Raw genomic sequence first — 454,075 nt, 5'->3', positions numbered from 1 at the left:
GGCCTCGATCCTCGTAGCGCTCCTCTCCGTCGCCGGCACCATGCTGGTCGGTGGCGTGATGGGCATCATCTCCGGCTACCGGGGCGGCTGGGTGGACTCGCTGCTCTCCCGGGTCGCCGACGTATTCTTCGGCCTGCCGTTCGTGCTCGGTGCCATCGTCATCCTGACGACCTTCAACGGCTCGGGCAGCAACAACAGCAAGACGAAGATCATGGGCCTGGTCATCGCTTCGCTGGTCATCCTGAGCTGGCCGGTCGTGATGCGGCTGATGCGCTCCTCGGTGCTGGCCACCAGGGAGGCGGACTACATCGTCGCTGCCCGGGCGCTCGGCGCTGGTACGGGCCGGATCATCCTCAAGCACCTGCTGCCGAACTGTCTCGCGCCGCTGCTGGTGTACTCGACGATCATGGTCGGTTCGTTCATCGGCGCGGAGGCCACGCTCTCCTTCCTGGGCGTCGGCCTGAAGAGCCCGGTGGTCTCGTGGGGCATCATGATCAGTGAGGCGCAGAACTACCTCCGGGTCGCGCCGAACCTGCTCTTCTTCCCCGCCGCGTTCCTCGTCACCGCCGTGCTCAGCTTCGTCATGCTCGGCGAGGCGGTCCGCGAGGCCCTCGATCCGAAGCTCCGATAGGGGAGACTGAGTTGTCCGACATTCTCGTGTCCGAGCAGTCCGCGCCCGGCGCCGACGGTTCCGGCCGTCCCTCCGGCCGGCTGCTCGAGGTCGACGGCCTGCGGGTGGAGTTCCGCACCCGGGACGGCGTCGCCAAGGTCATCAACGGGGTCACGTACCACGTCGACGCGGGGGAGACCCTCGCCGTGCTCGGCGAGTCCGGCTCCGGCAAGAGCGTCACCGCGCAGACCATCATGGGCATCCTGGACACCCCGCCGGGCTTCGTCACTGGCGGTCAGGTCCGCTTCCACGGCAAGGACATGCTCAAGATGTCCGCCGAGGAGCGCCGCCGCATCCGCGGCGAGGGCATTGCGATGATCTTCCAGGACTCGCTCTCCGCGCTCAACCCGGTTTTCACCGTCGGGTTCCAGATCGCCGAGCAGTTCCGCATCCGGCGCGGCATGAGCCGCGCGGACGCCAAGAAGCGTGCGATCGAGATGCTCGACCAGGTCAAGATCCCGAACGCCAAGGGTCGGTTCAGCAACTACCCGCACCAGTTCTCCGGCGGTATGCGGCAGCGCGCGATGATCGCGATGTCGCTGGCGCTCGACCCGGAGGTGCTGATCGCGGACGAGCCGACCACCGCGCTGGACGTGACCGTGCAGGCCCAGATCATGGACCTGCTCGGCGAGCTCCAGCGGGAGCGGCGGATGGGCATGATCCTGATCACCCACGACCTTGGCGTGGTCGCCGACGTCGCGGACCGGATCTCGGTCATGTACGCCGGCCGGATCGTCGAGGAAGCCGACGTGTACGACCTGTACGCCAAGCCGGCGCACCCGTACACCCTCGGCCTGCTCGACTCGATCCCGCGGATGGACGAGAAGGGGCAGGAGCTCCGCACCATCAAAGGCCTCCCGCCGAACCTGATGAACATCCCGCCGGGCTGCCCGTTCAACCCGCGCTGCCCCATGGCGCAGCCGGTGTGCCGGGAGAAGGTGCCCCCGCTGCTGCAGATCGGCAGCGGCCGGGCCAGCGCCTGCCACTTCGCCGAGGAGCTCGTGAACCGTGACTGAGAACATCATCGAGGTCCGTGACCTGGTCAAGCACTACCCGGTCACCCAGGGGATCGTGTTCAAGAAGACCGTGGGTCAGGTCAAGGCGGTCGACGGCGTCTCCTTCGAGCTGAAGACGGGCGAGACCCTCGGCGTCGTGGGCGAGTCCGGCTGCGGCAAGTCGACACTCGCCCGGGTCCTGATGAACCTGGAGAAGCCGACCAGCGGCAGCGTGTTCTACAAGGGCCAGGACATCTCCAAGCTCTCCGGCGGCGCGCTGCGGCGACTGCGCCGGCAGATCCAGCTGGTGATGCAGGACCCGTACACCTCGCTGAACCCGCGGATGACGGTCGGTGACCTGATCGGCGAGCCGTTCGAGATCCACTCGGAGGTGGCCCCAAAGGGCAGCCGCCGGGGCAAGGTCAAGGAGCTGCTCGACCTGGTCGGCCTCAACCCGGAGCACATCAACCGGTACCCGCACCAGTTCTCCGGCGGTCAGCGGCAGCGCATCGGCATCGCCCGGGCGCTGGCGCTGCGGCCCGAGGTGATCGTCTGCGACGAGCCGGTCTCGGCGCTGGACGTGTCGATCCAGGCGCAGGTGATGAACCTGCTGGAGAAGCTCCAGAACGAGTTCGGCCTGTCGTACGTCTTCATCGCCCACGACCTCTCGGTCGTGCGCCACCTCTCCGACCGGGTCGCGGTGATGTACCTGGGCAAGATGGTGGAGATCGGCACCGAGGACGAGATCTACGAGCGGCCGACCCACCCGTACACCCAGGCGCTGCTCTCGGCGGTGCCGGTGCCGGACCCGACGCTGCGGGACAACAAGGCGATCATCCGGCTCACCGGTGACGTCCCCTCCCCGGTGAGCCCGCCCTCGGGCTGCCGGTTCCGCACCCGCTGCTGGAAGGCGCAGGACATCTGCGCCCAGGAGGTGCCGCTGCTGCAGATCCGGCGGGGCACCGACCACCCGAGCGCCTGCCACTTCGCGGAGAAGCGGGAGATCGTCGCCACCCACGAGGCGTGATCCGTCCGGACCGCCTGCCAGCGTCAGCCCGACGCCGGCAGGCGGTCCGTCGTATCCGGGTCCCCGGTCGCGCCGAGGCGCCGGACCGGGCCGGCCGGGCCGTCCGCCCGCCGGCTTTCCCTTCCGGTACGCCGGCGGTCCGGTCGGCCGGGCGTCCCGCCCGGCTGCCGGGCCGCCGGGCCGGCACGGCCCTTCTCAGAGGGGGCCGCGGCCGGCGCGGAGCAGCAGCAGCGCGAGCTGCGTCCCGTCCGCGCCCAGCGCCTGCCGGAACCGCTCCAGGATCTCCCGTTCCCGGGAGAGCACCAGGCGCGTGCCGCCGGAGGCGAGCCGGGTGGCTCCCACCTCCTGGGAGAGGGCGGCCCGCTCCTGCCACAGCGCGATGATGGTCCGGTCGATCTCGTCGATCCGCTCCCGGATCTCCACGATCCTTTCGGCGGCCGCCGAGTCGCCGGTGCCGGTCCGAGCGGTCGCGGCCGCCGTCGGACCCGTGTCGGCCCGGTCGTCGTTCCTCGCCAGGCTGCCGCTCTGCTCCGCCACGTCAGTCATCATCGTCGTACCCCTCGGGTGTCGGGCCCGGTGCCCGGATCCCGGGACGAAAAAGCCCCGGGCTCTCCGAGCCCGGGGCTTTTCGCAGGTCTTGTGATCAGGCGCGACCTACGGCTGCCGGACTCCCGGTGCCGTAGTAAAAGTAGAAGCGCTGACCGAACACGTCGTCGAGTATGCCGAGCCGCGGCCGGGGCGCGCAAGCATTCCCGCCAACAGGTGGGACGGGGCACGATTCCGCCCCGGGTGACGCCTTCGTCTCGTCGTGGCGTGCGCGGGCGGGAAGTGTCCGTCCGGCGGCATAGACTCGCCGTGCGATGCATCCTCTCTTCGACATCCCCGCGTCCCCGCCCGCGCCGGAGCCGACCCCGCCGCACCGGCCCGGGTCCTACGACGACTCCAGCTCGGCTGGCGGCCATAATTCGGCCTCCGCGCCGCTAGGCGGCGCTTCGGACCGAACGAAGGCCGGTCTGTCGCCGCGCCGCGACCTGGCGCCGTCGGCCGCCCGGCTGGACCCGCAGGCCCTCCTCGCCGGGCTGAACGGTCCGCAGCGCGACGCCGTCACCCACGCGGGCTCGCCCCTGCTGATCGTGGCCGGCGCCGGCTCCGGCAAGACCCGGGTGCTGACCAACCGGATCGCGTACCTGCTCGCCGCGCGGGACGTGCACCCGGGCGAGATCATCGCGATCACCTTCACCAACAAGGCCGCCGGCGAGATGAAGGAGCGGGTGGCCGCCCTGGTCGGGCGGCGGGCCCGGCTGATGTGGGTGTCGACGTTCCACTCCGCCTGCGTCCGGATCCTGCGGGCCGAGCACGAGCACGCCGGGCTGAAGTCGACGTTCTCGATCTACGACGCGGACGACTCGCGCCGGCTGATGCAGATGGTGGCCCGGGAGCTCGACCTCGACCCGAAGCGCTACCCGGCGCGCGGGCTCGCCGCCCAGGTCTCGAACCTGAAGAACGAGCTGGTCGATCCGGAGGCGTTCGCCGCCCGGGCCAAGGGGCCGAACGAGCGGGCGCTGGCCGAGGCGTACACGCTCTACCAGCGGCGGCTGCGCGAGGCGCACGCGCTGGACTTCGACGACCTGATCATGACGACGGTGCACCTGCTCCAGTCGCACCCGCACGTCGCGGAGAGCTACCGGCGCCGGTTCCGGCACGTCCTCGTCGACGAGTACCAGGACACCAACCACGCCCAGTACGTGCTGATCAAGGAGCTGGTCTCCGGAACCGAGGGGATCGAGCCGGCCGAGCTCTGCGTGGTCGGCGACGCCGACCAGTCGATCTACGCGTTCCGGGGCGCGACCATCCGCAACATCCTGGAGTTCGAGCGGGACTTCACCGACGCCCGGACGATCCTGCTGGAGCAGAACTACCGCTCCACCCAGACGATCCTCAACGCCGCCAACGCGGTGATCGACCGGAACACCTCCCGCAAGCCCAAGCGGCTCTGGAGCGACGCCGGTGACGGCGAGCAGATCGTGGCGTACGTCGCCGACACCGAGCACGCCGAGGCGGACTGGGTGGCCCGGGAGATCGACCGGCTGGTCGACGACGGCGAGACCCGCCCCGGCGACGTCGCGATCTTCTACCGCACCAACGCCCAGTCCCGAGTCTTCGAGGAGGTGTTCATCCGGGTCGGCCTGCCGTACAAGGTGGTCGGCGGGGTGCGCTTCTACGAGCGCAAGGAGGTCCGCGACGCGCTGGCCTACCTGCGCGCGGTGGTCAACGACGACGACACGGTCAGCCTGCGCCGGATCCTCAACACCCCGCGCCGGGGCATCGGCGACCGGGCCGAGGCGTGCGTGGAGGCGCTCTCCAGCCGGGACCGGATCTCCTTCGGGGCGGCGCTGCGCCGGGCCAAGGACGCGCCGGGCATCTCCACCCGGGCGGCCAACGGCATCGCCGAGTTCGTCGCGCTGCTCGACGGCGCCCGGGAGCTGGCCGAGACCGGCACCCCGGAGGAGGTGCTGGAGGCGCTGCTGACCCGCTCGGGCTACCTGACCGAGCTGGAGGAGAGCCTCGACCCGCAGGACGCCGGCCGGGTGGACAACCTCCAGGAGCTGGTCAGCGTCGCCCGGGAGTACACCGAGCGGGTCGAGGCGCTGGGCGAGGAGGGGGAGCGGGCCACCCTGGCCGGCTTCCTGGAGCAGGTGGCGCTGGTCGCCGACGCCGACCAGATCCCCTCCGACGACCCGGACCATCAGGGCGTGGTCACCCTGATGACCCTGCACACCGCGAAGGGCCTGGAGTTCCCGGTGGTCTTCCTGACCGGCCTGGAGGACGGCGTCTTTCCGCACCTGCGCTCGCTCGGCGACACCCGCGAGCTGGAGGAGGAGCGCCGGCTCGCGTACGTGGGCATCACCCGGGCCCGGCAGCGGCTCTACCTGTCCCGGTCGGTCACCCGCTCGGCCTGGGGGCAGCCGGCCTACAACCCGCCGTCCCGGTTCCTGGAGGAGCTGCCGCCGGATCTGGTCCGGTGGGAGCGCACCGAGGGGTCGTACACCTCGTGGGCCGGCGGGGGCGGCGGCGTCGGCGGCCGGGCGGACCGCGCGCCCGGCGGGCGGGGCGGCTTCACCGGCGGCACCCCGAAGGCGGCGCAGCTGGCGAAGCGGCTCGGCGTGGACGCCAGCCGGCTCGCCACCGCCAGCGAGCTGCCCCAGGGACCGAAGGTGGCGGCCGGCGACCGGGTCAACCACCAGCGCTACGGCCTCGGCCGGGTGCTCGCCGTGGAGGGGCACGGCCCGGGCGCCCGGGCGCAGATCGACTTCGGCGACCAGACCATGTGGCTGGTCCTGCGGCACGCCCCGATCGACAAGCTCTGAGCGACCACGAAGGGCCCGGGCCGGCGAACCGCCGGACCGGGCCCTGTCACGTGCTCCGCGACCGTCAGCAGGCCACGTCGATGCCCCGGGCGCGCAGGAACGGCGCCGGGTCGATCTGGTTCCACATCGCGCCCTTGTGCACCTCGAAGTGCAGGTGCGGGCCGGTGGCGTCACCGGTGGCGCCCTCGTAGCCGATCACCTCGCCGGCGCTGACCTTCTCGCCCACCCTGACCACGATGCGGCTCTGGTGGGCGTAGTGGGTCAGATAGCCGTTGCCGTGGTCGATGAAGACGGAGTTGCCGTACCCGTCGCCGGCGTCGCCGGCCTTCACCACCGTGCCTGCGGCGGCGGCGTGGATCGGGGTGCCCGCGGGCATCGCGAAGTCGATGCCGGCGTGCAGGGTGCCCCACCGCTGCCCGTAGCAGGAGGTGATCTCGGCGCCCTTCATCGGGATGACCCAGGAGGGCTTCGGCTTGGTGGTCTTCCTCGGCGTCGGCTTGGCGGTGGCCGCCTTCTTCGTCGGCTTCGGGCTGGCCGTCGACGGGCTCGGCGACGGGCTGGCCGGGGTCGCGGACGGGGTGACCGGGGCGGTCGACTCGCGGACGGAGCGGTCGGCGCGGGCGGCGGCCTCGGCGCGGGCCTGGGCGTCGAAGTCGACGGCGGCGAGGGTCGGTGTGCCGTGGTCCGCGGTGGCGACGGAGACGCCGCCGAGGCCGAGGCCGATCAGCGCCACCGCGCCGACGACGAAGTATGTGCTGCGCCGACCCGTCCGCCTACGCGCCCGGTGCCGGGGGATGTCCTGGGTGTTCTCGTTCTGGACGGGGCTGTCTTCCTGCACGGCGGACCTTCACAGTCGAGGGGCACTTGACCTCGAATACTGGTGTCGGCCCGGTCGGTGCCGGGTACTGGCTCCACAGGGCGGGCGGGGCTGCTGACGACTCATGCCCGGTTTCGTCCGGGGCGGGCGTTCCGACCAGGAAAACGATCATGTTGTGCTGTGTCACCGCTCACAGTTGTGGCTGTGACCCGGCAGACTTCACGACAACGAAAACCGCCCGGATCGCATGATCCGGGCGGTGAACGGGCGATACGCAGCGTCAGGACGCGGTTACCTCGCTGTAAATTGCCTCGACTTGCAGCTTGATGTCCACTCCGCGGTGCTCGAGCCACGGCACCGGGTCCAGCGGCTGCCCGTTGACATGGATCTCCAGGTGCAGGTGCGACCCGTAGGAGTGCCCGGTGTTGCCGACCAGGCCGAGCTGGTCGCCGGCCTTGACCTGCTGGCCCTCCTGGACGCTCACCGCCGAGGAGTGGCCGTAGATGGCCTCGCTGCCGTCCGCGTGCTGGACGATCACCGCGTAGCCGTAGCCGCCGAACCAGCCGGCCTTGGTGACGGTGCCGGCGTGGATCGCGACGTACGGCGTGCCCTCCGGGGCGACCAGGTCGACGCCGGTGTGCAGCTTGCCCCAGCGCATGCCGTAGGGCGAGTTGAAGTCGTAGCCCTGCAGGGGGAGCAGCCAGACGTCCTGCTCGGCCCCGGCCTTGGCGACCCGGCTGTCCCGGGTGGCGCGGTCGGCGGCGTCGGCGCGGGCCGCCGCGTCCTGGCTGGTGACCGAGGCCTGCTTGAGCTCGTCGAGGACCGACGGGCTGACACTCTTGGCGTCCGGGAGGGCGTTCGCCCCGAGCGCGACGATGCCGGCCCCGACGAAGGCGGTGGTGACGACCGCGGCGTAGCGGCTCCGCGGGGGGGTGGGTACGCGGCGGCGGCCGCGATATCTATCGGGCTCAGACGACAGGCGCTGGCGCACGCACACCCTCCGTTGTCGGGGTTCCGATGCGGTCGGCCGGCGCCCGTGAAGCTCGGGTGAACGTCGGCTGGCCGCGTCGTCACCCGTCCGTGGACCTGATGACAACCGTGGCCACGTTAGCCAACTGCCACTCCAGTCACAAGCCGAAGCGCCGAATTGGCGTTTCGTTCTGTCCCTTTCCGTCCGGTGATGTCATAGCTCGCGCCGCCGGACGGATGGGCCGTTGACCCCCCGTTCGTCGCGCACAGTGACCGTTCGGCGGAGGCGTCCGACTTCCGGGCGGTGCGGTGCGAGGCTATGAGTGCAGCCCGGGTTCCCGGCCCCGGGGCGGCCGGGTTACCGTTCGTTCAGGTGATAGCCGCGGAGCCGGTGAAAGGTGTGCGCTGATGAGCTCTCGAATCCGGGTCGTCGTCGCGAAGCCCGGCCTGGACGGCCACGACCGGGGCGCGAAGGTCGTCGCGCGCGCCCTGCGGGACGCCGGCATGGAGGTCATCTACACGGGCCTGCACCAGACCCCGGAGCAGATCGCGGAGACCGCCATCCAGGAGGACGCCGACGCGGTCGGCCTCTCCGTGCTCTCCGGGGCGCACATGACCCTCTTCAAGCGGGTGCTGGAGCTCCTCGCCGAGCGGGACGCCCGCGACATCGTGGTCTTCGGCGGCGGCATCATTCCGGACGCCGACATCCCCGAGCTCGAGCGGCTGGGCGTGGCGAAGATCTTCACGCCGGGCGCCACCACCCAGTCGATCGTCGAGTGGGTCCGGCAGAACGTCGCCCAGCCGGTCGCCTGACCACAGCGGAACCGGCCACGGCACTGCCTCTGGACGGTGCTGCCGTCATGGCTACTGCCTTCGACGGTGCTGCGGTCGTGTGTGCTGCCTTCGACGGTGCAGGGTGGTGGGCGCTTTGCCGGAGGCGTGGTCGCCGCGGGACGGGTTCGCCCCGCGGACGTCCGGGAGGGCGCCTGCGGGCGAGATCGTGCTCGGCGGGTGCGCGATGGGCGCAGTCGGGCGGGACTGACCGGGACGCGGACAGGGGGAAGGGCCGGACGCACCCCTCACACGTCCGGCCCTTCTATGCACGATGCCCCGCCGCCACCCCTCGACCGACAGGGCATCGGCCGTCTCCCGTCTTCGCGCTGATCAGCGCTCCGACATCAGACTCAACGATGCCCCCACGGCGGGGTTACGCATCTTCCGTAACATCCCCCGGACGGCTGAACAGACCGCCGCGGCGGGTGCGTCAGCCCTTCTTGTAGGCCCGCTCCCGGCCCGATGCCGGCCCGCTCCCGGCCCGATGCCAACCAGGTGGAAGCCCGGTCCCGACCAGGCGCGAGCCCGGTCCTGGGAGGTCCGGGGGCGTTCGCGCTACGGCTGCCGGGGGTCCTCCCCGTCGCGGTGCAGGCCGTACCCTGTGGCTCCCCGCACCGCGTTCCGCGGTCGATGAGCCCGCCGGGAGCCCGCCGTGAATCAGCCGCCGCACCCGCAGCCGAACCCCGCCGAAGGGCAGCCGCCGACCCCACCGGTCACCGGCTGGCCGCAGCAGGGGCAGCCGGGCAGGGCCGGCGGGGGCTGGTCCGCGCCACCGCCGGCCGGTTCGGGCTGGTCGGCGCCGCAGCGCGCCTATCCGGGCGGGCCGGGCGCGGAGTGGCCCGCCCCGCCGCCGCACCAGTCGGCAGCAGGGCCGGCCTGGTCGGGGGCGCAGCCGGGGCAGCCGGCCGGGCCGGGGTGGTCGGGGCCGCCGCAGCCGGGGTATCCGGGCGGGCCGGGGGGTGGGTGGTCCGGGCCGCCGCGGGCGTACGGCGATGGTGGGTGGCCGCCGCCGGGCGGGCCGGCGCAGGTGCCGCCGCCCTGGCAGCCCCCAACGGCGCGACGGGCGAAGCGGATCCCGGAGGATCAGCCCTTCATCGCCCGGCCGAGTCTGCGCAAGCGGGCGCTGGCCCTGGGCGGTCTGACCCTGCTGATCGGGTTGGTGATCGCCTGCCCGATGGGGCTGGCCGCGTCGTCCGAGAACGGCGGTGCGGAGATCCTGCTCGCCGTACCGCTGATCATGTTCTTCTTCGCCCTGGTGGTCGGCCTCCAGCTCTGGCTGGTCTCGTCCGGTGGTCCGGTGCTCGCGGTGGGGCCGGCCGGGCTCTGGATCAAGACCCGGCCGACCCGGGGGCAGGCGATCTGGCTGCCGTGGGAGGCGATCGACCAGATCTACCGGCGGCGCTGGGGGTTGGAGAAGATGCTCTGCGTGCGGGCGCGCGACCCGCGGGCCGGCGGCGACCTGGGCGCCTTCACCGCGCTCGACGCGGGGATGCAGCAGGCGTTCTTCGGCACGGGGTTCACCGCCACGGTCAACTTCGCCGACCGGTCGGAGCAGGAGATCATGGCGGCGGTGCTCCGCTACTCGGCCGGCCGCTGCCGGGTGGCCTGACCGGTCGGGCCGGTGGCTGTGCATTACCGCACACCCCGCACCCGCTCGGTTGCCCCTGGTTCCCATCTCGTTAGGCTGCGGCAAATGACCTGTCTCATCTGATGACAGGCGTCAAACTGATTTTCCGAAGCTGGTGGCGGCGCGACGGCGCGCCGCGGAGACGGGACGGGACGCGCAATCGTGGACCTGTACGAGTACCAGGGGCGGGACCTGTTCGAGCGGCACGGGTTGCCCGTGCTCGCCGGCGGCGTCGCCACTACCCCGGAGGAGGCCCGCGCGATCGCCGAACGCCTCGGCGGTCGGGTGGTCGTCAAGGCGCAGGTGAAGGTCGGCGGCCGAGGCAAGGCCGGCGGCGTCAAGCTGGCCGAGGGCGCGGAGGAGACGGTGGCCCGCGCCACCGACATCCTCGGCATGGACATCAAGGGTCACACGGTCCACAAGGTCATGATCACCGTGACCGCGGACGTGGCCGAGGAGTACTACTTCTCGTACCTGCTCGACCGGGCGAACCGCACCTTCCTCTGCATCGCCAGCGTCGCCGGCGGCATGGACATCGAGCAGGTCGCCGCCGAGACCCCGGAGAAGGTGGTCAAGGCCCCGATCGACGCCAACACCGGCGTGGACGAGGCGAAGGCCCGGGAGATCGTGACCGCCGCGAACTTCCCGGCCGAGGTCGCCGACCAGGTCGTCGACATCGCGGTCAAGCTGTGGCAGGCGTTCGTCGCCGAGGACGCCACGCTGGTCGAGGTGAACCCGCTGGCCAAGAACGCGGACGGCAAGCTGCTGCTGCTCGACGCCAAGATCACCCTGGACGAGAACGCCGCGTTCCGGCACCCGGACCACGAGGCCCTGGTCGACCAGGCCTCGGTGGACCCGCTGGAGCAGGCCGCCAAGGAGAAGGACCTCAACTACGTCAAGCTCGACGGCGAGGTCGGCATCATCGGCAACGGCGCGGGTCTGGTCATGTCCACCCTCGACGTGGTCGCGTACGCCGGTGAGCGGCACGGCGGCGTCAAGCCGGCGAACTTCCTCGACATCGGCGGTGGCGCGAGCGCCGCGGTGATGGCGAACGGCCTCGAGATCGTCCTCTCCGACCCGTCGGTGAAGAGCGTCTTCGTGAACGTCTTCGGCGGCATCACCGCCTGCGACGAGGTCGCCAACGGCATCATCCAGGCGCTGGGCCTGCTCGAGCAGCGGGGCGAGAAGGTCACCAAGCCGCTCGTCGTCCGCCTCGACGGCAACAACGCCGAGGCCGGTCGGGCGATCCTCGACGGCGCGAACAACCCGCTCGTGCAGCGGGTGGACACCATGGACGGCGCGGCCGAGCGGGCCGCCGAGCTGGCAGCTGCGGGGGTCTGATCATGGCTATCTGGCTGACCAAGGACTCCAAGGTCATCGTGCAGGGGATGACCGGTTCCGAGGGTTCCAAGCACACCCGGCGGATGCTCGCCGCCGGCACCAACGTGGTGGGCGGCGTCAACCCGCGCAAGGCGGGTCAGACGGTCGACTTCGACGGCACCGAGCTGCCGGTCTTCGCGTCCGTCGCGGACGCCATGAAGGAGACCGGGGCCGACGTCACGGTCATCTTCGTGCCGCCGCAGTTCACCAAGGGCGCGGTCGTCGAGGCGATCGACGCCGGCATCGACCTGGCCGTGGTGATCACCGAGGGCGTTCCGGTGCACGACACCGCCGCCTTCTGGGCGTACAACGTGGCCAAGGGCGAGCGGACCCGGATCATCGGGCCGAACTGCCCGGGCATCGCCTCGCCGGGCGCCTCCAACGCCGGCATCATCCCGGCCGACATCACCGGCACCGGCCGGATCGGCCTGGTCAGCAAGAGCGGCACGCTGACCTACCAGATGATGTACGAGCTGCGGGACATCGGCTTCTCGACCTGCGTCGGCATCGGCGGCGACCCGATCATCGGGACCACCCACATCGACGCCCTGGCCGCGTTCGAGGCGGACCCGGAGACCGACGCCATCGTGATGATCGGTGAGATCGGTGGCGACGCCGAGGAGCGGGCCGCCGAGTTCATCAAGGCCAACGTCACCAAGCCGGTGGTTGGCTACATCGCCGGCTTCACCGCGCCGCCCGGCAAGACCATGGGTCACGCCGGCGCGATCATCTCCGGCTCGGCGGGCACCGCCGAGGCGAAGAAGGAGGCCCTGGAGGCCGTCGGCGTGAAGGTCGGCAAGACCCCGACCGAGACCGCCAAGCTGATGCGGGAGATCATGTCCGCCGGCTGAGCCCGTACGTGACGTGTGGAGGGGGTCGACCGGCAACGGTCGGCCCCCTCACCTGTACCAGTACAGGTCGCGGCCGCTGGCCCGCCAGATCGCACTGCCGATGAGGTTGATCACGCCGAACGCGATGGCCAGGTAGCCGAGCACCGGGGACTTGCCGAACCGCTTCGCGTCCCGGATCGAGAGCCAGCCGAAGACGATGCCGAGGATGCCGCAGCAGATCAGGCCGAGGACGATGCCCAGTACGCCCCAGAGGGTGGTGCGGTCCCGGCCGGCGGCCGGCGGTGGTGGCGGCGGCGGATACGGAGCGTTCACGGCTTCCCTCCGAGCGGTCGGTGCCGCGACAGGAAAGGTCGCGTCCTGGACCGAGGCTAAACCGGATCGGGGCCGGCAAGCCGATGGATCACGGAACTCGCCGCCGTCCGGGGGCGGTATCGGACTGCCGCCGCTCGTGCGGCATGCCAGAGTAGAGCCGATGTCACCCGTCACCCCTGACCAGCCTCGCCGTCCCGCCGCCGGAGTCGCCGCCGACACCCGGCCGCCCGGCCGCGCCCGGCCGGCGTCCCGGGTGCCCGCGCCCCGGTCGGGGGAGGCGCCGCGCGGCCGCGCGCCGCTGCCCGTCGCCGCCGGCGTCGCGGCCGGGTGGGCGGCTCTCACGTCCTGGCTGCCGGTCACCGTCGTGCTGGGCCTGGCTCAGCTCAGCGAGGACGCCGGCTCGCTGCCGGGCGCGCTGCGCACCGGGCTGGCCGGCTGGCTGCTCGGTCACGGGGTGCCGCTGGAGACCTCCGCCGGCCCGCTCGGCCTGGCGCCGCTGGCGCTGGGCGCGCTGGCGGTCTGGCGGTTGACCCGGGCCGGGGTGCACGTCAGCCGGGCCATCGGCGCCCGCGCCGGTCGGTCGCCGCGGCAGGCGCTCACCGTCGCGGTCGCGGTCGGCATCGGGTACGCGCTGCTCGGCGCCCTCGCCGCGGTCGTCGTCGGCGCGGGCGGTCCGCGGGTCTCTCCGGTCCGGGCGGCGGTCACCTTCGCGGTCTTCGGCGCGCTCTCGGCGCTGGTCGGCGCGCTGCGCACCACCGGTGTGTCGGCGCTGCTGGCCCGGCGTTCCCCGCCGCCGTTGCGGGACGGGGTGCGGACCGGGCTGGTTGCCGGGCTGCTGCTGCTCGGGGCGGGCGCCGGGGCGGCCGGCCTGTCGGTGGCGACCGGGGGCGGCGACGCCGCCGACATGATCGGGGCGTACCGGACCGGGGTGGCCGGTCAGGCGGGCATCACCCTGGTCAGCCTCGCGTACGCGCCGAACGCCACCGTCTGGTCGGCCGCCTACCTGCTCGGCCCCGGGTTCGCCGTCGGCACCGACACGGCGGTGCGGACCAGCGAGGTCTCCGTCGGCGCGCTGCCGGCCGTACCACTGCTGGCCGGACTGCCGCGCGGGCCGGTCGACGGGCTCGGCGCCGGCCTGCTTGCGGTGCCGGTGCTGGCCGGGATGGCCGCCGGCTGGCTGCTCGCGCGGCGGCTGCTGCGGCTGGCCGCCGAGGACCGCGTGGTGCTCGGCTGGGGGCCGCTGCTCGTGCCGGCGGCGCTCGCCGGACCGGTCGCCGGCCTGCTGCTCGGCGGGGCCGCGGCCGCCTCCGGCGGGCCGCTCGGCGGCGGTCGGCTGGCCGAGATCGGCCCGGTGCCCTGGCAGGTGGCCGCGGTGGCCGCCGTGGTCGTCGCCGTCGGCGCGCTGCTCGGCGCCGCCGCCACCAAGCTCCTCGCCCGCTCGCCGGGCCCCGATCCGACCCCGCGCCGCCCCGCACCCGCCGCCCGGCCCTGACCGCCGCACGCAGCTCCGGTCGCCCGGTGCTGACCGCTGCCTGCCGGCCACCGGCCGGCGGCGCCCTCCGGACACGCCGAGGGGCGCCCGGACGGATCCGGACGCCCCTGTCGAGCCGGGTCAGGAGAAGTTGTTCCAGTTGATGGCGGCCCCGGCGATGGCGTTGATGATGCCGAGCACCACGCCGATCGCGCCGCAGATCAGGCCCGCCCTGGCCTGGCCCGCGTTGCTCGCCTCGCCCTGCTGGGCCTTCTTCTGGCCGAGCACGCCGAGCACCACGCCGGCGATGCCGGCCGGGATGCCGAGCGCGGGGCAGCAGAGACCGAGCACAATGGACGCGATACCGGCGATCATGCCGATCAGGCCGAGCGTGTTGTTCTGCCCCTGCGGCATCGGGTAGCCGGCGTTCGGGTACGTCGGCGCGGCGCCGTAGGGCGGCTGCTGGCCGTACGGGTCCTGGTACGGCTGCTGCCCGTAGGGCTGGCCGGAGGTCGGCTGCCCGTAGGGCTGTCCCGAGGTGGGCTGGCCGTACGGCTGGCCGGAGGTGGGCTGGCCGTAGGGCTGGCCCGAGGTCGGCTGCTGCCCGTACTGCGGCGCCTGCGGCTGGGCGTACGGGTCCTGCGGCTGGCCGTAGGGCTGGCCGGCCGGCGGCTGCTGCCCGTACTGCGGCGCCTGCGGCGGCGGGGCGTACGGGTCCTGGTACTGCGGGGCGGTCGGGTCCTGCGGCGGCTGCTGGCCGTACGGGTCCTGACCGGGGTGACCGGGCTGCATTGCTGGGTGCTCCTCAGACTGGGGGTCGGCTGTCAGTAGGTCGAGTTGCTGCCGCTCATCATTCCGCCGACGCCCAGGGCGATGCAGCACACGATCGAGATCACCCAGAGGACGATGCCGACGATCAGGGCCCACTTGGACCACTTCTTCGACTCGGCCGCCGCCGCCTGGGCGCCGGCGTAGTCGCCCTGCTGGAGCAGCGGGTTCACCTTGGACGCGTTGATGATGGCCGGGATGGCCAGCGGCCAGCACAGGAAGATCGAGACGATCGACATCGTCATGTTGTTGTCGATCTGCGGCGGCTGCTGCTGCGGGTAACCAGGCTGCATGGCGGCGTACTCCTCGTTCCATCGGCACGGCTGCGGTGCCGGTTCACTGACGGGTGGCGGGGCCGGGCGTACGCCGGACACCGAGCGACCGGCAGCGTATCGTGCCCGGGCCACCCGGGTGGTCACCCGAAACGGCGCTGCCCGAGCGCTGGACGCCCCGACCTGCCCGATAGGGTTGCCGCGTGACCGAGCCCGCGTCCGTCGCCCGCCTCGTCGTCCTCGTCTCCGGCTCCGGCAGCAACCTCCAGGCGCTGCTGGACGCCGCCGTCGACCCCGCGTACGGGGCCCGGGTGGTCGCCGTCGGCGCCGACCGGGACGGGATCGCGGGCCTGGGCCGGGCCGTCGCGGCCGGGGTGCCGACCTTCGTCGACCGGGTGAAGGACCACCCGACCCGGGAGGACTGGGACAAGGCGCTGACCGCGCACATCGCGGAGCATCGACCCGACCTGGTCATCAGCGCCGGCTTCCTGAAGCTCGTCGGCCCGCACTTCCTGGCCGCGTTCGGCGACCGCTACCTCAACACGCACAACACGCTGCTGCCGGCGTTCCCCGGCATCCACGGCCCCCGGGACGCCCTTGCCTACGGCGTGAAGGTCACCGGGGCCACCCTCTTCTTCGTCGACGCCGGGATGGACACCGGCCCGATCGTCGCGCAGGTCGCCGTGCCGGTGCTGGACGACGACGACGAGGAGACGCTCACCGAGCGCATCAAGGAAGCCGAGCGGCGCCAGCTCGTCGAGCAGGTCGGCCGGCTGGTCCGCCAAGGTTGGACGATCACCGGAAGAAAGGTCACCGTGCCGTGAGCTCCACTCAGGACGAGCGCCGCCCGATCCGGCGGGCGCTGGTCAGCGTCTACGACAAGACCGGCCTGGTCGAGTTGGCCCGGGCTCTGCACGACGCCGGGGTGGAGATCGTCTCGACCGGCAGCACCGCGTCGACGATTGCCGGCGCGGGCGTGCCGGTGACCCCGGTGGAGCAGGTGACCGGCTTCCCGGAGATTCTCGACGGCCGGGTGAAGACCCTGCACCCGAAGATCCACGGCGGCCTCCTCGCCGACCTGCGCAAGGACGCGCACGCCGCCCAGCTCGACGAGCACGGCATCGCCGGGATCGACCTGCTGGTCTCCAACCTCTACCCGTTCCAGGCCACCGTCGCCTCGGGCGCCAGCCAGGACGAGTGCGTCGAGCAGATCGACATCGGCGGGCCGGCGATGGTCCGGGCCGCCGCCAAGAACCACGCCTCGGTCGCCGTGGTGACCGACCCGGCGGCGTACCCGGCGCTGCTGGCCGCCCTCCACGAGGGTGGCTTCACGCTGGCCCAGCGCAAGGCCCTGGCGGCCTGCGCCTTCGCGGTCATCGCCGACTACGACGTGGCGGTCGCCGAGTGGTTCGCCGCGACCCTCGCCCCGGCCGCCGACGGGTGGCCGGAGTTCGCCGGGCTGGCGCTCAGCCGGCAGGCGGTGCTGCGGTACGGCGAGAACCCGCATCAGGCGGCCGCCCTCTACGCCGACCCGGCCAGTCCGGCCGGCCTGGCGCAGGCCGAGCAGCTGCACGGCAAGGAGATGTCCTACAACAACTACGTCGACGCGGACGCCGCCTGGCGGGCCGCGAACGACTTTCCCGACCAGCCGGCGGTGGCGATCATCAAGCACGCCAACCCGTGCGGCATCGCGGTCGGCGCGGACGTCGCCGAGGCGCACCGCAGGGCGCACGCCTGCGACCCGGTGTCCGCGTACGGCGGGGTGATCGCGGTGAACCGCCCGGTGAGCGTGGAGCTGGCCCGGCAGGTCTCGGAGATCTTCACTGAGGTGCTGGTGGCGCCCGGGTTCGACGAGGGCGCGGTCGAGATTCTCCAGGGCAGGAAGAACATCCGGCTGCTCCGGGCCCCTGCCTTCAACCCGCTGCCCGCGGAGTGGCGGCAGGTCACCGGCGGCGTCCTGGTACAGCTCCGGGACAAGATCGACGCCGAGGGCGACGACCCGGCGAACTGGCGGCTCGCCACCGGCGAGGCGGCCGACGCGACGACCCTGCGGGACCTCGCCTTCGCCTGGCGGGCGGTCCGCGCGGTGAAGAGCAACGCGATCCTGCTGGCCAGGGACGGCGCGACCGTCGGCGTGGGCATGGGCCAGGTGAACCGGGTCGACTCCGCGCAGCTCGCGGTCGGCCGGGCCGGGGCGGACCGGGCCCGCGGTTCGGTCTGCGCCTCGGACGCGTTCTTCCCGTTCGCCGACGGGCCGAAGCTCCTCATCGAGGCGGGTGTCCGGGCGATCGTCCAGCCCGGTGGCTCGATCCGCGACGAGGAGGTCATCGCGGCCTGCAAGGAGGCCGGCGTGACCATGTACCTCACCGGCACCCGGCACTTCTTCCACTGATCCATCGCGGACAGCGGGGCGCGGCCGGTCGGGCGCCCCCGCTGTCCGCGTTGAGCCGCCACTCGGGAGCGCTCCACCCGCCGCCGCGCCGAACAGCCGAAAGTACGACCGACGAACCGTTGCCGGTGGTCAATTGGTGTTGCTAGCGTGATCCCGGCAGCAACGATCGACCCTCCCCGTTCTCCTCGCCACCCGTCTCCCGCCCGCGGCCCTCGGCCGCCCGCCCGAGCGGCGTCCGACATCCCTCGTTCTGGCAGGTTGACCCATGCGCGTGTGCGACCGGTTGAACGCCGTCGTCGTCGCGCTGGCGTTCGTCCTGGCCGGTCTGGGTGTGCCGGCCTGCGCGGAGACCCAGCTGCCCGGCGCGGTGGTCACCGCCGCGCACCGGTCGATCGCCCACGACGCGTGGCACGTCCTCCCTCCTGACGTACGGCGCGTCGTCGCCCCGGTCACCACGCCGCATCCTGCCGCCCCGCCGTCCGGCGACCCCCGGGTCGTCGGGGCGCGCCACGCGTACCCCGACACTCCGTCGGAGCTGCGGGCGGAGGTTCCCGGCGGGCCCTGTGGTGACCACCGCGCCGGCGTCGGCCAGTCCGACGGACCGGACGATCTCCTCCTCGGCGCGCCCCTGCGGGTCGAGGGCACGACGGTCGCCGTCCTCGCCGCGACCCGCTACCGGCCGCCGGTCGTGCCGCTGCCGCCCCGGGGCATCCTGCCCACCCGGGCGCCACCCCTCACCGCCTGACCCTCCCCGCGCCCCGGTCCTGCCGGGCCCGACGCGGGCGTGACCCGTCCGCCGATGTGGACGCCGCACCGTGACGAGGGTCGAATTCGGACGCTGCCCGTCCGATCACCAGACCGCACACCGTGGCCGCGCCATCCGCCGCCACGGTCTCCCTCCCCGGGCCACCCGCCCGGGAACTCCCTGAATCCTGGAGGATTCACATGTCGAAATCCCGCTGGCGCAAGCCGGCGACAATCGCGGGCGCGCTGGTGCTGACCGCCGCGCTCGGTGGCGTCGCCGCCACCAACCACGAGGTACTGGAGGCCCTCGGCCTCGCCCAGGAGCCCGGCGCCAACCTGCCCTGGCACGCCCGGGAGTTCGCCGAGATGGCGGCCGGTGAGGAGTCCGAGGAAGCCGGCGAGGAGGCCTTCGAGGCCCGGGTCATCGCCGAGCAGTTCGCCCAGGCCCGCTCCGCGCCGGGCGTCGTCGCGCCGGGCGCGTACGCGAACGCGTTCAGCCAGCTGGGCAGCATGCCGGTCACCAAGGGCAGCTGGCGCGAGGTCACCAAGATCAAGTATGACGGTGACGACCCGCGCTACCGGGACTACGCCTCCAACTCCTCCGGGGGCGCCGGCCTGCAGACCGGCCGGATCACCGGCCTCGCGGCCGACAACAGCGGCTACGTCTACGCGGCCGGCGCGGACGGCGGCGTGTGGCGGTCCTCGATCGGCGGCGGGAGCTGGACGCCGATCACCGACCAGCTGCCCACCCTGTCCAGCGGCGACGTGGTGCTCGCCGCCGACGGCTCGCTCTGGTACGCCACCGGTGAGGCGAACACCGGCGCCACCTCGTACGTCGGCGCGGGCGTCTACCGGCTGGCCAACCCGAAGACCGGTCAGTTCAGCGCGGCGAACCGGGTCGGCGGCACCGAGCTGGAGAGCTCGGTCATCAACAAGCTGCGCTTCTTCGACGGCAAGGTCTGGGCCGCCACCAACCGGGGCCTCTACTCGCACTCGATGAGCAGCGGCTCCGGGGCGTGGAAGTTCGAGTGGGCGCCGAACCCGAGCTACCTGCCGGGCGGGGCGGACGCAGGCACGGCCAACGCGGCGTACAAGAACATCGTCAACGACGTGGCCGACGACCCGCGCAACCCGAAGCACGTGGTGGTGGCCTCGGCCTGGCGGTCGGGCGACACCTACAACGGCTTCTACGAGACCGCCGACTACACCGCGGGCGGCTGGACCAAGGTCAACCCGACTGGCTCGATCCCGGCCGACGACATCGGCTACGTGACGTTCGCCTTCTCCGCCGACGGCGGCAAGCTGTACGCGATCAACCAGTCGCCGAAGCTGCTCAACAAGCCGGCCGGCAACGTCAACAGCTACCTGGACGGCATCTACGTCTCCAACAACGGCTCGCCCGCCGGACCGTGGAGCAAGATCGCCGATTCGGCCAAGCTCGGCAACTCCAGCTCGGCGCTCAAGCAGACCGTGATCGGCAAGGGCTACGGTCCGGGCATCCAGGCCTGGTACAACCAGTTCCTCGCGGTCGACCCGGCCGACCCGAACCACGTCTGGGCGGGCCTGGAAGAGGTCTACGAGTCGACCGACGGCGGCGCCAACTGGAAGACCGTCGGGCCGTACTGGAACTTCGGCTTCTCCTGCTGGAACATCTACGACGCCAAGAACACCTGCAACAAGACCACCCACTCCGACCAGCACTCGGTCGCGGTGGGCAACGGCTTCGTCTACGTCGGCAACGACGGCGGTATCTACCGCCGGCCGATCAACGGGAAGGCCGACAAGGACGGGCACGCCACCGACTGGCAGAGCCTGAACGACGGCACCATCGACGCCCTCCAGTACTACTCGGTCTCGGTGGGCAAGGACCCGGCCAAGGCCGGCACCGTGGTCTCCGGCGGTCTCCAGGACAACGGCGCCTCGGTGCTGCGGGCCGGCGACACCGTGATGGGCTCGAACTTCGGCGGTGACGGCGGCGACTCGCTGGCCGACCCGGCGAACGGCTGCCGGCAGGTCCAGGAGTACACCAACCTGGCCATGCGGGTGACCGAGAACTGCAACGCCAACCCGGGCCCGGGCACGGCGGAGACCTCGACCTCGCGGGACATTCGGCCGTACACCTCGTCGCCGGGCGACGAGCCGGCCCGGTTCATCGCGCCGTTCTCGCCGGACGCCACCGACGGGAACGTCTGGGTCGCCGGTGGCCAGCACGTCTGGGTGAACACCAAGGGCTACGCGATCTCCGACGGCAAGGGTTGGACGAACGTCTTCAACCTGGGCGCCGGCCGCACCGCCACCTCGGTGGGCGTCTCCGGCGGCACCGCGTACGTCGGTTGGTGCGGTCCGTGCAACAACGCCGGTTTCACCCGGGGGGTCGCGGTCGGCAAGGTCAACGACCCGGCGAGCTGGCACCAGTTGACCCTGCCGGCGGACTTCCCGAACCGGTTCGTGCAGGGCGCCGGCGTCGACGCGGCCAACCCGGCGCACGCCTTCCTCGCGATCAACGGGTTCTCCCGGCGGTTCACCGAGGGTCCGGGCGCCGGCTTCGGCCACGTCTATGAGACGACCGACGCGGGCGCGACCTGGAAGGACGTCTCGGCGAACCTGCCGGACGTGCCGGCCAGCTCGATCAAGCAGCTCGCCAACGGCGGCCTGGTGCTCGCCACCGACCTGGCCACCTTCTACCGCGCGCCCGGCGCCACCGACTGGCAGCGGCTGGGCACCGGCCTGCCGCTGACCGTCGGCATGGACGTCGAGTACAACGCGGTGGACAACGCGGTCTACGTGGCGACCCACGGCCGCGGCATCTGGGCGTTCGACCTGGCCCAGCTCTGAGCTGTCGGCGGTCCGGCCCGGCTCCCGATCCGGGCCGGGCCGCCGGCCGGACACCAGCGGGCCCCGTCCCCTTCCTCCGGGGGCGGGGCCCCCGTCGTCGGTGTGCGGCCGCCCGGTCGTCGGGGAGCCGGCTCAGCCGGCGCGGAGCGTGACGGCACCCCGGGTGCCGTCGGTGCGCTCGGCCCGGAGGGTCCAGCATCCGGCGGTGGGGAAGGCCCAGTAGGAGCCCCACTCGTCCCCGGGCCGGGTCCAGGTGCTGCCGTCGTGGGAGTCGAACGACACGGGTTCGACGGTGGCGCCGCCGGGCCCGACGGCGCTCAGCGTCAGCTCACCCGACCCGGTCACCTTCAACGCGATCTTGACCTGTTCGCCGGCCGGCAGCCGGTCCCCGCGCAGGAAGAGCAGCGCCCAGAACACCCCGGGCGTCCCGGCGATCTCGCCGCCGGCGCCCATGACCCCGCCGTACCGGTTGTCGGGCGGGCAGCTCGGCCCCGGCGCGGCACCATCACCGCCCCCCGGCCCGCCACCGCTGCTGCCCGCACCCGCAGCCGTCCCACCCGCAGCCGTCCCACCCGAAGCCGTCCCGCGATCACACCCGGCCAGCAGGACCACCCCCGCCACCACCACCGCGACCCATCGACGAATCCCCACCCCCCGAGTCTCCCGCCCGGGTCAACCCCGGGGGAAACGCGTCGATCATGAAGTTGTTGTCGGCCACGTCGGCGTGTCGCGACAACAACTTCATGATCAACGGGGTCAGGCGGGGGTGGGGTGGGGGTCAGGCGGGGGTGGGGTGGGGGTCAGGCGGGGGTGGGGCGGAGTTCGGCGAAGTGGCAGGCCGAGGGGTGCGGGTCGGCGGCGCGGAGGACGGTGTGCGGATCCTGGGTGGCGCAGACGTCCTGGGCCTTCCAGCAGCGGGTGCGGAAGTGGCAACCACTCGGCGGCTCGGCGGGGCTCGGCACGTCGCCGGTGAGCCGGATGATGTTCCGGCCGGTCCGGGCGTCCGGGTCGGGCACCGGCACCGCCGAGAGCAGCGCCTGGGTGTACGGGTGGGTGGCCCGCTCGTAGATCTCCTCCTCGGTGCCGATCTCCACGATCCTGCCGAGGTACATCACCGCGACCCGGTCGGAGATGTGCCGGACCACCGACAGGTCGTGCGCGATGAAGATGTACGACAGCCCGAACTCGTCCTGGAGCTGCTCCAGCAGGTTGATCACCTGGGCCTGGATCGACACGTCCAGGGCCGAGACCGGCTCGTCGCAGACGATGATCTCCGGCCGCAGCGCCAGGGCCCGGGCGATGCCGATGCGCTGCCGCTGGCCGCCGGAGAACTGGTGCGGGTACCGGTTGATGTGCTCGGGGTTGAGCCCGACCACGTCCAGCAGCTCCTGCACCCGCTTCTGCTTGCTGCCCTTCGGGGCGGCGTCCGGGTGGATCTCGAACGGCTCGCCGATGATGTCGCCGACCGTCATCCGCGGGTTCAGCGAGGTGTACGGGTCCTGCATCACCATCTGCATGTTGCGGCGCAGCCGGCGCAGTTCCGACCCGGAGGCCTTGAACAGGTCCTTCCCCTCCAGGGTGGCCCGCCCGGCGGTCGGCGTCTCCAGCCGCATCAGCAGCCGGGCGAGGGTCGACTTGCCGCAGCCGGACTCGCCGACGATGCCGAGCGTCTCGCCCCGGCGCAGCTCGAAGCTCACCCCGTCGACGGCCTTGACCGCCCCGGTTTGCTTCTTGAACAGCACCCCCTGGCTGATCGGGAAGTGCTTGACCACGTTGTCGACGGAGAGGATCGTCTCGCCGCGGACCTTCGTCGGGCTAGCGGGCGCTGTCATCACGGACCTCCTGCGCGAAGTGGCACGCGCTGGTCCGGCCGTCGCCGAGGACCAGGTCGTGCGGCACCACGTCCACGCAGACCTGCTGCACGTACGGGCACCGGGGGTGGAACGGGCAGCCGGAGGGGATCCGCATCAGGTTCGGCGGCAGCCCCTTGATGGTGGAGAGCGCCTGACCCCGGACGTCCATCCGCGGGATCGACTCCAGCAGCCCCTTGGTGTACGGGTGGGCCGGCGACCGGTACAGCGAGCGGACGTCGGCGTGCTCGACGATCCGGCCGGCGTACATGACGGCGATCCGGTCCGCGACGCCGGCGACCACGCCGAGGTCGTGGGTGATCAGGATCATCGCCATGTTGAGGTCGCGGCGCAGGTCGGCCAGCAGGTCCATGATCTGGGCCTGCACGGTGACGTCGAGCGCCGTGGTCGGCTCGTCGGCGATCAGCACCTTCGGGTCCAGCGCCAGCGCCATCGCGATCATGACGCGCTGCCGCATGCCGCCGGAGAACTGGTGCGGGTAGTCGCCCAGTCGCTTCGCCGCGGCCGGGATCTGCACCAGGTCCATCAGCTCGACGGCCCGCCGTCGGGCGTCGGCCCGGGACATCCCCTCGCGCTGGCGCAGCGTCTCGCCGATCTGCCAGCCGACCGGGAAGACCGGGTTCAGCGCGGAGAGCGCGTCCTGGAAGATCATCGCGATCTCCTTGCCGCGCACCTGCCGGCGCTGCTCCTCCGACTGCGTCAGCAGGTCCCGGCCCTGATAGAGGATCTGGCCGGAACGAACGAAGGCCGGGGGAGTGTCGAGGATGCCCATGATTGCCTGAGCGGTCACCGACTTGCCGGAGCCGGACTCGCCGAGCACCGCCAGGGTCTCGCCGGGGTCCAGGTGGTACGAGACCCCGTTGATCACCCGGGCCACGCCCTCGCCGGTCCGGAACTCGATGTGCAGGTCCCGGACCTCGAGCAGGTGGCCGCCGGGCGGGGTGGGGGAGGCCGGCGTCGGGCGGACAGCAGACTGACTCATGAGCTCACCGCAGCTTCGGGTCGAAGGCGTCACGGATCGCGTCGCCGAGCATGATGAACGCCAGCACGGTCAGCGCGAGGAAGGTCGACGGGACGATCAGCGGCGTCGCCGACTCCCGCATGTGGATCCGGCCGGTGTCGATGTCCTGGCCCCACGAGATCGTCGGCGCCTTGAGACCGATGCCCAGGAAGGAGAGCGTCGCCTCGGCGGCGATGAACGAGCCGAGCGCGATGGTCAGCACCACGATGGCCGGGGCCAGCGAGTTCGGCAGGATGTGCCGCCACATGATCCGGCCGTGGCCGGCGCCGAGCATCCGGGCCGCCGCGACGTAGTCCTGCTCCTTCGCGGTGATCACCGAGGAACGCACCACCCGGGCGGCCGTGGTCCAGCCGAGGATGGCCAGCACGAAGATCACCGCGGTGATCCGGACCGTCGGGCTGGCGCTGCCGACCCGCTTGAGCAGCACGATCGCGGCCAGCAGCAGCGGGATGCCGAGCACCACGTCGATCACGCGGGAGAGCACCGCGTCGATCCAGCGGCCGAAGTAACCGGCCACCATGCCGACCACCAGCGCGATCACCCCGGTGCCCAGCGCGGAGAGCGCGCCGACCAGCAGTGAGGCCCGGGTGCCGTAGACCGCCCGGGAGTACGTGTCGCAGCCCTGGAAGTCGTACCCGAAGATGGCCCCGCCGGACGGCCCGGCGTGCTGCCGGGAGAGCAGGCAGTCGCTCGGGTCGTTCGTGGTGAACACGCCAGGGATCACGGCCATCAGGGTGAAGATGACCACCAGTGCCAGCGAGATCCAGAAGATCGGGTTGCGGCGCAGGTCGCGCCAGGCGTCCCCGGCCAGGCTGCGCGGCTTGTTCGGCACGCCGACCTGGTTGGGCGCGCCCGGCTCGCCCGAGGGGCCACGCCGCGCGGCCTGGTTCTCGGTCGCCGCCACAGTCTCGAAGTCACTCATAGCGGATCCTCGGGTCGAGTACGGCGTACAGGACGTCCACCACCAGGTTCGAGACCAGGTAGACCACGACCAGCACGCTGACGATGCCCACCACCAGGGGGCCGTCCTCGGTGCGGATGCCGCGGAAGAGGTTGAAGCCCACGCCGGGGATGTTGAAGACGCCCTCGGTGATGATCGCCCCGCTCATCAGGTTGCCCAGCTCCACACCGAGGAAGGTGACCACCGGGATGAGCGAGTTGCGCAGCACGTGGACGCTGACGATGCGCCGCTTGACCAGGCCCTTGGACCGGGCGGTCCGGACGTAGTCGGCACGCAGGTTCTCCGCCACCGAGGTACGGGTCAGCCGCAGCGCGGTGGCCAGCGACAGCGAGCCGAGCACGATGCCCGGCAGCAGCAGCGCATAGAACGTCGGCTCGGCGCCGGCGGTGGGCGGGAAGAGCTGCCACTTGACGCCCAGGAAGTACTGGGCGAGCGGCGCCAGCACGATGGTCGGGATGCCGAGCACCAGCAGGGTGAGCACCAGCGTCGAGTTGTCGAAGATGCTGGCCCGCCGGATGCCGGCGATCACGCCGGCGGTGACGCCGAAGATGATCGCCACGGCGAGCGCGATCAGCGCGAGCTTCACGGTGACCGGCCAGGCCGCCTGAAGGATGTCGCCGATCTGGCGGCCGGTCAGCGACTGGCCGAGGTCACCCTGGAGCAGGCTCTTGACGTAGTCGAAGTAGCGGTAGAAGAAGCCACCGACGCCGGTGGCGTCCAGGTGGTACTTCTCGGTCAGGTATGCCCGCTGGGCCGCCGTCACCGGTCGTTCGCCCGCGAGGGCCTGGATGGGGTCGCCCTGGCCGGCGAACATCAGCGCATAGACGATCAGGGTGGTCCCGAAGAACGCGAGGACCATCTGCAGTAGGCGCCGCAAGATGTAGCGGAACATGCTTAGCAGTCTCTCCGGAAAAATGCGAAAGGGTCGCAGGACGGCATCTCTGGTCGTACCGGAAATATCCGAAGCGCATGCCGTCCGGCCCGGGGGAGGCCGGCGCCGCCACCGACGCCGGGCGTGCCGCCCGGGCCGGGTAGCGCGGTCCGGGCCACCCGGGCGTCGTCGCCCGGGTGGCCCGCACCATGGTCAGCTCAGCTGGCCGTTTCGATCTTGACGAGGTTGACCCGCTGGAACAGGTCCATCTCGACGTTCTTGACCTTGGACGAGTGGCCGAACACGTTCTCGCCGAAGCGGAGCGGGATCACCGGCATGTCCTTGGCCAGGATGTCCTCCGCCTGCTGGTACTTGGCGATCGCCTCGTCCTGCGTCTTGGCGGCCGAACCCTCCTTGACCAGCTTGTCGAACTCCGGGTTGCTGTAGCCGTAGTAGTTCGACGAGCCGTTGGTGCTGTACAGCGGGCCGAGGTAGTCCTCCATGGACGGGTAGTCCATCACCCAGCCCATCCGGAACAAGCCGACCGGCTGCTTCTTCTCGACCTTGGTGAGCAGGTCGGCGAACTTCGGCTCGGCCGAGCCGACCACGTCGACGCCCAGGTTGGCCTTCAGCTGGTTGGCGGTGGCGTCGACCCAGTCCTTGTGACCGCCGTCCCCGTTGTAGGAGATGACGATCTTCGACGGGCCGCCGGCGGCCTGGTAGAGCTTCTTGGCCTCGGTCGGGTTGAATTCACCCGCCGCGCCGGTGGTGTTGTCCCGGTAGCCCGGCAGCACCGGCGAGACGAACGAACGGGCCGGCTTCTGCGAACCCTTGAAGATCGACTTGGTGATCTCGTCCCGGTCGATCGCCATCGAGATGGCCTTGCGCACGTCCGGGTTGCTGAAGTTCTTGTCGAACGTCGGGAACGCCAGGAACTGGAACGACGACATCGGGCTGGTCTGGTACCGGTCGCCCAGGTCGGTCGGCGCGGTGCTCAGGTTCTCGGTCGGGATCGTCCCGAGGACGTCCAGGTTGTCCCCCTGCACGTCCGCGTAGGCCGCGGCGAGCTGCTGGTAGACCCGGAACTCGACGCCCTTGACCTTGGGCTTCTCGCCCGGGTACGCGTCGTACCGCTCGACGTCGATCTTGGCGTCGTGCTGCCAGGTGCCCTTCATCTTGAACGGGCCCTGACCGATCGGCGCCTGCTCGTACGAGTCCTTCAGCACGCCCGGGGCGGAGAACGCGGCCTCGGGCAGCGGGTAGAAGGAGGTGTAGCCGAGCATCGTCTTGAAGTCGATGTACGGCTCGGACAGCGTCACGGTGAAGGTGAGGTCGTCGACCTTCTTCAGCCCGGACATCGTCTTGGCCTTCGGCTTCTCGCCCTGCAGGTCCTGGTAGCCGGCGATCTTCTCGAAGAAGTAGCTGCCGCCCTGGCCGTTGGGGGCGTACGCGCCGTAGTTCCACGCGTTGATGTAGTCCTCGGACGTGACCTTCTCACCGTTGTGGAAGGTGAAGCCGTCCTTCAGCTTGATCGTCCAGACCTTGTTGTCCGACGACGTCACCGACTGGGCCGCCACCTCGTACGGCTTGTTCTGCGCGTCGTAGTCGACGAGCGGGCTGAACAGGCCGGCGAGCACCTGGGAACCCGATACCTCGGTGGTGTTCGACGGAACCAGGTGCTGCGGCTCGCTGATCTGGATGCTGACGGCCGCGTTGGGGTCGCTGCTGCCGGATCCGCTGCCTCCGCCGCTGCCGCAGGCCGCGAGGCCCAGGGTCACCGCGAGCGGGAGGGCGGTCCAGGCAGCAAGCCTACGAACTCGCATTGAGTCTCCTCATCTCCTCACGCTGCGCAGTCAGGCCCGCCGTTGGGTAACGCTGCGCAACAATCGGCAACGGTAGGTCGTCGGAGGCGGTTCGGCAACGAGAGCGTTGCAAAGGGGTAACGGAGTGGGGGGCCCGGCCTTGTCGGCGTCTCGCGCCTCTGCTAAGGAGGAGAGCCAGAAGGCCTGCTCAGAGCCGTCGTTTCGAATGTCCGGCCGCGCCTGTCGCGCCGTCTCGAAGCCGGCGCGAGGTTGCGTCACCGTCGTCCGCTCTGGGGTGTCTCATGATCGCCTGCCCATCCCATCATGTGGCGCGATCCACACTCTGTCACTGTGAGTGACTAACCACACGTTACGGATCGTCACCGTTTGCTGTCGTCGGCCCGCCAGCCGGCGCGCGTGAGACGATCAGGGCGTGACGGCGACGATCCTGGACGGCAAGGCGACCGCGGCGGAGATCAAGGACGAGCTGCGGGTGCGGGTCAAGGCGCTCGCGGAGCGGGGCGTCACCCCCGGGCTGGGCACCGTCCTGGTGGGCGCCGACCCCGGCTCCCAGGCGTACGTCAACGGCAAGCACCGGGACTGCGCAGAGGTGGGCATCGCCTCGATCCGGCGGGAGCTGCCCGCCGACGCCACCCAGGCCCAGCTCGACGAAGTGCTCACCGACCTCAACGCGGACCCGGCCTGCCACGGCTACATCGTCCAGCTGCCGCTCCCGGCCCACCTCGACACCCAGCGCGCGCTGGAGATGATCGACCCGGACAAGGACGCCGACGGCCTGCACCCGGTCAACCTGGGCCGCCTCGTGCTCGGCTACGACGCTCCGCTGCCCTGCACCCCGCGCGGCATCGTCGAGCTGCTCCGCCGGCACGACGTGGCGCTGCGGGGCGCCAAGGTCGCGCTGGTGGGCCGGGGCAACACGGTGGGCCGCCCGCTCGGCCTGCTGCTCACCCGCCGCAGCGAGAACGCCACCGTGACCCTCTGCCACACCGGCACCCTGGACCTCGCCGCGCACACCCGGGCGGCCGACATCGTCATCGTCGCGGCCGGCGTGCCCGGCCTGCTCACCGCCGACATGATCACCCCGGGCGCCACCGTGGTCGACGTCGGCATCACCCGGGTGATCGGCGCGGACGGCAAGGGCCGCTACACCGGCGACGTGGACCCCGAGGTGGCCGAGGTCGCCGGCGCGCTGGTGCCGATGCCGGGCGGCGTCGGCCCGATGACCCGCGCGATGCTGCTGACCAACGTCGTCGAGCGCGCCGAGCGCGGCTGATCCGGCCGGCGGACGGCGCCGGCGTCGTCCGCCGGCCGCCGAGCCGGTGTGTCGTTCCGCCCAAGCGCGTCATAACCGTCCGCCCCTGGCCGGATCGGTGCCAGGATGGCTGATACGGTCCGGAAAACCGACTGGTATCAGGGAGTGGGACGACCATGGGTAAGAAGGTCACTGTCGTCGGGGCCGGCTTCTACGGCTCCACCACCGCACAGCGCCTGGCCGAGTACGACATCTTCGACACCGTCGTGATCACCGACATCGTGGAGGGCAAGCCGGCGGGTCTCGCGCTGGACCTCAACCAGTCGCGCGCGGTCGAGGGCTTCGAGACCAAGGTCGTCGGCGTCACCACCGGCCCGAACGGCGAGGGCTACGAGGCCATCGAGGGCTCCGATGTCGTGGTCATCACCGCCGGCCTGCCCCGCAAGCCGGGCATGAGCCGGATGGACCTGCTGGAGACCAACGCCAAGATCGTCCGCCAGGTCTCCGAGAACGTCGCCAAGTACGCGCCGAACGCCGTCGTCATCGTCGTCTCCAACCCGCTCGACGAGATGACCGCGCTGGCCCAGCTCGCCACCCAGTTCCCGAAGAACCGGGTGCTCGGCCAGGCCGGCATGCTGGACAGCGCCCGGTTCACCAACTTCGTCGCCGAGGCGCTGAATGTACCGGTGAAGTCGGTCAAGACCCTCACCCTCGGCTCGCACGGCGACACGATGGTCCCGGTGCCGTCCAAGAGCACCGTCAACGGCAAGCCGCTGCGTGAGGCGATGCCCGCCGAGCAGATCGAGGAGCTGGTCGTCAAGACCCGCAACGGTGGCGCCGAGGTGGTCGCCCTGCTGAAGACCGGCTCGGCGTACTACGCCCCGTCGGCCGCCGCCGCCCGGATGGCCAAGGCCGTCGCGGAGGACTCCGGCGAGATCATGCCGGTCTGCGCCTGGGTCGACGGCGAGTACGGCATCTCCGGCGTCTACCTGGGCGTCGAGGCCGAGATCGGCCGCGAGGGCATCCGGCGGATCGTCGAGACCGACCTGGACGCCGACGAGCTGGCCAGCCTCAACGCGGCCGCCGAGGCCGTCCGCGCCAAGCAGGCCGACGTCGCCAACATGTGACCCGACCCAGCCCACGAAGGGGCACGCCGGCACCCCGGCGTGCCCCTTCGCCGTCCCACCCCCCACCCCCCACCCCCCACCCCCCCACCCCCCACCCCTCCCACCCCGCCCCGGCTCCCGTCGATCATGAAGTTGTTGTCGCGACACGCCGTGGCGGGTGACAACAACTTCATGATCACCGGGGCGAGGGCGAGGGCGAGGGCGAGGGCGAGGGCGAGGGCGAGGGCGAGGGCGAGGGCGAGGGCGAGGGTGAGGGCGAGGGCGAGGGCGAGGGTGAGGGCGAGGGTGAGGGTGAGGGCGGGGGCGGTGGTCAGAGGGGGGTGAAGGGGGTGGTCAGGTGGGGGGTGGCGAGGGTGGTGGGGGCGGCGGTGGTGAGGGTGTGCAGGAGGGTGGTGCGGGAGGCGCGGGCGGTGGCCGGGTCCACCTCGTGGGCGTACGCCAGGGCGGGGTCGACGAGCTGGATGGCGTGCACCAGCAGGTCGCCGGTGAGCAGCAGGCGCTCGTCGCCGGAGTCGACCAGCACCGACTGGTGGCCGGGAGTGTGGCCGGGGGTGCTCAGCACGCGTACCGCCGGGGTGAGGGGGGTGTCGCCGTCGACCACCCGGAGCTGGCCGGCGGCGCGCAACGGGCCGACCAGCCGGGCCGGCAGCTCGGGGTGGAACAGCTCCAGCGCTGCCAGCTCGGTCCGCTGCAGCACGTAGTCGGCGTTGGGGAAGTAGGGGCGGCCCGGCGTGCCGGTCACCGCCCAGCCGACGTGGTCGCTGTGCAGGTGGGTCAGCACCACGGTCCGCACGTCGGCGGGGTCGATGCCGGCGGCGGCCAGTTCGGCCGGCAGCCGGCCCGGCACCGGCGCCCAGCCCGCGGCGAGCGAGTCGGCCGGGCCGATGCCGGCGTCGACCAGCGTCACCGACCCGTCGTCGCCGTGGACGGCGAAGCTGCGGAACTGCAGCCACCACTCCCCGTCGGCGGTCACCGACGCGGGATCACGCCGGTCGGCCTCGCGCCACTGTGCCTCCGTGGCGTCGGGGAACGCCTCGACGCGGGACTGGAAGAACGGGCCCTCGCCGTCGGTGAGGGCGGTGACCGTGATAGACCCGAGGGTGCGGCTCAGTGGCATCCGGTGATGCTGCCAGTGATCTCCTGCGCCGTGCACCCCGATTCCCGGCCGACCGAGGCCGGCTGGGGCACCCCGGCCAGTTTCCAGTACGCTCGTACTGCTTGAGCACGTGTCCCCCGAGAGGAGCGCCGGCCGATGGCGAAGATCAAGGTAAACAACCCGGTCGTGGAGATCGACGGCGACGAGATGACCCGGATCATCTGGAAGCAGATCCGGGAGCAGCTGATCCTGCCCTACCTCGACGTCGACCTGCACTACTACGACCTGTCGATCCAGCACCGCGACGAGACCGACGACCAGGTCACCGTCGACGCCGCCAACGCCATCAAGCAGCACGGCGTGGGCGTCAAGTGCGCGACGATCACCCCGGACGAGGCCCGGGTCGAGGAGTTCGGCCTGAAGAAGATGTGGCGGTCGCCGAACGGCACCATCCGCAACATCCTCGGCGGCGTCGTCTTCCGCGAGCCGATCATCATGTCCAACGTGCCGCGGCTGGTCCCGGGCTGGACCAAGCCGATCATCATCGGCCGGCACGCCCACGGTGACCAGTACAAGGCCACCGACTTCGTGGTCCCCGGCCCGGGCAAGGTGACCATCACCTACACCCCGGCCGACGGCTCCGCCCCGATGGAGATGGAGGTCGCCAACTTCCCCGGCGGCGGCATCGCCATGGGCATGTACAACTTCGACGAGTCGATCCGGGACTTCGCCCGCGCCTCGTTCCGCTACGGCCTGGACCGCAACTACCCGGTCTACCTGTCCACCAAGAACACCATCCTCAAGGCGTACGACGGCCGGTTCAAGGACATCTTCGCCGAGGTGTTCGAGAACGAGTTCAAGGCCGAGTTCGACGCCGCCGGCATCACCTACGAGCACCGGCTGATCGACGACATGGTCGCCGCCGCGCTCAAGTGGGAGGGCGGCTACGTCTGGGCCTGCAAGAACTACGACGGTGACGTGCAGTCCGACACCGTCGCGCAGGGCTTCGGCTCGCTCGGCCTGATGACCTCCGTCCTGCTCTCTCCGGACGGCCGCACCGTCGAGGCCGAGGCCGCGCACGGCACGGTCACCCGGCACTACCGGCAGTGGCAGAAGGGCGAGAAGACCTCGACGAACCCGATCGCCTCGATCTACGCCTGGACCCGGGGCCTGGCCCACCGGGGCAAGCTGGACGGCACCCCGGCGGTCACCGAGTTCGCCAACACCCTGGAGCAGGTCATCGTCGACACCGTCGAGGGTGGCCAGATGACCAAGGACCTCGCGCTGCTCATCTCGCGCGACGCCCCGTGGCTGACCACCGACGAGTTCATGAACGCGCTCGACGAGAACCTGGCGCGCAAGATCAACGCCTGATTCCGTCCCGCCGCACCGACCGAGCCCGCCGGCACCCGCCGGCGGGCTCGGTCGTACCCGGGGCGGACCCGCACCCCCGCCGCACCGGGTCCGGCCCGCCGGGGCGGGCGTCACTGGCGGGTTGGTGGGTCGTTGAGCTGAATGGACGTGATGCCAGTCTCGTCCAGGAAGGTTGACCGTGGTCGCCTCGCGGCCCGAGTGCCGACCAGCCAGCCTTCCCGGCTGTCGCGCACAGCCAGCCGTCCCTTCCCTGCGGGGGGCCCTGTCCCGGGCCCCCCGCGCCCTGTCTGTGCCCACTCCGGTGGACGTTGCGCGGCAACGTCCCGGGACCTGCGGCAGCGGTCCGGCTGACGGGGGCGGCACCCCGGCTCACGCCGCCCGGAGCAGCTCCGCGGCGCGTTCGGGGGCGATGTCGTTGATGAAGACGCCCATGCCGGACTCCGAGCCGGCCAGGTACTTCAGCTTGTCCTTGGCGCGCCGGATGGTGAACAGCTGCAGGTGCAGGTGCCCCAGCTCGCGGTCGATCCGCACCGGCGCCTGGTGCCAGGCCGCGATGTACGGCATGGGCAGGTCGAACAGCCCGTCGAAGCGGCGCAGCACGTCCAGGTAGAGCGGCCCGAAGGCGTCCCGCTCGGCGTCGTCGAGCGCCGGGATGTCCGGCACCGGCCGGTGCGGGGCGACGTGCACCTCGAACGGCCACCGGGCGGCCGCCGGGACGTACGCCGTCCAGTGCTCGTTGCTCGCCACCACCCGCTCCCCGGCGGCCCGCTCGGCGGCGAGCACGTCGGCGTAGAGGTTGCCGCCGGTCCGCTCGGCGTGCCGCCGCGCGGCGGTCAGCAGCGACCGGGTCCGCGGCGAGACGAACGGGTACGCGTAGATCTGGCCGTGCGGGTGGTGCAGGGTCACGCCGATCTCCACGCCCCGGTTCTCGAACGGGAAGATCTGCTCCACCCCGGGCAGCTCGCCCAGCGCGGCGGTCCGGTCGGCGAGCACGTCCAGCACGGTCCGCACCCGGCGCGGCGGCAGGCTCGCGAAGGAGGCGTTGTGGTCGTCGGTGAAGCAGACCACCTCGCACCGGCCGCGCCCCGGCCGGACGGGGGTGAACGGGGTGATCTCCGCCGGCTCCTCGGCCACCCGCTGACTCAGCGACGGGAAGCGGTTCTCGAAGACCGCCACGTCGTAGTCGGGGGCCGGGATCTCGCTGAGCCGGTCGGCGGTCGACGGGCAGAGCGGGCACTGGTCGGCCGGGGGCAGGAAGGTGCGGGTCTGCCGGTGCACCGCCACCGCCACCCACTCGTCGGTGAGCGGGTCGTAGCGCAGCTGGGAGGCGGGCGGCGGCGGGGGCAGCTCGCGCCGGTCCGGCTGGTCGCGGACCGCGTCGTCCCGCTCGTCGAAGTAGATCAGCTCACGGCCGTCGGCCAGCTCGATCTGCGTACGCTTCACTCCGCCGCCTTCCCCGTGGGCCGCCCCGTGCCCGGCACGATCACCAGCTCACCCACCTTCTCGTCGAGCACCCGTCGCGCGTCCGGTGCCAACCGGTCGTCGGTGACCAGCACGTCCGCGGCGGCCAGGCCGACGATGGAGGAGATCCCCACGGTGCCCCACTTGGTGTGGTCGGCGAGGACGACCAGCCGGTCGGCGGCCGCCACCAGGGCCCGGTCGGTGTCCGCCTCCATCAGGTTCGGCGTGGTGAAGCCGGCCCGTTCGCTGATCCCGTGCACGCCGAGGAAGAGCAGGTCCAGGTGGAGCGACCCGATCGCCGCCACGGCCAGCGGGCCGACCAGCGCGTCGGAGGGCGTACGGACGCCGCCGGTGAGCACCACGGTCTGGTCCGGTCGTCCGCCCACGTGCAGGACCTCGGCCACCGGCAGCGAGTTGGTCACCACGGTCAGCCCCGGCACGTCGACCAGGCGGCGGGCCAGCTCGGCGGTGGTCGTACCGGCGGACAGGGCGATCGCGGCGCCGGGGCCGACCAGCTCGGCGGCGCGGGCGGCGATCGCCGCCTTCTCCGCCGACTGGCGGACCAACTTGGCGTGGAAGCCGGGCTCGTCGGTGGAGCCCGGGCCGGCCAGCGTGGCGCCGCCGTGCACCTTGGCGAGGAGGCCCTGCTCGTGCAGCGTCTCCAGATCCCGCCGGATGGTCATGTCGGAGACGCCGAACTCGGCGGCCAGGTCGGTGACCCGCACGCCGCCGGCGCTGCGGACCCGCTCCAGGATGGCCGTCTGCCGCTGCCGCGCCAGCATCCGCCGTACCTCCGGGGTCCCGCGACCACGTCTCCACGCGGTCGAACGTGTTCCAACAAAGATGAACACTAGCGCGCAGAAGGTCACGACGGAAGGAGTCGTGGGGCGAAACGACGCCGCCGCCCGTCCCCGCCGGCCGGCCGACGAGCGGACGATGGCGGGAGGCGGGCGGCGGGAACGCCGTGCGGGTCAGGCGGACTGGAGGCGGGGCTCCACCCAGCCGGTCTCGGTCAGGTGGCCCATCACCACCTGGACCGCCTCCTCGATCGTCATCTCGGTGGTGTCCACCACCAGGTCGGCGTCGGTCGGCTCCTCGTACGGGTCGTCGATGCCGGTCATCCCGGTGAGCAGGCCGGCCCGGGCGCGGGCGTACAGGCCCTTGCGGTCGCGCTGCTCGCAGACCTCCAGCGGGGTGGCGACGTGGACCAGCAGGAACCCCGCCCCGGCGGCGTGCGCCATCTCCCGGGCGGTGGCCCGGGCGGCGGCGTACGGGGCGATCGGGCAGCAGATGCCGACCCCCCGGTGCCGGGCGATCTCGGCGGCCACCCAGCCGATCCGGCGCACGTTGAGGTCCCGGTCGGCCTTGCTGAAGGTCAGCCCGGCGGAGAGCTCCCGGCGCACCACGTCCCCGTCGAGCAGGGTGATCGTCCGGTCGCCGCCCTCGCGCAGCGCGTCCGCCAGGCCGCGGGCGATGGTCGACTTTCCGGACCCGGAGAGCCCGGTGAAGAAGACCACCAGGCCCCGGTGCCGGCGCGGCGGGCGGGCCCGGACCAGCTCCTTGGCCACCGCCGGCGGGGTGTGCCACTCGGGCAGCGGGAAGCCTCGGTCCAGCAGGTCGTCGATCTCCTCCTGGGTCAGCGCCAGCCGCCGGTTGCGCGGCGGGATGTCCTCCCGCCACCGCCACTGCCCGTCCCGGTTGTCGTAGGCCAGCTCGCGGGGGACCAGCACCCGCAGGCCCGCGCCGGAGAGCATCTCGCCGGTGGAGAGCAGGTGGGTCACCCCGTACGCGGCGGCGACCCGGGCCCGCAGCAGCGCGTCGCTGATCTCGTCGCGCCGCCGGACCAGCGGCACCGCCACCACGGTGGCCGGGGGCATCCGGTCCCGGGCGGCGAAGACGCTGCGGACCAGCGCCTCGGCCGGCACCCCAGCGGTCGCCTCCTCGCCCACCGGGATCATCATCAGCAGGTGCGCGCCGAGCGTGCGGGCCGCGTGCGCGATCTGGGCGAGCTGCGGCCGGTGCAGCGGACGGTCGGCGAAGACCCCGAGCACCCGGCCCGGGGGCAGCAGCGCCCTGACCTCGTCCGGGCCACGGCGCAGCCGCTGGAACGGCCCGTGCCCGCCGTCGCCGAGCCGGCGGACCGCGCCGCCCACGCCCACCGTGCCGTCCCGCACCGGCCACACGTCGGTCACGTCCATCGCGGCCACCGGAGCGCCCTCGCCGTCGGTGAGCACCAGCGCCCGGCGCAGCGGGTCGTCCAGCGCCAGGCCGTCGGCGAGCCTTGCCGGCACCTGCAGGGTCACCGGTACGGGCCAGGGCGTCCCGTCGGCGAGTCGGCCACGCCGGCTCAGCGAGGCCAGGTCGGCGCGGGTCATGAAGCCGGTCAGCGGGGCGTACGCCCCGGTCAGCAGCAACTCCAGATCGGCCAGTTCACTGGTGCGCGGCGCGTACGCCGGAGCGTCCCGCAGCACGTCCTCGGGCAGCACCCACCCGTTGCTCATCTAACCCCCAACTCACCGGCCGGCACACAGTTTCGCAGCCCGCCGGCGATCGGTCGAGAGCGCCACTCCACCTGCCGGCCACCAGCCGTTCGGGCGGCCGTCGACCGGGCGCGGCCGGGTCAGCCGGCGGGGGTCAGCGGGGCGGCGCCGAACGACACCGCGAACCGCTCGCACCAGATCGACACGCTGGTCAGCCCGGTCGGGTCGGTCCCGGCCGGTAGGTCACGGCGGTTCATGTCCACAGTGCCCCGGCCGGATCCGGCCCGGTCACCGCCCCACCGCCTTACGGAAGGCTTACCCCTAATGGGGGAGGACGCCAGGATCAGGGGCGCGCCGGATGCCCCGACGAGCGTCGAGTTCCTAGGCTGAGCGGCGTGACACTGATCGCGACCGAGTCGCTGACCAAGACGTACGGAGGTGGGGTCACCGCGTTGGCCGACCTCACGGTGTCGGTCGAGCCGGGGATCATCGGCCTGGTCGGCGCGAACGGCGCCGGCAAGTCGACCCTGATCAAGATCCTGCTCGGCCTGCTCCCGCCCACCAGCGGCCGGGTCTCCGTGCTCGGCCTCGACCCGACCACCGACCCGGCGGCGGTCCGCGCCCGGGTCGGCTACATGCCCGAGCACGACGCCCTCCCGCCGGACCTCTCCGCCGCCGAGCTGGTCACCCACCTGGGCCGGATCAGCGGGCTGCCCCGGACGGTGGCCCGGGAACGGGCCTCCGAGGCGCTGCGCCACGTCGGCCTCTACGAGGAGCGCTACCGCCCGGTCGGTGGCTACTCCACCGGCATGAAGCAGCGGGTCAAGCTCGCCCAGGCCCTGGTGCACGACCCGGACCTGCTGCTCCTCGACGAGCCGACCAACGGTCTCGACCCGGCCGGGCGGGACGCCATGCTCGCCCTGATCCACCGGATCGGCACCGAGTTCGGCATCTCCGTCCTGGTCTGCTCGCACCTGCTCGGCGAGGTGGAGCGGATCTGCGACGCGCTGGTCGCCATCGACGGCGGCCGGCTGCTGCGCGCCGACCGCATCGCCGCGATGACGTCGGCCACCGACGTCCTCGCGGTCGAGGTCAGCGAGGGTACGGACGACCTCGCGGCCCGGCTCGCCGCGCTCGACCTGCCGGTGGCCCGCGAGGGGCGGCTGCTGCTCGTCCCGCTCGCCGACGACGCCACCTACGACCTGATCCTCGGCGCGGTCGCCGAGCTGGACCTGCCACTGCACCGGCTGGACCAGCGCCGGCACCGGGTGGCCGAACTCTTCGCCACGAGGGAGCCCAGCCATGTCTGAGCCGACCGGTGTCATCCACGACATCGGCTACCAGCGCTACACCGGTCCCCGGCTGGGCCGCCGGCACGTCTTCGGCGCGCTCTACCTGCACGGCCTGCGGACCGTCTTCGGGTTGGGCCGTACCGCCAAGGCGAAGATCTTCCCCTGGCTGGTGGTCGGCATCGTCACCCTGGTCGCCGCCGGGATCACCGCGGTCCGCAGCCAGATCGGCGAGGTGGTGATGACGTACGCCCAGTTCGCCGACTCGATGAGCTGGCTGGTCATCTTCTTCGTCGCGGTGGCCGCCCCCGAGCTGGTCTCCCGGGATCTGCGCAGCGGCGTGCTGCCGCTGTACTTCTCCCGGCCGCTGCCCCGCGACGACTACCCGCTGGCCAAGCTGCTGGCCCTGGTCAGCGCGATCTGGCTGCTGCTCGGCGGGCCGCAGCTGGTGATGTTCCTCGGCGCCGCGTTCACCACCGACAAGGGCATGCGCGGGGTCTGGGACGAGCTGCTCGACCTGCTGCCCGGCCTGCTCTACGCCGGGCTGTGGGCGGCGGTCTTCGCCTCGATCGGGCTGCTGGTCGCCTCGCTCACCGGCAAGCGCGCCTTCGCCGCCGGCGGGATCGTGGCGGTCTTCCTGATGACCACCCCGATCGTCGGGACGCTGTCGATCCTGCCGTCCCGGACGATCAACGAGCTGGCCTTCCTCGCGTCGCCCTCGACGCTCGTCGGCGGGGTGGGCACCTGGGCGCTCGGTGACCTGCTGGTGCCCGAGGGCCGGGGCGGCGGCGTCCCGATCGGTGGCTTCGGCCCCGTCTACGGGGTGGCCGCCGTCCTGCTGGTCGCCGCCTGCGTCGCCCTGTTGTTGCTGCGATACCGGAAGGTGGCCGCCCGATGACCACGCTCAGCGCCAGCCCGGAGGCGGCTGCCCCGACCACCGCCGCCAGCACCCTCGACCTGGCCGGCGTCTCCCGCTGGTACGGCAACGTGGTGGCGGTCAACGATGTCACCATGCGGCTCGGCCCGGGGGTGACTGGCCTGCTCGGCCCGAACGGGGCCGGCAAGACCACCCTGCTGCACATGATGGCCGGGTTCCTCGCCCCCTCGCGGGGCGCGGTGACCCTGGACGGGGAGCCGACCTGGCGCAACCCGGGCGTCTACCGGCGGCTGGGCCTGGTGAGCGAGCGGGAGGCGGTGCACAGCTTCCTCACCGCGTACGAGTTCGTGCTGGCCAGCGCCAAGCTGCACCGGCTGCCCGACCCGGAGGCGGCGGCCCGGCGGGCGATCGCCCTGGTCGAGATGGCCGACGCGCAGGACCGGCGGATCGGCACGTACTCCAAGGGCATGCGGCAGCGGACCCGGGTCGCCGCGGCGCTGGTCCACGACCCGCAGGTGCTGTTGCTCGACGAGCCGTTCAACGGGATGGACCCGCGCCAGCGGCTGCACATGATGCAGCTGCTGCACCGCCTGGGCGACGCCGGCCGGACCATCCTGTTCAGCTCGCACATCCTGGAGGAGGTCGAGCAGGTCTCCGGCACCGTCCAGGTGATGGTGGCCGGCCGGCTCGCCGCCTCCGGCGACTTCCGCACCATCCGCCGGCTGATGACCAACCGGCCGCACGTGTTCGCGGTCCGCTCCACCGACGACCGGGCGCTGGCCGTGGCGCTGATGGCCGAGGTCTCGGTCACCGGCGTCGAACTGGACCGGTCCGGCCTGACCGTGCGGGCGGGTGACTACGGCGCCTTCACCCGGGCACTGCCGAAGATCGCGCTCGCCCACGGCATTCGGGTCCGGCAGTTGACCCCCGAGGACGAGTCCCTGGAGAGCGTCTTCTCCTACCTGGTGGAGGCCTGATGTCGACCATTTCCTGGATCACCGCGCGCGGGCTCTTCGGCCGCCGCCGGTTCCTGATGCTGCTGCCCCTGCCGCTCGTGCTGGTGGCGTTGGCGGTGCTCTGCCGGTCGCTGGGGGTGGACCCGGGCCAGTGGGGGCCGCCGGTGCTGGTCGGTCTCGGCCTGGCCGTGGTGCTGCCGGTGGTGGCGCTGATCGTCGGCACCGGCGTGCTCGGCGCCGAGATCGACGACGGGACGGTGGTGCACATCCTCACCAAGCCGCTGCCCCGCTGGCAGATCGTGCTGCCGAAGCTGGCGGTGGCCGTCGGGGTCAGCGCGGTCACCGTCGCCGTCCCGCTCTACGTCGCGGGCGTGCTCGCCCATTCGGTACGCCTCGGCTTGGCGCTCGCCGCTGCCTCGGCGCTCGGCGCGTTGGCGTACTCGGCGCTGTTCCTGGCGCTCAGCCTGGTCACCCGGCGGCCGGTCCTGCTCGGCCTGGTCTACGTGCTGATCTGGGAGGGGCTGCTCGGCAACTTCGTCAGCGGCACGAAGGTGCTCTCGATCCAGCAGTGGGTGATCGCCCTCGCCGACCGGATGGCCCCGACGGAGCTGCTCTCCACCACGGTCTCCGTCCCGGTGGCCGGGGTGCTCACCGCCCTGGTCAGCGTCGGCTTCACCGTCCTGGCGATCGACCGGCTCCGCTCGTTCAGCGTGGCCGGCGAGACGAGCTGACCGGGTCGCCCGCGCCCCGGGGATCGGGGCGCGGGCGACGCGCCGTCAGAACGCGCAGGCGATGACGAGCTCCGGGGTGCGGTCGGGGAGCAGGTCGAGCTTGGCGATCCGGCCCGCGGCGCGGAGGTCGTCGGCGACGAGGGTGAGCTGGTCGAGCAGGGCGGCGGGGCCGAGCGCCTCGGCCAGCGGCACCTCCGCCTTCATCGACAGCTTCCGTTCCGACTTGGCCCGGCGCACCTGGCTGAGCGCGTCGGCGGCCAGCCGTAGCAGCTCCGGGTCACCGGGAGCCTGGACGGCCCGCCCCACCTCGTACGTCGTCGGCCAGGTCGACCGGTGCACCGAGCCGTACCGCCACCAGGACCAGACCTCCTCGGTCACGTACGGCAGCATCGGCGCGAAGAGCCGCAGCTGCACCGAGAGCGCGGTGGCCAGCGCCGCCCGGGCCGAGTCGGCGCCCGGCCCGGTGCCGTAGGCGCGCTCCTTCACCAGCTCGATGTAGTCGTCGCAGAACCGCCAGAAGAACGATTCGGTGGCCTGCAACGCCGCGGTGTGGTCGTACCCGTCGAAGGCGGTGGTCGCGGTGGCGACCAGGCCGGAGAGTTCGGCGAGCATGGCGGTGTCCAGCGGCTCGGTGGCCGCGGCGCGCAACGCGTCCGCGGCGCCCAGCCCCAGGGCGAACCGGGAGGCGTTGAGCAGCTTGGTGGCGAGCCGCCGGCCCACCTTGATCTGCGCCGGGTCGAAGGCCAGGTCCATCCCGGGCTTGCCGCTGGCGGCCCAGTACCGGACCGCGTCGGAGCCGTGCTGCTCCAGCAGGCCCATCGGGGTGACCACGTTCCCCTTGGACTTGGACATCTTCTTCCGGTCCGGGTCGAGGATCCAACCGGAGAGTTCGACGTCCCGCCAGGGCAGCACCCCGTGCTCCAGGTGGGAGCGGAGCACGGTGGAGAAGAGCCAGGTCCGGATGATGTCGTGGCCCTGCGGGCGCAGGTCCATCGGGAAGACCCGGCGGAACAGGTCCGGGTCGGTCTCCCACCCGCCGATGATCTGCGGGGTCAGCGACGAGGTGGCCCAGGTGTCCAGCACGTCCGGGTCGCCGACGAAGCCGCCCGGCACGCCGCGCTGCGACTCGTCGAAGCCGGGCGGCGGCTCGCTGGACGGGTCGACCGGCAGCCTCGACTCGGCCGGTGTGAGAGGCTGGGACCAGTCCGGCTCGCCAACGTCGTCGAGCCGGTACCACACCGGCACCGGCACCCCGAAGAAGCGCTGCCGGCTGACCAGCCAGTCGCCGGTCAGCCCGGCCACCCAGTGCTCGTACCGGTGCCTCATGTGCTCCGGCACCCAGCGCAGCTCGCGGCCCCGGGCCAGCAGTTCCTCGCGCAGGCCGGCGTCCCGGCCGCCGTTGCGCAGGTACCACTGCCGGGTCGAGACGATCTCCAGCGGCCGGTCGCCGCGCTCGTAGAACTTCACCGGGTGGGTGATCTCGCGCGGCTCGCCGACCAGGTCGCCCGCGTCGGCCAGCAGCTGGACGATGGTCCGGCGGGCGCCGTTGACCGTCTGCCCGGCCAGCGCCGCGTAGGGCTCGGCCGGCACGCCGGCCGGCGGCTCGGGCAGCAGCCGACCGTCCCGGCCGATCACCACCCGGGTCTCCAGGCCCAGGTCCCGCCACCAGGTCACGTCGGTCAGGTCGCCGAACGTGCAGACCATCGCGATGCCCGTGCCCTTGGCCGGGTCCGCCAGCGGATGCGCGCGCACCGGCACCTCGACCCCGAAGACCGGGGTACGCACGGCCGTGCCGACCAGGTCCGCGTACCGCTCGTCGTCGGGGTGGCAGACCAGCGCCACGCAGGCCGGCAGCAGCTCGGGCCGAGTGGTGTCGATCAGCACCTCGCGCCCGTCCGGCCCGGTGAACCGCAGCCGGTGGTACGCCCCGGGCCGCTCCCGGTCCTCCAGCTCCGCCTGGGCGACCGCGGTGGCGAACCCGACGTCCCAGAGGGTCGGCGCCTCCGCCTGGTACGCCTCACCCCGGGCCAGGTTGCGTAGGAACGCCCGCTGGCTGGTGGCCCGGGCGACGTGGCCGATCGTGGTGTACGTCAGCGACCAGTCCACCGACAGCCCGAGCCGCCGCCACAGCGCCTCGAAGACCTCCTCGTCGGCGACCGTCAGCAGCTCGCACAGCTCGATGAAGTTGCGCCGGGAGATCGGGGTCGGGTCCTTCCGGGCCGCCTCACTCACCGGGGCGGCGGGCGGCACCCAGGACGGGTCGTACGGCAGGGCCGGGTCGCAGCGCACCCCGTACACGTTCTGCACCCGGCGCTCGGTGGGCAGGCCGTTGTCGTCCCAGCCCATCGGGTAGAAGACCGTCCGGCCGCGCATCCGCTGGAAGCGGGCCACAGTGTCGGTGTGCGTGTACGAGAAGACGTGTCCCATGTGCAGCTCGCCGGATACCGTCGGCGGCGGGGTGTCGATCGCGTACACGTCCGAGCGCTCCTTCGCCCGGTCGAACGCGTACGTGCCGTCCTCCTGCCAGCGGCGCGCCCAGGTCTCCTCGATGCCGTCCAGGGTCGGACGCTCGGGGACGCCGGCGCGGGCCGTCCTCGCCGTATCGCTCATCAGCCGATCCTAGGCAGCGGGTGACGAGACGACCACGGCTTAAGCGTCGTGCCGCCCTTCCGGTTGTCTCCGGCGGGACAGCGGGCCGCCCGTCTCCTGTGACAGCATCTCCCGCGCCCGTGACGCGGGGGAGCCAGGCCATGGACGAGGTGCGCGCCGAGGCCGCCACCACGGCGGCGCCGGAGCAGCCCTGACGGCCCTCAGATCAGCGAGTCGTGCCACTGGCGGTGCAGGGCGGCGTACCGTCCGCCGGCGGCGGCCAGCTCGGCCGGGCAACCGTCCTCGACGATCCGGCCGCCGTCGAGCACCAGCACCCGGTCGGCGATCTCCACGGTGGAGAGCCGATGCGCGATCACCAGCGCGGTCCGGTCCCGCAGGATGCTGCCGAGCGCCCGCTGCACCAGCCGCTCCGTCGGCACGTCCAGCGACGAGGTCGCCTCGTCCAGGATCAGCACCCGCGGGTCGGCCAGGAACGCCCGGGCGAACGCGACGAGCTGGCGCTGCCCGGCGGAGAGCCGGCCGCCGCGCCGGTGCACCTCGGTGGCGTACCCGTCCGGGAGCGCGGCGATGAAGTCGTGCGCGCCGATGGCCCGGGCGGCGGCCTCCACCGCCGCGTCGTCCGCACCCGGCCGGCCGAACCGGATGTTCTCCGCCACCGAGCCGCTGAACAGGTGGTTCTCCTGGGTGACCAGCACCACCGCCCGGCGCAGCTCGGCGTCGGCCAGGTCCCGCAGGTCCACCCCGTCCAGGGTGACCGCGCCGGCGGCCGGGTCGTGGAACCGGGCCAGCAGCTTGGCGATGGTCGACTTGCCGGCGCCGGTCGGGCCGATCAGCGCGACGGTCTGCCCGGCCGGCACGGTCAGCTCCAGCTCGGAGAGGATCGGCGCGTCCGGCCGGTAACCGAAGGAGACCGACCGGAAGGCCACCGCGCCCCGACCCGGCCCGGTCGGCAGCGACGCCGGCCGTTCCGGCTCGGCCACCGCGGGCCGCTCGTCGAGCACCCCGGCCAGCTTCTCCAGCGCGGCGGTGGCCGACTGCAGCGAGTTGTAGAACTGGCTCAGCTCCTGCATCGGCTCGAAGAACCGGCGCAGGTAGAGCAGGAACGCGGCGAGCACGCCCACCTCGGTCCGCCCCTGCAGCACCCGCCAGCCGCCGTAGCCCAGCACCATCGCCACGGTGAGGTTGCCGATCACCTTGATCCCCGGCGAGTAGACCGCGATCAGCCGGAAGGCGCGCAGGCTGGCCTGCCGGTAGCCGTCGTTCACCGCGGCGAAGATCCGCTGGTTGCGCGACTCCCGCCGGTACGCCTGCACCGCCCGGATGCCCCGCAGCGACTCGACGAAGTGCACGATGACCAGCGCGACCGCCTCCCGGGTCCGCCGGTACGCACCGGCGGAGGCCCGGGCGAACCAGCGGGACAGCCAGAACAGGAACGGGAAGGCGAGCAAAGTCGCCGCGGCCAGCGGCAGGTCCAGCCAGAGCAGGATGCCGGCGACGGAGAGCACCGACAGCGCGGCGACCACCAGGTTGTCGATCCCGCCGTCGACCAGCTCGGCGATCGAGTCGAGGTCACTGGTCAGCCGGGAGACCATCCGGCCGGAGGTGTACCGCTCGTGGAAGCCGACGTCCAGGCGGAGGAAGTGGCCGTACACCCGCTGGCGGAGGTCGAGCAGGACGGCCTGGCCGATCCGGGCGGCGAGGGTGAGGAAGCCGCGCCGGGCCGCGTACTCGGTGACGCTCGCGGCACCGAACGCCGCGGCGATGGTGACCAGCGGTCCCGGGTCGCCGGCCCGCAGCGGCGCGATGGCCCGGTCGATGCCGAGCATGACCAGGTACGGGCCGGACATCGCGGCGGCGTTCTGGGCCAGCAGCAGCGCCACGGCCAGCCCGAGCCGGCGCCGGTGCGGGCGGAGAAGCTGCCCGAGCAGGGCCCGGCTGCGGGCCCGGAGCCGGGCGACGGCCTCCGGCGTGACGTCCTCGGCCCGGCTGCGGTCGGCGTCCGGGTCGGTGGCCCGCCCGCGCCACCGGGTCAGGTCGAGTTCGTCGTCCGGGGCGCTCCTCGGTCGGGGGACCGGTGGTGACCCGTCCGGCGGTTCCGTCACGAGCGCACCAGGCCGGCGCCGTCGTGCCGCTCCACCGGCCCGGCCGAGAGCACCGCGCGGTACGCCGGCACGGTGGCCAGCAGCTCGGAGTGGGTGCCGACGGCGACGATCCGGCCGCCCTCGAGCAGGGCCACCCGGTCGGCGAGCGCCACGGTCGACGGGCGGTGCACCACCAGCAGCGCGGTGGTGTTCCGCAGCACCCGGCGCAGCGCCGCCTCGACCAGCGCCTCGGTGTGCACGTCGAGGGCCGAGAGCGGGTCGTCCAGCACGAGCAGCGCCGGCCTGCCGAGCACCGCCCGGGCCAGCGCCAGCCGCTGCCGCTGCCCGCCGGAGAGGCTGAGCCCCTGCTCGCCGACCCGGGTGGCCAGCCCCCACGGCAGCTCGTACGCGAACTCGGCCTGGGCGAGGGCGAGCGCCGCCCGGACCTCCGCCTCGCCGGCGTCCGGCCGGCCGAGGGTGAGGTTCTCCCAGACCGACATGGAGAAGAGCGTCGGCTCCTCGAAGGCCACCCCGACCAGCCGGCGCAGCGAGGCGAGCCGCAGGTCCCGCAGGTCGCGCCCGTCCAGGGTGATCCGCCCGCCGGTCACGTCGTGCAGCCGGGGGACCAGGGAGAGCAGCGTGCTCTTGCCGCAGCCGGTGGCCCCGACCAGGGCCAGGGTCTCGCCCGGTTCCACGGTGAGGTCGACCTCGCGGAGCACCGGCGTGGTGCTGCCGGGATAGCGGAACGAGACCCCTTCGAAGCGGAGCCGGCCGCGTACGTCGGCGCGGTCCAGCGGCCGGGCGTGCGGGGCGTCCACGATGGTCGGTGGGGTGTCCAGCACCTCCTGGATCCGGTCGGCCGCGGTCGCCGCCTCCTGGCCGTTGGCGATGATCCAGCCGAGCGACTGCACCGGCCAGATCAGCATCAGCTGGAGGCTGACGAAGGCGACCAGCTCGCCGATGCTGAGCGCCCCGCGGGCGGCGGCGGCCGTGCCGGCCACCAGCACCACCCCGAGGGTCAGGTTGGGGACCAGGTCGAACAGCGCCGAGGTGCGGGCCAGCAGCCGCGCCTTGCCGACGCCGGTGTCGTGCAGCGCGCGGGCGCCGGCGGCGAACCGGGCGGCCAGCTCCGGCCCCCGCCCGTACGCCCGCATGGTGCGCAGCCCCTGCGCCGTCTCCTCGACCAGCGTGGCCACGTCGCCCTGCTGGTCCTGCATCCGGCGGGAGGCGGCGTGGTAGTGCCGGGCGAACCGGCGGCTGATCAGGAACAGCGGCACCGCGCTGACCGCCACCAGCAGCCCCAGCGCCGGGTGCAGGCGGACCAGCAGCACCACCACGGCGAGGTAGGTGACCAGGTTGAGGACCAGGAAGAGCACGCCGAAGGAGAGGAAGCGGCGGATCACCGACAGGTCGCTGGTGATCCGGGAGAGCAGCTGGCCGGACTGCCACCGGTCGTGGCAGCCGGCCGGCAGGCGTTGCAGGTGGGCGTAGATGTCGGCGCGGATGGCGGCCTCCATGCCGACCGAGGAGGAGGACTGGGTCCACCGCCGGATGAAGATCAGCACGGCCTCGGCCAGGCCGAGGAGGAGGGCGAGGAGGCCGAGCCGGAACAGTCCGGCCGCGTCGTGCCCGGCGACCGGCCCGTCCACCACTCGCTGCACCACCAGCGGTACGGCGAGGCTCGCCGCGGTGGCCGCCAGGGCCGCGAGGAGCAGCCAGGCGAACTCCATTGCGTACGGGCGCAGGTAGGAGCGCAGCCGCCAGAGGTTGCGCAGCGGGTGCCGACGGGCGCCGTCCCGGGCCGCCGGGTCGCCGTCGCTCTGCGCAGGCACTACCCGACGGTAGCGTCAATTGTGTGACGCGCCGGTGTCAGCTTCCCGTCACTGCCTGCTCATGGCCTCGTGGTGCAGCAGCCACCGCTTCACCTCCAGCCCCCAGCGGTAGCCGCCGAGCGTTCCGTCGGTGCGCAGCACCCGGTGGCAGGGGACGAAGAGCGCGGCGGCGTTGCGGGCGCAGGCGGCCGCGGCGGCGCGGACCGCCGCCGGGCGCCCGGCCAGCCCGGCGAAACCGGTGTACGTCACCGGCTCGCCCGGCTTCACCTCGCGGAGCACCTGCCAGGCGTGGGTCAGGAACGAGCCGCCGCTGTGCTGCTCCACCGGCACCGCGTCGATCGCGGTCAGGTCACCATCCAGGTAGGAGCGGACGGCGGCGGTCACCGGGCCGAGCTCCGGCCGGTGCCGCAGCTCGCCGCGCAGGCTCGGGTGGGTCAGCGGCAGCAGGCCGGCCGGGTCGGCGGTGAAGCCGGCCGCGCGGACCGCCCCGTCGGGGCCGGTCAGGATGCTCAGCGGGCCAGTGTGGGTGTCGATGACGGTGCTGTCCAGGGTGGTCATGCTGCTCTCCAGAGTCGGATCACGGCGTACGACCGCCAGGGGCGCCAGCGGTCGGCGTACGCGTCGAGGGTCTTCGGGTCGGTGGGCAGGCCGAGCGCGGCCGCGCCCCGGCGGACGGCGAGGTCGGTGGGGAGGAAGACGTCCGGGTCGCCCAGGGCCCGCATCGCCACGTAGCCGGCGGTCCACGGCCCGATCCCGGGCAGCGCCGTCAGCCGCCGCACGGTCTCCTCCCGGTCCCCGCCCGGCTCCAGCTCGAGCTCCCCGTCCACGACCGCCCGCGCCAGCGCCCGGATCGTCTCCCGCCGCGCCACCGGCATCCCGAACGCGCTGTCTCCCAACCCCACCACCTCCCCCGCGCTGACAAACCCCCGCAGCGCCGCGCCCGGCCCGCGCTCCCGCTCGCGTTGATCATGAAGTTGTTGTTCTGACACGCCGTGTCCATGGGCAACAACTTCATGATCACCCGGGCCGGTGGGGGTGGGGGTGGCTGCCTGGAGGAGGCGGGTGAGGGTGGTTCTGGCGGACTGGAGGGAGACCTGTTGGGTGGTGATGGCGCGCAGCGCCATCTCGAAGCCGTCGACGGCGCGGGGGAGGCGTACTCCCGGCTCGACAGCCACCGCCGCGGCCAGGGCGGGGTCCTGGGCGAGGGTCTCGTCGATCGCGACCGGGTCGGCGTCGAGGTCGAGCAGGCGGCGACAGCGGGCGACCGCGGGGGCCAGGTCGCGCATGTCGGCCAGCCGCAGCGTCGCGGAGACGTGCCCGTCGGCGGGGGTCAGCGCGACCTCGCCGGCCCCGTGCGGGAGCCGCAACCCCCGGCGGTACGTCCCGTCGCGGACCTCCTCCACGCCGGGCAACGCCCGTAGCGCGAGGAAGTCGAGCAGCGCCGTCGCGTGCAGCGGCGGCCGGTACGCCAGCCGCAGCGTGATCGTGCCCGCCCCGCCGGTCGCGGGCCGGCCGCCCCGGCTGATCCGCAGCTCGGACGGGGCGGCCGCGTACACCTCCCGGACCGTGTCGTTGAACTGCCGGACGCTGCCGAACCCGGCGGCGAACGCGATCTCGGCCATGCCCAGGCCGGTGGTCTCGATGAGGATCCGGGCGGTCTGGGCGCGCTGGGCGCGGGCCAGCGCGAGCGGTCCGGCACCCAGTTCGGCGCGGAGCATCCGGTGCAGGTGCCGCTCGGTGTAGCCGAGCCTGGCCGCCAACCCCGGTACGCCGTCCCGGTCGACCACCCCGTCGGCGATCAGCCGCATCGCCCGCCCGACCACGTCGGCGCGGACGTCCCACTGCGGGGAGCCCGGGGCGGCGTCGGGGCGGCAGCGGCGGCAGGCCCGCAGCCCGGCGCCCTGCGCGGCGGCGGCGGACGGGAAGAACCGGACGTTCTGCCGCTTCGGCGTCGTCGCCGGGCAGGACGGCCGGCAGTAGATCCCGGTCGAGGTCACGCCGGTGTAGAACCAGCCGTCGAACCGCTGGTCACGGCTGTCCACGGCCCGGTAGCACCGTTCGAAGTCCAACTCCACGCCACCGATACTGCCTTGCTGGTCGGGACGATGGCTGGCGGGATTCGGACCTGGCCGTACGGGTGCCGCCGGGCCGCCTCCCCGTCCGGCCGCGCCGCCGGCCCGAGGTGGCCGGGCCGGCGGCGTGCGGTCAGCGGGGTGACGGGCTGGGCGACGGCGCCGGCCAGGTGCCGGTCGGGCTCGGCGAGGCGGCGGGGAGCCCGGGGGCGGCCGGGACCGCGGCCGGCGCTCCCGGCGCCTCCGGGCGGGCGGGGCTGGGGGTGGCCGTCGGCCAGGGCCGGTCGGACGCCGACGGGCTGGGGAACGGCGGTTCGGCCGGGGACGTGGGGCTCGGTGTCGGCGGCGCCGACGGAAGGATGCCGGTCGGGCCCGGTGCCGCCGGGCTGGGCGGGGCGCTCGGGGCGGCCGGGCGCGGGGCGTCCGAGCTGGTCGCCGCGATCGCCAGCGGGGCGGCGATCAGCACGGCGGCGAACGTCCCCGCCGCGCCCAGCGCCACGGTCGTGCGCCGGCGGTGCCGGGCCCGGCGTTCCGCCGGGATCAACTGGTCCTGCACTGTCGGTGCCTCCTCGGCCAGATCGGAGAGGGTGGTGCGGATGAGGTCCTCGAAGGGCGTGGTCACGGCCGTACCTCCAGGAGTTCGACGTCCGGCAGGAGCTGGCGCAGCCGGGCCACCGCCCGGTGGGTGCGGCTGCGGACCGTCCCGATCGAGCAGTCCAGCAGCTCGGCCACCTGGGTCTCGGTGAGGTCCTCGTAGTAGCGCAGGACCAGCACCGTGCGCTGCGCGGGCGGCAGCCGGCGCAGGGCGGCGCGCATCGCCAGCCGTACGTCGGTGTTACCGCTCAAGTCCGCCTGGACCGCCTCGTCGGCCCCGGTGAGCGTCGTCTCCCGGCGTCGCCGCAGCCGCCGCCACCAGCTCACCTGCTCGCGGTACATGACCGCGCGCAGGTAACCCTCCGGGTCGGCGTGCCGCAGCGTCCGCCACTTCGGGATGGTTTTGGCCAGCGCCGACTGGACCAGGTCCTCGGCGGCGTGCCGGTCCCCGGTGAGCAGGTACGCGACCCGCATCAGCGCCGGGGTCCGGCTCGCCACGAAGTCGGCCAGCCGGGCCCGTTCGTCCTCGTCCACCCACCCTCCCCGTTTTCACTGTCACAGTTACAGACGCCCCAGCTCAGGCCAGCTATCCCTGGCGCCGCAACGATTTCCGGCCCGAAAGTGTCGGTAGTGGCCGGTACCGTCCCGCCACCAACTCAAGAAAAGGTGCGGGGGATGGCGAGCGTGGCCGGGCGAGGTGCCCGCTGATGCGGTCCGGACGGGTCCGGCTGGACCGCGCGGTGGTGCAGGGCTTCTACGACCGGATGCGGGTGGTGGCGCCGGCAGCCTACGGCGCGATCGAGCGGGACCGCGCCGACGACCCGGGGCGGGCCTTTCCGGAGACCGCCTGCGGCCGGCTCGCCGGTTCGCTGGACGCGGCCGGGCTGCGCGCGCTCGGCATGTGGGCGCACCACTGGTGCGTGCGCTTCTACGACGACGACACCCGGGTGGGCCTGCGGCTGGTCCGGGAGATCGCCGGCCGGGCCGGGCTGGGCTGGACCGTCGACGAGGTGCGCTGGATGCTCGACGAGTCGTACGCGGCCGGCCCCGCCGCCGCGCACCGCTTCGTCCTGCCGCGCGCCGCGGCGGCGGAGTTGTCGCCCGGCCCGCTGCCCGAGTGGGTGGAGCGCGACGGCCCGGCCCCCGACTGGCGTCGGTTGCTGGCCGGCTGACCGGGCAGCTGGCCGACCACCGTCGCGATGACCGCCACGGCGAAGCCGGCGAGCTGCACCGGGCCGAGCGCCTGGTCGAGCACCAGCCAGCCGAGCGCGGCGGCGGTCAGCGGGCTGAGCGCGCCTAGCACCGACACCCGGGTCACCGGCAGCAGCGCGACGCCCCGGAACCAGAGCGCGTACGCCCCGGCGGTGCCGACCAGCCCGAGCCAGGCGTACCCGAGCAGGGCGGCCCGGTCCGGTGCGGCGGGCGCGCCCTCGACGGCGGCGGCCAGCGGCACGATCATCAGGCCGCCCGCGACGAGCTGCCAGCTCGTCGCGGCGAGGGTGCCGGCCCCGGCGGGCCGTCCCCAGCGCCGGGTGAGCACCAGCCCGGCGGCCATGGCGGCGGTGCCGGCGAGGCCGGCCGCGATGCCGAGCGGGTCCAGCGCCGCCCCCGGTCGCAGCACCACCAGGGTCACGCCGAGCGGCGCGGCCAGCGCGGCGAGCAGCGCCGGCCGGCCGGGCCGGGCGCCGAGGGCGACCACGCCGAGCGCGGCGACCAGCAGCGGTTGGGCCGCGCCGAGCACGGCGGCGGTCCCGCCGGGCAGCCGGTACGCGGCGAGGAACAGCAGCGGGAAGAAGGCGCCGATGTTGAGCGCGCCGAGCAGGGCCGAACGCCACCACCAGACGCCGTGCGGTCGGCGGCGGGTCAGCGCGAGCAGCAGCAGCCCGGCCGGCAGCGCCCGGAGCGCGCCGGACCAGAGTGGCCGGTCGGCGGGGAGCAGCTCGGTGGTGACCAGGTAGGTGGTGCCCCAGGCGGTGGGGGCGGCGGCGGTCAGCGCGACGTCGCTCCAGCGTCGGTCCATGTGTTCCGTCCTTACCTCGTCGCTAAGTAGATTAGCACTAAGCTAATTAATGTCGAGTGAAAGGGGAAGGGCGAGGTGCGGCACAATCCCGGAGTGGCAGCAGCGGACGACGTCGACGTGATCGTCGAGCAGTGGCGACGGGAACGGGCCGGGATGCGGCCCGAGCCGATGGCCGTCTTCGGTCGGATCTACCGGCTGGCCCGGCTGGTCGGCGACCGCCAGGAGAAGGTCTACGCCGGCTGGGGCATCGGCCGCGGCGAGTTCGACGTGCTCGCCGCGCTGCGCCGCTCCGGCGAGCCGTACACGCTCGCGCCGAAGGCGCTCGCCGCCGGGCTGATGCTCACCTCCGGCGGAATGACCGGCCGGCTGGACCGGCTGGAAGGGGCCGGCCTGGTCCGGCGTACGCCCGATCCGGCGGACCGGCGCGGGCTGCGGGTCACCCTCACCGAGTCCGGTCGCCGGGTGGTCGAGGAGTCGGTCGACGCCGGGCTCGCCGTGCAGCGGCAGATCCTCGACGCGCTGCCGCCCGAGGACCAGGCCCGCCTGGCCGACCTGCTGCGGACGCTGCTCGCCGCCGCCGAGGCGGAGGGCTGAGCGACCGGGCCGGCCGGCGTGGCGCAGGATGATCGTGACCAGGACCGACCGGAAGGACGACCATGCCCGCCAGTGCACCGACCATCGTCGCCACCAGCATGGGCTTCTCCAGCCGGCGGCGCGGCCCGTACGACGCGCAGCCCGGCCCGGTCTTCGACCTGATGGCCGAGCTGGCGCAGGCCGGTGATGCGCCCCGGATCTGCTACCTCAACCAGGCGGTCGGCGACCAGCCGACCTCGTTCACCGTCTTCTACGGCGCGTTCGCCGGCACCCGGTTCCGCCCGTCCCACCTGGCCCTCTTCCCGATGCCCAACGTCGAGGACGTGCGGGCCCACCTGCTCGCCCAGGACATCATCTGGGTGGGCGGCGGCAGCGTGGCCAACCTCTGCGCGGTCTGGCGAGCGCACGGCCTCGACGAGATCCTGCACGAGTGCTGGCAGGCCGGCGTCGTGCTGGGCGGGGTCTCCGCCGGGTCGATCTGCTGGCACCTCGGCGGCGCCACCGACAGCTTCGGCCCGACGCTGCGCGGGTTCACCGACGGGCTGGGCTGGCTGCCGTACGGCAACGGGGTGCACTACGACGGCGAGGAGCAGCGGCGGCCGCTGATGCACAAGCTGGTCGGCGACGGCACGCTGCCGGTGAGCCACTGCACCGACGACGGGGTGGGGCTGGTCTACCGAGGCACCCGCCTGGTCGAGGCGGTCGCGGACCGCGAGGGCGTGGCGGCGTACGAGGTGAGCCGGGCCGAGGACGGCAGCGTCCGGGAGACCCGGATCGAGCCCCGGCTGCTCGGTTAGACCCGGTCCTCGAAGGCGGCGCAGACGGTGGCCCGGACCTCCGGGCCCTCGATCGCCTGGAGCAGCTCCCGGGCCAGCGCGATCTGGTGGCCCTCGTCCACCGTCCGGTCCATCGGGGTCAGCTCGACCCGCCACCGGAAGTAGGGGTAGTCGTCCTCATCGGTCGAGGCCAGCCGGGGGCGCGTGGTGGGCCGGGAACGGGCGGTCGGCGTACCGGTCCGGAAGCCGGCCGGGAGGGCCGGGTCGGGGGCCGCGTAGACTGGCCGCCCGTGAGCCTCACCATCGGGATCGTCGGCCTGCCCAACGTCGGCAAGAGCACCCTGTTCAACGCGTTGACCAAGAACGACGTGCTCGCGGCGAACTACCCGTTCGCCACCATCGAGCCGAACGTCGGCGTGGTCGGGCTGCCGGACCAGCGGCTGGGCAAGCTCGCGGAGATCTTCGCCTCGCAGAAGGTGCTGCCGGCACCGGTGTCGTTCGTCGACATCGCCGGCCTGGTCCGCGGCGCCTCGAAGGGGCAGGGCCGGGGCAACGCGTTCCTGGCGAACATCCGCGACGCCTCGGCGATCTGCCAGGTGGTCCGCGCCTTCTCCGACCCGAACGTGGTGCACGTCGACGGCAAGGTCTCCCCGGCCGACGACATTGAGACGATCAACACCGAGCTGATCCTGGCCGACATCCAGACCCTGGAGAAGGCGCTGCCGCGGCTGGAGAAGGAGGCCAAGCTCCGCAAGGACCGGGCCGCCGCGGTCGAGGCCGCGAAGAAGGCCGTCGACGTCCTCGACGGCGGCATCACCCTGTACGCCGGCGCGGCCGCCGCCAAGATCGAGCTGGAGCACCTGCGCGAGCTGCACCTGCTCACCACCAAGCCGTTCCTCTACGTCTTCAACGTCGACGAGGCCGAGCTGGGCAACGCCGAGTTCCTCGGCGAGCTGCAGGCGCTGGTCGCCCCGGCGGAGGCGGTCTTCATGGACGCCAAGATCGAGTCGGAGCTGGTGGACCTGCCCGAGGACGAGGCCCGCGAGCTGCTGGAGTCGATCGGCCAGCACGAGCCCGGCCTGAACCAGCTCGTCCGGGTCGGCTTCCGCACCCTCGGGCTCCAGACGTACCTCACGGCGGGCCCCAAGGAGGCGCGGGCCTGGACCGTCCCGGTCGGCGCGACCGCGCCGGAGGCTGCGGGCGTCATCCACTCCGACTTCCAGCGCGGCTTCATCAAGGCCGAGGTGGTCTCCTACGACGACCTGGTCGCGGCCGGATCGATGGCGGCGGCGAAGGCCGCCGGCAAGGTCCGGATCGAGGGCAAGGAGTACGTCATGCAGGACGGCGACGTGGTGGAGTTCCGCTTCAACGTCTGAACGCCGCCCATTCTCGCAGGTCAGGCGGTTGTGCCCTCGATCTGGGGCACACCGGGGGCACAACCGCACGCGTCATCGACCGCCCGGCGGGTGCGCTCCTCCGAGTCCGGCATCAGGCGCCCATACGTCGACAGGACCAGGGTCGCGTTCTCGTGCCCCAACCGACCACGTACCTCCACCCCGAGCAGCCTACTAGAACACACGTTCGATCCCTCCGGCTGTCGGCGTCTGCTCCTCATCTCCGTGGCTGCGGCCGCGCTGACGGCCGCCGTCATCGTCCTGCCAGGCGGTGTAGGCGGTGGACGGGCGTACGCGTCCTGGACCTGGAGCGGGCCCGGCTCGTTCTGGCCGAGCGTCGCGGTGAGTACGTCGCCCTGCTGTACCGCACCGACGACCCCGACATGTCGGGGTCTTGCCTGGCACACAACCGCCAGGGCACCGAGGACGTCGACGACGTCACCTTCGGGATCGGCGGCGGCTCGGGACCCGCACGGCCGGCGCCTGCCCGTGGCTTCACCCAGGGAGCCAGATCAACAAGATCCTGGTGGAGGGTGTGTGATGGCGATCGAAGGCGTCGATTACGCCGGTGACCGACCGACCGAGCGCCGGCCGGTCCAGATCGATCGACGTCACGGCAATCAGCGTGCATTCAGGTTGCGAGCGGAGCCTGTCGTTCAAACGACACCGTAGCGAGAGGTGACTCGTGATCGAGGGTGTTGACTACTCCGGGGACCGGCCGAGCGTTGCCGGGCTGGTCGCGGCCGGCAAGAAGTTCGTTGTCAGGTACGGCGGGCCCGGCGGAAGCTGGAAGCACATCGACGCCGCGGAAGCGAGCGCACTCATCAGGGCCGGGCTGTCCATCGTGGCCAACGCCGAAGGCGCAGCCGACGGATTGCTCGGCGGCCGGTCGGCCGGCATCGACTGGGCGCGTCAGGCCGATGCGCACTTCCGCGCGTTGGGCATGCCTGCCGACCGGCCGATCTACCTGTCCGTGGATTTCGACGTGACCTCGGGACAGTGGCCGGTGGTCGCCGACGCGCTGCGCGGCGCGGCCAGCGTCATCGGCGCCGGCCGGGTCGGCGTGTACGGCGGCCGGCGGGCGATCGAATGGGCACGGCGTGACCGGGTCGCGGCGTGGTATTGGCAGACCTACGCATGGTCGGGTGGCGTGTGGGTGCCCGGCAACCATCTCGAGCAGTACCGCAATCACGTGGCCCTGGCCGGCGGCACCGTCGACCTGTGCCGCGCCAAGACAGCTGACTACGGCCAATGGGGACAAGGAGACGACATGCCACTGACCAACGCGGACGCCGACCTCGTGGCCACCCGGCTACTCGGCCGGATTCTCGGCAGCACCGGCCCGACCGTCGGGGTGGCGCTGCAGGACACCTACCGCGGCGTGAAGGAGCTGCAGGCGCGGCCCCTGGCCGCGCAGGCGCGGCCCCTGGCCGACGTCGACGAGCAAACCCTTGCGACGGCGCTCGCCCCGCTGCTGCAGCCCGGGGTAACGGTCGAGCAGCTGCGCGAGGTGCTCGCCTCGGTGCGGCTCGTTCCGGGAGCCGGCTGATGGACCCGCTGAAGATCGCCACAGCGGTCGCCGTCATCGACGCCGGCATCGCCGGAGTCGTGTACATCGTGCGGGGCAGCGGAGAAGGTGGCGACGGGGAGCTTCCAGGAGCTGCAAGGACGTGCGGACGAGCGCAGCGACGGACTCCTCTCCGAGCTGACGACCGTTCCCAGACGTGGACGTACCGGCTGCACAGAGCTTGTAAACGAGGCGTCTTGGCGACTGCGGTCTACGCCTGAGCCGTCCTGCGGCCTGGGTGGGTTCTTTCAGTGCTACGGCGGCCGGTCGTCTTTGACGCTGGAGGGGCTGCGGCTGGACGAGCTTCTTGTTGGTGGAGATGCCGAAGCAGGGCGGCGCGACCGAGGAGACCTGTAGCACCCGTTGCCCAGGCCGATCGTGCGGGGTCATGCGGTCCGGGGGCCGAAACGATCCCCGGACCGCCGCCTTGACGTCAAAGCGTGAGCTGGCTCCACGTGTGACCGCCATCGGTGGTGCGGTACAACGCGGCTCCCGACCATGCGGGTCCGCCCCAGACCACCACGCCGTGCGTGGCGTCTTGGAAGTCCAGGTCGAGCATCGGGAGCTGCACGTCGGGAATCGTCAGGGGCGTCTCCCACGTCGTACCGCCATCGAAGCTGGCGTGCAGCCAGCTCGCGCCCGCACCGACACCGGCCACGACCGCGGTACTGTCCGAGGCCGTCGCGAACCCGGTGGTGATCCCCGTGTTGGGCGCCTGCCCCAGCACGACGGGGGCCGCGCCGCCTGCCGACTCGACCAGCTGCTTCTGCATGTAGCCGCGGATCGGATTAGAGCTGCACATGCCCTTGACGTCATCGGGCTTAGTGCTGCTCAGCCGCACCGCGTCGTCCACCGAGCAGACCGGCTGGACCTCGGTCCAGCCACTACCGTCGGCTGCCGACCACATCCGGATCGACGTGTGGATCACGCCGAGGGCGACGTAGGCGGCCGAACCGTGGGTGGCGATGTCCCACCCGCCGCTGCCAGGTACCGCGACGCCGGCCACCGGCTGCCAGCTGTCCTCGCCGAGGGGCGAGGAGTAGAGCTGGGTGGTCTTGGTGCTTCCGACCCCGTAGGTGACGATCGCATAGGCGTACCGGTCGGTCGAAGCCAGCTTGGAGATGCTGACCGAGCCGATAGCGCCGGGCAGCCGCACGCGCCACCACATGCTGGCACCGTCATGGGTGGCCATGAGAACCTGGCCGTCGGTGGCCCACCCGTCGAGCTTGTTGGCAAAGTGGATCTTCGTCTGGTCGGGTGTGGACGACATCCGTGGGGCGGTGCGCTGCTGCCAGGTTCGCGCGTCGTCCGAGGTGCTGATCAGGGTCGGGCATGAACCGGTCCGGCACGGCGCGAAGCCCAGCACCCAGCCGTCGGTGGGGCCGGTCCACGAGGTGGACGTGGGAGCGAAGCCGGTGGGTACGCCGGCGGTGGTGGCCACCGTGGTCGGGGTCGCCGCCGGTGCCCTGTCGGTCGTACTTGCCGAAGCGACGGACGGCGCCACCAGCACGGCGAGGGTCGTCGCCGTGCCGACGGACGCTGATCACCGGGAGTACCACGATCTGCTGGTCGGCGGTGCGCCGGCGATGGCGGTGCGTTTCACGCTATCTCCAAACTGTTGATCAAATCGGTAAGGAACACGGTCATGCGTGAAGGGAACTGGTCACCTTTGACTTGAGCAATGGTTGGCGACCGGCGCGTTGGTGCCATGGCACATCCCGGCCACAATCCAGCCGTGGCATCCGAGATGAACGCCCTGGCGGGCGCTGGCGTCGACACCGATGACGACGGGGCGTTGCGGGCGCTGCTCATCCGGACGGAGGCGGCCGCCGACGAGTTGGCCGCCGCGAGCGCGCAGCACTCCGACCAGGTCGCTGCCGCCCTCGCGGTCCTCCGGGTGAGGGAAGCACCCCGGCTTACCTGGAGCCGGGTAGGCAGGGGCGCACGGATTCCGCGTGGGTATCGACGTTAGGGTTCGAGTCCCTGGCGGCCCACTTTTCACCGCCGCTGAGCTGCGACAACGCCGCGAAGAGATCATCGGGCACCTGGCCCCCGGGTGCCGACAGTTGGGGCGGCGCGAGCGGTGGCGGCATTTTCTGGCGAGATTGGCGTTGCCACGTCGGGCCTCAGCATTATGGTCGGTGAATGATCAATGGTGCTCATGTGATCATCTACAGCCGTGACCCAGAGGCGGACCGCGCCTTCTTCCGGGACACGCTCGGCTACCACCACGTCGACGCCGGCCATGGCTGGCTCATCTTCAAGCTCCCGCCGGCCGAGCTCGCCATGCACCCGACCGAGGGCGAGCCGGCCCACGAACTCTTCCTGATGTGCGACGACGTCGCGGCGACCATGGCCGACCTGGCCGCGAAGGGCGTCGAGTTCACGATCCCGGTCACCGAGGAGCGGTGGGGGCTGCGCACCGCGCTGCGGCTGCCCGGTGGCGGCGAACTCGGTCTCTACGAACCGCGCCACCCGGTCGCAATCTGACGCGCCGGCTTGACGGCTGGCCGAGGCCGACGGAAGGGCAGCCCAGGCAGCAAGAAGGCAGCGAAACCCATAGCGACAACCGTGGCCAGGTATCACCAGATGGCCGCAACCCTGCGCGTGTCGACAGTCCCTGCCACCCAGCCGGAGCCGTTGGTGCGACCTACCCGGCTCCCCCGGCGGGGGTCGGAGCCCCCAGCGGGGCCGGCGCCCTGAGTAGCCACGCGAGTAGCCAAGGCGTTGCACCCGGCCGGACCACCCCCGTACGTCGGCGGAACGGTTGAGCAGCGCCGGGCGAGGCTGACGACCCTTTGCCTGCTCCTGCCAGTGTGGGGCACACAGGCGTCCTACCGTGAGCGCCTACAGATAGCGGCAGACCTGCTCGGGTGGGCAAGCGTCGGGTTCGGCGTTGTTGGCGGCGTCGTAGAGCTGGGCGACGGTGCCCCGGAGTGCGCGCAGGTCGTTGAGCTGGCCGTCGATGGCATTGAGCTGTTGGGCGAGTAGTTGGCGTACGTGTCCGCAGGGGGCATGGCCGGTGTCGCGGACGGTGAGGATGTCGCGGATTTGGGCGAGGGTGAGTCCGGCGGCGCGGCCGCGGCGGATGAAGTCGAGCCGGGCAATTGCCTCGTCGCCGTAGTCGCGGTAGCCAGCTGGGGTGCGGGCGGTAGGCGGGAGCAAGCCGCTGGCTTCGTAGAAGCGCAGGGTCTTGGTGGTGGTACCGGTTGCCTCGGCGAGTTCCCCGATCCGCATCCGGTGACCTCCTGTCATCGCGCCTTGACCTTCCCCTGCACTGGAAGGTCCAGTCTGGTACGGGTAGAGCCGTGACGGCCAGGTGGTATGCGTCATGCCACCAGGAGCCGTTTGCTAGGAGGGCTGTGATGACCGCAGCAGCAGATCGCGCAGCAGAGGGTCGGGTGGCTGTTGAGCTTCGTTCCGTGCCCGACTGTCCGAACCTCGCCCCCGCTCGGCAGGAGCTGCGCGCCGCGCTGGCCGACCTCGGGCTGCCGCTCTCGGTGGTAAGCGAGGTGGTGGGGGATTATCCGTCGCCGTCGATCCTGGTCAACGGCGTGGACGTGATGGGCGGCACCGGCGGCGATTCGGCGGCGTGTCGCCTCGATCTCCCCACCGGCGAGCGCATCCGCGCTGCCCTGTGCCAGGCGATAGGCGCCGAATCCGCCACCGTCGGGACGGAGCCGAGCGGTGTGGATTGCTGCGGGCAGCCGGGCAACGCTATCCGGACTGACCGGCCCCGCCGCGCCGAGCAGCTGCCCGACAGGCTCCGGCAGGTGCACCGGGCGATCCTGCGTCACTTCGCCGCCACCGGGACAGCCCCGACGGACGCCGATATCCGCGCTGCTGTGAACGGGGAAGACCTGGACACCGCCCAGGCGTTGCGGGAACTTGCCCGGGAAGACCTTGTGGCCGTCGACAGCGCCGGGCGTCTGGTCGCGGCCTACCCGTTCTCGCCAACGCCCACGCCGCACGTGGTGTCGCTCGGCGATATTCAAGTGTTCGCGATGTGTGCGATCGATGCGTTGGGCATGCCGTTCATGCTCGACACCGAGGCGACGATCACCTCTGCCGATCCGCACACCCGCCAGCCGGTCCGCGTGACCATCACAAACGGTGCCGCCACCTACCAGCCGGCGGAAGCGGTGATCGTGTACGCAGCCACCGGAGACGGCGGCCGCTCCGTGGACACCTGCTGCTCCACCATCAACTTCTTCACGAGCGCCTCCAACGCTCAGGCGTGGATCACCGCCCATCCCGGCTTGGCCGCCACGATTCTCGACCAGGACCAGGCCGTGACGCTCGGCCGCGACATCTTCGAACCGCTGCTCGCCTGAGGCCGACAGCGACAACGCCAGCCCACCCGCTGTCGAAACCGACACGAGGTGCCTTCATGCACGGCTCCGTAAAGCGTCAACAGTTCACCGCCACGGTCGCCGCCGCCACACGCGGCCGAGTCCTGGTCCCGGGTCCACTTCAATCCGGACACGGCCCGGGGAGCCAAGACGGATCTGACGTCGTGCGCAGGGAGCCGCTACACAGGACAACCGGACGGAAGCGAGTTGACGTGTACCGCGGCTGCGGTGAGCAGCGCGAGCGCGGGAACGAGACTCAGGACCCAACCGGACAGGACGGCGAGCCGATCTGTCTGTTGCGTCGAAGAACGATCCAGAGCAGGGGTCCCGTCAGGAGCACATCGACGATGACGGCCACCGAGAGCGCCCCGGCCCGCCCGTCATGGATGTTGCATCCCTCGAACTCCAACAGGACAAGGGCGGCGAACACCATCCCAGCCACGGCGTGCACCAGGATGCCCGTGACGAGGCCAGAGACGGCGGCGTCCAATCGGCGAGGCCTCCGCCCCATGGTGCCACCACTGCCTCCTCTCATGCGTACGCGCGGCGCGGCTGGAAGTCGATCCGCATCACGACGCGCCGGCGCGTCGGTCTGGTTACCTCGGTGAACCCGGCGTCCTCGAAGATGCTGCGGCTGCCGACGTAGAGCTCGCCCCAGGTGATCACCTTGCCGGGCACCGTGATCATCGGATAGCCCTCGATGGCTCGGGCGCCGCGCTCCCGGGCGAAGTCGACGGCTGCGGCGGCGAGCGCGCCGCTGACGCCGCGTCGCCGGAAACCCACGCGGGTGACGAAGCAGGTCACGGCCCAGACGCCGTCGTCGGCCGGGTCCTCGTCGCGGCCGGCCCACACGACCCGGCTGCCCAGCAGGTGCACATAGACAGAGCGCGGCTGAACCGCGCACCAGCCGGCGGGCTCGCCGTCGAGGTAGGCGACCAGGCCGCTCGTCGTGCGCGCCCGGGGCTGGTCGCACCGGGTCTCCTCGCGCAGTCGCCGGGTGCGTTCCGCGACCGACTGCGACCGCCACTCGGCGGGGGTGGACTGGAACCACTGGCACTGGCACTCGGCCGCGTTGCCGCGCGCGCCGAAGACGGCTTGGAGGTCCTCCCAGCTCGCCTTGTTGGCGGGCACGACGGAGATGGTGGCATCCTTCGTCATCCCGGTGGTGTCCGCCATCGTCGCCACACCGTCCCTCCGGATCCGGCCGAGATCTTGCGACCGGCCACACGAAGAGGTTGCCCACCCGGTGGGCGGACGTCAACAAGAGGCTGCGGCGGTGCCGACGGGGTTCCTCGGGGTTCGTGTGCCAGGGCGGACGGGCCGCACGGCGTGCAATACCGTACCGATGTGGCGACGCTGAGACTGGAACCGATGACCGACCAGCAGTACCTGCGGTACCGGCGGCGCGCCGAGGCGGAGTACGCGCAGAACATCGCCGACTCGGGCTCGATGCCACTGCCGGAGGCGCAGGAGAAGGCGCGCGAGGACTACGAGCGCCTTCTGCCGGACGGGCTGGCGACGGAGGGCCACCGGCTGTGGACGGTCTATGACGGCGACGACGAGGTCGGCATGCTCTGGCTGCACCTGGAGCAGAAGTCGGACGGCCTGCACGCCTTCGGCTACGACTTCGAGGTCCGGGAGGACCTGCGCCGGAAGGGCTACGGCCGGGCGATCATGCAGGCCGCCGAGCGGGTGTGCCGGGAACTCGGCGTGGTCTCGGTCGGTCTGAGCGTCTTCGGGTTCAACCTCGGCGCCCGCGCGTTGTACGAGCAGATGGGCTACGAGGTCACCGCGATCAAGATGCGCAAGCGCCTGCAACCCTGAGGCGTCCCATCGGCCGAGGACCACCGCCTGGGCCGGTCACCGCACCAGGCCGCGATCGCGCAGCAGGGCCAGGCGCTGGGCCGGCACACAGGCCGCCAGGTTGCGATCCAGGTCGACGAGTTCCAGGTCGACGGCGTAGACGACGAAGTCGTCCGTGACCGGCATCCGCACCGTCCAGTCCTGACGGTTCAGCTCGGCCGCCGCCGCACAGAGCGCCTCGCGCCACCGCTCGCTCCCGGCGGGAAAGGCATCCCCGTCGGCCAGGGTGAGTTGCTGACGGACCAGCCGGAGATCGTCGGCCACCGAGTCGGGGTCGACCGTCCAGTCGCCGTCCAGCTCGGCCGGGGATCAGACTCCCAGCGGGTGACCGCGGCCTCGGCGGCGGCCCTGCGGCTGTCGTACTTTGCGGCGAGCCGGCCGAACCGGGCGTCGAGCTGGTCGATGTCGGGCGACGGCGCGTCGGGGGCGGGCATCTGGCGAATTGTCAGGCCGGCGGGCGGGTCAGCTCGACCTCGTCGCCGGGCAGGACCTCGACGTTGCCCTTCGGGTCGCGGACCTCCAGGATCCGGCATCGGGTCTTCTGTGACCTGTTGCTGCCCGGCGGCCGGCGCTGCCTCCTCCGTGCCGACCACGACGGACCGTGCACCCGCCGCCTGCTCCGCTGACCGGGTAATCCCGGCCGTTGTCGGGGCCCGCCGCTAGCGTGAGTCCATCGACGTCGGAGGAGGTAGAGGGATGAAGGAGCGGCATGCCGCGCTCGCGCGGCTCGACGTGCTCGTCGGGCGGTGGACCGTGCAGCCGAAGGTCGAGGGCCTCGGCACCGGGTGGACGGACCTCGACTGGGTCGAGGACGGCCGGTTCCTCCGCCAGTTCTCCGACGCCGAACCGGTGCCGGATACTGCGCCGCAGGCCTGGCGGGAGAACAATCCGTTGCCGGTGACGTCGCTGATCGGTCTCGACGACGCCGCCGAGGAATTCACGATGTTGTACGCCGACGCGCGGGGCGTGCACCGGGTCTACCGGATGACGTTCGCCGACCGCGTGTGGCGGATCTGGCGGGACGCGCCCGGCTTCCACCAGCGCTTCACCGGCACGTTGAGCGCCGACGGCGACACCATCGACGGCCGATGGGAGAGGTCCACCGACGGCGTCGACTGGACGTTGGACTTCGAGCTGGCCTACCGCCGCTGACGCCGCCCGCCGGGCTGGTCAGCCCGCGGCGCGGGCCGTGACGATCAGTTCTCCGTCGTCGCTCGCGCCCACCGGTTCCCGGTGCCAGCCGCCGTGGATCCGCTCGACGGTGAAGCCGGCGGCGGCCAGGGCCGCCCGCAGCTCCGCCTCGGGCCGGAAGCGCAGCGTCCCCGAGCTGCGCAGCTCGTCGCCGCCCGGCAGGAGGTAGTGGTGGACGAAGCTGACCAGGCCGTCGCGTACCTCGGTCACCTCGGTCCAGGCGTCCACCACCGTGCCGTCGGGCAGCGCCAGCCGGCGCCGCGAGTCGCAGGGGTTCCAGCGCTCCCACCGGCGCGCCGCCGGGTCGCGCGAGTCGAAGACCAGCCGGCCGCCCGGTGCCAGCGCCCGACGCAGGTCGCCGAGGGTACGCGTCCAGTCCTCCTCGGCGCGGATCTCCTGCGCCACGTGGCTGGTCAGCACCGCGACGTCGTACGCCGCGCGCGGCAGCACCCCGGACGTGCCCTCGATCCAGGTGACCCGGTCGGCGCCCGGCTTGGCCAGCGCGGCGTCGAGGGAGGCACGGTCCGGGTCGACGCCGGTGACGGTGTGGCCGGCGGCGGCCAGCGCCAGGGTGAGGCGGCCGGTGCCGCAGCCCAGGTCGAGCACCCGGGCCGCCGGGGTCTCGCCGACCGTGGCGAGGAAGAAGTCGTCGTCGCGGCCCCACGGGCACTCGACGTCGTAGATGGTCGCGAGGCGACCGTCCACTCAGGCCCCGTCGTTCCGGCGGATGATCTCCCGGATCACCCGTTCCAGCTCGGCGCGCTTGGCCTCGACGTCGGCCCGGTCGGTGAAGTACGCCATCCGGCGGTCCGGCCAGTCGCCTTCGAGGAGAGGACTGTCGATCGTGGCCAGGTGCGGGTTGTGGAAGACCAGGTGCACCCGCTTCCGGTCCCGCAAGTTGAAGGTGGCGATGTAGTCGCCCCGGCTGAACGACGGCGCCTTCCACTTGATCTGCTCGGTGATCCGCTCGTCCACGCCGGTGATGAGCGTGCGCAGCGTGGCCACCTCGGCCCTGAGCGGGTGGTCCAGTTCGGCCATGAACCGGTCGACGTCCTGCGGCCGGTGCGCGTGGAGATCCGCCATGACTGATCAGGATAGGGGTCAGGAGATGTAGTGCAGGATCACGTTGTGCACGTGGTGGCTCTTCTGCGCGCCCCGGAACTCGACCTCGTAGGTGTGCGCGCCGACGTGGACGGCGATCGAGCCGGTGGAGAAGAACGACCCGCCCATGACTTGTTGCTGACCACGCTGACGCTGGTGATCTTCGAATACGGGATGCTGGTGATGGCGTACCGCTTACCGACGAACGAACGGTCCTGGATGATCACCCGCCGGTCGGTCAGGCCGATGAATCCGGTGCCCGCGCCGACCGCGTCGTAGACGGCGATGATCTGCTCGCCGTCCAGGAGCCCACTCTGGATTTGCTGGAACTGTTCCTTGCGGTCGTACGTCACGTTCGCCATGCGTCCCACGGTAGGCAGGGCGCGCCAACGACGGAGCCCCGCCGCGCATCGACGGATTCGCGGCGGGGCTCCGGTAGGACGTGGTGCTCAGTGGTTGGTGCGCGGGTCGTCGTCCCGGGTGCGGCTGCCGGCCTTGGCCAGGCCGCGGCTGATCAGGTAACCGACGGTCAGCAGGGTGATGTACCACCAGGCCTTGTCGGCGGCGAAGTAGTCGCTCCCGTTGTTGGCGGCGCCGTCGCCGACGGCGTTCGAGGCGATCAGCACACCGATGACCGACAGCAGGTAGACGGCCAGCTCCGTGGTCTTCCACGCCGGCTTGGTCTCCTCGCCGTGCCCGTACGGGTGCCGGACGTCGCGGTCGAGGTGGCCGGTGTGCGCGTGGTCGACATCGTCGGTCACGCGGTTCGTGCTCGCAGTGGTGGGCGTCGCCATGTCAGCTCCCGAATAGAGTACGTAATAAGATAATCTGTCGGTTACAGGAGGTTCGTGCCCTCCCGCTGCGGTTCAGTTACCCGTGCGTACTTCGCCGGAAACAAGATTGCGTTCAGCTCTTTCTCAGCCGCCACGGAGAGTGGTGGGCATCTGCCCTGCGGCGGAGGGAAGGGCGGAGTGGCGAGGTGGGTCAGGAGGGGGAGTCGGTGACTGCGCGGAAGGCGTCCTCGATGCGGGCGGCCAGCAGGACCTCGCCCTCGGTCAGCGGCTCGCCGTCGCCGTGCCCGACCCGGATGTGGGTGCGGTCGGCCCGGCGGCTGATCTCGGGGCGCAGGCGCAGGGCGTCCGCGACCACCTTGACCCTTTCGGTCAGGGCCGCGTGCTGGGTGTCGTCGAGGACCATCGTCCGGCGGATCTGCTCGCCCTCCCGGGTCCAGCCGGACAGCAGGGTGAGCGCGTCGCTGAGGTAGTCGTGCTTTGCCCGGCCGCCGAACAGCACACGCATCACCGAACCTCCCAGGCGTCGTTGCCGGCTTGTGGCCAAATCGTCGCCATCCCGTGTCCTCGTAGACGACCTCTAGTCTGTCGTCGCACAGATGGTGTGTCCACGCCCACACTTCCGTGTTCTGTTGGCCTGACGGCCGGCTGCGCTACCCAAACCGCCGATTGATCTGGCACGCTGGACGCCCGTGCGGACCGAACGGGTAAGCGGAAACGGACAGGCCGACCGGCGCGAGCCGAAGGTCGTCGTCGGAGCGGCGATCATCGCGGACGGGCGGGTCCTGGCCTGCGCGCGCTCCGCGCCGCCCGAGGTCGCCGGCCGGTGGGAGTTCCCTGGTGGCAAGGTCGAGCCGGGGGAGAGCGAGACCGCCGCGCTGATCCGGGAGTGCGCCGAGGAGCTCGCCGTACGCGTGGAGATCGGCGACCGGGTCGGCCGCGACGTCCGGATGGCGCACGGTCGCTCGGTGCTCAAGGTGTACGCGGCCCGGCTGCTCCACGGCGACCAGCCGAAGGCCCTGGAGCACTCGGAGCTGCGCTGGCTCACCGCCGCCGAACTGGACTCCGTCACCTGGCTGCCCGCCGACGCCCCCATCGTCGCCGCCCTCCGCCCGCTGCTCGCCACCCCCTGATCGGCGGAAGCGGACACCGGGGCGGAAACGGGACGGGGGCCGGCGGCAGATGCCGCGGCCCCCGTCTTCGTTGTTGTCGTCCTGCTCAGTGCTTCGGCTCGTCCTGGCTCGGGTGAGCGAAGTTGAGGTGCTCGGGCGGCAGCGGGAAGGTGACGTCGTCGCCGAACGGCGAGGGTGCCGCCGCACGGTCGAAGGTCAGCTCCGTCAGCGGCAGCCTGCCGTTGGCGTCGGTCGCCGGGGCGGTCGGGTGCGGCACCTCCCGGTGCCAGTTGACGCCCCGCTGCGCCTCCTCCTCATGCTGCGGGTCGTGCGAGCCGCCCGCGTGCGAATGCACGCCGCCGCGGGGGGCGCTGGAGTGCATCGCGCCGCCGTGCTGCGCGCTGGTCACGTAGGTCTGAGGCACCTGACCCCTCCGGAAGATCTTGCTACCAAGCCACACGAGGGGATCGTACCTGCGGTCGACGACCCGCTCCTTCATGGGGATGATCCCGTTGTCCGTGATCTTGATGTGCTCGGGGCAGACCTCGGTGCAGCACTTGGTGATGTTGCAGAAGCCCAGACCCTGCTCGGTCTGCGCGTACTCCTTGCGGTCGGTCTTCGCGTCGAGCGGGTGCATGTCCAGCTCGGCGGCCCGGATGAAGAACCGCGGACCGGAGAACGCCTGCTTGTTCTCCTCGTGGTCGCGGATCACGTGGCAGACGTTCTGGCAGAGGAAGCACTCGATGCACTTGCGGAACTCCTGCGAGCGCTCGACGTCCACCTGCTGCATCCGGTAGTCGCCCGGGGCGACGTCGGCCGGCGGCGCGAAGGCCGGGGTCTCCCGGGCCTTCGCGTAGTTGAACGAGACGTCCGTGACCAGGTCCCGGATGACCGGGAAGGTCCGCAGCGGCGTGACGGTGACCGTCTCGGCCTCCTCGAACGTCGACATCCGGGTCATGCAGCTCAGCCGCGGCTTGCCGTTGATCTCCATCGAGCAGGAGCCGCACTTGCCCGCCTTGCAGTTCCACCGGCAGGCCAGGTCGGGTGCGTCGGTGGCCTGGAGCCGGTGGATGACGTCGAGGACCACCTCGCCCTCGTTGACCTCGACCGTGTAGTCCTGCAGGTCGCCGCCGGTCTCGTCGCCCCGCCAGATGCGGAACTGTCGCTTGTTTCCCATTACTTGCCCGCCTCCTCAGCGAGGGCGTCGAACTCGGCGAGCTCCTCGTCGGTCAGGTACTTGGACAGCTCGTTACGGTCGAAGAGGCCGATCAGCTCGCCGCGCATCTTCGGCAGCGGCTTGTGGGTCAGCCGGACGGTGTCGCCGTCCAGCGAGCAGACCAGGTTGACCCGCCGCCACTTCGGGTCCATCGCCGGGTGGTCCTCCCGGGTGTGGCCGCCGCGCGACTCCTGCCGCTCCAGCGCCGCCTTCGCGGTGCACTCCGAGACCACCAGCATGTTGCGCAGGTCCAGCGCCAGGTGCCAGCCCGGGTTGTAGCGCCGGCCGCCGGCCGCGCTCACCTTCGCCACCCGCTCGCGCAGCTCGGCCAGCCGGGCCAGCGCGTCGACCAGCTCACCCTCGCGCCGGATGATTCCGACCAGATCTCCCATCACCGCCTGGAGGTCCTGCTGGAGGGTGTACGGGCTCTCCCCGGTGTCCCGCTGCAACGGCGCCAGCGCCGTCTCCACCGCGCTCTCCACCGCCGTGACCGACACCTTCGGGCGCGAGGTCAACTGGTCCGCGTACGACGCGGCGTGGCCGCCCGCCCGCTTGCCGAAGACCAGCAGGTCGGAGAGCGAGTTGCCGCCGAGCCGGTTCGAGCCGTGCATGCCGCCGGAGACCTCGCCCGCGGCGAAGAGCCCGCGCACGCTGCCGTACGCGGCGCCCGAGTCCGGCTCCACCTCGACGCCACCCATCACGTAGTGACAGGTCGGGCCGACCTCCATCGGCTCCTTGGTGATGTCGACGTCGGCCAGCTCCTTGAACTGGTGGTACATCGACGGCAGGCGGCGGCGGATCTCCTCGGCCGGCAGCCGGGAGGCGATGTCCAGGTAGACGCCGCCGGCCGGCGTACCGCGACCGGCCTTGACCTCGCTGTTGATCGCCCGGGCGACCTCGTCGCGGGGGAGCAGCTCGGGCGGACGCCGGTTGTTGTCCGGGTCCTTGTACCAGCGGTCCGCCTCCTCCTCGTTGTCCGCGTACTGCTTGCGGAAGACGTCGGGGACGTAGTCGAACATGAACCGCTTGCCGTCGGAGTTCTTCAGCACACCGCCGTCGCCGCGCACCGACTCGGTGACCAGGATGCCCTTCACCGATACGGGCCAGACCATGCCGGTCGGGTGGAACTGGAGGAACTCCATGTTGATCAGGGTGGCCCCGGCGCGCAGCGCGAGGGCGTGGCCGTCCCCGGTGTACTCCCAGGAGTTCGAGGTGACCTTGTAGGACCGGCCGACGCCGCCCGTCGCGAGGACCACCGCGGGGGCCTCGAAGAGGACGAACTCGCCGGACTCCCGGTAGTAGCCGAACGCGCCGGCCACCCGCTCCCCGTCGAGCAGCAGCTCGGTGATGGTGGTCTCGGAGAAGACCTTGATCCGGGCCTCGTAGTCGCCGAGGTCGCGCTTGTCCTCCTGCTGGAGGGAGACGATCTTCTGCTGGAGGGTACGGATCAGCTCCAGGCCGGTCCGGTCACCGACGTGCGCCAGGCGCGGGTACTCGTGGCCGCCGAAGTTGCGCTGCGAGATCTTCCCGTCCTTGGTGCGGTCGAAGAGCGCCCCGTACGTCTCCAGCTCCCAGATCCGCTGCGGCGACTCCTTCGCGTGCAGCTCGGCCATCCGGAAGTTGTTGAGGAACTTGCCGCCGCGCATGGTGTCGCGGAAGTGCACCTGCCAGTTGTCCCGGCTGTTCACGTTCCCCATCGCGGCCGCCGCGCCGCCCTCGGCCATCACCGTGTGCGCCTTGCCGAACAGCGACTTGGAGATGATCGCGGTCTTCTTGCCGGCCAGCCGGGCCTCGATCGCCGCCCGCAGGCCGGCGCCGCCGGCCCCGATCACGACGACGTCGTAGTGGTGTCGTTCGATTCGCGTCTCAGTCATGTCCAGGGCCTCTAGTTGATGAACCGCAGGTCGTTGAACCAGCCGGCCGCCACCGCCATGACGTAGAAGTCGGTGAGCGCCAGGGTGCCGAGGGTGATCCAGGCGAGCTGCATGTGCCGGACGTTCAGCCAGGAGATGAACGTCCAGGCCTGGTAACGCACCGGGTGCTTCGAGAAGTGCTTGAGCCGACCGCCGATGATGTGCCGGCAGGAGTGGCAGGAGATGGTGTATGCCCAGAGCATCACCACGTTGGCCAGCAGGATCAGGTTGCCGAAGCCGAAGCCGAAGCCCTTCGGCGAGTGGAACGCGTAGATCGCGTCGTACGTGTTGATCAGCGAGATGATCACGGCGGCGTAGAAGAAATAGCGGTGCAGGTTCTGGCCGAGCAGCGGGAACCGGGTCTCCCCGCCGTACGCCTGGTGCCCGTCCGGCACGGCGCAGGCCGGCGGCGACAGCCAGAACGACCGGTAGTACGCCTTGCGGTAGTAGTAGCAGGTCAGCCGGAACAGCAGCAGGAACGGCAGGGTCAGCGCCGCGTCCGGGATGATCCACCAGCCGGGCAGGAAGCTGCCGAAGTGCGAGGAGCCCTCGACGCACCGGTCCGTCACGCACGGGGAGTAGAACGGGGTCAGGTAGTGGTACGTGTCCACCCAGTACCACTTGTGCATGAAGACCCGGACCGTCGCGTACGCGACCCAGGCGCTGAGCCCGATGACGGTGATCAGAGGCTGGAACCACCAGCGGTCGGTCCGCAACGTCTTCGCCGCGATCGCGGCGCGTGCTCGCGCCCCCCGCGGCTTCGTTGCCGTTGATGTCATTCGAGTTCGTCTCCCTGACGGGGCCCTCGCGGGCGGCGGATCACTTTCCGTACCGGTCAGCGGACCGGCGAGACCGCGTCCACTGCCACGTCTTGCGCACACCAACGACCACACCGGCGTACCGGCGTAGCTAAATGACACACGTTACGCCGATCTTCGCGGCCCGGCCGCGCAACGCAGTGTCCCGTGTGTCCCGCACGTTGGAAAGACCCGGAGCATGATCGATCTCCGGCCGTTAGGAAAGATCGCGCAGCGCCGCCACCGCGTCCCGTTCGAGTTCCAGGCAGGACTCGACCAGGTCGGCCATGGCGGCGAACAGCGCTCGGCGGCCGGCCTCGCCGAGCGGGTCGGCGGCGGCGTACTCCTCCGCCAGCTCGGTCAGCCGCCGGGTCAGCCTCCGGATCTCGGGTTCGGCGTCCCGTCCCCGGCTGAAGACCAACGCCATGCGCTCCTCGGCCACCTCGGTGTACGCCCCGAGGTCCTGCACCGTCTCCAGGGCGAGTTCCGCCAGCCGCGACCACTGCTCACCGGAGCGGCGGAACAGCTCGGCGGCCTCGGCGAACCGGCTGCTGCCGACCACTTGCGCGGCCTCATCGAGGAAGTCGGCGTAGACCGGGCGCGTCGCGCCGGGCGCCGTGTACTCCAACTCCAAGCACTCGTACAGCCGGCGTACCCCGTGGAAGAAGGGCACGGGGGCGCCGAAGCGCCGGACCCACCCGCTCCGGGTACGGACGTCCCGCAGCTGTTCGGCGAGCTTCGCCATGCCACGGAAGCCGAAATTGGCGTCGAAGCTGTTGCCGAGGACCGGGCCGGTCAGGTGCGCCACGGTCGTGGCCACGGCGTCGCGGATCGCGTCCGGTAGATCGGCCCGCTGATGCGGGTCGCCGATCGTGATGCCCTGGTGGCGGCCCTTGCGGTGGGCCGACCAGGCCGCGGCGAACTCCTCTGCCGGGAGCGGACGCGGCTGCGGACCCTCGTCGTCCAGGAGCAGGATGTCCCCGTCGACCCCGGCGACCACCACCAGGTACGGGTCGGTACCCGGCCCGGGGTCGAGGCCGTGCCACGGCAGCCGGCTGCGATCGACGGTGGCGAAGACCGGCCGTCCGGCGCCCAGCGCCGCCCGGAGCCGGTTGAGTGCGGCGCCCGCCGTCGCGCTGTGCTCGTCGGCGTACGTCAGGCCCAGCCGGTCGAGCGCGGCGGGCACCCAGGGCTGCGGGTGGTGCTGCGCCACGATGGTCAGCAGCGGGGGCAGGTCGCGGTACTCGAAGACCGCGTACATGAAGCCGACGCCGCCGCCGAGACCCGCGAGCATCGCCTCGGTGTACGGCGCACCGGTGTGCGGCGCGCGTACCCCCTGGGCCTCGAGCACGTGGGCGAGCAGGCCCGACTCGCGGTGCTGGCGCGGGCCGAAGGTCCGGTACCCGGGCACGAGACCCGACGGGAGCGCCCGGGCCGTCGATGTCTCGGCGGCGGCCAGCACCTGGCGGCGGGCGGTGGTCCAGCTCTCGCCGGTGGCCGCCATCCGCGCCCGGATTCGCTGCTTGAGCTTCTTCCGTTCGGTCATGATCTACGCCTTCTGGACAGCGCGATCGCCGTACCCCACGCCAGCGTCGCGTCCGTCCGGCGGATCATCCTGAACGACACGCAGAACTCGCGATGGCAATGGGCCACCTTCGCCCCCGCTCGGCCGGGCGGCGTGGGCGCCAGGTCAGGAGGTCCGGCACGCGAGCGTGCCGACGACCACCATACCGCTCTCAGCCCGAGGCTCCGCCGGTGAAGTTCCAGGCGGCCAGTCGCAGCGGCGGAGCCTCCCACCAGACGCCGTCCATCCGGTCCGGCTGCCGCACCGCCCGCCGCCCCACGCCCAGCAACGCACCCGGCCCGAGTGCCCGTGGGTACGCCTCGGTGAACCGGAAGTCGCGGACCGCCCTGGTCGGCACCCCGTCCTCGACCAGCCACACCCCGTTGCGGGTGAGCCCGGTGATGACCAGGCTCTTCGGGTCGAGCACCCGGGTGTACCAGAAGTCGCTCACCAGCAGCCCGCGCTCCACCCCGGCGACCAGCGCGGCGGTGTCCGGGTCGGCGACGGCCCCCGTCCCGCCGGCCGACGTCGAGGCGTCACCGCCCGCGCCGCTCTGGCCCGCCTCGACGGCGGACGCCGGGCCGTCGCCGCCGACCGCGCGAGCGGCGGCGGGGAGCAGGCGGAGGTTGCGGGGGATCGGGCCGAAGGTGGACGCGCCGAGCATCCCGTGACCGGTGGACGCGACACCCACCTCGGCGCCGCTGCGCCGGTCGTGCGCCACAGCCATGGTGGTGCCGGCGTCGACCAGGGTCAGCGCGCGTCGGGGAGAGCCCTCCAGGTCGTACGGCAGGGCCGAGCCGTGCAGCGGGTCGTCGACCAGGGTCACCGACGGGTCGAACTGGGCGGCGCCCAGGTCCGCGAAGCTCTGCCGCTCGTTGTACCGCTTCCCGTTGAAGCCGTACCAGGAGAGGTTCTGCAGCAGGTCGCCGACGGCCGCCGGCTCCAGCACCACCTCGTACCGGCCCGGCGGCAGCTCGACCGGGTCGGCGGCGGCGCGGGCCTTCGCGGCGGCCCGGGCGCCCAGCGCCGCGCCGTCGAGGTCGGCGAGGCGGTCGGCGCAGAGCCGGGCCACCCCGTCCGCGCCGCCGGCGCGGGCGATGCCGTCCATCGCCGCCTCGGCCGTGCGGCCGACCGCCGAGTGGCCGGCGGAGTTGGCGAACGCCCCGGACCGGTACGCCGTGCGGCAGTAGCCGGCCGCCTCCAGCCCGCCCACCGCGTCCACGAAGGCGCGTACCCGGGCGGCGCGCTCGTCCGGCTCGGCTAACGCGGTCGACTCGTCGAAGACGGCGCTCGGCGGGACCGGGGCGGGCGGGGCCAGCCCCGGCCAGGCCGGGTCGGGCGGGCAGAGCCGGGCCGCAGCCAGCGTCCGCTCGACCAGCGCGCGGAGCCCGTCGGCGCCGACCAGGCTGCCGCTACCGGCCGCGGTGCGCCCGTCGGCGTGCAGCCGTAGCCGCACCGCGACACCCGACTCGGCGACGTTCTGATGGATGAAGGAGTTGGCGAACCGGGTCAGGGCCAGGTCGATCCGGGTCACCAGGGCCTCGGCCTGCGCGTCCGGCCCGGCGAGCCGGCGGACCAGCTCCACCACCTGACCGGCGATCTCCAGCTCGGTCATGTCGCCGTCCCTTCCCTCGCGGCCACGGGAGCCGGTCATGCGCGCACCCCCACCCGGACGTTGCGGAAGCGGGCCGGCGCGGCCGGGTGGCCGGTGTGGCCGGTCTGGCCGGGCTGACCCTTCCCGCAGTTCGGCGTGCCCCACGGGACGATCTCGGAGGAGAGCATGTCCATCGAGCGCCAGAAGAGCGGGCCGATGCCGGTGTACGTCGGGTTGCGCAGCATCCGGCCGCGCCGGCCCTTCTTCACCTCCCAGCCGATCTCGCAGCCGAACTGGAAGTTGAGCCGCTTGTCGTCGATCGACCAGGAGCGGTTGACGTCCATCAGCACCCCGTCGTCGGTGGCGGCGACGATCTCGTCCAGGGTGTGCGGACCGGGCTCCAGGCCCACGTTGGTCATCCGCACCATCGGCAGCCGGGCCCAGCCGTCGGCCCGTACGCTGCCGCCGTAGTCGAGACCGGCGACGGCGGCCGAGTCCCGGCCGGCGAGCACGCCCACCCAGCGCCCCTCGCGGACCGCGTCCCGGGCGACCGCCGGGGAGCCCTCGTCGTCGAAGCCGAAGCTGCCCAGCGCGCCGGGGATGGTCGGGTCGATGGTCACGTTCATCAGCTCGGAGCCGTAGCGCAGCGAGCCGAGCTGGGCGAGGTCCAGCCAGGACGTGCCGGCGAAGGCGGCCTCCCAGCCGAGGATCCGGTCCAGCTCGATCGCGTGCCCGACCGACTCGTGGATCTGCAGGGCGAGCTGCTCGCCGCCGAGGATCAGGTCGGTCTCGCCGGACGGGCACTCGGGGGCGGTGAGCAGCTCCCGGGACTCCTCGGCGATCCGGGCGGCGTGCGCGGCCAGGTCGAGCGAGGTGACCAGCTCCCACCCGGTCGTGCCGTACTGGCCCCGGTAGCTGGGGTAGGAGCGGCGCTGCGTCTCCCCGTCGCCGATGGCGGTGGCCGAGATGCCGCCGCCGCACTCCCGGATCCGCTGGTCGATCCGGTGCCCCTCGCTGGAGACGAACCACTTGGCGGTGTCCCAGATCTGGTAGAGCCCCTCGGCCAGGTCGGCGCCGTGCTCCCGCATCGTCCCGGTGGCCCGGACCAGCAGGTCGCCCTTGTCGGAGAGCGGGACGCCGAGCGGGTCCACCTCGCACCCGGACGCCCAGCTCGCGGTGGTCGCCTCGGTGGGGACCAGGTCGATGGGCGGGCCGGGGACCCGCGCGCTCGCGGCGGCGATCCGCGCGGCGCGCCACCCGGCGTCGCGGGCCGCGGCGTCCGACAGGTCGGGTACGGCGTGGAAGCCCCAGCTCGACCCGACCAGCGCCCGGACACCCAGCCCGATGCTCTCGTCCTGGGTCAGCTCCTCGATCTCGCCGTTGCGGGCCGACATCGACTCGTAGCGGCGGTGCATCACCCGGGCGTCCGCGTACCGGGCGCCCGCGTCGAGGGCGGCCTGGACGGCGGCGCTCGCCGCGTCGAACTCGGTCATGCGACCGACCCTAGGCGAGCCGACCGACATCCGTCAGCCGAGCAGGTCCTCGGGTCGAATGGTGGCCCGGACCGGCTCGACCAGCTCCAGCGCGTCGCCAGCCTTGGTGACCGATCGCTCCACGTAGTGCGCGCCCCGCCGCTGGTAGAGGTGCATGGTCAGGGTCTCCTGGTCGACGAGCAGGTACCACTCGATGCCGGCGGCGGCGTAGTAGTGCATCTTGAGCACCTTGTCCGTGGCGGCGTTGCTCGGCGAGATGATCTCGCAAACCAGCCGGACATCGCTCGCATCGATGACCAGTACCCGGAGGTCGACGTCATTCGTGATCACAAGGTCGGGGATCGGGATGCGGCCTGGCCTGAGTCGAACGTTCACCGCTTCCAGCACGCGAAGTCCGGCCTGGCGCACGGGTGCCCGAAGTACGGCACGCAGCTCACCGGAGATGTTCTGGTGAAGAGGGGTAGGTCCTGGGGTCACGTGGAGACTCCAGTCGAAGAGTTCGACGCGATCCTGCGTCTCGCCGAGGGCGAGGTACTCCTCTTCGGTCCACGGCCCGTCGTGGCCGAACACCGCCGTGGTCATGGTCACCTCCACCTCTGTCGGCGGGAATCCTCCCGTGGTCGCCGCAACCATGGTCGCACCTGAGGTGTGACCGCGGTTGAACGACGTCGAGTTGCCGACGCGAATATGCAGGTGAGGGCTGTTCACGGCCGATGCTGACTCGTTACGCTGTGGCCCGCTGACAGCTACCGTCTTGTAGCTTATTTTCGCCCTCAGAAGTTTGTTGTAGGTTCTCTTCATTACTGAGGGAGGCGGTCGTGGGCAGGTCGGAGTCGGCGCCGTCCGGGAAACCGGACCGCCCCGAGGTGCCGGAGCAGCGCTCCGGCGAAGGGCCCTATCTGCGGGTGAGCGACCTGCGGGTCCGCTTCGACACCGAGGACGGCGTGGTCCGCGCGGTCGACGGGGTGTCGTTCGCGGTCGAGCGCGGTCGCACCCTCGGCATCGTCGGCGAGTCCGGCTCGGGCAAGAGCGTGACCTCGCTGGCCGTCCTGGGCCTGCACGACGCCAAGCGCGCCACCATCACCGGCGAGATCTCCGTGGGCGGCCGTCAGTTGGTCGGTCTGCCGGAGGAGGAGGTGCGGCGGCTGCGGGGCCGGGACATGGCGATGATCTTTCAGGATCCGTTGTCGGCGCTGCATCCGTACTACACGGTGGGGCGGCAGATCGCGGAGGCGTACCGGGTGCATCACCCGCGGGCGGGGAAGCGGGAGGCCCGGCAGCGGGCGGTGGACATGTTGGGTCGGGTGGGGATTCCGCAGCCGGCGCGGCGGTTCGATCAGTTTCCGCATGAGTTTTCGGGTGGGATGCGGCAGCGGGTGATGATCGCGATGGCGTTGGTGAACGATCCGGATCTGTTGATCGCGGATGAGCCGACGACGGCGTTGGATGTGACCGTGCAGGCGCAGATTTTGGATCTGTTGGCTGATCTGCAGGCGGAGTTCCACTCGGCGATCGTGCTGATCACCCATGACCTGGGGGTGGTGTCTCAGGTGGCCGACGAGGTGTTGGTGATGTACGGGGGTCGGGCGGTGGAGTGCGGGAGTGTGGAGCAGGTGTTGCGGCGTCCGCAGCATCCGTACACGTGGGGGTTGTTGTCGAGTGTGCCGTCGTTGCACGGTGACGCGGACGCGGACCTGTTGCCGATCCCGGGTAACCCGCCGTCGTTGATCAATTTGCCGTCGGGGTGCGCGTTCCATCCCCGCTGCCGGTACGCCGGTCGCAACGGCGACCGCTCCTTGACGGAGGTCCCGGAGCTGCGCCCGGCCGGGGAGGCCGGCCATCTGGCCGCCTGCCACCTGCCCGTGGAGGAGCGCACCCGGCTCTACCAGGAGGACATCGCACAGGTGGGGGTCGCGCGATGAGCGAGGGCACCGAGCCGCTGCTGCGGGTGCGTGGCCTGACCAAGCACTTCCCGGTCCGCAGCGGCTTCCGGTCGACCGGGGCGGTCCGGGCGGTCGACGGGCTCGACTTCGACGTCCGGCCTGGCGAGGCGCTGGGCCTGGTGGGGGAGTCGGGGTGTGGGAAGACGACGACGGGTCGGATGCTGGTGCGGTTGTTGGAGCCGACCGCGGGGTCGATCGAGTTCGCGGGGCGGGACATCACCCATGCGCGGCGGGGTGAGCTGCGGCCGTTGCGGCAGGACCTGCAGATCATCTTCCAGGACCCGTACGCGTCGTTGAATCCTCGGCACACCGTGGGTCGGATCGTGGCGATGCCGCTGCAGGTCAACGGGATCACCCCGCCCGGCGGGGTCCGCAAGCGGGTCCAGGAACTGCTGGAGCTGGTGGGGTTGAACCCGGAGCACTACAACCGGTACCCGCACGAGTTCTCCGGCGGGCAGCGCCAGCGCATCGGCATCGCCCGCGCCCTGGCGCTGCGGCCGAAGCTGATCGTCGCCGACGAGCCGGTCTCGGCCCTGGACGTGTCGATCCAGGCGCAGGTGATCAACCTGCTGCGCGACCTGCAACGCGACCTGGACCTGGCGTTCGTGTTCATCGCCCACGACCTGGCCGTGGTGCGGCACTTCTGCCACCGCGTCGCGGTCATGTACCTGGGCAAGATCGTCGAGATCGGTGACCGCGACGACATCTACCAACGCCCCCAGCACCCCTACACCCGGGCGCTGCTGTCGGCGATCCCCGACGTGACCACCCTCGGCCCGGCCGGACGCATCCGGCTCACCGGGGACGTGCCGACTCCGCTGAACCCGCCCTCGGGCTGCCGGTTCCGTACCCGCTGCTGGAAGGCTCAGGACCGCTGCGCCACCGAGGAACCCGCCCTGGTCAGCCGCGACGCCGGCCGGCAACTCACCGCCTGCCACTACCCCGAGCAGGGGCCGGTCGCCGCCGCGACCAGCGAAACCGTGGAGGTGTCGCAGTGAGCCTGTCCCCGGTCGAGGGTGCGGCGCGGGCCGAGATCGAGCCGGCCGCCGACACCGTCAAGCCCGACGAGAGGGCGATCGTCGGCCGGTCGCCCGGCCAGCTCGCGTGGGCCCGGCTGCGCCGGGACCGGACCGCCATGGTCTGCGCCGCCGTGCTGCTGCTCTTCATCGTGCTCGCGCTGGCCGCGCCGCTGGTCTCCAGGCTCTACGGCGTCGGCCCGAACGAGCAGTTCTCCACCCTGCTGGACGGCAACGGCATGCCGCTGGGTTACGTCGGCGGGATCACCGGCGACCACTGGTTCGGGCTGGAACCACGGCTGGGCCGGGACATCTTCATTCGGATGATCTACGGGATGCGGACATCGCTCTTCATCGCGTTCGCCGCCGCCCTGGTGACCACGGCGATCGGCGTGGCGGCCGGCATCGTCGCCGGCTTCCTCGGCGGGGTGGTCGACGCGGTGATCAGCTGGATCACCGACGTGGCGCTGGCCCTGCCGTTCCTCATCTTCGCCCTGGCCGTGGTGCCGACCGTGGGCCTGCGCTTCTACGGCCCCCGCGAGGAGGTGCCGGCGGCGTTCCAGGTGGCCGTCCTGATCGGCATCTTCGCCGCGTTCGGCTGGACGAGCACCGCCCGGCTGGTCCGCGGTCAGGTGATCTCGCTGCGCGAACGGGAGTTCGTGGAGGCGGCCCGGGCCAGCGGCGCCGGGCTGGGGCACATGCTCTTCCGGCAGCTGCTGCCGAACCTCTGGGCGCCGATCCTGGTGGCGTTCTCGCTGGCGGTGCCGCAGTACATCACCGGCGAGGCGGCGCTGTCGTTCCTCGGCATCGGCATCCTCGAGCCCACCGCCGACTTCGGTCGGATGATCTTCCAGAGCATCCCGTACCTGCAGACCGACCCGGCGTACGTCTTCTTCCCCGGCGTCACGATCTTCCTCCTCGTGCTCGCCTTCAACCTGCTCGGCGACGCGCTGCGTGATGCGCTCGACCCGAAGTCGTCCCGGTAGGGGTGTGTCATGACGCGTTTCCTGGTGCGGCGGCTGCTGACCGCCGTGCTCACCCTCTTCGCGGTGAGCGTGCTCAGCTTCCTGATGTTCTTCGGCCTGCCCCGGGACCCGGTCAGCGGCATGTGCCCGAAGAACTGCAACGCCGAGCGGCTGGAGCGGGTCCGCGAGGAGCTGGGCCTGCGTGACCCGCTGCCCGAGCAGTACGCCAACTACATGAAGGGCATCGTCACCGGCCGGGACCTGGGCAGCTCCCAGGGCGGCCGGTGTGACGCCCCCTGCCTCGGCTACTCGTACGTCAACAGCGAGGCGGTCACCGACACCATGGCCCGGGTGCTCCCGGTGACGCTGAGCATCGTGATCCCGGCGGCGGTCCTCTGGCTGGTGCTCGGCGTCGGGCTGGGGATGATCTCCGCGCTACGCCGCGGCACGGTGCTGGACCGGGTGGCGATCGGCTTCTCGCTGGCCGGCGCCTCCATGCAGCTGTACTTCGTCGGCGCGGTGCTGCTGCTGGTCTTCACCTACAACCTGCGGATCACCCCGACCCCGGGCTACACCTCCATCTTCGACAACCCGGTGAAATGGGCCAGCGGGCTCGTGCTCGCCTGGGTGTCGCTGGCCTTCCTCTTCTCCGCGATCTACGCCCGGCTGTCCCGGGCGCAGATGCTGGAGACGCTGTCGGAGGACTTCGTCCGCACCGCGCGGGCCAAGGGCCTGGCCAAACCCACGGTGTACGGGCGGCACGCGCTGCGCGCCGCGATCACCCCGGTGGTCACCATCGCCGGCCTGGACGTGGGCAGCGCGCTCGGCGGCACGGTGATCACCGAGACAACCTTCGGCATCCAGGGGCTCGGCCGCACCGCCGTCGACGCGGTCAAGGCGGGCGACCTGCCGACCATCATGGCCACCGTGCTGATCTCCGCGGTCTTCATCGTGGTCGCCAACATCGTGGTGGACCTCCTCTACGCCGCCATCGATCCCCGGGTCCGGTTGCGATAGCGCAACGGCGGCGGGAAGGGCATGGAGAAATCCGCCGCTCTCTGTTACACAAACCGTAGTTTTCCTACGTCGTCTGACGAGGCTCCAGATAGGGGAGGAGGGCGCAGATGCGCCTGAAGAGGGCAACCGCCGCTGGCGGAGCGCTCGCACTGCTCGTGGTGATGGGGGCGTGCAGCGAGAACAAGGGCACCGACGGCGGCAACGACGCCGACCGGGTGCAGAGCGGATCGATCGCCACCGACCCGAAGGACTCGATGGGGCCGGCCGCCGAGGTCCAGGGCGCCGCCAAGGGCGGCACCTTCCGGGTGATCCGGGAGACCAAGATCTCCCACCTCGACCCGCAGCGGGTCTACTCGTTCGCCGGTCTGATGAACGCGCCGCTCTACAGCCGCTTCCTGACCACGTTCAAGGACGACGGCTCGGGCAAGGTGACCCTGGTCGGCGACCTCGCCGAAACCCCGGGCACGGACGTCAACAAGGACTGCAAGGTCTGGGAATTCAAGATCAAGGACGGGGTGAAGTTCGAGGACGGCAGCCCGATCACCTCGAAGGAGATCGCGTACGGCATCGCCCGCTCCTTCGACCCCGACCTGACCGGCGGCCCGACCTACCTGCAGGAGTGGCTCGCCGACAGCCCGCAGTACGACACCAAGTGGAACTTCAAGACGAACAAGACCTCGCTGCCGCCGGGCCTGACCGCCCCGGACGCGAAGACGCTCAAGTTCGAGTTCGCCAAGCCGCACTGCGACCTGCCGTTCGCCGCGTCGCTGCCGTACACCGCCCCGTTGAAGCCGGAGAAGGACACCGGGGTCAACCTGGACAACCAGCCCTTCTCCTCCGGGCCGTACAAGATCACGAAGAACACCGCCGGCGTCGAGCTGGTGATGGAGCGCAACGAGAACTGGGACCCGAAGACCGACCCGGTGCGGCACGCGTACCCGGACAAGATCGTGTGGAACTACGGCCCGGACGCCGAGGCGGGCGCCAACCGGGTGATCTCCGACAACGGTGACGACCAGACGGCGCTGGCCTGGAACGGCGTGCCGTCGGCGCTGATCGCCCGGGTCACCGGCGACGCGACCCTCAAGCAGCGCTCGGTGCAGGGGCAGACCCCGAGCCTCTGGCGGCTCACCATCAACACCCAGCGGGTCACCGACCTGTCGGTGCGGCAGGCGCTGAACTACGCCATCGACCGGGACGGCTTCATCAAGGTGTACGGCGGTGAGGCTTCGGCCAAGGCGGTCACCACGCTGATGCCGCCGTCGACCATCGGCTTCGAGAAGTACGACGCCTACCCGGCCGGCCCGAGCGGCAACATCGAGAAGGCCAAGGAGCTGCTCGCCGGCAAGACGCCGGAGCTGGTGCTCGGCGTCGGCGACGACTACCCGGAGTACGGGACCCAGCTCAAGGGCAACCTGGAGAAGGCCGGCTTCAAGGTCACTTTGAAGAGCATCCCGGCCGACTCGAAGCTCGACGAGGTCGGCAAGAAGAACAACCCGTGGGACCTCTACATCGACCAGTGGGCCGCCGACTGGCCCAGCGGCGCGGCGATCCTGCCGGTGCTCTTCGACGGCCGCGCCATCAAGGCCGAGAACAACAGCAACACCTCGTACGTCAACAGCGACGAGATCAACAAGGAGTTCGACCGGGTGCTCGCCATGCCCGCCGGCGAGCAGGGCAAGGAGTGGGCCAAGCTCGACAAGCGGGTGATGACCGAGCTGGCTCCGGCCGTGCCGCTCTTCGTGGAGCAGGGCTACTACCTGCACGGCTCGAAGGTGGGCGGGATCTACCTGTCCAGCATCTTCGGCTACCCGGCGCTGACGAACGCCTACGTCAAGCAGTAGCCGTCGCGCCTCGAGGGCCCCGGTCGACCACGTCGGCCGGGGCCCTTCGCGTCGCTACAGGTGCCGCCGCAGGAAGTCCAGCTCCAGCCGGAGCAGTCGCTCCGCCGTACCGCCGGAGGCCATGTGGGTGGCCCCGGTCAGCGGCAGCACCGCGTGCGGCCGCCCGGCGGCCAGCAGCGCCGCCGAGAGCCGCAGCGTGTGCGCGGCCAGCACGTTGTCGTCCACCAGGCCGTGCACCAGCAGCATCGGCCGGGCCTGCTCCGGGTCGCCGACCGGCTCGGCGGCCAGCTCCACCAGCGAGTGGTGGGCGTAGACGTCCATCCCGTCGTCCGGCAGGCCCAGGTAGCGCTCGGTGTAGGCGGTGTCGTACAGCGTCCAGTCGGTGACCGGCGCGCCGACGATCGCGCACCGGAACAGCTCCGGGTGGCGCAGCACCGCCAGCCCGGCCAGCCAGCCGCCGAACGACCAGCCCCGCACGGCCACCCGCTCCAGGTCCAGGTCCGGGTGCTTGTCCGCCAGGGCGGTGAGCGCGTCCACCTGGTCGGCCAGGATCACGTCGGCCAGCCGCCGGTGGACCGCCTTCTCGAAGGACGGGGCGATCCCGGGGGTGCCCCGGTTGTCGGTGGTCACCACCGCGAAGCCCGAGTCGGCCCACCACTGCCGCTCCAGCCAGGCCGCCCGGGTGGCGATCACCTCCTGGTGCCCGGGACCGCCGTAGACGTCCAGCAGCACCGGCAGCCGGGTGCCCTTGACGTGGTCGGTCGGGTAGAGCACCGCGGTCGGCAACCGCCGGTCGGTCACCCGGACCAGCGTCGGTCTCGGCGCGTACGGCGGGGTGGCGGCCAGCGAGCGGAGCTGCGCCACCTCCCGGTCGCCGTGCCAGACCGACCACCTGGTCCCCGGGTGCTCCAGCGAGGCGGTGCCGACCACCAGCGTCGAGCCGCCGATCGCGGCGGTGTGCCAACCCGGGTCACCGCTCATCCGGCGGGCGTCCACGCCGCCGCCGATGGCCGTCCGGACCCGGAACAGGTGCCGCTGGCTCGGCTCGCCCTCGCTCGCCTCGACCAGCAGGTCCGCCGGGCCGTTCGGGCCCGGGGGCAGCCGGCCCACCACCCGGCGTACGTAGAGCGACGGCGGGGTGAGCAGGGTGCCGTCGGCGAAGAGGCAGCGGGCGTCGTACCCGTCGTGGGCCAGCTCCCCGCCGACCAGCACCCGCCCGTCCGGCAGGTGGGCCGGGGTGCCGGGGATCGGCTCAACCCAGCGCGGGTCGGCCAGCTCGGCGTGCACCTGGGTCTCCCCGGTACGCGGGTCCACCGCGAGCACCAGGCCGTGCTGCTGGGACCGGCGCAGCACGGTGATCAGCGGCCCGCCGTCCGCCCAGTCCACCGAGGTCAGGTACGGGTAGGTCTCGCGGTCCCAGTGCACGTCGACCCAGCCGTCGTCGAGGTCGAGCAGGTGCAGGCTGACCTCCGCGTTCGGGCCGCCGGCCCGGGGGTACGCGACGGTCGTCGGCGGGCTCGCCGGATCGGCCGGGTCGTGCAGGTGCCAGTGGGGCAGCCGGGACTCGTCCACCCGCGCGGCCAGCACCGAGCGCCCGTCCGGGGCCCACCAGTAGCCGCGGAACCGGTCGAACTCCTCCGCCGCGATGTGCTCGGCCAGGCCCCAGGTGACGCCGCTGTCCTCGCCGGCCAGCAGGGTGTCCGTGCCGTCGGACTCGACCACCCGGAGCTGCCCCCGGCGCACCCCCTCGGCGGCGTCGGTGACGTAGGCCAGCCGCTCCCCGGTCGGATCCGGCCGTGGGTCGATCACCGGGCCGACGGTGGTCACCTCGACCACGTCGCCGTGCACCAGGTCCGCCCGGAACAGGCGGCCGGCCAGCGGGAACACCGCCACCCGGCCGGCCGCGTCCAGGGCGTACGAGCCGATGCCGGCAGCGCTGAGCCGCAGCCGTTCGCGCAGCGCCCGCTCGCCCGGCGCCAGCGCGGCCGGGTCGGCGTCCGACTCGAGCAGGGTCGCCGGGTCGGCGACCAGCCGTTCCTCGGCGGAGGCGACGTCCAGCAGCCAGAGCGCGTCGGCGGGATCCTCCGGACCGGACGAGCGCAGGAAGACCACCCGGGAGCCGTCGTCGGCGACGGAGACGGCGCGCGGCGCCCCGTGGCTGAACCGGCGGGTACGGGCGGCCAGCTCGGGAAAGTCCACAGTTCGGATCGTAGAGCCGCGTCGGGCGTGATGTGGCCGACCTGCGTGGACGCGTCAGGCTCGACCGGACCGGACCGCCGGTTAGAGTGACGGTCGTGACGACGCTGCCCGACCGCCGCCTGCTGCTGGTCCACGCGCACCCCGACGACGAGTCCATCGGCACCGGCTCGACCATGGCCCACTACGCCGCGACCGGCGCCCACGTCACGCTGGTGACCTGCACCCTGGGCGAGGAGGGCGAGATCCACGTGCCGGAGCTGGCGCAGCTCGCCGCGGCCGAGGCCGACCAGCTCGGCGGGTACCGGATCGGCGAGCTCGCCGCCGCGTGCGCCGCGCTCGGCGTCACCGACCACCGCTTCCTCGGCGGCGCGGGCCGCTACCGCGACTCCGGGATGATGGGGCTCGCCACCAACGAGCACCCCCGCGCCTTCTGGCAGGCCGACCTCGACGAGGCCGCCGGGCACCTGGTGGAGATCATGCGGGAGGTCCGCCCGCAGGTCATGATCACGTACGACCCGAACGGCTTCTACGGGCACCCGGACCACATCCAGGCGCACCGGGTCGCGATGCGGGCCGTCGAGCTGGCCGCCGCCGAGGGGATCGCCCCGGCGAAGGTCTACTGGACGGCCCTGCCGCGCAGCGTGCTGGAGGCCGGCCTGGACCACTTCGTGGAGGCCTCGGACAATCCCTTCGCCGGCATCGACAGCGCCGACGAGCTGCCCTTCGGCACGCCCGACCCGGAGATCGCCGCGCGGATGGACGCCACCGAGCAGCACGCCGCCAAGGAGGCGGCGATGCGGGCGCACGCCACCCAGATCCCGGCCACCTCCTGGCTCTACTCCATCGCCGGCAACTTCGGCGCCGAGTTCATGGGCGTGGAGTACTTCACCCTCGCAGTCGGCGAGAAGGGCCCGGGCAACGGCCCGTACGGCTGGGAGGACGACCTCTTCGCCGGCCTGCCGGTGGACGGGCCGGACCGGTCCCCGGTCGCGGCGGCCGGCCTCCGGTGACCCTGCCGACCGCGCCGATGTCGGTCGTACCGGAGCAGGAGCCCGCCGCGCCGCCCGCGCGCCCGCGGCCGGCGCTCGACCTCGCGCTGCGGGTCGCCGGCGGCGTGATCGCCATGCTCGCCGGGGTGCTCTCGGCGGTGCTGGAGCTGTTGCTGGCCACCGTGCGGGTGGGCGGTCAGCTGATCGGCGTGTCGGCGCTGGTGGCGATCGGCGCCGGCATCGCGCTGAGCTGGTTCGCCCACGAGGCGGTCGGCGCCCGGTGGGCGGTCGTGCTGCCCGCCCTGCCGTGGTTCGCGCTGATGGCGGTGGCCTCGGTCCGGACCACCGAGGGGGACCTGCTCGTCTCCGGCGACAACTGGGTGGGGCTGGCGATGATCGTCGCCGGGGCGATGACGTTCGCGGTGATGGGTTTCCGGCAGATCCTCGCGCCGCCCGCCCGCCACGACGGGTGATGACGGCACACAGGTTGCAATGGTAGATATTCCTGCCAGAAGTCCCGCCGTCCGGCGGGCGGTACGGCGGAGGTGTGCGATGTTGCAGCGATGGCGCGCGGTCGGTCTGCTCGCGATGGCGCTGTTCGCGGTCAACGTGCTGGCCCGGCTGGTGATCAGGTTCGGTTTCGACGGCGACGACACCGCCGCCGACCGGGTGTCCCTGGTGATGTTCGTGGTGATCGGGCTGATCCTCGCGGCGGTGGCGTTCCGCTGGGGGCGTGACCGTCCGGTGGCCCGCTGGGCCGGCGACCTCGCCGCCGCGGTGGGCGTGGCGCTGACGCTGACGGTCTTCGTGGCCCCGCTGCTGGTCGGCGAGAACCCGTTCGGCGGTGGCGCCGGGCTCTTCTTCGCCCAGATCTGGCTCTACCTGGCCGCCACGGCTGCGGGCGTGCTGGTCGGCTACCTGATCCTCACCGCGCTCGGCCTGGACCACCGCTCCCAGCAACTCAAGCGGTACGCCCAGCTCAAGGCCGCCAAGCCCCGCCGGGTCGTCCGCCGCTGACCGGGCCCACCCCTGACCCGGGTGCCCGGTCAGCGCGGGGCGACCCGGGTCAGGTAGGTGTGGTGGGTGGTGAAGCCCAACCCCCGGTAGAGGGCCACCGCCGGGGTGTTGCGCTGCTCGACCTGGAGGAAGGCGTGGCTCGCCCCCTCCGCCGTGCCCCAGTCGACCAGGGACCGGATCACCCGGCCGGCCAGCCCCTGCCGGCGCGCCTCGGGCAGCACCTCGATCAGGGTCAGGCCGAGCCAGCGCCCCTGCCCGGTGACCGTGCCCCGGCCGACGGCTACGAGCCGGCCGTCGGCGTACACCTGGGCGAAGCGGACCCGGTGCACGGCGGTGAGCACGTGCCGGGCGGCGTCCGGCAGGCCGCCCTTGCGGCCGGCGGCGACGGCCAGCCAGTCGTCCGACGGCGCGGCCGCCAGCTCGACCGGCGGCAGGCTGGCGCGGGCCGGCGCGGCCGCCGGCAGCGCGGCGAGCGCGACGGTCTGCACCAGCACCGGCGGCCGGGCGCCCCAGCCGCGCGCGTCCAGCTCGGCACCGACCGGCGCGGCCAGCGGCAGCGGGGTGTTGACCATGGCCGGCTGGCCGTGGTCGGCGTACCAGCGCTCCACGGCGTCCAGGGCGGCCGGGAGCGGGCGGTCCGGGTCGCCGACCGGGAGCGCCGAGTTCGCCCGGCCGGTCCAGCCGGCGGCGCTGCGCAGCAGCCAGTCGCCGAGCCGACCGCGGACCGGGGCGGGCCACGCCTCGTCGGCTGCCAGCTCCAGGCCCATCACGGCGGTGGCGGTCGGCCGGCGGGCCGGCGGCACCCGCTTGGCCCGGTGCACCTCGCCGACCGGGACCCGCAGCCGGCCCTGGGTGGTCGCCAGCGTGATGTGGGTCTCGCTCAGCTCGACCAGCTCTCCGAGGGCGTCCGAGAAGAGCGGCCGGCCTTCGCGAATCCCCACAATCCGGCGGACCACGATCCGGTGTCCCACGTCCTGCTTGCGGAGCACGATTCACCGTTCCCGTCAGTGTTCGCTCAGAGGTGCACCGACAGGAGTCCCGCCTTGCGGTGGGACGGTCCCGGTCTGACCCGCCGCGGCGGTGCCGGGTTGGCGCTTCACAGCCACCGGACCGCTGCAGCGGGTCTTACGGTCGGCTCCACGTCCGTTTGACGACTCCCGGCCACTCCGGGCGTCACTGACACCAACCGCGAGGGCGGCGAGATTCCGTGCGGCATTGAGGTCCCGATCCAAAATCAGACCGCACGATGTGCAGATGTAGTTGCGCTCGGACAGGGCGAGCTTGGCTTTCACCGCGCCGCAGGCCGAGCAGGTCTTCGAGGAGGGGTACCACCGATCGGCCCGCAACTCACTGAACGCGGCGTCACCAATGTGCCTGGCCAAGTGGCGGTTGCGCAGCATTCCGGTCACGTTCAGATCTTCGATCACGATCGTGCCGAACTCACGGGTCAGGCGGGTGGAAATTTTGTGCAAGTTGTCACGGCGCAGGTCGTTGAAGGCCATCCGGCCGCCCCCGCATGGGAGAGCACCGCCCGTTCCTGGCTGGCGTGAGAGCAAGGCGAACCGATATGCCTGCATCGTCCTCATGCCGGTCCGACTACCTCCGCCAGGCGGATGGCCGGCCGCATGAGGGCCGGCGGCCAGCCGCAGCGAGCCGATCGATGCCGGCGCTCTGTCGAGAACGTCCTGCCCCCTCGTTCGGCAACAGGCGGGTCAGTCATCGGACGGCAAACCGCACTCGTTGGCTCGGGGCGCCGCCATGGTAGGCCGGGGGGACGACAGAATGCTGCCGCCGAGATACTAGGCTCTTATCGTCGCGGGTGATCGCGGCGAGTCTTGCGGAGGAGAAGACCGGTGACCTACATCATCGCCGAGCCGTGCGTCGATGTGCTCGACAAGGCCTGCATCGAGGAGTGCCCGGTCGACTGCATCTACGAGGGCAATCGGATGCTCTACATCCACCCCGACGAGTGCGTCGACTGTGGTGCCTGTGAGCCGGTCTGCCCGGTCGAAGCGATCTTCTACGAGGACGACGTCCCGGAGCAGTGGAAGGACTACACCGGGGCGAACTACGAGTTCTTCGAGGACCTGGGCTCGCCCGGCGGCGCCTCCAAGATCGGCAAGGTGGAGAAGGACGCGACGTTCGTCGCCGCCCAGCCGCCGCGCGGAGAGGGCCACTGAACCGGCCCGCGCCGGTCTCGTCGCGACTGCCCGACTTCACCTGGGACACCCTGGACGCCGCGGGCGCGACGGCCGCGGCGCACCCGGACGGTCTGATCAACCTCTCCATGGGCACGCCGGTCGACCCGGTGCCCACGGTGATCCGGCAGGCGCTCGCCGACGCGTCGGACGCCCCGGGCTACCCGCTGACCGCCGGCACCCCCGCGCTGCGGGACGCCATCGCGGCCTGGGTCGCCCGGGCCTGCGGCGCCGGCGTCGACGGGCTCGGCGTGCTGCCGACGATCGGCTCCAAGGAGCTGGTCGCCTGGCTGCCCACGCTGCTCGGCGTCGGCCCCGGCGACGTGGTCGTGGTGCCGTCCGTCGCCTACCCGACGTACGAGGACGGGGCGCGGCTGGTCGGCGCCACCACCGTCCGCACCGACTCGCTGACCGCGGTCGGTCCCACCCCCCGGGTACGCCTGGTCTGGGTCAACTCACCCGGGAACCCGACCGGGCGGGTGCTGCCCGCCGCCCATCTGCGCAAGGTGGTGGACTGGGCCCGCGAGCGCGGCGCGGTGGTCGCCAGCGACGAGTGTTACCTGCCGCTGGGCTGGGACGCCGAGCCCGTCTCGATCCTCTCGCCCGACGTCTGCGGCGGGTCGTACGACGGCGTGCTGGCGGTCCACTCGCTCTCCAAGCGCTCCAACCTCGCCGGCTACCGGGCCGGCTTCGTCGCTGGCGACCCGACGCTGGTGGCCGAGCTGCTCAAGATCCGTAAGCACGCCGGCATGATCGTGCCCGCCCCGGTGCAGGCCGCGATGGTGGCCGCGCTCGGCGACCAGGCGCACGCCGACGCCCAGCGGGAGCGCTACCGGGCCCGCCGCGAGCAGCTGCGCGCCGCGTTCACCGACGCCGGCTTCACCGTCGAGCACTCCGAGGCCGGGCTCTACCTCTGGATGACCCGGGACGAGGACTGCTGGGAGACCGTCGACTGGCTGGCCCGCCGGGGCATCCTGGTCGCCGCCGGGGTCTTCTACGGCCCGGCCGGCTCCCGGCACGTCCGGGCGGCGCTGACCGAGTCCGACGAGCACATCGCGGCGGTCGCCGGCCGGTTGCGCGGCTGACCCCGGGACTGCCGCCGCGATGACTGACGGGGTGACCGATCCGCGTCCGGTCCTCGGCGAGCGTACGGCCGCGGTGGTCGGTACCGGACTGATCGGCGGGTCGGTGCTGCTGCGGCTGCGCGCGGCCGGGCTCGACGTCGTCGGATGGGACCCGGACCCGGCCACCCGCCGGTACGCCCACGAGCAGGGCGTCGTCTGCCCGGACACCCTGGAGCAGGCGGTCGCCGGCCGGGACGTGGTGTTCCTCTGCGGCCCGCTGCCCAGCCTGCCGGGGACGCTGTCCCGGGTCGCCGCCGCCACCGACGAGCACTGCGTCCTCACCGACGTGGGCAGCACCAAGGCGGAGGTGGCCGTGGCCGCCATGGCGCAGGGGCTGGGGCACCGGTTCGTCCCCGGTCATCCGATGGCCGGCGCCGACCGCGCCGGTCTCGCCTCCGCCACCCCGGCGCTGCTCGACGGGGCGGCCTGGGTGCTCTGCCCGACCGGGTCGGGGATGGCCGCGTTCCGGCGGCTCGCCGCGCTGGTCATCGACGTCTTCCGGGCCCGGGTCGTGCCCATGTCCGCGGCGGAGCACGACGTGGTCGCGGCCCTCTCCTCGCACGTGCCGCACCTGCTGGCCGGCGCGCTGGCCGGGGCGGTGCACCGGTCCGCGCTGCGCGAGGCGGTGCTCGCCCTCGCCGCGGGCAGCTTCGCCGACGGAACCCGGGTGGCCGGCGGCCCGCCCGACCGGACCGCGAACATGCTGCTCGCCAACCGGGGACCGGCGCTGACCGGGCTGGACGCGGTCCGCGCCGTCCTCGACGAGCTGGCCGACGCGGTGCGGGCCGGTGACCGGGCCACCCTGACCGCCCTGCTCGACGAGGGCCGGACCGTCCGCGCCGCGGTGCGGGGTCGGGCCTTCACCGCCCACCGGCGGGAATTCCCGGCCGCGGTCGACCACGCCGGGGAGCTGGCCTACCTGCGGGGACTGGGCGCGGCCGGGGGCCACCTGACGGAGTGCCGGGTCGAGGCCGGGGCCGTCGTCTACACCGCCCACCTACCGGCGTCGGCCGGCTGAACCGCGACCCGCGCCGCCGCGCTCGGATCGGCGCGCGGCTAGGGTGAGGTGCATGGCGGACGCACCGGTCGTGGCGGTACGCGGCGAGGCGTACCGGGAGGTCGCCCCCGAGCTGGCCGAGTTCACGGTGACCGCGACCGCCCGGGACCGGGACCGGGAGACCACGTTGACCCGGCTGGCCGAGCGGGCCGCCGCGGTCCGGGTGCTGCTCGACTCCGCCGGCCCGGCCATCGAGCGGCGGGAGACCGGTCAGCTGCGGGTCTGGCCCGAGACGAAGCGCTCGGGCGAGCGGGTGGTGGCGTACCACGGCACGGTGGGCACCACCGTCACCGTCACCGACTTCACCGCGCTCGGCGAGCTGATGCTGCGGCTGGCCGACCAGGACCAGGTCGAGGTGTCCGGCCCGTGGTGGTCGCTGCGGCCGGACAGCCCCGCGTACCGGGAGGCCCGGCGGGCCGCGATCGCGGACGCCCTGGCCCGCGCCCGGGAGTACGCGGAGGCGCTCGGCGCCCGGGTGACCGCCCTGCTGGAGCTCGCCGACACCGGTACGGGTGCCCAGCCGATGCTGGCCCGCTCCGCGTTCGGCAAGGGTGCCGGCGGGCCGGCTGCCGGCGGCGCGCCGGAGCTGGAGCTCGACCCGCGCCCGCAGACGGTGCAGGCCGCGGTGGAGGCGCGCTTCACCATCAGCGAGCCGGTGCTCGGCTGATGCCTCCGGCGCAGGTCCTGCCCTTCGACGAGCTGGCCGCCCGGGCGCGGGCCCTCGCCGACGCCGGTCCGCGGCAGCTGCTCGGCATCGCCGGCGCGCCCGGGGCGGGCAAGTCCACGCTGGCCGAGCGGCTCGTCGCGGCGGTCGGGCCGGCCGCCCGGCTGGTGCCGATGGACGGCTTCCACCTCGCCCAGTCCGAGCTGGTCCGGCTCGGCCGGCAGGAGCGCAAGGGCGCACCGGACACCTTCGACGTCAACGGATTCGTCTCGGTGCTGCGCCGCCTGCGTCGGCTGGAGCCGACCTCGGTCTGGGCGCCGGCGTTCCGCCGGGATCTGGAGGAGCCGGTCGCCGGGGCGATCGAGGTGCCGCCCGAGGTCCGGCTGGTGGTGACCGAGGGGAACTACCTCCTGCTGCGGGACGAGCCGTGGGAGGAGGTCCGGACCCTGCTGCACGAGATCTGGTTCCTCGATCTCGACGCCGAGCTGCGGCTGCGCCGGCTCACCGCCCGGCACGAGGCGTACGGGAAGTCGCCGGAGCAGGCCCGGGCCTGGGCGCTCGGCAGCGACGAGGCCAACGCGGCCGTGGTGTCCGGCACCGCCGCCCACGCCGACCTGGTGGTGCGGCTGGCCGAGCCCCCGCCCGGGTGACGGCACCGCACGGCGGAGTTCCCGTCGTCGAGCCACCCCCGTTCGGCCTGTTTTCGCGGGTGGGATGCGTCAGGCGAGTTCGCGTACCACCCGGGCGGGGTTACCGAGCGCGACCACGTTGGCCGGGAGGTCCTTCGTCACGACGGCTCCCGCGCCGACCACCGTGTTCTCGCCGATGGTGACTCCGGCGAGGACGATGACCCCGCCGCCGAGCCAGACGTTGTCCCCGATGGTGATCGGCTCGGCCGCCTCCCACTTGGCCCGGCGCGGCTCCGCCTCGACCGGGTGGGTGGCGGTGAGGAGTTGGACGTTCGGTCCGATCTGGACGTCGGCGCCGATGGTGATCCGGGCGACGTCGAGGAAGACCGCGTTGAAGTTGACGAAGCTCCGCGGGCCGATGTGGGTCTGCCAGCCGTAGTCGCAGTGGAAGGGTGGCCGGACCCAGGCCTCCTCGCCGAGCGAGCCGAGGAGTTCTCGCAGCGCCGCGAGCCGGCTTTCCGGGTCCTCCGCCGGGCTGGTGTTGAAGCGTTCGGTCAGCCGGGCGGCCCGGTCCAGGTCGGCGATGATCTCGGGGTCGTCGGCGATGTACGCCTCGCCGGCGAGCATGCGTTCCCTCATGGAGCTCACCGGGTGATCATGCCTGGGCCGCCCGTCAATTCGTACCCGGACGGCCATCCTCGTGGCGTCACTCCGCCTACCCGGTAGGCGACTCGGACGGCCGGGCCGGCGGCCGTGGCCGGGGGCCGGGGTGGTCGCCCCGGCCCCCGGATCGGCTCAGTCGTTGGCGTGCAGGGCGGCGTTCAGCTCGATGCCCCGGCCGCTGCGCTGCTTCGCCTCCAGCGCGCCGGTGACCGAGTTGCGCCAGAAGAGCAGCCCGTCCACGCCGGAGAGCTCGCGGGCCTTCACCACCCGGCCGTCCGGCAGGGTGATCTTCGACGCGGCGGTGATGTAGCAGCCCGCCTCGACCACGCAGTCGTCGCCGAGGGAGATGCCGACTCCGGCGTTCGCGCCGACCAGGCTCCGCTCGCCGATGCGCACCTTCTCGGTGCCGCCGCCGGAGAGGGTGCCCATGATCGAGGCGCCGCCGCCGATGTCGGAGCCGTCGCCGACCAGCACGCCCTGCACGATCCGCCCCTCCACCATCGAGGTGCCCAGCGTCCCGGCGTTGAAGTTGACGAAGCCCTCGTGCATCACAGTGGTCCCGGCGGCCAGGTGCGCGCCGAGCCGGACCCGGTCCGCGTCGGCGATCCGCACGCCGGAGGGGACCACGTAGTCGGTCATCCGGGGGAACTTGTCCAGCCCGTACACGGCCAGGTGGCGGCCGGCGCCCCGCTCGATCACGCGCAGCTCGTCCACCCGCTCCGGCGGGCACGGCCCGGCCGAGGTCCAGGCCACGTTCGCCAGCTTGCCGAAGATGCCGTCGAGGTTCAGCTCGTTGGGCCGCGCCAGGCGGTGGGAGAGCAGGTGCAGCCGGAGGTACGCGTCGGCGGCGTCCTTGATCGGGTCGTCCAGCGACCCGATCACCGTCACCACCTGGGCCGTACGCAGACCGGGCAGCGCCCGCTCGCCGACCGCGCCCGGTGGCAGGTCCAGCACGTCGGCCTGGTCCTCCCCGGGGACCAGCGGCAGCTCGCCGAGGCCCAGCTTGCCGGTCGGGTACCAGGTGTCGAGCACCTGGTCGTCAGCGGTCACGGTGGCGAGGCCGATGCCCCAGGCAGACTGTGCGTTGGTCACGATTTTGACGGTACCGTGCCCAGCATGGAGAACCCGTTGACCCCCGAGGTCTTGGCTGATCCGGTGGCGCTGACGCGCGCCCTGGTCGACATAGAGTCCGTCTCCCTCAACGAGAAGGCGATCGCCGACTGCGTGGAGGAGGTGCTGCGCGAGGCGCCGCACCTGACCACGTTCCGGCACGGCAACACGGTGATGGCGCGTACCGACCTGGGCCGGGCGCAGCGGGTGGTGCTCGCCGGCCACCTGGACACCGTGCCGCTCAACGACAACTTCCCGTCCACCATGCGCGGCGACCTGATGTACGGCTGCGGCACCTCCGACATGAAGTCCGGGGTGGCGTTCGCGCTGCACCTCGCGGTGACCCTGCCGGACCCGCGCTACGACGTGACGTACTTCTTCTACGAGGCCGAGGAGATCGAGTCGAAGTACAACGGGCTCACCCTGGTCGCCGAGGCGCACCCGGAGTGGCTCCAGGCGGACTTCGCGGTGCTGCTCGAGCCGACGTACGGGATCGTCGAGGCCGGGTGCCAGGGCACCATGCGGGCGATCGTCACCACGCACGGCGAGCGGGCCCACGCGGCGCGGTCCTGGCACGGGGTGAACGCCATCCACGGTGCGGGCGAGGTGCTGAACCGGCTGCGGTCGTACGAGGCGCGGCGGGTCACCATCGACGGCTGTGACTACCGGGAGGGCCTGAACGCGGTCCGGATCGCCGGCGGGGTGGCCGGCAACGTCATCCCGGACCGGTGCGAGATCGAGATCAACTACCGGTACGCCCCGGACCGCGACCCGGCGGCCGCCGAGGCGCACCTGCGGGAGGTCTTCGCCGGCTTCGACCTCGAGGTGACGGACGCGGCGGCGGGCGCGGCCCCCGGCCTGGACGCGCCGCCGGCGCAGGAGTTCCTGGCCGCGGTGGGCGCGGCCCCGATCGGCAAGCTGGGCTGGACGGACGTGGCCCGGTTCGCGGCGATGGGGATCCCGGCGCTGAACTTCGGCCCGGGCGACCCGAACCTGGCCCACCACAAGGACGAGCACGTCGAGCTCACCAAGATCCGCGACGGCGCGGCGACCCTGCACCGCTGGCTGGCCCCCGCCTGACCGGCGCCGAAAACGATCAAGAGGTTTGCGTCACCGGATCCCGGTCCGGGTGACGCAAACCTCTTGATCGACGTGTGTCGACCGGTCAGCCGGCCGGGGTGAGGGACTGGTCCGCCGCGGGGCGGGGCTCGGCCGGGTCACCGGTGAGGTCGTGGGCCTCCAACTGGCGGGCGCGGCGGCGCTCGGCCACCACGTCCCGGATCCGCCGCTGCATCTGTCGCCGGATCCGGATCATCTCGCTGTTACTGATCACGCTGGCTCCTCCCCCGAAGGCGCGCGCCGGGGCATACCCGGTATGTGAATAGTAAGACGTACGAGCGACAGAATTAGTTGCCCAAGATCGCGAACTATTTCCCCGGCTCGCCGGCCCGCACACCCGGCCGCCCCGGCTCCACTACGGTGGCTCCCATGAGCCAGAGCAACGGGCGGCAGCAGCCCGGCCCGGACCGGGGACGGGAGCGGCACCGGGGCGCCGTCACGCTGCGCCGCGGCGCCATCCCGACCAGCACCGCCGACCAGCGGCTGCTCGACTCCCGGGGGCGCGGCGACTGGAAGACCAAGGACGCCTGGCGGGCGCTGCGCATCCTGTCGGAGTTCGTCGAGGGCTTCGACACCCTCGCCGACCTGCCACCCGCGGTCAGCGTCTTCGGCTCGGCCCGCAGCATGCCGGAGAGCCCGGAGTGCCGGATGGCCGAGGAGCTGGGCGGCGCCCTGGCCCGGGCCGGGTACGCGGTGATCACCGGCGGCGGCCCGGGCGTGATGGAGGCGGCCAACCGGGGGGCCAGCGAGGCGGGCGGCCTCTCCGTCGGGCTCGGCATCGAGCTCCCGTTCGAGCAGGGGCTCAACGACTGGGTCGACCTGGCCATCGACTTCCGCTACTTCTTCGCCCGCAAGACCATGTTCGTCAAGTACGCGCAGGCGTTCGTCGTGCTGCCCGGGGGCTTCGGCACCATGGACGAGCTGTTCGAGTCGCTCACGCTGGTGCAGACCGGCAAGGTCACCCGCTTCCCGGTGGTGCTGATGGGCGTGGACTACTGGCGCGGGCTGCTCGACTGGCTGCGCGACAGCATGGCCGCCGAGGGCAAGATCGGCCCGTCCGACCTGGAGCTGATCTGCCTCACCGACGACGTCGACGCGGCGGTCCGGCACATCGTGGAGGCCGAGGCGGTGCTCTCCGCCGAGCAGGAGGCGGTCCGCGCGGAGGCGGTCGCCCGCAAAGAGGCCGACCAGCGGGCCGCCGCCGACGAGGGCGGGAAGGGCTGACCGGGTGGCCGCGATCTGCGTGTTCTGCGCGTCCTCCCGCACCCTCGACCGGCGCTGGCTGGACCTGGCGGCCGAGACCGGCGCGGAGGTGGCCCGGCGCGGGCACACCGTGGTCAGCGGGGGTGGCTGCGTCGGGATGATGGGGGCGCTGGCGGACGGGGCGCGGGCCGCCGGCGGGCCGACCCTCGGCGTCATCCCGCAGGCCCTGGTCGACCTGGAAGTCGCCGACCTGGCCTCCGACGAGCTGCTGGTCACCGACGGCATGGCCAGCCGCAAGACGCTGATGATCGACAAGTCGGACGCCTTCATCACCCTGCCCGGCGGTCTGGGCACCCTCGACGAGCTGTTCGAGGTGTGGACCACCGCCACGCTCGCCATGCACGCCAAGCCGATGGTGCTCGTGGACGCCGACGGCTTCTACCGCCCCCTGCTCGACTGGCTGCACACCCTGGCCGACCAGCACTTCCTCAAGCCCGCCGGCCTCAACCTCCTCACGGTGGCCCAGTCCGTCCCCGAAGCCCTCGACATCCTCGAATCCCGCCTCATCTGACGCCCCGCCGTCCCCGTTGATCATGAAGTTGTTGTCATCGATGCCGGCGTGTCGTGGCGACAACTTCATGATCAACGTGAGCTGAGGCGGGAGGGTGAGGTGGGGGTGGGGGAGGTGTCGTACGGGCGTGGTGGGATGAGCTGATGCAGGCGTACCGGCTGGTGCGTCGGCCCGCCGAGGCGGCCCCGGGGGACGGGCGGTCCGGCGGGGTGGCGCGGGGGGACGGTCGGTCCGGAGGGACGACCGCGGCGGAACGCCGGCCCGAGGGGTCGGCGGGCGATGCCGCGCACCCCGCGGCGCGACGGGCCGACCCGGCGCAGGCCGAGGTGGTGGCGCACACCGACGGGCCGATGCTCGTCGTCGGCGGTCCGGGCACCGGCAAGACCAGCGCCCTGATCGAGGCGGTCGCCGCCCGGGTCGCCGAGGGCGTCGACCCGGAGCGCATCCTGGTGCTCACCTTCGGCCGGCGGGGCGCCACCGATCTGCGCCACCGGATCGAGGCGCGGATCGCCGGGGACGGGCACCGGGTGGTCCGCGAGCCGCTGGTGCGGACCTTCCCGGCGTACGCCTTCGGCCTGCTCCGCCGGGCCGCCGCCGAGCGGGGCGAGCCGTCGCCCCGGCTGCTCACCGGCCCCGAGCAGGATCTGATCATCCGCGAGCTGCTGGACGTGGTCGGCGAGGAGCCCGAGGACGACCCGGTCGGCTGGCCGGCGGACCTGCGCCCCGCCCTGCGCACCCGGGCGTTCGCCGCCCAGCTCCGCGACCTGCTGATGCGCGCCGCCGAGCGCGGCGTCGGCCCGGTCGAGCTCGCCCGGCTGGGGGAGAAGTTGGGCCGCGCCGACTGGCCGGCCGCCGCGCGCTTCCTCCGGGAGTACGTCGCCGTCCTCGCCCTGCGCGACGTGAGCAACCGCGGCTCGGTGGCGTACGACCCGGCCGAGCTGGTCCGGGCCGCCACCGGGATGCTGCTCGACGATCCGGAGCTGCTGGCCGCCGAGCGCCGCCGGCTGGCCCACGTCTACGTCGACGAGCTGGCCGACACCGACCCCGCCCAGCTCGACCTGCTCGCCGTGATCGCCGGCGGCGGCAAGCCCCTGGTCGCGTTCGCCGACCCGGATTCGTCCACGTACGCCTTCCGCGGCGCCGACCCGGCCGGGGTGACCACCTTCCCGCACCGGTTCCGCACCGCCTCCGGTGCGCCGGCCGCCCAGATCCTGCTCACCACCTCCTACCGGGCCGGCCCCGGGCTGCTGGCGGCCACCGCGCGGCTGGGCCGCCGGCTGCGCGGCCCGGCGGCGCACCGCAGGCTCTGCCCGCTGCCAGACGCCGCGCCCGGCTCGGTCGAGGTCCGCACGTTCCGCTCGGCCACCAGCGAGTCGGCCTGGCTGGCCCACGCCCTGCGCGAGGCCCACCTGCTCGACGGGGTGCCCTGGTCCCGGATGGCGGTGCTGGTCCGCTCGACCGGCCGGCAGCTGCCGTCGCTGCGCCGCGCCCTGCACACCGCCGGCGTGCCGACCGTCGTGCACGGCGAGGACCTGCCGCTGCACCTGCAACCCGGGGTGGCGCCGCTGCTGCTCCTGCTCCGCTGCGCGCTGGAGCCGGAGCGGCTGGACGAGGAGTCCGCGGTCGCCCTGCTGCACTCGCCGCTCGGCGGCGCCGACCCGCTCGCCGAGCGGCGGCTCCGCCAGGGGCTGCGCGCGCTCGCGCTGGCCGGCGGCGACCGGCGGCCCTCCGGCGAGCTGATCGTGGAGGCGCTGCGCGACCCGGCCGAGCTGGCCGCGATCGACCGGCGCTGGGCCGCGCCCGCACAGGCGGTGGCGGCCCTGCTGGAGACCGCCCGGCAGGCCGCGGCCGCTCCCGGCGCCACCGCCGAGGGCGTGCTCTGGGCGGTCTGGCGGGACAGTGGCCTGGCCGAACGCTGGGCCGGGGCGATCACCCGGGGGCGGGCGGCCACCGGGGAGCACGAGACCGCGCAGCGCTGGCGGGCCGAGGCGGCCGACCGGGACCTCGACGCGGTGCTGGTGCTCTTCGACGCGGCGGCCCGGTTCACCGACCGGCTACCCGGCGCGCGGACCGAGGTCTTCCTCGACCACGTGCTCGGGCAGGACCTGCCGGCCGACACCCTGGCGGCCAGCGCCGACCGGGGCGACGCGGTCCGGCTGCTCACCGCGCACGCCGCCAAGGGTCTGGAATGGGATCTGGTCGCGGTCGCCGGCGTGCAGGAGGGCGTCTGGCCGGACCTGCGGCTGCGCGGCAGCCTGCTCGGCTCCGAGCGGCTGGTCGACGTGCTGGCCGGCCGGGCGGACGGCGCCGGCACCCGGGCCAGCCTGGTCGGGCAGACCTCGGCGCTGCTGGACGAGGAGCGCCGGCTCTTCCACGTCGCGGTCAGCCGGGCCCGGCACCGGCTGCTGGTCACCGCGGTCGCGTCGGCCGCCGTCGGCGGCGACGACCACGAGGAGCAGCCGAGCCGCTTCCTGCACGAGCTGGTTGCCACCGAGCCACCCGCGACCGGCGCCGGGCCGACGCCGCCCGGCCCGAAGCCGCCCGATCCGAAGCCTGCCGACCCGACCCCTGCCGAACCCGGGGGCGCCCAACCCGAGGCCGACCCCGCTCCGCGTGACGGCGCCGCGCTGACCGTGCCCGGGGCCGACGGCGGCCACCCGGGTGACGGCGCGGCGCTGACCGTCGAGGGCGAGCCGCACGACGACGGCGAGGCCGACCGGCCGGGCGCGCTGCCGGTCACCCTCCCGCCGCGTGGGCTCACCCTGTCGGCGCTGGTGGCGGAGCTGCGTACCGCGGTCACCGACCCGGCGGCGCCGCCCGGCCGGCGGCGCGCGGCGGCGGCCGAGCTGGCCCGGCTGGCCGCCGCCGGGGTCCCCGGCGCGCACCCGGAGGACTGGTGGGGGCTGCGCGGCCTCTCCGACGACCGGCCGCTGGTGGACGAGGGCGAGCCGGTCCGGGTCACCCCGTCGGCGATGGAGAGCGCGCTGCGGTGCAGCCTGCGCTGGCTGCTGGAGCGGCACGGGGGCAGCGGCCCGGCCAGCGCCGCCCAGGGGGTGGGCAACCTGGTGCACGCCGCCGCGATGCTCGCCGAGGACGCCAGCGTCGACCGGACCGCCCTGCTGGAGTACGTGGCCGCCCGCTTCGACGCGATCGAGCTGGCCGCCCGCTGGATGGTCGGCCCGGAACGGGCCCGCGCCGAGGCGATGGTGGACAAGCTGCTCCGCTGGCTCGCCGGCAACCCGCGCCGGCTGCTCGCCATCGAGCACGAGTTCGCGGTCCGCCTCGACGACCCGCAGCGGCCCGTCGAGCTGACCGGCCGGGTGGACCGGCTGGAGGTCGACGCCGACGGCCGGCTGGTGGTGATCGACCTCAAGACCGGCAAGTCCACCGCGGTCACCGAGCGGGAGGTCGCCGAGCACCCGCAGCTCGGGGCGTACCAGGCGGCGGTGGAGGCGGGGGCGTTCGCCGAGTTCGGCGACGAGCCCGGCGGCGCCGCGCTGGTCCAGCTCGGCACCGGGGCGAAGGACGCCAAGGAGCAGACCCAGGCCGCGGCCGGGGAGGGCCCGGAGGCCGGCTGGGCGACCGCGCTGGTCCGGCGCACCGCCGATACGATGGCCGCCGCCACCTTCGCCGCAGTCGCCAACTCGAAGTGCCGGGTCTGCCCGGTCCGCACGAGCTGCCCGGTGTCCGGGCAGGGCCGCCAGGTCGTCGAACCGCCGACCACCCGAGTCGTCCGGAGCACCCGTGAGCGCGAGGAGTGAGCTTGCGAGCCCCGCAGCCGCGAACGAAGAGGGTGCCGTGACCCAGCCGACCCTGTTCAGCACCGCCGCGCCGGCGCCCCGCATGGCCGACTCCGGGCCCCGCTACACCCCGGTGGAGCTGGCGAAGCTGCTGAGGCTGCCGGCGCCCACCCGGGAGCAGGCGGCGATCATCGCCGCGCCGGTGGAGCCGCTGCTGGTGGTCGCGGGCGCCGGCTCCGGCAAGACCGAGACGATGGCCGCCCGGGTGGTCTGGCTGGTCGCCAACTCGTACGTCCGACCGGAGCAGATCCTCGGCCTCACCTTCACCCGCAAGGCGGCCGGCGAGCTGGCGAACCGGGTGCGTACCCGGCTCGACCAGCTCATCCGCCGGCTGGGCCGGCAGGGGCGCGACGCGCACGACGACCCCCTCGCCGGCGAGCCGACCGTCTCCACCTACCACTCGTACGCCGGCCGGATCGTCACCGAGCACGGGCTGCGCGCCGGCTACGAGCCCACCACCCGGCTGCTCACCGAGGCGTCCCGCTGGCAGCTCGTGGACCTGCTGGTGCGCAACTACGACGGCGACATGTCCGACGTGGACCGGATGCCCAGCACCATCACCGACGCGGTGCTGGCCCTCGCCGGGGAGCTGGACGAGCACCTGGTCGACCCGGACGAGCTGGCCGCCTGGACCGGCCGGTTCTTCGCCGACGTGCAGTCCCGCCCCGGCCGGGTCTACGCCGACGTGCGGAAGTCCCTCGCCGTCCAGCAGACCCGGCTGCGGCTGCTCCCACTGGTCCGGGCGTACGCCCGCCGCAAGGACGACTTCGAGGCGATGGACTTCGCCGACCAGCTCGCCCGGGCCGCCCGGGTGGCCCGGGACCACCCCGGCGTCGGGGTGATCGAGCGGGACCGCTTCCGGGTGGTGCTGCTCGACGAGTACCAGGACACCAGCCACGCCCAGGTGGTGCTGCTCAACGCGCTCTTCGGCGGCGGCCACCCGGTCACCGCCGTCGGCGACCCCTGCCAGTCCATCTACGGCTGGCGGGGCGCGAGCGCCGGCACCCTGGACCGCTTCCCCGGCGACTTCGCCCGCGCCGACGGCGCCCCGGCCGACGTGCTGAGCCTGACCACGAGCTGGCGCAACCGCCCGGAGATCCTCGGGGTGGCGAACGCGCTGGCCACGCCGCTGCGGGCCGCCGGCGCGCAGGTGCCGGAGCTGCGCGCCGCGCTCAGCGTCAAGGAGCCGATCCCGCACCGCAGCCCGCGCGGCCAGGCCGCCGGCACCGTGCACTGCGCGCTGCTCCACACGTACGCCGACGAGGCCGAGTGGATCGCCGACAGCGTCCTCGGCGCCTGGCGCGGGGCGGCCCGGATGCCCGGGGCGCTGCCCGAGCACATTCCGGTGCCGCAGCGCCCCACCACCGCCGTGCTGGTCCGGCTGCGCAGCCAGATCCCGGCCATCGAGTCCGCGCTGCGCGCCCGCGGGCTGCCGGTCGAGGTGGTCGGCCTGGGCGGGCTGCTGGACACCCCCGAGGTCCGGGACGTGGTCTGCACGCTGCGGGTGCTCGCCGACCCGACGGACGGGGCGGCGCTGCTGCGGCTGCTCACCGGGGCGCGCTGGCGGATCGGGCCGCGCGACCTGGTGGCCCTGCACCGGCGGGCCCGCTCGATCGCCCGGTCCCGCAGCGAGCTGACCGGCGACGACGGGCCGGAGATCGCCGTGGACGTGCTGGACGAGGCGACGCTGGTCGAGGCGCTGGCCGACCTGGGGCCCGCGCAGGCGTACTCGGCGGAGGGGTACGCGCGGCTGCGCGCGTACGGGATGGAACTGGCCCTGCTGCGGTACCGGCTCGACCAGACGCTGCCGGAGCTGATCGCGGACATCGAGCGGACCATCGGCCTGGACGTGGAGGTGGCGGTCCGGGCCGGCCGGGACGGCGCCGGCGACGCCGGCCTGGCCCGCGGCCACCTCGACGCCCTCGGTGACGTCGCCGCCCGGTTCAGCGGCGAGACCCCCGGCGCGACCCTGGCCGGCTTCCTGTCCTTCCTCGCCGCCGCCGAGGACGAGGAGCGCGGGCTCGCCCCCGGCGAGGTCGAGGTGGTGGAGGGGGCGGTGCAGATCCTCACCGCGCACGCCGCCAAGGGCCTCGAGTGGGACGTGGTGGCGGTGGCCGGGCTGACCAGGGGCGTCTGGCCGGGGCCGGTCCGCAACTCCGACCACTGGCTGGGCGGCCTGGGCGTGCTGCCGTTCCCGCTCCGGGGCGACGCCGACGGGCTGCCCGAGCTGGGGCTGGCCGCCGCCGAGGACCAGCGCGGGGTGGCCCGCGCGCTGGAGGACTTCACCGACGCCTGGCGGGCGCACGACGAGCGGGAGGAGCGCCGGCTGGCGTACGTGGCGGTGACCCGGCCCCGGCGGCTGCTGCTCTGCTCCGGGTACTGGTGGGGGGAGGGGACGAAGCGGTTCCGGGGGCCCTCGGTCCTCCTCAGCGAGGTGCACGACGCCTGCCTGGACGGCGGGGCCGGGCACCTGATCGACGAGTGGGCGCCGGAACCGCCCGGCGACGCGGTCAACCCGACCACCGAGGTGGTGCTCCGCGCCGAGTGGCCCGCCGACCCGCTCGGCGCCCGCCGGCCGGCGCTGGCCGAGGCCGCCGCCCTGGTCCGCCGCTTCCTCGCCGACCCGGAGGCGGCCAGCCGCGCGCCCGCCGCTCCCGAGGCGGCCCACCCCGAGCGCGCCGAGCCGGAGGCGGCCCGCCGTGAGCTGGCTCACCCCGAGGCGGCCCGCCCCGAGCGCGACGACTCCGTGGCGACCCGCCCTGAGCCCGCCGACCCGGGGGCGGCGCGCGGTGAGCCCGGCGGCCCGGCGGGGGCCGGGGCTGGCCGGGACGGCGTCGCCGGAGCGACGGGCGGCGACGTCCCGGCCGCCGACGGCGCGGACGACCCGGAGGTGGCGCGGTGGCGGCGGGAGGCGGACCTGCTCCTCGCCGAGCGGGCCGAGCTGCTGCGGCGGGCCGACTCGGTCGAGGTGGAGCTGCCCGGGCACCTCTCGGTGACCCAACTGGTGGCGCTGCGCCGCGACCCGGGGGCCCTCGCGCGTGCCCTGCGCCGCCCGATGCCCACCGAGCCCAACCCGTACGCCCGCCGGGGCACCGCCTTCCACACCTGGCTGGAACAGCGCTTCGGCGCCGACCGGCTGCTGGACGTGGACGAGCTGCCCGGCGCCGCGGACGACGACGCGGCCCCCGACGAGGCGCTCACCGAGCTGCAGGAGCGCTTCCTGGCCAGCGAGTGGGCCGACCGGATGCCGCTGGAGGTGGAGGTGCCGTTCGCCACAGTGATCGCCGGTGTGGTGGTACGCGGGCGGATGGACGCCGTCTTCGCCCGGCCGGGCGGCCGGTTCGACGTGGTCGACTGGAAGACCGGCCGGCTGCCCGCCGGGCGGGAGGCCGAGGTGGCCGCCGTGCAGCTCGCCGTCTACCGGCTGGCCTGGGCCGAGCTGGCCGGGGTGCCGGTCGAGCGGGTGGGCGCCGCGTTCCACTACGTGCGGGACGGCGTGACCGTCCGCCCGGCCGACCTGCTCGACGCCGACGGGTTGACCGCGCTGATCGCCGGCGTACCGGAAATTTCGCCGGATGGCCCCGCGTTACGTAATCCGTGGTAGGTTAGGCGCGTTGCAGTTTTGGTTTCCAGAGACTCTGTGTGCGCCTGGCGGATTGTGGCCCCAGGCGCTCTTTGTTGTGTCCGGAGTTCTCCGGGCGGGGCGACCAGCAGCGACAGGCGATTCGCGCAGTTCCGCGCGGAGCGCTCCTCTTCGAGCCCGCAACAGGTGCGGGTTCGACGTTCCGTCAAGGAGACGAAACAAATGGCTATTGGCACCGTCAAGTGGTTCAACGCTGACAAGGGCTTCGGCTTCATCACCCCGGACGGCGGCGGCGCCGACGTCTTCGCCCACTTCTCGGCGATCCAGTCCTCCGGCTACCGGAGCCTGGACGAGAACCAGCGGGTCGAGTTCGAGGTGACCCAGGGCCAGAAGGGCCCGCAGGCGGAGAACATCCGCCCGCTCTGATCTTCGGATCACCCAGCACCATCCACCGCGCCCTAAGGGCGCGGTGACGGGACCGGTCCGCCGCGCCGCCCCCCCCGCTCCGGCGGGGCGTGGCGCGCTGCGGCGGACCGGCCCGTACCCCCTTCGGTTCGTGCTTGTGAGTCGCGACGGGTTTCACCGCCGACGACAGCGCCGCCTTTCGGCGCCCTCCCTCGACACGTGCCGCGTCGAGGAAGGCATTCCGCATGACCATGACCATTCCCACCTTCGCCGCGACCGGGCTCGCCCCGGCGCTGCTCACCGAGCTCGCGACGCAGGGCATCACCGAGCCGTTCCCGATCCAGTCGGCGACCCTGCCGGACTCGCTCGCCGGCCGGGACGTGCTGGGCCGGGGTCGTACCGGCTCCGGCAAGACGCTCGCCTTCGGGCTGCCCCTGCTGCACCGCATCGCCGGCCGCCGGGCCCGCCCCGGCCGCCCGCTCGCGCTGGTGCTGGTGCCGACCCGGGAGCTGGCCCAGCAGGTCACCACCGCGCTCGCCCCGTACGCCCGGGCCCTCGGGCTGCGCTGCGCCACCGTGGTCGGTGGCCTCTCGTTGCAGCGGCAGGCGGACGCGCTGCGTGCCGGCGCCGAGGTGGTCGTGGCCACCCCCGGCCGGCTGCACGACCTGATCAACCGGGGTGACGCCCGCCTCGGCGAGGTCGCCATCACCGTGCTCGACGAGGCCGACCAGATGGCCGACATGGGCTTCCTGCCGCAGGTCACCAAGCTGCTGGAACAGGTCGCCCCGAACGGCCAGCGGATGCTCTTCTCCGCCACCCTGGACGGCGGCGTGGACCGGTTGGTCCGCCGCTTCCTGAGCAACCCGGTCTCGCACTCGGTCGACCCGGGCACCGCCACGGTGACCGCGATGACCCACCATGTGCTGCACGTCGACGCGATCGACAAGCCCGCCGCGCTCACCCAGATCGCCGCCCGCGAGGGCCGCACCATCCTGTTCATGGGAACCAAGCACCGCGCCGACCGGCTGGCCCGCCAGCTGCTCTCCAAGGGGGTACGCGCGGCCGCGCTGCACGGCGGCAAGTCGCAGCCGCAGCGCACCCGGATCCTGGAGCAGTTCCGCACCGGACAGGTGACCGCCCTGGTCGCCACCGACGTGGCGGCCCGGGGCATCCACGTGGACGGCCTGGACATGGTGGTCAACGTGGACCCGCCGACCGAGGCGAAGGACTACCTGCACCGGGGCGGGCGTACCGCCCGGGCTGGGGAGTCCGGCAGCGTGGTCACCCTGGTCCTGCCCGAGCAGCGCCGGGATGTCACCCGGCTGATGAGCGTGGCCGGCATCAAGCCGCAGTCGACCCAGGTCCGCCTCGGCGACGAGGCGCTGGCCCGGGTGACCGGCGCCAGGGAGCCCTCGGGCGTACCGGTGACGATCAACGTGCCCCAGCCGGCGGCCGCCCCGCGGGGCGGGTCGACCCGGGGCCGTCGCGGGGCCGGCGACGGTTTCCGCGCGGCCGGCACCGGCGGTCGTACCGCAGGTGAGACCGGTCGTGCCGCCGACGGCGGTCGCTCGGTCGCCTCCGGCGAGGCGTCCGGCCCGCGGCCGGCGCACCGCGCCTCCGGTCGCCGCCGTCGCCCCCAGCACCCCCGCACGGCCTGACGCTCGTCCCGCTCCCGCGTTGATCAGATCTTGATGTGATTCGGCCCCTCCGGGGGCCGTTTCGCTTTGAGTCGGGGATCAGCGGGGGTTGCGTCCGATGGGTGACTGTCATGGGCGCTCTCTTCGCCGAGGCTGGCAGCCGGGGGGAAGAGGTCGGGCCGGGCGGCCGGGCGTGGAGGGGGGACCATGGCGGGCGAGACCGGCTCGGGGGCACTGCGCGAGCTGCTGCTGGTCGCCGCGGTCGCGGGGGCGGGGTTGCTGCTCGCCGTGGTCGCGGCGTTCGGCCCCTGGCATCCGACCTCCGACGGCACCGCCCGGGCCGGGCTGGTCGAGTTGCACAGCCCGGCCGGGCGGACCACCGGACCGACCGCGAGCTGAGCCGATCCTGTGGCGCCCCCAGCGTCAGCGGGTCGGGGCGCGGTCCGTGAGCAGGTCGGCCAGGGTCGTCCGGTCGACGACCAGGGCGATCGCGCCGTCCACCGCGAGCCAGACGTCCCGCAGCCCGGTGGCCACCCCGTGGTAGCCGGCGCGGTCCGCCGGCAGGCCCCGCACGCTGGTCAGCGAGCCGCCGACCGCGCGCAGCACGTCGCCCACGCTGATCTGGTCGGCGGGGCGGGTCAGGGCGTAGCCGCCCTCGGTGCCGCGGTGGCTGTGCAGCAGCCCCGCGCGGCGCAGGTCGAGCAGGATGCCCTGAAGGAAGCTGAGCGGGATGTCCTGGCTCTCGGCCAGGCTCGCCGCCTTGACCAACTCGCCGCCGCCGGACCCCCCGTTGCCGGTGGAACCGGCGGTGTCGGCGACGGCGAGCATGGCCCGGAGCGCGTAGTCGGCTCTCGCGGAGACGTACACGGGCTCAGTTGCCGGCCTGGTCCAGCACGCCCCAGCGGCGCCGGATCGCCTTGTCGGCGGCGCCGAACGCGGCGTCCACCACCAGACCCACCACCAGAATGACGATCATGATGGCCATCAGCCGCGGCGAGTCGGAGAAGTCCCGGGCGTAGGTGAGCTGCGCGCCGATGGAGGTGCGCTCGGCGATGACCACCAGCAGCTCGCCGGCCATCAGGCTGCGCCAGGCGAACGCCCACCCCTGCTTGAGCCCGGCCACGATGGCGGGCAGCGCGGCCGGCGCGATGACGTACCGGTAGAGGTTGAGCCCCCGGGCGCCCATGTTGCGGCCGGCCCGGATCAGCAGCGGCGGCACGTAGTCCACGCCGTGGATGACGCCGTTGGCGACGGACGGGGCCGCGCCGAGCACCACCACGAAGAAGATCGCCTGCTCGGTGAGCTGGAAGAGCACGATGGCGAGCGGGAACCAGGCGATCGACGGCATGGTCTGCAACGCGGTGATCATCGAGCCGAGCGCGGCCCGGAGCACCTTCACCCGGGCCACGGCGAGGCCGAGCACCAACCCGACCGCGACCGCGGCGGCGAAGCCGACGGCGGCCCGCCGGCCGGTGGTGGCCAGGCCCTCCCAGAGTGCGGCGCTGCCCAGGTAGCGGCCGAGGTCGGCGAAGACGGTACCCGGTGCGGGCAGGGCCCACGGGTCCTTCCAGCCGGTCCAGAACACGACCTGCCAGATGCCGATCACCAGCGCCAGAGCGGCCAGCTTCGGCCAGGTGGCCGACCACAGACGCCGGGCCCGCGAGCCGGGCTGCTCTCGGCCCGCGATCTCCAGCGCGTCCAGGCCGGAGATCTCCGCGTCGGTACGCGGGGTCGCGGCGAGCGTGTCACTGGCCATGGCGGCCCACCTCCGTACGCAGCCGGTCGGTGACCTCGGCGGCGATGTTCGCGATCTCGGGGGAGTCGATCCGTCGGGGCCGGGGCACGTCGACCCGGGTGGAGTAGATGATCCGGCCGGGTCGGCTGGAGAGCAGGATGATCCGGTCGGCGAGCCGGGCCGCCTCCCGGACGTTGTGCGTCACGAAGAGCACGCTGAGCTTCCGCTCGGACCAGATCCGCTCCAGCTCGTCGTGCAGGATGTCCCGGGTCATCGCGTCGAGCGCGCCGAACGGCTCGTCCATCAGCAGCACCGGGGTGTCCAGGGCCAGGGTGCGGGCCAGCGCGACCCGCTGCCGCATGCCGCCGGAGAGCTGGTGCGGCCGTTTGCGGCCGAAGTCGGCCAGGTGGACGGTGCGCAGCAGTTCGGCGACCTTCGCCCGGCGTTCGGCCCGGGGCAGCCCGCGCAGCTTCAGCGGCGTCTCCACGTTGGCCTCGACGGTGAGCCAGGGAAAGAGCGCCGGCTCCTGGAACATCAGGCCCGGGTTGACCCCCTCGCCGAGGTCGATCCGCCCGCCGCTGGCCCGGTCCAGGCCGGCGACCAGGTTGAGCAGCGTGCTCTTGCCGCAGCCGGAGGCGCCGACCAGGCAGACGAACTCGCCGGGGGCGACGTCCAGCGACACCCCGTCCAGGGCCAGGACGGCGTTCTCGCCCTGGCCGTACACCTTGGTCACGCCCCGCAGCGCGACCGAGCCGGTCGCGCTGCGGGGGGTCGTCGTGGTCGACGTCATGGCTGGCTGACCTCGGGCTTGCCCTCGGCCTTCAGCACCTCGTTGAGGAACTTCAGGTCGTAGAGGCCGTTCAGGTCCACCGGCTGGGTCAGCTCGACGGCGACCGCGTGGTCCAGGCCGGTCTTCAGCGAGGACGCGATGGGGTCGTTGGTGAACTCCAGGGTCGGCCAGGCCTGCTTGATCAGCTTGATGTCCAGCGGCTTGCCGGTGATCTTGCCGATGTGGTCGGAGATGGCCTGCTGCGCCTCGTCCGGCTTGGTGTTGACGAACTCGTTCGCCGCGACCTGCCCCTCGACCAGCTTCTTCACCACATCGGGGTGGGCCTTGAGGAACTTGGTGCTGACGATCAGGTTGGTGATGACGAACTTCTTGTCCGGCCACAGGTCCCGCTCGTCGACCAGGACCTTGCCGCCGGCGTTGACCAGCCGGGACACGAACGGCTCGGGCACCCAGGCGCCGTCGATGGCGCCGCTGGTGAAGGTCTCCACCGTCTGCGCGTTCTCCTGCGGGACGACCTTGACGTCGCCGCCGCCCTCCTTGGTGGTCTTGAGGCCCTTCTCCTTGAGCCAGTAGCGCAGCGCCACGTCCTGGGTGTTGCCGAGCTGCGGGGTGGCGATCTTCTTGCCGCGCAGCTGCTCGACCGTGGTGATCTCCGGCTTGACCACCAGGGCCACGCCGCCGGAGGCGGCGCCGGAGACGACCCGGACCGCCTCGCCCTTGGACTTGGAGAAGGCGTTCACGGTCGGGTTCGGACCGATGTACGTGGCGTCGAGCGCGCCGGAGAAGACCGCCTCGATGGCGGCGGGGCCGGCGTTGAAGGTCTTCGTCTCCAGCTTGACGTCGCTGCCCAGCTTCTCGGCGAAGATGCCCTTCTCCACGCCGACCACGGCGGGTGCGTGGGTGATGTTGGGGAAGTAGCCGAGGCGCAGCGTCACCGGGCCGGACTTGCCGGCGGCGTCGTCGCTGTCGCCGCACGCCGCCGTGGTGCCCAGGGTGGCCACGCCGACGACGGCGAGCGTGGCGAGGGAGGCCAGCCGACGGAAGGGGAGCCGTCTCATCGTCTATCCAATCCGCAGTATTCCTACTTAGTTGGTAGGAAGAGTGGGGCAGACTGTGGCCGGCGTCAAGACCGATCCACGATCCGGGACACGCCGCCCCAGCATTCTCGGCAATTCCCACCTGTTCGGTGGACTTCGCGGAGCCGGTCGGGCCACCGGCGGGACGGCCGTCCGGGCCGCCGCCGGAATCCGCCGGGCGCGCCGCCCACCGCTGCCCGGGAGGAGCCGGGTACGCGGGGGGCCGACGCGCTAGTGTCGATCTCGTGCCGACGCGGAGAGCGAAGATTCCAGCGACGAAGTACCCGGTCGAGCGGTTCACCCTCGACAACGGCCTGCGGGTGGTGCTCACCCCCGACCGCAGCGCCCCGGTGATCGGGGTGGCGGTGGTCTACGACGTCGGCATCCGCTCCGAACCCGAGGGACGCACCGGCTTCGCCCACCTCTTCGAGCACCTGATGTTCCAGGGCTCGGAGAACCTGGAGAAGCTGGCCCACTTCCGGCACGTCCAGGGCGCCGGCGGCACCTTCAACGGCTCCACCCACCTGGACTACACCGACTACTTCGAGACCCTGCCGAGCAACGCGCTGGAACGGGCGCTCTTCCTCGAGGCCGACCGGATGCGCGGCCCCCGGCTGACCGAGGAGAACCTGCGCAACCAGGTCGACGTGGTCAAGGAGGAGATCCGGGTCAACGTGCTCAACCGGCCGTACGGCGGGTTCCCGTGGCTGACCCTGCCGCCGGTCATGTTCGACACCTTCCCGAACGCGCACGACGGCTACGGCTCCTTCGTCGACCTGGAGTCGGCCACCGTCGCCGACGCGGCCGACTTCTTCCGTCGCTACTACGCCAGCGGCAACGCGGTGCTGGCGGTCAGCGGGGACGTCGACGTGGCCGAGGCGACCGAGCTGATCGAGCGGCACTTCGGCGACGTGCCGGCCCGGCCCGCCCCGCAGCGCCCCGACTTCACCGAGCCCGACCTGACCACCGAGCGGCGCGCGTCGTACACCGACAACCTGGCCCCGCTGCCGGCGGTGGCCGGGGCCTGGCGGGTGCCCGACCCGGTCGACGACTTCGCCGGCTACCTGGCGTACGTGGTGCTGGCCGAGGTGCTCACCGACGGGGACGCGTCCCGGCTGGTCGAGCGGCTGGTCCAGCGGGACCGGACGGTCACGAGCCTCGGCGGGTACCTCGGCTTCATGGGCGACCCGTTCGACGTGCGCGACCCCACCGCCCTGCTGCTCCAGGCGCACCTGCCGCCCGGCGGCGACGTGGACAAGGTGCTGCGCACCATCGACGAGGAGCTGGACCGGCTGGCCACCGACGGGCTGACCGAGGGGGAACTGGCCCGCACCCAGGCGCGCATGGCCACCCACCTGCTGCGCGACACCGACGCGGTGCTCGGCCGGGCGCTGCGGATGGCCGTGCTGGAGCAGCAGCGCGGCGAGCCGGGCCTGCTCAACGAGCTGCCCCGGCTGGTCGGCGAGGTCACCGAGGAGCAGGTCCGCGCCGCCGCCGCCACCCTGCGGCCGGAGCGCCGCGCGTCCATCGAGGTCATCGCCGGAGGTGCCCGGTGAGCGCGAGGAGTGAGCCGGGTTTGCGAGCCCCGCAGTCGCGAACGGAGGAGGGTCAGTGACGGCAACCGTGGAGACCGGGCCGCGGCCGCTGCCGCCGCTCGGCCCCAACCGCAGGCTCAAGCTGCCGAAGCAGGCCGAGCGCACGCTCGCCAACGGGCTCACCGTGATCGCCGTACGCCGGCCGGCGGTGCCCCTGGTGGAGCTGCGGCTCTGGATGCCGTTCGGGCGCAGCCACCTGGCCCGCGGCGCGATGCTGGCGCAGACCATCCTCTCCGGCACGCAGACCTACACCGCGAACCAGATCGCCGCCGAGCTGCAGAAGGTCGGCGGCGGGCTCTCCGCCGGGGTCGACCCGGACCGGCTGATGCTCTCCGGGGCCGGCCTGGTCACCGGGCTGGACCGGATGCTGGAGATCCTCGCCGACGTGCTGACCGGGGCGATCTATCCGGCCGAGTGGGTCGACACCGAGCGGGACCGGCTGGTCGACCGGATCCAGGTGGCGCAGAGCCAGCCTGCGCACCTGGCCCGCACCGCGCTGCTCAAGCGGGTCTACGGTCGGCACCCGTACGCGATCCAGACCCCCGAACCCGACCAGGTCCGCGCGGTCCGCCCGCCGGCCCTGCGCAAGCTGCACGCCGAGCGGGTGCACCCGGCCGGCGCGGTGCTGGTGCTGGTCGGCGACGTGCAGCCCGAGCGCGCGCTGGACGCCGCCGAGCAGGCCCTCGCCGGTTGGCGCGGGGACGGGCACGTGGCCGAGCTGCCGCCCGCCCCGCCGCTGGAGCCCGGCCCGCTGCTGCTGGTCGACCGCCCCGGCTCGGTGCAGTCGTCGCTGCGGATCGCGCTGCCGGCGGTCCCGCGCACCCACCCCGACCACGCCGCGCTGCAACTGGCCAACCTGGTCTTCGGTGGATACTTCTCCTCCCGCTGGGTGGAGAACATCCGGGAGGACAAGGGCTACACCTACGGCCCGCATTCGCTTGTCGAACACTCGGTGGCCGGGTCCGTGCTGGTCGCCGCCGCCGAGGTGGCCACCGAGGTCACCGCACCGGCGCTGCTCGAGACGACGTACGAGCTGGGGCGGCTGGCGTCCCTGCCGGTGAAGCCGGAGGAGCTGGAGCAGGCCCGCCAGTACGCCCTCGGCACCCTCCAGCTCGGCATGTCCACGCAGGCTGGGCTCGCCTCGCTGACCAGCGCGTACGCCGGCAACGGGCTGCGCCTGGACTTCCTCGCCGAGCACGCCGCCCGGTTGGCGAAGGCGACCGTCGACGACGTCGCCGAGGCCGGGGCGCGCTACCTGGCCCCAGCGAAGGCGGTCACCGTCGTGCTCGGCGACGCCGACCGGGTCGCCGGGCCGCTCTCCGCCCTGGCCCCGGTGCGGACGGAGCCGGCGTGACCGGTGAGGCCGCCCCGCCCCTGGCCCGGTCCACACTGGACCGGGCGGCGCACCGGCGTGCCGACCCGGGCTGGCTCGCCGAGGCGTGGGAGCGGGCGCGGGTGCTGGTGCTGGACTCGGCCGCCGACGGCCGGGCGCTGGTCCGTGGCGAGGCGGCCCCGCCGGAGCTGGTGCTGCTCGGCTCCGGCGAGCTGTCCGCGGTGCCCCGGTCGGTGCCGATGTTCCTCGGTGTCGAGCCGGACGGGGTGCCGGTCTTCGCGGTGGACGCGCCGCTGCCGGAGCTGCCCGGCGCCCGGGCGGTGAACCTGCGCGAGGTCGGCCATCTGCTCGTCGACCGGGACGCCGGCATCTTCACCACCGCGCTGGCGCTGCTGAACTGGCACATCCGGCACGGCTACTCGTCCTCCACGGGGCATCCGACCCAGGTGGACGAGGCCGGCTGGTCGCGGATCGACCCGGACGGCGGCCGGGTCTGGCCGCGTACCGACCCGGCGATGATCGTGCTGGTGCACGACGGCGTGGCCGGGCCCGAGGGGCGCTGCCTGCTCGGCAACAATGCCACCTGGCCGGGCACGCCCGGCCAGCGTCGCTTCTCCTGCCTCGCCGGCTACGTCGAGCCGGGGGAGTCGGCGGAGGCCGCCGTGCTGCGCGAGGTCCGCGAGGAGGTCGGCGTCGGGGTCGAGGAGATCGGGTACGCGGGCAGCCAGTCCTGGCCGTTTCCGGGCTCGCTGATGCTCGGCTTCCTGGCCCGCGCCGACGCCGACGAGCCGGTACGCGTCGACCCGGCGGAGATCGCTCACGCCCGCTGGTTCACCCGCCGAGAGATCGGCGCCGTCCTGGCCGGGCGCCCGGTCGACGTGGGCGAGGGGAACCGGCTGGTCCTCCCGCCGCCCTCCTCGATCGCGCTCTTCCTGATCCACCGCTGGCTCGACGGCCACTGCTGACCCGCCCGCACCGGCCGGTTCGCCGATGCGGCCCGGTCCTCACGGTCGAACACCGCCACATTGCCGAGCCGGGCCGGTCTGGTCGGGCAGGGACGCGGTCCCGGCCCATGACCGTCGTTGCCGCGAGGGTCACGGGCCGGGAACACGGGCCGTCGTGGTCGGCTGGGGCAAGGAACGGCGGGGGAAGCCGGTCCGGCCACGACGGACGTCAGGTGGGGTCAGGCGCGATCCCAGCGGTACGGGGGCCCGGGGTCCGGGTCGGAGATCGGGAGCACCTTGACCCGCTGCCGGCCGGAGCGGACCGCGCCCACCGTGGCGAGGGCCCGGGCCAGCACGAGCGCGGCGTCGCGATCCTCGGCGTGCACGACCTGGCGGCGTGGCTCGGGCGTGGTGGTCTCGTCCCGCAGCCGGCCACCGCCGGCCCAGGCGGCCGCGATGTCGTTGTCCGCGACGGCGCGGATGTCGGTGCGAACGATCAGGAACCGCATGGGTGTCCCCCGGACGGATCGCGACGAGCGAGTACGGGATGGAACTTCCACGTCACTCTTTCGACAGGTTACGCCGGGTGGTCGTCCCAGCAAGTGAAACCCGGCTATCTCCTCGGGGCGTAGACCGATCGGGGGACCCCAGCTCAGGACGGTTGTCGGGGGTGGACAGCGAGAGGGCCGCCGGCAGCACGCCGACGGCCCTCTGGTCCTCGCCGGATCAGTTCAGATCGAACTGGCCGTTCTTCGCGCCGGCGATGAAGCCGAGCCAGCCGGCCCGGTTGAACAGCAGCACCGGGCCGCTGCGGTCCTTGCTGTCCCGCAGCGCGACCGCGGCCGGCCCGGTCCCCAGCGGCGCGACCTCCACGCAGTTGGAGGTCTGGCTGCGGGTGCTGGTGCGCCAGGGCGCGCCGGCGAGCTGCTGGGCGAGGTCGGACGGGCTGTTGTGGATCTCATTCATGGTTCTGCTCCTGGTCTGAAGTGCTCCGATGGGGGCGAGTGACGCCGCAGGCCGGACGGACGCGTCCCCTCGTCGGGTCACCGGTCCGTCGTCAGGCGCCCCGACTCACGGCGGCGCTGGACCGGCGCCGCTGCCGGCCCGAACGCCACCGTGGACTCGGGTGCCGTGTCGGTCAGCCGCCCCGTCGCCTCGATGAGCCAGGAGAGGGTGTCCGATGCGGAGAGCGCCGCCGAGCATAGCCACTCGAACGCCACTTTATAGCGATTTAGGGCGGTTACCTCGGTTGACATGACGTCGGTGAAGCCGCCTTCGATCGCGAGCGTCTCCGGATCGAGCGGATCGGCGAACCGGTAGACCGAGAAGGCGGTCGGTGGGAGGTACCAGTCGGCGATCCGGGTGTCCCGCAGCAGCAGGTGCAGCGTGACGTTCGGCAGCATGGCCAGCTCGCAGAGGTGCAGGATCTGCTCGTGCAGCACCTCGGGCGGGCCGGCGCGCCGGCCCAGGGCCGCGTCCTCCAGCACCGCCGTGTAACGGGGCGCGTCGGGGGAGCGGGTCAGCAGCGACTGGCGGGCCTGCCGGGCGCGTACCTCGGTCTCCGGGTCCTCGCCGGTCTCCGGGTCGCCGGCCTCCTCGGCGACCTGGGCCGCCGAGATGATCCGGTGCCGGGCGTACCCCGGGGTCTGCAGCAGCCCGGGCACGATCACCGGGTTGTACTCCGAGATCTCCGCGCAGCCCGCCTCCAGCTCGGCGAAGCCGCGCTGCTGCTGGGTCATCACCGGGAAGTTGCGCAGCCAGCCGCGCATGTCGCCGGCCTCCTGGGCGATCCCCAGCAGCTCCTCGTGCAGCTCGCCGGCGGCCCCGTAGAGGACCAGCAGGTCCCGGACGTCGTCCGGGTCCGGGCGGCTGCGGCCGTTCTCCAGTCGGGACAACTTGGACGCGGAGGCCCAGCCGATCCGCTCGATGACCTGGTCCCCGGTGAGACCAGCCGCCTCGCGCAGCCGGCGCAGTTCGGTGCCGAGCCTGCGCCGGCGCAGGATCGGGCTCGGTACGGCAGGAGGCACGGCGTCCTCTTCTCCGTCGACCGCCGCACGCGACGGTAACTGTATGAAATTCGCCCCCCACGGTCAGTATGGACGGCGCGACCGGTGTCGGAGGTTCCGGCGAGGGCGTGTCTCGAGACAAAAAGAGGACCGTGGAGAGGTGCCGGCCGCCCGACGACGGCGTCCCGGCCGGCACCGCCCCCGACGCGCCCGCCCGGGTGCCGTCCCGCCGGAGGGACCCCATGCGCACCGTCCTGCGCCGCCCCGACTTCCGCCTGCTCTTCGCCGCCCTGCTGGCCAGCATGGCGGCCGAGTCGATCCTGCTGCTGGCCCTCGCCGTCTGGGTGAAGGACCTGACCGGATCGGACGGGATGGCCGGCGCGACCATCTTCGCGATCGTCGCGCCGATGATGCTGCGCCGCTGGTCGGCTGGGTCGTCGACCGGTACCCCCCCGGCGGCCGTTCTTCGTGGCCACCAGCCTGGGCACGGCCGTGCTGCTGAGCCCGCTCTTCGCGGTCCGGGACCGGGCCGACGTCCGGATCATCTACGTGGTGGCCGCGCTCTACGGCCTTTCGTACATCACGCTCGGCGCGGTGCTCAGCGGGCTGATCCGGCAGCTCGTGCCGACCGAACTGCTGCCCGAGGCGAACGGGGGTGCTGCAGACCGTACGGCAGGGGCTCCGGCTGGTCGGCCCGCTCGCCGGGGCCGGGTTGTACGCCGCCGTCGGTGGCTGGCTGCTGGTCACCCTCGCCATGGCCGGTTTCCTGACCGCCGCGGGCGTGGTCGGCCTGCTGCGGGTCGCCGAGACGCCGCCGGCCGCCGCGGAGCTGCGCTGGGCGGCCGAGCTGGGGGCCGGGCTGCGGCACCTGGCCGGCGAGCCCGCGCTGCGCCGGGCCTGCTCGGGTACGGCCTGGGCTCGCTGGTGATGGGCTTCACCGAGTCGTTGATCTTCGCGTACGTCGACCAGGGGCCGCGCCGGGACGCCGCGTTCGTCGGCGTGCTGGTCACCGTGCAGGCCATCGGCGGCCTTGTCGGCGGGCTGTTCTCGGCGACCATGGTCGCGCTCGCCAACGGCGTCGATCATGAAGTTGTTGTCACGACACGCCGAGCGCGCGGGCGATAACTTCATGATCAACGTGGTGGGGACGGGGGAGGGGCCGGGAGACGGGAAGAGCGGCCGGCCCCGGAGGGGGCGGCCGCTCTTCCCGTCGGTGCGGGGTGGGTCAGGCGTTGAGGCTGGCGAGGTGCTGCTTGACCTGGGTGATCGAGGGGTTGGTGAGGGCGCTGCCGTCGGCGAAGCGCAGGGTCGGGACGGTCTGGTTGCCGCCGTTGACGCTCATCACGAACTCCGCGGCCTTCGGGTCCTGCTCGATGTCGACCACCTCGTACCCGATGCCCTCCCGGTCGAGCTGCGACTTCAGCCGGTGGCAGTAGCCGCACCACGTGGTGGAATACATCGTCAACATGATCAGGTCCTCCAAGGGTGGCTCGCGCCCGGTCAGATCAGGCCAGGCTAACCGCTGCAACATCGCCGGCGGCTGGAATGATTCCTGCCTGTGGTGGTTCACTCAGCGGCGGAACGGGTGCTGGCCGGACTCGATCCGGAGCAGCGGTCCGCGGTGACCGCCCCGGCCGGGCCGGTCTGCATCCTGGCCGGCGCGGGCACCGGCAAGACCCGCGCGGTGACCTCCCGGATCGCCCACCGCGCGCTCACCGGGGACATCTCCCCCCGGCACGTGCTCGCGGTCACCTTCACCGCCCGGGCCGCCGCCGAGATGCGAAGCCGTCTCGCCCTCCTCGGGGTGCCGGGTGTGCAGGCACGCACGTTCCATGCCGCGGCCCTGCGCCAGGTGCGCTACTTCGCCCCCCGGCTGCTCGAGGGGCGGGCCATGCCGGAGCTGCTGGACAGCAAGGTCCGGGTGGTCACCCTGGCCGCCGCCAAGGTGGGCCTGCGGGCGGACCGGGCGGCCGCCCGGGACCTCGCCGGTGAGATCGAATGGGCGAAGTCGTCCCTGGTCGAGCCCGGCGAGTACGTGGTGGCCGCCGCGAAGGCGCTGCGCGACACCCCGCACGAGCCGGCGAAGGTGGCCGAGGTCTTCGCCGCGTACGAGAAGCTCAAGCGCGGCAACGGCGTGATCGACTTCGAGGACATGCTGCGCGCCGCGGTCTGGGGGATCGAGGAGCATCCCGACGTCGCCGAGCAGGTACGCGGCCAGTACCGGCACTTCGTCGTCGACGAGTACCAGGACGTCAACCCGCTCCAGCAGCGGCTGCTCGAGGCCTGGCTCGGCGGTCGGGACGACCTCACCGTGGTCGGCGACGCCAGCCAGACCATCTACTCGTTCACCGGGGCCACCTCGTCGTACCTGGTGGACTTCCCGCGCCGGCGCCGGGGCGCGACGGTGGTCCGGCTGGTCCGCGACTACCGCTCCACCCCGCAGGTGGTCGGGCTCGCCAACGCGGTGATCTCGCAGGCCCGGGGCGCCGAGGCCCGGCTGCGGCTGGAGCTGGTCGGGCAGCGCCCGGCCGGCCCCGAGCCGGAGCTGCGGATCTTCACCGACGAGCCGGCCGAGGCCAACGCGGTCGCGGCCCGCTGCCGGGCGCTGGTCGACGGCGGCACCCCGGCCCGGGAGATCGCGGTGCTGTTCCGCACCAACGCGCAGTCCGAGGCGTACGAGAAGGCGCTCACCGAGGCCGAGGTGCCGTACGTGGTGCAGGGGGCGGAGCGCTTCTTCGAGCGGCCCGAGGTACGCCAGGCGATGGTCGCGCTGCGTGCCGCCACCCGTTCGATCCCGGGGGAGACCCCGCTGCCGGCCGCCGTCGTCGAGGGGCTCGCCGCCGTCGGCTGGGCCCCCGACGCCGCCCCGGCCGGCGGTGCCGCCCGGGAGCGCTGGGAGGCGCTCGCCGCGCTGCTCCAGCTCGCCGAGGAGTACGCCGCGACGCCCGAGGTGCTGCCGGTCGGCGAGGCCGCCGCGGTGGAGCGGCAGGCGACGCTCGGCGACTTCAACGACGAGCTCGCCCGCCGGGCCGCCCAGCAGCACGTGCCCACCGTCGACGGGGTGACCCTCGCCTCGCTGCACTCCGCCAAGGGCCTGGAGTGGGACGCGGTCTTCCTGGTCGGTCTCGCCGAGGGCACCCTCCCCACCACGTACGCGAAGACCCCGGAGCAGGTCGAGGAGGAGCGCCGGCTGCTCTACGTCGGGATCACCCGGGCCCGGGAGTGGCTCTGGATGTCGTACGCCGCGGCCCGCTCGCCGGGCGGACGGGCCCGGCGGCCGTCCCGCTTCCTGCCCCAGCTCGACCGCTCGGGCGGCGCCGAGCGGGCCGGCGCCGGCGCGGCCCGGCGGACCGAGCGGCGGCGCAACCAGGTCGTCTCCTGCCGGATCTGCGGCGCGACCCTGCTCGCCGGGGCGGACCGCAAGCTGGGCCGCTGCCCGACCTGTCCGTCCGACATCGACGAGGAGCTCTACGAGCGGCTGCGCGAGTGGCGGCAGCGGGTGGCCGGCGCCCAGAAGGTGCCGGCGTACGTGGTCTTCACCGACGCCACGCTGACCGCGCTGGCCGAGCGGAAGCCGGGCCGCACCGAGGAGCTGATCGCGATCGCCGGGATCGGCCCCCGCAAACTGGGCCTTTACGGCGAGACGGTGCTGGCTCTGGTGGGGGGCGCGGCGGTCGACGACGTCTGCCCGGAGAAAACTTTCGAAATCGAGTCGTAAATTCGTTTGCCCTCGCCCTGTGGCGAGGAATAGCCTCAGGACACACCTTGGGAGCGGCGCCATTCCGGCTGCTCACAGGGGCTGAGTCCATAGTCGGCACGAGGAACGTGAGGGAGGTGGCACCCGTGGAGATCTTCAAGTATGAGCGTCCGGCGGTGATGCCGGCTGCCTGCGCTCCGCTGTCGGCTGTCCGGGTGGCTCTCGCCGCTGCGCGACCGTCGGTTCCGCAGGTGCACCAGGTCCAGGTTCAGGCCGAGCTGACCCTGACCGTCGCGCCCACCGGAATCCAGAACCCGGGGACCAGTGGCTTCACGGGCAAGGGCATCGATGGCGCCAAGAAGCGCATGGATGTCCGCGGCGTTCCACCTCGAGGTAGACCGGTCTGATCACCAGACCACCGGCTCACCTCGAGGCCGCGGAACCCGCATACCGGGATCCGCGGCCTCAGTTTTTTTGCCCTGCCGAAGTACGTCGGAACTGCGATCCACGAGATCGATGTGAGAGAGAGGTGACCGGGCATGAGTCTGGCGTTGGCCCCGCTCGACGTGAGCGTCGAAGTGGAGGCGAGCCTGCCCTGCCGGAAGTTCGACCCCGACCTGTGGTTCTCCGACTCGCCTGCCGAGCTCGAGCTGGCCAAGTCGCTCTGCGGGGACTGCCCGCTGCGCGTCGAGTGCCTCGCCGGTGCGGTGGAGCGGGCCGAGCCCTGGGGCGTCTGGGGCGGCGAGATCTTCGAGCGTGGCGCGGTCGTCCCGCGTAAGCGGCCCCGTGGCCGTCCGCGCAAGGAGGACCTCGCCCGTGACGCCGCTCTGCGGGTCGAGGCCGAGGCGCGACTGGCGGCCAGTGGGCTGTCCGAGTCGCGGAACGCGGTCCGGCTGGCAGCCTGACAATGCACCCGATCCGTACCCAGGCCGGCCGCAAGCCGGTTGTCAGAGAGATGAATCAGATGCTGTACGTACCCAATGGAGCCGTCGAGATGCAACTACTCCACGAAGCGTTGTCCCGGGCCCGAATGCCCCGGCCTCAGGCCGGTCGCACCACCACGAGCACTGAGGCAACCCGTTCCGCCCGCACCGTCGCCATGAGCAGCCGCAACCAGGCGGCTCGCGACCTGGGCGTTCTCTAGTCCGTTCCGATCCGCGGGGGCGGTGGCCGGAGTTCCGGCCACCGCCCCCGCGGCGTTTCGTCGGTCAGGCCACCGGGGCGAAGCCGGGGAGCCAGCGCGCCAGGATCGCCCGGTACGGCGCCTTCGCCTCCAACTGGCAGAGCACCCCGATCGAGCCCAGCGTCACCCGGTGGATCATCAGGTACGACGGGGGCAGGTTGAGCTGGCGGCTGAGCTGAAAGGTGGGCGATCGGGGACTGGCCAGCCGGGTCGCCTCGGTCCGCAGCCAGGCCCGGGTGAACCGGAACTCCTCCTCGGCGATCGGCTCCAGCATGGGACGGAGGAAGTCGAGCACCGCCTCGGCGTCGATCGGCTCGGTGGCGCTGACGAAGCCCTCCTTCCGCAGGCCGGCCACCACCCCTTCCGCGTCGCCGCGGAGCGCCAGCGCGGCGATCCGGCCGATCGGCTCGGGGGTGCCCTCGGGCATCCGGGCCACCGCGCCGAAGTCGATCACGCCGAGCCGGCCGTCCGGCAGCAGCCGGAAGTTGCCCGGGTGCGGGTCGGCGTGCAGCAGCCCCGCCCGCATCGGCGCGGAGAGGTGCAGCACGGCCATCAGCCGTCCCGCCTCGTCGCGCTGCTCCTCGGTGCCCTCCCGGATGATCTGCGACAGCGGCGTCCCCTCGATCCACTCCGTGATCAGAACCCGGGGCGAGGAGTCGAGCACCTCCGGAATGAAGATCTCCGGGTCGTCCGCGTACGCCGCCGCGAAGGCGCGCTGCGACTCGGCCTCCAGCTCGTAGTCCAGCTCCTCGGTGATCCGCTCGCGCAGCTCGACCAGGAGCGGCTTGACGTCCAGCCCGGGCTGGATCGCCCGGAACATCCCGCCCAGCCGGGAGAGCTGCTTGAGGTCGGCGAGCAGGGCGTCGCCGGCGCCCGGGTACTGGATCTTCACCGCGACGTCCCGATGCTTCGGCGCGCCGGACGGGCCGTACCCGGGATCGCGCCAGACCGCGCGGTGCACCTGGCCGATGCTGGCCGCAGCGGCGGGGGTGTCGTTGAACTCCACGAAGCGGTCCCGCCAGTCCGGGCCGAGCTGCTCGGCGAGCACCTTGTGCACGGTCGCCGCGGGCAGCGGCGGGGCGGCCTCCTGGAGCTTGGTGAGCGCCTGCCGGTAGGGGGCGGCGATCTCCTCCGGCAGGGCCGCCTCGAAGACCGACAGCGCCTGGCCGAACTTCATCGCCCCGCCCTTGAGCTGGCCCAGGACGCTGAACAGCTGCTCCGCGGTGCGCTGCTGGATCTCCGCGGAGATGACGTCGGACGCGAGCCCGGTGACGCGCTTGCCCATCCCGAGGACGGTCCGGCCGGCGAAGCCGAGCGGCAGAGCGGCGAGCTTGGCGGTCCGGGACACGGCCCGGCGCGGGATGTCGGTCACCTGGTCATTGTTACCGACTCGGGGGGCCCGCTGCTGCTACGAAGCCGGGAGCGGGTGGGCTCGAACCGGATCCGGCGGCCTCTTGAGCATTCGCAGGACGGATGCGGGGACCAGACCCGGCGGCGGAACCGGCCGGCGCCGCCGACCTCGACCGCGCAGCCGAGCGTCTCCGGGGTGCCGCCGTCGAGGTGGGCCAGCGCCTCCGCCGCCGCGTACGCCACCGCGCCGAGCAGGGTGGTGACGGCGCAGGCCTGGTCCGCGTCGTCGGCCGCGAGCTGGGCGGCGAGCGCGGGCCAGCCCGGGTCCCGGTCGACCCGGTGCAGGTCCAGGCAGTTCAGGCAGGGCCCGACCGGTGGTCGGACCAGCGGGCCGACCAGCGGCACGCCGCCGCGCAGGCCGACCAGCAGGTGGGGCTGGCGGCGCTGGGCGTACCGGGCGGCGAGCAGGGCGGCCGGCCGGTCCACGCCGAGCTGGACGACCAAATCGACCCGGCGGCGTCGGAGCGGCCCGGTCTCCGTGCCCGGCGCGGCCCGCCCGAGGAGGCCGCGGCGGCCAGCGGCTGGCCCACCTCCGCGGCGGCCAGGCCGGTGCCGACCAGGTCGGCCGGGCGGACCGGGCCGGCCAGGTCGGGATCGAGGTGGCCGACGCCGGCCTGGGCCAGCGCGACGGCGAGCGGGCCCCCGAGCCGGCCGGCGCCGGTGACCAGCACCCGCGCGGCCCGCCGGCGGCGCAGCAGCCGGGCGGGCGTGCCGGGCAGCCCGGGCGCGGCCAGCGCCAGCGCCCCGGCCTCGGCGGCGAGCCGGGCGCGCACCGGACCGGCGAGGTCGCGGGGGAGCAGGGTGTGCGCGGGTACGACCAGCCCGGCGGCGTGCAGCGTGTCGAGCAGGGCGCGGGCCTCGTCGGACGGCACGTCCGCCGTCGCCGCGCAGTCGAGGACGCTGCGTTCGCTGCGGGTGCCGTCCAGCAGGTCGAGCAGGCGGGCGGCCCGGGGGTTGGTCACCTCCAGCAGGACGGCGCGGCCCGGCTCCACCCCGAGTTGCAGGGTGTGCCGGTCCCGCCAGAGGCGGGTCAGCCCCGGCAGCAGGGTGGGACGGGTCAGCGGGGTCGCACGGCTCATGACACGGATGGTGACCGCGTCCGTGCCCTCCGTCGATCGTTGTCCACAGGTGCGCCGGGCCCTGCCCAGGGCTGTCCACAGGAAAACGCCGGTTTTCCACAACCGGCCGGTAGGACTGTCGGCCAGCCGACAGTCGCTCCGGCCCGGGACGTGAAACGGGGGAGGGGTGGCCATCGGCCACCCCTCCCCCGGGACCCGTACGGGTCAGACCTTGGCCTTGCCGAGAATGCGGTTCACTGTCGTCCCGCAGACCGGGCACTTGCCCTTGGCCATGTTCATGCCGGTCTTCGAGACCTCCACGCGCCCCTCGAAGTCCCGCTTCTCCTTGCACTTGACGCAGTAACCGTTGTAGGTCTGGGCCTGGTCGGCCACGGTAGCCTCCTCGTCTCGTCCGCCGGACACGCCGTCCCAGCGGGTTTCCCGGCGGCGGGCCACGGAGGGCGCCGGCGCTGGGTCCTTCTCCGCGGCCACGCTCATGACCGCTGGTTGGCGGACCCTACCCAGGTACGGGCAGTTCCATGTCAGCTGTGCTTCGACACTGTGAGCAAGTCGATGTCGAGAGTGTGCATTGCGAATTACGTCGGATAAGTCAGTTTGGCGGGGACACGCCGGGTGAATGCGCGCAGATCCCCCTTCCGGCGGCCCCCGTGCGGCGCTCCGCCCGATGATCACCTAACGTGGGCGGGGGTCGGCAGGTGACGCGCCAGCCGCCCGACCCGGCCACCACGAAGGGTGACCGGAGGCGGCTTCCCGTCCTCCGCAAAGAAATTTTTCAGGACTCCTGGCGACCAACCACCATTTTCCGGGCGCGTGTCGTCGTGTTGACTCTTGCGGACCCCTGGTCAGTACGCATTAGCTTTCCCTCGTGACAGTCATCCGAGGCTGCGCGGGCCAGTGATGGCCGGGACGCGGAAGCCCGTCGTCGAGGTACGGCGCAGTCAGCGCCGGCGACGCACGGTGTCCGCGTACCGCGATGGCGAGCGGGTCGTGGTGCTCATCCCCGACCAGTTCTCCCGCGCCGAGGAGAGCGAGTGGGTCGACCGGATGCTGGCCCGGCTCGCCGCCCGGGAGGGCCGGCTGGCCCGCTCCGACGCGGAGCTGCTCGCCCGCGCCGCCCGGCTGGTCGACCTCTACCTGCCCGACCACCGCGCCGAGACCGCGCCGGCCAGCGTCCGCTGGGTCACCAACCAGAACGGTCGCTGGGGCTCCTGCACCCCGGCCGACCGGACCATCCGCATCTCCCACCGGATCCAGGACATGCCGGACTGGGTGATCGACTACGTGCTCCTGCACGAGCTGACGCACCTGATCGTGCCCAGCCACAACGCCCGGTTCTGGGCCCTGGTCGGCCGCTACCCGAAGACCGAACGGGCCCGTGGCTACCTGGAGGGCGTCGCGGCGGCCTCCGGCGTCCCCCTCTCCGACTGACCCACCCCGCCCGGCCCGGTCGATCGACTCCGCCTTCGCGGGCGGTGTCGGGCTGAGCCGGGTCCGGGGCCTGGTGGCGGCGGGCGTGGTGATCGATTCCGGTCGCCGATGTGGGGGTGTCGGCGGGGGTTGGATCCCGCCAGGTCGGGATCTGGCGTGCGGGGCCGATCCCGATGGTCGGGTCGGGCGGGGCGCATCGCGCGGGGCTAGGGTCGGGGCGTGGCCCGACGTGTGGTGGTGGCGTTGCTCGGCCCGGTGGCCTGGACGCCGCCGGGGATCGACCCGACGCGGTGGCGTACCGCGCTCGCCGAGGACGTGGTGGACCTGCTCGCCACGCTCAACGAGGTGGAGACCGCGGTCGCGGTCACGGCCGGGGACCGGTGGCTGGCCGACGCGGTGGTCTGGCCCGACATGGCCGTCCACGAGGTGGCCGCGCCCACGGTCAACGCGGTGTTCGCCGCGCTGGCCGCTCAGGACGGCGGCGGGCGGGCCAGGTACGACCAGGCGGCCGTCGTCGCCGCCGACGCGCCCGACGTGCCCGGGCTGACCCTCGGCAAGCTGCTCCGCCCGCTCACCAGCCGGCCGGTCGCCGTCGCCCCGGTCGAGGGGGCCGGGCCGGGGCTGCTCGGCGTGGCGGCCCGGCTGCCCGTGCCGGAGTGGTTGCCGCCGGTGGACCTGGACACGTCCGTCCCCGCGGACGTGCGGTCCGGCGCCCCGCACCCGGGCGATGTCGCGGTGACCGCCGGCTGGCGACGGCTGCGCGGCCCGGCCGACCTGGGCACCCTCGACCCGGCCTTCGAGGGCTGGGACGCGACCCGCGCCCTGCTCTCGGGCCAGGCCCGCTGAACACCCACCCCGAAGGCCGGCCCCGACGGCCCGGAGGATCGACAAGATCCACACGCGATGCGGGAAAGAGCGGCCTCCCTGCGTGGGGAGGCCGCTCTTCCCGCGAGCTGTGTGGATCCTGTGGAACCTGCGGACGTACGCGTCAGGACTTGTCGGTGTCGTCGCCCTCGTCGGGGCGGGGCGGGGTGTCCCCGCCCGGCGCCTTCTCCTCGGGACCACCCGGCGCGCTGAAGTCGAAGGACGACAGCTCGTCGTCGAGGTCGAGACCGCCGGCGGCGAAGGCCTCCGGGTCGGCGAAGTCGTCGTCGGAGGGGAGCAGGTCCGGGTGGCCCCAGATCGCGTCCCGGCCGGCGATGCCCCGGTGCTCGGTCAGCGCCGCCCAGAGCACCGACGCCTCGCGCAGCCGGCGCGGACGCAGCTCCAGGCCGACCAGGGCGGCGAAGGTCTGCTCGGCCGGCCCGCCGGCGGCCCGGCGGCGGCGGAACGCCTCGCCGAGGCGTACGACGTTGGGCAGCCGCTCGCCGGCGGCGGTGTCGACCACGTGGCAGACCCAGCCCTCGACCAGGGCGAGCACCGTCTCCAGGCGGGCCAGGGAGGCCTTCTGCGCCGGGGTGTCCTCCGGGGTGAAGATGCCCTCCAGGGCGATCGCCTGCATCGACTCCGGGTCGGTCGGGTCGACCCGGCCCATCGCCTCCTCGATCGCCTCCCGGTTGACCCGGATGCCCGCGGCGTAGTTCTCCACGGCGGTGAGGACGTGCCCGCGCAGCCACGGCACGTGCTGGAAGAGCCGCTGGTGGGCGGCCTCGCGCAGGGCGACGTAGAGGCGTACCTCGTCCTCGGGCAGCTCCAGGCCCTCGCCGTACGCCCGGATGTTGGCCGGGATGAGCGCGGCCGTGCCGGCCGGGCCGAGCGGCAGGCCGATGTCGCCGGCCGAGAGCACCTCGGCGGCGAGTGAGCCGAGCGCCTGGCCGAGCTGGCCGCCGAAGAGGGCGCCGCCCAGCGTGGCCACCATCGACTGCATCGGGCCGAGCTGGGCCCGGGCCTCCGGCGGCACCAGGTCGCCCATCGCGCCGACCATTCGGCTGGCCACCGGGTCGCAGAGCTTGCGCCACACGTCGAGGGTCTTGTAGATCCACTCGTTCCGGTTCCAGGCGACGGACGCCCGGATGCCGGTGGGCCACGAGGTCGCCGGCTCCAGCCAGAGGTCGGCGATGCGCAGCGCATCCTCCACCGCGTTGCGCTCGAACGGCGAGACCGCCGGGTCGCCCACGGCGGCGAGTTGGCTGGCGGCCACCTGCCGGGCGAGGTCCCAGTTGACCGGCCCGCTGCCCGGCGCGGAGAGCAGGTGCTGCAACTGCGACATGAACTGCTGCATCTGCGCGGGATCGTTGGGGTCTGGTGGTTGCCCACCCGGGAGCGCGAATCCGAACGGAATATCAGGCACGACATCTACGGTACGCGTGCCCCGCCCCGGGTCGCCGCCGCTGGCGTTGCGCTGAGGGCGAAGTCCCGTGGTCACCGTCCCGGGCGCCGCCGGGCGGATCGGTACGCTCTGCCGCATGAGACGTCGCGGCGTGACCGTACTCCTCGGTGCACTGCTCACCGCCCTGCTCAGCGTCGGCGTGCTGAGCGTGCCCATCCCGTACGTGGTGCTCGGCCCCGGCCCGACGGTCAACACGCTCGGCACCTCCGACGGCAAGGAGGTCATCCAGGTCAGCGGGCGGGCGACGTCCACCTCCGCGGGGCAGTTGCGGCTCACCACGGTCGGGGTGCAGCCCACGGTCAAGCTCCGCTCGGCGCTGGCGGGTTGGTTCTCAAAGGACGAGGCGGTGGTGCCCCGCGAGCTGGTCTACCCGCCGGGCGAGTCCCAGGAGGAGGTCGAGAAGCGCAACGCGGAGGACTTCCAGCACTCGCAGACCAGCGCGGAGACCGCGGCGCTGCGGGAGCTGGGCTACCCGATACAGGTGCTGGTGAAGGGGGTCACCGCGGGCGGCCCGTCGGTCGACGTGCTGAAGCCCGGTGACGTCCTCACCTCGGTTGACGGCCAGCCGGTGACCAGCGCCGGCAGGCTCACCGAGCTGATCCGGGCCAAGCCGGCCGGCACCGCGCTGAAGATCGGCTACCTCCGGGAAGGCGTCGCCGCCACGGCCACCGTGACCAGTCGGGAGCAGGACGGCCGGCCGCGGATCGGGATCGAGATCGACCAGCAGCAGCCGCACCCGTTCACCCTGAAGATCGACCTGGGTGACATCGGCGGGCCGAGCGCCGGGCTGATGTTCGCCCTGGGCATCGTCGACAAGCTGGAACCGGCCGACCTGACCGGCGGGAAGGTCATCGCCGGCACCGGCACCATCGACGACGAGGGCCGGGTCGGCCCGATCGGCGGCATCACCCAGAAGCTGGTCGGCGCGAAGGACGCCGGCGCCAAGGTCTTCCTGGTGCCGGCGGAGAACTGCGCCGAGGCGGTCCGCAACCCGCAGCCCGACCTGCCGCTGCTCAAGATCGCTTCGCTGGACGACGCGTTGACGGCGTTGGAGACGCTGCGTGCCGGGGGACAGCCGACCCGCTGCTGATTCGCGGCTCACCGGACCGTCCGGCGATCGTGACGTGACCTTGACCCGACGTGTTCAGGAACACCCCGTACTCTGGGTGCCTGGTCGGAGCCGATCACATCGAGCGTGCGGAGCCAACAGTGGTCATGCGTAGCAGCCCCCTGCCGAGGATGAGCCGGCGCGGACGCGTCACCATCGGGGTCCTGATCGGGGTGTTCGTGTTCTTCACCCTGCTCGGGTGGGGGGTCAACGCCTGGACGGACTGGCTCTGGTTCGACGAGGTCCGCTACACCCGGGTCTTCACCGGGGTGCTCGCCACCCGGTTGCTGCTCTTCCTGCTGGTGGGGCTCGGCATGGCGGCCGTCATCGCGGTCAACCTCTGGCTGGCCCACCGGCTGCGGCCGAGGATGCGCCCGCACTCCGTCGAGCAGGCCACCCTGGAGCGGTACCGGATGCTGCTGAGCCCCCGGCTCGGCACCTGGATCGCCCTGGCCTCCGCGGTCATCGGCCTCTTCGCCGGGCTGTCCGCGCAGAGCCGGTGGAGCCAGTGGCTGCTGTTCCGCAACGGCGGGAACTTCGGCGTGAAGGACCCGGAGTTCGGCGTGGACGTCGGCTTCTACGTCTTCCAACTGCCGTTCCTGCGGTACCTGCTGGGCGTCGGCTTCACCGCGGTGGTGCTGGCCCTGCTCGGCGCGCTGGCCGTGCACTACATCTTCGGCGGGGTCCGGTTGCAGGGCGTCGGGGACCGGATGACCAACGGCGCCCGGGCCCACCTGAGCACGCTGGTCGCCGTCTTCGTCCTGCTCAAGGCCATCGCGTACGTGCTGGACCGGCGGGCGATGCTGCTGGAGTACAACGAGGGCGCCAAGCTCTACGGCGCCGGCTACGCCGACGTGAACGCGCTGCTGCCGGCGAAGGAGATCCTCGCCTACATCTCCATCGTGGTGGCCATCGCGATCATCGTGTTCTCCAACGCGGTGATGCGGAACCTGGTCTGGCCCGGCATCGCGCTGGCCCTGCTCGGCGTCTCCGCCGTGGCGATCGGCGGCATCTACCCGTGGGCCGTGCAGACCTTCGAGGTGAAGCCGAGCGCCCGGGACAAGGAGGCGCCGTACATCCAGCGGAGCATCGAGGCGACCCGGGCGGCGTACGGGCTGAGCGGGGCGAAGAGCACCGGGTACGCGGCGAGCAACCTCACCCCGCCGGCCAGCCTGGCCACCGACACCTCGGTGGTGTCGAACGTCCGGCTGCTCGACCCGCAGCTGGTCTCCGAGACGTACACCCAGCTCCAGCAGGTCCGCGGCTTCTACGACTTCGGCCCGAAGCTGGACATCGACCGGTACACCGTCGGCGGCAAGACCGCCGACTACGTGGTCGGCGTCCGCGAGATCAACTACACCGAGCTGACCACGCAGCAGAACAACTGGATCAACCGGCACACCGTCTACACCCACGGGTACGGGCTGGTCGGCGCCCCGGCCAACCAGGTCTGCAGCGGCCAGCCGTACTTCGTCTCCGGCTTTCTCGGTGACGAGACGGCCAAGGAGTCGTGCGCCTCGCCGAGCGAGCAGATCCCGGCACAGCAGCCGCGGATCTACTACGGCGAGCGGATGGAGGCCGACGACTACGCGATCGTGGGGCAAACCGGCGACCGGAACGTCGAGTTCGACCGCCCGACACCGTCGACCGGCGGAGAGCAGTACTACACCTACACCGGTGAGGGCGGCGTCGAGATCGGGTCGTTCAGCCGCCGGCTGCTCTACGCGATCAAGGAGCAGGAGTCGAACTTCCTCCTCTCCGAGGCGGTCAACAAGGACTCGAAGCTGCTCTACGTCCGCAACCCGCGCGACCGGGTGGAGAAGGTCGCCCCGTTCCTCACCCTGGACGGCGACCCGTACCCGGCGGTGGTGGACGGCCGGATCCAGTGGATCGTGGACGGCTACACCACGGCCTCCACCTATCCGTACGCCGAACGGGTCAATCTCCAAGCAGAGACGACCGACGAGCTGACCGGGCGGGGCACCTTCCAGCTCGCCCGGGAGAACGTCAACTACATCCGCAACTCGGTGAAGGCGACCGTCGACGCGTACGACGGCACGGTCCGGCTCTACCAGTTCGACGACGCCGACCCGGTGCTCAAGGCGTGGAACAAGGCGTTCGGCGGCGACCTGGTGCTGCCGAAGTCGGCGATCCCGCCGGAGCTGGCCGAGCACTTCCGCTACCCGGCCGACCTGTTCAAGGTGCAGCGCAACCTGCTCACCAAGTTCCACGTCACCGATCCGGGCGACTTCTACTCCGGCCAGGACTTCTGGCAGGTGCCGAACGTGCCGGACGCCCCGGACAGCGGCCAGAAGCAGCCGCCGTACTACCTGTTCACCCAGTTCCCCGGGCAGGAGGGGCCGCGCTTCCAGCTCACCTCGGCGGTCACCCCGAACGGGCGGCAGAACCTCGCCGCGCTGATCTCCGGCTCGTACGTGGACGGGCAGCCGAAGCTGGAGGTGCTGGAGCTGCCGGACCAGACCCGGACCGCCGGCCCGGTACAGGTGCACCAGCAGATGACCAACAACGGCGACATCCGGCAGCAGCTCAACCTGCTCTCCTCCAACCAGGCCCAGGTGCAGTATGGCAACCTGCTCTCGCTGCCCTTCGCCGACGGCATGCTCTACGTCGAGCCGGTCTACGTGAAGCTCAACCAGCAGGACGCGTTCCCGTCGCTGCAGAAGGTGCTGCTGTCGTACGGGGACGGCGCGTCGTACGTGGCGCTGGCGCCGAACCTCACCGACGGCATCAAGCAGCTCGTGGAGCAGGGCAAACGAACGGGTCAGGGCGCCCCGCCGCCGCCCGGCGGGACGCCGCCGAGCACTGGCGGCACCCCGCCCGCGCTCACCGGCGCGCTGGCCGACGCCGCCGCCAAGGTGCAGAGCGCCATCGCCGAGGTCAAGGCCGCGCAGGCGTCCGGCGACTTCGAGCGGTACGGGCAGGCGCTGAAGACGCTGGACGAGGCGATGACGGCGTTCCAGGAGGCCCAGGCGGCGGCCAACCCGTCGGCCGCCCCGAGCCCGAGTGGCAGCCCGTCCGCGTCCCCGCCGGGGTCCGCCTCCCCGGCGCCCTCGCCGAACGGCTGACGCCCGGCTCGACCATGGAGCCCGTGGCCCGCGGACCCGTACCGGTCCCGGCCACGGGCTCTGTCGCATTCCGGACCCCGCGCCCCGCAACCCGGCGCCCCGTTCCCCCGTCATCTGTTCAGGTGGGACAGCGGGGAGGGGTGATCGCCAGATGAGGGACGCGCGGAGTTTCGACGACTTCTACCGGAGCACGTCGGCCCGGACCCTCCGGTACGGCCACGCCGTGGTGGGCGATCCCGGTGAGGCCCAGGACCTCGTCCAGGAGGCGTACGCCCGGGCCTGGCGGCAGTGGGGGAGAACGCCTCCAGCACCCGGTCCCAGGTCGACGCGGACAGCCGCCGCGGTGGAGGCGATCCGGAGGTGGTGGAACTGACGACCCGTCCCGTTTTGCGGGCCGGGGGGTCGGTAGGCTACGGTTAACGAAGCGACGCGGGGTGGAGCAGCTCGGTAGCTCGCTGGGCTCATAACCCAGAGGTCGCAGGTTCAAATCCTGTCCCCGCTACCACACCGGAACGGCCCCGAGGATCTCATCCTCGGGGCCGTTTCGCTTTCGCGGTCGGTCGTTTTTCCCTTGCCGTGCGGGATGCGGGACCCGCCTGATCTCCGTGGCGGGGATGCGATAGTCTTTGTGAGCCGACGCGGGGTGGAGCAGCTCGGTAGCTCGCTGGGCTCATAACCCAGAGGTCGCAGGTTCAAATCCTGTCCCCGCTACTCGTCACGAAGGCCCCGGAGTTCACTCCGGGGCCTTCGTCGTGTCGTGGCCCTGCCGAGTTCGCTCTCCCGCCCTGCCCGAATCCTCCGGGACCCCGTCAGTTGCCCCGGCAATTCCTGAGAGGGTACTCTCGATACATGTCTCTCAGAAACGCGGAGGACGGTGCCGGCGGAAACCCGTACGGCGACCTCGAACTCACCGAGCCCACGGCGATGCGCGCGCTGTCCCACCCGGTCCGGCTGGCCATCCTGTCGCGGCTCCAGCGGTACGGCGCGGCGACGGCGACCGAGCTGTCCGAGCACGTCGGCGCTTCCCCCTCGGTCACCAGCTGGCACCTGCGCCACCTCGCGCGGTTCGGCCTGGTCCGGGACAGCGCCGTCGGTGGGGACGCGCGCAAGCGGTACTGGGAGGCGAGCGCTCGGGGCTTCCGCTTCCGGTTTCCGGACGACGAGGAGGGACGAGCTGCCAGCCGGCTGCTGAGCCGGACGCTCTTCCAGCAGTACGACGACCTGCCGCGGCGGTGGATGGCCGAGGACGAGCCCCGGCTCGAACCGGAGTGGCGACGCGAGGCGGGCCTGTCGAACACCACCGTGCGGCTGACCGCGGCGGAGCTGGCCGCCCTCAACGCCGCGATCGAGCAGGTGCTGGCGCCGTACGTCACCCGCGCCGCGGCCGACCAGCCCCCGGACTCGCGCCACGTGCGATTCATGCGCTACGTCATGCCCGAGGCGGGGGAGCGGTGAGCGGCGGAGCGCAGCGCCACGTGTCCCTGTTCCGCCAGCCCCGCTTCCGATCGTTCTTCGTCGCGCACGCGATCTCCCAGTTCGGTGACCGGATCTCCGAGCTGGCGTTCCCGCTCCTCGCGGTGCTCGTACTCGACGCCACCCCCGCACAGGTGTCGGTGCTGACCGCGCTGGTGTGGCTGCCGAACCTCACCGGGATCTTCCTCGGCGCCTGGGTGGACGGGCGGGCGCACAAGAAGCGGCTCCTGGTGGCGGCCGACCTGATCCGCGCGGCGCTGCTGGTGACCGTGCCGGTCGCGTTCGCGTTCGACGCCGGCACGTTGACCCAGCTGTACGCCGTCGCGCTGCTGACCGGCGCCGCGTCGGTGCTGTTCAACACGGCGTACCCCGCGTTCTTCGTCCTGCTGGTGCCCAGGTCCCGCTACATCGACGCCAACAGCGCGCTGAGCGCCAGCAGGTCGGTCTCGTTCATCGCCGGGCCCGCCCTCGGCGGCGTGCTGGTGCAGGCGTTGACGGCGCCGGTCGCGATCCTGGTCGACGCGGTCTCGTTCGTGGCCTCCGCGCTGGGGATCGGTCGGATCCGACCGGACCACACGGCACGGACGGCACGCGCGGACGATCCCGAGCCGGGCACGTTGTGGCACCGGGCCCGGGACGGGCTGAGGTTCACGCTCCGGCACCCCGTGCTCCGCGCGAGCCTCGGCTGCACGACGACCGTCAACTACTTCAGCTTCGTGTTCAGCGCCCTGCTCGTGCTCTTCGCCAGCCGTACGCTCGGCCTGCCCTCGGGGCTGCTCGGCCTCGCCCTCGGCGCCGGCGCGGTCGGTGGCCTGCTGGGTGCCGTCCTCGCGCCGCGACTGTCCGAGCGGATCGGGGTCGGGCGCAGCATCGTGGCGGGTGCGATCGTCTTTCCGGCCTCGATCTCCCTCGTCGCCGTCGCGGACGGTCCGCTGTGGGCGCGGGTCGGGCTGCTGGGCGCGGCCGAGTTCTTCTCCGGGCTCGGCGTGATGTTGTTCGACGTCAACCTCAACGCGGTCAACGCCGCCGTGATACCCGACGGCCTGCGCAGCCGGGTGGCCGGCGCGTACTCGACGGTCAACTACGGGGTCCGTCCGCTGGGCGCGCTGACCGGCGGAGCGCTCGGCACCTGGCTCGGTCTCCGTCCCACGCTCTGGATCGCCGCGGTCGGGGGGATCCTGTGCGTGCTGTGGCTGCTTCCCTCGCCGATCCCGAAGGTGCGTTCGCTGGACGACCTGGACCACCCGGACGGTCCTCAGCCTGATCTGACGGAGGCCGGGCGCAGCTCAGGGCGGTGACGAGTCGGGGCGTCCCCCCTGCCGCGGTTGCGCCGTTCGGCGAGGATGAGGGCATGTCTGCTTGGAGCAAGTGGTGGGGCCGGCTCGGCGCGGTCCTCGGTGCGGTCGTGCTCTCGGTGTTCGTGCCGGTCGCGGCCTGGGCGTCCACGGGTACCGGTGAGCTGGTGGTGGAGGCCGCCCGGCGGCGGGCGCGGGGCGGCGGAGGCTTCCTCGGCCTGCTCTGCTGCCTGGTGGTGGTCGTCGTGATCGTGCTGCTGGTGCTGCGGCTGATGCGCAAACGGCGGGGTGGCCCGCCGCGCTGATCCGACCGGAGCCCGGGCCCGGCGGCCGACGTCCGCCGGGCCCGCGCCTGGCCGGCCCGCCCGGCTCGCGACGCCGGCGGCCGGGGCGGCGCGGCCGGTCACTCGGCCAGGGCCGCGTTCGCCTGGGCGATGAAGCGGGAGGTGGCCGCGCGGGCGCCGGAGCGTCCGGAGCGGACGCTCTCGGCGGCGGCGATGAGCAGGGTACGCACCTTCGCGTGCCCCTTCGGCGGCGGCGCGGGAGCGGGTCCGAGCAGGTCGTCCAGGGCGGTGCCGAATGCGACCACCCGCTTCTGGGCCCGGTCCGTGACGCCGTCCGCGACGAACCGGCGCACCGCCGCGCTGGCGTTCAGGCCGCGTTCCACGCCGAGGATCCGGCCGGCCGCCACGTTGGTGGTGAGGAAGTTGATCACGTCGACGACCACCCCGGGGTGCCGGGTGCCCCGGAACGCCGCCCAGTACATCGACGCCCGCGCCCACTGCGCGGCCGGGGTGCCGGGCAGGCTGACGATCGCCAGGTCGTCGTCGCTGTCGCGCTGGAGCTCCGCCAACTGGTGCGACCAGGCGAAGGACGCCGCCGTGTGTCCGGTGACCACGAGCTGGTGGGCCAGGTCGCCGGTGTCGGCCTGCTCCACCAGGGCGGCGCTCGGCGTGGCCCGCCGGGTCCGGGCCACCTCCCACAGCTCGAACCAGTCGAGCAGTTCGGCGCCGCCGAAGCCGAGCTGCCGCCCCTGGTACAACTCGCCGCCCCGGCCCCGGAGCCAGAGCCACAGCGCCCGGTAGTCCCCCGAGGGATCCATCGTCCCGGCCACCCGGCCGCCGGAGGCGCGGGTGACCCGGCCGGCCCACTCCACATAGTCGCGCCAGGGCATGCCGGTCCGCGGCTCCGGCAGCCGGAGCCGGCGCAGCAGGTCCCGGTTGAAGACCAGCGCCGCGCCGGTCTGGGCGGCGGCGACGGCCACCGTACGGTCGTCGACCTGGCCGTAGCGGGCCAGGCCCGCCGGCAGGCCGCTCACGTCGAGCCGCTTGTCCGCGACGTACCCGCTGAGGTCGAGCACGATCTCGCGCTGCGCGTACTCGGTGAGCACGGTGTCGTCGATCTGGAACAGGTCCGGCACGTTGCCGCCGGTGGCCTGGGTGGCCAGCCGGTCATAGTAGCCGGCGAGCCCCTGCCAGGTGACCCGGAACCGGACCCGGGGGTTCTGCTGGGAGTACAGGCGCAGCGCCTTCTCGGTCGCGTCGGCCCGCCGGATCCCGCCCCACCAGAAGACCGACAGCTCGATCGGCCCGTTGTCGACCTGCGTCTCCTCATCCCGGCCGCACCCGGCGAGGCCGCCACCGGCGAGCAGCGGCAGGCCGGTCAGCGCGCCGAGGAGCCGCCGCCGGTCGAGACCGGGGCGGGGCGGCACGGGCGGGTGAGCGCGCACGGGGACTCCTGGGGCGCTGGCGAGATGCTGCGGACGGACCATTTACACAGGCCGTGGCCGAGGGTGTCAACGCCGGGGTCGACCGCGCCCGTACGGCGGCGGGGCGACGCCGGCCGGCGGGATGCGCGGTGGTCCCACCGGGCGTCCCGCCACCACATGGTGTACTAGGCGCCGTGGAACTTCTGCACTCGGGCAAGGTCCGGGACGTCTACGCCGACGGCGACGACCTGATCCTGGTCGCCTCGGACCGGATCTCGATCTACGACGTGGCGCTGCCCACCCCGATCCCGGACAAGGGTCGCCTGCTCACCGCCCTTTCGCTCTGGTGGTTCGAGCAGCTCGCCGACCTGGTGCCGAACCATGTCATCTCCGCCACCGACGTGCCGGCGGAGTTCGCCGGCCGGGCGATCCGCTGCCGCCGGCTCGACATGGTCCCGGTCGAGTGCGTGGCCCGCGGCTACCTGACCGGCGGCGGATTCGCCGAGTACCGGCGCACCGGCGCCGTCTCCGGCGTCGAGCTGCCCCGGGGCCTGGTCGAGGCGTCGATCCTGCCCGAGCCGATCTTCACCCCGTCGACCAAGGCCCCCAAGGGGGAGCACGACGAGCCGATCACCTACGACGAGGTCGTCGACAAGGTCGGCGCGGAGGTCGCCGAGCGGCTGCGGCAGATCACCATCGACGTCTACCGGCGCGGCGCGGAGATCGCCGCCGACCGGGGCATCCTGGTCGCGGACACCAAGATCGAGCTGGGCTGGGCGCCGGACGGCACCCTGGTCCTCGCCGACGAGGTGCTGACCTCCGACTCGTCCCGGTTCTGGCCGGCCGAGTCGTACCAGCCGGGCCGCGCCCAGTTCTCCTACGACAAGCAGTACGTCCGGGACTGGGCCACCGGCAGCGGCTGGGACAAGCAGCCGCCCGCGCCGGAGGTGCCGGCCGAGGTGGTCGAGGCGACCCGGGCCCGGTACGTCGAGGTCTACGAGAAGCTCACCGGCAACCGCTGGGAGTAGTCAGTCCACCCAGTCGAGGGTGCGCTGTACGGCCTTGCGCCAGTTGCGCAGCTCCCGGTCGCGCAGCGCCGGGTCCATCTCCGGCGTCCACTGGGCGTCGGAGCGCCACTGCTCGCGCAGGGTGGCCAGGTCCGGCCAGAAGCCGACCGCCAGGCCGGCCGCGTACGCCGCGCCGAGGCAGGTGGTCTCGGTGATCCGGGAGCGGACCACCGGCACGTCCAGCACGTCGGCGAGGAACTGCATCAGCAGCGCGTTGCCGGTCATCCCGCCGTCCACCCGCAGCCGGCGCAGCGCCACGTCGGAGTCGGCGTTCATCGCGTCGACCACCTCGCGGGTCTGCCAGGCGGACGCCTCCAGCACCGCCCGGGCCAGGTGCCCCTTGGTGACGTAGCCGGTCAGCCCGGCGATGACGCCCCGGGCGTCGCTGCGCCAGTGCGGCGCGAAGAGCCCGGAGAAGGCCGGCACCACGTAGCAGCCGCCGTTGTCGTCGACCGTGCGGGCCAGCTCCTCGACCTGCGGGGCGGTGGAGATCAGGCCCAGGTTGTCGCGCAGCCACTGCACCAGCGAGCCGGTCACCGCGATCGCGCCCTCCAGGGCGTACACGGGCGGGTGGCCGTCGATCTGGTACGCCACCGTGGTGAGCAGGCCGTGCCGGGAGGCCACCGGGCTGGCGCCGGTGTTGAGCAGCAGGAAGCTGCCGGTGCCGTAGGTGCACTTCGCCTCGCCGGGCTGGAAGCAGGTCTGCCCGAACAGGGCGGCCTGCTGGTCGCCGAGCGCGCTGGCCACCGGCACCCCGGCGAGCACCCCGTCGGCCGTGCCGTAGACCTCGGCCGAGCAGCGGATCTCCGGCAGCATCGCCGCCGGCACCCGCAGCGCGTCCAGCAGCTCCGGATCCCAGTCGAGGGTCTCCAGGTCCATCAGCATGGTGCGGCTGGCGTTGGTCACGTCGGTGACGTGCCGGCCGGTCAGCTTCCAGATCAGCCAGCTGTCCATCGTGCCGAAGAGGACCTCGCCCCGCTCGGCGCGCTCGCGCAGCCCGTCGACGTGGTCGAGCAGCCAGCGCAGCTTCGGGCCGGCGAAGTAGGTGGCCAGGGTGAGGCCCGTGCGGACGCGCAGCCGCTCCTCGTCGTACGCCTCGGCCAGCTCGCGCAGCAGCGGGCCGGTGCGGGTGTCCTGCCAGACGATCGCGGGGGCCACCGGCCGACCGGTGGCCCGGTCCCAGACCACGGTGGTCTCCCGCTGGTTGGTGATGCCGACCGCGGCGAGCCCGTCCGGCCCGGTGCCGGCGGCCTCCAGCGCCTCCAGCACGACCCGCTGGACGTTCTCCCAGATCTCCTCGGCGTCGTGCTCCACCCAGCCGGGTTGCGGGAAGATCTGCCGGTGCTCGCGCTGGGCCACGGCGACGATTTCTCCGGCCCGGTCGAAGAGGATGCACCGCGAGGAGGTGGTGCCCTGGTCGATGGCGGCGACGAACTCTCCGGTCACCGCAGCACCGTACCCGCCGGGAGCGCCCGCCGTCGCTCTCCGGCCATCCGTACGATCAACAGGCGTGCGTGATATTGCCGTGTTCAGCGGAACCGCCCATCCCGACCTCGCCGCCGAGATCTGCGCCCACCTCGACGTTCCGCTGCACCCCGTGCGGGTGTCCCGGTTCGCCAACGACTGCCTGGAGGTGCAGTTGCAGGCGAACTGCCGGGAACGTGACGTCTTCCTGATCCAGCCGTTGGTGCCGCCGGTGCAGGAGCACCTGGTCGAGCTGCTGCTCATGATCGACGCGGCCCGTGGGGCGTCCGCCGGCCGGATCACCGTGGTGCTGCCGCACTACGCGTACGCCCGGTCGGACAAGAAGGACGCCCCGCGCATCTCCATCGGTGGGCGGCTGGTGGCCGACCTGCTCACCTCGGCCGGCGCGCACCGGGTGCTCGCGATGACCCTGCACTCGCCGCAGGTGCACGGCTTCTTCAGCGTCCCGGTCGACCACCTGCACGCGCTGCGCGAGCTCGCCGCCCACTTCAAGGGGTACGACCTGAGCAACACCGTGGTGGTCTCGCCGGACCTGGGCAACGCCAAGGAGGCCGCGGCGTTCGCCCGGATGCTCGGCACCCCGGTCGCGGCCGGCGCCAAGCAGCGGTTCAGCGACGACCTGGTCAAGATCAGTACGGTGATCGGGGACGTGGCGGACCGGGACGTGATCGTGCTGGACGACGAGATCGCCAAGGGCAGCACGGTGATCGAGCTGATCGCGCACCTGCGCGAGCGGAACGTCCGCTCGATCCGGCTGGCCTGCACCCACGGCCTCTTCTCCAGCGGCGCGCTGGAGCGGCTGAGCGACCAGGAGGGGGTGCTGGAGATCGTCTGCACCAACACCGTGCCGATTCCGGCTCTGAAGCGGGTGCCGAAGCTGGAGGTGCTCTCGGTGGCCCCGGCGCTGGCCGAGGCGATGCGGCGCATCCACAACGGCGAGTCGGTCAGCGCCCTCTTCGGCTGACGGGCCCCGACCGCGGCTGGTCGGCGCGGTGCGGGCCGACGTGCTCGGCCGAGGCGAGGGCGGCGCTGATCCGGACGGTCGTGCCGGCCTCGCCGGTCTCGACCTCCATCGTGTCGCTGAGCTCCCGCGCGAGCCAGAGGCCCCACCCGCCGGCGGTGTCCGGGGCCGGCCGGCTGCGGTCGTCGAGCTGCCGGGAGCTGATCCCGCTCCCGTGATCGGCGACCTCGCAGACCAGCTCGCCGGCCTGCCGCCACAGCCGCAGCCAGCCCTGGCCACCGCCGTGCCGCACGGCGTTGGTGATCAGCTCGTTGACCGCGAGCACGAAGTCGTCCAGCCGCTGGCCGGCGAGCCCGGCGGCGTGCGCGCAGGAGGTGACCGAGTGTCGCAGCTCGGTCGCCCGTGCCTGATCGAAGGCTTCGGCGATGAGGAGGGTGGATTCGATGGGCACAACCGTACGCGGTGCGCGGGGTGATGCGTTCGTCATGGCCCTGTCCCGGCGCTGGATCTCGGAGTTATTCGCGGCATTTCCACCGTACGTCAGGGTTTCTCGAGCCGCATCCACTGCTGTCCCCGGTGTCCCTTCGGACTGTGGCATGGTGTCGCGCATGCCGTCGTCCCCCGGGGGCCTCGAGGTCCCGCTCTGGCGGTCCATCGCGGTGTTCCGGTTCGCCTCGCTGGCGTACGTCGGCGTGCTGGTCCTCCGCGACGCCGACCGCTACGCCCACCCGCTGGCCGCCGGCGGCGTACTGCTGGCGATGCTGGCCTGGTCCGGGGTGACCGCGGCCGGTTACGCGCGCCCGGCCGGGCGACGCTGGCCGCTGCTTGTGGCCGACCTCGGCGTGGTGCTGGCGATCATGCTGGCCACCCCCTGGGTGGTGGGCCGCTCGGCGCTCGCCGCCGGCGTGCCCACCCTGACCGTGGCCTGGCTGGCCGGGCCGGTGCTGGCCTGGGCGGTCTCCGGCGGCCGCCGCCGGGGCGCGGTCGCCGCCCTGGTGCTCGGCGGCGTCGACCTGGCCACCCGCGAGCGGATCAGCCAGTCGTCGCTGACCGGGGTGATCCTGCTGCTGCTCGCCGGGGTGGTGGTCGGGCACGTCGCCCGGCTGGCGGTGACCGCCGAGGAGCGACTGCAACGGGCGGTCGAGCTGGAGGCGGCGACCCGGGAGCGGGAGCGGCTGGCCCGGGACATCCACGACTCGGTGCTCCAGGTGCTGGCGCTGGTGCAGCGGCGCGGCGCCCAGCTCGACGGCGAGGGCGGCGAGCTGGCCCGGCTGGCCGGCGAGCAGGAGGCCGCGCTGCGGGCGCTGATCGGCCGCTCCGGCGGCGACCCGGACGACGACGGCGGCAGCCGGGACCTGCGCAACCTGCTCGACCGGTACGCCACGGCGACGGTCGCGGTCTCCGCGCCCGCCACGCCGGTCCCGCTGCCCGCGCGGGTCGCCCGGGAACTGGCCGCCGCCACCGGCGCGGCACTGGAGAACGTGGCCCGGCACGCCGGCGGGCGGGCCTGGGTGCTGATCGAGGACGAGGGGGAGACGGTGACCGTCTCGATACGCGACGAGGGACCGGGGATCCCGGAGGGCCGGCTGGCCGAGGCCGTGGCCCAGGGGCGGCTCGGCGTGGCCCACTCCATCCGCGGTCGGGTGGCCGACCTGGGCGGGGAGGTCCGGATCGTCTCCGCCCCCGGCGCCGGCACCGAGATCGAGCTGGTCGTGCCGCGGGAGGCGCGGTGAGCGCCGTGGCCGGCCGGCCGGACGGCCGGGTCCGGGTGATGGTGGTCGACGACCACCCGATGTGGCGGGAGGGGGTGGCCCGCGACCTCACCGAGGCCGGTCACCTGGTGGTGGCCACCAGCGGCGAGGGGCGGCAGGCCGTGCGGGTGGCCGCCGCCGCCCGGCCCGACGTCGTGGTGCTCGACCTGCAACTGCCGGACGTCTCCGGGGTCGAGGTGATCCGCGGGCTGCGCGCGGCGCTGCCCGAGGTGCGGGTGCTGATGCTGTCGGCCAGCGGCGAGCCGCAGAGCGTCCTGGACGCGGTGAAGGCGGGCGCCACCGGCTACCTGGTCAAGTCGGCCGCGCCGGCGGAGTTCCTCGACGCGGTGCGGCGCACCGCCGCGGGGGAGCCGGTCTTCACCCCGGGGCTCGCCGGGCTGGTGCTGGGGGAGTACCGCCGGCTGGCGGCCGGGCCGCCGAGCGGAGGCGCCGACGACTCAGCACCCCGGCTCACCGAACGGGAGACCGAGGTGCTGCGCCTGGTGGCCAAGGGCCTGTCGTACAAGCAGATCGCCGAGCGGCTCGGGCTCTCCCACCGGACGGTGCAGAACCACGTGCAGAACACGCTCGGCAAGCTCCAGCTGCACAACCGGGTCGAGCTGACCCGCTACGCGATCGAGCGGGGCCTGGACGACTAGTGCGCCTCGGGCGGCCGGGTCTCGTGGATCGCCAGCTCCTCGGCGGTCGCGCCGCCACCGGCCGCGCCGGCGTCGTACGCGACGTTGTCGGTCTCCTGGTCGGTGTGGGCGCCCTCGTCCGGCTCGACCAGCCGGCCCACCTGGTGGTCGGCGACGGCGCCGAGCTGGCCGTGGTCGTAGAGGGAGACCGGCGAGTGCGGGTCGGAGGTGGGGCCCGGGTCGATCACGTCGGCGTCGAGCTGGGCCTGCGCGGCGGCCTCCTCGCTGTCCGCCTCGGCGGCGATGTCCGGGTCCACCGGGCCCGCGAGCGGGTCGTCGGCGGGGCGCTCGTAGCTCTCCCGCTGGAGCTTGTAGTCCAGCGACTCGCCGTCGAGCTGCTCCTCGGCGGTGGTCCCGAACCGGTCCACCGCCACCGGCGTGCGGTCCCCGGGCAGCTGGGCCGGCTCCGGGCCGTCCGCCTCGCGGCCGGTCAGGACGTCGTCCTTGGCGCTCGAGTCGTCGTCGGCGGTGTCGGGCAGCCCCTCCGCCTCGGGGTCGGACAGGGGGGTCGGGTACTCGTCGTCGCGCATGGCTGAGCACTACCCACTGCGCTGCCCGGATTAACCGGATCGGGGGCCGGCGATCGGGAGCAAAGGGAAGAAACGCCCCGGCCGGGCCGGGCCTCGGCCCGGTCAGCTCCGGTGGGCCGCCTCGTCCTCGGCGTGCAGCACGCACCAGACGACCTTGCCGTCCGGCAACGGAGTGCTGCCCCAGCGCCGGGCGACCGTGTCGATCAGCAGCAGGCCCCGCCCCCCGGTGGAGGTCAACGGAGCGAGCCCGGCGTACGCGGGCGGTCGGGGAGAGTGGTCCCGGACGGCCAGGTGCAGGGAGCTGTCCTGCGGGGCCACCCGGACGGTCATCGGGGTGCGCGCGTGGGCGACCGCGTTGTTGACCATCTCGGTGACCGCGATGCACGCCGGTTCCGCCAGCTCGGGCACGCCCCACCGGCCGCAGCCGTCGGTGACCAGCGCCCGGGCCTCCCGGGCCGCGCCCACCGTCGCCGGCAGGTCGGCGCTCAGCACCGCCGCGAGCGGCCTGCCGGCCAGCGCCTCCTGCGCCTCGTCCAGGGTCGCCCGGACCGGCGCCCCCTCCCGGGCGCCCGCCGTATCCAGCACCAGCAGGTCGGAGGCGGGCCAGTCGTCCACCAGGCCGCGCACGTCGTCGAGGACGGCCCGGGCGGCGGGCTCGGAAACCCGGAGTCGGGAGAGGTCCGCGATCGCCGGGCCGGGCCGGGCCCAGAGCCGCGCCAGCAACGCGTCGCGGACGCCGTCGACGCCGGCCAGATCGAGGACGCCGGTCAGCCTGACGACCGCGGACGCTTCGTCCGTCTCCACCAGGCATCGCACGTCCGTCGGCATGATCGTCCCATTGTGCATGCCGGGTCCGGGCCGCGCATCCGACCGGTCGGTCCGGTTCATGAGCGGTCCGTCCGTGACCGGCGGTTCATCGCCGCCATCGTGCCGACCGCCGTGCCGGCCGCCGCCAGGCCGAAGGCGGCGGTCATCCGCACCAGCTGCCGGCGCCGTCCGTGCCAGCCGCCGGAGCGCTCCGCCTCGGCGTCGGCCCGGAAGACGTTGCCGGTGCTGTCCAGCCGGATGCCCGGCCCGAACTGGGTCCGGTGGGTGTACCAGCCGAGCACCCGCTCGGCCAGCGCCGGCGCCAGCCGCCACTGCAGACCGATCAGCCGCGCGGCGCCACCCGCGTACGCCTCCCGGCGCGGCCGGCGCAGCAGCCGCACGATCGTCTCCGCGACCACCTCCGGTGGGTACACCGGCGGCGGTGGGGTCAGCTCATGGCCGCTGTGGTTCGCGGCGTGCCGGAAGAACGGGGTGTCGATGGTGGCCGGCAGCACCGTGCAGATGGAGATGTTGCCCCGGCCGGTCACCCGCAGCTCCTGCCGCACCGTGTCGGCCAGCCCGCGGATGCCGTGCTTGGTCGCGTTGTACGCCGACTGGTAGGGCATCGCCACCTCGGCCAGCACCGAGGCGTTGTTGACGAGGACGCCGCCGCCGGCCGCGCCCAGCCACGGCAGCGCCGCCTTGGTCGCGTACGCCGTGCCGAGCAGGTTCACCGCCACCACCCGCCGGAACTCCGCCACCGGGATCTCGTCGAAGAGGCCCACCGCGCTGACCGCCGCGTTGTTCACCCAGCCGTCGATCCGGCCGAACTCCGCCGCCGCCCGGGCGGCGAGCCGCTCCACCGCCTCCGGGTCGGTCACGTCGGTGGGTACCACCAGCGCCCGCCCACCCAGCTCCCGGCAGCGGTCGGCGACCCGCTGGAGGGCCTCCTCGCTGCGGGCCGCGAGCACCACGTCGGCGCCCCGCCGGGCCAGCGCGTGGGCGGTCGCCGCACCGATGCCGCTCGAGGCGCCGGTGATGACGACCGTGGCGTCGTCGAGGTTGCGGGTGAGAGGCATTCTTCGCCGGTACCCCCGGTCCGGGTGGGTCATGCGGGCGGAGTCTGCCGGATCACGGTTGCGCCCCGGCTGTTCCGGGCAGTTGTCACGCTGCCGACGAAAGGTCGCGTCCCGTCGGGGCGCGTCCCGCCGTGGCCGCTCCGCCGGTCCGGTCCCGATCTGCCAGGTTTCGGCTCACCAGGGCCGGGTTAATGGGACCCTCTGACCGGGGAGGACCCACCGCTCGCTAGATCGCATGGAGGTGCACCATGCGCGTCGGCCTTGTATGCGCGCACGCCGGCCCGTCCAGGCAGGTCGACGGTCCGATCGTCGGCACGCACCAGCACATCGCCCGGGTCGCCGCCGAGCTCGCCGACCGGGGCCACGACGTACGGGTCTACGAGCGCCGGGACTCCGCGGGGCAGCCGGAGTGCGTCGAGTCGGACGGCTACCGGCTGGAACGGGTGCCGGTCGGTCCGCCCATCCCGCTGCCCACCGGCGCACTGGTGCCGCACGTGGCCGAGTTCGGCCGCTGGCTGGCCGAGCGGTGGTCCGGCGACTGGACCCCGGACGTGGTGCACGGGCACTACTGGATCGGCGGCCTGGCCGCCGCCCACGGCGTACGCGAGACCGACATTCCGGTCGTGCAGACCTTCCACTCGCTCGGCGTCGAGCAGCTGCGCCACCTCGGCGGTCAGTACGACGGGCCGGGGGAGCGGATCCCGCTGGAGCGGGCGCTGACCCGGGCGGTGGACATCGCGGTCGCGCAGAACAACGACGAGGTCGACGAGCTGACCCGGATGGGCCTGCAACGCACCGCGGTGGCGATGGTGCCGACCGGGGTCGACACCGGGCAGTTCCACCCCGACGGTGAGGCGGCGCCCCGGGACCAGCGGGCCCGCATCCTCTCCGTCGGCGGGCTGTCGCCCGGCCACGGCCAGGAGGACCTGATCCGGGCGATGCGGCTGGTCGGCGACGCCGAGCTGGTGATCGCCGGCGGGCCGCCCGCCGAGCAGCTGGCCGACCACGCCGAGGTGCGGTGGCTGCGGGAGCTGGCCGAGCGGACCGGGGTGGCCGACCAGGTGAAGCTGGTCGGCGCGGTGCCGCACGACCAGATGGCCACCTGGTACCGCTCCGCCGACGTGGTCGCCTGCACGCCGCACTACTCGTCGGCCGGTCGGGTGTCGCTGGAGGCGATGGCCTGCGGCGTGCCGGTGGTCGGCTACGCGATGGGCGGCATCGCCGACGCGGTGGTGGACGAGGTGACCGGCAAGCTGGTGCCGCCGGGGGACGTCCGCACGCTCGGGGTCACCCTGCGCCGGCTGCTGGCCGACAACGCCGGGCGGTTCGCTTACGGGCACGCGGCGGTCGACCGGGTCCGGTGCAGCTACACCTGGGAGCGGACGGCCGGCGCGTTGGAACGGCTCTACGAGCGGGTGGTCCGCCGCCGCAAGCCGGTCGAGGCGGCCTGAGCCGGCTGCCGCGGGCCGGTCGCCCGAGGGGTCCTCACGGCCGGGCGGTCAGCGGCGGCGCCGGCGCCGATCATCAGGCGCTCCCGCTCGCGGGCGACCGCGTGGTGGTGCTGCGGTTCGGCGTACCGGGTGAGGCCCACCACCGAGGCCAGCGTGACCAGGAAACCGACCGCGGCCAGCCATTCCCGGCCCGGCCAGATCCGGTCGTTGAGCAGCAGCAGGCCGATGACCGCCGCGGGCACCGCCCCGGCGGCGTCCATCGCGGCCACCGCGGCCGTGGTCGAGCCCCGCTGCATCGCCAGGCCGAGCAGCAGCTGCCCCACCACCGAGTGGGCGATCAGCAGGTAGAGCAGCGGGTTCCGGACGAACGCCTCGACCGAGTCCGCGGAGGCCAGCGGGCGGGCGGCCACCGCGGCGGCGGAGAACGCCATCCCGGCCAGCGAGCCCAGCGCCACCGAGCCGGGCGCGCCGTGCAGCCGGGCCGCGAAGAAGCCGGCTATGGCGATCACCCCGAGCGCCGCGGCCAGGCCGATCAGCGCGGCCGGGCCAAGCTGCCGTGAGGGCGCCGGCTGGGCGGCCAGCACCAGCGCGGTGATCCCGCCGAAGAGCAGCGCCAGCAGCGCCACCTCGGCGGCCGGCAGCCGCCATTTGAGCACCAGCACCCCGAGCACGGCGGTCACCCCGAGCCCGGCCGCCACGCTGGCCTGGACCAGGAAGAGCGGCAGGTCCCGGCGGGCCAGGAAGGCCAGCACGAAGCCGGTGACCTGGCAGAACAGCCCGACCAGGTACGTCCGGTGGCTGGCCAGCCGCAGCAGCAGCCCCGGGTCGAAGGTGTGGTGCACGGTGGTCCGCGCCGCGGCGACGGATTGGAGCAGGTTGGCGAAGCCGTACGCGACGATCATCGCCGCGAGGAAGCACCAACCGGAGGACACCACCTGGCGAGGATAGAGGCAACCGGTGGGTCAGCGCGCGGCTGGCCTTCCGAGCCGGCTCAGGATGTCGGAGTGGAGGAGGGTGTTGGTGGCGATCGCGCTGTTCTCCCCGCCGGCCGGCGCCGGTCGACCGGCCCGATCGGTGATGGTGCCGCCGGCCTCGGTCACGATCGGCACCAGCGCGGCGACGTCCCAGAGCGAGAGCTCCGGCTCCACCATCGCGTCCAGCGCCCCCTCGGCCAGCAGCATGTAGCCGTAGAAGTCGCCGTAGGCCCGGCTGCGCCAGGTGTCCCGCATGAGCTGGAGCATCGCGTCGAGTCGGCCGGCGGACTCCCAGCCGGTCAGCGACGAGTAGCAGAAGCTGGCGTCGGCGAGGTCCCGGACCCCGGAGACCCGGATCGGCGTGCCGGCGGCGGCGTCCGGGCCGGCGTACGCGCCCGCGCCCGTCGCGGCCCACCAGCGGCGGCCCAGCGCCGGGGCGGAGACCAGGCCGAGCACCGGGCGGTCCCCCTCGAGCAGGGCGATCAGGGTGGCCCAGACCGGCACGCCCCGGACGAAGTTCTTGGTGCCGTCGATCGGGTCGATCACCCAGCGCCGCCCGCCGGGCCCGGCGGCCGGCTGCTCGCCGTACTCCTCGCCGAGCAGGCCGTCGCCCGGCCGGTGCCCGGCCAGCAGGGCGCGGATCTCCCGCTCGACCGCGGTGTCCGCGTCGGAGACCGGGGTCAGGTCCGGCTTCGACTCGACCCGCAGGTCGAGGGCGCGGAACCGGGCCATGGAGATGGCGTCGGCGGTGTCGGCGAGCAGGTGGGCGAGAGCGAGGTCGTCGGCGTACCCGGTCATGCCGGAAACGGTAGTGGCGGCCGCCGGGTCAGGATCCGGCGGGCGGCGCGTCCGGCCCGCGCTGGTCACCCTCGCCGGGCCCGCGGTGCTCGGCCTCCCCGCGCGCGTCGCCCTCGCCGCTGCGGGAGGCCAGCAGCCGGCGGTACGACGCCAGCCGGCGCGGGTCGGCCTTGCCGGCGGCCACCCAGGCGTCCAGCGCGCAGTCCGCCTCATCGGCGGTGTGCTGGCAGTTCGCCGGGCAGTCGACCGTCGCCTCCACCAGGTCGGGGAAGCCGTGCAGCAGGCTCTCCGCGGAGACGTGCGCCAGCCCGAAGCTGCGCACCCCGGGGGTGTCGACGATCCACCCGGGGTCGCCCTTCGCCCCGGGCGTGGGCGGCAGCCGCAGCGCCACGGCGCTGGTCGAGGTGTGCCGGCCGCGGCCGATCGCGCTGACCACGCCGACCGCCCGCGCGGCCTCCGGCACCAGCCGGTTGACCAGCGTCGACTTGCCGACCCCGGAGTGCCCCACCAGGACCGAGATCCGGCCGGCGAGCAACGCGCGCAGCGCGTCCAGGTCCGAATCCGGACGGATCAGCACGTACGGCAGCTCCAGCTCGGTGTAGTAGCCGAGCACCGCCTCCGGGCCGGCCAGGTCCGCCTTGGTCAGGCAGAGCAGCGGCTCGATGTCCGCGTCGTACGCGGCCACCAGGCAGCGGTCGATGAACCCGGTGCGCGGCGGGGGGTCGGCCAGCGCGCTGACGATCACCAACTGGTCGGCGTTGGCCACCACGACCCGCTCCAGCCGCCCCTCGGCGGTGGTCGCGTCGTCCTCGGCGGTGCGCCGCAGCACGGACCCGCGTTCGGCGATCCGGACGATCCGGGCCAGCGCCCCGGGCGCGCCGGAGGTGTCCCCGACCAGCCCGACCCGGTCGCCCACCACCACCGACTTGCGGCCCAGCTCGCGGGCCCGCATCGCGGTGATGGTCGGGTCGTCCGGCCCGGCGTCCGGTCGTACGCAGGTGTAGCGGCCCCGGTCCACGGCGATCACGAAACCGTCGACCGCCTCGGCGTGCAGCGGGCGGGTGCGCGTACGCGGGCGCGAGGGCTTCCCGGGTCGGACCCGTACGTCGTCCTCGTCGTACTCGCGCCGTTTGGTCGCCAGGACCTGCCCCCTGTCGCGTCAGCTCTTGCCGGTCACCATTCCTGACCATAGTGCCGGAAACTCGGGCATGGTCTTCGAGGTGCACGCCACGTCGTCCACCTCGATGCCCGGTACGGCCAGCCCGGTCACCGCGGCGGCGTGCGCCATCCGGTGGTCCGCGTACGTCCGGAAGGTCCCGCCGCGCAGCGGGCGGGGGCGGATCTCCAGCCCGTCGGCCGACTCGGTGATGTCCGCGCCGAGCGCGGTGAACTCCCGGGCCAGCGCGGCGATCCGGTCGGTCTCGTGCCCCCGGATGTGCCCGACCCCGGTCAGCCGGGACGGTGAGTCGGCGAGCATGGCCAGCGCGGTCAGCACCGGGGTCAGCTCGCTGACGTCGGAGAGATCGGCGTCCAGGCCGTGCACGGTGCCGGTGCCGCGGACGGTGAGCCCGCCGGTGGTCAGCGTCACCTCGCCGCCCATCCGGTGCAGCAGCGCGCGGAGCTGCTCGACGGGCTGCATGCTGCTGCGTGGCCAGCCCTGCAGGGTCACCTCACCGCCGGTGACCAGCGCGGCGGCGAAGAACGGCACCGCGCCGGAGAGGTCCGGCTCGATCTCCCAGCCGCGCCCGCTCAGCGGCCCCGGCTCGACCGTCCAGACGTCGGGCACGCTGTCGTCGACCGCCGCCCCGGCGGCGCGGAGCATCTGCACGGTCATCCGCAGGTGCGGCGCGGAGGGGACCGGCGGGCCCTCGTGCCGGACCACCACGCCCCGGTCGAACCGCGGGGCGGCCAGCAGCAGCCCGGAGACGAGCTGGCTGGAGGCGGAGGCGTCGATGACCACCTCGCCGCCGGCGACCCGGCCGGCGCCGAGGACCGTCAGCGGCAGGCTGCCGGTGGCCGGGGTGTCGATGCGTACGCCGAGGGAGCGCAGTGCCCCGATCAGCGGGCCGAGCGGGCGGACCCGGGCCTGCGGGTCGCCGTCGAAGGTGACCCGCCCCTCGGCCAGGCCGGCGACCGGCGGGAGGAAGCGCATCACCGTGCCGGCCAGGCCGACGTCGACGTGCGCGGGGCCGACCAGCCGGTGCGGCCGGACCAGCCAGCGGTCGTCGTCGGAGATCGACATGTGCGCGCCGAGGGCGCGCAGCCCGCCCGCCATCAGCTCGGTGTCCCGGGCGCGCAGCGGCCCGCCCAGCGTCGACGGGCCACCGGCCAGCGCGCTGAGCACCAGGGCCCGCGCGGTCATCGACTTGGAACCGGGCAGGCGCAGCGTCGTGGCGACCGGATCGCTGGCGGTCGGTGCGGTCCACGGCTGCGGCGGCCGGGTCGCGGTCAGATTCCCCACGGTCACATTCTGCCAAGTCCGACGGCGGATGGAGCCGGCCGCCGGGCCCACTCCCGGTTGGCGGGACAGCCGGGAGGCCGGCGGCGCGTTAGCGTTGCGCCATGTGCGGGAGGTACGCGACGACCCGGAGCGCGGGCGACCTGAGCGCGCTGTTCGAGTCGTACGACGAGACCGGCGGCGCGGTCGGCCCGGACTTCAACGTCGCCCCGACCGACCTGGTGCCGCTGGTCCGGCTGGCGCCGGAGGGGCACCGGGCGCTCTCCGTCGGCCGCTGGGGCCTGGTCCCGCACTGGTCCCGCAGCGCCACCGGCGCGGCCCGCATGATCAACGCGCGGGCCGAGACGATCGCCACCAGCCGGGCCTACGCCCCGTCCTTCGCCCGCCGCCGCTGCCTGCTCCCCGCCGACGGCTGGTACGAGTGGGTCCGGGAGCCCGGCGGTCGCCGGCAGCCCTACTACATGACGCCGACGGACGGGTCGGTGCTCGCCTTCGCCGGCATCTGGTCGGTCTGGGAGGCGACGGGCAGCCCGCTGCTCACCTTCAGCGTGCTCACCACGGCGGCCGTCGGCGAGCTGGCCGAGGTGCACGACCGGATGCCGCTGCTGCTGCCCCGGGAACGCTGGGCCGCCTGGCTCGCCCCGACCGACGAGCCCGCCGCGCTGCTCGCCCCGCCGTCGACGGCCTGGCTCGCCGGGCTGGAGATCCGGCCGGTCTCCCCGGCGGTGGGTGACGTCCGCAACGACGGCCCCGGCCTGACCGTCCGGGTTCCGCTGGCCCGCCCGGAGACCGACCCGGAATTGACGCTGTTCTGATCACCGTCGGCACATTGTCGTGTGCGGATTTGCCAGGGTTGCGCCTGAAACGTCGCCCGGCTGTTTAGCCATCTTTACCGCAGAGTCTTGTCCCCGCCTCGGCAAGTGCGATAGAACACAGCGCCGGCGGTGGGCGTCGATTCGCACGGGGCGGATGGCACCCATCGATCCTTGTGATCTTGCCGGTCCCACGGGGGAGGTGGGTGGATTTGACACGGGCACGTATGCCCCGCCCGCACGAGGTGGCCGCCGCACGACGAGATCCGCGACTGCTGCGGGCGTTGCGCGAGCGGCGACACGACGAGGCGTGGCGGACCAGAGGGACCTGCCAGAGCGTGGACCCGGAGACGTTCTTTCCGGCACCCAACGAGCCGGCCGATTCGGCCGTGGCGCTCTGCCGCAGTTGTGATGTCCAGGGCTCCTGCCTCGCCTGGGCGCTGGAGGTGGGCGACTGCCACGGCGTCTGGGGCGGCACCACACCGCGCGAACGGCGGGCGATGCTCGTCGCCTGGCGCAGCGAGGTGCAGCCGGATCCGGACGCGGTCGACGAGGCCGGTCCGCCGGTCCGCGACCGCCTGCTCACCCTGGTGCCGCTCAGTCGCTGAGCCGATCGGGCAGGCCGTCGCCGCCCGCCTCGCAACCCTGGAGGCGGGCGGCGCCGTCGTTTCCGGGTCTCGCGCCTCCGGTCGGGGCGGTGCCGTGCTCCGCTTCCGGACCGGGTCCGGCGGTGCGGCCTGCGGACCGGCCGGGCGGGGCCGGCGGAGAATGGGCCGGTGCGGCACAGCGACGAGATCGACACCCCCCGCGGACCGGCCCGGGTCGACACCGACCTGCCGACCGGTCCCGTCACCACCGCGCTGGTGCTCGGGCACGGCGCGGGCGGTGGGGTGGACGCCCCGGACCTGCTCGCCGTCCGGGACGCGGTGACCGCCGCCGGGGTGGCGGTGATCCGGGTGACCCAGCCGTACCGGGTCGCCGGTCGACGCGCGCCGGCGCCGGCCGGGCACCTCGACGAGGCGTGGACGGCGGTGCTGGCCGCGCTCCGGGAGCGCCATCCGACCGTCTCCGGCTGGGTGGTCGGCGGGCGCTCCAGCGGGGCCCGGGTCGCCTGCCGTACCGCCACGGCGGTCGGCGCGAGCGGGATCGTCGCGCTGGCCTTCCCGCTGCACCCGCCGGGGCGTCCGGAGCGCTCGCGGGCCGACGAGCTGGCGACCGGGCTGCCCACCCTGGTGGTCAACGGCGACCGGGACCCCTTCGGGGTGCCGGAGCCGGGACCGGGCGTCGAGGTGGTGCTCCGTCCGGGTGAGCGGCACGACCTGCGGGGGGACCCGGCGGCCACGGCCGCGGTGGTGCGCGACTGGCTGCGCGGGCGGGGCTGGACACCCCGCTGAGCGGACCCGGCGGGGGCGATCGTGGCGGGCGGACGCCGACGAGACCGCACCGAGCGTGACCGGTGGTGGCGGCGGGTCGTTGCTAGGGATGGTGCCGGACGTCCGGTTCGGGCGGTCCGGGGCCATCCTCCCAGGCCCTTCCTGGTCCCAGCGCCGGTCGCGGCCGGGGCCGGGACCAGGAACGGCGGGGGCGACGGAATGTGTCGCCCGACGGCGCGGTTACTACCTCTGGACGACATTTCCAGCCGAGGGGGGTGACCGGTGCCGACCGAGACACGGAGCCGGGAGCGGGACGAACGGGACGCGCGGCAGCTGAGGCGGCTGTTGGACGCGCCGGAGTGGCCCGCTGAGGCGTCGGCCACGGTGAGCACCAGCACACCGACCGGAACTGAATCTGCGGGCAGGTCCGTACGCGTATCCTCGGCGGGAAAGCATCCGACGCGAGGGGATGTGCGGTTGACCACCGAGAAGACGGACGAGCGCAGGGCCCGTTTCGAGCGGGACGCGATGCCCTTCGTCGATCAGCTCTACGCTGCCGGGCTGCGGATGACGCGCAACCCGGCGGATGCCGAGGACCTGGTCCAGGAGACGTACCTGAAGGCGTATGCGGCCTTCCACCAGTTCGAGCAGGGCACGAACCTGAAGGCCTGGCTCTACCGGATCCTGACCAACACCTACATCAACACCTACCGCAAGCGGCAGCGCCAGCCCGTGCAGGCGCCCACCGAGGAGATCACCGACTGGCAGCTGGCCGAGGCCGAGTCGCACACCTCCAGCGGGCTGCGCTCGGCGGAGACCGAGGCGCTGGACCGCCTGCCGGACAGCGACGTCAAGGAGGCCCTCCAGCAGCTGCCGGAGGAGTTCCGCATGGCGGTGTACCTCACCGATGTCGAGGGCTTCTCCTACAAGGAGGTCGCTGACATCATGGCCACGCCGATCGGCACCGTGATGTCGCGGCTGCACCGCGGCCGACGTAATCTGCGCAAGCTGCTCGAGCAGTACGCCGCGGAGCGGGGCTTCAGCGCCGCGCCGTCGTCGTCGAAGGGTTCGACCGCCGCCGCCGGCCGGGAGGTGTGACCGTGAGCTGTGGAGAGCCGCACGAGACGGACTGCCGCGAGGTGCTCGCGGAGGTCTACCTCTACCTGGATCTGGAGTGCGCGGACGAGCGCCGGACGCTGATCCGCCACCACCTCGACGAGTGCGGGCCCTGCCTGCGCGAGTACGGCATCGAGCAGGAGGTGAAGGCGCTGGTCGCGCGGTGCTGCGGCAACGAGACCGCGCCGGAGCAGCTGCGCGAGCGGCTGCGGGTACGCCTCACCGAGCTGGTGGTCTTCGAGAGCACCGAGTCCCGCGAGCTGGCGGACTGAGCACGCCGCACTGACCTGACAACACCGGTGGCCCGGGTCGATTCGACCCGGGCCACCGGTCTGTCCGGCCGGGGCCGGGGGAGCTGCTGATCCTCGAGGCGGGCGCGCCCGCCGACGATCAGGAGTTGGGGCGCTTGCCGTGGTTCGCGGCGCTCTTCTTACGGGCCTTCTTCTTGCGGGACTTCTTCGCCATACTGTGCCTCCTTGTGCTGGTCACGGTCCGACCGCGGGCGAGCGCGGCGGAGGTCGCGTACCGGTCCTCCGGTCCTCCGGGCGTCCGGGGACCGACGGAGCTGATGCTAGTGCGGGTGGCGTCGCCCGTGGTCCGGCGGGGGCAAAAGCGGCGTGGTGGCCGCTCCGCGCCCGGCGGTGACCCGGGTCATGATTGGATACCGTTCGCAGGCACACCGGTGGAGAGGGAGGGCCGTCACATGGCCGAGGAGATCCGCGCCGAGATGGTGGCGAACGTCTGGAAGGTCGTTGCGTCGGCCGGGGACACCGTGTCCGAGGGGGACACGCTGGTGATCCTGGAGTCGATGAAGATGGAGATCCCGGTGATCGCCGAGTCGGACGGCGTCGTCCAGCAGATGGCGGTCAACGAGGGTGACGTCGTGCAGGACGGTGACCTGATCGCGGTGATCGGTTGACCGGCCTCACCGTCCGTCGGGCCGACCCGGCCGACCACCCGGCGGTGGCTCGGCTGACGGTCGCCGCCTACGAGGCCGACGGGCAGCTCAAGGGCGAGAACGGGTACGCCGTGGTGCTCGCCGACGTGGCCACCCGGGCGGAGACCGGCGAGGTGCTGGTCGCCGTCGACGGGGAGACCGGCGAGGTGCTCGGCGCGGTGACCTTCGTGCTGGCCGGCACCCCGTACGCCGAGCTCTCCGGCCCCGGCGAGGCGGAGTTCCGGATGCTCGCCGTCGACCCGGCCGCGCAGGGCCGTGGCGCCGGGGCGGTGCTGGTCCGGGCCTGCGTGGCCCGGGCGACCGAGCTGGGCTGCTCGGCGGTGGTGATCTGCGTACGCAGCGGGATGGCCGTCGCGGCGCACCGGCTCTACGAGCGGATGGGCTTCGTCCGGGTGCCGGAGAAGGACTGGTCCCCGCTGCCGGGGGTGGAGCTGCTGGGCCTCCGGCTGGACCTCGCCGGCGGCTGACGGCGCCCGTACCGGCCGGCTCGGCGGGAGCCGTGCCGCCCGGTGGCCGGCCGGGTCAGCCGGCCTCGCCGATCTTCGACAGCAGCTCGTCGGCGACCTCGAGGGCGATCTTCTTCCGCTCCTCGTCGGTGATGTGCGGAGCGCGTACCGCGAACCAGCTGCTGTGCACGGCGAACAGGGTGAGCGCGGCGCGGAGCTGCGCGGCGGGCGAGTCGTCGCCCCGGCACAGCTGGTCGGCGAGGCCCAGCATCCGCTCCCGCATCTGCATCCCGGCGGCGAGGCTCTTCAGCACGGTCTGGTTCTGCTCGAAGAAGCGCATCACCGACGGCTGCTCGCTGTCGAACATCGCGTCGGCGTACCGGGTGATCAGCGCCCGGCGGGTGGCCAGGGTGGCCGGCTGCGACCGGGCCCAGTCGATCAGCTCGTCCATCCGGCGCAGCCGGTCCTCGACGAAGCTGTTGACGATCTCGTCCTTGCTCTTGAAGTGGTAGTAGAGGGCGGCCTTGGTCACGCCCAGCCGCTCGGCGATCTCCCGGAGCGAGGTCTTCTCGTACCCCTGCTCGGTGAAGAGCTCCAGCGCGACGGCCTGGATGCGTTCCCGCGTGCCGCCTGTGCTCTCCCTCACCTGCACCACCTAACTCACTTGACGGGTTCCTGCTGTCCAACTTACCGTGCGGCTAGTAAGGTGACTAGCCGGGCGGCAAGTAAGTGCGACACATCTCCGGGGGAGCTTACCCATGACTCAGGAAATGCAGGCGACAGCGCGACCCAACGTCCGGGTCGTGCTCTTCGGCCTCATGATCGCCATGATGCTGGCGATGCTCGACAACATGATCGTCAGCACCGCGCTGCCGCGGATCGTCGGCGAGTTCGGCGGCGTCGACCACTTCACCTGGGTGGTCACCGCGTACGTGCTGGGCACCACGGTCTCCACCCCGATCTGGGGCAAGCTCGGCGACCTGTACGGCCGCAAGGCCGTCTTCCTCACCTCCGTGGTGATCTTCCTGATCGGCTCGGCCCTCTGCGGCATGTCCGGCTCCGGCATGTTCGGCGGCGCCGAGAACGGCATGATCGAGCTGATCGCGTTCCGCGCCGTCCAGGGCCTCGGCGCCGGCGGCCTGATGGTCGGCGTGATGGCGATCATCGGTGACCTGGTGCCGCCCCGCGAGCGGGGCCGCTACCAGGGCATGATCGCCGGCATCATGGCCATCGCCATGGTGGCCGGCCCGCTGGTCGGCGGCTTCATCACCGACAACCTCTCCTGGCGCTGGGCGTTCTACGTGAACCTGCCGCTCGGCGGCATCGCCCTGCTGGTCCTCGCCACCACCATGCACCTGCCGAAGTACCGTACCGAGCACAAGATCGACTGGGTGGGCGCCGCGCTGCTCTCCGTCGGCATCACCGCGATCGTGCTGGTCACCACGTGGGGCGGCAACGAGTACGACTGGACCTCCCCGCAGATCCTCGGCCTCGCCGTCCTCGCGCTGGTCGCCCTGGTCGTCTTCGCCGTCGTCGAGCGCCGCGCCGCCGAGCCGATCCTGCCGCTGGGGCTCTTCGCCAACCGCAACTTCGCCCTCATCTCGGTGATCGGCTTCCTGCTCGGCTTCGCGATGTTCGGCGCGATGAACTTCCTGCCGCTCTACCAGCAGACCGTGCAGGGCGCCTCGGCCACCAACAGCGGCCTGCTGCTGCTCCCGCTGATGTTCGGCATGCTCGTCGTCTCGCTGGTCGTCGGCCGGGCGATCACCAAGACCGGCCGGTACCGGATCTTCCCGATCGCCGGCGGCGTCGTGATGGCCGCCGGCCTGGCGCTGCTGACCCGGCTCGAGGTCGACACCGGCAAGGCCGAGTCGTCGCTCTACATGATCGTGCTGGGCGTCGGCATGGGCTTCCTCATGCAGACCTCGATGCTGATCGCGCAGAACAGCGTCGAGCAGAAGGACCTCGGCGCGGCGAGCGGCGCGGCCACCTTCTTCCGGTCGATCGGCGGCTCGTTCGGCATCTCGCTCTTCGGCGCGATCTTCGCCAACCGGCTCGCCGACTCCGCGGCCGGCGCCGCGTTCAGCGGCGGTGGCGGCGAGGGCGGCCGGATGGACCTGGAGCAGCTCAAGCAGCTGCCGGCGCAGACGCGCGAGCTGGTGCTCGGCGGCCTCTCCGACGCCATCTCGCACGTCTTCTTCTGGGCGGTCGTCTTCACCATCGCCGTGCCGGTGCTCGCCTGGTTCATCAAGGAGGTCCCGCTCCGGTCGACCAACGACGCCCCGCCCGCTGGCGCCACGCCGGAGGAGCAGGCCGAGGTCGCCCTCGGCAAGGCCCCGGTCGCCTGACGCACGCTCCGCGGCCACGCCGACCCCACCGGGGTACGGCGTGGCCGCGCCGCATTCCCGGATCGGCCGGCCCCGGATCCGGGTTGCCGGCACCCGGGGAGGGTCAGGGGCGGCGGAAGGGGGCGGTGAGGTGGCGCCAGAGGCGGCGCAGGGCGCCGGCGCGCCGGGTCTCGGCGGGCGGGCCGGAGATCAGCTCGCGGGCCAGCGCGGCGGTCGTCTCGTCCAGGGCCGGGGTGGCGAGGGCGAGGTGGGCCACGGAGGTGGCGATCGGCACCCGGCGCTCGCGGGACACGGCCGCCACGTCGGCGATGCGTTCGGCCACCACCCGGGCCACGTCGGGGCGTACCGCGGGGTCGACCCAGGCGGCGGTGACCAGGGCGAAGAGCGCCGCCTCGGTGATCCAGTCCTCCACGCCCCAGACCAGCTCCAGCAGCACCCGCCGCCGGGTGGACTCCGCCCACGGTTCGTCGGTGCGGTGGTGCAGCAGGCCGAGGCAGGCCCAGACCTGCACGCAGCGCACCCAGAGCGAGGGGTCCTGGCCGGCGAGCACCCGGCCCAGCGCGGTCGGCGGCGCCTCGGGCGGGTGCACCAGCAGGCCGAGCAGGTCGGTCAGCTCCAGGGTGGCCAGCCCGACCGCGGCGTCGTACGCGGCCGGCGGGTGCGGCCACGCCGGGTGGGCGAGCTGCCGGACGCGCTCCGCCGCCTCGGTCGACGGGACCGGCAGGGTGGGCGCGGCGGTGGTGCCGTCGTACCGCCAGAGCTGGCAGGCGGTGGCCCGGCGGGGCTCGCGCGGGTCCGGGTCGGCCACCTCGGCGACCTCGACGTCGAGGCCGGGCACGGCCGCCGCGACGGTACGCATCGCGCTGGGCGGCTCCAGCGCGTCCAGCCGGACGGCGAGCCGGGCGGCGCCCTCGGCGGCGAGGGCCTGCCGCAGCGCGTCCAGCATCGGACCGCCGGCCGGGGTGACCTGCCCCAGCCAGGGCCGGCTGCGGCAGCATTCGGCGAGGTCGCCGTGTTCGTGGCTGTCGTCGGGGTGGTCCCGGACGAAGTCCGCGAGGGCCACCAGGTGCGCCACGTCCCCGTCGCGCTGGAAGCGCAGCCGGTGCGCGGTGTGCACGGCGCAGTCGAAGGCGGGGTCGCGGGCGAGGGCCCGGTCGATCCAGTCGAGCGCCTCGTCGAGCCGGCCGGTGTCGGCGAGCGTGCCGGCGATGTCGGCGTAGACCGCGAGGTCGTCGGGATCGTGTTCGACGGCGCGGCCGAGCGCGGCCAGGGCGTCGCGGGTCCGGCCGGCGCTGCGGTACGCGTACCCGAGCCAGACCTCGCCGAGTTTCGTCGGCTCCGCGCGTACCCCCCGGGCGGCCCAGGTGACGGCGAGGGCGACCTCGCCGATCCGCCGGGCCAGCGCGGACGCCGCGCCCAGCAGCAGCGCGTGCGCGGGGTGCACGGTGACCGCGTTGCGGGCCAGGGTGAGGTACGGCCGCAGCGGGTCGCGGAGTCGCCGGGGCACCGGGTCGGGCACCGCCGCGCAGAGCTGCATGAGGATCCGGGCGGTCCGCTCGGGTTCGAGGCGTTCGGGCAGCTCGGGGGCGGTCACCCAGGGCACGCCCGCCCAGTTGGCGGCGGGCGCGTAGCCGGTGGCCGCGGCGAGCAGGTCGAGTCCTTCGGCCGGCCGTCCGGCGGCGGCGAGCAGGTGCGCGCGGGCCACCACCGCGCCGACGAATGTGTGGTGTCCCAGCGGGAAGAGATCCAGGTCGCCACCGCTGGCCGCGGCGACCCGGGCCAGGGTCTCGTGCGCCTCGGGCAGCGTGGGGGCCTGGACGAGCGCGGCGGCGACGTGGTCGGCCGCGTGCTGGAGATCCCCGTCGCCCAGCGCCAGCCGGGCGAGCGTGAGCTCCCCCTCCGCCGAGCGCGCGGAGTCGTCCGTTCCGTCGGGCACGTCGTCCTCTCGGTGCGTCGGTTCGCCAGCCGGGCAAGCCTAGGGGATGGTGCGTCGATTCGGTGATCCACTGCGCATTGCTGTTCGTTACGTTGCTCGGATAGACGCAAAGATGCAAGACTGAGCACCGATCGCGCGGCGATCGCGCAGAGGGGAGTTCTCCGTGACCCGTCCAGGGGCCGGCATGGCCGCCGACATCGACGAGCAGCCGGCCGGCTACGACCGCCTGCTCTCCGCCGAGCACGCCGGGGCGATCGCCCGGGTGGCGGCGGTGATCGCCGAGCGCCGCCCCCGGCACGTGGTCTTCACCGCCCGCGGCACCTCCGACCACGCGGCCCTCTACGCGGCGTACCTGACCGAGATCCGGCTCGGCCTTCCCGCCGGCCTCGCCTCGCCGAGCGCGATCACCGTCTACGGCGCCCGGCCCGACCTCTCCGACGCCCTGGTCGTCGGGGTCAGCCAGAGCGGCGGCTCGCCCGACCTGGCCGAGGTGCTCCGGGTGGCCCGGGCCTCCGGCGCGCTCACCCTCGCCGTCACCAACGCGCCCGACTCCCCGCTGGTGGAGACCGCCGAACTCGCCGTCGACATCGCCGCCGGGCACGAGCGGGCCGTCGCCGCCACCAAGACGTACACCGCTGAGCTGCTCGCGCTGCTGATGCTCGTCGAGGGGGTACGCGCCGGCGACGGGGTGCTGCCGGCCGAGGAGCGGGCCGCCCTCGGCGCCCTGCCCGAGCTGGCCGAGCGCACCCTCGCCGACCCCACCCCGGCCCAGCTCGCCCCGCGCTACCGGTTCGCCGCCCAGCTCGTCACCACCGGCCGGGGGTACGCGTACCCGACCGCCCGGGAGGCGGCGCTGAAGCTGATGGAGACCTCGTACCTGCCGGCCCTCGCCTTCTCCGGCGCCGACCTGCTGCACGGCCCGCTGGCCATGACCGACCCGGACGTCCCGGTGCTCGCCGTCGTCGGCTCCGGCCCCGGCGGCCGCTCGATGGGGGAGGTGCTGCCCCGGCTCGGCGAGCGCCGCGCCGACGTGGTGGTGGTCGGCTCCGCCGACGTCGAGGGCGCCACCCGGATGGCCGTCCCCGAGGTCGACGAGCGGTACGCCCCGCTGCTGGACATCCTCCCGCTGCAGCGGCTCGCCCTGGCCCTGGCGTTGGCTCGGGGCGAGGACCCGGACGCCCCGCGCGGGCTGAAGAAGGTCACCGCGACGATGTGACCTCCGGCGTGGCACGCTGTGTCTCGTGTCCACGCTGCGCGACCTCGCCGAGGAGCACACCCAGCTCCGCCCGGCCGACATCGACCACCTGCACCGGATCGCGGGGGACTGGCAGCTGCTGTCCGATCTCTCCTTCGCCGACCTGCTGCTCTGGGTGCCGGTGGACGGCGACGGGACGTTCCTCTGCGTCGCCCAGGTCCGCCCGACGACCGCCCCCACCGCATACCTGGACGACCAGGTCGGGCGGATCGTCGGCGGTCCGGAGGTGGCCCACCTGGAGGTGGCCCACCGGCAGGGCCGGATCTGGCGGGAGGGCGACCCGGTCTGGTACGGCGACGTGCCCGCCCGGCACGAGGCGATCCCGGTGCGGCTGCGGACCGCCGACGGAGAGAACGGCGAGGTCATCGCGGTGGTCGGCCGGGACACCAACCTCTCCACCGCCCGCACGCCCAGCCAGCTCGAACTGAACTACCTGACCACCGCCGACGACCTGGCCCAGATGATCGCCGACGGCACGTTCCCGCCGCCCCGGCACCCCGGCGAGACCACCTCCGCGCCCCGGGTCGGCGACGGCCTGGTCCGGCTGGACGCCAACGGCAAGGTCACCTACGCCAGCCCGAACGCGCAGTCCGCGTACCGCCGGTTGGGCTACGCCTCGCACCTGGTGGGGGAGGACCTGGCCAAGCTGCACCGCCGGCTGGCCGGCGACCCGCTGGAGGGCACCGACGCGGCGAACGCCATCCTGGCCGCGCTGCGCGGGGACGCCCCGCCCCGGCGGGAGATCGACGCCCGCGGCGCCACCATGCTCACCCGGGCGCTGCCGCTGATGCCGGCCGGCGTGCCGATCGGCGCGCTGGTGCTGGTCCGCGACATCACCGAGGTACGCCGCCGGGACCGCGCCCTGATCACCAAGGACGCCACCATCCGGGAGATCCACCACCGGGTGAAGAACAACCTCCAGACCGTCGCCGCGCTGCTCCGCCTCCAGGCCCGCCGGGTCTCCATGCCCGAGGCCCGGGTCGCCCTGGAGGAGTCGGTCCGCCGGGTCGCCTCGATCGCCCTGGTGCACGAGACGCTCTCCATGTCCAGCGACGAGGCGGTCGAGTTCGACGGCATCGTCGACCGGGTGGCCAGCGCGGCCACCGAGGTCGCGGCGACCGAGGTGACGGTCGGCATGCGCCGCACGGGCAGCTTCGGCGTGCTGCCCGCCGAGATCGCCACCTCGCTGGTGATGGTCCTCAACGAGCTGCTGCTCAACGCCGTCGAGCACGGCTTCCCGCCCGCCGGGGAGGAGGGCGCGGTCGTCGCGGAGGGGGGCGGCAAGCCCGAGGTGGTGGTCTCCGCGCACCGGTTCCGCAAGCAGCTGCACGTCTCGGTCGCCGACAACGGTCGCGGCCTGCCCGAGCAGTTCGACGCCGAACGCGGCGGCCGGCTCGGCCTGCAGATCGTCCGGGCGCTGGTGACCGGCGAACTCCGCGGCACCATCGAGCTGCGCAACGGCGCCACCGGCGGCACCGAGGCCGTGCTGGTGGTCCCCCTCGCCCGCGGCTCCGCCGACCGCCTCACCCCCTGACCGGCCGCGCCCTGCCGCCGCGTCGGGGTGGTCGCGCGGCGGGGGTCAGCGGGTGAGCAGGGCGACCGTCAGGCCGGGGCGCGGCCAGACCTGGCGGACGGTGAAGCCGTCCCGCAGCGCCGCGCCCTTCGCCCCCGGCACGGCCGCCACCGGGTCGCTCCGCCGCCCGGCGACCACCAGCCAGACCCGGCGCGTGCCGGCCAGGCACTCCGCCGGCCGGTCGCACTCGCTGGCCCAGAGGTCCGCGCGCTGCCGCTGGTCGCGGGCCACCAGCACGTCGCGGGGCTGCGACGACCCCAGGTGGTACGCGGTGCCGAGGTCGAGGAAGAGCCAACTGTCCCGGGGGGAGAAGACGATCACGTCGCCGGGCTGCTGATGGTCGGCGATCACCCGGGCCACGCCCCGGTAGTCGACCGTGGCGGTGCGCGGCCACTCGTGGGTGCGGCGCAGCCCCGCCTGGTCGGGCAGGCCGAGCAGCCCGGCCAGCAGCACCACGGCGAGCGCCGGCGCCAGCCGTACGCCGGCCAGCGCCGCGCCGGCCAGCAGGCAGCCGAACGGCACGGTGAAGACCAGGTAGCGCGGCACCCACAGCGGTACGACCAGCCCCGCGGCGAAGACCAGCAGCACCGGCAGCAGCGCGCAGGCCGCCGGCAGCAGCGCCCGCCGGCCGAGCCGTCCGGCACCCAGGGCGGCGAGACCGAGCAGCAGGCCGCCCACCGCGCCGCTCTGCGCCACCCCGCCCGGCAGCGCCGCCAGGTCGGTCAGCCGGGCCGGGTCCACCCAGTCGAGCTGCCGGGACCGCTGCCCCCGGGCCACCAGCACCAGCGGACCGACCACCAGCACGGTCGGCACCAACGCCACCAGCCACCGCCACAGGACGCGGCGCCCCGCCCGCCGCTCGCCGCCGGATCGTTCGCCGGCCGGTCGTTCGCTGCGCGGTCGTTCGTCGGGTGGTGCGCCGCCGGGTCGCCCGCCGTGCGGTCGTTCGCCGTCCGGCCGCTCGTCGGTCGGACGGTCGTTGGTCGGACGGTCGTCGGTCGGCCGGCGGGTCCCGGCCGGCGGAGCGCCGAGGCCGGCGGCTGCCGGGGCGCCCCACTGGACCAGCAGCACCGCGACGGCGTGCGCGGCGAGCAGGGTGAGCGCGATCAGGTGGGTCAGGCCCAGCACGGCGACGGCGGCGGCGTAGCCCGCCCAGCGGGTCCACGTCGGCCGTCGCAGCGCCTCGACCAGCAGCAGCGTGGCGAGCACGGCGAGGAGCGTGGCCAGCGCGTACGGGCGGGCCTCCTGGGCGTACCGGGAGGTGCCGGGGAGGACGGCGAGGAGCAGCCCGGCCAGCAGCCCGACCCGGGCGTCGACCAGCCGTTCGCCGAGCCGGGCGGTCAGCCCCGCGGCGGCCGCCATGGCCAGCACCGACGGCAGCCGCAGCGCGGTCGCCGAGTCGCCGAAGAGCGCGGTCCAGCCGTGCATGAGCAGGTAGTACGGCCCGGTGGCGGCGTCGATGGTGCTGGCCAGCCGGACCAGGTCGCCGACCGGCCGCGTCGCCGCGCTCCAGGTCGCCAGCTCGTCCCGCCACAGCTGCGCCCGACTCAACCCGGTGAGGGTGACCACCAGCGTGAGCAGCACCGGCGTCAGCCAGACCAGCCACCGCCGGTGGTGGCTCCTGACCGGAGCGGCCGCGCCGCTGGCCCGTCTCAGCTCCGAAGGTGCGGTCACATGTCGCAGCGTCACACGGCGGGGACGGCTCGGCGGGCTGGTCCGCCGATTCGCGGCCCGCGGTCCGTGATGTGGGATCGCACACGCGGTCATTGGCCGGTCAACCGGGGGTGTGGAAGCATGGGCCCATGACCGCCGCTGTCGTCCGCCGCTTCGTGGCCCGTCGCCACGTTGATTACGGCCGCGTGCGCAGCGCGATCTGTCCGGCCAACTGACGACGCCCGACCCATCCGTCTCGGGCGCGTTCCGCGCCGGCCGTCGAAGACATCGCCGTCCACGGCCCTCTCCAGGGCCGGCCGCCGCGTCCGCGTTCAGGCACAGCAGACATCGGAGGACGCCGCGATGGCGGTCAGCAGCACCCCGACCCGGCCCGAGATCCCGGCCGCCCCCGCCGCCCGGGCCCCCCGCCGTCCGCGCGGGGAGGGGCAGTGGGCGCTCGGTCACCGCGAGCCGCTCAACCCCAACGAGCGGATCAAGAAGGACGACGACCCGCTGAACGTCCGGGCCCGGATCGAGAACATCTACGCCCACCGGGGCTTCGCCTCGATCGACCCGCAGGACCTGCGCGGCCGGTTCCGCTGGTGGGGCCTCTACACGCAGCGCAAGGCCGGCATCGACGGCGGGCGCACCGCCGTGCTGGAGCCGCACGAGCTGGAGGACGAGTTCTTCATGCTCCGGGTCCGGGTCGACGGCGGCCAGCTCAACCTGGCCCAGCTTCGGGTCATCGCCGACATCTCCCGCGAGTTCGCCCGGGACACCGCCGACGTCACCGACCGGCAGAACATCCAGTTCCACTGGATCCGGGTGGAGGACATGCCGGAGATCTGGCGCCGGCTGGAGGCGGTCGGCCTGCAGACCACCGAGGCGTGCGGTGACTGCCCGCGCATCGTGCTCGGCAGCCCGGTCGCCGGGGTGGCCGAGGCCGAGCTGCTCGACCCGACCCCGGCGATCGACGAGATCGTGAGCCGGTACGTCGGCGACAAGCAGTTCTCCAACCTGCCCCGCAAATTCAAGACCTCGATCTCCTGGCTGGTCGACACCCCGTACGAGGCGAACGACATCGCCTTCCTCGGCGTGGACCACCCGGAGCACGGTCCCGGCTTCGACGTCTGGGTCGGCGGCGGCCTCTCCACCAACCCGATGCTGGCCCAGCGGCTCGGCGTCTGGGTGCCGCTGGCCGAGGTGCCGGACGTCTGGGCCGGCGTGGTCGGCATCTTCCGCGACTACGGCTACCGCCGGCTGCGCAACCGGGCCCGGCTGAAGTTCCTGGTCGCCGACTGGGGCGTGGCGAAGTTCCGCGAGGTGCTGGAGAAGGAGTACCTGGGCCGGACGCTGCTCGACGGCCCGGCGCCGGAGCTGCCGAGCAAGCCGGTGGACCACATCGGCGTGCACCGGCAGCGCGACGGGCGCAACTACGTCGGGGCGGCCCCGGTGGTGGGTCGGGTCTCCGGCGGGCAGCTCGCCGAGCTGGCCGAGGTGGTCGAGGCGCACGGCAGCGATCGGGTGCGGCTCACCCCGTACCAGAAGCTGCTGGTCCTCGACGTGGCGCCGGAGCGCACGGAGTCCCTGGTCGCGGCGCTGCGCCGGCTCGGCCTGGAGGCCCGGCCGTCGGCCTGGCGGCGCGGCACCATGGCCTGCACCGGCATCGAGTTCTGCAAGCTCGCCATCGTCGAGACCAAGGCCCGCGGCGAGGAACTGGTGGCCCGGCTGGAGGAGCGGCTGCGCGACTTCGACGCCGACATCTCCATCCACCTCAACGGCTGCCCGAACGCCTGCGCCCGGACCCAGGTCGCCGACATCGGCCTGAAGGGCCAGCTGGTGGTCGGTCCGGACGGCCGCCAGGTGGAGGGCTTCCAGGTGCACCTGGGCGGTGGCCTCGGCATGGCCCAGGGGCAGACCGCCGGCTTCGGCCGCAAGCTGCGCGGCCTCAAGACCACCGCCGCGGAGCTTCCGGAGTACGTGGAACGGCTGGCCCGGCGCTACCTGGCCGGCCGGACCGAGGGTGAGACGTTCGCCAACTGGGTGATCAGGGTCGACGAGGAGGAGTTGCGATGAGTGACGCCCGTTCCGCGCCTCTCTACTGCCCGTACTGCGGTGAGGAGGACCTGCGGCCGAGCGAGGCCGGGCACGGCGCCTGGGAGTGCCACGCCTGCGCCCGGGTCTTCACGGTGAAGTTCACCGGCCTGCTCGGCAGGGCGGTGATCCGGTGAGCGCGAGGAGTGAGCTTGCGAGCCCCGCAGTCGCGAACGAAGAGCCGGCACCGATGAAGCTGGTCTCCGCCACGAACCTGGGCCTGGTCGGCCCCGGCGGCCCGGCGCCGGCCGACCCGGAGCGCCGCGACCCCGAGGAGCTGCGCGCGCTGGCCGAGACGGCCGGGCGGGAGCTGGAGGGCGCCCCGGCGCTGGAGATCGCCCGCTGGGCCGCCGAGACCTTCGGCGACCGGTTCTGCGTCACCAGCTCGATGGCGGACGGCGTGCTCGCGCACCTGGTCTCCCGGGTCGCGCCCGGGGTGGACGTGGTCTTCCTGGACACCGGGCTGCACTTCCCGGAGACGCTGCGGGTCCGCGACGAGGTGGCCCGGCGGCTGCCGGTGAACGTCCGCTCGATCCGCCCCCGGATGACCGTCGGGCAGCAGGACGGCCAGTACGGCCCCCGGCTGTTCAACAGGTCCCCGGACGACTGCTGCCAGCTGCGAAAGGTCGAGCCGCTGGAGCGGGCCCTGACGGAGTACGACGCCTGGGCCGCCGGGCTGCGCCGGGACGAGTCGCCGACCCGGGCGAACACGCCGGTGGTGACCTTCGACGCCCGGCGCGGCAAGGTCAAGGTGAACCCGATCGCGACCTGGACCCAGCGCGACGTGGACGCCTACGTCGCCCGCTACGACATCCCCGTCAACGAGCTGTTCAGCCGGGGCTACGGCTCGATCGGCTGCTGGCCCTGCACCCGCCGCACCAAGGCGGGGGAGGACCCGCGGGCGGGCCGGTGGGCCATGTTCGAGAAGACCGAGTGCGGCCTGCACGTGTGACCTCGGCGTTCGCCGGGGCGGTCGTCGGGGCCGCCCCGGTGGTCCTGGTCGCGCACGGCAGCCGCGATCCCCGCGCCGCCGGGGCGACCCGCGCGCTGGCCCGGGCCGTCGAGGCGGCCCGCCCCGGGACCACGGTGCTGCCGAGCTGGCTGGACCACACCGAGCCGGGGCCGACCGGCGTGCTGCGCGACCTCGCCGCCGCGGGTCATCCTCGGGCGGTGCTGGTCCCGCTGCTGCTGACCGCCGCGTACCACCGGAAGGTCGACATCCCGGCGGCGGTCGCCGCGGCGCGGGAGTCGGGGCCGCCGATGGACGTCCGGATCACCGACGTGCTGGGGCCGGCGGACGGGATGGTGGACGGTGCGCTCCTGGCCGGGCTGCGGCGACGGCTCGCCGAGGCCGCGGCCGGACCCGTCGACGCCCTGGTGCTGGCCGCGGCGGGCACCCGGGACCCCCGGGCGCGCGGCTCGGTGGGGCGGGTGGCGACGGCCCTCGGGGCGGAGCTCGGCGTGCCCTGCCGGGTGTCGTACGCCTCGGCGGCGCCCCCGGCGGCCGGCGTCGCGGTGGCGAAGCTGCGCGCGGCGGGTGCCCGGCGGGTCGCGGTGGCCGCCTACTTCCTGGCTCCCGGCCTGTTCCATGACAGGGTGCTGGCGGCGGCCCGGGACGCCGGCGCGACGGCGGTGGCCGCCCCGCTCACCGACGCCCCCGACCTCGCGGACCTGGTCCTCCGTCGCGTCGACGCCGCGCGGCCGCGATGAGCTCCCACGGCCCGGTCCACGGCGTTCCCGGCAGCGCCCCCGGACAGCGCAACGCCCCGGCGGGTGACCCTGCCGGGGCGTACAGCTGTGCGGTGTGGTCAGGCGGAGTGAGCGCGCAGCACCCGGAGACCGCCGCGGCGCTTGACCGCACGGCGCTCCTCTTCGCTCATCCCGCCCCAGACGCCGGCATCCTGACCGGACTCGAGCGCCCACTTCAGGCACTCGTCGGTCACGGAGCAGCGCCGGCAGACGGCCTTGGCCTGCTCGACCTGCAGGAGAGCCGGACCGGACGTCCCGATCGGGAAGAACAGCTCCGGGTCCTCGTCGCGGCAGACAGCATGGTGACGCCAGTCCATGGCGGCAACACTCCTCATTCTGGATGGGTGGCAGATATCGCTTCGTGCTTTTCCTATATGCATCCGCAATGCCGATTGGTGACGGTCAGCGTCCATCAATTCGGCGCTGCGTGAGCAGGCTGCGGGCCCCTGGACCTGCTGGAACAGCTCAACCTGCCGAGCATATCCAGGCAATGTCCCGGTAACACAAGTTCGCTTGTGAATACTTTCACGAACTGTCGCGATGTCAAGGGCGACGCTCGGAAAAACTCCGAGCAGTGAGCGAGCTCACCGCCCTTTTGTCCGGGTTTCAGAGCGCTCTGGTTACCCGGTGTACCACAGTCGAGAATCAATATAGTACAGTCCGCGTGACATTGCTGACATTTCCGGCACCTACCCCTCGGGTGTGGCGGCCACCGCCAGGATGCGGTGGGTGACCGCGTCAACCGACGGGAGTACCCGAGACCTAGCAGATTACTCTCAGTGCGGCCGGAACGGATGTGAATCTAACTTTCTCCCGCTCGCCAAGGTAGTCCCCGTCGAGTTGAAATGCCTGCGGACGGGCCGAGAGCAGGGTGAACTCCGACACGTCGTGCAGTTGGAGCACCTGACGCCCACGCGGACCCGGATTCCGGGAGAAGGACTGGGTCACCGTCCGTGCCGTACTGGCGACCCGGAGCTGACGCATCGCCAGCACGTCGAGGCCGAGGTCGAACGAGGCCTCCGGGTTCGGGTTGATCTCCCGCTCGCCCAGGTACGTCCACGGCGCGGTGTTCTGGATGATGACCGTCGCCAACTCGCCCTCGGCCTGCTCGCCCGGGCGTTCCAGGCTGATCGCCGGATGCCGCCGGTCCGAGCCGAAGAAGTACTGCCCGACGGTCGACCGCAGGTAGAGCCCGGGCGTGGAGACCCGTCCCTTCCGCCGGGCTTTCTCGACCCGGTGGATCACCGCGGCGTCGACGCCGAAGCCGGCGCAGAAGGTGAAGTACCGGTCGTCCGCCCGGCCCAGGCCGATCGTCCGGGAGCGGCCCAGGCGCAGCCCCTCCAGGATCATGCTGGTCCCCTCCGGCCACTCCCGGGGCAGCCCCAGCGCCCGGGCGAAGACGTTCGTCGAGCCGCCGGGGACGGTGGCCAGGGCGGGCAGCCGCTCCGCCGGCGTGTCGCCGGTCCGGAACGTCGGCGGCTCGGCCGCCATCAGGCCGTTCACCACCTCGTTCACCGTGCCGTCGCCACCCAGCGTGACCACCAGGTCGACGCCCTCCTCGGCGGCCCCCCGGGCCAGATCCATGGCGTGGCCCCGTCGGCGGGTGTACCGCACCGACAGGTCGACTTCGCTGCGCAGCGCCCGGACCAGGACGTCCCGGCTGCGTTCGCTGGTGGTGGTGGCCTTCGGATTGACCACCAGGACGGCCCGCATGGGCGGCACTGTACCGCGCCTACCCACGGGTATCGTGTCGCGCGTGACCATCGACTCCGAGCCGATTCCCGACACCCTCCGTTGGGCGGTACGCCTGCTGCGCGCCGAGGCGGTGGCGCTCGGCCTGGTCGCGGTCTGGCTGCTCTGGTCCGACCTCACCGCCACCACGAGCGACCTCACCACGGCACTGCTGGTCACCGCGTTCGCGATCGCCGGCGCGGCGGCGCTCTGGGCCCTCGGCGGCGCGTTGGCCCGCCGGAAGAGCGGCGCCCGGGCCCCGGCCATCGTGCTCCAGCTCATGCTGCTGCCGATCGGCTGGTACATGATCCAGGGCGGGCTGGGCTGGCTGGGCCTGCCGCTGATGGCCCTCGGGCTCGGCGTCACCGGCCTGCTGGTCAGTCCGCCGACCAACCGGGCACTCGGCTTCGAGTGACCCGCGGGGCGTGCTGAGGCGCCCGGGCGCGGTGGGTCAGTAGCCGGAGGCGCGGCGGGTGAGCAGCGAAATGGTGGCCCGCCCGTCGGCCGCCTTAGCGGCCGCCGACGTGGTCAGCGCGGTGAGCACCTTCCAGGCGAAGGACGACTCGGACGGGAGGGTGGCGCCCCGGACGGTCGGCACGGTCACCTCGACGGTGAGCGCGTCGTCGGTCACCGCGAAGCGGCACTCCAGCTCGGCGTTCCGGGTGGCGATGGCGAGCAGCATGGCGCACGCCTCGTCGACGGCGATGCGCAGGTCCTCGATCTCGTCGAGGGCGAACTGGAGGCGGGCCGCGAGACCCGCCGTGGCGGTGCGGAGCACGCCGAGATAACCGCCGTCGGCGGGCACGGTGAGGTGCACCACGTCGTCGTCGGTCGTCGGCTGGCCGGTCAGTTGAGTCACGCCTCATCCCCCCGGTGCGGGACTCTACCCGGTCAGGTCTGCGGATGCGGGGGCACGGCCGTCGCCTGCGCGGCGAGGCCGTGCAGCGCCGGGCCGGTGAGCCGGTACGGCACCCACTCGTCCATCGGCGTCGCCCCGATGGCGGCGTAGAAGCCGGCCGCCGGATTCCAGTTGATCATCCACCAGTCGAGCCGCCGGTAGCCCCGCTCGACGCAGAGCGCGGCGAGGGTGGCCAGCAGCAGCCGGCCCGCCCCGCTGCCCCGGGCGGCCGGGCGGACGTACAGGTCCTCCAGGTAGATGCCGTGCACGCCTTCCCAGGTGGAGAAGTTCAGGAACCACAGCGCGAAGCCGAGCGGTTCGTCGCGGGCGTCCACCGCGACGTGCCCGAAGAGCGCCGGGGCCGGCCCGAACAGGGCGGCGGTCAACTGCTCGGCGGTCAGGTGGCACTGCTCGGGGGCGCGCTCGTACTCGGCGAGTTCGTGCACCATCGCGACGACGGCCGGCACGTCCTCGGGACGCGCCGGCCGGATCGTCGGTGCCTGGGCAGCCAGGGTCACGCCTTCTTGGTCTCCCAGAAGATCTTGGAGATCTCGTCGATCTTCTGCAGCAGCTCGTCGGCCTTGGCCGGGTCCACGCTGCCCTTGGCGCCGCCGCCGCCGGCGATCTTGGTGGCCTCGTTGAAGAGTTGGTGCAGGTTCGGGTACTTCTCGAAGTGGGCCGGCTTGAAGTAGTCGGTCCACAGCACCCACAGGTGGTGCTTGACCAGCTCGGCGCGCTGTTCCTTGATGATGATGGCCCGGGTGCGGAACTCCGGGTCGGTGTTCGCCTGGTACTTCTCGCAGATCATTTTGACCGACTCGGCCTCGATCCGGGCCTGCGCCGGGTCGTACACGCCGCACGGCAGGTCGCAGTGCGCGCTGGCGGTCACACGGGGCGAAAGGATGCGAGGAAGGCGCATCAGGGTCCTCCATGGGATGTTTGCGATGATCCAACCCGACATTACTCCTGGACATGCTCCCCGGCGGGCGGGAGGTGAAACCCGATGGGCGCCACAGGCGACTCCGCCGCGCCCGAGCTGCGCGGCCCGTTGGTGACCGTCCTGGTCACCGGACCCTCCATGGTCCCGACGCTGCGCCACGGCGACTCGGTGCTGGTACGCACGGGCGGTCGGGCCGTCCGTCCGGGCGACGTGGTGGTCGCGGTCTTCCGCAGCCGCCCCGACCTGCTGGTCGTGAAGCGGGCGGTCCGCCCGCAGGACGGCGGTTGGTGGCTACGCGGCGACAACGACCTGGTCGCCGACGACTCCCGGGCGTACGGGGTGGCCGACGTCCGGGGCCGGGTGCTGGTCCGGTACTGGCCCCGGCCTGGTCGGATGCGCCGCCGACGGATATGACCCCGCTCACATCGGCGCTACGCGTGCGCCACTATGCTCGGAAAGTGCCCGGGTGACCCCCGCACCGCCCGCCCCGCTCGCCGCTGACCTCGCGTCCGAGCCGGCCGGTCCGTCTGCTCGACAGATCCTGGAGTCACCAATGTCTTCGTCCACCGTGGACCCCGCTGATCCCGTCTTCCGGCTGCACGTCGGCGGCAAGATGGCCGTCGCCTCGACCGTCCCGCTCACCAGCCGGGAGGACCTCTCCCTCGCGTACACCCCCGGGGTGGCCCGGGTGTGCGAGGCGATCGCCGCCGATCCTGCCCTCGCCGACGACTACACCTGGGTGTCGCACACCGTCGCCGTGGTCACCGACGGCTCCGCCGTACTCGGCCTGGGCAACATCGGCCCCCGCGCGGCGCTGCCGGTGATGGAGGGCAAGGCGGTGCTGTTCAAGCAGTTCGCCGGCGTGGACGCGGTGCCGATCTGCCTGGACACCCAGGACGTGGACGAGATCGTGGCCGCGGTGAAGGCCCTCGCGCCGTCGTTCGGCGGGATCAACCTGGAGGACATCAGCGCCCCCCGCTGCTTCGAGGTGGAACGCCGACTGGACGAGGCGCTGCCGATCCCGGTCTTCCACGACGACCAGCACGGCACCGCGATCGTGGTGCTGGCCGCGCTGCGCAACGCGGCCACCCTGCTCAACCGCAAGCTCGGTGACCTGCGGGTGGCGGTCAGCGGCGCCGGCGCGGCCGGGGTGGCGGTGACCAAGATGCTGGTCGCCGGGGGAGTTAACCCGGACCAGGTGGTGGTCTGCGACTCCAAGGGGATCATCGGCCGGCACCGGGAGCTGACGGGGACCAAGGCGGAGCTGGCGGAGACCACCAACGCCGAGGGCCGGCAGGGCGACATCACCGAGGCGCTGCGCGGCGCGGACGTCCTGATCGGCGTCTCCGGCGGGCAGATCCCCGAGTCGGCGGTGGCCGGGATGGCGCCCGGGGGCATCGTCTTCGCGCTGGCCAACCCCACCCCCGAGGTGCACCCCGAGGTGGCCGCCCGGCACGTCGCGGTGGTCGCCACCGGCCGCAGCGACTACCCCAACCAGATCAACAACGTGCTCGCCTTTCCCGGCGTGTTCCGGGGTGCGCTGGACGCCCGGGCCACCCGGATCACCGAGGGGATGAAGGTGGCCGCCGCCGACGCGATCGCCGGCGTGGTCGCCGAGTCGCTGACCGCCGAGGCGATCGTGCCCTCCCCGCTGGACCCGCGGGTCGCCCCCGCGGTCGCCGAGGCGGTGGCCGAGGCCGCCCGCCGCGACGGCGTCGCCCGCCGCTGACCGGCACCGCCCGGAAGCACGGGGCCCTTCTTATCGCGTTTTGATGGGAAGGGCCCCTTCTTAACGGGCGCTCAGCTTGTTACCGTGCCGATCATGCGTGCCGCCTATGCCTCGAGCTTCGACGCCGACAACCCGCTCGCCGCGCTCAGCGTCGGCGACCGCCCCGAGCCGGTCCACCCGCAGGAGGACTGGGTCACCGTGCAGGTGCGGGCCAGCTCGCTCAACCACCACGACCTCTGGTCGCTGCGCGGGGTGGGGCTCGGCCCGGACCAGCTGCCGATGATCCTCGGCTGCGACGCGGTCGGCACCGACCCGGACGGCAACGAGGTGGTCATCTACCCGGTCGTGCCCACCCCGGGCGACCCGCGCGGGATCTCCATCCTCTCCGAGCACTTCCCCGGCACCTTCGCCGAGCGGGTGGCCGTACCCCGGATGAACCTGCTGCCGCTGCCCACCGGCCTGGCGGCGACCGACGCGGCGTGCCTGCCCACGGCCTGGCTGACCGCGTGGCGGATGCTCACCACCAAGGGCCGGGTCGACGAGGGCGAGTCGGTGCTGGTCCAGGGGGCCGGCGGCGGCGTGGCCACCGCGGCCGTCGCGCTCGGCGTCGCGCTCGGCAAGCGGGTGTACGCCACCAGCCGGGACGCCGCCAAGCGGGAGCGGATCACCGAACTGGGGGCGACCGCGGTGGAACCCGGCACCCGGCTGCCCGAGCGGGTCGACGTGGTGATCGAGACGGTCGGCGCGGCGACCTTCGACCACTCCCTCAAGTCGGCCGCGCCGATGGCCCGGATCGTCGTCTCCGGCGCCACCGCCGGGCACGAGCCCAAGGTCAACCTGCGCCGGGTCTTCGCCATGCAGCTGGAGATCCTGGGCACCTCGATGGGCACCCCGGCCGAGCTGACCGAGCTGCTCGCGTTCTGCGCCGAGAACGAGGTCCGCCCGGTGGTCGACAGCGTGGTGCCGTTCAACCGGATCGAGGACGCCTTCGCCCGCCTCGCCTCCGGCGACGTCTTCGGCAAGGTCGTCATCGACCACACCGCCTGACCCGCCGGTGCCCTCGGCGGCCGGTCAGAGGTGGTCGTCGAGGGTGGCCAGGTCGCCGCGGGTGGCGTCGGCGGGGAGGCGGTCCTTGGCCTTCGCGTCGCCGTAGAGGGTCCAGCGGAGGAACTCGACGGTGGTGTCGGAGACCACCCGCAGCGCCTTGCCGTCGGTGAGCAGGGCCCGGCCGTGGTCGCCGTTCGGCAGGCTGAGCATGGCCTTCGGCCAGGGCACCGCGTCGTAGACCGCCTTGCCGGCGGCGTAGTTCACCACCTCGTCGGCCTCGCCGTGCACGAAGAGCTGCGGCGCGGCGGCGCCGGCGAAGGCGGTGCCGACCCCGAGCGCCGTACCGGCGAAGACGATGCCGGCGTCCAGCCGCTCGTCCCGGCCGGCGGTGAAGAGCCCGATCGTGGTCACCCCGCCCGCGCTGTGCCCGGCCGCGGCCACCCGCTCGGCGTCCAGCCGGCCGCGCAGCGGATCACCGGCCTTCGCGTCGAGGGCGAGCACCTGGGTCAGCGCGTACGACACGTCGGCCGGCTGGTTGAGCACGTCGAGCACGTTGCCGTCGCCGCCCGTTCCGGTGTGCGGGAACCGCGGCGCGGCGACCACGAAGCCCGCCGCCGCCCAGCGGCTCAGCAGCAGCTGGTAGTCCTCCGGGCGGGCGCCCAGGCCGTGGCTGAACATCACCACCGGGAACCGGCCGGTCGCCGCCGGCGCCGAGCGCTCCGGCGTGCCGCCGGCCGCGCCCCGGGCCGGGTACCAGAGGGTCACCGGCAGGGACCGGTCGCCGTCGCGGTTCAACTTCAGCTGCCGTACGCCCACCGCGAAGGCCTGGGTGGGGGCGTGCCCGGCGGGTACCCGGGGCGTGGGGGCGGTCGCCTTCGGCGGCGGGGTCGGGGCGCTGCGCACGGTCGGCGCGGCACCGCCCGAGCAGCCGGCCAGGCCCACGGTGAGCAGGGCGGCGGCGACCAGGGTGGAGGTACGGCGACGGGACATGAAGACGATTGTGCCTCGCGGCGCCGGGCCGCCGGTCCGACATCGAACGGAGCGTGACCGGATCGCCCCGGGGCGCTAGTGGGGAAGGGAGCGGGTGGTGAGGGCGGTGATGGTGGGGTGGTGGGCGTCGGTGGGGAGGCGGTGCAGGGCGGTCGGGTCGTCGTAGAGGGTCCAGCGGAGGAAGTCGGTGGTGGTGGCGAGGACCTGGGCGAAGCCGGGGTGGCCGGGGGAGAGGTATTCGCCGTGGCCCTGGCCGGGCAGGCTGAGGAAGGCCGCCGGGCCGGTCGTGCGGGCGTACGCGGCGCGGCCGACCGACTCGGGGACGATCGGGTCGGCACCGCCGTGCACGAAGAGCAGGGGTGCCGGCGGGCCGGCGAAGCTGCCGGCCAGGCCCCCGCCGGCGAGCACGATGCCGGAGCGCAGCCGCGCCGAGTGGCCGGAGGTGAACATGCCGGCCGTGGTGAAGCCGCCCGCCGAATGACCGGCCGCGGCGATCCGCTCGACCGCCAGGTGCCCGGCGAGCGGGTCGCCCCGACGGGCGTCGAGGCGCACCAGGCGGCCGATCAGCCGCCACCCGTCGGCGGGCTGGTTGCGCACGTCGGCCCGGGTGAAGTCGGCCGCCCGCAGGTTCGTGCGCGGGTAGGTGGGGGCGGCCACCACGAAGCCGGCGGCGGCCCACCGGGTGGTCAGCGGGGCGTGCAGCTCGGGGAGGCTGCGCAGCCCGTGGCTGTAGACGACGACCGGGAAGCGTCCCGCCGCGACCGGCGCGTCAGCCACCGGCGTGGCGACCCGGACGTCCGACGGGGCCGGGTCGGGGGCGGCGGGGTACCAGATGGTGAGCGGGAGCGGTCGCGGGCCGTCCGGGTCGAGGGTCAGCTGCCGTACCCCGACGGGCCAGCTGCGGGCCGGGGCGTGCCGGGCCGGTGGCGCGGTCCCGCTGGTCGCGGCGGTGGCCGGGCCGCAGCCGGCCAGCAGCGCCGTCATCAGCACGGCCATCCACCGCTGCGCCCCCACCCCCTCACGGTAGGCGGCCGAGCAGCCGGCCTGGCCCCGCCGTCCGTACCCGGTGCCGTCGCCACCCGGTCGGTCCGGTTCCGCCGGCCGGACCGTCCTGCCCGGCGCGCCCTGACGGGGACGGCAGGGGTTCGACGGGCTTCGCTAGGGTCACCGGCATGGCTGAGAACTACACCGACCCCAGCGGTAACACCGAGCAGTTCCGGGCCTTCGCCCACGCGCCCGAGTCGGCCGCGCCGGCCGCCGCCCCGTCCCGCCTGCCGCTGATCGTCGGCGGCGTGGTCGTGGTGTTGCTGGTCGCCGTCGTCGCCTGGCTGGCGCTGAGCTGACCGCGCCGGACGGGGAGGTCCCACCGCAGCGGCGCCGGATCCGCTGGGTGTCCGCCCTCGGCGGCCTGCTCGTCCTCCTGGTGGTCCCCGGCCGGACCGGCCGCGCCGGGGCGGTCGGTCGCGCCTGCGGCAGCGCCGCCGCACCGCCCGCAGCCGACGCCGTCCGACCCGACGTGCGGCGGCGGCTCAGTCGCGGGCGGCGACCACGGCCCGGGTCTCCCGGGCGATCTCCCGTTCCTCGTCGGTGCTGATGACGCAGACCGTCACCTCGGCCCCGTCCGGTGAGATCACCCGGTCGCCGCTGCCCTCGTTGCGCGCGGGGTCCACGGTGATGCCGAGCCGGTCCAGCCCGGCCAGCGTGGCGGCGCGGACCGGTGCGGCGTGCTCGCCCACGCCGGCGGTGAAGGTGATTGCGTCGACCCGCCCGAGCAGCGCGTAGTACCCGCCGACGTACCCGGTGATCCGCCGGCAATAGACGTCGAAGGCGAGCGCGGCGGCGGCGTCCCCGGCGTCCCGGCGGGCCAGCACCTCGCGCATGTCGTTGACCCCGGTCAGGCCGAGCAGGCCGCTGCGGTGGTTGAGCAGGTCGTCGATCTCGTCGACGGCCATCCCGCCCTCCCGGCGCAGGTGGAAGATCACCGTCGGGTCGAGGTCACCGCTGCGGGTGCCCATCACCAGGCCCTCCAGCGGTGACATCCCCATCGAGGTGGCCACGCTCCGTCCACCCTGGACCGCGCAGGCGCTGGCCCCGTTGCCCAGGTGCAGGGTGATGACGTTGACTTCCTCGTACGGCCGGTCGAGCAGCTCGGCGGTGTGCCGGGAGACGTACGCGTGCGAGGTCCCGTGGAAGCCGTACCGCCGGATGCCGCACCGCTGGGCGGTGTCCCGGTCGATGGCGTAGGTGGCGGCGGCCTCCGGCAGGGTGTGGTGGAACGCGGTGTCGAAGACGGCGACCTGCGGGACGTCCGGCAGCGACTCACGGGTCACCCGGATGCCGGCCAGGTTGGCGGGGTTGTGCAGCGGGGCGAGCGGGACGAGGTCCTCGATCGCGGCGATGACCGCGTCGTCGATCAGCACCGGCTCGCTGAACCGGCGTCCGCCGTGCACCACCCGGTGCCCGACCGCGGTCAGCCCGGTCAGGTCCAGCCGGTCGAGGATCTCCCGGACGGCGCTCTCGTGGTCGGCCGGCCCGCCACCCGGCTCGCCGACCCGCTCGACCGTGCCCTTGTCGGCCACGGACTCGCCGTCGTACAGCCGGAACTTCACTGACGAGGACCCACAGTTGAGGACGAGCACCCGGTCGGTCACGCGACCTCCTCCGACGACGCGGCGGCCTGGATGGCGGTGATGGCGACGGTGTTGACGATGTCCGGGACGGTGGCACCCCGGGACAGGTCGTTGACCGGCCGGCGCAGGCCCTGCATCACCGGGCCGACCGCCACCGCGCCGGCCGAGCGCTGCACCGCCTTGTACGTGTTGTTGCCGGTGTTCAGGTCCGGGAAGATGAAGACCGTGGCCCGCCCGGCCACCGGGCTGTCCGGCAGCTTCGTGGCCGCGACCTGCGGGTCGATCGCCGCGTCGTACTGGATCGGACCGTCCACCAGCAGCTCCGGCCGGCGCTCGTGGACCAGCTTGGTGGCCGCCGCGACCTTCTCCACGTCGGCACCGGCGCCCGAGCTGCCGGTCGAGTACGACAGCATCGCCACCCGGGGTTCGATGCCGAACCGGGCCGCGGTGTCGGCCGAGGAGATGGCGATGTCGGCGAGCTGGGCGGCGTCGGGGTCGCGGTTGACCGCGCAGTCGCCGTAGACCAGCACCCGGTCGGCGAGCAGCATGAAGAAGACGCTGGAGGCGACCGAGACGCCCGGCACGGTACGGATGATCTCGAAGGCCGGGCGGATGGTGGCGGCGGTGGTGTGGGTGGCCCCGGAGACCATGCCGTCGGCGTGGCCGGTCTGCACCATCATGGTGCCGAAGTAGTTGGGCTGCGCCACGATGTCGTGGGCCAGCTCGACGGTGACACCCCGGTGCGCGCGGAGCTTCGCGTACTCGACGGCGAACTCGTCCCGCCAGCCGCTGGCGACCGGGTCGACCACTTCGGCGTCGCCGATGTCGACACCCAGCTCCCGGGTGCGCCGGGCGATCTCGTCGGGGCGGCCGAGCAGGGTCAGGTGGGCGACGCCCCGGCGCAGCAGGATCTCCGCCGCGCGCAGGATCCGCTCCTCGGCGCCCTCCGGCAGCACCAGCCGGCGCGGGTTCGCCCGGGCCCGGTCGAGCAGGTCGTTCTCGAACATCAGCGGGGTGACCCGCTCGGAGCGGCTGACCCGCAGCCGGCGGGCCAGGTCGACGGTGTCCACGCAGCGCTCGAACGCGCCGAGCGCGGCCTCCACCTTGCGCGGGTTGTCGACGCTGGGACGGCCCTCGATCCGGCTGGACGCGGCGACCGTGTCGTAGCTGTCGCTGGGTACCGAGAGCACCGCGAGCCCGGTGTTCAGCCCCTCGACCAGCCGCATCGCCCGCGGGTCGGGCTGCTCGCCGAGGGTGAGCACCAGCCCGGCGAGCGAGACCTGACCGGCCACGTGCGCGGCGCTCGCCGCGACCAGCAGGTCGGCCCGGTCGCCCGGGGTGATCACCAGCGCGCCGTCGGTCAGGTGGTCGAGCAGGGTGGGCACGTGCGCGGCACCCACCACGTAGTCGAGCACGTCCCGGTCGAGCGCGGCGTCGTCGCCGGCCAGCAGGGTGGCGCCGAGGGCCGCCGCCACCTCGGCCACCGTCGGCGCCGACACGGTCGGCACCTCCGGGATCGCGTACGCGGGGACGGGCAGCTCGGGGAGCGTCATCGACCCGGGCACCCGGTTGGCGATCACCGCCAGCACCGTCGCGCCCAGGTCCTCCAGGTCGTGGTACGCCCCGCGGGCCGCCGCCGCGATCGCCGCCGGCTCCTGCCCGAAGCCGTCGACCACGGGCACCACCACGCTGCCGAACTCGGTGGCCAGCCGGGCGTTGAAGGCCAGCTCGCGCGGGCCGGCACCGTCCCCGTCGGCGAAGTCGCTGCCCACCACGACCAGCGCGGGGCAGCGCCGCTCGACGTCCCGGTAGCGGGCCACGATCCGGGCGATCAACTCCTCCCGCCGGCCGTCCGCGACCAGCGCCGTCGCCTCCGCGTACGTGCTGCCGGAGAGCTCGGTGACCGGGAGGTCCACCCGGTAGCGGTCGGTGAGCAGGGCGAGGATCGGGTCGGTGCCGGCGCCGGAGACCAGCGGCCGGAACGCGCCGATCCGTTCCACCTGCCGGGAGAGGAGCTCCGCGAGGCCGAGGGCGATGGTCGACTTCCCCCCGCCGGACCCCACGCTGGTCACATAGACGCTGCGGGCCACGAGGACCACGCTACAAGATCGCGGTGCCCCGCGCCCGGGTCCTTGTGCCCGGGCCGGCCGACCCGGTCGGTCAGGACGGGGCCGCCGCGGGCGTGGCGGCGGGGCCGGACGCTCCGCCGGCCGGCGGTCCCTCCGGGAGGTCGGCCGAGCGGAAGAGCGCGTCGCTCTTCGCCACCCACGCGGCGCCGAAGGCGAAGACGGCGACGGTCTCGCACCACAGCACCGGCTTGAGCGTGTGGCGTACGTCCGCGGGCAGCGTGGTGCTCGCCAGCGCGAGCCCGATCGCGGCCAGGATGAGCAGGCCGCAGGCGCGGTAGACGCGGTTCGCCGACCGCGACGGCGGCACGCCGGCCCGGTCCGGCCTGGTGAAGAGGAACAGGCAGAAGACGGCGAGGAGCAGGAAGAGGGCCGCGGCGGCGACCTGGTGCACCACCCCGACGGTCCGGTCGGTGCCGCTCGTGGTGCCGGCCGGTGCGCCGACCGTGGTGGGGAAGAGGGCCACCGCGATCGCCAGTGCCCCGGCGACGGTGCTCAGCGCGTCGTCCGGCCAGCGGTACCGGTAACTGATGAGGAACACCCCGATCGCGCAGAGCGCGCCGACGAAGATGTCCCGCATCCCGGTGTGGTAGTAGCCGCTGAGCGAGTCGAGGAGGGTCAGCCGCCGGGTGACGACGAGGTGACCGACCACCAGCACGATCGGCAGCGCGATGCCGACGGCTCCGATGCCGAGGCGCAGGCGGCGGACGGTCACCGCGTCCTGCGGCGGCTTGCGGGTCTCGGGGTTCACTTCCGCCTCCCTGTCGTCCGGCGGCGTGTGCTCCGGCGGTCCTCGTCGGAACCGGGACGCTGCCCTCCCAGTGGACGCCGACGGGGGCTCCCGCGTCAAACGGTCACTCATCGTCCTCGTCGTCGAGGCGGGCGAGCCAGGTCGCGAAGCGCTCGATCGGGGTCTCGAACTCCGGGTTCAGGTCGACAAAGTCGCGCAGGCGCTCGCCCAGCCACTCCAGGCTGACCTGCTCGTCGCCTCGGCGCTCGACCAGTTCCTCGATGCCGCGGTCGGTGAAGTACATCGGTGTGTCCTTTCGGGAACGGGGCCGCCACGCGACCGGGGCAGCGGCCGTCGTACGGCTCGCTGCCCCGGTGCTGGCGGTGCGGTCAGGTCACGGGCGGGGGAGGGCCGCCTCGATCAGCGCCTTCTGCTCGACATCGTGCATCTTCGCCGAGCCGACCGACGGGGCGGCGGCGGCGGGGCGGGAGATGCGGCGCAGCCGGACGTCGGTCAGGTGCTCCAGCAGGTTGAGCGCGACGAACGACCAGGCGCCCTGGTTGGCCGGCTCCTCCTGGACCCAGGCGAAGTCCTCGGCGTTCGGGTACTGCGCCAGGGCGGCCCGGATCTCCTCGACGGGCAGCGGGTAGAGCTGCTCCATCCGGATGATCGCGGTGTCGGTGACGCCCCGCTCGGCGCGGGCCTGGAACAGGTCGTAGTAGACCTTGCCCGAGCAGAGCAGCACCCGCTTCACCTGCTCCGGCGCCGGGGCGGCGGTGTCGGCCAGCACCGGCTGGAAGGTGCCGGTCGTGAAGTCCTCCACCGGGGAGACGCAGAGCTTGTGCCGCAGCAGCGACTTCGGCGTGAAGACCACCAGCGGCTTGCGCTTCGACGACAGGGCCTGACGGCGCAGCAGGTGGAAGTAGTTCGCCGGGGTGGTCGGGATGGCCACCCGCATGTTGTCCTCGGCGCAGAGCTGGAGGAACCGCTCCGGGCGGCCGGAGGTGTGGTCCGGGCCCTGGCCCTCGTGGCCGTGCGGCAGCAGCAGGGTGACCGCGGAGCGCTGGCCCCACTTCACCTCGCCGGAGGAGATGAACTCGTCAATGACCGACTGGGCGCCGTTGGCGAAGTCGCCGAACTGGGCCTCCCAGCAGACCAGCGCGTTGACGTTCTCCACCGAGTAGCCGTACTCGAAGCCCATCGCGGCGTACTCGGAGAGCAGCGAGTCGTGCGCGAAGAACCGGGACCGCTCGCCGTCGCCGGTGAGCGACTTCAGCGGCAGGTAGTCGTCGCCGGTCTTGGCGTCGACCACCGAGGCGTGCCGCTGGACGAAGGTGCCGCGGCGGGAGTCCTGCCCGGCGAGCCGGACGGTGACCCCGTCGTGCAGCAGCGCGCCGAACGCGATGATCTCGCCGTAGCCCCAGTCGATGTTGCCCTCGACGGACATCTTCGCCCGCCGGTCCAGCAGCTGCTGGATCCGCTTGTGCGGGGTGAAGCCCTCCGGCAGGTTGACGTGCGCCTCGCCGATGGCCTTGACCACGGCGGCGTCGGTCGCCGTCTCCACGAGCGGCTCCGGCTCATCCTGGCGGGGCGGCCGGCTGAGCTGGCGCGGGGTGGTGGCGGCGTCGCGGGTGGCCTTGAAGACCCGCTCCAGCTGCGACTGATAGTCGCGCAGCAGCTCCTCCGCGTCCTCCACGGTGATGTCACCCCGCCCGATCAGCTCCTCGGTGTAGAGCTTCCGCACCGAGCGCTTCGAGTCGATGATCTTGTACATCTGCGGGTTGGACATCGACGGGTCGTCGCCCTCGTTGTGCCCGCGCCGGCGGTAGCAGACCATGTCGATCACGACGTCCTTGTTGAACGCCTGCCGGTACTCGAAGGCCAGCCGGGCGACCCGGACCACGGCCTCGGGGTCGTCGCCGTTGACGTGGAAGATCGGCGCCTGGATCATCCGGGCCACGTCGGTGCTGTAGAGGCTGGACCGGCTGTACTCCGGGGCGGTGGTGAAGCCGACCTGGTTGTTGTGCACCACGTGCACGGTGCCGCCGGTGCGGTAGCCGCGCAGCTGGGAGAGGTTGAGCGTCTCGGCGACCACGCCCTGGCCGGCGAAGGCGGCGTCACCGTGCACCGCCAGCGGCAGCACGGTGTAGCCCTCCAGCTTGAGGTCGATCCGGTCCTGCTTGGCCCGGACGATGCCCTCCAGCACCGGGTCGACGGCCTCCAGGTGCGACGGGTTCGCCACCAGCGAGACCTTGACCGCGTGGTCGCCGTCCGGGGTGGTGAACTTGCCGTTCTGGCCGAGGTGGTACTTCACGTCGCCGGAGCCCTGCGTCGAGCGCGGGTCCAGGTGCCCCTCGAACTCGGAGAAGATCTTCTCGTACGGCTTGCCGACGATGTTGGCGAGCACGTTGAGCCGGCCGCGGTGGGCCATGCCGATGACGACCTCGTCGAGCCCGCCCTCGGCGGAGCACTCCAGGATCTCGCCGAGCAGCGGGATCAGCGACTCGCCGCCCTCCAGCGAGAACCGCTTCTGCCCGACGTACTTGGTCTGCAGGAAGGTCTCGAACGCCTCGGCGGCGTTGAGCCGGTTGAGCACGTGCTTCTGCTCGTCCGGGTCGGGCTTCTCGTACTTGCGCTCGATCCGCTCCTGGATCCAGCGCCGCTCCTCCGGGTCCTGGATGTGCATGTACTCGATGCCGACGCGGCGGCAGTACGAGTCGCGCAGCACGCCGAGGATCTCGCGCAGCTTCATCCGCTGCTTGCCGGCGAAGCCGTTGACCGGGAAGACCCGGTCCAGGTCCCACAGGGTCAGCCCGTGCTGGAGGACGTCCAGGTCGGGGTGCTTGCGGATCTTGAACTCGAGCGGGTCGGTGTCGGCCATCAGGTGACCGCGCACCCGGTACGCGTGGATCAGCTCGTGCACCCGCGCGGTCTTGTTGATCTGACCCTCGGAGTCGACGGCGACGTCGCGCACCCAGCGCACCGGCTCGTAGGGGATGCGCAGCGAGGTGAAGATCTGGTCGTAGTAGCCCCGCTCGCCGAGCAGCAGCTCGTGCATCACCTTGAGGAACTCGCCGGACTGCGCGCCCTGGATGATCCGGTGGTCGTACGTGCTGGTCAGCGTGATGATCTTGCTGACCGCCAACTCGGCCAGGGTGGCCTCGCTCATGCCCTGGTACGGCGCCGGGTACTCCATCGCGCCGACGCCGATGATGGCGCTCTGGCCCTGCATCAGCCGCGGGATCGAGTGCACCGTGCCGATGCCGCCCGGGTTGGTCAGCGAGATCGTGGTGCCGGCGTAGTCCTCCATGGTCAGTTCGTTGCGGCGGGCGCGCCGGACCACGTCCTCGTACGCCTGCCAGAACTGCCGGAAGTCCATCTGCTCGCAGCCCTTGATGGACGGGACCACCAGGTTGCGGGAGCCGTCGGGCTTGGTCAGGTCGATCGCGATGCCCAGGTTGACGTGCTCCGGGCGGACCATCGCCGGCTTGCCGTCGGCCTCGGCGAAGGAGTTGTTCATCTCCGGGTGCTCGACCAGCGCCCGGACCAGCGCGTACCCGATCAGGTGGGTGAAGCTGACCTTGCCACCGCGCCCGCGGGCGAGGTGGTTGTTGATCACGATGCGGTTGTCGACCAGCAGCTTGGCCGGGACCGCGCGCACGCTGGTCGCGGTCGGCACGGCCAGCGAGGCGTCCATGTTCTGGACGATCTTGGCGGCCACGCCGCGCAGCGGGGTGGTGCCGGCGGCGCTGACCGTCGGCGCCTTGGCGGCCGGCTTGGCCGGGGCGGCCTTCGCGGCCGGCTTGGCGGCGGGCTTCTCGGCCGGCTTGGCCGGGGCGGGAGCCGCCTTCGCGGCCGGCTTCGCGGGGGCCGGCTGCTGGGTGACGGTGGCGACCGCCTCCTGCTGCTCGGCCGGCTCCGGCGCGGCGGCCGGCTTGGCCTGGCCGTCGGCCGGACGCGGGGTGGCGGCGCCGGGCGCGGGTCGGTAGTCGGCGAAGAAGTCGTGCCAGGCCGGGTCGACGCTCGAGGGATCGGCGAGGTAGCGCTGGTACATCTCCTCGACGATCCATTCATTCGGGCCGAAGCCCGCCAGTGGGTTCTCCTGCGAAGTCTGCTGGGTCGACACGGCCGGTAATCGCCTCTTTCACGCGGGTTCGTAATGTCACGCGGTGTCCGCCCGTGCCGGAATAGCGGCCCACGGAAGACGGGTCCCAGGCTACGCCGTACGAATGCCGCCGGCATTCTCGCCTCCGGCTGGTGGCCCGTTTCACAGAAGATGCCAGAAGTTCGGCAGACGCTGCGTGTCCTGTCGGCTCCTGCTAGAAGCCGAACGGCCCCCGGTCGGTGAGCTCTCGTCACCGCCCGGGGGCCGTCGCCGTCGTACGGGTCAGGCGATGTCCCGCCGGCGCATGATCATGGTGCCGATGGCGCCGGTCACCACCGCGTACCCGATGAGCACCGCGGCGCCCACCCACTGCGGCGGGTTGCCCGGCAGTTCGGTGCCGCTGATCATCAGCGTCGACGCGGTGGACGGGACGATCACCGCCAGCTTGCTGATCCAGTCCCACTCCAGCCACTGCTGGAGCAGGAAGAAGACCAGGTTCGCCGCGGTCGTGCCGACCAGGTACAGCACCACGGCCGTGATGGTCGCGCCGATCTGGCTGCGGATCAGCACGCCGAAGCCGACCCCGAAGATCCCCCAGAGCACGTACGCGAGCAGGTTGAGCAGGATCGCCCGGGTCACGTCCGACGACCCGAAGTGCGGGTCCCAACCCTGGACGCCGAAGTAGATCAGCGTCGCCGGGATGGTCAGCAGGGTGGTGACCAGCCAGAAGAGCGCGCCGAACAGCGCGGCCGTGACCAGCTTCGCGGCGACCACCATGGTCCGCCGCGGGGTGGTGAGGAAGGTCGTCGTCGCGGTCTGGTGGTAGAACTCGTTGGTCACCACGATGATGCCGAGCAGCAGCACGAAGAGCAGCCCGAAGTACTGCCCCGAGGTGAAGAGGTTGGCCGCCTGGTAGACCTCGTTGGCGGTGGCCCGGATCTGCTCGGCCTGCTCCGCCGGCACCCCCTCCAGGTCCTGCCCGCCGGAGAGGTTGATGTCGGCGTTCACCGCGTTCACCAGGAACGCCAGCACCAGGGTGACCAGCGCGCCGATGCCGAAGAGCCACCAGGTGTTGGTGGTACGGATCTTGAGCAGCTCGGATCGGACCAGGTTCATCGGATGTCCGCCTTTCCGGCCGTCAGTTCGAGGAAGACCCCTTCGAGGTCGGGGCGTTCGGTGGTCAGCTCGTGCAGCTCCACCTTGGCGGCCAGGGCGATCCGGCCCACGGTGGGCGCGTCCACCCCGGCGACCAGCAGCGCGCCGTGCTCGTCGGTCTCCACCGTGGCGGCCTGCTCGCGCAGCGCCGTGGTCAGCTCGTCCGCCTGCGGGGTGCGGACCCGCACCCGGGCGCCGTGCGCCATCGAGCCGATCACCTGGTCCACCGGCCCCTGCCGGATCAGCCGGCCGGCCGCGATGATCACCACGTCGTCGGCGAGCAGCTGCATCTCCGACAGCAGGTGGCTGGAGACCAGCACCGTCCGGCCCTGGGTGGCCAGCCCCTTGAGGAAGCCGCGCATCCACCGGATGCCCTCCGGGTCGAGGCCGTTCGCCGGCTCGTCCAGGATCAGCACCTGCGGGTCGCCGAGCATCGCGGCCGCGATGCCGAGCCGCTGCTTCATGCCCAGCGAGTAGCCCTTGAACTTGCGCTTCGCGGCCGGGGTGAGCCCGACCAGGGCGAGCGCCTCGTCGGCCCGCCCGCGGGGCAGTCCCGCCGCCGCGCAGATCACCCGCAGGTGGTTGATCCCGGTGCGGCCCTTGTGCGCGCTGGAGGCCTCCAGCACCGCGCCCACCGAGCGCAGCGGGTCGGTCAGGTCGGCGTACCGCCGGCCGCCGATGGTCGCCGTGCCGGCCGTCGGGGCGACCAGGTTCAGCAGCATGCGCAGGGTGGTCGTCTTGCCGGCGCCGTTCGGGCCGAGGAAGCCGGTCACCCGCCCCGGTTCGACGGTGAAAGACAGGTCGTCGACCGCCCGGACGTTCTTGTACTGCTTGGTCAGTCCGGACACCACGATCTGGCCGGTCCCGGCGCTGGGGCTCCACTGCCCGTCGGACATCGTTCTCCTCTCCTGCCACGACGCGCGGGCGCGCCGGTGGGACGCCGTCGCGGAGGGCGCCGGGCCCAGCCTGGCAAGGCGGCGCAAGCGGGTCAATCAGGCGCTGTCCGTAGGCATGTCTCCCTCCTGGGCAGGAGGCGATCATCCCCAGGGAGGAGGCGTCAGGCCGGCGGCAGCGCGATCCAGGTCGCCCGGGCGTGGCCGAGCAGGCCGCCGTCCGGGCCGTAGAGACTCGAGTGCACCTCCGCCTTGCGCCCCTCGGCGCCGACCATCGCCCCGGTCACCACGCACTCGTCGCCCGGCGCGGGCAGCGCGTCGACCACCGCGGCGATCCGGCCGAGCACGTACGGGCGGCCCGGCGCGATCACCGCCCAGCCGCCGGGGCAGTCCAGCGCGGCCCAGACCGTCGCCGGCACCACCTGCTCCGGCGCGCGGAACGGCGCCGCGGTCCGCCCGTCCGGCAGCCGGCCGGGGAAGATCCGCAGCCCGTCCGGGTTCGCCGGCCCGCAGACGTAGCAGCCGGGGAACGGGTGGTCCACCAGGCCGGGGTACGTCCGGGCCGCGGCCGCCGCGGTCGCCGGGTCCACCGGGGGCACCACTGCCGGGAACGGCTCGACCCGGCGTACCTGCGCGACGACCTGGCCGTCCGGGTCGCGGATCTCGCCGTCGACCGCGACGAGCGGGGTCTCCAGCGGCGGCGGTCGGCGCAGCGTGACCTCCACCGGGCCGCGGTCGTCGAGCGCCGCCGCGAAGACCCCTGCGCTCCAGCCGCCGTTGCCGGAGCCGGGCGGGCCGTTGAAGCGCGACTCGATGATCATGTACGTCCTCCGGGCTGGTCCGGGCTCCGGCCGCGTCGCCGGGCTCCGCCCCGGCAGCCTCGCACGCCGCCTCCGGCCCCGCCGCACCGGTCGACGCCCGCCCGCCGCGCCGCCCGGCGGCGGTCCCCGCAGGTGAAGGGGGGACCCGGGCGCCGGTTGGCGTTCACCGGATCGACACCCCGCACCCCCGCAGCCGGCAACCCGAGGCCCTTACACAGATACCCATGGCCGTTCTGCACGCTGCTGGCGCACCCCTCACGACCAGCGGATACACCCTGCTGATCGCCGACGACCCCACCCTGGTCGCGGCCGCGCAACGTCTGCGCCACCAGGTGTTCGCCACCGAACTCGGGGCGACCCTCCATCCGGGCGCCGCCGGACTGGACACGGACGAGTTCGACGCCCACTGCGACCACCTGGTCGTGTTGCGGGAGAGCACCGGCGAGGTGGTCGGGACCTACCGGCTGCTGCCGCCCGGTCGCACCGACCGCCGGTACGCCGAGGGCGAGTTCGACCTCTCCGCGCTCGACCCGCTCCGCGACGACCTGGTCGAGGCCGGCCGGTCCTGCGTACACCCGGACCACCGGTCCGGCGCGGTGATCAACCTGATGTGGGCCGGCATCACCCGGTACCTGCACCTGCGCGGGTCGCGCTGGCTCGGCGGCTGCGCCTCGGTGCCGGTGGCCGACGGCGGGACGGCCGCCGCCGAGGTGTGGGCCCAGGTCAGCGCCCGGCACCTGGCGCCGCCGCCGCTGCGGGTCCGCCCGCTGCGCCCGTGGTCCGCCGAGGCGCCGATCGTGGTCGACCCGGCGAGCCTGCCGCCGGCCGAGCGTCGCGCCCTGGTCCCGCCGCTGCTGCGCGGGTACCTCCGGCTCGGCGCCTGGGTCTGCGGCGAGCCGGCGTACGACCCGGACTTCGGGGTCGCCGACTTCTACGTGCTCTTCTCGCTGGACCGGATGAACCCCCGCTACCTGCGCCACTTCCTCGGCGGGGAGCAGCGGTGACCGCCGACGACCTCTGGCGGCCCGCCTCCGGCTGCGGGCCGGACTGCCTGCCGGCCGCGGCCGATCCGGCCGTGCCGCCCCTGCGTCGGGCGGGCCGCCTGGTGGGCGTACTCGGCATGCTCGTGCTCGGGGTCGGTCTGGCCGGCCTGCTCCCGGTGCTGCCCGGCCGGGAGCGCGACGCCGCGGTGCGCGGCTGGGCCCGGTGGACGTTGCGGGCCCTCGGCATCCGGCTGGTGGTCCGGGGCCGGCTGCCGCGCCGGCGGGCCCTGCTGGTCGCCAACCACGTCTCCTGGCTGGACGTGCTGGCGGTGCTGGCCGTGGCGCCAGCGCGGATGCTGGCGAAGCGGGAGGTACGGGCCTGGCCGATGGTGGGTCAGCTCGCCGCCGCGGCCGGCACGGTCTTCGTGGACCGGGCGCGTCCCCGTGAGCTGCCGGCCACGGTGGGCCGGGTCGCGGCCGCGCTGCGCGCCGGTCACCGGGTCGCGGTCTTCCCCGAGGGGACCACCTGGTGCGGCGAGGCGGCCGACTGCCGGCCGGGCCGGGGGTTCCGGCCGGCCATGTTCCAGGCGGCGATCGACGCCGGGGTGCCGGTGGTGCCGCTGCGGATCGGCTACCGGTGTGCCGCGACCGGCCCGGCGACGACGGCGGCGGCCTTCCTCGGCGACGAGACCCTCTGGGAATCGGTACGCCGGGTGCTGGCGGCCCGCGACCTGACCCTGTCGGTGGCGGTGACCGCGACGCTGTACCCGGCCGTGGCCGCGGACCGTCGGCTGCTGGCCCGGGCCGCCGAGTCGGCGGTGCACCTGGTCCCCGCGGCCCGGCGCCCCGCCCCGCCCGTGCCCGTGGGGGAGCTGGACCTGGCGGCCTGACAGATCCCCGACCCGCGGCAGTCTTGATACGTCGCGATGTATCGCGTTAGTATCTCCTCGTCGCTCGACGTGCCGCCGGCACGTCACCGAGGGGAGGACACGATGGCCAGCTGGACGGTCGACAGCCCACAGCGGATCACCCTGGACGAGCCGGTCACCCGGCTCGACGTACGCCTGATCACCGGCCGGCTGAACGTGGTCGGCACCGACGGACCGGCCCGCGTCGACGTCACCCGGGTCAGCCGGCGGCCGGTCGTCGTGGAGCACCGGGACGGCCGGCTGCACGTCGGCCACGAGCGGATCCCGCGCTGGCCGGGGATCCTCTGGTGGCTCGGCCAGCTCGGCCGCCGGTTCCGGGCGGAGGTCTCCATCGCCGTACCGGCCGACGTGCTGGCCGACCTGCGCCTGATCGACGGTTCGCTGGTCGCCTCCGGCCTGCGCCGGGAGACCCAGGTGGACGTCACCTCCGGGCAGATCACCCTGATGGGGCTCCGCGGCCGGACCGCCGCGAAGATCATCTCCGGTCCGGTGGAGGCGCTCGGGGTGGCCGGCGACCTGACCCTGGAGACCGTCTCCGGCGAGGTGATCCTCGCCGACAGCGCGGCCGGGAGGGTGCACGCGAACACCGTCTCCGGGGCGATCACCTGCGACCTGGACAACCCCCGGCGCAGCGAGATCCGGCTCAGCACCATCTCCGGCAGCGTCACCGTCCGGGTCCGCGAGGACAGCGACCTCGCCGTCCACCTGCACACCACCTCCGGCCGGATCACCAGCGGCTTCCCCCAGGTACGCGGCGACGCCGGGCTCGGCGCGACCAAGGACAGCCACGGCGTCCTCGGCGCGGGCGAGGGTAAGCTCTGGGCCTCCGCGACGTCGGGCAGCATCGCGCTGCTGGCCCGGCCGGTCGAGGAGACGGACGAGGCCGACGAGGAGGAGCTGCCGTGACCGCCGTGTTCAGTCACGGGCGGCTCCGGCTCTACCTGCTCAAGCTCCTCGACGACGGCCCCCGGCACGGCTACGAGCTGATCCGGCTGCTGGAGGACCGCTTCCTCGGCCTGTACGCGCCGAGCGCCGGCACCATCTACCCCCGGCTGCAACGGCTGGAGGTCGAGGGCCTGGTGACCCACACCGCCGCCGGCGGCCGCAAGGTCTACGAGATCACCGACGCGGGCCGGTCGGAGCTGCGCCAGCGCGCCGGTGAGCTGGCCACCCTGGAATCGGACATCACCACCTCCGTCGAGGACCTCTCCGCCCTGGCCGGCGAGATCCAGACCGAGGTACGCGGCTCGGTGCGCGACCTCAAGCGCGAGCTGCGCGAGGCGACCCGGCAGACCCGGCAGAGCCGGGCGGCCCGCTGGGAGCCGCCGCCGGCCCGGCCCGCCGCCAACGGCGCCCCGCCGGCCGCCGAGTCGCCGCTGCTCGCCGAGTTCGACCAGCGGCTCGCCGCGTTCACCGTCGAGGTCGGCGCGCTGGTCCGGGCCGGCCGGCTCAGCGACAGCCAGCTGCGGACCGCGATCCGGGTGCTGGACGGGGCGCTGGACGGGCTGCGCCGGCTGCTGCGCTGACGGCGGTCCCCGGCCCGCCGGGGTCGGGGATCGGGCTCACAGGTTGTTTCCAGGAACCGCCCAGCGGAGCCGCAGCGAGAGCGCGGATGATGGGCCACATGGTGGCTACCCAGACCGAGGCCCGACTGCTCGTCGTCGAGGACGACCCGAACATCCTCGAGCTGCTCTCCGCGAGCCTGCGCTTCGCGGGCTTCGACGTGGCCACCGCGACCAGCGGCAGCGCCGCGCTGCACGCCGCCAAGGACCACCGGCCCGACCTGGTGGTGCTCGACGTGATGCTGCCCGACCTGGACGGCTTCGAGGTCATCCGGATGCTCCGCGAGGGCGGCACGCGTACCCCGGTGGTCTTCCTGACCGCGCGGGACGCCACCGACGACAAGATCCGCGGGCTGACCCTGGGCGGCGACGACTACGTCACCAAGCCGTTCAGCCTGGAGGAGTTGACCGCCCGCATCCGGGCCGTGCTGCGGCGTACCGCCACCGGGGAGCAGGCGCCGTCCCGGCTCACCTTCGCCGACCTGGAGCTGGACGAGGAGACCCACGAGGTGCACCGGGCCGGTCAGCGGGTGCAGCTCTCGCCGACCGAGTTCAAGCTGCTGCGCTACCTCATGCTCAACGCGAACCGGGTGCTCTCCAAGGCGCAGATCCTCGACCACGTCTGGAACTACGACTTCCGGGGCGACGACAACATCGTCGAGTCCTACATCTCCTACCTGCGGCGCAAGGTCGACAACACCCAGCCCCGGCTGATCCACACCCTGCGCGGGGTGGGCTACGTGCTGCGCAAGCCGGCGGCGTGAACACGCTCCAGCAGGCGAAGGGACGGCTGCGCAGCGTCCCGCTCCGCGTCAAGCTGGTCACCTCGGTGCTGGCCCTGGTGGCCGCCGCCCTGGTCGTGATCAGCGCACTCACCACCTACTTCCTCCGGGACTACCTGATCGCCCAGGTGGACGAGCAACTCCGCGGCGACACCTTGAGCGTCGCCCGGGCGCTGGACCAGGCCGGCGGAGGGCGACTCCTGGTCAACATCCCCTCCGACTACGTGGCCGCACAGGCCACCCCTGCCGACGGCGTGCAGGAACCCTCGCGCTACTCAGGGATGAGCACGGAAGAGCTGCCGCGCTTTCCGGTGGACTATGCCGGCTACCAGGCGCGGGTGGGTGAGCCGTTCACCGTGCGTTCCGAGGACGGCCGCACCCGCTGGCGGATGCTCTACACCGACCTCGGCAACGGCCGCATCATCGCCTTCGGACAGCACCTCACCGACGTCGACCTGGCCGTCAAGCGCCTGATCTGGATCGACCTATTGGTCGGCGGGGCGGTGATGATCATCCTGGCCTCGGTCGGCGCGGCGATCGTCCGGACCAGCCTCAAGCCCCTCGTCGAGATCGAACGGACCGCCGCGGCCATCGCCGGCGGCGACCTCACCCGACGGGTGCCCGACCCCGAGGAGGGGCGCCCCTGCCCCACCTCCGAGCTGGGCCGGCTCTCCCGGGCGCTGAACGCGATGCTCGCCCAGATCGAGGCCGCCTTCACCGCCCGCGCCGCCTCCGAGGCGGCGGCCCGCAGCGCCGAGGTCAGCGCCCGGGACGCGGCGGCGGCGGCGCAGGCCTCCGAGGCCCGGGCCCGCCGCTCCGAGGAGCGGATGCGACAGTTCGTCGCGGACGCCTCGCACGAGCTGCGTACCCCGCTGACCACCATCCGTGGCTTCGCCGAGCTGTACCGGCAGGGCGCGGCCCGCGAGCCGGAGCAGACCGCCGGCCTGCTCCGTCGGATCGAGGACGAGGCGGCCCGGATGGGGCTGCTGGTGGAGGACCTGCTGCTGCTCGCCCGGCTGGACCGGGAGCGGCCGATCGCCCTGGCGCCGGTGGAGCTGCCGGTGCTGGCCAGCGACGCGGTGCAGGCGGCCCGGGCGGTCGCCCCGGACCGGCGGATCGAGCTGGACATCGAACCGGGCGCCGGCCCGCTGGTGGTGTACGGCGACGACGCCCGGCTGCGACAGGTGATCGGCAACCTGATGACCAACGCGCTCACCCACACGCCGCCGGACGCCTCGGTGACCCTGCGGCTGCGGACCGAGCCGGGCAACCTGGCCGTGGTGGAGGTCGCGGACACCGGTCCGGGGCTGACCCCGGAGCAGGCCGAGCGGGTCTTCGAGCGGTTCTACCGGGCCGACGCGGCGCGGACCCGGCGGGCCGGTGGGACCACCAGCACCGGGCTCGGGCTGGCCATCGTGGCGGCGCTCGTCGGGGCCCACCACGGCACCGTGGAGGTGGCCGAGACGCCCGGCGGCGGGGCGACCTTCCGGGTCAAGCTGCCGCTGCTGCCGGAGACCGCGGACCAGTCCGACTGACTTTCAGAAAACATTCAGGCACGTTCCAGGCTGATCGCAGAGCCAGGGGAGAAGGTGGTCCCATGACCGAGTACGAGACCGACCCGCAGCGGTCGCCGGCTCCCGCCGACGCCGAGCCGTCGCACCCCACCGCCGAGCTGTCCCGCGTCGAGCACGGGCAGTCCGACTCCACCACCCCGGCCGCCGCGCCGGTTCCGGCCGACTCCCCGGCCGCCGGAACCCCCGCCGCCCCGGAGCCCACGCCAACCCCAGCCACCGAGGCTGGCCCGCCGGAGACGCCGGCCCCCGCCGGGCCGTACGCGCCGCCGACGGCGACCCCGTCCGCCCCGTCGTACCCGGTCTCGGGGCAGCCGCAGCCGGGCGCCCCCTGGTACGGCGGGCAGCAGCAGCAGACCGGCTGGGCCCCCGGCGGGCACCAGGGCGGGCCGGGCTACCCGCCGCACGCCGGCGGGCCGGTCCCGCCGTACCAGGGGCACCAGGCCTACCAGCCGCACCACCCGGGCCAGCCGCACCACCCCGGCCAGCCGGTCCCGCCGTGGGGCCCGGTGCCGGCGGCCCGGCCCAGCCGGGCAGGCAAGTTCGTCGGCGCGGGCGCGCTGGTGCTGGCACTGATGTTCGGCTCCGGCGTGGCCGGCGGCGCCCTCGCCCTCGCCCTCGACGGCGACTCCGGCGGCGTCACCCGCACCTACTCGGCGGCCCCCGTGCTCAACAGCGCGGACCTGCCGAAGATCGCCGCCGCCGTCCAGGACAGCGTGGTCTCGATCATCACGGACAACGGTGAGGGCTCCGGGGTGATCCTCAGCGCCGACGGTTACGTGCTGACCAACAACCACGTGGTCGCCTCCGCCAGCGGCGACACGGTGAAGGTGGTCTTCGCCGACGGCAAGACCGCGCAGGCGAAGATCGTCGGCACCGACCCGAAGACCGACCTGGCGGTGGTCAAGGCCAGCGGCGTGAGCGGCCTCAAGGCGGCCAAGTTTGGCGACAGCGACGGGATGCAGGTCGGCGACCAGGTGCTCGCCCTGGGCAGCCCGCTCGGCCTCCAGGGCTCGGTCACCGCGGGCATCCTCAGCGCCCGGGACCGCACCATCCAGGCCGGCGGCGAGGGTCAGCAGCAGGACCGGCAGCAGGCGGCCAGCTCGATCTCCGGCCTGCTCCAGACCGACGCCCCGATCAACCCGGGCAACTCCGGTGGCGCGCTGGTCAACACCCGGGGCGAGGTGATCGGCATCAACACCGCGATCGCCACCGCCGGGCAGGGCAGCAACGGCAACATCGGCGTCGGCTTCGCCATCCCGAGCAACAAGGCCAAGGACGTCGCCGAGAAGCTCCAGCGCGGCGAGAAGGTCAGCCACCCCTCGCTCGGGGTCAGCGTCAACGCCGCCGAGGACGGCGGGGCGCTGGTCGCCGCGGTCACCCCCGGCAGCGCCGCCGAGAAGGCGGGGCTCCAGCGGGGCGACGTGATCACCAAGTTCGGCGACAAGGCGATCAACGACTCCAACGACCTGGTCGGCGCGGTCCAGTCCGGCAAGGTGGGCGACCGGGTCGAGGTGCAGTTCAAGCGGAACGGATCGGCGCAGACGGCAACCGTGACGCTCGCCGAGACGTCATAACGGATACGGACCTTCCTCCGCCAGGCGGCGGGTGACGGAGCCAAGGGGGTTGGCTCCGTCGCCCGCCGCCTTTTCCGTCCCCGCTCACCCGCACCGGGTGAGCCCGGCTCACCCCGCGCGGCGGCATCCTCGACGAACGGGAACCGTACGGGGAGGGGACGTCATGACCACCGCAGCCGCCGTCCGCACCGATCCGGAGATCCAGCGGGACGTGCTCGACGAGCTCGACTGGGACGCCCAGACGCAGCCCACCGAGATCGGCGTGACGGTCTCCGCCGGCGTGGTCACGCTCACCGGCTGGGTGGACAGCTACGCCCGCCGCTGGGCGGCCGAGCGCTGCGCGCACCGGGTACGCGGCGTCCGGGCGGTCGCCAGCGAGATCGAGGTACGCCTGCCAGGCACGGAGGAGCGCACCGACGCGGAGATCGCCATCGCGGCCGGTCGGGCGCTGGAGTGGGACAGTTTCGTGCCCGCCGAACGGCTGGACGTCACCGTAGCCAACGGCTGGGTGATGCTCCGCGGCGAGGTGGAGTACGGCTTCCAGCGGCGTACCGCCGAGCGCGAGCTGCGCCGGCTGCGCGGCGTACGCGGGCTCACCAACCTGGTGGAGGTCCGTCCGCCCACCCCACCCAGCGACGAGCAGACCCGCCGGGACCTGCAGCGGGTGCTGATCCGGCGGACCGGCACGGAACGCGTCGAGATCCAGGTCACCGGGGACACCGTGGTGCTGTCCGGGGTGGTCCGCTCCTGGTGGCAGCGGGACGAGGCGGAACGGGCGGCCTGGTCGACCCCCGGCGTCCGGGAGGTGCACGACCGGCTTGTGGTGGCCGGCTGAGGACGGGTCGCCGTTTGCCGCCGTCGGCACCGGGAAAGTGCCGTCGATCACGTTCTTCGGGGACCAACGGGGGAGGACTCGTGGCCGTGAACCACCTGCCGTCGGAGCGCTCGCGCGCGCGGCCACTGCGGATCGCGATGGTGGCGCCGCCGTGGCTGTCGTTGCCGCCGCCCGGTTACGGCGGCCTGGAACACGTGGTGGCCGGGCTGGTGGACGGCCTCGTCGGGGAGGGTCACGCGGTCACCCTCTTCGGTGCCGGCGCGGAGCACGGCACCGCCGCCGAGTTCGTCTCCACCGCGCCCGATCTCCAGTACCGCCGGCTCGGCGAGGCGCTGCCCGAGCTGGCGCACCTGGCCCGGGTCAAGAACCTGATCTCCGCCGCCGACTTCGACGTGGTCCACGACCACACCACCATCGGCCCGCTCATCGCCAGCCACCGGGCGGTGCCCACCGTGGCGACCGTGCACGGCAACCCGGTGGGGGAGTACGGCGACGTGCTCGGCGACACCGCCCACGGCGTCGGTCTCGTGGCCATCTCGCACGCCCAGCGTCGGGCCAATCCGGGGCTGCCCTGGGCGGGCACGGTGCACAACGCCATGCCGGCACAGGGCTTCCCGAGCAAGCGGACCCCCGGTCGGGGGCCGGTGCTCTGGCTGGCCAGGTTCAGCCCGGACAAGGGCCCGGAGGTGGCGATCCGGGCCTGCCGGGCGGCCGGCCTGCCGCTCACCCTGGCCGGCAAGTGCAACGAGCCGGCCGAGCAGAGCTACCTCCAGCAGGTGGTCGAGCCACTGCTGGACGAGGACGTGAACCTGGTGCTTAACGCCGACCGGCAGACCACCCTGCGGCTGCTGCTCGACGCCCGCTGCCTGATCATGCCGATCCAGTGGGAGGAGCCGTTCGGCATGGTGATGCTGGAGGCGATGGCGACCGGCACGCCGGTGGTGGCGCTGCGCCGGGGCGCGGTGCCGGAGCTGGTCCGCCCCGGCCTGACCGGGCTGGTCTGCGACCGGGCCGACGAGCTGCCGGCGGCGCTGCGCGAGTCGTCCCGCCTGGACCCGGCCGACTGCGTGGCGCACGTCGCGGAGAACTTCTCCCTGGAGCGGATGGCCCGCGGCTACGAGGCGGTGTACCGGAGCTTCCTGGCGAAGGGAGTCGTCGGGCCCGAGGCGCGGGAGCCGGTCCGGGTCGCGGCCCCCTGACGGGTCAGGTCCGCGCCGCGGCCAGTCCGGCGGCCGCGGCGTCGAGCTGGCGGGCGTACCCGGGGTCGATGCTCCCCTCGCGCCGCCGCTCCCCGATCTTGGCGCGGAGCCGGTCCACCTCGGTGGTCAGCTCGTCCCCGGCGGTCGCGGTGCTCGCGTTGCGGGAGCAGGTTGCGCAGGTCGACGCCGACGTCACCGCGGATCCGGCCGGCCGCCAGGCCCGATGAGTCGGCACCTGCGGACCAGCAACCTGCCGACGTGCAGTGACGCCTTCAGTCGCACCCCGTGCTTGGGAGCGCTATCAGGTTGCGGGAATGTGTCCGGCCTGTCAACGGCTGTCCGTTCCGTGGTCGCGCTCCGCGACGTCGGCGCGGCCCGCGGTGACGGCGCCCGGCAGCCGGGCCGGCTCCGGCGGGCCCGCTTCGGCCCCCGTGCCAGGATGAACGTCATGAGTGGCGGTCCGGTGGCGTTCGTGCTCGGCGGCGGGGGAGTGCTCGGCGCGGTCGAGGTGGGCATGCTCCGGGCCCTGTTCCGGGCCCGGATCCGGCCGGACATTGTGCTGGGCACCTCGATCGGGGCGGTCAACGGCGCCCTGGTCGCGGCCGACCCGTCCGAGGCCGTCACCGACCGGCTGGTCCGGCTCTGGGCCTCCCCGGAGGCCAGCGAGGTGTACGGCGACTCGGTCGCTCGGCAGCTGCGCCGCTTCGCCGCGCGGACCCACCTGCACTCGCCCCGGCCGCTGCGCCGGCTGCTGGAGAGCGAGCTGGGCGAGGAGACCACCTTCGCCGACCTGGCGGTGCCGTTCCGCTGCTGCGCGGCGAACATCGAGCGGGCCGCCGAGCACTGGTTCCACACCGGACCGCTGGTGCCCGCGGTGCTCGCCTCCGCCTCGGTGCCCGGGCTGCTGCCGCCCACCCAGATCGACGGCCAGCACTACATCGACGGCGGAATCGTGAACTCGATCCCGATCGGGGAGGCGGTCGCCGTCGGCGCCACGCGGATCTTCGTGCTCCAGGTGGGACGGATCGAGCGGGAGCTGACCCCACCGCGGCGGCCCTGGGAGATCGCCCAGGTCGCCTTCGAGGTCGCCCGGCGGCACCGGTTCGCCCGGGAGATGGCGGCCCTGCCCGACGGGGTGGAGGTGCACGTGCTGCCCACCGGCGGCGGGAGCCCGCGCGACGACAGCCCGTGGGCGTACCGGGACATGGCCGTGGTGGGGCGGCGGATCAGCCGGGCCTACACCGCGTCCCGGCACTACCTGGCCCAGCTGGACCGCTGATGCCGTTGCCGCCCCGGTGGGTACGCCGGTTGCTGCTGGCCCCCGGCGTGGTGCTGCTCGCCGTGGCCGTGGTGACCACGCTGCCGGTCTGGGCGCTGCTCGCGCTGGCCGCCTCCCCGTTGGTGCCCGGCCGGCTGCGACCGCTGCGCCTGCTCTGGATCGGCGCGGTCTACCTGGTCTGGGACGCGGCCGCGCTGCTCGCCCTCTTCGTCCTCTGGCTGGCCTCGGGCTTCGGCGCCCGCAAACGGTCGCCGGCCTTCCAGCGGGCGCACTACGTGCTGGCCGGGCACTTCCTGCGGGTGCTGTTCTGGCAGGCCCGCTGGACGCTGCGGCTGCGCATCGACGTCGTCGGCACGGACCCGGACACCGCGCTGCCCGGCCGGCCGGAGCTGGTGCTCTGCCGGCACGCCGGGCCGGGGGACTCGTTCATCCTGATCCACGCGCTGGTGAACTGGTTCCACCGGGAGCCGCGGATCGTGCTCAAGGAGAGCCTGCAGTGGGACCCGGCGATCGACGTCCTGCTCAACCGGCTGCCGAACCGCTTCATCGCGCCCGGGTCGGACGGCCGGGACAGGGTCGTCACCCAGATCGGCCACCTGGCCACCGGGCTGGACGACGACGACGCGTTCGTGATCTTCCCGGAGGGCGGCAACTTCACCCCGAGCCGGCGGCTGCGGGCCATCGCCCGGCTCCGGGCGCTCGGCCTGGAACGGATGGCGCTGCGCGCGGAGCGGATGCAGCACGTCCTCGCCCCGCAGCCGGGCGGACTGCTCGCCGCGCTGGACGCCGCCCCGGACGCCGGGGTCATCTTCGTGGCGCACACCGGGCTGGACCGCATGCTCACCGTCACCGACGTGTGGCGGGAACTGCCGATGGACAAGCGGATCGTGATGCGGTTCTGGTCGGTCCCGCCCGAGGAGGTCCCCGTCGACCGCCAGGAACGCATCGACTGGCTCTTCGACTGGTGGGCCCGGATCGACCGGTGGATCGCGGACCACCGGGACGGCGCCACCACCTGACCCCAGCGGGTTGGGGATACCGCCGATCGGCAGGAATTCCACGTAGGGTGCGCTGGTGGAGCAGATCTGCGTGGTGACGACGGTGGTGGACGCGCGCGGGGTCGCCGACGTGCTGGCGGCCGCGGCCGTCGCGGGTCGGTTGGCGGCGTGCGCCCAGGTCGGCGGGCAGGTGGACAGCACCTACTGGTGGCAGTCGGCGATCCAGACCACCGCCGAGTGGACGGTGCAGTTCAAGACCGCCCCGGACCGGGTGACCGCCCTGGTCGACCAGCTCCGCGCCAACCACCCGTACGAGGTGCCGGAGATCCTGGTGACCCGGGTGGAGAGCGGCAACCCCGGCTACACGGCCTGGGTGCACGAGCACACCCGCCCCTAGGTACTCCTACTCTGGGCGGCCGGCCGTCCGGGCCCGATGCTGTCCGAGTGGAGAACACCGGTTACCCCTGCCCCGGCTGCGGCGCGCCCGCCGACCTCGCCTCCGGCTGCCCCGGCTGCGATCGCCCGCCGTACCCGCCCGCCGCCGAGGTGGTCCGGCTGGACCGGGAGATCGCCGCGTTGTCGCCGGAGGTGGACCGGGCCCGGGTGACGTACCAGGACCTGCTGGCCCGGCTGGGCGCGGCCCGGCAGCGCCGGACGGAGCTGGCCGCTCGGATCCGCCTGGAGATCCCGCCGCCGCAGCCCCGCCCGGTGCGACCCGTCCCGGTCCCGCCGTCGCCGGCCGGGGCCGGGCCCGGCCGGCCGGAGACCTCGACCCGGACCGTGCAGGGCCTGCTCTTCGTCCTCGGTGGACTCCTTCTCGGCACCGCGGCGATCGTCTTCACCGCGGTCGCCTGGGCGGCCGTCGGGGTGGCCGGCCGGGCGTTGATCCTGGCCGGGGCCACCGTGCTCGCGCTGGCGGTGCCGCTGGTCGTGAACCGGCGTGGGCTGCGCGGTACGGCCGAGACGTTCGCCGCGGTGGGACTGCTGCTGGTGCTCCTCGACGGGTACGCCGCCTGGACGGTGGACCTGTTCGGCGTGGCCGGCTGGCCGGGAACCCGGTACGCCGCGCTGGTCGGGGGGATCGGCGCGGCGGTGGCGGCCGGGTACGCCCGGCTGAGCCGGCTGACCGTGCCGTGGTTCGCGGCGCTGCTGGCCGCGCAGCCGGTGCTGCCGCTGGCCGCGGCGGCGGCCCGGCCGTCCGCCGCCGGGTGGGCGCTGGTCTGCACCGGGGTGGCGCTGGGCGATCTCCTGGTGGTGGTCGCCCTCCGTCCCCGGGTCGCGCCCGCGGCCGGACCGGTGGCGGGCGACGAGGCCCGGCCGGGCACCCTCGTCGGCACTCCGGCGGTGATCGCCGGGCGGGTGCTCGGCTGGCTCGGCCACGGGGTCGCGCTCACCGTCGCGGCCGGCTGCGCGCTGGTGCCGCTGGCCTGGGGCCGGGCGGCCGGTACCCCGCTGCTGGCCGGCGGCCCGTTGCTGCTGGTGGCGCTCGCCCTGCTCGGCGGGGCGCTGGCGGCGGGCGGCCGGACGTACCGGCTGATCGCGGCCGGGCTGCTGGTGCCGGTGCTCGCCACCGCGCTGCTCCGTCCGGTGGCCGAGCTGCGTCCGGGGCTGCTGCTGGTCGCGGCCGGGTCGGTGGTGGCCGTACTGGCCGGGGCGGTCCGGGCGCTGCCGGCGCGGCTGCGTACCGGGCCACGGGTGGGGTCGCTGGTGGTGGCCGCCGGCCTGGCGCAGGTGGCCACGGTGGCGACGGTGGTGGTCGCGGGCGGCGCCGTCCTCCGGTCGCTGCCGCCGTGGCGGGGCGCCGACGCCGGGCCCGCGCCGGACTGGGGGTGGCAGCTGCCGGTCGCCGTGCTGCTGACCGCCGCGGCGGTGGCCCTGCTGCTGCCCCGGGCCGCCCGGCCGGTCGTCGCGGTGCTGGGCGGGGCGCTGGCCGTGCTGGCCGCCCCGGCGGCCGCGTCCACCCCGTGGCCCGTGGTGGTGGCGGCCGATCTGCTGGCGGCCACCGCGCTGCTGGTGTCCGCCGTGCTCCGGCCGCGCCGGCGGTACGCGACCGTGCTCGTCCCGGCCCTCGCCGGGGCCGTCCTGCTCGGTCACGGGCTGCTGGTCGGGCTCGCCGACCCGGCCGGGGCGGGAGCGGGCCTCGCCGTCGTGGTCGCGGCCGGCGCCCTGGTGGCGGCGTGGGGCCGGCGGGGCGCCGGCGTCCAGCCGGCCGCCGGCGGGGTGGCGCTGGCCGCGGCGATGCTCGCCGTGCCGGCGGGGGTGGCCGTCGGGCTGATGGCCGCCGGGGCGCCGCCCTGGTGGCAGCTGCGGGGGGCGTTCGCCGCCGTCGGGGTGCTGGTGGTCGTGGTCCTCGCCGTCCGTCGCCGGTGGCCGGACCTGCTCGGGTACGCCTCGACCGGGTTCGCCGCCGCGCTCGCGCCGGTCGGGGCCGCGCCGCTGGTCGTACCCGGGGACGAGCGGGTGTCGCTCTACGCCACGCTGGGCGTGCTGCTGGCGCTGGCCGTCGGCGGGGGTGCCCGGCCCGGCACGGCCCCGCGCCTGGTCGGAGCCGGACTGTCCGGGCTGGCGCTGCTCGCCGTCGCGCCGGTCACCCTGCGGGTGCTCGTCGAGCTGCCGGTCCCGGCCTGGTCCGGGGTGCCCGCCGTCGACCGGGTGCCGGGTGCCGCCGGCGCGGGCCTGACCCTGCTGCTGCTCGGGGCCGCCGCGGCGGCGTACGCCCGGATCGTGCACGGCGGGCGGTGGCTGCCGGCGCTGGTCGGGCTGCCGTTCGGCGCGGCCGGGCTGCCGGTGCTGCTGGCGGCGGCCGGGGCGCCCTGGCCGGTGCCGCCGGCGGTGGCGTTCGGGGTCGGGCTGGCCGCGCTGCTGGCCGCCGCGCTCGCCGCGCCGCGCCCACCCCTGCTCCCGGTCACGTTGCCGGTCGGGCTGGCGCTGGCCGTGCCGGGGCTGGGCGGACTGCTCGCCACCCCGGCCGGGACGCTCGCCGGACTCGGCGCCCTGGTGGTGGCGGCGGCCGTCGTCGGCGCGGCCGGGCGGCACGCCGACACCCGGCTGGCCGGCTGGCTGTCGGGCGTGGTGGCGGCGGCCGGCTTCGCGGTGACCGCGGCGCTCGCCGGCGGCCTGCCGCTGCGTACCGCCGCCTTCGCGGTGCTGGCGGTGGCGGTGCTGGTCCTGTTCGCCGCGCCGGCCCTCGCCGCCCGCGAGGGCCGGGTCGGGGCGGCGCCGGCGACCGGGCGCGGCCCGGTGCTCGGGGTGGCGCTGGCGGCGGCCGCCCAGGCGGTCGCGCTGCTGGCGCTGCTGCTGACCGGCGGCGCGCTGCGGCACGCGGCGGCGGTCTGCGCGCTCTGGGGCGCGGCCGTGGCGCTGCGGGTGCTGCGGCGGGGCGAGTCGACCTCGCGGCGCTGGGTCCTCGCCGGCATCGCGGGCGGCAGCGAGCTGCTCGGCGGGTGGCTGCTGCTGGTCGCCGGAGGGGTGGCGCTGCTGGAGGCGTACACGGTGCCGGCGGCCGGGCTGGCCCTCGCCGCCGGCCTGGTGGCGCTGCGGACCCGGCCCGGGCTGAACAGCTGGCTGGCGCTCGGCCCGGGGCTGGCCGCGGCGCTGCTGCCCAGCCTGGTCTCGGTGCTGGTGGCGGCGGATCCGCAGCCGTGGCGGCGGCTGGCGCTCGGCGTCGTCGCGCTCGGCGCGGTGCTCGGCGGGGCGGTCCGGCGCTGGCAGGCGCCGGTCCTGCTGGGGGCGGCCACCCTCGTCCCGCTCGCGCTGCACGAGCTGGCCCGCGGCTGGGACCTGCTGCCCCGGTGGATCTACCTCGGCCTCGGCGGGTTGGCGCTGATCGCGCTCGCCGCGACCTACGAGCGGCGCCGGCGGGACCTGGCCCGGTTACGAACAGTGGTTAGCGGGATGAGCTGAGGGTAGGGTCAGCCTTACCCCCACTCGGGGGCGAGCAGGATTACTCAGCGCAACCGCGCCGACCAGACTCGGTACGGCGGCCGCGCCACCGGGCGTGGCACATGACCGAGGAACGGGGAGCGCAGATGACCACTTCCATGCTGACAGGACCACCGGTACGGCGAGGCAGTGACTACGCGGGGTTGTCCCGCCGGGTCGCCGAGGCCGGCCTCCTCACCCGCCGCCCGGGCGGCTACGCGGTGCGGATCGCGCTCACTCTGGGTGGTTTTCTGGCCGGCTGGGCGGTGCTGGTCGCGGTGGGCGACTCCTGGGCGCAGCTGCTGGTCGCGGTCGGGATGGCGGTGGCCACCACCCAGGTGGCGTTCCTCGGGCACGACGCCGGGCACCGGCAGATGTTCCGCCGCCGCGGCCACAGCGAGGCGGCCGGGCTGATCGCCGGGAACCTCGCCGTCGGGCTCAGCTACGGCTGGTGGGTCGACAAGCACAACCGGCACCACGCCAACCCCAATCACGAGGACGAGGACCCGGACGTCGGGGCGGGCGCGCTGGTCTGGACGTACGAGCAGGCGGCGGCGACCCGCGGCGTCGGCCGCTGGCTGGCCCGGCGGCAGGCGTGGCTGTTCTTCCCGATGCTGCTGCTGGAGGGGCTGGCGCTGCACGTGGCGAGCGTCCGGGCGCTGGTCGGCCGGGAGCCGGACGGGCGCTGGAGCACCCCGCTCCGGCACCGGACGGTCGAGGCGCTGCTGCTCGGCGCGCACGCGGTCGGCTACCTCGGGCTGGTCTTCGCCGTCATGTCGCCGGTGAAGGCGCTGCTCTTCATCGCCGTCCACCAGGGTCTCTGGGGGCTCTACATGGGTTGCGCGTTCGCCCCCAACCACAAGGGCATGCCGATGCCGTCCGCCGACGACGACCTCGACTTCCTGCGCAAGCAGGTGCTGACCTCGCGCAACGTGCGCGGCGGCCGGTTCGTCGACGTGGCGCTCGGCGCGCTGAACTACCAGATCGAGCACCACCTCTTCCCGAACATGCCCCGGGCCAACCTGCGCCGGGCGCAACCGATCGTCCGGGCGTACTGCGCCGAGCACGGCATCGGGTACGCGGAGACCGGGCTGGTCGAGTCGTACCGGCAGGCGCTGGCCCACCTGCACGAGGTCGGCCGCCCGCTGCGCGAGCGGTGACCCGCCCGCCGGCCCCGCCCTGTTCAGCGACGTGCCGGGCGGTGGCGGGGCGGGGCGCCGGAAGGCCCTGCCGGTAGGGTCGACGCATGGCAGACCTGCTCACCGACGAGGCGGTACGAGACGAGCTGGGCGGGTTGGCGGACTGGTCGGGTGACCCGGCCGGGATCAGCCGCACCGTCGAGCTGGGCAGTTTCCCGGACGCCATCGCGGTGGTCGACCGGGTCGCCGCGGTGGCCGAGGAGCTCGATCACCACCCCGACATCGACATCCGATGGCGGACCCTGACCTTCCGTTGCGTCACGCACTCGGCCGGTGGGGTGACCCACCGTGATGTCGCGTTGGCCCGGCGGATCGACGACATCGTCCGGAGCGCCCGATGAGATTCGAGATCAGCAAGGTGCTGGACGCCATCGAGGGTCGGGTCTGCACCGACCCCTCGCTGGCCCGCGCGGTGGTGGACCTGGCCGAGGTGATCCGCTGGCAGGACCTCGACGGCGGCCGGCCGGGCAGCCTGCTCCGGCTCGGCCTGGTGATCGACGCACTGGCCCGGCAGTTGGAGGAGGACAGCGTCCCGGTCTACGCGATCGTGCACCGGGCCCTGCTCTCCGACGCCGACCTGACCTCCAACGAGCGGATGGTGGTCCGCCGCTGGGCGGACGACGGCCTGGTGGAGGTGCTGGACAATCCGGGCGACCGGATGCTGGAGGTCGCCGACCTGCTCGGGCTGCCGGTGCTCAGCCGGGTCCGCTTCGACGGGCTGGGCGGCCGGTGGCCGTGGCTCGGGAAGGCCGGGCGGGTGCTCGCCCCGGTGCCCGGCGCGGGCGGGCCGGTCTTCATCGCGCACGTCGGGGGCGGGCAGAGCCCGGCCACCGGCACCCGGTCGCCGGTGGGCGCGAAGCTGCTCGCCCGGCAGTGGCGCTGCCCGGAGCCGGGCTGCGCGCTCTTCGGCGCCGGCGGGGGCGGTGGCGCCTTCGCCGACCTGGCCCGGGTGGACCGCGCCCCGGCCGGGCAGCCGCCACCCACGCTCCGGGCCGGAGTGCCGACCTGCCCCCGGCACGGCGCCCGGCTCGGCGACGCCGGGCCGCGGCCGCGTACGGAGGTGCTGGCGGTGCGGATCGGCGGGCTGGTCCGTCGTCGGTTCGTGCTCACCGAGGCCCAGCCGGTGCTGGTCGGGCGGGCGCCGGACGTGTCCAACGGGATCACGCTCGGCCAGTGGCTCAACGACGAGTCCCGGCGCTGGGTCAGCCGCAGCCACGTCCGTTTCGAGCTGCGGGTCGGCGAGGTGGTGGTGACCGACACCAGCACCAACGGTTCGGGCATCCGCCCGGCCGGTTCGATGGCCGAGCCGGACCGGCTCCCGCTCGCCCCGCAGCAGTCCCGGGTGCTGGGCGAGGGCGACATCGTCGAGCTCTACCCCGGCGTGCAGATCGGCCGCGCCGACGAACTCCCCAGCGGCGCCCCGTTCACCCCCACCTCGGTGATGGCCGAGGCCCCCACCATGGCCATGCGCATCCCCCGCCCCTGACCCACCCCACCGGGGCGGCCCGGCGTTGATCATGAAGTTGTTGTCATGACACGCCGGTGCGGGTGACAACAACTTCATGATCACGCCCTGCGTGGGCGGGTGGGATGCGGAAGGGCGCCGGGACCGAAAGGTCCCGGCGCCCTTTGCGCGTGCGGGGAGGGTCAGGCCGCGAGGATGGCGGCGAGCTGGGCCACCGCGTGGTCGATCTCCTCCTCGGTGATGACCAGCGGCGGGGCGAGGCGGATCGTCGAGCCGTGGGTGTCCTTGGCCAGGACGCCCCGCTCCATCAGCCGCTCACAGGCCTGCCGGCCGGTCATCAGCGCCGGGTCGATGTCCAGGCCGGCCCAGAGGCCGCGGCCCCGGACGGCGACCAGGCCCTTGCCGACCAGCGCCTGGAGGCCGCCGTGCAGCCGCTCGCCCAGCTCGGCCGAGCGCCGCTGGAACTCGCCGGTGGCCAGCAGCCGGACCACCTCGGTGGCGACCGCGCAGGCCAGCGGGTTGCCGCCGAAGGTCGAGCCGTGCTGGCCCGGCTTCAGCACCCCGAGCACGTCGGCGTTCGCGGCGACCGCGGAGACCGGCACGATGCCGCCGCCGAGCGCCTTGCCCAGCAGGTACATGTCCGGCACGACGCCCTCGTGCTCGCAGGCGAAGGTGGCACCCGTCCGGCCCAGGCCGGACTGGATCTCGTCGGCGATGAAGAGCACGTTCTGCTCGGTGCAGACCCGGCGCACGCCCGGCAGGTAGCCCTCCGGCGGCACCACGACGCCCTGCTCACCCTGGATCGGCTCGAGCAGCACCGCGACGGTGTTCTCGTCGATCGCGGCGGCCAGCGCGTCCAGGTCGCCGTAGGGGACCACGGTGAAGCCCGGGGTGTACGGCCCGAAGTCGGCGCGCGCGTCCTCGTCGGTGGAGAAGCTGACGATGGTGGTGGTCCGGCCGTGGAAGTTGCCCTCGGCCACCACGATGTTCGCCTGGCCCGGGGTGACGCCCTTGACCTGGTAGCCCCACTTGCGGGCCACCTTGATGCCGGTCTCCACCGCCTCGGCGCCGGTGTTCATCGGCAGGACCAGGTCCTTGCCGCAGAGCTCGGCCAGCTCCTTGCAGAAGTCGGCGAACTGGTCGTGGATGAACGCCCGGCTGGTCAGGGTGAGCCGGTCGAGCTGCGCGTGCGCGGCCTCGATCAGCTTCGGGTGCCGGTGGCCGAAGTTCAGCGCGGAGTAGCCGGCCAGGCAGTCCAGGTACCGCCGGCCGTCCACGTCGGTCAGCCAGGCCCCCTCGGCGCAGGAGACCACCACCGGCAGCGGGTGGTAGTTGTGCGCCGTCCAGCGCTCCGCGTCCCGGACCGCCCCTGGCGTCCGCAGCATGTCGTCGACGATCACTTGATTGCCTTTCCCTGACGGAGTCGCAACGTGCAGCACTTCGGTCCGCCGCCGGCCTTGCGCAGCTCGGACAGGTCGATGCCGATGGTCTCGTAGCCCCGGTCGCGCAGCTTGGCGGCCAGGTCGGTGGCCTGCGCGGGCAGCACCACGTGCCGGCCGTCGCTGACCGCGTTCAGCCCCAGCACCTCCGCGTCGGCCATGGTGGCGTGGACCGCGTCCGGGAAGAGCCGGCGCAGCACGGCCTGGCTGCCGGGCGAGAAGGCCTCCGGCAGGTACGCCACGGTCCGCTCGTCCAGCACGGTCAGCGCGGTGTCCAGGTGGTAGAAGCGCGGGTCCACCAGCTGCATGGTGATCACCGGGTAGCCGAAGACCTCCTGCAGCTGCGCGTGCGAGGCGTGCGCGGTGCGGAAGCCGGTGCCGGCGAGCAGGTGGTCGCCGACCAGCAGGACGTCGCCCTCGCCCTCGTTGACGTGCTTCGGGTCGTACATCTCGAAGCCGGCGGCCTCGAACCAGGCGCGGTACGCGGGGGCCTCGTCGGCGCGCTGCGGGTCGCGGAACTGCACCGCCATCGCCTTGCCGTCGATCACCGTGCCGCCGTTGGCGGCGAAGACCATGTCCGGCAGGCCGGCGACCGGGTCGACCAGCTCGACCTCGTGGCCCAGGTCCAGGTACGTCTGCCGGAGCTGCTCCCACTGCCGGATCGCCAGGTCGGCGTCGACCGGCGCGGTCGGGTCCATCCACGGGTTGATCGCGTAGTCGACGGCGAAGTACGTCGGCCGGCACATCAGGAAACGCTGCCTGGTGGCGTCCATCGTCATTGTCCTGCTCCCAGCGGTCGGGCGCGCCCGGCCACCGTGGCCCACGGGCTGGCGCCGTTGGTCAACGGTATGCGGCCCGGGCCGACGACATCCACCGTCAGAAGTTGCGTTGGGCGCCGGATCATTGCGTCTGGGCATCTTCCGGCGGCGAATCGTTGCGTCAGCTCTCCGCCTGCCCGTTCGATCACCACCACCCGGGATCTCCCGGTCGATCAACTCCTGGCTTGAGGGCGTCGCCGTGCCCGAGGGGGAAACACTTCGGGGGCGGCGATTCGCCGCCCCCGAAAGAGGATGTGCCCGGCTGGTGAACCACCAGAGCTGGTCGGGCGTGCCGGCGCACCGCCGGCGAGCTGGAAATTGCCCGTCAGAACAGGCCGGCAAACTGTGAGTCGAGCCACTCGCGGAACCGGCCGACCCAGTCGCCGTCGGTGGTCGGCCAGTCGAACTGACCGGTCAGCGCCACGACCCCGAGCACCACCGCGGCGAGACCGACCAGGATGCCGATCAGCGCGTCGGTCTTGCCGGCGACGTGCCGGCGGCGGGTGGCGCTCAGACCCAGCACGGCGAGGACCGCGCCGACCGCGCCGAGCCCGAGGCCGTACCCGGCGAGGGCGCCGGTGAGCACGAAGAGCGCGCCGACCACCGAGACGATCAGGCCGAGGGTGGCGAGCAGGCTGGCCCGGGGCTTCGGCCCGACGGCGACCGGCACGGTGGGCTCGGGGCGGCCGTCGAGGTCCCGGTCCACCGGCACCGGCCGCTCCACCGCCCGGTCCCGGCTCCGGTCCAGGTCGACGGTCCGCTCATGGGTCGGGTCCGGGCCCACCACGGCGCCGGCCTGCGGGGTTTCCGTGGCCACCGGCCGCCCGGTGGCGGCCCGCGCGTTCGCCGCCCGGCGCTCCGCGTCGGAGACACGGTCATCGTCGGTGGCGGTCGTGGTGCTCCGGTATGTCGCCCCGTCGTGGTCCCGGTCGGTGACCACCGGCCGTCCCGCCGTGCCGTCCACCCGGTCCGGCGTCGCGGCGCGGTCCCGCTCGTCGACGCGCCCGTCGCCGTTCACGTCCTCGTTCTGCGCCGGTCCGTTCCGGCGCGACAGAATCTTCACTTCACACCTCCTGGTCAAGGGCGTGGAGGCCGCGGAAGCGCAGTGGCAGCCACGCGTGACACACAGGAAGTACCCAGGTGCGTTGTCCACCACACCCGGGGCCGGGCAGCGACACGGCTCGGTCCGCTTCTCTCCCCGGGACGTTCGGTCCGGTCGCGACGGTCCGGCTACCGTTGCCGGCGTGCCAGAGGGACACACCATCCACCGCCTGGCGGCCCGGCACGCCGAGCTCTTCGCCGGCGACAAGGTGCACGCCGTCAGCCCGCAGGGCCGCTTCGCCGACGGCGCGGCCCGGCTCACCGGCACCGTCCTGGACGGCACCGAGGCGTACGGCAAGCACCTGCTGCACCACTACGCCGGCGAGCTGACCCTGCACCTCCACCTCGGGCTGTACGGCAAGTTCGCCGACGGCCCCGGCGAGCCGCCGCCCCCCGTCGGTCAGGTGCGGCTGCGGCTGACCAGCGACCGGCACTGGCTCGACCTGCGCGGCCCCACCGCCTGCGAGCTGCTCACCCCGCCCGAGGTGGCGGCGCTGCGCGACCGGCTCGGCCCGGACCCGCTGCGCGCCGACGCCGACCCCGACCGGGCGTACGCCCGGATCTCTCGCAGCCCGACGCCCCTAGCGGCGCTGCTGCTCGACCAGTCGGTGGTGGCCGGCACCGGGTTGATCTTCGTGGCCGAGGCGCTGTTCCGGGCCGGGCTGCCACCCACCCTGCCCGGCCGGGAGCTGACCCCGGCCGGCTGGCGGGAACTCTGGGCCGACCTGGTCGCGCTGATGACCCTCGCCGTCGAGCGGGGCCGGATCGACACCGTGCGCGACGCCCACCTGCCCGAGGCGACGGGTCGCGCCGCCCGCGTCGATCGGCACGGCGGCGAGGTGTACGTCTACCGCCGCCCCGGCGCGCCCTGCCACATCTGCGGCACCGAGGTCAGCCGGGGCGAGCTGGCCGGCCGCAACCTCTACTGGTGCGCCACCTGCCAGGCCCGCTGACCCCCGCCCGGTCCGGCGCGGCGCTCACTCGTCGCCGAGCAGCCAGCGGACCACCTCGACCTGGTGGGGGAAGACCTGGCCCTCGCCGATGCTCCAGGCCAGGGTGTGCACGATCGCCCAGCCGCGGACCCGCTCCCGATCGAGCCCCAGCTCGGCGCTGAGCCGGCCCAGCCGGTGGCGCACCGCCGCGGGGGAGCGGCCCAGCTCGGCGCCGCGCACCATCGGCATCGGCGCGAACTCACGCTCGCCGACCAGCGGCTTCGGGTCGATCACCAGCCACGGCTCCCGGCTGGCCCACAGCACGTTGCCGGCGTGCAGGTCCTGGTTGACCAGCACCTGCTCGCCCTGGCTCGGCACCAGGTCGGCGAGCAGCCCGAGCGCGGCGTCGAGCAGCCGCTGCTCGTACGGCCGGTTGGCCCGCTCCCAGTTGACCGGCATCCGCTCGGCCCAGCCGGCCGCCTCCTCGGCGAGCGTGGTGAACGGCGGGCCGGCCGGCACCTGAAGCCGGGGCAGCAGCTCCACCACCGCGTCGAGCGCCCGATCGGGCGGGAGCTGGTGCAGCGGGGTGCCGGGCACGCACCGCTCGACCAGCAACGCCCGGCGCTCCGCGTCGTGGGCCAGCAGCCGGATCGCGCCCCGGCCGGCCCAGTGCGCCAGGGCGGTCGCCTCGTGCACGCTGTCGTCGTCGGGGTACTGCAACTTCAGCACCGCCGGGGTGCCGTCCGGCAGCTCCGCCGGCATAGCCAGCGACGCGAAGGCGTACGGGAAGGGCGGCCCGACCCGCAGCTCCCACCGCCGCACGCATTCGGCCAGCCGGTCCGGCAGCGTCGCCAGCCACTCCCGGCCGGCCGGCACCCGCTCGGTCCAGCGCAACCCCTCGGGGATCTCCAGCTCCACGGCCATCCGACCATCCTGGACCTTCCCGGCCCGCCGCGTACAACCGGTTCTGGCCGGATGCGTCTGGAGCACGGGGTCGGCGGAGGGCCCGCCCGGCCACCGACCGTGCCGGTCAGCGGAGCCGGCGGATGTCGCCGTACGCCCGGTAGAAGCCGCCGCGGCCGGACTCCCGGACCTCGGTGACCAGGTAGCGCGCGCCCGGCTCGCGGATGCCCTTCGGGAACTGCACCGACCAGTCGCGCCGGTACCCGGAGGAGAGCACCTGGATGCGCAGCCGGCCGCCGTCCTCGACACACTGCACCACCACGCCGTCGCGGTCGTCGGTGGTCACCTCGACGGTCGTCCAGGCCGCCGGCTCGGGCAGCCGGGCCGGTGCCTTGACGTCCACCACCTCGGGCACGCTGCCCGCCTCGGCCGCCCGGATCGCCGGCTCGCTGGCGTCGACGCAGGCCAGGTAGCCGCCGGTGGTCACCACGTAGAGGCGCTCGTCGTGGTACTGCATCGAGTACGCCGAGCCACAGCCGGTGCCGAGCTTCCACAGCCGGTTGCCGGCGGCGTCGAAGCAGTAGATCGAGGACTGGCTGTCGCCGGCGAAGACGTACCGGCCGCCCTCGGCGGTGGCGCAGGAGAAGACCGGGGCGTCGCAGCGGTACGCCCGCCCGGTGCGCCCGTCCTTGCGCAGCCGCACCACCTCCCGGGTGCCGGTGCCGGCGAAGACCGCGTCCCGTTCCTGCCAGCCGAAGAGGACCGACCCGGTCCGGGTGTGCCACAGCTCCCGCCCGGTCCGCCAGTCGTAGCCGGTCACTCCCTGCGAGTGGCCGTGGTAGAGCGCGTCGGCGTCGCAGCGGACCATCCAGGCGGCCCGGCCGCGCCCCGCCCGCCGCCACAGGAACTCGTCCTCGTGGTCGATCGCGGCGATCCCGCCATCGGCATCGGAGACACCCAGCACCCCGTCGTGGATGTCCAGCCAGTAGATGTCGATCTCGGGGGCGATCGCGTACGCCGCCCGGGGCACCTTGCCGGACAGGTCGTACACGTTGCCGTCGTCGCAGCCGGCGTAGATCCAGGCGTCGTCGGCGACGATGCACTTCACCCCGTCGGGGAGCCGGACCTGGTTCAGCACCCGGGCGTCGTGGCCGAGCGTGGTGATCACGCCGTGCTCGTTGCCCACCATGCAGCTCTGCCCGTCGATGAAGATGCCGAACGCGGGCGCGCCCGAGTCGTACCGCCAGAGGACCGGGGCGGTGCGCGCGGTGGAGCGGGTGCTGACGATCTGCCGGCGGGACACCGACCGCTTCTGCCGGACACCGGGCACCGCCGGGGCGTACCCCTTGCGGATCTTCTCGCCGATCTTCTTCGCGGCGGCGGCGCGGGCGCGCGCGTTGTCCGGGAAGGTGCTGGTCTTGACCTGGCCCTGGTCGCCGATCCGGCCGTAGCGCACGGTCAGTGCGGTGTCCGCCACCACGACCTCGTAGAACTTGTGCGTACTACCGTCCACTTCGGACAGTTCGAGGTAGGTCGTCTCCTGCGACATGGGGATGCCTCCGAGGGGATCGGCGCCGGAACCGGCACTGCGACAGCGCGCACACGCTAACCGCGCCCTCCGACAAAGAACTTCGGGTACGTTTCTTGTCGCCCTGGCGACAAACGCACCCGAAAGTCGAGAGGAAGGGTCAGCGCTCGGCGCCGGCGAGGGCGTCGACGGCCTTGCGGGCCGCGATCAGCACCGGGTCCCAGACCGGCGCGTACGGCGGGGCGTAGCCCAGGTCCAGCGCCGTCATGGCGTCCACCGTCATGCCGTTCCAGAGCGCCACGGCCAGCGTGTCGATCCGTTTGGCCGCCTCGGACCAGCCGACGATCTGCGCCCCGAGGAGCCGGCCGCTGGGCCGCTCGGCGATCAGCTTGACGGCCATCTTCCGGGCGCCCGGGTAGTAGCCGGCCCGGTTCGTCGACTCGGCCACCACCGAGACGAACTCGAAGCCGGCCGTTTCGGCGTCCCGTTCCCGCAGGCCGGTACGCCCCACCTCCAGGTCGCAGACCTTGGTCACCGCCGTGCCGATCACGCCCGGGAAGGTGGCGTACCCGCCGCCGATGTTGATGCCGGCCACCCGGCCCTGCTTGTTGGCGTGGGTGCCGAGCGCGATGTGCACCGGCATCCCGCTGACGCGGTGCAGGGTCTCCACGCAGTCCCCGGCGGCCCAGACGCCGGGCACCCCGGGCACCCGCATCCGCCGGTCCGTGCGGATCCCGCCGGTCGGTCCGACCGGCAGGCCGGCGGACTCCGCCAGGGCCGTGTTCGGGCGTACGCCGAGACCCAGGACCACGACGTCGGCCGGCATCGGCCCCTCGGCGGTGACCACGGCGGTGATCCGGCCGTCCCGCTCCTCCAGCCCGGTGACCGTCAGGCCGGTACGGATGTGGATGCCGATGCCGCGCATCGCGTCGGCGACCAGCTCGGCCATGTCGCCGTCCACGGTGGACATCGGCTGGTCGGCCTGTTCGACCAGGTCGACGGTGAGGCCCCGCTGGATCAGCGCCTCGGCCATCTCGACGCCGATGTAGCCGCCGCCGATCACCACCGCCCGCCGGGGCCGGGGCTCCCGTTCCAGCCAGTCGAGCAGCGCCGCACCGTCGTCGAGGGTCTGCACGCCGAACACCCCGGCGGCGTCGGTCCGCGCCCACGCGGGCTTCACCGGGACCGCGCCGGCGGCGTACATCAGGGTGTCGAAGCCTTCGCGGACCTCCCCGCCGCCCGCCAGGTCCCGGGCGATCACCTCGCGCCGCTCCAGGTCGATGGCGGTCACCTCGTGCCGGAGCCGAATGTCGATGTCGAAGGACTCCCGGAAGGTGACCGGGTCGCGGGCGATGAGCTGGTCGCGGTCGGGCACCACCCCGCTGATCCAGTAGGGGATGCCGCAGGCGGAGTAGGAGGTGAAGTGCCCCCGCTCGAAGGCGACGATCGACAGGTCGTCGCGGTTGCGGCGACGCCGGGCCTGGGACGCGGCGGCCATCCCGGCCGCGTCCCCGCCGACGACGATCAGCCGTTCCGCCACGACGACCATCCTGTCACGCGGAGATCGCCCGCGGGGCCGACCCGCGCGCCCCGGTCCGGGCCGCGCCGGTCAGCCACGGGTCTGCCGGGCCAGGTCCTCGACCACGTCGACCATCCGGCCGGTACGGGCGAAGACGGCGCGCTGCCGGGCGGCTCCGCTGCCGTGCCGGCGCAGCCCGCCCAGCAGGTCAGTCACCTGGTCGAGGTCGCCGTGTCGCGCCAGGTCCGGTCGGACCCGGTCGACCAGCTTCTCCAGCAGCTCCCACGTCGGCCGCAGCTCGCCGTCGGTCAGGTCGACGCCCTCGCCCTCCAGCCCGTCGTGCGCGGCCCGCCAGTGCGCGGCGACGAGCAGGTGGTGGTCGGTCCGGAGGGCCGCCCGGCCGGCAGCGATGTCCGTCATCGCGGTCGCCACCAGGGCCCGGACCAGGGCGGCGACCAGTACCGCGTCGTCCACCGAGGGGCAGACGTCGCCGATCCGGATCTCCACCGTCGGGTACTTCGCCGACAGCCGGGCGTACCAGTAGAGCATCCCCTCGTCGAGCATCACCCCGCTGGCGATGAGCTGCCGGATCAGCCGCTGGTAGTGCTCGTGGGACGCCAGGAAGGGGCTGGGCGCCACCGACGGCCAGCGTTCCCACTCCACCGACCGCCAGCTCGCGTAGCCGGTGTCCTCGCCCTTGGCGAACGGGGAGTTGGTGGTCACCGCGTGCAGGATCGGCAGCCAGGGGCGGACGTGGTTGAGCACCTGCACGCCGGTGTCCGGGTCGGGGATGCCGACGTGCACGTGCATGCCGTTGTTGCCCGGGCCGGGCACGAGCAGCCGGAACCGCTCGATCATCCGGTCGAAGCGGGGCTTGTCGACGACCGGCGGCACCGGGCCGTCCACCGGGCCGGTGCCGATGGCGAGCACCCGTACGCCGGCCCGCTCGGCGGCGTCGGCCAGCGCGGCGCGCAGCACCCCGAGCGAGTGCCGGATCGACGAGAGTTCCAGCCCGGGCGGGCTGCCGATCTCGATCTGGCTGGTCTGGAACTCCCGCTGGACCTGGCCGCGCAGCTCGGCCGGCACCTGGTCCATGACCAGGTCGACGGCCGGTACGGCGGCGCCGGTGTGCGGGTCGACGAGCAGGAACTCCTCCTCGACGCCGACGGTGAACAGGTCGGTGCCGCCCGCGGCGGTGTTCCGTTCCCGCTCCGCGACTGACCCGCTCATCGCGCTCACCGTCCGTTCCGCGCCGACCGCGGCGCCGTGCCGCGTCGTCCACGGCCCATTACCCACCGTGTCGGCGCGGGAAAACGGCTGGCCGGCGTGTCGGTCGGGGGACGCGACCAGGACGCCCACCTGGGGGGCCGGGCGCCCCCAGGTCGGCGACCCGGAGCGGACCATCCCCAGCCGGCGCCGCGATTGCCGCCGTCGGCCGTGACACCGGGTCCTAGGCTGGTCGGCGTGCCGGGGTTGCTGATGGCGGTGGCGGGGACGTGGGCGTACGCCCTCGCCCAGCTCACCGTGCTGGCCGACCGCCCGGTCGAGCTGCTCGCCGGCGCGGCGGTCGCCGCCGCGCTGCTGCTGGCCACGCTGCTCGCCCTCCGGTCGCGGGCGCTGCCGGGGGCGCCCCGGTCCGGCCGGCTCGCCACCGCGCTGCGGGCCCGGGCCCGCGGTCGTCGCGTGCCCCGGCAGGTCGACCCGGACGCGGCCGGTCGATCACGACCGCGCGCCCCCGGCCCGCGCCCCTCGGCCGCGTAGCACTGCGTCGCCGCGCGGCCGATTCCGTCGTCATCCGTCCCGCCGGGACGCGTCGTCCCGCCGGGACCTCCGGAATCGGACCGAGGGGTCACCCATGCTCGCCTTCGCACCACTGCACGCCGCGGCCACCGTCGCCGCCTCCGTCGTCACCTGGCTCGCCGGCACGCTCGACCCGCTGACCGGCGGCGCGGCCACGGCCGCCGCGATCGTCCTGTTCACCATCGGCGTCCGCCTGCTCATCTCGCCGCTCACCCTGGCGCAGGTCCGCGGGGAGCGGCGCCGCGCGGCGCTCGCCCCCGAGGTCCGTGACCTCCAGCGCCGGTACGCCGACGACCCCGCCAAGCTGCAGAGCGAGTTGTTCGCGCTGTACCGGCGGGCCGGCGCCAGCCCGGTCGCCGGCTGCCTCCCGGCGCTGCTCCAGGCGCCGTTCTTCCTGGTCATGTACCGCCTCTTCGCCACCGGCGACGGCGGCGCCAGGCTGCTCGACGAGCGGCTGGCCGGGGTGCCGCTGGGCTGGCACCTCGGCGACGGGCTCACCGGGCCGGTGGTCGCGGTCTTCGGGGTGCTGCTGGTGGCGCTGCTCGTCCTGGCCTGGTACTCGTCGCGGCGGGCCCGCCGGGCGGCCGCGGCCACCGGCACCGTCGCCGGCACGCCGACCGAGGGGCCGGGCGCGGCGACGCTGGGCCGGCTGCTGCCGCTGCTGCCGTACGCCACGGTGCTGGTGGCGTTGGTGGTGCCGCTGGCGGCCGTGCTCTACCTGGTCACCACCACCGGCTGGACCGCGCTGGAGCAGGTGACGCTGCGTCGGCCGCAGCCGGCAGACATCGACGGACGTTGACAAGTGCCCGTCGGGCGCGCAGAAAACGCCTCAGAGAGCGCTCTCTGTTCCCCCGTCCCCGCAGAGAGGCACCTCGATGAGTCCTGTCCCGGCGGCGTCCGCCGCCCCGTCCACCCTGCGCCGCTCAGGCCGCCGGCTCGCGCTGGCCGCGGCCGTGCTCGCCACCACCACCGCCCTGGTCGTCGCCTCGATGACCGCGCACGCCGCCGTGCCGCCGCCCGCAGCCGGCTGGAACCTGGTCTGGAGCGACGACTTCACCGGCGCGGCCGGCGCCCTGCCGTCCTCGGCCAACTGGATCATCGACACCGGCACCAGCTACCCGGGCGGCCCGGCCAACTGGGGCACCGGCGAGATCCAGACCTACACCGCCAGCACCGCCAACCTCGCCCAGGACGGCGCCGGCAACCTGCGGATCACCCCGCTGCGCGACGCCGCCGGCCGGTGGACCTCGGCCCGGATCGAGACGGTCCGGGCCGACTTCAAGCCGCCGGCCGGGGGAGTGCTCGCCCTGGAGGGGCGGATCCAGATGCCGAATGTGACGGGCACCCAGGCGGCCGGCTACTGGCCCGCCTTCTGGGCGCTCGGCTCGCCGTACCGGGGCAACTACCAGAACTGGCCGGGCATCGGCGAGTTCGACGTGATGGAGAACGTCAACGGGCTGAACCAGGTCTGGGGCGCGCTGCACTGCGGGTACGCCCCGGGCGGCCCGTGCAACGAGTTCAACGGCCTGGGCGTCACCCGGGCCTGTCCCGGCAGCACCTGTCAGTCCGCGTTCCACGCCTACCGCTTCGAGTGGGACGCCTCGGTCAGCCCGCAGCAGCTGCGCTGGTACGTCGACGGCCAGCTCTTCCATACCGTCAGCCAGAGCCAGGTCGGCGACCCGTACTGGGGTCAGATGACCAGCCATGCCGGCTACTTCCTGCTGCTCAACGTGGCGATGGGCGGCTCGTTCCCGAACGGCGTCGCCGGCGCCACCACGCCGACCGCGGCGACCGTCTCCGGCCGGCCGATGCTGGTCGACTACGTGGCGGTCTACCGCCGGGGTGGCACCAGTCCGTCGCCGAGCCCGACCACGTCCACGCCGCCGCCGGGCGGGACGGTGGACGCGTACGGCACGATCCAGGCGGAGGCGTTCACCGTCCAGAACGGGGTGATCGTCGAGGCCTGCGCCGAGGGTGGGCAGGACATCGGCTACCTGCGCAACGGCGACTGGGCCCGGTACGACAACGTGGACTTCGGGGCCACCGGGCCGCGTGACTTCCTGGCCCGGGTCGCCTCCGGGGCGGCGGGCGGGGTGAGCGGCCTGGTGGAGGTCCGGCTGGACAGCCCGACCGCCGCGCCGATCGGCAGCTTCGCCGTCGGCAACACCGGCGGCTGGCAGAGCTGGATCTCGGTGCCGGGCAACGTCTCGGCGGTGACCGGTCGGCACAGCGTCTACCTCACCTTCACCAGCGGCCAGCCGGCCGACTTCGTCAACGTCAACTGGTTCACCTTCCGCCGCTGAGGCGTCGGCCGGGGTCCCCTCCCGTCGCTTCCGGCCCGGGAGGGGGCCCTCTCCACGCCCTCTGGACAGAAACAGTTAACAGTCTTAATAATAGCCTGACGTTGACGTCCATGGATGCCCGTGTGGGTGTGGAGGGTCGCATGAAACGGTCCGGATCCCTTGTCCTGTCGGTGGTTGCCGCGCTGGCGGCCACCCTCGGCGCGGCGGCGGCGGCGCTGCCCGCGTACGCCGCCGGCCCGACCGCCAGCTTCGGGAAGACCGCCGACTGGGGCACCGGCTGGGAGGGGAAGTACACGATCACCAACGGCGGCGCCAGCACCATCTCCGGGTGGACCGTCTCCTTCGACCTGCCGGCCGGGACCACCGTCGGCACCTACTGGGACGCCCTGCTCACCACCACCGGCCAGCGGTCCACCTTCACCAACCGGTCCTGGAACGGCAGCATCGCCCCCGGCGCCTCGGTCTCCTTCGGCTTCCTCGCCAGCGGACCGGGCACTCCGACCAACTGCCAGCTCAACGGCGCCCCCTGCGGCGGGGGGACCACGCCGACCAGCGCCCCGCCGAGCACCACCCCGCCCACCACGCCACCGCCGACCACCACCCCGCCGCCGTCGACCGGGCTGCCGAAGCACCTGCTCACCGGCTACTGGCACAACTTCGACAACCCGGCGGTAGAGCTGCGGCTGCGGGACGTCCCCGCCGAGTACGACGTTGTGGCCGTCGCCTTCGGCGAGGCCACCGCCACGCCCGGCGCGGTCGCCTTCGCCGTCGATCCCGGCCTCGCCGCGGCCCTCGGCGGCTACCCCGACGCCGACTTCACCGCCGACGTCCGCACCCTGCACGGGCAGGGCCGCAAGGTGATCCTCTCCATCGGCGGCGAGGCCGGCCGGGTCGCGGTCAACGACGCCGCCTCCGCCACCGCCTTCGCGGACACCACCTACGCGCTGATCCAGCGGTACGGCTTCGACGGCGTCGACATCGACCTGGAGAACGGCCTCAATCCGACGTTCATGGCGCAGGCGCTGCGCGCGCTGCGGGCGAAGGTCGGCGCCGGGCTGATCATCACGATGGCGCCGCAGACCATCGACATGCAGTCCCCGGCCGGCGGCTACTTCAAGCTCGCCCTCGACATCCGGGACATCCTCACCGTCGTCAACACCCAGTTCTACAACTCCGGGGCGATGCTCGGCTGTGACCAGAATGCCGCGTACAGCCAGGGCACGGTGAACTTCATCGTCGCGCTGGCCTGCATCCAGTTGGAGAACGGGCTCCGCCCCGACCAGGTCGGCCTCGGCCTGCCCGCCGGGCCGGGCGCGGCCGGCGGCGGCATCGTCGCCCCGAGCGTGGTCAACGCCGCCCTCGACTGCCTGGCCACCGGCACCAACTGCGGCAGCTTCCGCCCGCCGCGCACCTACCCGGGCATCCGCGGCGCGATGACCTGGTCGGTCAACTGGGACGTCAGCAACGGCACCACCTTCGCCCGCACGGTCAAGCCGCACCTGACCACCCTGCCCTGACCCCGGGCCCCCACCACGACCGCCGGTCCGCCCGGGCCGGCACCCCCCACCACCTCAGGTCCCGGGAGGACACCGTGAAACTCCGCCCCACCCGCGTGGCGACGTTCGCCGCCGCCTTCGCCGCCGCCCTGGTCGCGGCCACCGTCATGGCCGCGCCACCGGCCTCCGCCGCCACCGCCGCCTTCGTCCGCACCTCCAGCTGGAGCAGCGGGTACGAGGCCAAGTTCACCGTCACCAACAACAGCTCGGCGAGCATCTCCTCGTGGAACGTCCAGTTCGACCTGCCCGCCGGCAGCGCCGTCGGCTCGTTCTGGGACGCCCTGCTGACCACCTCCGGCCAGCACGTCACCGCGGTCAACCAGTCCTGGAACGGCGCCCTCGCCCCGGGCGCCAGCACCACCTTCGGCTTCATCGTCAGCGGCACCGGCGACCCGACCAACTGCACGGTCAACGGCGGCTCCTGCACCGGCGGGGGAGGGGGCAACCCGTCCGCCCCGGCCACCCCGGGCGGGCTGCGGGTCACCGGCACCACCAGCTCCTCGGTCTCGCTGGCCTGGAACGCCGTCTCCGGCACGGTCACCGGCTACCGGGTGTACGAGGGCACGGCGGTGAAGGCCACCGTCACCGGCACCTCCGCGACCGCCTCCGGGCTGGCCGCCTGCACGGCGCACAGCTACACGGTGGCCGCGTACAACGCCAGCGGCGAGTCGGCGAAGTCGGCGGCGGTGTCGGCCAGCACGACCGGCTGCACCGGCGGCGGGAGCGGCGCGATGGCCGCCGCGCCCTACCTCTACCCGGGCTGGGGCGACCCGCCCGCGCCGTCGACCCTGCTGGGCGCGACCGGGATCAAGTGGTTCACCATCGCGTTCGTCCTCTCCGGCGGCGGCTGCACGCCGGCCTGGGACGGCTTCGGCCCGCTCACCGGCGGCGCGCACGCCAGCACCATCGCCGCGATCCGGGCGGCCGGCGGCGACGTGATCCCGTCCTTCGGCGGGTGGAGCGGCAACAAGCTCGGCCCGAACTGCTCCTCGGCGAGCGCCCTCGCCGGGGCGTACCAGCAGGTGATCAACGCGTACGGGCTGAAGGCCATCGACATCGACATCGAGAACAGCGACGAGTTCGAGAACGAGGTGGTGCAGGACCGGATCCTCGGCGCCCTGAAGATCGTCAAGCAGAACAACCCGGGGATCAAGACGATCGTCACCTTCGGCACCACGACCTCCGGGCCGTCCTGGTGGGGCACCCGGCTGATCAACCAGGCCGCCGCGCTCGGCGCCGACATCGACACCTTCACGATCATGCCGTTCGACTTCGGCGGCGGGACGAACATGTACCAGAGCACGGTGAACGCCGCCGAGGGGCTGAAGAACGCGTTGAAGAACGCCTTCGGCTGGTCCGACGCCACCACGTACACGCACATGGGCATCTCCGGCATGAACGGCCTCTCCGACCAGCAGGAGCTGACCTCCCCGGCCACCTGGACCCAGATCCGCGACTGGGCGAGGGCCCGGGGGTTGTCCCGGTTCACCTTCTGGTCGGTCAACCGCGACCGGCCCTGCCCGGGCGGGGGCGTGGTCTCCAACTGCTCCGGCATCGCCCAGAACACCTGGGAGTTCACCTCGATCACCGCGCAGTACTGACCAGGCGCGGGTCACCGCGCAGTACTGAACGCGTCGTCGCGGTCAGCGACCGGCGGTCACCGACTGCCGGTCGCGCCGCGCGCGCCGCTTCCGGATCTTCTTCGCCGACCAGCTCACGATCATGATGCCGAAGACCAGGAAGATCGCGTAGTTGAACCAGCTGCTGTACCGGTCCACCTGCTGCCACCGGGAGCCGAGGGCGAAGCCGAGCCCGACGATCAGCGCGTTCCACACCCCGCTGCCGAGCGTGGTGAGCAGGACGAACTCGCCCAGCGGCAGCCGGTTCGCGCCGGCCGGGATCGAGACCAGGCTGCGGACCACCGGGACCAGCCGACCGATCAGCACCGCCCACCTGCCGTGCCGCTCGAACCAGCGGTCGGCCTTCTCCAGGTCGTCCCGGTCGACCAGCGGGAGGTGGTCCAGCCAGCGCTTCAGCCGCTCCTCGCCGAGCGCGGCGCCGAGCCAGTAGAGCACCAGCGCGCCGAGCAGCGAGCCGGCCGTGGCGGCGAGCACGATCAGCACGACGTTGAACCGGCCCTCGGCGGAGAGGTAGCCCGCCATCGCCAGCACGATCTCGCTCGGGATCGGCGGGATGATGCTCTCCAGCGCCACCAGGAAGGCCACGCCGAGCGCCCCGAGCGAGTCGATGACGGTCGCCACCCACCCGGTCAGCCCGCTGAACTGGTTCGGGTCGACGTTCTGGGCGAGAGCCATGGGCGTCCTTCCGGCGGGGGATCGGACAGTGGTACCCCGGCCGTCGGCGGTCACACCTGCCGGTGATCCGCCCCACTGATCATCCGATCAGTCCTCGGGGTGCAGCGCGGCGTCGGCCGGCCCGCGCCGCCAGCCGGTGAACCGGACGGTCAGCCCCGCCTTGCTCGGCGCGCAGCAGAACGGCCCGGCCATTGCCGCCGCCTCCGGCCGGAGCGGGGCGAGCCGGACCAGCCGCCACGGCTCGTCGTCGACCCGCGCCCGCACGGTCAGCGCGTCACCGGAGCGGCTGACCCGGACGGTGACCTCCCGCCCGGTCCACTCCGGCACCGGGGCCAGCGACCAGTCCGACAGCTCCCGGGTCACCACCGCGCCGAGCTGCGGCAGCCCGTCGCTCAGCTCCACCCCGGTCTTGACCCAGTTCCGCTCGTCGACGTGGACCAGCACGCCGGCCTGGTCGAACTGCGCGGTGTAGTCGAGCAGGAAGCTCACCTCGACCGCGCTCCCGCCGGGCAGCGGGGCGAGCAGCGCCGGGCCGTTGTCGTGCACGAAGCCGTAGCTGGTGTGCCGCCACATGTCGGTCTCCGGGCCGGGCTCCACCAGCAGGTGCCCCTCGGCGGTCCGCTCGACCCGTACCGGCGGGTGCAGCCACCGGCCGTCGTCCCAGTCCATGTCGCGCGGGGCCACCTCATGATCAGCCATGGCGGCACCGTACCCCGGCGGGAGCCGGCGGCGACGTACCGTCGGGCGGTGCCGCGGGTTTGCCGGGACGGGCGACCGGAGAAGTTAACCGGGCATGGGTGACAGGTGGTACCAGGAGGCGGTCGTCTACTGCCTCGACATCGACACGTACGCGGACTCCGACGGCGACGGGGTCGGTGACATCCGTGGCCTCATCGGCCGGCTGGACTACCTGGCCAGGCTGGGGGTGACCTGTCTGTGGCTGAACCCGATCCACCCGTCGCCCAACAAGGACGACGGCTACGACGCCACCGACTTCTACAACGTCGATCCGCGCTTCGGCACCCTGGGTGACTTCGCGGAGCTGCTGCACCAGGCGCAGAACCGGGGCATCCGGGTGATCATCGACCTGGTGGTCAACCACACCTCGGACGAGCACCCGTGGTTCCAGTCCGCCCGGTCCTCGCCCGACTCGCCGTACCGGGACTGGTACGTCTGGGCCGACCACGAGCCCGACGACCGCTTCCAGGGCATGGTCTTCCCCGGCGAGCAGCACGATACGTGGAGCTACGACCGGACCGCCAAGGCCTGGTACTACCACCGGTTCTACAAGTTCCAGCCGGACCTCAACATCAAAAATCCGAAGGTGCGCGAGGAGATCAAGAAGATCACCTCGTTCTGGCTCCAGCTCGGGGTCGCCGGCTTCCGGATGGACGCGGTGCCGTTCATCATCGAGCAGACCGAGCCGGACAACCCCAACTCCCCGAAGGACTTCGACTTCCTCACCGAGCTGCGCCAGCACGTGCAGTGGCGCCGCGCCGACGCCGTTCTGCTGGCCGAGGCGAACGTCGAGCCGGACCAGCTGCCGGTCTACTTCGGTGACGGGAGCGGATCGGGCAACCGGATCCACATGCTCTTCGACTTCATGCTCAACGGCCGGCTGATGCTCGCCCTGGCCCGGGAGGACCCGGAGACGATCATCGACGCGCTGCGGGACACCCCGAAGCTGCCCGCCGGCGGCCAGTGGGCGACCTTCCTGCGCAACCACGACGAGATCGACCTGTCCCGGCTCACCACGGAGCAGCGCAACGACGTGCTGGCGAAGTTCGGCCCGGACGAGGAGATGCAGCTCTACGGCCGGGGCATCCGGCGTCGGCTCGCGCCGATGCTCGGCAATGACCGGCGGCACATCGAGCTGGCCTACGCCCTCCAGTTCTCGCTGCGCGGCACGCCGGTGCTGCGCTACGGCGAGGAGATCGGCATGGGCGAGGACCTGTCGTTGAAGGGGCGCGACGCGATCCGTACCCCCATGCAGTGGTCGTACCAGCCCAATGGCGGCTTCTCAAAGGCGGAGCCGGAGAAGCTGGTCCGGCCGGTGATCGACACGGGCGAGTTCAGCTACGAGAAGGTCAACGTGACCGCCCAGCGCAAGGACCCCCGGTCGTTGCTCGGCTGGTTCGAGCGGATGATCCGGACGCTGCGGGAGGCGCCGGAGATCGGCTCCGGCTCGACCATCCACATCGACGTGCCGATGCCGGCCGGGGTGCTCGCCCACCGGGCCGACGGCCCGACCGGCACGATGGTCTTCCTGCACAACCTCGGCAGCGAGGACGTCGAGGTCGACCTGAGCACGTTGCAGCCGGAGGCGGACATGCCGATCGACGTGCTCTCCGACCGGGGCTACGACGAGGTGGGCAAGCTCGACCGGCTCAAGCTCGCCGGGCACGGCTACCGCTGGATCCGGCTCTGCCGCAGCTGGTCGGTCTGACCGTCCGACGTGCCGGCCCGGCGCCGCTCGTCGGCGGCGGGCCGGTCCGCGTACCCCTGGGTTAAGCTCCTTCGATCGAGCCACAAGTTACCGGGAGGTAATCATGTCGGAGGAGCCCCGCGTCGCCATCGTGACCGGAGCCGCGCGCGGCATCGGCGCCGCCACCGCCCGCCGGCTGGCCGCCGACGGGATGGCCGTCGCCGTCGTCGACATCGACGAGTCGACCACCAAGGAGACGGTGGACGCGATCGTCGCCGCGGGCGGCCGGGCGCTCGGCGTGGGCGCCGACGTGTCCGACCGGGCCCAGGTCGAGGCGGCCGTCGAGCGGGTCGCCGCCGAGCTGGGCGCGCCGACCGTGCTGGTCAACAACGCCGGCGTGCTCCGCGACAACCTGCTGTTCAAGATGACCGACGCCGACTGGGACACGGTCATGGGCGTGCACCTGCGCGGCGCGTTCCTGTTCAGCCAGGCGGTCCAGAAGCACATGGTGGAGCGGAAGTGGGGCCGGATCGTCAACCTCTCCAGCACCTCCGCGCTGGGCAACCGCGGGCAGGCGAACTACTCGGCCGCCAAGGCCGGGCTGCAGGGCTTCACCAAGACCCTCGCCATCGAGCTGGGCCCGTTCGGCGTCACGGTGAACGCGGTCGCGCCGGGCTTCATCGTCACCGACATGACCGCCGCCACCGCCGCCCGGATGAAGGTGGACTTCGAGGCGCTGCAGCAGCACGCCGCCGCCGAGATCCCGGTCCGCCGCACCGGCCGGCCGGAGGACGTTGCGCATACCATCTCGTTCCTGGCCAGCGAGGGCGCGTCCTTCGTCTCCGGCCAGGTCATCTACGTGGCCGGCGGCCCCAAGGACTGACCGCCCGCACCGCGTCCCGCCCGGCTCGGGCGGGACGCGTCAGCGGGTGGTGTCGCGGGTGCGCCAGAGCCAGAAGAGGCCGAGGACCGGCAGGACCAGCGGGATGTAGCCGTAGCCGCTGCCGAACCCGGACCAGACCGTCTCGTCGGGGAAGAGCGCCCGGTCGGCCAGGCTGAGGATGCCGACCGCGACGACCCCGACCAGCTCCACCGAGCAGCAGGCCAGCGCGACCCGACGGCCGGCGTGCCCGGCCCGGGCCAGCCCGACCGCGGCCACGATGTAGATCACCGCGGCCAGCGCGGAGAGCAGGTACGCCACCGGCGCCTCGTCGAACTTGGTGGCGATCTGCAGCCCGGCGCGGGAGGTCGCGGCGATGGCGAAGAGCAGGTAGACCGCGATCAGCAGCCGCCCCGGCCCCTTGTTGGTGGCGCGTTCGGGCGCGGGCGGCCGGGCGTCGCCGTCCGGACGTACCCCGACGGGCTCAGCCACCGAGCACCTCCCAGGTCTGGCCGAGCCGGACCACCACGACCGGCGTCACCAGGCAGATCGCGCAGACGATCGCCGAGCCCCAACGGGTCGGCTCCATCCGGGCCAGCACCCAGGCCAGCGGCGGCAGGCAGACCAGCGTCACCAGGTAGCCGAAGAACGCGCCAGGCTCGCCCGGCCGTTCCCCGCCGCCGAGCGCGACCAGCGCCGCCACGGTCAGCGCCAGCAGCGCGACCTCCAGCGCGGCCAGGCCCACGAACTGCACCCGGTCCGGCGGCCGGTGGCGCAGCGTGGCCACCAGCGCCCAGACCGCGAGTACGAGCGACAGCACGATCGCCGCCGTCGCGAGGAGCCCGTCCACCGGCGAGCCGGCCGGGGCCGCGCTGGTCATCGACGGCATCCCGTCGGAGTCCCGTTCACCGGCACAGCCTACTAAGTCGCGTAGTACTGCCCGCCGGCCGGCTCTCCGTCGGGTCGCATGCGTGCCGCCCACCGGACCGACTAGCGTGGATCACGGCCACGGGTCGCCGTGGCGGACGACGGAAGCGGGAGTACCTCGTGCTGCGGTTCGGCTTGTTCGGCACCGGTCACTGGGCGGCGGAGACGCACGCCGCGGCCATCGACGCGCACCCGCGCGCCGAACTCACCGGGGTCTGGGGTCGGGACCGGGAGAAGGCCGCGGCGCTGGCCGGGCGGCACGGCGTACCGGTCTTCGACGACGTCGACGCGCTCATCGAGGCGTGCGACGCGATCGCCGTGGCGCTGCCGCCGGACGTGCAGGCCGACATCGCCGTCCGGGCCGCCTCCGCCGGCCGGCACCTGCTGCTGGACAAGCCGCTGGCGCTCAGCCTCGCCGACGCCGACCGGGTGGTCGCCGCGGCCGACGCGTCCGGCGTGGCCTCGGTGGTCTTCTTCACCCAGCGGTACCACCCGAACGTCACCGGCTTCCTCGCCGCCACCGCCGCGGCTGGCGGCTGGCAGCACGCCCGGGCCACCATGTTCGCCTCCATCTACCAGCCGGGGAACCCGTACGGGAACTCGCAGTGGCGGCGGGACCGGGGCGCGCTCTGGGACATCGGCCCGCACGCGCTCTCCCTCATCCTGCCGGTGCTCGGCCGGGTCAGCCGGGTGGCCGCGATGGACGGTCCGAGCGGCCTGGTGCACCTGCTGCTCACCCACGACGGCGGGGCGACGAGCACGATGTCGCTCACCCTGGACTCCCCGCCGGAGGCGGTGACCCGGGACTTCGTCTTCTTCGGCGAGAACGGCACGGAGACGGTGCCGCCCGGCGACGGCAGCGTGCTGGCCGCGTTCGGCACGGCGATCGACCAGCTCCTGGAGGAGATCGACGCGGGCACCCGGGACCACCGCTGCGACGTCCGCTTCGGCCGCGAGGTGGTCGCGGTGCTGGACGCCGCCGAGACGGCCCGCGCCGAGGGGCGCACCGTCACCATTCCCGGCTGACCGCGGTTCCCGCCGGGCCGCCGGACCCCCGGGCCGAGGCGGACGCGGTGCAGCCGGAGCAGCGCCGCCCCCCGTGTCCGGACGGCGCCACCGGCTGGCACACGGTCAGCGTCACGGTGGGCTGACCCGCCCGCCTCAGGCGAGGGTGCTCAGCGCCTCGCCCAGCTCGGCGGGGGAGTCGAACTGCTCCGCGGGCAGCGCCCGCAGCATCTGCAACATCTCGGTGCTGGCCCCGTTCTCCTGGCCCCAGCGGACCAGGTCCTCGCGGGAGACCGGGTAGTCGAGCCCGGCCAGAAACTCCTGCAACTGCACCCCGGTGACGGTCATGCCGGCCGGCTACCCGCTCCGCCCGCCGCCATGCCCGCCGGCGCCGTACCCGCCGCCCTGCCGTGATGCCGGTCTCGGTCGGCCGCTGGCGCGGACCGGGTGCCGGTTTGCCCGCGCGGGACCCGGGTAGCCGCGGGCATGCTGGTACAGCGGCTCGGCGCGCCGAGCGATTTCGACCCGTTGCTGGAGCGTGTCCGGGACGCCCGGATCGTGATGATCGGCGAGGCGACGCACGGCAGCTACGACTACTACCGGCTGCGGGAACAGTTGACCCGGCGGCTCATCGCCGAGGAGGGCTTCGACTTCGTGGCGGTGGAGGGGGACTGGCCGGACTGCGACCGGGTGCACCGCTCGGTGGTCGGCGCCCCGGGCGGGCTGGCTGACCCGCAGACCGCCCTGGAGCGCTTCGAACGCTGGCCCACCTGGATGTGGGCCAACGCTGAGGTGGCCCGCTACTGCCGTTGGCTGCGGGCCTGGAACCTGGAGCGGGCGGAGGGCGAACGGGCCGGCTTCCACGGGCTGGACGTGTACAGCCTCTGGGAGTCGATGCAGGCGATCTTCGACTATCTGGGCGAGGAGGACCCAACCTCGCTGGAGGCGGCGCAGGAGGCGTACCGCTGCTTCGAGCCGTACGGCAAGCGGGTCGAGGAGTACGGCATGGCCAGCCGGTTCGTCTCCGCCCGCTGCGAGGAGGAGGTGGTACGGCTGCTGGCGCGTACCCGGGAACAGGCCGCCGCGGACGGCCCGGGCTGCTTCGCGGCCTGGCAGAACGCGGAGGTGGTGGCCGGCGCGGAGCGCTACTACCGGGCGATGATCGCCGGTGGCCCGGAGTCGTGGAACGTCCGGGACACCCACATGGCGGACACGCTGGACCGGTTGCTGGACCTGTACGGCCCGGACGCCCGGGGGATCGTCTGGGCGCACAACACCCATGTCGGGGACGCCCGGGCCACCGACATGGCCGCCGACGGGATGATCAACATCGGTCAGCTCGCCCGGGAACGGCACGGCCGGGAGGCGGTGGCGCTGGTCGGGTTCGGCAGCTACCGGGGGAACGTGATCGCGGCGCCGCGCTGGGGCTCGCCGGCCGAGGTGATGGTGGTGCCGCCGGCCCGGGAGGGCTCGGTCGAGCGGCGGCTGCACGAGCTGATGCCGGAGCGCGCGGTGGTGGTCTTCGGCGGCCCCGACCAGCCCGAGTGGGTCACCGGTCCGGCCGACCACCGGGCCATCGGGGTGGTCTACGACCCGACCTTCGAGTCCTGGGGCAACTACGTCCCGACCCGGCTGGCCGACCGCTACGACGGCTTCATCTGGTGTGACGAGGCCACCGCCCTCCACCCCCTCCCCGCCCTGACGGCGCCCGGCGAGATGGAGACCTACCCGGCCGGCGTCTGACCGGCCGGGCAGGTCACCCGGTCACACCCTGGCGGGCTCGGAGTCGGCGAGGTGGGTGCGGAGGCCTTCGCCCTCGATGTCGACGTTGGGGACGACGCGGTCGAGCCAGCGGGGGAGCCACCAGGCCTTCGTGTTGAGCAGGGACATCACCGCGGGGACGATGGTCATCCGGACCACGAAGGCGTCGATGGCGACGCCGATCGCGAGCGCGAAGCCCATCGACTTGATCACCGGGTCGTCGAGGAAGATGAAGCCGCTGAAGACCGAGATCATGATCAGCGCGGCGGCGGTGACCACCCGGGCGCCGTGCCCCATCCCGTTGATGGTGGCCTGGCGGGCGGTGTCACCGTGCACGAAGTCCTCCCGCATCCGGGAGACGAGGAAGACCTCGTAGTCCATGGCCAGGCCGAACAGGATGCCGATGAGCAGGATCGGGAGGAAGCTGATCAGCGGCCCCGGGGTGTCCAGGCCGACCAGGTCGGCCAGGTGCCCCTGCTGGAACACCGCGACGGTGATGCCGAACGTCGCCGCCACGGTGAGCAGGAAGCCCAGCGCCGCCTTGACCGGCACGAGGATCGAGCGGAACACCAGCATCAGCAGCAGGATGGAGAGCCCGACCACCAGCAGCAGGTAGACCGGGAGCGCGTCGGAGAGCTTCTCGGACACGTCGATGCCGATCGCGGTGACGCCGGTGAGCAGCACGTCGGCCTGGTCGATGCCGGCGACCTGGCGGCGGATGTCGTGCACCAGCGTCTCGGTGGCCTCGTCGGTGGGGCCGGTCTTCGGGATCACCCCGAGCAGCGCGGTCCGCCCGGTCGGGTCGAGCTGTGGCGGGGCTACCGCCAGCACCCCGTCGGTCCTCTGGATCAGCGCAGTGACCTGCGGGAGGGCTGCCTGGGTGGCCTGCGGGGAGTCGGCGGTGACGACCACCGCGAGCCGGCCGGTGAAGCCGGGGCCGAAGCCCTCGCGGATCAGGTCGTTGCTGACCCGGGCCGCGCTGCCCGCCGGCGCGTTGCCGGCGTCCGGCAGCGCGAGCCGCATGTCCTGGGCGGGCAGCGCGAGCAGCCCGAGGCCGAGCAGGCCGACCAGGATGACCGGGATCCGTAGCTTCGTCACCCAGTGCGCCCAGCGGAAGCCGAAGCCGGAGCGGTCCTCCGAGCCGGTGGCGGCGGACTCGACCGCCTCGCGCCCGCGTAGCCTGCGGGGGAGCACCCGGCGGCCGGCGAAGCCGAGCAGGGCCGGCGCCAGGGTGATCGCGACCAGCACGGCGACGGTCACCGTGCCGGCGGCGGCCAGACCCATCACGGTCAGGAACGGGATGTCCACCACGGCCAGGCCGGCGAGTGCGATGACCACGGTGGCGCCGGCGAAGACCACGGCGGAGCCGGCGGTGCCCACCGCGCGTCCGACCGCCTCCTCGGGGGAGAGGCCGTCGAGCAGGTTCTGCCGGTGCCGGGAGGTGATGAAGAGCGAGTAGTCGATGCCGACCGCGAGGCCGAGCATCAGGGCCAGGATCGGCGCGGTGCTGGTCAGCTCGACGGCGCCGCTGAGCGCGAAGAGGCCGGCCATGCCGACGCCCACGCCGATCAGCGCGTTCAGCATGGTCATCCCGGCCGCGACCAGCGAGCCGAAGGTGACGACCAGGACGATCGCGGCGACCAGCACGCCGAGCGCCTCGGTGGAGCCGACCTCCGGCTCGGAGTTCAGCACCTCACCGCCGGGGGCGATCTGCCACCCCTGCGCCTCGGCCTGCGCGCCGACCTTCTCGTACGCGGCGCGCTGCTCGTCGGTCACGTCGTCCGCGCGGCCGGAGAACTGCACCTGGATCAGCGCGTACCGGCCGTCCGGGGTGAGCGCCTTGACCTGGTACGGGTCGACCGCGCCGACCACCCCGGGCAGGCTGGCCGCCTCCTGGGTGACCTGCCTGACCACCCCCTGCCCCCCGGGGCTCATCAGCTGGCCGGCCCGGGGTGCCTTGACCGCGATGGTGCCGGTGGCCCCGCTGGCCGCCGGGAACCGGTCCGCGAGCAGGTCGATCGCGCGCTGGGATTCGGTGCCGGGCATGGTGAAGTTGCTCGCCGTCGGGCCCTTGAGGGTCGCCGCGGCGACGCCGAGCCCGACGAGTACGACGAGCCAGGCGACGCCGACGAGTCGCCGGTGGCGCAACGAGGCCCGGCCGAGCCGGTACAGCAGGGTGGCCATGAAGGTTCCTTGTCCTCGGCGGAACTGGATCAGGTGGTGGGTTCGAGGGCGCGGTGAGCCACGGCCAGCAGCGCCGGCCGCAACTCCTCGTCGGGTACGTCGGCGAACTCGGCGCACGCCTTGGCGATGCCGGCAAGGACGACCATCGCGGCGATTCGGGCGGCGGGGCGGTCGGAGTGCGCGGCGAGGGCGGCGAGCAGCCGTTCGGAGATCTGCTGGACGTGCGTGAAGGCGGGCTGCTGGAGCAGGTCGGGGAACTCGTCGCGGAGCAGCGCGATCTCCCGCCGGAAGCGGACGGCGAGGTCGACGAAGCCTTCGGCGGCGACCCGCTGGGCCGCCGCCCCGGTGTGCTCGGCGATCCGCTCGTCGAGCGCCTGGAGCACCGCGATGGCCGGGGCCATCAGCTCACCGAGCAGCGCTTCCTTGTTGGCGAAGTGGTAGAGCACCGCGGCCTTGGAACAGCCCACCTCGCGGGCGATGTCCTGCAACGAGGTGCCCTTGTAGCCGGTGACGGCGAACCGCCGCGCCGCCGCGGCGAGGATCTCGCCATGGGTCTCGGGTGTCGGGCGTGCCATGTCCACCAGCATGCCTGACCGATCGGTCAGCACCTGACCGATCGGTCAGACGGATTGCGTGGCGTTCGCCACAGGGCTCAATCGCCCGGGCTGCCGGTCCAGTCGGCCAGCCACTCGCCCGACCAGGTCAGCGTGCCGGCGCGCAGCTCGGCCACCAGTCGCCGGACCCAGTCCAGCTCGGTGCGCAGCAGTGTCAGCCGGTACTCGTCCTCGATCAGGAAGAGGCGGGGCAGCTCCACCGCGGCCAGCACCGCCTCGCGTTCGCGGAGCCGGGTGGCGAGCGTCTCGGCCCGCCGTTCGAGCTGTCGGGTCGCCTCGGCCGGCGGCAGGATCGGCAGGAACGACAGCGCCGCGGGGAACTCCGGGAACTCCCGCGCGGGGGTGGCGAGCGCGTCGGCGAGCCACTCGTCGAGGGTGCGCCGGCCCTCGTCGGTGAGCTCGTAGACCGTGCGTTCCGGCCGGCGCTCGTCACGGGCGGTGTGCGCCACCCGGATCAGCTCATCCCGGCGGAGCCGGTCGATGGTCTGGTAGATGCTGTTGCGCTGCGCGACGTTGACCACGTCCTGCTTGTCGCGCTCCCGGATCACCTGCTGCATCCGGTACGCGTGCATCGGCTCCTCGACCAGGAGCGCCAGCACCATCATCGCCAGCGGGGAGCGACGGTGCGCGCGGGCGGCCATGTCATCACCTTAGGTGACGGGGGTTCCATCAATGGTCATTCTATGTATAGTCATCTTATGACTAGAGCTCTCATCATCGGTGCCGGCCTGGCCGGCCCGGTCGCCGCCATGGCCCTGCGCCGCGCCGGGATCGACGCGACGGTGCACGAGGCGTACGAGCGGGACGCGGTCGGCGTCGGCGCGTTTCTCACCCTCTCCGTCAACGGGGTCGACGCGCTGCGCGCGATCGGGCTCGACGGGCTGGTGGCCGGGCTGGGCCACCCGACGCCCCGGATGGCGCTCCACAACCACCGCGGACGCCGGCTCGGCGAGTTCGGCACCAGCGGCACCCGGACCCGCGGCCTCGGCAGCAGCACTGTCGGCCGCTCCGACCTCTACCGGGCGCTGCGGGACGAGGCGCTGCGCCGGGGCGTCGAGATCGTGCACGGCGCCCGGCTGGTGGACGCCGAGCCGACCGGCTCGGGGGTGCGGGCCCGCTTCGCCGACGGCGGGGTCGCCGAGGGGGACCTGCTGATCGGCGCGGACGGGCTGCGCTCGCGGACCCGGACGATCATCGACCCGGCGGCGCCCGCCCCCCGCTACGTGCCGCTGCTGAACGCCGGTGGGTTCGCCCGGGGGCTGCGGCTGCCCGGCGAGCGCGGGGTGATGCACATGCTCTTCGGCAGGCGGTGCTTCTTCTGCTGGGTGGTGGTGGGGGAGGACGAGGTGTGGTGGTTCGCGAACCCGCCGCAGCCCACCGAGTTGACCCGCGAGCAGCTCGCCGCGATCGGCCCGGAGCAGGCCCGGTCCCAGCTCCGCGAACTGCTGGCCGGCGACGCCGGCCCGGCCCTGGCGATCATCGACCGGACCGAGCGGATCGAGTACGGCTGGCCCACCTACGACCTGCCGTCGGTGCCGGTCTGGCACCGGGACCGCATGGTCGTCATCGGCGACGCGGCGCACACCGCGGCGCCCTCCTCCGGGCAGGGCGCGGCGATGGCGTTCGAGGACGCCGTCCAGCTCGCCCGCTGCCTGCGCGACCGGCCGGACGTCCCGGCGGCGTTCGAGGCGTACGAGCGGCTGCGCCGGCGGCGGGTGGAGCGGGTGGTCGCGCAGGGGAAGCGGACCAGCACGACCAAGGTGGCCGGGCCGGTCGGCCGGGTGATGCGCGACCTCGCCCTGCCGATCATCGCCCGGCAGGTGGCCCGGAACGACGGCCGGTCACTGGCCTGGCTCTACGACCACCACATCGACTGGGACGCGCCGGTGAAGGAGTGACTCAGCCGGTCGGCGCGCCGTGCTCCCGGTCGTACGCGGCCCGGGCCTCGCTGATCGCCGTGCGGTGCCGTTCCGCCCAGGTGGTCAGCGCGACCAGCGATTCGTAGAGCTCCAGCGCCATCGGGGTGGCGGTGTACTCCACCTTCGGCGGCACGGTCGGGTAGACCTTCCGGTGCAGCAAGCCGTCGCGTTCCAGGTTGCGCAGGGTCAGCGTGAGCATCCGCCGGCTGATCCCCTCGACCTGCCGCTCCAGCTCGGTGAAGCGGACCGGCCCCTCGCTGGCGGCGACCAGGATCCCGATGCTCCACTTCCCGCCCACCCGGTCCAGCGCCTCGCGGACGGTGCAGGCCCGGGCCTGCACGGCCGTGACGGACACACAACTGTTCCCCTGGGACACCGAAGTGCCTCCTTCCGCTCCGGCTCATGGTCACAGACGATGGCCTCGGTAACAAACCGTGCACCAAGGAGGACCTTCCATGACGGGGACCCATCGTTGGCCGGCGCTGCTGGTGCTCTGCGCCGGCAGCCTGATGATCATCCTGGACGGCAGCATCGTCGCGGTGGCGCTGCCGGCGATCCAGCGCGACCTCGGCTTCTCCACCTCGGGCCTGGCCTGGGTGGTGAACGCCTACCTCGTCGCCTTCGGCGGCCTGCTGCTGCTCGGTGGGCGGCTCGGCGACCTGGCCGGCCGGCGCCGGGTCTTCCTCGCCGGGGTCGCCCTCTTCACCCTCGCCTCGCTGGCCTGCGCGCTGGCGGCCGGCCCGGCGGCGCTCGTCGTCGCCCGCTTCCTCCAGGGCGCCGGCGGGGCGCTCGCCACCGCGGTCGGGCTCGGCATGGTCGTCGCGCTCTTCCCCGCCCCGGCCGAACGGGCCCGGGCCATCGCGGTGTTCAGCTTCACCGGGGCGGCCGGCGCCTCGCTCGGCCTGCTGGCGGGCGGGTTCCTCACCGAACTGGCCGGCTGGCGGTCGATCTTCCTGATCAACCTGCCGATCGGGCTGCTGATCGTCGCCGGGGCGCTGCTGCGGGTGCCCGCGGACCGGGGCGTCGGGCTGGCGGCCGGGCTGGACCTGGTCGGCACGGTGCTGGTCACCGCCGGCCTGATGGCCACGGTGGTCACCGTCGTCGGCACCGGCGAGCACGGCTGGACCTCGCCCCGGACCCTCGGCTCCGCCGGACTGGCCGCCGCCCTGCTCGCGGCGTTCGCGTTCCGGCAGACGGTCGCCGCCGTGCCGCTGCTGCCGCCCCGGATCCTGCGGACGCCCGACCTGGTCGCCGCCAACCTGGTGCAGCTCCTGACCGTCGCCGCGTTCTTCGGCTTCCAGTTCCTGCTCGCCCTCGACCTGCAACTGGTGCTCGGCCTCGACCCCGCCGCCACCGGCCTGGCCTTCCTGCCCACCCCGGTGCTGATCGCGGTGGTCGCGCTCGGCCTGGCCGGCCGGCTGATCGCCCGCTTCGGCGGGCGGGCGGTGCTGGTCACCGGACTGGGGCTCGCCATCGTCGGCTTCCTGCTGCTGGCCCGGCTGCCGGCCGACGGGCACTATCCGACCGAGGTGCTCCCCGCGACGCTGGTCTTCGGCGTGGCCGGCGGCCTGACCCTGCCGGCGGTCACCACCCTCGCCATGGCCGGCGCGGAGCCCGCCGACGCCGGGCTCGCCTCGGGGCTGGCGAACACCACCCAGCAGGTCGGCGGCGCGCTCGGGCTGGCCGCGCTGGCCACCCTCGCCGCCCACCGGGCCGCCGGGCTGCGCGGCGCCGGCTGGTCCGAGGCGGAGGCCCTGGCCGGCGGGTACCGGACCGCGTTCGGCGTGGCCGCCGCCCTGGTCACGACCGCGCTGCTGGTCGCCGTGGCCACCCTGCGCCGGACACCCGCGCCGGTGCCCGTCCCGGCGCGCTGAGCGGCACGGACACCTGGGCCCGGTGACCGACCGGGAGCGCCGGCCGGGGCCGGCGCTCCCCGGCCGGCGCGGGGCTCCGCCCGGACCCGGCGGCGCGGTCAGGCCGGAGCCGAGGCGGTACGCAGCACCTCGGTCAGCGCCTCCAGCGCCGCCGGGTAGGCGTACGAGGGCGGGGTGGCGTACCCGACGACCAGGCCCGGGGGATGGCCGCCGGGGTGGTGCCGGTGCCGATCCAGCCCCGCCAGGGCCAGCCCCCGCGCCGCCGCCCGGGCCAGCACCTCCGCCTCGGTCGGCCCGCCCGGCGACAGCGGGACCACGGCGTGCAGTCCGGCGGAGATCCCGCCGACCAGCCGCCCGCCCAGCCGGTCCAGCAGCAGGTCCCGGCGCTGCCGATAGTGGCGGCGGACGGTACGCACCTGCCGGTCGTACCCGTGGCTGTCGATCAGGTCGGCGAGCGCGAGCTGCCCGACCACCTCGGTCTGCACGTCCAGGTGGCGCTTGGCCTCCACCACCGGCTCGACCAGCCGGGCGGGCAGCACCAGCCAGGCCAGCCGCAGCGCCGGCCCCAGGGTCTTGGCGGCGGTGCCGACGTAGGCGACCTGCTCCGGCGCGGTGCCCTGGACCGCGCCGACCGGCTGCCGGTCGTAGCGGAACTCGCCGTCGTAGTCGTCCTCGACAACCAGGGCGCGGGCGTCCCGGGCCCAGCCGGTCAGCGCGTGCCGGCGGGCCGGGTGCAGGGTCACCCCGGTCGGGTACTGGTGAGCCGGGGTCACCACCGTCGCCCCGATGTCGGCCAGCTCGCCCGTCCCGAGCAGCTCGGCGCGGGCGCCCCGGTCGTCCACCGGCAGCGGCACCACCCGGCCGCCCTGGCGGCGAACCACCTCCCGGTGGAACGGCAGCCCCGGGTCCTCCATCGCCAGCACCGGCCGGCCGGCGTCCCGGAGCACGGTGGTGAGCAGGACGAGGGCCTGGACGTACCCGGTGGTGACCACGATCCGCGCCGGGTCGGCCAGCACGCCCCGGGCCCGGCCCAGGTAGCCGGCGAGCGCCGCGCGGAGCTCGGGCCGGCCGCGCGGGTCGCCGTAGCCGTACGCGGTCGCCGGTGCGGTGGCCAGCGCCCGGCGGGTGGACCGCAGCCAGGCGGCGACCGGGAAGGCGCCCACGTCGGGGCTGCCCGGCCGCAGGTCGTACCGGGGTGGGGCGGTGGCCGGCGCCGGGGCCGGACCGGGCGGGGCGGCCGGCCGCTCCGGGCTCACCTCGGTGCCCGCGCCGACCCGGGCCACCAGCCAGCCCTCGGCGACCAGTTGGTCGTAGGCGGCGCTGACCGTACCCCGGGCGACGCCCAGCTCGGCGGCGAGCGCCCGGGTCGCCGGCAGCCGGGTCGACGGCGGCAGCCGGCCGTCGCGGATCGCCGCGCGCAGCGCCCGCTCCAGCCCGGCCCGCCGGCCGCCGGTCGCGTCCAGCTCCAGGTGCAGGTCGACGCCGAAATCGGCCCAGTCCATCGGCACGGGATTGGAGCTTAGGCGCGGGCCGCCCGCTGGCCGACAATCGGGCCATGACCGACTCCCGTCCCGCCACCGCGCTGCGTGCCCTGCACCGCCCCGGCGACCCGCTGATCCTGCCGAACGCCTGGGACGCCGGGTCGGCCCGGGCGGTCGCCGCCGCCGGCTTCCCGGCAGTCGCCACCAGCAGCGCCGCCGTCGCCGAGTCGCTCGGCCACGCCGACGGCGAGGCCACCCCGGTCGAGGAGATGCTCGCCGCGGTGGCCCGGGTGGTCCGGTCGGTCCCGGTCCCGGTCACCGCCGACCTGGAGCGCGGGTACGGGCTGCGCCCGGCGGAGCTGGTCGACCGGCTGCTCGCCACCGGCGCCGCCGGGCTCAACCTCGAGGACTCCGACCCGCGTACGGGGGAGTTGTGCGACGTGGACGAGCAGGCGGGGCTGCTCGCGGCCGTCCGGGCGGCGGCCGGGCCGGACCTGGTGGTCAACGCCCGGGTGGACGTGTTCCTGCATGCGACCGGCGACCATGCCGCGGTGTTCGACGAGGCGGTCCGCCGGGCCCGGCGCTACCGGGCGGCCGGCGCCGACTGCGTGTACCCGATCCTGCTGGCCGACCCGGAGCTGATCGGGCGGTTCGTGGCGGCGGTCGGCGCCCCGGTGAACGTGCTGCTGCGCGCCGGCACGCCCGGGGTGGCGGAGCTGGCCCGGCTCGGGGTGGCCCGGGTCAGCCTCGGCTCCGGCGTGTACGCCGCCGCCCGGCAACGCGCCGCCGCGATGCTGGCCGCGCTCGCCGCCGGTGGCGACCCGTTCGCCGGTTGACCGCCGCGTCGGGTTGCCCCCGACCGGTACGGGCGGCAAGGTGGGCGGATGAGCGGGGCGGACGAGACCCGGGACGGGGTCGCACTGACCAACCTGGACCAACCGTTGCTCGCCGGCGGGGACGTCACCAAGCGGGACCTGGTCGACTATCTGGACGCGGTGCGCGACCGGATCCTGCCCGGCCTGCGGGACCGGCCGCTCTCGGTGATCCGGCTGCTGCGCGGGCAGGACCCGTTCATGCAGAAGAACCTGCCGAAGTACACCCCGGAGTGGGTGCGCCGCACCTCGGTCTGGGCGGAGGCGTCGCACCGGCAGGTGTCGTACGCGCTCTGCGACGACCGGCGCACCCTGCTCTGGTTCGCCAACCAGCGGGCGATCGAGTACCACCCGACGCTCGGCACGGCGACGCACCCCGACCGCCCCACCCACCTGGTGCTCGACCTCGACCCGCCGGAGGGGGGCCCGTTCGGCACGGTCGTCCGGGCCGCCGAGCTGGTCCGGCGGGCGCTCGCCGGGGTCGGGCTGACCGGGGCGGTGAAGACCAGCGGCGCGAAGGGCCTGCACGTCTTCGTACCGGTGGTCGCGGAGACCACCGCGGAGGAGGCGGCCGCGGCGACCCGGGCGCTGGCGGTGCACACCGAGCGGCTCGACCCGGCGCTGGCCACCACCGCCTTCATCCGGGAGGACCGGGGCGGCCGGGTCTTCATCGACCCGACCCGGGCCGGCGGGGCGACCGTGGTCGCCGCGTACAGCCCGCGGATCCGGCCCGGTCTGCCGGTCTCCTTCCCGGTGGGCTGGGACGACCTGCCCGCGGTGACACCGGCGGACTTCACCGTGCGGACCGTACCGGCGCTGGTCGCCGAGCGGGACCCGTGGGCGGCGGCGATGCCCGCGCCGCAGCGGCTCCCCGCCGACCTGGTCGCCGAGGGGCGGACCATCCCGGTGGCCCGGGTGCAGGCCATGCACGAGGGCCGGCGCCGGGCCCGGGCCCGGCGAGAGGGCGGCTGAGGACCGCTCCACCGCCGCGGATCGAAGCGGTCCGCGACCTACCCGCGCAGGCCGAGGGTCAGGCTGGCGCGTCGTCGGTCTGGCCGGTCACCGGCTGGCCCGCGACGCCGGCGTTGAGCGGGTCCGCCAGCAGCTTGTCGAAGGCCAGCTCGGCGGCGCCGATCAGGGGGGCGTCCCGGCCGAGCGCCGCCGCCCGCAGCCGCACGTGCTCGCGGGAGGCGGGCAGGGCCATCTCGTCCAGGCGGCGGCGGACCGTCTCCGTGCCGGCCGCGTAGACCTCGCGCAGGTAGCCGCCGAACACGACGGTGTCCGGGTTGACCACGTTGACCAGGTTGGCCACGCCGAAACCGAGCCAGTCGGCGACCCGCTGGACCGCCGCGCGGGCGGTGGGCTCCGCGTCGGCGGCCGCGCGCAGGATCTCGGCGACCGCGCCGCGATCCTCCGGATCCCGGCCGGCGTGCCGCAGCAGCGCCGCCTCGCCGATCTCGGTCTCCCAGCAGCCGCGCGAGCCGCACCCGCAGGGCAGGCCGTCCCGGTTGACCACCATGTGGCCGACCTTGCCGCTGTGCCCCCGGTGGCCGACGACCAGCCGGCCGCCGATGATGATGCCGGCGCTGACGCCGACGTCGCCGTGCAGGTAGATGAGGTCGTCGACGCCCGCCGCCACGCCGCGTACGTGTTCGGCGAGGCCGGCGATGTCGGCCATGTCGGCGGCGACGAAGCCCGGGCCGACGGCGAGTTCGGCCCCGAGCGCGGTGCCGAGCGTCTGGTCGGCGCCGCCGATGCGGATCCGTCCGTCGCGGTCGCGGGTGGTGTCGGCGACGGCGACCGCGCCGCCCACGAAGACCGCGTCCGCGGCGACCGAGCGTTCCATGTCGCGGACCAGGTCGGCCAGCGGGCCGACGGCGTCGAGGGTCGACGCGCCGCAGGGGCGGGCGACCTCGCGCAGGTCGAGGATGCGGCCGCCGAGACCGATGCGGGCGGCGCGCAGCCGGTCCGCCTCGATGCTCAGCCCGTGGGCGTAGACGCGGTCGGAGCGGGGGCTCACCACCAGCGAGGGACGCCCGGCGCGGCGGGCCGTGGTCGGCACCTCCTCGGTGACGAGACCGGTGGCGGCGAGGTCGGCGGCGAGCGCGCCGATGGTGCTGCGGTTGAGGCCGAGCCGGCTGGTCAGCTCGGCCCGGGAGGTCGGGCCGTGCACGTGGACGTGGCGGAGCAGGGCGCCGAGGTTCTGCCGGCGGATCTCCTCCTGGCTGGCGCCCGGCGACGCCGGCACGGGGAACGCCGGGTTGCGGCCGGGCCGGGGGAGACCGGACCGTACGGGTGTCGCCACGGTCTGGTCTCCTTCCGCGGTCGGGCGCCATGACGACGAAGGGTCCCGGAAGGAGGATTCCGGGACCCGACGGTCGTCGCTGACTAGCCTGTGGTGCTTACTTGGTGAGCGGCGCGAGCTTCGGGTCGTTCGCGTACGCCTCGGCCGCGTTCGCCTTGGTGACGGCGACCGGCGGGAGCAGGTACGTGTCCACGACCTTGACGCCGTTGTTGTAGGACTTGGTGTCGTTCACCTCGGGGGTGTTACCGGCCTGCAGGGCCTTCACCATGGCGATGGTCTGCTTGACCAGGTTCCGGGTGTCCTTGTTGATCGTCATGTACTGCTCGCCAGCCATGATCGACTTGACCGACTCGACCTCGGAGTCCTGGCCGGTGACGACCGGGATCGGCTTGCCGGCACCCTTGATCGAGGTGATGATCGCGCGGCCCAGCGTGTCGTTCGGGGAGAGGACGCCGTCCAGCTCCTTGTTGCCGTAGGTCGAGGTCAGCAGCTGGTCCATGCGGGCCTGCGCACCCTCGGCCTTCCAGCCCTGGATGGCGGTCTGCTTGACGTCGGTCTGCTTCGAGGCGACGACGACGTTGCCCTTGTCGATCTCCGGCTTGAGCACGCTCATCGCGCCGTTGAAGAAGACACCGGCGTTGTTGTCGTCCGGCGAGCCGGAGAAGAGCTCGATGTTGTACGGGCCGTTCGGCTTCTTGGCCTTCATGCCGTCCAGCAGGGCCTGGCCCTGGAGCTGGCCGACCTTGAAGTTGTCGAACGCGACGTAGTAGTCGAGGTCCGGCGTGTTGGTGATCAGCCGGTCGTACGCGATGACCTTCGCGCCGGCCGCGTGCGCCGCGGCGACCTGGGTCGACAGCTGCGCGGCGTCGGTCGCGCCGATGACGATGACCTTGGCGCCCTTGGTCACCATGGCGGTGATCTGCGCCTGCTGGTCGGCGACCGTGGTCGACGCGCCGGCGTACTGCACGTCGCTCTTGAAGCCGGCCTCCTTCAGGCCGTTGGTGAACAGGTCACCGGCGAGGACCCAGTTCTCCGAGGTCTTCGACGGCAGGGCGACGCCGATCAGGGAGTCCGCCGCGAAGCCCTTGGTCTCGCCCTTCGAGCCGCCGGAGTCCCCGTCGCGGCCGGAGCCGCAGGCGGTGGCGGTCAGAGCCAGCGCCGCGATGGCGCCGATGGCCATCGACTTGCCAATGAGATTGCGCATGACTAGGTGATGCCCTTCTGGAGAGGTGATACGGGGGAGTGGTCGGTGGCCGTCAGCCGGGCACCGACGTCCGGGCGGGCTCGCGGTCCGCGTCGGACGATGACGGGGGTGTGGCGGGTGCGTCACGGCGGAACGAGCGGGTGATGCTGCCGATGACGGAGAAGCGACCCTGGCTCTTGTTGTAGACGTCGAGCGCGACGGCCAGCAGCAGGACCAGGCCCTTGATGATCTGGACGCGGTCGGTGCCGACGCCCAGGAGTTGCAGGCCGTTGTTGAGCACGGCCATGACCAGACCACCGACGATCGAGCCGCTGATGGTCCCGATACCGCCGGAGACGGCCGCGCCACCGATGAAGACCGCGGCGATCGCGTCCAGTTCCCAGCCGTTGCCGTCCTGCGGCCCGGAGGCCGCCGAACGGGCCACGAAGATCATGCCGGCCAGTGCGGCCAGCACCGACATGTTCATCATGACGAAGAAGTTGACCCGCTTGAGCTTCACGCCGGAGAGCTCCGCGGCCCGGGAGTTGCCGCCGACCGCGTAGATGTGCCGGCCGCCGGCGGTGTTGCGGGTGTAGAACGAGTACGCGATGACCAGCGCCACCAGGATGATGCCGGAGACCGGGAAGCTGGTGCCGACGCGGCCGCTGGAGAAGCGCAGCGCGGCGAAGACGATCACGCCGACCATGACGGCCATCCGCAGCACCGAGATCCACATCGGGGCGGGATCGGCGTCCATCTCCCGGCGCGTCTTGCGGGCCTGGAACTCCCGCCAGACCACCGCGACGCACGCGGCCAAACCGAGCAGCAGCGTCAGATTGTTGTAGCCGGTGTTCGGCCCGACCTCGGGCAGGAAGCCGGAGCCGATCACCCGGAAGCCCTCGGGCACCGGGATCGTGTTCGCGTTGCCGATGAACTGGTTGCCGCCGCGGAACAGCAGCATGCCCGCCAGGGTGACGATGAACGCCGGCACCCCGATGTAGGCCACCCAGAAGCCCTGCCAGGCGCCGATCGCGGCGCCGATCGCCAAGCCGAAGATGATGGCGACGGGCCAGGGCAGCGACCACTCCGCCATCGACTTGGCGACCAGGATGCCGGCGAAGGCCGCGATCGAGCCGACCGAGAGGTCGATGTGCCCGGCGACGATCACCATCAGCATGCCGATGGCCAGGATCAGGATGTACGAGTTCTGCTGGAACAGCGCGATCAGGTTGTCCGATCGCAGGGTCAGGCCGTCGGTCAGGATCTGGAACAGGACGACGATCGCCACCAGGGTGAAGATCATCCCGAACTGACGGGCGTTGGACGTGGTGCCTCCGAAGAGGTTCTTCTGCAGGTCCTTCAGTCGGCTCATCGTGTCTGCAACTTCTTCGTCGAGGTCATCTGCTTCATGAGGGTTTCCGGGTCCGCGTCCTGCCGGGCGATCTCGCCGGTGATGGTGCCTTCGAACACGGTGTAGATGCGGTCGCAGAGCCCGATCAGCTCAGGCAGTTCCGAGGAGATGACGACGACGCCCTTCCCCTGGTCGGCGAGCCGCTGGATGATGCCGTAGATCTCGTACTTGGCGCCCACGTCGATGCCGCGGGTCGGCTCGTCGAGGATCAGCAGGTCGGGGTCCGTGAACATCCACTTCGCCAGCACGACCTTCTGCTGATTGCCGCCCGAGAGCTTCGAGACGCTCTCGTCGACCGTCGGGGCCTTGGTCCGCAGCTCCTTGCGGTACGCCTCGGCCGCCTTGTACTCCGCGACCTCGTCGAGGACGCCGTGGCGCGAGATCTTGGACAGCTTGGCGGCCACGGTGGACGCCTTGATGTCGTCCAGCAGGTTGAGGCCGATCGCCTTGCGGTCCTCGCTGACGTACGCGAGCCCGTTGGCGATCGCGTCCGCCACCGACTTGAGCACGATCTCCTTGCCGTCCTTGATGATCGTGCCCGACTCGTACACCCCGTACGAGCGGCCGAAGACGCTCATCGCCAGCTCGGTGCGGCCCGCGCCCATCAGCCCGGCGAAGCCCACGATCTCGCCGCGGCGGACGACGAAGCTCTCGTTCTTGCAGACCTGCCGCTCGGCGGAGATCGGGTGCCGGACGTTCCAGTCGCGGACCTCGAAGAAGACCTCGCCGATCTTCGGGGTGTGGTCCGGGAACCGGCTGCTCAGCTCGCGACCGACCATGCCCCGCACGATCCGGTCCTCGTCGGCGCCGTCGGCCTTGACGTCCAGCGTCTCCACCGTCCGGCCGTCGCGCAGGATGGTGATCTGGTCGGCGATCGCCTCGATCTCGTTCAGCTTGTGCGAGATCATGATCGAGGTGATGCCGCGGGACCGGAATCCGCGCAGCAGGTCCAGCAGGTGCCGGGAGTCGGCCTCGTTCAGCGCCGCGGTCGGCTCGTCCAGGATGAGCAGCTTCACGTCCTTGGCGAACGCCTTGGCGATCTCCACCAGCTGCTGCTTGCCGACCCCGATGTCCTTGATCAGGGTGTCCGGGTCCTCCTGCAGGCCGACCCGGGCCATCAGGTCCAGCGCCATCCGGTTCGCGGCCTTCCAGTCGATCGCCCCGTGCTTGCGGGGTTCGTTGCCGAGGAAGATATTCTCGGCGATCGACATGTGCGGGATGAGGGCGAGCTCCTGGTGGATGATCACGATGCCCGCGTGCTCGCTCGCCCGGATGTCGGAGAAGCGGGTCTCCGCACCCTGGTAGATGATCTGGCCGTCGTACGTGCCGTACGGGTAGACCCCGCTGAGAACCTTCATCAGCGTGGACTTGCCGGCGCCGTTCTCGCCGCAAATGGCGTGGATCTCGCCGGCGCGCACCACCAGGTTGACGTCGGAGAGGGCCTTGACTCCGGGGAACTCCTTGGTGATGGAACGCATCTCCAAGAGGATGGGCACGTCGCTCATCGCTCGTACCACCTCGCCAACGTCATGGATGCCTCCGGGGGGATGGCCTTCGCTGTTTTTGTTGCCGTCCGCAACGTATTCCGATCTGAAGGCCATTCGCAAGTGCCGGGGGGCCCGCGCATGTAACAATCCGGCAATGTGGGCGTGCTCTCCGTCACCATGCCGTCACGCTGCCACCACCAGCCACTGCGGCATCCCACGCCCCGTCCGACGGGCCCGGTCGCGCCTGTCGCGGGGGTCCCCCCGTTCGGCCGGGACGTGCGGCCACGGGGGCCGGGGTGCGTCGTCCGGGCACCCGGGCAGGCGGCACCACACGAGAAACGCCCCGGCATGCGCCGGGGCGTTTCTTCTTCGTTTTTGTTGTGCCCCCGGCAGGATTCGAACCTGCGCCCCCGCCTCCGGAGGGCGGTGCTCTATCCCCTGAGCTACGGGGGCTCAGCGACCCGAGAAGAGTAGCAAACCCCCTCCGGGATCGCCCAATCGGTATATCCGGCAGCCCACGACGTGTCGCTGCCGCCGTGGTCGGGGGCCGCCCCGGGCTCCGCCGGACGGCGGGCCGGCGGAGCCGATCATGGCGTCACCGCCGTCCCGGAGCCGATGCCGGGCTCGCCGACGGGCGGGCGGGTCAGGCGGCGACCAGGGCGCGGCCGCAGCTCGGCAGCGGGTGCAGGACGATCCGGCGGGGCAGCCGGCGCGGCCACTCGTTCTTCGGCCAGGAGCCGTCCACGATCAGGTGCACCGTCCGCTCCTCGGCGCCGCTGAGCCGCAGCACGAAGTCGCGGGGGAGCGGCGGGTCGACCGTGGGCGTGGTGATCATGAAACGCACCCGGCCGCGGGAGGAGACCGCGGAGATCACGTCCGCCGCCGGCATGGTGCCGCGCAGCCGTACCCGGCCGATCCAGTAGACCTCGGCGAGGTGCTCCTGGGCGGCCCGGGTGATGGCCGGATACTCGCCGCGTACCCACCGCTCGACCGCGCCGACGCAGAGTCCGCAGGCGCGCTCCCGGGGCTCCCGCGGGCCCAACCCCCAGGCCCGCAGGTACGCCCCGACCGTGCCGGCGTCCATCGTCAGGTCGAACCGGCGCTGGATGAGGGTGGTCAGGCTCTGTCGCGTCCAGAGCTCCTCGTCCAGGCCGAACTCGTCGGGGTGGACGCCCCGCAGCGCGTCGATCAGTTCGAGTTCCTGTTCGCGGCTGAGCGTTCCCGACTCGCCCTGCCGCTGTCCGCGACGGACGGCTGCCACCGCCCCGTCACCGCCGATGGTGTGGCGCCGGCACCAACTGGTGACCGAGCGCCCTGCGTCTCTGAGTGCAACCCCCACGTCCTGCGCAACGAGCCCGAATCGCAACTGGTCACGATATGTGGGGAGAAAAGTCTCCAAGCAACGTAATCGGCTGTACAACCTAAATCGTTATAAAGAGGCATAACGGACAGGAGGTCGCCGGAGACGCGGAGGGGCCCGCGTCGCGGACGACGCGGGCCCCTCCGGGCGGGACGGTACGACGGATCAGCCGCCCAGGCGCTTGAGCGCCGCCTGGAGGTTGGTGAGATCCGTCTGCTGGGTGTTCTTCATGGTCTGCGCGACCTTCAGCACCTCGTCGTCGTGCCCCTCGTCGAGGACGCCCTGGATCATGTGGATCCCGCCGAGGTGGTGCCGGATCATCAGCTGGAGGAAGAGCACATCGAACTCGTGCCCCCGTGCCTCGCTCAGCTTGGTGATCTCCGCCGGGGTGGCCATGCCGGGCATCAGCCCGTCCTTCACCAGCCCGGCCCCGTCCGGCATCCAGGCCATGGCCGGCTGGTCGCCGGTCGGGTCCAGCTTCCACAGCCGCAGCCAGGTCTGCATGGTGCCGATCTCGCCCTGCTGCCCGGTGGCGATGTCGCCGCCGATCTGCCGCACCTCGGTGTCCTCGCCCTGCTGGAAGGCCATCAGCCCCATCTGCACCGCCTGGGCGTGGTGGGTGCTCATGTCCCGGGCGAAGCCCGCCTCGGCCGAGTTGTCACCCGGCCGGGTGACCGTCGGGGTGAGCAGACCGCCCGCGTACCCGAGGAGAAGGCCGACCACGACGGCGGCGGCCAACGCCAGCGTGCCGAACCGGCGCGCCGTCCCCCGGCCGCCGTCGGCGGTGACCGGGGTCTCGTCGGGCGCGCTGTCCGTCATGACGGGAGCAGTCATCGGAGTCCTTACTGGGTGGGCAGGTCACGCGGCGTGGTGCCGGTCGCGGTGATGCCCTGGGCGCAGTTGGCGTTCGGGCCCTCGACGGAGGCGTTGACCCGCAGGGTCTTGATGAACTCGTCGATCCGGCCGTCGTCGGCGTTGTCGACCTTGAGCTGGTAGCCCCAGGCCTGCAGCGAGATCGGCTTGTTCAGCCCCTCGAACGGGCTGAGCATCAGCTTGTCCTTGCCCTGCACCTTGGCCTTGAGCTTGGCCACCTGGTCGGCCGGCAGGTCCGGGCGGTAGGTGATCCAGACCGTGCCGTGCTCCAGGCTGTGCACCGCGTGCTCGTTGGCGATCGGGGCGTCGTAGACGTCGCCCATGCAGTTCTGCCAGGCCGGGTTGTGCGGGCCGGCGACCGGCGGGAGGACGTCGTACTTGATCGCGCCCTGCTGGTGCTTGCCGCCCTCGACCAGGGCCTTGTCCTTCTTGCGGTAGTCGACGATGCCGCTGATCGCGTCCGCCCGCTTGTCCCACGGCTTGGAGCCCTGGATCGCCGCGTACGCGCCGTACCCGATGATGCCGGCCGCCAGCACGCCGACGGCGACGAAGAGCGCGATCGGCCCCCACGCGCGGCCCTGGCTCACCTTGACCGGCGCGATCGGCTTGCGGCCCTTGCCGCCGGGGGTCTGCCGCGGAGTGCCCTTGCCGGCCCCGGCCTTGCCACCGGACGGCTTGTCGGCAGCGGCCGGCCGGCCGGCGCCCGGCTTCTTGCCGGTGCTGACCACGGTCGGGCGGCGTTCCGGGCCGCCCGGGGTGCTGATGCTCATCGGGCCTCGTCAGGTCGGTCGGTCAGGGAGCTGGCGGGCCGGTTCACATGCTGGGTCGCCGCCGCGGTGCCCGAGTCTACCCCCGATAACATGGTTCGGTGACTCCCGCAGAACTCGCCGAGGTCGTCCTCTCCGCAGCCCACGCCGTCTTCATCGACCGGGGGCTGGATCCCGCCGCGCTGCCCGCGCAGACGGTCCTCGAGCGGCCCCGCAACCCAGAGCACGGCGACTACGCCTCCACGCTGGCGCTGCAGCTCAGCAAGAAGGTGGGCGTGCCCCCGCGGGAGCTGGCCGCCGCCCTGGCCGAGCGGCTCGGCCGGGCGCCGGGGATCAAGTCGGTGGAGATCGCCGGCCCGGGCTTCCTGAACATCCGGCTCGACGCCGCCGCCGCCGGGCAGCTCGCCAAGGTGATCGTCGAGTCCGGCCCCGAGTACGGCCGCAGCGACACCCTCGCCGGTCAGAAGATCAACCTGGAGTTCGTCTCGGCGAACCCGACCGGACCGGTGCACATCGGCGGGGTCCGCTGGGCGGCCGTCGGCGACGCGCTCAGCCGGCTGCTCCGCGCAACCGGGGCGGAGGTCGGCACCGAGTACTACTTCAACGACGCCGGCTCCCAGATCGACCGGTTCGCCCGGTCGCTGCTCGCCGCTGCCAAGGGCGAGCCGGCCCCGGAGGACGGCTACGGCGGGGCGTACATCGCGGAGATCGCCGCCGAGGTGGTCGAGCGCCGGCCGGACGTGCTGGAGCTGGACGACGCCGCCGCCCAGGAGGTGTTCCGGGTCGAGGGCGTCGCGCTGATGTTCGAGGAGATCAAGTCCTCGCTGCGCGACTTCGGCGTCGAGTTCGACACCTACTTCAACGAGAAGGACCTGCACGACCGGGGCGAGCTGGACCAGGCGCTGGCCCGGCTGCGCGAGCAGGGGCACGTCTTCGAGGCCGAGGGCGCGACCTGGCTGCGCACCACCGACTTCGGCGACGACAAGGACCGGGTGCTGCGCAAGTCCAACGGCGAGTGGACGTACTTCGCCGCCGACTGCGCCTACTACCTCGACAAGCGCGAGCGCGGGTTCGAGCGCGTGGTGATCATGCTGGGCGCCGACCACCACGGCTACATCGGCCGGATGAAGGCGATGGCCGCCTGCTTCGGCGACGACCCGGAGCGCACCCTGGAGATCCTCATCGGGCAGCTGGTCAACCTGGTCCGCGACGGCGCCCCGGTGCGGATGAGCAAGCGGGCCGGCACCGTGGTCACCCTGGAGGACCTGGTCGACGCGATCGGCGTGGACGCCGCCCGGTACGCGCTCGCCCGCTACTCCAGCGACTCGCCGATCGACATCGACGTCGAGCTGTGGACCCGGGCCACCCGGGACAACCCGGTCTACTACGTGCAGTACGTCGCGGCCCGGACCGCCAGCGTGGGGCGCAACGCCGCCGAGGTGGGGCTGACCCGGGGCGACGCCGCCGACTTCCACGCCGAGCTGCTCGCCCACGAGAAGGAGAACGAGCTGCTCAAGGCGCTCGCCGAGTTCCCCGCCGTGGTCGCCTCCGCGGCGGAGCTGCGTGGGCCGCACCTGGTCGCCCGCTACCTGGAGCGGCTGGCCGGGGCTTACCACCGGTTCTACGACAACTGCCGGATCCTGCCGCGCGGCGACGAGGAGGTCACCGACCTGCACCGGGCCCGGCTCTGGCTGAACGACGCCACCCGGGTGGTCATCGCCAACGGCCTGCGCCTGCTCGGCGTCTCCGCCCCGGAGAGGATGTAACTTCCGATGCGCGCTCACGAGGCCGGTGCCCTGCACGGTGACATCGGCAGCCGGCCGCCCTGGCTGCGTCCGCCGGGCGACGTCAACGCCCTGGTGCCGCAGCTCTGGCCGCGCAACGTGACCCGGGCCGCCGACGGCGCGCTCGCCGTCGCGGGGCTGGACGTCCGCGATCTCGCCGCGGAGTACGGCACCCCGGTGTACGTCCTCGGCGAGGACGACCTGCGGTCGCGCTGCCGGGATTACCGGGCCGCCTTCCCGGACGCGGACGTCTACTACGCCGGCAAGGCGTTCCTCTGCCGCGCGGTGGTCCGGATGATCGCCGAGGAGGGCATGTACCTCGACGTCTGCACCGGCGGCGAGCTGGCCACCGCGCTCTCGGCCGGGATGCCGCCGGAGCGGATCGGCTTCCACGGCAACAACAAGTCCGTGGCCGAGCTGAGCCGGGCCCTCGACGCCGGGGTGGGCCGGATCATCCTCGACTCGTTCGCCGAGATCGACCGGCTCACCGCGCTGGCCCGCGAGCGCGGGGTACGCCCCGGCGTGCTGATCCGGGTGACGGTCGGCGTGGAGGCGCACACCCACGAGTTCATCGCCACCGCCCACGAGGACCAGAAGTTCGGCTTCTCGCTGGCCGGGGGCGCCGCCGCGGCCGCCGCCTTCAAGGTCATCGACGAGGGCGTGCTGGAGCTGCGCGGGCTGCACTCGCACATCGGCTCGCAGATCTTCGACGCCAGCGGCTTCGAGGTCTCCGCCCGCCGCGTGCTCAGCCTCCAGGCGCAGATCCGCGACGCCCGCGGCGTGGAGCTGCCCGAGCTGGACCTGGGCGGCGGCTTCGGCATCGCGTACACCACCCAGGACGACCCGGCCTCCCCGCACGACCTCGCCAAGCGGCTCCGCCGGATCGTGGAAGGGGAGTGCGCGGCCGAGAAGCTCGCCGTGCCGCACCTCTCCATCGAGCCCGGCCGGGCCATCGTCGGACCCGCCGTCTTCACGCTCTACGAGGTCGGCACGGTCAAGGACGTCGACGGGATCCGGACGTACGTGAGCGTGGACGGCGGGATGAGCGACAACATCCGCACCGCGCTCTACGACGCGTCGTACTCGGCGACGGTGGCCAACCGGGCGTCGGCGGCGGAGCCGCTGCTCGCCCGCGTGGTGGGAAAGCACTGTGAGTCCGGGGACATCGTGGTGAAGGATGAATTCCTGCCCGCCGACGTGCAGCCCGGAGATCTTGTCGCGGTGCCCGGCACCGGGGCCTACTGCCGGAGCATGGCCAGCAACTACAACCATGTCCCGCGACCCCCGGTCGTCGCCGTCCGCGACGGTCAGGCCCGTCTGATCGTTCGACGGGAGACCGAAGAAGACCTGCTCGCATTGGATGTCGGATGAGCTCACCTGTGCGCCTGGCGTTGCTCGGCTGCGGCACCGTCGGCGGCGACGTGGTACGGCTGCTGCACGAGCAGTCGGCCGACCTCGCCGCCCGGATCGGCGCCCCGCTGGAGATCGCCGGGATCGCCGTACGCCGGCTCGGCCGCGACCGCGGCGACCTGCCCGTCGACCCCGCCCTCTTCACCACCGACGCGCTCGGCCTGATCAAGCGGGACGACGTCGACATCGTGGTGGAGGTCATCGGCGGCATCGAGCCGGCCCGCGGCTGGCTGGTGGAGGCGCTGCGCGCCGGCAAGAGCGTGGTCACCGCCAACAAGGCGCTGCTCGCCGAGGACGGCGTGACGCTGCACGACGCGGCGGCCGAGGGCGGGGCCGACCTCTACTACGAGGCCTCCGTCGCCGGGGCGATCCCGCTGCTGCGCCCGCTGCGTGAGTCGCTGCACGGCGACCGGATCAACCGGGTCACCGGCATCGTCAACGGCACCACCAACTTCATCCTCTCCGCGATGGACGCCACCGGCGCCGGCTTCGCCGAGGCGCTGGAGGAGGCGACCGAGCTCGGGTACGCCGAGGCGGACCCGACGGCCGACGTGGAGGGCTTCGACGCCGCCGCCAAGGCCGCCATCCTCGCCTCGCTGGCGTTCCACACCCGGGTCGGCGCCGCCGACGTGCACCGCGAGGGCATCACCGAGGTGACCGCCGCCGACGTGGCCAGCGCCAAGGCGATGGGCTGCACCATCAAGCTGCTCTGCATCGCCGCCCGCAACACCGACGCGGCGGGCCGGGAGACGGTCAGCGTGCGCGTGCACCCGGCGATGATCCCGCTGACCCACCCCCTCGCGAGCGTCGGCGACGCGTTCAACGCGGTCTTCGTCGAGGCCGAGGCGGCCGGGCAGCTGATGTTCTACGGCCGGGGCGCGGGCGGCGCGCCGACCGCCAGCGCCGTCCTCGGCGACGTGGTGGCGGTGGCCCGCAACCGGCTCGCCGGGGTGCACGCGCCCAGCGAGTCGGCGTACGCCGACCTGGCGGTGCGGCCGATGGGCGAGGCGCTGACCCGCTACCACATCAGCCTCGACGTGGCCGACCGTCCCGGTGTGCTGGAGGCGGTGGCCGGGGTGTTCGCCCGGCACGAGGTCTCCATCGCCACCGTGCGGCAGGGCCCGGCGGGTGGCGGCCCGGCCGGCCGGGGCGAGGACGCCGAACTGGTCATCGTCACGCACGTCGCGCCGGACGCCGCGCTCGCGGCCACTGTCCGGGCGCTGCGCGGGCTGGAGATCGTCCGCTCGGTGACGAGCGTGCTGCGGGTCGAGGGCGGGCTGTAGATCGTGTCCCGTCAGGTGGTTAAGGGCGGGTGCGCCGGGCGGCGGCCCGGGACGCTGGTCCAGGCTTGACGTGCGACAGGGCCGGTAGAGGCGAGGAGAGCGACATGTGGCGGGGTCTGATCGAGACGTACCGGGACCGGCTGCCGGTCACCGACGCCACCCCGGTCGTCACCCTGCACGAGGGGAACACCCCGCTGCTGCCGGCGCCGGTGCTCTCCGCCCGGCTCGGCTGCGACGTGCACCTCAAGGTCGAGGGGGCCAACCCGACCGGCTCGTTCAAGGACCGGGGCATGACCGTCGCGGTCTCCAAGGCGGTCGAGGCCGGCGACAAGGCGATCATCTGCGCCTCCACCGGCAACACCAGCGCCTCCGCCGCCGCGTACGCGGCCCGCGCCGGGATCACCTGCGCGGTGCTGGTGCCGCAGGGCAAGATCGCGCTGGGCAAGCTGGCCCAGGCGCTGGTGCACGGCGCCAAGCTGCTCCAGGTCCAGGGCAACTTCGACGACTGCCTGGCACTGGCCGGCAAGCTCGCCCAGGACTACCCGGTGGCGCTGGTCAACTCGGTCAACATCAACCGGCTGCACGGGCAGAAGACCGCCGCCTTCGAGATCGTCGAGGCGCTCGGCGACGCGCCGGACATCCACTGCCTGCCGGTCGGCAACGCCGGCAACATCTCCGCCTACTGGATGGGCTACTCAGAGGACGTGCGCGACGGCAACGCGACGAAGGCCCCGAAGATGTACGGCTTCCAGGCCGCCGGCGCCGCGCCCATCGTCACCGGCCGGGTGGTCCCGGAGCCGTCCACCATCGCCACCGCCATCCGGATCGGCAACCCGGCGAGCTGGACCAAGGCGATCGACGCCCGGGACGCCTCGGACGGCCTGATCGCCGCGGTCACCGACCGGGAGATCCTCTCGGCGTACCGGCTGCTGGCCCGGGAGGTCGGCGTCTTCGTCGAGCTGGGCAGCGCGGCCAGCGTGGCCGGCCTGCTCCAGCAGGCCGCCGCGGGCAAGGTCCCGTCCGGCTCCACCGTGGTCTGCACGGTCACCGGCCACGGCCTCAAGGACCCCGAGTGGGCCATCTCCACCGCCCCCGCCCCGATCACCATCGCCAACGACCCCCTGGCCGCCGCCCGCTCCCTGGACCTCGCCTAACCCCCACCCACCCCACCCCACCCCGCCCCACCCACCCACCCACCCCACCCCTCGCCGGGTTGATCATGAAGTTGTTGTCACCCGCACCGGCGTGTCGCGGCAACAACTTCATGATCAAGGGGTGGTCGGCCGGTTGGTGGGGCGGGGTGGGGTGGGGCAGCGGGGGTGGGTGGGGGTGGGGAGGATCATGTCCGGCAGACTTTGCCTACCCAGCCAGACCCTTCCTCAGGAGTGAGCCACGCCGATGTCGCCGCTCGCCAGATTCAGCCTCCTCAACCGAGGGCTGATCGCCCTCATCGCGCTGGTGACCACGGCGTTCGGGGCGTACGCCGTGCCGTCGCTGAAGCAGCAGCTCCTGCCGTCGCTGGAGTTCCCCGCCGCGTTCATCGTGGCGGCGTACCCGGGCGCCGCGCCGGAGATCGTCGAGTCCCAGGTCACCGAACCGATCGAGAACAGCCTCCAGGGCATCCCGGGGCTGGACAAGGTCACCTCCACCTCCCGTGAGGGCGCCACCACCGTCCAGGTGCAGTACGAGTTCGGCACCGACCTGGACGACGTGGTGAACAAGATGCAGACCGCGCTCAACCGGATCGACGCCCAGCTCCCTGCGGGGGTGGACCCGCAGGTCATCGCCGGCAGCACGGACGACCTGCCCGCCGTGGTGGTCGCCGCGACCGGTGGCGACGACGAGCGGGCGCTGGCGGAGAAGCTGCGCCGGACCGTCGTACCGGAGCTGGAAGGCCTGGACGGGGTCCGCACGGTCGCGGTGACCGGCACCCGCGACCAGGTCGTGCTGATCACCCCCGACCCGGCGAAGCTGGCCGCGGCCCGGCTCGCGCCCACCGCCATCGCCGAGGCGTTGAAGACCAACGGCGTCGCGGTGCCGGCCGGCGCGGTCGCCGACGGCAGCCGGTCGCTCCCCGTCCAGGTCGGCACCCCGGTCCGGACCGTCGACGACCTGCGCGGCATCGTGCTGGCCACCGCTCCCGCGGCCCCGGTCCGGCTCGGCGACGTGGCCCGGGTCGAGCAGCAGCTCGCCCCGGCCACCGCGATCACCCGGACCAACGGCAAGCCCAGCCTGGGCATCGCCGTCACCGCCACCCCCGACGGCAACGCCGTCGACATCTCCCACGAGATCCGGGACCGGCTCGACGACCTGATGACCGCCTCCGGCGCGGACCTGACGGTCGTCTTCGACCAGGCCCCGTTCGTCGAGCGATCCATCGAGAGCCTCACCACCGAGGGCCTGCTCGGCCTGCTGATGGCGGTCGTGGTGATCCTGGTCTTCCTGCTCTCCGTCCGCTCCACGCTGGTCACCGCGGTCTCCATCCCGCTGTCGGTGCTGGTCGCGCTGATCGCACTCTGGGCCGGCGACTACTCGCTCAACCTGCTCACCCTCGGCGCGCTGACCATCGCCGTCGGCCGGGTGGTCGACGACTCCATCGTGGTGCTGGAGAACATCAAGCGGCACCTCGAGTACGGCGAGCCGAAGCGGGACGCGATCCTCGGCGCGGTCCGCGAGGTGGCCGGCGCGGTGACCGCCTCCACGCTCACCACGGTCGCCGTCTTCGCGCCGATCGCGCTGGTCGGCGGCTTCGTCGGGCAACTCTTCGCGCCGTTCGCGATCACCGTGACGGTCGCCCTGCTCGCCTCCCTGCTGGTCTCGCTGACCGTGATTCCGGTGCTGGCGTACTGGTTCCTGAAGCCGCGCCGCGGCGGCGCGGACGACGCGGCGGCCCGGCGCGCCGCCGAGGAGAAGGAGCTGCGCAGCCCGCTGCAGCGGGCGTACCTGCCGGCGATCGGTTTCGCCACCCGGTCCCGGAAGACCCGGTGGATCACCGTCGGGCTGGGGCTGCTGGTGCTGCTCGGCACCTTCGGGCTCGCGCAGAAGCTGGAGACCAACTTCCTGGACGACTCCGGCCAGGACACCCTCAACATCACCCAGGAGCTGCCGGCCGGCACCGGGCTGGCCGGCACCGACCAGGCGGCCGCGAAGGTCGAGGCGGTGCTGGCGCGTACCGAAGGCGTGAAGACGTACCAGGTGAGCGCGGGCGGCAACGACCAGCCGTGGGCGGGCGGCGGCGGCAACAACACCGCCACCTTCTCGGTCGCGCTCGACGAGGGCACCGACGCGGCGGCGGTCCGGCGGACCCTGCGCGACGAGTTCGACGCCCTCGGTCCCGACGCCGGCGAGCTGAGCTTCGGCGCCGGGCAGAGCACCTCCGCCAACCAGCTCGAGGTGGTCGTGCAGGCCGCCGACCCCGAGGCGCTGACCCGCGCCGCCGAGGCCGCCCGCGACGCGATGGCCGGTACGCCGGGCGTCGAGGACGTCTCCACCAGCCTGGCCGAGCGGGTGCCCCGGATCGACGTCACCGTCGACCGGGTGGCCGCGGCCCGCGCCGGGCTGACCGAGGCGGCGGTTGGCCAGCTCGTCGCCCAGGCGTACCGGGGCGCGCCGCTGGGCCAGGTCGGCCTCGACGGGGCGCAGCAGGACGTGGTGCTGAGCACCGGGGCCCGTCCGCCGGTGAGCGTGGCCGAGCTGCGGGCGCTGCCGGTCGGCCGGGTCAAGCTGGACGACATCGCCGACGTGAACCAGGTGGAGGGGCCGCAGCAGGTCACCCGGATCGACGGTGAGCGCAGCGTCTCCGTCACCGGTACGGTCACCGGCTCCAACCTGGGCGCGACGACCCAGGAGCTGCAGAAGCGGCTGGACGCGCTGGACGTGCCCGGGGCGACCTTCACCGTGGGCGGCGTCAGCGCGGACCAGAAGGAGGCCTTCGCCGACCTGGGGCTGGCCGTGCTGGCCGCGATCGCGATCGTCTTCCTGATCATGGTGGGCACGTTCCGCAGCCTGACCCAGGCGCTGATCCTGCTGATCTCCATCCCGTTCGCCGCCACCGGCGCGATCGGGCTGCTGCTGGCCACCGGGACGCCGCTGGGCGTGCCGGCGCTGATCGGTGTGCTGATGCTGGTCGGCATCGTGGTCACCAACGCGATCGTGCTGCTCGACCTGATCAACCAGTACCGGGCGCAGGGCAGGGGCGTGACCGAGGCGGTGGTCGAGGGTGGCCGGCGCCGGCTGCGGCCGATCCTGATGACCGCGGTCGCCACCATCTTCGCGCTGCTGCCGATGGCGCTCGGGCTCACCGGCGAGGGCGGCTTCATCTCGCAGCCCCTCGCCGTGGTGGTGATCGGTGGCCTGCTCAGCTCGACGCTGCTCACCCTGATCCTGGTGCCGACGCTCTACACGATGGTGGAGCGCACCAAGGAGTCGCTGCGGGAGCGGCGGGCGCGGCGTACCGGTGGCACCGCCGCCGTCGGGTCGGCCCGGGCCACCGTCGGGGCCGGCGCCGACGACCAGCGGGCGGAGGCGGGGGTGGCCCGCGCCGGGCGGACGCTCGTGGATCCGCCGGCCCGGGCGGCGCCGTCGGCGGCGCTGATCGACGGGACCGACCAGTTCGAGGTGCTCCGCCTGCCGAAGAGCCGCCGGTCACCGTTGCCGCCCACCGAGTGAGCGGGTGACCCGGAGCCGCCCCCCGCAGGCCGAGCCTGCCGGGGGCGTCTTCGTCCGGCGGTGCGGCGTCATCCGTGGGACGAGCTGCGTCCGATGTCCGGCGCTGTACCGTGTGTGAGTTGTCGCATACTGTGAGTGTCGGATCGCTCCGGAAGGGGCGACCGTCCCGGGGCGGGGGCGGGGGCGGGGGCGGGGGCCATGGCGCCGGCGCCGTCGAGGTCACCTGGGGGTACGCGCCAGCGACCGGCTGATCGCGCTCACCTTCGACGACGGCCCGCTGCCACAGTGGACGCCGATGGTGCTGGACACGCTGGACCAGCTCGCCGTACCGGCCACGTTCTTCCTGGTCGGCGCGCGGGTCCGGCAGCACGCCGCGCTGCTGCGCGGGCGGCTGGGCCGGCACGAGGTGGGCAACCACGGCTGGGCCCACCAGGACCCCTTCGTGACGGTCTCCCAGCTGCTCGGTCAGGCCACGGCCGTCTGACCGGCCCGATAGGGTTCCGGCGTGTCACCCACCCTCTCGGTCCTCGTCCGCAACCGCGACTTCCGCAACCTCTTCCTCGCCGAGCTGGTGGTCTTCGGGGCGGACTGGTTCGTGATGGTGCCCCTGCTGGTGCTCCTGCCCGAGCTGACCGGCAGCGGGGTGTGGGGCGCGCTGGTGCTCGCCGTGGACACCGGCACGGTGGCGCTGATGCTGCCGTACACCGGCACCATCGCGGACCGGTTCGACCGCCGGAAGATCATGATGGTGGCCAACGTCGCCGCCCTGGTCGGCGTCCTGCTGCTGCTCGGGGTCCGCAGCGCCGGGACGGCGTGGCTGGCGCTGGTGGCGATCGGCGCCGTGGCGGTGGCGAAGGCCTTCTACTCGCCTGCCGCCCAGGCGGCCCTGCCCAACGTGCTCGACCCGGACGATCTCGCCGCCGGCAACGCCGTCGCCGGCTCCGCCTGGGGCACCATGACGGTCGTCGGCGCCTCGCTCGGCGGCATGCTGAGCGCCGCCGCCGGCCCGTACGCCTGCTTCTGGGTGGCGGCGGTCGGCCTGGCGCTCGCGGCGGGCCTGGCCGCGTTCATCCGCCGTCCGTTGCAGTCCGCCCGCGAGCCCGGTGGTCCGGTGCAGCGCACCTGGCCGGCGATCCGCGAGGCGTTGCGCTACATCGGCCACCGGCCCCGGGTGCTGGCGCTGGTCACCGTGAAGTCGGCGGTCGGGCTGGGCAACGGCGTGCTGACCGTCTTCCCGCTGCTCGCCGGCGTGTACGGGGTCGGCGCGGTCGGCACCGGCCTGCTCTTCGCGTCCCGGGGCGCGGGCGCCCTGGTCGGGCCGATCCTGATGCGGCGGGTGCTCACCAACCGGGCCTGGCTGCTGGTGGGCCTGGCCCTGTCGATGTCCCTGTACGGCGTGGCCTACCTGGGCGCCTCGCTGGTCAGCTGGTTCCCGCTGGTGCTGGTGCTCGTCTTCCTCGCCCACTTCGGCGGCGGCAGCAACTGGGTGCTCTCCAACTACGCCCTGCAGGGCGAGGTGCCGGACCGGCTGCGCGGCCGGGTCTTCGCCACCGACATGATGCTGGCGACGCTGGCCATCTCGGTCAGCCAGCTGGTGGTGGCCCTGGTGGTGGACGCCGTGAGCGAGCGGACGGTGCTGGCCGGCTGCGGCCTGGTCACCCTGGTGTACGCGGTCGGCTGGCGGCTGGCCACCCGCCGGCTCTCCCTCACCGATCCGGCGACCGAGCCGGAGTCCGCCTCCGCCTCCTGACCACCCGGTCCGTCGCCCGGGGCCAGCCCGTTGGTGGATCGGCGTCAGGCTGATGGAATCGCGCGATTCCCATCAATCGGGCGGAGCGCCGCGATGTCGGACCCGAGCTCTAGCATGAGCCGGTGCCGATGACTTTCAGCTCCGGTCCCGTCCGGGTCCGGGTGCCCGCGACCAGCGCGAACCTGGGCCCGGGTTTCGACGCGCTCGGCCTGGCCCTAGGGCTGTACGACGACGTGGCGGCCGAGGTGACCCCGGGCGGCGTACGCGTGACGGTGACGGGCGAGGGCGCCGGCGAGCTGCCCGAGGGCGAGCGGCACCTGGTCGCGACGGCCATGCGGGCCGCCTTCGACGTGCTGGGCGGGCAGCCGCCGGGCCTCGCGCTGGAGTGCGTCAACCGGATCCCGCAGGCCCGGGGCCTGGGCTCCTCCTCGGCGGCCATCGTCGCGGGCGTGCTGCTGGCCCGGGCGCTGGTCGCCGACGGAGCCGAGCGGCTCGACGACGACGCCGTGCTGCGGCTGGCCGCCGAGATCGAAGGGCACCCCGACAACGTGGCGCCCTGCCTGCGCGGCGGCTTCACCATCGCCTGGACCGAGCCGTCCGGGGCGCGCGCGGTGTCGCTGGCCGTCGCCGACGGCGTCCGGCCGACGGTCTTCGTGCCCGCGGAACGCGGCCTGACGGCCACCGCGCGGGCCGCGCTGCCGGTCACCGTGCCGCACGCCGACGCCGCACTGACCGCCGGCCGGGCGGCGCTGCTGGTGCACGCGCTGACCGTGGCGCCCGGGCTGCTGCTGCCGGCCACCGTCGACCGGCTGCACCAGGACTACCGCGCCGGGGGGATGCCGGGGACGGCGGCCCTGGTCAGCGCCTTGCGTGCGACGGGTGTGGCGGCTGTGGTGAGTGGGGCGGGGCCGACGGTGCTGGCCCTCACGGAGGTGCCGGAGGGCTTCGACCCGGGAACAGACTGGCAGCTCTGGCAGTTGCCCATAGACGTCAGCGGTGCCCGGGTCACCCGGGGTAGAGTGGGACACGCCGAGCGGGACCCTGTTGCCGCAGGTCGCAAGAGTTGATTACGCTCTAGACTCAGCACAGCCGCGAAGCATGCGATCTCCTGCGGGTCGGCGCACCCCCGAAGCTCTCGGCGGTCAGCCCGTCACCCCTGCCAAGGCCCACGCCGCACCGCAGTTTCCACAGGTCGCCGCAGACGGCGAGACCTGCTCACCGACGTTGGTGAGTCGGGAAACCGACCGGCTGCTGTGTCACAGACTCCCGCGACGCGTCATATGCGAGGCGGGTGCACCGAGGCCGCCCGGCCACCTGGTTTTCGACTCCGGGCAGTCCCGGCCTATCGAGGGAAGGAATCCATTGAGCGACACCACCGACGTGACGTCGGATGTTTCCAACGTCGCTGGCGATGCCACCACCGCCGCCCCCACACGCCGTCGGCGCAGCGGTACCGGCCTGTCGGCGATGCTGCTGCCAGAGCTGCAGAGCCTGGCCGCGTCGCTCGGTATCTCCGGCACGGCTCGCATGCGTAAGGGCGAGCTGATCAGCGCGATCACCGAGCGGCAGGGCGGCGCCGCCGCCGGGACCCCTCGACCGCGGGCCGAGGTCGCGGCTGCGGCCGCTCCCGCCCGCGAAGAGGTGCGCGCCGAGGTGCTCCAGGAGCGGGCCGACACCGAGCGCCGCCCCGCCGAGCAGGCTCCGGCGGCTCCGGCCGCCGAGGTGACCGAGGGTCGCACCCGGACCCGTCGTGGCCGGGCCGTTGCGACGGCCGAGCCGCGCACCGAGGAGGCTCCGGCCGAGACCGGCGAGCGGGCCGAGCGTGGCGATGGCCGCGGCGGTCGTGAGCGCGGTGCCGAGCGTGCCGAGCGCGGCGGCGAGCGTGCCGAGCGCGGTGCCGAGCGTGCCGAGCGCGGCGGCGAGCGTGCCGACCGGGCCGAGCGCGGCGGCGAGCGTGCCGACCGGGCCGAGCGCGGCGGCGAGCGTGCCGAGCGGGCCGAGCGCGGCGGCGAGCGTGCCGAGCGCGGGGCCGAGCGGGGCGACCGCAACGAGCGCGGCGACCGGGGCGAGCGCAACGAGCGCGGCGACCGGGGCGACCGGGGCGACCGCAACGACCGTGGCCAGCGCGCCGAGCGGGACAACGACTCCGACGAGGACGGCGAGGGCGGCGGCCGGCGTGGCCGGCGCAGCCGGTTCCGGGACCGTCGGCGCGGCCGGGGCGACCGCCCCGAGGGCGGCGGCGACGGTGGCGGCCGCGAGCCGCAGGTCAGCGAGGACGACGTGCTCGTCCCGGTGGCCGGCATCATCGACGTGCTCGACAACTACGCCTTCGTCCGGACCACCGGCTACCTGGCCGGCCCGAACGACGTGTACGTCTCGATGTCCCAGATCAAGAAGTACGGCCTGCGCCGGGGTGACGCGATCACCGGTGCGGTCCGGGCCGCCCGCGACGGTGGCAGCGACCAGCGGCGCGACAAGTACAACCCGCTGGTCCGGCTGGACACCATCAACGGGATGGAGCCGGAGGAGGCGCGGCGGCGGCCGGAGTTCTACAAGCTGACCCCGCTGTACCCGCAGGAGCGGCTGCGGCTCGAGACCGAGCCGCACATCCTGACCACCCGGGTGATCGACCTGGTCATGCCGATCGGCAAGGGCCAGCGGGCGCTGATCGTCTCGCCGCCGAAGGCGGGTAAGACGATGGTGCTGCAGGCGATCGCGAACGCGATCACCCGCAACAACCCGGAGTGCCACCTGATGGTGGTGCTGGTCGACGAGCGGCCGGAAGAGGTCACCGACATGCAGCGGTCGGTGAAGGGCGAGGTCATCGCGGCCACGTTCGACCGTCCGCCGCAGGACCACACCACGGTGGCGGAGCTGGCGATCGAGCGGGCGAAGCGCCTGGTCGAGCTGGGGCACGACGTTGTCGTGCTGCTCGACTCGGTGACCCGGCTCGGTCGGTCGTACAACCTGGCGGCGCCGGCCAGCGGCCGGATCATGTCGGGTGGTATCGACTCCACCGCGCTCTACCCGCCGAAGCGGTTCCTCGGTGCGGCCCGCAACATCGAGAACGGCGGCTCGCTGACCATCCTCGCCACCGCGCTGGTGGAGACCGGGTCCATGGCGGACACGGTCATCTTCGAGGAGTTCAAGGGCACCGGTAACGCCGAGCTCAAGCTGGACCGGAAGATCGCCGACAAGCGGGTCTTCCCGGCGATCGACATCAACCCCTCCGGTACCCGCAAGGAGGAGGTCCTGCTCGCGCCGGAGGAGCTGGCGATCATCCACAAGCTCCGCAAGGTGCTGCACTCGCTGGACTCGCAGGCGGCGCTCGACCTGCTGCTGGACCGCCTCAAGCAGTCCCGCACCAACATCGAGTTCCTGATGCAGATCGCGAAGTCGACGCCGGGGGAGTGACACCGCCCCGGTAGGACACCGACGAAGGGCACGGCCACCACGGCCGTGCCCTTCGTCGTACCCGGGCACCGGCGTGAAGTTTTCCTTCGGTTCAGCCGCCGGGTATTGAAACTTCTGTGCAGCGTCGGGTTGACTGTCGTCCATGCGTACCCGCAGACGATCCGCCCGTCTCGCCGGCGTCCTGCTGCTGACGCCGCTGCTCAGCATTCCCGGACCGGCCCCGGCCGGCCTCGCGGCGCCCGCCGGTGACGCCCGCACCGCCGTCGAGGACGCCCCCGCCGCCTCCTCCTACCCCGCCTCCTCGGTGGCGCTGGCCCCGGCGGCCGGCGTCGAGCCGGCCGACGGCCTGGAGACCGCGAAGACCATCCGCCCGGTCGCCCCCGGACTCGACCTCACCTCCTTCGACCGGTACGACGCCGAGGGCTGGCTGCGCGCCGACGCGCTCACCGCCGACCTCTCCGGCGGCGTCACCGTCGACTACGTCAACTCCGGAGAGGTGACCCGGGACGAGCCGCTGCGCGCGGCGGCGGACCGCTCCCGGGCGGTCGCCGCCGTCAACGGTGACTTCTTCGACATCAACAACTCCGGCGCGGCGCAGGGTGTCGGCATCCGCTCCGGCGACCTGATCCAGTCGCCGGTCGCCGGGCACGCCAACGCCGCCGCGATCAGCGCGGAGGGGCTGGGCCGGATCATCCAGGTGGGCTTCGAGGGCAGCGCGACGCTGCCGGCCGGGCCGGTCCCGCTGACCCAGTTCAACAACATGGTGCAGCGGGACGGCATCGGCGTCTTCACCCCGCTCTGGGGGTCGTACCCCCGGCAGCGGGCGGTGACCGGCGCGGCCCGGGTCGTCGAGGTCGCGATGACCGGCGGCCGGGTCGCGGCCGTGACCACCGCGCCCGGCGAGGGACCGATCCCGGCCGGGACCACCGTGCTGCTCGGCCGGGAGGCCGGTGCGGACGCCCTCGCGGCGTTGCGCCCCGGCGACCCGGTGGACGTGGCCTGGCGGCCGAAGGCGTCCGACGGCGGTAGCCTGCGCGCCGCGGTCGGCGGCGGCAACGTGCTGGTCCGGGACGGGGTGGTGCAGAACATCGCCGACCCGACCCTCGCGCCGCGCACCTCGGTCGGCTTCTCCGCCGACGGGCGAAGAATGATCATGTTGACCGTGGACGGTCGGCAGGTGGACAGTCGCGGCGTCACCCAGACCGAGATGGGCCGGATGATGGTCGAGCTGGGCGCGTACACCGCACTGAACCTCGACGGCGGCGGCTCCTCGACCCTGCTCGCCCGGGAACCGGGCGCGGCGGCGGTGCAGGTGGAGAACAGCCCGTCGGACGGCACCGAACGACCGGTCCCCAACGGCCTGGCCATCTACGCGCCGCAGGGCAGCGGCCGGCTCGCCGGGTACTGGCTGGAGACCGTGAGCGACCCGACCGCCGCGCCCGGCGTCGCCCCGATCCGCGGTGGCCGCCCGGACCGGGTCTTCCCCGGCCTGACCCGCCGGCTCACCGCCGCCGGCTACGACGAGACGTACGGGCCGGCCGCCGGAGCGCCGGAGTGGCGGGCCAATCCGGCCGTCCACGGAAAGATGGACGACGAGGGCGTCTTCCGGGCCGGCGCGCCCGGCCGCAGCACCGTCACCGCCTGGCGGGCGGAGGCCAGCGGCACCCTCGACCTCACCGTCCTCGGGCCGCTGGCCCGGATCGACTCCACCGCGGACCGGCTCGGCCTGAACCGGCAGGGTGACACCGGGCTGTTCGGGGTGGTCGGCTACGACGCCGAGGGGAACACCGCGCCGATCGAGCCGGCCGACCTGAAGCTTGAGTACGACCGAAAGCTGCTCGCGGTCACTCCCACCGGCGACGGCACCCTCTCCGTCAAGGCGCTCGGCGACAGCGGTTCCGCCCTGGTCACCGTCCACGTCGGCGACCGCACCACCGTGCTGCCGGTCACCGTCGGACTGACCGACGTCCCGGTCGCCGGCTTCGACGACGCGCCGTCCTGGAAGTTCAGCCAGGCCCGGGCCAGCGGCTCCGTCGCCCCGGCGCCGGGCCACACCGGCCCGGGCCTCAAGCTGTCGTACGACTTCAGCCAGTCCACCGGCACCCGGGCCGCGTACGCCGACCCGCCGGCCTGGATCGAGGTCCCCGGCCAGCCGCAGGCGTTCGGCATGTGGATCCACGGCAACGGCAAGGGGGAGTGGCCCAGCCTGCACCTGCACGACGCCCAGGACACCCAGCACGTGCTGCGCGGCCCCTACATCACCTGGACCGGCTGGAAGTACGTCGAGTTCGCGGTCCCGGCCGGCGTGCAGTACCCGGTCCGGGTCCGCCGGTTCTACGTGGCGGAGACCAACCCGGCGGCGCAGTACACCAGCGAGATCGTCATCGACGACCTGGTGGCGAAGGTGCCCCCGACGGTCCAGGCGCCGCCGGAGGAGCCGCGCACCGACCGGGTGGTGCTCCGCGACGGCACCGTGGACGGCGCGCCCTGGCGCTTCGCGGTCATGTCCGACGCCCAGTTCGTCGCCGCCGACCCGGACAGCGACCTGGTCGCCCAGGCCCGCCGTACGCTCCGCGAGGTCAAGGCGGCGAAGCCGGACTTCCTGATCATCGACGGGGACTTCGTGGACACCGCGTACCCGGCGGACTTCGCGCTGGCCAAGCGGATCCTCGACGAGGAGCTGGGCGACGAGCTGCCCTGGTACTACGTGCCCGGCAACCACGAGATCATGGGCGCCCCGATCACCAACTTCCGGAACGTCTTCGGCGACACCTCGCGGGTCTTCGACCACGGCGGCACCCGGTTCGTCACCCTGAACAGCTCCACCGGCTCCCTGCGCGGCAGCGGGTTCGACCAGGTGAAGCTGCTGCGCGACACCCTCGACTCCGCCGCCGCGGACCCGGCCGTCGGCTCGGTCGCCGTGCTGTTCCACCACCCGCCGCGCGACCCCAGCCCGGCGAAGGCGAGCCAGCTCGGTGACCGCAAGGAGGCGGCGCTGGTGGAGCAGTGGCTGGCCGACTTCCAGCACCGCACCGGCAAGGGCGCGCTCGTCGTCAACGGGCACGTCGGCACCTTCCACGCCGACCGGGTGGACGGGGTGCCGTACGTCATCAACGGCAACTCCGGCAAGAACCCGTCCACCCCGCCGCAGCTCGGCGGCTTCACCGGGTGGACCGAGCTCGGCGTCGACCCGGTCACCCCGGAGGAGGCGGAGCGCGCCCGACGCGACCCGCTCGTCGAGGGGCCGCGCTGGGTCGACGCGGAGTTCCACGCCCACGTCGACCGGCTCGCGCTGACCGCGCCGGCGAGCGTGGCGGTCGGCGACCCGGCGGCGGTCGCCGCGACGCTGACCCAGCCCGGTGGTCGTACCGTGCCGGTGGCCGCCCCGGTCAGCGCCGACTGGTCCGGCTCGCCGAACCTGCTCATCGGCGCGGCCGACGGGGTGAAGCCGTGGCACGTGGCCCGGTTCGACCCGGCCACCGGGCGGCTGACCGCGCTGCGGCCCGGGGCGCAGGTGCTGCTCGCGGTGACCGTCAACGGCGTCCGCGCCGAGGCGACGGTCGCCCTCACGGCGGCGGCTCCTGGGGAGGCACCCGCCGCCTGACCGTCGGCTCCGGGGCGGTGGAGCCACGCCGCGCCCCGGAGCCGGCCGGTCAGAAGTCGCCCTCGGCGACCTGGAACACGGTCAGGCCGAGCGACCGCCACATCCGGACCACCTGCATCCGGTCGTCGAAGACGCCGACCACCCGGTACCGGTCCCTGATCTCCCGCTCGTAGATCTCCTGCTTGACGATCGCGTCCTTGCGCTGGTCGCCGAGCGCCCGCAGGTGCAGCGCCAGATAGGGGACCTTGACGTGCCGGGCCAGCCAGGCCTCCGTGTCGGCCCGGGCCGAGGCGTCCCGGCCGGAGCAGAAGACCACCCCGTGGCCGGCCGCGTGCATCGCCCGCACCGCCGCGATGACCGCCTCGTTCGGCGCGTCCTCGGCCACCCGGGTCATGTCGTACGGACTGCGGGAGACGTTCAGCGCCACCGTGCCGTCGATGTCCACCAGCACGATCGCCGGCGGCTCGGGGTGCGGCGGGTGGACCGCGGCCGGCGTGCCCGTGCGGGCCGTCGGCACCGGCAGCGGTAACGAGCGGTTGGCCAGGTAGCGGTCGTGCAGCCGGCGGATCGCCGCCTCGCCGACCCGGTCGGACTCCGGCCGCGCGGCGTCCCGGCGCAGGCACTCCTCCAGCGGCACGTCGGTGAAGTCGTGCACCTCGAACGTGGCGCCGAACCGCTCGGCCAGCTCCGCCCAGTCCCGCAGGGTCCGGGCCCGGAGGTTGGTGTCGTCCACGCAGACGCTGACCCGGGCCGCCAGCAGCGTCTCCACCTGGGCCCGCTGGGCCCTGGTGACCTGCCCCTCGGCCCACTGGGTGAAGAGCCGCTCGCCGTGCATCATCCGGCGCAGGTCGTCCCGGTTGACCCGGACCACACCCGGCTGGAGCCGGCGGGCGAAGGTCGTCTTGCCGGAGGCCGGCAGGCCCCGGGTCGCGATCAGACGGAACATGCCTCCCACCCCCGGTTCGTCCGGTCCCGGCCCGCGCCGGGGTCTCACCGTACGACCCGGCGAATGCCCGCGAGCGGGGCGGGAATGCGTCCGGGGAGGCGAGTGTTACGCCTGCCGGACCAGCTGTGCGGCCCGCTCGCCGGGTCGGCCGACGCCCGTGGCACACTGGTCAATCGGCCACCGGTTCCGGTTCACGCCCGAGCCCGTCGTGTACGACGGGCACCGACGGCGACCCGGCGACCACCCACGAAAGGACCGAGGCGAGATGAAGCAGAACATCCACCCGGAGTACGTGACCACCGAGGTCAGCTGCTCCTGCGGTAACACCTTCACGACCCGCAGCACCGCCAAGGGCGGCGCCATCCACGTCGAGACCTGCAGCGCCTGCCACCCGTTCTACACCGGTAAGCAGCGCGTTCTCGACACCGCCGGCCGGGTCGCGAAGTTCCAGCAGAAGTACGCCAAGGTTCAGGCCAAGAAGGCCAAGTAGCTTCACCGACGACGCCCGTGTCCGGCTCCGTGCCGGACACGGGCGTTCGTCCGTTCTCGCCAGTTTCCGTCCGCCCGCCCGTTGCCGTCGAAGGAGCACCCGCAGCATGAGCACTGAGCGCCTGGCCGCCCTCCTCGACGAGTACGCCGAGCTGGAGAAGCGGCTCGCCGACCCGGCCATCCACGCCGACCAGGGCACCGCCCGGCGGGTGGGTCGCCGCTACGCCGAGCTCGTCCCGCTGCACAAGGCCGCCGACGAGCTGGAGCAGGCCCGCGCCGACCTGGTCGCCGCCCGCGAACTGGCCGGCGAGGACCCGGCGTTCGCCGCCGAGGCCGAGTCGATCGCGGCGACCCTGCCGGCGCTGGAGCAGCGGCTGGCGGAGCTGCTGATCCCGCGCGACCCGCACGACGCCAAGGACGTGATCGTGGAGATCAAGGCCGGCGAGGGTGGCGAGGAGTCGGCCCTGTTCGCCGGCGACCTGCTGCGGATGTACACCCGCTACGCCGAGCGACACGGCTGGGTCACTGAGGTGATCGACGCGCAGGACTCCGACCTCGGCGGGGTCAAGGACGTCTCGCTGGCGATCAAGACCAAGGGCGTGCCGGAGGGCGGCAACGGGGTCTGGTCCCGGCTCAAGTGGGAGGGCGGCGTGCACCGGGTGCAGCGCGTCCCGGTCACCGAGTCGCAGGGCCGGATCCACACCAGCGCGGCCGGCGTGCTGGTGCTGCCGGAGGCCGAGGATGTGGACGTCACCGTCGACTCGAACGACCTGCGGATCGACGTGTTCCGCTCGTCCGGCCCGGGCGGCCAGTCGGTCAACACCACCGACTCGGCGGTCCGGATCACCCACGTGCCGACCGGGATCGTGGTCTCCTGCCAGAACGAGAAGTCCCAGCTGCAGAACCGGGAGCAGGCGATGCGGATCCTGCGCGCCCGGCTGCTCGCGGCGGCTCAGGAGCAGGCCGACGCGGCCGCCTCGGACGCCCGTAAGGCACAGGTCCGGACGGTGGACCGCTCGGAGCGGATCCGCACCTACAATTTCCCGCAGAACCGGATCACCGACCACCGGATCGGCTACACCGCGTACAACCTCGACCTGGCCCTCGCCGGCGAGCTGGACGGCGTCCTGGACGCCCTGACGGAGGCCGACCGCGCTGCCCGCCTCGCCGGGGAGACCGAGCTGACCCGCCGCTGACCGCCCGCCCCTGCCCGGCCCACCGGGCGGGCGGGTGGGATCAGGAGGCGCGGAGGCGGGACTTGGCCCGGAGCATCTCCCGGTCGGCCAACTCGAAGGCCGTGCCGAGGGCCTCCCGCAGGCTCGCGCCGGAGCCGCTCACCTCGGCGAAGCCGATGCTCACCCCGACCGGAGTGCCGGGCACCAGGGACTCCCAGTCCTCGGTGCGGACCGCCGCGTCGATCCGGCGGGCCACCTCGGCGGCGTCCGACATCCCGGCTCCGGCCAGCACCACCACGAACTCGTCGCCGCCGTAGCGGGCGACGAAGTCACCGCGCCGCATCACCCGGTTGATCACCCCGGCGATCCGCTGGAGGACGAGGTCACCCGAGTGGTGGCCGTGCCGGGTGTTGACCGCCTTGAAGCCGTCCAGGTCGCAGACGCCGATCACCACCCGCTCGCCCCGGTCCACCACCGCCCCGATGTACCGCTCGAGGCGGCGCCGGTTGGGCAGCCCGGTGAGCGGGTCGGTGAGCGCCTCGCCCTCGTACCGGGCCGCCTCCCGGCGCATCTCCTCGTGGTCGATCCGGGCGGCGATCCCGTCGATGTAGACGTCGCGCAGCCGGTCGTTGCGCTGCGCCGCCAGCCGGAACGCGTGCCGGTCGGCGCAGTGCGCGGCGGCGTGGTCGCCGGCCCGGGCCAGGGCGATGCTGCGCAGCCGGGCCGGTTCGGCCGCGCCGAGCGTCTCGGCTGAGACCTGGGCGGCCTCCAGCCGGGTCACCGCCTCGATCGGCCGTCCGTCGGCGACGGCGAGGCAGACCTGGCCGAGCTGACGCATGTCCCGCGCCCGGGCGCTGTCGCCGCCGTGCCCGAGCAGCCGGGCGGGGTCGGCGTCCGTGTCGGACTCCAGCCGATCGCCCAGCACCGCCCGGCGGGCCGCCGCGTAGCCGTACGCGGCCAGGCTGCTCGGCCGCAGCTTGCCGGCCCGCCCGGCGCGCAGGAACCGGTTGAGGTCCCCGGCGACGTCCCGGAGCACCCGCAGGCAGCCGTCGCTGTCCCCGTTGTGGTCCAGCGCGACCGCGTTGCGCAGCCGGATGCCGGGGGCGGCGAAGGTCTCCTCCGGGATGCCGGCGGCCAGCCCGACCTGGCGGGCCCGCTCGATCGCCCCGAGGGCGTGGCCGTGGAAGCTGAGGTAGGAGTAGGCCATCGCCAGGTCGTGCCAGCCCCAGGCGGTGTCCCGGTCCGGGTCGTCGACGGTGCCTAGCCAGCGGGAGGCCTTGACCAGGTGGGTGACGCAGCGGTCCAGCGCCCCCTGGTGGTGCGCGGCCAGCGCGGCCAGCGCGTTGAGGTGCCCGCGCAGGTAGGGCTCGGGCAGGTCGCGGGTGGCGCTGGACGCCTCCTCGATGGCCCGGGTGAACTCCGCCGTCCGACCGAGATTGATCAGCGCGGAGAGGCGCTGCACCAGGGCGTCGGCGCGGGCGTTCGGGTCGCTGGTCGTGCGGATGATCCGGTCGAGGAGGGCGCAGGCCTCCGCCGAGCGGCTCGCCTCCTGCAACGCCCGGGCGTGCCTGAGGGCGTCAACCTGGTCGTCGACCCGGTCGAGCCAGCCCACCCGCAACCTCCCTGTCGGTGTGCGTCCGGACGCACCCGCTCGTGATGCGACCCACGACGCTTCATGATTATGTCGTGACCTCCCTCCCGCAACACCCGTCCGAAGGGACAGAACGCGAGCGGCCCTCATTGGCGATCGCCCGGGCGGCCCGCGCGCTGGCCGAGGCGGGGGTCGAGGCGCCCCGGGCGGAGGCCGAGCTGCTGGCCGCGTACGTGCTGGGCGTGCCCCGGCGCCGGCTGGCCCTGACCGACGGGTTCACCACCGACGACCTCGCCCGCCTCGACACGCTGGTCGGCCGGCGGGTCGCCCGGGAGCCGTTACAGCACCTCACCGGCGTCGCCGGCTTCCGGCACCTGGAGCTGGCGGTCGGCCCGGGCGTCTTCGTGCCCCGGCCGGAGACCGAGCTGCTCGCCGGCTGGGGCGTCGAGCAGGGGCGCCCGCGCAGCACCCCGCTGGTGGTCGACCTGTGCAGCGGCTCCGGCGCGATCGCCCTCTCCGTCGCCCAGGAGCTGCCGGACGCCCGGGTGGTGGCGGTGGAGCGGTCCCCGGCGGCGCTGGCGTGGCTGCGGCGCAACGCCGCCGACCGGGCCGCCGCGGGGGACAGCCCGATCGAGGTGGTGGCCGCCGACGTCACCGACCCGGAGCTGCTGGCCGAGCTGGTCGGCCGGGTCGACGTGCTGCTCTGCAACCCGCCGTACGTGCCCCGTTCGGTGACGGTGCCGCCGGAGGTGGCCGGGCACGACCCGGACGAGGCGGTCTTCGGCGGGGCGGACGGGCTGGCGGTGATCCGGCCGGTGATCGGCCGCGCGGCCGAGCTGCTGCGCCCCGGCGGGGTGCTCGGCATCGAGCACGACGACACGCACGGCGCGGCGGTGCCCGAACTGCTCGCCGCGGACGGCCGGTTCGCCGCCGTGGCGGAGCACCGGGACCTCGTCGGCCGGCCCCGGTTCGCCACCGCGTCCCGGCGGGCGGACGGCCAGCAGGCCGTCGGGGACCCGGCGTGGCAGACTGACTCCTCGTGATGCTCTACGACTGTCGGTCACCCGCCGACCGGGACCGCGGCATCGCCGCTGCCATCGAGGCGGTCAAGAACGGCGAACTGGTCGTCCTGCCGACCGACACCGTCTACGGGATCGGCGCCGACGCCTTCACCCCGTACGCGGTGAAGGCGCTCGCGGACGCCAAGGGCGGCGCGCGGCAGGCGCCGCCGGTGCTGATCGGGTCGCGGCACACCCTCGACGGCCTGGTCTTCTCGCTGCCCCGCTCGGCGCGTGAGCTGGTCGAGGCGTTCTGGCCGGGCGCGCTGACCATCGTGGTGGAGCACTCGCCGAGCCTGGCCTGGGATCTGGGCGACTCCAGCGGCACGGTGGCGGTGCGGATGCCGCTGCACCCGGTGGCGCTGGAGGTGCTGCGGGAGACCGGCCCGATGGCGGTGGCGTCGGCCAACAAGGTGGGCCAGCCGGCCGCGGTCACCGCCGAGGAGGCGCGGGACCAGCTCGGCTACTCGGTGCGCGCCTACCTGGAGGCCGGGCCCGCCCCGGACCCGGTGCCGAGCACCATCGTCGACCTGACCGGCGAGGTGCCCCGGGTGCTGCGCCAGGGCGCCGTACCGCTGGAGAAGCTGCGCGACGTGGTGCCGGACATCCTCGACGAGCGGGGGGTCTGAGTGCCGCCGTTCACCGTCCTGCACGTCTGCATGGGCAACATCTGCCGTTCCCCGATGGCCGAACGGCTGCTGCTGCTCGCCGTGCGGGAGCGGCTGGGCCGGCTCGGGGTCGACCCGACCCGCTCGGACGAGCTGCTGCACAGCCACAGCGCGGGCACCGGCGGCTGGCACGCGGGCGAGGAGATGAATCCGCCGGCGGCCCGGCAGGTGGTGTCGCGCGGCGGTGACGTGGACGGGTTCGCCGCCCGCAAGCTCCGGTCGGACCTCATCGACGCCGCCGACCTGGTCCTCACCGCCACCGCCGACCAGCACGAGTACGTGGTGGCGCTGCGGCCGGACGCGGCGGCGCGCACCTTCGTGCTGGGCGAGTTCGGCCGACTGCTGGCCGCCGTGGACGCCGCCGGGCTGCCCCCGGTGGAGGCCACCCCGGACGGCGTGTACGCCCGCGGGGTGGCCCTGGTGGCCGCCGCCGACGCGGCCCGGCAGGGGGCCTCACCGCTGCCCGCCGACGACCTCGACGACCCGTGGGGTCGCGGCGACCAGTGTTTCGGCCGGGTCGCCGACGAGATCGAGGAGACGGTCCACCCGCTGGCCGGCGCGCTGCTGCCCTGAGCCCTCCGAGCCCCGGCGTTGGGGTTTCTGTCCACCTTCCTCCTTCTCCGCGAAATTCCTGCGCGTTTCGGCGAAGATGATGGTGTAAGCGCCGTTTCCGGTCATCCTGAACGGGTCCGAACATGGCCGGCTCCTGCGGGGAGAGCTGATGAACCGGGCCCATCTCAACAAGTTGTTCACCGTCCTGCTCGCCGGTGTGCTCACCGGGCTGGCCCTGGCGGCGGCCGCGCTGCCGGTCGCGTTGGTGTTCGGGCTCGGCTTCAAGGGGCTCATGCCCTACTCGGAACTGCCCGAGTCGCTGCGGACGCCGCAGCCCGCGCAGCGGTCCAACCTGTACGCCAACGACGGCCGCACCCTGATCACCTCCTTCTACGTGGAGGACCGGGTGGACGTGCCGGTGGGCGAGGTGGCCCTGGTGATGCGGCAGGCCATCGTGGCCGCCGAGGACGTCCGGTTCTACCAGCACCACGGGGTCGACGTCCGCGGCGTGGTCCGGGCCTTCACCGTCAACCGGCGCGACGGGACGACCCGGCAGGGCGGGTCCACGCTGACCATGCAGTACGTCCGCAACGCGCTGGCCGGCGACCCTCGCTTGACCGAGGAGCAGCGGTCCCGGGCCACCGAGATCACCGCCGGTCGGAAGATCCGGGAGATGCGCTACGCGCTGGCCCTGGAGCGGGAGCTGAACAAGGACCAGATCCTCACCCGGTACCTGAACATCGCCTACTTCGGGGCCGGCGCGTACGGCATCGCGGCGGCCAGCAAGCGCTACTTCTCCACCGACCCGGCGCACCTGACCCTGGCTCAGGCGGCCTTGCTCGCCGGGCTGGTCCGCTCGCCGGACACCGACGACCCGATCAACGGGGACGCCGACGCGGCGCTGGGCCGCCGGGCGTACGTGCTGGACCGGATGGTGGAGACCGGCCAGGTCGCCGCCGCCGACGCCGCCCGGGCCAAGGGCGAGCAGCTCGACCTGCGACCGAGCGCGACGCCGAACGACTGCGCCGCCGTACCGGCGGAGCACAACGACTGGGGCTTCTTCTGCGACTGGTTCACCCAGTGGTGGAATGCCCAGCCGGCCTTCGGCGGCTCCGCCGACGAGCGGCAGCGGACGCTGCGCCGCGGCGGCTTCCGGATCGTCTCCTCGCTCGACCCGGACGTGCAGCGCAAGACCACCGAGCAGGTGCTCCAGGTCTACGCCGTCGACAACAAGCGGGCCGCGCCGACCGCGGTGGTCCAACCGGGCAGCGGCCGGGTGCTGGCGATGGCGGTGAACCGGAACTTCAGCGTGGCGGCCAACCCGACCGGCCAGCGCAACTACCCGAACACCGTCAACCAGCTCGTCGCCGGCGGCGGTGGCATCGTCGGCTACCAGGCCGGCTCGACCTTCAAGCTCTTCGCCCTGCTCGCCGCCCTGGAGTCGGGGCTGCCGCTAACCACCACCTTCGACGCGCCGGGCCGGATCGTCACCCACTACAAGGTCGGGGGTGGTTCGGCCAGCTGTGGCGGTTACTGGTGCCCGAGCAACGCCAACCGGACGTGGATGGACGGCGACCACACCATGTGGAGCGCCTTCGGCCGCTCGGTGAACACCTACTTCGCCTGGCTGACCGAGAAGGTCGGCGCGGACCGGGTGGTGGAGATGGCCGAGCGGCTCGGCATCGTGCTGCGCGCCAAGGAGGACGCCGCGCTGGCCCGCTACGGCGCGAAGGAGTGGGGACCGTTCACCCTCGGCGTCGCCGCCACCACCCCGCTCGACCTGGCCAACGCGTACGCCACGGTGGCGGCCGAGGGGGCCTGGTGCGCGCCGACGCCGGTCACCTCGATCAGCGACAGCGCCGGCCGGAAGGTGGCGGCCGGCGATCCGGACTGCCGGCAGGTGCTCGACACCGAGGTGGCCCGGGCGGCGGCGGACGCGGCCCGCTGCCCGGTCGGCGACCAGTCGATGTACCGGCGCTGCGACGGCGGCACCGCCGAGGAGCTCCAGCCCGGGCTGCGCCGGCCGCTGGCCGGCAAGACCGGCAGCTCGGACCGGAACGCGACGGAGACGGTGGTCGCCTTCACCCCGCAGCTCGCGATCGCCACCATCGCGGCGAACCCGGACGATCCCCGGGACGCGGTCGGCGGCGGCGTGCAGGCCCGGCAGATCGCCGCCGTGAGCCGGACCCTCGCGTACGCCCTCCGCAACCAGCCCGTCCTCGACTTCGTACCCCCCAGCAAAACAACCGCCTACCGCATCACCGCCCCCCGCACCGGCAACTGACCCCCCTGCCCCCCTCCCCGCGCCGATCTTGCACTTGGTGCCCGGGCAAATGAGGCAGAAGGCGCGAATCACGGGCCCCAACTGCAAGATCGCGGGAGGGGGTGGGGAGGGGAGGGGGCAGGGGGGCCAGGTGGGGGGTGTTCGGCGCCGCGGGCGATGTTGCGGGCCATGCCGCCGAAGACGATCGCGTGGAACGGGGCGACGGAGCCCCAGTAGAGGTGACCGGGGAGGCCGCGGGGGAGGAAGACGGCGCGCTGCACGTACCGGCTGCGGCCCTCGTCGGCCGGCTCGGCGCGCATCTCCAGCCAGGCCCGGCCGGGCAGCCGCATCTCGGCGCGCAGCCGGAGCAGCTCGCCGGGGACGATCTCCTCGACCCGCCAGAAGTCCAGCGCCTCGCCGACCTGGAGGCGGTGCGGGTCGCGCCGGCCCCGGCGCAGCCCCACCCCGCCGATCAGCCGGTCCAGCCAGCCCCGCACGGACCAGGCGAGCGGGAACGAGTACCAGCCGTGCTCGCCGCCGACCCCCTCGATGACCCGCCAGAGGTCGGCCGTCGGGGCGTCCACCGCCCGCTCCCGCACGTCGGTGTACGCGGTGCCGCCGGACCACTCCGGGTCGGAGGGCAGCGGCTCGGCCGGTGCGTCCGGCCCGCTCGCGGTCGACCAGCGGGTCTCCACCGCGGCGTCGCGCACCTTCGCCAGGGCCAGCGCGACCGCCTCGTCGAAGCCGGTCAGTCCGCCGGGTGGGTCCGGGACGTACCGGGCGATGTCGTGCTCCTGGGCGACCGCCTCGTGGACGAGGCTCTCCACCAGCGGCCGGGCGATGGCGTTCGGCACCGGGGTGATCAGGCCGACCCAGTGCGAGGAGAGCGACGGCGTCAGCGGCCGCACCGGCAGGACGACCCGCCGGCGCAGCCCGGCCACCCGCGCGTACCGCTGCATCATCTCCTGGAAGGTCAGCACGTCCGGGCCGCCGATGTCGAAGGCCCGGTTCACCTCGGCCGGCAGCTCCGCGCAGCCGACCAGGTAGCGCAGCACGTCGCGGACCGCGATCGGCTGGATCCGGTTGCGTACCCAGCGCGGGGTGATCATCGCGGGCAGCCGCTCGGTCAGGTAGCGCAGCATCTCGAACGAGGCCGACCCGGACCCGATGATGACCGCGGCCCGGAGCACGGCCGTGGGCACCCCGCTGGCCAGCAGGATCCGCGCGACCTCGGCCCGGGACCGCAGGTGCGGCGACGGGACCTCGCGGTCCGCCGCGGGCTGCGGGCCGCCCAGGTACACGATTCGCCGTACGCCGGCGGCGCGGGCCGCCTCGGCGAAGTGGGTCGCCGCCTCCCGGTCGGCGGCCTCGAAGCCGGCCTGGCCGAGCGAGTGCACCAGGTAGTACGCCACCTCCACGCCCTCGAACGCGGCCGGCAGTGTCTCCGGCTTCCGCAGGTCCCCTTCGGCGATCTCGGTCCGGGACGCCCACGGCACGTCGCGCAGCCGGCCGGCCTTGCGGGCCAGGCAGCGTACGGTGTGCCCCTCCGCCAGCAGCCGGGGCGCGAGGCGTCCGCCGAGGTAACCCGTGGCTCCGGTGACGAGGCACCTCACGACTTCCAGTTTGCGGCCCCATAGACTCCTTCGCTGTGGACAACGCGAGGGACACCTTCTGGGGCCCGGACTTCCAGCAGCTCAGCGCCGTCGACCCGGAGATCGCCGGGGTGGTGCTGGGCGAGCTGGAGCGGCTGCGCGGCGGCCTGCAGCTGATCGCCAGCGAGAACCTGACGTCCCCGGCGGTGCTCGCCGCGCTCGGCTCGACGCTGACCAACAAGTACGCCGAGGGCTATCCGGGCCGGCGCTACTACGGCGGCTGCGCCGAGGTGGACCGGGCCGAGGAGATCGGCATCGCCCGGGCGAAGGAGCTCTTCGGCGCGGAGCACGCCAACCTCCAGCCGCACTCCGGCGCCAGCGCCAACCTGGCCGCGTACGCGGCGCTGGTGCAGCCGGGGGACACGGTGCTGGCGATGGGCCTGCCGCACGGCGGGCACCTCACCCACGGCAGCCGGGTGAACTTCTCCGGCAAGTGGTTCCACACCGTCGGCTACACGGTCCGGCCGGACACCGAGCTGATCGACTACGACGAGGTGCGCGACCTCGCCCGGGCGCACCGCCCGAAGATGATCATCTGCGGGGCCACGGCCTACCCCCGGCTGATCGACTTCGCCCGGTTCCGGGAGATCGCCGACGAGGTCGACGCGTACCTGATGGTGGACGCGGCGCACTTCATCGGGCTGGTCGCCGGGCGGGCCGTCCCGTCGCCGGTGCCGTACGCCGACGTCGTCTGCTTCACCACCCACAAGGTGCTGCGCGGCCCGCGCGGCGGCATGATCCTCTGCCGGGAGTCGCTGGCGCCGCGGATCGACAGGGCGGTCTTCCCGTTCACCCAGGGCGGCCCGCTGATGCACGCCGTCGCGGCCAAGGCGGTCGCCCTGCGCGAGGCCGCCCAGCCGGAGTTCCGGGCGTACGCCTCCCAGGTGGTCAGCAACGCCCAGGCGCTCGCCGCCGGCCTGGCCGGCGAGGGGATGCGCCCGGTCTCCGGCGGCACCGACACCCACCTCGCCCTGATCGACCTGCGCGAGGTCGGGGCGACCGGCGCCGAGGCGGAGGCCCGCTGCGACGCCGCGGCGGTCACGCTGAACAAGAACGCGATCCCGTACGACCCGCAGCCGCCGATGGTCGCCTCGGGCATCCGGGTGGGCACGCCGAGCGTCACCACCCAGGGCATGCGCGAGGGGGAGATGCGGCAGGTGGCGGCGCTGATCGCCCGCGCGGTCCGCACCGACCCGGCCGGTCCGGGGGGCGCCGACGAGCTGACCCGGATCGCCGCCGAGGTGGCCGAGCTGGTCGCCGCCTTCCCGGCGTACCCCCGTGGCTGAGCCCGGGGCGCGCGCGGCGGAGGCGGCCGCGGACCGGGGCTGGCGACTGCGCCACCTGCCGGTGCTGCTGATCGCCTCGGCGGTGCTGGGCGCGCTGGCCGCGGTGGTCGGCGGGGTGACCGGCGGGGCGGACGCGGCGTTGGGCGCGGCGGCCGGGGTGGCCGTGACGGCGGTCAGCTACACCCTCACCACCGTCGTGCTGGCCTGGGCCGACGCCCGCGATCCGCAGCTGGTGCTGCCGTTCGGGCTGGGTCTCTACGCGGCGAAGTTCACCCTGCTCGGCGCGGTGATGATCGGGGTGGCGTCGACCGGCTGGTCGGGCCTGATCCCGCTCTGCCTGGGCATCGCCGCCGGGGTGGCGGTCTGGACCGGCGTGCACATCTGGTGGCTGACCACTGTGTACGCGCGCCGGCCCCGACCCTGATCCGATCGGGGCGCAGACCAGCGCCGTCCCAGCTTTCGGACGGCACGCCGGTGTGTCCGCGATCGGTCATTCTCTCAGTGGCGAGAGGGGAGTAGCGTGCCTCCAGACGACTTCGCCCGCCCGTGTCCCACACAACAAGGTTGTGCGGGGGGTGAGGCACAGCCTCGTCCACTCGACTGATATCGTTCGCCCCGTCATGGCCGGTGACCAGAAACCCCCCAGCACTGGCGGCACAGGCGACGTTCCGTCCGGTGCCGGCCAGGGTTGGACCGCGCTCTCGTACCTCATCGGGGGCATGCTCGTCTGGGGTTTCATCGGCTGGCTGGTCGACCAGTGGCTCGACTCCGGCGGCATCGCCACCGGTATCGGCGTCGTGCTCGGCATGGCCGGGGGGATCATCCTGGTCGTCCGCCGACTCGGCACGCCTACTTAGGAAGGGACGCGGTGTTCGGACAGGCGAACGTCCTGGCAGCGGGCCAGGCGGAATTCCCACCCAAAGTGGAGGACTTCTACCTGCCCAGCATCCTGCCCTGGGGTGCGCATGACTCGTACTGGTTCACCAAGATCACGGCCATGGTCTGGATCGCCGTCGGCGTCCTGATCATTTTCTTCCTGGCCAGCTACCGGAATCCGCAGCTGGTGCCGACGAAGAAGCAGTGGTTCGCCGAGTCGATCTACGGCTTCGTGCGGAACAACATCGCGGTCGACATGATCGGGCACGCGGGGGTGCGGTTCGCGCCGTACTTCACCACGCTGTTCTGCTTCGTCCTGCTGACGAACGCGTTCGCGATCATCCCGTTCTTCCAGATCTCGCCGAACTCGCACATCGCCTTCCCGGCCTTCCTCGCCGTGATCAGCTACGTGCTGTTCAACTACATCGGCATCCGGCACCACGGCTTCGTCAAGTACTTCAAGCACTCGCTGATCCCGCCGGCGCCCTGGTACATCCTGCCGCTGCTGATCCCGATCGAGCTCTTCTCGACCTTCCTGGTCCGGCCGTTCTCGCTGGCCGTCCGTCTTTTCGCGAACATGTTCGCCGGCCACATGCTCCTGCTGGTCTTCACGCTCGGCGGCTTCGCGATGCTCAGCGCCAACACCTGGCTGGCACCGGTCTCGGTGCTGTCCTGGGTGATGACCATCGCGCTCACCTTCCTCGAGTTCCTGGTGATCGTCCTGCAGGCCTACGTCTTCACTGTGCTGACCGCCAGCTACGTGCAGGGCGCGCTCGCCGAGGAACACTGATCCACTTCCGCACCAACCGTTGTCGTCCCGCGTGACCGTCACGCGTGATAACCAGGAGGAACCCACTAATGGACATCTACGCCGCGGTAGAGGGCAGCACCGCCGCCATCGGCTACGGTCTCGCGGCCATCGGCCCGGGCATCGGCGTGGGTCTGGTCTTCTCGGCCTACATCCAGTCGACCGCCCGCCAGCCGGAGTCGTCCCGGATGACCCTGCCGTACGTCTGGATCGGCTTCGCCGTCATCGAGGCCCTCGCGCTGCTGGGCATCGCCTTCGGCTTCATCTGGGCCGGCGCCTGATCCAGCCCCTCTGACCGGGAGGTTTTCCCATGTTCTTCCTCTCCGCTGAGGGTGGTGAGACGAGCCACAACCCGATCATCCCGCTCTGGCAGGAGGTCGTGGTCGGTGGGATCGCCTTCATCGTGCTCTGCTACGTGCTGATGAAGTTCGTGTTCCCGCGCATGGAGCAGACGTTCCAGGCTCGGGTCGACGCGATCGAGGGCGGCATCAAGCGCGCCGAGGCCGCCCAGGCCGAGGCCAACCAGCTGCTCGAGCAGTACCGGGCGCAGCTCGCCGAGGCGCGGACCGACGCCGCCAAGATCCGGGACGACGCCCGGGCCGACGCCGAGGGCATCCGTCAGGACATCCTCGCCAAGGCGCGGGAGGAGTCCGACCGGATCATCGCGGCCGGCAAGGAGCAGCTCAACGCCGAGCGGGCCACCATCGTGCGCGAGCTGCGTACCGAGGTCGGCACCATCGCGGTGGACCTGGCCAGCAAGATCGTCGGCGAGTCGCTCGCCGACGAGGCGCGGCGCAAGGGCACCGTGGACCGGTTCCTGAGCGGTCTCGAGAGCGCGGGGGCCCGCTGATGCAGGCCGCCAGCCGGGAGTCGTACAAGGTCGCGGCCGAGCGCCTCGACGCGTACGCCCGCGGCGCGGAGCCGTCGGCGGTGGCCTCCACCGCCGACGACATCCTCTCCGTCGCCACGCTGCTGCGGCGCGAGCCGCGGCTGCGCCGGGCGCTGTCGGACCCGGCCCGCTCCGGTGCGGACCGCTCCGGCCTGCTCGGCGACATGCTGCGCGGCAAGATCGGTGCGGACGCGCTCGACCTGCTCGCGTCATTGGTCTCCGGTCGCTGGTCGGCGCCGTCGGAGTTGCTCGACGGCACCGAGCGGCTCGGCGTCGAGGCGCTGCTGGCCAGCGCCGACAAGGCCGGTGACCTCGGCGAGGTCGAGGACGAGCTGTTCCGCTTCGGTCAGGTCGTCTCCGGTCAGTCGGCGCTCTCCAACGCACTCTCCGACCCGGTCGCCCCGACCGAACGGCGGGCCACCCTGGCCCGCGACCTGCTCGCCGGCCAGGCCCGCCCGGTCACCGTCCGCCTCGTCGAGGTGGCCCTCGGCGGGTTCGGGGGACGCTCCTTCACCGGTGCGCTCACCCGGCTGGTCGAGCTGGTCGCCGACCGGCGGGACCGTCAGGTCGCGTACGTGACCGTGGCGGCTCCGTTGAGTGACGAGGAGGAGCGACGCCTGGGTGCCCGCCTCGCCGAGATGTACGGTCGAGAGGTTTCCGTCAAGCAGACGGTCGACCCCCAGGTGCTCGGTGGGGTGAGCGTGCGGGTCGGAGCCGACCTGTACGACGGCACCGTCCTGCGCCGCCTCAACGAGACCCGCAACGCGCTCGCGAAGCGCTGACCAGCGTCTCCGCAGCCCTGATTCGACGCCATCGGACCGGTCGGTACTAGGTATCCCGGGCCCCTGATACTTAAGGAAGCAGAGGATGGCCGAGCTGACCATCTCGACGGAGGAGATCCGCGGCGCCCTGGAGCGCTACGTCTCCTCCTACTCGACCGACGTCTCCCGCGAGGAGGTCGGCACCGTCGCCGACACCGGCGACGGCATCGCCCACGTCGAGGGCCTGCCCTCGACCATGACCAACGAGCTCCTGGAGTTCGAGGACGGCACGCTCGGCGTGGCGCTGAACCTCGACGTCCGGGAGATCGGTGTCGTCGTTCTCGGTGACTCCGCCAAGCTGGAGGAGGGGCAGCGCGTCAAGCGCACCGGCCGGGTGCTCTCCGTGCCGGTTGGCGACGCCTTCCTCGGCCGCGTGGTGGACGCGCTCGGCCAGCCGATTGACGGGCTCGGCGACATCGCCAACGAGGGCTTCCGCGAGCTGGAGCTCCAGGCCCCGAACGTGATGTCCCGGCAGTCGGTCAGCGAGCCGCTGCAGACCGGTATCAAGGCGATCGACGCGATGACCCCGATCGGCCGTGGCCAGCGTCAGCTGATCATCGGTGACCGGAAGACCGGTAAGACCACGGTCGCCCTGGACACCATCCTCAACCAGCGCGACAACTGGCGCTCCGGCGACCCGAAGCAGCAGGTCCGCTGCATCTACGTCGCCATCGGCCAGAAGGCCTCCACGATCGCCTCGATCAAGGGCATCCTGGAGGAGGCGGGCGCGATGGAGTACACCACCATCGTCGCCTCCCCGGCGTCGGACCCGGCCGGCTTCAAGTACCTCGCCCCCTACACCGGCTCGTCCATCGGGCAGCATTGGATGTACGGCGGCAAGCACGTCCTGATCGTCTTCGACGACCTGAGCAAGCAGGCCGAGGCGTACCGCGCCGTGTCGCTGCTGCTGCGCCGCCCCCCGGGCCGTGAGGCGTACCCGGGTGACGTCTTCTACCTGCACTCCCGGCTGCTGGAGCGCTGCGCGAAGCTCTCCGACGAGCTGGGCGGCGGTTCGATGACCGGTCTGCCGCTCATCGAGACGAAGGCCAACGACATCTCGGCCTTCATCCCGACCAACGTCATCTCGATCACCGACGGTCAGATCTTCCTCGAGACCGACCTGTTCAACCAGGGCGTCCGGCCGGCCATCAACGTCGGTACCTCGGTCTCCCGGGTCGGTGGCGCCGCACAGGTCAAGCCGATGCGGAAGGTCGCCGGTTCGCTGCGGCTCAACCTGGCCCAGTACCGCGAGCTGGAGGCGTTCGCCGCCTTCGCCTCCGACCTGGACAGGGCCTCCCGCGCCCAGCTGGAGCGCGGTTCCCGCCTGGTCGAGCTGCTCAAGCAGCCGAACTACTCGCCGATGCCGGTGCAGGACCAGGTCGTCTCGGTCTGGGCCGGCACCGAGGGCAAGCTGGACGACATCCCGGTGGGTGAGGTCAAGCGCTTCGAGTCGGAGTTCCAGCAGTACCTGCGACACAAGCACGAGGGCACCCTCGCGGCGATCGCCGACAACAAGTGGGACGACGAGATCATCGGCACCCTGGACCGGGCCATCACCGAGTTCAAGCAGATGTTCCTGGGCAAGGAGGACGAGCAGCGGATCAACGAGGCGCCGGCCAAGCCGCTCGAGGGCGAGGAGAACCGCGAGTCGGTGACCCGCTTCCGCGACGGCCAGACCGACCGCCCGGTAGAGAGCTGATCCATGGCGGCCCAGGTACGCGTTCTTCGCCAACGGATCCGCTCGGCGAAGGGGATGAAGAAGATCACCAAGGCGATGGAGCTCGTGGCGACGAGCCGGATCGCCAAGTCCCAGGCCCGGGTGCAGGCGTCCCTGCCGTACGCCCAGGCCATCACCGGCGTGCTCACGGCGCTGGCGTCCAACGCCCGGATCGACCACCCGCTGCTCACCCCGCGTGAGCGGGTGCGGCGGGCGGGCGTCCTGCTGGTCACCAGCGACCGTGGCCTGGCCGGCGGTTACAGCTCCAACGCGATCAGGATGGCGGAGTCGCTGATCGCCCGGCTGAAGGCCGACGGCAAGGATCCGGTCCTCTACGTCATCGGGCGTAAGGGCGTCACGTTCTACCGGTTCCGCAACCGGCCGATCGAGGCGAACTGGACCGGCTTCTCGGAGCAGCCCTCGTTCGCCGACGCCCGCGAGGTGGGCGAGACGCTGATCAAGGCGTTCTCGGCCGGTGCGGACGACGCCGACGGCGGCGCCGGGGTGGACGGGGTGCTCGGCATCGACGAGTTGCACATCGTCTACACGGAGTTCCACTCGCTGATGACCCAGAACCCGGTCGCGAAGGTCATCGGGCCGATGCAGGTCGAGGACCGGCCGAGGTCCGAGGGTCTGCTGCCGGCGTACGAGTTCGAGCCGGAGGCGGAGGCGCTGCTCGACGCGCTGCTGCCGAAGTACATCAACACGCGGATCTACGCGGCGTTGATCGAGTCGGCGGCGAGTGAGTCGGCGGCGCGGCGGCGGGCGATGAAGAGCGCCACCGACAACGCCGAAGAGATGATCGAGAAGTACACGCGTGAGATGAACTCGGCCCGCCAGGCCGGGATCACCCAGGAGATCAGCGAGATCGTCGGCGGCGCGAACGCGCTGGCCGCGTCGGGAAGTGAAGTGTGATGACTGCACCAGTGGAGACCAAGACGGCCACGGGTCGCGTGGTCCGGGTCATCGGCCCGGTCGTCGACGCCGAGTTCCCGCGCGACGCGATGCCGGCCCTGTTCAACGCCCTGCAAGTGAGGGTGGAGCTCTCCGGCGGCGCGAAGACGCTGACCCTGGAGGTCGCCCAGCACCTGGGTGACAACATGGTCCGCGCCATCTCAATGCAGCCGACCGACGGCCTGGTCCGCGGCACCGAGGTGAGCGACACCGGCTCGCCGATCAGCGTTCCGGTCGGCGACGCGGTCAAGGGCCACGTCTTCAACGCCATCGGCGAGTGCCTCAACCTGACCGAGGGCGAGGTGCTCCAGCCGGACGACCGGTGGGGCATCCACCGCAAGGCTCCGGCCTTCGCGGACCTGGAGCCGAAGACCGAGATGCTGGAGACCGGCATCAAGGTCATCGACCTGCTCGCCCCGTACGTCAAGGGCGGCAAGATCGGACTGTTCGGCGGTGCCGGCGTGGGCAAGACGGTGCTCATCCAGGAGATGATCACCCGGGTCGCGAACAACTTCGGTGGTACGTCGGTCTTCGCCGGCGTGGGTGAGCGGACCCGTGAGGGCAACGACCTCATCGCCGAGATGACCGAGTCCGGCGTCATCGACAAGACCGCGCTGGTCTTTGGCCAGATGGACGAGCCGCCGGGCACCCGGCTGCGGGTCGCGCTCTCCGCGCTGACCATGGCCGAGTACTTCCGCGACGTGAAGAAGCAGGAGGTGCTGCTCTTCATCGACAACATCTTCCGCTTCACCCAGGCCGGTTCCGAGGTCTCCACGCTGCTCGGCCGTATGCCGAGCGCCGTGGGTTACCAGCCGACCCTGGCCGACGAGATGGGCGAGCTCCAGGAGCGGATCACCTCCGTCCGGGGCCAGGCCATCACCTCGATGCAGGCGATCTACGTGCCCGCCGACGACTACACCGACCCGGCGCCGGCCACCACCTTCGCCCACCTCGACGCCACCACCAACCTGGAGCGGTCGATCTCCGACAAGGGCATCTACCCGGCCGTGGACCCGCTGGCGTCCTCGTCCCGGATCCTCGCCCCGGAGTTCGTCGGTGCCGACCACTTCCAGGTCGCCACCGAGGTGAAGCGGATCCTGCAGCGCTACAAGGACCTGCAGGACATCATCGCCATCCTCGGTATCGAGGAGCTCTCCGAGGAAGACAAGATCACCGTGGCCCGGGCCCGGCGGATCGAGCGCTTCCTGTCGCAGAACACCTACGCCGCCGAGCAGTTCACCGGCGTGCCGGGCTCGACGGTCCCGATCTCCGAGACCATCGAGGCGTTCCGCAAGATCAGCGAGGGCGAGTACGACCACTTCCCCGAGCAGGCGTTCTTCATGTGCGGCGGTCTCGAGGACCTCGAGGCCAAGGCCAAGGAGCTGATGGAGGGTTAGACCTAGGTCACACCCAGTGGAGGCCATCCCGGCGTGAGCCGGGGTGGCCTCCCTCCATTTGGGGCCGGTGATAGCAGATGTCCGCTTCCGCGGCAAGCGGCTCGCCGGAACCCGGGGTACCGTTCGTGGCACGACGCTCACGTTCTGGGCGTGGATCTCTGCAACGAATCGGTCGCGTGCGCCCGTCTTCCAGTCGTGGGCGTGACGAATGGAGATGCTCGTGGGTAAGGCCGGCACGGACGGCGGCAAGTGGTCCTTCTGGCGCGGGGTGCCCCGGTGGGCCCGCGTCTGCACCGTCTTCGGCGTGGTCCTCATGCTGCTCAGCGGCGCGGTGCTGGTCGGCTACGAGGCGCTGCTGTCCCGCTACGAGGGCGCGGTCGGCAAGGGCGACCTCTTCGGCGACCAGGCGGCCGGCGCCCAGGAGCGCAAGAGCAACATCAAGGGCCCGCTGAACATCCTGCTGGTCGGCATCGACCCCCGCAACCCGACGACGCCGCCGCTGGCGGACTCGATCATGATCCTGCACGTGCCGGCCGGGATGGACCGCGGCTACCTCTTCTCGCTCCCGCGCGACCTGCGGGTGGAGATCCCGAAGTTCCCCAAGGCGAACTACCCGGGCGGCACCGACAAGCTGAATGCGGCCATGTCGTACGGCAGCCGGGTCCCCGGGCAGAACCCGGACGCCGCGCGCGGCTTCGAGCTGCTCGCCAAGACCGTCCAGCAGGTCACCGGGATCCAGCGCTTCGACGCCGGCGCGATCATCAACTTCACCGGCTTCAAGAAGATCGTCGACGCGATGGGCGGCGTCGACATGTACATCGAGCGGGACGTGCGCTCCGAGCACCGCAAGCCGGACGGCACCATGCGCCAGCTGAGGCCGGGCGGCGGTGGCTATCTCGGCCCGCAGGCCGAGTACAAGAAGGGCAACGCGCACCTCAACGGCTGGCAGGCGCTGGACTACGTGCGCCAGCGCTACCCGAAGAACGGTGTGCCGGACGCCGACTACGGCCGGCAGCGGCACCAGCAGCAGTTCATCAAGGCGATGGTCAACCAGGCGTTCAGCGCCGACGTGGTGACCAACCCCGTCAAGCTGGACAAGGTGATCCGGGCTGCCGGCCGGTCGCTGATCTTCAACGGCCGGGGCAACAGCGTGGTCGACTTCGCGCTGGCGCTCAAGGGCATCCGCTCGGACTCGATCGAGACCATCAAGCTGCCCGGCGGGGGCATCGGCACCGGCTCCGCGTACAAGGGGGAGCGGCTGCTGCCGGCGGCGCAGGACTTCTTCACCGCCATCCGCACCGAGCAGGTGGACGCCTTCATGCTGGAGCACCCCGACTTCAAGCAGAAGAACAGTTAACGTGAGCGCCAGCGGGCCCCGGCGCACGCCGGGCCCGCTGGCGTGGCACCGGGCGCCTCCCCGTGGCGCAGCTCTCGCCACCCGCGTTGGGTCGCCCTCGGGGGCGCGACTAGACTTTCGGCAATCCGCCGCCGCAGCAAGGAGACAGCGTGGCACAGCAGCTTCACGTCGAGCTCGTAGCCGTCGAGGAGAAGGTCTGGTCCGGTGAGGCCGAGATGGTCGTCGCCCGGACGACCGAGGGTGAGCTGGGTGTGCTTCCGGGCCACGCGCCGCTGCTCGGTCAGCTCGCGGAGCCCAGCCAGGTCCGCATCAAGCAGGCCGGCGGCCAGCAGGTCGCGTACGACGTCGCCGGCGGCTTCCTCTCCGTGACCGGTGAGGGCGTCACCGTCCTCGCCGAGAGCGCCACCCCCGCCTCTCCGGCCCGCTGAGCCGACCCGCCGATGGAGATCGTGGAAGGGGTCGGAATCGGCGTCGCGGTCGTGCTCGCCGCGCTTCTGATCCTCTTCATCCGGCGGGCTCTCTTCACCCGCAGCGGGGGCATCATCCGGCTCAGTGTCCGGGTCTCCACGATCCTGGACGGCCGGGGCTGGTCGCCCGGCTTCGGCCGGTTCGCCAACGACGAGCTGCGATGGTACCGGATATTCAGCTTCGCCCTACGCCCAAAGCGGGTGCTCTCCCGCAAAGGGCTGGCCGTGGAGCGCCGCCGGCTGCCGGAGGGGCAGGAACGCCTCTCCATGCCCGCCGACTGGGTGATCCTCCGCTGTACCAGCAACCACGCGCCGGTGGAGATCGCCATGGCACGGTCCACGGTCACCGGCTTCCTCTCCTGGCTCGAGGCCGCCCCACCCGGGGCGGTCTCGCCGCGTCTGGCCTCCCAGGACTGGCCCGCCGCCTGACCCCGATCGGGCCCCCGGGCCTGTTCGCGAGGTCTGACCGGCCCGGCCAGCTTCCGCCCGGCCGGGCGCCCTTCGCGCTCCGGGCCTGGTCGCGGCCCCGCCGGCCCACCCCCGCAAGCTGTTTCCGCGGTACGGCTGAGCCGTTCGCACCCGCTCGCGTCTGCGCACCCCACCCGCGCGTAATCGACTCCATGTCCCCGATGTGGCGGTGTCCCGACAGGCGCGGATACCGCCACATGGAGGTTCTGGTGCCGGGTGTCCGTTCCGGCCCGTCGGGCGACGGGCGGTCTGGGTCGAATGTCCGTTTCCGGGTGTGACCGGCGGCATCCCGACGGCGGAATCGTGGCGGGGGCGGGGTCGTTACATCTGGCGTACGACCGAAGCAGCTGGCCCGCTCGACCGGGCCGATGGTCGGGCCCCGGAATGATGGTGGGCCGGCGGTCGTTACACATGGTCCCGGCGCCGCGAAGAGGCCCCCGCCCCGCGGTCGGACCGGGCAGCTTTCCCCCCTTGAACTTAGTGAGCGCCTGACGGTGCTTGCGCATGTCCCGGCCCCCACCGGGTGTGCGCCAAACCCCCGAATGGAGCTTTCCCATGAACACGATGCTGCGTAAGAGCGTGCTCGGTATTGCTGGTCTGGCGTTCGCCGGTGGTCTGGCCGCCGGTCCGCTGAACCACCACGACGCCACCCCGACCAGCGCGATGACCCCGGCCGCCGTGCAGGCCGACAAGCCCGACATGGGCAAGCTGATCCCGCATGGTGTGCAGGGCGAGCAGTCGAAGATCTCCCTGAACGATGAGCAGACCGGCAACGCGAAGGCGATCATCGCCGCGACGAAGAAGGCGGGTCTGCCGGAGCGGGCCGCGGTGATCTCGATCGCCACGAGCCTGCAGGAGTCGAAGCTGGAGAACCTGGGTCACCTGGGTGACCGCAACGACCATGACTCGCTGGGCCTGTTCCAGCAGCGGCCGTCCTCGGGTTGGGGTACGCCGGAGCAGATCACCGACCCCGAGTACGCGACCCTGGCGTTCGAGAAGGGTCTCAAGCAGGTCGACGGCTGGCAGGACATGCCGCTGACCGAGGCCGCGCAGACGGTGCAGGTGTCGGCCTACCCGGACGCCTACGCCCAGTGGGAGAAGCAGGCCGCCCACATCGTCGCCCAGCACTGGAACAGCTGACCCATAGAGCAACACGCCGCTGGCCGGCACCCCGAGACACGGGGTGCCGGCCAGCGGCATATCCGCGAACGGAACGACCGTGACCGCCGAACGGACCGCGGCCAGAGCCCCCACCGCAACCACGCCACGCGAGCCCGGACGGTCGCCCCCAGCCCTCAAGCGCAACCACCGAGGTCAGAGGCGACCAGCTCCACCTCGTACCCCTGCCCGTCGGCCAGGTAAGCGGCGTACGTCCCCGGACCGCCCGCGTGCGGGTGCCGGTCCGGAAAGAGCAGCTCCCAGCCGTGGTGGGGGGCGGCGGCGACCAGGGCGTCCACCGCCGCCGGCGAGCCGGCGTGGAAGGCCAGGTGGTTGAGTCCGGGGGCGAGCCGGTCGTGCACCCGTCCGGAGAGCCCGGGGGACTGCTCCAGCACCAGGTAGGTCGGGCCGAGCCGCCAGGACCGGCCGGCCGGCCAGTCCTGGAACGGCGTCCAGCCCAGCTCGCCGAGGAGCCAGCCCCAGCTGCACTTGGCCGCGTCGAGGTCGGGCACCCAGACCTCGACGTGGTGCAGGGCGCCGACGGTCAACGCTTCCCGCCCGGCACCCATAGCACATCTCCGTTCGGATTTGCCGTTCTTGACAGGATAAAGAGCAGATCGGAAAGCCGGTTGAGATACTTTGCCGGGAGGGGGCTGGTCCGTTCCGGGTCGTGCGCGACCAGGGCCCACGCCGCACGCTCGGCGCGCCGGGCGATCGTCCGTGCCACGTGCAGCAGCGCCGCGCCAGCGGTGCCGCCGGGGAGGATGAAGGAGTCGAGCTTGCTCAGGCGTGCGTTGTACTCGTCGCACCAGCCCTCGAGGCGCTCCACGTACTCCTCGGTGACCCGCAGCGGCGGGTACTTCGGGTCCGGCTCGACCGGGGTGGCCAGGTCCGCGCCGACATCGAACATGTCGTTCTGGATCGACCCCAGCACCGCCCGCAGCTCGTCGTCGAGCTGCCCGAGCGCGAGCGCGACGCCGATCGCCGCGTTGCACTCGTCGACATCCGCGTACGCGGCGATCCGTGGATCGGTCTTCGGCACCTGCTCGTTGTTGCTCAGCCTGGTCATGCCGGCGTCGCCGGCCTTGGTGTAGATGCGCGTGAGGTGGACGGCCATGACGCACAGCCTACGGATACCGGACCTGACCATCCCGGCGCGGCCGGACCAGTCCGGCTGGCCGGCCGGGGTGGGCCCGGGTGATGCCGGCGGTCCGGCGGTCAACGACGTCGACGTCATCCGGGTGCGCGGCGACGCGCGGCTGGCCGGCACGGTCCACGTCGTCGGGGCGAAGAACTCGGCGCTCAAGCTGATGGCGGCCGCGCTCCTCGCGCCCGGGCGGAACGTGATCACCAACGTGCCCCGGATCACCGACATCGCCATCATGGGCGAGGTGCTGCGCCGGCTGGGCTGCGGCGTACGGTTCGGCGTCGACGACCCGGTCGATCCGATGGTGGCCCGCGGCGGGGTGGAACGCTCCCGGTCGGTCGTCATCGACGTGCCGGAGCGGCCGGGCGCGGAGGCCGACTACGACCTGGTCCGGCGGCTGCGCGCATCGATCTGCGTGCTCGGTCCGCTGCTGGCCCGCCGAGGGTACGTGCGGGTGGCGCATCCCGGCGGGGACGCGATCGGCTCCCGCGGCCTGGACATGCACATCTCCGGGCTGACCCGGATGGGCGCGGAGATCTCCGGCGAGCACGGCTTCGTCATCGCGTCCGCCCCGGACGGTCTGCACGGCGCGGAGATCGTGCTGGACTTCCCCAGCGTCGGCGCCACGGAGAACCTGGTGATGGCGGCGGTGCTGGCCCGGGGCGTGACGGTGATCGACAACGCCGCCCGGGAGCCGGAGATCGTCGACATCTGCTCGATGCTGATCCGGATGGGCGCCCGGATCGAGGGGGAGGGGACCTCGACCCTGCGTATCGAGGGCGTGCCCGAGCTGCGCCCGGTGCGGCACGCCACGGTGGGGGACCGGATCGTCGCCGGGACCTGGGCGTTCGCCGCCGCGATGACCCGGGGGGACGTCACGGTGACCGGCATCGACCCGGCGTTCCTGGAGGTCGCGCTCGACAAGCTGGTCTCGGTCGGCGGCCTGGTGGAGACCCGCGGTGACGCCTTCCGGGTACGGATGGACGACCGCCCGACGGCGGTGGACGTGGTGACCCTGCCCTACCCGGGCTTCGCCACCGACCTGCTGCCGATGGCGATCGGGCTGGCGGCGGTGAGCGACGGCGCGTCGCTGATCACCGAGAACATCTTCGACGGCCGGTTCATGTTCGCCAACGAGATGATGCGTCTCGGCGCGGACATCAAGACCGACGGCCACCACGCGGTGGTCCGCGGCCGGGACCGGCTCTCCGGCGCCCCGGTCCGCGCCACCGACATCCGGGCCGGCGCCGGGCTGATCATCGCCGGGCTCTGCGCCGACGGGGTCACCGAGGTCTCCCACGTGCACCACGTGGACCGTGGCTATCCGGACTTCGTCGCCGACCTGCAGGCCCTCGGGATCGAGGTCGAGCGCGGCACGATCCCGGACGAGCCGACCCTGGAGATCTGACCGCGGAGAGGGCTTAGCGGTCGTTCAGGCTCGCCGACTAGGGTGCTGGCAGGTACTCAATCAGGCGAGGGAGAAGCAGATGGCGGGTCGACTCGCGGTCGTCGGTGCCGGGCTGATGGGCTCGGGCATCGCCCAGGTGGCGGCGCAGGCGGGCTGGCAGGTGACGCTGCGGGACCTGGACGACGCGGCCACCAAGCGGGGCGTCGACGGCATCCGGAAGTCGCTGGAGAAGTTCGCCGAGAAGGGGAAGATCGAGGCGTCCGAGGTCGAGGCGGCGCTGGGCCGGATCACCCCGACCACGGACCTGGAGGCGGTCGCCGACGCGGACATCGTGGTCGAGGCGGTCTTCGAGCGGCTGGAGATCAAGCACGAGGTGTTCCGCGCGCTGGACAAGATCTGCAAGGCCGACGCGGTGCTGGCCACCAACACCTCGGCCATCCCGGTCACCCAGATCGCCGCGGTGACCGAGCGGCCGGAGTCGGTCGTCGGCACCCACTTCTTCTCCCCGGTGCCGATGATGAAGCTCTGTGAGCTGGTCCGCGGCTACAAGACCAGCGACGAGACCCTGGCGACGGCGAAGGCGTTCGCCGAGGAGATCGGCAAGACGGTCGTCGTGGTCAACCGGGACATCGCCGGCTTCGTCACCACCCGGCTGATCTCCGCGCTGGTCGTCGAGGCGGTCAAGCTGGTCGAGTCCGGCGTGGTCTCGGCGGAGGACCTGGACACCGCCTGCCGGCTTGGCTTCGGCCACGCCATGGGTCCGCTGGCCACCACCGACCTGACCGGCGTGGACGTGCTGCTGCATGCCTCGAAGAACATCTACACCGACACCGCCGATGAGAAGTTCTTCCCGCCGGAGCTGCTCCAGCGCATGGTCACCGCCGGTGACCTGGGCCGGAAGACCGGCAAGGGCTTCTACACGTACTGAGCCGGCGGCGCGGGCGACGGGCGGGACCGTTCGTCGCCCGCAGTCACGGCCGGGGCGGGTCGAGGGCTGCGCCGAGCAGGGCGAAGGCGTCCGGGATCACCGTGCCCCAGTAGGCGAAGTTGTGCCGGCCGTCGGCCCATGCCGCGCGTACCGGCGGCTCGGGCAGTGCCCGGGCCAGGGCGCGCACGTCGCGGAGGAAGTTGTCCTGCCGGCCGCACCAGAGACCGACCGGGGTGCCACGCAGCCGCGCCGCACCGGCGAAGACCGCGTCCCCCGGCCGGACCGCGGGGGAGAAGGCGGCCACCGCGCGGAGCCATCCCGGGTACGTCTCGGCGAGCAGCAGCGCGCCGAAGCCCCCCATCGACCAGCCCCAGACCGCCGTTCGGTCGACGTCGAAGCCGCGCCGGGCGCACCAGGTGGGCACCTCCTCGCGCACCATCCGCTGCGGGTCGTCGTCGCCGGAGCGCCGCCAGGAGAGCCGGCCGCCGGTGGCGCCGGCGAGCACGAAGGGCGGTGCGCCCCGGCGTACCGCGTCGGTGAGGAAGCGGGCGAGCCCGAAGCGTCCGAAGTCCCGGGGCGTGGCCGAGGCGCCGTGCAGCACCAGGCAGACGGGCAGGCCGCGGCCGTCGCCGTACCCCTCCGGGACGGCGGTCCAGAAGTCCACCTCGCGGTTCCGGGCGGCCGACCGGATGCGGATCAGGCGTTCGTCGCCGGACGGGGCGTCGGGGAGTTCGGGCACCGGCCCGGGTCGGGGGCGGGACAGTTCCCGGGCGGTGAGGCCGCCGAGCGCGGCCAGCGTCGCCGTGCCGGCGCCGGCCGCGAGCAGCCGGCGCCGGGTCAGAACGTGAGCCATGCAGGCGAGTGTGACACCCGCCGCCGCGCCGGGCGGCTCAGCCGTCGCGTCGGGTGGTCCAGCGGAAGGTGGTCAGGCAGAGGAGCAGGCCGATCACGCACCAGGCGGCGAGCACCAGGGCGACGCGGCCCAGCTCGAACGAGCCGCCCGGCTCCTGGGCGCCGAAGCTCTCGGGCAGGAAGACGGACCGCAGCCCCTGGCACATCCACTTGAGCGGGAAGAGCGCGGCGACCTGCTGCATCCAGCTCGGCAGCTCGGTGAAGACGAAGAACACGCCGGAGATGAACTGGAGGATCAGCGCCACCGGCGTGACCACGGCGGAGCCGCTGCGCGCGGTGCGGGCCAGCGAGGAGATGGCGATGCCGCAGAGGGTGCAGGCGGTGACGCCGAGCGCGGCGACCCAGCCGAAGGTCAGCCACTTGCCGATGGTGTCGGGCAGCTTCAGGTCGAACAGCAGCACCGCGACGACCAGCAGCAGGGCGGTCTCGGCCACGCCGATCGCCACCACCATGATCACCTTGCCGGCGAACCAGACCCACTTCGGCATCGGCGTGCCCCGGTAGCGCTTGAGCACGCCCCGGTCCCGCTCGATCGGGATCCAGATGCCCAGGTTCTGGAAGCTCACCGTCATCAGACCGGTCGCGATCATGCCGGTGATGAAGTACTGGGTGAACTTGACCCCACCACCGATCTCGCCGCTGAAGATCGACGCGAAGATCAGGATCATGATGATCGGGAAGCCCATCGTGAAGACGACGGACTCCCGGCTGCGCAGGAACTGGGTGATCTCCAGCCGCCCCTGCCGCAGCGCGAGGGCGCCCGGTCCGAGCCGCCGGGCCGGGGCGGCGGCGACCGGGGCCGCCGGCTTCGTGGTGGTCGTCATGAGTGTCCGATCATCTTCAGGTAGACGTCTTCCAAGGTCGGCCGGGTCACCGTCAGGGCCGGGACCTCGCCGCCGTAGCGCGCGGCCAGCTCCGCCACCAGCGCCGTCGGCGTCGCGCTCTCCGCGCTCTGCGGCGTCCCGTCCGGGGTACGCCAGGAGACCGTGGCGAGGGCCTCCTGCCGGTTGCCCAGCCGGTTCGGCGGGGCCACCTCGACCAGCCGCCCGGCGGCGATCACGCCGACCCGGTCCGCGAGCGCCTCGGCCTCGTCCAGGTAGTGCGTGGTCAGCACGATGGTGGTGCCCGCGGCGGCCAGGTCCCGGATCAGCTCCCAGAACTCCCGCCGGGCCTCCGGGTCGAAGCCGGTGGTCGGCTCGTCGAGGAAGAGCAGCTCCGGGCGGCCGATGATGCCCAGCGCCACGTCGAGGCGGCGCTTCTGGCCGCCGGAAAGGGTGTGGGTCCGCGCCTTCGCCTTGCCGCCGAGCCCGACGCGTTCGATCACCTTGTCCGGGTCGTCGGCCTCGGGGTAGAAGCCGGAGAAGTGCCGGATCACCTCGGCGACGGTCAGCTCGTCGAACTCGCCGGTGCCCTGGAGCACGATGCCGACCCGCGAGCGCCAGTGCGGGTCCGGGTGGGCGGGGTCGCTGCCCAGGACGGAGACCTCGCCGGCGTCGCGCCGCCGGTAGCCCTCCAGGATCTCCACGGTGGTGGTCTTGCCCGCGCCGTTCGGGCCGAGCAGGGCGAACACCTCACCGCGGTGGACGTCGAGGTCCACCCCCGCCACCGCGACGTTGTCGCCGTACACCTTGCGCAGCCCTCGTACGGAGATCGCGAGCTCGTCATCCATGCCGTCAAGTGTGCGACCTGGCCGCCGGCGCGGGGAGCCCGGGGTGTGGTGGTCGGGACCATCTCGGGCGCTCTGCCCCCGGACGTCCGCGACATGGACCTGTGTGGTTTTCCACAGCCCGTTTTACTGAACGGTAACTTAGACTCCGGCCATGGACGAGAAGGCTCTCCCGGGCCGGCTGCCGGAGCGCGACCGCCCCTGGGTGATGCGCACCTACGCCGGGCACTCCTCCGCCGCTGCGACCAACGCGCTGTTCCGCCGCAACCTGGCGAAGGGGCAGACCGGCCTGTCGGTCGCCTTCGATCTGCCCACCCAGACCGGGTACGACCCCGATCACGAGCTGGCCGCCGGCGAGGTCGGCCGGGTCGGCGTGCCGGTGGCGCACCTCGGCGACATGCGGGCGCTCTTCGACGGCATCCCGGTCGCCGGGATGAACACCTCGATGACCATCAACGCGCCGGCGATGTGGCTGCTCGGCCTCTACGGCACCGTCGCCGCCGAGCAGGGCGCCGAGCTGTCCCGCTGCGCCGGCACCACCCAGAACGACATCATCAAGGAGTACCTGTCCCGGGGGACGTACATCTTCCCTCCGGCGGCGTCGCTGCGGCTGACCGCCGACGTCATCGCGTACACGCTGCGCGAGATGCCGAAGTGGAACCCGGTCAACATCTGCTCGTACCACCTGCAGGAGGCCGGCGCGACGCCGGTGCAGGAGGTCGGCTTCGCGCTGGCCACCGCAGTCGCCGTGCTCGACGCGGTCCGCGACTCCGGCCAGGTGCCCGCCGAGCGGATGGGCGACGTGGTCCAGCGGATCTCCTTCTTCGTCAACGCCGGGGTGCGCTTCGTCGAGGAGGTCGCCAAGATGCGCGCCTTCGGCGCGCTCTGGGACGAGATCACCCGCGACCGGTACGGCGTCACCGACCCGAAGCAGCGCCGCTTCCGGTACGGCGTCCAGGTCAACTCCCTCGGCCTGACCGAGGCCCAGCCGGAGAACAACATCCAGCGCATCGTGCTGGAGATGCTCGGCGTGACCTTCTCCCGCGACGCCCGGGCCCGGGCGGTGCAGCTCCCCGCCTGGAACGAGGCGCTCGGCCTGCCCCGCCCGTGGGACCAGCAGTGGTCGCTGCGGATGCAGCAGGTCCTCGCGTACGAGTCGGACCTGCTCGAGTACCCCGACCTGTTCGAGGGCTCGCACGTGATGACCGCGCTGGTCGACGGGATCGTCACCGGGGCCCGGGTCGAGCTGGAGAAGGTGCTGGAGATGGGCGGCGTGGTGGCCGCCGTGGAGACCGGCTACCTCAAGAGCGCCCTGGTCGCCTCGCTCGCCGAGCGGCGCCGGCGGATGGAGTCCGGCGCCGACGTGGTGGTCGGCGTCAACAGGTTCACCGAGACCGAGCCGTCCCCGTTGACCGCGGCCGGCGCCGAGGCCGTCGAGCAGGTCGACCCCGCGGTCGAGGCGGCCGCCGTCGCCTCCGTACGCGAATGGCGGGCCGGTCGGGACGACGCGCCGGTCGACGCGGCACTCGCCCGGCTCCGCGCGGGCGCCGCGACCACGACGAACCTGATGGCCGCGACGCTGGAGTGCGTGCGGGCCGGGGTGACCACCGGTGAGTGGGCCGGCGCGCTGCGCCAGGTCTTCGGCGAGTACCGGGCGCCGACCGGCCTGGCCGGCGGTGCCGGCGCCGGCGGCGACGCGGGGATCGCGGCCGTCCGCCAGCGGGTCGCCGCCACCGCGCGCGAGCTGGGCAGCGGCCGGCTGCGGCTGCTGGTCGGGAAGCCCGGCCTGGACGGGCACTCCAACGGCGCCGAGCAGATCGCGGTACGCGCCCGCGATGCCGGCTTCGAGGTGGTCTACCAGGGCATCCGGCTGACCGCCGGGCAGATCGTGGCCGCCGCCGTCGAGGAGGACGTCGACCTCGTCGGGCTCTCCGTGCTCTCCGGCTCGCACCTTGCCGCCGTGCCGGCGGTGCTGGACGGGCTGCGCGCGGCCGGGCGGGGCGACCTGCCGGTGGTGGTCGGTGGCATCATCCCCGCCTCCGACGCCGAGACGCTCCGGGCCGCCGGGGTCGCCCGCGTCTTCACCCCGAAGGACTTCGCCCTCAGCCCCATCATCGACGACATGGTCACCGTGATCCGTGAGGCCAACGGCCTGTCGTGACGAGGAAGGGGCCCGCCGTGCGATCCCTTCCTCAGCGCCGGCTCGGGTCAGCGGCTCTGGTAGGTCATGCAGTCGGCCATGTCGTTGTCCGGGCCGACCGTGATCGCCGGGGCGTGGCACTCCAGCTCGGAGTTGTGCCGGCAGTCCGCCCGGCTGCACGCACCCACCTGGGCGATGAGCTGCTCGATCCCGCCCCGCACCGGCAGCTCCACGAAGGTGTGGCAGTGGGCGTGGTCGCTGCTGCCGATCGTGATGGCGAACGCGTGGCAGTCGTTGGTGTGGTTGTAGGCGCAGGAAGCGACGGCGCATTCCTGGACCCGGGGCATCTCCATCGCTGCGGTCATCGGTGACCCTCCTTAGGCTCCTGGTCCCATTTTAGGTATTTGGCCGTTTGGTCTTCGGCCTTTCGGGTTCGTCGTGGGCCGCGATGGGGGGTGTGGCCCGCCCGGGTCGGCCCTGGCCGGGTCTGGGCTGGGTGGGCGTCGCTTGCTGGTTGGGCGTGATCGCCCGCATGTCGCCGATGTGGGGGTGTCCGACAGGCGCGGATACCGCCACATCGGGGATCTGGTGCCGGGTGTCCGTTTCCGGCCGGCAGGTGGCGGACGGTCTGGGTCGGGTGTCCGTTTCTGGGTGTGACCGGCGGCATCCCCGGGCCGGAATCGTGGCGGGCCGGGGGTCGTTACATCTGGCGTACGACCGAAGCAGCTGGCCCGCTCGACCGGGCCGGTGGTCGGGCCCCGGAATGATGGCGGGCCGGCGGTCGTTACATATGGTCCCGGCGCCGCGAAGAGGCCCCCGCCCCGCGGTCGGATCGGGCAGAGACTTTCCCCCCTTGAACTTAGTGAGCGCCTGACGGTGCTTGCGCATGTCCCGGCCCCCACCGGGTGTGCGCCAACCCCCAAGGAGCTTTCCCATGAACACGATCATTCGTAAGAGCGTGCTGGGTGTTGCTGGTCTGGCTTTCGCCGGTGGTGTGTTCGCCGGTCCGATCGCCGCTCACGCCGACACCGGTCCCGTCACCGGCAAGCCGGTCGCGGTGCAGGCTGACAAGCCGGACAGCGGCAAGCTGATCCCGCACGGTGTGCAGGGCAAGCAGTCGCACATCTCCCTGAGCGATGAGCAGACCGGCAACGCGAAGGCGATCATCGCCGCGACGAAGAAGGCGGGTCTGCCGGAGCGGGCCGCGGTGATCTCGATCGCCACGAGCCTGCAGGAGTCGAAGCTGGAGAACCTGGGTCACCTGGGTGACCGCAACGACCACGACTCGCTGGGCCTGTTCCAGCAGCGCCCGTCCTCGGGTTGGGGTACGCCGGAGCAGATCACCGACCCCGAGTACGCGACCCTGGCGTTCGAGAAGGGTCTCAAGCAGGTCGACGGGTGGCAGGACATGCCGCTGACCGAGGCCGCCCAGACGGTGCAGGTGTCGGCCTACCCGGACGCCTACGCCCAGTGGGAGAAGCAGGCCGCCCACATCGTCGCCCAGCACTGGAACAGCTGACCCCAAAGCAATACGCCGCTGGCCGGCACCCCAAGACACGGGGTGCCGGCCAGCGGCGTCTCGGTGTGGCTGGTGCGGCTTTCGCCGGTGCCGTGCTCGCCGGTCCGATGGCCGCGCACGGGTCTCGGCAGGCGTACGCCTCGCCGGGGGAAGGTCAAGCTCGGGCGGCCCGCCGCTCCCGACGCCGGCGCAGGAACCAGAAGAGGGACGCCACCAGCCCGACCAGGAAGACCAGCACCAGCACCGGCAGCAGGATCGCCACCACCGACATCACCACGCTCGTGGCGTCCTCGGCGGTGCTGGCCACCGGGGCGCCGAAGCCGGCGGTGGTCGCGTTGATGACCGGTCGGGCGGCCGACTTGAGCAGGTGCACGCCGAGCGCGATCAGCACGCCGACCACGACCGGCACCCACTGGTGCGAGGAGAAGAAGGTGTCCGGGTCGCTGACGGTGACGGTCTCGGAGGTGGAGCCGGCGCCGAAGGCGAGGCCGCCGGCGGTGGGCCGGACCACCGTCTGCACCACGTCATTGACGTGGTCGACCACGGGCACCTTGTCGGCGACCACCTCGATGGCGAGCAGCACGGCGAGGATCAGGATGACCCAGCCGTTGCCCAACCACTGCCAGCCGCTGGGCAGGTCCATGAGGTCGGTGTAGCGCGCCAGCAGACCCATCAGGAGCAGGGGGATGTAGGCGTTCAGGCCGGCCGAAGCGGCGAGGCCGGAACCGGTGAGGACTTCGAGCACGATCACAGCATCGCACCGGGACGCCAGTGCCGCTCGGTGGCGACGGCCGGGGTCTCGGCTACCCTCGTCGGGTGCGGTTGGTGATTGCGAAGTGCTCGGTGGATTACGTCGGACGGCTCTCGGCTCACCTGCCGCCGGCCACGCGGCTGCTCATGGTCAAGGCGGACGGCTCGGTGTCGATCCACGCGGACGACCGGGCGTACAAGCCGTTGAACTGGATGAGCCCGCCCTGTCGGCTGGAGGAGGCCCCCGGCGTCTGGCGGGTGGTCAACAAGGCCGGCGAGGAGCTGCGGATCACCCTGGAGGAGATCTTCCAGGACACCTCGTACGAGCTGGGCGTCGACCCGGGCCTGCGCAAGGACGGCGTCGAGGCGCACCTGCAGGAGCTGCTGGCCGCCAACCCGACGACCCTCGGCGAGGGTTACTCGCTGGTCCGCCGGGAGTACATGACCGCCATCGGGCCGGTCGACCTGCTCTGCCGGGACGCCAACTCCGGCGCCGTCGCCGTCGAGGTGAAGCGGCGCGGCGAGATCGACGGCGTGGAGCAGCTCACCCGCTACCTGGAACTGATGAACCGTGATCCGCTGCTCGCCCCGGTCACCGGCGTCTTCGCCGCCCAGGAGATCAAGCCGCAGGCCCGGGTGCTCGCCACCGACCGGGGCATCCGCTGCGTCGTGGTCGACTACGACAAGCTGCGCGGCATCGAGCGCGACGAGCTGACCCTGTTCTGAGCCGCCTGCCGGCGTTGCCGCGCCCGGGGCACGGGAGCGGTCAGCGGTTCCGGCCGTACATCAGCTTGGCGGCCTTGACCAGGCGGGCGACGTCCGCCGGGGTGCGCTCGAAGGTCATCGACGGCAGCAGCGAGCGGGCCCGCCGGCGGGTGATGGCCTTGGCCCGGCCGAACTCCCGCAGCCCGTCCTCGCCGTGGATCCGGCCGAAGCCGGAGTCGCCGACGCCGCCGAACGGCAGCGTGGACATGCCGGCGAAGGTGAGCGCCGAGTTCACCGAGGCCATCCCGGAGCGCAGCCGCCGCGCGACCGCCACCGCCCGCTTGCGGCCGAAGACCGAACCCCCCAGGCCGTACGACAGGGCGTTGGCCCGGTCGACGGCCTCGTCGACGTCGCGGACCCGGTTGACGGTGAGCGTCGGCCCGAAGGTCTCCTCGCGGACGGCGGTCGAGTCCTCGGGGACGTCCACCAGCACGGTCGGGTGGACGTACGGCGGTTGGACCGCGTCGGGGCCGCCGAGCACCGCGCGACCGCCCCGCTCGACGGCATCGTCGATGTGCCGGCGGATCACGTCGAGCTGGGAGGGCATGGTGATCGGGCCGATGTCGGCGCCGTCGGGGCCGACGGTGAGCCGCCCGGCCCGGGTGACCACCTTGTCGACGAAGGCGTCGAAGACCTGGTCGACGGCGTAGACGCGTTCGATGCCGATGCAGGTCTGGCCGGCGTTGGTGAGCGCACCCCACACGCACGCGTCGGCGGCGGCGTCCAGGTCGGCGTCGGAGTCCACGATCATCGCGTCCTTGCCGCCGGCCTCGAGCAGCACCGGGGTGAGCGACTCGGCGCAGGCGGCCATCACCTTCTTCGCGGTGGCGGTGGAGCCGGTGAAGGCCACCTTGGCCACGCCCGAGCGGCACAGCGCCGCGCCCACGTCGCCGAGGCCGTGCACCGCCGTGAAGACGGGCTGCTCGGGGACCACCTCGGCGAACCGGTCGACCAGCCACTGCCCGACGGCCGGGGTGTACTCGCTGGGCTTGAAGACCACCGCGTTGCCGGCGGCGAGCGCGTACGCGGCGGAGCCGATGGGGGTGAAGACGGGGTAGTTCCAGGGGCCGATCACGCCGACCACTCCGTACGGCTGATACTCCAGGTGGCCGGTGAACTCGGCGAGGATCAGCCGGGAGCGGACCCGCCGGGGCCCGAGCACCCGCCGCGCGTTGCGGGCCGCCCAGTCGACGTGCTCGAGCGCGGTGAGGATCTCGACGACGGCGTCGCCGACCGGCTTGCCGCCCTCGGTGTGCATCAGCTCGGCCAGCTCCTCGATCCGCCGGGCGAGCACGCTCCGCCAGCGCAGCAGCCGCTCCCGGCGACCGGTGAAGCCGAGACCGGCCCACCACTCGCCCGCGGCGCGGGCCCGGGCGACCGCCCGGGCCACGTCCTCTGCGGTCGCCACCGGGAGTCGCCCGGCCTCCGCGCCCGTCGCCGGGCTGGTCGACACCAGCCGACCGTCCTCGATGACCGGGGTCCCCGGGACATGCACAGCCGTCATGGCGGAAGTCTAGACCCGAGGATTACTCGCCGGTAGGCCTCTCCGCGCCCGGAAACCGCCTGCCCGGGGTGGTCGCGCAGCCGGCCGCCGGGCGGCGGTGGTACCCGGCGTGCCCGCCGAATCGGCGAACGGGAGTTGGCCGCCCGGGGTCGCGGAGGTGACCACCCGGTGGTGGGGACGATTACGGTGAGGTGGCACGCTGACGCCACGGGGCGATGGTGGGGTGGAGGGCGACGGTCCATGGAGGATCATCCGGAACTGATGCCGCTGTTGACGGTGGCGGGCGGAACGATGCGGGGCTTGAGCTTCCGGGTCGGCCGTGACCCGCAGGTGATCGGTCGGGCGCCGACCGCCGGGATCGTGCTCGACGATCCGCACCTGAGCCGGCGGCACGCCGCGGTCCAGCTCACCAACGAGGGGGTGTCGTTGGTGGACCTCGGCTCGACCAACGGGACCTGGCTCAACGACCGCCGGATCGCCGGCGTCGAGCAGCTGACCGACGGCGACGTGATCCGACTGGGCCGTACCGAACTGCGGTACTTCGACCCCGGCGTGGCCCGGACCGACCCGGTGGGGCTGAGCTTCTCGGCGCCGCGCCGGGACCACCGGCCGACCCTGCCGCTGCCCGTCCCCCCGGCCCCGCGGGCGCCGGTGGAGCCGCGCGGCGCGGTCCTGCCGCTGCCGGCGGCCCCGGTCGACGCCCACCGCTGACGACCGTCGGCCGTCCCGGGTCCCGACCCGGGCCGGTCCCACAGCCGGCGGTGGTCCCGGGTGTGGGCCGGGCCCATGGACCCGGGGCGGCGCGGCGTGTCAGCATGCGCCGATGGAGAGCGCGCAGCACACCGTGTCGGCGAACGGCATCACCCAGGCGGTCCGGGTGGCGGGCCCGCCGGACGGCGTGCCGGTGCTGCTCGTCCACGGCAATGTCTCCTCCGCGGCCTTCTGGGAGCCGCTGATCCGGCGGCTGCCGGCCACCCTCCGGGTGGTCGCGCCCGACCTGCGCGGGTACGGCGACACGCAGACCGCGCCGGTGGACGCGACGCGCGGGCTGGGCGACTTCGCCGACGACGTCGCCGCCCTGCTCGACGTTCCGGGCCTCTTCGCCCCCGGCGCCCGGCCGGTGGTCGTCGGGCACTCGCTCGGCGGGGGCGTGGCGATGCGGCTGCTGGTCGACCATCCCGACCGGGTGGCCGCCCTGCTGCTGGAGGCGCCGGTCTCCCCGTACGGCTTCGGCGGCACCCGGGACGTCCACGGCACCCTCACCACGCCCGACTCCGCCGGCACCGGGGCCGGCACGGCGAACGCCGACTTCGTCGCCCGGCTCGCCGCGAAGGACCGCGGCGAGGACGCCCCGACCAGCCCCCGCAACGTGCTGCGGGCCACCTACGTCGCCGATCCGGCGTCGTTCGGGGAGGACGAGGAGCTGCTGCTGGAGAGCGCCCTCTCCACCGTCACCGGGGACGACAACTACCCGGGCACGGCGGTCGCCTCGCCGCACTGGCCGGGCACCGCGCCCGGGGAGCGCGGCGTGCTCAACGCCCTGGCGCCGGCCCACTTCCGGATCGCCGACGAGCTGGTCGCCGTGCCGGCCGGGCCCCCGGTCACCTGGGTACGCGGCGACGCCGACGTGATCGTCTCGGACACCTCCCTGTTCGACCTGGCGTATCTGGGGTCGCTCGGCGCGGTGCCCGGCTGGCCGGGGGCGGCGGACTGCCCGCCGCAGCCGATGATCGGGCAGACCCGCGCGGTGCTGGAGCGGTACGCGGCGGCGGGCGGGATGTACCGGGAGGTGGTGCTCCCCGGCTGCGGGCACAGCCCGCACCTGGAACGGCCGGCCGAGTTCGTGGCGGAGCTGCTGGCGCTCACGGGGGTCTCCGCGACGGCCTGAGGCCTTCCTGCGTGAAATATCCCACGGCGTCTCGACAACGCAGCGTCACATGGCAGACTCCGGCGCATAACCTTAGCGGCCGTTCATGCCGGCAACGGCGGAGTCAACCAGGGGAGGCCGATCGTGGCGCGCGAGTTCACCAGTGTGGGTGTGGTGGGTCTGGGCACCATGGGTGCCGGCATCGTCGAGGTCTTCGCCCGCAACGGCATCGACGTGGTGGCGGTGGAGATCTCCGACGCCGCCCTCGACCGTGGCCGGGCGACCCTCACCGGCTCCACCGACCGGGCGGTCGCCAAGGGCAAGCTCGCCGCGGCGGACCGGGACGCCCTGATGTCCCGGGTGCACTTCCAGGTCGGGCTGGACGCGCTGCACTCGGTGGACCTGGTGATCGAGGCCGTGCCCGAGCACCTCGACCTGAAGCAACGGATCTTCGCCGAGCTGGACCGGGTCTGCAAGCCCGAGGCGATCCTGGCCACCAACACCTCCTCGCTCAGCGTCACCGAGATCTCGGTCGCCACCACCCGCCCCAACCAGGTCATCGGCATCCACTTCTTCAACCCGGCGCCGGTGATGAAGCTGGTCGAGGTGGTCCGCACCGTGGTCACCTCCGCCGACGTGGTGGCCGACGTGGAGGCGCTCTGCGAGCGGCTCGGCAAGGTCGACGTGACCATCAGCGACCGGGCCGGCTTCATCGCCAACGCGCTCCTCTTCGGTTACCTGAACCACGCGGTGAGCATGTTCGAGGGGCGGTACGCCACCCGCGAGGACATCGACGCCGCGATGAAGCTCGGCTGCGGCCTGCCGATGGGCCCGCTCGCCCTGATGGACCTGATCGGCCTGGACACCGCGTACGAGATCCTGGACACCATGTACCGGCGCGGCGGCCGGGACCGCCGGCACGCGCCGGTGCCGCTGATCAAGCAGATGGTCACCGCGGGACTGCTCGGCCGGAAGTCCGGCCGGGGCTTCTACACCTACGAGCGGCCGGGCTCCCCGGTGGTCGTACCGGATGACCAGACGCCCGTGGCGGGGCAGGCCGCGCTCGCCGACGGCGCCCGCGCCATCGCGAAGGTCGGCGTGGTCGGCTCCGGGACGATGGCCACCGGCATCATCGAGGTCTTCGCCAAGGCCGGGTACGAGGTCGTCTCGGTCACCCGCGGCGCGGAGAAGTCCGCCAAGGTCTTCGAGGCGGTCAAGACCTCGCTCAACAAGGGCGTGGTACGCGGCAAGCTCAGCGAGGACGACCGGGAGGCGGCGCTCGGCCGGATCAACTGGTCCGCGACGCTGGAGCACCTCGCCGACGTCGACCTGGTGGTCGAGGCCGTGGTCGAGGAGCTGAGCGTCAAGAAGGCCCTCTTCGCCAGCCTCGACGAGATCTGCAAGCCGGGCGTCGTGCTCGCCACCACCACCTCGTCGCTGCCGGTGATCGACGTCGCGATGGCCACCCAGCGGCCGGCCGACGTGGTCGGGCTGCACTTCTTCAACCCGGCCCCGGTCATGCCGCTGGTCGAGGTGGTGCAGACGATCCGCACCTCGCCGGAGACCACCGCCACCGCCCGCGCGGTCTGCGCCGCGCTCGGCAAGACCGGCGTGGTCTGCGGCGACCGGTCCGGCTTCATCGTCAACGCGCTGCTCTTCCCGTACCTGAACGACGCGGTGAAGATGCTGGAGGCCAGCTACTCCACCGCCGACGACATCGACTACGCGATGAAGCTCGGCTGCGGCTACCCGATGGGCCCGTTCGAGCTGCTGGACGTGGTCGGCCTGGACGTGTCGCTGGCCATCCAGCGGGAGCTCTACCTGGAGCTGCGCGAGCCGGGCTTCGCCCCCGCGCCGCTGCTGGAGCACCTGGTCACCGCCGGCTACCTGGGCCGCAAGAGCGGTCGCGGGTTCCGCGACCACACCCGTCGCTGACCGGGTCAACGCCGGCCGCGGGTGACGCGTCTGGAGGGTGTGACCTTCGATCGGCTGGCCGGGGAAGGGCTTCACCGAGACGGACGCGGCGACGGTGCTGGCCGGCGCCCGGGTCGCGAAGGACCTGACCCGACCGGAGACCTGGGACTGACCCGGGGCCGCCCCGGCGGGGCCGCCCGTCCCGGGCCGGTCCCGCCGGCGGCCCGTACGCTTGGTGACCGTGAGCCCCCGTCGCAACCGCCCCCGCCGGGACGAGACCGCCCACCTGGACTCCGACCGGGCACGCCAGGGCGTGCCCACCGTCCAGCAGTGGCGCGACGGCGACTGGCAGGTACGCGGGATCAGCGGCGGGGCGTCCACCAAGACGTACCGCTGTCCCGGCTGCGACCAGGAGATCCGCCCCGGCGTGGCGCACGTGGTGGCCTGGCCGGCGGACGACCGGGGCGACCTCACCGACCGGCGGCACTGGCACAGCGGCTGCTGGCGGGCCCGGGACCGGCGCGGACCGGTCATCCAGCGCGGCCGCGGCGCCCCCCGGCACGGCTGAGCGATCTGGATCACGCTGTTTGCGCCCCGGCGGGCGACGGGGGCGGCGGCGCGCCAGACTGGGACGGTGAGCACACCGATCCGCGCCTCGTCGATCCTGCCCGGTCACCGGGAGGAGATCGAGCTGCACACCGCCGACGGGCTGAAGCTGGTCGGTGAGCTGGCCCGGCCGCTGGACCGGGAGCCGGCCGGCACGCTGGTCTGCCTGCACCCGCTGCCCACCCACGGCGGGATGATGGACAGCCACGTGTTCCGCAAGGCGGCCTGGCGGCTGCCCGCGCTGGCCGACCTGGCCGTGCTCCGGTTCAACACCCGGGGCACCAGCAGCGTCCGCGGCACCAGCGAGGGGGCCTTCGACGCCGCGGTCGGCGAGCGCTTCGACGTCGCCGCCGCCATCGAGTACGCGGAGTTCGCCGAGCTGCCGAACATCTGGCTGGTCGGCTGGTCGTTCGGCACCGACCTGGCGCTCAAGTACGGCTGCGACCCGGCGGTGGCCGGGGCGATCCTGCTCTCCCCGCCGCTGCGCTTCTCCACGCCGGACGACCTGACCCAGTGGGCCGACAGCGGCAAGCCGCTCACCGCGCTGGTCCCCGAGTTCGACGACTACCTGCGGCCGGCGGAGGCCCGGGAGCGGTTCGCCGCGGTGCCGCAGGCCGAGGTGGTCGGGGTGCCCGGCGCCAAGCACCTCTGGGTCGGCGACGCGGAGACCGTGCTCGACGAGATCGTCCGCCGGGTCAACCCGGCGGTGCCGGTGCCGCTGCCGACCACCTGGGACGGCCCGGTGGAGACCGGCGACGTCAGCGCGTACGCCGACCGGACGGTGGCGTCGTTCGCCGACACCCCGGTCCCCGGTCCGCGTCCCGACCAGGCGGGCTGACCGACCGGCCCGTTGATCCGTGGAGGCCGATGCTCAGCGGGATTCCTGCCGGGGGAGGACCACCTCGCGGAGGATCAGCTGGAGGGCGGCCACCGTCGGGATCGCGATCAGCGCGCCGACGACGCCCAGCAGTGACACCCCGAGCAGGGCGGCGAGCAGCGCGGCTACCTCGTTGACCGCGACCGCCCGCCGCATGATCTTGGGATAGATCAGGTAGTTCTCCACCTGCTGGTAGATCAGGAAGAAGATCAGGCAGGCGATGCCGACCGGCAGGTCGGTGGCGAAACCCACCAGGGTCACCACGACCGCCCCGAGGGTGGCTCCGATCTGCGGGATCAGGTCGGTCACCGCGACCACCACCGCCAGCGCGAACGGGTACGGCAGCCCGACGACCAGCGCGAAGACGAAGGTGCTCGCCCCGGCCAGCACCGCGATGCTGAGCGCCCCCACCATGTACGCGCCCACCCGGGTCAGGATCTCGTCCCCGATCAGCCGCACCCGCTCCCGCCGGGAGCGGGGCACCAGCGCGTACCCGAGGGCGCGCAGCTTGTCGAAGTAGGCCAGAAAGTAGATCGTCAGCACCAGCACGGTCAGCGCCCGGAAGATGGTGCCGAAGATCAACTGTGCGCCGCCCAGCACGCCGCCGAGGGCCCGCCCGATATTGTCCGCGTTCGCGGCCGATTGGACCCGCTGCATGAGGTCGTACCGCTCGACCAGGTCATTGACCGTGGGGTTGCGGCGCAGCTCGTCGACGTAGCTCGGCAGTTGCTGGATGAACTGTCCGGACTGGGTCACCACCGGCGGCACCAGCGCCAGCACCCCGCCGACGATCAGCAGCAGCACCGTCAGCGTCACCACCGCCACCGCCAACCCGTGCGACAGCCCCCAGCCCCGCAGCCGGACCACCGCCGGGTGGAGGCCGACGGCGAGGAAGAGCGCGATGACCACCAGGACGAGGATGCCGGCGGCGTTGCGCAGGCCCAGGAAGACCGCGTACGCCAGCAGCACACCGAGCGCCCCGGTGAAGCCGATCAGGAAGCTGCTGCGCCGCAATGGCCGGCCGGGGGTGCCGAAGCGCCCGCTCGGCCCACCCACCTCGAACTCGGTCGGGTCGGACGCGTTCGTCTCGGCGGTCCGCCCACCGCTGGCTTGGTTCACAGTGGGGCGGGGCGAGGCAGCGCCGGCTGACGCCCCGCCGGCCGCCGCCTCGTCGGCCGCCGCCTCGTCGGCGAGCGCCCCGCCGGTCGCCTCCGGCGTCGGTGGCCCAGCGGGCACCCCGGTCGATGCGCGGGCCCCCGCGCCGCTCGCGGCCGCACCTGCCGGCCAGGGGCCGTCGGGGGCGGGGCCCGCGGTCGGGGCCGGGTCGGCCCCTGGGGCAGGGTCCTCCGGCGTGCCGTCGGAGGCGGGGTGCGCCGTCGGGGTCGGATCGTCCTCGGGGCGGAGGGCGGCGAACGGATCGTCGTGGTCTGGTCGGGCGCTGCCCGACGGCCCGTCCTGCGACACCGGACCTCCCCCGGGTTCCGCTCCGGCGGATGCGGCCGGAGCAGCCTTCGCCGACCCGGGGTTGGTGGCCGGACCGGTCGGCCGGCGGCGGCCGGATTCCGGCGCGCCACGGGCCTCTGCCCGGAGGTTAGCGGCCCGCGGGTGCGCCCACCAGCCCTTCGCCCGCGCGGGTGTCCGTCAGCCCCGCGACCGCCGGTGTGCCGGACCCGTCACCTCGGTGAGGCGGCGGGATCCCGTCCGGCTGCCGTCGCCGGGTCGGGGATGTGGTGGTGTTCGGGGATGCCGGACAACCCCACGTCGGCGAGGTGGCGGCAGGCGCCGTCGACGTGTCTCGCCGGCCGGTGGGCGGGGGACCCGGTGCGGTCAGTCCGACTCGACGGTGACGGTGCTCGGCTTGGCGCTGCGTTCGTCGGTGGTCGGCTTCGTCGGCCGCTTGCCGTTCTCGCCGGTGCTGGTGATCTTCGTCGGGGTGGCGCCCCGGCCGCCCGCGCCCGGCACGGCGGCCACCGTCGGCTCGCCGTCCAGCCCGGCGGCGCCGTCCACCGTGGTCACCGGCTCGCCGACCGGACGGGCCGCTCCGGTGTCGGCCGTGGCGGCACCGCCGGCGGCCGGCTCCTTCGCTTCCGCCGGGGCTGCCGTCGCCGGCTCCCGGCCGTTGGTGGGGGCAGCCGCCCGGCCGTTGGCGGTCACCGGTGCCCTGACGTTCGCGGTGACCGGCTCCGTGTCCGTGTCGGGTACCGGACCCGTGCCCCTGCCGGGGACCTGGCCCGCACCCCCGCCGGTGGGCCCGGCCAGCTTGCCGGGGGCGACCGCAGTGGCCGCGAGGCCGGCGGAGGTCGTGCCGGCGGTCTCCTGCAACCGGAGCTCGGTCAGCTTCCGCTGGAGCTCGTCGGACTCCTGCCGGGACTTCCAGGTCTCCTGCCGCAGGTCGGCCAGCTCCTGCTGGGCCTGCGCGATCTCCAGCATCACCTGGGCGAGCTGCTGCCGGCCGGAGGCCACCTCCTGCTGGGTGGCGGCGAGGTGCTGCTGGGTCGTGGCCAGGTGCTGCTGGGTGGTGGCCGCGTACTCCTCGAACTGGCGCCGGGAGGCGGCGACGTGCTCGTCGGCCTTGCGGCGCTTCTCGGTGGCCTCGGCCTCGGCCCGGCGGAGCAGCTCCGTGGCCTCGTCCTCGGCCCGGCGTCGCATGGTCAGCGCGTCGTGCTCGGCCGCCCCGCGGACCGCCGCGGCGCCCTGCTCGATCGCGTTCCGCCGGGCCGTGTACGCCTGCTCCAGCTCGTCCTGCCGGGTCTTGTGCAGCTTCTCCAGCTCGGCGTGCCGGGTCGAGTGCTGCTTGTCCAGCTCGTCGCGGCGCTTGGCGAACTCCTGCTCGGCGGCGGCCCGGCGCTGGGCCAGCTCCTTGTCGGCCGCCTCCCGCCGGGAGTTGACCTCCCGCTCCACGCCGGCCCGCCAGGCGCCCAGCTCCTGCTGCGTCTGGGCGCGGGCGTGCTGCACGTACGCCTCGGTCTCGCTCCGCATCCGCTGGACGTACGCCTCGACCTCGGCCCGGTTGCGCTTGCCGGCATCGGCGGCCTCGGTGGTCAGCCGGTTGGCCTCCTGCCGGGCCCGGCCGCGGGTCGCCTTGGCGGCCTCCTCGGCGTCGTCGACGATCTGCTTGGCTTCCTGGAGCGCCTTGGCGTGGGTGGCCCGGCTCGCCGCGGTCGCGGATTCGGTGAGGCGCTTGGCCTCCTGCTGCGCCTTGGCGTGCATCTCCTTGGCGGCCTCGCGGAGCTGGGTCGCCTCCTGCTGGGCCTTGGCCAGGGCCTCCTTGGCGGACTCGCGCAGCCGGGTGGACTCCTGCTGAGCCCGGGTGTGGATCTCCTTGGCGGTGTCCCGGAGCTGGGTGGCCTCCTGCTGGGCCTTGGCCAGCGCGTCCTGGGCCGTCTTGCGGAGCTTCTCCGCCTCGGCCTTGGCGGCCTTCAGGCTGGCGTCGGCCTCGGCCTTGGCGGCCTTCAGGCTGGCGTCGGACTCGGCCTTGGCGGCCTTCAGGCTGGCGTCGGCCTCGGCCTTGCGGGCGGCGGCGTGCCGCTCCTCCTCGGCCCGCCGGGCGGCGAGGGCGATCTCGAAGTCCTTGAGCGCCTGGGCGGACTGCTCGCGGGCCTCCTCGATGATGTGCTCGGCGGCCGCCCGCCGGGCCTCGATCTCCTCGTCGGCGGAGGCGACGATCTCGTCCGCCTGCTCCTCGGCCATCGTGAGGATCTGCTCGACCCGGGGACCGAGGTGCCGGAACGAGGCCCGGTCCACCACGCCCACCTGCTTGCGCACCTGGGCGAGGTCGCGTTGCAGCACTTCCACCTGGCCGGCCAGCTTGTGGATCTGCGTGTACGCCTGCTCCCGCTCGGTCGTCAGGGTCGCGATCTCGTGCTCCGCACGAGCGACGTACCGGTCGACCTGTCGTTTCTCGTACCCCCGCAGAGCGGACTCGAAGCTGGGCTCCGTGGTCACGTCCCCGCCGAGAGCAAACAGTTCCTCGCCGTGCGACATGCCCCCATCCTCACACGCATCCGGCTCTGCTGGGGCGATACGGACGCCCCTGTTGGGAGCTTATTCACTGATAGGACGGAACGGGCGCGGCAGCATGACGGCGCGGGGTTCCACCGGTTACCCGGTGTCACCCCGCGCCGTGGATCATGCCCCGATGCGGGTGGTGCTCAGCTGGCCGACTCGGCGATGACCCGCTCCTCGGAACCCTCCTTCTTGGCCGCTTCCGGCTTGGCCGGGGCCGCCGGCACGCCCGGCACGATGCCGGCGAGACCGGAGAGCATCTGACCGAGCTGGGAGGTGACGGCGTCCTTCTGCCGGGTGAGGTCCTCGACCTCGCGGCGGGCCGCCTGGGTGGTCAGCTCGGCCTCGGTGCGGGCCTCGCTGAGCAGCCGCTGCGACTCGGCCTTGGCCTCGTTGAGCGTCTTCTCGGACAGCGCCTTGGCCTTTTCCACCGTCTCGTTGGCGGTGCGCTCGGACTCGACCCGGCGGGCCTCGGCCCGCTGCTCGATCTCCTTGGCCCGCTCCTGCGCGGCCCGGGCCCGCTGCTCGGCCTCGCTGACCAGCTTCTGGGTCTGCGCGACCTGCGCGGCATGCCGCTCGGACTCCTCGCGCTCGGCCTTCTCCCGCCGCTCGGCGAGCTGGAGCTCCAGGGCCTGCAGGTCCTTGTCGCGCTTGTCGCGCGCGTCGGTGAGCAGCTTGGTCGCCTCGGCGCGCTTCTCCTCGGCCTCCCGCGCGGCCTTGGCCCGCTGCTGGGTGATCTCCCGCTCGGCGGTGGCCCGCAGGGTGGCGACCTCACGCTCGACGGTGGACTTCAGCTCGGCCACCTCGTGTGCGGTGACGGTACGCAGCTGCTTGGTCTCCCGCTCGGCGTCCGCGCGCAGGGTGTCCGCCTCGCGGCGGGCCTGGACCCGGACCTCCGCGGCCTCCCGCTCGGCGGTGGTGCGGACGCTGCCGGCCTCCCGCTCCGCGGTGGCCTTCATCGCGGCCGCCTCGGCGCGCGCCTTGTCGGTGATCTCGCGGGCCTCGAGGCGGGCGGCGGAGAGGATGCCCTCCGACTCGCGCTTGGCCTCGTTGCGGTGGTCGTTGGCCTGCTCTTCCGCCAGCCGGAGGATCTGCTCGACGCGGGTGCCGAGGCCGGACAGGGTCGGCCGGCTGTTCTCCTCGAGCTGCTTGTTGGTGTCGGTGAGCTTCTGCTCCAACGCGTTCTGGCGCTGCTCGGCCTGGCGGAGCCGGCGCTGGGCGTCGTTCATCCGCTGCTCGGCCTCGGCGCGGGCCTGCTCGGACTGGGTCAGCGCGGCGGTCAGCCGACCGATGAAGTCATCGACCTGACCGGTGTTGTATCCGCGCAGGCCAACGGTGAAATCGGGCTGTGAGTTCGCGTTATCGAAGAACGCAAGCGGGGAGGACTGCTGCTGGGGCATTGGGACATACTCGCAGACGCCCCAGGGTGCTTCGCAAGAGCGGTGCGCAGCTTTCGTGTCCTCATTACATGGTCAACTCGCGGTCCCGGTGGGACCGGACCAAACGGCGATCTTGGCAGGTCCCGGGGCGGGTCGGGCGTCACGCAAGGTGAGCGGGAAAAGGGCCGCGGGACGATGCCCCGCGGCCCTTTGTCAGCCGTGACTCGAATGGTGCGCCGGGTGATGGAAAGGCAATGGCCGCCTCGCCGCAATGGCCATCCCGGCCTTACCCGTACGGGTCAGTGGCCCCGGAACCGGTTGATCGCCGTTTCGTGCCGGGCGCGCAGCTCGGTGTCGCGGACGCCGAGGCCGTCCGTCGGCGCGAGGCAGCGGACGCCGACCTTGCCCTGGTGCGCGTTGCGGTGCACCTCGTACGCGGCCTGGCCGGTCTGCTCCAGCGAGTAGGTCTTCGACACCGTCGGGTGGATCTGACCGAGCGCCACCAGGCGGTTGGCCTGCCAGGCCTCGTGGTAGTTGGCGAAGTGGCTGCCGACGATCCGCTTGAGGTGCATCCAGAGGTACCGGTTGTCGTACTGGTGCTGGTAGCCGCTGGTGGAGGCGCAGGTGACGATGGTGCCGCCGCGCTTGGCCACGTAGACGCTGGCGCCGAAGGTCTCCCGGCCGGGGTGCTCGAAGACGATGTCCGGGTCCTCGCCGCCGGTCAGCTCGCGGATCCGCTCGCCGAAACGACGCCACTCGTCCGGGTCCTGGGTCTCCTCGTCCTTCCAGAACCGGAAGCCCTCGGCCGCGCGGTCGATGACCAGCTCGGCGCCCATCTTCCGGCACAGCTCGGCCTTCTCCGGGGAGGAGACCACGCAGACCGGGATGGCCCCGCCGTTGAGCGCCATCTGGGTGGCGTAGCCGCCCAGGCCGCCGGAGGCGCCCCAGATCAGCACCACGTCACCCTGCTTCATGTTGGCCCCGTGGTGCGACACCAGCTGCCGGTACGCGGTGGAGTTGACCAGCCCGGGGCTGGCCGCCTCCTCCCAGCTCAGGTGGCGCGGCTTCGGCATCAGCTGGTTGGCCTTGACCACGGCAAGCTCGGCGAGCCCGCCGAAGTTGGTCTCGAAGCCCCAGATCCGCTGCTGCGGGTCGAGCATGGTGTCGTCGTGGCCGGCCGCGTCCTCCAGCTCCACCGACAGGCAGTGCGCGACCACCTCGTCGCCGGCCTTCCACTTCGTCACCCCGGGCCCGGTGCGCAGCACCACGCCGGCGGCGTCCGACCCCACCACGTGGTACGGCAGGTCGTGCCGGCGGGTCAGCTCGGAGAGCCGGCCGTAGCGCTGGAGGAACTTGAAGGTCGGCAGCGGCTCGAAGATGCTGGTCCAGACGGTGTTGTAGTTGATCGCGCTGGCCATCACCGCGACCAGGGCCTCGCCCGGGCCGAGCTCCGGGGTGGGCACCTCCTGCAGGTGCAGGGCCTTGCGCGGGTCCTTGTCCCGGGTGGCCATCCCGTCGAACATCCGGGTGTCCTCGGCGCGCACCACCACGCCCCGGTAGCTCTCCGGTACCGGCAGGCCGGCGAGGCCGGCGAGCTCCCGCTCCGGCTGGCCGGAGCCCTCCGCCGCCATGATCGCTTCGAGGATGTCCTGCACGGTGACCTCCCGTTCGTCCGCACCCACGCCGGGGGGCAGGGGGTGCTGCCATCGTCGGCGCCGGTGCGACCGACCGCCATGTCGGCAATCGACACATCCGGCACCGGTCGCGCTCCTTGTGGGGTCGGACGTTACTGAACGGTAGCTAGGGCCGGAAGCCCTGTGTGAAAAACTGCATCCGCCGATGCGTGGAGGTGTCCGGGGAAGCGGCGAACCGCGCAGGGCCGCGCTCGGTCCGGATGCCGGTGGGACCCCGGAACCCGAGGCCCCACCGGGCGGGTCAGTGGCCGGCGGCCGGCTCGACCAGCTCGACCAGGACGCCGCCGGCGTCCTTGGGGTGGACGAAGTTGATCCGGGAGTCGGAGGTGCCCCGCTTCGGCTTCTCGTAGAGCAGTCGGACGCCGCGCTCGCGCAGCGCCGCGCAGGCCGCGTCGATGTCCGCCACCGTGTACGCGACCTGCTGCACACCCGGACCGTTGCGGTCCAGGAACTTCGCGATCGTCGACTCCGGCGTCAGCGGGGCGAGCAGCTGCACGCACCCGCCCTCGGTGCTCGGGCCGACGGCCAGCATCGCCTCGCGTACGCCCTGCTCGGTGTTGGTCTCGGTGTGCACGCAGCGCATCCCGAAGGTGCGCTGGTAGAAGTCGATCGCGGCGTCCAGGTCGGCCACCGCGATCCCGACGTGGTCGATGCGGCGCAGCCCGATGTCTGTGACGTAGTCCGCAGCGGGCTCGACGGGGGAGTTCTCTGCCATGGCGCTAGTCTGACCGAACAATCGTTAAGGCGTACAGCTCGGCACCCCCCTCGGAGGCAGGCATGGCTTCGGTGATCGTCAGCGGCGCGCGGACCCCGATGGGTCGGCTGCTGGGCAACCTCAAGGACCTCCCGGCGACGAAGCTCGGCGGGGTGGCGATCAAGGCCGCGCTGGAGCGCGCCGGCGTCACCCCCGACCAGGTGCAGTACGTGATCATGGGGCAGGTGCTCCAGGCCGGCGCCGGTCAGATCCCGGCCCGGCAGGCGGCGGTCGAGGCGGGCATCCCGATGTCCGTGCCGGCCCTGACCATCAACAAGGTCTGCCTCTCCGGCCTGGACGCGATCGCCCTGGCCGACCAGCTCATCCGGGCCGGCGAGTTCGACATCGTGGTGGCCGGCGGCATGGAGTCGATGACCAACGCCCCGCACCTGCTGCTCGGCCAGCGCAGCGGCTACAAGTACGGCGACGTCACGATCAAGGACCACATGGCCCTCGACGGGCTCAGCGACGCCTGGGACTGCTGCTCGATGGGCGAGTCGACCGAGCGGCACGGCGTCAAGCACGGCATCACCCGCGAGGAGCAGGACGCCTTCGCCGCGGCCAGCCACCAGCGGGCCGCCGCCGCGCAGAAGAACGGCCACTTCGCCGACGAGATCAGCCCGGTGATCATCCCGCAGCGCAAGGGCGAGCCGCTGGTGATCAGCGAGGACGAGGGCATCCGGCCGGACACCACCGCCGAGTCGCTGGGCAGGCTGCGGCCCGCCTTCACCAAGGACGGCACGATCACCGCCGGCAGCTCCTCGCCGATCTCCGACGGCGCCGCCGCCGTGGTCGTGATGAGCAAGGCCAAGGCGAAGGAGCTGGGGCTGACCTGGCTGGCCGAGATCGGCGCGCACGGGAACGTGGCCGGCCCGGACAACTCGCTGCACTCGCAGCCCTCGAACGCGATCCAGCACGCCCTGAAGAAGGGCGGCCTCAGCGTCGCCGACCTCGACCTCATCGAGATCAACGAGGCGTTCGCCCAGGTCGGCATCCAGTCCGCGCGGGACCTCGGGATCAGCACCGACAAGGTGAACGTCAACGGCGGCGCGATCGCGCTCGGCCACCCGATCGGCATGTCCGGCGCCCGGCTGGTGCTCACCCTCGCGCTGGAGCTCAAGCGGCGCGGCGGCGGCACCGGCGCGGCCGCGCTCTGCGGCGGCGGTGGCCAGGGCGACGCGCTCATCATCCACGTGCCGGCGGGCGGCGAAGCCCAGCAGTGAGCGCGGGATCCAGTCGATCCCGCGGGCCGAACAGGGGACATGACCAGTGAGCGCGAGGAGTGAGCCGGGTTTGCGAGCCCCGCAGTCGCGAACGAAGGCGGCACAGTGAGTGAGACCGTCGAGAACGCCCCGGCGGCGGCCGTCGGATCGGTGCGCCGCAGCCGGGACGTACCGATGCTGGTGGAGCGGGCCCGCGCGGGTGACCCCCGCGCGGTGGCCCGGCTGATCACCCTGGTCGAGTCCGGCGACGAGGTGCTGCCGCAGGTCGCGGCGGCCCTCGCCCCGTACGCCGGTCAGGCCCAGGTGGTGGGCCTGACCGGGTCCCCGGGCGTGGGCAAGTCGACCACCACCAACGAGCTGGTCCGGGCGCTGCGGGCGCGCGGCCACCGGGTGGGCGTGCTGGCCATCGACCCGTCCAGCCCGTTCACCGGCGGGGCGATCCTCGGCGACCGGGTCCGGATGCAGGATCACGCCACCGACCCGGGCGTCTACATCCGCTCGATGTCCAGTCGGGGGCACCTCGGCGGGCTCTCCGCGGCGACCCCGCAGGCCGTGCGGGTGCTCGAGGGCGCCGGCTGCGACGTGGTGCTGGTGGAGACCGTCGGCGTCGGGCAGGCCGAGGTGGAGGTCGCCTCGCTGGCCGACACCACGCTGGTGCTGCTCGCCCCGGGCATGGGCGACGCGATCCAGGCGGTGAAGGCGGGCATCCTGGAGATCGCCGACGTCTTCGTGGTCAACAAGGCCGACCGGGACGGCGCCGACGCCACCGTCCGCGACATCCAGGGCATGATCGCCCTGGGCGAGCGCGGGCCGGGGGAGTGGCGGCCGCAGGTGGTGCGGGCCATCGCCGCGCGGGGCGAGGGGATCGACGACATCGCCGCCGCCATCGACAAGCACCGCGGCTGGCTGGAGCAGCACGACGAGCTGCGCCGCCGCCGGGAGGCGCGGGCCGCCGCCGAGGTCGAGGCGATCGCGCTCGGCGTCCTCCGCGCCCGGATCGGTTCGCTGCGCGACGGTACGGAGCTGACGACGCTCGCCGCCAAGGTGGCCGAGGGCGCCATCGACCCGTACGCGGCCGCCGACGAGCTGCTCGCCCAGCTCGGCGCCTGAGCGGTCCACTCCGGACCGGACCCACCTAGTACGCTCGCACCGCCTCACGGTCGTGGGGCGGTGCGCGTGTGTGGTGGGGGTAGGAGCATGGCTGACGAGGCGACCCAGGAGCTGTCCGTGACGCCGGACACGGTGGCGGGCGGCACGACGCACGTCTCCGACGAGGTGGTGGAGAAGATCGCGGTGGCCGCCGCGAAGTCCGTGCCCGGAGTGGCCGAGCTGGGCGGGGACGTGGCCCGGTTCTTCAACGCGGTGCTCGACAAGGTCGGCCTGGACCAGGTGGGGGATGCCCGGCGGGGCTGCTCGGCGCACGTCACGAACGGCGCGGCGGTGGTCAACCTGGTGCTGGTGATCGAGGGCGGCCGGCCGGTGCCGGAGGTGACCGACGCGGTGCGGTCCGCGGTGACGGCGGGCGTCGAGGCGTACGGGCTGCGGGTCGACGAGATCAACATCCGGGTCGACGACGTGGCCCTGGGCGGTCCGGCGGTGCCCTCGGCCTGACCAGGTTACCGACCGGTACGAACATCCTTAGCGATCGTTCAGGCCTCCGTTCTACACTCGGTCTTCAGTCGAGGACTCGAGGAGGAGCTCCGCGGATGAACGCCGACGAGATCGCCGCCGGACGGGCACGCTGGCAGGCCCGCTACGACGCCGCGCGCAAGCGGGACGCGGACTTCACCACGCTCTCCGGGATGACCGTGGACCCGGTGTACGGCCCGCCGGAGGGTGCCGCGTACCCGGGCTTCGAGCGGATCGGCTGGCCGGGTGAGTTCCCGTACACCCGGGGGCTCTACCCGACCGGCTACCGCGGGCGGACCTGGACGATCCGGCAGTTCGCCGGGTTCGGCAACGCCCAGCAGACCAACGAGCGCTACAAGATGATCCTCGGCGCGGGCGGCGGCGGGCTCTCCGTCGCGTTCGACATGCCGACGCTGATGGGGCGCGACTCCGACGACCCGCAGGCGCTCGGCGAGGTCGGCCACTGCGGCGTGGCCGTCGACTCGGCCGCCGACATGGAGTCGCTCTTCGACGGCATCGACCTGGCCGGCGTCACCACCTCGATGACCATCTCCGGCCCGGCCGTGCCGGTGTTCTGCATGTACTTGGTCGCCGCCGAGCGGCAGGGCGCCGACCTGTCCACCCTCGACGGCACGCTCCAGACGGACATCTTCAAGGAGTACATCGCGCAGAAGGAGTGGCTCTTCGACCCGGAGCCGCACCTGCGCCTGATCGGCGACCTGATGGAGTACTGCGCCGGGGAGATCCCGCGCTACAAGCCGCTCTCGGTCTCCGGGTACCACATCCGCGAGGCCGGCTCGACCGCCGCGCAGGAGTTGGCGTACACCCTGGCCGACGGGTTCGGCTACGTCGAGCTGGGCCTGTCGCGCGGGCTGGACGTCAACGTCTTCGCCCCGGGGCTGAGCTTCTTCTTCGACTCCCACGTGGACTTCTTCGAGGAGATCGCCAAGTTCCGCGCGGCCCGCCGGATCTGGGCCCGCTGGCTGCGCGACGTCTACGGCGCCACCAGCGAGAAGGCGCTCTGGCTGCGGTTCCACACCCAGACCGCCGGGGTGTCGCTGACCGCCCAGCAGCCGGTCAACAACGTGGTGCGGACCGCCGTCGAGGCCCTCGCCGCGGTGCTCGGCGGGACCAACTCGCTGCACACCAACGCCCTGGACGAGACCCTCGCCCTGCCCACCGACGAGTCCGCCGAGATCGCCCTGCGTACCCAGCAGGTGCTGATGGAGGAGACCGGGGTGATCAACGTGGCCGACCCGCTCGGCGGGTCGTGGTACGTCGAGGCGCTCACCGACAGGATCGAGGCCGAGGCCGAGGAGATCTTCGCCCGGATCCGGCAGCTCGGTGGCGAGGGGCCGCACCAGATCGGGCCGATGACCTCGGGCATCCTGCGCGGCATCGAGGACGGCTGGTTCACCGGCCACATCGCCGAGTCGGCCTTCGTCTACCAGCAGGCGCTGGAGAAGGGCGACAAGAAGATCGTCGGGGTCAACTGCCACACCGGCACGGTCACCAAGGACCTGGAGATCCTGCGCATCTCGCACGAGGTGGAGCTGGAGCAGCGCCGGATGCTCGCCGAGCGCAAGGCCGCCCGCGACGAGACCGCGGTCAAGGCCGCCGTCGCCCGCATGGTCGAGGTCAGCCGCACCACGGAGAACATGATCCCGGCGATGCTCGAGGCGGTCCGCGCCGAGGCCACCCTCGGCGAGATCTGCGACGCCCTCCGCGCCGAGTGGGGCACCTACCGCGAACCCGCCCGCTTCTAACCCCACCCCCACCCTTCGCGATCTTGCACTTCGGGCCCCTCTGATGCGGCATCTGTCGCATTTGCCGGGGCAGAAACTGCAAGATCGCGGAGAGGTGGCGGGGGTGGGGGCGAGCGGGGTGGTGAGAGGGGTGGTGAGCAGGGTGAGAACTGCAACTGTCGCCGTCGCGGTTGATCTGAGTTCGGCGGGGTCCGTGCGAGACTAGATAACCATGAGCGACCCACGGATCACCTCGTCGATCTTCACCCGCGGCGCGGTCGACCTCAGCGCGCTGCGCGGCACACCGGCCCCCACCCGTCCCACCACACCGGCCCAGTCCGGGCCGCCCACCGGTCTTCCGGGCGCTCCCGCCCCAGGCGGCGGCGGGGTGGCCGTGCTCGACGTGACCGAGGCGACCTTCCAGTCGGAGGTGCTGGAGCGTTCGCTCAGCACCCCGGTGGTGGTGGACTTCTGGGCCGAGTGGTGCGAGCCGTGCAAGCAGCTCTCCCCGGTGCTGGAGCGGCTGGCCGCCGAGGGCGACGGCGCGTGGGTGCTGGCCAAGGTGGACGTGGACGCCAACCCGCGGATCGCCCAGATGTTCCGGGTGCAGGGCATCCCGATGGTCTACGCGGTGGTCGGCGGGCAGCCGATCGACGCCTTCTCCGGGGTGGTGCCGGAGGCCCAGCTCCGCCAGTGGATCTCCGCCGTGCTCAAGGCCGGCGGCGTCGCCGTGGCCGAGCCGGAGGACCCCCGCCTCGACGAGGCCGACGACGCGCTGATGAGCGGCGACCTGGACGCCGCCGAGCGGGCGTACCGGAAGATCCTGGCCGAGTCCCCGGCGGACGCCGCGGCCGAGGCCGGGCTCGCCCAGGTCGGGCTGGCCCGCCGGGTCGCCGGCGCCGACCCGCAGGCCGCGCTCACCGCCGCCGAGGGCGCCCCCGACGACGTCGAGGCGCAGCTCCTCGCCGCCGACATCGAGGTGCTCAGCGGCCTGGCCGAGCAGGCCTACAAGCGGCTGGTCGGCCTGGTCCGCCGGACCGCCGGCGACGACCGCGAGAAGGTACGCCAGCACCTGGTCGGCCTCTTCGCCATCGCCGGCCCGGAGGACCCCGCCGTCGCCTCGGCCCGCCGGGCCCTGGCCAGCGCCCTGTTCTGAGTTCGTAGCACGCCAGCGCGGGCCGGCGTTCCGGCCGGCCCGCCCGACCACCGAGGACGGGAGCCCATGATGCGCCGGATCGCCGTCCTCGACGCGCCGACCAACCTGGGGCTGCGCCCACCCACCACCACCTCCGTCCCCGGCTGCGCCAAGGCGCCCGGCGCGCTGCGCGACCACGGCCTGCTCGCCCGGCTGCGGGCCCGGGACGCCGGCTGCCTCACCCCGCCGCGGTACGACCCGGGCGACTGGCGCCCCGGCGACGGCGTCTGCCACGCCCCGGAGATCTCCGGATACTCCGTGGCGCTGGCCGACCGGATCGGCGCGATCATCGACCGGGGAGAGTTCCCGCTGGTGCTCGGCGGGGACTGCTCGGTGCTGCTCGGCTCCGCGCTGGCCATGCACCGGCTCGGCGAGGCGGTCGGCGGCCGGATCGGGCTGGTCTTCGTGGACGGCCACTCCGACTTCCGGCACCCCGGCAACGCCTCCTATGTCGGCGCGGCGGCGGGGGAGGACCTCGCCCTGGTCACCGGCCGGGGGCAGGCCGACCTGGCCGCCATCGAGGGACGCCGCCCGTACTTCCGGGACATCGACGTGGTGGTGCTCGGCATCCGGGCGCAGGACGAATACCGACTCGACCTCCAGGCCGCCGGGATCACCACCCGGCCCGTGCCGGCGCTGCGCGCCGAGGGCGCCGCGCGGACCGCGCAGTGGGCGCACGAGCAGCTCGCCGACTGCGCCGGCTACTGGGTGCACATCGACGTGGACGTGCTCGACCCGGCGGTGATGCCGGCGGTGGACGCCCCGGACCCGGGCGGCATCGCCTTCGCCGAGCTGGAGATCCTGCTTGCCGGCCTGGTCGACACCCCGCACTGCCTCGGCGTCGAGCTGACCGTCTTCGACCCGGACTACGACCCCGACGGGTCGTACGCGGCCGAGATCGTCAACACCGTGGTGTCCGGGCTGGCGCCGGTCTCCGCGCCGGCCGCGATGCCGCCGCGGCTGCTTCCGGCCACCCCGGCGCCGCCGTCCCCGAGGCGGGGCAACGGGCGACCCCAGCCGAGCGGGCTGGCGGCACCGGCGCCCCTGGTCGCGCCGGCCCCGGCGGTGGCGGTCGAGCCGATCGGTCCGGTCGTCGAGGACGCCACGCCGGTGGAGGCCGCCGCGCCGGCCCAGCCGGATGGTCCGGAGCCGCTGGGGTCCCGGGCGTCGGCGGGACCCGGGCTGCTGCGTCGCGTCGCCGCGCCCGAGGAGGAGCGCCTCGCGGGCCGGGAGCCGGTGGGGCCGCCCGCCTCGGCCGGCCCCGCGCTGCTGCGCCGGACGTCGCCGCCGGAGGCGGAGGCCACGCCCGAGCCGGGCGACGACGATTCCCCCGGGCCCAGCGCCGGCATCGCCTGACCGGTCCCGCGCCCGGCGGTCAGCGGGCGGCGAGGGCGCGGAGGAAGCGCTCGCTGATCGGCACCGCACTGTCGGTGCTCGACCCGCCCTGCTCGACGAAGACCGCGAACGCGACGTCGCCCTGCCAGCCGACGAACCAGGAGTGGGTGTGCGCCGGGTTGTTGTCGTACTCGGCGGTGCCGGTCTTGCCGTACACCGGCTCGCCGGGGACGTCGGCGAGGGCCTTGGCCGTGCCGGCGGTGACCACCCCGCGCATCATCGTCTTCAGCGCCGCGACGGACTCCGCCTTGAGGGCCGCAGCCGCCGGGGCGGGCTGCTGCGGCGCCGGGTCCAGCACCAGCTTCGGCTGCTCCCAGTGGCCTCGGGCCACGGCGGCGGTGGCACCGGCCATCGCGAGCGGGCTGACCACGGTGGTGCCCTGGCCGATCGCCGCGGCGGCCTGCTCGGTGCCGGAGCCACCGGTGGAGACCTTGCCGGTGAAGACATCGGCGCCCAGGTCCCACTTCGCCTCCAGGCCGAGGGTACGGCCGGTGGTGGCGAGACCGTCCGGGCCGAGCTTCGGGGCCAGCGAGGCGAAGGCGGTGTTGCAGGACTTCGCGAAGTCGGTGCTGAACGGCACCGCCCCCAGCTCGAAGTTGTCCGAATTCTTGAACGGCCGGCCGTCCACCACGAACGTCTTCGGGCAGGCGACCGTTGCCTCCGGGGTCACCGCGCCCCGGTCAAGCAGGGCGAGCGCGCTGACCGTCTTGAACGTCGAGCCGGGCGGCACCTGGGCGGTGAAGGCGAGGTTCTCCCCGGCCGGGCCGGGCCCGTTGGCGGCGGCGAGCACCGCGCCGTCGCTGATCCGGAGCACCACCAGGGCGGCCCGCCGCTTCTCCCCGCGCAGCGCCGCGTCGGCGGCGTTCTGGGTGGCCACGTCCAGGGTGGTCTTCAGCGGCTGGCCGGTCCTCGGCTCGCTGCGGAACACCTCGGCGCCGGTCGTCATCCCCGGCTCTCCGGGCTTGGGCCGCTCGATGACGACGGTGAGCCCGGGAACCCCGCGCAGGCGGTCGTCGTACCGGCCCTGGAGGCCGCCGTGGCCGACCAGGTCGCCGGCGACGTACCGGTCGGGGTGCGCCTTCAGGTCGTCGGCCTGTGCCGGGTCGGCCGAGCCGAGCAGGGCTCGGGCGAACTCCCGCGTCGGTGCCAGATCGAGCGTGTCGGTCGGGAATTTGGTGCCCGGCAGGTCGTAGATCCGGGGCTTGATCTGCCGGTACGCCTCCTCGCGCAGGGTCACCACCTCGACCAGGGCAGTCGGCTCCGCCTCGGAGAGGCGTTTCGGCAGATCGGACAGGTCGACCGGCGGCACGAGCGCGGGCCGGATCGCCTTGAACGCGGCGTCGAGCTGCCGGACCAGCCCCCGCACGTCGGTGACCTCGCTGGGCTGCACGCCGACCCGCACCACCCGGCGGGGCGCCACGATCGGGGCGCCCGCGCCGTCCAGCACCCCGGCCCGGCGCGCGCGGTCCCGGCGCAGCGCCAGCCGGTCGCCCTCCTCCAGCTGCTCCTGCACCAGCGTCGGCTCCCAGATCACCTGCCACTGGTCGTCGCTGCCGCGCTTGAGGCGGACCGGCCGGTCGTACACCCAGCGGGTCTGCCCCGGCAGCGTCCAGGCGACCTCCACCTGGGCGGTCGCGGTGTCCGCGGTGACCTTGGCCTCGCCCTTGCGCCGCAGCGTGGGCGGGGTCTCCACCAGCTCCCCGGAGAGCCCCCGGATCTCCTTCGTCACCTCGGCCGCCGGCACCCGGGCACCGGTCGCGTCGATGAAGCCGACCGTGTGCAGGTCGCCGGAGCGCCAGCCGGCCAGGAACGCGTCCACGCTCTGCTCGGGGCCGTCCTCGGTCGAGCAACCGGCCAGCGCGCCGGCGGCGAGCATGGCGGCGGTCACCGCCGCGAAGATCGGCCGGAGTGGGGATCGGCGACGACGAACGGGGTACGACACGAGCATGAAGCTGTCCCTCCGGTGTGAAACTGCCCTGCAGGCTAGTACGGACCGCGCTCTCCCACGGCCCCGCCACCGCTCCGACGTGCGGAAAGAGGGGACTGCGACAGTGTGATGAACATCGCGAGCCGGGGTACTCCGCGACCGGCCGACCACGTACCCGCAACGGGTGAACGGACAGAGTCCCGATCCGGACGTCCGGCCGGGGTCCGCCGACGAAGGGGCAGACCGGTAGGGCCTAGGCTGGGCGGAGAGTGACCCACAACGCGGTGGGTCGAGGGGAGTGGCACCGATGGACCGGCGTCCGGCGATCAAACCGGGACCCGACCTCCGGCAGGCTGACACCGGCCGGGACGACAGCTTCGATTCGGCGACCGACGGGGATGGTTTCGGCCGCGTCGACACGGGAGCGACCGGGATGACCGGTTCGAGCGTCGACACCCTCTACGACCTGGGCCTGCCGACGCAGGCGCTGGGCGACGACGTGGAGGACGCCGAGCTCGACGAACCGGTACCGAACGCGGAGCGCCTGGTGGCCCAGGCGGTCGCGCTGGCCGGTGACGACCACGACGCGGCGACCCTGGTCGGCCGCTTCTGGCGGTTCGCGCCGGACGAGGAGCTGATCGGCTTCACGGCCGAGGAGATGCTCGACGCGGCCCGGGCGCACCGGGACCTGGCCCAGCAGCGGGTTCCCGGCGAGTTGAAACTGCGCATCCACGAGCCGGACGCCGAACAGCATCACACGGTGATCGAGATCGTCACCGACGACATGCCGTTCCTGGTCGACTCGGTGACCGCCCTGCTCAACTCGCACCACCTCGACGTGCACCTGCTGGTCCACCCCCTGGTGGTGGTCCGTCGGGAGCCGCTGGGCCGGCTGACCGAGGTCTCGGCCGACGTCGAGCCGGACGACGCGATCGCCGGCGACCTGGTCGAGAGCTGGATGCGGATCGAGATCGACCCGGTGCGCGACGCGGCCGACCGGGAGAAGCTCCGCCGGGAGCTGCAGCGGGTGCTCACCGATGTCCGGGAGGCCGTGGAGGACTGGCCCAAGATGCGGCAGCGGGCCCTCGCGCTCGCTGACGAGCTGGCCTCCGCGCGGACCTCGGACAACCGACCGCCGGTGCCGGAGAAGGACATCACCGACTCGGTCGAGCTGCTGCGCTGGTTGGCGCACGACCACTTCACCTTCCTCGGGTACCGCGAGTACCGGCTGGTCGACACCGACGGCGGGGAGGGCGGGCAGGCGCTGGAGGCCATGCTCGGGACCGGGCTGGGGATCCTCCGCTCCGACTCGCCGGACGCCCGGGCGCTGTCGTCGATGACCCCCGAGGCGCACGAGAAGGTGCTGGAAAAGCGCCTGCTGATCATCACCAAGGCCAACTCGCGGGCCACCGTGCACCGCTCGGCCTACCTCGACTACATCGGCTTCAAGATCTTCAACGACGCCGGTGAGGTGGTCGGGGAGCGGCGCTTCCTGGGTCTCTTCTCCACCGCGGCGTACCGGACCAGCGTGCGGGAGCTGCCGGTGGTCCGCCGCAAGGTCGCCGAGGTGCTCGACCGCTCCGGGCTGAGCCAACGCAGCCACTCCGGCAAGGACCTGCTCCAGATCCTGGAGACCTACCCGCGCGACGAGCTGTTCCAGATCAAGACCGACGACCTGTACCACGCGGTGATCGGCGTGCTGCGGATGGCGGGCCGCCGGCAGCTGCGGGTCTTCCTGCGCCGGGACGCGTACGGGCGGTTCATCTCCTGTCTGATCTACCTGCCCCGGGACCGGTTCACCACCCAGAACCGCCTCCGCATGCAGGACATCCTGCTCCGCGAGCTGAACGGCGTCGGGGTGGACTACACCACCCGGGTCACCGAGTCGATGCTCGCCCGGGTGCACTTCATCGTCCGGACCGACCCGACCAACCCGCCCGGGGAGATCGACGCCGACCTGCTCGCCGAGGAGCTGGCCGACGCGACCCGGCTCTGGGACGACGACTACCGGCTGGTGCTGGAGCGCAAGCTCGGCGACGAGCAGGCCAAGCACCTGTTCAGCCGGTACGCCGACGCGTTCCCGGAGGGCTACAAGGACGGGCACACGCCGTACGAGGCGATGAAGGACCTGGCCAAGCTGGAGCTGCTGGAGGAGCCCGGCCAGCTCGAGATGCACCTGTTCCGCAAGCAGCTCGCGCCGCGGCCGGGCCGACCCGGCGTGGACGTCGACGAGACGATGGACGTCCGGTTCAAGGTCTACCGGTACGGCGAGCCGATGATGCTCTCCGCCGTGCTGCCGGTGCTGCACTCGCTCGGCGTCCGGGTGGTCGACGAGCACCCGTACGAGGTGGACCGGGTCGACGGCCGGGTCTTCCTGTACGACTTCGGCCTGCGGCTGCCCGAGGCGCACCAGGAGCTGGCCGAGGTGCGCCCGCACGTGGAGAACGCCTTCGCGGCGGCATGGCGCGGCGAGGCCGAGGTGGACGGCTTCAACGAGCTGGTGCTCCGGGCCGGGCTCACCTGGCGGCAGGTGGTCGTGCTGCGGGCGTACGCGAAGTACCTGCGCCAGGCCGGCACGGTCTTCTCCCAGGAGTACATGGAGCAGACCTTCATCGCGTACCCGCGGATCGCCGGGCTGCTGGTGGAGCTCTTCGAGGCCCGGTTCGCCCCGGGCGCGACCACCATGGACGAGCGGCGGCAGCGCAGCGACGAGCTGGTCACCGCGATCGGCGCGGCGCTGGACGACGTGGCCAGCCTCGACCAGGACCGGATCCTGCGGTCGTACCTGACGCTGATCCAGGCGACCCTGCGCACCAGCTTCTACCAGAAGCCGGTCGGCGGGCGGCCCAAGTCGTTCGTGGCCTTCAAGCTGGACCCGCAGGCCATCCCGGACCTGCCGGCGCCGCGGCCAAAGTTCGAGATCTTCGTCTACTCGCCGCGCTTCGAGGGCGTGCACCTGCGGTTCGGGCCGGTGGCCCGGGGCGGGCTGCGCTGGTCCGACCGGCGGGAGGATTTCCGCACCGAGGTGCTGGGCCTGGTCAAGGCGCAGATGGTGAAGAACACGGTGATCGTGCCGGTGGGCGCCAAGGGCGGCTTCGTGCTCAAGCAGAAGCCGGGCGACCGGGACGAGGCGGTGGTCTGTTACAAGGAGTTCGTCGGCGCGATGCTGGACGTCACCGACAACATCGTCGGCGGCGAGATCGTGCCGCCCGACGACGTGGTCCGGCACGACGCCGACGACCCGTACCTGGTGGTGGCGGCGGACAAGGGCACGGCGACCTTCTCCGACATCGCCAACGAGATCTCCACCGCGCACAACTTCTGGCTGGGCGACGCGTTCGCCTCCGGCGGCTCCGCCGGGTACGACCACAAGAAGATGGGCATCACCGCCCGGGGCGCCTGGGAGTCGGTGAAGCGGCACTTCCGCGAGCTGGGCCACGACACCCAGACCGAGGACTTCACCGTGGTCGGCGTCGGCGACATGTCCGGCGACGTGTTCGGCAACGGAATGCTGCTGTCGGAGCACATCCGGCTGGTGGCCGCCTTCGACCACCGGCACGTCTTCCTCGACCCGGATCCGGACGCCGCCGCCTCGTACGCCGAGCGGAAGCGGCTGTTCGACCTGCCCCGGTCGTCCTGGGAGGACTACAACCCGGAGCTGATCTCGGCCGGCGGCGGGGTGTATTCCCGGTCCGCGAAGTCGATCCCGGTCAGCCCGCAGGTGCGCGCGGTGCTCGGCCTCGACGACGACGTCACCCAGTTGTCGCCGCAGGAGCTGATGAAGGCCATCCTCACCGCGCCGGTCGACCTGTTCTGGAACGGCGGCATCGGCACCTACGTGAAGGCGTCCAGCCAGACCAACGCGGAGGTGGGCGACAAGTCCAACGACGCGATCCGGGTGAACGGCAAGGACCTGCGCTGCCGGGTGGTCGGCGAGGGCGGCAACCTGGGCTTCACCCAGCACGGCCGGATCGAGTACGCGCAGAACGGCGGTCGGATCTACACCGACTTCATCGACAACGCGGCCGGGGTGGACACCTCGGACCACGAGGTGAACATCAAGATCCTGCTCAACACGGCGGTCGCCGACGACGAGCTGAGCATGGACGAGCGGGACGGGCTCCTCGCCGAGATGACCGACGAGGTCGCCGAGCTGGTGCTGCGGGACAACTACGACCAGGCCCGGGCGATCAACAACGCCCAGGCCCAGTCCGCCTCGCTGCTCCCGGTGCACCGGCGGATGCTCAACGAGTTGGAGCGGTCCGGTCAGCTCGACCGCGCGCTGGAGGCGCTCCCGCCGGACGAGGAGCTGGCGGTCCGGACCGAGAACGGGTTGACCGCGCCGGAGTTCGCGGTGCTGCTGGCGTACGTCAAGATCGTGCTGGAACGCGAGATCGTGGCCGACGGGCTGGCCGACGAGGAGTGGACGACCGACGTCCTGGTCAACTACTTCCCGACGCCGCTGCGGGAGCGGTTCGCCGACCGGATGGGCCGGCACCGGCTGCGCCGGGACATCGTCACCACCGTGCTGGTCAACGAGGCGATCAACCGGGGCGGCATCTCGTTCGTCTTCCGGGTCGTCGAGGAGACGGCCGCCTCGGCGGCGGACGTGCTCCGGGCGTACGTGGTGGTCCGCGAGGTGTTCGGGCTGCGTGAGCTCTGGGACGCGGTGGAGGCGCTGGACAACAAGGTCTCGCCCGAGTTGCAGACCAGCGTCTACCTGGACACCCGGCGGCTGCTCGACCGGGCGGTGCGCTGGCTGGTCACCAACCGGCGCTCGCCGATCGACGTGCCGGCGGAGATCGCCCGGCTGCGGGACGGGATCGCCCGGCTCCTGCCCGGCCTGGAGAACCTCTTCTACGGCAGCGAGCGCGAGGCCATCGCGTCGCACATCGACTCGCTGACCTCCAGCGGGCTGCCGCGTGAGCTGGCCGAGCAGGCCACCCGGCTGATGTACAGCTTCGGCCTGCTCGACGTGGTGGAGACCGCCCGGTCCGCCGGCCGGGACGTGGGCGAGGTGGCCTCGGTCTACTTCGTCCTCTCCGACCGCTTCCGGGTGGACGCCCTGCTGTCGAAGATCTCCCTGCTGCCGCGGGAGGACCGCTGGCAGACGCTGGCCCGGATGGCGCTGCGCTACGACCTGTACGCCGCGCTGGCCGCACTCACCGCGGAGGTCCTCGGGTCCACCCCGGACAGCCTCCCGCCCCACGAGCGGGTGCAGGAGTGGGAGCAGGCGAACGCCACCTCGATCCACCGGGCGCACCGGGCGATGGGGGAGTTCGACGAGTCCCGCGCCGACCTGTCCGCCCTGTCGGTGCTGCTGCGGCAGATCCGTACCCTGGTCCGGACCTCGGCCGCGGCCTGATCCGAACGTGCCCCGGCGCGGTCCGGTCGGTCGGTCACCCGACCACCGGGCCGCGCCGGGGCGTCCGCATCACCGCGTCATGGTGGCGAGGACGATGATGTTGTTCAGGTAGCTGCGGGCGCTCTGGTCGAAGACCCCGCCGCAGGTCACCACCCGCAGGGCCGGCTTGTCGCCGGGCCCGTAGACCAGCTCCGTCGGGAATGCCGTCTTCGGGTACGACTTCACCTCGTCGACGGTGAAGGTGACGCTCCCGCCGTCCTCGCGGGCGACCGTGATGGTGTCCCCCGGTCTGAGCGAGCCGAGGTTGAAGAAGACGGCCGGCCCGAGCTTGGCCGAGTCGACGTGGCCGACGATGACCGCGTTGCCGACCTCACCCGGGCTGGCGCCGGGGGAGTACCAGCCGGCCCGCTGGGCCTGGTCCAGCGGGGGCACCTGGACCGTGCCGTCGGGGTTGGTGCCGAGCGACATGATCTCGGCGTTCACCCCGATCCGGGGGATCGAGATGGTCGTCGGGGTCGACCGGTCCAGACCGGCGGGGGTGATGTCCCGGTCCGGCGCGTCCGTCGCCTCCTCCGCCACGGAGACCTGATCGGCGGCCTGGCTGCCGTCGAAGGTGGCGGGGGCGGTGGTGGTCGGATCGGCGGGCCCGGCCTGGGCCAGCGGCTGGGGTGGGCGGGGCGGCGGCACGGTACGCACCGACGCGCCGATCATGCCGGCGCCCACCATGGCGAGGAGGACGACGACGGCCGCGCCGGCGGCGCGCCACGGTTTCCCGTGACGGCCGCCGGCCGGTGTCGCCGTCGTGTCAGCTGAGGTCATTGGCCCGACGCCGACGCAGCAGGACCATGCCACCCAGGGCGGCGGCGCCGATCACGCCCACCCCGCTGGCGGCCATGCCGCGGTCGAGGCTGGTGGTGGTCATGCCACCGTCACCCCCGTCGACGTGGCCACGCGGCATGCAGCGGTCCCGGTCGTCGTGGTCCCGACGGTCCTGGTCCTTGCGGTCCTCGTCCTTGTTGTCGCGGTCCCTGTGGTCGCGGTCCTTGCCGTCGTGGTCCTTGTTGTCGCGGTCCTCGTCCTTGCGGTCGCGGTCCTTGCCGTCGTGATCCTTGTTGTCGTGGTCCTTGTCCTTGTGGTCCCAGTCCCCGTGGTCCTCAGGGCAGGACTCAAGAAGACTGACCTGCGGCTTGGCGACGTTGCCCGTGTACGCGTGTCCGGCCGCGTACGCCGCCCCGGGCGAGAACAGCAGCAGGGACGCGCCGCCGAGAGCGGCACCCGCAACGACCTTCCCGAGCATCTTCTTTCCCATGACTTGCGTCACTCCATCCCCTGTTTGTCCTGAGCCCGACGAGAGTCGAGCTACGACCGACGTTAGAACGTTTCGCGAGCTATCCGGGGAAAGATTCATGTTTCAAAGTCTACGAGCGAAACGCGGCGTAGGAGTGGTACGAGGCTTATGGTCGTGTTCCTGGACCTCCGGTGGCCTTCCGTGCCACCCGGGCGGCTGTGCCCTCGCTGAGCGCCGAGCGTGCGGACTGCCAGACCCTGCCGCATGCCGCCGACCTGCCGCGATCGCACCGGCCTGGGCGAGCCCGACCCTGTCGGGCCGTTCACCCCCATGTGCCCTACGCGACGGGCATCGAGCCATTGCCATGGAAGCGCTCCGATGCAAGAATCGCTGGACCCGGTTCGGGGAGCCACACCGCGACGTCAGGTGTCGAGGGCACCCGGTTCGCCCGGGCGACATCCGACCAGCCGACCGGCCGTCCCCCACGCCCGGTCGCGTCACCACCCGCCACGCCCGTCCGGGTCGGGCACCCCCGAAAGAAACCCGTGGCACCGGCGGCCGTCCGCACGCGGACGTCCGAGGGGCCATTCCGCCGGGCCGTACGCGGATCCGGTCTCGCCCAAGGCGATCAGTGGCATGAATGTGCGGAGAAGGCTGTCCGGCCGAAACCGGGCGATCGCACTGACCGGTGCGAGCGTCCTGGTCGCGGGCGGGCTGGTGACCCTTCCGGTCACCGCGGCGCAGGCCGCGACCCGGTGCAGCGTGGACTACCCGACCAGCGACTGGCCGGGTGGCTTCACCGGCACGGTCACCATCAGGAACCTCGGCGACCCGGTCAGCGCCTGAACCCTCGGGCGGATCCACGCCGCCAACTGGTGCAACTAGGCCGGGGCCGGCCTCGGCGAGCGCCCGCAGGCCAGCCAACCGGGCATCGACGCGTACGCCTGGGTGAAGCCCCCGGGCGGGTCGGACGGCTCCAGCACCCTCATCCCGAACGACGAGGGCAAGGGCTTCGACCGGATGCGCGACCCGACCTACGCCGGCAACGCCCGCAACGGCAACAGCATGAGCGGGGCCCGGCCGGACACGCCGATCTCCGGCGCCTGGTTCTCGGTCCAGTTCCAGGAGCTCATGAACGCCTACCCGCCGCTCTCCTGAGCAACCGGCAGGCCTACCCGCCGCGGCGGGAGAGAGGCACCGGCGCGGCAGGGCCCCCCGGGCCCCTGGTCCGACCGTTCACCGATCGGGCCAGGGGCCCCGCCGGATGCCTCGTCCGGGCCGATCCGCCCGGCACCAGGGGACGGGCTCAGGGGACGGTCCGCTCGATCGCCGCCCGGCCCAACTCGGCCAGGTCCCGACGGGCGCGCTCCAGGTTCTCCCGGGTGAGGTCCTGGCCCCGGGCCATCACGAGGTCCTCCGGCTCCCACGGCTGCTCCGCGCCGGTGCGGATGTTGTCCCCGCCCGCACCGGTGCCGGTCCCGGTGGCCCCGGTGCCCGCCGCGAACGGATCGCCGAGGAGGTCCGGGGAACCGGTGTCGGGTACCGCGCCGTCGGGCTCGGTGAAGACCGGATTGTCCCGGTCGGCGCCGCCACCGGTTCTCAGCTGCGGCACCGTGCTGTCGTCGTCCACCGCGGCGGCCACCTCGGGGCTCTCCTCGAGCGGTCGGTCACGATCGGTCATGCTGCTGCCCTCCTGTCCCCAGACGCGTTCCCTCGTCTCGCGTACCCCGTCCGGACCGGGCCATGCCGGGAAGGTCAAACCTCCCGGGCCTCCTCCGTGCTCGGCGGCCGGACCGGGCTGAGCCACTGCCAGAGGAGCAGCAGCAGGCCGAAGACGAGCATCGCCGCCCCGGCCCCGAGGTTGATCCGCACCCCCTGGGCCTTGTCGATCTCGGCCGGCGAGTCGAAGAGCCCGACCAGGCCGACGATCACCCCGTACGCGACGAAGAGCCCACCGATCACCCGGCGGATGTCGAAGCCGGGCGGCGGCGGAGCTCACGCGCGCTATTACCCCGGATGTGGAATTTCATGCCTTGGAGTCCGAAGCGGGAACGGCGACGCCCCGGCCGGTGACCGGCCGGGGCGCCAGTGGTGCCGGTCAGCGACCGAGGACGCGGTCCAGGAAGTCCCGGTAGCCGCGGACGGCGATCCGGAGCTGCTCGGTGTCGGCCGAGGCGGAGTCCTGCCAGCCGCCCAGCCTGGTCTTCTGCGCGCGCAGCGCGGCGGAGAGGGCCTCGATCGCCTCCTCGACCAGCGACTGCGCCTCGCCGACCGCGGCCCGCGGGTCGTCCACGAAGCGGAGCTGGACGTCCCGCCAGCGGTCCCGGAAGCCCTGGGCGGTCTCCGGCTCGAAGAGCGTGGCCGCGTCCGCCGGCACCGCGTCCGTCGTCGGCCGGGCCGCCCCGGCCAGGCCCGCGCCGGCCGCCCCGGCCCCGGCGGCCCCGGCGGTGGCGTCCGGGTCGACCATCGTCGGCTCGGCGCGGCCGTAGCCGGCCGCGCCGGCGGCCACCGCGTCGTCCCGGTCGCCCGGATGCGCGGCCGCCCACCGGTCGGGGTCGTGCAGCCGGTCGCCGGCCGTCGGGTCGGCCCGCTCGTCGTCGAGCGCGTCGGTCCGCCCCGGGGCGCCGTCGCCCGGCCGGGCGGTGTCCTCGCCGCGCGGGTCCCGCTCGTCCTCCGGCCGGCCGCTGGCCATCGCCGAGGCGGCCACCGCGTCGCCGACCGTGGTCGCGCCGAAGACGGTGGGCAGCGGCGCCGGGTCGTGGAACTCGGGCCGGCCGTCCCGGTCGGTATCGGCCGCCTCGGCGTCCGCGTCCCGGGCGTCCCGCAGGTCGTACGGGCGGGTCTCGTCCGGGTCCGCGGCGTCCCGGCGGTCGTCGGTCGCGTCCGGGGCGCGTCGGTCGAGGTCGGGCCGGTCGTCGACGGGATCGCCGACCACGGCCGGGTCGTCGAAGGTGCCCCGGTCGTCCAGCGCGTCCTCGGGTACGTCGGCCCGGCCCATTCGGTCCGGCCCGGACCGGTCGTCGTCGCCCGGCGGTGGCACCGGGACCGGCGCGGACCGGACGGCCTCGGGGTGGTCGTGCGTGACCTGCTGCTCTTCCTGGCGCATCGCGGCAGCCTCCTCAGCGGCTCGTGGCGTCGTGCGGGTGGTCGGGATGGCGCTGGGCGGGCGGCTGGTGCCCGACCGGGTCCTCGCCGAGCAGATCGGCGAAGAGGGCCCGGTAGTGCACCACCGCCTGGCGGAGTTCCTCGGTGCTGGCCTCGCCGCGCTCGTTGCGCAGCCGGATCTCGTGGGCGTCCCGGTAGTGGGTCAGGGTGCGGGCGTGCTCGACGGAGAGATGGGCGATCTGGTCGGAGAAGTCCCCGGTGGGGTACCCACGCTCGGCGATCAGCCGGCTGACCAGCTCATCGGCGTCGCCGACGGTCTCGGCGGGGGAATCGATGAAGCGGACCTGGAGCTCTTCCCAGGCCGCGGCGTACCGGGTCCGGGATTCCGGGTCCAGCGGGGTGAGTTCGAGTTCGGCGTGCCGGCGCTCCCGGTCCCGCAACTCCCGCTCGGCCGCGCTGCGGCTGTCCCGCTCGGCGACCACCCGGTCGTACTCGGGGCCGAAGCGCTGCCGGAGCGAGCGGCGGCGGCTCGCCACCACGGCGACTGCGGCCAGCGCCGCGAGCACCAACACCACGATGACAATGACGACTACCTGCGTGGGCGACATGGCTCCTCCTTCGCCCGCTGGTATTCCCTCCGCGCACTGATCGCCAATCCCGATTCGGGGCACTTTCCTGGTCGATCACCGGCCGGAAACCCTCGCCGGGGCATGGCGAGGCCCACATGACGACCCGCCACCAAAACTTGATTCGTTCCAGAAAAGGCGCTTGGGTGGGGTGATGCCGGTACGGGACAGGCCCCACCTGGACGCCGACACGATCACCCGCCTCAGCCGGGCCCGCCTCGGGCGGGTCTCCGGCCAGCCGGTCTACGACGTCCTGCACGCGGCGATCCGGCGCGGGACTGCTGCGCCGGATCGCCCCGGCCGGCGGCCCCGCCCGGTACGAGCTGAGCGGCGACGACCACGACCACCTCGTCTGCCGGGACTGCGGGACGATCACCGACACCGACCGTCCCACGCCTCGAAGGACCTGTACGAGGCGATCGAGCGCGGCGAGTACCCGCAGTGGGAGCTCAACGTCCAGATCATGAGCGACGACGAGCACCCGGAGCTGGACTTCGACCCGCTGGACGACACCAAGACCTGGCCGGAGGACGTCTTCCCGCTCCGCCCGGTCGGCGTGATGACGCTCAACCGCAACGTCACCAACTTCCACCACGAGAACGAGCAGATCGCCTTCGGCACCGGCGTGCTGGTGGACGGGCTGGACTTCTCGGACGACAAGATGCTGGTCGGCCGGACGTTCTCCTACTCGGACACCCAGCGCTACCGGGTGGGCCCGAACTACCTCCAGCTGCCGATCAACGCGCCGCGGGAGGACGTCCAGGTGAACACCAACCAGGACGGCGGCCAGATGTCGTACGGAGTGGACAACCGGGGCGGCAACCCGCACATCAACTTCGAGCCGTCCTCGGTGGCCGGCCTCCGGGAGGCCGACGAGTCCTACCGGGAGTACCGTCCGCACGTCTCCGGGCAGATCATGCGCGCCCCGATCGAGCGGCAGAACAACTACGGCCAGGCCGGCGAGCGCTTCCGCACCATGCCGGAGTGGGAGCGCGACGACCTGGTGAAGAACATGACCACGCTGCTGGGCCAGTGCGGCAAGCACATCCAGGAGAAGATGGTCTGGCACTTCGGCCAGTGCGACGAGGAGTACGGCCGCCGGGTCGCCGAGGGTCTCGGCATCTCGGTCAACGCCTGATCCCCGCGTGAGCAACGAGCGCCCCGCCGGTACGTCCGGCGGGGCGCTCGGCCGTACGGCGTCCACAGCGGAACATCCCGGACGGTAGTGACCGGCGAGACGGCCGGTAGTGCATCCGCCGGGGATTACGTATCCTGCCCAAGGTGCCCGAGCCGGGGCCCGGCGCCGCCGTCGGGACCACGTCCGGCCGGTGCTGGCGCCATTCCTGCGACACCTTCCGGGCGAGGTCTGATTGAACACCCGCGACTGGCCGATCCGCGCCAAGCTGACCGCGCTGGTCATCGGCCCGGTGACCGCGCTGCTGGCGCTCTGGGTCTTCGCCACCACGCTCACCTTCGGCCCCGCCCTCGACCTGCTCGCCGCCCGGACCCTCCTCTACGACCTCGGCCGCCCCGGCGAGACCGTCGTCGCCGAGCTGCAACGGGAACGCCGGCTCTCGGTGGTCCAGCTCGCCGGTGACACCACCCTGCCGGACCTGGCCGCGCAGCGGCTGCGCACCGACCGGGCCGTCGCCGAGCTGCGCCGCCGGGTGGCCGGCGACGACCTGCGCGACGCCGCCGACGACCACCTCGACACCCGGCTCGACCAGCTGGTCGCCGCGCTGGACGCGCTGCCCGCCGGCCGGGGCTTCATCGACGTCCGGCAGGTGGACCGCGCCGGCGCGGTCGGCCTCTACAGCGGAATGATCTCCTCGGCCTTCCAGGCGTTCTCCGCGATGGCCACGCTCCCGGACGCCGAGCTCAACCGGGAGGCGCTGGCGCTCACCGCGCTCGGCCGCTCCCGGGAACTGCTCAACCAGACCGACGCGCTGCTCGCCGGCGCGCTGGCCGCCGGCCGGTTCGCCGAGGGCGAGCACGACCAGCTCGTCCGGACCATCGACAACCAGCGGTTCCTCGCCGAGACCGCGGTGGCCGACCTGCCCGCAACGGAGCGGACCGCATACCGGCGGTTGACCGAGGGGGAGGCCTTCGTCCGGCTGAGCGCCCTGCAGGAGGCGCTGATCCGCGCCGACGGCCTGCCGCCCCGGCTCGACGTCCGCACCTGGGAGACCAGCCAGGCCGCGGTCCAGCAGGGCCTGCGGGAGTTCGAGCTGAGCGGCGCCGACAAGCTGGCCGAACGCTCGGTGCCGATGGCGGTGGGCATCCTGGTCCGGCTCGCCGCCGCCGGGGTGCTCGGTCTGCTCGCCATCGTGGTCTGCGTCCTGGTGGCGCTCCGGGTCGGCCGGTCGCTGGCCGGCCGGCTGACCGGCGTCCGCACCGCCGCCCTGGAGATGGCCGAGCACCGACTGCCCGACGTGGTCGCCCGGCTGCGCCGCGGCGAGGAGGTCGACGTCGCCCGGGAGGCGCCCGAGCTGGACCACGGCGGCGACGAGATCGGCCAGGTGGGACACGCCTTCAACGAGGTACGCCGGACCGCCGTCCAGGCCGCGGTCGACGAGGTCACCCTGCGCCGGGGCCTCAACGAGGTCTTCCTCAACATCGCCCGGCGCAGCCAGGGGCTGGTGCACCGGCAGCTGGCGCTGCTGGACCGGCTGGAGCGGCGCACCGAGGACCCGGACGAGCTGGCCGGCCTCTTCCAGGTCGACCACCTCGCCACCCGGCTCCGGCGGCACGCCGAGGACCTGGTCATCCTCGCCGGCGCGGCGCCCGGCCGGGGCTGGCGGAACCCGGTCGCCGCGGTCGACGTGATCCGCGGCGCGATCTCCGAGGTCGAGTCGTACGACCGGGTGGACGTCGGCGTGGTGCAGCCGGCCGGCGTGCTGGGCCGGGCCGTCGGCGACGTGATCCACCTGCTCGCCGAACTGATCGAGAACGCCACCGTCTTCTCCCCGCCCGCCACCCGGGTCGACGTCTCCGGGCAGGCCGTGCCGAACGGGTACGCCGTCGAGATCACTGACCGGGGGCTGGGCATGTCACCGCGGGCCCTCGAGGACGCCAACCGCAAGCTGGCCCGGTCGCCGGAGTTCGACCCGGCCGACAGCGCCCGGCTCGGCCACTTCGTGGTGGGCCGGCTCGCCGCCCGGCACGGCGTACGGGTCCAGCTCCGGCCGGCCGTCCCCGGCGGGACCACCGCGGTGGTGCTCATCCCGACCGACCTGGTCACGGACGAGCCGGCCGTGGGACCGACCGGCCCGGGGGACGGGGCGACGAGGGAGGACGACCTCCGGATGGCCAAGGTGACCCGGCTCAACACCCTGCCCCGGCCCAGGGCCACCCGGCCCGGCCGGGAACGGCCCGAGTCGGCCACCCCCGTGCTGCCCTTCGTCGCCGGCCGCGGCTCCTCGGTGGAGGCCGCCGAGGACGGCGACGGCCTGCCCCGCCGGGTCCGTCGCCGCGGACCGGTGGCACGTCCCCGGCCGGCGGTCGCCGACACCCCGGCCCACCGGCCGCCGGAGGAGGTCCGCCGGAAGATGTCCGCGCTCCAGGCCGGCACCGCCCGCGGTCGCCGGGACGGCGCCCGGGCGATCGCGAACCCGACCGCGCCGACCGCCGACGCCGCTCCCGATCGGGCGGCCGAGTCCGCCCCGCCGGCGCCGGCCCCGGAACCCCTGACCGCAACTGAGAGGGACGCCTAGTGGTGCACACGACGAGGCAGAACGTCGATCTCGACTGGTTGCTCGACGAGCTGGTGGGGCGGCTGCCCGCCGCCCGCCAGGCGGTGGTGCTGTCGGCGGACGGGCTGCTGCTCGGCGCCTCGGCCGAGCTGAGCCGCACCGACGCGGAGCATCTCTGCGCCCTGGCCTCCGGCTTCTCCAGCCTGGCGAAGGGGGCCACCCGGCACCTGACGGGCGGCGCGGTCCGCCAGACCGTGGTGGAGATGGAGTCCGCGTACCTCTTCGTCACGGCCGCGGGGCAGGGCGCCTGCCTGGCGATGGTCAGCGAGGCTGACGCCGACATCGGCCTGGTGGCGTACGAGATGGCGATGCTGGTCATCCGGGTCGGGGAGAGCCTGACCGCCCCGGCCCGCACGACGTCTGGTGCCGCAGATGCGGGCTGAGTCGCCGGGGCCGCAGCACGAGTGGCTGGACGGCGCCGCCGGTCCGGTCGTCCGCCCGTACACCCTCACCGGCGGCCGGGTCCGGCCGGCGGTCGACGGCTTCGACCTGGTCGCGTTCGTGCTGGCCGCGCCGACGGCCGACCCCGCCGGGCACCCCGGGCTGCAGCCGGAGCACCGACGCCTCGTCGAGCTGGCCCGCCGGCCGGTCGCGGTGGCCGACCTCGCCGCGGACCTGGACCTCGCCGTCGGCGTGGTCCGCGTGCTGCTCGGCGACCTCGTCGCCCGCGGGTTGGTCGCGGTGCACCAGCCGCCGACAGCCGCACACCTGCCCGACGACAACATCCTCAAGGCGGTGGTCAGTGGACTCCGTGCGCTGTGACCGGGAGGGGTCCGGTCAGCGGATCCCGCTGGCCCTGAAGATCCTCATCGCGGGTGGCTTCGGGGCCGGCAAGACGACGCTGGTGAGCGCGTTGAGCGAGGTCCGGCCGCTGCAGACGGAGGAGGTCCTGACCGGGGCCGGGATCGACACCGACGACCTCTCCGGCGTGGAGCAGAAGTCGACCACCACCGTGGCGATGGACTTCGGCCGGATCACCATCAACGAAGACCTGCAGGTCTACCTCTTCGGCACCCCGGGCCAGGACCGCTTCTGGTTCCTCTGGGACGAGCTGGCCTTCGGGGCGCTCGGCGCGGTGGTGCTCGCGGACACCCGCCGGTTGGCCGACTGCTTCCCCTCGATCGACTACTTCGAGCAGCGCGGCATCCCCTTCGTGGTGGGGGTGAACTGCTTCGACGGGGCCCGCCGGTTCAGTCTGGAGTCGGTGCGCGACGCGCTCGACCTTGACCCGGACGTGCCACTGGTGCTCTGCGACGCCCGGGACCGGCAGTCCGGGAAGCTGGTGCTGATCTCGCTGGTCGAGCACGTCGCCCGGCAGCGCGGCGAGCCGGTGCCGGCGGCCTGAGCCCGGCGGGCCGGCGGCCGGACGCCGAATTGGTCCCGGAAAAGACGGCTGAACGGCCGGCTTCCCGGGAAGCCTCTGGTTGGATCGACGGAGGAATCGGCGGAAGGTGGATCGGGTGACCGCGCAGGCAGCGATCGTCCACATCGGTGGCTACACGGCGGAGAGCGGGGGACGGGCCGCCGGGATCCTCGCGGCCCGCCGCGACCCGGCGTCGGGGGAGCTGACCCCGCTGGGTACCGCGGTGGTCACCGCGTCGCCGTCGTTCCTGGTCCGGCATCCGGCGCTGCCCGTGCTCTACGCCGTCAACGAGCTGGCGGAGGGGCAGGTCAGCGCGTTCCGGACGGCCCCGGACGGCGACCTGAGTCCGCTCGGTGTCCAGCCGACCGGCGGCGCCGAACCCTGCCACCTGGCGGTCGCCCCGGACGGGCGGCACCTCTTCGTCGCCAACTACGGCGGCGGCAGCGTGGCCGTCTTCCCGCTCGACTCCGCCGGCGTGCCGGGGGAGCGCAGCGACCTGGTCCACCACGAGGGGCACGGGCCGGACCCGGAGCGGCAGGAGAAGGCGCACTGCCACATGGTCTCGCCCGACCTCGGCGCCGGGCCGCTGCTCGCCGTCGACCTGGGCACCGACTCGGTCTACCGGTACGACCTCGACGCCGCCTCCGGCCGGCTGGTGCCCCGCGCCCCGCGGCTGCGTACGCCGGCCGGGACCGGCCCCCGGCACCTGGCCCGGCACCCCGACGGGCGGCGCTGCTGGCTGGTCGGCGAGCTGGACGGGACGGTCACCGCGTACGACCTCACCGCCGACGGCGCGCTGCACCAGCGCGAGCGGGTGGACGCCAGCGGGCGCGCCGGGCACGTGCAGCCCTCCGAGGTCGCCGTCGGACCGGACGGCCGCTTCCTCTACGTCGGCAACCGCGGGGTCGGCACCGTCGCGGTCTTCTCGGTGGCCGACGGGTCGCCGCGGCTGGTGGCCGAGGTCGACACCGGCGGGGAGTGGCCCCGGCACTTCGCGCTGACCGGGGAGCACCTCTACGTCGCCGACGAACGGGCCGACATGATCAGGATCTTCCGGGTGGACCCGGACACCGGGGTGCCGGCGGCGGTGGGGGAGCCCGTGCCGGTGGCGAGCCCGACCTGCGTCCGCCCGTAATCGGGCGGTCACCGAAGCGACTCACATGACCGTCCGCAGTGGACCTTGGCCACGCCGGATGACTGACCGCTCACTCATGGTCACGTTTTTGCGATCGACTGTTTCTCCTGCGTAACTTTCAACCGAACGGTTGTGGCAGTAACCCCACGAGATACGCAAGATGGTCACCGTGTCTGGCCGCCATCGCATGCGTTCAAGCCTTCGTGGGGCAGGTGCCGCCGCGGCGGCGACCGTGCTCGTCGTCGCCACCGGTTCCTGGTTCGGTTACCAGCAGCTGGCGGGGCCGTCGTGCTCCGGGCGGATCCAACTGTCCGTCGCGGCCGCCCCGGAGATCGCCCCCGCCGTCACGGCGGCGGCCGACCAGTGGGTCGCCGACGGGGCCGCGATCGGTGGCACCTGCATCGCGGTGAACGTCGCCTCCGCCGAGCCGGACGCCGTGGCCGCCGCCGTGGCCAGCAAGCACGGCGCCACCCTGGCCGGCGTCGGTCAGGCGAACCGCACCACGATCACCCCGGACGTCTGGGTGCCGGACTCCTCCACCTGGCTGCTGCGGCTCAAGAACGGCGGGGCTACCGCCTTCGCCCCGACCAACGGCGCCTCCATCGCCCGCAGCCCGGTCGTGGTCGCGCTCCCCGAGCCGGTGGCCACCCGGCTGGGCTGGCCAGGGACGAAGCTCGCCTGGAAAGACCTGCTGCGGCTGGTGACCACCAGCAAGCCGCCGCTGCGCGCCGGCATCGTCGAGCCGACCACGGACGCGGCCGGCCTCTCCGGGCTGCTCGCGCTGGCCGCCGCCGCCAGCGCCACCTCCAAAACCCCCACCGGCACCGTCGACCCCGTCAAGGCGCAGGAGGCGATGACCGGGGCGCTGCGGGCCCTGGCCACCAACCGTTCCTCGGTGCGCCAGGACCTGCTGGCGCGCTTTCCGCGCTCGGACGACCCGACGGCCATCGTGAACGGGCTGGCCGCCGCCGCGCTCTCGGAAGAGGACGTCATCGCGTACAACGCGACCAAGCCGCCCGTCCAGCTCGCCGCGCTCTACCTCGACGACACCATGCCGCTGGACTACCCGTTCGCGGTGCTGCCGGGCATCGAGCCGGCAAAGGCGTCGGCCGCGAAGGTGCTCTTCGAGGTGCTCACCACCCCGGGCTTCCGCAATCGGCTGGCCGCGCAGTCGCTGCGCGCGCCGGACGGCAACTGGGGTGCGGGGTTCAAGGCGCCGCAGGGCGCGCCGAGCCCGGCCGGCGGAGCGAGCGTGCCGCCGACCGGTCAGGGCGCCGCGGCTGGGCTGGACCCCAGCGCGATCCAGCGGGCCACCACGACTTGGGCCGTCGCCACCCAGTCCGGTCGCATGCTGGCCGTCATCGACGTCTCCGGTTCGATGAAGGAGCCGGTGCCGACGGCCCGCAACGCCAGCCGCGAGGCGGTCACGGTGGCGGCCGCCAGCCGGGGCCTGGATCTCTTCGACGACTCCTGGTCGATCGGGCTGTGGACCTTCTCCACGGAGCTGGACGGTCCCCGGGACTACAAGCAGGTGCTCGCGATAGACCGCCTGTCCAGCAACCGGCGTGCGCTGCAACAGGGGCTCGCGGCGATCAAGCCGTCGAACGGCAACACGGGCCTGTACGACACCATGCTGGCCGCCTACAAGGAGGTCCAGAGTGGGTGGGAGGCGGGCAGGGTCAACTCGGTGGTGCTCTTCACCGACGGCAAGAACGACGACAAGAACGGCATCTCGCGGACCGAACTGCTCAGCCAGCTGAAGAAGCTCAAGGACCCGGAGCAGCCGGTGCGGGTGATCATCATCGGTATCGGTACCGAGGTCAGCAAGGCGGAGCTCGAGTCGATCGCGAGGGAGGCCGATGGCGTCGCCTTCGTTGCCACGGACCCGACCAAGATCGGTGAGATCTTCCTGCAGGCGATCTCGGCGCGCCCGACCGCGCCGCGTTGATTCGTCGCTCAGCGAACCGGTTCCGCCGTACCGGGAGAATCCGGTACGGCGGAACGCTTCCCGGCCCCCGCACGGGCCGGGAAAAGTGACGGCAATACGTCCGAGGCAATCGGCGTCGATAATCATCCAGGCATGATGTCGGAGTGCTCTGCCGCCGGTCCTCGATCGAGGGCCGTCCGGCCGGAGCGTCCTGAGCGAAATGGGGAGGGCCGGTGACCTCGGCGACACTGTTGACCCCCGCCAGGACCCCGTCGCGGCCGAGGGGTGACCGCCCCGGGCCGGCGGCGCGTGCCGACGAGCGGGCCTACATCCGGCTCCTGGCGGTGCTGGACACCGCCGTTCTGGCGGTGGCCATTCTCGTCGGGTACGTCGCCCGCTTCGGCGACGAGGAGCCCAGCGGCTCGGAGATCCCGTACGTCGTGGTCGCCCCCGGCCTGCTGCTGGCCTGGCTGATCTCGCTGCGGGCGCTGCGCTGCTACGACGACCGGGTGCTCGGCTACGGAGCCGACGAGTACCGGCGGATCAGCTCCGCGAGCCTGCGTTTGGCCGGCGGCATCGCCATCGCCGGCTACATCGCCGACGTCGGCGTCTCCCGCGGCTTCCTGGCGATCTCCTTCGCGGTCGGCACGGTCGGGCTCGAGGTGGCCCGCTTCGCCGCCCGCAAGCGGCTGCACCGGGCCCGGTGCCGGGGCGCCGGCTGGTCCCGCAAGGTGCTGGTGGTCGGCGACACCGCGCACGTGCTGGAGCTGGTGCACACCCTGCGCCGGGAGCCGTACGCCGGCTACCACGTGGTCGGGGCGTGCATCCCCGACGCGCTGCTCGCCCCGGTGCCGCAGCGGCTGGGCGACGTGCCGGTGGTCGGCTCGTTCCGCGGCATCCCCGAGGCGGCCACCGCCATCGGGGCGGACACCGTGGCGGTCACCGCCTCCGGCGAGCTGACCGCGACCCGGCTGCGCCGGCTCGGCTGGCAGCTCGAGGGGACCGGGGTGGACCTCGTCGTCGCCCCGGCGCTGACCGACGTCGCCGGTCCCCGCATCCACACCCGGCCGGTCGCCGGCCTGCCGCTGATCCACGTCGAGGCGCCCGAGTTCCGGGGCGCCCGCAAGCTGGTCAAGGGCCTGGTCGACCGGTCCCTGTCGTTCGTGGCGCTGACCCTGCTGCTGCCGGTGCTGGTGGTGATCGCGCTCGCCATCAAGCTGGACAGCCGCGGGCCGGTGCTCTTCCGCCAGGTCCGGGTCGGTCAGGGTGGCGAGGAGTTCGGCGTCTTCAAGTTCCGCACCATGGTGGTCAACGCCGACGCCCTGCTCGCCGAGCTGGCCGCCCGCAACGAGACCGACGGCCTGATGTTCAAGATGCGCGACGACCCCCGGGTCACCCGGATCGGCCGGCTGCTGCGCAAGTGGTCCCTGGACGAGCTGCCCCAGCTGGTGAACGTGCTGTTCGGCCAGATGAGCCTGGTCGGCCCGCGCCCGCCGCTCCCCTCCGAGGTGGCCCGGTACGACGGCGACGTGGCCCGGCGGCTGCTGGTGAAGCCCGGCATGACCGGTCTCTGGCAGGTCAGCGGCCGGTCGGACCTGAGCTGGGAGGACGGCATCCGGCTCGACCTCTACTACGTGGAGAACTGGTCGCTCGCCGCCGACCTGACCATCCTCTGGAAGACCTTCGGCGCGGTGGTCAACAGCCGCGGCGCGTACTGAGCCACCGGCCCCGGCGCGTCGTCGCCGGGGCCGGCGGCCCCGGTCAGGGCTGCGGCCCGAGCCAGTCGAGGCAGACCACCACGGCGTCGTCGACCAGGTCGCCGGCGACGAACGCCCGCAGGTCACCGAGCAACGACCGGACCGCGTCCAGCGGCTCCATCGGCCCGGTACGCCGCAGGAAGCGGTCCAGCGCCGTCTCGCCGTACCGGACCTGCTGGCCGGTCGCGTCGATGACGCCGTCGCTGACCACGAAGAGCCGGTCCCCGCGGCGCAGCTGGAAGTGCTGCTCCCGGTAGTCCGTGCCCTCGAACATGCCCAGCGGGAACTGCTTCTCCAGGACCTGCTCGCTGACCTCGCCGTCGCGCAGCAGCACCAGGCGCGGCGACCCGGCGTCGACCACGGTGAGCAGTCCGGAGGCCAGGTCCAGCGCCAGCAGCAGCGCGGAGAGGTGCTGGTCGCCCCGGTGCAGGGCGTAGATCGCCTGGTCGGCCAGGGCGGCCTGGTCGGCCAGGCTCAGCTCGGCCCGGCGGGCGTTGCGCAGCGCGTGGGTGCCCAGCGAGGTGAGCATGGAGGCGGCCACCCCCTCGCCCGAGCCGTTTATCACCGAGAGCCACAGCCGCTGGCCGTCGTCGGACCAGTCGAAGCTGTCGCCCCGCACGGCGTACGCCGGCTCCAGCTGCCCGGCAAGGCTGAACGACGGGCGGATCCGGCTGCGGCCGGGCAGCAGCTCCCACTGCATCTCGGCGGCGAGCGTGAGCCGCCGGCTGCGCCGGGCGCTCAGGTAGATGTCCGTGCTGGCGGAGACGGCGGCCAGCTCGTGGCCGAGCGCGGTGGCGATCGCGTCGAGCTCCCGGACGGCGGCCGGGTCGTCCGGCACCGGGGAGACCTGCAGCACACCCCGCCGCTCGCCCCGCATGCCCACCGGGAACCAGCCCGTCCCGTCGGCGAGGCTCGGCTCCTGGTGGTCGAAGCACCGCCAGGCCGGGTGGCCCGGGCCGGTGATCGGCTCGCCGCCGCCCAGCGGCAGTAGCACGGCCAGCCGGTAGTCGACCTGGTACAGCTCGACCCGGGTGATCTGGTACACCTCCTCGAGCTCGCCGGCCAGCCAGTCGAGCAGGAGGTCGGCCGGCGCCTCGGTCAGGGTCCGGCGGGCCAGATCCTCCGGTCCGCTCATCTTTGCTCCTTTGCACAGGTCGACGCCCTGGTGGGGCGGGTAGTCTCGGGCCCACCATGGCCGAAGAACACGGTCCCTACGGACCAGATGCGAGTATGGCCGCCGCCCTGGACGAGGCGGCGGCCACCCTGCTGGCCGTCTGGGAGGCGGCCCGGGAGCGAACCACCAGCCGGCTCTCCAGCGCCCAGCTGCGTGCGGTCATGGTCGTCGAACAACACGACGGGATCAACCTCCGCCGGCTCGCCACGCTGACGGACATGCTGCTCTCCTCGGCCAGCCGGCTCTGCGACCGGCTGGTCGCGGCCGGGATGCTGGAGCGGGAGCCGGGCCGCTTCGACCGGCGGGAGATCTCCCTGCACCTGACTCCGGAGGCGGTCCGGCTCCTCGGCGAGCTCCGGTCCGACCGCCGGCAGCGGCTGGACCGGGTCCTGGCCGGGATGACGCCGGAGGGGCGGGAGGCGCTGCTGCGCGGCATCCGCGAGTTCGACGAGAGCGCCCGGCGCCGGGAGGCCACGGCGGCCTCGGAAACCGGCTGGCCGGTGGCGCAGGGGTCGCCGCGCGGGGAGTCGTCGGTGGAGTGGGTGGACGACCCGGCCGCTGACCCGCCGGTGGCCCGCACGGCCTGATCCGCCGATCGGGCGACGGCCGCCCCGCCGGGACGGTCAGGGCCGGGCGGTCGCCGCGCGCGCCTGACTGAGGTATCGGCAGGCGTCCGGGTGCCCGGCCAGGGCCGTCTCGCAGCTGGCGAGCACCGTGTCGAGTCGAGCAGCCGCCGCCCGCCGCGGACGGGGTCAGCACCTTGTCCTGCCAGCCCGCGGTCCCGCCGGGCCCGGTCACGGCGGCCGTGTCCCGCCGGCGCCCGTCACGCGGGCGCCGGCGCCACGGCGAGCAGGGCGATGTCGTCGTGGACCTGCCCGTCGAGCCACTCGTCGACCAGTTGGAGCAGCCGGTCCACCAGGACGCCCGGCGGGAGACCGGCGGCCGACGCCAGCGCCTGCCGCAGCCGGGCGTCGCCGAACATCTGCAGCTCGGTGGGGCCGCCGCGGGCCTCGGTCACCCCGTCGCTGTAGGCGAGCAGCAGGTCGCCCGGGGCGAGCCGGACCTCGGCCTCGGCGAAGCGGGCGTCGGCCAGCGCGCCGATCGGCATGCCGCCGACCGGGACCGGCTCCACCGCGCCGTCGGCGCGGACGACCAGCGGGGCCGGATGCCCGCCTCCGGCCACCCGGACCAGCAGCCCACCATCCGGTTCGCGGGTCAGGGTGCCGAGCAGCAGGGTGGTGAACTGGGCCCGCCGGGCCGCGTCCGGCGCGTCGAAGAGCGCCCGGTCGAGCAGCCCCATCAGCTCCAGCGGCCGCCGTTCGACCAGGCGGAGGGTCTGCAACGACTGGCGTACGCGGCCGGTCAGCACGGCCGCGCCGACCCCCTTGCCGCAGACGTCCCCGAGCGCGAAGAGGGCGCCCTGCTCGGTGGCGAAGACGTCGTAGAAGTCGCCCCCGATGCGCAGGCTGTCCCCGGCGGCGCGGTAGCCGCCGGCGAGGGTGATCCCGCCGATGCGCGGCAGCTCCGGCGGGAGGAGGCTCTGCTGCAGGACGCGGGCCAGGTGGGCCTGCTCGCCGTAGAGCTCGGCCGCGGCCAGCGCGGCCCCCGCCCGGTTCGCGAACTCCCGGGCCAGCTCGATCTCCCGCTGGTCGAAACCGGGACGCTCGGCCCGGCGGATCAGGACGAGCGCGCCGGCCGGGCCGCCGGCGCTGAGCATCGGGCTGATCAGCACGGTCCCCGGCCGACCGAAGTGGTCGGGGAGCACCTCGGCCAGGTCGGCCAGCTCGGCGTTCAGCCAGGGGCTGGGCTCGGTGGCGTCCCCGTCGAGCGCCTCGGCGAGCCCGGGTACGGAGGTGGCCAGCCCGCGGCTGCCCACCCCGCTGACGGGACCGGCGTCGCCCGTGGCGTACCGGATCCAGTGCGGGTGGTCCTCGGCCGGCGCCGGCGGGCGGTGCACGACCACCGCGGCGTCGGCCAGGTAGGGGACCGGCAGTGTGGTGGTGGCCCGCATCGTCTGGTCGCGGTGCAGTGACAGGCCGAGCCGGCTGCCGGCCCGGGCCAGGAAGGCGGTCCGGGAGCGCTCGGCGAGCAGCGCGTCGGTCCGCGCCTGCTCCTCGGTGACGTCCCGCACGTACCAGGCGCGGCGGCCGCCGGCCAGGGCGCGCCGGGTGCCGCGCAGGCGCCGGCCGCGGTGTTCCGCGGCGAAGGTCCCGGCTCCCTGCCGGACGGCCTCGGCCAGCGCGGGCACCGGACAGCGGGCCAGCTCGGCGCCGGGGGTCAGCTCGGGGAGAAGTTCGGCCGCCATCGCGTTGACCAGCGTCACCACGCCGGCGTGGTCGGTGGTCACGATCGCCTCGGCGAGCCCGTCCAGCAGCTCGCGGGCGAGTCGGGAGTCGGCCGGCAGCCCGGTGTCGGGGGACCGGCGGACCCGGGGTCGGGAAGCCTGCCCGCCGCCGCTGACCGGCCCGGCGAGCCCACCCCGGCGGGTCGTCGTCACCGCCGGTCGCCGGGCGCCCCGGTCTGTCGACCTGTGCGCATGGTGTCGGTGCACTCCTCGGTTGCGGGTCGGTTGCCTGCCGGCAAGCGTATCGAGGGAGGCAGGTGATCGCCCATCGAGGAAGGGTGGCCTCAGCCGCCGCGGGCCAGCCAGCCGACCGGCCGGTCCACGATCCGGCGGACCACCGACGCGGCGCCGCCGACGGCCGCGGACCGCGCGCCGAGGGCCGCCGGCCGCACGGTCACCGGGGACCAGGCCGCGGTGAGCACGCGGCGGGCGAGCTCCGCGACCACCGGTGGCCGGAGCCACGGGGCGAGCGGGGCGTATCCGCCACCGAGCACCACGGTGTCCAGATCCAGCAGGTTCACCACGCCGGCGACGGCGACCCCGAGCGCCGTCCCGGCGTCCGCCAGCGCCGCCAGGGTGGCCGGGTCGCCGGCCCGGGCGAGGTCCGCCAGCCGGGTCGCGGCGGTGTCCGCGGGCAGCTCCGCGCCGGCCAGTCCGGCCGCGGCGAGGACGACCTCCTGACCCGCGTACCGCTCCAGGCAGCCGCGGCCGCCGCAGCGGCAGGGCCGCCCCTCGGGATGCACCGGGATGTGACCGATCTCGCCGCTCCAGCCCCGCGTGCCCCGGTACAGCCGTCCGTCGAGGACGATCCCGGCGCCGATCCCGATCTCGCCGGAGATGTGCAGGAAGCTCGCGGACCCGGACGGGCCGGCGTGCAGCTCGCCGAGGGCGGCCAGGTTCGCCTCGTTCTCCACCACCAGTGGCGGCACCCCGTCGACCGGCTCGGTCAGCCGGTTCCCGGCGAGCAGCGCGGGCACGTCCACGTCCCGCCAGCCCAGGTTGGGGGCGAGCCGGACCAGGCCGCCGGCGTCGACCAGGCCCGGCACGGCGAGGGCCGCGCCGGCCAGGGTCAGCCCCTGGCGCGCCGCGGCGGCGCGGGCGTCGGCGGCGAGCGCGGCGAGCCGGGCCAGCGCGTCGGCGGGGGAGACCGGGCGCAGGTCGGCGCGGCGCACGACGTGGTGCCGGACCGTGCCGGCGAGATCCACCACGCAGGCGGCGAGGTAGTCGACGTTGACCTCCAGGCCGAGCCCGGCCGGGCCGTCGCCGGCCAGCACCAGGCCGCGGGCGGGCCGGCCGGCGCCGGTACGCGGGGCGGGGTCGGCCTCGGCCACCAGCCGGCCGCCGATCAGGTCGTCGACCACAGCGGAGACGGTGGCCCGGGTGAGGCCGGTGCCGGCGGCGATATCGGCCCGGGAGGGCGGCCGGTCAGCGGCGGCGATCCGCCGGAGCACGACCGCGAGGTTGAGCTCGCGGAGGCTGCCCTGCCGGACCGCGCCGGCGGTGCTGGGGCTGGTCACCTCTTGACACTGCCACACGGCGGCCATTTAATTCAACCATTGAACAAATTGCGGCGACATCACCGGAGGTCTGCCATGGCACCCCGTCCCACCCCCGCCGACAAGTTCTCCTTCGGTCTCTGGACAGTGGGCTGGCAGGCCCGCGACCCGTTCGGCGACGCCACCCGGCCCGAGCTGGACGCGGTCGAGGCGGTCCACCGGCTCGCCGGGCTCGGGGCGTACGGGATCACCTTCCACGACGACGACCTGGTCCCCTTCGGCGCGGACGCGGCCACCCGCGACGCCCGGCTGACCCGGTTCCGCAAGGCCCTCGACGAGACCGGCCTGGTGGTCCCGATGGTCACGACCAACCTCTTCACCCACCCGGTCTTCAAGGACGGCGGCTTCACCAGCAACGACCGCGACGTCCGCCGCTACGCGCTGCGCAAGGTGCTGCGCAACGTCGACCTCGCCGCCGAGCTGGGCGCCCGCACCTTCGTGATGTGGGGCGGCCGCGAGGGCGCCGAGTACGACCTGGCCAAGGACGTCCGCTCCGCGCTGGACCGCTACCGCGAGGCGGTCGACCTGCTCTGCCAGTACGTCGTCGACAACGGCTACCAGCTGCGCTTCGCCCTCGAACCCAAGCCCAACGAGCCGCGCGGCGACATCCTGCTCCCCACCGTCGGACACGCGCTGGCGTTCATCTCCACCCTGGCCCGCCCGGAGCTCGTCGGGCTCAACCCGGAGGTCGGCCACGAGCAGATGTCCGGGCTGAACTTCGCCCACGGCATCGCCCAGGCACTCTGGCAGGGCAAGCTCTTCCACATCGACCTCAACGGCCAGCGCGGCATCAAGTACGACCAGGACCTGGTCTTCGGCCACGGCGACCTGCTCAACGCGTTCGCCCTGGTGGACCTGCTGGAGCACGGCGGCCCCGACGGCGGCCCCGCGTACGAGGGGCCGCGGCACTTCGACTACAAGCCCTCCCGCACCGAGGACATGACCGGGGTGTGGGCCTCGGCGGAGGCGAACATGCGGACGTACCTGCTGCTCAAGGAGCGGGCCGCGGCGTTCCGGGCCGACCCCGAGGTGGCCGAGGCCCTCGCGGCCAGCAAGGTCGGCGAGCTGGCCACGCCGACGCTCAACCCGGGGGAGGGCTACGCCGCCCTGCTCGCCGACCGTGCCGCGTTCGAGGAGTTCGACCCGGACGCGGCCGGCGCGAAGGGCTTCGGCTTCGTCCGGCTCAACCAGCTCGCCGTCGAGCACCTGCTCGGCGCGCGCTGAGGCCGGCCGCCATGCCGCTCGTCACCGGGGTCGACTCGTCAACCCAGTCCTGCAAGGTCGTCGTCCGGGACGCGGAGACCGGCGCGCTGGTCCGGCAGGGCCGCGCGCCGCACCCCGACGGCACCGAGGTCGACCCGCGGGCCTGGTGGGACGCTCTGCTCGCGGCCGTCGACGCGGCCGGCGGGCTGGCCGACGTCGCCGCCGTCTCGGTCGCCGGCCAGCAGCACGGCATGGTCTGCCTGGACGAGGCGGGGGAGGTGGTCCGCCCGGCCCTGCTCTGGAACGACACCCGGTCCGCCGACGCCGCCCGGGACCTGGTCGAGGAGGCCGGCGGCGACGGGACCGGCCGCCGGTTCTGGGCCGGGGCGACGGGCAGCGTACCGGTGGCCAGCTTCACCGCGACCAAGCTGCGGTGGCTGGCCCGGCACGAGCCGGCGAACGCGGACCGGGTGGCGGCGGTCTGCCTGCCGCACGACTGGCTCACCTGGCGCCTGGCCGGCGCGCCCGGCCTGGCCGCGCTGCGCACCGACCGGGGCGACGCCAGCGGCACCGGCTACTGGTCCCCGGCCACCGGGGAGTACCGCCTCGACCTGTTGGAGCGGGCGTTCGGCCGCCGGCTGCGGGTGCCGGCGATGCTCGGGCCGGCCGAACCGGCGGGCGTTCTCGATCCCGAGGTGCTCGGCGGCACCGGCCCGACCGGCGTGCTGCTCGGCCCGGGGACCGGGGACAACGCCGCCGCGGCGCTCGGCGTCGGCGCCGGCCCGGGCGACGTGGTCGTCTCGATCGGCACCTCGGGGACCGTCTTCGCCGTGGCCGACACCCCGGCCGCCGACGAGACCGGCGCCGTGGCCGGCTTCGCCGACGCCACCGGCCGGTATCTGCCGCTGGTCTGCACGCTCAACGCGGCCCGGGTGCTCGACGCGGCGGCGTCGCTGCTCCGGGTCGGGCTGGACGAGCTGGCCGAGCTGGCGCTGGCCGCCCCGGCAGGCGCGGACGGGCTGGTCATGGTGCCGTACCTGGAGGGGGAGCGGACCCCGAACCGGCCACTGGCCACCGGCTCGGTGCACGGGCTGACCCTGCACAACGCCACCGCCGGCCACCTGGCCCGGGCCGCCGTCGAGGGGATGCTCTGCGCGCTCGCCGACGGGCTCGACGCGCTGATCGCCCAGGGCGCGCGCGCCGACCGGGTCGTCCTGGTCGGCGGCGGCGCCCGGTCGGCGGCGGTCCGGCGGATCGCGCCGCAGGTCTTCGGCTGCCCGGTGGTCGTGCCGCCGCCCGGGGAGTACGTCGCCGACGGCGCCGCCCGGCAGGCCGCCTGGATCGCCCTGGGCGGGGCGGCGCCGCCCGAGTGGCCGTTCGCCGAGACCCGGGAGTACGCCGCCGACCCGGTCCCCGCCGTCCGGGCCCGCTACGCCGAGGCCCGGGACCGGACCCTCGACCGCGCCGGCGGCTAAACGGCTGTACGGGTGCCGCCGCACTCGCGATGATCGACGGATGCGTACCACCCCCGCCCCCGGCAGCCTGCCCTCGGCCCTCCAGTACGACGACGCGGACACCCCCTGCGACGTCGTCGACGCGCTGGTGCTGGCGGACTTCGTGACGGGGCGGCACCCCTGGTCGCGCACCGTCCGGCTGTCCCGGGTACGTCCCGAGGCCACCCTGACCCCGGCCGACGGGCGGCTCGTGCGGACGGCCATCGAGCACCGGCAGCGTTCCCGGCTGCTCGCCGGCGACGGCTGGACGGCGCGGGTGGTGACCTGGAAGGGGCGAGGCGCCGAGGTCACCGTGACGGCGGTGACCGACGAGGTGGGTCAGGCCGCGCTGGACCGGATCGTCGACGGCGCCGCCGAGCCGGAGGACCCGGACGCGGGGCGGATCGGCTTCTGGCACCAGAACCCGCGCCGGGGCGCGCAGCGCGACCTACGGTCGATCGCCGCGCCGCAGTGGTCCGCCATCCGGCACAACTACGCCTCGGCGGCGCGGACCGCCCTGGACGGGCTGATGGCCGCCACGCCGGAGACCGTTTCGGGGCGGCTTGTGCTGCTGCACGGCGCCCCGGGCACCGGGAAGACCACCGCCCTCCGTGCGCTGTCCCGGCAGTGGCGCGGCTGGTGTCAGGTGGACACGGTCCTCGACCCCGACGTCCTCTTCGCCGACGCGGCCTACCTCTCCGAGGTCGCGGTCGGCGAGGAGGACGACGGGGAGAGCGGCCGGGGCCGGCGGTGGCGGCTGCTCATCCTGGAGGACTGCGACGAGCTGATCCGGGGCGAGGCGAAGCAGGCGGCCGGGCAGGCGCTGTCCCGCCTGCTCAACCTCACCGACGGGCTGCTCGGCCAGGGTCGGGACGTGCTGGTCGCGATCACCACCAACGAGGACCTCTCCCGGCTGCACCCCGCCGTGGTCCGTCCCGGGCGGTGTCTCGCCCGGATAGAGGTGGGGCCGCTGTCGCACGAGGAGGCGACCGGGTGGCTCGGCGGCCCGGCGGGGGTGCCGCCGCAGGGCGCCACGTTGGCCGAGCTGTACGCGCTGCGCGCCGGCGCGACCCCGGTCGCCGCCGTCCCGGTCGAGATCGGCGGTTACCTGTGAGGCCGGGTTCCGGGTGGGGGCCGTCACCGGGCCGTGATCTGCTCCTGGTTTGCTGCCGGACATGATCGGCAGCAGGATCTCCCGACGCGGGAACGCGGCGCACCGGTTCTACAGCGTCGTGGTCTTCGTGGTCCTCGCCTCGCTGGACAACGTGGCGATCGGCCTGGTCCCGCCGCTGTACGGGCCGATCTCCGGCGCGCTGGGCGTGTCCCAGCGGCTGCTCGGCCTGGTCACCGCGGTGAGCTTCCTGGTCAGCGCGGTCGCCGCGGTCGCCTGGGCCTACGTCGGCGACCGGACCAACCGCAAGCCGCTGCTCATGGTCGGCACGCTGATCTGGGCGGCCGGCACCGGCGGCAGCGCGTTCGCGGAGCACTACCCGACGTTCCTGGCCGCCCAGCTCGTCGCCGCGGTCGGGCTCGGGGCGGTCGGTTCGGTCGGCTTCTCCGTGGTGACCGACCTGATCTCGCCCCGTCGTCGAGGGCTGGTGATGAGCTTCTGGGGCCTGTCCCAGGGCGTCGGCACCCTCGCCGGCACGCTGACCGGCGGCATCCTCGGCGCCACCGACTGGCGACGGCCGTTCCTGGTGCTCACCGTGGTGGGGCTGGTCGCGACGGCCGCCTACCTGTTCACGTACGACATCCGGCGCGGGCAGAGCGAGCCGGAGCTGGCCGAGGCGATCGACGCCGGCGCCGAGTACGACTACCGGATCACCCGGTCCGACCTGCCCCGGATCCTGGCCCGGCGGACCAACCGCTGGCTCATCCTGCAGGGGCTCACCGCGCAGGCCGCGTTCGGCTCGCTGGTCTGGCTGCCGGTGCTCTTCTCCCAGCGGGCCGAGGCGCAGGGCTACTCGGCGGCCACCGCCGTCGTGGTGGGCAGCGTCTTCGCCACCCTGTTCCAGCTCGGCGGGGTGTTCTCCATCGTGGGCGGCCTGGTCGGCGACGCGCTGCAACGGCGTACGCCGAGCGGGCGGGCCCTGGTCGCGGCGGTGGGCATCCTCGCGGCCGTGCCGTTCTACCTGGTCCTGTTCTTCGTGCCGATCCGGATCGACGTGCCGGACGGCGCGGGCTCCGGCGCGGTGGTCGCCGCCGTGCTGGCCAGCGTGGTCACCGAGCCCACCGTCGGGCTGAGCCTGCTCACCGCCGTGCTGGCGCTGGCGCTCACCTCGGCCAACTCGCCGAACTGGTTCGCGCTGATCGCGGACGTCAACCCGCCCGAGCACCGGGGCACCGTCTACAGCCTCGGCAACCTGGTCAACGGGGTCGGCCGGGCGGCCGGCAACGGGCTGGTCGGGGTGGCCTTCGCCGGGTTGCGGGCGGCCTTCCCGCCGCCGCTGAACTACGCCGTCGGACTGGCCGCCTTCCAGCTCTTCTTCCTGCCCACCGGCGTCATGTACTGGCTCGCCGCCCGCACCTCGCCCGACGACATCGACTCCGTGCACGACCTGCTGCACGCCCGCGCCGACCGCCTCTGAGCAGCGCCGGCGGCCCTGCGCGTCGGCCCGGGCCCCCGCCGTCCACGCCGGTCCGCGCCGACGGCGGCGAGCGCCGCGGGCCGGGAACGGACCGGCCCGCCGGCGCCGCCCTGGGGCGACGGCCGGCGGGCCGGGCGGTGGTCAGGCGCGGACCCAGACCGTCACGTCCGTCGGGACCCGGCCGTCGTCGTCGAGCGGGGCGCTGCTCTGCAGCACCTCGCCGGTCGGGGCGGGGACGGCGGCCGGGCCGAAGTTGGTCAGCACGGTCAGGCCGCGGTTGCGGAAGGCGAGCACCTCGTCGCCGGAGGAGAGCCACTCCAGCGGCCCCCGGGCCAGCCCGTGCTCGCGGCGCAGCCGCAGCGCGGTGCGGTACAGCTCGTACGTCGAGCCGGGCACCCCGCGCTGCCGGTCCAGGGCGTACTCGGCCCAGCTCGGGGGCTGCGGCAGCCAGCTCGCGTCGGTCGGCCCGAAGCCGTAGGACGGGGCGTCGGCCTCCCACGGGATCGGCACCCGGCAGCCGTCCCGGCCGCGCTCGGTGTGCCCGCTGCGCTCCCAGGTCGGGTCCTGGCGGGCCTCGTCGGGGAGCGTGGTGTGCTCCGGCAGCCCCAGCTCCTCGCCCTGGTAGAGGTAGGCGGAGCCGGGCAGGGCGAGCATCAGCAGGGTGGCCGCCCGGGCCCGGCGCAGCCCGAGGGCGGCGTCCGGCTGCGGATCGCCGATGCCGATGCCGTTCGGCCGGGGCGTGCCCACCGGCAGCCCGAGGCGGGAGGCGTGCCGGACCACGTCGTGGTTGGAGAGCACCCAGGTGGTGGGGGCGCCGACCGCGTCGGTGGCCTCCAGCGAGCGGGTGACCACCGCGTACTGGGCGGGGGCGGTCCAGGCGGCGAGCAGGTACTCGAAGTTGAACGCCTGGTGCATCTCGTCCGGGCGGACGTACCGGGCCAGCCGCTCGGCCGGCTCCACCCAGGCCTCGGCGACCAGGATCCGCTCGCCGTCGTACGAGTCGAGCAGCCGCCGCCATTCCCGGTAGATCTCGTGCACGCCGTCCTGGTCCCACATCGGCGGGCGCGGCTTGTCCGCCTCCTTGCCGGAGAGGATCTCCTGCGGCTCCTGCCAGTTCGCCAGGTCGGCCTGCTTGATCAGCCCGTGCGCCACGTCCACCCGGAAGCCGTCGACGCCCCGGTCCAGCCAGAACCGCAGCACGTCCAGGAACTCGGTGCGGACCTCCGGGTTGTCCCAGTTGAGGTCGGGCTGGCCGGTGTCGAAGAGGTGCAGGTACCACTGCCCGCCGGGGACCCGGGTCCACGCCGGCCCGCCGAAGACGCTCTGCCAGTCGTTCGGCGGCTCGGTGCCGTCGGCTCCCTGGCCGTCGCGGAAGACGTACCGCTGCCGCTCGGGGCTGCCCGGCGCGGCGGCCAGCGCGGCCTTGAACCAGCGGTGCGCGGACGAGGTGTGGTTCGGCACCAGGTCGACGATGACCCGCAGGCCGCGCGCCTTCGCCTCGGCGATCATCTTGTCGGCGTCGGCGAGCCGGCCGAAGAGCGGGTCGACGTCCCGGTAGTCGGCCACGTCGTACCCGGCGTCGGCCTGCGGGGACGGGTAGAAGGGCGAGAGCCAGACCGCGTCGACGCCGAGCTCGGCGAGGTGACCGAGGCGGGCGGTGATGCCGGGGAGGTCGCCGATGCCGTCGCCGTCGGAGTCGGCGAAGGAGCGCGGGTAGATCTGGTAGATGACGGCCTCGGTCCACCAGCCGGTGGCCGGGACGCCGGCCGTTTCCTGCTGCGTCACGTCGGTGTTCAGAGCCTTCTCCCCTTGTGTCGTGCCGTGCCGTCCGAGCCCGGACGGAGGTGCGGTGCGGCCGCCCCGTGGACGGCCGAATCCGTTCAGTGTGCCCGTGGCGGGGCGGTCGACTCCCGCACGACCAGCCGAGTGGGCAGGATCACCGGCGGTGTCGGCGCGTCGCCGGGCGCGTCCCCGCCGCGTGGCGCCGGGAGGCGCCCGGCGTACGGGCCGGCGGTGCGGACGCCGAGCGGGTCGAGCAGGATCCGCGCGGCGAGCAGCCCCTGCTCCGCCGCCGGCTGGGCGATGGTGCTCAGCCCGAGCACCTTGGCCAGGTCGTGGTCGTCGATGCCGATCACGCTGACGTCCTGCGGTACGCGGAGTCCGGCGTCCCGCAGCGCGGTCATCGCGCCCATCGCCATCTCGTCGCAGGCCGCGAAGATGGCGGTCGGGGGTTCGCCCCGGGCCAGCAGCTCCGCGGTGGCGCGGTTGCCGCCGTCGATGGTGAACTGCGACTCCACGTCCAGGCTGGGGTCGGGGCGGATCCCGGCCGTCCGCAGTGCCGCCTGGTAGCCCCGCCGCCGGTCCAGGTGGGTGGTGAAGGCCAGCTCGTCGTCCGGGTCGCCGGAGATGTGCGCGATCCGGGTGTGGCCGAGGTCGAGCAGGTGCCGGGTGGCGGTCCGCGCGGCGCCCACGTCGTCGATCCGGACGCAGGGCCAGCCGGGCACCACCGTGCCGGAGCTGATGGTGACGCCGGGCAGGTCCAGCGCGGTCAGCGCGGTAACCTCCGGCGGGCGCAATGGCGTGGCGACCAGGATGACCGCGTCCACCCGCTTGTGCAGGCTGGCCGTGCGGAGCACCCGCTGACGGGTCTGCTCCCGGCCGCCGAGGTTGTAGAGCAGCAGGTCGTAGCCGGACTCGTGGACGAACTCCTCGACCGCCTCGACGACCGTGCCGAAGAACCACCGGGTGATCCGGGGGACCACCACGGCCACCGTGCCGGTCTTCCCGCCGGCCAGCCGGGACGCGCTCGGAGAGACCGCGTACTGGAGCTGCTCGGCGGCGGCGAGGACCCGGCGCCGGGTCGCGGCCGAGACGGTCGGGAGGCCCCGCAGCGCCCGCGAGACGGTGGCCGTGGAGACCCCGGCCAGGCGGGCGACATCGTCAATCTTGGTCATCGTTGCCCCGCTCCACCCGCGCCCGCCGCCGCCGGGGGACCGGCGGCGGCGGACCGACGGGTCAGCCCTTGACGCTGCCGGCGAGCAGGCCGCGCACAAAGAAGCGCTGGAGGGACAGGAACACGATCAGCGGTACGACGATCGACACGAACGCGCCGGCCGTCAGCCGCTGCCACTCGTTGCCCCGGGTGCCGGCCATCTCGGCCAGCCGGACGGTGAGCGGGGCGGTCTCGCTGCGGCCTCCGGCGAAGATCAGCGCGACCAGCAGGTCGTTCCAGACCCAGAGGAACTGGAAGATGCCGAAGGCCGCCAGGGCCGGGGTGATCAGCGGCAGGACGATGGTGCGGAAGATCTTGGGGTGGGTGGCCCCGTCGACCCGGGCCGCCTCCATCAGGTCCCTGGGCAGCTGCGAGATGAAGTTGTGCAGCAGGAAGACGGCGAACGGAAGCGCGAAGCAGGTGTGCGCGAACCACACCTGGGCGAACTTCTGTTCGTCCACCAGGTCCCAGCCCGGGAGCACGGTGACGCCGGCGATGGTGACGCCGGTGGAGAAGAACTTCAGCAGCGGCACCAGGGCCATCTGCAGCGGCACGATCTGCAGCGCGAAGATCGCGATGTAGAGCAAGTCCCGGCCCTTGAAGTCGATCCAGGCCAGCGCGTACGCGGCCAGCGCCGCGAAGGCCATCGGGAAGAGCACCGACGGGATGGTGATCGCCAGCGAGTTGATGAAGTAGCTGGCGAGCTGGCCCGCCGAGGAGGAACTGCTGAAGAGGACCTCCTGGTAGTTCTCCAGGGTGAACTGCGGGTTGGTGAAGAAGGTCCACCAGCCGGTGGTCTTGATCTGGTCCTCCGGCCGGACCGAGGAGATCAGCAGGCCGAAGGTGGGGATGGTCCAGACCAGCGCGATGATGATCGAGATCAGCGTCGCGGTGCGGCTGTTCAGCCGCTTACGGACGCGGGCGGCGCGGGTGGTCGTCCCGGTGGCCTGGGTGCCGGCGGGGACGGTGGGCGTGGCGGTGGTCATCTCAGCCCTCCCGCTGCTGACGCAGGTTGCGGATCTGGTAGATCACGATCGGGATGACCAGGACGAAGAGGAAGACCGCCAGGGCCGAGCCCTGCCCGTTCTTGCCGTACCGGAACGCCTGGTTGTACATCTCGTTCGCGATGACGCTGGTGTCGTAGTTGCCGTTGGTCGCGGTCCGGACGATGTCGAAGACCTTGAGCGTGGCGATCGAGAGCGTCACCACCACCACGATCAGCGCCGGCCGGATGCTCGGCATGGTGATCTGCCAGAACATCTGCCACGGGCTGACCCCGTCCAGGCGGGCCGCCTCGACGATGTCGGCCGGGATGGCCTTGATCGCGGCGGAGAGCACCACCATGGCGAAGCCGGCCTGGATCCAGATCATGATCACGATGAGCAGGAAGGTGTTCAGCGGCGATTCGAGCAGCCACTGCTTCGGCTCGCCGCCGAGGGAGACGACGAACTGGTTGAGCAGGCCGATCTGCTCCTGCCCGTCACCCCGGTAGGCGTAGACGAACTTCCAGATGATGGTGGCGCCGACGAACGAGATGGCCATCGGCAGGAAGATCAGGGACTTGGCGATCGCCTCGAGCCGGGCCTTGTCCACCAGGACCGCGTAGATCAACCCGAACGAGGTGGCCACCAGCGGAACCAGGATCACCCAGATCAGGGTGTTGATGAGCACTCGAACGATCGAGCCCTCGGAGAACATCCAGCCGTAGTTGCGCAGTCCCACCCAGTTGTTGCTGCCGTCGTCCATGAAGGAGAGCAGCGTGGTGCGGATCGCCGGCACCACCAGCCCGACCGTGAGCAGCAGCAGCGTCGGCAGCAGGAAGAAGAGCGCGAAGAGCCCCTCCCGCTGCTTGCGTCGGCGGGGCAGCGGGGCGCCGCTCGCCGAGGCGGCGATCAGCTGCGCCTCGCGACGGCGGGCGAACCAGGCCGGCACCACGTCGAGGAGCAGGAGCAGGCCGCCCACCACCGCGACGAAAGCGATCAGCCCGTACATCAGCATGAGGAACTTCGGCTGTTCCTCCGCGAAGTCGAACTCCATCGACCCTCCTTCAAGGGTTCGGTCGGGGACGGTGGTCCGGCCCGCCCGCGGGCGGGCCGGACCACCGTCTCAGATCACTTCGGCCAGCTGCTCTCGATGCCGTTGAGCACCGTCGCGGTGTCCTTGCCGTTGATCCAGTCGACCATGCCCTTCCAGAAGGTGCCCGCGCCGACCGCGGCCGGCATCAGGTCCGAGCCGTCGAAGCGGAAGACGGTCTTCGGGTCCTGCAGGATCTGGACGGAGAGCTTGTCCACCGGGTTCGGCACGTTGTTGATGTCGAGCTTCTTGTTCGCCGACAGCCAGTCGCCGATCTTGGCGCGGCTGTTGACGTACTCGCCGGAGGCCAGGTAGGTCTGCACCGCCTGGACCTCGGGACGGTCCGCGAAGGCCGAGACGAACTCGCCGGCACCCAGCACCGGCTTGCCCTTGGCCGGGTCGATGGCCGGGAAGTAGAACGCGAAGACGTCGCCGTCCTCGGCCACCTTGGTGCCCTGCGGCCACTGGTTGGCGTAGAAGGACGCCTGGCGGTGCATGGCGCACTTGCCGGCGGTGATCGGCGTGCCGGCCTCCTGGAAGGAGGTGGTGGCGATGCTCTTCACGCCGCCGAAGCCGCCGTTGACGTACTTCTCGTTCTTGAGGATGGTGCCGGCCTTGTTGACCGCGTCGGCGACCTTCGGGTCGTTGAACGGGATGCCGTGGGTGGTCCACTGGTCGTAGACCTCGGGACCCGCCGTCCGCAGCATCACGTCTTCGATCCAGTCGGTGGCCGGCCAGCCGGTGGCGTCACCGGACTCGATGCCGGCGCACCACGGCTTGGTGCCGCTCGCCGCGATCTTGTCGCTCAGGGCGATGAGCTCGTCCCACGTGGTCGGGACGGTCCAGCCCTTCTCCTTGAAGGTCTTCGGCGAGTACCACACGTACGACTTGACGTTGGAGCCGAGCGGAACGCCGTAGAGCTTGCCGTCGACGGTGCTGTACTTCAGCCAGTCGGGGGTGAAGTTCTGCTCGGCCAGCGCCTTGGTGTCGGCGCCGACCGTCTTGATCTTGCCCGAGTCGACGAACCGCTTGAGCAGACCCGGCTGGGGGATGAAGGCCAGGTCGGGGGCGTTGCCACCGTCGACGCGGACGCCCAGCTGGGCCTCGAACTCGCCGCTGCCCTCGTGGTCGATCGTGATGCCGGTGCAGTCCTCGAACTGCTTCCAGGACTGCGCGAGGCGGTCGGCCTCGATGTCCCGGATCGACGAGTAGATCGTGACCTTCTTGCCGTCGTGGCCCTGGTACTTCTCGTATGCGGCGCACTCGGGGGAGCTCGCCTTGCCGCTCTTCTTGTCGTTGCCGGTGCCGCAGGCGGTGGCGCCGAGCGCCAGCCCCAGTACGCCGGCGATCGCGAGAGCCTGGCGCGATCTGGCAAACGCCATGCCGATCTCCTTCCTTGCCGGCGCGTGGGGAACCGAACCCGCGCCGGTCCGATGGTCGTCCCCACATGTAAGCGCTTGCATCATCCCGAGTCCACCCCCAGCCGGACACGGCCCGGTAACAATCCCGAAACCCCCTCACCGGCAGTGGGCGCGCTCCCAACGCAACGCGCTTCCCGCGGCGCCGGGCCCCTTCCCATCGATGGAACTTTCTGTCACGCTGAGCGGACGAGATCGAAGGATTTCAACATTGGAGGTGCTGGATGCGTAGACGGTGGTTCAGCCTCGCCGCGGCCGCCCTGCTGGCCGCGATCACCCTGGTGCCCGCGGCCCCGGCGCTGGCCGCACCGACCTTCAAGGTGCCCTTCCCGTGCGGCCAGTCCTGGTCCGGGCAGACCCGTTCCGACCACAGCCCGGCGTACGCGATCGACTTCAACCGCACCGACGACCTGGGCGACCCGGTGGTGGCCAGCGCGCCCGGCACGGTCGACCGGGTGACCGACCTCGGCGGCACCAGCTACGGCAAGTACGTGCGGATCGACCACGGCGGCGGATACACCACGTACTACGCCCACCTCAACGGCTTCAACGTCTCCGTCGGCCAGAGCGTCGGCTACGGCAAGGTGATCGGCTGGGTGGGCAGCACCGGCGGCTCCACCGGCCCGCACCTGCACTACGAGCAGCGGCTCAACGGCGACGACATCCAGGCTCGGTTCAACGGCGCGCTCGCGCTCTACTGGGGCACCAAGACGTACACCAGCGACAACAACTGCTCCACCACCGGCTCCGGCACGGTGAACACGGCCGGCGGCGACCTGACCGTCCGCTCCGGCCCGGGCACCGGCTACACCGCGGTCGGCTCGATCGCCGACGGCACCAGGGTGACCATCTACTGCCAGACCAGCGGGACCAGCGTCACCGGCACGTACGGCACCAGCTCGATCTGGGACCGGATCGGCTCCGGCCGGTACATCGCCGACGCGTACGTCTACACCGGGTACGACGGCTACATCCCTAACGTCCCCCGCTGCTGACGGCGGGCGCGGCCGGGCCCTCGGCCTCGCCCGACCGGCAAACGTCACCCCGCCGGAACGCGCGACGCCGGGGTCGTCGTGCCCGGATCTCCTGTCTGGGAGGACGGAGATCCGGACCCGACGACCCCGGCGGGTCAGGGGTTTGCGGAACCGGCGTCTAACTGAAGATGCTGACGCCACCCGGGCCGACCAGAAGACCGACCACGATGAGGACGATGCCCCACAGGATCTGCCGGCGGAACAGCGCGAGGATGCCGGCGACCACGAGTACGACTGCGATAATCCAGAGAATCAGCTCCATGGCCGCTGAATACCCGGCCAACCGAGCCTGGAAACCTGGGTCACCCGACCAGATGATCTCCCAGGTGGAAGATGCTGTACGCCTGTTTGATCACGGGGTGGGCGACGTTGCGGACCCGTACCCCGCCCGGGGTGGTGCCCCGCTCCGTGCCGTGGTGGGCGTGCCCGTGCAGGGCCAGCGCGGTCGGCGCCGAGTCGATCGCCTGGCCCAGCTGGTAGCAGCCGAGGAACGGGTAGATCTCCAGCGGCTCGCCGGCGAGGGTGTCCGGCACGGGGGAGTAGTGGGTGAGCGCGACCAGCAGGTCGCACTCCAGCGCGCGCAGGGCCTTGGCGAGCGCCTCCGAGCTCTCGTTGGTGGTCCGGACGAACGACTTCATCTCCGGCTCGCCGAAGTCGCTGGCACACCGCCCGGCGAAGCCCCCGCCGAAGCCCTTCACCCCGGCCACGCCGAGCCGCCCGCCGGCACACTCCACCACCGTCCCGGTCCCCTCCAGCACGGTGATCCCGACGTCCTCCAGTACGTTCACCACCTGCGGCACCTGGTCGCACTGGTGGTCGTGGTTGCCGAGCACGGTGATCACCGGCACCCCGAGATTGCCGAACTCCTGCGCCACGCAGCGCGCCTCCGACTCGGTCCCGTGCCGGGTCAGGTCGCCGGCGAGCAGCAGCACGTCGGCGCAGTCGGGCAACTCCTCCAGGGCCGGCCGGAACCGGCCGACCACGTCCTCGTCCACGTGCACGTCGCCGACGGCGGCGATCCGGATCACGATCCCACCTCCCTCACGGCAGCTCCTCGGCCTGGGTGGGCGCCTGCGCCCGGATCACCCCGATGTCGCTGGTGACCGGCACGTCGGGGAAGCGCTCGGTCACCAGGCGCAGGATCTCCTCGCGCCGGTGCGGGGTCTCCACCTCGCCGTAGAGCACCAGGCCCCGCTCGCGGCGGACCACGGTGATCCCCTGCTCGGCGACGGCCGGGTCCTCGGCCAGCATCCGGTGGATCTCCGCCTCGACGTACTCGTCGGGCGGTGCGGCGCCGCCGCCGTGCTGCTCGGTCACGGTGTCTCCCTTCCTTCGGGTGTGCCGCCCTGCGGCAGCACGTCCAGCCGGTCGAGCAGCACCAGGAACGCCTCGGCGTACGGCGAGTGCTGCGTGTCCTTCCGTACCCGTTCCCAGTCGATCTGTTCCCGCAGTGAGCGGGCCAGCGGCAGGGCGCGGGCGAAGTCGCAGTAGTGCTGGGAGAAGCTGAGCAGCTTGTGCACCATGAGCTGGGTCGCCGAGAGCACCGGCATGTGGATCGCGTCGACCGGGCGCACGATGGTGTCGGCGAACGTCTCCTCGGTCACCGGGGTCTCGATCGGCCGGTGGATCAGGTCCACCATCCGCCCCTCGTCGTAGACCTTGACCAGCCAGTCCTCGGGCGGGCGCTCGGCGGTGAAGCCTGCGGCGACCAGGGCCTCCAGCGCCCGGTCCACGTCCTGCTCGCGGAGCAGGAAGTCGACGTCGTGGTCGCTGGAGTGGCCGCCGTGGGCGTACACGGCGAAGCTGCCGCCCAGGGCGAACGGGATCTCGGACTGCTTGAGCACGGCGGCGACCTTCTTCAGCGTGTGGACCAGGGTCTCGTCCCCGCGCTCGGCCATCTGGGTCTCCCGTCGTCGTCACATGGCGGTGGGAATGAAGTTGCGTACCCGGCAATCGGGTCGGCCACACCTGGCGGTGGCACGTGTGGCGTCGACGGGCACAGAAAGGGGCAAATCGCCGGGTGGGCGAGCGCGGGTCGGATAGCGTGGGGAAGGTGGTGAGATCAGTGCGGGCGTGGCGCGGCGGGCCCCGACTGCGTACCGTCGCCCTGATCGGCATCGATGGCTCGGGCAAGACCACCCAGGCGCACCGGCTCGCCGAGGCGCTCAGCGCGGCCGGTCACCCGGCCACCTACCATCGCAACGCCGGCGGCCGGCGGTGGCTCGGCCGGCTCGCCCACCGGCTCGGGCGCCCGGACGCCCAGCGGCTCGTCGGGCGGAACGGGCTGCTCGCGGCCGAGTCCGCGCTCCGCTGGCTCGCTATCGCCCTCGCCCTGCTGAGCTGCCTGGTCACCGGCCGGACCGCGGTGATGGACCGCTACTCCGCCTGCCAGTACGCGAGCATCCGGGCGCACGGCGGTCAGCGGTGGGAACGGCTGGCCCGGGCCGGCTACCGGCTCTTCCCGGCCCCGCGGGTGACCTTCCTGCTCGCCGTGGACCCGGCCGAGGCGTACCGGCGGATCGAGCGGCGCGGCACCGACCACGAGAGCATGCGCTGGCTCACCGCCGCCGCGACCGCGTACCGGACGCTGCCCGAGTATCCGAGCTTCGTGGTGGTGGACGCGGGCGGTTCACCGGACGAGGTCTCCCGCCGGATCCGGGCCCACCTCACCGAGTGGCTGCCGGCGGGCTCGTCGGCCGACACGCCGCCGCCCGCCGGCCCGCCCACGGGCGGTGCGGAGCCGGCCGGTCCGGTGGCGGCTCAGGCCCGGCCGTAGACCGGGATGCTGGCGCCGCTGGTCGGCGCCGACTCGTCGGAGGCCAGGAAGCGGATCACCGCGGCGATCTCCGCGGGGGAGACCCAGCGCCGGTGGTCGGCGTCCGGCTGGGCGGCGCGGTTCGCCGGGGTGTCGATCACGCTGGGCAGCACCGTGTTGCACCGGACCCCGCGCGGCCGGTACTCGACCGCCACCGCGTTGGCGAAGGCGAGCACGGCGGCCTTGGCGGTGGCGTAGCCCGCCGCGCCGGGGAAGGGCGCCACCGCGGCCCGGGCCGAGACGCAGACCACCGCGCCGCCGCCGGCCGCGACCAGGTGCGGCAGCGCCGCCTGGGTGACCAGGTACGTCGGGCGGAGGTTGATCCGGAGCATCCGGTCGAACTCCTCGACCGGGGTCTCGTGCACCAGCCCGCCGCTGGCGTACCCGCCGACGAGGTTGACCACCGCGCGCAGCGGCGCGTCGGGGTCGGCCGTGGCCAGCTCGACGGCCCGGGCGACCCCGGCGGGTTCGAGCAGGTCCGCGGTGACCCGGACCGGTCCGGACCCGGCCGGCTCCGTCGCCGCGCCCTCCCGCTCGGGTACGACCACCCGCCAGCCGGCCCGGAGGAAGGCGGCGGTGACCGCCCCGCCCAGCCCGCCCGTGCCTCCGGTGACCAGCACACTGCGCTCCGCCATGGGCACACGCTAGCTGCCGGCGGCGCCCGGCCGGGGCCCAGGGCGGGGGTTTCGACGGTCCGCGCCTCCGCCGGCGGATCGCCTCCCCGCCGACCTGCGCCGGGTCGCCGTGGCACCCCGCCGACCGGCGGGCCGGGCTGGCCGTCCGGTCGGCCGGACGGGGACGACGGCCAGTCGGCGGGCCGGCCGGCACGGCCGAGTCGGCCTTACCGGATGAGGCGGCCGGGCTGGGGGAATGGCACCCTTGCCGCGAGGGACCGGCGCGGAGGGCGTATTTTTCGGGATACGGGCGGTGATGGTTGACGCTCACGCCTCATGAAAGTAAGTTTCATCCGTGGCGAAGAGTCCGAAGATTTCTGCGAGTCACGAGCCAGGTGGACTGATCGTCCACATCAGTGGCCTGCTCCCCTCGCTGTCCCCGGCCGAACAGCGGGTCGCCCGGCTGGTCGTCGCCGACCCGGCGGACGCCGCCCGGCGCACCATCACCGACCTCGCCACCGCCGCCGCGACCTCCGAGGCGACCGTCATCCGGTTCTGCCGGTCGGTCGGCATGGACGGCTACCCCCAGCTGCGGATCCGGCTCGCCGCCGAGGCGGCCCGCCGGATCGAGCCGCCGGACGCCCGGGTGGTCGGCGGTGACATCCCGCCCGGCGCCGACCTCGCGCAGATCATCGCGACCATCGCGTTCAACGACGCGCGGGCCGTCGAGGAGACCGCCGAGCAGCTCGACCCGGCCGTCTGCGAGCAGGTCGTCGAGGCGATCGGCGGGGCCGGCCGGATCGACGTGTACGGCGCCGGCGCCAGCGGCTTCGTCGCCTCCGACTTCCAGCAGAAGCTGCACCGCATCGGCCGGACCGCCTTCTACTTCCCGGACGTGCACACCGCGCTCACCTCGGCGGCCCTGCTCGGCCGGGGCGACGTCGCGGTCGGCATCTCGCACACCGGCACCACCTCCGACGTGATCGAGGTGCTGGAGCAGGCGCGGGCGCGCGGCGCCACCACGGTGGCGCTGACGAACTTCCCCCGGTCGCCGATCACCGAGGTGGCCGACTTCGTGCTCACCACCGCGGCCCGGGAGACCACCTACCGCTCCGGCGCGATGGCCAGCCGGCTGGCCCAGCTCACCGTCGTCGACTGCCTCTTCGTCGGGGTGGCGGCGCGGAACCGGGCCAGGGCGAAGAAGGCCCTGGAGGCGACCGCCGAGGCGGTCCAGTCGCACCGGGTGGGCTCGACGCGGAGGCGCGGATGACCGCCGGGCGGGTGGAGCGGGACGAGTTGGTCGCGGTCCGGCCGGTGGTGCGCGTCGGCGCGCCGACCGAGCGGCGCAACCCGCACAGCGTCGACCTGGACCTGATGTCGACCCGGGACGTGCTCACCGTCATCAACGACGCGGACCGGCGGGTCCCGGCCGCGGTGGCCGCCGTCCTCGACGAGATCGCGGAGACCGTCGACCTGGCGGTCGCGGCGCTGCGGGGTGGGCACCGGGTGCACTACTTCGGCGCCGGCACCTCCGGGCGGCTGGGCGTGCTGGACGCGGCCGAGCTGGCCCCCACCTTCAACTCGCCGCGGCACTGGTTCTGCTCCCACCTGGCCGGCGGCCCCGAGGCGATGTGGCGTGCCGTCGAGGACGCCGAGGACGACGAACGGGCCGGCGCGGCCGAGGCCGCCGAGTGCGTACGCCCCGGCGACCTGGTGGTCGGACTGGCCGCCAGCGGGCGCACCCCGTACGTCCTCGGGGCGCTCGCCACGTCCCGGGCCCAGGGGGCCGCGACCGTGCTGCTCTGCGCCAATCCGGAGGCCGAGGCCGCCTCGTCGGTGGACGTCTTCATCGGCGTGGACACCGGACCGGAGGTCGTCACCGGGTCGACCCGGATGAAGGCGGGCACCGCGCAGAAGTTGGTGCTCAACACGTTCTCCACCGCCGTGATGGTGCGACTCGGCCGGGTCTACTCCAACCTGATGATCGACATGGTGGCCACCAACGCCAAGCTGCGCGGCCGGATGATCTCGATCCTGATGGAGGCCACCGGCTGCGCCGAGGAGATCTGCCGGCAGGCGCTGAACGAGGCCGACGGCGACCTGAAGACCGCTCTCGTCTCCCTCGTCTCCGGCGCCGAGGTCTCCGCCGCCCGGGCCGCCCTGGCCCGCTCCGCCGACCAGGTGCGCGACGCGCTGGACCTGCTCGCCTCCTGACCCGGGCGCCGCGCCGTCCCCCGGCGCACCGCCCCGCCCGCCCCACTGCGACGCGCGTCACGCCGCGTACGGGACGTCTTTCGCGCTGCGGATTGTTCATCGAGGGGTGGGGTAATCCTCACCCGTGGCTGAACCGACCGGTCCACCGACGCGTATCTGGCAGTGACCAGGATCGCATTGAGGCGGTGACGCGGGTCGCTGTGTTCATGGAATTCGCAATGGTGCGATTCCGTGGGGGCACGACGATTCCGCTGATCCGTCGCTTCGTTCCCGGGGCGGCGGGCGAGCCGACCGACCGGGGTCCTGACAGCAAACATGGACCGGGCTCTCAGCTACCACTCAGGCATTCGTGACACTTTCGACTCACGACATGGAATCCCCGACACGTCTCATCTGTTGTGTAGGTGTCAGCACCGGTGGGCACAGCGGAAGTTGCGGGGGAGGGGCTGATGGACGTGGGTATGGCAAGGAACCGGGCAACCGGCGCGAGCGAGGGGACCGTGGGCACCGTGGACAAGAAGATCGGCATGCGAACCGACGAGGTTGCCGAGGAGCGCGACCTGGTCGGCGTCTACCTGCACGAGATCTCCCGTACGCCGCTGCTGGACGCCGCCAAGGAGGTCGACCTCTCCAAGGCGATCGAGGCCGGCCTCTACGCCGAGCATCTGCTCGGGGAGGACCGCGTACCGGACGGCGTCGACCGGGAGGACCTGGAGCGGCTGGTCGTCGAGGGCGAGCGGGCGAAGGACCTCTTCATCCGCGCGAACCTGCGACTGGTCGTGTCGATCGCCCGACGCTACGTGCGGTCCGGGATGCCCATGCTGGACCTGATCCAGGAGGGCAACACCGGCCTGGTCCGGGCGGTCGAGAAGTTCGACTACGAGCGGGGCTACAAGTTCTCCACCTACGCCACCTGGTGGATCCGCCAGGCGATCAGCCGGGCGATCGCCCAGCAGGAGCGCACCGTGCGGCTGCCCGTGCACCTGGTGGAGGACGTCAACCGGATGCGCAACGTGGCCCGTCAGCTCACCCGTGAGCTGGGTGGCGACCCGGAGCCGGAGCAGATCGCGGCGTCCCTCGGGGTCACCGTCGAGCGGGTCAACGAGCTGGTCCGCTGGTCGCAGGACACCGTCTCGCTGGACACCCCGGTGGGCGACGACGGCGACACCAACCTCGGCGACCTGGTCGCCGACAGCGACGCCCCGTCGCCGGAGGACATCGTCCTCACCGGCCTGGAGCGGCAGCGGATCGAGGGTCTGCTCAACCACCTCGACGACCGCTCGGCCGGCATCATGCGGGCGCGCTACGGCCTGGAGGACGGCCGGGAGCACTCGCTGACCGAGGTGGCGTCGCGCTTCTCGCTCTCCCGGGAGCGGATCCGCCAGCTGGAGATCCAGGCCCTCGGCCGGCTCCGTGAGCTGGCCCGGGCCGAGGGGCTGCAGGCGGCCTGAGCTGGTAGCAATTGAGCAGACGAACGGCCGGCGTCCGATAGGGGGACGCCGGCCGTTCGCCGTCTCCAGGGTCAGCGCACCCGGCCGTACCCGGCGATGGTCATCATGTCCATGTCCCGCTTGAGGACGTTGCGGCCCGCGCTCGGCGCGTCGATCACCTGACCGCTGCCGACGTAGAGCGCCACGTGCCCCAGCCCGGAGTAGAAGACCAGGTCACCCGGTTGCAGCGAGCCGCGGCTGATACGCGAGGTGGCGTCCCACTGCATCGCCGCGTTGTGCGGCAAGGACTTACCGGCCGCCCGCCACGAGGCCAGCGTCAGGCCGGAGCAGTCGTACCCGTCGGGGCCGTCGGCCCCCCAGACGTACGGCTTGCCGATCGCCCCGTACGCGTACCGCACGGCCACCCCGGCCGAGCCGGAGATCGCCGGCGCGCTCCCGGCGGAGGTCGACCTGGTGGGCGCCTCGGTGGCCCGCCCGTACGCCTGCCGGCGCAGCTCGTAGAGGCGGTCCAGGTCGGCCTGGATCTTCTTCTTGCCCGCGGTGAGCTGCTTCGCCTGGGCGGCCTCCCGGGCCAGGGTGGCGTCCAGCCGGGTCTTCTCGTCGATCAGCTTGCGCTGGTTGGCGGTGAAGCCGGCGATGGTCGCCTGACGCTGCCGGGTGAGCTGGTCCAGGGTGCCCAGCCGGTCCGGCAGCGAGCTGACCGTGCCCCGGTCCAGCAGGGTCTGCGCCGTCCGCAACCCACCGGTCTTGTACGCGACGACCGCGATCTGGCCGACGTCGGCGCGGCTCCGCTCGGCCTGTGCCTGCAACGGGCCGATCTTGGCCTGCAGAGCGGCCGCGGTGGCCTTGTTGGCCTTGATCTCCTCGTTGAGCTTGTTGTAGGACTCGACGATTCGCTCCAGCTCAGTCGAGGACTTCTCGATCTGCTTCGTCAGCTCGGCGGGGGTGGGCTCGGCCCGAGCCACCGACGCCGGGGCGATCAGGGCGGCCGAGAGGCCGGCGACCGCCAGCGAACGCAGCAGGATCCGTAAGGACGACAAGAGCGGAAAGCTCCTCTCCCACGGTCGCCGGGCCGGCTTTCCCTCCCGGCGACACCGGCCCGGGGCCATCCGGGTGGATGGCGGTCGACCGGTCCGGCTCGGACAACCTAACCCGGGACGGGAGTCACTCGCAGTTGAAGCAGGGGCGAATGTTGGCAAAGTGACCGGAAGTGCCGCTGGGGCGGACTACGCTTCGTGACCACTTTGCCGGCCGGCCGTCGCGGCCCCGTCCCGGTCCGCGCGCTCCGGGCGGTTCGCGTGATTCGTCGTTCTGGGCGGATGTCGTCAGACAGCGTTCCGCAAAATCCTGACAAACACCGAAATGGATTTGGTTTGTCGGCATAGCCGGCCGCCGCAGCCGCCCGCGGGCGCCGAAAACCGCCGGTCCGGCTGGCGCGACCGCAACACAATGAAGCGCGGAGCCGGGAATCCCGTCGGACGGCATCGGCGCCAGCTCACCGGCGGCGCAGACAGCCCGGCGCGCGAGCCCTGGGAGGACGCCGTGCAGACCGATGGCTCCGCCACCCACCCGCCCCGCTCGCCGAAGGCGACCGGCGCGGCCGCGACCCTGCTCTACGCGCGACCCGGCATCGTCGTCACCGGTGAGCGCTTCACCGTCGGCCGGAACAGCTGGCCGGTCGCCGAACTGACCCAGCTCCGGACCGGTCGCGGCCCGCACGACCGGCTCGCGGTCCGCGCCGTCGTCGTCACCGCCGCCATGATCGGCGGCGTCGGGGTGCTGCTCGGCTTCACCGGCGGACTGCAGCGGCTCACCGCCGGGGCGTACCTGACGTTGGGGACGGTCGGCCTGCTGCCCCTGGCGCTGGTGCTGCTCGGCGACCGCTGGCGGCCGCCCGCGTACGAGCTGTGGGGCCGGTACCGCGGCACCGAGGTGCTCCTCTTCAGCAGCGACGACGAGCGGCAGTTCGGTCAGGTCACCCGCGCGCTGCAGCGGGCCCGCGAGGGCGCCCGCCACGGCGGGTGGGGGGAGCCGCTCGCCGCCGCCGACCCGTGGCGGCCGAACCGCTGACCGCCACGCGCCAACCGCTGACCGCCGGGCCGGCCGCCGACCCCCGGCCCGGTGGTCAGCCGGCGACCGGCTCCGGCGTCCGGGGCCGCTCGGCGGTCAGCCAGTGGCTGACCCGGCGCTCCGCGTAGAACGACACGAACGGCACCGTGCCGGCGAGCATCACCAGCAGCATCCGCTTCGGCGGCCAGTCGACCCGGCGGGACAGGTCGAAGGTGGCGGCCAGGTAGAGCATGTACAGCCAGCCGTGCGCGGTGCCCACCACCGCCACCACGCTCGGGTTGTCGAAGCCGTACTTCAGCGGCATGCCGACCAGGACCAGCACCACCAGCGCCACGCCCACGATCCAGGCGATCACGCGGTACCGGGTAAGGGCTCCGCCCACCGTCGTCCGTCCTTCCGCACCGGCCTCAGCCGGGATAGTCACCGGGCTTCGCGTCCGGGTTGGCGTTCAACCATGACAGGTAGCGGTTGTACTCGGCGAGGTCGCCGTCCTGGACCCCGTCGCCGGGCACCGGCACCCGGCTGACCCGCACCGGCCGGCGTACCCCCGCGGTGGCGGCGGCGGGCTCGGAGCCGGCGGTCGCCGACGGCGCCGGGGTCGGCCGCTCGGTACGCGTGCCGCGCAGCGTGTGTCGCACCTCACGCCACCAGACGAAGACCACGAAGCCGGCGAAGACCGGCCACTCGATCGCGTACCCGAAGCTGAGCGTGTTGCCGGAGGCGGCCCGGGTGACCTGCCACCAGCCGAGGCAGAGAAAGCCCACGACCAGCACGACCATGGCCACGTGGCGGGCGATCCACGCCGGTGTCCAGAGCCGCTTCATGCCCTCGAGCGTACCGGGGCCACCCGCCATCTCCGACGCGGTGTCGTAGCTGGTGGGGTTTGGTGGCACGCCGGCTGGGCATCCGTCTAGACGCCAGCCCGAACGAGACGAGGGGCGACGATGACCGAATCAGTACGCCGGACCGGTGACGCCAGCCCGGAGCAGCGGATGCCGGAGTGGGACGGCGACCACGTCAGGGACGCGACCAGCGTCGACGTCGACGGCGAGCTGCTCGGGGTGGACCCCTCAGAGCTCGGCGACGAGGACCTGATCCGGGAGATGCAGAGCCTGCACCGCACCCGGCTGGACACCCTGCGACACGCGGCCGACTCCGCGCTCGCCAACCACCTGCGCCGCACCGCCGAGCTGGAGACCGAGTACCTCGCCCGGCACCCGGGCCGCGAGGTCGACCCGAGCCGGCTGCGGGACGTCTGATGGCGGCCCACGCCGAGCGCGGCATGTCCGCGCCGCCCGAGGTGGTCTTCAACACGGCAACCGACCCTGACCGCGCGGCGGCCTGGCTGCCCGAGCCGCTGCGTCAGGACGGTGACCGCCGCCCGGAGGTGGTCAGCGCCGCGCAGCTGCGGGCCCGGTGGTGCAGCGACTCCGCGCCCGGGTGGTCGGCCGAGATCCAGGTCGAACCGGCCGACGCCGGCGGCGCCCGGGTCCGGCTGGACCTGGCCGGCGGGGACACCGACGGGCTGGCCGACGAGACTCTGGCCAACCTCGCCCGCGAGGTGGCCGACAACCTGACCGCCGGCTGAGTCGGCCCAGTGACGAACCGAGGATACCGGGTGACCACCAGTGGCCTGAGGAGGAAGGTGGCGCGGCTGCGCCAGGCGTACGCGCCGGACGAGCACCGGCCACTGGGCGGGTACCTGGTCGCGATGGGCACCTACGCCACCGTCACCGCGGCCCTGGCCGGCGTGGTCCGGGCGACCGGGCGGCCGGTGCCGGAGCATCCCGCCCCGGCCGACGTGGTGCTGCTCTCGATCGCCACCCACAAGCTCAGCCGGCTGCTCTCCAAGGACGCGGTCACCAGCCCGCTGCGCGCCCCGTTCACCCGCTACGACCACCCGATCGGCAGCGGCGAGGTGATGGAGCAGGTCCGCGACCGGGGCAGCCCCACCCGGCACGCCATCGGCGAGCTGCTGAGCTGCCCGTTCTGCCTGGCGGTGTGGGTGGCCACCGGGCTCACCGGCGGTCTGGTCCTGGCCCCCCGGCTCACCCGGCTGGTCGCCACCGCGCTCACCGCCGTGGCCGCCTCCGACTTCCTCCAGATGGGCTACGCGGTCGCCCAGCAGGCGGCCGAGGGCGGGGACGACGACGAGATGTGACCCGGATACGACGAAGGGGCCGGCGTCCGCGCCGGCCCCTTCCGCTCGTCCGGGATCAGGTGGGGGTCGTCCCGTGGTCCTCGCCGGCCCAACCGCGTGACGCCTCCGGCTCGCGCTCGTCCTCGTCCTCGGCGGTGATGATCTCGTCATCCACCGCGGTCTCCTGGTGCTCCCGGGAGAAGTCGGGATCCGCGTTCGGATCCGGGCCCTTCGGCGGCTGGCCGAGCGCCTCGATGTGCTCGTGCCCTTCGTCGCGGTCGGTCATCGCACTGTCCTCTCCGTCGTCCGGGTACTCGGCGCGGCACGGTCCGCCGCCGTACCGGTCCGTCGCCGGCCGGTCCTCACGCCACGGTTCCGCCGAGCAGGTCGGCCGCCTCGTCCACCGCGTACTCGCCCTGGGGGAGGGCGGCGATCCGGGAGAGCAGCGCCGCCGGAAGCTCCGCGGCGACGGCCCGGCGGTAGATGACCGCCTGACTGATCCGCTCCTGACCGTGGAAGATGTCGTCGAGCAGGTCGTCGAGCTGCCGGGTGTCCGGCTCGTCCGTCATGGGTGCGTCGTCGGTCACGCCGATCAGCTACCCGGGCCCGAATCGGTCAAACGTCCCCGGTCGTGGCGCGGGGCGGGGTGATGGCGGACACACACCGACCCGGAACACCGGGGCCGGTCGGGCCGTTGTGCAGAGCGTCGGTGTGTCCAGTGTCCCCGGGCCTCACCCAAATTGCCTTCGCGGAATACCGTTCGGCTGGAGCCGCGTCGTGCCACTCGCCGAGAGGCGACCTGCACACCGACACCCAGCGCCGCCCCGGCCCCCGGCCGGGGCGGCGCTGTCTCTACCCCCACCCACCCCCACCCTGTCCCCCTGTCCCCCCTGTCCCCCGCGTTGATCATGAAGTTGTTGCCGCGACACGCCGCGCCGGCCGGCAATAACTTCATGATCAACCGGGCTGGGTGGGGTGGGGAGGGAGGGGAGGGGGAGGGGTGGGGGTCAGGCGGGGGTGGGGAGGGTGGCGCGGCGGGTGCGGGCGGCGGCGGCGAGGTCCGTCAGGACCTGGGCGGTGGTGTCCCAGCCGAGGCAGGCGTCGGTGACGGACTTGCCGTACTCAAGCTCGCGGGTGGGGTCTAGGTCCTGCCGGCCGGGCTGGAGGAAGCTCTCCAGCATGATGCCGACGATGCCGCGCTGGCCGGCGGCGAGCTGGGCGGCCACGTCCGCCGCCACCTTCGGCTGGTTGCGGTGGTCCTTGCCGCTGTTGGCGTGGCTGGCGTCGATCACCACCCGCTCCGGCAGCCCGGCCGCGCGCAGCAGGTCCAGCGCCCCGGCCACCGACTCGGCGTCGTAGTTCGGGCGCCCGCCGCCACCGCGCAGCACCAGGTGGCCGTCGGCGTTGCCCCGGGTGTGCATGATCGCCGGAGTGCCGGAGAAGTCGATGCCGGGGAAGACGTGCGGCACGCCGGCCGCCCGGATCGCGTCCACCGCCGTCGAGATGCTGCCGTCGGGGCGGTTCTTCATGCCGATCGGCATGGACAGGCCGGAGGCGAGCTGCCGGTGCACCTGGCTCTCCACCGTCCGCGCGCCGATCGCGCCCCAGGCGACGGTGTCGGCGATGTACTGCGGGGTGATCGGATCGAGGAACTCGCAGCCCACCGGGAGGCCGAGGCGCAGCACGTCGAGCAGGAGCGCGCGGGCGGTTCGCAGGCCGGTGTTGACGTCACCGGAGCCGTCCAGCCCCGGGTCGTTGATCAGGCCCTTCCAGCCCACCGTCGAGCGCGGCTTCTCGAAGTAGACCCGCATCACCACCAGCAGGTCGTCCGAGAGCCGGTCGGCCACCTCGCGCAGCCGACCCGCGTACTCGAGGGCGGCGGCCGGGTCGTGCACCGAGCACGGGCCGACCACCACCAGCAGGCGGTCGTCGGCGCGGTCCAGCACCCTGCCCACCGCGCGCCGGCCGGCCAGCACGGCCTCGGCGAGCGTCGCGTCCAGCGGCAGGTGGTGGTGGAGCAGGGCCGGGGTGGTCAGCGGCACGACACGGTCGATCCGCTGGTCGATGACCCGATGGGCGTCCGGGGTCGTCACGGTGGGGTTCCTTCCGCCGACCGTGCCTCGGGGCCGGCGCCCGAGGTCGAGCCGGCTGCTCGTACGCAAAAGGGCAGGAAAGCGATCCCTGCCCAGCCGGCTCGAAGAGGAGTGACGTCAGATCATGGTGAAGTCACCGGCTCCTCCAGCCGGCTGCCTAAACCATCGATACGACCGCGTCACGTCCGTTAGCGTACCCGACGGGACGGGCGGGGCTCACCGGCTCGTCGGGAAAGCCTCGTCTCATGTTCACCCCCATCGATGCGACCACCGGTAGCTTCATCGGCACCGAACGCGATCCCGTGGAGGTTCCGAATGGACCGACGTGTCGTCCTGCGCGCCACCGTCGCCTGCGCCGCCGCCTTCTCCGGCAGCCTCTGGGCCGGCGCCGCGCTCGTCGCCCCGGCCCAAACCGGCGTCGGGCCGTACGGGCCGCTGGGCAGCGCCGACGCCAACGGCATCCAGCTCCCCGCCGGCTTCACCAGCCGGGTCGTCGCCCGCTCCCGGCAGGTGGTGCCCGGCACCTCGTACGCCTGGCACGACGCCCCCGACGGCGGCGCCTGCTTCACCGCCGGCACGGGCTGGATCTACGTCTCGAATTCCGAGATCTCGACCACCGGTGGGGCTTCCGCGGTGCGCTTCAACGCGGACGGGACGATTTCGTCCGCGTACCGGATCCTGGGAAACACGAACCGGAACTGCGCTGGCGGGGCCACCCCGTGGGGGACCTGGCTCTCCTGCGAGGAGGTCAGCCGCGGCTACGTCTACGAGACGTACCCGCAGGGCGGGACGGCGGCGGTCCGGCGGCCGGCGCTGGGCCGGTTCACCCACGAGGCGGCCGCCGCCGACCCGGACCGCAAGGTCATCTACCTGACCGAGGACGAGACGAGCGGCTGCTTCTACCGGTTCCGGCCCACCGTCTGGGGCGACCTGTCCAGCGGCACCCTGGAGGTGCTGGTCGCCGGCACCGCCACCAGCGGCCCGGTGAGCTGGGCGAAGGTCCCCGACCCGGACGGCTCGCCCACCTACACCCGGCAGCAGGTCTCCGGGGCGAAGAAGTTCAACGGCGGCGAGGGCGCCTGGTACGCCGACGGCACCTGCTGGTTCACCACGAAGGGCGACAACCGGGTCTGGGCGTACGACGCGGTGAACCAGCGGATCGACCTGACGTACGACGACTCGGTCGTCACCTCCGGCGCCGCGCAGTTGACCGGGGTCGACAACATCACCGGCTCGGCGTACGGCGACCTCTACGTGGCCGAGGACGGCGGAAACATGGAAATCAACCTGATCACGCCGGACACCGTTGTCACGCCTTTTCTCAGGATGACCGGGCAGAGCGGGTCGGAGATCACCGGGCCGGCCTTCTCGCCCGACGGCAGCCGGCTCTACTTCTCCTCCCAGCGCGGCACCTCCGGCTCCTCCTCCGGCGGGATCACCTACGAGGTGCGCGGCCCGTTCCGCTGAGCCCGACGCGGGGTAAGTGGGTCGGCATGAGTCACGAGCAGAACGACCAGGACCGGGTCGAGTCCCGATCCCACCTGCTGCCCGAGGAGGCGGCGGCGGGCAGCGACGACCCGGAGGCCCAGGCCGACGTCATCCTCACCGAATCCGACATCCGGGAGGACCGGAACGTCGCCCCGGACACCACCCTGGAGCACCGCACCTCCGATCAGACGGTGACGCCGAACGAGCCGCCGGACTGAGCGGACGCGCCGCGGGCCCGGCGGGAACCCCGGTAGGTCCGGTCGCGCAGCCGCGCGATCGGGCCCACCGACCGCAGCCCCGGCGGCACGTTGCCGATCGGGTCGAAGGCCAGCGCGGCGTCCTCCCGGGCGCCCCGCTGGCCGGCCAGGCAGACCTGCCCGAACGGCCGCCACGGCCCGACCGCCGACGCCACCGCCAGCACCAGTCGCGGCGCGTCCGCCCGGGCCGCCGCCGCGGAGACCTCGGCGAGGCCGCGGCCCAGGTCGGGGGAGTCCGGGTCGGCCAACGCGGCGAGGAAGAGCCGTCGCCGGCCCGCCCGGAAGGACATGATCGAGCTGTACGTCCCGGTGAAGCGCCGCCGAGGCAGCGGCAGGTGCCGCAGCACCGGCGCCGCCCCGCTCGACGAGACCAGCAGATCCACCGGCGGCTCCGGATCCCGGTGCAGCCGCACCCCCAGCCCCAGCACGTCCGGCCAGCTCCCCGGCGTCGGCACCCCCTTCGACAGGCGCACCGTCGCCGGATAACGGCCGGGCAGGTCCAGCAGCGGAACACCCGTCGGCGGCCCCGACGTACCCCAGATGATCGTCTCGGCGGAGAAGGTCCGCCCGGCGGGATGCAGCAGCCGGGCGTGCCGCCAGCGGGCCAGGGCGGCGGCCGCGCGTTCGGCGGCGGAGGGCGCGAGGGTGGGCATGCCCGGCGAGTACCCCGGCGCGGACCGTCGATGCGCTCCGCTCGTCACCTTTCCGCCCGTGAGATCGGATAGCGTCGGGACATGCCCGACAGCGGTTACCCCTGGCCCATCGAGACGACCCGACTGGACAACGGCCTGCGCGTGGTGGTGAGCGAGGACCGCACCGCTCCCGCGGTCGCCGTGAACCTCTGGTACGACGTGGGTTCGCGGCACGAGCCGGAGGGGCAGACGGGCTTCGCCCACCTCTTCGAGCACCTGATGTTCGAGGGCTCGGCGAACGTGGCGAAGACCGAGCACATGAAGTTCATCCAGGGCGCCGGCGGCTCGCTCAACGCCACCACCAACCCGGACCGGACCAACTACTTCGAGACCGTCCCGGCCGAACACCTGGAGCTGGCGCTCTGGCTGGAGGCCGACCGGATGGGCGGCCTGGTGCCGGCGCTGACCCAGGAGACGCTGGACAACCAGCGCGAGGTGGTCAAGAACGAGCGGCGCCAGCGCTACGAGAACGTCCCGTACGGCGACTCCTGGCTGCGGCTGCTGCCGCTGCTCTACCCGCCGCGCCACCCGTACCACCACGCCACGATCGGCTCGATGGCCGACCTGAACGCCGCCGACCTGGCCACCTTCCAGGCCTTCCACACCACGTACTACGCGCCGAACAACGCGGTGCTCACGGTGGTCGGGGACGCCGACGCCGCCGAGGTCTTCGCGCTCGCCGACAAGTACTTCGGCGCGATCCCGGTCCGCGTCGACATCCCGGCCGCGCCGGACGGGCGTACCGTGCCGGCGACCGGTCGACCGGCGGTGGAGACGGTCACCACCGACGTGCCCGCGCCGCGCGTCTACGTCGCGCACCGCACCCACCCGTTCGGCACCCCCGGGTACGACGTGACCACCGTGCTCGCCACCGTCCTGGGCAGCGGCCGGGGCAGCCGGCTCTACCAGCGCCTCGCCGACGGCGAGCGGATCGCTCAACCGGACCTGATCGGCGCGTACGGGGTGGACCTGGCGCACGCGCCCGCCCCGCTCATCGCCACCGCCACCGCCCGCCCCGGAGTCACCGGCGAGCGGTTGACCGCCGGGCTGGCCGAGGTCGTCGACGAGCTGGCCACGGTGCCGGTGACCGCGGCCGAGCTGGACCGGGCCAAGTCGCTGCTGAGCACCATGTGGTGGCGGCAGATGTCCACGGTGGACGGACGGGCCGACACCCTCGGCCGGTACGCCACCCAGTTCGGCGACCCGGCGAAGGCCGGCGAGCGGCTGCCGGCCTGGCTCGCGGTCACCGCCGAGCAGATCGCCGAACAGGCCGCCGAGCTGCTCGGCGCCGCCGACCGGGTGACCCTGACCTACCTGCCCGAGGAGACCTCATGACGCTGATCGCCGAACGTCCCGGTCCGGGCGCCGCCCGTCCGTACCGGTTCCCGCAGGTGGTCCGCCGGGCCGCCGCCGGCGGGCAGGTCGTCGCCGCGCACCTGCCCGGGCAGAACCTCGCCGTCGCGCTGCTGCTGCTCGACGCGGGCGCCGGGCGGGAGCCGGTCGGCAAGGACGGCCTCGGCGGGGTGCTCGCCAAGGCCCTGGAGGAGGGGACCGCGCAGCGGGACGCCACCGCGTACGCGCTGGCGATCGAGGCGCTCGGCACCGAGCTGGTGACCGGGCTGGACTGGGACTCCTTCCAGGTGAGCGTGCAGGTGCCGGTGGAGCGGCTGAGCGCCGCCGTGGAGCTGCTCGCCGAGGCCGTCCGGACGCCCCGACTCGATCCCGCCGACGTGCGGCGGGTCCGCGACGACGAGGCGACCGCGCTGCGGATGGACTGGGCCAACCCGGGACCGCGGGCGGACGCCGCGCTCCGGGCCGACCTCTTCGGCGTCGAGAACCGGTGGGGCCGGCCGATGTACGGCGACCCGGGCACGGTGGCCGGGCTCGACGTGGACGACGTGACGGTCTTCCACTCCGAGTGGTTCATCCGCCCCGGGACGCTGATCGTCGCCGGTGACCTGGAACGGATCGACCTGGACGCGCTCGCCGCGACGGCGTTCGCCGGCGCCGGCGGCGGGCCGGTGGAGAAGGGCGGCCCGATCGAGGTGCCGCTGCACGACCGCCGGCGGATCATCCTGGTGGACCGGCCCGGGTCGGTGCAGTCCACGCTGCGCCTCGGCCACCCGTCCCCGCACCGCGCCCACCCCGATTACGTGCCGATGACGCTCGCCGGCACGGTGCTCGGCGGGGCGTTCACCTCCCGGCTCAACCACCTGATCCGCGAGGTGCACGGCTACACGTACGGCATCCGGGGCGACTTCGCCTCGTCCCGCCGGTTCGGCCGGTTCGCGGTCAGCTCCGGGGTGCAGACCGCGGTGACCGCGCCGGCGCTGGTCGAGGCGGTCGGCGAGATCACCCGTACCCAGCTGACCGGGGTGACCGAGGACGAGCTGGCGGTGGCCCGCTCCTGGCGGGCCGGGCAGCTCTCGGTGGAGCTGCAGAGCCCCCGGGCGATCGCGGCCGCGCTGACCACGCTGGTGGTGCACGACCTGCCGGACGACTACCACGCCCGGCTGCGCGAGTCGCTGCTCGCCGCCGACATCGATCAGGTCTCCGCGGCGGCCGCAACGCATCTGCACCCGCACGCGCTCACCCTGGTCGTCGAGGGGGATTCGGCGGTGATCCGGGACGAGCTCGTGGCCGCCGGCCTCGGCGAGGTCGTCGACCACGCCGGCTGACCGCGCGGGTGTGACGTCGGTCGCGGCGCCGCCGAGCGGGGCGTCCGGGGACCGGCTGCGAATGCTTCGGCGGGGCGACCCGCTGGCGCGGGATCTTCCGGGCCACCGGGCCGTCCGGCGGCGTCGTTCCGGGCAGCCGGGCCGGCCCGGTGGCCGTCGCCGCCGGTGAGCAGGCCGGTCGCCGGCCCGGGCGATGGGAAAGCCTTCCCCGCCCGGCCGGGGACCTGGGTAGCCTCGCGGGCATGAGGATCGGCATTGTGGGGGCCACCGGCCAGGTCGGTGGCGTGATGCGGCAGGTGCTGGCGGAGCGCGAGTTCCCGGCGGAGCAGGTGCGGTTGTTCGCCTCGGCGCGGTCGGCCGGGCGCACGCTGCCGTGGCGGGACGGCGAGGTCACCGTCGAGGACGCGGCCACCGCGGACTACCGCGGGCTGGACATCGTGCTCTTCTCCGCGGGCAAGGGCACCGCGAAGGAGCTGGCCCCCCGGGTCGCCGCGGCCGGCGCGGTCGTCATCGACAACTCCTCGGCCTTCCGGATGGACCCCGAGGTGCCGCTGGTGGTCGCCGAGGTCAACCCGCACGCCGCGGCGAACCGGCCGAAGGGCATCATCGCCAACCCGAACTGCACCACCATGGCCGCGATGCCGGTGCTGCGCCCGCTGCACGAGGAGGCGGAGCTGGTCGGCCTCGTCGTCTCGACGTACCAGGCGGTCTCCGGGGCGGGGCTGGCCGGCGTCGCCGAGCTGGACGAGCAGGTCCGCAAGGTCGCCGAGCACGCCAGCGGCCTCGCCTTCGACGGCGCGGCCGTGGAGTTCCCGGCGCCGCGCTCCTTCGCCCGCCCGATCGCCTTCAACGTGCTGCCGCTCGCCGGCTCGATCGTCGACGACGGCTCGTTCGAGACCGACGAGGAGCAGAAGCTCCGCAACGAGAGCCGCAAGATCCTGGAGATCCCGGGGCTGAAGGTCTCCGGCACCTGCGTCCGGGTGCCCGTCTTCACCGGCCACTCGCTCCAGATCAACGCGCGCTTCGCCCGCGCGGTCACCCCGGCCCGCGCCCGCGAGCTGCTCGACGGCGCGCCCGGCGTGGCGCTCTCCGACGTGCCCACCCCGTTGCAGGCCGCCGGCCAGGACCCGACGTACGTCGGGCGGATCCGGGCCGACGAGACCGTCGAGCACGGCCTGGCCCTCTTCTGCTCGAACGACAACCTGCGCAAGGGCGCCGCGCTCAACGCCGTGCAGCTCGCCGAGCTGGTCGCCGCCGAGCGCCGCTGACCCCGGTCGTCCGCGCCGGCGCGTCGACCCGCGGGGCTGCCGTCGCCCGGCGCGCGATGGGGTGGCGGCCCGCGCGATCGCCGTGTCGCGCGGCGCGGGCGGTCCTCCTCGCTCGTCGGGCAGCTGTCTGGTGAGCGTCGGGTCTGGTCCGCGAGTGGTCTGACGGCTCCACGCCCCGATGCGGCGGCGATCGTCGCGCGCGCGCTTCGGTGATGCGGTGAGATGGGACGCGGAAGCGACGCATCGACGCGGAGGATCCCATGGCGGACGAGAAGACCGAGCAGGCCCTGACCGACCTGATCGCCGGCCGGTGGCTGGGCGTGCTGGCCACCATCAAGCGGGACGGCCGACCCCAGCTGTCCAACGTGGTCTACTCCTTCGACCGGGAGCGCGGCCTGATCCGGGTCTCGGTGACCGACGGCCGGGCCAAGACCGCCAACCTGCGCCGCGACCCCCGGGCCAGTTTCCACGTCGGCAGCGACGACGGGTGGGCGTACGCGGTGGCGGAGGCGCGGGCGGAGCTCACCCCGGTGGCCGAGCGGCCGGACGACGCCACCGTCGAGGAGCTGGTCGGGCTCTACCGGGCGGTGCAGGGCGAACACCCGGACTGGGACGACTTCCGGGCCGCCATGGTCGCCGAGCGTCGCCTCGTGCTGCGGCTGTACGTGGAGCGGGTCTACGGCATGCCCCCGCACGGCTGACCACCGGCCGGGCTCCCGCCCCGGCCCCACCCCATCCGGCTCTGCCGGGACCGGAGGTCACGGCACAGCCGCGCCGACCATGGGTGTACCCGCTCCTGTGCACCGCCCCGGCCCCCTTCGCCGGTGGCGGGTACGAGGGGAGCCGGTGGACGCCGACCCGGAAGGGCGGGACGACGAGAACACCGAGGCCGGCGGCCTGCGCTCGGACACGGGTCGGGCGATCGGGTTCAGCGACGCCGTCTTGGCCATCATCATCACGCTGCTGGTGCTCGACCTGCGCACCCCGGAGGTGCCGCCGGGCGGGCTGCTGCACGCCCTGCTCAGCCAGTGGCCCGTCTACCTGGCGTACGTCACGTCGTACCTCTACGTCGCGGTGAACTGGCTGAACCACAAGGGGACCTTCCACCGGGTCCGCTGCACCGACCGGGGGCTGCACTGGGCGAACCTGGTGGTGTTGTTCAGCGTCGCGCTGCTGCCGTTCGTCACCGCGGTGGTCTCCCGCGCGGTGGAGAAGGGCGACCGGTTCGACGAGCGGGTGGCGGTGGCGTGCTACGGGCTCGGCCTGTCCAGCAACGGCTTCTACGACCTGCGGCGGCGGCTGCCCCGCCGGCGGTGAGCGGCGGGCGTTACCGCTCGGCGGGGGCGGGTAGACGACCGTGCCGACACCGAGAGGGGAGCACCATGACAACGGTCGGAGAGTTCATGACGACCCGGTTGGTGACGATGGACGGCAACGACACGCTCACCGCCGCGGCGCAGGAGATGCGCGACAGCGCCATCGGCGACGTGGTGGTGACCGACGGCGACAATGTGGTTGGCATCGTCACGGACCGGGACATCACGGTCCGCGCCGTCGCCGAGAACATGGACCCGAAGTCGACCAGGCTCGACCAGATAACCAGCAAGGACGTGGTCACGGTGAGCCAGTACGACGACGCGGTGGCCGCCGCCGACCTGATGCGGACGTACGCCGTCCGCCGGCTGCCGGTGATCGACGACGGCCGCCTGGTGGGGCTGGTCTCGATGGGCGACCTCGCCGTCGAGCGGGAGCCCCAGTCGGTGCTGGCGGACATCAGCGCCGACGAGCCCAACAACTGACCCGTCCGCCGCGGTGACGCCGGCCCCGGTTCGGGGGCCGGCGTCGTGGCTCCCGGCGGGTCTCCCCGCGGACCGCTCAGACCGCCTCGATCGCCACCCGCACCTCGGACGCGCCCCGCGCGGTGGCCACCACCTCGGCTTCCGCCCGCACCTCCCGGCCCACCCGCGCCGGCAGCGCCGTGAACGGGGTGACGGTGAGGTCGAGTCGACCCTTGGCGGCCTGTCTGGCCCGCCAGGTGCCGGCGATCTCGCCGTCGACCAGCAGCGCGCCCGGGTTTCCCAGCATCCGCCAGAGCTGCTGCTGGTGGGCCTTCTCCGGGACCAGCAGGGCCCGGTCGCGGGCCTGCAGGTAGGGGTCGCCGGGCGGCAGCAGCCGGACCAGCCGCGCCGGCTCGGCCGCCCGGAGCGCGTCGAGGCGGTCCGTCGGCACCCAGGCCCTGTGGCCGTCGACGCGGACCTCCGTCAGCGCCTCCGCCGGCCAGACCCGGCGCAGCTCGGTGGCGCTCGTGCCGAGGAAGGCGGCCACGTCGGCGATCGTGGCCGGGCCGAGCAGCCGCAGGTAGGCCAGGGCCAGCGCGTCGGTGCCGGTCGCCGCGTCGGGCGGCCCCGGGCGCTCGGCCAGCGGCGCGAGCCGCGCCGCCCGACCGGACACCGCCAGGCGTACGCCGCCGGCCAGGCCGGCCTGCTGGAAGAGCGCGCCGGAGACGTGCCGGGCGCCGCACGGCCGGCAGTCGTAGCTCAACGCGGCCGGGATCCGCTCGGTGACCGCCCGGCTCACCTCGCCCCGGTCCATCGGAGCGGTCACCACCGCCCGGAACGCGTCGGCGGCGGCCCGGAACGCAGCCAGCCCCAGCTTCGCCCCGTCCCGGATCTGCCCCGGGATGCGGCGGGCGGCGTCGGTGTCGCTGAGCGGCCAGAGCGCGGCGGCCAGCGCCGGCAGCTCCCGCCGGCGGTGCAGGTGCGGCGCGCCCCGGAAGGACCAGACCAGCTCCAACCGGTCGTCGTCCGGCCCGACGGTCGCGGGGACGCGGGCGGCCAGCGCCAGTCGGGCCGAGCCGTACGGGGTGTCCTGCGCGCCCAGGGCCAGCACGTCGAGGTCGGCGGGGCGCAGCCCGGGACGGTCGAGCTGCTGGGCAGCGACCCGGTACGCCAGCACCCGCTCCCGGTCGATCCCCGGTACGCCCGCCACACGCCCTCCTCGTCCGTCCCGTCGCAGGCTACCGCCGCCCACCGACACCACCGCGGCGTCGACTCACCCGAACCGGGCGAGATTGGCCTCGTACCCGATGGGGACCCCTCCTCGGACGTCGCACGCCGCGGATTGCGGGAGGAGTGGACCGGATGCTGGACGCGACCACGAGGTTCTTCGAGGACCTGGACCGGCGGGGGTTCGAACCGCTGCTGGCGAAGACCTCCGGAACCATGCGCTTCGACCTGCACGAAGGGGCGCAGACGACCCACTGGCTGCTCCAGATCGAGCGGGGCAACCTGCACGTGAGCCAGCAGGACCGGGAAGCCGACACGGTGGTGGGCACCTCGCCGCGGCTCTTCGGTGACCTGGTCACCGGCAGTGAGAACGCCATCGCGGCGCTTCTCCGGGGCGACATGACCGTCTCGGGCGACGCGCGCCTGGTGCTCCAGGTCGAACGGATCTTTCCCGGTCCGCCGGATGCCCGCGGGCCCCACCACGCATTCCAGAGGGAGGTCCGCTGATGCCGGGGACCAACACCGTCCGGATCCTGGACGGCAACACCTTCGTGGTCTCCGAGGACACCGGCGACATCGAGGCCACGCCGAGCGAACCGACGGGGCTCTTCTCCCTCGACACCCGCTTCCTGTCCAAGTGGGTGCTGACCGTCAACGGTGAGCGGCTCAACGCGCTCTCCTACGACGACCTTCAGTACTACGAGGCGCGGTTCTTCCTGGTGCCGGGGATGGCCACGCACTACATCGACGCGAAGCTGTCGATCATCCGGGAGCGGGCGGTGGGCGGCAGCTTCCGGGAGACGCTGACCATCCTCAACCACGACGAGAAGGCGGTCGACCTGGAGATCCGGATGGACGCCGGCTCCGACTTCGCCGACCTCTTCCAGGTCAAGGACGAGATTCTCAACAAGAAGGGGGAGACCTACGCCGAGGCCGAGCCGGACCGGCTGCGGCTGGGCTACCGACGCGGGAACTTCCGGCGGGAGACGGTCGTCACCTCCTCCATTCCGGCCCGCTACGACCAGAACGGCTTCGCGTACACCATCCACCTGGAACCCAACGAGCAGTGGAACACCGCGATCGACGTGCAGACGTCCGCGCTCGGCCCGGGCGGCCGGGACCTGCGGATGGGGGTGCGGGTGCACGCCACCGAGCGGCTCGCCCTCCAGCACGACCTGGAGCAGTGGATCGCCCGGGCGCCCAAGGTGAACAGCGAGCACGGCCGGGTGGCCTCGACCTACCGGCGCAGCCTGATCGACCTCGCCGCGCTGCGCTTCTCGCCGATCTCGCTGGGCGGGCAGACACTGCCGGCGGCCGGCCTGCCCTGGTTCATGACCATGTTCGGCCGGGACAGCATTTTGACCTGCCTCCAGGTGCTGCCGTTCGCGCCGGACCTGTCGAAGACGACGCTGCGGATCCTGGGCGCGTTGCAGGGCACCCGCTTCGACGACTTCCGGGACGAGGACCCGGGCCGGATCCTGCACGAGATGCGGTACGGCGAGACGGCCGCCTTCGAGGAGCAGCCGCACTCGCCGTACTACGGCTCGGTGGACGCGACCCCGCTGTTCGTGGTGCTGCTCGACGAGTACGAGAAGTGGACCGGCGACGTCCCGCTGGTCAAGGAGCTGGAACGGGAGTGCCGGGCCGCGCTGAAGTGGGTCGACGACTACGCCGACATGGTCGGCAACGGCTACATCTGGTACGAGCGGCGCAACACCGACACCGGCCTGGAGAACCAGTGCTGGAAGGACTCCTGGGACTCGATCTCGTACCGGGACGGGACGCTGCCCCCGTTCCCGCGGGCCACCTGCGAGGTGCAGGGGTACGCGTACGACGCGAAGATGCGGGCCGCCCGGCTGGCCCGGGAGTTCTGGGGCGACCCGGCGTACGCCGACCAGTTGGAACGGGAGGCGGCCGAGCTGAAGCAGCGGTTCAACCGGGACTGGTGGGTGGAGGACGGCGAGTACTTCGCCCTCGGCCTGGACCCGACCGGTCGGCAGATGGACGTGCTCAGCTCGAACATCGGTCACCTGCTCTGGAGCGGCATCGTCGACCACGACCGGGCGGCGAAGATCGCCGGGCACCTGATCGGCCCGCGGCTCTTCTCCGGGTGGGGGGTGCGGACCCTGGCCGAGGGCGAGGTCCGCTACAACCCGATCGGCTACCACAACGGCACGATCTGGCCGTTCGACAACTCGTTCATCGCCTGGGGCCTGCGCCGGTACGGCTTCGCCGAGGAGGCGGCCACCATCGCCAGCGGCATCCTGGACGCGGCCACCTACTTCGACGGGCGGCTGCCGGAGGCGTTCGGCGGCTACCCGCGGGAGCTGACCAAGTTCCCGGTGGAGTATCCGACGGCGTGCAGCCCGCAGGCGTGGTCGACGGGTACGCCGCTGCTGCTGCTCCGCACGATGCTCGGGCTGGAGCCGCACGAGGGGCACCTCGCGGTCGACCCGCGGTTGCCGATCGGCATGGGCCGGATCGAGGTGCTGGACATCCCGGGCCGGTGGGGCCGGGTGGACGCCTTCGCCCGGGGCCGGATGGACCTGCACGAACCGGCCGCCTCGTAGCCGCCTGGTGACGGCGCCGCCGGCCCCTGGCCGGCGGCGCCACCCGTCAGTGCCCCGGCGGCGTCTGGTCGCCGTGTGCCTCGGCGCGGGGCAGCAGGCAGAACTCGTTGCCCTCCGGGTCGGCCAGCACGGTCCACCGGGGCAGCTCCCGGACCACGGTGGCCCCGGCGTCCAGCACCGCGGCCCGCTCCTCGGCGTCGCCGACCAGGTCGAGGTGGATCCGGCCGGGGGCGGGCAGGTCGTCCGCCGGGCTGATCCAGATGTCGGGCCGGTGCCCCGACGGGTCGCGCAGCAGCACCGCCTCGGTCGGCCCGAGCGAGCGGTCGGCGAGCCGGACCTGGTCCTCCTCGGCCACCGGCAGCCCGGTGACCGCGCTCCAGAACGGCGCGAGCAGGTACGGGTCGCGGCAGTGGATGACGATCGCGGCGAGGTCGGGCATGCCCTGACCGTAGCCGCGTCAACCGGTCGTCAGCACGCTGTCCAGGAACGCGGCGCTGACCGCCCGGATGTCCGGGCGGTCCAGGTCGAGGGCGTGCCCGCCGTGGGTGATCCAGGTGTGCACCGGGTGCCCGGCGGCGAGCAGCCGCCCGGTGAGGCCGACCGACTGGCTGGCCGGCACGGACCGGTCGTCGCGCCCGTGCACCAGCAGCACCGGCACGCCGGAGCCGAGGTGCGTGGCGACGGTCGCGTCGACGGTGGCCGGGTCCCCGGCGGCCGGCGGGTGGCCGAGCAGGTCGGCCCACGGATCGTCGTGGGCGCGCAGCCGCCGCCACTCCGCGTCGAGCGGGTCGACCGGCGGCCAGTACGCCAGCGCGGCCGCCACGTCGCCGGGCCGGTCGACGCCGCGCAGGGCCAGCTGCAGGGCCAGGGTTGCCCCCGCCGAGTCGCCGCCGACCAGCAGCGGCAGCCCGTCGGCCGCCGCCCGGGCCGACCGCGCGGCGGCCCGTACGTCGTCGAGCTGGGCCGGCCAGTGCGCCTCGTCCACGAAGCGGTAGGTCGCCGCGACCACCCGCAGCCCGAGCGGGGCCAGCGCGGCGCCGTCCTCGTCGTACCGGCCTCGCCAGCCGCCGCCGTGGATCCAGAGCAGTACCGCGCGTTCGGTCATCCCGCCATCGTGCCCGTCTGCGCCACCGCCCGCGAGCCGCCTCTGCCACCGGCAGAAGGGCCGACCACGCGGGTGTCCGACGGCACGATCCGCCCCTACGGTTCCGTAACCTACGCGGTGTAAAGTTACCGGATGCCGGAACTCGTGTACCCGCCCGTGATCGCCGCCGCCAAGACGATGTTCCGGGTCCTCGACCTGCGCCTGACCGTGGAGGGCACCCACCACGTGCCGCCCACTGGCGGCGCGGTCCTGGCCAGCAACCACGTCAGCTACCTGGACTTCATCTTCTGCGGCTACGGCGCGCACGAGTCCCGTCGGCTGGTCCGGTTCATGGCCAAGCACGACGTCTTCGCGCACAAGGTGTCCGGCCCGTTGATGCGCGGCATGAAGCACATCCCGGTGAACCGGGCGGCCGGCGCCGGGTCGTACAACACGGCGGTGGAGGCGCTGCGGCGCGGCGAGGTGGTCGGCGTCTTCCCGGAGGCCACCATCAGCCGGTCGTTCCTGGTCAAGGAGCTCAAGAACGGGGCCGCCCGGATGTCGCAGGAGGCCGCCGTGCCGCTGCTCCCGGTCGCGCTCTGGGGCACCCAGCGGCTCTGGACCAAGGGCCGGCCGCGCACCCTGACCCGCCGGCACACCCCGATCACCATCCTGATCGGCGAGCCGATGGACCCGGCCGCGTACCCGGACGCCACCACCATGACCGCGGAGCTGAAGAGCCGGCTGAGCGCGCTGGTGGACCGGGCGCAGCGGGAGTACCCGGACGCCCCGGCCGGCGCCGACGACACCTGGTGGCACCCCGTGCACCTGGGCGGCACCGCGCCGACCCTGGAGGAGGCCGCCGAGCTGGACCGCCGGGGCCGCCGCGCCTCCGCCGCCTGACTCCCGGGTGGTGACCGGATCGTTCCGCATCCGGGCATGATGGTGCCTGCCGCCCCGGCGTCCGCCCGGCCAGGATCGAACCCATGAACAGAGCCGCACTCGTCGTCATCGACGTCCAGGAATCGTTCCGTCAGCGCCCGATGTGGGCGTACGCCTCGCAGCCGGACATCGTCGGTCAGGTCGACCGGCTGGTCGGGGCCGCCCGCGGTCGGGGCGACCTGGTGGTCTGGGTCCTGCACGCCGAGCCCGGCACCGGCACGGTCTTCGACCCGGCCCTCGGCCACGTCCGGCTGATCGACGGGCTCTCCCCGGTCGAGGGGGAGCCGACGCTGGTCAAAACCTCGCACAACGCGTTCACCACCACCAACCTGCAGCAGCTGCTCACCCTCGCGGGCGTCCGCGAGGTCACGGTCTGCGGCATCCGCACCGAGCAGTGCGTGGAGACCACCACCCGGGTGGGCGCCGACCTGGGCCACGAGATGACCTTCGTGACCGACGCGACGGTCACCTTTCCCACCCCGCACCGCGACCTCCCGGCGACCGCCACCCTGGAGGAGATCCTCGCCGACCCGCGCACCCTGTCGAACGAGGAGATGATCGCCCGGACCGAGTACGCCCTGTCCGGCCGGTTCGCCACCATCCGTACCGTCGCCGAGCTGACCGGCGCGGTCCAGGCCGGGGTCTGAGCCGTGGCCCGGGTCGTCTTCCTGCTGGTCCCGCAGCTGCACCTGCTGGACCTGGCCGGGCCGGCCCAGGTCTTCTCCAGCGCCGCCGACCTCGGGTACGACTACCGCCTGCACTACGTCGCCGAGGCCGCCGAGGTGCCGACCGTGCAGGGGGTGTCGCTGCGGGCCGACACGCGGTGGCCCGAGCTGGACCGCGACGACCTGGTGGTCGTACCCGGCTGGCGGCCCGCCGCGCACGGGCCGGCCGGGCCGGTCGGGCCGGCCGACCTGCGGCGGCTGGCCGACCACCACGCCCGCGGCGGCACGGTGGCGAGTATCTGCGCGGGGGCCTTCGCGCTCGGCCGGGCCGGCCTGCTCGACGGGCGGCGGTGCACCACCCACCACGAGGTGCAGGACGAGCTGGCCCTGCGGCACCGGGCGGCCCGGGTGGTGCGCGACGTGCTCTACGTGGTCGACGAGCGGGTGGTCACGTCGGCGGGCATCGCCAGCGGCATCGACGTGGCGCTGCACCTGGTGGCCACCCGGCACGGTCCGTCGACGGCCGCCCGGATCGCCCGCACCCTGGTCGTGTACGCCCGGCGCAACGGCCACGAACAGCAGGCCAGCGCGATGATGCGGCACCGCTCGCACCTCTCCGACGCGGTGCACCGGGCGCAGGACCTGATCGACGCCCGCTACTCGGAGCCGCTGCCGCTGGCCGGGCTGGCCGCCGCCTGCGGGGTCTCCGAGCGCACCCTGAGCCGGCTGTTCCGGCAGGTCACCGGGCTGACTCCGCTCGGCTACCAGCAACTGCTGCGGGTGGAGCGGGCCGAGCACCTGATCGGGCACGGCGCCACGGTGGAGTCGGCGGCCCGGGCCGTCGGCTTCACCGACGCCCGGATGCTCCGCCGCCTCCGCACCCGCACCCGCACCCGCGCCACCGGCGACGCGCTCCCCCTCGCCAGCTGACCCCCGGCCGGGTCGCCACGCCTCCGCCGGCCTTGGCTGGGGGCCGGTTTCCGTCGAGGATCGCGGGCGGACCGGGTGGTGGGGGTCAGCAGGCGGAGCCGGGGCGGTGCGGGAGGGCCGGCGGGACGGGCGCCGACCGGCTTGGCGAGGCCGGGTCCCGCTCCACGTGCGGGCGGTAGTAGTCGTCGCGGGAGAGGAACTCGACCGGGAGTGAGCCGGGCAGGGTGACCCGGCCCGCCGCCGGGACGGGCGCCGGGCCGACCCGGGCGGCCAGCTCGTCCCGCTCCGGCGGGGAGAGGTCCACCAGCTCAGGATGTACCAGCCGGAAGGCCGCCACCGACCGGCGTACCTGCCGGGCCAGCTCGGCGACCAGCGCGACCGGGCCGCCGAGGGCGAGCGCCGGCTGTCGGATGGTGCGCAGCGCGTCACAGACGACCAGCAGCGCCGTATTGCCGTCTCGGCCGTCGGCCCGCAGCTCCAGCCGGGACGGCCACTGCCAGCGGATCTGCCCGCTGACCAGGCCGGACAGCCGGGCCGGGCGCCGGTGCCGGGCGCCGGTCGGGCCGTCCCGCCCGGAGACCGGGGCCAACTCGGCGCCGCCGCAGACGTACGCGACCCGACGGTCGGTGACGGTGACCGTCGCGGGCGCGGGGAGCTCCCAGCTGCGGGCGCTCTCGGTCGGACCGAGCAGGTGACCGGCCACCTGGAGGCGGTGCAGCCCGAGCACCCGCTCGCCCGGCTCCGGGACCAGGCCGTACCGCCGGTCGAGTACGGGGCGGGCGGCGTCGTCGTCGCCGTCGAAGCGGTGCGGCCCGACGAAGAAGGGTGCGGCGTCCTCCTGCACTGTCAAGACCTCCCCGGGGCGGCTGGCGGTACGTCGAGCGTCGCCGACAAGCCGCGCCGTGTCATGACACCCGTTAGGGGGTCGGCCGGTCGGTCGCCGCCTGTGACCGGTAGATGCCGATCTCTTCCGGCCGGACGAGTCCGTCCTCGATCGCCCGGGCGAGCAGCGCCGCCTTGGTGGCGGCCGGCCGACCCGCGCGGGTGTACTTGATCCGCGCCCGGTCCACGTACTGCTTGACGGTGTGCTCGCTGATCCGCATCCGGCGCGCCACCGACGCCTTCGACATCGACTGGAACCACAGCAGCAGCGCCTCGCGTTCCTTGTCGGACAGCGCCGGCCGGTCCGGCCGGGGGTTGCCCACCATCGCCCCGGCCAGCGCCGGCGGCACGTACGGGCGGTCGCTGGCCGCGGCGAGCACGGTGGCGACGCAGTGCTCCCGTCCCTCGTGCTTGGCGAGGAAGGCCACCGCCCCCGCGTCGAGCGCGGCGAGCATGGTGTCCGGGTCGGTGTGTTCGGAGTAGACCACCACCCGCCGGCCGGCGGCGCTCAGCTCGGCCAGCTTGTCGATCACCATCCGCCCGTGCAGCCGCAGGTCGAGCAGGACCACCTCCGCCTCCGGGGCGGCCCGGAGCACCGCGTCCGGATCGTCCCCGGCGGCCAGTACCCGCAGCCGCGGCTCGGCGGCCAGCCAGGCCCGCACCCCGTCGATCACCACCGGGTGGTCGTCCACGATCGCCACGCCGATCGGCGGCGCGCCGGTCACATCCTCCGCCATCGGGTCTGCGTCCATCTGATCTCCCCGTCCCGCTCGTGCACCTGCTCCACCGGACCCGCCTCGTCGGCGGCCGGGGGACCGGTCGCGTACGGCCCGTCGTGGTCGGGGGTGACCAGGCTGACCACCACCTCGTCCGCCCCGGCGACCACGGTCAGCCGGGCCCACCGCCGGGCGTCGGCGAGCGCCGCGGTGAGCGGGTCGGCGAGCCGGCGGCGTACCTCCACCGGCAGGTCCGGCGGCTCGCCGATGGCGATCAGCTCGATCGGCAGGCTGTTGCGGTCGGCCAGGTCGGCGGCGGCCCGCAGTTCGTGCAGCAGCGGATCGGGCACGTCGTCCGACTCGGCGATCAGCCGGCGCAGCCGGGCCGCCGCCAGCACGCAGCGCCGCCGCACCTCGGGGTCGGCCGGGTTGGCGTGGCCGGCCGCGAGGGCGGCCAGCACCTCCTCGGCGGTGCCGCCCACCAGGGCCAGCCGATCCCGGCGTTCCTCCCGGGCCCGCTCCGCGGCCACCCGTTCCGCCGCCACCGCTCCGGCGGCCGCGGCGGTGCTCGCCCGGTCCCGGGCGAGGGCGGCGATCGCGGCGGCCCCGACGAAGACCGCCACCGGCAACGAGGAGGTGCCGTAGACGTACATCGCATACCGGGTGAGGTCGGCGGGGGCGGTCGCGTCGTGCCCGAGCACCGCGCCCAGCGCGATCACCGCGTGCGCGCCCAGCAGCGCGAGCAGCCAGCCGACCGGGCGGCGCCAGAGCACCAGCAGGAAGAACCAGGCGAGCCCGCCCCACACCCAGTTCGCCGTGCTGAACAGGCACCGCTCGCCGGCGGCGGCGAAGACCGCCGCGTCGACCAGCAGCAGCACCGCCGCCAGCCGCCGGGCGGGCAGCGGGGCGCCGCGCAGCAGCCGTACCCCGGCCAGCCCGCCGACCGCCGCGGTGACCAGCCAACCCGCGCCCACCGCCGCCGGCGCGGCCAGCTCCGACCAGGCGCCCAGCACCGCCGGCAGCCCGATCGCCACGTGCCAGGCCAGCGCGATGGCCACCGCCGCGACCCTTGCGCCCCGGTCGGACGCGCTCGCGACCGCGCTCGCCGCGGCCCCCGCGGCCACCCGCTCGCCCATCTCCGCGGCCGGGCCGCCGCCGGGCCGCGGGCGGGGCGGGGGGCGGGCGGCGTCCTCCGGCGCGCCGACCCGCGCGCCCAGGTCAGCCGAAACCAGGCCACTCCAGCCGGATCCGGGTGCCCGACCCCGGGGCGGAGACCACCTCGGCGCGCCCGCCGACGGCCGTCATCCGGCCGCGGATCGACTCGCGCACCCCGTACCGGTGGGGCGGGACCGTGGCCGGGTCGAAGCCCGGACCGGCGTCGGCGACCTCGACCACGACGGCGTCGGCGACCCGGGCCAGGCGCAGCGTGACGTTCGCGCCGGGCGCGTGCCGATCCACGTTGGACAGCGCGGCGGCGGCGCTCTCGGCGAGCGCCTCGGCGACCTCCGCCGGGACCGCGCACGGTGCCAGCGTCGCGCTCACCGGCAGCTCGGGCAGCCGCGCGAGGACCGTCCGCAGCCGGTCGTCCAGCGCCGTCGGGCCGGCCGCCGGCGCCGACCGGGCGTCGGCCAGGGCGGCGAGGGTACGCAGATCGGCCGCGCACCGGTCGCGCAGCGCCGCCGACGGGCCGGCCACCGCGCCGAGCCCGACCATGGTCAGCGTGGCCAGGACGGTGTCGTGCAGGTCCCGGTTCTGCCGCCGCTCCGCCTCCCGGGCGGTCCGGGCCACCACCGCCGCCCGGGCCAGCCGCTGGAAGTCGGCGAAATCCCGGTCGGCACGCCCGATCCGCCGCCGCATCAGCGCCGTCATCATCGCCGTGCAGCCGATCTGCACCAGCAGCGTGGCGGCGTGCGCGCGGGCCTCGACGGCGTTGCCGGCGTCCGCCGCGCCGGCCACGTACGCGGCGGTGACCAGCAGCCCCGCCGGGACGGACCAGCGGGCCGGGGCGGTCGCCTGGGCGTTGATCACGGTGGTGCTGGCCAGCACCGCGATCCAGCTTCCCTCGCCCGGCAGCACCTCCGGCGCCACCAGCCACGGGATCAGCAGGCAGGCCGCGCTGGTGAGCGCGACGTCGCCGGCCACCAGCGGCCCGGCGAGGCCGCGCCGCAGGGCCCGGACGGCGTACCAGACCGACCAGGCGGTGAGCGTCGCGACCACCGGCACCAGCAGGGCCACCCGCACCGGCGGCGTCCGGATCGCCAGGGCGGCCACCGCGCCGACCAGACCGCAGGTCAGCCGGAGCAGCGCCGGCAGGGTGGTGAAGACGAGGTTGAACGCCCCGCCCGCCGGCCGGTCCCACGTGGACGGCGGCGAGGTCGTGGCGGCAGCGACCGGCATCGGGGGACGTGTCCTTCCGGCAGCGACCCGGTCGGGCCCGCACGGCGTAGATCGACGCCGGAGAATAACATGTTTGACCGCAACCGGTCACCCTCGGTACGCGGCACGTCGCTGTCCAGCTCCGGCGCGCTTCCGGGGGAGGCGCAATGCCCGCGCGTCCGGTGATCGTGCGGTTGACTGCCGACATGCGCAGCGAATCACGGCGACTCCGCGTCGCCTTCCTCGGACTCGGCCGGATGGGCACCCCGATGGCCCGTCACGTGCTGAAAGCCGGGCACGACCTGACCGTCTGGAACCGTACCCGCGGCAAGGCCGACGCCCTCGCCGCCGACGGTGCGACGGTGGCCCCCATGCCGGCCGCCGCGGCCCGCGGCCGGGACGTGGTGGTGCTGATGCTCGCCGACCCCGAGGCGGTCGAGCAGGTGCTGCTCGGCCCGGACGGGGTGGCCTCCGGCGCCGAGCCGGACACCCTGGTGGTGGACGGCAGCACCATCGGCCCGGACGCCTCCCGGCGGATGGCGACGCGGCTGCGCGAGCACCGGCTGCGCTACGTCGACGCGCCGGTCTACGGCTCGGTCGGGCCGGCCACCGAGGGGACCCTCGGCGTGCTGGCCGGCGGGGAGGAGGCGGACGTCGCGGCGGCCCGCCCGCTGCTGGAGCTCTGGGGCGACCCGGAGAAGGTCCGGCACGTCGGGCCGGTCGGCGCCGGCAGCGCCGCGAAACTGGTCCGCAACCTCACGCTGGGCCTCGCCCTCGCCGGGATCGGCGACGCGCTGCGGCTCGCCGCCACCCTCGACCTCCCGCCCGACGTGGTGGGCGAGCTGATCGCCGCCGGCCCGCTCGGCGCCGCCTTCCCACCGGTACGCCAGATCCTGGCGTCCGGGCCGCCGGAGGCCGCCGGCTTCACCGTCGACATGCTCACCAAGGACCTGCGGCTCTGCCTCGCCGCCGAGCCCCGGCTGCCGCTGGTGGACGCCGCCCGAAAGGTGGGGGAGGCGGCCCACGCGGCCGGCCACGGCCAGGACGACACCCGCGCCCTGCCGCGCTGGATGCGCGACGCGTCCTGACCCGACGCTTCGCCGGGTCCCGCTCGAACGCCGCCGCGCAGTCGACCGCGTCGCGGCACCAGGTCGACCAGGTGCACCCGGTGGCCGGCCGCCGCGAGCCAGCCCGCGTACGCGCCGGGGCCGCCGCCGACGTCGAGCACCGTCGCCGGCGGCGCGGGCAGCAGCCGGGACAGCAGGTCCCGGGTACGCGCCGACTCCAGCCGCCCGTGCGGGGTGCGGTGCAGCCGCTCCGCCTCGGCGTAGACCTCGGTGTAGTACCGCCGGATGTCCGGCTCGGCCGGTCGATGAGGTGGCATCCGTCGATGGTGGACGGCGGCGGCGCGGCCGTCATCCGAGCTCCGGCCGCCCACCTGGGGCGGGCGGCCGGAGCCCGGTCAGGCCGGGCAGTTGTGGTACGCCTCGACCCGCCACCCGTCGTCGCCTCGGGACAGCACCCAGGTGGCGCGGCGCAGCCGGTCGGCGGGGAGCGTCTCCTCGCCGGGCAGCAGGAAGCCGCTGCGGCTGACCACCACCGCCGCGTCATGCCCGACGAGCCGGACGCTCTCCGGCTCGTCGACCGAGGTGGAGCCCCGCAGCGGGCCGGCGAAGGCGCCCGCCATGTACCGGCGGACCTCCTCCCGGCCCTGGTGGAACACCCCGCCGGCCAGCACCACCGTGGCGTCGTCGGCGTAGCGGGCGGCGAAGGCGTCCGCGTCGTTGGCCGCCCAGGCGGCGACGAGGGCGTGCAGCACCTCGCGTACCGCCCGGTCGCGGGTCTGGTTGGTCTCGGTCTGCGTCATGGTCGTCCTTCCGTGGTGTGGACCTCGCCGGTACCTACTCGACGGCGGACGGGAACTCATCGGCCCGGCGGCGATGAAATCCGGTGACCGGGCCGGTAGGTATGTGATGGGCAGACCGGAGGGACGGACCAGTGACGGCGACCAGCGAGGACTTCGACCAGCGGACCCGTCCGTACCGGCGGGAGCTGCTGGCGCACTGCTACCGCATGCTCGGCTCGACGCACGAGGCCGAGGACCTGGTGCAGGAGACGCTGCTGCGGGCCTGGCGCGCCTTCGACCGGTACGACCCGGAGCGGGCCTCGCTGCGGACCTGGCTGCACCGGATCGCGACCAACGCCTGCCTCACCGCGCTGCGCGGCCGGGCCCGGCGGCCGCTGCCGTCGGACCTCGTCGCGCCGAACCTCGACCCGGACGCCCGCATGGTGGTGGGGGAGGTGCCCTGGTTGCAGCCGCTCCCCGACGCGGTGCTCGACCCGGCCACCGTGGTCGCCGCCCGGGGGAGCCTGCGGCTGGCGCTGGTCGCCGCCCTGCAACTGCTGCCGCCCCGGCAGCGGGCCATCCTGATCCTGCGGGACGTGCTCGACCGGCCGGCCGCCGAGGTCGCCGAGACCCTCGCCACCACGCCCGCCGCGGTCAACAGCGGGCTGCAACGGGCCCGCGCCCGGCTGGGCGCGCTCGCCGTACGGGAGGAGCAGGTCGTCGAGCCGACCGACCCCGGCGGGCGGGCGCTGGTGGACCGGTACGTGGCGGCGTTCGAGCGGGCCGACGTCCCGGCGCTGACCCGGCTGCTCACCGCCGACGCGGTGCTGGAGATGCCGCCGGTGCTCAACTGGTACGTCGGCCGGGAGCACTACGGCCGGTTCATCGCCCGGATCTTCGCCATGCGCGGCACCGACTGGCGGATGCTGCCCACCGCCGCCAACGGTCAGCCCGCGTTGGCCGCGTACGTGCGCGACGGCGACGGGTACGTCCCGCACACCCTCCAGGTCCTCACCGTCACCGGCGTGGGGATCAGCCGGAACGTGGTCTTCCAGGACCGGTCGGTGTTCGACGCGTTCGGGTTGGCCCAGTTACCGGCGGCCGCGCCGGTCAGGTGACCGGGAGCGCCTTCGTGCCGCCGCCCTTGATCGACCGGGTGATTTTCTTCCCGCTCGACCAGTAGAAGCAGCGCACCCCCCGGTCACCTCGCGCCCACGCCTCCTCCGACGGCAACTGGTACGACGTCCCCGTCCGGTACCGCAGCATGCGGTCGACCGGGACCTTGGCGTACCGGGCGACGAGGGTGCGGCACCCGGCGTGAATCGACTCGTCGCGCCGGCCGGCGTCCGCGTACCGGCCGTCAGGTACGGTCCACGCGCCGACGTACTCGTACTGGTGGGCCGTGGCGCAGCCGACCTGCTGGAAGTTGCCCCATTTATCCTCGGTCAGGCAGCCGAACGCCAGCGGCGACGGGCGCTTCAGGGCGTCGCGCAGGCTGCCGGTGTGCTGGATCGCATGGTCGTTGGGGTGATCCCGGAACGTGCCACCGTCCACGGTGTCCAGTTCGAAAAGGTCACAGCGGTACCACCGGCTGCCACCCGTCCAGCCGCCGGGCGACGGCGGCACCACCTGCACCGACAGCCGGGCCCCCCGCCAGTCGCCGCCGACGAACGCCGTCGCCTTGGCGTCACACTCGGCGAACGCGGGACGGATCGCGGCGGAGCCGACCGGCGGCGGGGTCGGCCGCTCGGCGAGCGCGCCGGTGAAGGCGCCGAGGTGGATGGTCTCCACCAGGTGCGCACGGCTGCACTCCACCGGCTGGTAGCTGGTCAGGTAGCTGCTCGGCTCGGCGGTCAGGTGGCAGTCGCCCACCTTCGGGGTGAACTGCTCGACCTTGCCGACCGGACGCCAGTCGTCGGTCAGGTCGCCGTCCGTCCCGGCGGGTGTGCCGCACCCGGCCAGCACCACCACGCCCAGAGCGGCCAACGCCGTCACACCGTGCCACCGTCGCATGCCACTCTCCCCAGGCCCCCGTGCGAACGCGGGCAGCATACGTGTCCGCCCCGGTCGGCCGGGGCCCCGCTCCCGTGGTGGACGAGGTGACGTGCATCGCCGCCTCGCGCCGTCACCCGGCGTCGTCATCCGTGCGGGAGCCGGTGCCACCACCAGGGGCGGGACCCGTGCCACGGGCTGATGCGCGGGGACCAGGGGGCGGGCAGGGTACGGCGGAGGAGTTCGGCGTCCAGCGCGGCGACCATCCGGCCCAGCTCGGCCCGGGCCGGCGGTGGCAGCGCCCGCAGGGCCTCGTCGAGGGTGTCCCGCGACGTGCGGACGTCGCAGCAGGGACAGTCGCGGTTCGGGACGTAGCGCCAGCGGCCCGGCTGGGCGAGGAACTGGCGGTACTGCCGGAGGGCGGCGGAGACCTCGCCGGGGAAGAGGTGCCGGGCCTCCACCCGGGCGATCGCCTGCCGGGTGCGGGGCTGAGACCTGGGAGGCGCGACGACGGTCGGTCCGGCCGCAGCGGGATGGCGCGCAGGGCGCCCGGGGGCCTACGCCCCACGGTCCTTTCGGATGCTCGTCATGACCGCATCCTGCCACGGCGCCGGTGCTGCCGCCCTCCCGTCCGCCGTCGCCCCCCGTCGCGGCGCGGCCATCCCAGGGTGACGGTGTGACATCCGGCGGGGGACCGGCGCTGAGGGCACGAGATGAACGCACAGAACCTCTGGCCAGCGGACCTGCGGAGTCGCCGACTGATCACTCAGCGGCGTCACCAGCGGTCCTCGGCAACGGCCGGCCACCCCCGCCCGGCCGTGGGTCACCCCGTGCGCGCGTCCCGGCCCCCGGCGCCCCCGCCGGAGGCACCGCTGCACCGGAGGCACGCCGGGTGGCATTTCCGCACTTCCAATTCCCAAACGGAGCTGCTCGATGCTTGAGACCGCCCTCGCGAAACTCCTCACCCTGAAGGTCGGCGCCACGGCGCTCGCCGTCGCCGCCACCGGTGGGGTGGCGCTCGCCGCCGCGACCGGCACGCTGCCCGACCCGCTCAACACGTCGACCGCGAAGCCGTCGGCGCACGCCACCGGCAAGCCCTCCGACGCCGCCGACCAGGGTAAGGGCTCGCCGGCCGGGGCGAAGGGCTCCCCGTCGCCGAACCTGGTCGGCCTCTGCCACGCGTACAAGGCCGGCGTCGCTGACAACCCGGGCAAGGCGCTGGAGAACCCGGCGTTCCGGGTGCTGATCACCTCCGCCGGCACGAAGGAGAAGGTGGCCGCGTACTGCGACACGCTGCTGGCGAACGAGAAGGGCAGGCCGAGCGGGGCGGCGAAGCCCACGGTCACCCCCAGCCACCCGGCCGGCCGGCCGCAGACCCGTCCGACCACGGCGAAGACCGAGCGCCCCGAGGCGCCCGGCGGCCACCCGGCGACCACCCCGGCGACCAACTGATCCCTGGCACCGGGCGGGCTCACCCCCCTCCGCCCGGTGCCGGCACCGCGGCCTCGCCGGATGACCTCCCCCCGGTCATCCGTGCGGTGTCGCGATCCGCGCCCGCCCCGGCGCGGCGAGGCGGCGGCCGGGTCCCGCGGCCGCCGCCTCACCCCAACCGTCCGCTCTTGCTACCGACCGCCCACGGCGCGCGCCGCCCCGGCCCGGTCGCGCAGCCACTCCAGCGCCGTCTCGGCGTGGGTGAGCACGGAGATGTGCCCGTCCTCCGGGTACCGCCGCAGCTCCGCGCCGGGACAGCGCCGCGCCAGCCACTCGCCGTGCGCCGCGGGCACGACCCCGTCCCGGCCGCCGTGCAACAGCAGCACCGGCGGCGTGACCCGCGCCGGATCGAAACCCCACGGCGACACGTACGCCAGGTCGTCGTCGATCAGCCCGCCCGAGCCGGCCTCGATCGCCGGACCGACGACGCTGTCGAACCAGGACCACTCGGCCGCCAGGGCGGCCAGGTCGGCGGGGGTGAACCCCGGGTCGTACTCGACGCCGGAGGTCTCGAACTCCTCCTTCGCCGCGCGCCCGGCCGCCGCGGCGCGCAGCGACGCCACACCGGACGGCACCATGCCGGCGAACCAGTCGAGCCCGTCCGCGTCGTACGGGGCCAGCGCCGCGCCGCTGACCACGGCGACCACGCGGTCCGCAAGCAGCGCGCCGCAGGCCAGGGCGTGCGGACCCCCGCCGGAGTGCCCGACCACCGCGAACCGGTCGAGGCCCAGCGCGTCGGCGACCGCCGCCACGTCGGTCGCCGCCGAGGCGATGTCGCGGCCGGGGAGGGGCGTGGAGCCGCCGTACCCGGGACGGTCGTGGGAGACCCAGCGGATGCCCAGCCGGTCGGCCGCCGCGAACAGGGGCGCGGGCGGCGCGCCGATGTTCGGGGTGCCGTGGTGCCAGAAGACGGCGAGCCGGTCCTCCCCGCCGGTGTCGTAGGCGTGCAGCGTGCGGCCGTCGGCCAGCCGAAGGTCCAGCTCCGTCATCATGGCGGGAGACTAGTCGCACCGGCCGACGCGACGGTGGCCGCCGGAAGGCGGTCCGGACCCGAAAAGCCCTTGATCCGGCTGCCAGAATCCGTCGCATGACCACCCGAGACCACCTCCTGCAGCTCCACGACGACCAGGTACGCGGCACCATCGCCGACCGGCTGCCGAAGACCTGGACACCCTTCTGGGACGGCCCGGTCCTCCGGATCACCGCCCCGTTCCGGGGGTTCACCTTCGCCCGGGACCTCGACGGGCTCTCCGTCGAGGAGTTGGACGCCGTGATCGGGCGGGTCCGGGCACACTTCGCCGAACGCGGCCAGGCGGTCGAGTGGAAGACGTACGGCCATGACCGGGCCGACCTGACCGAGCGGCTCCGGCTCGCCGGCTTCGCGCCGGAGCCGGAAGAGACCGTTGTCGTGGGCCTCGCCTCTGACCTGACGGTGGCGGCCGAGGCCCCGGACGGCGTGACCATCCGACCCACCGCCGAGCGGGCGGACCTGGCCCGGATCGCCGCTATGGAGACCGAGGTGTGGGGCGTCGACTTCTCCTGGCTGGCCGACGACCTGGCCGACCGGATCGAAACGGCCCCCGACAACATCGTCGTCCTGGTCGCCGAGGCCGAGGGGCAGGTCGTCTCGGCCGCGTGGCTGGTCGTGATCCCGGGCACCGACTTCGGCGCGCTGTGGGGCGGGTCGACCCTGGCCCGGTGGCGCCGGCGGGGCATCTACCGGGCGCTGGTTGCCCAACGCGCGCGGATCGCCGTCGACCGGGGCCTGAAGTACCTGATGGTCGACGCCTCCGCGGACAGCTGTCCCGTCCTGCGCCGGCTCGGCATGCACGAGGTCAGCACCACGACGCCCTGGATGTGGACGCCGGCGGCCTGACCGGAGGAATTGTGTGGCGCGGCGCCCGACGTCGCTGCTTGGCTCACCGTCATGAGTGGACTGAACGATCCGGCGTTCTTCGACCGGTACGCGCACGAGTACGACGAGCGGAACGCTCCCGATCCCACGCCGGCCGTGGAGTTCCTGGCCGGCCTGGTGCCCGCTGGCGGGCGGGTGCTGGAACTCGCCATCGGCACCGGGCGGGTGGCCGTGCCCCTCGCCGGGCGGGGCCTCGCGGTGGAGGGGATCGAGGGGGCGCCGCTGATGCTGGAGCGGATGCGCGCCAAGCCCGGCGGTGCCGACATCCCGACCGTCCTCGGTGACATGGCCGACGTCCCGGTCCAGGGCCCCTACGACCTCGCGTACCTGGTCTACAACACCCTGTTCAACCTGCCCGACCAGGCGCGTCAGGTCGACTGCTTCGTCAACGTGGGGAAGGTGCTCGCCCCGGGCGGGCTCTTCGTGGTGGAGGCCTTCATCCAGGACGTGACGGAGTTCGACCGCGGCCAGCGGGTGGCCACCCGGGGGCTCACCGAAGACTCGGTGAGCATGGAGTTCCTCCAGCACGACCCGGTGGCGCAGGCCGTCACGTACCAGCGGGTGACCTTCGACGCGCAGGGCACCACCCTGCGTCCGCTGCGGCTGCGGTACTGCTGGCCGAGCGAGCTGGACCTGATGGCGCGGCTGGCCGGCATGCGGCTGCGGGAACGCTGGAACGACTGGGCCCGCGGTCCGTTCACCGCCGGCAGCCGGCAGCACGTCTCCGTCTACGAGCGCGCCTGACCGGTCCCGTCACACCGGAAGTTGACCTGCTGGTGCGCCGAAACTCGGGTGTGCGTCGGAAGGCGCACCTCTAGGTTGAGCCGATGACACTTGCTCATGACGTGGCCGGCAGCGGCCCGACGGTGCTCCTGCTGCACTCCACGGCCTGCGACCGCCGGATGTGGGATCCGCAGGTGCCGGCGCTGGTCGACGCCGGCTGTCGAGTGGTACGCAGCGACATGCGGGGCTACGGGGACTCGCCCGTGCCGGACGGGCCGTACAACAACGCCGAGGACGTCATCGAGCTCCTGGACCTGCTCGGCGCCGAGGAGTTCGCGCTGGTCGGGTCGTCCGGCGGTGGGCGCGTGGCGCTGGAGATCGCCGCCCGCTGGCCGCGCCGGGTCACGTCGCTGGTGCTGCTCTGCACCGCGCTGGCCGGGCACGAGCCCAGCGCCGAACTCCAGGCGTTCGGCGAACGTGAGGACGCGCTGCTGGAGGCCGGGGACGTCACCGGCGCGACCGACCTCAACGTGGACACCCTGGTGGGTCCCCACGCCGACCAGGCGGCCCGGGAGCAGGTACGCGAGATGCAGCGGCACGCCTTCGAGGTGCAACTGGCCGCCGTCGAGGAGTTCCCGCAGCTCCGGCCCGAGTTCGACCTGGCCGACATCACCGCCCCCACCCTGGTGATCTCCGGCGACCACGACCTGCCCGACTTCCGCCAGATCGCCGTCCGTCTGTCGAAGGAGCTGGCCGACGCCCGGCACCTCCAACTCGACTGGGCCGGTCACCTGCCCAGCCTGGAGCGCCCCGAGGTGGTCAATCCGCTGCTGCTCGACTTCCTGCGGGAGACGCACGCCGGGGGTGGCCGGGGACGACAGGGGTGACGGACTATCTGGTCGGCTTGATCGGCGCACGGGATGTACCCGAAGCCGTCGCTCCACTGGTGCCCGAGCGGGGCGTGACCGACCCCGGTGACTGCTGCTGGCTTGCTTCCTACCGCCGGCGAGACGCACTGTTGTGGTTGGTTGGGCCGGGCCTCTACATCTTCGCCGTGATCGCCTGGCGTCTGGCCTACTTGCCCTATCGCGACTGGAAGCCTCGACCCGATGAGGCATCGCACGTCCGGTGGCTTCGCGACCCGCAGCACGCCGGGTTGTGGTACCTGCCGGGGGAGGCGGTCAGCGGTGCCGTTGACGAGGTTGGTGGGCCGACAGCGGTTTCAGGTCTTCGTGGCCGAGCCGGTGCACGATGTCCCGGGCCTGGGCGTTGGGATCAGTACCGTCGACCGGGAAGGTGACCACGTATCTGCCCGGCATGGCATGCCGGAGTTCGCTCAGGTCGCGGGCGTAGTAGCTGATCTCGACCACGTCCGGGCGTTCCTCCGGCGCACGGATCGCCACATAGCTGCGTATCCAGGCTCCGCCGTCCTGCGCGTACCCTTCCCGCCACAACACGGCCTGGAGCGCCTCGGCAACCGACCGAGCCGGCCATACTCGGCTCGACCGGGCCGTGGCACGAGCCATCTCAGCCGCGTACGCCTGCGCGTCGAACCGGAAGGTCTCCAGCCCGACCTCCGGCCCCTCCTTGAGCACTGTTCCGATGTCTGTCAGGCACCAGCAATCCCAGATCACTTCAGAGCCGACCTGACGGATGCGGACCGCAAGTTCGTCCTCGGTCGTGTCGGACCCGCCCAACCCGACCTCTCGTGCTACCGGTGCGACGGCCAGCCCACCCGGCCCCAGCAAGCAGGAGGGTGTGAAGCCGGCTACCGGGTTCCCGTGAAAGCCGCCCGGTGGATACGCCGCTGCCACCACGTCAACGCCGTTCACGAGGATCCGCATCCGGTGCGACGTGAACTCGGCGGGAAACAGCAGCGGCTCCAGCCTCAGGACATCGAGCATCGCGCGAGTCTAGTGCGGTGTCCACTAACGTTCACCGGGTTTGCGGTGGGTGTTGTGGATCCTCGCCTGTTGGGCGAGCGACTCCCCACCGGGTGGTGGGGCGGGCCTCCGCGGGCCAACTGATCCTCGCGCCGCCCAGGCTGGGCGGCGGGGGTCACGTCGGGACCGGCCGGCACCGGGCAGATGCCGACCGGCTCGACGGTGCGTGACCACCTCCGGCAGCACAACAGCTGCCGGGGTGGTGGATCCGCCGCCCGGAACACGGGTGGCGATGCTGGCCGCCGCAACGAGGTCGCGGTGCCCGGAAAATGCGCAGTGCGGGCAGGACAACGTCCGCCCACGAGGCTTCGATACCCGCATTCGGCAGGCGGGGCAGGTCGACGACGTGTCACGCTCGTCGACCAGCCGAACACTGATACCGGCGAGGGTGGCCTTGTCAGTGAGGACCTGCAGGAGCCGGCCGATCTGCCACTGCCGCAACCGCAGGTTGTGCCGCCGCCCCGCAGGAAGGTCCAACACCCCACGGGGGTCGCCGACGTGCAACACACCGACACGCTGATCCACCGCCCACGAGATCACGTTGCGGGCGGCCTCGTGCTGGGCCTGCCGCACCCGCCGCCGGTGCCGGCCCTCCACCAGGCGGACCCGACGCCGGTACTGCCGCCACCGCCGGGATCCCATCTGGCCCGGCTTCGGTGCCCGGCGTGAGACGGCGCGGCGGCGGGATTTGGTGTCGGCCAGGTGCATGCGGTGCTCGGCGCGGATCGCCCGCCCCGACACCAGCAACCCCTCCCCGTCCGGGCCGGCCAGCGCATACGGGTGGATGATCCCCAGGTCCACCCCCGCCACCCTGCCGGGGTCCCGTTGCTCACCGGGCGGGTAGACCGCCACCGGCACCTCAGCGGTCACGTCCAGGAACAGCCGGCCACCCTCACACAGCAGGGTGACCGACCGGACCTGCTCGACCGGATACGGCACCTCCCGCGCCAGACGCACCCACAACGCCGACGTGCCCTTCGCGGTCCGGATCCGCACCCGACGCCCGTCCAGGGTGAACGTGCCGTGATACCAGCGCACCGGTACCAACCCCCGCCGCCGACGCGGGAACCGCGCCGACACGTCACCCGCGCTCCGACGCTTCGCCGCCGCGAACCACGCATCCGAGAACCGGCGCAACACCGACCGCGCCCCCGTGGAATCCAGCTCGGCGAACGTGCCCGGCCCCGACGCCGCCAACTCCCGACACAACTCCTGATAACCAGACAGGGGTACGTCCCGGCGGCCGCGCCGCCACCCGTTGACCTCCAACACGCACGCCCATACATCACCGGCCGAGCGCAGCAGCCCGAAACACCGCCGCCGCTGCCCGGGCGTCACCCGCAACGCGACGCCCGCGGTGCGATGCACGACCCCGCGGGGCGGCGGGATCCCGACGACGAGGCACGAACCGAAGCCAACACCACACCTACGACATTTCCCCAACCCCGAACAACCCGGCCAACGTTTGTGGACACGGCACACTAGCTTCGCAACGAGCAGCGCAGTGCGCGGTACGACTGGGTGTCGGAAGCCCTGGTGATCGACTCGACCGGAAGCGACAAGCCGCTGAGCAGCGGTGGCGGTGGGGCGCCCCACAATGATGTCCAGGTCTCAGAAGCGGCCAGGGGTGCCCCGGGGTGTGCCTATCCTCTGACCCGTGGCGGACGAAAACGCGGAGCTGATGGCGCTTTTCCGGGACGCCGTCAGGCGGGTCCGTGAGGGTGCGGTGCGGCACCAGGACGAAGAGCTGCACCAGGCGGCACTGGACATCAGCCGGGCAGTGTGTGCTGTGCGGCGCGGCCGGGGCCAACCTTGCCTGGAGGTGGCGGAGATGCGTGACTGTCCGGTCTGCGGTGCTCACCCCGGACAGGCTTGCATCTCCCTTCCTGGTCGCCCGCTGATCAATCGGGAGTTCCACCCCGAGCGAGAGCACGAGCCGTAAGGACCTGGCAGGCCGATCCCTGAAGATGGCCGGCCCTGCTTTCTGTAGTGAGGCGGGAAGCACGTCGATGCCGGAGATCGAGCGGGCGGCTGTGGACGATGCCGGGAGGCACTTGTCCGAATGATTTGGCTGTACGAATGGCTGTGCGGGCGCCGTGACGATCGTCCGAACCGGGAGCGGTAAGCCGCTGAGCTGGGGTGACGGTGGTGCGCCCGGCAGGATTCGAACCTGCGGCCTTGGGATTAGAAGTCCCCTGCTCTATCCGCTGAGCTACGGGCGCGCGTCGTGGGTGTCGCGCCAAGAGGGTACCGCCGCCTCCCGGGTGCGCGGGGGAACGGGGGCCCCGACCACGTCGCCGATCAGCGTCGCACGGCGCGCCCGCGGCGGCACGCGGGTTTACCGGGTCGGCAGACGGCCGGTAGCCACGATCCGTACCCTCGGCGTCGTGCTGCTCGACCCGGAAACCGAGAACGACATCGCCTCCGAGCTCTGCAAGCTCCTCGGCCGCGCCATCCTGCCCGTCGGCCAGCTCGACCGGCCGGGTGACACCGGCCGGGGTTTCGGGACGGTGTTCTTCTTCACGGAGCTGGTCACGGCCACGGACGGCAGGCAGTTGGTGCGCGAGTACCTGCTGACCGCGGACGCGATCACCCGGGCACCGTACGGGGAGATCGGTCTGCGGCCGAGCATGACCGAGCCGGCGGGGGCCGCGTCAGACCGGATCCTGCTGGCGGATTTCGCCGCGCAGTGGGTCCACTTGCCGGAGGTCGGGCTCGCCGCCATGCTCGCCAAGGGCCTGCACGAGCACGCCGAGGGCCGAGGCTGGCGGTGGCGGACGCAGCCGGTGACCGAAGCGGTGGCAGCGTCCTCGGACGCCGTCGCCCGGATCGGCAATGCCCCCGCGTCGGCGTTCGTGCTCGCGCTCGGCGTCGCCGAGGACGGGTCACGGCCGCTGGAGGTGGCGATCGAGCGGCTGGTCCGCGACGGTGACGACATCCGGATCACCACGGAGTTGCCCGCCGGCTACGTCGGCGCCCCGGTCTTCGGCGTCGAGGAGACCGCCGGCGGCGACCTGGCGGTGCACTGCCTGGGTCTGGTGCGGCCCGGCGAGGGCGGCGGCCACCGGATCGCGACCTTCGACCGGATCCGGGCGGCGCTCGCCGCGGTGTCGGGCGCCTGAGGGTCAGCCCTCGGCGGTCGCACCGGCCCGGTCGTCGACCGGCCGCCGGGCCGCCGGCGGCCCGTCCGGCGCCGCCGGCTCGGTCGGACCCGCGCCGAGGAAGGCCTCCGCCCACCGCCCGGCCTCCGTGAAGACCTTCTCCCGTACGGCGGGGCTGGAGAGCGTCAGGTCGTGCAGCCCGCCGTCGAAGCGCGCGAGAGTGACGTGCCGGCCGAGCCGGGGCGCCCAGCGGACCATGTGCTCCACGTCGAGCACGGCGTCGGCGAGGGTGGCCGACTCGTGCCACTTCGTGCCCCGGAAGCTGCGGGTCGAGCAGGCCAGCAGCACCGGCACCGGGATCTCCAGCCCGGCGCGGAGCTGGCGCTGGGCGCTGCGGATGGCGTTGATCCAGCCGGCCCGGACGGGGAACCCGGCGAGCGGCTTCCAGGCCAGGTCGTACCGCCACTCGCCGCGGTGGTCGGCGTGCAGGCTCTCGCCGTACACGGTGCCGAGCCCGAAGGGGAGGATGCGGTGCGGCGCCCTGCGGCCCAGCCGGGAGACGGCGGCCGCGAGGGGGCGACGGACCAGCCAGGGCGCGTTGATGTCGAAGAAGGGGCTGTTCAGGAAGAGGCCGTCGACCAGGCCGGCCTCGCGGCGGGCGTGCGCCCAGAGCGAGATGATCAGGCCGCCGGTGGAGTGGCCCATGGCGAGCAGGGTGTCGTGCCCGTCCTCCGCGCGAATGATCTTCGCGGCGGCGTCCAGCTCGGGGAAGTACTCACTCAGGTCGTGGCAGAAGTTCGGGGTCTGGTGCGGCTGCAGGCTGCGGCCGTACTTCCGCAGGTCGAGGGCGTAGAAGTCCCAGCCGCGCTCGGCGAAGAAGTCGGCGACGTGGGTCTGGAAGAAGTAGTCGACGAAGCCGTGCACGTAGAGCACCGCCCGCCCGGTCGAGCGCTCGGCCCGGCGGCGGATCAGGGTCGCGACGACCGGTCCCTCGTCGTCGGTGCCCAGGTCGATCGTCTGCCGCTCGTACGGCGGTCCCAGCACGTCCGGTTCCACAACCGCGACGGTACGCCGCGACGCTACCCGGCGGTAGCCCCCGCCCCGTCCGTCCGCACCGCGCGGACGGGGCGGGGTCGCCTCAGACGGTCTCCGCGTCGGCCCGGCTCGGGTCGGCGGCGGGCAGCTCGTCCCGCTCCTCGGCCTGGTCGGCGCCGGCGTCGACCAGGCCGTTGTCCCGCAGGTGCTTGTTGTGCCGGGGCTCCTGCCGGGTCTTGGCGTCGTTCAGCCGCCGGCGCAGGTCGTCGCGGACGTCGTTGAGCGCGGCGTGCAGGTCCTCCTCGCTGGAGGTGGTGACGATCTTCTGCCGGCCGGCGACCCAGCACTCCAGGGTGACCTTCTGCCCCCGGGCCTCGCGGTCCTTGACCGACACCTCCAGCTCGGTGGCGTCGGCGTGGAACCCGGCCAGCCGGGCGTCCAGGGTCGCGAACTGCTCGGCGATCCAGTTCCGGTCCCCCTGGGAGAACCCGGCGCCGACGCGCAGGCACCCGGCCACGGTCGCGGGGTTCGCCACGGCGCTCATCGCCGGACCTCACCCTGGGTGCGGACGGAACCGGTCGTACGGAGTGAGCAGAGGATCATCTCGCTGGCCTTTCTCTCGGTTGATCAAATCCATACCCAGTCGGCGTCCGTCCGGAACCGCCCGCCGCCAGCGGCCCGCCCGGCGATTCCGATCATGCTGCGCCCCGAGGGTCAGGCGGACTAGCAGGCCGGACCTTGATCAGGTCGTTGTCCACAGGCCGCCGCGTCGTCCACAGGTCGTGCCGGTGGAGGTGACGGTGCCGCGTCCGGTGGCCGAGGCCCGGCGTCGAGTCGACTCGCCACGGCAAGCCCCGAATCTCCCCTGGAGGGAAGATGTTCGATACGTACGTCACCATCGTCGGCAACGTGCTGACCGCGCCCGAGTGGCGCCGCACCACCCAGAGCAACACCCTGGTGGCCAACTTCAAGGTCGCCTCGACCGCCCGCCGGCTCGACCGGGACAGCGGCCGCTGGGTCGACGGGAACAGCCTGCGGGTCCGGGTCAACTGCTGGCGCAAGCTGGCCGAGGGGGTGGCCGCCTCCGTGATGGTCGGCGACCCGGTGGTCGTCGCCGGCCGCCTCTACACCCGCGACTGGACCGACGACGCCGGCAACCACCGCACCCTCTACGAGCTGGAAGCCGTCGCGGTCGGCCACGACCTGTCCCGCGGTCGGGGCCGGTTCCTGCGCAACCGGCCCAGCATGACCACCAGCACCGTCGAGGACGCCGAGGCGGAGCGCCGGGTGCACGGCGAGGCCACCGAGCCGGTGCCGTCCGCGCAGGCGCCCGCCTCGCCCGACGACCGGCCGTTCGACGACGAGTTCGAGCTGCCCGGGTTCGCCGCCCCGCACGCCGGGCCCGGTCTGCCCGACCTCGACATGGACGGTCCGTCGGGCGGTGAATTCGGTGCCGTGACGGACCCCTTCGACGACCGGTCCGACGACGCCGGTGACGACGAGGAAGCCGACGAACTGGCCGCCGAGCCCGGTGACGCCGGCACCCCCGACGAGCTGGACCCGGTCGTGGACGACACCACCACCGGCGTCACCCCGACCGGTCGGGGCCGGCGCGGCCGGGGACGGACGCCGGTGCCCGCCTGACCCTGGAGTCGTGCACGGGGGAGCGGGGTGGCGACGCGACGGTGGTCACCCCGCCGTACGACTAGGCTGGCCGGCCGGAGGTGGTGACGGGTGCGGCAGGCGACCGCGACGGCGAACGCGGCAGGACTGGTGGTGGGCTACGCCCTGGACTCGCTCCTCGGCGACCCCCGCCGCGGGCACCCCGTGGCTGGCTTCGGCCGGGCCGCCGCCGGGCTGGAGCAGCGGCTCTACCGGCCGGACCGGGCCGCCGGGGCGGCCTTCACCACGCTGGCCGTGGGCGCGCCGGTGCTGCTCGGCGTCGCCGCCACCCTGGCCACCCGGCGGCACCCGGTGGCACGGGCGACGCTCGTGGCCGCCGGCACCTGGACCGTCCTGGGCGGCCGTACCCTGCGGCACGAGTCGCGGGTGATGGGCCGGGCGTTGCGCCGGGGCGACCTGCCCGCCGCCCGCCATCGGCTCGGCCACCTCTGCGGGCGGGACCCGTCCGCGCTGGACGAGCCGGAACTGGCCCGGGCCACCGTCGAATCGGTCGCCGAGAACACCTCCGACGCCGTCGTCGCGCCGCTGGTCTGGGGCGCGGTCGCCGGGCTGCCCGGCCTGCTCGGCTACCGCGCGGCGAACACGCTCGACGCCATGGTCGGGCACCGCTCGCCCCGCTACGCCCGGTTCGGCACCCCGGCAGCCCGCCTCGACGACCTGCTCAACCTGGTACCCGCCCGGCTGACCGGGCTGCTCACCATCGCGGTCGCGCCGACCGCGCACGGCGACCGTGGCCGGGCCTGGCAGGTCTGGCGCCGGGACCGCAACGACCACCCGAGCCCGAACGCCGGCCAGTGCGAGGCGGCCATGGCCGGCGCGCTCGGCGTCCGGCTGGGCGGGCGCAACGTCTACTTCGGCCGGTCCGAGGTGCGCCCGTACCTCGGCGACGGCCCCCGTCCCGAGGCGCGGCACCTCAAGCGGGCCGCCCGGATCTCCGGCGCGGTCGGGTTGGCCGCCCTCGGGATCGCGGCGACGTATCCGCTCACGGTAGGGCGACTGGTCGGCACGGTGCGGCGGTCCGCGTTGCGCGGCGTGCGTGGCGCCGTGGCCGCCGGGGTCGCGTCCCGGCCGGCCGTGGGCGGCGTGGGCCGGGCCGGGGCGGCCCGGGGGAGTGGGCGGTGAGCGGCGGGCTGCTCGTCGCCGGGACCACCTCGGACGCCGGCAAGAGCGTGCTCACCGCCGGCATCTGCCGATGGCTGCACCGGCAGGGCGTGAAGGTCGCGCCGTTCAAGGCGCAGAACATGTCCAACAACTCCGCGGTGGTGGTCGGCCCCGACGGGCGCGGCGGCGAGATCGGCCGCGCCCAGGCGATGCAGGCGGCCGCCTGCGGCCTCGCCCCCGATCTGCGCTTCAACCCGGTGCTGCTCAAGCCCGGCAGCGACCACGCCAGCCAGGTGGTGCTGCTCGGCGAGGCCGTCGACACGGTCACCGCCGGCAACTACCGCGAACTGCGGCCCCGGCTCGCCGGGACCGCCTTCAGCGCGCTCGCCGAGCTGCGCGCGGCGTACGACGTGGTGATCTGCGAGGGGGCCGGCAGCCCGGCGGAGATCAACCTGCGGGCCGGCGACTACGTCAACATGGGGCTCGCCCGGCACGCCGGGCTGCCCACGATCGTGGTCGGTGACATCGACCGGGGTGGCGTCTTCGCCTCGATGTTCGGCACGGTCGCCCTGCTCGACCCGGCCGACCAGGCGCTGATCGCCGGCTTCGTGATCAACAAGTTCCGCGGTGACCTCGGGCTGCTCCAGCCGGGGCTGGACATGCTGCACCGGGTCACCGGCCGGCCGACGTACGGGGTGCTCCCCTGGGAGCTGGACCTCTGGCTGGACGCCGAGGACTCGCTCGCCTACGGCCGGGTGCTCGGTCGACCGGCCGCCCCGTACGGCACCGACTGGCTGGACGTCGCCGTGGTCCGGCTGCCCCGGATCAGCAACGCCACCGACGTCGAGGCGCTCGCCACCGAGCCCGGCGTCCGGGTCCGGCTCACCGTCGAGCCCGCCGAACTGGCCGCCGCCGACCTGGTCGTGCTCCCCGGCTCCAAGTCCACCGTGGCCGACCTGGCCTGGCTGCGCGAGACCGGGCTGGCCGACGCGGTGCTGGCGCACGCCGCCGCCGGCAAGCCGCTGCTCGGCATCTGCGGCGGCTTCCAGATGCTCGCCCGGGCCATCCACGACCCGGTGGAGAGCCGCCAGGGCAGCGTCCCCGGACTGGGCCTGCTGCCCATCGAGATCACCTTCGACCCGCGCAAGACCGTCCGCCAGTCCGCCGGCACGGCCGCCGGCGACGTCCCGGTCCGCGGCTACGAGATCCACCACGGGTACGTCTCCGCCACCGACCCGACCCTGACCCCGCTGCTCCGCCACACCGACGGCAGCGCCGAGGGCGCGCTCCTCGCCGCGGTGCACGGCACCCACTGGCATGGAGCCTTCGAGTCCGACGGGTTCCGTCGCCGCTTCCTCACCGAGGTGGCCCGGCTCGCCGGGCGGACCGGCTTCCGGGCCGCCCCGGACACCGCGTTCGCCGCCGCTCGGGAGCGGACCCTGGACCTGCTCGGCGACCTCGTCGAGGAACACCTGGACACCGACGCCCTCTGGCGCCTGATCGAGGCCGGGCCGCCGGCCGGTCTCCCCTTCATCCCGCCCGGCGCCCCACCCGTCTGACCACCCACCCTCGCCCCGGCGACCCGTGCCGGCCCGGCCAACCCGCCCGTCCTGGTTCAACCGCCCCGGCCTGGCCAACCGCCCCGGCCTGGCGAAGCGGCGGGACGCGAGCCGGTTGGATCGCCACGTCGCCGAGCTGGTGGGTTCCCGGACCGGCTGACACCGCCACGTCGCCGACCTGATGGCTCCCCGGACCGGTTCGGCCGACCCGAGGCGAATCAGGCCGCCGGAGGGCTGCCGGCGGAGTCCGTCGACGGGGAGCGATCACGCCGGGGGCGCTGGGCAGAGGGCGTGGCGCGCTCAGTAGCGGACGTCGGCGAGTCGGTCGGACATCGGCAGTCCCGCCTCCCGCCAGGCCTCCACGCCGCCGATCATGTCCGTGGCCTGGCGCAGCCCGAGGGCTTGGAGGCCGGCCGCGGCGAGGCTCGAGCTGAACCCCTGGCGGCACACCACCACGATCTCCCGGTCGTAGCCGGTGGCCTCGGGGATCCGCCAGGCGCTCGCCGGGTCGAGCCGCCACTCCAGCACGGTCCGGTCGATCACGATCGCACCGGGCAGCTCGCCCTGCTCGCGGCGCTGCATCTCGGTGCGCGTGTCGACCAGCAGCGCACCCGCACGGACCGCCTCGATGGTCCCGTGCGGGGTGAGCCGGCGGAGGCCGGCCCGGGCCTGTTCCAGCAGGGCGTCGATGCCCGGACTCATCACGTCATGCAGCACCTCCCGATGATGCCGGTGGCGTCGCCGGTCCGCGTGGCGAACGGCCCTGCCGCCCCGCAGGATCCAGCGGACGGGGGACCACCGGCCACCCACGGGCGACCACGCGCGAGACAAGGGGCAAGGACCGCAGTGGCGGCAACCGGCGGCGATGACGGGCGCCGGCAGGTGGAGGCGAGAGACCGACGGTCGGTGGGGGCACTAGCGTCGGGCGGGTGACGGTGGCGGTGGTCGAGGCGTACGCCGAGCTGGCCCGGCGGGTGCTCGCCGGGCCGGCGCGGTTGGGGCGTACCCGGATGGTGGCGGTCGACGGGCCGAGCGGCGCGGGGAAGAGCGTCTTCGCGACGCGGCTCGCGGACGCCCTCGCGGCGCTGCCCGGCGGCGGGCGGCCGCCGGTGGTGCGTACCGACGACCTGCTGGACGGCTGGGACGACCAGCTCACCTTCTGGCCGCGGCTGGAGGAGTGGGTGCTCGCGCCGCTGCGGGCCGGGCGGCCCGGGGCGTACCGGCGGTACAGCTGGGTGCGGCGGTGCTTCCTGGACCGGGAGGTGCCGGTGCCGGTCGGGCCGGTGCTGATCGTCGAGGGGGTGAGCGCGGCGCGCGCGGCGGTCCGGCCGGAGCTGACCCTGTCGGTCCTCGTCACCGCGCCGGCGCCGATGCGGCTGTCCCGCGCGCTCACCCGGGACGGGTCGGAGATCCTGCCCGAGCTGCGTCGCTGGCACGCCGGCGAACGGGCGCACTTCGCCACCGACGGCACCGAGGCGGCGGTCGACCTGGTGGTCGACGGCGCGCCGGCTCTCCCGCACGACGCCACCCGCTACTACGTCCGCCGCCGGTGACCGTCCGGACCGGGATCCGCACGCCTTGCCGCGAAGAGCGGCCTGGGCGCGCCGGGAGGCCACCTCTTCGGGAGACCGCGCTGATCGGGCGGGGCGGGCTCGGAGGTGCCGCCGGGTAAGGCCGGCATACGATGCCGGTCATGACCACACCGATCATGTCCGAGTCCGAGGTGCGGGCCGCCGTCGAGCGTGAACTGCCCGGAGTCCGTGCCGACCTCGAACGTCTCGTCCGCATCCCGGGCATCGCCTTCGAGGGTTTCGACCACTCGCACGTGGAGCGATCGGCCGAGGCGGTGGCCGAGCTGCTGCGCGGTTGCGACCTCGACGTCAAGATCGTGCGCTCCGGCGGCCAGCCGGCGGTGATCGGGAAGAAGGCCGCCCCGCCCGGCGCGCCCACCGTGCTGCTCTACGCCCACCACGACGTGCAGCCGGTCGGCGATCGCTTGCTGTGGTTGTCGGACCCGTTCGAGCCGGTCGAGCGGGACGGCCGTCTCTACGGTCGCGGCGCGGCCGACGACAAGGCCGGCATCATGGCGCACGTCGCGGCGCTGCGCGCGTTCGGCGACCGCCTGCCGGTCGGCGTGGTCCTCTTCATCGAGGGCGAGGAGGAGTACGGCTCCGACTCGCTGGAGCGGCTGCTCGAGGAGCACCGCGAGGAGATCGCCTCGGACGTCATCGTGATCGCCGACTCGGGCAACTGGGACATCGGCGTGCCGGCGCTGACCACCTCGCTGCGCGGCATCGTCAACTGCTTCGTCGAGGTCCGCACCCTGGAGCACGCGGTGCACAGCGGGATGTTCGGCGGCGCGGTGCCGGACGCGCTGACCGCGCTGGTCCGGCTGCTGGCCACCCTGCACGACGACGCCGGGGACGTGGCCGTCGCCGGGTTGGTCGGCCGGGAGGGCGCCAGCGTCGACTACCCGGAGGACCGGATCCGCGTCGAGGCCGGTCTGGCCGAGGGCGTGCAGTTCATCGGCACCGGCCGGATCACCGACCGGCTCTGGACCAAGCCGGCCCTCGCCGTGCTCGGCGTGGACGCCCCGGCGACCGGCGAGGCGCCGAACGCGCTGGTCCCGTCCGCAAAGGCGAAGCTGAGCGTACGGCTGGCGCCGGGCGACGACCCGAAGAAGGCGTACGCGGCGCTCCGCGCCCACCTGGAGGAGCACGCGCCGTGGGGCGCGCGGGTGACGGTGACCTTCGAGCACGACGGCGACCCCTGCGTCATCGACGCCTCCGGACCGATGTTCGACGCGGCCCGTTCGGCCTTCAAGGGCGCCTGGGACGGCACCGACCCGGTGGACATCGGCGTCGGCGGGTCGATCCCCTTCATCGCCACCTTCCAGGAGATGTTCCCGCAGGCGGCGATCCTGGTGACCGGTGTGGAGGACCCGCACGCCCGGGCGCACGGGCCGAACGAGAGCCTGCACCTGGGCGAGTTCGCCCGGGTCTGCCTGGCCGAGGCGCTGCTGCTGGCGAAGGTCGCCGAGGTGGGCACCAACCGGAGCTGAGGTGTCGGACCCGTAACTTCGGGGCCGATGTCGGAGTTTGGGGTGTGTCGGGCGCAGGGCTGTTATAGCCTTTCGAACATGCGTACGAACGACGAGATGACGCGGCTCCAGGCCGCCGTGAGTGCTCTGGGGGACGTCAACGTCTCCGCGTGGCCCGAGGACACGCTCAAGGATCAGCTCGGTGAGCTCTCCGCCGTGCTGGTCGCCCTCGACACGCTGCTCACCCGGGTCGCCGAAGAGGTCCGCGCGCGCGGCATGCGGATCGAGGAGCCTGTCTCGGCCTGACCGGCACGGGCTCGTCGTCGCGTCGCGCCGATCACGAGCCGGGCAGGCAGCTCTGGCCTCCCGCTCATGAGCCCGGCCGTGCGGGATCCGCAGCCGGGCCGGGTGGCGCGCGGGATCCGTCGCCCGGCCGGGATCCGCCGCGGCGTCGGGGGTGGCTGGCAGGATGGGATCCGTGCGGTTCCTCGACCTGGCGGCCACCTCCGCCGCGGTGGGCGCCACCAGCGGCCGGCGGGCCAAGGTGGAGCTGCTCGCCGCCGCGCTCCGATCGCTCGACCCGCCCGAGGTGTCGGCCGGTTCCGGCTACCTCGCCGGCGAGCTCCGGCAACGGCAGACGGGCGTGGGCTGGGCCAGCCTGCGTGACCTGCCGCCGCCGGCTGCCGAGCCCACGCTGACCGTGGCCGGGGTCGACGCCGCGATCGACGAGATCTCGGCGGTCCGCGGCGCCGGGTCGCAGGCCCGTCGCCGGGAGCTGGTCGGCCGGCTCTTCGCCGCGGCCACCGCCGACGAGCAGCGGATGCTGGTCGGCCTGTTCAGCGGCGAGCTGCGGCAGGGCGCCCAGGCCGGGCTGCTCGCCGACGCGGTCGCCCGGGCCGCCGAGGTGCCCCTGCCGGCCGTACGCCGGGCGTTGCTGCTCGCCGGTGACCTGCGGGCCGTCGCGGTGGCCGCGCTCTCCGGCGGCGCGGCCGCGCTGGCCGGCTTCGGGCTCCAGGTCGGCCGCCCGCTGGCCCCGATGCTGGCGCAGAGCGCCCCCTCGGTGGACGAGGCGCTCACCGCGACCGGCGTCCCGGCGGTCGTCGACGTCAAGCTGGACGGCATCCGGATCCAGGTGCACCGGTCCGGCCAGGACATCGCGGTCTTCACCCGCAGCCTGGATGAGATCACCTCCCGGCTGCCCGAGGTGGTCGCCGCCGTGCGCGCGCTGCCCGCCCGGGAGCTGGTCCTCGACGGCGAGGCGATCGGGCTGGACGCCACCGGCCGCCCGCTGCCCTTCCAGCAGACCTCCAGCCGGGCCGCCCGCCGCACCACGCCGAGCACCACCGGCGCCGCCCCGGTGGCGCCGGCCGTGCTGGCCGCCGCCGAGACCACCGGCGAGAAGGTGCTGACGCCGTACTTCTTCGACCTGCTGCACCTCGACGGCGCGGATCTGATCGACCTGCCCGGCCGGGAGCGGTGGGCCGCGCTGGCCGGCGCGGTGGACCCGACCCTGCAGGTCGGCCGGGTGGAGGTGGACGGGCCCGAGCAGGCCGCCGCGGCGTTCGCCGCCGCGCTCGACGCCGGTCAGGAGGGGGTGGTGGTCAAGGACCCGGCGGCCCCCTACGACGCGGGGCGGCGCGGGTCGGCCTGGGTCAAGGTCAAGCCCCGGCACACCCTCGACCTGGTGGTGCTGGCGGTGGAGTGGGGGAGCGGGCGGCGGCAGGGCTGGCTCTCCAACCTGCACCTGGGCGCCCGGGATCCGCGTACCGGCGAGTTCGTGATGCTCGGCAAGACGTTCAAGGGGCTCACCGACGAGCTGCTGCGCTGGCAGACCGAGCGGTTCCTCGGCCTGGCGGTGGAGAAGGGCGACTGGGTGGTCCGGGTGCGCCCCGAGCAGGTCGTCGAGATCGCGTTCGACGGGGTGCAGACCAGCAGCCGTTACCCCGGCGGGATGGCGCTGCGGTTCGCCCGGGTGGTGCGTTACCGGGACGACAAGACCGCGGCGGAGGCCGACACCATCGACGCGGTGCGGGCCATCCACGCCGGCCGGGTCACCGGCTGACCGGCAGCCGCCCGGTCAGGCCGAGGCGCTGGGCGCCGGCTCGGCCGCCCGGTCGACCGGCGGGCGGGGCTTGTCCAGCCCGGCCGCCCGGCGTGCCTCCCGGCGGGCGACCCAGCCGTAGCCGACGAGGCTCATGCCGGCGAAGAGCCACCACTGCACCACGTAGCCGTAGTTCTGCCAGTTGTTGGTGTGCCCGATCGGCACCGCCTGGAAGGCCGGGTCGGCGGCCGGGGTCTGCTGGTCGAGCAGCAGGTAGCCGCCGTGGATCGGGTAGGGCAGCTCGCGGGCGAGCCGGCTGACGCCGATCCGCCGGGTCTCCAGCTTGCCGTCGCGCCGGTCCACCGCGCCGGCGCCGCTCTCGCTGGCCACCACGCGGCCGGCGACGGTCACCTCGCCGGTGGGCGTGGCCGGCACCTGCGGCTGGGCGGTGGCGCCGCCGCCCGGTGCCGGCGGGATCCAACCCCGGTCCACCAGCACGGCCGTGCCGTCGGCGAGCACCAGCGGGGTGAGCACCTCGAAGCCGACGGTGCTGTCGACCGTCCGGCCGCGGACCAGGACCACGTTCGCGGGGTCGTACCGGCCGGTGGCGGTGGCCCGGGTCCAGGTGAGCCGGTCGGCGGGGGCGGGGCCGGCGGTGCCGGGCCCGCCGGTCGGGGCGGGCATCGCGTCGCGCAGCGGCGCGGGCGACATGGTCGCGCCGGCGTCGATCCGCTCGTTGATCGCCGTACGTCCCCGGTAGCGGTCCAGCTGCCAGTTGCCGAGGAACACCATCAGCGCGGCGGCGACCAGGGTCAGCGCGAGACAGCCCAGCCAGCGCGGGGTGAGCAGGAACCGGTACACGCATCGAGGCTACCCGTATGAGCGGGGCCACTGAGCTGCGCGGGCCCGAACCGGCCGGTCGGCGGCCGTCGCCCGTCGGTCCGGCCGGGTATGGTCACGCGGGCGGACCGCGCGACCGGTCCGCCGCCGCGTACCACCCCCGCCACGTACGTCCCGTCGCCTGCGAGGAGTCGATGATGACCGTCGTGCCGCGCGTCCTGTTGAGCGCGCCCTCCTCGGGGCACGGCACCAGCGCCCTCTCCCTCGGGCTGCTCGCCGCCCTCGCGGACCGGGGGCTCGACGTGGCCGGTTTCAAGATCGGGCCGGACCAGGTCGACGCGGCGTACCTGGGGCTGGCCGCCGGCCGCCCGGGGCGCAACCTGGACCCCCGGCTGGTCGGCCCGGAGCGGATCGCCCCGCTCTTCGCGCACGGCTCGGCGGGGGCCGGGCTCGCGGTGGTGCAGGGCACCATGGGGCTCTACGACTCGGTCGCCGGCCGGCCGGAGACCGAGTCCACGGCGGCGGTCGCCGCCGCGCTGCGCAGCCCGGTCGTGCTGATGGTGGACGTGGCCGCGATGGGGCAGTCGGTGGCCGCCCTGGTGCACGGCTTCCGGGCGTACGACGAGCAGCTCTGGCTCGGCGGCGTGATCCTCAACCGGGTGGCCTCGCCCCGGCACGAGGCGATGCTCCACGAGGCCCTCGATGACATCGGCGTGCCGGTCTACGGCGCGCTGCGGCGGCACGAGCTGCCCCCGGTGCTGCCCGCCCGCCGGCACGGCCTGGTCCCCGCGATCGCGCGGGACGGCGAGGCGGTCCGCGCGGTACGCCGGCTGGGCGAGGCGGTCGCCGCCACCGTCGACCTGGACCGGCTGCTGGTGCTGGCCCGCTCGGCGCCGGAGCTGACCGTCGACCCCTGGTCGCCGGAGCCGGCGGCGGGGGCGCCGGGCGGGGCGCGTCCGGTGGTCGCGCTCGCCGGTGGCCCGGGCGGCAGTTACAGCCACCCGGAGACGGCCGAGCTGCTCCGCGCCGCCGGCGCCGAGGTGGTCACGGTCGACCCGCTGCGCGACGAGGCCCTGCCTGTCGGCACCCGCGCGCTGGTCGTCGGCGGCGGGCTCCCCGAGTCGTACGCGGACGAGCTGTCGGCCAACCGCCGGCTCTGCATCGCCGTGGCGGAGCTGGCCCGCACCGGCCGACCGGTGATCGCCGAGGGCGCCGGCCTGCTCTGGCTGGCCCGCGAGCTGGACGGGCTGCCGATGTGCGGGGTGCTCGACGCGGTCGGCGCGAGCCGGGACGGCATGGTGATCGGCTACCGGGAGGCGACCGCCCGGACGGAGAGCGTGGTGGCCGCCGCCGGCACGGTGGTGGTCGGGCACAAGCAGCACGCCGCGGTGCTCACCCCGCGGTCCGGCGAGCGGCCGGCGTGGAGCTGGGACGGCGGCGCGCCGGAGGGCTTCGTCTGGCGGGGCGTGCACGCCTCGCAGCTGGTCCCGCACTGGGCCGCGTACCCGGAGATCGCCGCGCGGCTGGTGGCCGCCGCGGCCGTGGAGCCGGCGACCGTGGCGGCCCCGGCGTGATCGGACAGGTGGCGGTGCGCCGCTTCCCGGCGCTGACCGTCTCCACCCCGCGCACCGAGGTCCGGCAGCTCACCGCGGCCGACGCCGAGGCGGTCGACGAGGTCTTCGCGGACCGGCAGACCCAGCGCTGGCTGCCGCTGGCGGAGGCCTCCGGGCAGATCGAGGGCCGGGCCTGGTGCACGGAGCTGGCCCGGCAGCGCCGGGACAGCGGCGACGGCGACCACTACGGGGTGCTCCGCCGGGAGGACCAGCGGGTGGTCGGCTGCCTGTGGACCCGCCGCACCGACTGGGGCGCCCGGTTGACCGAGGTGTCCTACGCGATCGCGCCGCAGGCCCGGGGTTACGGGCTGGCCGCCGAGGCGGTGGACGCGCTGGCCATCGCGTTGATCCTGGAGCACGGCTTCCAGCGGGTCGAGCTGCGGGTCGCGCCGGGGAACGTGGCGTCCCGCCGGGTCGCCGAGAAGGCCGGCTTCGGCTACGAGGGCCTGCTGCGCAACGCCGGCTTCGTCCGCGGCGCCCGCGTGGACCTCGAACTCTGGTCCTTCGTATCCGCCGACCTCCGCTGACCCGGCCCGCCCCGGCCCCACACAGTTGATCAAGAGGTTCGCGTCGGGGATCGCCAGGGATCCGGACGCAAACCTCTTGATCAACTAACCCGGGCGCACCCCCGGGCGGTCCGGTGGTGGGGGGTCGGCGGCGCGGTCAGCCGACGATCTGGTCGGACGGCGGGGTGAACTGGCGGGTGGGCTGGCCCTTGAGCGCGTCGCGCAGGGTCTCGGCCACCGCGCCGATCGGGACCTGCGACTGACCGTCACCCACCGCGTTGAACGGGTTGTCCGGGTCGGCGATGAAGCTCGCCGCCGCCAGCTCCGGGGTGTACCCGACGAACCAGGCGGACCGGGTGCTGTCCGTGGTACCCGTCTTGCCGGCCACCGGGCGGCCGACCGTGCCCCGGACGCTGTCGGCGGTCGACCAGCCGCCGCAGCCGCCCTTCGCCGGGGTGTCGCCGGTCGGGCAGCGGGCGGCGTCGGTGGCGGCCCGGGCCGCGTCCGCGTTGACCACCTGCCGGCAGCGCGGCTTGGCGATCTCCCGCTGCACCCCACCGGGCGTGGTGTACGTGGCCGACGTCCCGTCCCGGTTCAGGATCGTGGTCACCGGAATGGCCTCGCAGTACCGACCGTCGGCGGCGATCGCGGCGTACGCGTTCGCCATCTCCAGCGGGGTGGCGTCGGAGACGCCCAGGGTGAACGCGCCCCACTTGGGCGCGCGGTTTGGCGCGGCGTGCTCTCGGTCGACGTCGGTCCGCCAGCGCAGCCCGAGCTGCTCGGCGAGGCGGACGCCCTTCTCCGCGCCGATCTGCTCCTCCATCCACACCCAGTACGTGTTCACCGACTTGCCGAAAGCGGACCACATGGTCTGCTGACCGCTCATCGCGCCGCTGGCGTTCGTCGGCTGCCAGTCGTCGTAGACACGCGACCTGTACCGGTACGGGGCGTTGAACTCGGTGGACAGCGTCTTGCCCGAGTTGAGCGCGGCCAGCATCGGGAACATCTTGAACGTCGATCCCGCCTGGTAGCCAGGGAGCGAGCCCCCGCCGAGCAGCGGCGCGACCGTGTTCGGGTAGTTCGCCTTGACGTTCTTTCCGGCCTCCGGGTTGGAGCTGGATGGGTTCTCGCTCAGATCCAGTGAGTAATTCCGGTTGACCGCCATCGCCTTGATCCGGCCGGTGCCCGGCTCGGCGACCACGATGCCGTTGGCGAACGGGGTGCCGGTGTTCTCCTTGGCGCCCACGTTTTTCTCCGCCGCCCCCTGGATCTTCGGGTCGATGCTGAGCACGATCCGGTAGCCGCCGCGGCGTAGCTTGTCCATCCGTTCCAGCCGGTTCTCGCCGAACGCCCGCTGCGAGCTCCACCAGTTCTTCAGGTAGTCGCAGGCGAAGCCCCAGCTGCGGTACTTGGCGTCGATCGAGGCACAGTCGTTGGGCGGGTTGGTGAGCTTCAGCTGGATCGGCTGGGCCTTCGCCGTCGCGGCCGCGTCCGGGGAGAGGTAACCGAGCTGGGCCATCCGGTCCAGCACGTAGTTGCGCCGCCCGGTGGCGTCCTTCTGGTCCGAGGTGATCGGGTCGTACTCGGAGGGGGACTTGACCAGGCCGGCCAGGGTGGCCGCCTCGACCGGGGTGAGGGTGGCCGGGGTCTTGGAGAAGAAGATCTGCGACGCCGCGTAGATCCCGTACGCCCGGTGGCCGAAGTAGGCGGAGTTGAGGTAGCGCTCCAGGATCTGCTCCTTGCTCAGCTCCTTCTCGATGTCCAGCGCCATCCGCATCTCCTTGACCTTGCGCAGGCTGGTCTGCTGGGTGGCCTCCTGGACCTCCTTGGGGGTGCTGGCGCTGTCCCGCAGGGCCATCCGGACGTACTGCATGGTCAGCGTGGAGGCGCCCTGGGAGACGCCGTTGGAACGGGCGTTCGCCACGAACGCCCGGGCCACGCCCTTTGGGTCGACGCCGCGGTGCTGGTAGAAGCGGTTGTCCTCGGCGGCGACGATCGCCTGCTGGATGTTCGGCGACATGTCCGAGATCTTGGTGTACTGCCGGTATTCCTCGTAGAACATCGTCAGCACGGTCCTGCCGTCCGGCGCGTACAGGTACGACGTCTCGGCGGGCAGCGCGGTCTTCAGGATGCTCGTCTTCTGCTCCACCGCGTGCGCGGTGGCCTTGGCGCCGATGCCGGTGACGGCGGCCAACGGGTACGCCAGGGCGGCGACCACGATGCCGGCGATCAGCCCGGCGCGGAGGAGGGGAACGGCACGACCAGCGGAGGCAAGGGGTCGGTTGCTCACGTGGTCAAGCTATGACATTTCCGATTCGGAAATGAGAAGAATTCATAAACGGGCGAGCGGGTGGAGGGGTGGTGACGCGGCCCACGCCGGGATCCGCTGTCCCGCACGGCAGCTTCCCGGCAGGATCGCGGACATGCGCGCTGAGCTGATCGGGACGCCCGGCCCCGGAACGGACCCGGCCCCCGAGCCGGGTGTCGTCGGAGCGGATCCCGCCCGGGCGAGGGACGCCGCCGGAGCGTCGTCGTCGGTCGGCCCCGGGGGCGCGGCGGGCCCGGCCGGGCCCGAGCCGGACCTCGCCCACCACGGCGACGTCGAGGCCACCCCCGGCCTGGTCGACCTCGCCGTCAACGTCCGCCGCGACCCGATGCCGGACTGGCTGGCCGACCCGGTGGTCGCGTCGCTGGCCGACCTGGCCGCGTACCCGGACCCCGGGCCGGCCCGCGCGGCCGTCGCGGCCCGGCACGGGCGTCCCCCGGAAGAGGTACTGCTCACCGCCGGCGCCGCCGAGGGGTTCGTGCTGATCGCCCGAGCGCTGCGCGACGCCCGCCGACCGGTGGTGGTGCATCCCCAGTTCACCGAGCCGGAGGCCGCGTTGCGGGCCGCCGGGCACGCCGTCGAACGGGTGCTGCTCGACCCGGCCGACGGCTTCCGGCTCGACCCGGCCCGGGTGCCCGCCGACGCCGACCTGGTCATGGTCGGGAACCCCACCAACCCCACCTCGGTGCTGCACCCGGCCGCCGCGCTGGCCGCGCTGGCCCGGCCGGGTCGGGTGCTGGTGGTCGACGAGGCCTTCGCCGACACCACGCTCGCCCCCGGCGTCGACGGCGAGCCGGAGTCCCTCGCGGCCCGCCGCGACCTGCCCGGCCTGCTCGTGGTGCGCAGCCTGACCAAGACCTGGGGGCTGGCCGGCCTGCGGATCGGCTACCTGCTCGGCGAGGGCGGGCTGCTCGCCCGCCTCGCCGCCGCCCAGCCGCTCTGGGCGGTCTCCACCCCGGCGCTCGCCGCCGCCACCGCCTGCGCGTCGCCGACCGCCGTCGCGGCCGAGCGCGTCATCGCCGCGCGGCTCGCCGCCGACCGCGACCACCTGGTGGCCCGCCTGTCCGGCCTGCCCGGCGTACGCGTCGCGGGCCACCCGGCCAGCGCCTTCGTGCTGATCCACCGGCCCGGCGCCGACCGGGTCCGCGAACGGCTGCGCGAGCGCGGCTGGGCGGTCCGCCGGGGCGACAGCTTCCCCGGGCTCGGCCCGGACTGGCTGCGGATCGCGGTGCGCGACCAGGCCACCACCGACGCGTTCACCGAGTTACTGGCGGAAATACTGGAGGCATGATGTTGGAGTCCACCGTCGCGGCGATCGGCCCGCTGGACGAGGCGGCGATGGCGGCCGCCCGCGACCTCCAGGGCCGGCTGACCAAGCCCGCCGGCTCGCTCGGCGCCCTGGAACCCCTCTCGGTACGCCTCGCCGGGCTGGCCGGGAGCTGCCCGCCGCCGCTGCCGGAGCCGGCCGCGGTGGCGATCTTCGCCGGCGACCACGGGGTGCACGCCCAGGGCGTCACCCCCTGGCCGCAGGAGGTCACCGCCCAGATGATCGGCAACTTCCTGGCCGGCGGGGCGGTGGTGAACGCGTTCGCCCGGCAGGCCGGCGCTTCGGTGACCGTGGTGGACGTCGGCGTGGCCACCCCGCTGCCGGTGGACCCGGCCGCGCTCGCCGGCTCGGCCGGACCCCGGCTGGTGGCCGCGAACGTCCGGCCCGGGACCCGGGACATGACGGTCGGCGCCGCGCTCACCCGGGACGAGGCGCGGGCGGCGGTGGAGACCGGCATCCGGGTCGCCGGCGAACTGGTCGACGCCGGGGCGGGCATCCTGCTGACCGGGGACATGGGCATCGGCAACACCACGCCGGCCGCCGCGCTGATCGCCGCCTTCGCCGGCGTCGACCCGGCGGCGGCGACCGGTCGCGGGACCGGGGTGGACGACGAGACGTACCGGCGGAAGGTCGGGGTGGTGCGGGCCGCGCTCGACCGGCACGCGCCCGACCCGGCCGACCCGCTGGGCGTGCTGGCCGCGGTCGGTGGATTGGAGCACGCCGCGCTGGCCGGGCTGATCCTGGGCGCCGCCGCCCGCCGGATCCCGGTGCTGCTGGACGGCGTGATCGCGGTCAGCGCCGCGCTCGCCGCCGCCGCGTTCGCCCCGGACGCGGTCGGGGCGATGGTCGCCGGGCACCGCTCCGCCGAGCCGGGGGCCACCGCGGCGCTGCGGCACCTGGGCCTCGACCCGCTGATCGACCTCGGGCTGCGCCTCGGCGAGGGGACCGGCGCGCTGCTCGCGCTGCCGGTCGTCACCGGCGCGGTCCGGGTGCTGCACGAGGTGGCCACCTTCGACTCGGCCGGGGTGGCCGAGAAGTGAGCGAGCGGAGCGAGCGAGCCATTCTGCTCAGTAGCGCGGCGCCTCGCGCCGCCGCGGAGCGAAGCGCGGCGGCGGCGTGAACGCGAACCCGTACCCCCTCGGCCTGCGGCTCGCCGGCCGGCGCGTGGTCGTGGTGGGCGGGGGAACGGTGGCCACCCGGCGGATGCCGGCCCTGCTCGACGCCGGCGCGGACGTCCTGCTGGTCTCGCCGGAGCTGACCCCGGCGCTGCGCGCCCACGTCGACGCGGGCCGGTTGCGCTGGGAGCCGCGCCGCTTCGTCCCGGCCGACCTGGACGGCGCGTGGCTGGTCCAGGTCGCCGTCGACGACCGGGTGGCCGCCGCCGCGGTCAGCGCCGCCGCCGCCGAGCGCCGGATCTTCTGCGTACGCGCCGACGACCGCGCCGCCGCCACCGCGTGGACCCCGGCGGTGACCCGGCACGGCCCGGTCACCGTCGCCGTGCTCGGCGGCGGTGACCCGCATCGCGCGATGACCGTCCGGGACGCCGTCCGCGACCTGCTCAACGTCCGGACCGGCCTGGCACGGGCTGGCGGGACGGCGGTGGGACCGGCCGGAGGCCCGGGCGCCGTGCCGGCCGCGACCGGTCCGGAGGCGGCCCCGGGCTCGGGCGGGCGGGGGCCGGTGGCGGCCGGGGCGGCGCGGGGCGGCGGCCCGGGTCAGGTGGCGCTGGTGGGCGCCGGGCCGGGCGATCCGGAGCTGATCACCGTGAAGGGGTGGCGGCTGCTCACCGAGGCGGACGTGGTGGTCGCCGACCGGCTGGTGCCCGGGCTGCTCCTCGACGAGCTGCGCCCCGACGTGGAACTGGTGGACGCCTCCAAGATCCCCTACGGTCCGTCCCGGGCCCAGGAGGAGATCAACCGGATCCTGGTGGAGCGCGCGCTGGCCGGGAAGTTCGTGGTCCGGCTCAAGGGCGGCGACCCGTACGTCTTCGGCCGCGGCGGCGAGGAGCTGCTCGCCTGCGCCGAGGCCGGCGTGCCGGTGACCGTGGTGCCCGGGGTGACCAGCTCGATCGCCGTACCCGCGGTGGCCGGCATCCCGGTCACCCACCGGGCCGTGGCGCACGAGTTCACCGTCGTCTCCGGGCACGTCGCGCCGGACTCGCCGGCCTCGCTGGTGAACTGGGAGGCCCTCGCCGCGCTGCGCGGGACCCTGGTCATCCTGATGGGCCTCAAGAACCTGGAGGCGATCACCGCCACCCTGGTCCGGCACGGCCGGGACCCGGCCACGCCCGCCGCCGTGGTCCAGGAGGGCACCACGGGCGCCCAGCGCAGCCTCCGGTCGACGCTGGACGCGGTCGCCGCCGACGCGGTCGCGGCGGGCCTGCGCCCGCCCGCCATCGTGGTGATCGGCGACGTGGTCGGCGCCCTCGACGTCTGATCGACCCCACAACGCCGATGTGGCGGTGTCCCGGTCACCCGGACACCGCCACATCGACGAAACGGCGCTGGCGTTACTGCTTGAGCATGTTGTCCAGCAGGAGGGCGCAGCGGATCAGGCCGAGGTGGCTGTACGCCTGCGGGTGGTTGCCCAGGCCGCGCTCGGCGAGCGGGTCGTACTGCTCGGGGAGCAGCCCGGTCGGGCCGGCGGTGTCGACCATCTGGATGAACAGCTCCTCCGCGTCGGTGCGCCGACCGGTGCGCAGGTACGCCTCGATCAGCCACGCCGTGCAGACGTGGAAGCCGCCCTCCCGGCCGGGCAGGCCGTCGTCCCAGTGGTACCGGTAGACGACCGGCCCGCTGCGCAGGTCCGCCTCGATCTTGAGCACGGTCGACAGGAAGCGCGGGTCGTCGCCGGGGAGCAGCCCGGAGATGCCGATCCAGAGCGAGGAAGCGTCCATCTCGTCGTGCCCGTACGCGACGCTGTACGCCTCGGCCTCGTCGTGCCAGCCGTACTCCAGCACGTTCGCGCCGATCCGGTCGCGCAGCTCCACCCACTCCGGCCGGTCCTCGTGGCCGTGCTGCCGCACCACGTGCAGCGCCCGGTCGACGGTCATCCAGCACATGACCTTGGAGAAGATGTGGTGCCGCGGGGGGAGGCGGGCCTCCCAGATGCCGTGGTCGGGCTCGTGCCAGCGGCGGCGGACCGCCTCGACCATGTTCTCCAGCACCCGCCACTCGTCGTCGCGGACCGAGCCACGCGCGTCGGCCACCGCGGCGATCAGGTCGGCGATCGGGCCGAAGACGTCGAGCTGGAGCTGGTGGTTGGCGAGGTTGCCGACCCGGACCGGCCGGGAGCCGGCGTACCCGGGCAGGGTGTCGATGACCGCCTCGGCGCCCAGCTCGTACCCGTCCACGGTGTAGAGCGGGTGCAGCCGCTCCGGGTGCCCGCCGGTGCGCTCGATGACGCCGTCGACCCAGCGCAGCAGCCCCTCGGCTTCCTCGGTCGAGCCGAGGTCGACCAGCGCGCGGGCGGTCATCGCCGCGTCGCGCAGCCAGCAGTAGCGGTAGTCCCAGTTCCGGACGCCGCCCACCTCCTCGGGCAGCGAGGTGGTCGCCGCGGCGAGGATCGAGCCGGTGGCCGCGTGGCAGAGCCCGCGCAGGGTGAGTGCGCTGCGGGCGACCATGTCCCGGGCGGTGCCGGGCAGCCGCAGCCCGGCCACCCAGTCCTTCCAGGGCTGCTCGGCGGCGGCCTGCCGCTCGTGGATCGGCACCCGGTGGTGCTCCAGGCTGTGCGTGCCGAAGCGCAGCTCCAGCACCACCTGGCCCCCGGCGGCGGAGAGGTCCACCATCGCCTTCGCGCTCTCGTTCACGCCGTCGCTGGTGACCTCCCACTCCACGCCTGGGGCGTAGAGCGCGACGGGCTCGTTGGAGCCGAGCACGAGCAGGCCGTCGTCGATCGGCTGCAGCTGCACCGCCACCTGCCCGAACTCGGGCCGGGGAGCGAAGTCGATCCGGGCCCGGCCGGTGCCGGTGAGCACCCGGACCAGCGTCGAGTCGCCGGTGATGATCGCCTGGCCGTCCGGGGTGGTCTCCGTCGCCGGCAGGTCCAGCCAGTCGGTCACGGTCAGCCCGGACCAGCGGGTCTCCACCGTCATGGTGCCGCTGCGGTAGCGCTGCCCGAGCGGGATGCCGCCGCGCTGCGGGGCGATGCTGAAGTGCCCGGCCGGGCTGCCGCCGACCAGGTCGGCGAAGATCGCCGCCGAGTCCGGCTTGGGGTGGCAGAGCCAGCTCACCTTGGCGTCCGGGGTGAGCAGCGCCACCGTCCGGCCGTTGGCCAGCATCGAGTGCCGCTCGATCGGGACCGCCCGCTCGCCGAAGAGCCAGTGCCGCCGGGTCTCCAGCAGCAGGCCCAGCGCCCGGGCCGCCTCGATGGGCTCGGCGACCCGGTAGTCGGCGCGGGTGTCCCCGGGGCCGATCTTGATGCCGACGTCCGGCCCGTGCAGGTTGCCGAAGGCGTTCTCGTCGGTGACGTCGTCGCCGATGAACAGCACCGCGCTCGCCGAGAGTTGGGTGCGGAGCTGGTCGACCGCGGTGCCCTTGTGGGTGGCCACCACCGACAGCTCGATGACCTCCTTGCCCTGGGTCACCGTCACCTCGTCCCAGGTGGCGGGGCCGCTGCGGACGGCCTCGATCGCCGCGGCGGCGAGCTGCGGCTCGACCCCGCGGGTGTGCACCGCGACGCTGGCGGGCTTGCGCTCCAGTCGCACGCCGGGGTGCTCGGCGGCGATCTGGCGCAGCGCGTCGCGCAGTCGGGTCCGCACCGCGATCAGCTCGGGCGAGAGCCGCTCGACGAAGCCGATGTCGAACTCGGAGCCGTGGCTGCCGACCAGGTGCACCTCGCTGGGCAGCCGGGAGAGCGCGGCCAGGTCGCGCAGCGCGCGGCCGGAGACCACCGCGACGGTGGTCTGCGGCAGCGAGGCCAGCGCGCGGACCGCGGCCACCGACTCCGGCAGCGGTACGGCCTTGGTCGGGTCCTCGACGATCGGCGCCAGGGTGCCGTCGTAGTCGCAGGCGATCAGGAGCTGGGGGACCCGGGCGATCCGGCCGATGGCGGCGCGCAGCTCGGGATCCATCACACCGCCGTGCGGGGTGGCGGGTGCAGGGGCGTTCACGCGGCCTCCGTATCGGGCACGCCGAGTTCGGTCAGGAAGGATTTGGCCCAGTGCCCCACGTCGTGGGTGCGCAGGTGGCGTTGCATCACCCGGATCCGGCGTCGGGCCTCGGGTTTCTCGACGTGCACGGCGCGCAGCAGCGCGTCCTTGACCGCGTCGGGGTCGTGCGGGTTGCACAGGAACGCCTGGCGCAGCTCAGTCGCGGCGCCGGCGAATTCACTGAGCACGAGCGCGCCGCCCTGGTCGGCGCGCGATGCGACGTACTCCTTGGCCACCAGATTCATTCCGTCTCGCAGCGGGGTCACCATCATCACGTCTGCCGCGACGTACATCGCGGCCAGCTCGGAGCGACTGTACGACTGATGCAGATAATGCACCGCCGGCACCCCGACCCGTCCGAATTCGCCATTAATCCGACCAACTTCGCGTTCCACCTTGACGCGAAGTGCCTGGTAGTGCTCCACCCGCTCCCGGCTCGGGGTCGCGACCTGCACCATAACCGCATCCGGGACTGTCAACTTTCCGTCAGCCAGGAGCTCGCGGAAGGCCTTCAGCCGGAGCTCGATGCCCTTGGTGTAGTCGAGCCGGTCGACCCCCAGGATGATCGTCTTCGGGTTGCCCAGCTCCTCGCGGATCTGCTTGGCCCGGGCCTGGATCGCCGGGTCCTCGGCCAGCCGCTCCATCTCCCGGGTGTCGATGGAGATCGGGAACGCGCCGGCCTTCACCTGCCGGCCGTCGACCTGGATCATCTGCCCCTCGTAGCGCAGGCCGAGCAGGTGCCGGGCCAGCCGGACGAAGTTCTGCGCGGCCAGCCGCTGCTGGAAGCCGACCAGGTCGGCGCCGAGCAGGCCGCGCAGGATCTCGGTCCGGAACGGCATCTGCATGAACAGCTCGATCGGCGGGAACGGGATGTGCAGGAAGAAGCCGATCTTGAGGTCGGGGCGCAGCTCGCGGAGCATCGCCGGGACCAGCTGCAGCTGGTAGTCCTGCACCCAGACCGTCGCGCCCTCGGCCGCGACGTCCGCCGCGGCCTCCGCGAACCGGGCGTTGACCAGCCGGTACGCCTCGCGCCACCGGCGCTTGTAGGCGGGGGTCTCCACCGCGTCGTGGTAGAGCGGCCAGATCGTCGCGTTGGACTGACCCTCGTAGTAGCGCTCCAGCTCCTCGGCGCTCAGCGGCACCGGGTGCAGCCGGATCCCCTCCAGGTCGAACGGCTCGGGGGCCGCGCCGGTGCCGCCGGCCCAGCCGACCCAGGTGCCCTGCTGTTCGGCGAGGACGGGGTGCAGCGCGGTGACCAGCCCACCGGGGCTTCGTCGCCACTGCCGTCCCTCGGGTGTGCTCACCTCGTCGACCGGCAGTCGGTTCGCCACTACGACAAAGGAGCTACGGACGGTCACGATCGGCCACCTCCAGGTGCTGACGGGTCCACCGCGATGAGCGTACTGAGCGTAGCTGCGGCCTCTGATGCCCCGTGCCGGAGTTCCGTACCCGTCCCACACTCGCCGAACCACCAGCGTGATCTTGTCGACATCGGTTGGCGATGCGGGACACGGCGTACTCCTCGGGCGGGGTGATGTGGGCGAAGCGGGCCGTACCTGTCAGGATTGACAACGGCGTGCGCGCGGCCGGGCCCCGGCCGGCGGCGGCGGGCGGAGGTCGCAGCCCGCGCCCGCGCCGCCATCAGGCGACAGCAACCCGACGGAGGTAGCCCGCACCGTGGCCCAGTTCATCTACGTCCTGGAAAAGGCGCGCAAGGCGCACGGCGACAAGGTCGTGCTCGACAACGTGACGCTGAACTTCCTGCCGGGGGCCAAGATCGGTGTGGTCGGTCCGAACGGCGCCGGTAAGTCCAGCCTCCTCAAGATCATGGCAGGGTGGGACCGGCCGAGCAACGGCGAGGCCCGGCTCATGCCCGGCTACACCGTCGGCATGCTCGCCCAGGAGCCCGCGCTCAACGACGCCAAGACCGTCCTCGGCAACGTCGAGGAGGCGGTCGCCGAGACCAAGGCCAAGCTGGAGCGGTTCAACAAGATCGCCGAGCAGATGGCCACCGACTACTCGGACGAGCTGATGGAGGAGATGGGCAAGCTCCAGGAGGAGCTGGACCACCTCGACGCCTGGGACATCGACTCCAAGCTCGAACTGGCCATGGACGCGCTGCGCTGCCCGCCGCCGGACGCCGACGTCACCCAGCTCTCCGGTGGTGAGCGCCGCCGGGTCGCGCTCTGCAAGCTGCTGCTGGAGGCGCCCGACCTGCTGCTGCTCGACGAGCCCACCAACCACCTGGACGCGGAGAGCGTCTCCTGGCTGGAGCAGCACCTGGCCAAGTACGCCGGCACGGTGATGGCGATCACCCACGACCGGTACTTCCTCGACAACGTGGCCAACTGGATCCTCGAGCTGGACCGTGGCCGGGCCTACCCGTACGAGGGCAACTACTCCACCTACCTGGAGAAGAAGGCCGCCCGGCTGGCCGTCGAGGGTCGTCGCGACGCCAAGATGAAGAAGCGGCTCACCGAGGAGCTGGAGTGGGTCCGCTCCAACGCCAAGGCCCGCCAGACCAAGTCCAAGGCCCGGCTCGACCGGTACGACGAGATGGCCACCGAGGCGGAGAAGACCCGGAAGCTGGACTTCGAGGAGATCCAGATCCCGCCGGGCCCGCGCCTGGGCAGCACGGTGATCGAGGCGCACAACCTGACCAAGGCGTTCGGTGACCGGGTGCTGATCGACAACCTCAGCTTCTCGCTGCCGCGCAACGGCATCGTCGGCATCATCGGCCCGAACGGCGTCGGCAAGACGACCCTGTTCAAGACCATCGTCGGGCTGGAGCAGCCCACCGACGGCGGGGTGAGGGTCGGTGAGACCGTCTCGCTGTCGTACGTCGACCAGAGCCGGGCCGGCCTGGCCGGTGACAAGACGGTCTGGGAGACGGTCTCCGACGGGCTGGACCACCTGATGGTGGGCAAGGTCGAGATGCCGTCCCGGGCGTACATCGCGGCGTTCGGCTTCAAGGGGCCGGACCAGCAGAAGCCGACCAAGGTGCTCTCCGGCGGTGAGCGCAACCGGCTCAACCTGGCGCTGACGCTGAAGATCGGCGGCAACGCGATCCTGCTCGACGAGCCGACGAACGACCTGGACGTGGAGACCCTCTCCAGCCTGGAGAACGCGCTGCTGGAGTTCCCCGGCTGCGCCGTGGTCATCTCCCACGACCGGATGTTCCTGGACCGGGTCGCCACGCACATCCTGGCCTGGGAGGGCGACGACCAGAACCCGGCGAAGTGGTTCTGGTTCGAGGGCAACTTCGAGGCGTACGAGAAGAACAAGATCGACCGGCTCGGCGCCGAGGCCGCCCGTCCGCACCGGGTGACCTACCGCAAGCTCACCCGTGACTGACCGGTTCGTCTACCACTGCGCACTGCGGTGGTCCGACCTGGACGCGTACGGCCACGTCAACAACTCGCGCTTCCTCACCCTGTACGAGGAGGCGCGGGTGGCGTTGATGTTCGCCGGCGGCCGGGCGTGGGGAGTGGGCTCGTTCGCCGACGGGGTGGTCATCCGCCGGCACGAGGTCGACTACCTGCGCCCGGTCGACTACGCGCTCGGCCGGGCCAGCGCGGAGGCGGCCCCGAGCGTCCGGATCGAGCTGTGGATCGAGGAGATCCGGGCCGCCTCGTTCACCGTCGCGTACGAGCTGTACGACGGCGACGTGCTGGCCAGCCGGGCCCGATCGGTGCTCGTCCCGTTCGACCTGGCCGCGCAGCGGCCCCGGCGGATCAGCCCGGAGGAGCGGGCCTTCCTGCTCCGGTACGCGCCGGGAACGGGCGCCGCGTGACCGGGGCGGCGGAGACCGGCGGGCACGGGCTGGCGGGCGTGGCCGACGCGGGCGCCTTCCTGGCCCGGCTGGTCCGGCTGGACCCGGCCGCCGTGGTCCGGCTCCGCCCGGTGCCCGGCGCGGGCCGTACCGCCCTCTGGGCCCGGCTGCCGTGGGGCGTGCTCGTGGTCCGCACCGTCAGCGGGGTCGCCCCCGGTGACGTCACCGTCGCGGCGGCCGAGCTGCTGGCCGAGTTGGAGGCCGCCGGCGGGGCGCTGCCGGGCCGCCGGGACGACCAGTGGCGGTGGCCGCTGCCGCCGGCGGCCAGCCGGGCGGTGGAGACGCTGCCGGCCGGGGAGCTGCGCCGGATCGCCACGGCGGCGGCCGGCGCCCTGCGCGAGGCGGCCACCCACGGCGTGGGTGGCCGCGCGGTGGGGCAGCGGGCGCTGCGGGACGCCCTGCTCGACCACGTCGCGGTGGTGGTCACCCCCGACGACTCCCCGGACACCCCGGTCGAGGTGCCGCAGCGGTTGGTGCAGGGGCTGGTCCGGATGGGCTTCCTCGGCCCCGGCGACGTGCAGGTACGCGTCGCCGGCCAATGGGTCGGCCTGGTCGGACCGTACGGAGCCGCGTGGTCGCGGAAGGTCGCCGGACTCACCCTGACGCCGAGAGTTGGTCATCCGAACGGATGACCCCGGATCATCCTTCCGGGCTGGGGCGGCCGTTGGGGGGATGCCTCAATCCGGCTGTCCGGGTACCGTCCATCCTCGGATCCAACGCACCGTAGGCGACTGGATCCGCTGGGGAGTGAGGTGCGCGAGCGATGCCGTGGTGGTCATGGCGCCCAGGTCCCGCCGGTGGCGGCGATCCGGAAACTCGAAGCGGGATCACAGTGGATGACACCGTCCGGGTCGGACCACCGGCCCCCCGGCAGCCGGCGGACGACGCGGCCGGCGACCGGCCGGTGATCGCGGAGATGCCGGCCACCGTCGCCCCGGTCACCCTCCGCCGGGTCTGCGACGCGCTCGACCTGCTCGACGTGCGTTACCTGGCCGACGGCGGCGGCAACCTGCTGGCCATGTGGGAGCGGCACGCGGTGCTGGTCACCCTGGAGGGGCCGGAGGACGAGATCCTGGTGATGCGGGCCCGTCCACACGCGACGGTGCCGCCGGACTGGGCGGACCGGGCCTACCGGGTGGTCAACGAGTGGAACCACACCCGACGGTTCTGCAAGGCGTACATCGGCGACCCGACCGAGCGCGGCCAGCTGCCGATCTACGCCGAGCTGCAGGTGCCGCTCGGCGCCGGGACGCACGACGCGCTGCTGGTCGAGATGCTCGACTGCGGCGCGGCGGTCGCCACCACCTTCGTGGACTGGCTGCACGACGAGGGCGCCCTGCTCTGACCGCACCGGCCGGGGCCGGTGGCCCCGGCCGCGCCGCGCGGTCGCCCGCGGTCAGGCCCCGACGGCCGGGTCCTCCGGCGCGTTGACCATGAAGTGCGCGGCCCGCTCCAGGTAGTCCCAGAGCGCGCCCGCGATCTCCGGCGGCAGGTCCAGCCGGTCGACGGCGCGCCGCATGTGGCGCAGCCAGGCGTCCCGCTCCGCCGCGCCGATCCGGAACGGCGCGTGCCGCATCCGCAGCCGCGGGTGGCCGCGCTGCACCGAGTACGTGTTCGGGCCGCCCCAGTACTGCATCAGGAAGAGGGCGAACCGGTCTGCCGCGGGGCCGAGGTCCTCCTCCGGGTACATCGGCCGCAGCAGAGGGTCGGTCGCGACGCCGGCGTAGAACTCGTCCACCAGCTTGCGGAAGGTGGGTTCGCCACCGACCGCCTCGAAGAGGGTCATCGAGTTGTCGGGCCGGTCGGATTCGCCTGCGGAAGTCACCGTTCCATCCTGCCAGGTGCCGCCGCGGGACGGCCGGGCCCGTCGCCCGGTGGACGGGTGGCTCAGGTCACCGCGTGACTGTGCCGGCTCCGCTCGCCCGACCGCTCGTCGGCCGCCCCGGTCGCCTGGGCCGGCGTGCGCGGCCGCCGGGAGTGCGGGAGCGTCCCGGCGGAGTCGACCCGGCCGGCGGCCTCGACGGCGGCGTCCACCGCCTCCCGGCTCGGCCAGGTCAGCGCCGCCGCGACCATCAGTACCACCCCGGCGGCGCTCCAGGTGCCCACCACGGCCGGGATGGGGAACCGCTCAGCGAGCAGCCCGGTGGCCAGCACCGCGACGCCCTGGATGATCTGGATCCCGCTGGCCATGACGCCGAACGCCCGGGCGCGATAGCCGTCGGGCAGGGCCCGCACGAAGAGGCCGTTGGCCACCGGCAGGAGGCCGGCGACGGCGAAGCCGCAGGCGGCGGCGAGGATCGCCACCACCACCGGCGGCGGGTCGAGCAGCGCCGGGACGAGTGCCAGGGGGGCGAGGACCGCCAGCGGCCGCATCAGCGTGAGCCGGCGGGCGGGGGAGAACGCCCGGCCGACCAGCAACCCGCCGAGGATGAAGCCGACCGGGTTGGCGGCCATGATGACGGCCTGCGCGACCCCGGTGTCGAGGTCGCCCCCGGCCCCCTCGGCGGCCCAGGCCGCGGCGAGGCCCTCCGGCACGATGGAGAAGAGCATCGCGCTGAACACCAGCACGGCGATGGCCCGCAGCACCGGCCGGCCGAAGACGATCTGGAAGCCCTGCGCGGTCTCCCGCAGCAGATGGCTGCGGTGCGCGGCGGTCATCGCGGGCGGCCGGTCCCGGACGCCGAACCGGACCAGCAGGGCCGAGCCGCCGAAGGTGGCCGCGTTGATCAGCAGTGCTGCGGTCGGGTTGACCGTGGCGATCCCCGCGCCGATCAGGTAACCGAGCACCTGGGCGGCCTGGCCGGTGCTGGCGTTGATCGAGAGGCCCACCACCACGCGGTCGCCGGTCAGGATCAGCGGCATGAGCGCGGACCGGGCGGCCTGGCTCGGCGGGTTGGCGAGCGTGGTGCCGAAGAGCAGGGCGAGGATCAGCCACGGCGGGTTGCCGGGAATGGCCACCAGCACCATCAGCGCCATCCGGACCAGGTCACAGGTCACCATGACCTGCCGGTAGCGGTGCCGTTCGGCGAGCGTGGCGAGCAACGGACCGCCGACCAGCCAGGGCAGGTAACTGACCGCGAAGGCGGCGGCGGAGAGGGCCACCGACTCGGTCTCCCGGTAGACCAGGACGGTCACCGCGGCCTTGGCGATGTAGTCGCCGATCCAGGAGAGTGCGCTGGCCGCGAAGACGGCGCGGTATTCGACCTGGGCGAAAACTTCACGGAAGGTGGCTGGGCCCTCCCGGGCAGGTCGCTCGTCGGACACCGTCGCCTCCATCGTTCCCCAAGGTCGGCCACTCGTGATGACCTGCCCGGGAACCGTCGTCAGATCTACGGATCAGCGAGGACACGAGCACGCCCCCTTGGAGCGTGTTGCACCGGATTCTGCCCGATCGTCTGACAACTGGCTAGGGTGAACGGATTGATCGTCGCATCTCCGACTGAACGAACGGACGATACCCGAGGGGCCGCGCGGTCCGCGACCCCCGGATCGTCCGTCCGCCGGGGCGGCCCGGCGGCGTCAGGTCGGTCCACCCGTCCCGGTCTCCCGAGCGGGTGCCGGGGCCGGCATGCCCGGGTAGAGCCGGCCGGCGGCGATCCGGGCGGTGATGCCGGAGTTCTCCAGCGCCTCGGCGAGCCGGCGGCGCAGCTCCCGGCCGACCGCGAACTGCCCGTCGGCGGTCGTCTTGACCACGGTGCGGATCACCGCGCCGTCCACCGTCATCTGCTCGACGCCGAGCACCTCGGGCTCCTCGACGATCTGCGGCGCCAGCTCCGGGTCCATCGCCATCGAGGCCGCCGCCGTCCGCAGCACCGCGGTCGCCTGCTCCGTGCCGGCGAAGCCGATCGGCAGGTCGACCACCACCAGCGCCCAGCCCTGGCTCTTGTTGCCGACCCGGACGATCTCGCCGTTGCGGATGTACCAGAGCACGCCCCGCCCGTCCCGCACGGTGGTGACCCGCAGGCCGACCGCCTCCACCATCCCGGTCGCCTCGCCCAGGTCGACGGTGTCACCGACGCCGTACTGGTCCTCGATCAGCATGAACAGGCCGGCGATCAGGTCCTTGACCAGGCTCTGCGCGCCGAAGCCGAGCGCCACGCCGGCGATGCCGGCGCTGGCCAGCAGGGGCGCCAGGTCGAAGCTGAACTCCTTCAGCACCATCAGCAGCGCGATGCCGAAGATGAAGGCGGTGACCAGGCTGCGCAGCACCGAGCCGATCGCCTCGGCCCGCTGCCGCCGCCGCTCCGGTACGAACTGCTCCGGTTCGAGCGTGGCGCTGGGGATCCGCTCCCGCAGCGGCCGGAGCATGGTGGGCACCGCGCCCTCGGTGGTGGTCCGCACCAGCCGGTTGATCGTGCGGTGCAGCGCCCAGCGGGCGACGATGGCGAGCAGCAGGATCAGGATGACCCGCAGCGGCTTCAGCACGATCCAGTAGCTGCCCTCGGCGAACCAGGCCGAGTCGGTCAGCTCGTAGACGTTCTTGCACCAGGGGTCCGTCCGGCAGTCGGCGGACGGTGCGGGGCTCGGGTCCACGGCGGGCAGGGCGAGGAGGATCAGACTGGCGGCACTCACCCTGTCTTCGTACCGCAAGGCTCCGGTGCGGCCGCCGCCGACCCTCCGGACGGTGACCACCGGGCGAGCGACCGCCGGCGGCGGCGATCAACCCGGGCGGAACCGGTCATCTTGGCACGGGCACGGAAGGTTCAAGGGGATACCCCGGATTAGTACGTGCAATCCGGGGTCCGATCAGGGACGATTGGCGCAGCGGACGTCGGTGATCCGGCCGGCGCCGGTGCGGCTCCCCGCTGCCCGCGGGGCGGACTCCGGTGCGACAGCGGCGGGAGCAGCTGGACCGGGAGGGTGAGCACGATGCCTGACATACGACCCACGGCGGGCTCCGGCGCGTTGGTCCTCAACGCCACCTACGAGCCGCTGTGTGTCGTGTCGGTGCGTCGAGCCGCGATCCTCGTGCTCTCGGCCAAGGCCGTCTGCGTCGCCGACGGCGACGGCGTCCTGCACAGCGCCCGCAACGCGCTCCCGGTGCCGTCGGTGGTCCGGCTGACCCGCTTCGTCCGGGTGCCGTACCGGACCCACGTCGGGCTCTCCCGCCGGGCGATCTTCGCCCGGGACGGCTGGCGCTGCGCCTACTGCCGGGGGCCGGCGGAGACCATCGACCACGTCTTCCCGCGCAGCCGGGGCGGCCGGCACGCCTGGGAGAACGTCGTCGCCGCCTGCGCCCGCTGCAACCACACCAAGGGCGACAAGACCCCGGCCGAGCTGGGCTGGCGGCTGCACAGCCTGCCGGCGGCCCCGAAGGGGACGGCCTGGCGGGTGCTCGGCCACCGGGCGCCCGACCCGCGCTGGGCGGACTGGCTCGACCTGCGCGAGTCGGAGGTTGCAGCCTGACCCGCGGTCACGGGCCGCGCGCCTTGACCAGGGACGCGTAGACCACCAGGTTGTCGGCGTACCCGGTCTCGCCGCCCACCCAGCGACCACCGCAGGTGATCAGGCGCAGGTTGGGGCGGCTGAAGTCACCGAAGACCTCGTCCACCGGCAGCCGGTCCTTGCCGTACCGCTGCACCGCGGTGACCTCGAAGACGGCCACCGACCGGTCCTCCCGGGTCACCTCGACCCGGTCGCCGTCGTCCAGGCTCTTCAGGTCGTGGAAGACCGCCGGTCCGGTGGTGGTGTCGACGTGCCCGACGATCACCGCCGGTCCGTACTGTCCGGGCGTCGGCCCCTGGTCGTACCAGCCGGCCTCACCGGACCTGTCCACCTCCGGCACGGCGATGCTGCCGTCGGGGGCGATGCCGACCCGGTGCACCGGGGCCCGCAGGTCGATCCGGCCGATCGCGATGTCCGTCGGCGGGCTCGCCGGCAGCACCGGGAACTTCCTCGGCGGCGGTCGCAGGCCGGCGCTGAGCTGTTCCGGCAGGACGCTGATCCCGGTGACCCGTTCCACGCCGAGCATCGCCACGATCAGCACCATCAGCGCCGCGATCGCCAGCACCGGGACGCCCGGCCCCCGTTGCCCGAGGGACTGCCATCGGCCGGCCGCCCGGCGGGCCGCCGCGGCGGGTACTGGGCGGGCCTGCGGGTCGGCCGTGGTGACGCTGGCCGAGAAGGCGTGCCCGGCGGCCCGGGCGAACCGGCGTGAGGCCCGGGAGAGCAACCGGGCCCCCGCCGCGAGGCGGCTTCCGGCCCCAGTGTGCTCCCGCAGCCGGCCGGCGGACGGCCGCCGCTGCCCCCGACCCGGCGTGGCCTGGTCGTCCCCGGGCCGGGTCGCCCGGTCGTTCCGGTCAGGTCCGGCCCCGACGTTGCGGCCTCGTGCCATCCCCGTGATCCGGCCTCGTGCCGTCCCCGCCGTCCGGCCTCGTGCCGCCCCGGCCATCCGGCCTCGTGCGGTTCCGGTGATCCGGCCTCGTGCCGCCCCGGCCGTCCGGCCTCGTGCCGCCCCGGCCGTCCGGCCTCGTGCCGTCCCGGCCATCCGGCCTCGTGCGGTTCCGGTGATCCGGCCTCGTGCCGCTATGTCCCCGTCCGGTGTCGCCCGGTCGTCCCGGTCACGTGAGCGGGCCATGGCCGCACCTCGTCAGACGCGGGAGCCGGCCCTGCGACGGGCGCTGAGACCGGCCACCACCGCCACCGCGGCCAGCCCACCGACCAGCAGCAGGGAGCCCGCGCCCCGGCCGGTCGCGGTGCCACCGCCGCCGGTCGCCGGGCCCTTGCTCGGCTGGGCCATGTTCAGCACGGTGAGCACGGTCGACGCCGTGTTGCCGTTGGAGCAGCGCAGGTCGACCGGGTAGTCACCGGGCTGCTTGTTGCCGGGAATGGTGACCGCGCCGGTCAGGAAGCCGTTGTCCGGACGGAGCATCACCCGACCGAAGGCGTCCGAGTTCACCTCGGCCTGGCGGTTGTTGTCGTTGCCGCAGCTGGCCCGGATGCTGACCCGGGTGCCGGCCTGCGCGGGGTTCGGCGTGACCTCGACGAAGGTGTTCTCCCCGGCCCGGGCCGGCGTTGCGACCATCAGGACGAGCGCCCCGACCAGCCCCAGTACGGTCAGTACGGCGGACAGGGCGCGATGTGACACAAGCCCCCGCATGATTCCCCCCTCCCGGTGCGGCGCACCGGAATCCTGCTGACGGGCAGTGAGGGCTGCATTCCCGCTACCCCCGGGGCAAACCCCGGTCAGCGGCGGCGACCGGGCGGGGTCGGGCCGGTCGGCGGCGGGAGCGGGGTCAGCGGGTGCCACTCCAGTGGGCTGGAGAGGACCATCGTGCTGGACGGCTGGCCGTACGGGGCGAGGCGGTCGATGACCCCCTCGAACTCGTCGATCGAGCCGGCCGCCACCTTCAGCATGCTGCACGCGTCCCCGGTGATCCGGTGGATCTCCATGATCTCCGGCCAGTGCGCCACCTCGGGGTCGTTCAGGATGCAGCGCGGGCCGTAGCAGGACATCCGGATCAGCGCGACCACGCTGCGGCCGGCCCGGGCCAGGTCGACGTGCGCGTGGTAGCCGGTGATCACGCCCGACTCCTCCAGCCGGCGGACCCGCTCGGCCACCGCCGGCGGCGACAGGTGCACCCGCCGGGACAGCTCGCTGAACGAGAGCCGGGCGTCGGCCTGGAGCTCCCGCAGCAGCGCCCAGTCCATGTCGTCCATGCGTGACCTTTCCTTCGTGAACCCGGACCCGATTCCGGTTTTGATCCGGCAGGTCCGACCACCGTACCGCCGTTGAACAGGCATTCCATTCGCCGATCCACCCGCGGGATCATGACGCTACCCGGCGTACGGAGGGAGATGACAGTGGAGCAGACGGACCTGCGGTCACCGATGGTGACCGCTGCGGTGCGTCCGGTCACCCCGCAGCAGCGGGCGGCCCGGGCGGCGCGCAACGGCGGCGAACCGACGCTGGAGTTCACCGAGCGGGTGCCCTACGACGCGTACGTGCGGGCGAGCACGCTGCACGGGCTGCAGCAGCCGCTCAGTGACGACCCGGGCGAGATGTCGTTCCTGATGGTCAGCCAGATCATGGAGCTGTACTTCGGGCTGACCTGCCATGAGCTGCGGCACGCCCAGCGGGAGCTGCGGGCGAACCGGGTCTGGGAAGCGCTGCCGGCGCTGCGCCGCGCCGCCCTGCACCTCGAGGGGCTCAACGCGGCCTGGCAGGGGCTGCGCTGGATGACCCCGGCCGACTTCAACCGGTTCCGCAACCTGCTCGGCGAGGGCTCCGGCTTCCAGTCGGCGATGTACCGGCAGCTGGAGTTCCTGCTCGGCCTCCGCGACCCGGCGCTGATCCGCCCGTTCCGCCGGCAGACCGAGGTGCACGCCGAGCTGACCGCCGCGCTCGCCGCGCCGAGTCTCTGGGACGACGTGGTCGCCCTGCTCGCCCGGCGGGGCTTCGACCTCCCCGCCGAGCTGCTGGAGCGGGACGTGGCGGTCGAGCACGAGCCGAACCCGGCCGTCGAGGCGGCCTGGGTGCGGATCTACGCCGACGGCGGCCCGGACAACCACCTGCGGCTGCTCGGCGAGGCGCTGACCGAGGTGGCCGAGCGGTTCGGTGACTGGCGCTGGCACCACATCAAGGCGGTGCAGCGCACCATGGGCGCCAAGGTCGGCAGCGGCGGCTCCGCCGGGCTGGCCTGGTTGCAGCGCAGCATGGCCCGGGTGGTCTTTCCGGAGCTGTGGTCGGCCCGGACCGCGATGTGAGTGGGAAGCGAGAAATGAAGGCCCAGGAAAACGAGGGGCACCGCCTCGACGCCGCCGACCCCGGACACCGGCACCTGTTCCACGTGCCGCCGGCCGAGGGCGGCCGTTACCCCGAGGTCGCCTACCTGGCCGGCAACTCGCTCGGCCTCCAGCCCCGGGCCACCCGCACCGAGCTCCTGGCCGACCTGGAGTCGTGGAGCCGGCTGGGCGTGGAGGGGCACCTGGAGGCGGAGCGGCCCTGGCTGCCGTACCACGAGCTGTTGACGGCACCGGCCGCGCGACTGGTCGGCGCCCGGCCCGCGGAGACCGTGGTGATGAACTCCCTCACGGTCAACCTGCACCTGCTGATGGTGAGCTTCTACCGGCCGGCGGGGGAGCGGACCCGGATCGTCATCGAGGACAGCGCCTTCCCCTCGGACAGCTACGCGGTCCGCAGCCAGGCCCGCTTCCACGGCCTCGACCCGGATACCGCCGTGGTCCGGCTGAAGCCGCGGCCCGGCGAGGAGACGCTGCGCACGGAGGACGTGACCGCCTTCCTGGCGGCCGAGGGGCACACGGTCGCGCTGGTGCTGCTCGGCGGGGTCAACTACCTCACCGGCGAGCTGATGGACATCCCGGCGATCACCGCCGCGGGCCGGGCCGCCGGTGCGGTGGTCGGCTGGGACCTCGCGCACGCGGTGGGCAACGTGCCGCTGGCGCTGCACGACTGGGACGTCGACTTCGCCGCCTGGTGCTCCTACAAGTACCTCAACTCCGGGCCGGGGGCGTTGGCCGGCGTCTTCGTCCACGAGCGGCACCTCGGCGACCCCGACCTGCCGCGCTTCGAGGGCTGGTGGAGCACCGAGGCCACCACCCGGTTCGAGATGACCCCGGTCTCCCGGCCGCCGGCCACCGTCGAGGCGTGGCAGATCTCCAACCCGCCGATCTTCGCGATGGGGCCGGTCCGCACCTCGCTGGAGCTCTTCGACTCCGTCGGCATGCCGGCGCTGCGGGAGCGCAGCCTGCGGCTCACCGCCTACCTGGAGCGGCTGCTCGACGAGGTGACCGCCGACCGGCCGCTGACCGTGGTCACCCCGCGCGACCCGGCCCGCCGGGGCTGCCAGCTCTCCGTGCGGATCGGCACGGGCAGCGCGAACGAGCTGACCAAGCGGCTGCGGCACGAGCACGGTGTGATCGCCGACGCCCGGGAGCCGGACATCGTCCGGTTCGCCCCGGTGCCGCTCTACTCGACGTACCACGACTGCTGGCGGGTCGCCGACGCGCTGGCCGCGACCGTTTCGGAGGTGAACCGGTGAGCGAGCGCGAGGAGATCGCGGTGGTCGGGGCTGGGCTGGCCGGCTGCCTGCTGGCCTGCTTCCTGGCCCGGCGCGGCTACCCGGTGGCGCTCTACGAGCGGCGGCCGGACCCGCGTACCGGGACGGTCGAACGGGGCCGCTCGATCAACCTGGCGCTCTCCGAGCGCGGCCTCGACGCGCTGCGCCGGATCGGGCTGGCCGAGCAGGTGATGGCGGACGCGCTGCCGATGCGCGGCCGGATGATCCACCCGGTGGAGGGGGAGGCGCAGTTCCAGTCGTACAGCGTCTCCGGCGACCGGGCGATCAACTCGATCAGCCGGGGCGCGCTGAACAACGCCCTGCTCACCGCCGCCGGCGCACTGCCCGGGGTGCGGATCGCCTTCGACCACCGGCTGGTCGGCCTCGACCCGGCCAGCGGCGAGATGACCTTCGAGACCCCGCAGGGCAAGGTCACCACGGCCGCGGCGGTCGTCCTGGGCGCCGACGGCGCCGGCTCCGCGGTGCGCGGGCAGCTCCTCGGGTACGGGGTGCTGACCGAGAGCCTCGACTTCCTCGACTACGGCTACAAGGAACTCACCATCCCGCCGCTCGGCGGCGACTTCGCCCTGGACCCGGGGGCGCTGCACATCTGGCCGCGCGGCACCTCGATGATGATCGCGCTGCCCAACCCGGACCGGTCGTTCACCTGCACGCTCTTCTGGCCCACCCACGGCACCGCGAGCTTCGCCTCGCTGGGCAGCCCGGCTGCGATCGAGCAGCACTTCGCGAAGCACTACCCGGACCTGGTCCCGCTCGCCCCGAACCTGGTCGACGACTACCAGCACAACCCGGTCGGCATGCTCGGCACGGTCCGCTGCGCGCCCTGGCAGGTGGACGGGAAGGTGGGGCTGGTCGGCGACGCGGCGCACGCCATCGTGCCGTTCTACGGCCAGGGTGCGAACTGCGCGTTCGAGGACGTGGTGGAGCTGGACCGCTGCCTGGACGAGTGCGGCGACGAGTGGTCGGCGGCGCTGCCGCTGTTCCAGCAGCGCCGGCAGGAGAACGCGGAGGCGATCGCCCGGATGGCGCTGGCCAACTTCGTGGAGATGCGGGACAAGGTCGCCTCGCCGGTCTTCCAGACCCGCAAGCGCGTCGAACACGCACTGGAACGGGCCCTGCCCGGCCGGTACGTTTCGCAGTACGAGCTGGTCTCCTTCTCCACCACCCCGTACGCCCAGGTGCGCCGCCGGGTGCGCCGGCAGTACCAGGTGCTGGGGGCGGTGGCGGCCGGCGCGGTGGCGCTGCTGGCCGGCGGGCTGGCCGCGATCGGCCGAGGGAGGCGCGGATGACGCTCTGGGATCCCCGACTGATGGCCGGGCACGCGCCGGACGGGCCGGGCCTGCTGCGCAACTTCGTCGGCGGCGAGTTCGTCGCCGCCGGGCGCCGGTTCACCAAGCGCAGCCCGGTCACCGGCGAGCCGGTCTTCGAGGTGGCCGAGGCGGACGCGTCCACCGTGGACGACGCGGTGGCCGCCGCCCGCGCCGCGCTGCGGGGGCCGTGGGGCCGGATGGGGGAGCGGGAGCGCGCCGAGGTGCTGCGCCGGGTCGCCGACGAGCTGGAACGCCGCTTCGACGACCTGGTCGCCGCCGAGGTCGCCGACACCGGCAAGGCCATCTCGCAGGCCCGGACGCTGGACATCCCGCGCGGCGCGGCGAACTTCCGCGCGTTCGCGGAGATCGTGGCGACCGCCCCGACCGAGTCGTTCACCACGGTCACCGCGACCGGCGGCCGGGCGCTCAACTACGCCGTCCGCAAGCCGGTCGGCGTGGTCGCGATCATCGTGCCGTGGAACCTGCCGCTGCTGCTGCTGACCTGGAAGGTCGCCCCGGCGCTGGCCTGCGGCAACGCCGTGGTGGTCAAGCCCAGCGAGGAGACCCCGGCCTCGGCGACGCTGCTGGCCGAGGTGATGGCCGCCGCCGGCGTACCCGACGGGGTGTTCAACCTGGTGCACGGATTCGGTCCGGACTCGGCCGGGGAGTTCCTCACCCGGCACCCGGGCGTCGACGCGATCACCTTCACGGGCGAGTCCGCCACCGGCAGCGCCATCATGCGCGCCGCCGCGGACGGGGTGAAGGCGGTCAGCTTCGAGTTGGGCGGCAAGAACGCCGGGCTGGTCTTCGCCGACGCCGACCTGGAGGCGGCGGTGGCCGGCTCGGTCCGGTCCAGCTTCACCAACGGCGGGCAGGTCTGCCTCTGCACCGAGCGGATCTACGTGCAGCGCCCGGTCTTCGAGGAGTTCACCGCCCGGCTGGCCAAGCGGGCCGACGAGTTGGCGTACGGCTGGCCGGCCGACGAGGCCACGGTGAACATGCCGCTGATCTCGCACACCCACCGGGACAAGGTGCTCGGCCACTACGACCTGGCCCGCGCCGAGGGCGCCGAGGTGCTGGCCGGCGGCGGGGTGCCCGGCTTCGGCGACGCCCGCGACGGCGGCGCGTACGTGCAGCCGACCGTGCTGACCGGGCTGGGCCCGGACGCCCGGACCAACCGGGAGGAGATCTTCGGCCCGGTCGTGCACGTCGCCCCCTTCGACACCGAGGACGAGGCGTACGCCCTGGCGAACGGCACCGAGTACGGCCTGGCCGCGACGGTCTGGACCCGGGATGTGGGCCGGGCGCACCGGGCCGGGTCCCGGCTCGACGCCGGCATCGTCTGGGTGAACACCTGGTTCCTGCGTGACCTGCGCACCCCGTTCGGCGGGGTGAAGGCCTCCGGCATCGGCCGGGAGGGCGGCGTGCACTCCCTGGATTTCTACTCCGAACTCACCAACGTCTGCGTGGACTTGTCATGAGCGAGCGCAGCGAGCGAAGCGTCAGGCAGAGCATGACCGTTGACATCGAAGCCGCCGCCCGGGAACTGACCGAGGCCCGGGAGAGCGGGAAGCCCTGCCCGCCGCTGCGCGGGCGGCTGCTGCCCGAGGGGGACGTCGAGTCGGCGTACCAGGTGCAGCAGCTCCAGGCCCAGGCCCGGTGGGACCGGGGCGAGCGCCGGGTGGGCGCGAAGATCGGGCTGACCTCCCGGGCGGTGCAGGAGAACTTCGGGGTCTACCAACCGGACTTCGGCGTGCTCACCGACGTCATGGCGGTCGGCGACGGCGTCGAGGTCGCGATCGACCGGCTGCTCCAGCCCCGGGTGGAGGCGGAGATCGCCTTCGTGCTCGGCGCGGACCTGCCCGACGAGCGGGTCACCACCGTCGACCTGATCCGGGCCGTCGACCACGTGCTGCCGGCCATCGAGATCGTTGACTCGCGGATCGCCGGCTGGGACATCTCCATCGTGGACACCGTGGCCGACAACGCCTCCAGCGGGCTCTTCGTGCTCGGTACGACGCCGCGCCGGCTCGCCGACGTGGACCTGCGGCTCTGCGGGATGGTCCTGGAGCACGCCGGGGAGCCGGTCTCGGTCGGCGCCGGGGCGGCCTGCCTCGGCAACCCGCTGCACGCGCTGGAGTGGCTGGCCGGCACCATGGCCCGCGCCGGCGACCCGCTGCGCGCCGGGGACGTGGTGCTCTCCGGGGCGCTCGGCCCGATGGTGCCGGTGACGCCCGGCGCGGCGTACGAGGCGCGGATCTCCGGGCTCGGCTCGGTGCGGACCTTTTTCTCTTCGTCCGAGGAGGCGGCGTGACTGTCGGGGTGGCGGTGATCGGCTCCGGCAACATCGGGACCGATCTGATGATCAAGGTGCTCCGGCTGAGCGACAGCCTGCGCATGGTGGCGATGGCCGGCATCGACCCGGACTCCGACGGCCTGGCCCGGGCCCGCCGGCTCGGCGTGGCCACCACCGCCGAGGGCGTGGACGGCCTCGTCGCGCTGCCCGAGTTCGCCGACGTCGAGCTGGTCTTCGACGCCACCTCGGCCGGCGCGCACCGGCACAACGACGCGGTGCTGCGGGCGCACGGCCGGACCGTGGTCGACCTGACCCCGGCCGCCATCGGCCCGTACGTGGTGCCGCCGGTCAACCTCGACGAGCACCTGCACGAGACGAACGTCAACATGGTGACCTGCGGCGGCCAGGCGACCGTGCCGATCGTCGCCGCCGTCGGCCGGGTCACCCGGGTCGCGTACGGGGAGATCGTCGCCTCGATCGCCTCGAAGTCGGCCGGCCCGGGCACCCGGGCCAACATCGACGAGTTCACCGAGACCACCGCCCGGGCGATCGAGGTGGTCGGCGGCGCGGAACGCGGCAAGGCGATCATCGTGCTGAACCCGGCCGACCCGCCGCTGCTGATGCGGGACACCGTCTACTGCCTCTGCCCGGACGCCGACGCCGACCGCGACGCGATCGCCGCCTCGATCGCCGACATGGTGAAGACCGTGCAGGAGTACGTCCCCGGCTACCGGCTCAAGCAGGACGTGCAGTTCGACCGGGTCGACACGTACGTGCCGTCGCTGGGGCGGCACCTCACCGGACTCCAGGTCTCGGTCTTCCTGGAGGTCTCCGGGGCCGGGCACTACCTGCCCGCGTACGCCGGGAACCTGGACATCATGACCTCGGCCGCGCTGCGCACCGCGGAGCGGCTGGTGGCCCGGCGGGCGAGCAGCGCGGAGGTGGCGGCATGACCGACCTGTACATCCAGGACGTGACGCTGCGGGACGGCATGCACGCCATCGCCCACCGCTACACCGTCGACCAGGTCCGCACCATCGCCGCCGCGCTGGACGCGGCCGGGGTGGCCGCGATCGAGGTGGCGCACGGTGACGGCCTGGCCGGCTCCAGCGTCAACTACGGCCACGGCGCGGCCAGCGACGCCGACTGGATCTCCGCCGCCGCCGAGGTGATGACCGGCGCGAAGCTCACCACCCTGCTGCTGCCCGGCATCGGCACCATCGCCGACCTGAAGGCGGCGAAGGCGCTCGGGGTGACCAGCGTCCGGATCGCCACCCACTGCACCGAGGCGGACATCTCCGCCCAGCACATCTCCTGGGCCCGGGAGAACGGCATGGACGTCTCCGGGTTCCTGATGATGTCGCACATGAACGACCCGGCCGGGCTGGCCGCCCAGGCCAAGCTGATGGAGTCGTACGGGGCGCACTGCGTCTACGTCACCGACTCCGGCGGCCGGTTGCTGATGTCCGACGTGGCCGAGCGGGTCGACGCGTACCGGCAGGTCCTCGAACCGGAGACGCAGATCGGCATCCACGCCCACCACAACCTGTCGCTCGGTGTGGCCAACAGCGTGGTCGCGGTCGAGCACGGCCGCATCCTCGGCGCCGGCCCGGCCGGCGTGGACGCCCCGCACGGCCGGACGGTCCGGGTGGACGCATCCCTGGCCGGGCAGGGCGCCGGCGCGGGCAACGCGCCGCTGGAGGTCTTCGTCGCGGTCGCCGAGCTGCATGGCTGGAAGCACGGCTGCGACGTCTTCGCGCTGATGGACGCGGCCGACGACGTCGTCCGCCCGTTGCAGGACCGGCCCGTCCAGGTCGACCGGGAGACGCTCTCCCTCGGGTACGCGGGCGTCTACTCCAGCTTCCTCCGGCACGCCGAACGCGCCTCCGCGAAGTACGGCGTGGACGTCCGCTCGATCCTCGTCGAGCTGGGCCGGCGCCGGATGGTCGGCGGCCAGGAGGACATGATCGTGGACGTGGCGCTCGACCTCGCCGGTCGGCGCGGGCAGGAGGAGGTCTCGTGAGCGCGAGGAGTGAGCCGGGTTTGCGAGCCCCGCAGTCGCGAACGAAGGTGGCGCTGTGATCGGCATCGACACGGCGGGCATCGCCGAGCAGCTCGGCACGGCGGCCGACACGGCCACCGCGATCCCGCAGCTCGCCGCCGAGACCGGCCTCGACGTCGACGGGGCGTACGCGGTGCAGACCGCGCTGGTCCAGCGCCGCCTGGACCGGGGGGAGCGGCTGGTCGGGCTGAAGATGGGGCTGACCAGCAAGGCGAAGATGGCCCAGATGGGCGTGGACGAGGTGATCTGGGGCCGGCTCACCGACGTGATGCGGGTCCCGGACGGCGGCACGGTCGACGCCGGTGACTTCATCCACCCCCGGGTCGAGCCGGAGGTCGCGTTCCTGCTGGACCGCCTGCCCGAGCCGGGTGAGCCGCTCGGCTCCTTCACCGACGCCGTTCGCGCGGTCGCCCCGGCGATCGAGCTGATCGACTCCCGGTACGCCAACTTCACCTTCTCCCTGCCGGACGTGATCGCGGACAACACCTCGGCTGCCGCGTTCGTGGTCGGGCCGTGGTCGCCGGTGCCGGACGGGCTGGACAACCTCGGCGTGCTGCTGGAGATCGACGGGCGGGTCGCGCAGGTCGGCTCCACCGCGGCGATCCTCGGCGACCCGCGCCGGGCGCTGGACGAGGGCATCCGGCTGGCCGGGCGGCACGGCGTCCGCCTCCGCGAGGGCTGGGTCTTCCTCGCCGGCGCCGCCACGGCCGCCGTGCCGCTGCGTCCGGGCGCCCACGTCCGGGCCGTGGTGGAGAAGCTCGGCACCGCGTCGCTGCGGGCCGCGTCATGACCGCGGGCGCCCGGGTCGTCGCCGGGAAGGCCGTGCCGCGCGGGGCGTTCCCGCACGTCAAGGTCGCGGGCGGCTTCGTCTTCGTCTCCGGTACGTCGTCGCGGCGGCCGGACAACACCTTCGCCGGCGTCTCCGTGGACGAGTTCGGGACGACGGACCTCGACATCCGGGTGCAGACCCGGGCCGTCATCGAGAACATCGGGGACCTGCTCCGGTCGGTCGGCGCCGAGCTGTCCGACCTCGTCCAGGTCACCAGCTACCTGGTCAACATGAACGACTTCGGTGGGTACAACGAGGTGTGGGCGGAGTTCTTCGACGCCACCGGGCCGACCCGGACGACGGTGGCGGTGCACCAGTTGCCGCATCCGCACCTGCTGATCGAGATGCAAGCCGTCGCCCTGCTCCCCCAAGGAGGTCAGTCGTGAGTGAGATCGCCGAACCGTTCAGCTTTCCCGGCTGGATCGCGGAGAACCAGCACCTGCTGAAGCCGCCGGTGGGGAACAAGGAGATGTTCCCCGGCGGGGACGACTTCATCGTGATGGTGGTCGGTGGGCCGAACCAGCGCACCGACTTCCACGTCGACCCGTACGAGGAGTTCTTCTACCAGGTCAAGGGCAACATGCACATCAACCTGATGACCTCGGAGGGGCCGCGTACGGTGCATGTGCGCGAGGGTCAGATGTGGATGCTGCCGCGCAACACCCCGCACTCGCCGCAGCGGCCCGAGGCCGGCTCGATCGGCGTGGTGGTCGAGCGGGTCCGCGAGGAGGGCACGCTGGAGAAGTTCCGGTGGTACTGCCCGGAGTGCGGGCACCAGGTGCACGAGGTGGAGCTCCAGGTCCGCGACATCGCCGCCGACCTGCCCCCGGTGTTCCAGGCGTTCTACGCCGACGAGCAGGCGCGTACCTGCGACAAGTGCGGCACGCTGCACCCGGGCAAGGGCTGATGCCGGGTCCGGTCGTGGACGTGCACACGCACGTCGTACCGAAGGGGTGGCCGGACCTCGCCGCGGCGTGCGGCGGGTCCGGCTGGCCCTGGCTGCGGGTGGACTCCGAGCGCGCCGCCATGATCATGGTGGGGGAGACGGAGTTCCGCCCGGTCGGCGCGGAGTGCTGGGACGCGGAGACCCGGCTGGCCGACATGACCGCCGACGACGTCGACGTGCAGGTGGTCTCGCCGACCCCGGTCTTCTTCTCCTACGACCGCCCCGCCGATCAGGCGGTGAAGGTGGCCCGGATCTTCAACGACCTCACCCTGGAGGTCACCGCGGCCGGCGGCGACCGGCTGGTGCCGTTCTGCCAGGTGCCGTTGCAGGACCCGGACGCCGCCTGCGCCGAACTGGACCGCTGCCTGGCGGCGGGCCACGTCGGCGTCGAGATCGGCAACCACGTCGGCGACCGCGACCTGGACGACCCGGGGATCGTGCAGTTCCTGACCCACTGCGCCGAGGTGGGCGCGCCGGTCTTCGTGCACCCCTGGGACATGCCGGGCAGCCCCCGGCTGGACCGCTGGATGGCCCGCTGGCTCACCGGCATGCCGGCCGAGACCCATCTGTCGGTGCTGGCGCTGATCCTCGGCGGCGTCTTCGACCGGGTGCCGGCGAGCCTGCGGATCTGCTTCGCGCACGGCGGGGGCAGCTTCCCGTTCTGGCTGGGCCGCGCCGACAACGCCTGGCACCGCCGCGGCGACCTGGTACGCGGCGGTTCCACCGCCCCGCCCAGCTCCTACGTCGACCGGTTCAGCGTCGACTCGGTGGTCTTCGAGCCGGCCGCGCTGCGGCTGCTGGTGGACACCATGGGGGAGGACCGGGTGCTGGTCGGCAGCGACTACCCGTACCCGCTGGGGGAGCGGCCGGTCGGCGCGGTGGTCCGGAAGGCCGACTTCCTCACCGCCGACCAGCGCGACAAGCTCCTCTCCCGCAACGCCCTGCGCTTCCTGCACGGCTGACCGCCCCCGGGGCGGCCCCGACCGCAGCGAGCTGTATCGGGCCGGCGCGGATGCCGGGACCGGGCGGGTCGGCGCGTGAGAAGTGCGCCGGGCGGATCATCCGGGCAGGATGGCGGTATGGCCGAGCCGCACGACCTGACCGCGCTGGAGCAGGCCGCCGCGATCGCCCGGGGCGAGCTGTCCAGCGTGGAGCTGGTCGCGCACCACCTGCACCGGGTGGACGCGCTCGGTGACACCGTCGGCGCGTTCGTCACCGTCACACCGGAGCTGGCCGTCGAGGCGGCCCGGGCCGCCGACACGGTGCCGGTCGGGCAGCGGGGTCCGCTGCACGGCGTACCGACGGCGATCAAGGACCTCACGCTGACCGCCGGGGTGCGGACCACCTTCGGCTCCGCCGCCTTCGCCGGTTTCGTGCCGCCGGTCGACGCCGACGTGGTCCGGTTCATCACCGCCGCCGGGCTGATCAGCCTCGGCAAGACCACCACCTCCGAGCTGGGCTGCTCGCTCTACTCCGAGGGGCTGGTCGCGCCGCCGGCCCGCAACCCGTGGGACCTCGGGTACACGGCGGGCGGGTCCAGCGGCGGCGCGGCGGCCGCGGTGGCGGCCGGGCTGGTGCCGGTGGCCCAGGGCTCCGATGGCGGCGGCTCGCTGCGCATCCCGGCGTCGCTCTGCGGCCTGGTCGGCTACAAGCCCAGCCGGGGACTGGTCTCCGGCGGGCCGCTCGGCTTCGGCGCGTTCGGGCTGCCGACGAACGGCCCGATCGGGCGGACCGTCGTCGACGTCGCCGCGCTGCTCGACGTCATGGCGCAACCGGTGCCCGGCGAGCCCTACCTGCCCCCGGCCGCCCCCGTGGGCGGCTACCTGGCCGCGGCCCGGGAGGCCGCGCCGGGCCGGCTGCGGATCGGCCGCTTCACCACCCCGATGCTCGCCGACGAGCCGGTCCACCCCGACTGCGTCGTCGCCGTCGACCGGGCCGCCGGGATGCTCACCGCGGCCGGCCACGAGGTGGTCGAGGTGCCCGCGCCGCTCGGCCCCGAGGCGTGGCCGCTCTTCGAGACCCTCTGGCACGTCCTGGCGCTCTCCCCGGTGCCGCCCGAGCGGGAGAGCGAGCTGTTGCCGCTGACCCGGCTCCTCCGCTCCCGGGGCGCGGCGGTCGGCGCCGGCGCGCTGATGGCCACCCTCGGCGAGCTGCAGGCCCAGGTACGCCTCGGTGCCCGCCGGACCGCCGGCTGCGACCTGCTGCTCTGCCCGACGCTGGCCGCGCCGCAGGCGCCGGTGGGTTCGTTCGCCGCCCTCGACCCGGCGGAGGATTTCGACCGGCAGCGCCGGTTCTCGCCGTACTGCGCCATCTTCAACGTGACCGGCGAACCGTCCGTTTCCCTGCCGGTCGGTCGCACCGCCGACGGCATGCCCGTCGGGGTGCTGCTCACCGGCCGGTACGGCGCCGACGCGACATTGATCGCCACTGCCGCACAACTGGAGCACGGGAGTGGCGGATGGGATCACCACCCCGCAATCTGGCGGGCCGTCGCCTCCGCTAACGTGAATACCACAAGCGGAGTCGGGGAATCGTCTCCTTGACCGTCCACCCGACCCGGAATTCCTGGTCTCTCTTTCCGCCTGGGGGCGTTGAGGTTGTCTGTTACCGAGACGTTGCTGGTCTACGTCGGCATCCCGGCGGCCGCGGTGCTGGTGATCGCCGGACTGGCACTTGCCGCCGGCCGTCGCGGCGGTGGCGGCGCCAAGCGCTACCGGCCGGGCCGGCCCTTCGACTTCACTCCGGTCTGGTTCCTCGGCCGTCCGGAGCAGCTGGCCGACTCGGCCGGCACCGCGCTGGCGGCGGGCGCCCAGGCGCCGGCGCTGACCAGCCACAAGCTTGAGAAGGCCGGCGTCGAGGCGCCGGCCGGTGGAACCGGAGGCGCAAGTGACCGTTGGTGAGAAGCAGACCGCGACGGGGACGCCCACCCCGCCCGAGGTGCTGGACGGGCCGTTCTCGACCCGCCAGCTGCTCCGCATCGACGAGGCGCTCCGCCTGGCAGACCAGGGCACCGGCCTGGTCTTCTCGGTCTACGTGGGCGGCCTCGACGAGCCGATCCGGGAGCACGCGCAGCGGCTGCACCGCCAGCTCGCCGAGCCCGACAAGTCGGTCCTGATCGCCGTGTCGCCCAACCAGCGGCAGCTGGAAGTCGTCACCGGCCGGTACGCGCGCAAGCGCATCCCGGACACGTACGCCAAGCTCGCCGCGCTCTCCATGGTGGCGTCCTTCGGCGGCGGCGACCTGGCCGGCGGCATCATCCAGGGCCTCGACCAGCTCGCCAGCCACGCCGGCAAGGGCTGAGCCCTCCCCGTACGACGAAGCCCGGTCCGCGTGTTCGCGGGCCGGGCTTCGTGCTGTCGGGGCATCCCCGACATCAAGTCGATCAGGCGCTCTGGGCGTCCTTCGCGCGGGCCTTCAGGGCACGGACCACGCCGTCGCGGCCCTCGGCGACCAGCCGGCGCAGCGGCGCCGGGTGCCCCTCCTGCGCCAGCCACGCGTCGGTCTCGGCCACCGTCGTGTCCTCCACCAGGTACGCCGGGTAGGCGAGCTGGGTGAACTCCTGGGCCGGCTCGCTGTCCCGGCTGGCCCAAACCTGGCCCACCGCGGCGAAGTACTTCTCCCGGTACGGCGCGACCAGGTCGACCTGCGCCGGGTGCGCGAAGCCCTGCAGCAGCGCCCGGTGCCGCCAGTTCGGCAGCGCCTCCGGGCCGGTGAGCTGCGCCCACACCGCCGCCTTGTTCTCCGCGGTCGGCACCAGCGCGTGCGCGTACGCGGCCTCCCGCTCGCCGCTGGCCGTCCGGTCGCTCGCCAGCTCGGCCTCGACCTCGGCGGCGCCGGCCGCGCCGTTGGCGACGAGGGCCTGGAGCACCGTCCAGCGCAGCTCGGTGTCGACGGTCAGCCCGGCCGGCACCTCGGCGCCGTGCAGCCAGCCGCGCAGCGTCGCCAGGTCCTCCTCGGCGCGGGCCGCCGAGGTGTACGCCCGGGCCCAGGCGAGCTGGAAGCCGCTGCCCGGCTCCGCCGCGGTGAGCGCGTCCTTCGCGGTCCGGGCCAGCTCGGCCCAGCCGGTCGGCGCCCACGCCGGGTCGGCGTAGAAGGTGAGCGTGGTGGTCGCCTGCCGCAGGGTCGCGGTGACCAGGTTGATGTCGGTCTCGGCGGGCAGCCCGGCCAGCGCCAGCGCGACGTAGTCGCGGGCGGCGAGCTCGGCGTCGCGGGTCATGTCCCAGGCGGCGGTCCAGCACAGCGCCCGGGCCAGCGACGACTCGAAACCGGCGATGTGCTGCACCACGGTCGCCATGGACCGCTCGTCGAGCCGCAGCTTGGTGTACGTCAGGTCGTCGTCGTTGAGCAGCAGCACGTCGGCGGCCGGCTTGCCGTGCAGCGCGGTGAGCTCGGTCTGCTCACCGGTCACGTCGACCTCGATCCGCTCCCGGCGGACCAGCCGGCCGTCGGTCAGGTCGTAGAGGCCCACCCCGATCCGGTGGGTACGCAGCGTCGGGTGCCCGGACGGCGCCTCCTGGCGCACCAGCACCCGCTGGTAGGCGCCGTCGTCGCCGATGGCCAACTCGGGGCGCAGCGTGTTGACCTGCGCCGTCTCCAGCCACTGCGCGGCGAACTTGCGCAGCTCCCGGCCGGAGGCCGCCTCCAGCTCGGAGAGCAGGTCGTCGAAGGTGGCGTTGCCCCAGGCGTGCTTGCCGAAGTACGCCCGCAGGCCGGCCAGGAACGGCTCCTCGCCGACGTACGCGACGAGCTGCTTGAGCACGCTGGCGCCCTTGGCGTACGTGATGCC

General features: G+C 73.3%; 418 protein-coding genes, 4 tRNA genes and 11 pseudogenes (2 of these 433 running past the window's edge). 247 read left to right on the top strand and 186 right to left on the bottom strand.

All coding sequences use genetic code 11. The features are described 5' to 3' along the window. The 3 genes in view from EV384_RS34035 to EV384_RS34025 are tightly spaced (at most 26 nt apart) and all read left to right on the top strand, a layout consistent with a single transcriptional unit that may run on beyond the window. On the top strand, positions 1-631 hold the 3' portion of the coding sequence (locus EV384_RS34035; RefSeq protein ID WP_130339934.1) for an ABC transporter permease. Its footprint begins 347 nt before the window's first position; the window shows 631 of its 978 coding nt (coding positions 348-978); the start codon falls outside the window, past its left edge; it ends in the stop codon at positions 629-631. Between the two features lie 26 nt (positions 632-657). Next, entirely contained in the window at positions 658-1,686 is a 1,029-nt protein-coding gene (locus EV384_RS34030; protein WP_130340969.1) for an ABC transporter ATP-binding protein, read from the top strand. Further along, positions 1,679-2,692, top strand: a complete 1,014-nt coding sequence (locus tag EV384_RS34025) for an ABC transporter ATP-binding protein (RefSeq protein ID WP_130339932.1) — start codon at positions 1,679-1,681, stop codon at positions 2,690-2,692. Before EV384_RS34030 ends, EV384_RS34025 begins: the two co-directional genes overlap by 8 nt. Before the next feature lie 195 nt (positions 2,693-2,887). On the opposite strand, the gene EV384_RS34020 is transcribed toward EV384_RS34025, so the two are convergent. Next, positions 2,888-3,241, bottom strand: a complete 354-nt coding sequence (locus EV384_RS34020; RefSeq protein WP_130339930.1) for a chorismate mutase — start codon at positions 3,239-3,241, stop codon at positions 2,888-2,890. 311 nt (positions 3,242-3,552) lie between these two features. Between EV384_RS34020 and pcrA the strand changes: the two genes are divergently transcribed. Beyond that, positions 3,553-6,060: a DNA helicase PcrA gene (pcrA, locus tag EV384_RS34015; protein ID WP_130339928.1), complete on the top strand. Its 2,508-nt coding sequence runs from the start codon at positions 3,553-3,555 to the stop codon at positions 6,058-6,060. Positions 6,061-6,124: 64 nt separating this feature from the next. Here pcrA and EV384_RS34010 read toward each other — a convergent pair whose 3' ends face one another. Continuing rightward, entirely contained in the window at positions 6,125-6,898 is a 774-nt protein-coding gene (locus EV384_RS34010) for a M23 family metallopeptidase (protein WP_130339926.1), read from the bottom strand. 259 nt (positions 6,899-7,157) lie between these two features. Further along, the gene (locus tag EV384_RS34005; RefSeq protein WP_130339924.1) at positions 7,158-7,868 is read right to left on the bottom strand and encodes a M23 family metallopeptidase; all 711 of its coding nucleotides are present in this window, start codon (positions 7,866-7,868) and stop codon (positions 7,158-7,160) included. 386 nt (positions 7,869-8,254) lie between these two features. On the opposite strand from EV384_RS34005, the gene icmB reads away from it, so the two are divergent. The 4 genes from icmB (at position 8,255) to sucD (ending at position 12,538) form a co-directional block, all read left to right on the top strand. Then, the gene (gene icmB, locus EV384_RS34000) at positions 8,255-8,659 is read left to right on the top strand and encodes a coenzyme B12-dependent isobutyryl CoA mutase small subunit (RefSeq protein WP_130339922.1); all 405 of its coding nucleotides are present in this window, start codon (positions 8,255-8,257) and stop codon (positions 8,657-8,659) included. A 673-nt stretch (positions 8,660-9,332) separates the two neighbouring features. Further along, a complete protein-coding gene (locus EV384_RS35250) occupies positions 9,333-10,289 on the top strand; it encodes a hypothetical protein (protein WP_165440133.1) in 957 nt (318 codons plus the stop codon). 180 nt (positions 10,290-10,469) lie between these two features. Then, complete coding sequence (gene sucC / locus EV384_RS33990) at positions 10,470-11,648, top strand: ADP-forming succinate--CoA ligase subunit beta (protein ID WP_130339920.1); 1,179 nt, start codon at positions 10,470-10,472, stop codon at positions 11,646-11,648. 2 nt (positions 11,649-11,650) lie between these two features. Then, positions 11,651-12,538, top strand: a complete 888-nt coding sequence (gene sucD, locus EV384_RS33985) for a succinate--CoA ligase subunit alpha (RefSeq protein ID WP_109803466.1) — start codon at positions 11,651-11,653, stop codon at positions 12,536-12,538. Positions 12,539-12,586: 48 nt separating this feature from the next. Here sucD and EV384_RS33980 read toward each other — a convergent pair whose 3' ends face one another. Then, on the bottom strand, positions 12,587-12,850 hold the full coding sequence (locus EV384_RS33980; protein WP_130339918.1) for a DUF4190 domain-containing protein: 264 nt from the start codon (positions 12,848-12,850) through the stop codon (positions 12,587-12,589). 160 nt (positions 12,851-13,010) lie between these two features. Here EV384_RS33980 and EV384_RS33975 point away from each other — a divergent pair, with 160 nt between their 5' ends. Then, on the top strand, positions 13,011-14,342 hold the full coding sequence (locus EV384_RS33975) for a cell division protein PerM (protein WP_130339916.1): 1,332 nt from the start codon (positions 13,011-13,013) through the stop codon (positions 14,340-14,342). A 120-nt stretch (positions 14,343-14,462) separates the two neighbouring features. On the opposite strand, the gene EV384_RS33970 is transcribed toward EV384_RS33975, so the two are convergent. After that, positions 14,463-15,113, bottom strand: coding sequence for a DUF4190 domain-containing protein (locus EV384_RS33970; RefSeq protein WP_130339914.1), 651 nt, complete (start codon positions 15,111-15,113; stop codon positions 14,463-14,465). A gap of 32 nt (positions 15,114-15,145) precedes the next feature. Continuing rightward, entirely contained in the window at positions 15,146-15,442 is a 297-nt protein-coding gene (locus EV384_RS33965; protein ID WP_130339912.1) for a CD225/dispanin family protein, read from the bottom strand. 182 nt (positions 15,443-15,624) lie between these two features. Here EV384_RS33965 and purN point away from each other — a divergent pair, with 182 nt between their 5' ends. The 4 genes from purN to EV384_RS33945 all read left to right on the top strand — a co-directional run bounded on the left by purN (position 15,625) and on the right by EV384_RS33945 (position 21,392). Further along, positions 15,625-16,245, top strand: a complete 621-nt coding sequence (gene purN / locus EV384_RS33960; RefSeq protein WP_130339910.1) for a phosphoribosylglycinamide formyltransferase — start codon at positions 15,625-15,627, stop codon at positions 16,243-16,245. Further along, a complete protein-coding gene (gene purH / locus EV384_RS33955) occupies positions 16,242-17,813 on the top strand; it encodes a bifunctional phosphoribosylaminoimidazolecarboxamide formyltransferase/IMP cyclohydrolase (RefSeq protein ID WP_130339908.1) in 1,572 nt (523 codons plus the stop codon). Before purN ends, purH begins: the two co-directional genes overlap by 4 nt. Positions 17,814-18,078: 265 nt before the next feature. Next, positions 18,079-18,558, top strand: coding sequence for a hypothetical protein (locus tag EV384_RS33950; RefSeq protein WP_130339906.1), 480 nt, complete (start codon positions 18,079-18,081; stop codon positions 18,556-18,558). 200 nt (positions 18,559-18,758) lie between these two features. Beyond that, entirely contained in the window at positions 18,759-21,392 is a 2,634-nt protein-coding gene (locus EV384_RS33945; protein WP_207232538.1) for a beta propeller repeat protein, read from the top strand. 132 nt (positions 21,393-21,524) lie between these two features. Here the strand turns inward: EV384_RS33945 and EV384_RS33940 are convergent, their stop codons facing one another. The 6 genes from EV384_RS33940 to EV384_RS33915 form a co-directional block, all read right to left on the bottom strand. Next, a complete protein-coding gene (locus EV384_RS33940; RefSeq protein WP_130339904.1) occupies positions 21,525-22,043 on the bottom strand; it encodes a hypothetical protein in 519 nt (172 codons plus the stop codon). A 149-nt stretch (positions 22,044-22,192) separates the two neighbouring features. Then, on the bottom strand, positions 22,193-23,224 hold the full coding sequence (locus tag EV384_RS33935) for an ABC transporter ATP-binding protein (protein WP_130339902.1): 1,032 nt from the start codon (positions 23,222-23,224) through the stop codon (positions 22,193-22,195). After that, positions 23,208-24,245 (bottom strand): ABC transporter ATP-binding protein, encoded by a 1,038-nt coding sequence (locus tag EV384_RS33930; protein ID WP_130339900.1) that lies wholly within the window; start codon positions 24,243-24,245, stop codon positions 23,208-23,210. Before EV384_RS33930 ends, EV384_RS33935 begins: the two co-directional genes overlap by 17 nt. 4 nt (positions 24,246-24,249) lie before the next feature. Beyond that, positions 24,250-25,206 carry an ABC transporter permease gene (locus EV384_RS33925; RefSeq protein WP_130339898.1) on the bottom strand — a complete coding sequence of 319 codons (957 nt, stop codon included), beginning with the start codon at positions 25,204-25,206 and terminating at the stop codon, positions 24,250-24,252. After that, positions 25,199-26,137 (bottom strand): ABC transporter permease, encoded by a 939-nt coding sequence (locus EV384_RS33920; protein ID WP_130339896.1) that lies wholly within the window; start codon positions 26,135-26,137, stop codon positions 25,199-25,201. The genes EV384_RS33925 and EV384_RS33920 overlap by 8 nt, the downstream gene beginning before the upstream one ends. A 197-nt stretch (positions 26,138-26,334) precedes the next feature. Continuing rightward, positions 26,335-27,939 carry a peptide ABC transporter substrate-binding protein gene (locus tag EV384_RS33915; RefSeq protein WP_130339894.1) on the bottom strand — a complete coding sequence of 535 codons (1,605 nt, stop codon included), beginning with the start codon at positions 27,937-27,939 and terminating at the stop codon, positions 26,335-26,337. 412 nt (positions 27,940-28,351) lie between these two features. Here EV384_RS33915 and EV384_RS33910 point away from each other — a divergent pair, with 412 nt between their 5' ends. Together EV384_RS33910 and mdh are read left to right on the top strand one after the other, a co-directional pair. Continuing rightward, on the top strand, positions 28,352-29,212 hold the full coding sequence (locus EV384_RS33910; RefSeq protein WP_130339892.1) for a bifunctional methylenetetrahydrofolate dehydrogenase/methenyltetrahydrofolate cyclohydrolase: 861 nt from the start codon (positions 28,352-28,354) through the stop codon (positions 29,210-29,212). 155 nt (positions 29,213-29,367) lie between these two features. Continuing rightward, positions 29,368-30,318 (top strand): malate dehydrogenase, encoded by a 951-nt coding sequence (gene mdh, locus EV384_RS33905; protein WP_130339890.1) that lies wholly within the window; start codon positions 29,368-29,370, stop codon positions 30,316-30,318. Positions 30,319-30,628: 310 nt separating this feature from the next. Here the strand turns inward: mdh and EV384_RS33895 are convergent, their stop codons facing one another. Next, the gene (locus tag EV384_RS33895) at positions 30,629-31,435 is read right to left on the bottom strand and encodes an MBL fold metallo-hydrolase (protein ID WP_130339888.1); all 807 of its coding nucleotides are present in this window, start codon (positions 31,433-31,435) and stop codon (positions 30,629-30,631) included. A gap of 135 nt (positions 31,436-31,570) precedes the next feature. On the opposite strand from EV384_RS33895, the gene EV384_RS33890 reads away from it, so the two are divergent. Further along, a complete protein-coding gene (locus tag EV384_RS33890; RefSeq protein ID WP_130339886.1) occupies positions 31,571-32,788 on the top strand; it encodes an NADP-dependent isocitrate dehydrogenase in 1,218 nt (405 codons plus the stop codon). A gap of 369 nt (positions 32,789-33,157) precedes the next feature. On the opposite strand, the gene galT is transcribed toward EV384_RS33890, so the two are convergent. The 4 genes and pseudogenes from galT to EV384_RS33870 form a co-directional block, all read right to left on the bottom strand. Next, on the bottom strand, positions 33,158-34,231 hold the full coding sequence (gene galT, locus EV384_RS33885) for a galactose-1-phosphate uridylyltransferase (RefSeq protein WP_130339884.1): 1,074 nt from the start codon (positions 34,229-34,231) through the stop codon (positions 33,158-33,160). After that, positions 34,228-35,031 carry a DeoR/GlpR family DNA-binding transcription regulator gene (locus tag EV384_RS33880; RefSeq protein ID WP_130339882.1) on the bottom strand — a complete coding sequence of 268 codons (804 nt, stop codon included), beginning with the start codon at positions 35,029-35,031 and terminating at the stop codon, positions 34,228-34,230. Before EV384_RS33880 ends, galT begins: the two co-directional genes overlap by 4 nt. Positions 35,032-35,220: 189 nt before the next feature. Further along, positions 35,221-36,750: an adenylyl-sulfate kinase gene (cysC, locus tag EV384_RS33875; RefSeq protein ID WP_130339880.1), complete on the bottom strand. Its 1,530-nt coding sequence runs from the start codon at positions 36,748-36,750 to the stop codon at positions 35,221-35,223. Between the two features lie 119 nt (positions 36,751-36,869). After that, a pseudogene (locus tag EV384_RS33870) lies at positions 36,870-36,974 on the bottom strand (DM13 domain-containing protein); the annotation flags it as partial. Between the two features lie 150 nt (positions 36,975-37,124). On the opposite strand from EV384_RS33870, the gene EV384_RS33865 reads away from it, so the two are divergent. The 4 genes from EV384_RS33865 to EV384_RS33850 are packed head-to-tail and all read left to right on the top strand — an operon-like array spanning position 37,125 to position 40,582. Continuing rightward, positions 37,125-38,039 carry an ABC transporter ATP-binding protein gene (locus EV384_RS33865; protein ID WP_130339878.1) on the top strand — a complete coding sequence of 305 codons (915 nt, stop codon included), beginning with the start codon at positions 37,125-37,127 and terminating at the stop codon, positions 38,037-38,039. After that, positions 38,032-38,916 (top strand): ABC transporter permease, encoded by an 885-nt coding sequence (locus EV384_RS33860; RefSeq protein ID WP_130339876.1) that lies wholly within the window; start codon positions 38,032-38,034, stop codon positions 38,914-38,916. The genes EV384_RS33865 and EV384_RS33860 overlap by 8 nt, the downstream gene beginning before the upstream one ends. Continuing rightward, a complete protein-coding gene (locus tag EV384_RS33855; RefSeq protein ID WP_130339874.1) occupies positions 38,913-39,872 on the top strand; it encodes an ABC transporter ATP-binding protein in 960 nt (319 codons plus the stop codon). Before EV384_RS33860 ends, EV384_RS33855 begins: the two co-directional genes overlap by 4 nt. Further along, positions 39,872-40,582, top strand: a complete 711-nt coding sequence (locus EV384_RS33850; RefSeq protein WP_130339872.1) for an ABC transporter permease — start codon at positions 39,872-39,874, stop codon at positions 40,580-40,582. The genes EV384_RS33855 and EV384_RS33850 overlap by 1 nt, the downstream gene beginning before the upstream one ends. 45 nt (positions 40,583-40,627) lie before the next feature. Here the strand turns inward: EV384_RS33850 and valS are convergent, their stop codons facing one another. From valS to EV384_RS33815, 6 genes and pseudogenes are all read right to left on the bottom strand, one after another. After that, positions 40,628-43,192, bottom strand: a complete 2,565-nt coding sequence (valS, locus tag EV384_RS33845) for a valine--tRNA ligase (RefSeq protein WP_130339870.1) — start codon at positions 43,190-43,192, stop codon at positions 40,628-40,630. 200 nt (positions 43,193-43,392) lie between these two features. Continuing rightward, positions 43,393-47,003, bottom strand: a pseudogene (locus tag EV384_RS37505) (ABC transporter transmembrane domain-containing protein); the annotation flags it as partial. 150 nt (positions 47,004-47,153) lie between these two features. Beyond that, positions 47,154-47,663, bottom strand: coding sequence for a methylated-DNA--[protein]-cysteine S-methyltransferase (locus EV384_RS33830; protein WP_130339864.1), 510 nt, complete (start codon positions 47,661-47,663; stop codon positions 47,154-47,156). Further along, on the bottom strand, positions 47,660-49,180 hold the full coding sequence (locus EV384_RS33825; protein ID WP_130339862.1) for a DNA-3-methyladenine glycosylase 2 family protein: 1,521 nt from the start codon (positions 49,178-49,180) through the stop codon (positions 47,660-47,662). The genes EV384_RS33830 and EV384_RS33825 overlap by 4 nt, the downstream gene beginning before the upstream one ends. Positions 49,181-49,310: 130 nt before the next feature. After that, positions 49,311-49,799 carry a hypothetical protein gene (locus tag EV384_RS33820; RefSeq protein ID WP_130339860.1) on the bottom strand — a complete coding sequence of 163 codons (489 nt, stop codon included), beginning with the start codon at positions 49,797-49,799 and terminating at the stop codon, positions 49,311-49,313. Continuing rightward, positions 49,796-50,305, bottom strand: a complete 510-nt coding sequence (locus tag EV384_RS33815) for a SigE family RNA polymerase sigma factor (protein ID WP_130339858.1) — start codon at positions 50,303-50,305, stop codon at positions 49,796-49,798. Before EV384_RS33815 ends, EV384_RS33820 begins: the two co-directional genes overlap by 4 nt. Positions 50,306-50,478: 173 nt before the next feature. Between EV384_RS33815 and EV384_RS36625 the strand changes: the two genes are divergently transcribed. Next, positions 50,479-50,943 (top strand): hypothetical protein, encoded by a 465-nt coding sequence (locus EV384_RS36625; protein WP_242624408.1) that lies wholly within the window; start codon positions 50,479-50,481, stop codon positions 50,941-50,943. Positions 50,944-51,020: 77 nt separating this feature from the next. On the opposite strand, the pseudogene EV384_RS33810 reads toward EV384_RS36625, so the two are convergent. Then, positions 51,021-51,791 (bottom strand): annotated as a pseudogene (locus EV384_RS33810) (EamA family transporter); the annotation flags it as partial. A gap of 93 nt (positions 51,792-51,884) precedes the next feature. On the opposite strand from EV384_RS33810, the gene EV384_RS33805 reads away from it, so the two are divergent. The 4 genes from EV384_RS33805 (at position 51,885) to EV384_RS33785 (ending at position 56,104) form a co-directional block, all read left to right on the top strand. Beyond that, the gene (locus EV384_RS33805) at positions 51,885-52,385 is read left to right on the top strand and encodes a MarR family winged helix-turn-helix transcriptional regulator (RefSeq protein WP_242624407.1); all 501 of its coding nucleotides are present in this window, start codon (positions 51,885-51,887) and stop codon (positions 52,383-52,385) included. 62 nt (positions 52,386-52,447) lie between these two features. Then, positions 52,448-53,182, top strand: a complete 735-nt coding sequence (locus tag EV384_RS33800; RefSeq protein WP_130339854.1) for a Type 1 glutamine amidotransferase-like domain-containing protein — start codon at positions 52,448-52,450, stop codon at positions 53,180-53,182. A gap of 269 nt (positions 53,183-53,451) precedes the next feature. Then, a complete protein-coding gene (ychF, locus tag EV384_RS33795) occupies positions 53,452-54,537 on the top strand; it encodes a redox-regulated ATPase YchF (protein WP_130339852.1) in 1,086 nt (361 codons plus the stop codon). 703 nt (positions 54,538-55,240) lie between these two features. Next, the gene (locus EV384_RS33785; protein ID WP_130339850.1) at positions 55,241-56,104 is read left to right on the top strand and encodes a DUF1906 domain-containing protein; all 864 of its coding nucleotides are present in this window, start codon (positions 55,241-55,243) and stop codon (positions 56,102-56,104) included. A gap of 451 nt (positions 56,105-56,555) precedes the next feature. Here the strand turns inward: EV384_RS33785 and EV384_RS33780 are convergent, their stop codons facing one another. After that, complete coding sequence (locus EV384_RS33780) at positions 56,556-57,488, bottom strand: beta propeller repeat protein (protein ID WP_130339848.1); 933 nt, start codon at positions 57,486-57,488, stop codon at positions 56,556-56,558. 67 nt (positions 57,489-57,555) lie between these two features. On the opposite strand from EV384_RS33780, the gene EV384_RS33775 reads away from it, so the two are divergent. The 3 genes from EV384_RS33775 (at position 57,556) to EV384_RS33765 (ending at position 58,612) form a co-directional block, all read left to right on the top strand. Beyond that, positions 57,556-57,744 (top strand): hypothetical protein, encoded by a 189-nt coding sequence (locus EV384_RS33775; protein WP_130339846.1) that lies wholly within the window; start codon positions 57,556-57,558, stop codon positions 57,742-57,744. A 113-nt stretch (positions 57,745-57,857) separates the two neighbouring features. Next, complete coding sequence (locus EV384_RS33770; RefSeq protein WP_130339844.1) at positions 57,858-58,094, top strand: hypothetical protein; 237 nt, start codon at positions 57,858-57,860, stop codon at positions 58,092-58,094. Between the two features lie 173 nt (positions 58,095-58,267). Continuing rightward, a complete protein-coding gene (locus EV384_RS33765) occupies positions 58,268-58,612 on the top strand; it encodes a VOC family protein (RefSeq protein WP_109801669.1) in 345 nt (114 codons plus the stop codon). A gap of 357 nt (positions 58,613-58,969) precedes the next feature. Here EV384_RS33765 and EV384_RS33760 read toward each other — a convergent pair whose 3' ends face one another. Further along, positions 58,970-59,377 (bottom strand): heavy metal-responsive transcriptional regulator, encoded by a 408-nt coding sequence (locus tag EV384_RS33760; protein WP_479724765.1) that lies wholly within the window; start codon positions 59,375-59,377, stop codon positions 58,970-58,972. A gap of 110 nt (positions 59,378-59,487) precedes the next feature. On the opposite strand from EV384_RS33760, the gene EV384_RS33755 reads away from it, so the two are divergent. After that, positions 59,488-60,456: an alkylmercury lyase family protein gene (locus EV384_RS33755; protein ID WP_130339842.1), complete on the top strand. Its 969-nt coding sequence runs from the start codon at positions 59,488-59,490 to the stop codon at positions 60,454-60,456. Between the two features lie 274 nt (positions 60,457-60,730). Here EV384_RS33755 and EV384_RS33750 read toward each other — a convergent pair whose 3' ends face one another. After that, positions 60,731-60,964 (bottom strand): hypothetical protein, encoded by a 234-nt coding sequence (locus EV384_RS33750; protein WP_130339840.1) that lies wholly within the window; start codon positions 60,962-60,964, stop codon positions 60,731-60,733. A gap of 41 nt (positions 60,965-61,005) precedes the next feature. Then, entirely contained in the window at positions 61,006-61,650 is a 645-nt protein-coding gene (locus EV384_RS33745; protein ID WP_242624406.1) for a GNAT family N-acetyltransferase, read from the bottom strand. Positions 61,651-61,821: 171 nt separating this feature from the next. Here EV384_RS33745 and EV384_RS33740 point away from each other — a divergent pair, with 171 nt between their 5' ends. Beyond that, positions 61,822-62,298, top strand: coding sequence for a GNAT family N-acetyltransferase (locus EV384_RS33740; RefSeq protein WP_130339838.1), 477 nt, complete (start codon positions 61,822-61,824; stop codon positions 62,296-62,298). A gap of 36 nt (positions 62,299-62,334) precedes the next feature. Here the strand turns inward: EV384_RS33740 and EV384_RS33735 are convergent, their stop codons facing one another. Both EV384_RS33735 and EV384_RS35240 read right to left on the bottom strand, forming a co-directional pair. Beyond that, positions 62,335-62,601, bottom strand: a complete 267-nt coding sequence (locus EV384_RS33735) for a hypothetical protein (RefSeq protein WP_130339836.1) — start codon at positions 62,599-62,601, stop codon at positions 62,335-62,337. A 181-nt stretch (positions 62,602-62,782) separates the two neighbouring features. Further along, positions 62,783-62,944: a hypothetical protein gene (locus EV384_RS35240; protein WP_165439840.1), complete on the bottom strand. Its 162-nt coding sequence runs from the start codon at positions 62,942-62,944 to the stop codon at positions 62,783-62,785. Between the two features lie 89 nt (positions 62,945-63,033). Between EV384_RS35240 and EV384_RS33730 the strand changes: the two genes are divergently transcribed. Continuing rightward, on the top strand, positions 63,034-63,489 hold the full coding sequence (locus EV384_RS33730; RefSeq protein WP_130339834.1) for a hypothetical protein: 456 nt from the start codon (positions 63,034-63,036) through the stop codon (positions 63,487-63,489). An 18-nt stretch (positions 63,490-63,507) separates the two neighbouring features. On the opposite strand, the gene EV384_RS33725 is transcribed toward EV384_RS33730, so the two are convergent. The 5 genes and pseudogenes from EV384_RS33725 to EV384_RS33705 all read right to left on the bottom strand — a co-directional run bounded on the left by EV384_RS33725 (position 63,508) and on the right by EV384_RS33705 (position 65,928). After that, positions 63,508-64,233 (bottom strand): class I SAM-dependent methyltransferase, encoded by a 726-nt coding sequence (locus EV384_RS33725; protein ID WP_130339832.1) that lies wholly within the window; start codon positions 64,231-64,233, stop codon positions 63,508-63,510. After that, positions 64,234-64,611: a DUF1801 domain-containing protein gene (locus EV384_RS33720; protein ID WP_130339830.1), complete on the bottom strand. Its 378-nt coding sequence runs from the start codon at positions 64,609-64,611 to the stop codon at positions 64,234-64,236. It abuts the gene before it with no gap. 18 nt (positions 64,612-64,629) lie between these two features. Continuing rightward, positions 64,630-64,991, bottom strand: a pseudogene (locus EV384_RS33715) (PH domain-containing protein). 87 nt (positions 64,992-65,078) lie between these two features. Further along, entirely contained in the window at positions 65,079-65,390 is a 312-nt protein-coding gene (locus EV384_RS33710) for a hypothetical protein (RefSeq protein ID WP_242624405.1), read from the bottom strand. Positions 65,391-65,613: 223 nt separating this feature from the next. Beyond that, positions 65,614-65,928 (bottom strand): 4a-hydroxytetrahydrobiopterin dehydratase, encoded by a 315-nt coding sequence (locus EV384_RS33705; protein WP_130339826.1) that lies wholly within the window; start codon positions 65,926-65,928, stop codon positions 65,614-65,616. 184 nt (positions 65,929-66,112) lie between these two features. On the opposite strand from EV384_RS33705, the gene EV384_RS33700 reads away from it, so the two are divergent. After that, positions 66,113-66,553, top strand: a complete 441-nt coding sequence (locus EV384_RS33700) for a (deoxy)nucleoside triphosphate pyrophosphohydrolase (protein WP_130339824.1) — start codon at positions 66,113-66,115, stop codon at positions 66,551-66,553. A gap of 85 nt (positions 66,554-66,638) precedes the next feature. Here the strand turns inward: EV384_RS33700 and EV384_RS33695 are convergent, their stop codons facing one another. The 7 genes from EV384_RS33695 to EV384_RS33665 all read right to left on the bottom strand — a co-directional run bounded on the left by EV384_RS33695 (position 66,639) and on the right by EV384_RS33665 (position 75,691). After that, complete coding sequence (locus tag EV384_RS33695; RefSeq protein ID WP_130339822.1) at positions 66,639-67,709, bottom strand: succinate dehydrogenase/fumarate reductase iron-sulfur subunit; 1,071 nt, start codon at positions 67,707-67,709, stop codon at positions 66,639-66,641. Continuing rightward, positions 67,709-69,622: a fumarate reductase/succinate dehydrogenase flavoprotein subunit gene (locus EV384_RS33690; RefSeq protein ID WP_130339820.1), complete on the bottom strand. Its 1,914-nt coding sequence runs from the start codon at positions 69,620-69,622 to the stop codon at positions 67,709-67,711. Before EV384_RS33690 ends, EV384_RS33695 begins: the two co-directional genes overlap by 1 nt. A gap of 11 nt (positions 69,623-69,633) precedes the next feature. Continuing rightward, positions 69,634-70,440: a hypothetical protein gene (locus EV384_RS33685; RefSeq protein ID WP_130339818.1), complete on the bottom strand. Its 807-nt coding sequence runs from the start codon at positions 70,438-70,440 to the stop codon at positions 69,634-69,636. 235 nt (positions 70,441-70,675) lie between these two features. Then, entirely contained in the window at positions 70,676-72,004 is a 1,329-nt protein-coding gene (locus EV384_RS33680; protein ID WP_130339816.1) for a BtrH N-terminal domain-containing protein, read from the bottom strand. A gap of 190 nt (positions 72,005-72,194) precedes the next feature. Next, a complete protein-coding gene (locus EV384_RS33675; protein ID WP_130340964.1) occupies positions 72,195-73,637 on the bottom strand; it encodes a TldD/PmbA family protein in 1,443 nt (480 codons plus the stop codon). 35 nt (positions 73,638-73,672) lie between these two features. Next, entirely contained in the window at positions 73,673-75,109 is a 1,437-nt protein-coding gene (locus EV384_RS33670) for a TldD/PmbA family protein (protein WP_130339814.1), read from the bottom strand. Between the two features lie 33 nt (positions 75,110-75,142). Further along, a complete protein-coding gene (locus tag EV384_RS33665) occupies positions 75,143-75,691 on the bottom strand; it encodes a Uma2 family endonuclease (protein WP_130339812.1) in 549 nt (182 codons plus the stop codon). A gap of 236 nt (positions 75,692-75,927) precedes the next feature. Between EV384_RS33665 and EV384_RS33660 the strand changes: the two genes are divergently transcribed. The 5 genes from EV384_RS33660 (at position 75,928) to EV384_RS33640 (ending at position 81,894) form a co-directional block, all read left to right on the top strand. Continuing rightward, entirely contained in the window at positions 75,928-77,031 is a 1,104-nt protein-coding gene (locus tag EV384_RS33660; protein ID WP_130339810.1) for an ABC transporter ATP-binding protein, read from the top strand. Next, the gene (locus EV384_RS33655; protein ID WP_130339808.1) at positions 77,028-78,050 is read left to right on the top strand and encodes an ABC transporter ATP-binding protein; all 1,023 of its coding nucleotides are present in this window, start codon (positions 77,028-77,030) and stop codon (positions 78,048-78,050) included. Before EV384_RS33660 ends, EV384_RS33655 begins: the two co-directional genes overlap by 4 nt. Beyond that, positions 78,047-79,054: an ABC transporter permease gene (locus tag EV384_RS33650; protein ID WP_130339806.1), complete on the top strand. Its 1,008-nt coding sequence runs from the start codon at positions 78,047-78,049 to the stop codon at positions 79,052-79,054. The genes EV384_RS33655 and EV384_RS33650 overlap by 4 nt, the downstream gene beginning before the upstream one ends. A gap of 9 nt (positions 79,055-79,063) precedes the next feature. Beyond that, positions 79,064-80,050: an ABC transporter permease gene (locus EV384_RS33645; RefSeq protein ID WP_130339804.1), complete on the top strand. Its 987-nt coding sequence runs from the start codon at positions 79,064-79,066 to the stop codon at positions 80,048-80,050. Between the two features lie 107 nt (positions 80,051-80,157). Then, positions 80,158-81,894 carry an ABC transporter substrate-binding protein gene (locus EV384_RS33640; protein ID WP_130339802.1) on the top strand — a complete coding sequence of 579 codons (1,737 nt, stop codon included), beginning with the start codon at positions 80,158-80,160 and terminating at the stop codon, positions 81,892-81,894. A gap of 54 nt (positions 81,895-81,948) precedes the next feature. On the opposite strand, the gene EV384_RS33635 is transcribed toward EV384_RS33640, so the two are convergent. Next, a complete protein-coding gene (locus EV384_RS33635; protein ID WP_130339800.1) occupies positions 81,949-84,093 on the bottom strand; it encodes a S9 family peptidase in 2,145 nt (714 codons plus the stop codon). Positions 84,094-84,179: 86 nt separating this feature from the next. Between EV384_RS33635 and mshB the strand changes: the two genes are divergently transcribed. The 3 genes from mshB to EV384_RS33620 all read left to right on the top strand — a co-directional run bounded on the left by mshB (position 84,180) and on the right by EV384_RS33620 (position 86,099). Beyond that, entirely contained in the window at positions 84,180-85,103 is a 924-nt protein-coding gene (gene mshB, locus EV384_RS33630; RefSeq protein ID WP_207232537.1) for an N-acetyl-1-D-myo-inositol-2-amino-2-deoxy-alpha-D-glucopyranoside deacetylase, read from the top strand. Positions 85,104-85,120: 17 nt separating this feature from the next. Next, a complete protein-coding gene (locus EV384_RS33625; RefSeq protein WP_130339796.1) occupies positions 85,121-85,555 on the top strand; it encodes a hypothetical protein in 435 nt (144 codons plus the stop codon). 79 nt (positions 85,556-85,634) lie between these two features. Beyond that, positions 85,635-86,099 (top strand): hypothetical protein, encoded by a 465-nt coding sequence (locus tag EV384_RS33620; protein WP_130339794.1) that lies wholly within the window; start codon positions 85,635-85,637, stop codon positions 86,097-86,099. Positions 86,100-86,128: 29 nt separating this feature from the next. Here the strand turns inward: EV384_RS33620 and EV384_RS33615 are convergent, their stop codons facing one another. Beyond that, on the bottom strand, positions 86,129-87,088 hold the full coding sequence (locus EV384_RS33615) for a GNAT family N-acetyltransferase (protein WP_130339792.1): 960 nt from the start codon (positions 87,086-87,088) through the stop codon (positions 86,129-86,131). Between the two features lie 15 nt (positions 87,089-87,103). Further along, positions 87,104-87,601: an RNA-guided endonuclease InsQ/TnpB family protein gene (locus tag EV384_RS33610; RefSeq protein ID WP_165440132.1), complete on the bottom strand. Its 498-nt coding sequence runs from the start codon at positions 87,599-87,601 to the stop codon at positions 87,104-87,106. Between the two features lie 351 nt (positions 87,602-87,952). Between EV384_RS33610 and fdxA the strand changes: the two genes are divergently transcribed. The 5 genes from fdxA to EV384_RS33585 are packed head-to-tail and all read left to right on the top strand — an operon-like array spanning position 87,953 to position 91,792. Beyond that, a complete protein-coding gene (fdxA, locus tag EV384_RS33605; protein ID WP_007464872.1) occupies positions 87,953-88,279 on the top strand; it encodes a ferredoxin in 327 nt (108 codons plus the stop codon). After that, positions 88,276-89,382, top strand: coding sequence for a succinyldiaminopimelate transaminase (dapC, locus tag EV384_RS33600; protein WP_130340963.1), 1,107 nt, complete (start codon positions 88,276-88,278; stop codon positions 89,380-89,382). The genes fdxA and dapC overlap by 4 nt, the downstream gene beginning before the upstream one ends. A 19-nt stretch (positions 89,383-89,401) precedes the next feature. Beyond that, on the top strand, positions 89,402-90,439 hold the full coding sequence (locus tag EV384_RS33595) for a prephenate dehydrogenase (RefSeq protein ID WP_130339788.1): 1,038 nt from the start codon (positions 89,402-89,404) through the stop codon (positions 90,437-90,439). Between the two features lie 52 nt (positions 90,440-90,491). Next, positions 90,492-91,145 (top strand): SIMPL domain-containing protein, encoded by a 654-nt coding sequence (locus EV384_RS33590; protein ID WP_130339786.1) that lies wholly within the window; start codon positions 90,492-90,494, stop codon positions 91,143-91,145. Further along, positions 91,145-91,792: a nucleoside/nucleotide kinase family protein gene (locus EV384_RS33585; RefSeq protein ID WP_130339784.1), complete on the top strand. Its 648-nt coding sequence runs from the start codon at positions 91,145-91,147 to the stop codon at positions 91,790-91,792. The genes EV384_RS33590 and EV384_RS33585 overlap by 1 nt, the downstream gene beginning before the upstream one ends. A gap of 69 nt (positions 91,793-91,861) precedes the next feature. Here EV384_RS33585 and EV384_RS33580 read toward each other — a convergent pair whose 3' ends face one another. Together EV384_RS33580 and dapD are read right to left on the bottom strand one after the other, a co-directional pair. After that, entirely contained in the window at positions 91,862-92,419 is a 558-nt protein-coding gene (locus tag EV384_RS33580) for a sugar O-acetyltransferase (RefSeq protein ID WP_130339782.1), read from the bottom strand. 147 nt (positions 92,420-92,566) lie between these two features. Continuing rightward, positions 92,567-93,526 (bottom strand): 2,3,4,5-tetrahydropyridine-2,6-dicarboxylate N-succinyltransferase, encoded by a 960-nt coding sequence (gene dapD / locus EV384_RS33575; protein ID WP_130339780.1) that lies wholly within the window; start codon positions 93,524-93,526, stop codon positions 92,567-92,569. A 24-nt stretch (positions 93,527-93,550) separates the two neighbouring features. Between dapD and dapE the strand changes: the two genes are divergently transcribed. Then, positions 93,551-94,624, top strand: a complete 1,074-nt coding sequence (dapE, locus tag EV384_RS33570; protein WP_130339778.1) for a succinyl-diaminopimelate desuccinylase — start codon at positions 93,551-93,553, stop codon at positions 94,622-94,624. An 85-nt stretch (positions 94,625-94,709) separates the two neighbouring features. Here the strand turns inward: dapE and EV384_RS35235 are convergent, their stop codons facing one another. Beyond that, the gene (locus tag EV384_RS35235) at positions 94,710-94,877 is read right to left on the bottom strand and encodes a hypothetical protein (protein WP_165440131.1); all 168 of its coding nucleotides are present in this window, start codon (positions 94,875-94,877) and stop codon (positions 94,710-94,712) included. A gap of 155 nt (positions 94,878-95,032) precedes the next feature. Between EV384_RS35235 and EV384_RS33565 the strand changes: the two genes are divergently transcribed. The 7 genes from EV384_RS33565 to EV384_RS33535 all read left to right on the top strand — a co-directional run bounded on the left by EV384_RS33565 (position 95,033) and on the right by EV384_RS33535 (position 106,261). Then, the gene (locus EV384_RS33565; protein WP_130339776.1) at positions 95,033-95,887 is read left to right on the top strand and encodes an LOG family protein; all 855 of its coding nucleotides are present in this window, start codon (positions 95,033-95,035) and stop codon (positions 95,885-95,887) included. A 4-nt stretch (positions 95,888-95,891) separates the two neighbouring features. Then, entirely contained in the window at positions 95,892-96,437 is a 546-nt protein-coding gene (locus EV384_RS33560) for an LOG family protein (protein WP_130339774.1), read from the top strand. A 143-nt stretch (positions 96,438-96,580) separates the two neighbouring features. Continuing rightward, positions 96,581-100,198 carry an ATP-dependent helicase gene (locus EV384_RS33555; RefSeq protein WP_130339772.1) on the top strand — a complete coding sequence of 1,206 codons (3,618 nt, stop codon included), beginning with the start codon at positions 96,581-96,583 and terminating at the stop codon, positions 100,196-100,198. 37 nt (positions 100,199-100,235) lie between these two features. Continuing rightward, positions 100,236-103,841, top strand: coding sequence for an ATP-dependent helicase (locus EV384_RS33550; RefSeq protein WP_130339770.1), 3,606 nt, complete (start codon positions 100,236-100,238; stop codon positions 103,839-103,841). Positions 103,842-104,042: 201 nt separating this feature from the next. Next, positions 104,043-104,246 carry a transcription antiterminator/RNA stability regulator CspE gene (gene cspE, locus EV384_RS33545; RefSeq protein WP_007464836.1) on the top strand — a complete coding sequence of 68 codons (204 nt, stop codon included), beginning with the start codon at positions 104,043-104,045 and terminating at the stop codon, positions 104,244-104,246. Between the two features lie 224 nt (positions 104,247-104,470). Next, on the top strand, positions 104,471-105,883 hold the full coding sequence (locus tag EV384_RS33540) for a DEAD/DEAH box helicase (RefSeq protein WP_130339768.1): 1,413 nt from the start codon (positions 104,471-104,473) through the stop codon (positions 105,881-105,883). Positions 105,884-106,069: 186 nt separating this feature from the next. After that, positions 106,070-106,261 (top strand): hypothetical protein, encoded by a 192-nt coding sequence (locus EV384_RS33535; RefSeq protein ID WP_130339767.1) that lies wholly within the window; start codon positions 106,070-106,072, stop codon positions 106,259-106,261. Positions 106,262-106,285: 24 nt separating this feature from the next. Here EV384_RS33535 and EV384_RS33530 read toward each other — a convergent pair whose 3' ends face one another. The 4 genes from EV384_RS33530 to EV384_RS33515 are packed head-to-tail and all read right to left on the bottom strand — an operon-like array spanning position 106,286 to position 109,445. Next, positions 106,286-106,729, bottom strand: a complete 444-nt coding sequence (locus EV384_RS33530; protein ID WP_130339765.1) for an RrF2 family transcriptional regulator — start codon at positions 106,727-106,729, stop codon at positions 106,286-106,288. 4 nt (positions 106,730-106,733) lie between these two features. Continuing rightward, positions 106,734-107,618: an ABC transporter permease gene (locus EV384_RS33525; protein WP_130339763.1), complete on the bottom strand. Its 885-nt coding sequence runs from the start codon at positions 107,616-107,618 to the stop codon at positions 106,734-106,736. Then, complete coding sequence (locus EV384_RS33520) at positions 107,608-108,387, bottom strand: ABC transporter ATP-binding protein (RefSeq protein WP_130339761.1); 780 nt, start codon at positions 108,385-108,387, stop codon at positions 107,608-107,610. The genes EV384_RS33525 and EV384_RS33520 overlap by 11 nt, the downstream gene beginning before the upstream one ends. After that, on the bottom strand, positions 108,384-109,445 hold the full coding sequence (locus EV384_RS33515; protein WP_130339759.1) for an ABC transporter substrate-binding protein: 1,062 nt from the start codon (positions 109,443-109,445) through the stop codon (positions 108,384-108,386). Before EV384_RS33515 ends, EV384_RS33520 begins: the two co-directional genes overlap by 4 nt. A 263-nt stretch (positions 109,446-109,708) precedes the next feature. Between EV384_RS33515 and EV384_RS33510 the strand changes: the two genes are divergently transcribed. The 3 genes from EV384_RS33510 to nudC are packed head-to-tail and all read left to right on the top strand — an operon-like array spanning position 109,709 to position 113,356. Then, positions 109,709-111,019 carry a M16 family metallopeptidase gene (locus tag EV384_RS33510; protein WP_130339757.1) on the top strand — a complete coding sequence of 437 codons (1,311 nt, stop codon included), beginning with the start codon at positions 109,709-109,711 and terminating at the stop codon, positions 111,017-111,019. A 55-nt stretch (positions 111,020-111,074) separates the two neighbouring features. Continuing rightward, positions 111,075-112,412, top strand: a complete 1,338-nt coding sequence (locus EV384_RS33505) for a M16 family metallopeptidase (protein ID WP_130339755.1) — start codon at positions 111,075-111,077, stop codon at positions 112,410-112,412. Then, complete coding sequence (gene nudC, locus EV384_RS33500; protein WP_130339753.1) at positions 112,409-113,356, top strand: NAD(+) diphosphatase; 948 nt, start codon at positions 112,409-112,411, stop codon at positions 113,354-113,356. The genes EV384_RS33505 and nudC overlap by 4 nt, the downstream gene beginning before the upstream one ends. 218 nt (positions 113,357-113,574) lie before the next feature. Here nudC and EV384_RS33495 read toward each other — a convergent pair whose 3' ends face one another. The 3 genes from EV384_RS33495 to EV384_RS33485 form a co-directional block, all read right to left on the bottom strand. Next, on the bottom strand, positions 113,575-113,844 hold the full coding sequence (locus EV384_RS33495) for a hypothetical protein (RefSeq protein WP_130339751.1): 270 nt from the start codon (positions 113,842-113,844) through the stop codon (positions 113,575-113,577). Between the two features lie 217 nt (positions 113,845-114,061). After that, positions 114,062-114,301 carry a DUF397 domain-containing protein gene (locus EV384_RS33490; protein ID WP_130339749.1) on the bottom strand — a complete coding sequence of 80 codons (240 nt, stop codon included), beginning with the start codon at positions 114,299-114,301 and terminating at the stop codon, positions 114,062-114,064. A 77-nt stretch (positions 114,302-114,378) separates the two neighbouring features. Further along, the gene (locus EV384_RS33485) at positions 114,379-115,362 is read right to left on the bottom strand and encodes a helix-turn-helix domain-containing protein (RefSeq protein ID WP_130339747.1); all 984 of its coding nucleotides are present in this window, start codon (positions 115,360-115,362) and stop codon (positions 114,379-114,381) included. Positions 115,363-115,583: 221 nt separating this feature from the next. Between EV384_RS33485 and EV384_RS33480 the strand changes: the two are divergent. Beyond that, positions 115,584-116,421, top strand: a pseudogene (locus EV384_RS33480) (MFS transporter); the annotation flags it as partial. A gap of 145 nt (positions 116,422-116,566) precedes the next feature. Here EV384_RS33480 and EV384_RS33475 read toward each other — a convergent pair. Then, entirely contained in the window at positions 116,567-116,809 is a 243-nt protein-coding gene (locus EV384_RS33475) for a mycoredoxin (protein WP_130339745.1), read from the bottom strand. Between the two features lie 90 nt (positions 116,810-116,899). Between EV384_RS33475 and EV384_RS33470 the strand changes: the two genes are divergently transcribed. From EV384_RS33470 to EV384_RS33460, 3 genes are all read left to right on the top strand, one after another. Further along, positions 116,900-119,059: an ATP-dependent DNA helicase UvrD2 gene (locus tag EV384_RS33470; protein WP_130339743.1), complete on the top strand. Its 2,160-nt coding sequence runs from the start codon at positions 116,900-116,902 to the stop codon at positions 119,057-119,059. A 158-nt stretch (positions 119,060-119,217) separates the two neighbouring features. Then, the gene (locus EV384_RS33465) at positions 119,218-119,445 is read left to right on the top strand and encodes a hypothetical protein (protein WP_207232715.1); all 228 of its coding nucleotides are present in this window, start codon (positions 119,218-119,220) and stop codon (positions 119,443-119,445) included. 132 nt (positions 119,446-119,577) lie between these two features. Beyond that, the gene (locus EV384_RS33460) at positions 119,578-119,943 is read left to right on the top strand and encodes a WhiB family transcriptional regulator (protein ID WP_130339739.1); all 366 of its coding nucleotides are present in this window, start codon (positions 119,578-119,580) and stop codon (positions 119,941-119,943) included. A gap of 303 nt (positions 119,944-120,246) precedes the next feature. On the opposite strand, the gene EV384_RS33450 is transcribed toward EV384_RS33460, so the two are convergent. From EV384_RS33450 to EV384_RS36620, 3 genes and pseudogenes are all read right to left on the bottom strand, one after another. Beyond that, complete coding sequence (locus EV384_RS33450) at positions 120,247-121,593, bottom strand: ABC1 kinase family protein (RefSeq protein WP_130339735.1); 1,347 nt, start codon at positions 121,591-121,593, stop codon at positions 120,247-120,249. Then, positions 121,590-122,710 (bottom strand): annotated as a pseudogene (locus EV384_RS33445) (TOMM precursor leader peptide-binding protein). The gene EV384_RS33450 and the pseudogene EV384_RS33445 overlap by 4 nt, the downstream one beginning before the upstream one ends. A gap of 204 nt (positions 122,711-122,914) precedes the next feature. Then, positions 122,915-123,082, bottom strand: a complete 168-nt coding sequence (locus tag EV384_RS36620; protein WP_012014940.1) for a DUF5679 domain-containing protein — start codon at positions 123,080-123,082, stop codon at positions 122,915-122,917. 525 nt (positions 123,083-123,607) lie between these two features. Here EV384_RS36620 and EV384_RS33435 point away from each other — a divergent pair. Both EV384_RS33435 and EV384_RS33430 read left to right on the top strand, forming a co-directional pair. Continuing rightward, on the top strand, positions 123,608-124,138 hold the full coding sequence (locus tag EV384_RS33435) for a M48 metallopeptidase family protein (protein ID WP_130339731.1): 531 nt from the start codon (positions 123,608-123,610) through the stop codon (positions 124,136-124,138). 219 nt (positions 124,139-124,357) lie between these two features. Beyond that, on the top strand, positions 124,358-124,984 hold the full coding sequence (locus EV384_RS33430) for a hypothetical protein (RefSeq protein ID WP_130339729.1): 627 nt from the start codon (positions 124,358-124,360) through the stop codon (positions 124,982-124,984). 142 nt (positions 124,985-125,126) lie between these two features. Here EV384_RS33430 and EV384_RS33425 read toward each other — a convergent pair whose 3' ends face one another. Further along, entirely contained in the window at positions 125,127-126,359 is a 1,233-nt protein-coding gene (locus EV384_RS33425; protein ID WP_207232536.1) for a zinc-dependent metalloprotease, read from the bottom strand. Between the two features lie 184 nt (positions 126,360-126,543). On the opposite strand from EV384_RS33425, the gene EV384_RS33420 reads away from it, so the two are divergent. From EV384_RS33420 to EV384_RS33385, 8 genes are all read left to right on the top strand, one after another. Then, positions 126,544-127,557, top strand: coding sequence for a YlbL family protein (locus tag EV384_RS33420; RefSeq protein ID WP_165440130.1), 1,014 nt, complete (start codon positions 126,544-126,546; stop codon positions 127,555-127,557). 125 nt (positions 127,558-127,682) lie between these two features. Then, complete coding sequence (locus EV384_RS33415) at positions 127,683-130,661, top strand: UPF0182 family membrane protein (RefSeq protein WP_207232535.1); 2,979 nt, start codon at positions 127,683-127,685, stop codon at positions 130,659-130,661. Positions 130,662-130,812: 151 nt separating this feature from the next. Continuing rightward, a complete protein-coding gene (locus EV384_RS33410) occupies positions 130,813-131,034 on the top strand; it encodes a sigma factor (protein WP_278045663.1) in 222 nt (73 codons plus the stop codon). Positions 131,035-131,089: 55 nt separating this feature from the next. Next, positions 131,090-131,166, top strand: a tRNA-Met gene (locus EV384_RS33405). Between the two features lie 132 nt (positions 131,167-131,298). Next, positions 131,299-131,372: transfer RNA gene (locus EV384_RS33400), tRNA-Met, on the top strand. Positions 131,373-131,510: 138 nt separating this feature from the next. Beyond that, the gene (locus EV384_RS33395) at positions 131,511-132,116 is read left to right on the top strand and encodes an ArsR/SmtB family transcription factor (RefSeq protein ID WP_130339725.1); all 606 of its coding nucleotides are present in this window, start codon (positions 131,511-131,513) and stop codon (positions 132,114-132,116) included. A gap of 20 nt (positions 132,117-132,136) precedes the next feature. Next, positions 132,137-133,432 (top strand): MFS transporter, encoded by a 1,296-nt coding sequence (locus tag EV384_RS33390; RefSeq protein WP_165440129.1) that lies wholly within the window; start codon positions 132,137-132,139, stop codon positions 133,430-133,432. A gap of 53 nt (positions 133,433-133,485) precedes the next feature. Continuing rightward, positions 133,486-133,734: a hypothetical protein gene (locus EV384_RS33385; RefSeq protein WP_130339721.1), complete on the top strand. Its 249-nt coding sequence runs from the start codon at positions 133,486-133,488 to the stop codon at positions 133,732-133,734. A 98-nt stretch (positions 133,735-133,832) separates the two neighbouring features. Here the strand turns inward: EV384_RS33385 and EV384_RS33380 are convergent, their stop codons facing one another. Next, complete coding sequence (locus EV384_RS33380) at positions 133,833-135,158, bottom strand: ABC transporter substrate-binding protein (RefSeq protein ID WP_130339719.1); 1,326 nt, start codon at positions 135,156-135,158, stop codon at positions 133,833-133,835. A gap of 173 nt (positions 135,159-135,331) precedes the next feature. Here EV384_RS33380 and EV384_RS33375 point away from each other — a divergent pair, with 173 nt between their 5' ends. Then, positions 135,332-136,165, top strand: coding sequence for a phosphoribosylaminoimidazolesuccinocarboxamide synthase (locus EV384_RS33375; RefSeq protein ID WP_130339717.1), 834 nt, complete (start codon positions 135,332-135,334; stop codon positions 136,163-136,165). Here EV384_RS33375 and glpK read toward each other — a convergent pair whose 3' ends face one another. Next, positions 136,166-137,650 (bottom strand): glycerol kinase GlpK, encoded by a 1,485-nt coding sequence (gene glpK, locus EV384_RS33370; protein WP_130339715.1) that lies wholly within the window; start codon positions 137,648-137,650, stop codon positions 136,166-136,168. Between the two features lie 64 nt (positions 137,651-137,714). Here glpK and EV384_RS33365 point away from each other — a divergent pair, with 64 nt between their 5' ends. Continuing rightward, positions 137,715-138,653, top strand: coding sequence for a ribose-phosphate diphosphokinase (locus EV384_RS33365; protein WP_130339713.1), 939 nt, complete (start codon positions 137,715-137,717; stop codon positions 138,651-138,653). On the opposite strand, the gene EV384_RS33360 is transcribed toward EV384_RS33365, so the two are convergent. Next, on the bottom strand, positions 138,634-139,137 hold the full coding sequence (locus EV384_RS33360; RefSeq protein WP_130339711.1) for an ATP-binding protein: 504 nt from the start codon (positions 139,135-139,137) through the stop codon (positions 138,634-138,636). The genes EV384_RS33365 and EV384_RS33360 overlap by 20 nt on opposite strands. A 121-nt stretch (positions 139,138-139,258) precedes the next feature. On the opposite strand from EV384_RS33360, the gene macS reads away from it, so the two are divergent. Together macS and EV384_RS33350 are read left to right on the top strand one after the other, a co-directional pair. Further along, a complete protein-coding gene (macS, locus tag EV384_RS33355; RefSeq protein WP_130339709.1) occupies positions 139,259-140,383 on the top strand; it encodes a MacS family sensor histidine kinase in 1,125 nt (374 codons plus the stop codon). A gap of 38 nt (positions 140,384-140,421) precedes the next feature. After that, a complete protein-coding gene (locus tag EV384_RS33350; protein ID WP_130340960.1) occupies positions 140,422-141,060 on the top strand; it encodes a response regulator in 639 nt (212 codons plus the stop codon). On the opposite strand, the gene EV384_RS33345 is transcribed toward EV384_RS33350, so the two are convergent. The 3 genes from EV384_RS33345 to EV384_RS33335 all read right to left on the bottom strand — a co-directional run bounded on the left by EV384_RS33345 (position 141,057) and on the right by EV384_RS33335 (position 143,515). After that, on the bottom strand, positions 141,057-141,629 hold the full coding sequence (locus EV384_RS33345; protein ID WP_130339707.1) for a DUF5709 domain-containing protein: 573 nt from the start codon (positions 141,627-141,629) through the stop codon (positions 141,057-141,059). The two genes, EV384_RS33350 and EV384_RS33345, sit on opposite strands and share 4 nt — an antisense overlap. Before the next feature lie 102 nt (positions 141,630-141,731). Beyond that, entirely contained in the window at positions 141,732-142,457 is a 726-nt protein-coding gene (locus EV384_RS33340; protein WP_242624404.1) for an ATP-binding protein, read from the bottom strand. 56 nt (positions 142,458-142,513) lie between these two features. Then, positions 142,514-143,515: an SDR family oxidoreductase gene (locus tag EV384_RS33335; protein WP_130339703.1), complete on the bottom strand. Its 1,002-nt coding sequence runs from the start codon at positions 143,513-143,515 to the stop codon at positions 142,514-142,516. A gap of 248 nt (positions 143,516-143,763) precedes the next feature. Here EV384_RS33335 and EV384_RS33330 point away from each other — a divergent pair, with 248 nt between their 5' ends. After that, positions 143,764-144,966 (top strand): glycosyltransferase, encoded by a 1,203-nt coding sequence (locus EV384_RS33330; protein WP_130339701.1) that lies wholly within the window; start codon positions 143,764-143,766, stop codon positions 144,964-144,966. Here the strand turns inward: EV384_RS33330 and EV384_RS33325 are convergent. The 4 genes from EV384_RS33325 to aroA all read right to left on the bottom strand — a co-directional run bounded on the left by EV384_RS33325 (position 144,921) and on the right by aroA (position 149,199). Next, entirely contained in the window at positions 144,921-145,868 is a 948-nt protein-coding gene (locus EV384_RS33325; protein WP_207232714.1) for a hypothetical protein, read from the bottom strand. The two genes, EV384_RS33330 and EV384_RS33325, sit on opposite strands and share 46 nt — an antisense overlap. A gap of 60 nt (positions 145,869-145,928) precedes the next feature. Further along, positions 145,929-146,738, bottom strand: coding sequence for a histidinol-phosphatase (hisN, locus tag EV384_RS33320; RefSeq protein WP_130339697.1), 810 nt, complete (start codon positions 146,736-146,738; stop codon positions 145,929-145,931). A 28-nt stretch (positions 146,739-146,766) separates the two neighbouring features. Further along, complete coding sequence (gene rsgA, locus EV384_RS33315; RefSeq protein ID WP_242624403.1) at positions 146,767-147,765, bottom strand: ribosome small subunit-dependent GTPase A; 999 nt, start codon at positions 147,763-147,765, stop codon at positions 146,767-146,769. A 132-nt stretch (positions 147,766-147,897) separates the two neighbouring features. Beyond that, positions 147,898-149,199 carry a 3-phosphoshikimate 1-carboxyvinyltransferase gene (aroA, locus tag EV384_RS33310; protein WP_130339693.1) on the bottom strand — a complete coding sequence of 434 codons (1,302 nt, stop codon included), beginning with the start codon at positions 149,197-149,199 and terminating at the stop codon, positions 147,898-147,900. Between the two features lie 101 nt (positions 149,200-149,300). Between aroA and EV384_RS33305 the strand changes: the two genes are divergently transcribed. From EV384_RS33305 to rsrA, 5 genes are all read left to right on the top strand, one after another. Then, positions 149,301-150,011 carry an SOS response-associated peptidase gene (locus EV384_RS33305; protein WP_130339691.1) on the top strand — a complete coding sequence of 237 codons (711 nt, stop codon included), beginning with the start codon at positions 149,301-149,303 and terminating at the stop codon, positions 150,009-150,011. A gap of 209 nt (positions 150,012-150,220) precedes the next feature. Continuing rightward, positions 150,221-150,616, top strand: a complete 396-nt coding sequence (locus EV384_RS33300) for a WhiB family transcriptional regulator (RefSeq protein ID WP_130339689.1) — start codon at positions 150,221-150,223, stop codon at positions 150,614-150,616. 168 nt (positions 150,617-150,784) lie between these two features. Further along, the gene (locus EV384_RS33295; protein WP_130339687.1) at positions 150,785-151,402 is read left to right on the top strand and encodes an alpha/beta hydrolase family protein; all 618 of its coding nucleotides are present in this window, start codon (positions 150,785-150,787) and stop codon (positions 151,400-151,402) included. A 261-nt stretch (positions 151,403-151,663) separates the two neighbouring features. Next, positions 151,664-152,479, top strand: coding sequence for a sigma-70 family RNA polymerase sigma factor (locus tag EV384_RS33290; protein WP_130339685.1), 816 nt, complete (start codon positions 151,664-151,666; stop codon positions 152,477-152,479). A 2-nt stretch (positions 152,480-152,481) separates the two neighbouring features. Continuing rightward, on the top strand, positions 152,482-152,769 hold the full coding sequence (gene rsrA / locus EV384_RS33285) for a mycothiol system anti-sigma-R factor (protein ID WP_130339683.1): 288 nt from the start codon (positions 152,482-152,484) through the stop codon (positions 152,767-152,769). A gap of 118 nt (positions 152,770-152,887) precedes the next feature. Here rsrA and EV384_RS37500 read toward each other — a convergent pair whose 3' ends face one another. Next, positions 152,888-152,962: a 50S ribosomal protein bL37 gene (locus EV384_RS37500; RefSeq protein ID WP_369814844.1), complete on the bottom strand. Its 75-nt coding sequence runs from the start codon at positions 152,960-152,962 to the stop codon at positions 152,888-152,890. Positions 152,963-153,200: 238 nt separating this feature from the next. Here EV384_RS37500 and EV384_RS33280 point away from each other — a divergent pair, with 238 nt between their 5' ends. Continuing rightward, positions 153,201-153,416, top strand: a complete 216-nt coding sequence (locus EV384_RS33280) for a biotin/lipoyl-binding carrier protein (protein ID WP_130339681.1) — start codon at positions 153,201-153,203, stop codon at positions 153,414-153,416. Beyond that, the gene (locus EV384_RS33275) at positions 153,413-153,922 is read left to right on the top strand and encodes a GNAT family N-acetyltransferase (RefSeq protein WP_130339679.1); all 510 of its coding nucleotides are present in this window, start codon (positions 153,413-153,415) and stop codon (positions 153,920-153,922) included. Before EV384_RS33280 ends, EV384_RS33275 begins: the two co-directional genes overlap by 4 nt. 55 nt (positions 153,923-153,977) lie before the next feature. On the opposite strand, the gene EV384_RS33270 is transcribed toward EV384_RS33275, so the two are convergent. Continuing rightward, positions 153,978-154,547 (bottom strand): TetR/AcrR family transcriptional regulator, encoded by a 570-nt coding sequence (locus tag EV384_RS33270; RefSeq protein ID WP_130339677.1) that lies wholly within the window; start codon positions 154,545-154,547, stop codon positions 153,978-153,980. 112 nt (positions 154,548-154,659) lie between these two features. On the opposite strand from EV384_RS33270, the gene EV384_RS33265 reads away from it, so the two are divergent. Further along, positions 154,660-156,249, top strand: coding sequence for an MDR family MFS transporter (locus tag EV384_RS33265; protein WP_130339675.1), 1,590 nt, complete (start codon positions 154,660-154,662; stop codon positions 156,247-156,249). 103 nt (positions 156,250-156,352) lie between these two features. Here EV384_RS33265 and EV384_RS33260 read toward each other — a convergent pair whose 3' ends face one another. After that, positions 156,353-158,185 carry a tetratricopeptide repeat protein gene (locus EV384_RS33260; protein ID WP_130339673.1) on the bottom strand — a complete coding sequence of 611 codons (1,833 nt, stop codon included), beginning with the start codon at positions 158,183-158,185 and terminating at the stop codon, positions 156,353-156,355. A gap of 184 nt (positions 158,186-158,369) precedes the next feature. Between EV384_RS33260 and EV384_RS33255 the strand changes: the two genes are divergently transcribed. Continuing rightward, positions 158,370-159,401: an SIS domain-containing protein gene (locus EV384_RS33255; RefSeq protein ID WP_130340959.1), complete on the top strand. Its 1,032-nt coding sequence runs from the start codon at positions 158,370-158,372 to the stop codon at positions 159,399-159,401. A gap of 25 nt (positions 159,402-159,426) precedes the next feature. Further along, positions 159,427-160,974: a sensor histidine kinase gene (locus tag EV384_RS33250; protein WP_130339671.1), complete on the top strand. Its 1,548-nt coding sequence runs from the start codon at positions 159,427-159,429 to the stop codon at positions 160,972-160,974. Between the two features lie 45 nt (positions 160,975-161,019). On the opposite strand, the gene EV384_RS33245 is transcribed toward EV384_RS33250, so the two are convergent. Next, positions 161,020-162,669: a glycosyltransferase family 39 protein gene (locus tag EV384_RS33245; RefSeq protein ID WP_242624564.1), complete on the bottom strand. Its 1,650-nt coding sequence runs from the start codon at positions 162,667-162,669 to the stop codon at positions 161,020-161,022. Positions 162,670-163,029: 360 nt separating this feature from the next. Between EV384_RS33245 and EV384_RS33240 the strand changes: the two genes are divergently transcribed. The 4 genes from EV384_RS33240 to EV384_RS33225 are packed head-to-tail and all read left to right on the top strand — an operon-like array spanning position 163,030 to position 166,470. Beyond that, positions 163,030-164,742 carry a nitrite/sulfite reductase gene (locus tag EV384_RS33240; RefSeq protein ID WP_130339667.1) on the top strand — a complete coding sequence of 571 codons (1,713 nt, stop codon included), beginning with the start codon at positions 163,030-163,032 and terminating at the stop codon, positions 164,740-164,742. Beyond that, entirely contained in the window at positions 164,739-164,897 is a 159-nt protein-coding gene (locus tag EV384_RS33235; RefSeq protein ID WP_130339665.1) for an IS1 family transposase, read from the top strand. Before EV384_RS33240 ends, EV384_RS33235 begins: the two co-directional genes overlap by 4 nt. 53 nt (positions 164,898-164,950) lie before the next feature. Continuing rightward, entirely contained in the window at positions 164,951-165,712 is a 762-nt protein-coding gene (locus EV384_RS33230) for a phosphoadenylyl-sulfate reductase (protein ID WP_130339663.1), read from the top strand. Next, complete coding sequence (locus EV384_RS33225) at positions 165,694-166,470, top strand: sirohydrochlorin chelatase (RefSeq protein WP_207232534.1); 777 nt, start codon at positions 165,694-165,696, stop codon at positions 166,468-166,470. The genes EV384_RS33230 and EV384_RS33225 overlap by 19 nt, the downstream gene beginning before the upstream one ends. Before the next feature lie 98 nt (positions 166,471-166,568). Here the strand turns inward: EV384_RS33225 and EV384_RS33220 are convergent, their stop codons facing one another. Both EV384_RS33220 and EV384_RS33215 read right to left on the bottom strand, forming a co-directional pair. Next, on the bottom strand, positions 166,569-166,826 hold the full coding sequence (locus tag EV384_RS33220; RefSeq protein WP_089012725.1) for a WhiB family transcriptional regulator: 258 nt from the start codon (positions 166,824-166,826) through the stop codon (positions 166,569-166,571). A 445-nt stretch (positions 166,827-167,271) separates the two neighbouring features. Beyond that, complete coding sequence (locus tag EV384_RS33215) at positions 167,272-168,222, bottom strand: diacylglycerol/lipid kinase family protein (RefSeq protein WP_130339661.1); 951 nt, start codon at positions 168,220-168,222, stop codon at positions 167,272-167,274. Positions 168,223-168,265: 43 nt separating this feature from the next. Between EV384_RS33215 and EV384_RS33210 the strand changes: the two genes are divergently transcribed. Beyond that, positions 168,266-168,655 carry a hypothetical protein gene (locus EV384_RS33210; RefSeq protein ID WP_130339659.1) on the top strand — a complete coding sequence of 130 codons (390 nt, stop codon included), beginning with the start codon at positions 168,266-168,268 and terminating at the stop codon, positions 168,653-168,655. Positions 168,656-168,691: 36 nt separating this feature from the next. Here EV384_RS33210 and EV384_RS33205 read toward each other — a convergent pair whose 3' ends face one another. The 3 genes from EV384_RS33205 to sodN all read right to left on the bottom strand — a co-directional run bounded on the left by EV384_RS33205 (position 168,692) and on the right by sodN (position 170,057). Then, positions 168,692-169,099 carry an ATP-binding protein gene (locus EV384_RS33205; RefSeq protein WP_130339657.1) on the bottom strand — a complete coding sequence of 136 codons (408 nt, stop codon included), beginning with the start codon at positions 169,097-169,099 and terminating at the stop codon, positions 168,692-168,694. 32 nt (positions 169,100-169,131) lie between these two features. Beyond that, on the bottom strand, positions 169,132-169,587 hold the full coding sequence (locus tag EV384_RS33200) for a GNAT family N-acetyltransferase (protein WP_130340957.1): 456 nt from the start codon (positions 169,585-169,587) through the stop codon (positions 169,132-169,134). Between the two features lie 65 nt (positions 169,588-169,652). Next, positions 169,653-170,057, bottom strand: a complete 405-nt coding sequence (sodN, locus tag EV384_RS33195) for a superoxide dismutase, Ni (RefSeq protein ID WP_130339656.1) — start codon at positions 170,055-170,057, stop codon at positions 169,653-169,655. Between the two features lie 84 nt (positions 170,058-170,141). Between sodN and EV384_RS33190 the strand changes: the two genes are divergently transcribed. From EV384_RS33190 to EV384_RS33180, 3 genes are all read left to right on the top strand, one after another. Continuing rightward, the gene (locus EV384_RS33190) at positions 170,142-170,492 is read left to right on the top strand and encodes a S24/S26 family peptidase (protein ID WP_130339654.1); all 351 of its coding nucleotides are present in this window, start codon (positions 170,142-170,144) and stop codon (positions 170,490-170,492) included. Positions 170,493-170,631: 139 nt separating this feature from the next. Continuing rightward, positions 170,632-171,807: an NAD(P)-dependent malic enzyme gene (locus tag EV384_RS33185; RefSeq protein ID WP_130339652.1), complete on the top strand. Its 1,176-nt coding sequence runs from the start codon at positions 170,632-170,634 to the stop codon at positions 171,805-171,807. Between the two features lie 84 nt (positions 171,808-171,891). Further along, on the top strand, positions 171,892-172,854 hold the full coding sequence (locus tag EV384_RS33180) for a zinc-binding dehydrogenase (protein WP_165440128.1): 963 nt from the start codon (positions 171,892-171,894) through the stop codon (positions 172,852-172,854). Positions 172,855-172,878: 24 nt separating this feature from the next. On the opposite strand, the gene EV384_RS33175 is transcribed toward EV384_RS33180, so the two are convergent. Both EV384_RS33175 and EV384_RS33170 read right to left on the bottom strand, forming a co-directional pair. Then, entirely contained in the window at positions 172,879-173,844 is a 966-nt protein-coding gene (locus tag EV384_RS33175) for an alpha/beta hydrolase family protein (protein ID WP_130339648.1), read from the bottom strand. Positions 173,845-173,919: 75 nt separating this feature from the next. After that, on the bottom strand, positions 173,920-174,858 hold the full coding sequence (locus tag EV384_RS33170) for an alpha/beta hydrolase family protein (RefSeq protein ID WP_130339646.1): 939 nt from the start codon (positions 174,856-174,858) through the stop codon (positions 173,920-173,922). 158 nt (positions 174,859-175,016) lie between these two features. On the opposite strand from EV384_RS33170, the gene EV384_RS35230 reads away from it, so the two are divergent. Beyond that, complete coding sequence (locus EV384_RS35230) at positions 175,017-175,187, top strand: hypothetical protein (protein WP_165440127.1); 171 nt, start codon at positions 175,017-175,019, stop codon at positions 175,185-175,187. 186 nt (positions 175,188-175,373) lie between these two features. Here EV384_RS35230 and EV384_RS33165 read toward each other — a convergent pair whose 3' ends face one another. From EV384_RS33165 to EV384_RS33130, 8 genes are all read right to left on the bottom strand, one after another. After that, positions 175,374-176,495, bottom strand: coding sequence for an acetate/propionate family kinase (locus EV384_RS33165; protein WP_130339644.1), 1,122 nt, complete (start codon positions 176,493-176,495; stop codon positions 175,374-175,376). Beyond that, the gene (pta, locus tag EV384_RS33160) at positions 176,492-178,573 is read right to left on the bottom strand and encodes a phosphate acetyltransferase (RefSeq protein ID WP_130339642.1); all 2,082 of its coding nucleotides are present in this window, start codon (positions 178,571-178,573) and stop codon (positions 176,492-176,494) included. The genes EV384_RS33165 and pta overlap by 4 nt, the downstream gene beginning before the upstream one ends. Before the next feature lie 61 nt (positions 178,574-178,634). Then, the gene (locus EV384_RS33155; protein WP_207232533.1) at positions 178,635-179,351 is read right to left on the bottom strand and encodes a DUF998 domain-containing protein; all 717 of its coding nucleotides are present in this window, start codon (positions 179,349-179,351) and stop codon (positions 178,635-178,637) included. 103 nt (positions 179,352-179,454) lie between these two features. Further along, positions 179,455-179,634, bottom strand: coding sequence for a DUF6104 family protein (locus EV384_RS33150; RefSeq protein ID WP_089009804.1), 180 nt, complete (start codon positions 179,632-179,634; stop codon positions 179,455-179,457). A 90-nt stretch (positions 179,635-179,724) separates the two neighbouring features. Next, positions 179,725-183,456, bottom strand: coding sequence for a multifunctional oxoglutarate decarboxylase/oxoglutarate dehydrogenase thiamine pyrophosphate-binding subunit/dihydrolipoyllysine-residue succinyltransferase subunit (locus tag EV384_RS33145; RefSeq protein ID WP_130339640.1), 3,732 nt, complete (start codon positions 183,454-183,456; stop codon positions 179,725-179,727). 261 nt (positions 183,457-183,717) lie between these two features. After that, complete coding sequence (locus EV384_RS33140) at positions 183,718-184,551, bottom strand: ABC transporter permease (RefSeq protein WP_130339638.1); 834 nt, start codon at positions 184,549-184,551, stop codon at positions 183,718-183,720. Beyond that, on the bottom strand, positions 184,548-185,486 hold the full coding sequence (locus EV384_RS33135; RefSeq protein ID WP_130339636.1) for an ABC transporter ATP-binding protein: 939 nt from the start codon (positions 185,484-185,486) through the stop codon (positions 184,548-184,550). The genes EV384_RS33140 and EV384_RS33135 overlap by 4 nt, the downstream gene beginning before the upstream one ends. A 161-nt stretch (positions 185,487-185,647) precedes the next feature. Then, a complete protein-coding gene (locus tag EV384_RS33130; protein ID WP_130339634.1) occupies positions 185,648-186,304 on the bottom strand; it encodes a hypothetical protein in 657 nt (218 codons plus the stop codon). A 224-nt stretch (positions 186,305-186,528) separates the two neighbouring features. Here EV384_RS33130 and EV384_RS33125 point away from each other — a divergent pair, with 224 nt between their 5' ends. From EV384_RS33125 to EV384_RS33085, 9 genes are all read left to right on the top strand, one after another. Then, on the top strand, positions 186,529-187,308 hold the full coding sequence (locus EV384_RS33125) for a GNAT family N-acetyltransferase (protein ID WP_130339632.1): 780 nt from the start codon (positions 186,529-186,531) through the stop codon (positions 187,306-187,308). After that, entirely contained in the window at positions 187,305-188,177 is an 873-nt protein-coding gene (locus tag EV384_RS33120) for a lysophospholipid acyltransferase family protein (protein ID WP_130339630.1), read from the top strand. The genes EV384_RS33125 and EV384_RS33120 overlap by 4 nt, the downstream gene beginning before the upstream one ends. A gap of 102 nt (positions 188,178-188,279) precedes the next feature. After that, positions 188,280-189,122, top strand: a complete 843-nt coding sequence (locus tag EV384_RS33115) for a DUF4097 family beta strand repeat-containing protein (protein ID WP_130339628.1) — start codon at positions 188,280-188,282, stop codon at positions 189,120-189,122. Beyond that, positions 189,119-189,742 (top strand): PadR family transcriptional regulator, encoded by a 624-nt coding sequence (locus EV384_RS33110; RefSeq protein WP_130339626.1) that lies wholly within the window; start codon positions 189,119-189,121, stop codon positions 189,740-189,742. Before EV384_RS33115 ends, EV384_RS33110 begins: the two co-directional genes overlap by 4 nt. Positions 189,743-189,840: 98 nt before the next feature. Beyond that, complete coding sequence (locus tag EV384_RS33105) at positions 189,841-190,542, top strand: response regulator transcription factor (protein ID WP_109800454.1); 702 nt, start codon at positions 189,841-189,843, stop codon at positions 190,540-190,542. Further along, positions 190,539-192,095, top strand: a complete 1,557-nt coding sequence (locus tag EV384_RS33100; protein WP_130339624.1) for a HAMP domain-containing sensor histidine kinase — start codon at positions 190,539-190,541, stop codon at positions 192,093-192,095. Before EV384_RS33105 ends, EV384_RS33100 begins: the two co-directional genes overlap by 4 nt. Before the next feature lie 62 nt (positions 192,096-192,157). Beyond that, complete coding sequence (locus EV384_RS33095; RefSeq protein WP_130339622.1) at positions 192,158-193,708, top strand: S1C family serine protease; 1,551 nt, start codon at positions 192,158-192,160, stop codon at positions 193,706-193,708. 163 nt (positions 193,709-193,871) lie between these two features. Continuing rightward, positions 193,872-194,543 (top strand): BON domain-containing protein, encoded by a 672-nt coding sequence (locus EV384_RS33090; RefSeq protein WP_130339620.1) that lies wholly within the window; start codon positions 193,872-193,874, stop codon positions 194,541-194,543. A 137-nt stretch (positions 194,544-194,680) separates the two neighbouring features. Continuing rightward, positions 194,681-195,742 carry a glycosyltransferase family 4 protein gene (locus tag EV384_RS33085; protein WP_130340956.1) on the top strand — a complete coding sequence of 354 codons (1,062 nt, stop codon included), beginning with the start codon at positions 194,681-194,683 and terminating at the stop codon, positions 195,740-195,742. 4 nt (positions 195,743-195,746) lie between these two features. On the opposite strand, the gene EV384_RS33080 is transcribed toward EV384_RS33085, so the two are convergent. Beyond that, positions 195,747-195,938 carry a hypothetical protein gene (locus EV384_RS33080; protein ID WP_130339618.1) on the bottom strand — a complete coding sequence of 64 codons (192 nt, stop codon included), beginning with the start codon at positions 195,936-195,938 and terminating at the stop codon, positions 195,747-195,749. Positions 195,939-196,190: 252 nt separating this feature from the next. On the opposite strand from EV384_RS33080, the gene EV384_RS33075 reads away from it, so the two are divergent. The 7 genes from EV384_RS33075 to EV384_RS33050 all read left to right on the top strand — a co-directional run bounded on the left by EV384_RS33075 (position 196,191) and on the right by EV384_RS33050 (position 204,625). Next, positions 196,191-197,021 (top strand): patatin-like phospholipase family protein, encoded by an 831-nt coding sequence (locus tag EV384_RS33075; RefSeq protein ID WP_130339616.1) that lies wholly within the window; start codon positions 196,191-196,193, stop codon positions 197,019-197,021. Further along, positions 197,021-198,040, top strand: coding sequence for a 1-acyl-sn-glycerol-3-phosphate acyltransferase (locus EV384_RS33070; protein ID WP_130339614.1), 1,020 nt, complete (start codon positions 197,021-197,023; stop codon positions 198,038-198,040). The genes EV384_RS33075 and EV384_RS33070 overlap by 1 nt, the downstream gene beginning before the upstream one ends. Positions 198,041-198,095: 55 nt before the next feature. Then, positions 198,096-198,416, top strand: a complete 321-nt coding sequence (gene cutA / locus EV384_RS33065) for a divalent-cation tolerance protein CutA (protein ID WP_130339612.1) — start codon at positions 198,096-198,098, stop codon at positions 198,414-198,416. Positions 198,417-198,463: 47 nt separating this feature from the next. Next, positions 198,464-201,922 (top strand): SCO7613 C-terminal domain-containing membrane protein, encoded by a 3,459-nt coding sequence (locus EV384_RS33060; RefSeq protein ID WP_130339610.1) that lies wholly within the window; start codon positions 198,464-198,466, stop codon positions 201,920-201,922. A 125-nt stretch (positions 201,923-202,047) separates the two neighbouring features. Then, positions 202,048-203,100 carry a fatty acid desaturase family protein gene (locus tag EV384_RS33055; protein WP_130339608.1) on the top strand — a complete coding sequence of 351 codons (1,053 nt, stop codon included), beginning with the start codon at positions 202,048-202,050 and terminating at the stop codon, positions 203,098-203,100. 86 nt (positions 203,101-203,186) lie between these two features. Beyond that, on the top strand, positions 203,187-203,480 hold the full coding sequence (locus EV384_RS35675) for a 4a-hydroxytetrahydrobiopterin dehydratase (RefSeq protein ID WP_207232532.1): 294 nt from the start codon (positions 203,187-203,189) through the stop codon (positions 203,478-203,480). Next, entirely contained in the window at positions 203,477-204,625 is a 1,149-nt protein-coding gene (locus tag EV384_RS33050; protein WP_207232531.1) for an FHA domain-containing protein, read from the top strand. The genes EV384_RS35675 and EV384_RS33050 overlap by 4 nt, the downstream gene beginning before the upstream one ends. Positions 204,626-204,786: 161 nt before the next feature. On the opposite strand, the gene rocD is transcribed toward EV384_RS33050, so the two are convergent. The 3 genes from rocD to EV384_RS33035 form a co-directional block, all read right to left on the bottom strand. Then, on the bottom strand, positions 204,787-205,989 hold the full coding sequence (gene rocD, locus EV384_RS33045; RefSeq protein ID WP_130339606.1) for an ornithine--oxo-acid transaminase: 1,203 nt from the start codon (positions 205,987-205,989) through the stop codon (positions 204,787-204,789). A gap of 11 nt (positions 205,990-206,000) precedes the next feature. Then, the gene (gene ddaH, locus EV384_RS33040) at positions 206,001-206,816 is read right to left on the bottom strand and encodes a dimethylargininase (RefSeq protein WP_207232530.1); all 816 of its coding nucleotides are present in this window, start codon (positions 206,814-206,816) and stop codon (positions 206,001-206,003) included. A gap of 370 nt (positions 206,817-207,186) precedes the next feature. Next, positions 207,187-207,924 carry a DUF4190 domain-containing protein gene (locus tag EV384_RS33035; protein WP_130339602.1) on the bottom strand — a complete coding sequence of 246 codons (738 nt, stop codon included), beginning with the start codon at positions 207,922-207,924 and terminating at the stop codon, positions 207,187-207,189. A 181-nt stretch (positions 207,925-208,105) separates the two neighbouring features. Between EV384_RS33035 and EV384_RS33030 the strand changes: the two genes are divergently transcribed. Further along, positions 208,106-208,915: an Fpg/Nei family DNA glycosylase gene (locus EV384_RS33030; protein WP_130339600.1), complete on the top strand. Its 810-nt coding sequence runs from the start codon at positions 208,106-208,108 to the stop codon at positions 208,913-208,915. 24 nt (positions 208,916-208,939) lie between these two features. On the opposite strand, the gene EV384_RS33025 is transcribed toward EV384_RS33030, so the two are convergent. The 4 genes from EV384_RS33025 to EV384_RS33010 all read right to left on the bottom strand — a co-directional run bounded on the left by EV384_RS33025 (position 208,940) and on the right by EV384_RS33010 (position 214,083). Beyond that, entirely contained in the window at positions 208,940-209,812 is an 873-nt protein-coding gene (locus EV384_RS33025) for an aminoglycoside phosphotransferase family protein (protein ID WP_130340955.1), read from the bottom strand. Positions 209,813-209,924: 112 nt separating this feature from the next. Continuing rightward, positions 209,925-211,346 carry a WGR domain-containing protein gene (locus EV384_RS33020; protein ID WP_130339598.1) on the bottom strand — a complete coding sequence of 474 codons (1,422 nt, stop codon included), beginning with the start codon at positions 211,344-211,346 and terminating at the stop codon, positions 209,925-209,927. A gap of 139 nt (positions 211,347-211,485) precedes the next feature. Continuing rightward, positions 211,486-212,865, bottom strand: a complete 1,380-nt coding sequence (locus EV384_RS33015; protein ID WP_130339596.1) for an FAD-dependent oxidoreductase — start codon at positions 212,863-212,865, stop codon at positions 211,486-211,488. 69 nt (positions 212,866-212,934) lie between these two features. Then, entirely contained in the window at positions 212,935-214,083 is a 1,149-nt protein-coding gene (locus EV384_RS33010) for a carboxylate-amine ligase (protein WP_130339594.1), read from the bottom strand. Positions 214,084-214,308: 225 nt separating this feature from the next. On the opposite strand from EV384_RS33010, the gene EV384_RS33005 reads away from it, so the two are divergent. The 5 genes from EV384_RS33005 to EV384_RS32985 all read left to right on the top strand — a co-directional run bounded on the left by EV384_RS33005 (position 214,309) and on the right by EV384_RS32985 (position 220,104). Continuing rightward, complete coding sequence (locus tag EV384_RS33005) at positions 214,309-214,605, top strand: DUF6412 domain-containing protein (protein WP_242624400.1); 297 nt, start codon at positions 214,309-214,311, stop codon at positions 214,603-214,605. A gap of 94 nt (positions 214,606-214,699) precedes the next feature. Continuing rightward, positions 214,700-215,443, top strand: a complete 744-nt coding sequence (locus EV384_RS33000; protein ID WP_130339592.1) for a YidC/Oxa1 family membrane protein insertase — start codon at positions 214,700-214,702, stop codon at positions 215,441-215,443. 76 nt (positions 215,444-215,519) lie between these two features. Beyond that, positions 215,520-216,947 (top strand): carbohydrate-binding protein, encoded by a 1,428-nt coding sequence (locus tag EV384_RS32995; protein WP_130339590.1) that lies wholly within the window; start codon positions 215,520-215,522, stop codon positions 216,945-216,947. A gap of 140 nt (positions 216,948-217,087) precedes the next feature. Further along, a complete protein-coding gene (locus EV384_RS32990; RefSeq protein ID WP_130339588.1) occupies positions 217,088-218,464 on the top strand; it encodes a chitinase in 1,377 nt (458 codons plus the stop codon). A gap of 74 nt (positions 218,465-218,538) precedes the next feature. Further along, positions 218,539-220,104 carry a cellulose binding domain-containing protein gene (locus EV384_RS32985; RefSeq protein WP_130339586.1) on the top strand — a complete coding sequence of 522 codons (1,566 nt, stop codon included), beginning with the start codon at positions 218,539-218,541 and terminating at the stop codon, positions 220,102-220,104. A gap of 42 nt (positions 220,105-220,146) precedes the next feature. Here the strand turns inward: EV384_RS32985 and EV384_RS32980 are convergent, their stop codons facing one another. Next, the gene (locus tag EV384_RS32980; RefSeq protein ID WP_130339584.1) at positions 220,147-220,818 is read right to left on the bottom strand and encodes a DedA family protein; all 672 of its coding nucleotides are present in this window, start codon (positions 220,816-220,818) and stop codon (positions 220,147-220,149) included. A gap of 87 nt (positions 220,819-220,905) precedes the next feature. Then, the gene (locus EV384_RS32975) at positions 220,906-221,517 is read right to left on the bottom strand and encodes a DUF1349 domain-containing protein (protein WP_207232529.1); all 612 of its coding nucleotides are present in this window, start codon (positions 221,515-221,517) and stop codon (positions 220,906-220,908) included. A gap of 94 nt (positions 221,518-221,611) precedes the next feature. Here EV384_RS32975 and EV384_RS32970 point away from each other — a divergent pair, with 94 nt between their 5' ends. Continuing rightward, positions 221,612-223,264 (top strand): alpha-amylase family protein, encoded by a 1,653-nt coding sequence (locus tag EV384_RS32970; protein ID WP_130339582.1) that lies wholly within the window; start codon positions 221,612-221,614, stop codon positions 223,262-223,264. 103 nt (positions 223,265-223,367) lie between these two features. Then, entirely contained in the window at positions 223,368-224,126 is a 759-nt protein-coding gene (fabG, locus tag EV384_RS32965) for a 3-oxoacyl-ACP reductase FabG (RefSeq protein ID WP_130339580.1), read from the top strand. On the opposite strand, the pseudogene EV384_RS32960 reads toward fabG, so the two are convergent. After that, positions 224,099-224,531: pseudogene (locus tag EV384_RS32960) on the bottom strand (hypothetical protein). The gene fabG and the pseudogene EV384_RS32960 sit on opposite strands and share 28 nt — an antisense overlap. A 76-nt stretch (positions 224,532-224,607) precedes the next feature. Next, complete coding sequence (locus EV384_RS32955; RefSeq protein WP_423202936.1) at positions 224,608-225,003, bottom strand: hypothetical protein; 396 nt, start codon at positions 225,001-225,003, stop codon at positions 224,608-224,610. A 167-nt stretch (positions 225,004-225,170) separates the two neighbouring features. On the opposite strand from EV384_RS32955, the gene EV384_RS32950 reads away from it, so the two are divergent. After that, positions 225,171-226,076 (top strand): Gfo/Idh/MocA family protein, encoded by a 906-nt coding sequence (locus EV384_RS32950; protein ID WP_207232528.1) that lies wholly within the window; start codon positions 225,171-225,173, stop codon positions 226,074-226,076. Positions 226,077-226,211: 135 nt separating this feature from the next. Here the strand turns inward: EV384_RS32950 and EV384_RS32945 are convergent, their stop codons facing one another. Then, positions 226,212-226,403: a DUF2795 domain-containing protein gene (locus tag EV384_RS32945; protein ID WP_130339576.1), complete on the bottom strand. Its 192-nt coding sequence runs from the start codon at positions 226,401-226,403 to the stop codon at positions 226,212-226,214. 138 nt (positions 226,404-226,541) lie between these two features. On the opposite strand from EV384_RS32945, the gene EV384_RS32940 reads away from it, so the two are divergent. Continuing rightward, positions 226,542-227,798, top strand: a complete 1,257-nt coding sequence (locus EV384_RS32940; RefSeq protein WP_130339574.1) for an erythromycin esterase family protein — start codon at positions 226,542-226,544, stop codon at positions 227,796-227,798. 21 nt (positions 227,799-227,819) lie between these two features. Here EV384_RS32940 and EV384_RS32935 read toward each other — a convergent pair whose 3' ends face one another. The 3 genes from EV384_RS32935 to EV384_RS32925 form a co-directional block, all read right to left on the bottom strand. Then, positions 227,820-230,000, bottom strand: a complete 2,181-nt coding sequence (locus EV384_RS32935) for an MMPL family transporter (protein ID WP_130339572.1) — start codon at positions 229,998-230,000, stop codon at positions 227,820-227,822. 29 nt (positions 230,001-230,029) lie between these two features. After that, the gene (locus tag EV384_RS32930) at positions 230,030-230,575 is read right to left on the bottom strand and encodes a TetR/AcrR family transcriptional regulator (RefSeq protein WP_130339570.1); all 546 of its coding nucleotides are present in this window, start codon (positions 230,573-230,575) and stop codon (positions 230,030-230,032) included. Positions 230,576-230,652: 77 nt separating this feature from the next. After that, positions 230,653-231,255: a PadR family transcriptional regulator gene (locus EV384_RS32925; protein WP_130339568.1), complete on the bottom strand. Its 603-nt coding sequence runs from the start codon at positions 231,253-231,255 to the stop codon at positions 230,653-230,655. Positions 231,256-231,312: 57 nt separating this feature from the next. Between EV384_RS32925 and EV384_RS32920 the strand changes: the two genes are divergently transcribed. Then, positions 231,313-232,512, top strand: coding sequence for an FAD-dependent oxidoreductase (locus EV384_RS32920; RefSeq protein WP_130339566.1), 1,200 nt, complete (start codon positions 231,313-231,315; stop codon positions 232,510-232,512). A gap of 1 nt (position 232,513) precedes the next feature. Here EV384_RS32920 and EV384_RS32915 read toward each other — a convergent pair whose 3' ends face one another. After that, a complete protein-coding gene (locus tag EV384_RS32915) occupies positions 232,514-232,888 on the bottom strand; it encodes a winged helix-turn-helix transcriptional regulator (RefSeq protein ID WP_207232527.1) in 375 nt (124 codons plus the stop codon). A 100-nt stretch (positions 232,889-232,988) separates the two neighbouring features. Between EV384_RS32915 and EV384_RS32910 the strand changes: the two genes are divergently transcribed. Further along, positions 232,989-234,407: an MFS transporter gene (locus EV384_RS32910; RefSeq protein WP_130339562.1), complete on the top strand. Its 1,419-nt coding sequence runs from the start codon at positions 232,989-232,991 to the stop codon at positions 234,405-234,407. A 98-nt stretch (positions 234,408-234,505) separates the two neighbouring features. On the opposite strand, the gene pdxR is transcribed toward EV384_RS32910, so the two are convergent. Beyond that, on the bottom strand, positions 234,506-235,909 hold the full coding sequence (pdxR, locus tag EV384_RS32905; protein WP_130340950.1) for a MocR-like pyridoxine biosynthesis transcription factor PdxR: 1,404 nt from the start codon (positions 235,907-235,909) through the stop codon (positions 234,506-234,508). A 53-nt stretch (positions 235,910-235,962) separates the two neighbouring features. On the opposite strand from pdxR, the gene EV384_RS32900 reads away from it, so the two are divergent. Beyond that, a complete protein-coding gene (locus EV384_RS32900; RefSeq protein ID WP_130339560.1) occupies positions 235,963-236,724 on the top strand; it encodes an isocitrate lyase/PEP mutase family protein in 762 nt (253 codons plus the stop codon). 48 nt (positions 236,725-236,772) lie between these two features. Then, positions 236,773-237,732: a DNA polymerase domain-containing protein gene (locus EV384_RS32895; protein ID WP_130339558.1), complete on the top strand. Its 960-nt coding sequence runs from the start codon at positions 236,773-236,775 to the stop codon at positions 237,730-237,732. Between the two features lie 58 nt (positions 237,733-237,790). On the opposite strand, the gene EV384_RS32890 is transcribed toward EV384_RS32895, so the two are convergent. The 8 genes from EV384_RS32890 to EV384_RS32855 form a co-directional block, all read right to left on the bottom strand. After that, positions 237,791-239,065, bottom strand: coding sequence for an ROK family transcriptional regulator (locus EV384_RS32890; protein WP_130339556.1), 1,275 nt, complete (start codon positions 239,063-239,065; stop codon positions 237,791-237,793). Between the two features lie 97 nt (positions 239,066-239,162). Further along, positions 239,163-240,269, bottom strand: coding sequence for a substrate-binding domain-containing protein (locus EV384_RS32885; RefSeq protein ID WP_130339554.1), 1,107 nt, complete (start codon positions 240,267-240,269; stop codon positions 239,163-239,165). Positions 240,270-240,321: 52 nt separating this feature from the next. Beyond that, complete coding sequence (gene mmsB, locus EV384_RS32880) at positions 240,322-241,620, bottom strand: multiple monosaccharide ABC transporter permease (protein ID WP_130339552.1); 1,299 nt, start codon at positions 241,618-241,620, stop codon at positions 240,322-240,324. Further along, positions 241,617-243,164, bottom strand: coding sequence for a multiple monosaccharide ABC transporter ATP-binding protein (mmsA, locus tag EV384_RS32875; protein ID WP_130339550.1), 1,548 nt, complete (start codon positions 243,162-243,164; stop codon positions 241,617-241,619). The genes mmsB and mmsA overlap by 4 nt, the downstream gene beginning before the upstream one ends. Before the next feature lie 363 nt (positions 243,165-243,527). Further along, positions 243,528-243,599: transfer RNA gene (locus EV384_RS32870), tRNA-Arg, on the bottom strand. Positions 243,600-243,789: 190 nt separating this feature from the next. Beyond that, the gene (locus EV384_RS32865) at positions 243,790-244,485 is read right to left on the bottom strand and encodes a winged helix-turn-helix domain-containing protein (RefSeq protein WP_130340949.1); all 696 of its coding nucleotides are present in this window, start codon (positions 244,483-244,485) and stop codon (positions 243,790-243,792) included. A 186-nt stretch (positions 244,486-244,671) separates the two neighbouring features. Further along, a complete protein-coding gene (locus EV384_RS32860) occupies positions 244,672-245,340 on the bottom strand; it encodes a DUF305 domain-containing protein (RefSeq protein WP_130339548.1) in 669 nt (222 codons plus the stop codon). Positions 245,341-245,348: 8 nt separating this feature from the next. Continuing rightward, the gene (locus EV384_RS32855) at positions 245,349-246,149 is read right to left on the bottom strand and encodes a DUF3105 domain-containing protein (protein WP_130339546.1); all 801 of its coding nucleotides are present in this window, start codon (positions 246,147-246,149) and stop codon (positions 245,349-245,351) included. A gap of 98 nt (positions 246,150-246,247) precedes the next feature. Between EV384_RS32855 and argS the strand changes: the two genes are divergently transcribed. The 10 genes from argS to EV384_RS32805 all read left to right on the top strand — a co-directional run bounded on the left by argS (position 246,248) and on the right by EV384_RS32805 (position 264,059). After that, positions 246,248-247,912: an arginine--tRNA ligase gene (gene argS, locus EV384_RS32850; protein WP_130339544.1), complete on the top strand. Its 1,665-nt coding sequence runs from the start codon at positions 246,248-246,250 to the stop codon at positions 247,910-247,912. 6 nt (positions 247,913-247,918) lie between these two features. Beyond that, positions 247,919-249,301, top strand: coding sequence for a diaminopimelate decarboxylase (lysA, locus tag EV384_RS32845; protein WP_130339542.1), 1,383 nt, complete (start codon positions 247,919-247,921; stop codon positions 249,299-249,301). An 8-nt stretch (positions 249,302-249,309) separates the two neighbouring features. Continuing rightward, positions 249,310-250,623: a homoserine dehydrogenase gene (locus EV384_RS32840; protein ID WP_207232711.1), complete on the top strand. Its 1,314-nt coding sequence runs from the start codon at positions 249,310-249,312 to the stop codon at positions 250,621-250,623. Between the two features lie 104 nt (positions 250,624-250,727). Further along, positions 250,728-251,777 carry a threonine synthase gene (gene thrC / locus EV384_RS32835; protein ID WP_130339539.1) on the top strand — a complete coding sequence of 350 codons (1,050 nt, stop codon included), beginning with the start codon at positions 250,728-250,730 and terminating at the stop codon, positions 251,775-251,777. A 244-nt stretch (positions 251,778-252,021) separates the two neighbouring features. Next, positions 252,022-255,291, top strand: a complete 3,270-nt coding sequence (locus EV384_RS32830) for an efflux RND transporter permease subunit (RefSeq protein WP_130339538.1) — start codon at positions 252,022-252,024, stop codon at positions 255,289-255,291. Between the two features lie 295 nt (positions 255,292-255,586). Then, positions 255,587-255,775: a polysaccharide deacetylase family protein gene (locus EV384_RS37495; RefSeq protein ID WP_423202935.1), complete on the top strand. Its 189-nt coding sequence runs from the start codon at positions 255,587-255,589 to the stop codon at positions 255,773-255,775. A gap of 21 nt (positions 255,776-255,796) precedes the next feature. Further along, positions 255,797-257,041, top strand: coding sequence for an MFS transporter (locus tag EV384_RS32820; protein WP_130339536.1), 1,245 nt, complete (start codon positions 255,797-255,799; stop codon positions 257,039-257,041). Between the two features lie 128 nt (positions 257,042-257,169). Then, entirely contained in the window at positions 257,170-258,108 is a 939-nt protein-coding gene (gene thrB / locus EV384_RS32815) for a homoserine kinase (protein WP_130340948.1), read from the top strand. Positions 258,109-258,403: 295 nt separating this feature from the next. Then, the gene (gene rho, locus EV384_RS32810) at positions 258,404-260,455 is read left to right on the top strand and encodes a transcription termination factor Rho (protein ID WP_130339535.1); all 2,052 of its coding nucleotides are present in this window, start codon (positions 258,404-258,406) and stop codon (positions 260,453-260,455) included. A 142-nt stretch (positions 260,456-260,597) separates the two neighbouring features. Beyond that, positions 260,598-264,059: a phosphodiester glycosidase family protein gene (locus EV384_RS32805; protein ID WP_130339534.1), complete on the top strand. Its 3,462-nt coding sequence runs from the start codon at positions 260,598-260,600 to the stop codon at positions 264,057-264,059. Positions 264,060-264,108: 49 nt separating this feature from the next. Here the strand turns inward: EV384_RS32805 and EV384_RS32800 are convergent, their stop codons facing one another. Beyond that, on the bottom strand, positions 264,109-265,005 hold the full coding sequence (locus tag EV384_RS32800; RefSeq protein ID WP_130339533.1) for a phosphatase domain-containing protein: 897 nt from the start codon (positions 265,003-265,005) through the stop codon (positions 264,109-264,111). Positions 265,006-265,270: 265 nt separating this feature from the next. Here EV384_RS32800 and rpmE point away from each other — a divergent pair, with 265 nt between their 5' ends. Both rpmE and prfA read left to right on the top strand, forming a co-directional pair. Continuing rightward, a complete protein-coding gene (rpmE, locus tag EV384_RS32795) occupies positions 265,271-265,495 on the top strand; it encodes a 50S ribosomal protein L31 (protein ID WP_089012801.1) in 225 nt (74 codons plus the stop codon). 106 nt (positions 265,496-265,601) lie between these two features. Then, positions 265,602-266,690, top strand: coding sequence for a peptide chain release factor 1 (prfA, locus tag EV384_RS32790; protein ID WP_130339532.1), 1,089 nt, complete (start codon positions 265,602-265,604; stop codon positions 266,688-266,690). Positions 266,691-266,730: 40 nt separating this feature from the next. Here the strand turns inward: prfA and EV384_RS32785 are convergent, their stop codons facing one another. Further along, positions 266,731-268,281: a GGDEF domain-containing protein gene (locus tag EV384_RS32785; RefSeq protein ID WP_130339531.1), complete on the bottom strand. Its 1,551-nt coding sequence runs from the start codon at positions 268,279-268,281 to the stop codon at positions 266,731-266,733. 74 nt (positions 268,282-268,355) lie between these two features. Here EV384_RS32785 and prmC point away from each other — a divergent pair, with 74 nt between their 5' ends. From prmC to EV384_RS32765, 4 genes are all read left to right on the top strand, one after another. Next, positions 268,356-269,303, top strand: a complete 948-nt coding sequence (gene prmC / locus EV384_RS32780; protein ID WP_207232526.1) for a peptide chain release factor N(5)-glutamine methyltransferase — start codon at positions 268,356-268,358, stop codon at positions 269,301-269,303. Next, positions 269,303-269,947, top strand: a complete 645-nt coding sequence (locus EV384_RS32775) for an L-threonylcarbamoyladenylate synthase (protein WP_130340947.1) — start codon at positions 269,303-269,305, stop codon at positions 269,945-269,947. The genes prmC and EV384_RS32775 overlap by 1 nt, the downstream gene beginning before the upstream one ends. Further along, on the top strand, positions 269,948-270,559 hold the full coding sequence (locus tag EV384_RS32770) for an arsenate reductase/protein-tyrosine-phosphatase family protein (RefSeq protein WP_130339529.1): 612 nt from the start codon (positions 269,948-269,950) through the stop codon (positions 270,557-270,559). Between the two features lie 148 nt (positions 270,560-270,707). Next, on the top strand, positions 270,708-272,822 hold the full coding sequence (locus EV384_RS32765; RefSeq protein ID WP_130339528.1) for a transglycosylase domain-containing protein: 2,115 nt from the start codon (positions 270,708-270,710) through the stop codon (positions 272,820-272,822). A 68-nt stretch (positions 272,823-272,890) separates the two neighbouring features. Here the strand turns inward: EV384_RS32765 and EV384_RS32760 are convergent, their stop codons facing one another. After that, positions 272,891-274,414, bottom strand: a complete 1,524-nt coding sequence (locus tag EV384_RS32760; RefSeq protein ID WP_242624399.1) for an SDR family oxidoreductase — start codon at positions 274,412-274,414, stop codon at positions 272,891-272,893. Positions 274,415-274,449: 35 nt separating this feature from the next. Here EV384_RS32760 and EV384_RS32755 point away from each other — a divergent pair, with 35 nt between their 5' ends. From EV384_RS32755 to EV384_RS32685, 14 genes are all read left to right on the top strand, one after another. Next, positions 274,450-275,739 carry a serine hydroxymethyltransferase gene (locus tag EV384_RS32755; RefSeq protein ID WP_130339527.1) on the top strand — a complete coding sequence of 430 codons (1,290 nt, stop codon included), beginning with the start codon at positions 274,450-274,452 and terminating at the stop codon, positions 275,737-275,739. After that, the gene (locus EV384_RS32750; RefSeq protein ID WP_130339526.1) at positions 275,732-276,163 is read left to right on the top strand and encodes a hypothetical protein; all 432 of its coding nucleotides are present in this window, start codon (positions 275,732-275,734) and stop codon (positions 276,161-276,163) included. The genes EV384_RS32755 and EV384_RS32750 overlap by 8 nt, the downstream gene beginning before the upstream one ends. 196 nt (positions 276,164-276,359) lie before the next feature. Then, positions 276,360-276,596, top strand: coding sequence for an AtpZ/AtpI family protein (locus EV384_RS32745; RefSeq protein ID WP_109800244.1), 237 nt, complete (start codon positions 276,360-276,362; stop codon positions 276,594-276,596). Positions 276,597-276,607: 11 nt separating this feature from the next. Next, positions 276,608-277,405, top strand: a complete 798-nt coding sequence (gene atpB / locus EV384_RS32740) for a F0F1 ATP synthase subunit A (protein ID WP_130339525.1) — start codon at positions 276,608-276,610, stop codon at positions 277,403-277,405. 68 nt (positions 277,406-277,473) lie between these two features. Next, positions 277,474-277,704, top strand: coding sequence for an ATP synthase F0 subunit C (locus EV384_RS32735; protein WP_130339524.1), 231 nt, complete (start codon positions 277,474-277,476; stop codon positions 277,702-277,704). 29 nt (positions 277,705-277,733) lie between these two features. Next, a complete protein-coding gene (locus EV384_RS32730; protein WP_130339523.1) occupies positions 277,734-278,273 on the top strand; it encodes a F0F1 ATP synthase subunit B in 540 nt (179 codons plus the stop codon). Continuing rightward, positions 278,273-279,094, top strand: a complete 822-nt coding sequence (locus tag EV384_RS32725) for a F0F1 ATP synthase subunit delta (protein ID WP_130339522.1) — start codon at positions 278,273-278,275, stop codon at positions 279,092-279,094. The genes EV384_RS32730 and EV384_RS32725 overlap by 1 nt, the downstream gene beginning before the upstream one ends. Positions 279,095-279,179: 85 nt before the next feature. Next, the gene (gene atpA / locus EV384_RS32720) at positions 279,180-280,832 is read left to right on the top strand and encodes a F0F1 ATP synthase subunit alpha (RefSeq protein WP_130339521.1); all 1,653 of its coding nucleotides are present in this window, start codon (positions 279,180-279,182) and stop codon (positions 280,830-280,832) included. A 3-nt stretch (positions 280,833-280,835) separates the two neighbouring features. Beyond that, positions 280,836-281,765, top strand: coding sequence for a F0F1 ATP synthase subunit gamma (locus tag EV384_RS32715; protein WP_130339520.1), 930 nt, complete (start codon positions 280,836-280,838; stop codon positions 281,763-281,765). Beyond that, positions 281,765-283,201 carry a F0F1 ATP synthase subunit beta gene (gene atpD / locus EV384_RS32710; RefSeq protein WP_130339519.1) on the top strand — a complete coding sequence of 479 codons (1,437 nt, stop codon included), beginning with the start codon at positions 281,765-281,767 and terminating at the stop codon, positions 283,199-283,201. Before EV384_RS32715 ends, atpD begins: the two co-directional genes overlap by 1 nt. Positions 283,202-283,415: 214 nt before the next feature. Further along, a complete protein-coding gene (locus EV384_RS32705; protein ID WP_130339518.1) occupies positions 283,416-284,558 on the top strand; it encodes an LCP family protein in 1,143 nt (380 codons plus the stop codon). A gap of 149 nt (positions 284,559-284,707) precedes the next feature. After that, positions 284,708-284,986 (top strand): F0F1 ATP synthase subunit epsilon, encoded by a 279-nt coding sequence (locus EV384_RS32700; protein WP_130339517.1) that lies wholly within the window; start codon positions 284,708-284,710, stop codon positions 284,984-284,986. Between the two features lie 12 nt (positions 284,987-284,998). Further along, complete coding sequence (locus EV384_RS32695) at positions 284,999-285,454, top strand: DUF2550 domain-containing protein (protein WP_130339516.1); 456 nt, start codon at positions 284,999-285,001, stop codon at positions 285,452-285,454. Between the two features lie 594 nt (positions 285,455-286,048). Then, the gene (locus EV384_RS32685; protein WP_130339514.1) at positions 286,049-286,633 is read left to right on the top strand and encodes a hypothetical protein; all 585 of its coding nucleotides are present in this window, start codon (positions 286,049-286,051) and stop codon (positions 286,631-286,633) included. A 155-nt stretch (positions 286,634-286,788) separates the two neighbouring features. On the opposite strand, the gene EV384_RS32680 is transcribed toward EV384_RS32685, so the two are convergent. Both EV384_RS32680 and EV384_RS32675 read right to left on the bottom strand, forming a co-directional pair. Further along, positions 286,789-287,220, bottom strand: a complete 432-nt coding sequence (locus EV384_RS32680) for a VOC family protein (RefSeq protein WP_130339512.1) — start codon at positions 287,218-287,220, stop codon at positions 286,789-286,791. Next, entirely contained in the window at positions 287,196-287,768 is a 573-nt protein-coding gene (locus EV384_RS32675) for a cob(I)yrinic acid a,c-diamide adenosyltransferase (RefSeq protein ID WP_130339510.1), read from the bottom strand. The genes EV384_RS32680 and EV384_RS32675 overlap by 25 nt, the downstream gene beginning before the upstream one ends. On the opposite strand from EV384_RS32675, the gene murA reads away from it, so the two are divergent. Further along, positions 287,767-289,206 (top strand): UDP-N-acetylglucosamine 1-carboxyvinyltransferase, encoded by a 1,440-nt coding sequence (murA, locus tag EV384_RS32670; RefSeq protein ID WP_130339508.1) that lies wholly within the window; start codon positions 287,767-287,769, stop codon positions 289,204-289,206. The genes EV384_RS32675 and murA overlap by 2 nt on opposite strands. Positions 289,207-289,285: 79 nt before the next feature. Continuing rightward, the gene (locus EV384_RS32665; protein ID WP_130339506.1) at positions 289,286-290,134 is read left to right on the top strand and encodes a 3-hydroxyacyl-CoA dehydrogenase family protein; all 849 of its coding nucleotides are present in this window, start codon (positions 289,286-289,288) and stop codon (positions 290,132-290,134) included. 43 nt (positions 290,135-290,177) lie between these two features. Here the strand turns inward: EV384_RS32665 and EV384_RS32660 are convergent, their stop codons facing one another. The 3 genes from EV384_RS32660 to EV384_RS32650 are packed head-to-tail and all read right to left on the bottom strand — an operon-like array spanning position 290,178 to position 292,715. After that, positions 290,178-290,987: an alpha/beta hydrolase gene (locus EV384_RS32660; protein WP_130339504.1), complete on the bottom strand. Its 810-nt coding sequence runs from the start codon at positions 290,985-290,987 to the stop codon at positions 290,178-290,180. 37 nt (positions 290,988-291,024) lie between these two features. Then, complete coding sequence (locus EV384_RS32655; RefSeq protein ID WP_130339502.1) at positions 291,025-291,870, bottom strand: ABC transporter permease; 846 nt, start codon at positions 291,868-291,870, stop codon at positions 291,025-291,027. Beyond that, positions 291,867-292,715, bottom strand: a complete 849-nt coding sequence (locus tag EV384_RS32650; RefSeq protein ID WP_130339500.1) for an ABC transporter ATP-binding protein — start codon at positions 292,713-292,715, stop codon at positions 291,867-291,869. Before EV384_RS32650 ends, EV384_RS32655 begins: the two co-directional genes overlap by 4 nt. 151 nt (positions 292,716-292,866) lie before the next feature. Between EV384_RS32650 and EV384_RS32645 the strand changes: the two genes are divergently transcribed. Then, positions 292,867-294,873 (top strand): protein meaA, encoded by a 2,007-nt coding sequence (locus tag EV384_RS32645; protein ID WP_130339498.1) that lies wholly within the window; start codon positions 292,867-292,869, stop codon positions 294,871-294,873. 47 nt (positions 294,874-294,920) lie between these two features. Here the strand turns inward: EV384_RS32645 and EV384_RS32640 are convergent, their stop codons facing one another. Beyond that, complete coding sequence (locus EV384_RS32640; protein WP_130339496.1) at positions 294,921-295,217, bottom strand: DUF1540 domain-containing protein; 297 nt, start codon at positions 295,215-295,217, stop codon at positions 294,921-294,923. Positions 295,218-295,786: 569 nt separating this feature from the next. Between EV384_RS32640 and EV384_RS32635 the strand changes: the two genes are divergently transcribed. Further along, positions 295,787-296,371: a hypothetical protein gene (locus tag EV384_RS32635; RefSeq protein ID WP_130339494.1), complete on the top strand. Its 585-nt coding sequence runs from the start codon at positions 295,787-295,789 to the stop codon at positions 296,369-296,371. A gap of 154 nt (positions 296,372-296,525) precedes the next feature. On the opposite strand, the gene EV384_RS32630 is transcribed toward EV384_RS32635, so the two are convergent. Next, on the bottom strand, positions 296,526-297,116 hold the full coding sequence (locus EV384_RS32630) for a DUF4126 domain-containing protein (RefSeq protein ID WP_130339492.1): 591 nt from the start codon (positions 297,114-297,116) through the stop codon (positions 296,526-296,528). A 71-nt stretch (positions 297,117-297,187) separates the two neighbouring features. Here EV384_RS32630 and nucS point away from each other — a divergent pair, with 71 nt between their 5' ends. Beyond that, a complete protein-coding gene (gene nucS / locus EV384_RS32625) occupies positions 297,188-297,847 on the top strand; it encodes an endonuclease NucS (protein ID WP_130339490.1) in 660 nt (219 codons plus the stop codon). A gap of 40 nt (positions 297,848-297,887) precedes the next feature. Here nucS and EV384_RS32620 read toward each other — a convergent pair whose 3' ends face one another. Continuing rightward, positions 297,888-299,390 carry an aldehyde dehydrogenase family protein gene (locus EV384_RS32620; RefSeq protein ID WP_130339488.1) on the bottom strand — a complete coding sequence of 501 codons (1,503 nt, stop codon included), beginning with the start codon at positions 299,388-299,390 and terminating at the stop codon, positions 297,888-297,890. Positions 299,391-299,630: 240 nt separating this feature from the next. Here EV384_RS32620 and EV384_RS32615 point away from each other — a divergent pair, with 240 nt between their 5' ends. The 5 genes from EV384_RS32615 (at position 299,631) to EV384_RS32595 (ending at position 304,615) form a co-directional block, all read left to right on the top strand. Continuing rightward, positions 299,631-300,101, top strand: coding sequence for an FHA domain-containing protein (locus EV384_RS32615; RefSeq protein ID WP_130339486.1), 471 nt, complete (start codon positions 299,631-299,633; stop codon positions 300,099-300,101). A 112-nt stretch (positions 300,102-300,213) separates the two neighbouring features. Next, positions 300,214-301,278: an alpha/beta fold hydrolase gene (locus EV384_RS32610; RefSeq protein WP_130339484.1), complete on the top strand. Its 1,065-nt coding sequence runs from the start codon at positions 300,214-300,216 to the stop codon at positions 301,276-301,278. A gap of 123 nt (positions 301,279-301,401) precedes the next feature. Beyond that, positions 301,402-303,192, top strand: coding sequence for a 3-hydroxyacyl-CoA dehydrogenase family protein (locus EV384_RS32605; RefSeq protein WP_130339482.1), 1,791 nt, complete (start codon positions 301,402-301,404; stop codon positions 303,190-303,192). A gap of 220 nt (positions 303,193-303,412) precedes the next feature. Next, positions 303,413-303,739 (top strand): hypothetical protein, encoded by a 327-nt coding sequence (locus EV384_RS32600; RefSeq protein ID WP_423202934.1) that lies wholly within the window; start codon positions 303,413-303,415, stop codon positions 303,737-303,739. 66 nt (positions 303,740-303,805) lie between these two features. Further along, positions 303,806-304,615 carry an alpha/beta hydrolase gene (locus EV384_RS32595; protein ID WP_130339478.1) on the top strand — a complete coding sequence of 270 codons (810 nt, stop codon included), beginning with the start codon at positions 303,806-303,808 and terminating at the stop codon, positions 304,613-304,615. Between the two features lie 33 nt (positions 304,616-304,648). Here the strand turns inward: EV384_RS32595 and EV384_RS32590 are convergent, their stop codons facing one another. From EV384_RS32590 to mce, 5 genes are all read right to left on the bottom strand, one after another. Then, a complete protein-coding gene (locus EV384_RS32590) occupies positions 304,649-305,710 on the bottom strand; it encodes an AI-2E family transporter (RefSeq protein ID WP_242624562.1) in 1,062 nt (353 codons plus the stop codon). A 771-nt stretch (positions 305,711-306,481) separates the two neighbouring features. Continuing rightward, a complete protein-coding gene (locus EV384_RS32585) occupies positions 306,482-308,638 on the bottom strand; it encodes a coiled-coil domain-containing protein (protein WP_130339476.1) in 2,157 nt (718 codons plus the stop codon). A 167-nt stretch (positions 308,639-308,805) separates the two neighbouring features. After that, the gene (locus EV384_RS32580; protein ID WP_130339474.1) at positions 308,806-310,059 is read right to left on the bottom strand and encodes a DivIVA domain-containing protein; all 1,254 of its coding nucleotides are present in this window, start codon (positions 310,057-310,059) and stop codon (positions 308,806-308,808) included. A gap of 278 nt (positions 310,060-310,337) precedes the next feature. Further along, a complete protein-coding gene (gene ccrA, locus EV384_RS32575) occupies positions 310,338-311,693 on the bottom strand; it encodes a crotonyl-CoA carboxylase/reductase (RefSeq protein ID WP_130340945.1) in 1,356 nt (451 codons plus the stop codon). Positions 311,694-311,973: 280 nt separating this feature from the next. Then, positions 311,974-312,447 carry a methylmalonyl-CoA epimerase gene (gene mce / locus EV384_RS32570; RefSeq protein ID WP_130339472.1) on the bottom strand — a complete coding sequence of 158 codons (474 nt, stop codon included), beginning with the start codon at positions 312,445-312,447 and terminating at the stop codon, positions 311,974-311,976. 62 nt (positions 312,448-312,509) lie between these two features. On the opposite strand from mce, the gene EV384_RS32565 reads away from it, so the two are divergent. From EV384_RS32565 to EV384_RS32540, 6 genes and pseudogenes are all read left to right on the top strand, one after another. Further along, complete coding sequence (locus EV384_RS32565; RefSeq protein WP_130339470.1) at positions 312,510-313,709, top strand: acetyl-CoA C-acetyltransferase; 1,200 nt, start codon at positions 312,510-312,512, stop codon at positions 313,707-313,709. Between the two features lie 174 nt (positions 313,710-313,883). Further along, a complete protein-coding gene (gene meaB, locus EV384_RS32560) occupies positions 313,884-314,819 on the top strand; it encodes a methylmalonyl Co-A mutase-associated GTPase MeaB (protein ID WP_423202978.1) in 936 nt (311 codons plus the stop codon). Between the two features lie 87 nt (positions 314,820-314,906). Continuing rightward, entirely contained in the window at positions 314,907-315,320 is a 414-nt protein-coding gene (locus EV384_RS32555; protein WP_130339466.1) for an Asp23/Gls24 family envelope stress response protein, read from the top strand. 95 nt (positions 315,321-315,415) lie between these two features. Next, positions 315,416-317,104, top strand: coding sequence for a coenzyme B12-dependent isobutyryl-CoA mutase large subunit (gene icmA / locus EV384_RS32550; protein ID WP_130339464.1), 1,689 nt, complete (start codon positions 315,416-315,418; stop codon positions 317,102-317,104). 211 nt (positions 317,105-317,315) lie between these two features. Then, positions 317,316-318,239, top strand: a complete 924-nt coding sequence (locus EV384_RS32545) for a tetratricopeptide repeat protein (protein WP_130339462.1) — start codon at positions 317,316-317,318, stop codon at positions 318,237-318,239. A gap of 66 nt (positions 318,240-318,305) precedes the next feature. Next, a pseudogene (locus tag EV384_RS32540) lies at positions 318,306-319,484 on the top strand (arginase family protein); the annotation flags it as partial. A 169-nt stretch (positions 319,485-319,653) separates the two neighbouring features. Here EV384_RS32540 and EV384_RS32535 read toward each other — a convergent pair. Continuing rightward, complete coding sequence (locus EV384_RS32535) at positions 319,654-321,621, bottom strand: penicillin-binding transpeptidase domain-containing protein (protein ID WP_130339460.1); 1,968 nt, start codon at positions 321,619-321,621, stop codon at positions 319,654-319,656. A gap of 286 nt (positions 321,622-321,907) precedes the next feature. On the opposite strand from EV384_RS32535, the gene EV384_RS32530 reads away from it, so the two are divergent. After that, positions 321,908-326,965, top strand: a complete 5,058-nt coding sequence (locus EV384_RS32530) for an NAD-glutamate dehydrogenase (protein WP_130339458.1) — start codon at positions 321,908-321,910, stop codon at positions 326,963-326,965. 69 nt (positions 326,966-327,034) lie between these two features. On the opposite strand, the gene EV384_RS32525 is transcribed toward EV384_RS32530, so the two are convergent. Further along, positions 327,035-327,784: a class F sortase gene (locus EV384_RS32525; protein WP_130339456.1), complete on the bottom strand. Its 750-nt coding sequence runs from the start codon at positions 327,782-327,784 to the stop codon at positions 327,035-327,037. Continuing rightward, positions 327,771-328,274 (bottom strand): hypothetical protein, encoded by a 504-nt coding sequence (locus EV384_RS32520; RefSeq protein ID WP_130339454.1) that lies wholly within the window; start codon positions 328,272-328,274, stop codon positions 327,771-327,773. Before EV384_RS32520 ends, EV384_RS32525 begins: the two co-directional genes overlap by 14 nt. Before the next feature lie 615 nt (positions 328,275-328,889). Between EV384_RS32520 and EV384_RS32515 the strand changes: the two genes are divergently transcribed. Together EV384_RS32515 and EV384_RS32510 are read left to right on the top strand one after the other, a co-directional pair. Continuing rightward, entirely contained in the window at positions 328,890-329,099 is a 210-nt protein-coding gene (locus tag EV384_RS32515) for a hypothetical protein (RefSeq protein ID WP_130339452.1), read from the top strand. Positions 329,100-329,108: 9 nt separating this feature from the next. Next, a pseudogene (locus tag EV384_RS32510) lies at positions 329,109-329,411 on the top strand (glycoside hydrolase family 6 protein); the annotation flags it as partial. Positions 329,412-329,559: 148 nt separating this feature from the next. On the opposite strand, the gene EV384_RS32505 reads toward EV384_RS32510, so the two are convergent. From EV384_RS32505 to EV384_RS32490, 4 genes are all read right to left on the bottom strand, one after another. Further along, a complete protein-coding gene (locus EV384_RS32505; protein ID WP_130339450.1) occupies positions 329,560-329,934 on the bottom strand; it encodes a hypothetical protein in 375 nt (124 codons plus the stop codon). 74 nt (positions 329,935-330,008) lie between these two features. Continuing rightward, positions 330,009-330,215: a hypothetical protein gene (locus tag EV384_RS32500; RefSeq protein ID WP_242624398.1), complete on the bottom strand. Its 207-nt coding sequence runs from the start codon at positions 330,213-330,215 to the stop codon at positions 330,009-330,011. Between the two features lie 136 nt (positions 330,216-330,351). Next, positions 330,352-331,359 (bottom strand): hypothetical protein, encoded by a 1,008-nt coding sequence (locus tag EV384_RS32495; protein ID WP_130339446.1) that lies wholly within the window; start codon positions 331,357-331,359, stop codon positions 330,352-330,354. A 13-nt stretch (positions 331,360-331,372) separates the two neighbouring features. Next, positions 331,373-331,966 (bottom strand): hypothetical protein, encoded by a 594-nt coding sequence (locus EV384_RS32490; protein ID WP_130339444.1) that lies wholly within the window; start codon positions 331,964-331,966, stop codon positions 331,373-331,375. A 172-nt stretch (positions 331,967-332,138) separates the two neighbouring features. Here EV384_RS32490 and EV384_RS32480 point away from each other — a divergent pair, with 172 nt between their 5' ends. From EV384_RS32480 to EV384_RS32445, 8 genes are all read left to right on the top strand, one after another. Further along, positions 332,139-333,122 (top strand): catalase, encoded by a 984-nt coding sequence (locus EV384_RS32480; protein WP_423202933.1) that lies wholly within the window; start codon positions 332,139-332,141, stop codon positions 333,120-333,122. A 232-nt stretch (positions 333,123-333,354) separates the two neighbouring features. Further along, positions 333,355-335,697, top strand: a complete 2,343-nt coding sequence (locus tag EV384_RS32475) for a sensor histidine kinase (protein ID WP_130339440.1) — start codon at positions 333,355-333,357, stop codon at positions 335,695-335,697. Next, the gene (locus tag EV384_RS32470; RefSeq protein ID WP_130339438.1) at positions 335,697-336,119 is read left to right on the top strand and encodes a roadblock/LC7 domain-containing protein; all 423 of its coding nucleotides are present in this window, start codon (positions 335,697-335,699) and stop codon (positions 336,117-336,119) included. The genes EV384_RS32475 and EV384_RS32470 overlap by 1 nt, the downstream gene beginning before the upstream one ends. After that, positions 336,109-336,498: a DUF742 domain-containing protein gene (locus EV384_RS32465; RefSeq protein WP_130339436.1), complete on the top strand. Its 390-nt coding sequence runs from the start codon at positions 336,109-336,111 to the stop codon at positions 336,496-336,498. The genes EV384_RS32470 and EV384_RS32465 overlap by 11 nt, the downstream gene beginning before the upstream one ends. Further along, positions 336,479-337,081, top strand: coding sequence for a GTP-binding protein (locus EV384_RS32460; protein WP_130339434.1), 603 nt, complete (start codon positions 336,479-336,481; stop codon positions 337,079-337,081). The genes EV384_RS32465 and EV384_RS32460 overlap by 20 nt, the downstream gene beginning before the upstream one ends. Positions 337,082-337,187: 106 nt before the next feature. Continuing rightward, positions 337,188-338,234 carry a lactonase family protein gene (locus EV384_RS32455; RefSeq protein WP_130339432.1) on the top strand — a complete coding sequence of 349 codons (1,047 nt, stop codon included), beginning with the start codon at positions 337,188-337,190 and terminating at the stop codon, positions 338,232-338,234. Between the two features lie 187 nt (positions 338,235-338,421). Continuing rightward, entirely contained in the window at positions 338,422-340,182 is a 1,761-nt protein-coding gene (locus EV384_RS32450; protein ID WP_130339430.1) for a VWA domain-containing protein, read from the top strand. A gap of 212 nt (positions 340,183-340,394) precedes the next feature. Continuing rightward, complete coding sequence (locus tag EV384_RS32445; RefSeq protein ID WP_130339428.1) at positions 340,395-341,879, top strand: sugar transferase; 1,485 nt, start codon at positions 340,395-340,397, stop codon at positions 341,877-341,879. A 43-nt stretch (positions 341,880-341,922) separates the two neighbouring features. Here the strand turns inward: EV384_RS32445 and EV384_RS32440 are convergent, their stop codons facing one another. After that, positions 341,923-343,053: a PP2C family protein-serine/threonine phosphatase gene (locus EV384_RS32440; RefSeq protein ID WP_130339426.1), complete on the bottom strand. Its 1,131-nt coding sequence runs from the start codon at positions 343,051-343,053 to the stop codon at positions 341,923-341,925. Between the two features lie 95 nt (positions 343,054-343,148). Between EV384_RS32440 and EV384_RS32435 the strand changes: the two genes are divergently transcribed. Then, positions 343,149-343,679: a MarR family winged helix-turn-helix transcriptional regulator gene (locus EV384_RS32435; protein WP_130339424.1), complete on the top strand. Its 531-nt coding sequence runs from the start codon at positions 343,149-343,151 to the stop codon at positions 343,677-343,679. A 236-nt stretch (positions 343,680-343,915) separates the two neighbouring features. Here EV384_RS32435 and EV384_RS32430 read toward each other — a convergent pair whose 3' ends face one another. Together EV384_RS32430 and EV384_RS32425 are read right to left on the bottom strand one after the other, a co-directional pair. Next, positions 343,916-345,589: a PP2C family protein-serine/threonine phosphatase gene (locus EV384_RS32430; RefSeq protein ID WP_242624397.1), complete on the bottom strand. Its 1,674-nt coding sequence runs from the start codon at positions 345,587-345,589 to the stop codon at positions 343,916-343,918. Between the two features lie 131 nt (positions 345,590-345,720). Further along, positions 345,721-346,980: an ROK family protein gene (locus EV384_RS32425; RefSeq protein WP_130339422.1), complete on the bottom strand. Its 1,260-nt coding sequence runs from the start codon at positions 346,978-346,980 to the stop codon at positions 345,721-345,723. A 48-nt stretch (positions 346,981-347,028) separates the two neighbouring features. On the opposite strand from EV384_RS32425, the gene xylA reads away from it, so the two are divergent. The 4 genes from xylA to EV384_RS32405 all read left to right on the top strand — a co-directional run bounded on the left by xylA (position 347,029) and on the right by EV384_RS32405 (position 352,276). Further along, positions 347,029-348,216, top strand: a complete 1,188-nt coding sequence (gene xylA / locus EV384_RS32420) for a xylose isomerase (RefSeq protein WP_130339420.1) — start codon at positions 347,029-347,031, stop codon at positions 348,214-348,216. 11 nt (positions 348,217-348,227) lie between these two features. After that, a complete protein-coding gene (gene xylB / locus EV384_RS32415; RefSeq protein ID WP_130339418.1) occupies positions 348,228-349,670 on the top strand; it encodes a xylulokinase in 1,443 nt (480 codons plus the stop codon). Between the two features lie 40 nt (positions 349,671-349,710). Continuing rightward, a complete protein-coding gene (locus tag EV384_RS32410) occupies positions 349,711-350,802 on the top strand; it encodes a DUF5925 domain-containing protein (protein ID WP_130339416.1) in 1,092 nt (363 codons plus the stop codon). Between the two features lie 61 nt (positions 350,803-350,863). Continuing rightward, positions 350,864-352,276: an MFS transporter gene (locus tag EV384_RS32405; RefSeq protein WP_130339414.1), complete on the top strand. Its 1,413-nt coding sequence runs from the start codon at positions 350,864-350,866 to the stop codon at positions 352,274-352,276. Positions 352,277-352,417: 141 nt separating this feature from the next. Here the strand turns inward: EV384_RS32405 and EV384_RS32400 are convergent, their stop codons facing one another. The 5 genes from EV384_RS32400 to EV384_RS32380 form a co-directional block, all read right to left on the bottom strand. Next, entirely contained in the window at positions 352,418-354,073 is a 1,656-nt protein-coding gene (locus EV384_RS32400) for a glycoside hydrolase family 13 protein (protein WP_130340943.1), read from the bottom strand. An 83-nt stretch (positions 354,074-354,156) separates the two neighbouring features. Further along, positions 354,157-355,230 carry a LacI family DNA-binding transcriptional regulator gene (locus EV384_RS32395; protein ID WP_130339412.1) on the bottom strand — a complete coding sequence of 358 codons (1,074 nt, stop codon included), beginning with the start codon at positions 355,228-355,230 and terminating at the stop codon, positions 354,157-354,159. A gap of 61 nt (positions 355,231-355,291) precedes the next feature. Further along, positions 355,292-356,254 carry a carbohydrate ABC transporter permease gene (locus tag EV384_RS32390; RefSeq protein WP_130339410.1) on the bottom strand — a complete coding sequence of 321 codons (963 nt, stop codon included), beginning with the start codon at positions 356,252-356,254 and terminating at the stop codon, positions 355,292-355,294. Position 356,255: 1 nt separating this feature from the next. Continuing rightward, entirely contained in the window at positions 356,256-357,305 is a 1,050-nt protein-coding gene (locus EV384_RS32385) for a carbohydrate ABC transporter permease (protein ID WP_130339408.1), read from the bottom strand. Positions 357,306-357,379: 74 nt separating this feature from the next. Further along, on the bottom strand, positions 357,380-358,723 hold the full coding sequence (locus EV384_RS32380) for an ABC transporter substrate-binding protein (protein ID WP_130339406.1): 1,344 nt from the start codon (positions 358,721-358,723) through the stop codon (positions 357,380-357,382). Positions 358,724-358,983: 260 nt separating this feature from the next. Here EV384_RS32380 and EV384_RS32375 point away from each other — a divergent pair, with 260 nt between their 5' ends. Continuing rightward, positions 358,984-359,754 carry a M23 family metallopeptidase gene (locus EV384_RS32375; RefSeq protein WP_130339404.1) on the top strand — a complete coding sequence of 257 codons (771 nt, stop codon included), beginning with the start codon at positions 358,984-358,986 and terminating at the stop codon, positions 359,752-359,754. 157 nt (positions 359,755-359,911) lie between these two features. Here EV384_RS32375 and EV384_RS35225 read toward each other — a convergent pair whose 3' ends face one another. The 4 genes and pseudogenes from EV384_RS35225 to EV384_RS32360 all read right to left on the bottom strand — a co-directional run bounded on the left by EV384_RS35225 (position 359,912) and on the right by EV384_RS32360 (position 361,691). Then, on the bottom strand, positions 359,912-360,055 hold the full coding sequence (locus EV384_RS35225) for a GPGG-motif small membrane protein (RefSeq protein WP_165440126.1): 144 nt from the start codon (positions 360,053-360,055) through the stop codon (positions 359,912-359,914). After that, a pseudogene (locus tag EV384_RS32370) lies at positions 360,046-360,824 on the bottom strand (metallophosphoesterase family protein). Before EV384_RS32370 ends, EV384_RS35225 begins: the two are co-directional and overlap by 10 nt. 10 nt (positions 360,825-360,834) lie before the next feature. Then, positions 360,835-361,044, bottom strand: coding sequence for a hypothetical protein (locus EV384_RS32365; RefSeq protein WP_242624560.1), 210 nt, complete (start codon positions 361,042-361,044; stop codon positions 360,835-360,837). Positions 361,045-361,106: 62 nt separating this feature from the next. After that, entirely contained in the window at positions 361,107-361,691 is a 585-nt protein-coding gene (locus EV384_RS32360) for a nucleotidyltransferase (RefSeq protein ID WP_130339398.1), read from the bottom strand. A 155-nt stretch (positions 361,692-361,846) separates the two neighbouring features. On the opposite strand from EV384_RS32360, the gene EV384_RS32355 reads away from it, so the two are divergent. Continuing rightward, complete coding sequence (locus EV384_RS32355) at positions 361,847-362,569, top strand: dTMP kinase (RefSeq protein ID WP_130339396.1); 723 nt, start codon at positions 361,847-361,849, stop codon at positions 362,567-362,569. Here EV384_RS32355 and EV384_RS32350 read toward each other — a convergent pair. Then, entirely contained in the window at positions 362,554-363,243 is a 690-nt protein-coding gene (locus tag EV384_RS32350; RefSeq protein ID WP_130339394.1) for an SDR family oxidoreductase, read from the bottom strand. The two genes, EV384_RS32355 and EV384_RS32350, sit on opposite strands and share 16 nt — an antisense overlap. A 334-nt stretch (positions 363,244-363,577) precedes the next feature. Between EV384_RS32350 and EV384_RS32345 the strand changes: the two genes are divergently transcribed. The 3 genes from EV384_RS32345 (at position 363,578) to EV384_RS32335 (ending at position 366,887) form a co-directional block, all read left to right on the top strand. Next, positions 363,578-364,492 (top strand): MurR/RpiR family transcriptional regulator, encoded by a 915-nt coding sequence (locus EV384_RS32345; protein WP_130339392.1) that lies wholly within the window; start codon positions 363,578-363,580, stop codon positions 364,490-364,492. Further along, a complete protein-coding gene (gene murQ / locus EV384_RS32340) occupies positions 364,489-365,436 on the top strand; it encodes an N-acetylmuramic acid 6-phosphate etherase (protein WP_130339390.1) in 948 nt (315 codons plus the stop codon). The genes EV384_RS32345 and murQ overlap by 4 nt, the downstream gene beginning before the upstream one ends. Before the next feature lie 461 nt (positions 365,437-365,897). After that, positions 365,898-366,887 carry a sigma-70 family RNA polymerase sigma factor gene (locus tag EV384_RS32335; RefSeq protein ID WP_207232525.1) on the top strand — a complete coding sequence of 330 codons (990 nt, stop codon included), beginning with the start codon at positions 365,898-365,900 and terminating at the stop codon, positions 366,885-366,887. A gap of 71 nt (positions 366,888-366,958) precedes the next feature. On the opposite strand, the gene EV384_RS32330 is transcribed toward EV384_RS32335, so the two are convergent. Beyond that, the gene (locus EV384_RS32330; RefSeq protein WP_130339386.1) at positions 366,959-367,927 is read right to left on the bottom strand and encodes a C40 family peptidase; all 969 of its coding nucleotides are present in this window, start codon (positions 367,925-367,927) and stop codon (positions 366,959-366,961) included. Positions 367,928-368,429: 502 nt separating this feature from the next. Between EV384_RS32330 and EV384_RS32325 the strand changes: the two genes are divergently transcribed. Next, a complete protein-coding gene (locus tag EV384_RS32325; protein WP_130339384.1) occupies positions 368,430-368,957 on the top strand; it encodes a DUF6232 family protein in 528 nt (175 codons plus the stop codon). A gap of 55 nt (positions 368,958-369,012) precedes the next feature. Here EV384_RS32325 and EV384_RS32320 read toward each other — a convergent pair whose 3' ends face one another. Together EV384_RS32320 and EV384_RS32315 are read right to left on the bottom strand one after the other, a co-directional pair. Further along, complete coding sequence (locus tag EV384_RS32320; protein WP_130339382.1) at positions 369,013-369,339, bottom strand: DUF3817 domain-containing protein; 327 nt, start codon at positions 369,337-369,339, stop codon at positions 369,013-369,015. 25 nt (positions 369,340-369,364) lie between these two features. Further along, positions 369,365-369,781 (bottom strand): hypothetical protein, encoded by a 417-nt coding sequence (locus EV384_RS32315; RefSeq protein ID WP_207232524.1) that lies wholly within the window; start codon positions 369,779-369,781, stop codon positions 369,365-369,367. A gap of 120 nt (positions 369,782-369,901) precedes the next feature. Between EV384_RS32315 and EV384_RS32310 the strand changes: the two genes are divergently transcribed. From EV384_RS32310 to EV384_RS32300, 3 genes are read left to right on the top strand one after another with little or no spacing between them, the layout of a single operon-like run. Next, positions 369,902-370,216, top strand: a complete 315-nt coding sequence (locus EV384_RS32310; protein ID WP_130339380.1) for a DUF6158 family protein — start codon at positions 369,902-369,904, stop codon at positions 370,214-370,216. Then, complete coding sequence (locus EV384_RS32305; protein ID WP_130339378.1) at positions 370,216-370,545, top strand: hypothetical protein; 330 nt, start codon at positions 370,216-370,218, stop codon at positions 370,543-370,545. The genes EV384_RS32310 and EV384_RS32305 overlap by 1 nt, the downstream gene beginning before the upstream one ends. 30 nt (positions 370,546-370,575) lie before the next feature. Beyond that, the gene (locus EV384_RS32300; RefSeq protein ID WP_130339376.1) at positions 370,576-371,118 is read left to right on the top strand and encodes a DUF1360 domain-containing protein; all 543 of its coding nucleotides are present in this window, start codon (positions 370,576-370,578) and stop codon (positions 371,116-371,118) included. Between the two features lie 55 nt (positions 371,119-371,173). On the opposite strand, the gene EV384_RS32295 is transcribed toward EV384_RS32300, so the two are convergent. The 3 genes from EV384_RS32295 to EV384_RS32285 form a co-directional block, all read right to left on the bottom strand. Next, complete coding sequence (locus EV384_RS32295; protein WP_130339374.1) at positions 371,174-371,383, bottom strand: hypothetical protein; 210 nt, start codon at positions 371,381-371,383, stop codon at positions 371,174-371,176. 76 nt (positions 371,384-371,459) lie between these two features. Continuing rightward, positions 371,460-371,684, bottom strand: a complete 225-nt coding sequence (locus EV384_RS32290) for a hypothetical protein (protein WP_130339372.1) — start codon at positions 371,682-371,684, stop codon at positions 371,460-371,462. Positions 371,685-372,104: 420 nt separating this feature from the next. Continuing rightward, positions 372,105-373,190 (bottom strand): 3-deoxy-7-phosphoheptulonate synthase, encoded by a 1,086-nt coding sequence (locus EV384_RS32285; protein WP_130339370.1) that lies wholly within the window; start codon positions 373,188-373,190, stop codon positions 372,105-372,107. A 315-nt stretch (positions 373,191-373,505) separates the two neighbouring features. Here EV384_RS32285 and EV384_RS32280 point away from each other — a divergent pair, with 315 nt between their 5' ends. Then, the gene (locus EV384_RS32280) at positions 373,506-374,657 is read left to right on the top strand and encodes an alkaline phosphatase PhoX (protein WP_130339368.1); all 1,152 of its coding nucleotides are present in this window, start codon (positions 373,506-373,508) and stop codon (positions 374,655-374,657) included. Positions 374,658-374,683: 26 nt separating this feature from the next. Then, a complete protein-coding gene (locus tag EV384_RS32275; protein WP_130339366.1) occupies positions 374,684-374,896 on the top strand; it encodes a hypothetical protein in 213 nt (70 codons plus the stop codon). On the opposite strand, the gene EV384_RS32270 is transcribed toward EV384_RS32275, so the two are convergent. Continuing rightward, the gene (locus tag EV384_RS32270; protein WP_130339364.1) at positions 374,863-375,588 is read right to left on the bottom strand and encodes a phosphodiesterase; all 726 of its coding nucleotides are present in this window, start codon (positions 375,586-375,588) and stop codon (positions 374,863-374,865) included. The two genes, EV384_RS32275 and EV384_RS32270, sit on opposite strands and share 34 nt — an antisense overlap. A gap of 81 nt (positions 375,589-375,669) precedes the next feature. On the opposite strand from EV384_RS32270, the gene EV384_RS32265 reads away from it, so the two are divergent. The 6 genes from EV384_RS32265 to EV384_RS32240 all read left to right on the top strand — a co-directional run bounded on the left by EV384_RS32265 (position 375,670) and on the right by EV384_RS32240 (position 381,372). After that, the gene (locus EV384_RS32265; protein ID WP_130339363.1) at positions 375,670-376,962 is read left to right on the top strand and encodes a M16 family metallopeptidase; all 1,293 of its coding nucleotides are present in this window, start codon (positions 375,670-375,672) and stop codon (positions 376,960-376,962) included. Continuing rightward, positions 376,959-378,305 (top strand): M16 family metallopeptidase, encoded by a 1,347-nt coding sequence (locus tag EV384_RS32260; protein WP_130339362.1) that lies wholly within the window; start codon positions 376,959-376,961, stop codon positions 378,303-378,305. Before EV384_RS32265 ends, EV384_RS32260 begins: the two co-directional genes overlap by 4 nt. Positions 378,306-378,547: 242 nt before the next feature. Further along, the gene (locus EV384_RS32255; protein ID WP_130339360.1) at positions 378,548-379,573 is read left to right on the top strand and encodes an aspartate-semialdehyde dehydrogenase; all 1,026 of its coding nucleotides are present in this window, start codon (positions 378,548-378,550) and stop codon (positions 379,571-379,573) included. A 260-nt stretch (positions 379,574-379,833) separates the two neighbouring features. Further along, positions 379,834-380,274, top strand: coding sequence for a PPOX class F420-dependent oxidoreductase (locus EV384_RS32250; RefSeq protein WP_130339358.1), 441 nt, complete (start codon positions 379,834-379,836; stop codon positions 380,272-380,274). A 145-nt stretch (positions 380,275-380,419) separates the two neighbouring features. Next, entirely contained in the window at positions 380,420-380,890 is a 471-nt protein-coding gene (locus EV384_RS32245; protein ID WP_242624396.1) for a TMEM175 family protein, read from the top strand. A gap of 65 nt (positions 380,891-380,955) precedes the next feature. Continuing rightward, positions 380,956-381,372 (top strand): CBS domain-containing protein, encoded by a 417-nt coding sequence (locus tag EV384_RS32240; RefSeq protein WP_130339354.1) that lies wholly within the window; start codon positions 380,956-380,958, stop codon positions 381,370-381,372. Positions 381,373-381,448: 76 nt separating this feature from the next. Here EV384_RS32240 and EV384_RS32235 read toward each other — a convergent pair whose 3' ends face one another. After that, on the bottom strand, positions 381,449-382,561 hold the full coding sequence (locus tag EV384_RS32235; protein ID WP_242624395.1) for a DNA glycosylase AlkZ-like family protein: 1,113 nt from the start codon (positions 382,559-382,561) through the stop codon (positions 381,449-381,451). Between the two features lie 152 nt (positions 382,562-382,713). Here EV384_RS32235 and EV384_RS32230 point away from each other — a divergent pair, with 152 nt between their 5' ends. After that, positions 382,714-383,085 carry an SCP2 sterol-binding domain-containing protein gene (locus tag EV384_RS32230; protein WP_130339352.1) on the top strand — a complete coding sequence of 124 codons (372 nt, stop codon included), beginning with the start codon at positions 382,714-382,716 and terminating at the stop codon, positions 383,083-383,085. Beyond that, a complete protein-coding gene (locus EV384_RS32225) occupies positions 383,085-385,148 on the top strand; it encodes an amylo-alpha-1,6-glucosidase (protein WP_130339350.1) in 2,064 nt (687 codons plus the stop codon). Before EV384_RS32230 ends, EV384_RS32225 begins: the two co-directional genes overlap by 1 nt. Positions 385,149-385,194: 46 nt before the next feature. On the opposite strand, the gene EV384_RS32220 is transcribed toward EV384_RS32225, so the two are convergent. After that, a complete protein-coding gene (locus EV384_RS32220; RefSeq protein WP_130339348.1) occupies positions 385,195-385,587 on the bottom strand; it encodes a VOC family protein in 393 nt (130 codons plus the stop codon). An 18-nt stretch (positions 385,588-385,605) separates the two neighbouring features. Continuing rightward, positions 385,606-386,253 carry an alpha/beta hydrolase gene (locus tag EV384_RS32215; RefSeq protein WP_130339346.1) on the bottom strand — a complete coding sequence of 216 codons (648 nt, stop codon included), beginning with the start codon at positions 386,251-386,253 and terminating at the stop codon, positions 385,606-385,608. A 132-nt stretch (positions 386,254-386,385) separates the two neighbouring features. Here EV384_RS32215 and EV384_RS32210 point away from each other — a divergent pair, with 132 nt between their 5' ends. From EV384_RS32210 to EV384_RS32200, 3 genes are all read left to right on the top strand, one after another. Then, on the top strand, positions 386,386-387,135 hold the full coding sequence (locus EV384_RS32210; RefSeq protein WP_130339344.1) for a lysophospholipid acyltransferase family protein: 750 nt from the start codon (positions 386,386-386,388) through the stop codon (positions 387,133-387,135). 83 nt (positions 387,136-387,218) lie between these two features. After that, positions 387,219-387,821, top strand: coding sequence for an isochorismatase family protein (locus EV384_RS32205; RefSeq protein ID WP_130339342.1), 603 nt, complete (start codon positions 387,219-387,221; stop codon positions 387,819-387,821). A 3-nt stretch (positions 387,822-387,824) separates the two neighbouring features. Next, complete coding sequence (locus EV384_RS32200; protein WP_130339341.1) at positions 387,825-388,769, top strand: GlxA family transcriptional regulator; 945 nt, start codon at positions 387,825-387,827, stop codon at positions 388,767-388,769. Positions 388,770-388,854: 85 nt separating this feature from the next. Here EV384_RS32200 and EV384_RS32195 read toward each other — a convergent pair whose 3' ends face one another. The 4 genes from EV384_RS32195 to EV384_RS32180 all read right to left on the bottom strand — a co-directional run bounded on the left by EV384_RS32195 (position 388,855) and on the right by EV384_RS32180 (position 392,764). Next, on the bottom strand, positions 388,855-389,613 hold the full coding sequence (locus EV384_RS32195) for a hypothetical protein (protein ID WP_242624559.1): 759 nt from the start codon (positions 389,611-389,613) through the stop codon (positions 388,855-388,857). Between the two features lie 73 nt (positions 389,614-389,686). Further along, complete coding sequence (locus EV384_RS32190; protein ID WP_130339339.1) at positions 389,687-390,403, bottom strand: response regulator; 717 nt, start codon at positions 390,401-390,403, stop codon at positions 389,687-389,689. After that, positions 390,373-391,503, bottom strand: a complete 1,131-nt coding sequence (locus EV384_RS32185) for a hypothetical protein (protein ID WP_341273648.1) — start codon at positions 391,501-391,503, stop codon at positions 390,373-390,375. The genes EV384_RS32190 and EV384_RS32185 overlap by 31 nt, the downstream gene beginning before the upstream one ends. Before the next feature lie 82 nt (positions 391,504-391,585). Next, positions 391,586-392,764 (bottom strand): sensor histidine kinase, encoded by a 1,179-nt coding sequence (locus EV384_RS32180; protein WP_130339335.1) that lies wholly within the window; start codon positions 392,762-392,764, stop codon positions 391,586-391,588. Between the two features lie 185 nt (positions 392,765-392,949). Between EV384_RS32180 and EV384_RS32175 the strand changes: the two genes are divergently transcribed. Then, positions 392,950-393,831, top strand: coding sequence for an NAD(P)-dependent oxidoreductase (locus tag EV384_RS32175; RefSeq protein ID WP_130340940.1), 882 nt, complete (start codon positions 392,950-392,952; stop codon positions 393,829-393,831). A 374-nt stretch (positions 393,832-394,205) separates the two neighbouring features. Here the strand turns inward: EV384_RS32175 and EV384_RS32165 are convergent, their stop codons facing one another. Further along, positions 394,206-394,610 (bottom strand): SgcJ/EcaC family oxidoreductase, encoded by a 405-nt coding sequence (locus tag EV384_RS32165; protein WP_165440125.1) that lies wholly within the window; start codon positions 394,608-394,610, stop codon positions 394,206-394,208. A 131-nt stretch (positions 394,611-394,741) separates the two neighbouring features. On the opposite strand from EV384_RS32165, the gene EV384_RS32160 reads away from it, so the two are divergent. Next, positions 394,742-395,707, top strand: a complete 966-nt coding sequence (locus tag EV384_RS32160; RefSeq protein WP_130339331.1) for an RNA polymerase subunit sigma-70 — start codon at positions 394,742-394,744, stop codon at positions 395,705-395,707. On the opposite strand, the gene EV384_RS32155 is transcribed toward EV384_RS32160, so the two are convergent. Next, positions 395,700-396,602, bottom strand: coding sequence for a septum formation family protein (locus EV384_RS32155; RefSeq protein WP_130339329.1), 903 nt, complete (start codon positions 396,600-396,602; stop codon positions 395,700-395,702). The two genes, EV384_RS32160 and EV384_RS32155, sit on opposite strands and share 8 nt — an antisense overlap. A gap of 125 nt (positions 396,603-396,727) precedes the next feature. After that, positions 396,728-397,042, bottom strand: a complete 315-nt coding sequence (locus EV384_RS32150) for a hypothetical protein (protein ID WP_242624393.1) — start codon at positions 397,040-397,042, stop codon at positions 396,728-396,730. Positions 397,043-397,514: 472 nt separating this feature from the next. Between EV384_RS32150 and EV384_RS32145 the strand changes: the two genes are divergently transcribed. Next, a complete protein-coding gene (locus tag EV384_RS32145) occupies positions 397,515-398,033 on the top strand; it encodes a hypothetical protein (protein WP_130339325.1) in 519 nt (172 codons plus the stop codon). Positions 398,034-398,203: 170 nt separating this feature from the next. Here the strand turns inward: EV384_RS32145 and EV384_RS32140 are convergent, their stop codons facing one another. Further along, the gene (locus EV384_RS32140) at positions 398,204-399,064 is read right to left on the bottom strand and encodes an alpha/beta fold hydrolase (RefSeq protein ID WP_130339323.1); all 861 of its coding nucleotides are present in this window, start codon (positions 399,062-399,064) and stop codon (positions 398,204-398,206) included. A 95-nt stretch (positions 399,065-399,159) separates the two neighbouring features. Here EV384_RS32140 and EV384_RS32135 point away from each other — a divergent pair, with 95 nt between their 5' ends. The 3 genes from EV384_RS32135 (at position 399,160) to EV384_RS32125 (ending at position 401,597) form a co-directional block, all read left to right on the top strand. Then, complete coding sequence (locus tag EV384_RS32135; RefSeq protein WP_130339321.1) at positions 399,160-399,948, top strand: GNAT family N-acetyltransferase; 789 nt, start codon at positions 399,160-399,162, stop codon at positions 399,946-399,948. Positions 399,949-399,999: 51 nt separating this feature from the next. Then, positions 400,000-400,731 carry a class I SAM-dependent methyltransferase gene (locus EV384_RS32130; RefSeq protein WP_130339319.1) on the top strand — a complete coding sequence of 244 codons (732 nt, stop codon included), beginning with the start codon at positions 400,000-400,002 and terminating at the stop codon, positions 400,729-400,731. A gap of 83 nt (positions 400,732-400,814) precedes the next feature. Continuing rightward, entirely contained in the window at positions 400,815-401,597 is a 783-nt protein-coding gene (locus tag EV384_RS32125) for an alpha/beta fold hydrolase (protein ID WP_130339317.1), read from the top strand. Between the two features lie 294 nt (positions 401,598-401,891). Here EV384_RS32125 and EV384_RS32120 read toward each other — a convergent pair whose 3' ends face one another. The 3 genes from EV384_RS32120 to EV384_RS32110 all read right to left on the bottom strand — a co-directional run bounded on the left by EV384_RS32120 (position 401,892) and on the right by EV384_RS32110 (position 404,875). Continuing rightward, entirely contained in the window at positions 401,892-402,614 is a 723-nt protein-coding gene (locus EV384_RS32120; RefSeq protein WP_130339315.1) for a hypothetical protein, read from the bottom strand. Positions 402,615-402,638: 24 nt separating this feature from the next. Then, positions 402,639-403,991 (bottom strand): RNA-guided endonuclease InsQ/TnpB family protein, encoded by a 1,353-nt coding sequence (locus EV384_RS35220; RefSeq protein ID WP_242624558.1) that lies wholly within the window; start codon positions 403,989-403,991, stop codon positions 402,639-402,641. 808 nt (positions 403,992-404,799) lie between these two features. Beyond that, positions 404,800-404,875, bottom strand: a tRNA-Arg gene (locus EV384_RS32110). Positions 404,876-405,040: 165 nt separating this feature from the next. Here EV384_RS32110 and EV384_RS32105 point away from each other — a divergent pair. Continuing rightward, complete coding sequence (locus EV384_RS32105) at positions 405,041-405,775, top strand: hypothetical protein (protein ID WP_130339311.1); 735 nt, start codon at positions 405,041-405,043, stop codon at positions 405,773-405,775. A 3-nt stretch (positions 405,776-405,778) separates the two neighbouring features. Here EV384_RS32105 and EV384_RS32100 read toward each other — a convergent pair whose 3' ends face one another. Both EV384_RS32100 and EV384_RS32095 read right to left on the bottom strand, forming a co-directional pair. Further along, entirely contained in the window at positions 405,779-406,810 is a 1,032-nt protein-coding gene (locus tag EV384_RS32100) for an alpha/beta hydrolase (RefSeq protein WP_165440124.1), read from the bottom strand. 82 nt (positions 406,811-406,892) lie between these two features. Further along, entirely contained in the window at positions 406,893-407,333 is a 441-nt protein-coding gene (locus EV384_RS32095) for an HPF/RaiA family ribosome-associated protein (protein WP_242624392.1), read from the bottom strand. Between the two features lie 332 nt (positions 407,334-407,665). On the opposite strand from EV384_RS32095, the gene ssb reads away from it, so the two are divergent. From ssb to EV384_RS36970, 4 genes are all read left to right on the top strand, one after another. Continuing rightward, positions 407,666-408,433 carry a single-stranded DNA-binding protein gene (gene ssb, locus EV384_RS32090; protein ID WP_130339309.1) on the top strand — a complete coding sequence of 256 codons (768 nt, stop codon included), beginning with the start codon at positions 407,666-407,668 and terminating at the stop codon, positions 408,431-408,433. 90 nt (positions 408,434-408,523) lie between these two features. Continuing rightward, positions 408,524-409,594: a cobalamin biosynthesis protein gene (locus EV384_RS32085; RefSeq protein WP_130339307.1), complete on the top strand. Its 1,071-nt coding sequence runs from the start codon at positions 408,524-408,526 to the stop codon at positions 409,592-409,594. Continuing rightward, positions 409,591-411,132 (top strand): cobyric acid synthase, encoded by a 1,542-nt coding sequence (locus EV384_RS32080; protein WP_130339305.1) that lies wholly within the window; start codon positions 409,591-409,593, stop codon positions 411,130-411,132. Before EV384_RS32085 ends, EV384_RS32080 begins: the two co-directional genes overlap by 4 nt. A gap of 25 nt (positions 411,133-411,157) precedes the next feature. Continuing rightward, positions 411,158-411,292: a hypothetical protein gene (locus tag EV384_RS36970; protein WP_278045662.1), complete on the top strand. Its 135-nt coding sequence runs from the start codon at positions 411,158-411,160 to the stop codon at positions 411,290-411,292. Between the two features lie 140 nt (positions 411,293-411,432). Here EV384_RS36970 and EV384_RS32075 read toward each other — a convergent pair whose 3' ends face one another. Next, complete coding sequence (locus tag EV384_RS32075) at positions 411,433-411,834, bottom strand: rhodanese-like domain-containing protein (protein WP_130340938.1); 402 nt, start codon at positions 411,832-411,834, stop codon at positions 411,433-411,435. A 227-nt stretch (positions 411,835-412,061) separates the two neighbouring features. Here EV384_RS32075 and EV384_RS32070 point away from each other — a divergent pair. The 4 genes and pseudogenes from EV384_RS32070 to EV384_RS32055 all read left to right on the top strand — a co-directional run. After that, positions 412,062-412,683, top strand: a pseudogene (locus EV384_RS32070) (uridine kinase family protein); the annotation flags it as partial. Between the two features lie 157 nt (positions 412,684-412,840). After that, entirely contained in the window at positions 412,841-414,193 is a 1,353-nt protein-coding gene (locus tag EV384_RS32065) for a dipeptidase (protein WP_207232705.1), read from the top strand. Positions 414,194-414,271: 78 nt separating this feature from the next. Beyond that, complete coding sequence (locus tag EV384_RS32060) at positions 414,272-414,478, top strand: hypothetical protein (protein WP_130339299.1); 207 nt, start codon at positions 414,272-414,274, stop codon at positions 414,476-414,478. A 163-nt stretch (positions 414,479-414,641) separates the two neighbouring features. Further along, entirely contained in the window at positions 414,642-416,234 is a 1,593-nt protein-coding gene (locus EV384_RS32055) for an ATP-dependent DNA ligase (protein ID WP_242624391.1), read from the top strand. A 15-nt stretch (positions 416,235-416,249) separates the two neighbouring features. Here EV384_RS32055 and EV384_RS32050 read toward each other — a convergent pair whose 3' ends face one another. Next, entirely contained in the window at positions 416,250-417,074 is an 825-nt protein-coding gene (locus EV384_RS32050) for an SURF1 family cytochrome oxidase biogenesis protein (RefSeq protein ID WP_130339297.1), read from the bottom strand. A 176-nt stretch (positions 417,075-417,250) separates the two neighbouring features. Here EV384_RS32050 and EV384_RS32045 point away from each other — a divergent pair, with 176 nt between their 5' ends. Next, positions 417,251-418,627, top strand: a complete 1,377-nt coding sequence (locus EV384_RS32045; RefSeq protein ID WP_130339295.1) for a cobyrinic acid a,c-diamide synthase CobB — start codon at positions 417,251-417,253, stop codon at positions 418,625-418,627. Beyond that, a complete protein-coding gene (locus EV384_RS32040) occupies positions 418,624-419,193 on the top strand; it encodes a GNAT family N-acetyltransferase (protein ID WP_130339293.1) in 570 nt (189 codons plus the stop codon). The genes EV384_RS32045 and EV384_RS32040 overlap by 4 nt, the downstream gene beginning before the upstream one ends. A gap of 136 nt (positions 419,194-419,329) precedes the next feature. On the opposite strand, the gene EV384_RS32035 is transcribed toward EV384_RS32040, so the two are convergent. After that, positions 419,330-421,462, bottom strand: coding sequence for a transglycosylase domain-containing protein (locus EV384_RS32035; RefSeq protein ID WP_130339291.1), 2,133 nt, complete (start codon positions 421,460-421,462; stop codon positions 419,330-419,332). Positions 421,463-421,595: 133 nt separating this feature from the next. On the opposite strand from EV384_RS32035, the gene cobC reads away from it, so the two are divergent. The 3 genes from cobC to cobA all read left to right on the top strand — a co-directional run bounded on the left by cobC (position 421,596) and on the right by cobA (position 425,261). Continuing rightward, positions 421,596-422,789 (top strand): Rv2231c family histidinol phosphate aminotransferase CobC, encoded by a 1,194-nt coding sequence (cobC, locus tag EV384_RS32030; RefSeq protein WP_130339289.1) that lies wholly within the window; start codon positions 421,596-421,598, stop codon positions 422,787-422,789. Beyond that, the gene (gene cobT / locus EV384_RS32025; RefSeq protein WP_130340936.1) at positions 422,789-423,865 is read left to right on the top strand and encodes a nicotinate-nucleotide--dimethylbenzimidazole phosphoribosyltransferase; all 1,077 of its coding nucleotides are present in this window, start codon (positions 422,789-422,791) and stop codon (positions 423,863-423,865) included. The genes cobC and cobT overlap by 1 nt, the downstream gene beginning before the upstream one ends. Before the next feature lie 76 nt (positions 423,866-423,941). Next, a complete protein-coding gene (cobA, locus tag EV384_RS32020) occupies positions 423,942-425,261 on the top strand; it encodes a uroporphyrinogen-III C-methyltransferase (protein WP_130339287.1) in 1,320 nt (439 codons plus the stop codon). A 73-nt stretch (positions 425,262-425,334) separates the two neighbouring features. Here the strand turns inward: cobA and otsB are convergent, their stop codons facing one another. Both otsB and EV384_RS32010 read right to left on the bottom strand, forming a co-directional pair. Further along, the gene (gene otsB / locus EV384_RS32015) at positions 425,335-427,896 is read right to left on the bottom strand and encodes a trehalose-phosphatase (protein ID WP_130340935.1); all 2,562 of its coding nucleotides are present in this window, start codon (positions 427,894-427,896) and stop codon (positions 425,335-425,337) included. Between the two features lie 35 nt (positions 427,897-427,931). Then, positions 427,932-429,332 (bottom strand): alpha,alpha-trehalose-phosphate synthase (UDP-forming), encoded by a 1,401-nt coding sequence (locus tag EV384_RS32010; protein WP_130339285.1) that lies wholly within the window; start codon positions 429,330-429,332, stop codon positions 427,932-427,934. Positions 429,333-429,651: 319 nt separating this feature from the next. Here EV384_RS32010 and ettA point away from each other — a divergent pair, with 319 nt between their 5' ends. From ettA to EV384_RS31990, 4 genes are all read left to right on the top strand, one after another. Further along, a complete protein-coding gene (gene ettA / locus EV384_RS32005) occupies positions 429,652-431,328 on the top strand; it encodes an energy-dependent translational throttle protein EttA (RefSeq protein ID WP_130339283.1) in 1,677 nt (558 codons plus the stop codon). After that, positions 431,321-431,767 carry an acyl-CoA thioesterase gene (locus EV384_RS32000; protein WP_130339281.1) on the top strand — a complete coding sequence of 149 codons (447 nt, stop codon included), beginning with the start codon at positions 431,321-431,323 and terminating at the stop codon, positions 431,765-431,767. The genes ettA and EV384_RS32000 overlap by 8 nt, the downstream gene beginning before the upstream one ends. Next, positions 431,764-432,438, top strand: coding sequence for a DUF8185 domain-containing protein (locus EV384_RS31995; RefSeq protein WP_130339279.1), 675 nt, complete (start codon positions 431,764-431,766; stop codon positions 432,436-432,438). The genes EV384_RS32000 and EV384_RS31995 overlap by 4 nt, the downstream gene beginning before the upstream one ends. 131 nt (positions 432,439-432,569) lie before the next feature. Then, complete coding sequence (locus EV384_RS31990; RefSeq protein WP_130339277.1) at positions 432,570-433,151, top strand: type III secretion system chaperone family protein; 582 nt, start codon at positions 432,570-432,572, stop codon at positions 433,149-433,151. A 51-nt stretch (positions 433,152-433,202) separates the two neighbouring features. On the opposite strand, the gene EV384_RS31985 is transcribed toward EV384_RS31990, so the two are convergent. The 3 genes from EV384_RS31985 to EV384_RS31975 form a co-directional block, all read right to left on the bottom strand. After that, a complete protein-coding gene (locus EV384_RS31985; protein WP_423202932.1) occupies positions 433,203-433,631 on the bottom strand; it encodes a globin in 429 nt (142 codons plus the stop codon). 62 nt (positions 433,632-433,693) lie between these two features. Next, positions 433,694-435,082, bottom strand: a complete 1,389-nt coding sequence (locus tag EV384_RS31980; RefSeq protein ID WP_130339273.1) for an MFS transporter — start codon at positions 435,080-435,082, stop codon at positions 433,694-433,696. 243 nt (positions 435,083-435,325) lie between these two features. Continuing rightward, positions 435,326-436,378, bottom strand: a complete 1,053-nt coding sequence (locus tag EV384_RS31975) for a mechanosensitive ion channel family protein (RefSeq protein ID WP_207232523.1) — start codon at positions 436,376-436,378, stop codon at positions 435,326-435,328. Positions 436,379-436,675: 297 nt separating this feature from the next. On the opposite strand from EV384_RS31975, the gene EV384_RS31970 reads away from it, so the two are divergent. Beyond that, positions 436,676-437,212 carry an HNH endonuclease gene (locus EV384_RS31970; RefSeq protein ID WP_130339269.1) on the top strand — a complete coding sequence of 179 codons (537 nt, stop codon included), beginning with the start codon at positions 436,676-436,678 and terminating at the stop codon, positions 437,210-437,212. A gap of 7 nt (positions 437,213-437,219) precedes the next feature. On the opposite strand, the gene EV384_RS31965 is transcribed toward EV384_RS31970, so the two are convergent. The 3 genes from EV384_RS31965 to EV384_RS31955 all read right to left on the bottom strand — a co-directional run bounded on the left by EV384_RS31965 (position 437,220) and on the right by EV384_RS31955 (position 439,465). Beyond that, complete coding sequence (locus tag EV384_RS31965; RefSeq protein ID WP_130339267.1) at positions 437,220-438,140, bottom strand: class F sortase; 921 nt, start codon at positions 438,138-438,140, stop codon at positions 437,220-437,222. 255 nt (positions 438,141-438,395) lie between these two features. Beyond that, positions 438,396-438,905 (bottom strand): hypothetical protein, encoded by a 510-nt coding sequence (locus EV384_RS31960; protein ID WP_130339265.1) that lies wholly within the window; start codon positions 438,903-438,905, stop codon positions 438,396-438,398. Between the two features lie 86 nt (positions 438,906-438,991). Beyond that, entirely contained in the window at positions 438,992-439,465 is a 474-nt protein-coding gene (locus tag EV384_RS31955; RefSeq protein WP_130339263.1) for an Lrp/AsnC family transcriptional regulator, read from the bottom strand. A 138-nt stretch (positions 439,466-439,603) separates the two neighbouring features. Between EV384_RS31955 and EV384_RS31950 the strand changes: the two genes are divergently transcribed. From EV384_RS31950 to EV384_RS31885, 14 genes are all read left to right on the top strand, one after another. Continuing rightward, positions 439,604-440,512, top strand: coding sequence for a tryptophan 2,3-dioxygenase (locus EV384_RS31950; RefSeq protein WP_423202931.1), 909 nt, complete (start codon positions 439,604-439,606; stop codon positions 440,510-440,512). Positions 440,513-440,526: 14 nt separating this feature from the next. After that, positions 440,527-441,807: a kynureninase gene (gene kynU, locus EV384_RS31945; protein WP_130339259.1), complete on the top strand. Its 1,281-nt coding sequence runs from the start codon at positions 440,527-440,529 to the stop codon at positions 441,805-441,807. Continuing rightward, on the top strand, positions 441,804-443,135 hold the full coding sequence (locus EV384_RS31940) for an FAD-dependent oxidoreductase (RefSeq protein ID WP_130339257.1): 1,332 nt from the start codon (positions 441,804-441,806) through the stop codon (positions 443,133-443,135). The genes kynU and EV384_RS31940 overlap by 4 nt, the downstream gene beginning before the upstream one ends. 20 nt (positions 443,136-443,155) lie before the next feature. Next, positions 443,156-444,637: a 2-hydroxymuconic semialdehyde dehydrogenase gene (locus tag EV384_RS31935; protein ID WP_130340934.1), complete on the top strand. Its 1,482-nt coding sequence runs from the start codon at positions 443,156-443,158 to the stop codon at positions 444,635-444,637. A gap of 32 nt (positions 444,638-444,669) precedes the next feature. Next, on the top strand, positions 444,670-445,470 hold the full coding sequence (locus EV384_RS31930) for a 2-keto-4-pentenoate hydratase (protein WP_130339255.1): 801 nt from the start codon (positions 444,670-444,672) through the stop codon (positions 445,468-445,470). After that, positions 445,467-446,405: an acetaldehyde dehydrogenase (acetylating) gene (locus EV384_RS31925; RefSeq protein ID WP_130339253.1), complete on the top strand. Its 939-nt coding sequence runs from the start codon at positions 445,467-445,469 to the stop codon at positions 446,403-446,405. Before EV384_RS31930 ends, EV384_RS31925 begins: the two co-directional genes overlap by 4 nt. Continuing rightward, positions 446,402-447,475, top strand: a complete 1,074-nt coding sequence (gene dmpG, locus EV384_RS31920; protein WP_130339251.1) for a 4-hydroxy-2-oxovalerate aldolase — start codon at positions 446,402-446,404, stop codon at positions 447,473-447,475. The genes EV384_RS31925 and dmpG overlap by 4 nt, the downstream gene beginning before the upstream one ends. Before the next feature lie 55 nt (positions 447,476-447,530). Then, positions 447,531-448,304 carry a 2-keto-4-pentenoate hydratase gene (locus EV384_RS31915; protein WP_130339249.1) on the top strand — a complete coding sequence of 258 codons (774 nt, stop codon included), beginning with the start codon at positions 447,531-447,533 and terminating at the stop codon, positions 448,302-448,304. Next, on the top strand, positions 448,301-448,729 hold the full coding sequence (locus tag EV384_RS31910) for a RidA family protein (protein ID WP_130339247.1): 429 nt from the start codon (positions 448,301-448,303) through the stop codon (positions 448,727-448,729). The genes EV384_RS31915 and EV384_RS31910 overlap by 4 nt, the downstream gene beginning before the upstream one ends. Beyond that, positions 448,726-449,250, top strand: a complete 525-nt coding sequence (locus EV384_RS31905; protein WP_130339245.1) for a 3-hydroxyanthranilate 3,4-dioxygenase — start codon at positions 448,726-448,728, stop codon at positions 449,248-449,250. Before EV384_RS31910 ends, EV384_RS31905 begins: the two co-directional genes overlap by 4 nt. After that, a complete protein-coding gene (locus tag EV384_RS31900) occupies positions 449,250-450,251 on the top strand; it encodes an amidohydrolase family protein (RefSeq protein WP_130339243.1) in 1,002 nt (333 codons plus the stop codon). The genes EV384_RS31905 and EV384_RS31900 overlap by 1 nt, the downstream gene beginning before the upstream one ends. 117 nt (positions 450,252-450,368) lie before the next feature. Continuing rightward, positions 450,369-451,832: an amidase gene (locus tag EV384_RS31895; RefSeq protein ID WP_130339241.1), complete on the top strand. Its 1,464-nt coding sequence runs from the start codon at positions 450,369-450,371 to the stop codon at positions 451,830-451,832. Positions 451,833-451,886: 54 nt separating this feature from the next. Continuing rightward, on the top strand, positions 451,887-452,189 hold the full coding sequence (ctaJ, locus tag EV384_RS31890; RefSeq protein ID WP_479724764.1) for an aa3-type cytochrome oxidase subunit CtaJ: 303 nt from the start codon (positions 451,887-451,889) through the stop codon (positions 452,187-452,189). Continuing rightward, positions 452,176-452,589: a DUF5130 family protein gene (locus EV384_RS31885; protein WP_130339239.1), complete on the top strand. Its 414-nt coding sequence runs from the start codon at positions 452,176-452,178 to the stop codon at positions 452,587-452,589. Before ctaJ ends, EV384_RS31885 begins: the two co-directional genes overlap by 14 nt. An 82-nt stretch (positions 452,590-452,671) precedes the next feature. On the opposite strand, the gene pepN is transcribed toward EV384_RS31885, so the two are convergent. Further along, on the bottom strand, positions 452,672-454,075 hold the 3' portion of the coding sequence (gene pepN, locus EV384_RS31880) for an aminopeptidase N (RefSeq protein ID WP_130339237.1). Its footprint extends 1,143 nt past the window's final position; only the last 1,404 of its 2,547 coding nucleotides appear in the window; the start codon falls outside the window, past its right edge; the stop codon is at positions 452,672-452,674.

Source organism: Micromonospora kangleipakensis, assembly GCF_004217615.1.
In the GTDB taxonomy this organism is placed as follows: Bacteria; Actinomycetota; Actinomycetes; order Mycobacteriales; family Micromonosporaceae; genus Micromonospora; species Micromonospora kangleipakensis.
This window is presented reverse-complemented; position numbering and strand designations above follow the sequence as displayed.

Bases quoted from the DNA above. Each gene is read 5' to 3' on its own strand.
- EV384_RS32435 (WP_130339424.1), top strand. From the start codon at position 343,149: ATGGCCGCCGCCCTGGACGAGGCGGCGGCCACCCTGCTGGCCGTCTGG.
- EV384_RS33360 (WP_130339711.1), bottom strand. From the start codon at position 139,137: ATGACGAACGCATCACCCCGCGCACCGCGTACGGTTGTGCCCATCGAA.
- EV384_RS32215 (WP_130339346.1), bottom strand. From the start codon at position 386,253: ATGACCGAACGCGCGGTACTGCTCTGGATCCACGGCGGCGGCTGGCGA.
- EV384_RS32685 (WP_130339514.1), top strand. From the start codon at position 286,049: ATGAACACGATGCTGCGTAAGAGCGTGCTCGGTATTGCTGGTCTGGCG.
- EV384_RS32860 (WP_130339548.1), bottom strand. From the start codon at position 245,340: ATGACTGCTCCCGTCATGACGGACAGCGCGCCCGACGAGACCCCGGTC.
- EV384_RS33860 (WP_130339876.1), top strand. From the start codon at position 38,032: ATGTCTGAGCCGACCGGTGTCATCCACGACATCGGCTACCAGCGCTAC.
- EV384_RS33130 (WP_130339634.1), bottom strand. From the start codon at position 186,304: ATGATCATCGAGTCGCGCTTCAACGGCCCGCCCGGCTCCGGCAACGGC.
- rocD (WP_130339606.1), bottom strand. From the start codon at position 205,989: ATGCTGCGGACGCCAGGGGCGGTCCGGGACGCGGAGCGCTGGACGGCG.
- EV384_RS32055 (WP_242624391.1), top strand. From the start codon at position 414,642: ATGGGATCCGTGCGGTTCCTCGACCTGGCGGCCACCTCCGCCGCGGTG.
- lysA (WP_130339542.1), top strand. From the start codon at position 247,919: ATGCGCGCTCACGAGGCCGGTGCCCTGCACGGTGACATCGGCAGCCGG.
- EV384_RS33085 (WP_130340956.1), top strand. From the start codon at position 194,681: ATGGTGGCGCCGCCGTGGCTGTCGTTGCCGCCGCCCGGTTACGGCGGC.
- EV384_RS33520 (WP_130339761.1), bottom strand. From the start codon at position 108,387: ATGACGTCGACCACGACGACCCCCCGCAGCGCGACCGGCTCGGTCGCG.
- EV384_RS32190 (WP_130339339.1), bottom strand. From the start codon at position 390,403: ATGGACGCAGACCCGATGGCGGAGGATGTGACCGGCGCGCCGCCGATC.
- EV384_RS32610 (WP_130339484.1), top strand. From the start codon at position 300,214: ATGGAGAGCGCGCAGCACACCGTGTCGGCGAACGGCATCACCCAGGCG.
- EV384_RS33410 (WP_278045663.1), top strand. From the start codon at position 130,813: ATGAGGGACGCGCGGAGTTTCGACGACTTCTACCGGAGCACGTCGGCC.
- dapE (WP_130339778.1), top strand. From the start codon at position 93,551: ATGGAGAACCCGTTGACCCCCGAGGTCTTGGCTGATCCGGTGGCGCTG.
- EV384_RS33800 (WP_130339854.1), top strand. From the start codon at position 52,448: ATGCCCGCCAGTGCACCGACCATCGTCGCCACCAGCATGGGCTTCTCC.
- EV384_RS32660 (WP_130339504.1), bottom strand. From the start codon at position 290,987: ATGGCTCACGTTCTGACCCGGCGCCGGCTGCTCGCGGCCGGCGCCGGC.
- ssb (WP_130339309.1), top strand. From the start codon at position 407,666: ATGTTCGATACGTACGTCACCATCGTCGGCAACGTGCTGACCGCGCCC.
- sucD (WP_109803466.1), top strand. From the start codon at position 11,651: ATGGCTATCTGGCTGACCAAGGACTCCAAGGTCATCGTGCAGGGGATG.
- EV384_RS33515 (WP_130339759.1), bottom strand. From the start codon at position 109,445: ATGAGACGGCTCCCCTTCCGTCGGCTGGCCTCCCTCGCCACGCTCGCC.
- EV384_RS33895 (WP_130339888.1), bottom strand. From the start codon at position 31,435: ATGCCACTGAGCCGCACCCTCGGGTCTATCACGGTCACCGCCCTCACC.
- EV384_RS33240 (WP_130339667.1), top strand. From the start codon at position 163,030: ATGGCGGTCAGCAGCACCCCGACCCGGCCCGAGATCCCGGCCGCCCCC.
- EV384_RS32060 (WP_130339299.1), top strand. From the start codon at position 414,272: ATGCGTACGAACGACGAGATGACGCGGCTCCAGGCCGCCGTGAGTGCT.
- EV384_RS32185 (WP_341273648.1), bottom strand. From the start codon at position 391,503: ATGGGCGAGCGGGTGGCCGCGGGGGCCGCGGCGAGCGCGGTCGCGAGC.
- EV384_RS32405 (WP_130339414.1), top strand. From the start codon at position 350,864: ATGATCGGCAGCAGGATCTCCCGACGCGGGAACGCGGCGCACCGGTTC.
- EV384_RS32555 (WP_130339466.1), top strand. From the start codon at position 314,907: ATGGCTGACGAGGCGACCCAGGAGCTGTCCGTGACGCCGGACACGGTG.
- EV384_RS32920 (WP_130339566.1), top strand. From the start codon at position 231,313: ATGACTAGAGCTCTCATCATCGGTGCCGGCCTGGCCGGCCCGGTCGCC.
- icmB (WP_130339922.1), top strand. From the start codon at position 8,255: ATGAGCTCTCGAATCCGGGTCGTCGTCGCGAAGCCCGGCCTGGACGGC.
- EV384_RS33975 (WP_130339916.1), top strand. From the start codon at position 13,011: ATGTCACCCGTCACCCCTGACCAGCCTCGCCGTCCCGCCGCCGGAGTC.
- EV384_RS32665 (WP_130339506.1), top strand. From the start codon at position 289,286: ATGGCGGGTCGACTCGCGGTCGTCGGTGCCGGGCTGATGGGCTCGGGC.
- EV384_RS32120 (WP_130339315.1), bottom strand. From the start codon at position 402,614: ATGCTCGATGTCCTGAGGCTGGAGCCGCTGCTGTTTCCCGCCGAGTTC.
- EV384_RS33970 (WP_130339914.1), bottom strand. From the start codon at position 15,113: ATGCAGCCCGGTCACCCCGGTCAGGACCCGTACGGCCAGCAGCCGCCG.
- EV384_RS32335 (WP_207232525.1), top strand. From the start codon at position 365,898: ATGGCAAGGAACCGGGCAACCGGCGCGAGCGAGGGGACCGTGGGCACC.
- valS (WP_130339870.1), bottom strand. From the start codon at position 43,192: ATGAGCGATACGGCGAGGACGGCCCGCGCCGGCGTCCCCGAGCGTCCG.
- EV384_RS32895 (WP_130339558.1), top strand. From the start codon at position 236,773: ATGAGCGGGGCGGACGAGACCCGGGACGGGGTCGCACTGACCAACCTG.
- EV384_RS33070 (WP_130339614.1), top strand. From the start codon at position 197,021: ATGCCGTTGCCGCCCCGGTGGGTACGCCGGTTGCTGCTGGCCCCCGGC.
- EV384_RS33620 (WP_130339794.1), top strand. From the start codon at position 85,635: ATGTTGCAGCGATGGCGCGCGGTCGGTCTGCTCGCGATGGCGCTGTTC.
- EV384_RS33925 (WP_130339898.1), bottom strand. From the start codon at position 25,206: ATGAGTGACTTCGAGACTGTGGCGGCGACCGAGAACCAGGCCGCGCGG.
- EV384_RS32230 (WP_130339352.1), top strand. From the start codon at position 382,714: ATGCTGGACGCGACCACGAGGTTCTTCGAGGACCTGGACCGGCGGGGG.
- EV384_RS32645 (WP_130339498.1), top strand. From the start codon at position 292,867: ATGGACGAGAAGGCTCTCCCGGGCCGGCTGCCGGAGCGCGACCGCCCC.
- EV384_RS32730 (WP_130339523.1), top strand. From the start codon at position 277,734: ATGTTCTTCCTCTCCGCTGAGGGTGGTGAGACGAGCCACAACCCGATC.
- cobC (WP_130339289.1), top strand. From the start codon at position 421,596: ATGCGCGCTGAGCTGATCGGGACGCCCGGCCCCGGAACGGACCCGGCC.
- EV384_RS33595 (WP_130339788.1), top strand. From the start codon at position 89,402: ATGACTGACGGGGTGACCGATCCGCGTCCGGTCCTCGGCGAGCGTACG.
- EV384_RS32375 (WP_130339404.1), top strand. From the start codon at position 358,984: ATGCGTAGACGGTGGTTCAGCCTCGCCGCGGCCGCCCTGCTGGCCGCG.
- EV384_RS33095 (WP_130339622.1), top strand. From the start codon at position 192,158: ATGACCGAGTACGAGACCGACCCGCAGCGGTCGCCGGCTCCCGCCGAC.
- EV384_RS33525 (WP_130339763.1), bottom strand. From the start codon at position 107,618: ATGGCCAGTGACACGCTCGCCGCGACCCCGCGTACCGACGCGGAGATC.
- EV384_RS32945 (WP_130339576.1), bottom strand. From the start codon at position 226,403: ATGACCGTCACCGGGGTGCAGTTGCAGGAGTTTCTGGCCGGGCTCGAC.
- EV384_RS33945 (WP_207232538.1), top strand. From the start codon at position 18,759: ATGTCGAAATCCCGCTGGCGCAAGCCGGCGACAATCGCGGGCGCGCTG.
- EV384_RS33585 (WP_130339784.1), top strand. From the start codon at position 91,145: ATGCCTCCGGCGCAGGTCCTGCCCTTCGACGAGCTGGCCGCCCGGGCG.
- EV384_RS33730 (WP_130339834.1), top strand. From the start codon at position 63,034: ATGAAGGAGCGGCATGCCGCGCTCGCGCGGCTCGACGTGCTCGTCGGG.
- EV384_RS32125 (WP_130339317.1), top strand. From the start codon at position 400,815: ATGACACTTGCTCATGACGTGGCCGGCAGCGGCCCGACGGTGCTCCTG.
- EV384_RS32910 (WP_130339562.1), top strand. From the start codon at position 232,989: ATGACGGGGACCCATCGTTGGCCGGCGCTGCTGGTGCTCTGCGCCGGC.
- EV384_RS33765 (WP_109801669.1), top strand. From the start codon at position 58,268: ATGATCAATGGTGCTCATGTGATCATCTACAGCCGTGACCCAGAGGCG.
- EV384_RS33325 (WP_207232714.1), bottom strand. From the start codon at position 145,868: ATGATCGTCGCGTACGGCTTCGCCAACCTGCTCCAATCCGTCGCCGCG.
- EV384_RS32725 (WP_130339522.1), top strand. From the start codon at position 278,273: ATGCAGGCCGCCAGCCGGGAGTCGTACAAGGTCGCGGCCGAGCGCCTC.
- EV384_RS32365 (WP_242624560.1), bottom strand. From the start codon at position 361,044: ATGCTGGCCGAGGACCCGGCCGTCGCCGAGCAGGGGATCACCGTGGTC.
- EV384_RS33930 (WP_130339900.1), bottom strand. From the start codon at position 24,245: ATGAGTCAGTCTGCTGTCCGCCCGACGCCGGCCTCCCCCACCCCGCCC.
- hisN (WP_130339697.1), bottom strand. From the start codon at position 146,738: ATGACCGGGTACGCCGACGACCTCGCTCTCGCCCACCTGCTCGCCGAC.
- EV384_RS32145 (WP_130339325.1), top strand. From the start codon at position 397,515: ATGCTTGAGACCGCCCTCGCGAAACTCCTCACCCTGAAGGTCGGCGCC.
- cysC (WP_130339880.1), bottom strand. From the start codon at position 36,750: ATGAGCAACGGGTGGGTGCTGCCCGAGGACGTGCTGCGGGACGCTCCG.
- EV384_RS32525 (WP_130339456.1), bottom strand. From the start codon at position 327,784: ATGACCTCAGCTGACACGACGGCGACACCGGCCGGCGGCCGTCACGGG.
- EV384_RS33690 (WP_130339820.1), bottom strand. From the start codon at position 69,622: ATGACTGAGACGCGAATCGAACGACACCACTACGACGTCGTCGTGATC.
- EV384_RS33915 (WP_130339894.1), bottom strand. From the start codon at position 27,939: ATGCGAGTTCGTAGGCTTGCTGCCTGGACCGCCCTCCCGCTCGCGGTG.
- macS (WP_130339709.1), top strand. From the start codon at position 139,259: ATGCCGTCGTCCCCCGGGGGCCTCGAGGTCCCGCTCTGGCGGTCCATC.
- EV384_RS33465 (WP_207232715.1), top strand. From the start codon at position 119,218: ATGCCGGCTGCCTGCGCTCCGCTGTCGGCTGTCCGGGTGGCTCTCGCC.
- EV384_RS32745 (WP_109800244.1), top strand. From the start codon at position 276,360: ATGGCCGGTGACCAGAAACCCCCCAGCACTGGCGGCACAGGCGACGTT.
- EV384_RS32385 (WP_130339408.1), bottom strand. From the start codon at position 357,305: ATGGAGTTCGACTTCGCGGAGGAACAGCCGAAGTTCCTCATGCTGATG.
- EV384_RS32390 (WP_130339410.1), bottom strand. From the start codon at position 356,254: ATGACCACCGCCACGCCCACCGTCCCCGCCGGCACCCAGGCCACCGGG.
- EV384_RS32315 (WP_207232524.1), bottom strand. From the start codon at position 369,781: ATGAAGCGGCTCTGGACACCGGCGTGGATCGCCCGCCACGTGGCCATG.
- cspE (WP_007464836.1), top strand. From the start codon at position 104,043: ATGGCTATTGGCACCGTCAAGTGGTTCAACGCTGACAAGGGCTTCGGC.
- cobT (WP_130340936.1), top strand. From the start codon at position 422,789: ATGTTGGAGTCCACCGTCGCGGCGATCGGCCCGCTGGACGAGGCGGCG.
- prfA (WP_130339532.1), top strand. From the start codon at position 265,602: ATGAGCACTGAGCGCCTGGCCGCCCTCCTCGACGAGTACGCCGAGCTG.
- EV384_RS37495 (WP_423202935.1), top strand. From the start codon at position 255,587: ATGGTGCTGGACACGCTGGACCAGCTCGCCGTACCGGCCACGTTCTTC.
- EV384_RS33230 (WP_130339663.1), top strand. From the start codon at position 164,951: ATGAAGCTGGTCTCCGCCACGAACCTGGGCCTGGTCGGCCCCGGCGGC.
- EV384_RS33115 (WP_130339628.1), top strand. From the start codon at position 188,280: ATGGCCAGCTGGACGGTCGACAGCCCACAGCGGATCACCCTGGACGAG.
- EV384_RS33280 (WP_130339681.1), top strand. From the start codon at position 153,201: ATGGCCGAGGAGATCCGCGCCGAGATGGTGGCGAACGTCTGGAAGGTC.
- EV384_RS32490 (WP_130339444.1), bottom strand. From the start codon at position 331,966: ATGTCGCCCACGCAGGTAGTCGTCATTGTCATCGTGGTGTTGGTGCTC.
- EV384_RS33090 (WP_130339620.1), top strand. From the start codon at position 193,872: ATGACCACCGCAGCCGCCGTCCGCACCGATCCGGAGATCCAGCGGGAC.
- EV384_RS32380 (WP_130339406.1), bottom strand. From the start codon at position 358,723: ATGGCGTTTGCCAGATCGCGCCAGGCTCTCGCGATCGCCGGCGTACTG.
- EV384_RS35675 (WP_207232532.1), top strand. From the start codon at position 203,187: ATGGCAGACCTGCTCACCGACGAGGCGGTACGAGACGAGCTGGGCGGG.
- EV384_RS32855 (WP_130339546.1), bottom strand. From the start codon at position 246,149: ATGAGCATCAGCACCCCGGGCGGCCCGGAACGCCGCCCGACCGTGGTC.
- EV384_RS31950 (WP_423202931.1), top strand. From the start codon at position 439,604: ATGACAGTGGAGCAGACGGACCTGCGGTCACCGATGGTGACCGCTGCG.
- EV384_RS32925 (WP_130339568.1), bottom strand. From the start codon at position 231,255: ATGGCCGCCCGCGCGCACCGTCGCTCCCCGCTGGCGATGATGGTGCTG.
- EV384_RS32135 (WP_130339321.1), top strand. From the start codon at position 399,160: ATGACCACCCGAGACCACCTCCTGCAGCTCCACGACGACCAGGTACGC.
- EV384_RS33305 (WP_130339691.1), top strand. From the start codon at position 149,301: ATGTGCGGGAGGTACGCGACGACCCGGAGCGCGGGCGACCTGAGCGCG.
- atpD (WP_130339519.1), top strand. From the start codon at position 281,765: ATGACTGCACCAGTGGAGACCAAGACGGCCACGGGTCGCGTGGTCCGG.
- EV384_RS33540 (WP_130339768.1), top strand. From the start codon at position 104,471: ATGACCATGACCATTCCCACCTTCGCCGCGACCGGGCTCGCCCCGGCG.
- EV384_RS33950 (WP_130339906.1), top strand. From the start codon at position 18,079: ATGCGCGTGTGCGACCGGTTGAACGCCGTCGTCGTCGCGCTGGCGTTC.
- EV384_RS32970 (WP_130339582.1), top strand. From the start codon at position 221,612: ATGGGTGACAGGTGGTACCAGGAGGCGGTCGTCTACTGCCTCGACATC.
- EV384_RS33675 (WP_130340964.1), bottom strand. From the start codon at position 73,637: ATGACCGAGCTGGAGATCGCCGGTCAGGTGGTGGAGCTGGTCCGCCGG.
- EV384_RS33475 (WP_130339745.1), bottom strand. From the start codon at position 116,809: ATGTTGACGATGTATTCCACCACGTGGTGCGGCTACTGCCACCGGCTG.
- EV384_RS33830 (WP_130339864.1), bottom strand. From the start codon at position 47,663: ATGACCACCCTGGACAGCACCGTCATCGACACCCACACTGGCCCGCTG.
- EV384_RS32995 (WP_130339590.1), top strand. From the start codon at position 215,520: ATGAGTCCTGTCCCGGCGGCGTCCGCCGCCCCGTCCACCCTGCGCCGC.
- EV384_RS32930 (WP_130339570.1), bottom strand. From the start codon at position 230,575: ATGGCACGCCCGACACCCGAGACCCATGGCGAGATCCTCGCCGCGGCG.
- ddaH (WP_207232530.1), bottom strand. From the start codon at position 206,816: ATGGACGCCACCAGGCAGCGTTTCCTGATGTGCCGGCCGACGTACTTC.
- sodN (WP_130339656.1), bottom strand. From the start codon at position 170,057: ATGCGCCTTCCTCGCATCCTTTCGCCCCGTGTGACCGCCAGCGCGCAC.
- EV384_RS32310 (WP_130339380.1), top strand. From the start codon at position 369,902: ATGACCGAATCAGTACGCCGGACCGGTGACGCCAGCCCGGAGCAGCGG.
- EV384_RS32695 (WP_130339516.1), top strand. From the start codon at position 284,999: ATGGAGATCGTGGAAGGGGTCGGAATCGGCGTCGCGGTCGTGCTCGCC.
- EV384_RS33075 (WP_130339616.1), top strand. From the start codon at position 196,191: ATGAGTGGCGGTCCGGTGGCGTTCGTGCTCGGCGGCGGGGGAGTGCTC.
- murQ (WP_130339390.1), top strand. From the start codon at position 364,489: ATGACCGCCGGGCGGGTGGAGCGGGACGAGTTGGTCGCGGTCCGGCCG.
- EV384_RS33745 (WP_242624406.1), bottom strand. From the start codon at position 61,650: ATGGCGGACACCACCGGGATGACGAAGGATGCCACCATCTCCGTCGTG.
- EV384_RS33140 (WP_130339638.1), bottom strand. From the start codon at position 184,551: ATGAACCTGGTCCGATCCGAGCTGCTCAAGATCCGTACCACCAACACC.
- EV384_RS33890 (WP_130339886.1), top strand. From the start codon at position 31,571: ATGGCGAAGATCAAGGTAAACAACCCGGTCGTGGAGATCGACGGCGAC.
- EV384_RS35225 (WP_165440126.1), bottom strand. From the start codon at position 360,055: ATGGAGCTGATTCTCTGGATTATCGCAGTCGTACTCGTGGTCGCCGGC.
- EV384_RS33625 (WP_130339796.1), top strand. From the start codon at position 85,121: ATGTCGGTCGTACCGGAGCAGGAGCCCGCCGCGCCGCCCGCGCGCCCG.
- EV384_RS32130 (WP_130339319.1), top strand. From the start codon at position 400,000: ATGAGTGGACTGAACGATCCGGCGTTCTTCGACCGGTACGCGCACGAG.
- EV384_RS33695 (WP_130339822.1), bottom strand. From the start codon at position 67,709: ATGGGAAACAAGCGACAGTTCCGCATCTGGCGGGGCGACGAGACCGGC.
- EV384_RS32705 (WP_130339518.1), top strand. From the start codon at position 283,416: ATGCTCGTGGGTAAGGCCGGCACGGACGGCGGCAAGTGGTCCTTCTGG.
- EV384_RS32505 (WP_130339450.1), bottom strand. From the start codon at position 329,934: ATGACCGATCGTGACCGACCGCTCGAGGAGAGCCCCGAGGTGGCCGCC.
- EV384_RS32045 (WP_130339295.1), top strand. From the start codon at position 417,251: ATGACCGTCGTGCCGCGCGTCCTGTTGAGCGCGCCCTCCTCGGGGCAC.
- atpA (WP_130339521.1), top strand. From the start codon at position 279,180: ATGGCCGAGCTGACCATCTCGACGGAGGAGATCCGCGGCGCCCTGGAG.
- EV384_RS33150 (WP_089009804.1), bottom strand. From the start codon at position 179,634: ATGTACTTCACCGACCGCGGCATCGAGGAACTGGTCGAGCGCCGAGGC.
- EV384_RS32295 (WP_130339374.1), bottom strand. From the start codon at position 371,383: ATGACCGACCGCGACGAAGGGCACGAGCACATCGAGGCGCTCGGCCAG.
- EV384_RS32980 (WP_130339584.1), bottom strand. From the start codon at position 220,818: ATGGCTCTCGCCCAGAACGTCGACCCGAACCAGTTCAGCGGGCTGACC.
- EV384_RS32350 (WP_130339394.1), bottom strand. From the start codon at position 363,243: ATGGCGGAGCGCAGTGTGCTGGTCACCGGAGGCACGGGCGGGCTGGGC.
- EV384_RS32220 (WP_130339348.1), bottom strand. From the start codon at position 385,587: ATGCCCGACCTCGCCGCGATCGTCATCCACTGCCGCGACCCGTACCTG.
- EV384_RS32095 (WP_242624392.1), bottom strand. From the start codon at position 407,333: ATGAGCGCCGTGGCGAACCCCGCGACCGTGGCCGGGTGCCTGCGCGTC.
- EV384_RS33330 (WP_130339701.1), top strand. From the start codon at position 143,764: ATGCGCGTCGGCCTTGTATGCGCGCACGCCGGCCCGTCCAGGCAGGTC.
- rpmE (WP_089012801.1), top strand. From the start codon at position 265,271: ATGAAGCAGAACATCCACCCGGAGTACGTGACCACCGAGGTCAGCTGC.
- EV384_RS33135 (WP_130339636.1), bottom strand. From the start codon at position 185,486: ATGTCCGACGGGCAGTGGAGCCCCAGCGCCGGGACCGGCCAGATCGTG.
- EV384_RS32735 (WP_130339524.1), top strand. From the start codon at position 277,474: ATGGACATCTACGCCGCGGTAGAGGGCAGCACCGCCGCCATCGGCTAC.
- mmsB (WP_130339552.1), bottom strand. From the start codon at position 241,620: ATGAGCCGACTGAAGGACCTGCAGAAGAACCTCTTCGGAGGCACCACG.
- EV384_RS32935 (WP_130339572.1), bottom strand. From the start codon at position 230,000: ATGGCCACCCTGCTGTACCGGCTCGGCCGGGCCTCGTTGCGCCACCGG.
- EV384_RS32275 (WP_130339366.1), top strand. From the start codon at position 374,684: ATGAGTCACGAGCAGAACGACCAGGACCGGGTCGAGTCCCGATCCCAC.
- EV384_RS32620 (WP_130339488.1), bottom strand. From the start codon at position 299,390: ATGACGGCTGTGCATGTCCCGGGGACCCCGGTCATCGAGGACGGTCGG.
- EV384_RS32175 (WP_130340940.1), top strand. From the start codon at position 392,950: ATGCGCAGCGAATCACGGCGACTCCGCGTCGCCTTCCTCGGACTCGGC.
- EV384_RS33255 (WP_130340959.1), top strand. From the start codon at position 158,370: ATGGCCGCCGACATCGACGAGCAGCCGGCCGGCTACGACCGCCTGCTC.
- EV384_RS33645 (WP_130339804.1), top strand. From the start codon at position 79,064: ATGACGCGTTTCCTGGTGCGGCGGCTGCTGACCGCCGTGCTCACCCTC.
- mdh (WP_130339890.1), top strand. From the start codon at position 29,368: ATGGGTAAGAAGGTCACTGTCGTCGGGGCCGGCTTCTACGGCTCCACC.
- EV384_RS32885 (WP_130339554.1), bottom strand. From the start codon at position 240,269: ATGCGCAATCTCATTGGCAAGTCGATGGCCATCGGCGCCATCGCGGCG.
- EV384_RS32520 (WP_130339454.1), bottom strand. From the start codon at position 328,274: ATGGGAAAGAAGATGCTCGGGAAGGTCGTTGCGGGTGCCGCTCTCGGC.
- EV384_RS33755 (WP_130339842.1), top strand. From the start codon at position 59,488: ATGACCGCAGCAGCAGATCGCGCAGCAGAGGGTCGGGTGGCTGTTGAG.
- xylB (WP_130339418.1), top strand. From the start codon at position 348,228: ATGCCGCTCGTCACCGGGGTCGACTCGTCAACCCAGTCCTGCAAGGTC.
- EV384_RS33000 (WP_130339592.1), top strand. From the start codon at position 214,700: ATGCTCGCCTTCGCACCACTGCACGCCGCGGCCACCGTCGCCGCCTCC.
- EV384_RS32635 (WP_130339494.1), top strand. From the start codon at position 295,787: ATGAACACGATCATTCGTAAGAGCGTGCTGGGTGTTGCTGGTCTGGCT.
- EV384_RS33920 (WP_130339896.1), bottom strand. From the start codon at position 26,137: ATGTTCCGCTACATCTTGCGGCGCCTACTGCAGATGGTCCTCGCGTTC.
- EV384_RS33590 (WP_130339786.1), top strand. From the start codon at position 90,492: ATGGCGGACGCACCGGTCGTGGCGGTACGCGGCGAGGCGTACCGGGAG.
- EV384_RS32075 (WP_130340938.1), bottom strand. From the start codon at position 411,834: ATGAGTCCGGGCATCGACGCCCTGCTGGAACAGGCCCGGGCCGGCCTC.
- EV384_RS33020 (WP_130339598.1), bottom strand. From the start codon at position 211,346: ATGTCGCAGGAGACGACCTACCTCGAACTGTCCGAAGTGGACGGTAGT.
- EV384_RS32305 (WP_130339378.1), top strand. From the start codon at position 370,216: ATGGCGGCCCACGCCGAGCGCGGCATGTCCGCGCCGCCCGAGGTGGTC.
- EV384_RS33670 (WP_130339814.1), bottom strand. From the start codon at position 75,109: ATGACCGAGTTCGACGCGGCGAGCGCCGCCGTCCAGGCCGCCCTCGAC.
- EV384_RS33460 (WP_130339739.1), top strand. From the start codon at position 119,578: ATGAGTCTGGCGTTGGCCCCGCTCGACGTGAGCGTCGAAGTGGAGGCG.
- EV384_RS33395 (WP_130339725.1), top strand. From the start codon at position 131,511: ATGTCTCTCAGAAACGCGGAGGACGGTGCCGGCGGAAACCCGTACGGC.
- EV384_RS31965 (WP_130339267.1), bottom strand. From the start codon at position 438,140: ATGGCACGAGGCCGCAACGTCGGGGCCGGACCTGACCGGAACGACCGG.
- icmA (WP_130339464.1), top strand. From the start codon at position 315,416: ATGAACGCCGACGAGATCGCCGCCGGACGGGCACGCTGGCAGGCCCGC.
- EV384_RS33665 (WP_130339812.1), bottom strand. From the start codon at position 75,691: ATGACCACGGCGGTGTTCGGCCACGACGGGCCGTGGACCGAAGAGGAG.
- EV384_RS32900 (WP_130339560.1), top strand. From the start codon at position 235,963: ATGACCGACTCCCGTCCCGCCACCGCGCTGCGTGCCCTGCACCGCCCC.
- EV384_RS32265 (WP_130339363.1), top strand. From the start codon at position 375,670: ATGCCCGACAGCGGTTACCCCTGGCCCATCGAGACGACCCGACTGGAC.
- EV384_RS33685 (WP_130339818.1), bottom strand. From the start codon at position 70,440: ATGACATCAACGGCAACGAAGCCGCGGGGGGCGCGAGCACGCGCCGCG.
- EV384_RS32675 (WP_130339510.1), bottom strand. From the start codon at position 287,768: ATGGCCGTCCACCTCACGCGCATCTACACCAAGGCCGGCGACGCCGGC.
- EV384_RS31955 (WP_130339263.1), bottom strand. From the start codon at position 439,465: ATGGACGACATGGACTGGGCGCTGCTGCGGGAGCTCCAGGCCGACGCC.
- murA (WP_130339508.1), top strand. From the start codon at position 287,767: ATGACGCACAGCCTACGGATACCGGACCTGACCATCCCGGCGCGGCCG.
- EV384_RS32140 (WP_130339323.1), bottom strand. From the start codon at position 399,064: ATGATGACGGAGCTGGACCTTCGGCTGGCCGACGGCCGCACGCTGCAC.
- EV384_RS33880 (WP_130339882.1), bottom strand. From the start codon at position 35,031: ATGCTGGCGCGGCAGCGGCAGACGGCCATCCTGGAGCGGGTCCGCAGC.
- EV384_RS32270 (WP_130339364.1), bottom strand. From the start codon at position 375,588: ATGCCCACCCTCGCGCCCTCCGCCGCCGAACGCGCGGCCGCCGCCCTG.
- EV384_RS32280 (WP_130339368.1), top strand. From the start codon at position 373,506: ATGGACCGACGTGTCGTCCTGCGCGCCACCGTCGCCTGCGCCGCCGCC.
- EV384_RS32225 (WP_130339350.1), top strand. From the start codon at position 383,085: ATGCCGGGGACCAACACCGTCCGGATCCTGGACGGCAACACCTTCGTG.
- EV384_RS32495 (WP_130339446.1), bottom strand. From the start codon at position 331,359: ATGCGCCAGGAAGAGCAGCAGGTCACGCACGACCACCCCGAGGCCGTC.
- fabG (WP_130339580.1), top strand. From the start codon at position 223,368: ATGTCGGAGGAGCCCCGCGTCGCCATCGTGACCGGAGCCGCGCGCGGC.
- EV384_RS33855 (WP_130339874.1), top strand. From the start codon at position 38,913: ATGACCACGCTCAGCGCCAGCCCGGAGGCGGCTGCCCCGACCACCGCC.
- EV384_RS33965 (WP_130339912.1), bottom strand. From the start codon at position 15,442: ATGCAGCCTGGTTACCCGCAGCAGCAGCCGCCGCAGATCGACAACAAC.
- EV384_RS33720 (WP_130339830.1), bottom strand. From the start codon at position 64,611: ATGGCGGATCTCCACGCGCACCGGCCGCAGGACGTCGACCGGTTCATG.
- EV384_RS32250 (WP_130339358.1), top strand. From the start codon at position 379,834: ATGGCGGACGAGAAGACCGAGCAGGCCCTGACCGACCTGATCGCCGGC.
- EV384_RS33495 (WP_130339751.1), bottom strand. From the start codon at position 113,844: ATGCGGTTCCTGATCGTTCGCACCGACATCCGCGCCGTCGCGGACAAC.
- EV384_RS32210 (WP_130339344.1), top strand. From the start codon at position 386,386: ATGCCGGAACTCGTGTACCCGCCCGTGATCGCCGCCGCCAAGACGATG.
- EV384_RS32260 (WP_130339362.1), top strand. From the start codon at position 376,959: ATGACGCTGATCGCCGAACGTCCCGGTCCGGGCGCCGCCCGTCCGTAC.
- EV384_RS33215 (WP_130339661.1), bottom strand. From the start codon at position 168,222: ATGCGGGCCGTCCTGGTGGTCAATCCGAAGGCCACCACCACCAGCGAA.
- EV384_RS36625 (WP_242624408.1), top strand. From the start codon at position 50,479: ATGCGGTCCGGACGGGTCCGGCTGGACCGCGCGGTGGTGCAGGGCTTC.
- EV384_RS32955 (WP_423202936.1), bottom strand. From the start codon at position 225,003: ATGACCAGCGCGGCCCCGGCCGGCTCGCCGGTGGACGGGCTCCTCGCG.
- EV384_RS33680 (WP_130339816.1), bottom strand. From the start codon at position 72,004: ATGACCGAACGGAAGAAGCTCAAGCAGCGAATCCGGGCGCGGATGGCG.
- xylA (WP_130339420.1), top strand. From the start codon at position 347,029: ATGGCACCCCGTCCCACCCCCGCCGACAAGTTCTCCTTCGGTCTCTGG.
- EV384_RS33535 (WP_130339767.1), top strand. From the start codon at position 106,070: ATGGCGGGCGAGACCGGCTCGGGGGCACTGCGCGAGCTGCTGCTGGTC.
- EV384_RS33760 (WP_479724765.1), bottom strand. From the start codon at position 59,377: ATGACAGGAGGTCACCGGATGCGGATCGGGGAACTCGCCGAGGCAACC.
- EV384_RS33050 (WP_207232531.1), top strand. From the start codon at position 203,477: ATGAGATTCGAGATCAGCAAGGTGCTGGACGCCATCGAGGGTCGGGTC.
- EV384_RS32565 (WP_130339470.1), top strand. From the start codon at position 312,510: ATGGCTTCGGTGATCGTCAGCGGCGCGCGGACCCCGATGGGTCGGCTG.
- pdxR (WP_130340950.1), bottom strand. From the start codon at position 235,909: ATGGACTGGGCCGATTTCGGCGTCGACCTGCACCTGGAGCTGGACGCG.
- EV384_RS33425 (WP_207232536.1), bottom strand. From the start codon at position 126,359: ATGCAGCAGTTCATGTCGCAGTTGCAGCACCTGCTCTCCGCGCCGGGC.
- EV384_RS31910 (WP_130339247.1), top strand. From the start codon at position 448,301: ATGACCGCGGGCGCCCGGGTCGTCGCCGGGAAGGCCGTGCCGCGCGGG.
- EV384_RS33235 (WP_130339665.1), top strand. From the start codon at position 164,739: ATGAGTGACGCCCGTTCCGCGCCTCTCTACTGCCCGTACTGCGGTGAG.
- EV384_RS32715 (WP_130339520.1), top strand. From the start codon at position 280,836: ATGGCGGCCCAGGTACGCGTTCTTCGCCAACGGATCCGCTCGGCGAAG.
- EV384_RS33705 (WP_130339826.1), bottom strand. From the start codon at position 65,928: ATGCGTGTGCTGTTCGGCGGCCGGGCAAAGCACGACTACCTCAGCGAC.
- EV384_RS33435 (WP_130339731.1), top strand. From the start codon at position 123,608: ATGGCCGGGACGCGGAAGCCCGTCGTCGAGGTACGGCGCAGTCAGCGC.
- EV384_RS33125 (WP_130339632.1), top strand. From the start codon at position 186,529: ATGGCCGTTCTGCACGCTGCTGGCGCACCCCTCACGACCAGCGGATAC.
- EV384_RS32535 (WP_130339460.1), bottom strand. From the start codon at position 321,621: ATGCTCGTGTCGTACCCCGTTCGTCGTCGCCGATCCCCACTCCGGCCG.
- EV384_RS34020 (WP_130339930.1), bottom strand. From the start codon at position 3,241: ATGATGACTGACGTGGCGGAGCAGAGCGGCAGCCTGGCGAGGAACGAC.
- EV384_RS32830 (WP_130339538.1), top strand. From the start codon at position 252,022: ATGTCGCCGCTCGCCAGATTCAGCCTCCTCAACCGAGGGCTGATCGCC.
- EV384_RS33340 (WP_242624404.1), bottom strand. From the start codon at position 142,457: ATGCCGACGGACGTGCGATGCCTGGTGGAGACGGACGAAGCGTCCGCG.
- EV384_RS33200 (WP_130340957.1), bottom strand. From the start codon at position 169,587: ATGGTGCACGAACTCGCCGAGTACGAGCGCGCCCCCGAGCAGTGCCAC.
- EV384_RS33415 (WP_207232535.1), top strand. From the start codon at position 127,683: ATGCGTAGCAGCCCCCTGCCGAGGATGAGCCGGCGCGGACGCGTCACC.
- EV384_RS33055 (WP_130339608.1), top strand. From the start codon at position 202,048: ATGACCACTTCCATGCTGACAGGACCACCGGTACGGCGAGGCAGTGAC.
- EV384_RS33935 (WP_130339902.1), bottom strand. From the start codon at position 23,224: ATGACAGCGCCCGCTAGCCCGACGAAGGTCCGCGGCGAGACGATCCTC.
- EV384_RS31930 (WP_130339255.1), top strand. From the start codon at position 444,670: ATGACCGTTGACATCGAAGCCGCCGCCCGGGAACTGACCGAGGCCCGG.
- EV384_RS32545 (WP_130339462.1), top strand. From the start codon at position 317,316: ATGAGCGACCCACGGATCACCTCGTCGATCTTCACCCGCGGCGCGGTC.
- kynU (WP_130339259.1), top strand. From the start codon at position 440,527: ATGAAGGCCCAGGAAAACGAGGGGCACCGCCTCGACGCCGCCGACCCC.
- EV384_RS32940 (WP_130339574.1), top strand. From the start codon at position 226,542: ATGCTGGTACAGCGGCTCGGCGCGCCGAGCGATTTCGACCCGTTGCTG.
- EV384_RS33185 (WP_130339652.1), top strand. From the start codon at position 170,632: ATGTCTTCGTCCACCGTGGACCCCGCTGATCCCGTCTTCCGGCTGCAC.
- EV384_RS33655 (WP_130339808.1), top strand. From the start codon at position 77,028: ATGAGCGAGGGCACCGAGCCGCTGCTGCGGGTGCGTGGCCTGACCAAG.
- EV384_RS31900 (WP_130339243.1), top strand. From the start codon at position 449,250: ATGCCGGGTCCGGTCGTGGACGTGCACACGCACGTCGTACCGAAGGGG.
- pcrA (WP_130339928.1), top strand. From the start codon at position 3,553: ATGCATCCTCTCTTCGACATCCCCGCGTCCCCGCCCGCGCCGGAGCCG.
- EV384_RS32515 (WP_130339452.1), top strand. From the start codon at position 328,890: ATGAATGTGCGGAGAAGGCTGTCCGGCCGAAACCGGGCGATCGCACTG.
- thrB (WP_130340948.1), top strand. From the start codon at position 257,170: ATGACTTTCAGCTCCGGTCCCGTCCGGGTCCGGGTGCCCGCGACCAGC.
- EV384_RS33640 (WP_130339802.1), top strand. From the start codon at position 80,158: ATGCGCCTGAAGAGGGCAACCGCCGCTGGCGGAGCGCTCGCACTGCTC.
- EV384_RS32655 (WP_130339502.1), bottom strand. From the start codon at position 291,870: ATGACGACCACCACGAAGCCGGCGGCCCCGGTCGCCGCCGCCCCGGCC.
- EV384_RS33175 (WP_130339648.1), bottom strand. From the start codon at position 173,844: ATGTCCCGTCGCCGTACCTCCACCCTGGTCGCCGCCGCCCTGCTCACC.
- EV384_RS33350 (WP_130340960.1), top strand. From the start codon at position 140,422: ATGGTGGTCGACGACCACCCGATGTGGCGGGAGGGGGTGGCCCGCGAC.
- EV384_RS33220 (WP_089012725.1), bottom strand. From the start codon at position 166,826: ATGGACTGGCGTCACCATGCTGTCTGCCGCGACGAGGACCCGGAGCTG.
- EV384_RS33345 (WP_130339707.1), bottom strand. From the start codon at position 141,629: ATGCGCGACGACGAGTACCCGACCCCCCTGTCCGACCCCGAGGCGGAG.
- EV384_RS31895 (WP_130339241.1), top strand. From the start codon at position 450,369: ATGGCCGAGCCGCACGACCTGACCGCGCTGGAGCAGGCCGCCGCGATC.
- thrC (WP_130339539.1), top strand. From the start codon at position 250,728: ATGTGGCGGGGTCTGATCGAGACGTACCGGGACCGGCTGCCGGTCACC.
- EV384_RS32440 (WP_130339426.1), bottom strand. From the start codon at position 343,053: ATGAGCGGACCGGAGGATCTGGCCCGCCGGACCCTGACCGAGGCGCCG.
- EV384_RS32975 (WP_207232529.1), bottom strand. From the start codon at position 221,517: ATGGCTGATCATGAGGTGGCCCCGCGCGACATGGACTGGGACGACGGC.
- EV384_RS32615 (WP_130339486.1), top strand. From the start codon at position 299,631: ATGGAGGATCATCCGGAACTGATGCCGCTGTTGACGGTGGCGGGCGGA.
- EV384_RS32800 (WP_130339533.1), bottom strand. From the start codon at position 265,005: ATGTTCCGTCTGATCGCGACCCGGGGCCTGCCGGCCTCCGGCAAGACG.
- EV384_RS33565 (WP_130339776.1), top strand. From the start codon at position 95,033: ATGAGCCAGAGCAACGGGCGGCAGCAGCCCGGCCCGGACCGGGGACGG.
- EV384_RS32650 (WP_130339500.1), bottom strand. From the start codon at position 292,715: ATGGATGACGAGCTCGCGATCTCCGTACGAGGGCTGCGCAAGGTGTAC.
- EV384_RS33610 (WP_165440132.1), bottom strand. From the start codon at position 87,601: ATGGCCTTCAACGACCTGCGCCGTGACAACTTGCACAAAATTTCCACC.
- dmpG (WP_130339251.1), top strand. From the start codon at position 446,402: ATGACCGACCTGTACATCCAGGACGTGACGCTGCGGGACGGCATGCAC.
- EV384_RS32480 (WP_423202933.1), top strand. From the start codon at position 332,139: ATGCCGGTACGGGACAGGCCCCACCTGGACGCCGACACGATCACCCGC.
- EV384_RS32360 (WP_130339398.1), bottom strand. From the start codon at position 361,691: ATGGCCGAGCGCGGGGACGAGACCCTGGTCCACACGCTGAAGAAGGTC.
- EV384_RS31960 (WP_130339265.1), bottom strand. From the start codon at position 438,905: ATGCGGGGGCTTGTGTCACATCGCGCCCTGTCCGCCGTACTGACCGTA.
- EV384_RS32425 (WP_130339422.1), bottom strand. From the start codon at position 346,980: ATGGCCGCCGTGTGGCAGTGTCAAGAGGTGACCAGCCCCAGCACCGCC.
- EV384_RS35230 (WP_165440127.1), top strand. From the start codon at position 175,017: ATGGCTGAGAACTACACCGACCCCAGCGGTAACACCGAGCAGTTCCGG.
- EV384_RS32775 (WP_130340947.1), top strand. From the start codon at position 269,303: ATGCTCTACGACTGTCGGTCACCCGCCGACCGGGACCGCGGCATCGCC.
- EV384_RS32530 (WP_130339458.1), top strand. From the start codon at position 321,908: ATGGACCGGCGTCCGGCGATCAAACCGGGACCCGACCTCCGGCAGGCT.
- EV384_RS32205 (WP_130339342.1), top strand. From the start codon at position 387,219: ATGAACAGAGCCGCACTCGTCGTCATCGACGTCCAGGAATCGTTCCGT.
- EV384_RS32765 (WP_130339528.1), top strand. From the start codon at position 270,708: ATGAACCGGGCCCATCTCAACAAGTTGTTCACCGTCCTGCTCGCCGGT.
- EV384_RS32165 (WP_165440125.1), bottom strand. From the start codon at position 394,610: ATGACGCAGACCGAGACCAACCAGACCCGCGACCGGGCGGTACGCGAG.
- EV384_RS32255 (WP_130339360.1), top strand. From the start codon at position 378,548: ATGAGGATCGGCATTGTGGGGGCCACCGGCCAGGTCGGTGGCGTGATG.
- EV384_RS32065 (WP_207232705.1), top strand. From the start codon at position 412,841: ATGTCCGAGTCCGAGGTGCGGGCCGCCGTCGAGCGTGAACTGCCCGGA.
- EV384_RS33490 (WP_130339749.1), bottom strand. From the start codon at position 114,301: ATGAATGAGATCCACAACAGCCCGTCCGACCTCGCCCAGCAGCTCGCC.
- EV384_RS31980 (WP_130339273.1), bottom strand. From the start codon at position 435,082: ATGGAGGCGACGGTGTCCGACGAGCGACCTGCCCGGGAGGGCCCAGCC.
- meaB (WP_423202978.1), top strand. From the start codon at position 313,884: ATGCTGGTGGAGCGGGCCCGCGCGGGTGACCCCCGCGCGGTGGCCCGG.
- EV384_RS32990 (WP_130339588.1), top strand. From the start codon at position 217,088: ATGAAACGGTCCGGATCCCTTGTCCTGTCGGTGGTTGCCGCGCTGGCG.
- EV384_RS33385 (WP_130339721.1), top strand. From the start codon at position 133,486: ATGTCTGCTTGGAGCAAGTGGTGGGGCCGGCTCGGCGCGGTCCTCGGT.
- EV384_RS33555 (WP_130339772.1), top strand. From the start codon at position 96,581: ATGCAGGCGTACCGGCTGGTGCGTCGGCCCGCCGAGGCGGCCCCGGGG.
- mce (WP_130339472.1), bottom strand. From the start codon at position 312,447: ATGGCAGAGAACTCCCCCGTCGAGCCCGCTGCGGACTACGTCACAGAC.
- EV384_RS33190 (WP_130339654.1), top strand. From the start codon at position 170,142: ATGGGCGCCACAGGCGACTCCGCCGCGCCCGAGCTGCGCGGCCCGTTG.
- EV384_RS32585 (WP_130339476.1), bottom strand. From the start codon at position 308,638: ATGTCGCACGGCGAGGAACTGTTTGCTCTCGGCGGGGACGTGACCACG.
- EV384_RS31935 (WP_130340934.1), top strand. From the start codon at position 443,156: ATGGCCGGGCACGCGCCGGACGGGCCGGGCCTGCTGCGCAACTTCGTC.
- EV384_RS32240 (WP_130339354.1), top strand. From the start codon at position 380,956: ATGACAACGGTCGGAGAGTTCATGACGACCCGGTTGGTGACGATGGAC.
- EV384_RS31970 (WP_130339269.1), top strand. From the start codon at position 436,676: ATGCCTGACATACGACCCACGGCGGGCTCCGGCGCGTTGGTCCTCAAC.
- EV384_RS32180 (WP_130339335.1), bottom strand. From the start codon at position 392,764: ATGCCGGTCGCTGCCGCCACGACCTCGCCGCCGTCCACGTGGGACCGG.
- otsB (WP_130340935.1), bottom strand. From the start codon at position 427,896: ATGGATCCCGAGCTGCGCGCCGCCATCGGCCGGATCGCCCGGGTCCCC.
- EV384_RS32580 (WP_130339474.1), bottom strand. From the start codon at position 310,059: ATGCCCCAGCAGCAGTCCTCCCCGCTTGCGTTCTTCGATAACGCGAAC.
- EV384_RS32155 (WP_130339329.1), bottom strand. From the start codon at position 396,602: ATGCGACGGTGGCACGGTGTGACGGCGTTGGCCGCTCTGGGCGTGGTG.
- EV384_RS32465 (WP_130339436.1), top strand. From the start codon at position 336,109: ATGCGGGCTGAGTCGCCGGGGCCGCAGCACGAGTGGCTGGACGGCGCC.
- mmsA (WP_130339550.1), bottom strand. From the start codon at position 243,164: ATGAGCGACGTGCCCATCCTCTTGGAGATGCGTTCCATCACCAAGGAG.
- EV384_RS33335 (WP_130339703.1), bottom strand. From the start codon at position 143,515: ATGCCTCTCACCCGCAACCTCGACGACGCCACGGTCGTCATCACCGGC.
- EV384_RS32410 (WP_130339416.1), top strand. From the start codon at position 349,711: ATGCGTACCACCCCCGCCCCCGGCAGCCTGCCCTCGGCCCTCCAGTAC.
- EV384_RS32640 (WP_130339496.1), bottom strand. From the start codon at position 295,217: ATGACCGCAGCGATGGAGATGCCCCGGGTCCAGGAATGCGCCGTCGCT.
- EV384_RS32395 (WP_130339412.1), bottom strand. From the start codon at position 355,230: ATGACCAAGATTGACGATGTCGCCCGCCTGGCCGGGGTCTCCACGGCC.
- EV384_RS33265 (WP_130339675.1), top strand. From the start codon at position 154,660: ATGACTCAGGAAATGCAGGCGACAGCGCGACCCAACGTCCGGGTCGTG.
- EV384_RS32805 (WP_130339534.1), top strand. From the start codon at position 260,598: ATGCGTACCCGCAGACGATCCGCCCGTCTCGCCGGCGTCCTGCTGCTG.
- EV384_RS33420 (WP_165440130.1), top strand. From the start codon at position 126,544: ATGAGACGTCGCGGCGTGACCGTACTCCTCGGTGCACTGCTCACCGCC.
- EV384_RS31990 (WP_130339277.1), top strand. From the start codon at position 432,570: ATGCCGTGGTGGTCATGGCGCCCAGGTCCCGCCGGTGGCGGCGATCCG.
- EV384_RS33105 (WP_109800454.1), top strand. From the start codon at position 189,841: ATGGTGGCTACCCAGACCGAGGCCCGACTGCTCGTCGTCGAGGACGAC.
- EV384_RS33850 (WP_130339872.1), top strand. From the start codon at position 39,872: ATGTCGACCATTTCCTGGATCACCGCGCGCGGGCTCTTCGGCCGCCGC.
- EV384_RS32680 (WP_130339512.1), bottom strand. From the start codon at position 287,220: ATGGGTGCCGGGCGGGAAGCGTTGACCGTCGGCGCCCTGCACCACGTC.
- EV384_RS32450 (WP_130339430.1), top strand. From the start codon at position 338,422: ATGCGTTCAAGCCTTCGTGGGGCAGGTGCCGCCGCGGCGGCGACCGTG.